Here is a 449,114-nt window from a genome sequence, read left to right on the forward strand (position 1 = left end):
AGGAGGCCTTTGCCTTCCTCGACAACCTCACCATCGCGCACCTCGCGGTCAGCCTCGGCGGGACCGAGACGCTCGCCAGCGCGCCGGCGGCGATGACCCACCTCAGCGTCCCCGACGAGCGCAAGCAGGCGCTCGGCATCACCGACAACCTGGTGCGGATCAGCATCGGGGTCGAGAATGCCGACGACCTGATCGCCGACTTCGAGAACGCGCTGCTCGCGGTCTGACCGGCGACTGGTCGCTCAGGGGATCGGAACGGCTTGGCGCCTTGCCGGTTCGATCCCCATGACCAGCCTCGTTCGATTCCCGGCGCTCGTCCTCGTCCTTGCGCTCGCGGCTTGCCAGCAGCAGCCGGCCACCAACACCTCCGCCCCTGCGGATAATGCGGCAACCGTATCGACCGACACCGTCGCCCCGATGCCCGCCCAGTCCCCGGCCGAACCGCCGGCGAATGCCAGAGCGCCCGCGCCCGCGCCTCGTCCCACCGGCAACGAAGCTGCCGCGCCCGACCTTTCGCCGCCGCCCCTGACCGATGCCGCCGAGCGCGGCGAGAAGGGGGCGCGCAACATCCTGCTGTCATTCGCCCGCGCGATCGAATTGAAGCGCTTAGACACGGCCTACGCCCTGCTCTCGCCGGGCGACCGGCAACGCTGGAGCCGCGCCCAATTCGCCGCCATCTTCAAGGACCTCGGCAAGATCACCGTCGCGGTCCCGACCGGGACGACCGAGGGCGCCGCCGGATCGCTCTACTATACCGCGCCGATCACGATCACGAGCACCGACAAGGACGGCCGTCCGGTGCGGATCGAGGGCGAGGCGGTCCTCCGCCGGGTCAACGACGTCGACAGCGCCACCCCCGCACAGTTGCGCTGGCACTTCGACCACTTGACCCTCGACTGGACCCACTAACCGGGGAGGGGCGCTATCTAGGTTCCGCGGTGAGGCGCGCGGCGATCCGGTAGGCCAGCCTCAGGCGCGCATTGTGCGCGGCCGCCAATCCGATTTCGTCCGCCATTTCGTAGGTGCCTGCCTTGATGATCAAACGGTCGGCGAGACGCGCACGATCCTCGTGCGAGGCGACCTCGAGTTCGCTCATCAGCGATTCAATCACCCACTCGATATGCTCCCATTCCGCGTCCCTCGCTGCCGGTACCGCCGCCGCGGCGCGCTTGCGAAAGGTCGCCGCGCCCATCAGCCAAAGCCCGAAATAACCGGCCCAGGCGAGCGACCAGCGCAGGCTGTAGCTCAAGGTCAGCACGGCGTCGGGCTTCCACCAATTCACCGCAAGGCGCGCGACCATAACGACGATGGTGCCGAGCACGATCCAACTTGCCGTGCGGACAAGTGTCAGGCGGCCGGGCTTTCCCAGATGTCCAAGCGCCAGCCAGAAGGCGCTCGCGCCAACGAGCAAGGCAATCGCGCGGCGATCACTGATTAGCGGCGCCGCCTCGCTCAGCAGCAGCGCCCGCCAGGTGAGCAGGCAATAGCAAAAGGCGAAGAAGGCGACGGCCAGGAACAGGCGGCCGAAGTCCGCGACGGGGCGCGGCGGATTGAGGAGGAGGGCTTGTGACATGGAATTGCACTAGGGCGAGCGGCGGGGCTGAACCGTCGCTTTCGGCAAAAGGTCGCGCAGCCTCGATGGATGGCGACGACGCGCACCGAACCGGGTTCCGGCCGTGGGGATCTTTGGGAGTTTAGGAAGTGTCGAGGCCCTTCTCGGCCGCGGGGATGATCCCGGTCGCAAGGATGCGGGCCAGGTCGGCGACGTGGCTCTCCTCGCGTGGACGAGGCGAGGGGTCGGAGATCATCACCACCGTCAGGTCGAGGTCCGGCACGATGAACAGCATCTGCCCGCCATAGCCCCAGGCGAAGTGGACGTCGTATCCGCCGCTCCGCTGCGAGAACCAGCCATAGCCGTAGGGATTGCCGCTCCACGGCGAGGTGGTGCGCGGCCGCCAGCTTTGCGCGACCCAGCCTTCGGGCAGGATCCGCCGCCCCTGCCACACGCCGTCCTGGCGGTAGAGTTCTCCGAAGCGAAGCAGCGCGCGGGGCGACATCAGCATGTCGTTGCCGCCGAAATAGATGCCCTGCGGATCGCGCGGCCATTGCGGCAGGTCGATACCCAGCGGTTCGCCCAGCCACTCCTCGGCCAGCGCATGGGTGCTGCGCCCCGAGGCCCGGGTGAGGACCGCCGACAGCAGGTGCGAGGAACCGGTGGAATAGAGCATCTCGCCCCCCGGATCGGCCGCGAACGGGCGCGCCAGGGCGTAGCGCACCCAATTGGGGCTCGCGACCCACGCGCCGTAATTGGGTCCTGAGGTTCGGCCCAGCCCGGCCTGCATCGACAAGAGGTGCCCGATCTCGATCCGTTCGATCCGCGGGTCGGCGCCCGCCGGCACGTCGGCGCGCAGCAAGGGCGCGATCTTCTGCTCGGGGCCGGTCAGGACGCCGCGCCCGATGGCGATTCCGACCAGTGCCGACAGGACCGACTTGGACGCGGACTTGATGTTGACCGGCCGGTCGAGCGCTGACCCGCGCAGGCGATATTCCGCCAGGATCTCGCCTTGCCGAGCGACCAGTACGGCATGGACCCGCGGCAGGGCCCCGGCCTGCGCCCTGACCTGGGCCATGAGCGCGGGATCGAGCCCGCGGGTGGCGACCGCCTTGCGTGCGGCACCCGCCGGCGGGCCGCCCGGCATGTTCTGCGCTTCCGAACAGCCGGCCGCCATCAGCGACAGGCAGGCAAGAAGCGGAAGCCAGTTTCTCATGGCGCCCATGTGGGTAGCGGCGCCCCACTTTGCAGGGCCGGCCGGACGAACCGAGCCTGGGACGAGCGCGACTGTGACCGGGCTCCGCCCGCCAGCCGATAACGCTTTCTCAATCGTCCGCGCTGCAGGATCGGCATTCCCAAGCGTGACCTGAAGGCTGCCCGCCATCCTCGAGTTGTTCAAATCGGTCGTCGGGACCTGGTCGGGCTACCTTTATGGCGCCGCGCTGTGCGGCGTGCTGGAACTGCTGATCCCGGCGGAGAAGCAATCTCGCTGGTCATGGCTGCGCGGGATGCTCTTCTCCTTCCTCTCGCTGGCAGCGGCCGTGGCGGTGACCGGTCTGACGCAGTCGGCGATGGCCGGCGCCGGGCTTCGCCCGCTCTTCGCTTGGGACCTGGGCGGAACGCTTCAGTCCTCGAACCCGCTGGTGGTCGTGGCCGGCTACACGGTCGTGCCGATGCTCGGGCTGTTCCTGTACGACATCAATTATTACTGGTTTCACCGGCTTCAGCACACCGTGCCGTTCCTGTGGCGGTTCCATGCGATCCATCATTCGATCGAGGAACTGAACGCCTTCAACGCCTACCATCACGTGTCGGAATATGTCTGGCGCATTCCGCTGATGACGATTCCGCTCACCCTCCTGTTCTCGGTCAGCGAGCCGCAGGTGGTGATCGTCGCGACTGCCCTCCACGCTGTCGGCGTCCTTGCCCATGGCAACGTGCGGCTGAATTTCGGACCCTTGCGCTACCTGCTGGTCGAGCCGCGCTTCCACCGTGTCCACCACTCGATCGAACGGCAGCATTGGAACCGCAATTATTCCTTCTATTTCCCGGTGCTCGACGTGCTGTTCGGCACCGCCCATTTCCCGCGCCGCGACGAAATTCCGAAGACCGGCCTCGACTATGTGCGCGAACCGCGCGACCTCAAGGGCTTCCTGTTCCCGCCGCGGCCGCCGGGCGTATCAGTGGCCCATCAGCCCCAGTCCTCGACCGCCCAGCCGCGTCTCGAGGCCAGTTCGCGCAACCTGCCATGCGGGTTCACGGCCACCGCTTCGTCGGCCCATTCGAACACCGGTGCGTCGGTGACATGGTCGGAATAGAAGCGGACGTGGCCGTGCTTTCCGGTCAGGCCTGACCGCTCGACCCAGCCGGCGACCATCCGCATCTTGGCCTCGCCGTAGCAATTCTCGCCGTCGATCCGGCACAGCACGCTGTCGTCGAGCCCGAGCAGGGTATTGGTCCCGATGGTGTCGTCGAAGCCAACGCGTTCGGCGATGGCGGCGGCGTAGAAGCGATAACTGGCGGTGGCCATCACCACCCGCCGCCCCTCGGCCTTATCGCGCGCGATCGCCTTCCGTGCGCCCGGCCGGATGTTGTGCGCGACCTGGGCGTCGGCGAAACTGTCGACCAGTGGCTTGAGATCGGCCGGACGAATGCTCGCCCCCAGCAGCAGCTTGTGGTTGATCTCCTTCAGCCGCGCCCGGCTGATCAGCTTGGCGAGGTAGGCCAGCATCGATCCGGCCACGAGCGGCAGGAACAGCAGCCGCCACGGCGCCCGCTTCCGTGCACAATGCAGCAGGAAGCTGGTGTAGGTCGGGCGGCGGGTCACCGTCCGGTCCATGTCGTAGATGGCGAGGTCCATCAGGCGCGGCTCCCGTCAGGCACGACCGGCGAGGATCTCGTTGACCAGCGTATAGTCCGCCGCCTTGTCGACATCGATCGCGGCGATCGGATCGCTCAGCACCACGCCCTTGATGGTGATGCCCAGGCTCCGGCTGAGGTCGCGGGCCGACTGGTGCAGGTCGCGCACCCGAAGCACCGCGCCGAGGAACAGCGGCAGCCCCATCTGCAGCAGGACCCGCCAGCCCTTCTTGCGATCCTGCTCGACCGCCCGCCAGCGCTCGATCCCGATCCGCGCCTTGGGCGTGCGCAAGGCGAACAGGTTGGCCCCGCTGTAGCGTTCCCGCCCGAACCGCAGCCAGGTGCGCTGCGCCTGGGGAAAGCGGACCAGCATGTTCGACCTGCTGACGAAGCCGACCGACACGTCACATCCGGCCGACCCGGCGATGAATTCCTCGACCATCTGCGGGGTCAGCAGGGCATGGTCGGCGGCGGTGACCAGCAGCGGGAAGCGGGTGGCGGGATCGGCGCAGATCCGCTGCAGCGTCGCGGCGATGGTCTCGTCCGACTGCTCGACCACGATCCGCGGGTCGTCGGGAAGGACTGCCGAAATGCGTTCGATCTGCTGGGTCAGCACCCGGATCTGCGCCACCGCCGCGACCGCCAGGAGCGCGCGGATCGGGCGCAGCAGCATCGGTTCGCCAAGGATCGGAAGCAGCGGCTTGTAGTCGACCCGCAGACTCCGGGTCAGCGGGTCGCCGCCTGGCCGCGCCCCGGCGAGAAGCAATACGGTCCAGCCTTCCCCGCCGGTCGCGGCGTCGCTCACGGACGGTCCAGCCAGCTGATGATCTTGCGCCCGCGCGCCGCGCGGCCCTCGGCCTGGGCGAGGCGGACCGAATGGAAGATCAGGCTCAGCACCGACCACAAGGCGACCAGTTCGATCCCGACGTCGGGCCGGGCGAACAGCAGGGCGGCGACCAGGATCACCATGTTGGGATTGCGCCGCGCGGTGATCAGCCGGAAGCGGCTGTCGATCGCCTGCCAGACGTGGATGTGCATCCCGAAGCGCCACATGAACAGGCCCTCGATGATCCGCCCGATCACATAGGTGCCGACGATCACCGCCAGTATTACGCCCTTGTAGACCTCCTCCATTTGGTGGCCCGCGGTGCCCAGCCCGTGCAGCCAGGCCCACCACCAGAAGGGCGGGTGGATGAGGTCGACCCCATGGTCGAGCCAGTCGCCCCACCGCGACGAGGTGCCGGTGCAGCGGGCGAGTTTCCCGTCCACCGTGTCGAGCACCATGAACACGAAACCCAGCGCCGTGCCGAGCCAATATTGACCGTTCCAGAACGCCCAGAAGGCCGCGACGCAGAACAGGACGCCGATCAGCGACACCTGGTTGGGGGTCATCCCGACCTGCGCCGCCCAGCGGGTCAGCCAGAAGGCCGGGCGCCGCCACAGGTAGAGGGTGAGGACGTCGGTCACGCCCTTGTAGGATGCGTCGTACAGCGCGTTCTCGGCCGCCAGCGTGCTGGCCGGATCGAGCGGCATGACGAACGGACGCTCGCGCTTGCGCAGCAGCGAATAGTTGAGGGTGGCGGTGCGGGCGTCGATCGGAGCCAGCCCGGCGGGGTCGAAGCCGGTGTTTGCGGTTCCGGCCTCGAGGTGCATCATCACCGGCTGGCCATCCAGCATCAGCACCGACCCGGGCCGGTTCTTGAGCTCGGTCAGCCACGCCGGGTCCCAGGCATAGCCCATGTCGGCGACCAGCCGTGGCCGCCCGCTGTCCTCGCTCTCGACCGGGACCAGCCCGGCCTTGGCCGCGACCTGCTCGGCACGGGCGCGCACCGTCCGCCCGAACAGGCGGATGTCGGGATCGCCAAGCGCAACGAACTGCACGGTCGGGGGGGAGGCGGGGGCGTCGGCCATGTTTGCGCCATCGGCAAAGCCGCAAAGTCTGGCAATAACAAGGCAGGAAATTCAGGGTCGCCCGCGCACGGTCTCGGCGGAGCGCAAAATCGTAATGCACCCGAAACGCTGTTTCCGCGTTAACTTTGTGATGCTTGCCGATCCCTTGCTTTCCGGGCATGTCCCCCATTGATGGCTTCGGCGGCGCTGCCCAGGACGGAATCCAATGTCTTCGCGCCCAACGGTGCGTTGACCATTGCCCGTGCCGGTTCGACCCAGCGTGAACTCGACGCCCTGCCCGACCCGGTCGAGATCGACCTGTCGGGGGTCGACCGGATCGACACCGTCGGCGCCTGGCTGATCCACCGCACCGTCCGCGACCGCAATGCCAGCGTGACCGGCGCCAGCTCCGACGTCACCAAGCTGCTCGAACAGGTCGCCGACGCGGACCGCCCGAGCGAGGTCAAGCGCCCGAAGAAAATCAGCGCGGTCGGCGAACTCGGCGCCTGGACCTTCCAGTTCGGACGCACTTTCGCGGGCCTGCTCGGCTTCTTCGGCGCGACCCTGATGGGACTGTTCGCGGTCCTCACCCATCCCAAGCGCTTCCGCTACAATGCGCTGGTCCAGCAGTTCGACGTCGTCGGCGTCCGCGCGCTCGGCATCATTGGGCTGATGAGCTTCCTGATCGGTGTCGTCATCGGTCAGCAGGGCGCGGTCCAGCTTCAGCAGTTCGGCGCCGAGGTCTATACCGTAAACCTGATCGGCCGGATCACCGTGCGCGAACTGGGCCCGTTGATGACCGCGATCATGGTCGCCGGCCGCTCGGGCTCCGCCTTCGCCGCGCAGATCGGGACGATGAAGATCACCGAGGAAGTGGACGCCATGCGGACCATCGGCGTTTCGCCGGTGGAAGCGCTGGTCGTACCGCGCATCCTCGCCACCATCGTCGTCATGCCCCTGCTCGCCTTCTGGGCGATGATCACCGCGATCGTCGGCGGCGGCGTGTTCTGCTGGGTCGGGCTCGAGATCCCCCCGATCACCTACATCCAGCTGATCGGCGACGTGGTGCCCGCGACCGACCTGTGGGTCGGTCTGATCAAGGCCCCGGTGTTCGGCTTCATCATCGCGCTGGCCGGCTGCTTTCAGGGCATGCTGGTTGCCAACGACAGCGAGCAGGTCGGGCTCAAGACCACCGCCGCGGTGGTCCAGTCGATCTTCCTCGTGATCGTGCTCGACGCCATTTTCGCCGTCTTCTTCAGCTCGGTCGGTTGGATCTGATGAGCAGCTCGCCCATCCTGCCCGACAATGAAGAGCCGATCATCTCGGTCCGCGGGCTGGAGAACCGGTTCGGCGACCAGATCGTTCACCAGGACCTCGACCTCGACGTCCGCCGGGGTGAGATCATCGGCGTGGTGGGTGGCTCAGGCACAGGCAAGTCGGTGCTGATGCGCTCGATCATCGGGCTCCAGCGCCCCACAGCCGGCGAGGTCACCGTGCTCGGCGAGAACATGGTCGACCGGCCTGAGGACGAAGCCAAGAACATCCGCCGCCGCTGGGGCATCCTGTTCCAGAACGGCGCGCTGTTCTCGACCCTCACCGTGGCCGAAAACGTGCAGGTCCCGATCCGCGAGTATTTCCCCCGCATCAGGCAGCCGCTGCTGGACGAGATCGCCGGCTACAAGATCGTCATGTCGGGCCTGCCCGAAAATGCCGGCGCCAAGTTCCCCAGCGAGCTGTCCGGCGGCATGCGCAAGCGCGCCGGCCTCGCCCGCGCGCTGGCGCTTGACCCGGAACTGCTGTTCCTCGACGAACCCACCGCCGGCCTCGACCCGATCGGCGCGCAGGCCTTCGACCAGCTGATCCGCGGCCTGCAGCAGCGGCTCGACCTCACCGTCTTCCTCATTACCCACGATCTCGACAGCCTGTATGCCATCTGCGACCGGGTCGCGGTGCTGGCCGATGGCAAGGTGATCGCGGTCGACACGATCAAGAATCTCCTGACCCTCGATCACCCCTGGATCCAGGAATATTTCAACGGACCGCGCGGCCGCGCGGCAGCGGCATAGCGAGCAGGCATGGAAACCCGATCAAATCAGGTGCTGGTTGGCACCGTCGTCCTGGTCCTCCTGGTCGGCCTGCTGTTCTTCGCGGTGTGGATCGCGGGTCTGAACACGCAGAAGCGCAAGTGCTTCGACATCTACTTCAGCCAGGGCGTCGGCGGCCTCAACCGCGGTTCCAACGTCAGCTTCTCCGGCGTGCCCGTCGGCCAGATCACCCGCGTCTCGCTGCTCCCCGACCGGCCCGAATTCGTCTGGGTCCGGATCGAGGTCGAGGAATCGACCCCCGTGCTTCAGGGCACCACGGCGCAGATCAAGGGTGTCGGCTTCACCGGCGTGTCCGAGATCCAGCTTGACGGCGCGGTCAAGGGCGCCCGCCCGCTTACCCAGCTCGGGCCGCAGGGCTGCCCGGTGGTGCCCAGTTCGTCCGGCGGCCTCGGCGCATTGCTCAATTCTGCGCCCGAACTGCTCGAGCGGATCCAGCGCCTGACCGAGCGGCTGACCGAACTGCTCAGCGACCGCAACCAGAACGCCATCTCCGACATCCTCGAGAACATCGACAAGACCAGCAAGGTGCTGGCCGATCGCTCGCCCGAAATGGCCGACACGCTGGCCGAGGCGCGGATCGCCGCGCGCAACGCGGGCCGCGCCGCCGACGAGATCGCCAAGCTGGCCAACAGCAGCAGCCTGGTTGTCCAGCGCGACGTCCAGCCGGCTGCGGCGGATCTCCGCAAGTCGCTTCAGTCGCTGCAGCAGACGTCGGCCAACATCGACTCGCTGGTCGCCGATGCGCGGCCGGGCGTGCAGAATTTCTCCAAATCGACCCTGCCCGAGGTCAACCGCCTGGTCCGCGACCTGCGCGATCTCACATCCAGCCTGGAAGGTGTGTCGAGCAGGCTCGATCAGGGCGGCATTACCGGCGTGCTCGGCGCGCCCAAGCTCCCCGATCACAAACCCGGAAAGTCCCGCTGATGCGCCTCCTCACCCTCGCCGCCGCGCTGGCGCTTCCCCTGTCGCTGTCGGCCTGCTTCGGCGGGAAGACCCCGGCGACCCTTCTGACGCTTACCCCCGCCACGCCCAGCGCCACGTTCGAGCGCACCGCCGCCGCGAGCGACGCGGTCAGCATCGAACTGCCGATCGCCGGCCGCGACATCCGTCAGGTGCGGGTGCCCGTGCTCGAGACCGCGGGCCAGGTCACCTACGTCAAGGACCTGCAATATCTTGAAACCCCCGACCGCCTGTTCCAGCAGTTGCTGAGCGAGACGGTCAAGCGGGTCACCGGCCGCGTGGTGATCGATCCGCGCCAGGCCGGGATCGACCCCGGCACCCGCGTCTCTGGCGTGCTTCAGCGGTTCGGCGTCGACAGTGCCACCGGCCAGGTCATCGTCACCTACGACGCCACCGCGACCCGCGGCGCGACGGTACAGACCCGCCGCTTCACCGCCACCGCCCCCGCCGACGGCACCGCCGCCAGCGTCGGCCCGGCGATCAACGCGGCCGCCAACGACGTGGCGAACCAGGTCGCGAAGTGGATCGGCGGCTAAGGGCGCCCGTCGTCCCGGCGCAGGCCGGGACGATTGCCGTCACCCCAAACTCTTGCTCGCCAGCTCGAACACGTCCTTGCTGAGCCCCGGCTCGCCCAGGATCCGCTGCAGCGCGCCGCGCATCTTCGCCGCGCGGCCTTCCTCGATCTTGCGCCACCGGCCCAGGGGCGCGACGAACCGCGCCGCGGTCTGCGGGTTCAGCTTGTCGGCGGCGACGATCACTTCGGCCAGCCAGTCGTAGCCCAGGCCGTCGGCGCGGTGGAAGGCGCTGGGCGTCCCCGCGAAGCTTCCGGCCAACGCCCGCAGGCGATTGGGATTGCTCATGGTGAAGGCCGGTTGCGACTGCAGCCGCTCGACCGCCGCCAGCGTCGCCTCGCCCGGGACCGAGGCTTGCACCGCGAACCACTTGTCGATGACCAGGGGATCGTCCTCGAACCGGGCGTAGAAGTCGTCCAGCGCCTTGGCCGCGATGTCCGGACCAAGCATCGCCAGCACCATCAGCGCCGACTGCCGCTCGGTCATGGTCCGCGCCTCGTCATACTGGCGCTGCGCCAGGCCCGCGCCGAACTGCGGATCGCCCGCCGCCAGCAGCGCGAGGGTCGCGGCGCGCAGCCGGCGCAGGCCCTTGTCGGCGCCCGACAGGCTGGCCGGGTCGGCCGCGCTGGCCTGGGTGTAGGCGCGCGACAGATCGTCCTTAAGCGCATTGCCGATCGCCCGCCGGACCTCTTCGCGCACCGCGTGCACCCGCGCCGGATCGGCCCGGTCGAGCTTGTCGGTCAGCAGGCTCTCCGACGGCAGCGCGATCGCGTCGGCCTTGAACGCGGGGTCGAGCGACTGGCTGCGCAGGGTCGCGCCGACCGCGGTCAGGATCGCGTCGGTGGCAACCGGTCCGCCGCTGGTGATCGCGGCCAAGAGGTCGCGGATCATCAATTCCTGCCCCGCCTCGAACCGCGCGAAGCTGTCGCTGTCGCCCGCCGCCAGCGCCTCGATCTCGCCGGGCTTGCGGTCCGCCTCGACGATCACCGGGGCGGAAAAGCCGCGGTTGATCGACAGGAAGGCGGGCTCGTCGATGCCGGCGAAGCTGATCGATTGCTCGGCCCGCTCCAGCATCACCAGCCGCTCACCCGCGATCTCGCGCCCGCTGTCCGCGCCGATCAGCGCGACCTTGAGGGGGATGGCCATCGGCTGCTTGGCCGGCTGGCCCGGGGTCGGCGGCACCTCCTGCGCCAGGTGCAGCGTCGCGCCGCCGTCAACCTGCTCCAGCCGCGCCCTCACCGTCGGCGTCCCGGCCTGCGAATACCACAGGCGGAACTGCCGCAAATCGGCCCCGCTCGCCTCCTCCATGCACGCCACGAAATCCTCGCAGGTCACCGCCTGCCCGTCGTGCCGTTCGAAATAGAGGTCGGTGCCCTTGCGATAGGCCTCGGAACCCAGGATCGTCCGCATCATGCGGATCACCTCGGCGCCCTTGTTGTAGACCGTCGCGGTGTAGAAGTTGGCGATCTCCATGTAGCTGTCGGGCCGGATCGGGTGGGCGAGGGGGCCCGCATCCTCCGGAAACTGCGCCGCGCGCAGCGTCCGCACCTGGTCGATCCGCTGCACCGCGGCCGAACCCATATCCTCGCTGAACCCCTGGTCGCGGAATACGGTCAGGCCTTCCTTCAAGCTCAGCTGGAACCAGTCGCGGCAGGTGACACGGTTGCCCGACCAATTGTGGAAATATTCGTGCGCCACCACCGCCGCGACCGCGTCGATGTCGCCGTCGCTGGCGGTCTCGGGGTCGGCCAGCACGTAGCGCGTGTTGAAGATGTTGAGGCCCTTGTTCTCCATCGCCCCGAAATTAAAGTCGCTGACCGCGACGATGTTGAATCGGTCGAGGTCATATTCGCGGCCATAGGTGCGCTCGTCCCACGCCATGCTGTCCTTCAGCGCCTGCATCGCCAGCCGGGTCTTGGGCAGATCGGCCTCGCGCACCCAGATGCCCAGTTCGACCTCGCGCCCGCTCATCGTGGTGAAGCGGTCGGCGTTGCACTGGAGGTCGCCGGCGACGATTGCGAACAGGTAGCAGGGCTTGGGGAAGGGGTCCTCCCACAGCGCGAAATGCTTTCCGTCCTCGGCTTCGCCTTCCTCGACCGGATTGCCGTTCGCCAGCAGCACCGGGAAGCGCGCCTTGTCCGCCTCCAGCCGTACCCGATAGCGGCTCAGTACGTCGGGCCGATCGGGGAAGAAGGTGATCCGGCGGAAGCCCTCGGCCTCGCACTGGGTGCAGAGGATCCCGCCCGAGGCATAGAGCCCCATCAACTGGCTGTTCTTCTCGGGCGCGATGACGACCTCGGTCTCGACGGTCGCCGCCGCACCGGTGAGGTCGACCACCAGCCGCCCGTCCTCGAACCGCGCCTCGCGCTTCTCACCGTCGACCTTGAGCGAGAGCAACTCCAGCTCCTCGCCATCGAGCTCCAGTGGCCGGTCGTGCCCGCCATTGCGCTTCACGGTCAGCCGCGCCGTCACCACCGTCCGCGCCGGGTCCAGCCCGAACTTGAGTTCGACCTCCGGCACCAACCAGTCGGGCGCCTGATAATCCTCGCGGCGGATGGCGGTTGGGGCGGCGGCGGGAGCGTCGAGCGACGCGCGTATATCGAGCATGCCCCGTGGCTTAGTCGCGCTGTCGGACAGCGACAACCTTGCCATTGTGACGCCTCAGTTCAGTCCGCGAGCGGCACCGGCTCGGCCTCGCGCCGGCTGGTCAGCGCCCACACCATCCCCGCCATCGCCAGCACCGCGCCGGCCACCGCCAGGCCGGTCCAGCGATAGCCTTCGAACACGGTGCTCAGCGCCATGGCGATGATCGGCACGATCACGCTCGAATAGGCCGCCCGGCCCGCCCCGATCGTGCGGATGATCGGCATGTACAGGCTGAACGCCAGCGCCGAGGCGAACAGCGCGAGATAGGCGAGGCCGAACCAATAGCCCGGCCGCGGATCGAACACCGGCGGCCCGCTGACGGCCAGCGCGAAGACTCCGTCGAACAGCGCGCCGAAGATCATCCCCCAGGTCAGCATGGTCGGCAGCGGCACGGCCCGCGCCTTGTCGGTGGTCTGCAGCACGTTTGACACGCTTGCCCCCATCACGCCGAGCAGGGTCAGGCCGATCCCCAGCATCACCTCGCCCAGCGGCGCCCGAGCGCTCTGCACCTCGTTCCAGAACAGCAGCGCGATGCCGCCGATCGCGGGGATCGCGGAGAGGATGAACGCGCGGGTCGGCTTGTGCCCGGTCCACGCCCACGCCAGCAGGCTATTGGGGATCAGCAGCAGCGCGAACACGCAGGCGACCAGCCCGCTGGTGATGTGATGCTCGGCCAGATAGACCGCGTTGAAATTGACGCAGAACTGGCAAAATCCGAACAGCGCGGCGACCTTCCACGCGCCGGGCGGAAGCTTCAGCCCGCTGCCTTGCCAGCTGGTATAGGCCGCCATCGCCGCCGCCGCGATGACGAAGCGATAGGTCACCGACCAGTGCGCCGGAACCACGCCCAGCTGGTCGCGGATGACGATCCAGGTCGATCCCCAGATTAGGGTGATGATGCAGAAGAAGACAAGGACCGTGCCCTTGCTGAGCGGTGCGCTCACAGCCCTTCGATCGCGCGGGCCAGCGTCTCGACCGCGGCCATGTCCTGGTCCCAGCTGGTCACCAGCCGCGCTTCGCCCACGCCCCAGTCGTAGAAGTCGAAGCCTTGGGCCCTCAGCGCCGCCGCTTCCGCCGCGCTGACCTTCAGGAACACTTCATTGGCCTCGACCGGATAGACCAGCCGCTCTCCCGCCGCCTCGGCCAGTCGCCGCGCCGCAGCATTCGCCGCGCGCGCATTGTTCAGCCAGACATCGTCCTCGACCATCGCCAACAGCTGTGCCGCCAGATAGCGGCCCTTGCTCAGCAGATGCCCCGACCGCTTGCGCCGCCGGCGGATGCCGTCGGCCAGTGCGGGATCGAACAGGATCAGCGCCTCGGCCGACAGCCCGCCATTCTTGACGAAGCCGAAGCTCAGCGCGTCGACGCCCGCGCGCCAGGTCAGGTCGGCGACGCTCGCCCCGGTCGATGCCACTGCATTGGCGAAACGCGCCCCGTCGAGGTGGAAGCCGAGCCCGTGGCTCTTGGCCCACGCGCCCAGCGCCGCGGTCTCCGCCGCCGAATAGACCAGCCCATATTCGGTCGCATTGGTGATCGACAGCGCATCGGCCTGGACCTGGTGGACGTCGGGCCGGATCCGGCCCCGCGCTTCTTCCAGCGCTTGCGGCGTCAGCTTCGCGCCCGGCCCGTCGACCAGTAGCAGTTTGGCCCCGCCGGTGAAGAATTCGGGTGCCCCCGCCTCGTCGACCTGGATGTGCGCCTCGCGGTGGCACAGCACCCCGCCATGGGGCGGCACCAGCCCCGCCAGCGCCAGGCAGTTGGCGGCGGTGCCGGTGGTCACCCACAGCGCGGTCACCTCGCGCTCGAACAAGGCCGAAAAGGCCGCGTCCAGCCGCTTGCTCCACGCATCGCCGTCATAGGCGGTGTCCAGCCGGTCGGCCTCGGCCATGGCCTTGAACACGGCCGGATGGACCGCCGCGGCATTGTCGGAAAAGAAGCGCATGGCCTTCCTCTAGCCCGGCGGGGACGCGGGTCCACCCTCTTCTTGGGACCAGACGTCCGCCAACGAAAAAGGCGGCGCCGGCCCCCTGACCGACGCCGCCCTTCGTAAGGCCAGAAGGCGTGTCGCCTAGAAGCGATAGCCGAGGCCGAGCTGGAGGATCGGGTAGACCTTGAAGTTGTCGATATCGTCCTCGATCTCGCGCCGCTCGTTGGCGAGCTGGGTCTGAAACGCCGCATTGGCGGCAATCGGGCCGGTCGCGGTCAGGCTGCGGACCCTGGGCTTGCCCTGGAACATGGCGCCCGCGTCGATGCCGAAATAGACGCCGCTCCCGACACCGCCGCCGTAGCCGAGCGTCAGGGTCGGGGCGACCTTCTTGGCGCGCACTTCACCGCTCAGCGTGCCGATCTGCGCGCCGGTATAGGTGGCATCGCCCACTTCGACGCTGGTGGTCGCCGCCGGGGAAGCGGTCAGTTCGACCCGGTTCTTGCCGACGCGCACGCCGCCCGAGAGGCGGAACCCGCCGCCGCCCGGATAGAAGTCGAGGCTGCCACCGAACGAGCGCAGCTTGAGGTCGCCATCATATTCGATGCCGTCCGAATCGACCCCGCGGCTGAGGCTGAAGAAGGTGGCGCTGCCGCGCACCCCGAAATTGGTCGACCGCCAGCCGACTTCCGGTCCAACGCCGAGCGTGCCGCCGGTGATACCGACGCCCACCGAGCTCGTCCTGGTCTGGGCCAGCGCGGGCGACGCAACAAGGGCCACGGCGCAGGCCGCTACGAATACATGACGCATAAAGTTCTTCCCCCCTGGGAAACATCACGGTCGTTAATGACCGCAAGAACTAATCTATTTTGCTAAATCAAATTGATCAAGAGTCGTCGCGGATCTGCGTCCGGCGCGTTCCTGGGGTCTGTTTTGCGAGGAGGGGAAAATGGTGCTGCCGGTGAGGATTGAACTCACGACCTCAGCCTTACCAAGGATGCGCTCTACCACTGAGCTACGGCAGCACTGTCCGGAGACGGGCGGGCCTATGGCGGTGCGGCGCATGAGGTGTCAAGGGAAAGGAATGGCAAACAAGGATAAAGAAGCAAGACTCGCCGCCGCGTTGCGCGAGAACCTCAGGAAGCGGAAGGCCGCCGCGGCACCGGCGAGCCCGCCCGTTGATACGCCAGTGCGGGAGGGGGAGGGCGGCTGAGCGTCGGCCCCCGGACGTCCGCGCCGGCCGGCAAACGGCCGCAGATCGTTCCGCGCCGCCGATCGCCCCGAAAGACTGCCGACCTTGCGGAAGCGACCGTTCGCCGCCGACGCGGCCTTCGCTACACCAGCCAATGCCCCTGGTTGTACCCGGCCACCACGCCGTTCAGCCCGAACCCGACGATGTCGAGAGTGCCGTCATTGTTAATGTCTGCCAGTTCGCGGTGGAGGATGTTGTCGCTGCTCCAGCCCTGCTGCCTGCCGAAGTCCTGGACGTCGAGGCGCGCCGCGGCGAAGCTGCCGTCGCTCTGGCCATAGGCGATATAGGTTCCGGCAAAGCCGAAACCGACGATGTCGGCCCGGCCGTCGCCGTTCACGTCACCGACCTCCCGCGCGAAGTCGTTCTGGCTGGACCAGCCCTGGTTTCTGCCGAAATTGGCAAGCACCAGCTGGGCGGTCCTGAAGGTGCCGTCACCGTTGGACAGGGCGATCAGGGTACCGGCGGTCCCGAAACCGATGATGTCGTCGGCGCCATCGCCATTGACGTCCGCGACCTCGCGTCGGAACGAATTGTCGCTGGCCCAGCCCTGCTGGACGCCGAAGTTCGCAAGGTCGAACCTGACCTCTCCGAAGGTGCCGTCCCCGTTGCCCAGCGCGACGAGCGTGCCTGCAGCGCCGAAGCCGACGATATCCGCCCTGCCGTCGCCGTTGACGTCGCCCAGCGTCCGGGCAAATCCTTCCTGCGTCGTCCAGCCCTGGTCGGCCCCGAAATTGGCGATGCCGCTGATCGCATCGGCAAAGGTGCCGTTGGCCCGGGCGAGTGAGACGAGGGTGCCGGCAACGCCGAAGCCGACGATGTCGGCGCGGCCGTCGCCGTTCACGTCGGCCAGTTCGCGATGATATTGGTCGTCGCTTCTCCAGCCCGCTGTCTGTCCGAAGTTCGACACGGCGAGCCCGGGCGTGGTGAAGTTGCCACTCGCGGAGCCGAAGGACACCAGCACGCCGGCATTACCGAAGCCGACGATGTCGTTGTAGCCGTCGCCATTCACGTCGGCGACGTGCCGCGGATACTGGTACTGGCTGGTCCAGCCACCGGCGACGAGGCCGAAGTTGGCGACGAGTACGGCGCTCTGGCCGAAGAACTGCCCGGAGCTGAAGCCGAGCTCGACATTGCCGCCCGCAACCTCGCGGGCGGTGACGTAGCCGGTGCCGGGCCCGCTGAACGTGAAGGATCCCCCGGTGAAGCTGATCACGTCAACGCTGCGCGTGAGGTTGAGGTCGCTCAGCTTCGCATTGGTGATGATGATGCGGTCGCCCGCCGTGAAGTCGGTGATGAGGTCACCGGCAAGCTCGGCCGCCGTGCCCCGGAAGATATCCGCACCGGCGCCGCCCGACAGCACGTCGTTCCCAAGCCCGCCTGACAGCACGTCGTTGCCAAACCCGCCCTGTAGCTTGTCGCTTCCGGCACCGCCCAGCAGGGTGTCGTCGCCGCCGCTCGCATAAACGGTGCCGCCGATCGTTCCCCCGCGCCCGTCGTAAAGGTTGTTGCCGATGCCCAGCTTGACGTCGCCGGTGATCGTGCCGTTGTTGATGACGTAGCTGGTGTTGCCCGGCTGCGACGAATTGACGTCGGTGCGCTTGTCGTAGGGGCCATCGGTCGGATAGCCATAGCCACCGATCGCCGAACCGGCTTCGATGACCACACCCGCGCCTGGCGTCACCAGCGCGTTGGTAAGCACGCTGTTCTTCAGAATCAGCGTGACCTCGGGTGCAAGCATGATCTGATTTAAACCCGACGCGTTGGTAATGGTGATCGTGGCCGGGGGAACATAGGCCTCGGCATTGATCCACAACCGCTCGAAACCAGTCGCAGTAGAAAGATCGAAGGTGCGCTCGCCCTTGATCCCGGCAAGCTTGAACGTGTCGAGGCCCGCCCCGCCGTCAACCGACCCGTAGCTCGCAGGAACAGTGCCGAGGACCGTTTCGCTCAGAATGAAATCATCATTCCCACCGCCAAGGGCAATGGCGCTGACGACGCTGTCGCGGCCGAGATCCACTCGCTCAGCAGCGTCACTACCGTTCACCGACGCTAGCGAAGAGCGACGCAGCGAAAGGAAGTTGCCATTGATGGCCAGGCCTACATTCGGATTGAGCGAATCGAGCAGGTTCACCGTGATCTGCGGCGCAACGACGATCTCGGCGAAATTCGATACATATTCGAAATTCGTGCCGCTCCTCAGATCGAGGCGCTCGAACCCGGTGAAGCCGAAGCCCGTAAAGCGGGTGAAACCGGGGCCGGTATCGCCGCTCACTTGCACGCGAAGCGTATCAAACCCGGCATCGCCGCTGGCGACGACCCAGGCGCTGTCCTGCGCGCCTTCGACGATGACCAGATCGTCACCATCGCCAGCCGAGATGGTTTCTTTAACGAGGGGGGTGCCACCGCCCCCGCCATTGATGATGTCCTTGCCCGATCCGCCCCAGATGGCGTCGGCGCCGAGCCCACCGTTGATGACGTCGTCCCCGTCCTCGCCATACAGCTTGTCGTTTCCGGCACCGCCATTGATGGTGTCGTTTCCGGCGCCGCCGCGGATTTCGTTCGCATCGTCATTGCCGGTCAGCGTGTCGGCAAAGGCCGTGCCGGTGATGTTCTCGATGCCGTTCAAGCGGTCGCCGCCCGCGCCGGAGCCGCTCACGAATTCCTGCTGCGAGAGGGTCACCGTGACGCCGCTGGCATAGGCCGAATAGTCGATTTCATCGATTCCGTCGCCGCCATGCAGAAGGTTACCGACCATGCCGCCGGTGCCTGAGCTGACGAAGCGGTCGTTGCCCGCACCGCCGAACACCTGGGCGATACTGCCGCCCGTATAAATGACGTCATTCCCGGCGCCGGCATTCACTTCCAGGAATGCGGACTGCGTAGCGAGGCGAAGGATGTCGTCGAATTCGGTCGCCCGGAAATACCCCAAGGTTTCGAAACCTCGGATCGTGCCGCCACCCAAGGTGACGATCTGACCGCTAGCGAGGGTCGCGGTATCGAAGTCGATGCCCTGCGTCAGGCCGCCCATCGAATAGTGCAGGGTGTCTTGCCCCACGCCGCCATCGAGAATGTCGCCATAGCCGCCGGCAATAAGATCGTCTCCCTCGACGCCGTAGATGGTGTCTTGTTCAAGCCCCATGTCGTCGGTGAGGATGTTCGGGTAAGGGCCGAAATCGGCCGATCCCAGCTTGTCGTTGCCGATGTTGCCGTAGATCAGGTCGGCTCCTGCGCCACCCGCGATGGTCGCGGCATTCGCCGCCGCACGGATCTCGTCGTTTCCGGAGCCGCCGAAGACGTCGCCTCCATAATAGCTGTACTGGACCTCGATATAATCATCGCCGGCGCCGCCATCGATCTTGCCGTGGGCGAAGATGCGGTCGTTTCCATCGCCCCCTTCCGCCTTCGCGAAGGTGTTGGTGTTGGTGTAAAGGGTATCATTGCCGGCCCCGCCGATCACCGCCTGCAGATACTGACTCCCGCGCCCGTCGACGATATCGTCGCCGTCTCCCCCGTCGAGGTGGGCGGTGTAATAGCCGGCGAGAATGTGGTCGTTGCCGCCCATCGCGAAGACGGTGGTCCGGTCGGAATAGCCGTTCGAACTGTTGCTCGCGACGTTGATATAGTCGTTGAAATTACTGCCTTCGACGAAACTGACGTTCTCGATCCCGGTGATGGTGCCGCCGCCGATCGACAGGCTGTCCTGACGGAAATCGGCGATCACCCCGCTCGTCGCGGCCATGAAGCTGATGAACAGGTAATCGGTGCCGTCCCCACCGTTGAGATTGTCGCCGTAGCCACCGAACAGACGGTCGTCGCCGGCCCCTCCGATCAGCGTGTCGCGCTCGGCGCCGCGGTCGAGCAATGGCGGGACGAACGGGTTGTCGTAATAGGGCAGGAAGAAATACGGGGAGCGGTCGCCGCTGTAGAGGTCGTCGTTGCCGTCGCCCCCGTCGAGGATGTCCTCACCCGCGTTGCCGGCCAGCGAATCCTGTCCGCTGCCGCCCGACAGGCGGTCGTCCCCGCCGTTGCCGTCCATCCGGTCGTCTTCCGCACCACCGGTGAAAATGTCCGAACCCGCCCCACCAACGAAAATCGCCATCTATTCCCCCTGTTCGGCTTGGCTACGCACAAGCAACGATGCGACAATGATTAGCTGCCGCCGCCGAAACATCAAATAGTCGGAAGATACGCCGCGACTCATCCGCCGAAAAACCTGCGGGAACGGGAGAAAATAGCGGCGCAGAAGGCTATTGCTGTCGAAGCTGCGACACCCGCCAAGGTTCGATAGCCGACAGTTCGCGACAGTTTGTCTGCGCGCGCAGACGATCGCCCCTCGCTGCATCTTCGCCCCGGTCAAGCAGAGGCTTTCGCACGAAGAATCAGTGAGGAACGTCGAGGCTTGTTCAGGCGCCGTCGATCGATGACTTGAGAGAACGTCCCGGGGCCGCCGCGTCGCGGTTCACAACGGTGCGCATTCCCCCTCCAGCCACGCGCGCTCTTCCGCCCCGAGCCCTGGCCCGATCCGCCGCACCACCTCGGCGTGATAGGCGTCGACCCATTGCCGCTCGCGCTCGCTCAGCAGTTCGCGCACGATCAGCCGCCGGTCGATCGGGGCAAAGGTCAGCGTCTCGAAGCCGAGCAATTCCTTCTCCGCGCCGGCCACCTCCTTACGCACCACCAGCACCAGATTCTCGATCCGGATTCCGTATTCGCCTTCCTTGTAATAGCCGGGCTCGTTCGACAGGATCATGCCCTCGGCCAGCGGCTCGTCGCCCCCGGCATAAGCCCCGCCGACCGGCGCGATGCGCTGCGGGCCTTCGTGGACCGACAGGAAGCTGCCGACCCCGTGGCCGGTGCCGTGGGCGTAATCGAGGCCAGCTTCCCACAATGGCCGCCGGGCGAAGCTGTCGAGCTGGCCGCCGCGCGTGCCCTTGGGGAACAGCGCGGTGTCGATCGCGATATGCCCCTGCAGCACCCGGGTGAAGCGCTCGCGCATCTCCTGCGTCGGATCGCCCACCGCCACCGTGCGTGTGATGTCGGTGGTGCCATCCTCATACTGCCCGCCCGAATCGATCAGGTAGAGCGAGCCCGGCTGGAACGGCACGTTGCTCTTCTCGGTCGAATGATAATGCGGGCTCGCCCCGTTGGCGCCGAACGCCGAGATGCTGTCGAAGCTGAGGTCCTTGAGCGTCGGGTCCTCGCGGCGGATCTGCTCCAGCCGCGCCGAGGCCTTGAGCTCGTCGAGTTCGCCCTGATGGTCCTCGACCCACTTCAGGAACCGAACCATCACCGCGCCGTCGCGGGTCTGCGCGGCGCGGTGGCCGGCGACCTCGACCGCATTCTTGGTCGCGCGCGGCAGCACGGTCGGATCGCGCAACGCGATGATGGTCGCGCCGGCCTTCTCCAGCGCCTCGCCGATCGCCGCCACCGACCGCTCGGGATCGACCGCCACCGTCTTCCCGCCAAGCTCGCCCAGCTGCTGCTCGAACGCCGCCCGCTCGTGCAGCCGCACCCCGTTGCCGAGGTGCTGGCGAAGCTCGGCGGTGACCTTTTCGCCCTCGACGAACAGGTCCGCCGTGCCGTCGGCGTGGACCAGCGCAAAGGCCAGGCCGACCGGCGTACGCGCGACGTCGGCCCCGCGCAGGTTGAAGGTCCAGGCGATCGAATCGAGCGCCGCGAGCACGGCGGCATCGGCACCCTGCGTGCCCAGCCAGTCGGCCACCGCCTGGCGCTTGTCGGCGCTCGACCGCCCCGCCAGCCGCTCGGGATGGACGATCAGCGGCGCCTTGCTGGGCTGCGGCCGGTCTTGCCACACCGCGTCGACCGGATTGGCCGTCACCGCCACCAGCTCGGCGCCCTTCGCCGCCAGCGCCTCACGGGTGCGCTTCACCCAGTCGCCGCGTTGCAGCCATGGGTCGTAACCGATCCGCGCGCCCGCCGGCGCGTTGGCCTTGAGCCAGTCGGCGGGGCTGCTCTCCGGCACCGATTCGAACGACCAGTCCGCCCCGTCGACCTGTTGCCGCACCTGCAGCGTGTAGCGGCCGTCGGTGAAGATCGCCGCCTTGTCCGCCAGCACCGCCGCCGACCCCGCCGAACCCTGGAACCCGGTCAGCCAGGCGAGGCGATGGGCGTAGCTGCCGACATATTCGCTCATATGCTCGTCGGTCAGCGGAATGACGAAGCCGTCGAGGCCCAGGGCGGCGAGTTGCCCGCGAAGGGCGGCGAGGCGGTCGGAATGCGTGCTCATGCCCGCTCCTCTAGCGCCAGCGGCGGGGTGGACGAAAGCTCCTCTCTTGCGCCACGTTGCCCGCACACCAGATCGGGGACCTGTTCACCCATGCGTTTCCACCTCGCCGCTGCGGCCCTTTTCCTCGCCGCTTCAGCCGCCCCAGCCCAGAAAGCCCCGATGACCGAACTCCCCCAGCCGCCCCGCGCCGAGCAGCGCCCGACCAGCTTCACCCGCCACGGGATCAAGGTCGACGACCCCTACGCCTGGCTGCGCGACGCCGGTTACCCAAAGGTCGATGACTTGGCCGTGCTCGATTATCTGAAGGCCGAGAACGCTTATTTCGAAGCCTGGAAGAAGCCGCACGAGGGGCTGGTCGAAACCCTGTTCCAGGAACTGAAGGGCCGCCAGAAGGAGGACGACCGCTCGGTCCCGGTCAAGGACGGCGACTGGCTCTACTGGTGGGCGTTCAAGCCCGGCGCGCAATATCGCCAATGGTTTCGCAAGCCGGTCGCCGGTGGCGCCGAGCAGCTAATCCTCGACGAGGTGAAGGAAGCCGAGGGCAAGGAATATTTCCGCCTCGGCGCGCTGGAAGTCAGCCCTGACGGCCGCCTCGCCGCAGTGATGGCCGACGTCAACGGCTCCGAACGCTTCAAGCTCGAAATCCGCGACCTCGCCACCGGCAAGGTGCTCGACACCGTCACCGAGGTCGGAGTGGGCACCCCCGTCTGGAGCGCCGACGGCAAGGCGGTGCTGTTCACCGAAACCAACAAGGAATGGCGCAGCTACCGCGCTCGTTACCATCGCATCGGCGACGATCCGAAGAACGCCCGCACGGTCTATGAAGAGAAGCAGGACAAGGGCTTCTCGGTCGGCCTGTCGAAAAGCCAGGACGACAGCCTGATCTTCATCTCGGCCGGCGACAATCGCACCAGCGAAGTCCGCTTCGTCCCCGCAGCCGACCCGCTGGCGACGCAGGTCCTCATCTCCCCGCGCAAGGAGAACCGCCTCTACGAGGCCGACGCCGCGCACGGGAAATTGTGGCTCCTGACCAACGACAACCACATCAACTTCCGCCTCGCGTCGGCCGATCCGAAGCAGCCCGGCGACTGGGCCGAGGTCATCCCCGGCTCCGACCGCACCTATCTGCGCGGGGTCACCGCCTTCCGCGACCACCTCGCCATCTCGTCGCGCGTCGACGGCCTCGACCAGCTGACCCTGCGCGACTACCGCACCGGCGCCTCCGAGCGGATCCCCTTCACCGAAGCGAGCTACACCGCCAGCCTCGCCGGCAATCCCGAATATGCCCCGGCCGCCTATCGCCTCAGCTACAGCTCGATGGTCACGCCCGCGACCGTCTACGACTATGACCCCGGGTCGAAGCAGCTGACCACGCTAAAGGTCCAGGAACTGCCCTCGGGCTACGACGCGTCGCAATATGTCACTGAACGGCTGATGCTCCCCGCCCGCGACGGCAAGAAGGTGCCGGTCAGCATCGTCTACAAGAAGGGCTACCGGAAGGACGGCAGCCAGCCGCTCTTCCTCTACGCCTATGGCGCCTACGGCTATGCCATCCCGCCCAGCTTCTCCTCGGCCCGCCTCAGTCTGCTCGACCGCGGCTTCGCTTATGCGATCGCCCACATCCGCGGCGGCGACGACCTTGGCTATGGCTGGTATCTCGACGGCACCGCCAAGAACCGCTGGAACACCTTCCACGATTTCGTCGACGCCGCGAAGGGCCTCAATGCCGCCGGTTTCGCCAGGCCGGGCAAGATTGCCATCCAAGGCGGCTCGGCCGGGGGCAAATTGATGGGCGTGGTGGTCAACACCGATCCGTCGCTGTGGGGCGCGGTGATCGCCGACGTGCCGTTCGTCGACGTGGTCAACACCATGCTCGACGACACGCTTCCGCTGACCCCCGGCGAATGGCCGGTGTGGGGCAATCCGATCACCGATCCCGACGCGTTCAAGCTGCTGCTGAGCTACAGCCCCTACGACAACGTCAAACGCCAAGCCTACCCGCCGATGCTGGTCACCGCCGGCCTCAACGATCCCCGCGTCACCTACTGGGAACCCGCCAAATGGGTCGCCCGCCTGCGTGAGGCCAAGACCGACAACAATTTGCTGCTGCTCAAGACCAACATGGGCGCCGGCCACGGCGGCAAGTCGGGCCGCTGGGACTCGCTGCGGGAAACGGCCGAGGACCAGGCGTTCGTGCTGACCCAATTGGCGCAGGAACCGTGAGCGCAAGCCGCAAGCTGCGGACGCTCGCCAAGTCGCTGGTCTTCTCGGCGAGGGCCAATCCCTTTGCCCTCCGTCGCTCCCTCGACGGGATGATGGCGCAGGATCGAATTGCCATTCTCAACTTCCATCGAGTGGCGCCGCTCGATGGCAGTTCGTACGTGCCCCTCGACCCGCAATTGTTCGACGACATCATCGCTTTCTGTCGATCACGAGGCGACGTGCGAACCTTTGCCGACTTGCACCAACCCGCCGGCACTCGCCCGATTTTCGTGATCTCCTTCGACGACGGCTATCGGGACTTCCTGGAGTACAGCCTGCCGGCCCTTCGGCGCCACGGACTGCGTTGCAATCACAACCTCATTCCGGGATGCGTTGAAAGCGGACGACCGCCGCTCAACGTGCTTCTGCAGGATTTCATCGGCAAGGCATCCGGCGCCCTCCTTGCCGATATCTCCCTGGAGGGCTTCGGCCCGCTCGCCGGCGATGACCGCGAGCGAACCGGACTGCGCGCTTCGGCCTGGCTCAAGGCTCTTCCCATCGCCCGGCAGCGTCAGGTGATGGCCGGCCTTCAACCGGCTCTCGAGGAGGAAGGATCGCGGTTCAGCGCGACCCCCATGATGACGCTCGAGGAAGTGCAGGCCCTCGGTGATGACGTCGAGGTCGGCGCCCATAGCTTTGACCATGCCACCCTCGCTGCCGAAAGTGACGACTATGTCCGGCAAGATGCGATAAGGTGCCGCGGGTGGTTCGCCGACACCTTGTCTCGCCCCACCGAAATCTACGCCCTCCCGAATGGCGCGGCGACCGAACCGCAACGCGACATCCTTCGGGAGGAGGGCTTCACCACCATCCTTCGGGTGGAGGAGTCGAGCTCGACCCGGACTGGAGTTGAGCACCGCCGCTTCACCATCTACGGAGACACGCGCGCGGAGGTGCGGAGCCGAGCTCTAGGTTTGATCTGAACCCGCGCGACGGAAGGCGAAGCATGAGCGACTATGCCATCGAGGAACTCACGCCCGGGCATTTCGATGAACTTCGTCCGCTGATGGAAGATGCCTTCGGTTCGGCCGTTCCGGCGGACCTGTTCAAATGGAAGTATCTGCAGAATCCGTCCGGCCCGGCAATCGGCCGGGTGGCTCGCGCCACCGACGGAAGCTTGGCGGCCTTCTATGGCATGATCCCCGAAGGCTATCGGCTGGGCGGAGAAGATCGCCTGATCTATCAATCCTGCGATACGATGACCCACTCTGCGCACCGGCGTAAGGGCTTGTTCCAGAAGCTTGCGCTTCAGACTTATGCCGCAGCCGAGGAGAAGGATCCGAACTTCTTCGCCTTCGGATTCAGCGGTGACATGTCGACACCCGGGTTCCTCAAGATGGGGTGGCGGGTCGAAGAAGAATTGTCGCATTTCTTTCGGCCATATCCGCTGACCTTGCTCGACAGCTTTGGAGGCTCGGAAGCGGCGGAAACGCCGGTTTCCGATGGAGCGCTGCTGGATACCATGGCGGCACTCGCGCCGCCGGACGACGGCATCGTGCGCGACCGCGCGTTTCTCGAATGGCGCCTGGCCAATCCGCTTCACCACTATCGAGCCTTGCTCCTGCATGGGCAATCCTATGCCATTTTCTATCGCGAAGGAGCCTTGCTGTTCCTCCTCGATTTTGCCGAACGCGCGCCAGGGGTGGGCCGCCCGATCCTGCGCCGTCTTTCCCTTCTCAGCAGGGGTCGCGGCGGGAAGGGCGTCTTGACCTGGGCCACCACCCATTCGGCCATGGCCCGAAGCCTGAAGTCCGCCGGCTACGTGACCAATCCCTTCCGGCGCGGCCCCGGATCTCATCGCATTCCGTTGATCAGTTATGGTAATCATCCGGGAGGCACATGGATGAAGGACCTCGCGATCAGCCCCTTCCATCACGACAGCCTGTGACCAACCCCAGCTTCACCCTTTCGCTGACCGCCGAGCCCGAGCACATCGACGAGCTCGGCCACGTCAACAATGCGGTGTGGGTGCAGTGGATCCAGACCGTCGCCACCAGCCACTGGTATGCCACCGCACCCGAGCGATATCGCGACGCCTTCATCTGGGTCGTGATCCGGCACGAGATCGACTACCTCCGCCCGGCGCTGGTCGGGGACGTGGTGACCGGCCGGACCTGGGTCGACGAAGCCCCGCGCGGCGCGCGCTTCGATCGCTTCATGGAGTTCACTGGCAGGGACGGGAAGCTGCTGGTCAGGGCCCGCACCACCTGGGCGATGCTCGACAAGGCCAGCGGCCGCCCCCAGCGCATCACCACCGAGATCGTCGCGCCGTTCCTCGGTAATTAGCGTCGTCCCGGCGAATGCCGGGACCTCAGGAGGGGAAGGCGCTTCACCCGCCCGAGGTCGCGGCCTCCGCCGGGACGACGACCGTCGAAAATCCTGTCCTACAAAGGCCTGATCTGACACAAGCAATTCGATGCTTAGCTTTGCTGCTTCACCGTTGGCGCAACACCTTCAGGCCTTCTCCTTGCAACGCCAGGCCGCCGCACCCCGGCAACCAGTGACCTTTGTGACCTTGTTCAGCTTGGCGGCCGCCGCGGACAGGCCGCCACCAGTGACCTTTGTGACCTTGTTCAGGTTCGCGGCCGGCTCGCGGATGGCGCGCGCATGACCCGGATCGTCCTCCACGATTACTTCCGCTCCTCGGCCAGCTACCGGGTCCGGATCGCGCTCAACCTGAAGGGTCTCGCCTACGACCAGCATCCCGTCAGCCTGGTCGCGAACGAGCAGCAGTCACCCGAGTACAAGGCGCTCAACCCGCAGGGCTTCGTGCCGATGGTGGAGATCGACGGCGAGCGGGTCACGCAAAGCCTGGCCATCCTCGACCGCCTCGACGCGCTGGTGAAGGAACCGCCGTTCGTCCCCTCCGATCCCCCCGGTCGCGCCCATGTCCTTGCGCTGGCGCTGACGATCGCCTGCGACATCCACCCGCTCAATAACCTGCGCGTGCTGCGCTACCTCAAGAACGAGCTTGGCCAGCCGCAGGAGGCGGTCGACAGCTGGTATCGCCACTGGGTCGCCGAGGGACTTGCCGCACTCGAAGCCCTCTCGGCTCCGCAGGCCGGCGCCTTCCTCTACGGTGACACGCCGGGCATGGCCGACATCTGCCTCGTGCCGCAGCTCTACAATGCCCGCCGCCTGGACGCGCCGCTGGACGCCTATCCGACCCTGCTCCGCACCGAGGCTTCCGCCCTCGCCATTCCCGCCTTCGCCGCCGCCCACCCCGATGCCCAGGAGTCCGCACAGTGAACCGCGTCGACACCATCAACGCCGGAATGGACCGGCTCAGCGCTCTGCAGGACGTCCAGATTCCGAGCATGGAGGGCAAGGTCAGCGAGGAGGAATGGAAACTCCGGGTCGACCTCGCCGCTGCCTACCGGCTGATCGCCCATTACGGCTGGGACGACCTGATCTTCACCCACATGAGCGTGCGGATCCCGGGGCCCGAGCACCACTTCCTGCTCAACCCCTACAACCTCATGTTCGAGGAAGTGACCGCCTCCAGCCTCGTGAAGGTCGACATGGCTGGCAATCCAGTCGACCCGACGCCCTTCATCGCCAACCCCGCCGGCTTTACCATCCACTCCGCGGTGCACATGAGCCGCGAGGACGCCAACGCCGTCATCCACCTCCATACGCCCCACGGCCAGGCGGTCGCGGCGCATGGGGAGGGGCTCCTACCGCTGACCCAGACCGCGATGCTGGTGCGCGGCGACCTTGCCTTCCACGATTACGAAGGCGTCGCTACCGACCATGACGAGCGCGAGCGGATCGTCGCCGACCTCGGGCACAAGAACGCGATGCTGCTGCGCAATCACGGCACGCTGTCGGTCGGTTCCACCGTCGGCGAAGCCTTCATCCGCATCTACTTCCTCGAGCGCGCCTGCCAGGCCCAGATCATGGCCTTGAGCGCGGGCGAGGCGATCAACCACCCGCCCCAGGGCACCCCCGAAATCGCCGCCGAACAGGGCGCCCAGGGCCTCAAGCTCGCCGCCCAGTTCCTCGCCTGGCCCGCTCTGCTCCGCAAGGCCTACCGCCTCGACCCCCACTTCGCGACTTGAGCCTCCGCCCCCACCCTGTTAGGGCGCCCGCGCTGCCGCTTTAGCTCAGTTGGTAGAGCACCTCATTCGTAATGAGGGGGTCACAGGTTCGAGTCCTGTAAGCGGCACCATCCTTTCCATAGGCAAACTCGGGTGGTGCTTGCGGAAGTGCCATAAACCTTTGGGTCACGATTGGGTGTCCCGGAAGTGCCGTTCCTAGGCGAACGAGCTTGTACTGACCTGCGGTTGCGATCGAAGGAGGGTAGCTTGTCGAGCATCGAGCTTCATGAACTCCACTACAAGAAAGCCGACCTTGTTCACGTGCCCAAACGTGATCGCGTGTTTTTCCTGATGGCTACCAGTCTCGCGAACGATCTCCAGATACTGTATAAAGCGTTTGCATTGGCCGTAGCGGACGATCGAGATGAGCTAATTGTAAAGCAGGCCAACTCTGCTGTCGGTATGCTCATGCTGAGAACTTTGGCGGGGCGGCTTTGGGAAGGGCAGAGACTACTCGAAAACGGCTACAAACCGATCGAAGAGCACTATCGCCTCTCTTTATCCGAAGAGGCAAATAGTGCCTTGTCACGACTCAGAACTTACCTCGGAACGCGCCGCAATCTAATTAACACGGTACGAGATAAGATCGGTTTTCATGCTGATCGTGGAATAGTGAGTTCTGCCTTCGACCGCCTCCCTGACGATACGGACATGGGTGACTACTTCTGCGCCACTGTAGGCAATACACTCTACTACTCCGCCGAGATGCTTCACTACGAGGCAATCAATGGTTTTACAGGTCTAGGAGATCAGCGATCGTCGCTGCGGCAATTGGTGCTCGACTGCAAGGCTCTTACGATATGCTTCAACGAGTTCGTCTTCGGCTTCGTTCGAGTGTTCTTGAAGCGCCACCTGCCCGCACAGTATGATGAGACTTGGGACCGTCTCACAATTGTAGACCACGTTGCCGAGTTGGCAGATCTAAGCATGCCCTTTTTCATGACTATGTCTGCTGCCGAGACAGAAAAGGGCTCGATCTAAATAAGGAAGTTGGAGTGGGCGGGGTCGAGACAAACGGCAGCTTCCTGCATTGTTCGCTGACCATCGCCGATGACGGGCAGATGCCCGACCATTCGGACCAATCGGCTACCCTTGCGCGCGTTACTTCAATGATTCTTACCGGACTTGTCGGTCCTACTCGACGTGTTTCAATCGTCGGCAAAGAAGTCTTCGTCGATGCGCTTCATCGCGACCACTCGACTGATACGAACTCCAACTTCATGCTCGATCAAAAGCTCAGCTAGCCGCTCGCCGTCAATCAATATGACGCGTTGGGGAAGGTGCCTGACGTAGTCGATCGCATGACTGCTGAAACTGGACGTCGTTACGAAAACGCCTTTGGTGGCTCCCAAGCCGACGAGACTCCCTACGAAGCCCTGGATCTCCGGTCTGCCGACACCAACGTGAGATGCATACCTTTTCGCTTGAATGTAGATGCGATCTAGCCCGAGCCGGTCCTCGTCAATTACTCCATCGACGCCCCCGTCGCCACTCTTCCCGAGGCGCAAGGCAGCACGCTCGTGTGTCCCCCCGTAGCCCATCGCAACAAGCAGATCGACGATAACCCTCTCGAAGAATGCGGGTGTCTGTCCGAGTACGCGTTGAAGTACATCCGCCTTCAACGCGGCTTGAAGTACGCTGTGGGCGGCGTCGATCTGCTCTTCGGGGGTTGCGTCCGATGCGGCAGCGGCTTCTTGGGCCGGGAAAGCGTCCTCAGTGCCGCTGGTGGCACTCTGGCTGTAGAACTCCAGAAAGGCTGGAAAGGTCTTCAGCAGTGCAACATCCACGGTCTTCGGCTTAGTGGCTAAGAGCGCTCTGCCAGCTTCGCTTGCTACGAAACGTCCTCGACCGGGGCTGTCGATTAAGCCAGCCTTCGCCATGTAGAACTTAGCCCAGTGAATACGATTATGGAGAAGGCGCTGCCTCCCGCTTGGCAGCAGTTCCTCTGTCTGTTCTGCGGTTAAGCCAAGCTCGTCGGCAATGCTATCGGCGGCCAGAGGAACACGCGTTTCGCCTGCGGCTGCTACCTTGAGAACAGGGAGCATCAAGGACTGATAGTCGGGAATGGGCAATTTGAGCTCCGGGCTGTCTACGAGAGCCTATCGGAGCCAGCGGGCATACGGAAGGCAGGTCTTTCAGCTGTTTGCTAGCACAACTTCGATGCGACCTTGGCAATCAGGATCAGCGGTTATGCTGATGCCGCGTAGGAGTGAGCCCGTTTCGGTTTTGCTGCGTGTGAGCTGGTGCACAAAGGCTGGATCGGCCCACATCTCCTGAACCGCGATGTCCGCGTCGGCGCACTCATCAGCAAGGTGCCTGAGGAAGTCAGCGCCATCGTCGGGCGCGTAGCCCCAAAGATCAACCGGTAGCGGGTTCGGGGCTGAACCGGATCGTAAGACTGAGGCTATTCCGAGAGCCATCTCCTGAATGCCGGCCATGCACGCTCTCCATAATCAAACGCGAGCATCCACTGCACAATTTCGGCTGGTTGTCACGGAAAGGCCTGCGGCTCGCGTAGCGCGATTTGCCCCTCGAACCAACGTGGTCGCAAAAGAAACAAGGGTACCAGGGTACCTTATATGGGGAGACGCCTTCCTCAGTGAGTCCGCACCATCGGGCAACCTAAAGGTCACGACAAACATGCTAACCATTCACGATGGGGAGGCGCTTCCGCGCGCCTTCCATCCTTCCTTACGCGAGCTGATCAAGCTTCGGGTCAGCCAGCTACGCAGTAACTACGACGGTCCAATGGAAGAGATTGTCTGCTTCTACGTGGTGGAGGCTGGAGACGGCCAAGAACAGGTAACTGAGGCCCTCGGCTTTTCACCACTCCAGAACCTAGTCGACGGCACCACCTTCGGCGATCCGGGTTTCGAGCCCAGCTTTGAATGGATCAGCTGCCACGGACTTTGGTTCGAGCTCGTCTTCATTCTCACGGATGACGGGTTCGGACACATCCTGTTCGTCCCGAATGATCCCGGTACTGAGTTCGATCTGCACAGCCTGTGCCTCGAGTACGCTTGCCGCTGCAGCAACTGACACCCCCTCACATTGGAAAGGAATAGGGCATGGCAAAACCAAGCTTGCTCATCATCACGCACCTGTTCGCGGCGGGTGCCGGCTTCATCGTCGCTCCGCGGGAGGAGCCCTTGGAAAGCGAAGTGAAACACGAGGGCTTCTTCCACGTAGATACCAAGCGCGTCCTGGCGGCGGCGGTCGAGAGCCTCAGAACCGAGAACAGCTTAGTAGTGTATGCCTACAAGGGCTTTGCAGCCGTTTCCGTCGAGAAGGACGGCTTCCTCTTGCTTGACGGCCGGCAGGACCTGCTGGTGCCTGCGTCGGTCACGTACATGGTGCCGTTGTCGGGTCTGACCGCTGACAACCTGACCATCGATTACGACCGGAACACGCTCACTGTCAGGGTCCCTAATCTCATTATGTCAGACGTTGCGTTCGAGCCGGAGGGTGCGAGAATTCTCAACGCGGGGATTATCACGTTTAGCGAAGAGCAGGTTCAGGCGTTCACGAGGCAAAACTATGCCTCGGCTCGTCGAGCATTCATCAAGCAAGCGCAGGGTTCTGAACTGATCAGGCTTGCCGAGCAGCAAGCCAGCAAGAACATCGAGCGGTACCTCGAAGCTGTGCTTCGCGCGGGGGGACCGCCAGACATCCAAGTCTTAATTAGGTTCGAAGCTTAAATAGGGGGAGGGCAAACCGCGCAGTGTCTGCCCTCCTCTGCCTCCTAAGCTTGGGATCAACGCTGCTTCGTGGAACCTAAAACCCGCAGCTAAGTTCTCGCATTCAGACGCAGCCCGCCATGCGGGGAGCAAACGTGGCGTCTACATCCATTCGGTCTTTGGCATTTGCCGTCGAGCAATCGACAAATCGGCGCACTGTACGGTGCGGCGAGGTTCAAACGCGCTGAAAGACTTACGTAATGCACAACAACGACGGAATTGAGAACGGGCCGGTCAATGCGGCCGGTCCGCAACCCTTAGACTGGGACACCTTCCCGCACCCACCGGCAAGGTCTGAGCGGACACCCGGAACGATTGAAAACATGCGGCACATACTTGCCGGCTATAGCGTCGAAGTTTGTTATGACGTCATAGGCAAGAAGCTGCGGATTACCTGCCCTCTCTGGGCCGACAAGAAGCTCTGTAACGAAGATCAGACTGCGATGGCGTATATCGTGAGTCTAGCTGCTCTGAACCGCTTCCCACGTGAACTGGTCGAAACGTACGTCAGCACCATTGCGGACGAGCAAGCCTACAACCCCGTGAAGGACTGGATTTTGAGCCAGCCTTGGGACGGCGTTGATCGGCTACCGGACATCTGCCGTACGATGAAGACGGCGGAGGCTTTTCCGAACGAACTGAAGATACTTCTACTTTGGAAATGGCTCCTAAGCGCCGTTGCCGCGGCACTTCTCGAGCGAGGGTTTCGGACCAGAGGTGTGTTGGTGCTTCAGGGTGCCCAAGGGATCGGCAAGACCAATTGGACGAGCCGCCTCGTGCCCCCACAGTTGCAGCCATCCTTTATCAAGATCGATCATCAGCTTGATCCCACCAACAAGGACTCAATCTTGAGCGCCACAGCGCATTGGATTTGCGAGATAGGGGAGCTTGAAGGATCGCTCCGAAAGGAAATTGCCCGGCTCAAAGGCATGATCACTCGATCGGCCGACAAAGTGCGTAAGCCCTACGCGAAGATCGAGACCGACATGCCTCGCCGTACGGTGTTCGTGGCCACCGTGAACGATAGCAAGTTCCTAATTGACGACACGGGGAACAGCCGGTGGTGGACCATACCGCTAGTGGGCATCGATTTCGAACACGACATCGACATGCAGCAGCTGTTTGCCCAGCTGGCCGTCCAGCTCGAGGAAGGCGTCGAGTGGTGGCTGACGGCAGAAGAAGAGGCCCAGCTTGAGGACCACAATCGCAGCCATCGGTCCATCAGCATGGTCGAAGACCTCGTTCTAGATGCGCTGGAGCTCGATCGGGTTGGTGACGAGGACCTGCCCCTAGCAACACCGCGCGAATTGCTGATCACGCTGGGGATCGCGCAGCCAACCAATCCCCAATGTAAGGAATGCGCAGGCGTTCTCCGCAATTACGTCGGAGAGTCAAAGCGCATCCAGGGACGGGACAAATGGCGACTGCCTCTAACCCACGCTCGAGCCCAAGACTTCAAAGATAGCAGGCCCTCGAGATACGACAGCAGCAAGTTCGATTGATCTAGTGGGGGGAGGGTAGCAGATTCTGCAAATTAGCAGTTCAGAAGGGTGCCCAGAGCCCTTGCCGGCCGGCCAATTTGCGGCGGCTGCCGCCACCTCCCCCCACTACTCACCCCGGACCCAAAACCATGTTCTCGGTTGAAGCGTAACGCAAAGCCATATCGCTAAGCCTATTCAACGCCCTTGGGCCGTCCGGCCACCCCAATCACATTATCAACGATCCGCTGTGCCGAACCCGCTCAAGGGACCGGCCGAACGATCGCGCATATTAGGATCAGATCATATGCCAAAAGTTCAATTATCAGCCAGTTTTTGCCTTGCCGCGGTGTGCGAGCCGGGTAAGCGCAAATGCGACTATTGGGACACTATCACCTCTGGATTTCTGCTGGAGGTTCGTTCCTCCGGTGGACGCACCTATTACCTTCGCTATTTCGATGAACGCGGTCGGCAGCGGCAGCTTAAGATTGGTGGCTTCGCCGACATCACTTTCGATCAAGCCCGCAAGGCAGCCAAGCGACTTCGATCGGAAGTGGTGCTTGGTGGCGATCCGCTCGGCGACAAAGCGGTGAAAAAAGCCGTTCCAACCTATGCCGCTTTGGCCGAGCAGCACTTGGCTCATGCAAAGGGTTATCAGCGTAGCTGGGAGTCCGTGGAGGGGCTGCTGCGGGTCCATCTGGTGCCGCGTTGGGGCAAGCACAGGCTTGACGAGATCCGGCCGCAAGACATCGCTCAGTGGCTTGCGGAGAAAGCTGCGGAAGGGCTCGCCCCCGCCAGCGTCGAGAAGATCCGCGTAACCTTCGGGCGGTCATTCGAGTTAGCCCGCCAGTGGGACATGCCTGGACCGGCTTCCAACCCGGTACGCAGCGTGCCCCGACCGAAGTTTGACAACAAGCGGGAGCGTTTCCTGACTCGCGAGCAGGCCGGCAGGTTGCTTGATGCTGCGGGGCGATCTCTAAACCCACAGCTGAAGTCCATCCTCGGCCTGCTGCTGCTGACGGGTGCCCGAGTTTCCGAGCTGCTGCAGGCGGAGTGGCGCCACGTAGATCTGGATCGGCGCGCTTGGCACATTCCGATTACCAAGACGGGGAAGGCTAGGTACGTTCCACTAAGCCAGGCAGCGGTTGACGTGATTGAGAGTTTGCCCCGGTTCACGGGCTGTCAGTACCTGATCCCCAACCCGGAGACGCGTTTACCGTACGTGTCGATCAAGCACGCTTGGCAGACCGCTCGTCGGGAGGCTGGGATGCGTGATTTGCGGATACACGATCTTCGACATTCCGCGGCTAGCTTCATGATCAACGGTGGTGTCGATCTGTACGCAGTGGGGCGCATCCTTGGTCATGCAGATCACCAGAGCACGCAACGCTACGCTCATCTGGCCAACGAGACCCTAATGAGAGCCGTTGAAGCAGGGGCTGCCGGCTTGGCTGCTCAAGCTCACACCTGAACAACTCACCCCGGATGCCACGTGCGTCCGGGGTACTTCTTCGACGCCCTTTTTTGTCGAGCTCAAGTGCCACGAACTGAGCCGCAAGCACTTTAGGCTCAAACTCGTGCGCTAGCCCAGCTGTGCTCCTTCTGCGGGGCCGCTCATAGCCTCATAGAGCGGAACGGCAGGCTGAGGAGGGGCGGGTACCCGGAAGGTCGCCGACGCACTCCTGCCTTGGCGCAATCGGCGGCGCCATAAGGTCCTCACCACGCTTAGGACATCCTTCGACTGCTTGCGTGAGTGCCGGTTGGCTTGCGGTCGGTAGGTTCAGCTGACGCTACAATCCGCTTTTGGGACAGCCAGCCGGTGACGGAACTCAGGGCTGCTGCGTACGCTTTCAGCGCATGTATGAAGAAGTGAGTAAGCTTAGAGCCTTAGCACGTCAGAGCCGCTGCTTGGCGAACAGTCCTGGCACCCGGTCCGTCATCGCACTGCAATCCCTTGCCGCGACATACGACAGGCAAGCCGATGAGCTCGCTCGTCAGATGAGCGATGCCGCTCAGCCCCAAGTCAACTCCGTTGAGGCAGCATGATCTTCTCGAAAGTGTGTGCTGAGGAACGATCCTGCGAGCTCCTGCCTGGTCAGTTGATCACCATAGTTCGGCAGGACGGAACCGAGGAGCCTGCAACGATCAATGACGTTTCCAGCGGTGGGTTCGGGTTTTCAGCCGCCGCTCTTCCACAACTTGGCGAGAACATCGTTGTTCGAGCGGGGCATTGTCCTGAATTCTTGTGCCAGGTCCGGTGGGCGTGGGGTTCACGAGCAGGTGTCGTTTTCCAAGGGTTGTACGCCACCACTGCAGCTTGCGCTTAGCTTACCCGCCGGGAGGCCAGAGCACCCGAGACTGCGCGCCCGCACTACCGCCTTGGCGCAAACGCCGGCGCGCCAAGGTGCACAGCAGCAAGTGACCCCGGCTCACGTCAGGGGGCGCTCAGACCTGAGCACTGGCGCGTGCGTCGTCAGCTATCGACTGCAGGCTGAAGCTCTCGGCTGATAACAGCAGCCCGCTTGGCCAGTATCCAGTTCTTGGAACCGCCTAAGACGTTGGTTGTTCGCCAAATGTGAACAGACGTCGCTCGGAGTGTTCATCTCCAATGCACGCGAAGGTGCATAGGTAAAGAACACGAATATAGATGGAGCATTTCCTATGATTAAATCACTCGTAGGCTTGGCAGGGCTGCCGTTGCTTGCGCTCGCGGCGCCTGCCTCGGGCCAGTACTATCCCGGTAGTCAGAACCAGTACGCAAATCAAAACCAGTATGGCAATCAGGCCAACGCAAATCTCACGGTTCGCATCAATCAGCTGCAGGCGCGGTTGCAAGCTGGTGTCCAAGCGGGCTCAATCACTCGCAATGAGGCCGCCCCGATCCGCCAACAGATCCGCGACCTGACCCGCTTGGATCGTCAGTATTCAGTGAATGGCTACACTGGCCAGGAGCGTGCAGCGCTGCAGCAGCGTATCCGTCAGGTTCGCCAGCAGCTGCGAGTGGCAGATAACGGTGCAAACGGCCGGTACAATCAGTGGGACGTTGAGGACGGCTATACTCAAGGTGGCCAGCAGCAAGGCTACAACCAAGGCTATCAGCAGCCTTACCAGCAAGGCTACCAGCAGCCCCAGCAGGGTTATCAGCAGCCGGTGCAGCAGGGCGGCATTGCCGGTGTGATTGGGCAGCTTCTCGGCGTTGGTGGGCTGCAGGTGGGGCAGCGTGTGCCCAATAACCTCTACGGTGTTCCGACGCAGTACCAGAACCAGTACCGCGACGGGAACGGCGTTTACTACCGTTCGGACGGTCGTCGCATCTACCAGATCGATGCACGTAACGACACGGTGATCCGCATTTTCGGCATGTAACTGAGAGGAAGGGCTGCCTGGCACGTTGGGCAGCCCTCCTTCACTGGTGCTTACAATTCTTGGTACTCAGCACCGCAATCAGAGGTAGCGGCCTACCTATGCGCAATCGGCGGCACGACCATAATTGGCCTAGGCCTCAGCCGTAATCCCGAGCTTCTTGCGCCGACCGGGCGACGCTTTGCCCGTCGTCGTTGCAGGTTCAGCCGCCTTTTGCTCGCGCTTCCGACCCAAGCCGATCTTCTTGGCTAGATCTCGACGAGTCTCAGCATAGGACGGTGCGACCATCGGGTAGTCAGCCTTGAGGCCGTACCGCTCACGGTACTGCTCAGGGGTCATGCCGTGGCGTGACAAATGCCTGCGAAGGGTCTTGTAGGGCTTGCCATCGATGAGCGAGATGATGCGGTCGGGGGAGGAGAGAGACTTTCTCACAGTCACAGCGGGCTCGTGCTTGGGAGCCGGCTCAGCCTCTGCTTGATCGACGGGCCCCTGGCCAAGGCCCACAACCGCATTGTGCATCGAGCGAAGAAAGGCAGGGATATCCTCTGCTTGAGCGCGAGTGTTGGGGTTGGAGAGCCAAGCAATGGTGAGCTCGGTTGCAAGCTCTGCCGGACTGCTGCTGAGGTCGGTCTGTTCCATGTTAGTTTCCAATCGTATTTGTATCGGTCTATTACAGCCATGAGGCGCTGAAGAACTTAAATCAACAGGCCTCTGGGCCGTATCGTCGTTCACCTGCGCACGATAGCTCGCCTGTAACCGGCCGCCTGAGCTTCTGCTTCAGTACAGAAGATGTCCTCAGCCCTGGTCTGATCGTAGTAGGGCATTCCAGGCACATGGTAGATCCATTGACCCTTGCGATTACGATTGCCCTTGATGTTGCAGTTACCTTTCGAACGAACAGCAGAGTAGTTCGATGAAGACTTGACTGGCAAGTCACTTCTGCCGGCACTTAATCGTGAAGGAGCTGTCGGCTGCTCGGCCGCTCGGAAGGCTTGCGGCATCTGGAACTCACCAGACCACAATCCGCGCCGCTTCACCTTTGCGCTCTCTTCCGCCGACACGTAGTTGGATGAGTAGCGTCGAAACGCGACTGCAAAGCCCGTAGCAACCATGGTGCGATTGATGTCCACTTGGCCAACGGTGCACGTCGCTAGAGTACGCGCGTACTGATCTACGCCCGAGGACACGCAACGCACTTCTCGGCCGGTCACGAGAGCAGCGAGCTTCTGGGCTGCCTCTGTTCCGCACTGCCAATTCGTGCCTGCGCGTTTGCAGCTCTGGTCGAACTCGGGTGCATCGATGCCGAAGAGGCGCACTTCACGAGAGCCGACAACGAGCGAGTCCCCGTCCTTTGCTCTTGCTGTGCCCCAAAAGATCTCACCAGGTGCAGCGGTTGCGACGGTCGAGGCCAAGGCAATCGCCAAGGCTGCAAGTACGAACGGGGTGTGGTGGCTACGCAAGTGCGCCTCTCTAGCTGTTCTCGATGTCCTGCGGACCAGGAATACGTTCACTTTCCACCCGAGACTGACATACAAAAGGCTTCACGCGTTCGCATCCCGGCGACCTGGAGCACGTAGAAAATGATGACGCCACGTCAAACACCCCGCAACAGCAAGCTGCTTATGCTTGGTGTCCTTGCAGCTGTGGCTGCTGCAGTGTGGGTCGTGATCTTCTAGGGAGTATCCCGTCCGCCGGGAGAAGGCATTGGCGTGTAGCCTATCTGGCGTCGGCGAGTGGCCTAGCTGGTTTTTAGCGGTTTTCTTGTACGATGTTTGCTTCAATCAGCGCTTCCACGACCCCTTCGCATGCTTGTGTCTTGAGATCCTGAGGTGTCGATCCAAGCGTTGCTCCATGGGCGACTGTTGTAGCCTTGTTCGATCATTTCCGCCGTCCGCTGCCGCTCCCACTCGGTAAAGCTACGCCCGCGATCTGGGGCCACGATGATCTCCAACGGAGCTTGTAGGTTTATGAAGAACGACCGCGCGCGCGTAATAGCGAGCCGATGTTTGAGATAGATGTGATCGGTGCACCGGAGTGGATAGCCGAGTACTGCAGGTGCCCCCGTGTGCGTCGCGTTGACAGCTGCCTTGACCAGCTCGCCAGCAACCTTGCGACTGGACGCGAACCATGGCCGCCCAACTTGCTGAAACTGGTCGCCGTCGATGTAAGAGCCACCCAGATGGCGCGCCAGCGCCTTGCCCAAGGTGGTCTTACCCACTCCGATTGAGCCATGAAGGACAACAGCAAGCGGCACTTGCTCAGGCACGAGCGCTCAGACGCCTTTGGAGGCAATGAGGCATCGCGGGCGACCGCCGCCGGTCTGTCAAACAGCTCAGGCGATCGTACCTTGCTTTCGCAGAAGGCTGTCGAGGTTGGCCGCACGCGTTGTGCGGGGTGTCACCGGCAGTGACCACACGCCACCGTCCATCTCAGCGACCACCTTGTCGTCGCGGTAGAGCTTGCAGTGGCCAAAGGTGCAGTCAGCAAGAACCAGTTTAACTGCCATATCGTCATCGTCCAAGCCATCGACGATGTAAGATACGACCCGCTTACCGTTCTTAAAGCTGTCCAGTCGGTAGCTCGTCATAACGCCCTCCGAGTCGCGAGAGTACATCAATTTCGCAGATCCATCGATTCAGGAGTCATATCGACCCAGGAGTCATCTAGCCGCGGCGCTAGCTTCTCCCGCGAAAGCGATGGCAGGCTAATCACCGCTCGGCGGTGGATGATCGTTTGTCCATCATGTGCCGCCTACGCCGTCTGCCGCACAAGCGGATCTTCCAATCAGGAGATCCACCATGTCCCGAGCTTTCCTGTGCGTCGCAATCGCGTTTGCCGCAGCAGTTACAGCCATTCCCGCGAGTGCGGCAGAGATCAGTTTCTCCGGTTTCGCCGCAGCCACCGCCAGCCCGGCACCCAGTTCCAGCTGCGCGCCTCTGTTCCAAGGCATTGCGATGGGGAGCGGCACCTCGTCTTACGGAGCCTTCAGCTACTCCCACACCGCCTGCACCACGGGCGCGACGGGCCCGGTGACCGGGAGCTATGTCATCAACTTCGGCTCCGACCAGTTCAGCGGGTTGTTCGCCGGCATCTCCGCCGCGGCGTCCACGCCAGGCCTGTTTGACCTCCTCTTTACCTACGACATTCTTGCCGGGACCGGCCGCTTCGCTGACGCTACCGGCCAATTCGGCCAGATTGGGTCGGTCGACGTGCGCGGCGGACCGCCCTCGCGCCTGACGCTCAACTTTTCCGCGGTCCCGGAGCCGGCGAGCTGGGCGCTGATGCTGCTGGGCTTTGCAGCCGTCGGCGGAGCGCTGCGACTTAACCGGAGGAAAGGTGGTGCCACCGAAGACGATAAAGATGGGCACTCAGATCATTGGACTATCTCGATGCGGCTTGTCCGCTGAGCACCCATCCCGGACGTTCCGGTGCATCTCGCCGAGAACGCAAGCGGACGCTCGTTTAGCTAGGTTGCGGATGTCCCCATTGTGCACACTCCTGTCGATGATCTGCAGCCAATCGAATTGATACCTGTAGGTAGAGCGCCCTCGCAGCGAGAGCGACAGCATGGCTTGACCGTTCACATCAGAGCATTTGCTGAGCCGTTAAGTTAGGAGTAAACGGCGCATGCCCTCCTTGGAGGAGCAGTCATGACAAGACTGAATGTTGTTGTCTGCTTAGCCTTCGATCATCGTGCGTCCGTCGAAGGATTGGGCAAGTTCAAGGAGTGTGTCCTCCGTTGTCCGTTCGTGGAATCGGCGATGGAAGTTACAGGCACCTTCGACCTGATCGTTCAGGGGAGCTGCGACTCGCTGACGGAATACACCCAGAACATGGAGCTGATCCGGCCCCAGCTCGCGCAGTATGTGAGCCGCCTCGACGCAAATTTCATTAGCAAGAAAGTAGAAGTGCGCTCGGGAGAAGGCACTGAGAGCGCTCTGTGGCTGCCGTGCGACGGGGGCCGGAGAAGGGTGGAAGCATGCCTGATCGACAAGGTCGTTGCCGAGGGCGACTACATGCGAGTTCATGTGGGCAAGTGGAACTGCCTTGTTCACCTTACGATGCAGCGGCTCTACCAAACGCTTGGTCATTCCGGTTTCATCAAACTTCACCGATCCTGGCTTGTGCGGGTCGGATTCATCGACCGTGTGATTCATGAGAAGCATCGTTGGCTTGCGCGCTTACGCGACGGAACGAACGTCACCGTCGCCAAAAGTCACGTGCACGACGTTCTGCAACTCATGACCGCTGAGTCGTCGACGGCGGAAGTCAATTCGGCGATTCGAAGCCAGCGCAACGACGGCGCAAGTCCAATCGAAGAAGAATCGAAGATTTCGATTAGCTAAGAGCGCAAGGTTCCTAGCACGGGAGATCTTTCCCCAACGCAGGAGGTAACCATGCATGGTCGTAACTTTGCCACCTTAATCGCAGCGGGCGTAATCGGCTTGAGCCTCACGGCAGCGGCTGCTTATGCTCAACCGCCGAAAAGAGACGTTGTTGTCGAGGGCAAGCGCTTCGATCCCGAAACTCAGCGAATTGTCCGCTATGGCGACCTCAACTTGGCCTACCGTCCGGACCAGAAGCTGCTCATGCATCGCATCTCGAGGACCGCGAGGGCGCTCTGCTATGATCTCGGTTATGCGAGTATGGAAGAGAATTGGCCTTGCAGGAACGATGCGATCGACAGCACCGACGATCAGGTTGCTGCAGCAATCGCTCGCGCCAAGGACAAGCTTGCAGGCCGTCCAGTGGGCCCAGCGATCGCCATTTCGATGGTGATTGGCTCGCGTTGACGCTGGGGAGGGGCGGTCAAGGCTGCCCCTTCCAGCCTCGTTGGAGTCGATGTTGAGCCTGCCATGTGGAGGTGACATGATGCGCCCGTTAGTGCGGCTGGTGATGCCGACGATGGCATTACTTCTGATGAGTTGCGGTGGCGGCGGCGACCAAGCTCCCTCTCAACCCATCATCGTGGCCCCGCCGTCCAGTCCTCCGCCTCCCGCTCCCCCTCCTGCGCCACCGACCGCCGGCATCCCCACGGCTTCTAGCGTGCCGCTCGCAGCGCCCTTTCTTACGACAAGCCCCGCCTTTCCTGTCACCAACCTGGAGGGAGCGAACTTCCAGATCGGCGCCCTTGCAGCTCGCTTTCCGTTGCGTTTGAGCGCAGTAGGACCGGGCTTTGGTGGCGACAGCATCGTCACCAATTCGGGTGGCATACTCGACTTGAGATCAGACCGATCCCTGGCACTGACACTGAATTCCTCCACGCCAAGCATAAGTGCGATGCCAATCGGAGGGATGCTCACAACGCGGGCTAACGGTGACAAACTTCTCCTGACTGCTAATCCGCCCAATCAGGGAATCAACTTCGCCCGCCACGGGGTGTGGCTGATCCAAAGTTCATCGGGCGACAGTGGTGGTGTTTGGTCTACCGGCTTCGCATCTCCGTCAGGTGCTTTGCCAAATACCGGGCATGTGACTCTCGTCGGAGGAGCAAACGGCCTGATCAGCGAGTACGGCATCGCTGGCGGCGCACAGATTGCCCTGCTCAGCGGAAAGGTGGAACTTGTCGTTGACTATGCCACCGGATCGGTAACTGGGCGAATAACGCAGCTGAAAGTTGGCAGTGACGGGACCTATGTGACCGGTCCGGTCAATGAGCTTACGCTATCTCTCACACTTGATCGTAACGGACGTTTGCTGACCGGCTCGGCGGTTTCCGGGGCCTCCCCCAGCGGACCCAACGCCTTTGCCGCAAACGTCACGGGAAGCGTCAGCGGCCAACTATTTGGTCCTGCCGGCGCTGACGCCGGAGCTGTACTGATCCTGTCTGATGGCCTTTCGCGTTTGGTGCTGGCGTTCAGCGCTACGAGCAACGCTGAGTGCGCCGGATGCTGGGACTATTAGAAATTGTTGACCCTTCCTTCGTTGGCTTCAGATCGCAAACTTGGCACACTACGCTCGAGGCCGTCAGTGCCCCGAGTTATTTGGCTCATCTACTAAGGCGCACCTTTTTCGGCATACAGTCGTCCTGTGCGGCAACCAGCAGCCCAGTCGGCCTCCGCAGCAGCCTGTCGTCTGTGAGACCTCACGCTTAAGGTCTGATTACGACCCATTTCGGACATTCACTGATCGTCGGCTTAGCGTCGCTCTCGGACGCTTAAGTCCGCCCCAAGCCGACCTGCGGCACGTATTAACCGTTCGCCGGCAGTGAGCAAAAAGTGAAGGTGCTGCATACACGTAGGCGCCAATGCTGACGCCCACAACGGCGACCGGACGGAATGGATCGTCTCAGAGGCCGGTGTGACATTCTCTCCCGAGTCAGTGTCGTGGACTGGAAGCTTGGCTCTACCTTCTCGCAGCGGTAATCGTGTTAGGACAGGCGTAAGCGAAAGAACCGCAACGAGATCGGGCGGTCCACCAAAGGCCCGCCCGATCCGCTGACTGCAAATAGGAAGCGTCAGTTCGACTATGCCATCGCACTAAGGTGTGGTGCGGCATGACGCCCGCGACGCAGGCTGAAGCCGACCGCACCGAAGCCCAACAGCATCAGCGCCCAAGTGGCAGGTTCAGGAACGGCAGTCACTTGCTGGACGCCAGCGAGACGCAGCTGCTCGAAGCTGTTGAGGCCGGTAGCGCTGAGCTGAAAACCAGTGAAGCGCTCACCCTCGGTCCCGGTGATGCCGCCAAAGTTCTGTCCGTTGCCGCTGATGACGCGCGTGAAGTCATTGCCTCCGGCGTCCTGCCCGAAGACCAGACCATTGAAGAAGACATCGCCGGTGCCGAGAAGGTTGAACGTCGCCGTCGAGAACGTGTAGCCGTTCAGTAGGCTGTAGGTCAGCGTGTTGAGGATACCGTCGGTCGACTCGACGACTGCCTGACCAGACGCACCCATGATGAGCGTTTCATCACTAGTGAATGTGCCAGTGATGGCACCGCTGCCGTTGAAGTTGCTGTTGATCAAGCTCGGCCCGCCAGTGCCCGTCATGAGCACATTGATGTCGGTATGAGCGCACGCCGGATCGTTAGGGCCGACTTGATAGCACTGAACAACAGCAGCAGAAGCGGGAGTGGCCGTCGCGAGCGCAACTAGGCTCGCCATGGGGACTCCAAGCATTGCTCCTTTGAGACCAATCTTCTTCATCTTCCATCTCCCTGCTGAAGTGCCCTGAGGCTTAGCGCCGTGATGAAAATGCTTTGTTGCCGCCACGGCTCGACAAAGATGGATAAAGGCAGCTTGTGTTCGATCATCACGCCAGAAATGACGAACTCAGATTGTCCTTAGTGAGGACGATTACTGATGCACGAAGCCAAGATATCGTACGTAGTTCCTAATTGGTGCAATCACGGATCTCCGCACGAGGGCGTATTCTAACCGCCCGCCTGACCTTCTCCTTGATATGATCTCAGCTTCTCCAAGTATCTTAAGATGGTGGAGCACAGCTGGATTTGATATCTCAAAGTGAGCAGAAAGTTCACTTAGAGTCATGTTTCTGTCGGACAGCAGATCTACAATCTCGAACCTTACAGCCGAGCTAAGGGCATAGAATACACCCCGTGTATCACACTCCCTCTGAGGTGCCGTTGCAAACATGATCAGCAACTCCGTTTATCGCAGTCACAGCAAGCCATCGAGTAGCGAATTAGCGAGGTTACGACGGTCACTCGATGCTGTAATCAATAATAGGACTTCTCCAGTAGCAAGACATCGAAGTGCCATGACTCCTATCAGCGCATCACTGAGGCCTAATTCATTCTCAAAGGAATGCCCCCAAGACTGCTAGAAGAGCCAGTTAATTCGCGTTTAACTGAATGAGTGCCTGCGGTCGCTTGCGCTTCGGTGAAGCGCCGTGACGAGGCGGTGAGTGGTGCAACCATCGACCAATCGCCTCCAAGCTTCGACGACTCGAACGAAGACGACGCGCGAGAACTTATCAGGCACTCTGAAGATCGTGAGCGCTCGCGAGGTAAAGTGGCGCTCTCACCTGGGCTTCACTGGACGAGGCCGAGGTCTCAATCAGCTTGCCGATGCCGAGAGATACGCTCAGCTCAGAGCCTGAGCTGAACGTCAGCTAACCACCCAAGGCGGACATCACGAGGGCAGCGGCGCTTTCGAGCAACAGCCGCAAAGTTCTTCGCTATGACGAGGGGTAAGCCCTTCCAAGAAGCCGCTTCTTCCTTACGTCAGGCCCATGAGTTTGCGATGCCTCTTGAACGTCCATCGGCCGATGCTGACCTCGATCGTTCGCCGGACCGATCGGTTCACCGCCCTGTGTGACGACTGCGGATCAATCATCGAGCGCTCCCACGAGAGCCGATGGGCAAGGTCAGAGCCACTGGCGTCAACGTGTGGTCAGGCCGCCTTGGCGGACCGCTCCTAGCTCAACTGGATAGAGCGTCGAGCTTGAAACCGCAGGTTGGGGATCTGAGCCCTTGGGAGCGGGCCAGTCCCAATCTCCGCAATGGGTGTAGAGCGAACCTTTGCTCAGCGTTCCGGCATTTCGACGGCTTAGGAACCAAGTATTTTGATGCCCCCATATGGCACCCAGCTCTCGTCGTAGGGGCTCTTGATCTCCGCTCGCCAAGTTACCATCAACTCCTCGCCGTTTGGACCTGCGAAGCGACCGATCAGCTGGCCGGGCGAGGGCGCGCCCGGTATATTTATAGCAAGTGCAAATTCGGTTGACCCCGTGGCGATGGCGGTCGGGGTGAACGGGTAGGTCGTTGGGGTATACGGACCCCATGCATCGGCCCATGCAATATCGATGTTGCCGGAGATCTGTCTATTGGCAAAGTCGACGTTGATGCGAACCTCATGGCCCACATCCCCCTGAACATTGCGATAGGCACGCGAGCCGGTGGTTGGGAGGGAGGTCGGACTAGTCGCCGTTCCAAAAGCGACCCTGAAGGTCGGATCGGCATACCTAGCAAGCACGCCAGCATAACGCCCTGGCGGTCGCGGGATGTCGATACCGGTGAGCAGCGACTGACCACTGGAATCGATCATCCTAAGCGCTGGATCGGTAGCACTGTTCTGCTGCAGGTTGCCTTCGCCGACGCCGTCGATCTTCAGCCAATAGGTAGCAGGCTGTCCTAACCAGCGAAGAGAGATATCTCCAACGCTGAGCGTCGGCTTGAAGTCTGCCGAGGCAAACGATCCGAGAAGGACGAAATCAGTCTGGCTTGTGATGCTTGATGGCGGGGGTGGGTAAACGGTAGCCACCGGAGGAGGAGATACCGGAGGAGAGCTGGTGGGTGGCGTTGTCACGACCACCGGAGACGGAGAGTTGTCGCTGCCGCCTCCGCCGCACCCACTCAGGAAATTTGCCGCTACGCCGCACACCAGCGCGCTACAGACCCTGTTCCACGCCACCGCCACTGCTCCTGCGCAATCCCAGTCGGAGTCAGAGCTTACGCCTGTTTGTCCGCGCCGAACATGATGAGAAGCTGATGACTGATCTTGTCCTATGTTGGCGGATGCGGCAACTTGGCGCCGGAGGAAAGAGCATCGATGCCGCAAGAGGCGCGCCAGAACAGCTTCAGCATCGGCGCACTGCGCGTGAATCCCCGCGAACGCATCCTCGAGCTTGACGATCGAAAGCTCAACCTCGAACCCCTGGTCATGCGGCTACTGACGGTGCTCGCCGACAGTGCGGGCCAAGTCGTCAGCCGGCACTCCTTGTTCGGGCATATCTGGGGCGCGGCGATGGTCGGAGACGACAGCCTCAACCGGCTGGTGCTGACCTTACGCAAAGCCCTCGCCAGCTTCGGGTCGCCGGTGCTGATCGAGACCGTGCCCGGCACCGGTTACGCGCTGCGGATCGCCGCTGCATCCGCAACAGAGACCGAAGCATCCGGCCTCACGCGGGCAATCCAGGCCGCGCACGACAGCTGGCGACTGGCGCTGCCACAACCCGACTTCCTGTGCCTTGAGCACCTGGCCGCCGCCTGCCGCGCCGAGCCGGCCGATCCGCGCCTGTGGGGGTGGGCCGCCCTGCTCTACCGCCATGCCGCGGAATATGCGGCGCCCCACGACATCGCTCGGTTTACCCACGACTGCGAAGAGGCGAGCCGGCGGGCACTGGCGCTTGATCCTTCGCAGCCCGAGGCGCTGACAGCACTCGCCACGCTGGTGCCCCTTATCGGCAATTGGGGCATGGCACGCGAGCGGCTGCTGTCGGTACTGGAGCGTCATCCCGATCACCCAGTCGCAAGCCAGGACCTCGCCACGCTCGAAATGGCAACTGGCCGGGTGCGGGAAGGCAAGCGCATCCGCGACGCCCTGTTGGTGCGCGATTCCGTGGCTGCGGTGACAAGCTACAAGAGCGTGTTCCAACATTGGTCGGTCGGCGATCATGCCGGCATGGACCGGATCGCCGAACGCGCGATCAACCTATGGCCGACCCATCCGGCGGTGTGGCTGGTGCGGCTGTGGACCTATGCGTACACCGGCCGGGTCGAGGCCGCGCTGGCGATGACCACGGACGATGTGCCCGGCCCTGATACGCCGCCGCCGATGCTCGGATTCCTTCGAACCGTCCTTCGCGGCGCTGCAGCGGCTGACACGATGGCGAGACACGAGGAAATCAGGACAGCGAGTTTAGCGTTCGCCGCGAGTGGCCCGGCCGCAGCGCTTGCTGCCCTGTTCGCGCTCGGCCTTTCCGACCAGTGTGACGCACAGTTCGAAGTGCTGCAGGCCTACTATTTCCACGAAGGCCCCGCTCCCGTGCCGAGCCACCATACGGCAAGCGAGCTGTCGCTGAACGAGCAGCATCGCCGGCTGACACAGGTGCTCTTCACCCCGGTTCTGGCCAGCGCGCGGCGTGATCCTCGCTTCCTCCTGCTTTGCAAGCGGATCGGACTCGCCGATTATTGGAAGGAGACCGGACTTACCCCCGACTTCCTGGCGGATGCGGCGTCCCCCGCGAAAGCGATGGCAGGCTAATCACCGCTCGGCGGTGGATAATCGTTTGTCCATCATATGCGGGGCTGTGTTGTTCTGCGTCAGGCTTGAGCCGCCCTTTGCTCGTCGCAGACCGATCCATCCGAAGAAAGCAGACACTAGCGTGTCGGCTAGCTGCACGGCGGCGCGATTGAGGGCATACGAGCGGAAACCCAGACGCCGATCCGGAGTTGTTACAAGCAACAAAGATACAAGTCTCGGTAAGCAGGTGTAAGTTGACAACTTCCGTACCAGTTTGGGTTAGGGCCTTGGCCTTCACTATGAAGCAGGCCTAGCGATGTCGCAGATGCCAAAACGCGGGCCCGTCGATCACGCGCGGGAGTACTGGCGCACGCCTTTAGTGCTGCCGCCTTCGAACGAATTCAGATCACCCTGCATCGAAGATGAGAACTTCCGCCGGCTTGCTACCTTCTTACCGACGCTTTGCTGGCTAGCCCGCGGTGACGGATACATCATCTGGTACAATCAACGTTGGCACGACTATTGTGGCACTCAACCCGAACAGATGGAGGGTTGGGGCTGGCAATCAGTTCACGACCCAGAGCAGCTGGCCGCCGTACTGACTACTTGGCAGCGCTCCATTGCTCTGGGTGAGCCATTCGAGATGGTTTTCCCTTTACGCGGAGCTGACGGCCGCTTTCGGCCATTTCTGACGCGCATCGTACCCGCAAGGAATGAGGCTGGCGAGGTTGTGCGCTGGTATGGCGTCAACACTGAGATCGGCGACCAGGTGCGTGCCGAAGATGCCCTGCGACAGAGTGAGTCCAAATTCGAGGTTTTGACCGATGCCATGCCGCAGATGGTTTGGACGGCACGCCCTGATGGAGCACACGACTACTTCAATGCGCAGTGGTACGCGTTCACCGGGGTTCCCGTTGGTCAAACCGATGGAGCGGGCTGGGCTGAGATGTTCCACCCCGACGATCGAGCTCTTGCGCAGCAAAAGTGGAGACACAGCCTAGATACGGGTGAACCTTACGAAGTCGAGTATCGCCTCCGGCACCACACAGGGGCGTTCCGCTGGACGCTGGGCTGTGCACAACCCGTGCGAGACTCAGAGGGTAAGATAACGCGCTGGATTGGAACTTGTACGGACATAGATGCTTCGAGGCGTGCTGCTGAGCAGACTGAGCTACTTGGCCGTGAACTGAGCCATCGTATCAAAAACATCTTCGCAGTCATTGGGGGCATTATCAGCATTACCGGTCGGAATTCGGCTGAATTGCGCCCTGTGATGAAGGAGCTGTTAGATCGGATTGCCGCGCTTGGCCGCGCGCACAACTTTGCGCGGCCGCACAGCCCAGAGTCACGGCCAGAGGACCGAGCGGGAACACTCCATGGCTTGGTTTCGGTACTACTTGAGCCATACACTGATGGGCAAAACAATCGAGTGCGGGTCTCCGGTGACGAGGTCCCAGTCGATGATCGCGGCGCTACTCCATTGTCGCTTGCGCTTCATGAGCTTGCCACCAACTCAGCGAAGTATGGAGCGCTCTCGACTGAGGAGGGCGGGGTAGCTGTTTCCATACTGCGGCAGGAGCCGCGAGTGTGCCTGAGCTGGCACGAGGCTGGTGGCCCTGAGATTGAGAGCACACCTGGACGCATTGGCTTCGGCACGCAGCTGGCGGATATTGCGATCGAACGGCAGCTTGGCGGCACGATCAAACGAGAGTGGAGGCGAGAAGGACTGGTCGTCACTATCGACGTTCCAGTGTCACACCTTTGGCGAGGCTAGCGTCCGCCGGCTACCTTCCGAATCCGCTCCAAGGCTCTTGCGACAGCGGTGTCATCAAACGGCTTGTCAACGATGCCCACAGCCCCCTCGAAATCGAGTGATGCCTGAGCGGGGTTTGCAGTTAGGAAGAGCACCTTGGTCCCGTATCTCTCAGCGATCTCACGGGCCAACTCTGGCCCGGTCAGGCCATCACGCAGATTGAGGTCCACAATCGCGAGGTCGGCGGCGCTCTCTTCGGCAAGCCTAAGAGCAGTAGCCTTATCCGGCGCAATGCCCACGACGGTGCAGCCCAGAGCCTCGACGACAGACTCAAGGTGCAAAGCGGGGAAAATTTCGTCTTCGACAATTAGGATTTTCATGGGAAGGCAATCTGCTCGTTAGATTGCTAAACCAAAGTTTGGCCAACAGGTTTCGTTAAATCGGACATAAGCACCAGCTTCCGATCCACCCCCGGGGCACGCGAGCTACGGCGTCCTGACGTTCCGCATATCAGCGCTAGCGGACGTTTTCAGTCCAACATTCGGCTCCGAAGCCCGCCTAGGTACCTCCAGTTGCGCGTGAGGACGGTTCGTGGGTGTAGAGGAGGTCGGTTTGATCAAACTCGAGCTACCAAAGCACCTCCCACAGCTAAGGCGATCGGATCGTTCGGCCGGTCGCTTTGGGATGTCCTTGGGTCCGGTGAACTCGTTGGCTTGAACTCTAGTCTAAGTGATTGCGATGTAACGCCTTTTGCAAACGTCTACCTTGCTTTCGTAATGAGGGGGTCACAGGTTCGAGTCCTGTAAGCGGCACCACCCTTCCTTGAAGGGCTTGAGTTTCAACAGAATCCCGCGATTACCGAGCTTTAGTGCCTCGCTGCTGTACACAGCGGAGGTACACCAAGCGCGTATGGGTATCCTAGTGAAACACCTCACTCCACCTTCAAAGACCGGCCTTCGCGAGTTTCGCCGCAGGTTCCCGCCCGATCTGCGCGAGCTGATTGGTCGTTGGGAACTCAAGGTCCCAGTAGGTCGCGAAGGAACGCCTGGCTTCTTGGCCCGATACGAGGCTGCTGCCAGCGACTACGAAGCGATTATTGCGGCTGCCCGACGTAAGCTTGAGGGTCGGTATGATACCCTGGACGGCCCGCTGATTGCCTATCTCGTCGAGGTGCATCGCGTGCAAGCCTTGGAGGACGACAATGCCGCCCGGTGGGACATGGAGGAGCGTGAACTCTTCAAGTCCGTCATGGCGGACCTTGAGGCACGGGGGGTAGCGCACAGCAATCCATGGAAGGGTCGAGAGGCTCAACGATGGGCCGACAAACGGCGCGAGACCGTGGAGTGGCTCCTGCCTCACTATCGGGCCCTCAGGGCCAACGGGGACCTGGAAGGTATCATTGAGTTCTGGGGCGATCAGGCGCTCGAACTCGCGGAAGCCAAGGGGTACGTCGTGGACCCGGAGAGCGCAGGTTTCGGGCAGCTCTGTCGTGCATTGAACGACGCGGGCATCTCGATACTTGAGGATGTCGCAGCGCGACTGGAGGGCCATGAGGCCCCGACGCCGCCTGAGCCCGCGCCGCCTGTAGCTCAAAGCCCGAGGAAGCCTTCTCAGTCGCGGGTTCCCTTACTCGCGACGTTCGATGCGTACGCGGTCGCACAGGGCATATCGGCAGGGGTGAAGGCCGAATGGCGACGTTACATTGAGTTGTTGATTGAGTTCGTGGGGCATGACGACGCGTCTCTCCTCACGCCTCACGACCTTCGCGACTGGCGCGACAAGCTCCTGAGCGAACCCACGCGGCTCGGCAGGGCCCGAAGTCCCGTTACGGTTAGGGACAAGTACCTGACGTCGGTACGAGCTATGCTGACGTGGGCAGTCGAGGAGCAAAAGCCAGGCGCGAACGTCGCCGACGAGGTAAGGATGCGGGTTCCAAAGCGACCCAAGCTCCGTGACAGGGACTTCACGCGCAGTGAGGCTCAGTCGATCCTTGCGGCCACTCTGATTCCAGCAAGCGCAAACCTTTCCCGCCGGGCACTCTCGGGCTCGTCGATGGATACCTTGGCTTTGCGCCTACTCGGGTGCCCGCGTAAACGAGTTTTCCCAGCTCCGTGGTCAAGACATTCTTGAGGTGGAGGGGCTGTGGTGCGTCCGGATCACTCCCGAAGCGGGTACTGTGAAGGCCAAGGAAGCTCGGATCGTTCCGCTGCATCAGCACGTCCTTGACCAAGGCTTCCTGGGGGTCGTGAAAGCCGTAGGCGACGGCCCGCTCTTTTACGATCCCGAGAAGCAAAGGGTGGCGAGCGAGAGTAACCGTCATTTCAAAAAGGTGGGAGAGCGGCTGGCCTCGTGGGTTCGAGGGGAAGTTGGCATCACGGACCCGGCTCTCCAGCCGAACCACGCATGGCGGCACACCTTCAAGACACTGTCGTACGAGGCCGGGATCGAGGAGCGAGTAGTCGACGCCATTCAAGGACACGCGCCAAAGACCACCGGACGAACCTATGGCAAGGTTCCCGTGAGAGCGATGGCCGACGCGGTTGCCAAGCTGCCGCGCTTCGAGGTGCCGGGCACATGACCGCGAAGCCCGCTTCCGGAAGCATCCTTGCCTTCTCGCTGCCTTCGGCGTCCGAAGTTGCCAAGAAGCGCAAACGGGAGGGTTCTTGGCGACCACTCGGTTCGAGACGGGTCAGCACCATGGTTGATACTTGGACCGAGTACCTCTGTGTGCGCCCCGCTCGAACTCCGGGCGTCTTCCAGCTCGCGGTCTGTGGGACTTTCCGTGGTGGTCGCTTACGTCCGATGCAGGATAACAGCTGGCGCGAGGTGGGTGGAAGGGCACCTGCAATGCTTGCCGAGGCTTTACGCGCCCTTGATTGGCCCTCAGATGACCTCTCGTCCCTTCAGGGGGCACTCACTGCGTTGCCGAGGCTTGGCCCGAGCGAGCAGGTTCCTGAAGCTCCTGCTCGCCAACCCAAAGCTCGTGAAGCCTAGTGGATGGACCGGCGGTGTAGTTCTTGCTCGGTTGCCGGAACTACAGAGCCGACAGGGCTTGTCTCACGAAGTACGCCTTTGAGACAGCTGCGACATGGTCGCAAAGGCTGTGCGCAAATGTCTAAGCGGGTCCCCTTCTGCTCTCTCGAGGGTACCGATTAGAGATGAGAATCGGCAATTCGAGATCGACGGGTTCGCTCGAGCCGTTAACGACCGCGCCGTAAGTTGATGCAAGATCAATACACTCGAGTCATCTCGAGAGGGTGAGTGGCCGCAAGGTGCCCATGTGCAACGGGACCTCTCCGCGCTTTCAGGGGATGTTGGGCAGACATGGCCTAAGGTGCCTCGAAGATGACGGGTTCGCCGCTTCGCAATGATGGGTCGACCTCAGACTTTTAGAAGTGCCCGCCTCTGCTATGAGAAGGTGAAGGTCGTACACGGGGGAAAAATGTCAGGCACTGTCGATTCATACGTAAACTTGGTTGAGCAAGCTTACCGTGGTCACCTCAAGCTGCCCGCGTTCCAACGTGACTTTAAGTGGAATCGAAAGCAGGTTGTCTTGCTCTTCGACTCAATCCGCCAAGGCTACCCGCTTAACGGCATGATCCAGATAGAGGGCAATCACGAGGAGTTTGAGCCGAGGGATTTCTTTGGATCGGGTCCGGAGGCCGCATCGCAGGCACCTAAGAGGCTGGTATTGGATGGCCAGCAACGACTAACCGCAGGCATCCACCTATTCTTCAATAACCCGGGAGAACTTAAGTCCCAGTATTTCGTCGATCTCAATAAGCTCGAGAAAAACATACATGATTGTAAAATCGACATCGAGAACGACGATCACGTTCGGCTATACCTCGCCGACCTGGATGTTGATTCCGGATACCTGGTGGCGCGTTCGAGTGCCAAAGACCCTTATGCCTTACTAAACAAGTCAGATTTGCTTTTCACGCCCTTACTGATTTCGGGAAGGGCTAAGGACAGATCTACTTACTTTGAATCTTACTTAAGCCATAAGCCTTCCCGGAAGAATCTGATACGAAATGTCATCGAAAGCCACTTTATAGTTTCTGGTGGCCCGTCCATTCCCTTGATCACGATCGAGTCAACATTCAAGATCGAGGCAATCAGTCGGATATTCGCGACACTTAACTCAACTGGCAAAGTACTGACGCCGTTCGAGCTTGTCGTAGCAGTTCTCTTTCGCCAGGTTGATCTCAGGAAGGGGATCGCCTCAGGCAAGCAGGGGAAGATCTACTATCCGCAAATGGACTCAACCGGCGAAATCGCGCTTCAAACCGCTGTTTTGTTCGCAGGCGAAAGCCCGAAAAAGTCGACTCTCCCGAAGACGCTAACTGCTGAGATTTGGACAAAGCACAGCAAAGAAGCTTTTACCTGGTTGGATGTCACGGGGAAGTTTCTCTCAGACCGTCTCGGAATGGCTTTGGACATCACGGCATCTCTGATCCCTTATGATTCAATCTTTGCGCCAATGGCGAAGGTCATGAAGGAGATCGACTATCCAAGCATCTCCGGCAAAGAGCTTGCAAGCGTCAATGCGAAGTTGTCGAAGTGGGTCGTAGGAGCCGCCCTGGATCAGCGATACCAGGAAGGGGTCCACGGTAAGCAAAAGGATGACGCTGACGACGTTCTGGCATGGATCAAGAATGACCATGCTGAGCCCGACTGGCTCGCTCTGGTAAGAGTGCCCCCTCTCACCCTTGCGACCCCAATGGGTGCGCGGGGTTTAATGATCCGTGCTCTATTTAACCGATCGAACTTGGAAGACCCCGTTAATCAAAAGCCGATCAACCTCGGTACGCCGACGGCACACCTGCATCATGTGTTTCCGACAAAGTACGTTTCGAAGCTCACGGGCTGGGATGAGAAGAACGACAAGGCGAACCTACTGCTCAACACGATGCAGTTAGACGCGGAGACCAACACGACATTTCTAAATGACGATCCTGCGCTGCAGGTTCAGGCTGCCGAAGAAGCAAACCCAAAGACGTTCAGCCAGAGCTATGCGGCACAGGGTATCGACTCCAGCGGCCTCGCTCTCATGAGAAAAGCTCACAAAACCAAGAACGACTTCATTAACTTCATCAAAATCCGTGAGACGGTCATCGAGAAGATGCTTGAGGAGTTCGACTTCACAAAGAGCGGATCGGCCCCAGAGATCGATGATCAAGAAGATGCCTGAGCTACCTCGCAGGCTTGCAATGGCCCAACCATTAGGTACACGGACGTAGCACACAGACTAACCGCAGCGAGGTCAAAAAGCGCGCGTTTTCTGGGACTTTGGTATCTTGGAGCCGCTTCCTGTAAGCGGCACCACTTCCGGTCTTTACCGGTTTGTATTCAGAACATACAGTCATCCCCGATAGCAGTGTTGCGGCCGCTCGCCGCTTTGCTTGAAGAGGGGGATGGAATCATGGCGTTCGGGATCGACAAGCTACGCTGCAGGCTCGCGGCTCAGGTGGCGTTTGGCGCACTGGCGATAGTCTGCTGCGCCGGTACCGCCGCGGCCCAGGATGCCGCGCCCGCCGAGCCTGTCGTGGCCCAGCCGGCCGACGACGCGGTCGAGGAAGTGGTCGTCACCGCCCGCCGCCGTGACGAGAACCTGCAGGACACCCCGATCGCCATCTCCGCCTTCAGCGCCCAGGTGCTCGAGGCCCGCCAGGTGCTGCAGACCCAGGACCTCGAGCGGATCACCCCCAGCCTCCAGTTCAAGCCCGCCGGCCAGCTGTCGGGCAATTCGGCTTCGTCCGTCGTCTTCATTCGCGGCGTTGGCCAGGTCGATCCCACCGCCGCCGTCGATCCCGGCGTCGGCATCTACCTCGACGAAGTCTATCTCGGCCGCGCGGTCGGCGGAGCGATCGATTTCGGCGACATCGCCGGGGTCGAGGTCCTGCGCGGGCCCCAAGGCACCCTGTTCGGGCGCAACACCATCGGCGGCGCGATCCTGGTTCGCACCCGCGAGCCCGAAGTCGGTTCGTTCAGCGGCCGCGGTCGCCTTCGCCTCGGCGGTGACGATTTGGCCGAAGGCTTCCTCGCGCTCAACCTGCCGATCGCCAGCACCATGGCGGCACGCGTCGCGGGCGGCTTCCGCAAGCGCGACGGCTATGTGATCCGCACCTTCGACGGCAAGGACCTCGGTAACGAGAACGGCTATTCGCTGAATGGTGCCTTCAAGTGGGAGCCGTCGGCCGCCTTCAAGACCTTCCTCCGCGCCGACTATTCGAAGCGTAACGAGAATGGCGCGCCGTTCGTGTTCGCCGGGATCAACGAGCAGGCGCCGGTCGCCGCCATCGCCAGCGTCGCCGCCGGCTGCCCGGGCGCGACCATCCCGTTCGCGCCGATCGCGCCGGGCAATCCGCGGTTCGGTGCGCCCAACGTGCCGCTGATCAACGACGTGCGCTGCGCCAACGACTTCCAGGCCCGCGGCGATTTCGTCAACGGCGGCAATGCGCCGGTGATGAGCATGTCGGAAGTGTGGGGCGTCGCCAATACCGCCACCCTGCGCCTGTCGGACGCGCTGCTGGCCAAGTCGATCACCGCCTACCGCAACACCGAGTCGCGCGGCGTGCGCGATGCCGACAACACGCCCCTGACCCTGATCACCACCGACGTCGGATCGGAATCGAAGCAGTTCAGCCAGGAAGTGCAGCTGCAGGCCGACCTCGGCACCGTGTCGGGTATCGTCGGCGGCTATTACTTCCGCGAAGTGACCAACGAGCGTGCGACGGTGTTCCTGGCCTTCCCGCCGTCGCCGCCAGTGATCGGCTCACTGCTGGCCGGGGGCCCGGGAAGCCGCGACCTCCAGGTGTCGCGCCTCCGGACCAATTCCCTCGCGGCGTTCGGTGAGCTCACCTGGGCGCCGGTCGAGCGGCTCGAGGTGACCGGCGGCCTGCGCTACACCACCGACCGCAAATATTATCAGGGCACGGTGCTCAACCTGTTCCCGGCGACCCAGCCCGACCCCAATCCGCTGCCGACGCTGGCGACCACGCAGGGTGGCCCGCTGTTCATTTTCAACACGCCCAACCGCCGCAAGTTCTCGGCCCTGACCGGATCGGCCAGCGTGCAATATCGCTGGAGCAACGCGCTCAGCACCTATCTGTCCTATGCCCGCAGCTTCAAGTCGGGCGGCTTCAACACCCGCTACAATGCGGCGACGCCGAACAATCTGCCGGTGCCGTTCGGCGACGAAAAGGTCACCAGCTACGAAGCGGGCGTGAAGACCAACATCGGCCGGCTGCGGTTCAACGTCGCGGCGTTCAACGCCAATTACGACGACATCCAGCTGATCTTCCGCCAGGGCGTTGTGCCGCTTCTGTTCAACGCCGGCAAGGCGCGGATCCGCGGACTAGAGGCCGAGGCCAATTATCGCACCAGCTTCGGCCTGACCTTCGACGCCGGGCTCAGCCTGCTCGACGACAAGATCAAGAGCATCACCCCGATTCCCGGCGCGACCGCCACCGTCACGCCCAACGACGACCTTCCGTTCACGCCCGACGTCCAGGCCAATTTCGGGGTCGCCTATCGCTTCGGGCTGGCCAACGGCATGTCGCTGACCCCGCGCTTCGACGGCAGCTACACCTCCAAGCTGACCTTCATCACCGGCAGCATCCCGCTGATCGAGGAGAATGGCTATTTCGTCGGCAACGGCTCGCTGGCGCTAAAGCTCAAGGGTGGGCTGGAGATCAGCGCCGGGGTCACCAATATCTTCGACGAGCGCTACCTGATCCAGGGCAATGCCTCGCTCGCGACGCTCGGTTATGCCGAGCGGATCTTCGCCCGTCCGCGCAGCTGGTTCGCGCAGCTGTCGACGGCCTTCTGAAGCAGCACCCGGCGCTCTAGCTTGCGAGCTCGAGCGCCGGTGCGTGGACGGCCTCCGCCAGCAGCTCGAACGAGCGGATCCGGGCCTGCTGGTCGAAGATCTGCGAGGTGACGATCAATTCGTCGGCGCCGGTCTTCGCCACGAAGGCGTCGACCTGGGCGCGGGCGGTGGCCGGGCTTCCGATCGCCGAGCAGGACAGCACGCCGTCGAGCATCTCGCGGAACTGCGGCGGGAGGCTGTCGGCGAAGCCGGCGCGCGGCGGCGGCAACTGGATCGGCCTTCCGGTGCGCAGCGCCACGAAGGCCTGCTGGACCGAGGTTGCCAGCAGCTGCGCTTCCTCGTCCGTGTCGGCGACGAAGGCGTTGAAGCCGAGCATCACGTGCGGTTCGGCCAGCTGCTCCGACGGCTTGAAGCGGTCGCGATAGAGCGCGATCGCCTGCATCATCATCTGCGGCGCAAAGTGCGAGGCGAAGGCAAAGGGCAGCCCAAGCATCGCCGCAAGCTCGGCCCCGAACAGGCTCGAGCCGAGGATGATGACCGGGATGTCGAGCCCCTCGCCGGGGATCGCACGGACGGCGCCATTGTCGCCGCGGAAATAGCCCATCAGCTCGACCACATCGCGCGGGAACTGGTTCTGGTCGGAGGTCATGCTGCGGCGCATGGCATAGGCCGCCGCCTGGTCGGTGCCCGGCGCCCGGCCGAGCCCGAGGTCGATCCGTCCCGGGTAGAGCGACGCCAGCGTCCCGAACTGTTCGGCGACGATCAACGGGGCGTGGTTGGGAAGCATGATCCCGCCCGACCCGATGCGGATGGTCGAGGTGCGCGATCCGACATAAGCCAGCGCGACGGCGGTGGCAGCGCTGGCGATGCCCGGCATCGAATGATGCTCGGCCATCCAGTAGCGGTGATAGCCCAGCCGCTCGGCCGCCTGGGCCAGGTCGCCCGCCTGGCGCAGCGCGTCGCCTGCGGAACTGCCTTCGATGATTGGGGCGAGGTCGAGAACGGAAAGTGTCGGCATCGGGCAGAGATGGCCCGATCGGCCGGCGATTCAATGGCCTAGGCCGCCTCGCTCCTCGGGGTCAGGGCGTCGGCCACCAGCGCGCGGACATCGACCCGGGCCTTGAACCGGGCGCCGAGCAGGGCGGTGCCGCTGATCTTGCGCTGGACGAACAGCAGGTCGGCGGGAGGCAGGTGCCAGCTTGCCTTGTCGGCGGCGATGGCCAGCCCTTCCTCGCGCAGGACGCCGAGGAAAGCGCGGTCGCCGAAGTCGAACGGACCGGGCTTGTCGAGCTCTGCCAGCACCACCGCCACCATCCGGTCGAGCGCGTTGCCGTGGCGGTCTGCGACGGCCTGGCCGATGAAGCCCGCCGCCACCGCGCCGCGCGCGACCGCCGGTGCATCGCCCGCCAGGGCGGCGGCCAGCAACGTGCGATAGCCTTGGCTGATGGGGACCGGCACGTCCTGCGCCGCGCCGAAGTCGAGCAGCGCGATCCGCCCGTCGTCGAGCAGCCGGTAGTTGGCGTAATTGGGGTCGGTCTGCATCACGCCGAACTCGAACAGTTCGCGCAGGACCAGGCCGACGATGCGGGTCATCGCCAGGTCGCGCGCGTGATGCGGTGCATCGTCGAGCGCCTCGATCGGGCGGCTGTCGACGAAACTCATCGCCAGGACGCGGGCGGTGGTGAAGGCGGGATCGAGGGTCGGCACCACGAATTCGGGCGCGTCGGCCAGCAGCTTGCCATACCGCTGCAGTTGCGCACCTTCGCGGACATAGTCGGCTTCGCGCGCCAGCTGCGCCTTGGCCTCGGCAAGCAGCGGGCCGATGTCGAGTTCGGCCGGAAGCAGCCCCGACACCCGCAGCAGCGCGGCCACGTTGTCGACGTCGGCGTCGATGCTTTCGGCGACACCGGGATATTGTACCTTGATCGCGAGGGTGCGGCCGTCGTGGGTCTCGGCGCGGTGGACCTGGCCGATCGAGGCGGCGGCGATCGGATGGGCCTGGAAGCGCTTGAACCGGCGGCGCCAGTCCTTGCCCCATTCGGCGTCCAGCACCTTCGACAATTGCTGGGGCGGCATGTGGAAGGCGTTGCTGCGCAGCCGGGCGAGGATGTCGCTGAGTTCGGGCGGGAGGAAGTCGCCGCTGTCGAGGCTGATCATCTGGCCGAGCTTCATCGCAGCGCCGCGCAGGTGGGCGAGCCGGTCGGCCAAACGGGTAAGGTTGGCCGGGGTCAGTAGCAGGTCGCGACCGCTCGGCCGTTCGCCCGCCGCAAGCCGCCGCGCGCCTTCCGCCAGCATGCCGCCGGCGACTCCCCCGGCGAGGCGTCCGAATTGGCCGGCGCGGGCAAGGCGGCCGCGCGGGACGGCGCGGCTTTCATCGCCACTCACCCTGCCATCCGCCGCTGGAGGGCCGGGCGAACCCTGAGGAAACCGCGATAGGCGAGTTCGAGCAAAGCCAGCAGCGGGGGAAAGCGTGCCGCTTCGCCCAGCGGCCGGAGGACCGGGATGGCGCGCCACATGGCGGCAAAGGCGGCGGCCCCGCTCAGCAGCCGGTCGCCCTCGCGGGCGTGGAAGCGGGCGAGCAGGGCAGACCGGTTGGTCGGGCAGTCGCTGGCCGCGCCGTCGGACACATCGACGAACCGGATGCGCGCGCGGCGGTCGAGCCGCTGCATCAGCGCGATCTCGCGCCGGCAAAGCGGACATCCGCCATCGAACCACACCGTCACCATCGGCCGGATATAGGGAGGATGAGCGCGACCAGTACCCGGCCTAGAGGCCGTGCCGCGGCGGGGCGGTCAGAGCTCGAGCAACTGGTCGAGCGCGCGCGACAACTGGCTGCGGCTGTAGGGCTTGGCGATGACGACCGTTTCCTCGGTCCAGCCGACGCCTCCTTCGGCATAGCCGGTGGCAAACAGGAAGGGGATGCCGCGGTCCTTGAGCAGGTCGGCGACGGGGAAGCTGCGCTGCTCGTTCAGATTGACGTCGAGCACCGCGACATCGAACTGCTCCGAGCCGGCGAGAACGAGCGCGTCGGCCAGCCGGAATGCCGGACCGACGACTTCGAACCCCAGGTCGATCACCATGTCCTCGAGCGCGAAGGCGATCATCGGCTCGTCCTCGACCAGCAGGATGCGCAGGCGCGGGTCAGCCATGGGCCGGCATCGGCGCATCGACTTCGCAGCGCACACCATCGGGTTCGTAGAGGATCCGGACGGTGCCACCCAGTTCGGCGGCGAGCCCGCGCTCGATCATCCGGGTGCCGAAGCCGCGGGTGGTGGGCTGCGCGACGGGCGGTCCGCCATGCTCCTTCCATTCCAGCCGAAGCCGGTCGTCATCGGTCCACCAGCGGATCGAGACGGTGCCGTCGTCCTGGCTGAGGCTGCCATATTTGAGCGCGTTGGTGGCAAGCTCGTGGACCGCCATCGCCAGGCTGACCGCCACCTTGGGCGGAAGCACGAGATCGGGACCGTCCATCACCAGCCGCTCGTCGTCCGAGCGGACGGCGGTGAAGGTGTCGCAGATCAGCCGGCGAAGGGGAATCGCTTCCCACTTTTCCTGGGTAAGGATGCCGTGCGCGGCCGACAGGGCGCCGAGCCGCCCTTCGAAGCGCAGCAATTGGGCCGGTACCGGGTCCTCACCGCGAAAGCTCTGCTGGGCGATGCTCTGGATGATCGCGAGCAGGTTCTTGGCGCGATGGCTGAGTTCGTTGATCAGCAGCTGCTGGTGGGCCTCGGCCTGCTTGCGTCCGGTGATGTCCTGCAGCGCGACGATCGCGATGCCGGCCTTGCCATCGTCGTCGAGAATGGGCGTGGCCTGCGCCAGCAGCGTGACGATCCGCCCGTCAGCACGGCGGTAGCGAATCTCTTCATTGGTGACCGTCTCGCCCAACTTCGTCGCGCGATAGAGCGCATATCGCTCTGCAGGGAGCGGGCGGCCCTCGGCGTCGATCCCGCCGTAGCGATCGTAGGTTTCGGCTCCCTCGGATAGGCTGGAGTGGCCGAGCATCTCCTCCAGCGCCTGGTTGTAGAGGAAGATCTCGCCGGAAGGGACGCGGGCAATGGCGACGCCGACCGGCATCTGGTCGATCACCGCGCGGAGCTGCTCCTCGCTGCGGCGGACCCGCTCGACACTTTCGCGCCGTTCTTCGACGTCGATCACCGAACCGACATAACCCATGTAATTGCCCGATCCGTCGAAGCGCGGGGCGGCGGCATCGATGCACCAGCGGTAGGTGCCATCGGCACGGCGGACTCGGAAATCGACCTCATAGCCCTGCTGCAGGGCATTGGCGTTGAGGAAGGCGCGTTCCGCCATCGGCCGGTCGTCTTCGTGAACCGCGCTGAGCCAGCCGAAGCCTTCGCCCTGGCCGTCGGTTTGACCGGTGAATTCGTACCAGATCCGGTTGAGATAGGTGCAATAGCCGGTCTCGTCGGTGACCCACAGCATGACGGGCGTATGGTCGGCGATGTTGCGAAAGCGGTCTTCGCTTTCGCGCAGGATCGCTTCGGAGCGGACCCGGACGATGTGCGCCCAGCTGCGCTCGGTGGCTTCGGCGACCAGCGCCAGTTCGTCGTCGGTCCAGTCGCGCGGCACGTTCTGGTGCACTGCCATCATCGCCGCGAGCTTGCCGGCGCGGACGTAGGGCATGCAGATGGTGGCCTGGATGCCGATGCCGAGGAAGCTGGCGCCTTCCTCCTGGCCCAGCTCTCCGCGGACGTCGCGGATCACTAGCGGCTGGCCGCCGCGCATCGCCCTGGCGGCGGTGTCGCCGAAGCTGTCGAGGCTGTAGCTGCCGACAATGCTTTGCGCCCCGGCCGCCGACCAGTCCCCGCGGATGGCGAAGGCGTCCTGATCGACCTCCATGTCGGCATAGGCCACCACCGAAGCGTCCATATGCTCGCCCAGCAGCCGCGCGGTGACGGCCATGATGTCGTCGGGAGCGGCAAGGTCGTTGATCGCATGCGACAGGCGATCGAACAGGCCGAGGCGCTCGGCCCGGGCCTGCAACGCGCGCTCTGCGAGGACCTGGGTGGTGGTCTCGATCACGATCGCCAGCACGCCGGCGGGGCAGCCGTCGTCGCCAAGCACGGGCGAATAGTCGAGGTTCATGGCCACAGTCTCGGGCCGGCCATGGCGGTGAAGCACGAGTTCCTGGTTCTTGAACGACAGCGTGCCGCCGGCCAGCCCGACCTTCATGACATGATCGTTGAAGTCGGCGACCTCGGGCCAGCCTTCGCGCACCCGGCTTCCGAGCAGTTCGGGATGGCGACCGCCGGCGAATACCGAATAGCCGTCGTTGTAGAGCATGATTCCCTCGTCGCCCCACAGCATGACCATCGGGACGGGCGAGCGCAGCAGCAGGCCGGTCGCGGCCTTGAGGCTTTGCGGCCAGCGCTCCACCGGCCCCAGCGAGGAGGTCCAGTCACATGATTTGATGAGGGCGCCGCATTCGCCGCCGCCGTCGAGGAACGCTGGCATACCCTGTAATCGCTAGCGGAGCGGGAGCCGCGCGGAAAGAGCGACTTTCGCGGGGCGTGACTAATCGGCTAGTCGAGGGCGATGCCGCTCTACAGCCTTCATGACACCGGTCCGACGCTCGATCCCGGAAGCTGGGTCGCACCCAGCGCCGATCTGATCGGCGACGTCCGCCTTGCTGCCCGGGCGAGCGTGTGGTTCGGAGCGGTGATCCGCGCCGACAACACGCCGATCCTGATCGGTGAGGAAAGCAATATTCAGGACGGCGCGGTGTGTCACAGCGATCCGCACGCGCCGCTGACCGTCGGACGGCGCGTCACGGTCGGTCACCAGGCGATCCTCCACGGCTGTACGGTCGGCGATGGCGCCCTGGTCGGGATGGGGGCGCGGGTGCTGAGCGGCGCCGTCATCGGTCCGCGCTGCATCGTCGGGGCCGGCGCGCTGGTGCCCGAGGGCAAGAGCTATGAGGAAGGTCACCTGCTGGTCGGCGTGCCGGCCCGGATCGTCCGTCCGCTGACCGAGGCCGAACTGCAGATGCTCGAGTGGAGCGCGCTGCACTATGTCGAAAAGGCCGCCGCCTATGGGCAAGGGCTGCAGTTACAGGCCTGACACTTGAGCGGCGGTCGCGGCTGTCGCAGATTGCTTTCCATGATCAACATCCGCCCCTTCGCTTCGCTGGGCCACGCCGATCACGGCTGGCTCGATGCCCGCCACCATTTCTCGTTCGCCAACTATCATGATCCCAGCCGGATGGGGTGGGGCAAGATCCGGGTGTGGAACGACGACAAGATCGCCGGAAAGTCGGGTTTCCCGCCGCATCCGCACCGCGACATGGAGATCGTCACCTACGTCCGGACGGGCGCGATCACCCACCAGGACAGCCTCGGCAACAAGGGCCGGACCGGCGCGGGCGACGTCCAGGTGATGAGCGCCGGCAGCGGCGTCGTCCATGCCGAATACAACCTCGAGGACGAGGACACGACCCTGTTCCAGATCTGGATCGAGACCGACAAGCCCAATGCCAGCCCGGGGTGGGGCGCGATGCCCTTCCCGCGCGAGGCGCGCGACGGTGCGTTCCAGCTATTGGCGAGCGGCGGGCCGGACGATGGTGCGCTGACTATCAATGCCGATGCGCGGATAATGGGCGCGACGCTGAAGGGCGGGAGCCGGATCGCGCTCAAGGCCGATCCCGCGCGCCACCTGTACCTGGTGCCCTCGGCGCCGGTCCGCATCAACGGCGTCGCGGCCGGAGCGCGGGACGGGGTAGCGATCACCGGCGAGACGAACCTGCTGATCGAGGGTGACGAGGACGCCGAACTGGTGCTGGTCGACGCCCGCTGACCGACCGGGTGCTTGCAGCGCGGGCGGTGCTGGGCCAAGGGGGCGAGCAATCCCTCCTTCAGCATCGACCAGCTAGCGCCGACCCGTGACGCGTCACCTCCTTGTCCTCCTCGCCGGCCTCTGGCTGGGCCTTCCCGCGCCGGCGGCCGCGCAGAATAACGCTGCGCCGGCCAATGTCGTGGTGCCCGCGCCGCCGCCGCGCGAGGGAACGGTCGGTCCCGAGCAGCTGCGCGACTTCGCGCTGCCCGGCACCCGGCAGCCGAGCGCCCCGCCCACCCAGGCGCCGCGCCCGGCGCCGGCGCCCGCGGTAGCGCCGCCCCCGGTCCAGCGCACCACGCCGTCGCCGCCGGCCGCTGCCGTCCGGCCTGCGCCGGGCACCACCGAACGCGCAGCGCCCGCACGTGCCGCGGGGGAGACGGCGACGAGGGAAACCGATGCGGCTCCGGTCGCGACCTCCGTGGCTCCGCCGGTTCCCGAGACCACTGCAGTTGTTCCTTCCGATCCCGTGGCATCGCCGCAGGCCGGCACGAGGCTGCCTCCGATCGCTGTCACCCAGTCGGGTTCGCAGGCGTCTTCGCTGGTTCCGGGCTGGTGGCCATGGCTGCTGGTCGCGATCCTTGGCGGGGTCGGCCTTGCCCTGGTCTGGCGCCAGCGACGCCGGCCGGCGCTGGCGGGTTATGCCGACGATGAGTATGAGCGGGTCGCGGCGGAGCCGTCGCCTCGCCCCGATCCCGCGCCGGTGCCCCTGCCCAGGCCCACGCCGACACCCGAAGCGCTAGCCTTGCCGACCGGGCTGGTCACCACCCGCCTCCGCCAGCCGGCCAGGATGCCGGAAGCGCGCGCGCCGGCTGCCGCGCCGCCACCGCCCAGCGGGGGCGTCGTCAGCACGCGCCTGCGCGGCTGGATCGAGATCGACTTGGCGGTTCGCGAAATCCTGTTCGATGGCGAGGGAGCGATTTTCCGGGTCGACCTGGTCGTCGCCAATTCAGGCTCGTCCGCGGCGCGGGATATTGCCCTTGAAGCGGTGGCGACCAATGGCGGCGACGCGCAGGCCGCCGAGCTCGCGAATTTCTTCGCCCGCCCCGCCGCCCCGCGCACCGCGCTGGCGGAGCTGGGGCCACTCAGCGACGACATGATCAGCCACGAGCTGCGGATGCCGCGGGCGGCGATCAGGGCTTACGAATTGGGAGGAAAGCCGACCTTCGTGCCGGTGATCGCCGTCACCGCCGCCTACCGGGTCGGTTCGGGAGAAGGCCGCACCGGTGCCGCCTTCCTGGTCGGACGGACCGTCCAGGGGTCCGAGAAGCTGGCGCCGCTGCTGCTTCCGCCGGGTCCTGGACGACTGCTCGGGCTGGGCGTCAGGCGGCTCGACGAGGCTGTTCGGCGCTGACGGGCGTTGACAGCCACTCCCCCGGGCGGCATTGGCGCCCGGCCTGACCTCGTGGAGAGGTGGCCGAGTGGTTAAAGGCAGCAGACTGTAAATCTGCCCGCGCAAGCGTACGCTGGTTCGAATCCAGCCCTCTCCACCATCGCTCCGGCGACCAAAGCCGCGAAATGTCGCCGCTTGTCGCTAAGCGCGGAGCGAATCGCAAAGGATAGTCGGAGGTCCGATCCGGTTGTTCCGCTTTGTAACAGCAAGACTTGCGCTCTTGGTCAAAACTTCAACTTAAAGCCTCTGTTTTGGCTCTAACGGATACTGACGGTTTCTGTTACGCTTCAAAGATGATCCCGAATTCCAAGGCAGTTCGCGGGTCGACGGAGGGAGTTGAGCCGGTCGGGGGGCCGAGCTCTTCGCGCGGGGCCGATGAGGCTCGGGATCGTTGCGCTCGACTGAGCCGCGGTCAGCTCGAAGTGCTTCGCCTCGTCAATCGTCATCTCAGCTCGAAGGAGATTGCCGCCCAGCTCGGCATCTCCAGCCATACCGTCGATCAGCGTGTTCGCGGTGCGATCCGTATCCTCGGTGTCTCGCGCCGAAGCGAGGCCGCGCGCCTCGTCGACCTGTTCGACACGGCGGGCACGCCGGCCGTCGCCGCCACCGAAGGGCGAACAGGACCATATCAGCGTTTGATACATCAAGCGCCGGACATCGACGCCGGATCGGACCCAAGCCAGTCAGAGGGGGCGGTCAGTTCTCAGATTCGGCACGCTGATCGCACAAGGGGGACCGGGACGGGGCGTCTCGAAACCGAGCAGAGCGCGCTTCATTCCCGGTCTTCCTTGTTACCGTGGTCGACTTCGCAACAGGCCAGCAATAGCTGGGGCGTGGGACAAAGGCTGGCGGCGATCGTGACCATCGCGATCGTGTCCAGTTTCTCGGCGGGAATGCTGCTGGCGGGGCTGGAGAGCCTGACGCGGCTGCTGGTCCGCTAGGACGTCCCTCCTCTCTATTGCTGCTCAGTCAGTCAATCCGGGGGTCGGGGCCCCCGGTCAGGAGGCTTCATGCGCAGGCAAATCATCGAACAAACCGCATTCAACGTCGCCCAGCAGGTCCGGGCGGTCGAGGACAGTATCGAAGCGGCGCTCATCGAGCTCGCGGAACTTCAGAACCGCATGATCCGGGCCCGTTCGGTCGCCGGCGTGGGCATCGCCACCGGTCATGACGCGCTGGAGCAGATCGTGGTCTCGCTGCAGGGGCTGATCAGGGCCCGCGGCGGAATGGCGCACTGCCATGCGGCGCTGGTGACCGCCAAGCAGCATGTCCCCGGACTGCGCGCCGTGTCGTTCGGCGACGGCCAGGACTGCCCGCCGCTGCCGCAGACGGCAACCCTGCAGGTAGTAGCCTGATACCGATTCTCCTTTTTTCAGAGGGCGTTGCCGGTCCCCTTACCGGCGGCGCCCCTTATCCTGTCGGGAACTGCTGAGCGATGCGGGTCGTCGCCTTCTATCTCCTTCTGGCGGGCCTCATGGCCCTGACCTTCTGGCGCGGTCGCAGCGATGAACGAATCGCCGCCGGAGTGTGCGTCGGCGGGACGCTGCTGACGGTGCTGGTCGGCAATCGGCTGGCGGTCCACCATTCCTACTTCGATGTCGCCGCGTTTGTGGTCGATATGGGGGTGCTTGCCGCATTCCTGGCGATCGCCCTGCGGTCGACCCGCTTCTGGCCCTTGTGGGTCGCTGGGCTGCAGCTCACCACTACCAGCGTTCACCTGCTGATGTTACTGTCGCCGCAGCTTCCTGGCGGGATTTTCGGCGCGGCGCTGGCCTTCTGGTCCTATCCTATCCTGTTGCTGATCGGCATCGGCGCCTGGCGCACCCCCTTGATCGAACAATGGCGCGCCGCGTCCGACATTGCCTCGCGGCGGCCGATCACCTAGCCAGCGGAGCCATGCCGCTTCCGCCGCTCGTGCTTGCGCTGCTTGACGCGCTGGAGGAGCCGGCGCTGCTCGTGAGCGGCGAGCGGACCCAGGCAGCCAACGCCGCCGCCCGCGTCCTGCTGGGACGAGGTCTCGTCGACCAGGACGTCCGCTTCGCCATTCGCCAGCCCCATGCCCTCGACGCCATTCGCCATGGCCGGGCCGGGCGATTCGAGGTGGTCGGGATCGGCGGGGTCGATCGCAGCTTCGAAGTGGTGATTACCGAGCTTGGCGACGGGCTGTTGCTGGTGCGGCTGGTCGACCGTTCGGCCCGCCGCGCGGCGGAAAGGGCGCAGGTCGATTTCGTCGCCAACGCCAGCCACGAATTGCGCACCCCGCTCGCCGCCGTGCTCGGATTTTCGGAAACGCTGACGGACGAGGCGCCGCTGGCGGAGGGCATCCGGCGGCGATTTGGCCAGCAGATCCACAGCCAGGCGACCCGCATGATGGTGATCATCCGCGACCTGATGAGCCTGTCGCGGATCGAGGCCGACCGGTTCAGTGTGCCCGGCCACAGCGTCGCGCTGGAAGAGATCGCCCGCGAAGCGGTGAGCGCCGCGGCGCCGCTGGCCGACAGCCGGTCGTGCACGATCGAGTTCGACCCTGGCGAGGCGTCGGCGCTGGTGCGCGGGGATGCGCCGCAGCTTCGGCAGATGCTCGACAATCTGCTTGGCAATGCGGTGCGCTACGGCTGCGCGGGGACGGGCGGGCGGATCAGGGTCGCGCTGTCGAGCGAAGGTGAGTGGCATCGCCTTGGCGTGCGCGACTGGGGCGAGGGGGTGGACGCCCGGCATTTGCCGCGCCTGACCGAGCGCTTCTTCCGCGTCGATGCGGCGCGCAGCCGCGACGGCGGCGGAACCGGGCTGGGCCTCGCCATCGTCGCGCAGATCGTCGAGCGGCACCGCGGCCTACTCCAGATCCGGAGCACACCGGGCGAGGGAACCGAGGTCGAAGTCCGGCTTCCCCGCGCCTGAACCGGGGGCGTGTCATCAGCCTGTAACCTGCCGGTCACATGGGCTGCGGGACGGCGGGGCAAGAGGCGCCGGACCGGGCGTATCCGCCCACTGGAGACAAGAAGACAATGAGCAAGTTCTGGCTGGCAGTGCCGCTCGCGCTTGGGCTGAGCGCCTGCGGTGGCGGGTCCAACAATGCGGCTTCGCAGCTGAAGATCGTCGGTTCCTCGACGGTCTATCCCTTCACCACCGCGGTTGCCGAGGCCTTCCAGAAGGCCAATGCCGGGACCAGCGTGATCGTCGAATCGACCGGCACCGGCTCGGGCATCAAGCTCTTCTGCGAAGGCGTCGGGCAGAAGTTTCCCGACATGGTCAACGCCTCGCGCCAGATGAAGAAGAGCGAGTATGACGCCTGCGCCGCCGCCGGTGCCAAGCAGGTGGTCGAAGTGCCGATCGGGATTGACGGGCTGACCCTGATCGAATCGAACAAGGCCGCGCCGCTCAAGGTCACGCTGGCCGACATCTATGCCGCGGTCGCCGCCAACCCCTATGGCAAGGGGCCGAACAAGGCGCAGACCTGGAAGGACGTCAATCCGGCGCTTCCGGCGATCAAGATCCGCGTCATGGGCCCGCCGCCGACCAGCGGCACCCGCGACAGCTTTGCCGAACTGATGCTGACCAAGGGCTGCGAGAGCGATCCGGCGATGAAGGCGCTCAAGGCCAGCGACGAGGCGAAGCACAAGGACCTGTGCACCAAGGTGCGCGAGGACGGCGTGTTCGTCGAAGCGGGGGAGAACGACAATCTGCTGGTGCAGAAGGTCGAGGCCGATCCCGGAACCGTCGGCGTGCTGGGCTACAGTTTCCTCAGCGCGAACGCGGACAAGATCCGGCCGGTCGAGATCAATGGCGTGCTGCCGAGCGAGGCGACGATCCAGGACCTGTCCTACCCGGGTGCGCGCCGGCTCTACATCTACGTCAAGGGCGAGCATGCGGCGGTGAAGCCCGCGATCAAGGGCTTCCTGGCGCAGTTCGCCAAGGAGTGGAGCACCGGCGGCCTGCTCGAGAAGCGCGGGCTGGTGCCGTTCATCGGCGCGGACGCGCAGGCGGCCAATGCCGCCGCGACGAGCCTGACGCCGCTCGACGCGTCCAAGCTCAAGTAAGCGGATCGGCGCACCACCGCCATGAGCCTCGCTGTCGGCCTCCTGCTCGTCCTGTGCGTCGCCGCCGCCGCCTTTGTGCTTGCGCGCGGGCGGGCGACGGGGCTGCGTGTCGGCGGCGGGGCGGGGCGGCAGCGGCTCAACAGCCTGCCCTTCTACCATGGCGCCTACGCCTTCCTGTGGGCGGTGATCCCGGCGCTGCTGTTCCTTGCCGCCTGGGCGCCGATCCAGCAGGCGCTGATCACCGACGCAGTGATGTCGAGCCCGGCGGGGCAGGCGCTTCCGGACTTCGACCTCGCCCGCGATTCGATCCTGTCGGAGGCCCGCGCGGTGGCGAGCGGATCGTCCGACATCGCCTTCAATCCGCAGGCGCAGGCGCTGGTCCCGGTTTTCCAGGGAGCGACCACCCGTTTCTCGCTGATCGGCGGCGGGTTCGCGCTGCTGCTGGCGCTGGCCGGGGCGGGCTGGGCCTGGTCGCGGATCGGGATCGACCTCAGGGCCCGGGCCGGGGTCGAGAAATGGCTGATGGGGCTACTGGTCGCGGCCTCGATGATCGCGATCCTGACCACGTTCGGGATCGTCCTCTCGCTGTTGTTCGAGACCATGCGCTTCTTCCAGAAGGTGCCGGCGGCCGACTTCCTGTTCGGCACCAGCTGGTCACCGCAGGTCGCGATCCGGGCCGACCAGGCGGGCTCGTCGGGCGCGTTCGGCTCGGTGCCCCTGTTCTGGGGGACGGTGTTCATCGGCGCGATCATCGCCATGATCGTCGCGATTCCGCTGGGGCTGATGAGCGCGATCTTCCTGACGCAATATGCCCATGCGCGGATGCGCAAGGTGCTGAAGCCACTGCTGGAGATCCTCGCCGGCGTGCCTACGGTGGTCTACGGCTATTTCGCGGCGCTGACGGTGGCTCCGCTGGTCCGCGACCTCGGCCTCGGAATCGGGATCAGCAACGCGTCGAGCGAAAGCGCGCTGGCCGCGGGCCTGGTGATGGGCGTGATGATCATCCCGTTTGTCAGCTCGATGGCCGACGACAGCATTGCCGCGGTGCCGCAGGCGATGCGCGACGGTAGCCTGGCGCTGGGCGCCACCCGGTCCGAGACGATCCGCAAGGTGATCCTGCCCGCCGCGCTGCCCGGCGTGGTCGGCGGCGTCCTGCTGGCGGTCAGCCGGGCGATCGGCGAGACCATGATCGTGGTGATGGCGGCGGGCCTGTCCGCCAACCTCACCGCCAACCCGTTCAACAGCGTCACCACCGTCACCACACAGATCGTCCAGCTGCTGACCGGCGACCAGGAGTTCGACAGCCCCAAGACGCTGGCCGCCTTCGCGCTGGGCCTGGTGCTGTTCCTGGTGACGCTCGTCCTCAACCTCATCGCGCTGCGGGTCGTCCGCAAGTATCGGGAAGCGTATGAATAAGCCGTCCAACCGCTGGTCGAGCGAGGCGATGACCCGCCGGGTCGGCCGCCGCTACGCCGCCGAGCGCCGGTTCAAGGCGCTGGGACTGGTGGCGGTGCTGGTCAGCCTGGCCTTCCTCGCCTTCCTGCTGATCACGATGACCGTGCGCGGGATCGGCGGGTTCAGCGAAACCTTCCTCACCGCCAGCGATGCGACCGACCCGGCCGCGGTCGGGGTGTGGGGCGCGCTCAAAGGCTCGTTCCTGACCATCGCGGTGACGATGGCGCTGGCCTTTCCGGTCGGGGTGCTGGCGGCGGTCTATCTGGAGGAATTCGCCAAGCGGAACCGCTGGAACGACTTCATTGAGGTCAGCATCAACAACCTCGCCGCGGTGCCGTCGATCATCTTCGGCCTGCTGGGGCTTGCGGTGTTCCTCAACACGCTGCAGCTGCCGCGCTCGGCCGCGCTGGTCGGGGGCCTGACGCTGGCGCTGATGACCATGCCGGTCATCGTCATCGCCGGGCGCAACGCGATCAAGGCGGTGCCGCCGTCGATCCGCGATGCGGCGCTGGGGGTCGGCGCGTCGAAGATGCAGGTGGTGTTCCACCATGTCCTGCCGCTTGCCCTGCCCGGGATCATGACCGGAACCATCATCGGGATGGCCCGTGCGCTGGGCGAGACTGCACCGCTGCTGATGATCGGGATGCGCGCCTTCATCGCCACGCCGCCGGGCGGGCTGGTCGATCCAGCCACCGTGCTTCCGGTGCAGATCTTCCTGTGGTCGGACGAGGTCGACCGCGCGTTCGTCGAGAAGACGAGCGCGGCGATCATCGTCCTCCTGCTGTTCATGCTGCTGATGAACGGTCTCGCCATCTATCTTCGCAACCGCTTCGAGCGCCGCTGGTAAGGCCGCCTGACATGAACGACGAAAAAGAACCCCTTCTGACCAATTCGACGGTGCCGTTTCCGTCGACCGCGATCGCGCGCGAAGCAGCGGAAAAGGACGTGCTGGCGCCGGACCTGCGGCCCGAAGTGCCGACCCCGACTGCGACCGAAGGCGGACGGACGATTGTCCCGGGCGATGCCGACATCGCCACGACGCCGAAGATGCGCGCGGAGGACGTGCGGGTGTTCTACGGCGAGAAGGAAGCGCTGAAGGGCGTGTCGATCGAGGTCCACGACGACAAGGTGACCGCCTTCATCGGTCCGTCGGGCTGCGGCAAGTCGACCTTCCTGCGCTGCCTCAACCGGATGAACGACACCATCGCGGGCGCGCGGGTGACCGGCACGATCACGCTCGACGGCGAGGACATCACCGCGCCCGAGATGGACGTGGTGCAGCTGCGGGCGCGGGTCGGCATGGTGTTCCAGAAGCCCAACCCGTTTCCCAAGTCCATCTTCGAGAATGTCGCCTACGGCCCGCGCATCCACGGGCTGGCCGACAACAAGGACGAGTTGGAGGCGATCGTCGAGAAGAGCCTGCGCCGCGCGGGCCTGTGGGACGAGGTCAAGGACCGGCTGACCGAGAGCGGGACCGCCTTGTCGGGCGGGCAGCAGCAGCGGCTGTGCATCGCGCGGGCGATCGCGGTCGATCCGGAAGTCATCCTGATGGACGAGCCCTGCTCGGCGCTGGACCCGATCGCGACCGCCAAGATCGAGGAGCTGATTCACGAGCTGCGCGGGCGCTATGCGATCGCGATCGTCACCCACAACATGCAGCAGGCGGCGCGGGTCAGCCAGCGGACCGCCTTTTTCCACCTTGGTGAGCTGATCGAATATGGCAAGACCAAGGAGATCTTCACCAACCCGCGCGAGCAGCGCACCCAGGATTATATCACCGGCCGCTACGGCTGAGAGGGACGGTATACGTGGCTAGCCAAGGACATACGCTCAAGGCGTTCGACGAGGATCTCGACCGGCTGCGCGCGCTCATCACCGAGATGGGCGGGCGGGCCGAGCATGCCATCATCGAGGCGATGCGCTGCCTTTCAGAACGCGACGGAGACGCCGCGATCAAGGTCATCGAGGATGACAAGAAGATCGACGAGCTGGAGGCCGAGACCGAGCGCCGGGTGATCCAGCTGATTGCGCTTCGCGCGCCGATGGCCGGCGACCTGCGCGACGTGGTCGCGGCGCTCAAGATCTCGGGCGTGGTCGAGCGGATCGGCGATTATGCCAAGAACATCGCCAAGCGCGTGCCCGTGCTGGAAGGCGCGAACAAGATCGAGCCGCTGTCGCTGCTGCCCGAAATGGCGCGGATCGCGGTCGGCATGGTGCACGACGTCCTGAACGCCTTCGTCCAGCGCGATGCCAAGGCGGCGCTCCAGGTGTGCGAGCGCGACAAGGCGGTCGACGATTTCTACGACAGCATCTTCCGCACGCTGCTCACCCACATGATGGAAAACCCTCACAACATCGGCCAGGCGGCGCACCTGCTGTTCGTCGCCAAGAACCTCGAGCGGGTCGGCGACCACGCCACCAACATTGCCGAGATGGTCTATTACGCCGCGACCGGGCAGCAGATGGCCGATCGCGTGAAGGGTGCCGAGGCGGTGTCGCTCTGATGGCCTCGCGCGGCCGCCTCCTGCTGGTCGAGGATGATCGCTCGCTGGCCGAGCTGATCACCTTTCATTTCGAGCGCGAAGGCTATGTCGTGGAGCGCACCGGGGACGGCGAGGAAGCGCTGATCCTGGCCGAGGAGATCCGCCCGGACCTGATGGTCCTCGACTGGATGATCGAGGGGATCAGCGGGATCGAGGTGTGCCGGCGGCTGCGGCGGCGGCCGAGCACCGCCAACCTGCCGATCCTGATGCTGACCGCGCGCGGCGAGGAGGACGACCGCGTCCGCGGGCTCGAGACCGGCGCCGACGATTACATCACCAAGCCCTTCAGCCCCAAGGAGCTGGTGGCGCGCGCCGCCGCGGTGCTTCGCCGGGTGCGTCCGGCGTTGGCGGCCGAGACGCTGGACTATGCCGGGCTGGAGATGGACCTCACCGCCCACCGGGTGAAGCGCGAGGGCAAGACGCTGTCGCTGGGGCCGACCGAATATCGTCTGTTGCGGCACTTCCTGGAGAATGCCGGGCGGGTGTTCTCGCGCCAGCAGCTCCTGGAGACGGTGTGGCCGCACAGCGAGGAGATCGAGCTTCGCACGGTCGACGTCCACATCCGCCGCCTGCGGCTGGCGCTGGGCGAGCCCGACCTGATCCGCACGGTGCGCAGCGCCGGCTATGCGCTGGATGCCGAAGGCTCCGCCTGAGCCTTATGCCGCGATCAGCGCGACCAGGCTGGCGGTGATGCTGAGCAGGACGGCAATGACGATCAGCGCGACGCGGGTGCCGCGCGCCTTGGCACTGGCCACTGCGGTCTCATCCAGCCAGTAGCGCCCGGCGCCGGCCGAGCGGACCTGCCCGCGCTTGATCAGCCCCGCGAGGAGCTTGTCGGTGCCCTTGGCCGACAGATCGAGCGGGATGGCGGTGCGCGCGCTGGTTGCCCCGCCTTTCCTCAGCGGACCGGTGATGTGGGTGTCGGTCAGCGCCTGCTGCTGCGCGGCGGCGGCGATCAGGGCGGCGTTGATAGCGGGATTGACCATCGCGCGATCCTAACGGAACCGCGCGCCTCTCCCAAGCGATTCAGGCACGAAACGATCTTCAGGAGCAAGACGCCATGGCCGCTCGTCCCAGCTGGCGCGGACAGATCCGCCTCGCACTCGTCTCGATCCCGGTCGAGATCTTTCCCGCGTCCAAATCGGGCGCGAGTATCTCCTTTCACCAGATCCACGAGCCGAGCGGCAAGCGCATCAAGTATGAAAAGGTCGCGCCGGGTGTGGGTCCGGTCAGCGCCGACGACATCGTGAAAGGGTTCGAGATTTCGAAGGGCGAATATGTCCTGCTCGAGCCCGAGGAGATCGAAAGCGTCAAGCTGGAGAGCCGCAAGACGCTGGAGCTGGCGCAGTTCGTCGATGCCGACGAGATCGACGCGTTGTATTACGAGAAGCCCTATTTCGTGGTCCCGGCGGACGACTTGGCGGAAGAAGCGTTCATCGTCCTGCGCGAGGCGCTTCGACGGGCCCGCAAGGTTGGAATCGGGCAACTGGCGATGCGCGGGCAGGAATATGTCGTCGCGATCAAGCCGTGCGGGCGCGGGATCCTGATGGAGACGCTGCGCTATGCCGACGAGCTCAACAAGGCGTCGAGCTATTTCCGCGATATCGAGGATGCCGAGCCCGACGCCGACCTACTCGAGCTGGCGACCTCGCTGATCGACAAGAAGACCGGCAAGTTCGACGCCGGCGAGTTCCACAATCGCTATGTCGACGCGCTGAAGGGGCTGATCGAGGAGAAGCGCAAGAAGAAGGGCGGCGGGCTGGTCATCCAGGATGCCGGCGACAAGGAGCCGCCTAAGAAGAGCAATGTGGTCGACCTGATGGCGGCGCTGAAGAAGAGCCTGGGCGAGAGCAACGACAATGACGGCGGCGCCGCCCCGCCCAAGAAACCGGCGGCGAAAAAGACCGCGGCCAAGGCGGCGCCGGCGCGCAAGCCCGCCACCCCGCGCAAGGCGGCCGGGGGCAAGAGGTAGGCCGCCATGGCCCGCGCTACGACCCGCAAGCCCGCCCCCAAGGGTCTCGATATCGAGACCTACAATGCCAAGCGCGACTTTGCGAAGACGGGGGAGCCCAAGGGGCGCAAGCTCAAGGGCAAGGGCGACAGCTTCGTCGTCCAGAAGCATGACGCGAGCCGGCTGCACTGGGACTTCCGGCTGGAGCTGGACGGGGTGCTGAAGAGCTGGGCGGTACCCAAGGGGCCGAGCCTCGATCCGGCGGTAAACCGGCTGGCGATGCGGACCGAGGACCATCCGCTCGACTATGGGACGTTCGAAGGGATCATTCCGGCCGGCGAATATGGCGGCGGTACGGTGATGCTGTGGGATCGCGGGCAGTGGATCCCGCACCCCGACAAGGACCCGCGCAAGACGCTGGAGGAGGGTCATCTGCACTTCACGCTCGAGGGCGAGCGGATGAAAGGCGAGTGGGTGATGTTCCGGATGAAGGGGAAACCCGGCGAGAAGGGCGAGGCCTGGATGCTGAAAAAGGTCACCGACGAGGCGGCCGCTCCGGACGAGGGCGAGGCGCTGGTCGAGCAGTGCCTGACCAGCGTCGACAGCGGGCGCAGCATGGCCGAGATCGCCGCCGGCGAGGACGTGTGGGAGTCGAACCGGCGGGGGAAGAATGGCGGGCGGACCAAGCGCAAGGTGACGCCGCCGCCGCCCGCTTTCCTGGACCCGCAGCTGGCGACGCTGGCCGACCATCCGCCCACCGGCAGCGGGTGGATCCACGAGTATAAATATGACGGCTATCGGCTGCTGCTGAGCACCGGCGAGGGCGCGGCGGTGGCGTGGACCCGCAACGGCAAGGACTGGAGCGACTTCTTCGGCGAGCTGACCGAGGCGGCGGCGGCGAGTCTTCCGGCCGGGTGCCTGATCGACGGCGAGGCGGTGGCGCTGGACGCCGCGGGCAAGCCCAATTTCGGCATGCTGCAGGCGACGGTGAAGGGCGGCAAGGGGCAGGAGCGGCCCGACCTCGCCTTCTACGCCTTCGACCTGCTGGTCGATCGCGGGGAGGATATCCGCAAGCTCACCAACCTAGAGCGCAAGGCGCGGCTGGCGGCGCTGATGAAGGGGGTGCCTGGGCCGCTCATCTATGGCGACCATGTGGTCGGCAAGGGCGAGCAATTGTTCGAGAAGATCTGCGCCGATGGGGGCGAAGGGATCATTTCGAAAAAGGCCGATGCGCCGTATCGAGGTGTCAGGACCAAATGCTGGCTGAAAGTGAAGTGCATTGCCCGGCAGGAGTTCGTGATCGTCGGCTGGCAGGCGAGCGACAAGCGGCGCGGATTCCGCTCGCTGCACCTTGGCGTGAACCAGGACGGCACGCTGCGCTATGTCGGCAAGGTCGGAACCGGGTTCGACAGCGCGACGCTGGAAATCCTGTCCGAGCGGATGGCGCCGCTGAAGCTGGACAAGTCGCCGCTGGAGGTGCCGCGGACGGCGTTGCGCGGATCGACGTGGATCAAGCCCGAACTGGTGGCGGAGATCGCCTATACCGAGTTCACCAGCGACGGCATCCTGCGGCATCCAAGCTTCCTGGGGCTGCGCGAGGACAAGTCCGCGAAGCAGGTGGTGCTGGAAACGCCCGAGCCGGTGGCGGCGCCGGCCCGCAAGGGCGGAAAGGCGACCAAGCTGTGCACCGCCGCCGACTTCCAGCTGCGCCTGACCAGCCCGGAAAAGGTGATCTTTCCCGAGGATGGACTGACCAAGGGCGAACTGGCCGACTATTATGCGGCGGTGGCGGACCTGCTGCTGATCGACTTGGCCAAGCGGCCGATGACGCTGATCCGCTGTCCGTCGGGACGGGCCAAGAAGTGCTTTTTCCAAAAGCATGACACCGGGTCGATGGGCGAGCATGTGCTCCGCATTCCGGTCACCGAGGGCGCGGGCACGACGGAAGAGGATTATCTCTACGTCGAGGAGGCGGTCGGGGCGCTGGAATGTGTTCAGATGAACACGATTGAGTTTCATGGCTGGGGGAGCCGGATCGATCCGCTGGAGAAGCCCGACCGGCTGGTGTTCGACCTCGATCCCGACGAGGGGCTTGGGTTCGAGCGGGTGAAGACGGCGGCGGTGCGGCTGCGCGAGTTGCTGGCCGATCTGGGGCTGGAGACGTTCCCGCTGTTGTCGGGCGGCAAGGGAATCCACGTCATCGCCCCGCTCGATCAGGAGGCGGAATGGCCGGGGGTCAAGAGCTTTGCCGAGCGGTTCAGCCGCGCGATCTCGGAGGCCGAACCGGAAACGTTCACCGCGAACATCCGAAAGAACCAACGCAAGGGACGCATCTTCCTCGACTGGCTGCGCAATCAGCGCGGCGCGACCGCGGTGATGCCTTATTCGGCCCGCGCCCGCGAAGGAGCGCCGGTGGCTGCGCCGGTGTCGTGGGAGGAACTGGACGGGATCGAGGGAGCGAACCGCTTCACCATCCGCGACGCCGCACTGCTGCTGGAGCGGGCGGGGAGCAAGGGACTGAAGGGCTGGGGCCAGTCGAAGCAGGGTCTGCCCACGGTGTGAGCCGATCGTAATGCACGGTGACCCCTTGCGGCCATGCCGATGGCGCGTCACCAGCGTGTGGTGAAGAACGTCCTGTTCGTCTGCAGTCAGAACCGCTTGCGCAGCCCCACGGCCGAGCAGGTTTTCGCCTTGCACCCCGGCCTCAACGTCTCATCGGCCGGGACCAACAACGATGCCGAAAACCCGATCACGCCGGAGCTTCTCCGGTGGGCGGACCTGATCTTCGTGATGGAGAAGGCGCACCGGACCAAGCTGCAGAAGAGGTACCGGGGCGACCTCGGGAATGCCCGCATCATCTGCCTCGACATACCGGATGATTATGCGTTCATGGACGACGAGCTGATCCAGCTGCTGAAGGCGAAGGTTGGTCGCTTCCTGCGGATGTGACGGCCTGTGCCGAGGCGATTGTTCACGGCGATGAACGGAACGTTGGAACTATCAAGCCCTCCGAAGCGATATGCCGGTGTGCAGACACTTCGCAGCATCCTCGGCGCGCTCGCCATCGTTTCCGTCATCTTCGGCGTGCCCGTCGCCGCCACCTTGCTGGCGGGGCAGTTCGGACTGTCGTTCCGACTGGTCGGGTGGCTCACCTTGCTGTCGATGATCGTGCTGACGTTCCAGGCTCGCTCGATCATCGGGCGCCTGCTGGTGGGCGAGCGCAAGCTGGCCCCGGCGCTGGTACGGCGGCGTCGCAGGCTGAACTAGAGCCTGGGCCGGATCGGCCGAGCAGCTTTCATTTCGACTTAGCGACGGCGCCCGGCAAGGGCGATCCCGGCCAGGTTCTGCGCGCGGGGGATCCAGCGGATGCGGCGCGGCGCAGCGGCAGCGGCGAGCGTGGTGAAGCGGGTCAGCTGTTCGCGCTCCGCCTGTGTCCGGCAGGGCGCTGTGCCGGTGGCTTGGGCAATGATGCTGCGGCTGTCACCGAGCAGGTCGAACGCCTGCACCCCGAGGGCATGGGCGACTTCGAGCGCCTTTAAGAGAGCCAGCCATTCGGCATCGCCATTGCTGCCTTCACCAAGGTCGTCGAAGAAGTGCACCACGCCGCGCGCGACTACCGCAACCTCGAACGGGCCAGGGTTCGGACGGGCGCCACCGTCGAAATAGATCTTGAGGGACTTGGGAGGACGAGCGGACACGCGCCCGTTGTAGGTTAGGCGCGCGCTGGGTGCGAGCAAGCTCCACAACCTTGACAAAACAAACCATATAGGCTAACGTATTCGCTTAGTTTGTATGGGTCGAGCGGATGGGAATCGTTGGGGGCAATGGCTGCGAATTGCAGCGCAGGGGCGAGCGGGCAAATGAGTTCGGATTGGAGCGGCAGCAGGCGTTTCTCGCCCTGTTTGCGGAGAGCTGCAACATCAGCGAGTCGGCCCGTCAGGTCGGGGTGGCGGTGTCCACGGTCTACAAGCGGCGCCGCGACGACGAGCAGTTTCGGATCGCCTTTGCAACCGCGCAGGATCATGCGACCGCCCTTCTGAAGGCCGAACTGGTTCGTCGGGGGCTCGAGCTTCTGCGGGCGGCGACCCCGGCCGAGACGGATGGAGCCGCGCTTGCAGGGATGGATGCCAAGTTCCTGCTGTCGCTGGTGGCGCAGCATGAGCGCAGCGTCGGCAAGGAGTTGGGTGACATCAAGCCGCAACGGTCCGATGCCGGCGAGGCGGCCAAGCGATTGCAGGCGCTGCTGATTCGGATGCGGCTGGAGCGCAAACGTGAGATGGAGGAACGGCGGCTCGAAAGGCTGGAGCGGCTCGAGCGGAAGCGCTGAGGGTGACGGAGGAGGTGTGCCCACGCGCGGTACTGCGCGAGATCGCCAATGCGCCCAAGTGGCTGCGCGATAAGTTGCCGATCGCGCAATTGTCCAAGGCCGACCAGCGCGGGCTGGCCTGGGCCTGGGCGTCGTTCCAGCGCGAATCCCAGGCGCCGCCGACCGGCGATTGGTCGGTGTGGCTGCTGCAGGCCGGGCGCGGATTCGGCAAGACCCGGGTCGGGGCGGAATGGGTGCTTGAACAAGCGCGCCGCAATCCCGGGTGCCGGATCGCCCTGATCGGCGCGACGATCGAGGAAGCGCGGCGGATCATGGTCGATGGCGAAAGCGGGATCCTGGCCTGTTCGCCGCCGGGCGAAGAACCGCGCTGGTTAGCGAGCCGCAACGAGCTGAAGTTCAGGTCGGGGGCGGTGGCGACGCTTTACAGCGGAGCGCATGGTGATGGCCTGCGGGGGCCGCAGCACGACTTCGCCTGGGCCGACGAACTGGGCAAGTGGAGCGACGCGACGGGCGCGTGGAGCAACCTGCAATTGGGGTTGCGACTGGGCGATGAGCCGAGGACGGTGGTGACCACGACCCCGGGCAATGATGCGCTGCTGGTCGAGATCGCCGAGCAGCCGGGGACACAGGTGACGCGGGGGCGGACCGCGGACAACCTCGACCTGCCGGAAGGGTGGCATCGCCGGATGGAGGCGCTGTACCGGGGCACGCGGCTGGGCCTGCGCGAGCTGGACGGGGAGCTGACCGGCGAGGCGGAGAATGCCTTGTGGACCCGCGACACGCTGGAGAAGACGCGGGTGCGCGACGGCAGAAGCGGGGAGCCGGTGCGGGTAGTGATCGGGGTCGATCCACCGGCGACAAGCGGCGGCGATGCGTGCGGGATCGTGGTGTGTGGCAAGGCGGCGGACGGCCGGCTGCTGGTGCTGGCCGACCTCAGCTGCCGCGGGCTGTCGCCGGCGGGCTGGGCGGCGCGGGTCGCTGACGCGGCGGCGGTATGGGGTGCCGACCGGGTGGTGGCGGAGGCGAACAACGGCGGGGACATGGTGTTGCAGGTGCTGGCCCAGGCTGACTTCCACCTGCCGGTGCGCAAGGTCCACGCCAGCGTCGGCAAGGCGGCGCGGGCGGAGCCGATGGCGATGCTGTTCGAGAACGGCAAAGCCGGGCTGGCGGGGCGGTTCGCCGAGCTGGAGAATGAACTCTGCCACCTGACGACGGCTGGCTACGAGGGTGCCGGGTCGCCCGATCGCGCGGACGCGATGGTGTGGGCGTTGCATGAATTGAGCGGTGGTGGGCGAACGGCGCGGCCGGGGGTGCGGGGGTTCTAGAAGCTCAGCTCGTCGTAGACCTTGGACACGTCGCCGTTCCACTCGCCGTTGTACCAGGCGAGGAGGCGGTCGGCGGGGGTGATGCCGGTGGCAATCACGTCCCGCAGGGGGTCGAGGAAGCCGGTCTCGTTGGTCCCGCCGCCGTCGAGGCAGGCGCGGGCGGACAGGCCGGACGAGGCGATGTCGAGTACCCGGGCGCCAAGCTCGCGCATTGTGCCGCCGCCGGGGACCGGGGCTTCGAGCGCCTGGGCGGGAACCGCGGAGCGCAGGGCCTCACGCTCCTCGATGGTCCAATGCTTGACGAGGTCCCAGGCGGCATCGAGCGCGCCCTGGTCGTAGAGCAGCCCGACCCACAGAGCGGGAAGGGCGCAGATCCGGCCCCAGCGCCCGCCGTCGGCGCCGCGCATCTCGAGGAAGCTCTTGAGGCGGACTTCGGGGAAGGCGGTGGAGAGGTGGTCGGTCCAGTCGGCGATCGTGGGCTTTTCGCCAGGAAGCTGGGGCAGCTTGCCGTCGAGGAAAGCGCGGAAGCTTTCGCCGGCGCAGTCGATGTAGCGGCCGTCGCGCATGACGAAGTACATCGGCACGTCGAGTGCGTAGTCGCAGTAGCTTTCGTAGCCGAAGCCGTCCTCGAACACCTGCGGCAGCATGCCGGTGCGGTGGGGATCGGTGTCGGTCCAGATGTGAGAGCGGAAGGACTTGAAGCCGTTGGGCTTGCCCTCGGTCAGCGGGGAATTAGCGAAGAGGGCGGTGGCGAGCGGTTGGAGGGCCAGGCCGACGCGGAACTTCTTCACCATGTCGGCTTCGGAACTATAGTCCAAATTGACCTGGATGGTACACGTGCGAAGCATCATGTCGAGGCCCAGGCCACCCACCCGCGGCATGTGGCGGAGCATGATTGCGTAGCGGCCCTTGGGCATCACCGGCAGTTCGGCGCGGGTCTTGTCGGGCCACATGCCGAGGCCGAGGAAGCCCAATCCGAGGCGGTCGCCGATCGCCTTGACCTGCTCGAGGTGGCGGCCGGCTTCGGCGCAGGTGTCGTGGAGCGTGGCGAGCGGGGCGCCCGACAGCTCGAGCTGGCCGGCGGGTTCGAGGCTGATGGTGCCGTCGCTGCCGGAAAGGGCGATGACCTTGCCGTCTTCCAGCACCGGGCGCCAGCCGAACTCGGTCAGGCCCATGAGGAGGTCGCGGATCCCGCCGGGCTCGTCCCACGACGGCGCGCGGTGGTCGGCGAGGCGGTAAACGAACTTCTCGTGTTCGGTGCCGATCCGCCAGTCGGCTTTCGGCTTCTCGCCGCCGCTGAACACCGACAGCAGGTCGTCGCGGCCTTCGATGAGAGGGCTGTCGCTAAGGTCGGTGCGCGTGGTCATGCAGCGCCGTTAGCGCCAATCCCCGGCCGCCGCCATATACAGGCTTAGGGCCGCCAGCGCGGCAGTTTCGGCGCGCAGGATGCGAGGGCCGAGGCCGACGCCGGTGGCGCCTGCGGTAAGGATGCGCTCGCGCTCCTCGGGCGTGAAGCCGCCTTCGGGGCCGATCAGGAGAGTGGCCGGACCGGGCCGGACAGCGGAAGCGAGGGGGACGCCGCCGGTTTCGTCGGCGAACAGGATCGGGCCTGGCGGGGCGGCCAGCAGGGTGTCGAGCTTGATCGCCGGGAGCAGTTCGGGAAGCCGAGTGCGGCCGCATTGCTCGGCGGCTTCGACCGCGATCGCGAGCAGGCGGTCGGGATTGAGGCGCTCGACCACGGTGCGGTGGGTGATCACCGGCTGGAGGCGGGCGACGCCGAGCTCGGTCGCTTTTTCGACCAGCCATTCGAGCGGGGCGCGCTTGACCGGGGCGAAGGCGAGGGTGAGATCGGGGAGGGTCTCGGGCGGGCGGGTCTGGCGCTGGACGCGAAGCACCAGCTTCTTCTTGTGCGCGGCCTCGATCGCCGCCTGCCATTCGCCCGACCGACCGTCGAACAGCAGCAGTTCGGCGCCTTCGCCGAGGCGCAGGACGTTGGCGAGATAGTGGGCGGGTTTGTCCTGGAGCAGGACGGCCTGGCCCTCGCCGAGCGGCTGATCGACGAACAGGCGGGCCAGGCTGCGTGGGGGCCAGGCGGGGGTGGCGGGCATGGTTCGGGCTTCCGGGGTTGGGCCTGCGTCATCGCACCGCGAGCGGGCGCCAGCAAGCAGGAGGCGCGATGCGGCGCTAGACCGGCGGCTGGTCGAGATCGTGGAGGCGGCGCCCGCGGGTCTCGCGGCCGGCCCAGGCGATCATCCCGGCGGAGAGCAGGGTCGGGATCAGCAGTGCCCCGGCGGCGCCCATCAGGGTCGGGATGAAGCCGACGAGCGCGGCCAGCTGCACCGCGACCCCGCCGAACTTGCTGCTTCCGGCGACGAGGCCGGTCGCGCGGCCACGGACCCGGGTCGGATAATTTTCGGCGGTGTAGGGCAGCAGGGCGGCGATGGTGCCGTTGGTGCCGACGATCAGGATCGCGATCACCGCCACCAGCAGCGGTTCCCAACTGAGCAGGGAGGCGGGGAGCAGGGCGCCGACCAGGCCCAGCGTGGTCAGGAAGATGGTGGCGACCACCGTCCACTTGCTGCTGACCCGTGTGTAGGTGAAGGCGGCGATGGCGATGGTCGGAAGCGCGATCAGCGAGGATTTGGCGAGCAGGCCGCTGGCGATTCCCGCGCTGTAGCCGCGGGCCTGGAGGTCGGACGGCAGCCACAGCAGCAGCCCGAAGTTGACGAAGCTCCAACAAAGGGCGGCGACGACCAGCGCGGTGGTGAGTGCGGCGTTGCCGAGCGCAGGCTTGTGCGGGGTGGTGGCGGGGGCGTGGGGCACCGATCGAAGGCCGAAGCGCCGCTCCATCTGCTGCAGTTCGGCGGTGCGGTTTTGCGCGAGCAAGAAGCCCGGGGTTTCGGGGATGAAGCGAGCCAAGGCGAGGAGCAGCAGACCGGTCGGGAAGCCCTGCAGCCACAGGGCGCGCCAGCCGTAGGTCGGCTCCAGCGCGTGGGCGGCGCCGCTGGCCGCGAGATAGCCGCCGACGAGGCCGGTGCCTCCGACCAGCACCAGGAGCCAACTCCGGTGACGCGGGGGCATGATCTCGGTCAGCAGGGTGTAGACTACCGGAAGCATGCCCCCGGCCGAGCAGCCCATCAGGAAGCACATGACGAGGTTCCACTCGAAGCTGGGCATCGCGCCGCAGATGGCGGTGGAGGCGAACAGAATCGTGGAAAGCAGGATCGAGACGCGGCGGCCATAGACGTCGGCCAGCCAGCCCCACAGGAACGAGCCGACGGTGGTCCCGGTCAGCGCGGTCAGCGGCAACAGCGCGGCCTCAGACGGGCTGATCCCATATTCCCCGCGTAGGCCGGGGAGCACGAAGCCGAGCGTTGCCGGCTTCATCACGTCGATCACCAGGCCGAGGGTCAGGACGAGCAGGGTGATGAGGTGCCAGCGGTTGAGCGGCATGTCGTCGGGCGCTTGGAAGCTTTGCGCCGCAGCCTCGCCGCGGCGGATGCGATGCTTCGGCAGGGCGCCCCAGCAGGCCAGCGGAACGCCGACTAGGATCAGCGCCATGCCGACCAGCATCTCCGGGTCCATCGGCATGCCCGACAGGTGGTTGCCCATGCGGTGCGCCATCACGAGCATCGGCAGGTGGAGCAGCACGCCGGCACCCATCGCCGCGCAGCCGGCCCAGAACCACGGCGCGCGCTCGCCGATGAGCATGGCGCCGGATGGGGTGGTGGCGGTGGTCACGTGGGCGGCGGCCTTGTCCGGAGCTGGGGCGTGGGAGGATGCAGCGAGGGCGAATGCCCCCGCATGCTTATGATACAGGTGCGCGGTTCTGCAAAAGTCCCATCGGGTCAGCTCACCGCGCCACCGGAGCGCTATTGAGGGTGGTCGCGCGGCGCTGAACGCCTTTGCGCGGGCGACGCGGCGCCGTTCGCACGCTCGATGTTGACCACCGGCCCCATGTCGTGGCAATCGGCCGCCAGACGCATGAGGCCCAGGCCGGAGCCATCCGGACGGTCGCCTGCGGCGCTGACTGGCGGTGTTCCGCTGCTCCGCGGGTGTAGCTCAATGGTAGAGCAGAAGCCTTCCAAGCTTACGACGAGGGTTCGATTCCCTTCACCCGCTCCAGCCTCCGCGACACAGAAACTTCACGGCCTTTTCGGGGAGCGCCGCAGGAACGGCAGGCCTGGGCTACTTTCGCCCCGCCGTCCCGGTTCCGATCCGATAAGGACCGGTGCGCGAGGTCAGCGGCTGTCCTTTCCAGCTCAACCGGATCGCTCCTTCCTCGAGCAGGCGATCGACCGCCGAATGAACGGCCGGCATGGCCTCGCGCCAGTCAGCCCCGTAGGCCATCGCGCGCGCTACCTCGCTGGGGCAGATCGTGCCGTTCGACAGACGGGACTCGAGCAGCGTCAGCACCGTCTCGCGCGCGTCGGCGGTCATGGTCGGCGTCGGCGACCTTTCGACGACCGCCCGGCGGTCAGCGGATCGGGTTTGGCCGGTGGCTTCCAGCCGGGGGGAGGAGTGAGCCGCTGCTGACTGGTGCCCAGCCCCATGGCGCCAGGCTCCTGCCGCTCGAGTCCGGCAAAATCGGCGCGCTCCGCTTCGTCCGGCGTCGCCCCGCCACGCAGCAGCGCGATCTGGTCGCGACAGCGTTTCGCCTCCTCGAAATCCAGGGCGAGCGCGGCACGCTCCATTCTCCGGTACAGGCTCTCGATGCTATCCGACATGCCGCTCTAACGCGGCAGTGCGGCTCCGGGATGCCGAGGTCGCACGCGCTCGATCCGCCCATTCCAGCCCGCGCCGGATGCAGACGCTCAATCAACTGTCGGTTGAATATCGGCTTCCGACCCATCGCGGATATTGGAAGCGAACGTCCGCTTGGAACCGGGGCGGACATTCGCCCCGCAAATCCGAGCCAACGAACTAACCTGTTTCGTTCTGACACATGACTCGAGGACGTCACTTGCTAGCTTGTTTAATTCCTGTTTACCAAGCAATTCTTTCGAAATCTCACGGGGGAGCAGTTCATGAAATTATCCAAGGGTCTTGCATTGGCAGCCGTGATAGCTGCGACGGTTCCGCAAATTGCTCACGCGCAGACAGTTCTGACGTTTGAGGGCCAAGAGAACACGATTTACAGCTCGCCAATCACGCGAAGCGGTTTCGTCATTGGCAACGTAGCCGGACAGGAGCAGCACTTTCATGAGATTAGCGGACCGAACTACTCCGTTCCGGGAACCACCTCAGGGGTTTTCATGAACGATCGTGACACGCAGAGCTTTCTTCAGCTCTCGACGGATCTGCATTCACTCTCTCATCGTTCGACATCGCCTCTTACTTCGGTCAATCTTATACCGTGACGGGTTTCCTTGGTGGGCAGCAAGTCGGCTCAATCTCAGGCTCTCTTGGTAGCCTCACGACCGTTTTGGGCTTTGGTGCGAGCGTCGACCGCGTTGTCTTCGATGGCATAGGAGGCGACGGAGGCTTCGTTCTAGACAATGTCGTGCTGAACAGCCCTATGGCTGCCGCAGTGCCTGAGCCCGGCACATGGGCACTGATGCTCGTCGGTTTTGGAAGCATTGGAGCTGCCCTGCGTCGCGGCCGTCGTCAGACGAAGTATCTGCAGGTCGCTTAATTGCTGGTTCGGCGGCATACCCATGTGCTGCCGAACCCTTTAATTCAGGTTCTAAATGTCTGCTTCCCACCCATCGCAGACAATCAGCACACCGATTAAATTCGAAACGGCCACATGCTCTCGAGGCGGGTACGGTTCACCCGTTCCGGCAGCGATCGCAAGGTTGGTGCCCGAAGGGCCAAGGTAGGCGGCAGGGGCGGGTCAGCTGCTTAGCAGGCTGCCCTGGTTGAGAGCGATCAGGATACCCGACGGTCCGAAGCCGACGATGTCCAGCAAGCCGTCATTGTTGACGTCGCCCAGGTCGCGATCCGTGATGGTGTCGGAACGCCAGCCTTGCCGGTTTCCGAAGTCGTCGAGATCGAAGGCGGGCGCGAACAGCCGGGCGGGTGGCTTGAGGGACTCATCGATCCCGTAGCCTGTCGGGTCATAACCAAATGCCACGTAGGTCCCGGCCTCGCCGAATCCGACGACGTCGGCGAATCCGTCGCCGTTGACGTCGGCAACCCGGCGGGTGAAGCGATCCTGGCTCGTCCAGCCTTGATCCGTCCCGAATTCCCGGAAGACGAAGATCGGCGTTGCGAAGGTTCCATCTGCCTTGGCGTAAGCGAAATAGGTGCCGGCGGTGCCGAAGCCGACGATATCCGCCCGGCCATCGCCATCGACGTCCGCGACGTCGCGTGGGAACAGGTCGTTGCTGGACCAGCCGCGCGCCGCGGTGAAGTCGGAAAGCGCGAGGATCGGAGACTGGAAGCCGCCATCGGCGCGGCCGAACGACACCAGGATTCCGGCGCTTCCAAACCCGACGATGTCCGCTCGTCCGTCCCCGTTCACATCGCCAAGGGTGCGTGCGAACCGGTCCTGATCGGTCCAGCCCTGATTTGCGCCATAATCAACGATCGCCAAGATCGGGCTGGCAAAGCCGCCGTCCGCCTTGCCCAGCGCCACCAGCGTACCGGCCTGTCCGAAGCCGACGATGTCCGCTCTTCCGTCGCCATTCACGTCGGCAAGTTGCCGGTGGAAGCGCAAGTCACTCGTCCAGCCAGCGGCGTGGCCGAAGTCAATCGGAGCGAGAACCTGGTCGGAGAAGCCGCCGGTCGGCGACCCATAGGAGACCAGAACGCCGAGCTGGCCGAAGCCGACGATATCGGCGAATCCGTCGCCATTCACATCGGCCAGATGGCGGGGATAACGTTCCTGGCTCGACCAGCCTCCGGTCACCCCGCCGAACTGGGCCAGCGACGGGCCCTCGGGGTCTCCAAACTCGAACGAGTAGAGCCCGTCACTGAATCGCACGAGCTCGACCCCGGACGCCACGTCGGTCCCATCGAGCAGCGAACTGATGCGAAGCGGGCCACCAGCCACCCGTTCGACCGTCGCAGCCGAGCGATCCACACCCCAATTTATCGCGGTGTCGATCCCGCTGTTGCCGATCAGCGTGTCGTTGCCTTCCAGGCCGTACAGCCTGTCGTTACCGGTTCCGCCGACGATCCTGTTGTCGAGTGAATTGCCCGTCAGGCTGGCACTTCGGGGGACGGCAATCGTCAGATTTTCGACGTTGGCTTGGAGGGTAAAGTAGTTGGAATAGGTGAGGACGGTGTCGATGCCCTCGTTCACACGTTCGAATATCGTGTCGGAGCTGAAGTCCACGACATAGGTATCGTCTCCGGGCCCGCCGAACATATCGTCGTAGCCCGCTCCGCCATCGAGCAGATCGTCACCCGCGCCGCCAATCATCTGGTAATCATCGCCGGCACCTCCGAACAGGAAGTCGTTGCCATCGCCGCCGTTCAGGATGTCGCGGTCATCCCCGCCATAAAGGGCGTCATTTCCGTCGCCGCCAAGCAATTGGTCGCGTCCGCCAAGCCCGTAGATCTCGTCGTCACCGGCAGCGCCCTCGGCATAATCGGCGCGTTCGGACAATGTCAGTGTGTCGGCGTCCGCCAGGGCGGTCCTCAGCAGATCAAGCTCGTCGGCACTCGATGCCGACGTTGCCGTAGCATAGAGGGCCGCGGCGTCGAGGCTGAGACCGGTCAGGATGTAGAGCGGTAAGCCGGTGGTCCTGTCGATCTCGGCGATGGCGGCGATATTTCCCCCGGTGACGCGTCCCCAGATGTCGAGTGTGATGTCGCTACCGGCGAAGATCAGTTCCCGCGTGGCGCCACCAAAGCTCGCAACGATGAAGAAGGCGTCGGGATAAGTGCGACCGTCGATGACGGCGGCCTCATCGTGCCGGACGCCGGAATCGGTGCGGTTCTGGGTGTACCAAATGTAGGAAAGATTGCGGAAATCGAACGCGACGGAAGGATTTACCCGGAGAACAGCCATTTCGACGCACCTGACCTGAACCGATGCGATGGTATGAACACCAAGTGCCTCGTTTACGAGGCTTAATTGGCCGCGTCGCTCGCTACGATCCCATCACGCGCGTTCGACCAGCGCTCGCCATGCGCCGAGGCGGCTGGCGCGTTGCGACGCGAGATCGCGGGGCTCGAAGCGGTGGGTCGCGGGGGTCATTGCGGCGGCGGCCTGCTCGAGGTCGGGATAGAGGCCGGCACCGACCGCGGCCATGATCGCGGCGCCGCGGGCGGTGGTCTCGACGTCGGCGGGGCGGTGGACGGGCAGGCGGCACATGTCGGCGAGGTCCTGGGCGAGCCAGTCGTTGGCGCTCATCCCGCCGTCGAGCCGGAGCCGGGTCCAGGGGGCGTCGGCGGCGGCGAAGGCGGCGGCGAGGTCGGCCATCTGGTGGCTGACGCTTTCGAGCGCGGCGCGGGCGAGGTGGGCGCGGGTGGCGGCAAAGGTCAGGCCGGTGATGGCGGCGGTGGCATCGGGCTTCCAATAAGGCGCGCCGAGGCCGGACAGCGCGGGCAGCAGGGTGACTCCGCCATTGTCGGGGACCGAGGCGGCAAGCTCGGCCGTCTCGGCGGCCGAAGCGACCAGGCCGAGATTGTCGCGCAGCCATTTGACCAGGCTTCCGGCGACGAACACCGATCCTTCCAGTGCATGGTGGCGGGGATGGCCCGCGACTTGGTGCAGGACGGTGCCGAGCAGCCCGGCGGCGGGGGCGGGGCGACCGGGGCCGAGGTTGGTGAGGACGAAGGCGCCGGTGCCGAGGGTCAGCTTGGTGTCGCCGGGCGACAGGCAGCCCTGGCCGACCGTGGCGGACTGCTGGTCGCCGATCGAGGCGGTGAGGGGGATCGCGCCGCCGAACAGCGCGGGCTTGAGGGTGCCGAGCGGGCCGGCGGTCGGGACGATCCGCGGCAGCGCGGCGCGCGGCACGGCGAACAGGTCGCAGAGGTCTTCGGCGAAGGCGGTCCCGTCGAGATCGAGCAGCAGGGTGCGGCTGGCGTTGCTGACGTCGCTGAGGTGGTCGCCGGTGAGGTTGAATAGAAGCCAGCTGTCGATCGTGCCGAACGCCAGTGCATCGCCGGCGCTTCGGACCGCTTCGCCATGCTCGAGCAGCCAGGCCATCTTGGTCGCGGAGAAATAGGGGTCGAGGCGGAGCCCGGTGCGGCGCTCGATCTCGGGCTCGTGGCCGCGCAGCGCGTCGCAGGTGTCGGCGGTGCGGCGGTCCTGCCAGACGATCGCACGGGCGAGCGGCCGGCCGGTGCGGCGGTCCCAGGCGACGAGCGTTTCGCGCTGGTTGGTGAGGCCGAGCGCGGCGATGCGCGACGCCCCGCCGGCGGCGGCGATCACCTCGGCCAGGCAGGCGCGGCTCTGCGTCCAGATCTCGTCGGCGTCATGCTCGACCAGTCCCGGTGCGGGATAATGCTGGGTGATCGGGCGACTGGCTTGCCCGTGAATGCGGCCGGCGGTGTCGTAGAGGAAGGCGCGGGTGGAACTGGTGCCGCTGTCGAGGACGAGGATCAGCGGCTCGCCGCTCACCCCAGGCGCCCCGCGGCCTGGGCGACCTGGCTACCGACGAGGCGGAGCTGCGCGGCGCTGTCCTCGTCCATCAGGTGGCCCCCGGCGTCGAAGCTGGCCGGACCGATCTTGAGCGCGGCGCCGAACGGGGTCGGCCAGCCGCGCAGGGCGTGGGCGATGGTGCGCAGGGTGGTCATCGAGCTGTTGGCGGCCTGGTGGCCGAAGGCGGTGACGATCAGCCCGACCGGGCGGCCTTCGAGATAGGGGCGGGTGTCGGTGGCCAGTTCCTCGAGATAGTCGATCGCGTTCTTGACCATGCCCGAGACGGTGCCGTGATAGCCCGGCGTCGCCAGCAGGATGCCGTCGGCGGCGCGCACAGCCTCGATCAGCTCGCGGCCGGTGTCGGGGCGCCAGTCGGGGCCGCGGTAATGGGGAAGGCCCGCGATATAGGCGCCGCCGAACGCCTGCACTTCGGCGCCGTTGCAGCGGGCGGCCTCGGCGGCGAGGCCGAGCACGCGTTCGGTGCTGCTTTCGGGGCGGGTGGTTCCGCCAATGGCGACGATCAGGCGGGACATGAGGGCTTTCTACAGGACCTTGGTATTGTAGCTGTGCCACGCCAGCACGGCCGCCGCACCCCGGTAGGGAGCCCAGCTTTCCGCCCGTTCGCGCAGCCACTTCTCGGCCGGGCGGTCGTCGGTGCCGAGCAGGCGGCCAAGCTCGATCTGGACGGCAAGGTCGCCGGCCGGGAAGACGTCGGGGCGGCCCTCGGCGAACAGCAGGTAGATCTCCGCCGACCAGCGGCCGATGCCCTTGACCTTGGTCAGGAGCGCGATCGCCTCCTCATTGTCCGCGGGCAGGTTGGCGAGGTCGAGCTCGCCCGACAGGGTAAGGGTGGCGAGGCTGCGGAGGTAGCCGGCCTTTTGCCGCGACTGGCCAAGCGCGCGCAGTTCCTCGTCGCTTGCGGCAGCCAGGCGGGCGAGGTCGGGCGGATCGCCATAGGCGCCGGTCAATTTGTCCCACATCGAGCGGGCGGCGGCGACGCTGACCTGCTGGCCGACGATGGTGCGGAGCAGGGCGGCGGTGCCGCGTTCCGAGCTGCGCGGCTCGGGAGGGCCGTGGCGCTCGATCGCTGCGACGAAGGCAGGCTCGGTGGCGGTGAGGTGGGCGAGCGCCTCGGCCAGGGTTTCGCGGGTGTGGACCATCAGCGGGAATGGGTCACTTGCCCGCCTCGGCCGCGGCATAGAGCGCGATGGCGGCGGCGTTGGAGACGTTGAGGCTTTCGACCGCATCCGTGATCGGGAGCTTGGCCAGCGCATCGCAATGGTCGCGGATGTTCTGGCGCATGCCGGGCCCTTCGGCGCCGAGCACCAGGGCGACCCGCTGTGGACCGAGCGCTTCGCCCAGCGTCATCTTGGCGTCGCCGGCGAGGCCGATGCGCCAGAAGCCGGCTTCCTCCATCTCGTCGAGCGCGCGGGCGAGGTTGACGACGCGGACCCACGGCACCCGCTCGAGCGCGCCCGAGGCGGCCTTGGCCAGCGCTCCGCCCTCGGGAGGCGAGTGGCGGTCCTGGGTGACGATCCCGATCGCCCCGAAGGCGGCGGCGGAGCGGAGGATGGCGCCGACATTGTGGGGGTCGGTGACCTGGTCAAGCACCAGCAGAGTGGCTTTCTCGTCCGCCTCGGACAGCAGATCGCCGAGCCAGATGTCCTCCAGCGGCTCAACCTCGATCACCACGCCCTGGTGCGGCGCGTCGTTGGGGACGAGGCGGGCGAGGTCGGTGACCTCGGCGCGGGTCAGGATGACCTCGGGCGGGAGGTTCATGAAGGTCGCCGCTTCCTGCGTCGCCCATGCCTTGAGCACCCGGCGATCGGGGTTGTCGAGCGCTGCAGCGACCGCGTGGCGGCCCCAGAAACGGGGGCGGTTGGCGGAACCGTGGGAGGAGGAGTGCGACTTCTTTCGGCGGGTCATGCGAAACGCTGTAGCTTCGCCTTGCCCCTCGGTGAACCCGCGTTAAAGCCGGGGGCATGTGGCAGCTCCTGCAATTTCCCCTGTGTCCCTTTTCCCGCAAGGTCCGGCTGGTGATGGCCGAGAAGGGTATACCGGCCGAACTGGTGCGCGAGAATCCGTGGGAGCGGCGGGACGAATTCGTCGATCTGAATCCCGCCGGGGAAACCCCGGTGCTGGTCGAGACCGAGCGCAACCTCGTCCTGATCGGAAGCCAGCCGATCGCCGAGTATTTCGAGGAGACGGTCGAGAAGGTCCCGATGATCCACGGCGACGCGGCGCAGCGGGCCGAGATCCGGCGGCTGACCCAGTGGTTCGACGAGAAGCTGTTCCGCGAAGTGGTCGAGCCGCTGATGGTCGAGCGGATGCGCAAGCGCCTGGTCAGCAAGGAAAGCCCCGACACCCGCGTGCTGCGCGACGCGATGCGGGTCGGCAACAACCATCTCGACTATCTCGACTATCTGCTCGACCACCGCCGCTGGCTGGCGGGGGCGGCGCTGAGCCTGGCCGACTTCACCGCGGCGGCGCACCTCAGCGTGATCGACTATCTCGGCGCGGTCGACTGGCGCGGGCACAAGCAGACCAAGGACTGGTACAGCGTAATGAAGAGCCGCCCGGCGTTCCGACCGCTGCTCGGCGAGCGGATGGAAGTGATCGTCCCGCCGCAGCATTACGACAAGGTCGATTTCTGATCCGCCGATGCGACTGACCTTCACTAAGGGCGCGGGCAAGGCCGACGGGCTGCTGGTCGAGCGCGAGGGGCGCACCGCCGAGCGGATCGAGTGCCCCAAGCAGGGCATCATCCCGCACGACATGGTCCATTATGGTGTCGAAAGCGTGGTCGGGCACGGCTTCCTCGGCCTGCTTGCCGCTGGGGCGCCGGTGTCCTTTACGACTGCCGGCGGCGCGGAGGAGGAAGCGGCCGAGCGGCTGGTGGAATGCTTCCAGGCCGAACTGTGGGGCGGGCGGGTCCCTGCGGCCGAGCTGATCACGGCCTATGAGCATGCCTGCGCCGCGCGGGGTCACGCGGCGGTGCCGGTGTCGCCCCCACGGTCGATGCGATCCGCGCCCGGCTCGACCAGTTGAGCCGGGACTCGAGCGCGGTGCCGGTCGGTGGGTCGATGTCCTCGAGCTCTAGGCCAGGCCAGCCGGCGATGGTTCGACCGGCAAAGTGAAATGATCCGGTAACCACGCCTGGCAAGCACGTCTTGTAGCCGGTTCCCTATGCTCGGGCAGCTTAGCGCGAGGAGGGGCAAGGCATGTTCATGGAGAAACTGACCCGCGACGCCCACGGGGTCGGGGAGGCCGGCCGCCTCGGCGAGGATGGCGGGAACAGCTTTCGCGCGCGGCGCTTCGAACGGCTGGACGTGCGGTGCCCGGTGCGGGTGCGGATCGGCAATCGGCAATATGCCGGCTATCTCGACAATGCCTCGGACGGCGGGGTCAAGGTCAGCACCGGCAGCCGGATCATTCCCGCCTGCAAGGTGATCGTGCAAATCCCCGACCTGCCGCCGTTGCGCGGCGAACTGCGATGGTCGAGCGAGCGCGAAGCGGGCGTTGCCTTCCCCCTGGTCGACGGCTTCCACCCGATCACTGACTGGCTGGCCCGCCGCGCTTCGGCCGACGCGGTGCGCGACGAGGAATAGGGTAAGGCGCTCAGGCCGCGAGGCCCCAGCGCAGCAGCAGCAGGTCGAACACGGCTTCGTGGATGGGGTGGACGAATTCCACCCCGGCGCGCCGTCCGTCGACCCAGCGGATCCGGGCCTCGACCGGCGCGAGGCCAGGCAGCGCTACCCACAGCCATTCGTCGGCGCGCGGAAGATCGTCGCAGAGCAGGCAGCAGCCGAAGCGTGACAAGTCGCTGACGTCGAGCACGCGGGGGCGTCGCCCGGCGTGGCGAACCACCAGTTCGGTCTTCAGCGGGACGCGCTCGCCCTTGCGCGGCTTCAGCGCCTTTTCCGGCGGCTCGGTGGCGAAGGACAGGCCGATACCCTGGCCATTATGCCACTGCACGGTGGCCGGGATGGTGCCGCGGCGGAGCACATTGAGCTGGACCTTCTCGCCCCGTGCCAGCTTAGCGGTCGAGCGCAGCCGGCAACCGCCATAGGACAGGTCGTCGATCTGGAAGTCGTACGCCTGGCTGCTCCCGTTGCGGACCAGCCAGCCCGACAGCGCGACGGGTCGCCGCTCCTCGCGCGGGGGATGATCGATCATTCGTTCCGTCTGCTCGGTGCCCGTCACCAGCGACTCCGTCAATAAGGGAGTAAGTGCGCGGCGTCACTAACCTGGATTAGCCTAAGCAAAGGTTACCGGCTGCCGGCGCCGAGGGGCTGCGCGAGGCCGGACCGGCGAGGGCAGAGGACTTAATCTGCGGCGTCCGACGGTGCGCGCCAGCGGTCGCCTACAATGGAGGCACCAACCCTGCCAGCTTCGGATATCGACGATCCATGGCCACTTCGGGCACGCCGCCAGCAATACCCGACCGGTTCGAGCTGATGCTCGACCAGTCGGCGACGGCGGCCATCTGCGCCGGAGCGGACAATCTCATCCTCAGCTGGAATGCCGCGGCCGAAGCCATGTTCGGGCATTCGCGCGAGGAAGCGCTGGGTCGGCCGCTGACGATCATCATCCCGCCCGCCGTGCGCGCGGCGCATGAGGCCGGGCTTGCCCGGGCCGTGAAATATGGCGCGTCCCGGCTCGCCGGTCATGCGGTGGAGATCATGGCGCTGCATGCCGATGGGCATGAACTGCCGGTCGACCTGTCGCTGTCGCTATGGAAGGAGGGTGGCAGCATCGTGTTCGGCGCGCTGATCCGCGACGTCACCGACCGACGGGCGACCATGAATCGGCTCGAGCATCTGGCGCATTGCGACACGCTGACGACCCTGCCCAACCGGGCTGCCCTGTCGGCCAGGCTGGAGGCGAATATCGAGCAAGGACCCTGTTCGTTGCTGATGCTCGACCTCGACGGGTTCAAGCATGTCAACGACAGCCTCGGCCACTCCGCCGGAGACCGGCTTCTGGTCCGGGTCGCGCAAAGGTTGGTGAAGGTGACTCGGGGGGCGGATGAATTCGTTGCGCGGCTGGGCGGGGACGAATTCGCGCTGCTGGTGACTCAGTGCGACGACATGTTCCGGATCGACAATCTCGCCTCCGCGATCAAGAAGGCGCTGAGCCTGCCGTTCGAGATCGGCGGGCAGTCGGTGTTTATCGGCACCAGCATCGGCATCGCCATGTCCCCGCACAATGCAGCCACCGCCGATACCTTGCTGGCACGTGCGGACCTTGCCCTCTACAGCGCCAAGAGCAGCGGCGGCGGTACCCGCTGCTTCTTCATGCCGAGCATGCAGAACCGGTCGGAGCAGAGGCTTCGGCTGAGCAACGAGCTGCGCCAGGCGTTCACCGCGCGCGAGTTCGAATTGTGGTACCAGCCGCAACTGTCGCTGCCCGACCACGGGTTGCTGGGGGTCGAGGCGCTGCTGCGCTGGCGCCACCCGCGCCACGGCCTGCTCGCTCCCAACGCCTTTCTCGACGTCTTGTCGGAGAGCCCGATCGCGGAAGAGGTTGGCGAATGGATCCTCGACGAAGCCTGCGCGGCGGTGGCGCGGTGGAAGCGCCAGGGGCTCGGCACCATCCGGGTCGGGGTCAATCTGTTCCCGGCGCAGCTTCGGACTGAGCGGCTGTACGACGTCGTCGCCGACGCCATCGCCCGCCATCAATTGCGGCCCTCGCAGCTCGAGGTGGAGATAACCGAGAACACCGTGCTGCGCTTCAACGAACCGTCGACCGCCGCGCTGCGACGGCTGAAGGAGCAGGGTGTCGGGATTGCGTTCGACGATTTCGGGACCGGCTTCGCCTCGCTCAGCATGTTGCAGCAGTTTCCGCTGACCCGGCTCAAGATCGATCGCAGCTTCATCGCCGAGATCCACGATCGTCCGGGCGATGCCGAGATCGTCCGTTCGCTGCTGTGCATGGCCAACAGCTTCGACCTTGAGGTGATCGCCGAAGGGGTGGAGACGGCGGAACAGGAGCAGGTGCTGCGCGACATCGGCTGCGTCGCGGCGCAGGGGTTCCGCTACGGCAAGCCGATGGACGCGGGCTCGATCGCCGCCTTCCTGCGCCGGCGGGGCGATGCCGGGCTGGTCGAGGCGGGCTGAAGCGCCGGCTCAGGCGCGGGTCGCGGCGAGCAGATAGTTGAGGCTGAGGTCCTGGCTGAGGTGCAGTCCGCGGCCCGGCGAAAAGGCGATGCCGCGGGTGGCGGTGACGGCCAGTCCGGCCTCGCCCAGCAATGCGGAAAGCTGGTCTGGGCTCAGGAACTGGTCGTAATCGTGGGTCCCGCGCGGAATCCGGCCGGTGCCTTCGGCCAGCGTGATGGTCAGCAGCCGCGACCAGGCGGTGCGGGCGGGCGTGCTCATCACCAAGAGGCCGCCGGGCGCGAGGCGATCGGCCAGCGCCCGGACAAAGGATGCGGGATCGGCGACATGCTCGATCACCTCCAGCGCGGTGACGAGGTCGAATTGCCCGTCCAGCGCCGCCACTTCCCCCGCGACGTAGCGGATCGCCAGGCCGCTGGCGCCGGCGTGGGTGCGCGCCGCCTCGACCAGTTCGGGTGCGGCATCGACCCCGGTGACATGCGCGCCGAGCCGAGCGAGCGGTTCGGCCAGCAACCCGGCGCCGCACCCGACGTCGAGCGCGGCCAGGCCGTCGAGCGGGCGGAGCGAGCGCTCGTCGGAGGCGAAATGATGGTCGATCGCCTCGCGGATGAAGGACAGCCGGACCGGGTTCAGCCGATGCAGCATCGCCGAGCTGCCCCTGGGGTCCCACCAGTCGGCGGCCATCGCGCCGAAGTGGGCGGCTTCGGAGGGGCGGATGCTGGTGCTTGTCTCGCTCATGGTGCGTCCCTAACAGGACCGCGCTATGCGGGCCACATTCACAGCAATCGTTCGCCCTGAGCGCAGTCGAAGGGTGTTAGCGCGAGCGTGCTTCGACTTCGCTCAGCACGAACGATCCGTTTTGAACGGCGAGGCGCCCTGATGGCCCGCGTCGTCATGAAATTCGGCGGCACCTCGATGGCGGGGATGGAGCGTATCCGCTCGGTCGCCGAGCGGGTCCGGCGCGAGGTCGACGCGGGGCATGAGGTGGCGGTGGTGGTGTCGGCGATGGCCGGCGAGACCGACCGGCTGGTGCAGATGTGCCGAGAGGCCGCCCCGCTCTACGATCCGCGCGAATATGACGTGGTGGTGGCGAGCGGCGAGCAGGTGACCAGCGGCCTGCTGGCGATCACCTTGCAGGGCATGGGGGTCAAGGCGCGATCCTACATGGGCTGGCAGCTGCCGATCCGCGCCTCGGGCCATGTCAGCGCGCTGATCGAGACGATCGACGTCAGCGTCCTCGACCGCGCTTTCGCGGCTGGCGGGGTGGCGGTAATCCCGGGCTTCCAGGGCGTGACCGGGGAGGGCGCGCTGGCGACTCTGGGCCGTGGCGGTTCCGACACCTCGGCAGTCGCGCTGGCGGTGGCGATGAAGGCCGACCGCTGCGACATCTACACCGACGTCGACGGGGTCTACACCACCGATCCCAGGATCGTGCCGCGCGCGGCCAAGATCGAGGCCATCACCTATGAGGAGATGCTCGAACTGGCCTCGGTCGGGGCCAAGGTGCTGCAGACCCGCTCGGTCGGGCTGGCGATGCGCTTCAACATGCCGCTGCAGGTGCTGTCCTCGTTCGAGGACCGGCCGGGAACGATCATCGCCGGGGAACAGGCGGTCGAGGAACGAAACATGGAACGCAACATCATCACGGGCATCGCCCATGACCTCAACGAGGCCCGGATCACGCTGGCCGGGCTGCCCGACCGGCCCGGCGCGGTGGCGGCGATCTTCCGCCCGCTGGCGGCGGCCAACATCAATGTCGACATGATCGTCCAGTCGGTCGCCCGCAGCGGGCAGCCGTCCGACCTGACCTTCACCGTGCCGACCGCCAGCCTGCCCGAAACGGTGGCCGAGCTGGAAAAGATCAAGGCCGAAGCAGGGTTCGCCGAGGTCCTGACCGACACCGACGTGGTCAAGATCAGCGCGGTCGGGGTGGGCATGCGCTCCAACGCCGGTATCGCCGCCAAGATGTTCGACACGCTGGCCGAGCGGGGGATCAACCTCCTCGCCATCACCACCAGCGAGATCAAGGTCAGCGTGCTGATCCCCGAAGCCTATACCGAGCTTGCGGTGCGCGTCCTGCACACCGCCTTCGGCCTCGACCAGGAGCGTGTTGCTTGAGCCGTCTCGACGCATTGATGGCGCGCGGCGCCGACTTCCTTGGCACCCGCTACGCGATCATGGGCGGGGCGATGAGCTGGGTCAGCGAGCGCAACCTGGTGGCGGCGATCAGCAACGCCGGCGGGTTCGGCGTGATCGCCTGCGGGGCGATGAACCCGGAGCTGCTCGACACCGAGATCGCCGAGACGAAAAAGCGGACCGACAAGCCGTTCGGGGTCAACCTCATCACCATGCACCCGCAGCTGACCGAGCTGATCGAGATGTGCGGACGGCACCGGGTCGGACACATCGTCCTGGCCGGCGGCCTGCCACCCAGCGGGGCGATCGACCGGATCAAGGCGACCGGCGCCAAGCTGATCGCCTTTGCCCCGGCGCTGAGCCTGGCCAAGAAATTGATGCGCTCGGGCGCCGACGCCATCGTGATCGAGGGAATGGAAGCGGGCGGTCACATCGGCCCGGTGTCGACCACCGTGCTGGCGCAGGAAATCCTGCCGCACATGGCCGAGCAGATCCCGGTATTCCTGGCCGGCGGGATCGGCCGAGGCGAGGCGATCGCGGCCTATCTGGAGATGGGGGCGGCGGGCGTCCAGCTCGGCACCCGGTTCGTGTGCGCCACCGAGAGCATCGCCCATGCCAACTTCAAGAAAGCCTTCATCCGCGCCAGTGCGCGCGATGCGGTGCCGAGCATCCAGATCGATCCGCGCCTGCCGGTGATCCCGGTCCGCGCCTTGAAGAACAAGGAAACCGAGCGCTTCGCCGCCAAGCAGCGCGAGATCGCCGAGCAGCTCGACGGCAAGGCGCTGGAGATGGCCGAGGCGCAGTTGCAGATCGAGCATTACTGGGCTGGCGCGCTGCGCCGCGCGGTGATCGACGGCGACGTCGAGACCGGCAGCGTGATGGCCGGCCAGTCGGTCGGCATGGTCACCGGGGAACAGCCGACCGCCGCCATCATCGCCGAGCTAGTCGGTGAGGCGGAGGCCGCGCTCGAGCGACGGTCCTGAAGGCAGGTGCGGCGCGCCTGCCATTGCCCTATGACGCGGGCAATTGAAGACGGGGCCGGGAGTCGTCGACCGCAGCCATGACCAATCATTACCGAACCCTCGGGGTCGACCCGCAGGCCGAAACGGTGGTGATCCGCGGCGCCTACTTGGCGCTGATCCGTCGCTATCACCCGGACAAGGGCGGCGAGGAGGCCGATCCTGCCCGAGCCCAGGCGGTGACCGCGGCGTGGGACGTGCTGCGCGATCCCGAGCGGCGGGCAGCCTATGACGAGACTCGGCAGGCGCGCTTTCAGCCGGAGGGCGGAAGCGTCGTTGGTCCGGCCGTGCTCAGCACCCGGGCCCGGGTGCGCGGCGGGGCGGCGGGGCGCAACCTGTTCCTGCTGCTTGCCGCCGGGACGATCGGGCTCGGCTGGTGGGCGCTGGGCCAGCCGCAGCTTGCCCCGCCGGTCACGGCCGCTGCGCCGCCGATCCGAGTGGCCGAAGCCGCTCGGCCCGAACCTGCGGTTAGGCCGGTGGACGACGAACTTTCCGCGCGGCGACAGGCCGACGTCGAGGAAGAGCAGCCTCCGCTTCCCGACGTCACCCGCGAGCCCGAGGTCGAGGCGCAAGTCGTCCTGCCGCCCTTGCCGGTGAAGGATCCGGTGCGGATGCCCGTGCGGACCGCCGACAATCAGCCGACGGTCCGCCGGGCCACTGCCCTCGAGCGAACCGAGATGGCGGCCAGGGTGCCGACCAAGGCATTGTCCCGTCCGGCTGCGAAGGCCGCCGCGGCACCGGCACCGGCACGGCCGAGCATCGACCTGGCCCCGCTCGAACGGCATCTGAAGCTGTTGACCGACCAGAGCCTGCGCTACGGCACCGAGGCAAAGCGCAGCCGGCTGACCGCCACGCGCGAACAATTCGTCGCCCGGCTGGGCCGCTGCGATAGCGAGGGCTGCAAGCGCGACACCTATCTCCGCCGCAACGCCGAAATCGGCGAGATCATGCGCAATTGAAAGGTCTGGCCCGCGGCATGTCCGGGCACGGCCTGCCCCACGGAAACGCGATGAGCAGGCCCGGGCGGCTCCGTGCCTCCCGGGCCTGCTATCCTCAGAAGCGCAGGCTGGCAGTGACCTTTGCGCTGTGCGAGCGGAACCGGTCGTCGGTGCGCTGGAACTGGGTGCCGGCGGCATTGACCAGCACGAACGGATTGGTGGTGGCCGGGGCGGTGCCGCGGGTCACGTCGATCCGGTTGTCGCCATCGTCTTTGATCGAGGAATAGAGGTAGAGCAGCCCGATCGAGAGGTTGCCGCCGAGCCGCTGCTCGACTCCCCCGCCGGCGCGATAGCCCCAGCCGCTGGTCCGCGCGTCGGTGACCGCAAAGGCATTGGCGGTGTTGCTGCTGGCGAAACTGTTGCGGAACCGGCCGTGGATCGCTCCGGCGGTGGCGTAGAGCAGCGTGTCGTCGAGCGCGACGCCGGCGCGGGCGCGAAGCCCGAAGCTGTCGCGCAATTCGCGCGTCAGGACGTAATTGGCCGGCGTGGTCGAAAAGGCCGAGACGCTGTCCTTGAGGTTGCTGCGATCATATTCGCCGACCACGCCGACGACCAGATTGCCGAGCGCCATGTCGTAGCCGACGTGGGCGCCATACTCGACCGCCTGGTCGCCATTGTCGCACCCGCCGTTGGGAGTGACGCCCTGGGCGCGGCCGTCGCAGAAGCCGGGCGAAAAGGCATTGGCGCCGCCGCTGGTGCGGACCGTGTCGGTGAAGGTGCCGTCGCGATTGGTGTCGAACAGCACCTGCGGCCGGTCGTTGTCGATGTTGCCGATGCCGGCCTGGCCGCCGACGTAGGGGCCGCTCCAGCGGGCGGCGTTGCTTTGCGCCGAAGCAGGCGAAAGGGCGGTCGCGGCAAGGGTTGCCGCCAGCAGGCTGGCGGCGAGAGGACGAACGCTCATGAAAGGGAGTCTCCGGGTGATTGGCAAGTCTAGACGCCTCAAACTACGGCCCGGGCCCGCGAACGGATGACATCGGACGCGAATTTTGCTTCGACCGGACTGCCACGGCCGCGCCGCTTGGCCCTTTGCCACGTTCCTGATAGCGCTTGAGAATGCCGCTGACCGCCGCCAACTCCGCCCGCGAGATCCTGACCGGGCTTCACCAGTTGATGGCCAGGCGGGGGTCGGCGCAGGCCAAGCTGGACCTCACGGTAGACCTGATCGCCGAGGCGATGGGCAGCGAGGTCTGCTCGATCTACCTGCTGCGCGAACAGTCGCTGGAATTGTTCGCCACCCACGGCCTCAACAAGGAGGCGGTGCACGTGACCCGGCTGTCGCCCGGGCAGGGGCTGGTCGGGACGATCGCCGCCGAGGGGCGGATCCTGAATTTGGCCGAGGCCAGCACCCACCCGGCGTTCGCCTATCGCCCGGAGACGGGGGAGGATCGCTTCCACAGCTTTGCCGGCGTGCCGATCATCTTCCGCGAACGCAGCGTCGGGGTGCTTGCGGTCCAGCATGCCGATCCGCGCGCCTATGCCGAGGTCGAGATCGAGGCGCTGCAGACGGTCGCGATGGTGCTGTCCGAATTGATCGCCGGCGCGCGGCTGACCGACGGCACCGCGCGCCGCGGCGGCCAGCGCGAGGGGATGGTGCGGCTGGCCGGGCTCAAGCTGGTGTCGGGCATGGCGCGGGGCACCGCGGTGTTCCACGAACCCCGCGTGGTGGTCGAGCAGACCGTCGCCGACGATCCCGAACTGGAGCGCAGCCGGGTCATCTCCGCCTTCGCCAAGATGCGGACCCAGATCGAGAACATGACCCGCGAGGCGGAGTTCGGCACCGCCGGCGAGCATCAGGAAATCCTCGAGACCTACAAGATGTTCGCCTATGACGAAGGCTGGGTCCGGCGGATCAACCTGGCGATCGACAGCGGGCTGACCGCCGAAGCGGCGATCGAGCGGGTCCAGCAACGCACTCGCGCCCGGATGCTGGAGATCGACGATCCGATCCTCAAGGAGCGGATGCACGACCTCGAGGACCTGTCCAACCGGCTGATGCGGATCGTCAGCGGGCGGATGGGAACCGCGGCGCAGACCGGCCTGCCGAGCGATTCGGTGCTGATCGCCAAGAGCCTGGGGCCGGCTGAACTGCTCGAATATGATCGCCGCCGGCTGAAGGCGGTGGTGCTGGAGGAAGGCTCGCTCACCGCCCACGTCACCATCGTCGCCCGCGCCATGGGGGTGCCGGTGATCGGTCGGGTCAAGGACATTGGCCATACCGCCGCCGAGGGCGACACCGTGCTGGTCGACGGCAACCAGGGCAGCCTGGTGGTGCGCCCGACCCGGGCGGTAACCAGTGCGTTCGAGACGCGGATGGCGATGGGGCAGAAGCGCCGCGCCGAATTCGCCGCCATCCGCTCTCTCCCCCCGATCAGCAAGGACGGGGTGCGCGCGACATTGATGGTCAATGCCGGCCTGGCCGAGGACGCCGGGGCGCTCGACGCCACCGGGGCCGACGGAATCGGCCTGTTCCGGACCGAGTTCCAGTTCCTGGTCTCCGCCGCGCTGCCCGGCCGCGACGCGCAATATCGCCTCTATCGCCAGGTGCTGGAAGCGGCGGGTGACCGGCCGGTGGTGTTCCGCACCGTCGACATCGGCGGCGACAAGGCGCTGCCCTACCTTGCCGACGCCACCGACGAGGCCGAGAATCCGGCGATGGGCTGGCGCGCGCTTCGGCTCAGCCTCGACCGCTCGACGCTGATGAAGGCGCAGGCCCGCGCTCTGATCGAGGCGGCCGAGGGGCGGGTGCTTCGGGTCATGTTCCCGATGATCTCCGAACCGTGGGAATATGAGGAAGCGCGGACCCTGTTCGAAGCGCAGATCGAGTGGGTCAAGGCGCGCCGCCCCGGCCCGGCGCGGGTCGAATTCGGGGCGATGCTGGAAGTGCCGAGCCTGGCCGAGATGCTCGATCAGCTGCTGCCGAGGATCAACTTCCTGTCGATCGGGACCAACGACCTGACGCAGTTCCTGTTCGCCGCCGATCGCGCCGATCCGCGGCTGGCCGAACGCTATGACTGGCTGAGCCCGGCGATCCTCCGCTTCCTCCGCCGCGTCGCTCGCGAAGCGGCGGCGGCAGGCGTACCGGTGCGGGTCTGCGGCGAAATGGGCGGGCGGCCGCTGGAGGCGATGGCCCTGATGGGGATCGGCATCCACAATTTCTCGATCACGCCGGCGGCGATCGGCCCGGTCAAGGCGATGATCCGCTCGCTTGACGTCGGCGCGGTGCGCGGCAAGCTCGAAGCATTGCTCGCCAAACCGCCACGGGACATGCGCAAGGCGCTAACCGACTGGGCCAAGCGGCATTCTGTCGCACTCGACTGAGCCGTTCAGATTGACGGGACCCGCACACCCCGCAACAACGGGCGCCAAAGCCTCGGGAGGGTGATCGACGCGTAATGGATGAAGTGACCAGCGAAACCGGCACGGTCGGAGAGCAATTGCGCAACGCGCGCGAGCGCGAGGGCATCACGCTCGAGGACGTCGCGGCGCGGACCCGTATTCCGACCCGCCACCTGCAGAGCCTCGAGGACGGTGAGTGGGACAAGCTACCCGCGCCGATGTACACGGTCGGTTTCGCCAAGAGCTATGCCGGGATGGTCGGGCTCGACCGGGGAGAGATCGGCGACGCGCTGAAGCTTGAGATGGGTGCCGGTGCCCTGGCTGCCCGTCCCGAGGCGCAGGTCTTCGAACCGGCCGATCCGGCGCGGGTAATGCCGCGCTGGCTGGTGCTGCTGGCGCTGGTGGCACTAGTCGCCGTCGCCGCCGCTTTCCTGTGGAACCGCAATCGCACGCTTTCCGCCGACGACAGCCCGGTGGCCGAAGCCGAGGCACCCGCCACAGCTACCCAGCCGGCAGTAGGCGCGGCGCCGGTCGCGGCGACGGCGCCGGGCGGACCGGTGGTGATCACCGCCAACGAGCCGACCTGGATCCAGGTCAGCGAGCGCGGCGGCGCCAACCTGTTCCAGGGAGAGCTGGCGTCGGGCCAGAGCTATGAGGTGCCGACTACCGCCACCGCGCCGGTGCTGCGGACCGGTCGGCCGCAATCGATCCGCATCTCGGTCGGGACGGCCGATGCGCCCGCGGTGGGCGAAGCGGACCGTACGGTCAGCAACGTGTCGCTGCTCGGCCCCGACCTGATGCGTGGCCCGGGTGCAACGCCCACCACCACCCCGCCCACCCCGCAACGCTAGTTCATCGGGCGCTAAGCCCGGTCACAGCACGGAAATGACGTCATGAAGCACATTCTCCTCCTGGGCCTTGCGGCCCTCACGCTCACGGTTCCGGCCGCCGCGCAGAAGCAGCAGCCGACCCCGGAAGACAGGATCTATCGCCTCGAGCGGCAGACCCGCCAGTTGCAGCGGCAGGTGTTCCCCAAGGGTCAGCCGGCGGACACCGCGGGCTTCGACGATTCCCCGGCCGCCAGCCAGGTGGTGGTGGTTGCGCTGTCCAACCGGATCGACGCGCTGGAGCGGCAGCTGGCGGAATCGACCCGGCTGGCCGAGGAGAATGGCAACCGCGTCGCGACGCTTGAGACCGAGATCGCGCGGATGCGGACCGACCTCGACGCGCGGCTGCGGGCGGTGGAGGCCGGCGGTGCCGCGACCCAGCCGGCAGGGGCTGCGGGCGAAACGGCGGCAGCGCCCGAGCTGGTGACCGCCGCTCCGGTCCGCACGGTCGAGGCCGCGCCGCCGCGCCCGGTGCGCACCGGAGATGCTACCGCCGACGGCGAGGCGGCTTATGACGTCGGCTATCAATTGTGGCTGCAGAAGCGCTACCCGCAGGCGGTGACCGCGCTGCGCTCGATGGCGTCGAGCTTCCCAGGGCACCGCCGGGTCAGCTGGGCCAACAACCTGGCCGGTCGCGCCCTGCTCGACAGCGGGCAGCCGCGCGCAGCGGCCGAGGCTTTGCTCGCCAATTATCGCGGCAATCCCAAGGGCGAACGGGCGGCGGACAGCCTCTTCTACCTTGGCGAGGCGCTGGTTGCGCTGAAGCAGCCGGCGCAGGCCTGCAAGGCCTATGCCGAGCTGGAAGAGGTTTATGGCGGGTCGATGCGCGCCGACCTGCAGAAGCTGCTGCCCCCGGCCAAGACCCGGGCGCGCTGCTGATGACCGCCGCCGTCCCGGCCGACGCCGGGACGCGGCTGGCGGCGGCGCTCGACCGCCTCGTCCCCGACGGACAGCTGGGTATCGCCGTTTCCGGCGGTCCGGACAGCCTCGCGCTTCTGCTGCTCGCGGCCTCGGCGCGGCCAGGCAGGGTGCGGGCAGCGACGGTCGATCACCGATTGAGGCCGGAGAATGCCGACGAAGCAACAATGGTCGCGGACCTGTGCGCCAAGCTTGGCGTGCCGCACGACATCCTGTCGCTGACGGTCGGGCAGGGCGCGAGCCTGCAGGCCCGGGCGCGCGAGGCGCGCTATGCGGCGCTGGGGGAGTGGGCGGCGTCGCACGGGCTGGCGTCGGTGGCGACGGCGCATCATGCCGACGATCAGGCCGAGACCCTGCTGATGCGGCTTGCCCGCGGAAGCGGCCTCGGCGGGCTCAGCGGCATTCGGGAGAGGGCGGAGATCGGCGGCTGCCGGGTGGTCCGGCCGTTGCTGCAGACTCGTAAGGCTGAGTTGGTGGAGATTGTCACCGACGCCGGCTGGACCCCCGTGTCAGATCCCGCCAACTCCGATCCGCGTCACGAGCGAACGCGGGTCAGGAAATTGCTGGCGGCAGTAGAATGGCTCGATCCCCAACGCTTGGCACGCAGCGCGGCGGCGCTGGCCGAGGCCAGCGAGGCGCTCGATGCGGCGGTCGAGCAGGCTCGCCAGCGTCACCTAGCGCCAAGCGCCGACGGGATGGTGCTGCGCGACATTCCACTGCTTCCTCGCGAGATCCGCCGGCGCCTTTTGCTGGCAGCCCTTGCAGCATTCGAGACCCGGCCGAGCGGCCCCGAACTCGACCGCCTGCTAGCAGCGCTGGACGAAGGGCGGAGGGCGACCGTTGGGCTGGCGAAAGTCACGCCGGAGGCCGGTGGAGTGTGGCGGATCGAACTGGCACCTCCGCGCCGCCAATTGCATACATAATGGATGTTTCCCGACCGTTGCGGACCGCAGGCGGCGATAATGAAGCATGTCGCCGTCGCCGCATCTCGCTTCCGCCGGTGGCGATCCGGACCCGCAGCCGGGGAACGACGGCCAGTCACAGCCTGCGCGTCAGCCACGCACCAATCTGTTCCTGTCGGCCCAGCTGAGCCTGCCCGGCGAAGCGTCACGACCTGTTCGGGTCCGCAATCTCAGCGCGTCCGGGGCGCGGATCGACCTTCCTCAGCCGCCGCCCCGCGGCAGCACATTGCTGCTGTGCCGCGGGGCGGCGGAAGTTGCGGCGGAAGTGATGTGGAGCGCCGGGAGCAGCTGCGGCCTCCGCTTCACCGAAATTATCGACGTCGCGCGCTGGATGCCGGACCGGCCGGGCGCGGCGGCACCGGCGAAAGCCCGCGAGCCGAGCCTCGCCGAGGAACTCGCGCTGGCCCGGCGGCTGGTCGACCGGCTGGAGGATGCCCTGTCGTCCGAGCCCGCGGTCGTGGCCGCGCTTGGGAAGGAGTTGCAGGCGCTGGACCTGCTGGGGCAGTTGTTGGCGTCGTCGGAGAAGCGGGCGGCCGGTTCGACCGTGCCGGCGATCCGCAGCCTGTGGCAGGCGATTGCCACCTTCCTGCGCACGCCACCGGCCAGCGGCGGCCGCGCTTAGGGCGTCAGTTGGCGCTGATCGCCCGCGCCATGCTGTCGGAGAAGGCGACGCTGCGGACCCAGCCGGCGAACCCGTCGTAGATTGTCCGCGCGGCCTGCGCGATGGTCAGCGGACGGTCGGTGCCGCCACGGGCAAAGAAGGCGACTGCCAGGCGGCGTCCGTCGGGCAGGGTAAGATAGCCGACGTCGCTGGTGTAATTGTTGAGCGTTCCGGTCTTGTGGGCGATCGGGACCCCGGCCAGCAGCCCGCGGATGCGGTTCTTGCCGGTCGAGCAGCGCGCCATGACGTCGAGCAGATAGGCGCGGTTCGCCGGGGTCAGAATGTTCCCCTTGTCGAGGCTGCGCAGCATCTGGACCATTGCCACCGGCGTCGAACTGTCGCGCAGGTCCCACAGGTCGCGCTTGTCGGCGAGCAGGCGGGCGATGTTGCGGTCGACCCGCACGCCGCGGATCTGGTTATGCTCCAGCCATTCCTGGATCGCGCGCGGCCCGCCGAGGTTGCCGATCAGGAGGTCGGTCGAGACATTGTTCGACTTGATCATCATCGATTCGATCAAGGATCGTGCGCTTTGCCCGGCGATGCGATCGTTTAGCGTGCGGCGGCCGGATTCGACCTGGTCGAGATAGGCGGCGGCGACCGCAACCTTCATGGTCGAAGCCATCGGATAGGCCTTGTCCCCGTTGATCGCGACGGTTTCGCCGGTGGCGAGGTCGAGCGCGGCTACGCCGACGTCGCCAGACCGGCTCGCCAGCAGGGCGGCGAGTTGTTGTTCGAGGCTCTGCAGGTGCGGGCTGGAAGCGGCCAAGGCCGGCTGTGCGGCGACCAGGCTGAGAATCCAGGCGAGCAAGGCGAGAACGCGCATCTGGGCTCCATCATCACTTCGGAAGAACCGACGTCCTGCCCCTTATGGAGGCCGGCGGCTCAATGCTTCCTTAACGGTAAGTCTAAGTTCCGTGGCCGAACAAGCGGTTGAGGCGGACGTGAGGCGAGCTGTGTCGTCGCTGCGGCGAAACGAGTCTGCTGTGCGGCAATGACACAGAAAGAGACAGTTTACGGCATTGAGCCGGGCTTCGAGACCAGCCCTCTAGGCGCTGGCTACCCCATCACCTACATTGCCCGCATGGACGACAAGAACAAGAAGCCGAGCAGCCCCTGGAGCAAGAGCCTGCTGATCTGGGTCGGCGTGCTGTTCGGGCTGGTGCTCTTCGCGCAATTGCTCGAGGGCGGGACCCGCGCACAGACCGGAAACCCGATCGCCTACTCGGACTTCGTCCGGCAGGTCGGCGAAGGCAATGTCCGCCAGGTGACGAGCAGCGCCACCCAGACCGGCGACCGGATCATCAGCGGCAAGCTGGCCAATGGCGAGGCCTTCCGCACCACCGCGCCGTCCGACGCGCAGGTGACCGAGCGGCTTCTCGCGGCCGGGGTCCAGGTCCAGGTCAAGGAAGCCGAACAGTCGAGCATCTGGTGGATCATCCTGGTCCAGTCGCTGCCGTTCATCCTGATCCTCGGCATCAGTTTCTTCATCATGCGCCAGATGCAGAAGAATGCCGGATCGGGCGCGATGGGCTTCGGCAAGAGCCGGGCAAAGATCCTCGTCCCCAAGGAAGGCCGCGTCACCTTCGCCGACGTCGCCGGCATCGACGAAGCCCGCGAGGAACTGCAGGAGATCGTCGAATTCCTGAAGGATCCGGGCCGGTTCGCCCGCCTTGGCGGCAAGATCCCCAAGGGCGCGCTGCTGGTCGGCTCGCCCGGTACCGGCAAGACCCTGCTCGCCCGCGCCATTGCGGGTGAGGCGGGCGTGCCCTTCTTCACCATCTCCGGTTCGGACTTCGTCGAGATGTTCGTCGGCGTCGGCGCGAGCCGCGTCCGCGACATGTTCGAGCAGGCCAAGAAGAGCGCGCCGTGCATCGTCTTCATCGACGAGATCGACGCCGTCGGCCGCCATCGCGGGGCTGGTCTCGGCAACGGCAATGACGAGCGCGAGCAGACGTTGAACCAGTTGCTGGTCGAGATGGACGGCTTCGAGGCCAACGAAGGCATCATCATCATCGCCGCGACCAACCGTCCGGACGTGCTCGACCCCGCGCTGCTGCGCCCAGGCCGGTTCGACCGGCAGGTGGTCGTGCCGCGTCCTGACATCGAGGGCCGTGAGCAGATCCTGGGTGTGCACATGAAGAAGGTGCCGCTGGCCCCCGACGTCGATGCCCGCACCATCGCGCGCGGCACCCCCGGCTTCTCGGGCGCTGACCTCGCCAATCTCGTCAACGAGGCTGCCTTGCTGGCTGCGCGCAAGGGCAAGCGGCTGGTCGCGATGAGCGAGTTCGAGGAAGCCAAGGACAAGGTGATGATGGGGACCGAGCGCCGGTCCATGGTCATGACCGAGGACGAGAAGCGGATGACCGCCTATCACGAGGCCGGCCACGCCATCGTCGCCATCCATGAGCCGGCGTCCGACCCGATTCACAAGGCCACCATCATCCCGCGCGGCCGTGCGCTGGGCATGGTGATGCGCCTGCCGGAACGCGACAATTACAGCTATCACCGCGACAAGATGCACGCCAACCTGGCGGTGGCGATGGGCGGCCGCGTCGCCGAGGAGATCATCTTCGGCTATGACAAGGTCAGCTCGGGCGCGTCGAGCGACATCCAGTATGTCACCACCCTGGCGCGCGACATGGTCACCAAGTGGGGCATGTCCGACGCGATGGGTCCGCTGCAATATGCCGAGGCCGACGAGGAAGTGTTCCTGGGTTATTCGATGAACCGCCAGCGGCAGATGAGCGACGAGACCGCCAAGGCGATCGACACCGAGATCCGCCGCATCGTTGAGGGCGGCTACGATCGCGCGAAAGAACTGCTCGGCACCCACGAGGACCAGCTCCACACGCTGGCCAAGGCCCTGCTCGAATATGAGACGCTGTCGGGTGAGGAGATCACCAAGGTGCTGGAAGGCGGCACGATCGATCGCGGCGGTTCGTCGCGCCCGGTTGTCCCGCCGGCCGGCGTCGGCATCCCCAAGACCCGCAAGCCGAGCGGCTTCGGCGGAGCGGCCCCCGCCGGGGTCTGACCGCTTACCTGCGCACTGAATTGGCGCCGTCCCGGCTTCGGCTGGGGCGGCGCTTTTTCGTGCAGTTCACTTTGCCTTCATCGCCGGATGGGCCATGAGGCGGTATGTATCGCTTCCTGGCTGCTGCCCTGCTCCTCGCCTCCGCCGTTCCCGCCGCCGCCGCGGCACCGGGCACCGCCGAAAACTTCCTCAACCGCGCAGACCGACTGGTCGCCAAGGGTCCGCTGGCGCTGGTCGACGCCGACTACAAGAATCTGAAGCGCGAAGGCACGGCGGCGGGCGACAGCATCCGCCTCGAGCGCGAGGCGGCGGAAAAGGCCGGCAAGCCGATTCTCTACTGCAGCCCCCCAAGCCGCGCGCCGAACTGGGCAACATGGAATTCCTCACCGCGCTGCGGAAGATCCCGCAGGCCCAGCGCCAGCGGCTGACCCTGCGCGCGGCGATGCTGCAGGTGCTGCAGCGCAAATACCCCTGCAAGCGCTGAGCGTTTCATCCTCAAGAGGAGCCTTGATGCGACCTTTAAGCTTAGCCCTTGGCGCAGGACTGCTGACGCTTGCCGCGACTCCGCTGGCCGCCCAATCGATGAACGCCGAGGTTTATCACCAGCGCGCCGCCGCCTTGTTCAAGAAGGGTCCGCTGGCGCTGTTCAGCCGCGGCGAGATCAAGGCGCTGACCGATGAAGGGCGAAAGGCCGGTCTGAAGTCGCGCGAACAGCGCCTGGCCGTGCTCAAGGCTGGCGGCAAGCCCCGTTCCTGCCCGCCGGAAGGCCAGCAAGGTATAGGACCCGAGGAGTTCATGAAGCGGCTGAGCGCCATTCCGAAATCCGAGCGTCAGCGGATCGACATGACCGAGGCGATGACCCGTATCTCGGCCGCGAAATATCCCTGCCCGGCCTAGTCGAACAGACCCAGCAGAACGAGCGCGATCCCGAACAGGAGCACGATTGAGAAGGAGCCGACGCTCATCACTGCGGCCCGCCACAGGGCCGACAGGCGCGACAGCGAGTAGGCACCGCGTAGCTGGCGGTACATGTGGACGGGCGGAACGAACATCAGCAGCCCCACGCCCGGCAGTCCGGCCAGCTTGTACAGGCTTCCCGCCACCACGAGCAACGTCATGAAGCACAGCGAATAGGTCACGAACACCGTGTGATCGTAGAGCCGCCAGCGCCGCGAGAAGGGAAACAGCAGCCACATCAGCGGAAGCGACAGGGGGATCAGCGCCCAGCTGTATTTGTAGCCGTTGCTCTTGAGCTTGAAGAACAAAAGCTCGGGGTTCTTCACGGCCTTGGCATAAGCCTCGTTGAGGCTGGCGATCGAAAAAGGAGTGTCGTCCGAGGCATGGGCCAGCGCCCCCGCCGCCCCCTTGGCCGCGATGTCGCGAGTGAGGGCGAGATCTTCGTTCTGCGAAGCGATCTTGCGATCGATGGTCTGGACGGCCGCCTGGTCGCCGGTCGCCACCGCGGTCGTTCGCTCCGCCTCGAGCTCCCGCAGCCTGGCCTCGGATTCCCTCGCGCCTTTCTCGAGGCCGGCCTGCATTTGGCTGGTGTCGACGAACGCTGAGGAGGGCAGCTGGCTGACCACCGCGAACATCAGGAAGACGCCGAACAGGAACAAGGCGATCGGCGAAACGAAGCTGGCACGCTGGCCGTCGATATAGCGGCGGGTGAGCTCCCCCGGGCGCCATGCCAGCATCGGCAGCGTGCGCCAGATCTTGCCTTCGAAATGGAACACGCCGTGCAGCAGGTCGTGCCCGAAAGCGCCGAGCGAACGGTGGACGTGGGCATGCTGGCCGCAGGCGTGGCAATAGTCGCCGACCAGCGCGGTCCCGCAGTTGAGGCAGGCGCGCTCGGTGGTATGGCCGCTTCCGTCGACCCCGGTGGCGGGTTCCACGGTGCGCGCGGCCAGGCCCCCGGTGACGGCGTCGGCGATCGGTTCGATGGCGTTCATGTGTGGCAGTTCCCCACCCCGAGAGTGGCAGAGGGAGCCGGGCGCTGCTAGCCCCTGCCGGCATGGCTCGGCGCATCGGTCTTCTTGGGGGCAGCTTCAATCCCGCGCACCGGGCACATCGGGCGATGAGCCTGGCCGCCGCCGCCGCGCTCGGGCTGGACGAGGTGTGGTGGCTGGTCAGCCCCGGCAATCCGCTCAAGCCCAAGGCGGGCATGGCACCCTACCCGGCGCGGATCGCTTCGGCCCGGCAGCTCGCCCGGCGCTCGATCATCCGGGTCAGCGATATTGAGCAGCGGCTGGGCACGGTCTACACCGTCGATACCCTTGCCAAGCTCACCCGGCGCTACCCCCGCCACCGCTTCATCTGGCTGATGGGCGAGGACACTGTGGCGCAATTTCATCAGTGGAAGAACTGGCGTCAGCTGGCTTCAACCGTGCCGATTGCCGTTTTGTCCCGTCCGGGGTATGACGATGACGCCCGCACGGCTCGCGTGTCGGGCTGGCTCCGGCGCTTCGTCCGGCCTGGGGCGCAGGCACGGGACTGGACGCGTTGGAGTGCCCCGGCGATCGTCTTCCTGGGCTTACCGCCTGACCGGACTTCCGCAACGCAGCTCCGCGTCGCCGACCCCTTTTGGCACCAACGTTTCGCTCGCAACACGAACCGCGGTTCGGGCGTTACTCTTTCCGCAGAACACAGGAGACACCTTGGCTGACACCCCTGAAATGGTCGGCGCCCGCACGCCGGCTTCCGTCGAGGACATTCATGCGGCCGTGCTCCGCAGCCTCGACGACGATCAGGCTGTCGAGGTGGTTTCCATTCCGCTCGCCGGCAAGTCGAGCATCGCCGACCATATGGTGATCGCCTCGGGCCGCTCGACCCGCCAGGTCGCCAGTATGGCGACCAAGCTCGCCGAGCGCCTGAAGCAGGATCATGGCAAGCTGGTCCGGATCGAGGGCCTGCCGACCGCCGACTGGGTGCTGATCGACGCCGACGACGTGATCGTCCACCTGTTCCGGCCCGAGGTGCGCAGCTTCTACAATCTGGAGCGGATGTGGGCGTTCGGCGACGAAAAGGCCGCTGCCGCGGGGTGAGTCCCTTCATGCGGGGCCCTTCGACTTCGTGCTTCGCACTCCGCTCAGGACCAACGATAGTTGCTTCGTTCGCCCTGAGCGAAGTCGAAGGGCGCTGAGCCCCGACCGATGCTCCTCCACATCATCGCCCGCGGCAAGATCGGGCGCTCGCCCGAGGCCGAGCTGGTCGAGCGCTATCTCAAGCGATTGAGCTGGCCCTACCGGATGACCGAACTCCCAGACCGTGGCGGGACGATGCCGCCGCCGCTCAGCCCGTCGATCACCGTCCTGCTGGACGAACGCGGCAAGGCGCTGGCGTCGAGCGAGTTGGCCGCCAAACTCGACAAGTGGCGCGACCGGGGCGTGCGCGAATGCCGGTTCCTGCTTGGGGCCGCTGACGGCCATGACGAAGGCGAACGGGCGAGCGCCGACCTGTTGCTGAGCTTCGGCGCGGCGACCTGGCCGCACCTGCTGGCCCGGGCGATGCTGGCCGAGCAATTGTACCGCGCTACCAGCTGGCTTGCGGGCCATCCCTATCACCGGCAAGGCTGACGCCCGATGCGCCGCTTGCTGCTCCTCGCCCTCGCTCCGCTGCTGGTTTCCGCGGCCGACCCGGTGCGGGTAGCCGAGCAGGAAGCGGCGGCGGCGGCGGCCGAGCAGACCCGGCTCGAAGCCGCCGCGGCAGAGGCACGTGATGCCGCAAGCAAGGCGGCGGCGCAGCGCGCGGCCGAGGCACAGGCGATGCTCGCCGCCGACACCCGCATCGCGCTGGCCGAAGCGCAGCTGGCGGCGCTCGATCGGCGGCGGGCCATCCTCGACGCCCGGCTGGCGGAAGCACGCCGCCCGGCGACCGCATTGCTGGCGGGGCTGGCCGAGGCGGGCAGGCGTCCGGCCTGGCTGATGCTGGCGACCGCCGGCGGCGCCGAACAGCAGGTACGCCTGACCGCGCTGGTCCGGGCGCTCGGGCCGGAGGTCGAGAAGCGAACCGCCGCCTTGCGCAGCGAGGCCGAGGCGCTGACGGCGACTGCCGATGCCCAGCGCGCATTGCGGGCCAAGCTGGGGGAGGAGCGCAAGGCGGCGGCCGAGGCGCAGCAACGCTTCGCTGCGCGCGAGAGCGAAGCGCTGGCCTCGGCCCAGGCTCGCGACTCTGAAGCCTTCGAAGCCGGTGACACGGTGATCGACCGTAGCGAGCGGTTAGCGATGCTGACGAGTGAGGCGGCGCGCCGTCAGGCCGCGCGCTCGCTCGCCGCCGCGCTATCGCGGCTTCCCGCAGCCGAGCCGCGGCCGGTGCCAGCCGACGAGCGGGCGGACAAGCGCCCGTTCGCCTGGATCGTCCCGGCCGGCGGGCAAGTCACCAGCGGGATGGGCGAGCTTGCCGGCAACGGCGTCCGGTCGCGCGGCGTCACCTTCGCTGCTTCGCGCGGGACGCAGGTAGTGGCGCCGGCCGACGGCCGGATCGCCTTCGCCGGGCCGTTTCGCCGCCGCGAGGGGGTCGTGATCATCGACCACGGCGAGGGCTGGGCGACCCTGCTGACCGAAGTCCGTCCGGCGGTTCGAGTCGGCGATCGGGTCGCTCGCGGGCAGGCGATCGGGCGCGCGCTGGCGCCGGTTACCGCCGAACTTTTCCGCGGCGGCCGGGCCGAGCCCGCCTCGCAGATCGCCTCATCTCGCTAGACGGCCAATATCCTCATCGCCTGTTCATGCGCGGCGCTGTTAACTGGCCGGCGAAATGGCTAAGACTGGACCCATGATCCGCAAGCTCCTCCCCCCGCTGGCCCTCGTCGGGGCGCTGGCCCTGGTTCCTCTCGCTGCCTCGACCCAGGCGGCGGCCGATACCGAGACCTACAAGGAACTCGAAACCTTCATGGGGGTGTTCGAGCGGGTGCGCGCGAATTACGTCGACAAGACCGACGATCACAAGCTGATCAAGGGCGCGATCGACGGCATGCTGGCCAGCCTCGATCCGCACAGCTCATACCTCGAAGCGTCGGATTTCCGCCAGTTGCGGACCACCACCGACGGCAATTACGGCGGCCTCGGCCTGTCTGTCACGCAGGAGGACGGGACGGTCAAGGTGATCAGCCCGACCGAGGACACGCCGGCCGACCGTGCCGGGATCAAGGCCGGCGATTACATCACCCATCTCGACGGCGAACTGCTCTACGGCCTCGACCTCGACGAAGCGGTGGAGAAGATGCGGGGGCCTCCGGGGAGCCCGATCAAGATCACCATCGTCCGCCCCGGCCGTGACAAGCCGTTCGACGTGACGCTTCGCCGTGAGCGGATCGAGCTGAAGCCGGTCAAGTGGGAGCTGAAGGACGGCATCGGCGTCCTCAACATCAACAGCTTCTCGGCCAATGTCGGCGAGCAGGTCGCCTCGGCGCTCACCGCGATGGACAAAGCCGCGGGCGGCAAGCCGCTCGGCTATGTCATCGACCTGCGCTCCAACCCGGGCGGGCTGCTCGACCAGGCGGTGTCGGTCAGCGACGCCTTCCTGGAACGCGGCGAGATCGTGTCCGAGCGCGGCCGGGCCAAGGACGATATCGAGCGCTTCTACGCGCGGCCGGGCGACCTTACCGGTGGTCGCCCGATCGTGGTGCTGGTCGATGCCGGCTCGGCCAGCGCGGCGGAGATCGTCGCGGGCGCGCTGCAGGACCATCGCCGGGCGATCGTCATGGGCGAGCGCAGCTTCGGCAAGGGCTCGGTCCAGACGGTCATTCAGCTCGACCAGGAAAGCGCGCTGCGGCTCACCACCGCGCGTTATTTCACGCCGTCGGGCCGTTCGGTTCAGGCCGGCGGGATCGATCCCGACATCGTCGTGCCGCAGCTGAGTGATCCCGACTACAAGGATCGCCCGACGATTCGCGAGGCGGACCTTCGCAGACACCTCGTCGCGCAGAACAAGATCGACGATAAATTGCTCGAAAAGGATGACGCGGTTGATCCGCGCTTCACCGCCACTGCCGCCGAACTCGAGAAGAAGGGGGTCAAGGACTTCCAGCTCGACTATGCGGTCAAGTCGCTGAAGCGGCTCGCGGCCGGCCCGGGCGGAGCGGCGCCCAAGGCGCGCTGATGGACGCTCGGACCGGGGATCTGGCGGCTGTGCGCGGGGGCTCGCTGCGGTTTTCGCAATGGCTTGCCATGGCGGTCCCCGGCAGTTTGTTGCTGGGCGCGCTCGGTTCGCAGCATCTCGGTGGCCTTAACCCTTGCGAGATGTGCCTGTGGCAACGCTGGCCGCACCTTGCCGCGATCGTGCTGGCCGGATTGTCGCTCGTCATTCCTCGCCTCGCCAGACCGCTGACGCTGCTGGCAGCGCTCGCGATCGCGGTGTCGGGAGCGATCGGCCTGTTCCATGCTGGGGTCGAGCAGGGCTGGTGGGAAGGCCTCACCACCTGTTCAAGCGTGGCGACCGGCGCGACTCCCGACGAACTGCTCAAGTCGATCATGGCGACGCCGCTGATCCGGTGCGACCAGATCGCCTGGTCGTTCCTCGGCCTGTCGCTGGCCGCCTGGAACGCCGTCATTTCCCTCTTCTCCGCCGGAGCTATCCTATGGCTGATGCACAAGCGCTGACGTCCAGCTGGAAGCCGGGCGACCGTGCGCCCGACCTCCATTCGATGCTGCGCGTCGATCATGCCGGCGAATATGGCGCGACCCGCATCTATGCCGGGCAGCTGGCGGTGCTGCGCGGTTCCTCGCGCGCGGCGCACCTCGTTACCCATATGGCTGCGCAGGAGGATGCGCACCTGGCGCGGTTCAATCAGCTGCTGGCCGAGCGCAAGGTGCGCCCGACGCTGCTTCAGCCGCTTTGGCACATCGGCGGTTTCGCGCTCGGCGCGGCGACCGCCCTGCTCAGCGAAAAGGCAGCCATGGCCTGCACCGATGCGGTCGAGACCGAGATCGACCTCCATTATGAGGAACAGCTGCGGGAGCTTGGCGACAGCGATCCCGAGCTGTCGGCCGACATCCTCAAGTTCCAGGCCGAGGAGCTTGAGCATCGCGAGACCGCGCGCGAGCATGGCGCGCTGGAAACCCCCGGCTATCCGCTGCTGAGCTTTGCCATTCGCTCCATCTGCAAGGTCGCAATCGCGGCGTCCAAGCGGATTTGAGGCGGGAACGTGATGTGGGCCCGTGCGCTGAAGCCCCTGAAAGGTGTTGGATCATGAAGACCCGTTTGTTTGTCGCGTTCGGCGCCGTGGTGGGTAGCGGCCTGTTCAGCGCGCTCCCCGCCACCGCTCAGTCGCAGGCTGTTTCCCAGCAGCGCACCAAGGAGATCATCGTGTTCGGCACCGATCCGTGCCCGCGCTCGACCGATGACGAAGTGGTGGTCTGCGCCCGCCGTCCGGAGAAGGAGCGCTACCGGCTGCCCGAGGCGCTGCGCCCGACCGGCCCGCCCCAGCTGAGCCAGAGCTGGAGCGTACGCTCCAAGGCGCTGGCGACGATGGGCCAGACCGGTCCCGGCACCTGCTCGGGCGTCGGACCCGGCGGTGACTTCGGTTGCGCGACCAAGGAAATCCAGAAGGGCGTCGCCGAGCGCGCCGAACAGGACGCGCAGGACTCGCCGCCCGAATAAGCTCGGGCAGCCGTTCCGCCGCGCGGCAAAAGTTGCGCGGGCGGAACGGTGTCGGGTCAGGTCCGTTCACCTCCCCAACAGGAGGAACCGATCCCATGCGCACCGACCCGAGCGGAGCTCTCACCACTTTCACCCGCCTTGGCTTTGCGGCGCGCGGGTTGCTTTACCTGACCATCGGATTCCTGATCCTTCGTACCGGACGGACCGAGGATACCAGCGGTGCCCTGTCGGTGCTGGCCGAGGGCGGCGGTCGGACGCTCCTTTACGTGATGATCGCCGGCTTCCTTGCTTACGGTCTGTGGCGCCTGTCCGACGCGGCGTTCAACATCGAGAGGCACGAAGAGGGCAAGAAGGGCTTGGCCGAGCGCGGCGGTGCGGCGGCCAGCGGAATCGTCCACCTCTTCCTCGCCTGGCAAGCGATCCGCCTCGTCCAGCATGCCGGCTCGGGCGGCAGCAGCGGCGGCAGCGGAACGCAGGAAGGCGCCCAGACCGCGCTCCAGCTCCCGGGAGGCCAGTTGATGCTGGTGGTCGCGGGTCTGGTCCTGCTGATCGTCGGCGCGGTCCAGCTGAAAAAGGCGTGGAAGGCCGAATTCCTCAAGCATCTCGAACCGAGCGTCGCCCATCAGCCTTGGGCGCGCTATACCGGGCAGGGCGGCTACGCCGCGCGCGGGCTGGTGTTCCTGATCAGCGGCGCCTTCCTGACCGCGGCGGGCTTCAAGGAGCAGGCGGGCGAAGCTGGCGGGATGGAAGAAGCGCTGACCTGGCTGACCTCGCCGTGGGATTCGATCGTCGCCGTCGGACTGATCCTGTTCGGCCTTTACAGTCTGATCGAGGCCCGCTTCCGGGTCATCAACGACGTTCCCGTCGACGGCCTTGCCAGCAAGGCGCGATCCAAGCTTCCGATCTGAGGTAAGCGCCGGAAAAGCCGGGAAAGCTTGCCTTTGGACGGGCGTGAACATATACCGAACAAATGGCGCAGCTCGACACCCGCGAGAAGTTGGCGATCCTCGCGGATGCCGCCAAATATGACGCGAGCTGCGCTTCGTCGGGCACGTCCAAGCGCAACAGTGTCGGCGGGAAGGGGATCGGGTCGACCGAGGGCATGGGCATCTGCCACGCCTATGCCCCCGACGGCCGCTGCATCTCGCTATTGAAGATCCTGCTGACCAACAGCTGCATCTTCGACTGCCATTATTGCATCAATCGCAAGAGCTCGAACGTCCGACGGGCGCGGTTCACGGCGCAGGAAGTCGTCAATCTCACGCTCGCCTTCTACAAGCGCAATTATATCGAGGGGCTGTTCCTCTCCTCGGGCATCATCGCCTCGTCCAACTACACGATGGAGCAATTGGTCGAGGTCGCGCGGTCGCTGCGCGAGGACCATGACTTCCGCGGTTACATCCACCTCAAGACCATCCCCGACGCCGATCCCGAGCTGGTGCGGCTGGCTGGGCTCTATGCCGACCGTATCTCGATCAATGTCGAACTGCCGACCACGCAGGGGCTGAAGCGCCTCGCGCCCGAGAAGAGCGAGCCGCAGATCGAAGGCGCGATGCTCGGCATGAAGGGCGCGATCGAGGACGGCAAGGACGCGCGCAAGAAGTACAAGTCGGCGCCCAATTTCGCGCCCGCCGGCCAGTCGACGCAAATGATCGTCGGCGCCGATGCCGCAACCGATGCGGATATCGTCGGCAAGGCCAGCACGCTCTACAACCGCTTCAGCCTGCGGCGGGTCTATTACTCGGCCTTCTCGCCCATCCCCGATGCCAGCGCGGTGCTGCCGCTGCAGCGCCCGCCGCTGATGCGCGAGCACCGGCTCTACCAATCGGACTGGCTGATGCGCTTCTACGGCTTCAAGGCCGACGAGGTGGTCAGCGCCGCCGACGTCACGGGCATGTTGCCGCTCGATATCGATCCCAAGCTCGCCTGGGCGCTCAAGTATCGCGAATATTTTCCGGTCGACGTCAACAAGGCCAGCCGGGAGCAGTTGCTGCGTGTGCCGGGGCTCGGGACCAAGGCGGTCGAGCGGATCCTTCGCTCGCGCCGGTTCCGCACCTTCACCCTCGACGACGTCGCGCGGCTGACGGTCAGTATTGCCAAGATGCGCCCGTTCATCGTCACCAGCGACTGGCGTCCGACGTTGCTGACCGACAAGGCCGACCTCAAGCGCTGGATCAAGCCCGAGAAGCACCAGCTCGAGCTGTTCGCCGCCTGAGGGGTGGGCGGAATGGCTCACTTGCCCCTCTGCGCGTTCAGCAATCATGAGTGACGCCAACGGCCGCTTCGGCAACAGTGCCGATCTGTTCGACTGCCGGCTAGGGCCCAGTGGCCGGGCCGGCGTGCTGCTGCCCGACGGTCCGCAGATCGACCCGCTCAAGATCACCCTCGATCAGCCCGACGATTTCGATGGCTGGCGCGATGCGGCGCGCGAACTGGTGATGGCCGGCGTGCCCCCGATGAGCGTGGTGTGGCAGGTCCGCGGGGAGGACGGCGAGCTGTTCGGCAGCGAAGGCGCGGTGCCGCCGCCGTCGGGCGAGCCGATGTTCTCGGTGCCCAAGCCGTTTCTCGACATGGCGAAGGCCGCGATCTGCCATTCCGAGCCGCAGCGTTTCGCCTTGCTCTATGCGTTGCTGTGGAAATTGAAGGCCAATCGCCGAGTGCTGGACGATCGCGCCGATCCGCTGGTCGACCGGCTGGAGAAGCTCGCCAAGGAAGTGCGCCGCGACGCGCACAAGATGCATGCCTTCGTCCGCTTCCGTGAAGTGGAGGAGGGGGAGGGCACCCGCTTCGTCGCCTTCTTCGAGCCCGACCATCATATCGTTCGGCGCGAGGCCGGGTTCTTCGTCCGCCGCTTCGCCACCATGCGCTGGTCGATCCTCAGCCCCGAACTGTCGATCCACTGGGATCCGGACGGCGAAACGCTGAGCGAAGGGCCGGGGGCAAGCCGCGCCGACGCGCCCGATGGCGATCCGCTCGAGGAGACCTGGCGGACTTACTATTCCAGCATCTTCAATCCCGCGCGTCTCAAGGTGAAGGCGATGCTGAAGGAGATGCCGCGGAAATATTGGCACAACATGCCGGAAACCTCGCTGGTCGCGCCGCTGATCGCGGGGGCCCGGGCACGGGAGCTGGAAATGATCGAACGTGCGCACGCCAATCTGCCCAAGGCCGACGTGCCCGTTCCCGGCGGGAACGTCGAGGCGGCATGGGCGGCACTGCGGGAAGAGGCGATGGGCTGCACCCGCTGCGACCTCCACCGCTGCGCGACCCAAACGGTGTTCGGCGAAGGGCCGCTCAACCCGCGCATCTTCTTCGTCGGCGAGCAGCCGGGCGACCAGGAGGATCTGGCCGGACGTCCGTTCGTGGGCCCCGCCGGGCAATTGTTCGACGCCGCGCTGGAAAAGGCCGGGATCGACCGCTCGACCACCTACGTCACCAATGCGGTCAAGCATTTCAAGTTCGTGCTGCGTGGCAAAAAGCGGATCCACTCCAAGCCCGACACCGCCGAGATCGACGCCTGCCGCTGGTGGCAGGAGCAGGAGCGCGCGCTGATCCGGCCGCCGCTGACGGTGGCACTGGGTGCGACCGCCGCGCGCTCGCTGACCGGCAAGACGGTGACCATCTCAAAGGTCCGCGACGCGCCGCTGACGCTGGCCGACGGCAGCGAATGCTGGGTGACGGTCCACCCCAGCTTCCTCCTCCGAATCCCCGAGGAACAGCGTCGCCGGGAGGAGCGGGCGCGGTTCGTCGAGGATCTGATGCGGATCAGGGACCGCGCCGCGGAGCTCGCCTAGAACTCTGCCTTGAGGCTCAGCCGGGCGTTGCGCGGGGCGCCGGGCGCGATGTTGTTGTCGTTGTGCGCGGTCGGGAAATAGTCGCGGTCGGTGAGGTTCTCGACGTTCAACTGGGCCTCGATGCCCGGCATCAGCTTGTAGTAAAGCGCGCCGTCGAGCCGGGCGTAGCCGGGCAGCACCGTGGCGGTGTTGGACAGGGAGGCGAAGCTCTTCGACCGGGCGAGCAGGCCGAGCCCCGCGCCGAACGCTTTGTTTGCCTGATACTTGGTCCACAGCGAGAAGCTGTGCCGCGGTACCAGCGGCACCTTCCGCCCCGCCGGGGCGGCGCTGGTCGTGCGGCGGATTTCGCTGTCCTGAAGCGCATAGCCGGCCGAAACCTGCAGCCGCGCGGCGACGCTCCGCTCGACCCCGAGCTCCAGCCCGCGGGTGCGGGTCGCGCCGGTGAGAAGGTTGGGCAGGCCAACGATCGGATTGGGCGCCTGCGTGTTCCTGCGGTCGAGCTGGTAGACCGCGGCGGTGGCGAGCAGGCCGTCGAGCAGCTCCCACTTGGCGCCGGCTTCGACATTGTCGAACTGTTCGGGCTTCAGCGCCGCGCTGGTCTGGGTCAGTCCGCCGAACTGGTCGCCCGACTGGGGCAGGTAGGAGCGCGAATAGCTGGTGTAAAAGCTGAGGTTCTTGTTGGGCTTCACCACCAGACCAAGTCGCGGCGAGACCAGCTGGTCGGTGCGGGCGAAGGTCGGCACATTGGTGCGTTCGTCATCGACCGACAGGCGGAAGCGGTCGAACCGGAGCCCGGCGACCAGCTCGATCCACTCGGCGGGCTTGAGCTGGGTCTGGGCATAGGCGGCGGCGACGGTGGCGCGGGTGCGATTGTCGGCATCACTGGCGGCGCGGAAGAATTCGATCCGGCGTTCGACGGTCGGGTTGGCGAGGGTGACGGAGGAGCCATTGGCATCGAGGAAACGGCCGGACAGGCGCTGGTTGCGGCTGGTCTGGCGCCCGACCTCGAAGCCGAACAGCCAGGTCTGATCGATCCCGGCCAGGCTGCCGTCCCACACCAGGTCGGTCTGGCTGATCAGATTCCGGCGATCGTTGCGACTGTTGTAGGCGCCGATCGCCACCGTGCCGGTCGCGCTGACGGCGCTGTTCGGGAAGAGGTTGGCATAGAATTTGTCGTAGTCGGCGAATTGCGAACGATGGCGGAGCAGCAGATTGTCGCCGAACTTCTGCTCGACGCCCAGCGTCGCGATCTGCACATCGGCATCGCTGACGCTGTTGGCGGGATCGCCGAAGAACCCCGCGTCGAAGCCTTCGAGTGGGCGACGGCCAAGCGACGGGATGCCGCGGTCGGTGGTGCGGCGGTCGTGGAAATATTCGTAGGAGAGGTCGACGCGGGTGTCGCTGCCGGGCTGCCAGCCGAGCGTCGGGTTGATACCGTAGCGCTTGATCTTCGTGAAGTCGCGGAAGCTGTCGCCATGCTCCCACACGCCGTTGACCCGCAGTCCCAGCGCGCCCGCCAGCCGCACATTGTCGTCGGTGGTCAGGCGGGTCCCGCCCTCGCTGTCGTGGCTGATGATGAATTGCCGGTCGTCGAGCAGGCCCGCGCGCTTGGTGACGCGGTTTATCACCCCGCCGCCGCCGCCGCGGCCGAAGATCATCGCATTGGGGCCCTTCAGCACCTCGACCCGGTCGAGATTGTAGAAGTCGCGAAAATATTGCGCGTCATCGCGCAGGCCGTCGACGAAGAAGTCGGCGGTGGTGTTGTTGCCGCGCAGGGTCAGCTGGTCGCGATTGGCCTCGCCGGTGCCGGGGGTGGCGCCGGGCACGAACATCAGCAGGTCGGCGACCGAGCGCAGTGACTGGTCCTCGATCTGCGCTTCGGACACGATCGAGATCGCTTGCGGGATATTGCGCAGCGCGGTCACGGTCTTGGTACCCGTGATCGTCGACTTCACCCCATATTCCTCGCGGCTGCCGGTCACCACGATGACTTGCGCGGCGTCCTGTTCGGCAGCGGTCGCGTCGGCGTCGGCGGCAAGGGCGGCGGTGCCGGGGACGAGGACGAGGGTGGCGCCAGCAAGGGCGCGTTGGAGGCAACGCACGTCGGATTTCCTTTGGGAGGTCGGATCGTTTCGGTAGAGACTTGCTAAAGCTAATGCGAGTTATTCGCAACAAGCGGATGCGCGTCATCAGGATTGTTCATCGAACTGACAACAAGCATCGGCCCAGCCGATCATTCGGCTGCCAGCAACTGCTCCGCACCGCCAAGGTCGACCGAGACGATCCGGCTGACCCCCTGCTCGACCATGGTCACCCCGAACAATCGATGCATCCGGCTCATCGTCACCGCATTGTGGGTGACGATGAGGTAGCGGGTGTCGGTCTCCGCCGTCATCCGGACGAGCAGGTCGCAGAAGCGCTCGACATTGGCGTCGTCGAGCGGGGCGTCGACCTCGTCAAGCACGCAGATCGGCGAGGGGCGGGTCAGGAACAGGGCGAAGATCAGCGCCACGGCGGTGAGCGCCTGCTCGCCGCCCGACAGTAGCGATAGAGAGGACAGCTTCTTGCCCGGCGGCTGGGCCATGATCTCGAGCCCCGCTTCCAGCGGATCGTCGCTGTCGATCAGCGCCAGATGCGCCTGACCGCCGTTGAACAGGGTGGTGAAGAGGCTGCGGAAATGGCGGTCGACGGCTTCGAAGGCGGACAGCAGCCGCAGGCGGCCTTCTCGGTTGAGGCTGCCGATCGAGCCGCGCAGGCGGTTGATCGCTTCCTGCAATTCGTCGCGCTCGGCCGCGCCTTGCATCCGGGTCTGCTCAAGCTCGGCCAGTTCCTGCTCGGCCACTAGGTTGACGGGGCCGATCCGTTCGCGGTCGGCGGCGGCGCGTTCAAGCGCGGCGCTTTCCTCGGCCGCGGGTGCGAGGTCATCGGCGTCGAACCCTAACCGCGTCGGCAGTAGGGGCGGCGGGCATTCGAACTTCTCGCCGCACACCCGGCCATATTCGATCCGCCGCGCGACCTGCGCCTCGGCTCGCGCCGCCGCGGCCGCGCGCCGCTCACGGGCCGAAGCCATGGCTTCATTGGCCTGGGCGAGCGCGGCGCCCGCATCGGCCAGCATCGTCTCGGCCTCGCGCTCGGCATTAAGCGCTGCGTGGAGCAGCGCGCCGGTTCCGGCCACCGCCTGCTCGATCCGGGATACGTCGATGGACAGGCGGTCCGGCTCCCCTTCGAGGGCGCTGCGTTCGGAGGCGATGCGGCTGGCGCGCCCGGCGATATCGTCGATCCGCCGCGCCGCAGCGGCAGCGCGCTCGCGCCAGGCGGCCTGCTCCCCGGCGGCGGCAAGCTGGCGCTGGCGATCGGTCGCCGCCGCCCGCGCGGCGGTGGCGAGGTCGGCACGGCGTTCGGCCAGCAGGCGCCCCTGCTCAGCGGCGGCGGCGCGGGCCTGGACCACCTCGCTGGCGAGCAGGTCCTCGGCCGGGAGCGCGGCAAAGGTCACCTCGGCTTCGGCCACGGCCTTGCGTGCCGCCGCCACGACGGGGGCCAATTCCTCGACGCGCTGGTGGAGCGCCTGCTGCTGATGGGCGTGCCGTTCAAGCGCTGCCGATGCCGCATCCTCGTTGCGCCGGGCCTGACGCAGCTTGGCCTCTGCCGCGGCAAAGGCGGTCCGCGCAGCATCGATCTGTTGCCCGGCGGCAGTCAGCCGGGCCGTGGCCTGCGCCTGCGCCTTGCGGGCCTGTTCGAGCGTCTGCTCAAGGGCCGGGAGGCCCTGGCGCAGGGTTGCCAGTCGATTGACCCGTTCCAGCCGCTCGGCGGCGGCCGCGCCCGAGCCGCTGCTGACGAAGCCATCCCACCGGCGGAGCCGTCCGGCGATCGTCACCAGGCGCTGGCCCACTTGGAGGGTCTGGCCATCATCCCGTTCCGCTACGCCGATTTGCCGCAACCGGCGCGCAAGCTCGTCCGGCGCCTTCACGTGGTCGGCGAGCGCCGCCAGACCGGCAGGCAGCGCAGGATCCTCGTCACCGGGAGCAGCGCCGACCCAGCCGCGCTCACCTTCTTGCCCAAGCGGCGCGCCGAGATCGTCGCCGAGCGCCGCAGCCAGCGCTTTCTCATAGCCCGGGGCGACGGCGATCGAGGCCAGCACACCCCGCCCGGGGGCTGCGGCCAGCGCACGGTCGAGCGCAGTGATCTCGCTAGCCGCCGCGGCGTGGGCGGTACGCGCCTGCGATAGTTGGAGATCGGCCGCCTCGCGGAACGAAGCAGCGGCAGCGCGATCCTGTTCGGCCGTTGCGATCGCAGCTTCAGCTGCAATACTTGATGCTTCGGCTTGGGCCACGGCATCGCGGACGGCGGTGAGCGAGTCCGTAAGCGCCTGTCGGTCGCCGAGCGCCGCAAGCGAGCGGTCGAGTCCTGCGCGTTCGTCGCTCAGACGTCTGTCGTGACTGCGCGCGGCATTAAGCGAGGCCAGCGCTACCTGCCGTTCGGCCCGCAGCGCCGCTTCCTTCGTCAGCAACCCGGCGAGGGCCGCTTCCGCCGCGCGGTTGTCCTCCTCCGCCTTACCCAGCGCCAGCACCAATTGTGACTGACGACTGTCGCCCTCGGCCAGCCGCGCGGCCAGCGTCTCCATCTCGGCGGCAAGGGTTGCGATGGCGGTGTCGGCATCGCTCGCGAGGGCGGTTTCCCGCTTGCGCTCCTCCTCGAGCTGCCCTGCCAGCCGGCCTAGCTCGACCAGTCGCCGCCGGGCGGTGTCGAGTGCGGCGCGCGCGGTCGCCAGCTTGTGAGCCAGGTCCTGACCTTCCTCCCGGGCCCTGCCGGCCGCCTGGCGCCGGTCGGCGACCAGTTCGGCGGCGGACGCCTGCGCCGCTTGCGCCTGCTCGAGCGCGCGGGTCAGCGAGGTCACGTCGGCCATTGCGGCATCAGCCTCGCGTCCGGCGACCAGCGCAGCGGCGTCGGCCTCCTTCCAGCGGCTGTAGAGAAGGCGGCCCTCGGCCAGGCGGATGCGCTCGGTCAGGGCACGGTAGCGTTCGGCGGCGCGCGCCTGCCGCTTAAGGGCCGCGACCCGCTGCTCCTGGTCGCCGAGCAGTTCATCGAGCCGCTGAAGGTTGGCCTCGGTCGCGCGCAGCCGGGTCTCGGCATCCTTGCGGCGGACGTGGAGCCCGGCGATGCCGGCCGCTTCCTCCAGCATCTGCCGCCGTTCGGCCGGGCGGGCGGCGATCATCGCGCCGATCCGCCCCTGGCTGACGAGGGCAGGGCTGTGCGCGCCGGTGGCGGCATCGGCGAACAGCAGGGCGACGTCCTTCTGGCGGACGTCGCGGCCGTCGATCCGATAGGCCGAGCCGGCACCCCGCTCGATCCGGCGGGTCACCTCGCTGTCGCCTTCCGGGCCGCGGTCGATCAGCAGCGACACTTCGGCGAAGTCGCGGGCTGGGCGGCTGGCGGTGCCGGCGAAGATCACATCTTCCATCCCGCCGCCGCGCAAGCTCTTGGGGCTGCCCTCGCCCATCACCCAGCGCAGCGCCTCGAGCAGGTTCGACTTGCCGCAGCCATTGGGGCCGACGACGCCCGTCAGCCCCGGCTCGATCCTCAGCTCGGCCGGCTCGACGAAGCTCTTGAAGCCCGTCAGCGAAAGGCGGCGGAACCGCATAGTCCTACGTCGTCACTCCCCCCGGATGTGGACGCGCAGACCCTCAGTCGAGGATCATTGCGCGGCCTTGATCGCAGCCTCCAGCGCATCCCAATTGCCCTGGCCGGGAGTGGGCTTCACTTCCTCGCCGTCGACCAGGAAGGTCGGCGTGCCGGGAATGTCGTAGGTCGACGAGGCATCGCTGTTCATCTGCACGATGCGGTCGATTTCGCCCTGGTCGGCGAGACACTGGCTGGTCTTGCCCGAAGGAAGGCCGCGCTGTGCCGCCCATTCCTGCACGCCAGCGAGCTGCGCCATGCGGGCGAATTGCTGCGCGGGCGGAAGGCTCTGCAGCTGGGCGAGCTGATCCTGCGGGACCGCCTGGATCCGGTCGAAAAAGCTCTTCTGCTCGGCATAGATGCCATTGGTCAGCGTGAAGAACTGCGGCGTCGCGCCGGCGCAGCGGGTGACCAGCGAAATGGCGATGTCGAGCGGATCACGCACGAAATTGCGGAATTCGAAGCTGACGTTGCCGGTCTTGACGTAATTGTCGACCAGTTTGGCCTCGTCCTTGGTCGCGAAGTCGGCGCAGACGTGGCAGGTCATCGAGCCGAATTCGACGACCTTCACCTTGGCCTGCGGATTGCCCATCAGCATCCCGCCCTCGGTGGTGGCGGACACTAGCTTGGACCAGTCGCCATTGGGCGCCTGGACCGGGGCTGCCGCCGGATTGTCGTTCTGGGCCGCGGGCTGCTGCTTGCAGGCGGTGGCGCCGAGGGCCAGCAGGCTGGCGGCCACGGCGAGGCTGAGCTTCTTCATGTGTCCTGATCACTCCGAAGGGGGCGTGGTTTGAGGGAAAAGGGTGCCGGAACGATGGTCGGCGGTCCATCCGCCGCGGCAATCTTGCCGGCAAGGCTTTCGAGCATGGTGCGCAACTCGAGATCGGGGATCTCGCGCAGGCCCTGGCCAAGTTCGCGCGGCACCGGCGCAGGGCTGGGCCGATCGGGCCTGGGCGCCGGCTTGGCGCGGCTGCCGTGGCGGAACACGACCTTCGACACCGCCTCGTAGCCGAAGAACAGATTGACCCGCTCGATGATCATCGGCGCGAGGTGCTGGATCAGCGGGGCATGGGCGCCATCGACCGCGAGGGTCAGGGTGCCGCCGTTCTTCTTGCCGGCGGGGAAGCGGATCGATTCGGGGGTCGAGACCTTGGCGTAGCGTTCGCCGACGATCTCGGTCCAGCGCGAGACGACCGCGCCCTGGACGAAGCCGAATTTCTTGAACGCCATGCCGCCTACGCCGAGCGCAAGGTCGCCCGCGGCGCGCATGCGACCGGAACGAGGTGCTTCTTGCGGGTCGGGCTTTTTCTTCGACATTGCAGCGGCTCATGCCATAGGCCGCGGATGGACGCTACCGCGGCGAACCTCCTGCTCGAGCATCATCGCCGCCATGCTCGCGACCTGCCGTGGCGAATGACCCCGCGCGATCCCTACCGGACGTGGCTGAGCGAGGTGATGCTTCAGCAGACCACGGTCGCGACGGTGACCCCGCGCTTCCTGCGCTTCGTCGAGCGCTGGCCGACGGTGGAAGCGCTGGCCGCCGCGCCCGACGAGGACATCCTGGGGGAATGGGCAGGGCTCGGCTATTACGCCCGTGCCCGCAACCTCATCGCCTGCGCCCGCGCGGTCGCCGAGCGCGGTGCGTTCCCGACAACCGAGGTGGAGCTGAGGAAGCTTCCCGGGCTCGGCGCCTACACCGCCGCCGCCGTTGCCGCGATCGCGTTCGGGGAGGATGCGGCGGCGATCGATACGAACGTTGAGAGGGTCGCGGCGCGGGTGTTCGCGATCGCTGACCGCAAGGCGGCGGGCGAGGCGGCCAAGGGCTGGTTCCCGGCCGGTCACCATGGCGAGTTCGCCGAGGCGCTGATGGACCTGGGGTCGAACATCTGCCGGCCCAAGGCGCCGAACTGCCAGGTCTGCCCGATCGCGGCGCATTGCCGGGCGCGAGCGCTCGGCTGTCCTGAGGCCTTTCCAGCAGCCAAGGTCAAAAAGGATCGCCCGCACCGTTACGGGATCGCCTGGTGGGTCCGGCCCGGCAATGAGGTGTGGCTGGTACGGCGACCGGTCAAGGGCCTACTCGGCGGGATGGCGGCGCTGCCCGGGCCCGTATGGAGTGAGCAGCGGCCGGCGGTGAACCCGCTCGCCATTCACCGGCACGGCTTCACCCACTTCACGCTCGACCTGATGGTAGTGCCCTGCGCCGAGCCGCCGGCGGGGGAGGGCTGGTGGCAGTCCGTGTCTGACCTCGGCTCGGCGGGTCTGCCGACGCTTTATCGCCGCGCGATCGAGGCCGCGCTTCATGCAGAACGGGAACCGCGACTTGCCGCCTGAAATCTTCTTCGCCGGTCCGGGGATCGACCGGGCCGATGCGCTGCGGGGGCAGCCGGATCGGCTGGAGGCACTCGCCCGCTCTCCGCAGGCGCGCCAATTGGAGTGGGCGGATGGCCTGCCCCGGCTCGATGGCGAAGGGCGGCTGTGCTGGGAGCAGGTGACCGATCCCGCGCTGTTCCTCGGCCTCGACGGGGATCGGCCGTGCTTCTCGCCGGTGGCGGCCGGGGGCGGCGACGTGCGGGCGCAGTTCGGGGCGCTGGCGCATCTGTCGGCGAGCGAGGCGCCCCTATTGGCCGCCGCGGTCAGCCTTGCTTCGTGGCATCGCCGGCATCGCTTTTGCGCCAATTGCGGGGCCTCGAGCGCGATCGTCCGTGGCGGCTGGTCGCGCCAATGCGGGGCGTGCGGCGCCGAGCATTATCCGCGGGTCGATCCGGTGGTGATCATGCTGGCCGAGTACGACGGCCGCGTCCTGCTCGGTCGGCAGCCGCGGTTTCCCCCACGGCGCTATTCGGCGCTGGCCGGGTTCGTTGAGGTGGGCGAGAGCCTGGAAGCGGCGGTGGCGCGCGAATTGCACGAGGAAGCCGGAGTGCGGGTGCACGGCGTGCGCTACGTGGCGAGCCAGCCGTGGCCGTTCCCCTCCTCGTTGATGATCGCCTGCCATGCCTTGAGCGAGCAGGACGCGCTGACGATCGACGAGACCGAGCTGGAGGACGCCCGCTGGTTCACCCGCGCCGAGGTCGAGGCGGCAATGGCGGGGGCGCCGGACGCCAGCTTCCTTGCTCCGCCGCCCTATGCGATCGCGCACAGCCTTCTTGCCTACTGGCTGGCCGCTTGAAGAAGCGCCGCCGCCCCCTTAAAGGGGCGCCAGAATTCCCTCCGATCGGACGCAAAAAGACCTCTCATGCAGGACAATAACAACACCATCGCCGGCTGGGTGCTGTTCGCCGGGATCGTCGCGCTGGGCGGCACCCTGGCTTCGGGCATCGTGTTCCATGGCGAGCGGCCGGAAACCATGGGCTATCCGATCGAGGGCGTGGTCGAGGAAGGCGCCGCCGGCGCTGAGGCCGAGGAGCCGATCGAATTCTACCTCGCCGGCGCCGACGTCGCCAAGGGCGCGGAAGTCTTCAAGAAGTGCCAGGCCTGCCACACGGTCGACCAGGGCGCGGCGAACGGCCTCGGTCCCAACCTGTGGGGCACTTATGGCAAGCCGCACGGCCACGTTCCGGGCTTCGCTTATTCGGACGCGCTGAAGGGCGTGCCGGGGGTGTGGGACTGGAAGAGCATGAACGAGTGGCTCACCAACCCGAAGAAATATGCGCCGGGCACCAAGATGACCTTTGCCGGCCTCAGCAACCCGCAGGACCGCGCCAATGTGATGGCCTTCCTCAATTCCAAGAGCCCTGCGCCGCTGCCGCTGCCGGCCGCTCCGGTCGCCTCGACCGCGGGTGCCGCGGGCGACAAGGCGGCGTCCGAAGCCGACGATGCCGGCGCTCAGAAGGCCGAGAACGAGCCGGTGCTGACCGAGCAGGAAGCTCAGAAGGGCGGCATGGCCAACGTCCGCGGCGAGGGTGCTTCCAAGGTGACGGCGGGTGGGACCACCACCAGCCCTGCTCCCAAGCAGTAAGCAGCAGACACTCCGAACAAGGGGCTCCGGCGACAAACCGGAGCCCCTTTTCGTTGGGGCCTATTCGGCTGCGGCCTTGGCCTCTTCCTTGGCATAGTAGTCGCAGACGTGGCCCCAGCCTTCCTCGGCGGTTTCGCACCAGGTGAGGAGGTCGAGGTCGCGTTCGGAAATGACGCCCTCCTCGACCAGCGCCGGGAAGTTCACCACCCGCTCCCAGAACTCGCGTCCGTAGAGGAGGATGGGGAGCGGCCGGACCTTGCCGGTCTGGATCAGGGTCAGCAGTTCGAACATCTCATCGAAGGTGCCGAACCCACCCGGGAACACCGCCACCGCGCGGGCGCGGAGCAGGAAGTGCATCTTCCTGAGGGCGAAATAGTGGAATTGGAAGCTCAGCGACGGGGTGACATAGGGGTTGGGCAGCTGCTCGTGCGGAAGCACGATGTTGAGGCCGATGCTCTCCGCGCCAACATCCTGCGCCCCGCGATTGGCGGCTTCCATGAAGGAGGGACCACCGCCCGAGCAAACCACGAAGTGACGCTGCCCGTCCTCGTCGCGGTCGGTCTTGCTGACCAGCTGGGCGAGTTCGCGCGCCACATCATAGTAACGCGACTTGGCGACCAGCCGCTCGGCGATCACCCGTTCCTTGTCGGTGCGGGCGGCGGCGAGCAGGGCCTGGGCCTTGACCGGTTCGGGCACGCGGGCCGAGCCGTAGAAGACGAAGGTCGAACCGATCTTCTGCTCGTCGAGGAACAGCTCGGGCTTCAGCAGCTCGAGCTGGAAGCGCACGGGCCTGAGGTCCGGGCGGAGCAGGAAGTCCTTGTCCTGGAAGGCGAGGTCGTAGGCCGCATGCTCGGTCTGCGGGCTGGACGGGATGTGCTTGGCAGCTTCGGCGTCGACCTTGGCGTCGGGAAAGATGCGCTTGGGGGGTACTGGATCAGTCATAAGCGGCCGCGCTTAGCCGAGGTGGCGGGGTTTCCCAAGGGGTCGCTGTGGCACGGCCCTTCGTTTCGCGGGACACTTGCACTAAATGGCCGCAAACAGAATCACCCGGCCCTGGCGGACCGGGCAGGAGCGCTTTCTTGAATCTTGAGACCAACTCCCTCGGCGACGCCGTTCGCGGCGGCGATACTGCCTTCAGCGCGCTGGAGCGGCGGACCTTTGCCATCATCTCGCACCCGGACGCCGGCAAGACCACGCTGACCGAAAGCCTGCTTCATGCCGCCGGCGCGGTGCACGAAGCGGGCGAGGTCAAGGCGCGCGGCGACCGGCGGCGGGCGCGGTCGGACTGGATGAAGATCGAGCAGCAGCGCGGCATCTCGGTCACCAGCTCGGTCATGACCTTCCAGCGCGGCGACATCCTGTTCAACCTGCTCGACACCCCGGGGCACCAGGACTTCAGCGAAGACACCTACCGCACGCTGACGGCGGTGGATTGCGCGATCATGGTGATCGACGCCGCCAAGGGGATCGAGCCGCAGACCCACAAATTGTTCGAGGTCTGCCGCATCCGCAACGTGCCGATCATCACCTTCGTCAACAAGGTCGACCGCGAGGGGCTGAGCCCGTTCGTGCTGCTCGACGAGATCGCCGAGGTGCTGCAGCTGGACGTGTCCCCACAGAACTGGCCGACCGGGATCGGCGGGCTGTTTCATGGGCTGTACGACCTGCGCCGGTCGCAACTGCTGGTCGCCGACCGCAGCGACGGCGTGGTGCCGGGACGCTGGGTCGAAGCGGCGGGGACCGACGATCCAGCGCTGGCCGACGTCATTCCGGCCGACGCGGCGGCGAGCCTGGCCGAGGATGGCGGGCTGGCGATGGCCTCCTATCCCGAGTTCGACCTTGCCGCGTTCCGGGCCGGCGATCTGACCCCGGTGATCTTCGGCAGCGCCTTGCGCGGGTTCGGGATCGAGCAATTGCTCGACGTCCTCGCGGACGACGGGCCGCCGCCGCAGCCGCAACCGGCCCGCCCCGCTCCGGTCGGCCCGGACGAGCCGCGGCTGACCGGCTTCGTATTCAAGGTTCAGGCCAACATGGACCCCAATCACCGCGACCGGGTGGCGTTCGTGCGCATCTGCTCGGGCAAGCTGACCCGCGGCATGAAGGTGCTGAACAGCCGCGGCGGCAAGGCGCTGGCGCTGCACAATCCGATCACCTTCTTCGCGCGCGACCGCGAACTGGCGCATGGCGCGGTGGCGGGCGACATCGTCGGCATTCCCAACCACGGCACCCTGCGGGTCGGTGACACGCTGACCGAGAAGGGCGACGTGGTGTTCACCGGCCTGCCCGACTTCGCGCCCGAAATCCTGCGCCGGGTGCGGCTGGGCGATCCATTGAAGGTCAAGCAGATGCGGCGCGGGCTGGCCGATTTGGCCGAAGAGGGCGTGATCCGCTTGTTCAAGCCGGCGATGGGATCGGCCTGGATCGTCGGCGTGATTGGCGAACTGCAATTGGACGTGCTGCAGACCAGGCTGGAGCAGGAATATGGTGCGCGGCTGGAATTCGAGCCCTCGCCTTACGAGGTCGCACGGTGGGTTCGGGCGGACGATCCGGCCGAGCTCAAGAAGCTGACCGAAGCGCTGCGGTCGAACATGGCCGAGGACCAAGACGGGGTGCCGGTGCTGCTGATGCGCAATGCGTGGGAGCATGGGCGGTTCGAGCAGGAATGGCCGGCGATCACCTTCAGCGCGGTGCGCGAGCGCAGCTGATCGAAGGGCGGTAGCCGGAACCAAAGGGCGTCGTGGCCGCTCCTCCTTCCAAAGGAGAACAATCATGCTGCGACGCCTGTTGATGACCTTTGGTCTTAGCTACCTCATGAAGCGCCTTGCCGGGGGCCGCCGTCCCGGCGTCCGCCGCTACTAGAAAGACATCATGACTCCCGGCGCAGCCATGGCACTGCGCCGGGAGTAGCGTTCGGTTTTGACCGCAGGAGAGCCGGGTGCGGTTCATGGATTTGAGTTCATGGCACGGCATCCTGGTTTCGATCGGCGGCCTTGCGCTGGTGACGCTGATCGGGGTCGGCATCCGCCTGCTGGTGATGATGACCATCCAGCAGCGCCGCGAGCGGATGAACCGCCAAATCAATGAGCGACTGCGGACGTTGATCGCGGCTTATCGAACGCTGGGTGGCTCCTTTACCGGGGACCTGGCGGTCGATCCGGCGCACCTGCGCGATCTTCGTGGACCGCCAATTGATGCCGACGGCGATGGCGTGCCCGACCGCGCGGTGGACCTGTCTCCGGAAGCGCTGGGTTCGGATCGATCCCGCCGGATCCGCGACGCGGTCGAGGCAGCGCTGGCCGACATCCTGCTGCTGGGCACCGACGAGCATGTCCGGCTGGCCGAGCGCGCCGCGAGCGAGCTGGTGGCGGGGCGCAAGGTACATACCCACGAACTGGTGGTGGCGCTGCGCGACTATGTCCGCGAGGCGCTGCAGCTCGATCCCATCCCGAGCGACGTCGCGAAGTCGATTCCGTTCCAAGGTCCGACGCGCCCGGCGAGCGGCGGAGGTGGCGGCAAGGGCCGGGGCGGCGGTGACGGCGAGCGCGGCGGCGGTGGTGGTGGCCGTGGCGGCGGTGGCGGCGGCATGGGCATGGGCGGAGGCATGGCCGCGGGCAGGATCGGCCTCGGGGTCGGCGCCGGCGCGGTGGCCGAGAGCGACGGCGAGGAGCGCCCGTCCGGTTCCTAAGTCGGACCGCATCGGCTAGTCCGGGGGGCATGGGGCTGGGGACCAATGGGCGGCTGACGCGAGCCAACAATATCGCCGATATGCGGCGGCTGGCGCAGCGGGCGCTGCCGCGGCCGATCTTCGATTATATCGACGGCGGTGCCGACGATGAGGTGAGCCTGGCCCGGAACAGTGCGGCGTTCGGCGGCTACGAGATTGTGCCCGACGTGCTGACTGACGTGTCGCGGATCGAAACCGCGACGACCCTGTTCGGGCAAGCAGTCGCTGCGCCGCTGATGCTGGCGCCGACCGGTTTGACCCGGATGTTCCATGATCAGGCCGAACTGCCGGTGGCGCGGGCGGCCGCACGGCATGGGCTGCTCTACAGCCTGTCGACGCTCGGGACCACGCGGCTGGAGGCGCTGGCGGAGGCGTTCGGCGGGCCAAAGGTCTTCCAGATTTACATCTTCAAGGATCGCGGGCTGACTGCCGAGTTCGTCGCGCGGTGCAAGGCGGCGGGCTTCCACGGGCTGGCGCTGACCGTCGACACGCCGGTGGCGGGCAATCGCGAGCGCGACCGGTTCAACGGACTGTCGCTGCCGCCGCGGCTGACATTCAAGTCCTTCCTGAGCTTCGCCGCGCATCCGGGCTGGTCGCTTCCGGCGCTGCGTGGGTCGAAGTTCGATTTCGCCAATGTCAGCCACAAGGTGGACGTGCTGGCGGGCGGGCCGATGAGCCTGTTCGACTATATTGGCGGGCAGTTCGACCGGAGCCTGACGTGGAAGGACGTCGAGTGGCTGGCGGACCAATGGGGCGGGCCGCTGGCGATCAAGGGGCTGATGACGCCCGAGGATGCCAGGCGCGCGATCGCGTCCGGGGCGAGCGGAGTGATGGTGTCGAACCATGGCGGCCGCCAATTGGACGGGGCGCCGGCGCCGATCGACCAGATTGCGGCGGTGCGCGATGCGCTGGGCGATGGCCCCGAGGTCATCTGCGACGGCGGCATCCGGCGCGGGTCGGACGTGGTCAAGGCGCTGGCGCTGGGCGCCACCGGCTGCTCGATCGGGCGGCCCTACCTCTACGGCCTGGCGGCGGGCGGGGAGGCGGGCGTGGACCGGGCGCTGACCCTGCTGCGCGAGGAGTTCGAGCGGACGCTAGCGCTGGCGGGCGTCAACGACATCGGTCGCCTCGCCCGCCGGCACGTGCGTCCGCTGCTCAGTAGACCCGCGCCTTGGGCTTGATGTAGCCGACTTCGTCGGTGAGCGTGTAGTCGTGGACCGGGCGGTAATCGATGCGGACGTTGCCGCCGGTGCCGCCCCAGCCTTCGAACCAGGCGATGGTGTGCCTCATCCAGCCGGCGTCGTCGCGGTTAGGATAATCCTCGTGCATGTGCGCGCCACGGCTTTCCTTGCGGTTGGCGGCGCTGTGCATGGTGACGACGGCCTGGCTGAGCATGTTGTCGAGCTCCATCGTCTCGACCAGATCGGTGTTCCAGATCAGGCTGCGGTCGGTGACCTTGATGTCCTGGAGACCGCGGTAGATGGCGTCGATCTTGCCGACGCCTTCGTCGAGCGTGCGTTCGGTGCGGAACACCGCGCAATCGGCCTGCATGGTGCGCTGCATGTCGTTGCGTAGCTTGGCGGTCGGCGTGTCACCGTCGGCGTTGCGGAACTTGTCGAGGCGGGCGAGGGCGATGTCGGCGCTGTCGGTCGGAAGCATCGGCTGCGCGGCGCTGGGCTTGAGGATTTCGCCGAGGCGCAGGCCGGCGGCGCGGCCGAACACGACGAGGTCGATCAGGCTGTTGGAGCCGAGGCGGTTGGCGCCGTGGACGCTGACGCAGGCCGCTTCGCCGACCGCGAACAGGCCGGGGACGACGCTGTCGGGCTCGCCATTCTTCAGGGTGACGACTTCGCCGTGATAGTTGGTCGGGATGCCGCCCATATTGTAGTGGACGGTCGGCGTGACCGGGATCGGCTCGCGTGTCATGTCGACGCCGGCGAAGATCTTGGCGGTCTCGGTGATGCCGGGGAGGCGTTCGGCCAGGATCTTGGGATCGATGTGGTCGAGGTGGAGGAAGATGTGGTCCTTCTCCTTGCCGACGCCGCGGCCTTCGCGGATTTCCATCGCCATCGAGCGCGACACGACGTCGCGGCTGGCGAGGTCCTTGGCGCTCGGGGCGTAGCGTTCCATGAAGCGCTCACCGGCGGAGTTGGTGAGATAACCGCCCTCGCCGCGCGCGCCCTCGGTGATGAGGACGCCGGCGCCGTAGATGCCGGTCGGGTGGAACTGGACGAATTCCATGTCCTGCAAAGGCAGGCCGGCGCGGAGCACCATCGCATTGCCGTCGCCGGTGCAGGTGTGGGCCGAGGTGGCGGAAAAATAGCAGCGGCCGTAGCCGCCGGTCGCCAGCACCACCGACTGGGCGCGGAAGCGGTGGATCGAGCCGTCTTCCATGCACAGTGCGAGCAGCCCGCGGCATTCGCCGTCGACCATGATCAGGTCGAGCGCGAAATATTCGACGAAGAAGTCGGCGTCGTAGCGCAGGCTCTGCTGGTACAAGGTGTGCAGCATCGCATGGCCGGTGCGGTCGGCGGCAGCGCAGGTGCGCTGGGCGGCGGGGCCCTCGCCCATGTTCTGGGTCATACCGCCGAACGCGCGCTGGTAGATCTTGCCTTCGTCGGTGCGGCTGAACGGCAGGCCGGCGTGCTCGAGCTCGTAGACCGCCGCCGGGGCTTCGCGGCAGAGATATTCGATCGCGTCCTGGTCGCCGAGCCAGTCGGAGCCCTTGACGGTGTCGTACATGTGCCAGGTCCAATGGTCCGGGCCCATGTTGCCGAGGCTGGCGGCGATCCCGCCCTGTGCCGCAACGGTGTGGCTGCGGGTGGGAAAGACCTTCGTGACGCAGGCGGTCTTCAGGCCCTTTTCGGCCGCGCCCATGGTGGCGCGCAGGCCCGCGCCGCCGGCGCCGACGACAACGACGTCATAGACATGATCGATGATCTGGTAGGCGGCACTCATGGGGGATCAGGCTCCGAACGCGATGCGGGCGAGGGCGTACAGGGCGAGTGCCCCGGCCCCGACATGGAGGAACAGGCTGACGATGTGCCACGTCATGCGGCCGCCTTCGTCACCCTGGTAATCGTCGATCACCACCTTCACGCCCTCGAGGCTGTGCTCGAAGCAGAGGTAGGTGAACAGCGCCATCGGCACGAAGCCGAACGGGCCCGACAGCCAGGCGGCGAGGGTCGATTGGTCGAGGTCGGGGAGCAGCAGCAGCGAGACCAGGAACCAGGTGCCGAGCAGGAGCAGGGCGGCGCTCGACACGCGCTCCTTGATCCAATGTTCGCCGCCGTGGCCGGCCGAGCCGAGGCCGCGGACCCGGCCGAGCGGGGTCTTGCCGTCGGGGATGGCGTTGCGCTCGTGGCTGCCCATCTGCTTCGGACCGGTCATGCGCCCTTCCCCAGCAGGACGGCCCAGAACAGGGCGGTGAGCAGCACGGAGCCGATCATCGTCAGGTAGGCCATCGTCTTGTTGGTCCGCAGTTCAAAGCCGGCGCCGATGTCCATCACGAGGTGGCGGATGCCCGACAGCGTGTGTTGGAAAAAGGCCCAGCTCAGCGCAACCAGGCCGACCAGGATCAGCGGCACCGGGCCGAGCTTCCACCCGAGGAAGCCGGCGAAGGTCTCCCACCCCTGCGCGCCGCCGGACAGGGCCAGCAGGAACCAGGTCAGCAGGAACAGCCCGCCGACGCTGAGCGCGATGCCGGTGCTGCGATGAAGGATGGAGACCAGCATGTGCGGGCCCCAGCGCCAGATGGTCAGGTGGGGCGACATTGGCCTTGCAGTATTACGCGCCATGAGACGGTCCGTTTGCTCCGGCAAAAAGGGCTGGAAGGAATGCGCTTTGCCCTAGGCGGCAGAGCGGTGAGAGGCAAGGCAGTCCAAAGGCCCCGCGACGGGCCCGGCCTAACCGCCTCTTAACCAATAGGGGGCTAGTCCGGCGGCATCACGTTTTCGCGTCGCAGGAGAGCCGCCGCAATGCCCGCCATCCAAGCCAGTCACCAGCGCCGCCTTCGCGCCTTCGATCCGGGCGGAGACCTGCCCCAGCGGTCGGCCGCGCTGTGGACGCTGGTCGAAGGGCATGAGCGCGCCATCGCCCGCAAGTTCTGGGAGCGGTATCGCGAACATTCGCCGGCCTCGCAGACCTTTGACGACACCAAGCTGGAGCAACTGGCCGAGCGGATCGTGCCCTATCTGCGCAACAAGTTCCTGCGGCTGACCGAGACCCGCTGGGTCGACACGGCCAAAAGCTATGTCGAGGATTCGATGAGCGCCAACGTGTCGCTCACCACGCTGCTGGCCGGCCTGTCGGGCGAGGCCGAAGCGATGGTCGAGGCGATGCGCGGCGTGATCGACGATTCGGCCGAGCGCGCGGCCGCCGCCCGCACCATCCACGAAGTGAACATGGTCGAGATCGACGTGTTCGTGGCCCACGCCATCCATTTCCAGGACCAGCGCCACGACGGCGAGCGCCAGCAGAAGGCGGAAGAGTTCAACCGCCGGGTGGTGGCTTCGGTCGCTCGAGCCAGCAGCGACAGCGAGATGCTGCGCAGCCAGTCGAGCCAGACTGCCGCGGCGACCCGCGGGATGCTGGGCAAGACCAGCGAAGTGGCGGCCGCCGCCGAGCAGTCTGCCGTTGCAATGCGCGAGGCCGCGCACACCGCGGCCGGCCTGATCCGCGCGATCGAGGACGCCCGGTCGGAAGTCGAGATTGCGGCGGGTGTCGCCAGCCGCGCCGGCGACCAGGCCGCGCAGGCGGTGAAGATCAGTCAGGCGCTGTCGACCCATGTCGAAGCGATCGAATCGATCCTCGGCCTGATCCGGGACATCGCCGGGCAGACCAACCTGCTGGCGCTGAACGCCACCATCGAGGCGGCGCGCGCGGGTGACGCCGGGCGCGGCTTCGCGGTCGTGGCGCAGGAAGTGAAGAGCCTGGCCAGCCAGACCGCCCGGGCGACCGACGACATCACCGCCAAGATCAGCGCGATCACCGCCGCGACCAAGCAGACGGTGGAAGCCAACAGCTCGATCCAGGGCACGGTCGAGGAGGTCGAATCCTCCGCCGACCGCATCCGCCAGGCGATGGAGCTTCAGGCGCAGACGGTGACCATGATCACCGCCGCGGTGGACGAAACCGCGCTGGCCGCCGATTCGATGAGCAGCACCATCGCCGCCATCCGTACCGACACCGAGAATGTCGCGCGCGACATCGATGGGGTCGAGCAGGGCTTCGGCCGCTTCTCCGAGCAGATCGGCGAATTCAAGAACGCGACGGCGGAGTTCATTTCGAAGTTCGCCGCCTGACGCTGCTGTTGGTCATTGCGGGGCAAGCTTCGCAATGACAGGGAAGGGGGATGAACATCCTCCTCACCGGCGCCAGCCGGGGCATCGGCAAGGCTGCGGCCGATGCGCTTACCGCCGCCGGTCACACTGTGATCGGCACCTCCACCAAGGGAAGCGACGGGCTGATCGCAGCCGACTTCGCCGATCCCGCCGCCGCTGCCGCCTGCTGGGCCGAAGCGGTGCGCCGGGCTGGGCGGATCGATGCGCTGGTCAATAATGCCGGGGTCTATGAAGGCGTGGCGGAAGATGCGCCCGAGGCCGAATGGCAGGCATCATGGGCGCGCACCCTGCAGATCAACCTGCAGGCGGCGGCGGATCTTTGCCGGCTGGCGATCGGGCATTTCGGGACGAACGGCGGCGGGCGGATCGTCAATGTCGCGAGCCGCGCCGGTTATCGCGGGGATTCGCCCCAACATTGGCATTATGCGGCGTCCAAGGCGGCGCTGATCGCGGTGACCAAGACGATTGCGCGCGGCCATGCGGGCGAAGGCATCTATGCCTGGGGCGTGGCGCCGGGCTTCACGGTGACCGAGATGACCGAGGAATATCTCGCCAGCCGCGGCGGGGAAAAGGTCTTGGCCGACATCCCGCTCGGCCGGGTGGCGAGCGCGGCGGAGGTCGGCGAGACGATCCGCTGGCTGGCAACCGACGCCCCAGCGAGCACCACGGGCAGCGTGATCGACGTCAATGGAGCGAGCTATGTCCGCTAGCCTGGTTGCCCTGGCGCTGGCGGCGCAGCAGATCGTGGTGCCGCTGGGCGGCGGCAAGGCGGCGCCCAAATACCCCGCGCCGCTGGCGACCGCCGGCCCCGCCTTCGCCCGCACCTGCGAGGGCCGCGATGGGTGGGACGATCCGGCGCCGCCGGTGCGGGTGCACGGCAATACTTACTATGTCGGGACCTGCGGGATCACAGCGCTGCTCCTGACCAGCAAGGACGGGCACGTACTGATCGATAGCGGGACCGAGGCCGGGGCCGAGCTGGTCGCGGCCAACATCCGCAAGCTGGGGTTCAAGCCGAACGATGTGAAGTGGATCGTCCACAGCCACGAGCATCACGACCATGTCGGCGGCTTCGCGCGGATCCGGGGGCTGACCGGCGGCGAGGTGGTCGCCTCCGCCGGCGCCGCGCCGGTGCTTCGGTCGGGCGTGATCCCGGCGAGCGATCCGCAATTCGGGATCCTGCCCAAGATGGCGCCAGTGCCGGTGGCGCGGGTGATGAAGAGCGGCGACACGCTGCGGCTGGGCGGCATCCTGCTCAACGCGATCGAGACGCCGGGGCATACCGCCGGCGCGCTGACGTGGCAGTGGGTGAGCTGCGACGGCGGCGTGTGCCGGACGATGGTTTATGCCGACAGCCTGAGCCCGGTCAGCCGCGACGATTACAGATTCTCGGCGCATCCCGAGCTGGTCGCCACCTTCCGCGCGAGCTTCGCCAAGGTCGCGCCGCTGGAATGCGACATCGTGCTGACGCCGCATCCGTCGGCCAGCAACATGAGCGCGCGGTTCGCGGGCAAGGCGGCGCTGTTCGACCCGGCCGGGTGCAGGAACTACGCGGCGGCCAAGGCCAGGGGGCTCGACGAGCGGCTGGCCAAGGAGGCCGCGGGCAAATGAGCTGGCGGGTGACCCTGGCCTGCAACCGCGCCGAGGGCGAGGCGGTCGGGGCGATGGAGGAGCCGTTCGGCGACCATCCCAACCCGCCGGTGATCGTCGCCGACGAGCCCGACGAGCATCGCCCCGACGATTGGCGCATCCACGCCTATTTCGAGGAGGAGCCGACCGCGGCCGAGCTGGCGGTGCTGGCCGGGCTGGCGAGCGGCGAGCCGGTGGTCGAGGAGCTCGCCGACGAGGATTGGGTGACCCGCAGCCAGGCCGGGCTGGAGCCGATCGAGGCCGGTCGCTTCTTCGTCCGCACGCCGGCGCACCAGGCGCGCGACGGGGCGGTGAACTTCCTGATCGACGCGGGCCTGGCGTTCGGGACCGGGCATCATCACACCACGCGCGGGTGCCTCGCGGCGCTCGACCGATTGGAGCGGGCAGGCAAGAGGTTCGAGCGGATCGCCGACATCGGGACGGGCACCGGGCTGCTGGCATTCGGGGCGCTGGCGTTGTGGCCGGAGGCACTGGCGATCGCGACCGACATTGACCCGATCAGCATCGACGTCACCCGCGACAATGCGGTGCTGAACGGCGTGGCGCTGGGCGAGGGACCGGGCGAACTGGCGCTGGCGGTGGCGGACGGCATGGCCCACCCGGCGCTAGCCGAACGAGCGCCGTTCGACCTGCTGATCGCCAACATCCTCGCCGGGCCGCTGATCGAGCTGGCGCAGGATTTCGTCGCCGCGACGGCACCTGGGGCCACGATCCTGCTCGCGGGGCTGCTCGACACGCAGGCCCAAGCGGTGACCGCCGCCTATGTCGAGCGCGGCTGCCGGCTGGTCGAGCCGGGTACAGGCGAATGGCGGGTGCTGGTGCTGGAGAAGGTGTGAGCGATTGTCTGCTTTCGACCCATTGCGGACATTAAAGCCGACCGGCCACTCCTAGCCCAGTTCCTCCACAAATTGCTGAGACACCGATCGCCTAATCAGGACCAGCGTCAGCATGCAGCAAAAGCATACGGCCCATGCCGCAATAGCTACTATCAGAAGCACCTGCACCTCTGGTGGCACCAGTTCCCAGCTACTGAACCGTGCCCGTGGCAACCCAGCTATGCCTCTAGGCTTGCCATACTGAGAGGCGACGTAGAACACGATCAGAAGAAAGGTTGAAGCGCCCAGGATGATCCCACCGAAGCACCAGCGGCGAGCCCGCTCCTGGCGAGGTAGGATGTAGTTCTCCCCGTCGATCAGATAGCCGTCTCTTGTTCGCGGTCGGCTATCAGCCATGACGTAACCCTACACCTTCGGATTATCATGTTGCCTCGGTGGCTCGAAGAGTAACCACTCCGAATGTGGTGCCGTGTCACCTATGTCCGCTTTCCACCCAAAGCGGACACTCATCTCAGTCGGCTGAGAACCCTCTGGAGCAGCAGCTCGCACCGCTCAATGGTGGACGCGCTGTCATTCAGCCTGTGCCGATCAAGGATGACATACTCGACTACCCGGGCGAGGGAGGGGAATTGTTGCCATGTCAGGTCGATGTGTTTGGGCGGATCCTGGGCGAAATCGATGTTCCAGAAATGAGCTTCGATCGAAGAGTCGATATCAACCCTCCCTGCGACGATCTCGAAGTGCGGAAAGAACTGCTGAACCAAACGCGCTGTCGGGTAGCACTGACCCAAGGCTGGATTGTTCACCTGATGAACGCCGAGGTACGCCGTGTCAGGCTGCCAGCTTTTCTCCAGCGCGAGTTGAAGCTGCGGCATAGAAGGCAGCGGGTGTCCTGAGTTCATAGTCACAAACAAAAACCACATCGAATGTCCGCTTTCCACCCAGAACGGACATCGTCGCTTCAGAAGCGAGGATTGGGATTGCGCTGATCTTTGGGAGGCGGGGCGACAACGTCCCAGTGCTCGATGATCTTGCACCCTCGAAGCTTGAACACGTCAGCAATCGCGTATTCGGGCGCACCGGCGGCTGGGCTGAACCGAGCGTGCAGGAAGACCAAGTCTCCTTCGGCGATCGTGCGAAGGATCGTCCACTCGGGCTGCGGTACGTTGGCAATAAGTTGTTCGAGAAAGCTCGCCGCTGCTGTTCGGGTGCCTTCAGGAACATCTGGTTTGTGCTCGATGAAGCCAGGGCTCATGTGGCGCTCAAAAGCGGCTCGTGGCTTCAATCCTACGAGCCCTTCGTTGTAGAAGGCGAGGACCACCTTTCGATTGTCCTCAGCGCTGCCGGTGCACGCCTCTGTCTGCTGGTCCCGTGTTTGCGCAGCACTCATTGCAGATAAGGGCATCAACATAGCCGCTACGAGTAGCCCCTTAACGTTCATAGCTGCGCCTTTCACCTACCGCATGCAGGCTAGCAGCTAATCAGGGTAATGTCTGCTTACGACCCAAAGCTGACATTCCGCCCCGACCCATCGAGGATGTTAAGCTTCAGAAACGGGCTGTATCCCGGAGCGGCGAGGCCATCGGAATCATCTCTGCCCCCTATGACGTTTGGATGTCCGAACGCGGGCCTCTGACATGCTAGCGAGCAACTGCGGCCCATACTCTTTCAGATTCAAACATTGGTTTACTGAGCGTTGACTCTATTGTTAACGGAAATTAAACTTGCCAGATCGCGGTCTCTCAGGGGTGAGAGTCTCAAGCGTCAGTTTTGGGGGTAAGAATGTTTAGGGGTGCTTTAGGTATAGCATTAGCTCTTGGTCTGGCTTCGCCACTGGACGCGCAATCCATCTACTACCAGCAAGGGTTCACCAACAATCTGTACCTTTATGATGCAGGAACGAACACCAATACTCTTATCGGCGATCTTGGATTATCAGCCGATTCGACGGGCATGGCGTTCTCACCGACGGGCACGTTGTATCTTTATGAACGGGCCTCAACGAGCCTTTATACCGTAAATCCAACCACGGCTGCTACAACGCTGATCGGTAACACGGGGATAGGCGCCGAGGATCTTACGATTAGCCTTGACGGCACCACTGGATACGTCACCGCGCAAGGCAATCTGTATTCCATCAATCTGAGCACCGGCGCGTCCACCTTATTGGGGAGCATCGGTGCGACACTTGACGGGCTTACAACGGCGCCAATCGCAGTTACTATTGGTGGTATAAATTATAGCGCTGGCACAATCTTTGGCGTAGATTCTGGCACATTGTTCATGCTGAATGTGTTGACACCGTCTTCGTCGACTATCGGCTCGACGACCGGCGCAAGTGAGACTTTAGACTTTGCTTCCGACGGAACCCTCTGGGGTCAGAATAACGGCACATTTAATGTGATTAATTCATCGACCTTTGCTTCAATTCCCGACGGAGCTAGCGCGGGCGGTAACTTCGCATTCGGAATGGCTATCGCCCCGTCAATCAGCGCGGCGGTGCCCGAGCCTTCAACTTGGGCGATGATGCTGATCGGTTTTGGTGCGATTGGCGCGAGCATGCGCCGCCGCCGCACCGTGAGTGCGCTTGCTCAGATGGGCTAAGTCGGCCCGACCACGTCTGCTAGGGAGAAGGCACCGCGTTCACGGTGCCTTCTTCTTTGGCATCTGAATGTCTGCTTTCCACCCATAGCGGACATTCGGTGAGACCCTGGACGTCGGCCTCAGGCCTTCGCCACAATCCTCGCCCACTCCTCTTCGGTGGCGACGCGGATGCCGAGTTCTTCGGCTTTCTTGAGCTTGGAGCCGGCGCCGCGGCCCGCCACCACTAGGTCGGTCTTGGCGCTGACGCTTCCCGCCGCCCTTGCCCCGAGGCGTTCGGCCTGGGCCTTGGCTTCGTCGCGGCTCATGGTTTCGAGGCTGCCGGTGAAGACGATGGTCTTGCCGCTCCATTCGGTCTCGCGGGCCTGGCTGACGAACGGGGCGGGGGCCGCGAGCCGCAAGAGGGCGGCGACTTCCTCGCGGTTGTGGGGTTCGTGGAAGAAGTCGTGGACGGCTTCGGCGACGACCGGGCCGACGCCGTCGACCGCGGAGAGTTCGGCGGTGCCGTGCTCGTCCAGCGCCGCCGCCTGAATTGCGTCGATCGTGCCGAAGCATTTCAGCAGATCGCGGGCGGTGACGATACCGACGTGGCGGATGCCGAGGCCGAACAGCAGGCGGGCGCTGTCGAAGCCCTTGCGCGCCTCGATCGCGGCGAGGAGGGCGTCGACGCTCTTTTCCTTCCACCCCTCGCGGCCGAGCAGTTCGGCGCGGTGTGCTGCAAGGCGGAAGATGTCGGACGGCTTCTCGATCCAGCCGAGGTCGGCGAATTTGACGATGGTCTTTTCGCCCAGCCCCTCGATGTCCATCGCCCCGCGGCTGACGAAATGCTTGAGGCGCTCGAGCCGCTGGGCGGGGCAGACCAGGCCGCCGGTGCAGCGGATGTCGACCTCGCCGTCCTCGGCGACGGCTTCGGAGCCGCAGGCGGGGCAGTGGTCGGGGTAGACGAAGGCCTCGCGCTCTTCGTCGCGGGTAAGATTTTCCACCACCTGCGGAATGACGTCGCCGGCGCGCTGGATGCGGACTCGGTCGCCTTCGCGCAGGCCGAGGCGTGCGATCTCGTCGCGGTTGTGGAGGGTGACGTTGCTGACTATGACCCCGCCGACGCCGACCGGTGTCAGGCGGCCGATCGGGGTCAATTTGCCGGTGCGGCCGACCTGGATCTTGATCCGCTCAAGCGTGGTTTCGGCCTTTTCGGCAGGGAATTTATGGGCGATCGCCCAGCGCGGGGCGCGGCCGACGAAGCCGAGGCGCTCCTGCCAGTCGAGGCGGTCGAGCTTGTAGACGACGCCGTCGATGTCGAACGGCAAGTCGGCGCGGGCGTGTTCAATGGCGGCATAATGGGCGAGGGCGGCGTCGGCGTCGGCGCAGCGCACGACCCTCTCGTCGATCGGGAAGCCGAGCGCGCGGAGGCGGTCGAGAGCCTCGCTTTGCGTCGCGCCGAGCGGCTCCGACAATTCACCCCAGCCGTGGAGCAGGAAGCGCAGGGGGCGGGCGGCGGTGATCGCGGGGTCCTTCTGACGGAGCGAGCCGGCGGCGCCGTTGCGGGGGTTGGCGAAGACCTTGCCGCCGCTTGCCTGCTGGCGCTCGTTCAGGGCGGCGAAGTCGGCCTTGGACATGTAGACCTCGCCGCGCACCTCCAGCACGTCGGGCGCGCCGGTCAGCTGCTGGGGAATATCGGCGATGGTGCGGACGTTGGGAGTGACGTCCTCACCTATCGTGCCGTCGCCGCGGGTGGCGGCCAGCACCAGCGTGCCGCTTTCGTAGCGGAGAGAGCAGGACAGGCCGTCGATCTTGGGTTCGGCGGTGAGCGCGACCGGCTGGTCCTCGGACAGGCTGAGGAAGCGGCGCGCGCGGCGGACGAAGTCGTGGACGTCCTCGGCGCTGAAGGCGTTGTCCAGGCTCAGCATCGGCCGAGCATGGGTGACCTTGGTCAGGGCCGAAGAAGGCGCGGCGCCGACCACGGCATTGGGCGAATCGGCGCGGATCAGGTGTGGGAAGGCGGCTTCGAGTTCATTGTTCTCGCGGATCAGTGCGTCATAGTCGGCGTCGCTGATCTCGGGCGCGTCAGCATCGTGATAGAGGCGGTTGTGGCGCGCGATCTCCTTGGCCAGTTGGCGCAGGCGGCGACCGGCTTCGGCTTCGGTCATTTCATTTCGCCCAGCAAAGCCGCGATCTTGGCGACGCTGCTGAGGTTGCGGGCGGTCCCGGCAGCGACCGCGGAAAGCTTCAATTTGCTGGAGCCAATCCCCTCGCCATAGCTGACGTAGATGGCGCGAGGGCCGATCGCCATGCGCTCGCCAGCCACGTTGCGCGCGTCGTCGAGCATCGCCTGGGTCGGCTCCGCGTCGATGACGTGGGCCATGACCCGGCTGCCCTTGTCGTCCGTGAACGGGTTGACCTCCGCCAGCGCCGCCATTTCCTTTGCCGAGCGCACGAAGATCGGCACCTCGCGGCCGAAGAAGTCCGCGACCTTGGCGGCGATGCAGGCCTGCACCTGCTTCTCGCTGTCGTCGCTGGTGAAGAGGAGGTTGCCGCTGGCAATGAAGGTGCGGACATGCGTGAAGCCGCATCCCTCGCCCATGCGCTTCAATTCCGCCATCGGCAGCTTGCCCGTGCCCGCGACATTCACCGCGCGGAGCAGCGCGACATAGGCGGTCACCCGAACAGCTCGTCCAGATAATCGTGAAGAGCGGCCCAGCTGCGGCGGGCAGCGGCGGCGTTATAGTCGACGCCGGGGATGTTGAGGCCGGCCGCCTTCGGATTGGTGAAGGCGTGGCCGGTGTGGCCATAGCCATGGATCTGCCAGTCGGCGCCGGCTTCGGTCAGCTCACGGGCGAGGGCGACGACGGCGTCGGGCGGGACCATCGGATCGTCCCAGCCGTGATAGGCGACGACCTTGGCCTTGATGGGCTGGGGCGGCAGGTCGGGGGCGTCGAACAGGCCGTGGAAGCTCGCGACTCCGGTGATCGGCGCGCCCGAGCGGGCAAGGTCGAGGACGCACAGGCCGCCGAAGCAAAAGCCGATGGCGGCGATCTTGGCAGGGTCGGTGCCTTCCTGCGCCTTGGCGACTTCGACGATGTCGAGCATCCGGTCGCGCAGGGCGGCCCGGTCGGACTTGAGGCGGGTCATGTGGCCGAAGGCGGCGTCGCGCTGGTCTGGGCCGTCATAGCTGCAGCCCCACAGGTCGGCGATCAGGCAAGCATAGCCGCGGCCGGCGAGGTCGCGGGCGAAGCCCTTCTCGAGATCGCTAACGCCGGCGAAGGTCGGGACGATGATGACCGTCCCGCGCACCGCTCCGCCGGTCCCGACGTAGACGCTCTGGTGCTGCTCGCCGGCAAACTGGTGTGAGATGGTGCGTTCGGTCATGCTGGTTTCCTCAGCCGCCGCCGCGGCGTTCGATGGTCGCGCCGACGGCCGAAAGCTTCTCTTCCAGCCGCTCGTAGCCGCGATCGAGGTGATAGACCCGCAGCACCTCAGTCTCGCCTTCGGCGGCGAGGCCGGCGATGATCAGGCTCATCGAGGCGCGCAGGTCGGTCGCCATCACCTTGGCGCCGGTCATCCCTTCGACCCCGTGGACGATCGCCGAGCGACCGCGCACATCGATGTTGGCGCCCATCCGGCGAAGCTCGGGCACGTGCATGTAGCGATTCTCGAAGATCGTCTCTTCGAGGAAACTTTCGCCCCCCGCGCGGCACAGCATCGCCATGAACTGCGCCTGCATGTCGGTGGCGAAGCCGGGGAAGGGCGCGGTCGACAGGGCCAGCGGCTTGAGCGGACCGTCGGCGCTGACCTTCATTCCCTTGTCGTGAAATTCGATCATCAGCCCGGCCTGGACCAGGGCGTTGGTGGTCGCCAGCATGTCCTCGGGGCGGATCCCGATCAGGTCGACGCTGCCGCCGGTGATCCCGGCCGCGCAGGCATAGCTGCCGGCCTCGATCCGATCGGGCATGACGGCATAGGTACAGCCATGAAGCTTCTCGACGCCCTCGATCTTGATGTGGGGGCTGCCTTCGCCTTCGATGTGGGCGCCCATCTTCTGCAGCAGGCGGCAGAGATCGACGATCTCGGGCTCGCGCGCCGCATTGTAGAGGTTGGTGCGGCCGGCGGCGAGTACCGCGGCCATGACCGCATTCTCGGTCGCGCCGACCGAGACGACAGGGAAGGTGAAGTCGCCGCCCTTGAGCCGTCCACCGCCCGGCGCGGTGGCGCGGACGAAGCCGGCGGCGATCTCGATCTCAGCCCCGATCGCTTCCAGCGCCTGGAGGTGGAGATCGATCGGGCGGTCGCCGATCGCGCATCCGCCGGGCAGCGAGACGGTGGCGTCGCCGGCGCGGGCCAGCAGCGGACCCAGCACCAGGATCGAGGCGCGCATCCGCCGCACCATGTCGTAGGGGGCGACGGTGGACACGAGATTTTCGGCGCGCAGAGTCATCCGGCGCCCGACCTCGCCCTTGTGCATCCCCTCGATCTTGGTCGACACGCCAAGCTCGTTCATCAGGTGGCCGAAGCTGTCGACGTCGGCCAGCCGCGGCAGGTTGCTGAGGGTCAGCTTCTCATCGGTCAAGATGGCACAGGGCAGCAAGGTGAGCGCACTGTTCTTCGCGCCCGAAATGGGGATGGCGCCTTCGAGCCTGTTGCCCCCCTGAATGACGATCGAGTCCATGCAGCGGCGTTTAGAACTTCGTTGCGGGGGTGCAAGGGCAAGCTCGCTTCTCCCCTCCAGGGAGGTGTACCGGAGGGGCGGAGGGGTTGTTGTGGAGGGCAAGTACCCCTCAGTCAGCTGCGCTGACAGCTCCCCTGAAGGGAAGCGGCACCAAAAATTACGCCTTTTCCAGCGTGCATTGGAGCGGGTGCTGGTTTTCCCGCGCGAAATCGGTGACCTGGGTGACCTTGGTCTCGGCGACTTCGTAGGTGAACACGCCGCATACGCCGACGCCCTGCTGGTGGACCTGGAGCATCACCCGGGTCGCATCCTCGATGCTCATCGAGAAGAATTGCTGCAGGCACAGGACGACGAACTCCATCGGAGTATAATCGTCGTTCAGCATCAGCACCTTGTAGTTGCTTGGCTTGCGCGTGCGCGGGCGAGTGCGGGTGACGACCCCGCGCTCGATCTCCTCGACGCCGTCGGACTTGCCGGGCACGTCGTCCTCGCCGGCCATGTGGATGCGCTCGATCATAGACACGCCGCTAAGATAAGGGATGCCGCCCCGGCTTGCCAAGGCGGACGAGCGGTCTTGTCGCCCGATTGGACCCGAAAGCCGAAATGAAAGCGGCCGCCCCCATGATACGCAAGGGGCGGCCGCAAGACTGGCTGACAGGAGGAGGAGTTATCAGGCAGTCATCTCGTTGATCTTTTCGGCGTTGAGCGCCGCGCGGTTCGACAGCGGCTGGATCGCTTCGCCGGCGAGCTTGACCGAGGCTTCGGTCAGCTGGCTGAAGCTGGCGACCAGGCGGTCGAAGTTCGACTTGGCGATCTCGCTCTGCAGCTGGAAGAATTCGGTCGGGCTCGAAGCCTGGGCCAGGCTCTTCAGCTCGGCGACGTTCTGCTCGACGCCTTCACGGACGCGGCTGAGGGCGTCCTCGCCGACACTCTTGGCACCGGTGGCGGCGATCTTGCCGGCTTCGACCATCGCTTCGACGTTGGCGCGGGTCAGCTGAGTCAGTTCCTCGGCGGACTTGCGGCCCTTCTCGATCGCTTCCTGGCCCTTGCTGCCGGCGTCGGCGAACAGGGTCTGGAGGCGGTCCATGCCGGGAATGGCGGCGAGCGGCTGGAAGCTGGTGAAGCTGTTGCTGGGATCGAAGTTCATGGTGGTTTCCTTGGGTTCGGGCGCGGCTGCCTTGGCGGCGCGCGGCGCGCTGGTCTTGTTGACGTTCTGGCCACCGGCAGCCTTGCGGGCCCGCGGCTTGCGCTCGGTCTTGACCCGGCGCGCATTGACCTTCTTTACGGCGTCGACGACCGAAGCTTCGACCGGCTCGGCGTGATCGGCCACTTCGGTGGCGGCATTGAAGGTTTCGTTGTCCATGGTGTCGGTCATCATTCTTCCTTGTTGCAGTGCACAATATAGTGCGGTGCACCACGAATCAAGTGTTTTCTTCGCACATGCAGCATTGACGCTGGCCGCCCGGTGGCGGCAAGAGCGCGCATGGACCACTCAGAGCGCACCCGTCGCGGCCTGCTGATCGTGCTGTCGTCGCCCTCGGGGGCAGGCAAATCGACGATCAGCCGGATGTTGATGGAGGGAGACCCGACCATCACCATGTCGATCAGCGCGACCACCCGCCCGATGCGCGAGGGCGAGGTCGCCGATGTAGATTATCATTTCGTCGACGAAGCCCAGTTCGAGCAATTGATCGAGGCCGACGAGCTGGCGGAATGGGCCTATGTCTTCGGCCATCGCTACGGCAGCCCCAAGGAGCCGATCAAGGAAGCGCTGAAGGCCGGGCGCGACACGCTGTTCGACATCGACTGGCAGGGCACCCAGCAGCTGGAATATGCCTTCCGCACCGACTTGGTGCGGATCTTCATCCTGCCGCCCTCGATGACCGAATTGGAGCGGCGGCTGACCGATCGCGGGACCGACGAGCCCGAGGTGATCGATTTCCGGATGCGCCGGGCGGCGGCCGAGATCGGGCATTGGGCGGAATATGATTATGTCCTGATCAACGAGGACGTGAACCGTTGCGCGGCCAAGGTGAAGGCGATCGTCGAGGCGGAGCGTCTGCGGCGCGAACGCCAGCCCTACCTGCTCAACTTCGTGCGGCAGTTGGTGGAAAAGCCGAACTAGGCGGCGGGCAGCAGCTCGAGGAAGCGGGCCCCGGCACGGAAGTCGGCTTCGCGCGCGGCCATCGCCTTTTCCGCTTCGTCGTCGGCGCCCCATTGGTCGAGCTGCCAGCGCTCGTCGAGGCTGACCGATTGCCAGGCATCGTCGACGCCGACCGCTCCTTCGTGCAGCGCAAGGGCGGCAATCAGCGAGCCGCCGACAGTGACCAGCGGCGAGAGACCGGCCAGGGTGAAGGCATCGAACGCGTGAACCGCCTGGCCCAGCCGATCGAGCGTCGCCTGCGGCTGTTCCACCGGCGAGACGCCGTGGGTGACGGCGAAGTCGACGTCGAAGCGGCGGCGGGCCCATTGCAGCAGCGGATCCCAGGCGTCGGCCTGCGCGGCGATCAGCTTGTCGGGCGAATCGGCGCGGTAGCAGAGGAGGTCGCTGTTGGCGTAGCGCGCGAGGCCGTCGGCGAAGTCGCCGGGACGCGGCGCGACATGATCAAGCGCGGCATTGGCGAGCCCGGTCAGCGGCATGGCGCGGGGGTCGATCGTCTCACCCGCCGAATCCCATTCCGCTGCCACCGCGGCGGCGAGTGGTTCGCCCGGCAGCAGCAGCAGCGCGCGGACCGGGGTGCGGACCGGGCGGCCGTCGAGCTCGATCCGCCAGTGCCCACCCTCGTCGGCGATTGCCTCGCCCCGTTTCCAGAAACGCTTCACCGGCGGTCGGCCTTCTCCCAATGCTGGCGGAGCAGCACCGGGCCGAGCAGGGCCTCGATCAGGCCGCAGCCGATCACCACCATCCCGAGCCCAAGCGCGCCGCCGGGGCGGACGAGGTCGCTGAAGACGATCCCCATGCCGAGCAGGAACAGCAGCAGTCCAGAGATGCGGAGCAGCGCGAAGATGCCGAAGCGCTTGCGCCACACGTCGTCGGTCGGGCTCATGCGCCCACCGTCACCAGCGCCTCGGCCTGATTCAGCACCTCGGAGGGTTGGGCGGCGAGGGTGTCGGCGCCGGCGGCACGAAGTTCGCGCTCGTCGTGATAGCCCCACAGCGCGCCGATCGCATGGGCTCCCGCGGCCTTGGCCATGCCCATGTCCCAGCCGGTGTCGCCAATCACCACCGAATTCTGCGCGTCAGCGCCGCAATCGGCGAGCGCCTGGAGAGTCATCGATGGGTGGGGCTTGGACGGGTGGCGGTCGGCGGTCTGGAGCGACAGGAAGCGGGCGTGGAGGCCGTGGCTGGTGAGGCAATGCCGCAGCCCGCGGTCGGACTTGCCGGTGGCGACGGCGAGCAGCCAGCCGCGCTCCTCCAGCGCGTCGAGCAAGGGGAGGATGCCGTCGTACAGCGGCTCCTCGACCTCCCGCTGCCCACGCAGGGTGACGAACGCATCCTTGTAGGTCTGCGCCATCCGCTGATGAAGGTCGGGGTCGTGCGCCGGGGCTAGCTCGGCCATCGTCTCCACCAGCGACAGGCCGATCACCCGCTGGGCCTGGCTGCGCGGGGGGAGGGTCAGGCCATGCTCGGCAAAGGCGAGGCCGAGCGCGCGGTGGATGGTCCCGCCGCTGTCGACCAGCGTGCCGTCGCAGTCGAAGATCGCGCAGCGGATCATTTGCGGCCCCTCGGCGGTCCCTTGCCGGGCGGACCCTTGGCGGGCGGGCCCTTGGCACGAGGAGCCTTGGCCGGAGCCGAGGCGGCGCCGCGGCCGCGGCGCTCGCCCTTGCGCTCCTTGCGCGCGGTCTTGGCGGCGGCAGCCTTTCGGCGGAACTGCACCTCGGCGCTCTTGGCCGGGTCGGGCCGGTCGAGCGGCATGTTGTCGCCGTCGCGTGCTTCGAAGCCGAGGGTCGCCAGCGTCTCGGCGAAATGCGCCGGAAGCTCGGCAGAGACGTCGATCTCCTTGCCGCCCGGCGCGTCGATCTTGAGCCGGCGGGCGTGGAGGTGGAGCTTGCGGCTGACCCCGCCGGTCAGGAACGCGTCGGCCCCACCGTATTTGGCGTCGCCGACGATCGGATGGCCGAGATGCGCCATGTGTGCGCGCAACTGGTGAGTACGGCCGGTCTGCGGCTGGAGCTCGACAAAGGCGGCGCGGGTGCCGGCGCGGTCGATCACTCGGAAGCGGGTGCGGGCGGCTTGGCCGTCCTCGGCGACGTGCATCTTCTCGCCCCCGGTGCCGGGCTGTTTGGCCAGCGGGGCGTCGATCAGCCCCTCGTCCTGGCTGAGGTCGCCGACCACCACTGCCCAATAGACCTTGCGCGCGGTGCGGCCGGCAAAGCTCTTGGAGAAGAAGCCTGCGCTCCGGGCCGAGCGAGCGACCAGAAGGACGCCGCTGGTATCCTTGTCGAGGCGATGGACCAGCTTGGGGCGATTGCCCTCCTCGTCGGCGAGGCCATCGAGCAGGCGGTCGAGATGCTGGTCGGTCTTGGTCCCGCCCTGGGTGGCGAGGCCCGGCGGCTTGTTCAGGACGAACGCGTCGGGGGTGGTGTCGATCACCATCTCTTGGACGAAGCTGCGCTCGTCATCAGTGAGTTGCTCGAGCACTCGGCTCGGGCGATCGCTGCGCGCGGGCTGGGCGTCGCGCGGCGGAATGCGGATGGTCTGGCCGGCCTCGATCCGGTCGCCCGGCGTCGCCTTCTCGCCGTTGACGCGAAGCTGGCCGGTGCGAGCCCAGCGCGACACGAGGTTGAAGCTGACCTCCTCGCCCATGTGGCGTTTGAACCAGCGGTCGAGCCGGATTCCGTCGTCGTCCGCGGCGACGGTGAAGGTGCGGTGCTCGGTGGTCATGGGGGCGCCGATAGCCGGAGAAGCGTCGGAAATACAGCGACGCCGATTAGAGCGTGTCGAGCAGGTGGAGGACCAGGCCGACCAGGCCGCCGACCAATGTGCCGTTGATGCGGATGTACTGGAGGTCGCGGCCGACCGCGGATTCGAGGCGTTCGGTGACGGTGCGCGCGTCCCATCCGCGGATGGTGTCGCTGACAAGGCTGACGATCGAGCCGCCGTAGCTTGCCGCCATGCCGGCCGCGGCGCGGCGGACGAACTGGTTGACCGCGCGGCGAATGCGGGGATCGCCTTCCAGCGTCGTACCGGCCGAGCGCAGCACTTCGCCCATCCGCCCGGCGAGGGCCGCGTCGGGATTGCGGGCGGCGGCGATGATCGAGGCACGGCCCTTCTGCCACAGGCGGTCGAGCCATTGCGCGACCGAGCGATTGGCGAGCAGTTCCTCCTTCCAGGTTTCGACCCGGGCCTGGGTCTCGGGCTTGTGCTGGAGGTCGTGGGCGAGGCTGGAGAGGGCTTCGACCATCTTACCGCGCATCGGATGGTCGGGATCGGTGCTGACTTCCAGCGTCAGCTTGCGCAGGCCTTCGACGATCGCGTCGGCCAGCTTCTCGTCGAGCGCGGCGAGGCGCAGCACCCAGCTGGCGCGGCGCTTTACCATGTCGCGGATCAAAGATTCGTTGGCGTCGAGCGCGCGCGATAGGGCGCGGATTGCGGCTTCGAGCATGGGGACGTGGCGATTGTCCTCGATCGCCGAGGCGAGCGCGGCGCCGAGCAGGGGCGATATCTCGGTCCTGGCGATGCGCTGGGAGATGGCGCCCTTGACGATCCCACCCAACCGTTCGTCGTCGAGCGCTTCGAACAGGTCGGCGATCAGGCGCGAGGCGCCGCGGCGGATGCGGGTCCCTTCGCCCGAGGGGGCGCGCAGGAAGCGGCCGGCGGCGGCGGCGACGTCGATCCCGCGCATCCGCCGTGCGACCACCCGCGCAACCAGGAAATTGTCGCGGATGAAGTTGGCGAGGGTGAGCCCGATCCGGTCCTTGTTGCGGGGAATGATCGCGGTGTGGGGAATCGGCAGGCCGAGCGGGTGGCGGAACAGCGCGGTGACCGCGAACCAGTCGGCCAGCCCGCCGACCATCGCGGCTTCGGCAAAGGCCTTGACCAGCCCGAGCCAGGGATAGCGCGGCTCCATCGCGCGGGTCAGCACGAACAGCGCGGCCATGACGACCAGCAGGCCGGTCGCGACGACCTTCATGCCGGCGGCCCCGGGCTGAGCCGGATTGAAGCGGGAGAGTGGTCCGGAACGAGTCATCCGGACCACTCAATAGCCGAACCCCCGGTCAGGTTCACTCCGCCGGTTGCGGAACGGGGGATCCCGGGGGGCGCTGCGAGCGGCCATCGGCTTCCTCGCCCGGCATTTCGTGCGCGGTGGCGCTGAGGTGACGGCCAAACTTGCGTCCGAACCAGGTCTCGATGTCGATCGCCAAGCTGAAATAGGCCGGGACGAGCAGCAGGGTCAGGAAGGTCGACAGCAGCAGGCCGCCGATCACCGTCACGCCCATCGGCGAGCGGAAGCTGCCGTCGCCGGTCAGGCTGAGCGCGATCGGGACCATGCCGGCGACCATCGCGACGGTGGTCATGACGATCGGCTGGGCGCGCTTGTGCCCGGCTTCTACGATCGCCTCGTCCTTGGTCATGCCATGGTCCATCATCTCCACCGCGAAATCGACCAGCAGGATCGAGTTCTTGGCGACGATGCCGAGCAGCATCAGCAGGCCGATGAAGACCGGCAGGCTGAGCGGCATGCCCGCGACGTGGAGCGCGACCACCGCGCCCAGCGGGGCCAGCAGAAGCGAACCGAGGTTGACCAACGGCGCGAGGAAGCGGCGGTAGAGCAGCACCAGCACCGCAAACACCAGCGCGATTCCGGCCAGCACCGCCAGGACGAAATTGAAGATCAACTCCTGCTGCCATTTCTGGTCGCCCAGTTGCAGGCGCTGAACGCCGGCCGGCAGGTTCTGAAGAGTCGGCAGCTTGTCGATCTGCTTCCAGGCGTCGCCGCTGATCGTGCCGGGCGTCAGGTCGGCGCCAATCGCGATGCGGTACATCTGGTTGGTGCGGTTCACCGTCACCGGGCCCGAACCGAAGCTGATCTCGGCCACCGACTTGAGCGGCACCGATCCCCCGCTGGCGGTCGGAACGGGCAGGTTCTCGAGGGTCGAGATGTCCCGCCGCTCGGAGCGGTCGAGGCTGACGATGATCGGAACCTGGCGGTCGGACAGCGAGAAGCGGGCGCTGTTCTGGTCGATGTCGCCGATGGTCGCGATGCGGATCGTCTGCGCCAGCGACGAGGTGCTGACCCCCAGGTCGGCGGCCAGGTCGAAGCGCGGATTGATCCGGATTTCAGGACGCACGACGTCGCCCGCCACGCGCGGCGCGACCAGCGTCGGGATGGTCTGCATCTCCTCCGCGATCTTGTTCGCCGCATCGGCGATCTTCACCGGATCGTCGCCGCCGAGATAGAGCGAAATGGGTCGTCCGCCACTGCCCGGGCCGCCGCCGCCCTGGCTGTTGAAGTTGACCCGGGCATCGGCGATCGAGGCCAGCTGCGGGGTGATCTCGCGCTCGATCTCGAAGCTCTTCTTCTCGCGGTCCTTTTTGTAGACGACGTTGAGGAACGCTGACGAGGTAAAGCTGCGCTGGAAGACGTTCTCGACGTTCGGATTGCGCAGGACGATCTCGCGCACCCGGGCGGCGACCGACTTGGTCTGGTCGAGCGTGGTGCCCGGGGCGAGGCCGATCCGGATCGAGCTGTTCGGCTGATCCTGCTCCGGCTGGAAGGTCATCGGCAGGGTCATGATGCCGATGATGGTGGCGCCGAAGATCGCGAAGCCGACGCCCATCATCCACACGCGGTGATCGCGGAAGCGCGCCAGCCGGCGCCCGAAGAAGCCGCGCGCACGGTCCTTCGCGGCATCGGCCTTGTCGTGGTCGATCGACCAGCGGAGCGTGTTGAGATAGCGCTCCATCCACTTGCCCGAGGCATGTTCCTGGATGCCGCCGCTGCGCAGGAAATAGGCCGCCATCAGCGGCGTGATCATGCGCGCCACGAGCAGGCTCATGAACACCGCCAGCACGACCGTATAGCCGAAGTTGCGGAAGAACTGGCCGGAGATGCCGGGCATCAGCGCGACCGGCAGGAACACCGCGACGATCGACATGGTGGTTGCAAGCACGGCGAGGCCGATCTCGTCCGCGGCGTCGATCGACGCCTGGTACGCGCTCTTGCCCATCCGCATGTGGCGGACGATGTTCTCGATCTCCACGATCGCGTCGTCGACCAGCACGCCCGCCACCAGGCCCAGGGCCAGCAGGGAGAGGAAGTTCAGGTTGATGGACATGAGGTCCATGAACCAGAAGGCGGGGATCGCGGAGAGCGGGATGGCGACCGCCGAGATCAGCGTCGCGCGGATGTCGCGAAGGAAGATGAAGACGACCAGCACTGCCAGCACCGCGCCTTCGAGCAGCGCCGACATCGAACTCTTGTACTGGCTCTTGGTGTAATCGACGCTGTTGTTGATCTCGACGAAGCGGATCCGCGGATCCTCCTTCTCGATCTTGCGCAACTCGGCCCAGGTATTCTCGTAGGCGGTGACATCCGAGGCGCCCTTGGCGCGGGCGACGTTGAAGCTGACCACCGGACGGCCGTCGAGTTCGGTGGCGGAGCGGGGTTCGGCCGAGGAATCGCGGACCTGGGCGATCTCGCCGAGGCGGACAAAACGGTTTCCGGGCAGGGCGATCTGGGTGTCGGCCAGTGCCGTGGCGCTCTTGGCGTTGCCGAGCACGCGCACCGTCTGCTCGGATCCGGCGATCTCAGCGCGGCCACCCGGGGCGTCGAGATTGATCTGGCGCAGCTGCGCATTGACCTGCGCCGCGGTGATTCCCTCCGACTGGAGCGAGGCGGGATTAAGGATGACGCGGATCTGGCGGTCGACGCCGCCTTCGCGGCTCACCTGGGCGATTCCGGCCTGACCCAGCAGGCGGCGCGACACCAGGCTGTCGACATACCAGCTGAGCTCTTCCAGGCTCATGTCGGTCGCTTCGACCGCGATGAACACGAAGCCGTCGCCGCCGATGTTCACTCGGCTGACCTGCGGCTCGAGGATGCCGTCGGGAAGGTCGCCGCGGATCTGGTCGATCGCCGCCTTGACGTCATTGACCGCACGGTCGGTCGGAGTGCCGATCTTGAACTGGACGAAGGTGTTGCTGTTGCCTTCGCGGACGTCCGAATTGATCTCGTCGACGCCCTCGACCCCGCGAACCGCCGCTTCGACCTTCTGGGTGACCTGGTTGACCATCTCGGACGGAGCGGCGCCAGGCTGCGAGATGGTGACGTTGGCCGCCGGGAAGTCGATGTCCGGGTTGTTGGTGACCTCCATCGTCGCAAAGGCGTAGATGCCCGTCAGCAGCAACGCGATGAAGAGCACGATCGGAGGGACCGGGTTGCGGATGCACCAGGCCGAAATGTTCCGGAAACTCATATGCCTGACTGTCCTGCCTAGCGCCTGGATTGCAGCTTAGTTGGCCGCGGCCTGGCGCCGTGGATTGATCTTCTGGCCGGGATTGAGGAACGGTCCGGCCGAGAGAACGACGGCTTCCTGACCAGTCAGCCCGGCAACGATGGTCGCGCCGCTTTCGTCGACAGTGCCGATCTTGACGCTGCGCCGTTCGGCCTCGTTCTTGGCGTTCACGACGTAGACGTAATTACCGTCATTGTCGGACAGCACCGCGCTCTGCGGAAGCAGCGGAGCGGTGGTCGACCCGGCCGAGATGCGTGCTTCGGCAAAACCGCCCGGACGGATTCCGGCCGAATAGGGGATGGCGATCCGCACTTCGCCCTGACGCGACTGGGGATCGATCACCGGCGACACCTGCCACACCGAACCGACGACGTTGGAGGTGCTTCCGATCGGGGTCACGCTGGCCGGCATACCGACCCGCATGGCGGCCAGGTCCTGCTGGCTGAGCTGGGCGCGCATTTCCATCTCGCCGCCGCGGGCGAGGCGGAACAGGCCCTGGCTGCCCGGGCCGATTACCTGACCGACCTCCAGGTTGCGCTGGAGGATCAGGCCGGCGCTGGGGGCGCGGATGTCGAGCAGGCCGATTCCGGCGCGGGTCGCACCAAGCTGCGCCTGCGCCACCCGGACCTGGGCATTGGCCTGGTCGCGTGCGGCGCGCTTGCGATCCAGATCGGCCTTGGACACGAAGCCGCGGCCGACGAGCGAGGCCGAGCGATCATATTCGTTCTGGGCCAGCGCGGCGCTGGCGCGGGCGGATTCGACCGCGGCGGCAAGCTGCGCGGTAGTCTGGACCTGGACCGAGCGATCCACCGTCGCCAGGGTCTGCCCGGCGCGGACCCAAGTGCCGGCATCGACCAGCACCGCGGTGACCCGGCCACCCTGGCCGGCAGCGCCGACCGGCTGGTCACGGCGGGCGGCGAGCGCCCCGCTGGCGGTGATGATCTGCGCCACCTGGCTGCGTCCAGGCACGATCACGGTCACGGTCGGGACCTGCCCGCCGGGACGTCCGGATCCCTTCTCCGCAGCAGCCGTGGCCGACGAATTGACCGGCGCACTCTCGCGGTTGAACAGGTAATAAGCGAGCCCCAGCACCAGGGCGCCGATCAGCACGGCGATGATGAGGTTGCGCCGCCTCCGGGTGTCATCCACCACGACAACCGTTTCGTCCCGCGCAAGCCGGGTCTCGCGATTCATTCCTGTCTACCTTCTAGTTCGACGCGACGATCACGCCGCAGCTGTATTATACGCATAAGGCACTTGCCGCAAGGGAAGGCGTGTTGCCGACCAACGGCAAGCGCCATTCGACCAACGGCTCCCTCCGACCTGTCGAAAGTTGTTTGCCCAAAGCGGGACAGAATTGGTAGCGGTGGTCTCCTTAAAACAGGAGATATTTGCATGCTGGCACCGGAATATGGATGGCTGTCGTGGATCGTCATCGGGCTCGTGGCCGGCGGAATCGCCAAGCTGGTGATGCCCGGCAAGGATCCCGGCGGCTGCATCGTTACCATTCTGCTGGGTATCGGCGGGGCCCTAGTGGCCGGTTTCCTCGGCCGCGCACTTGGCTGGTATGATCAGCCGACCGACGGCGCCGGCTTCCTTGCCGCCATCGTCGGCGCGATCCTAATCCTCTTCATCTACCGACTGACCCTCAAGCGGCGCTAGGCGGAGGGGGCCTCAGCCCGGCCGGCGGCGTCCCAGCCGCCCGGCCAGGAGGGTGAGGCCGAGCGCCAGAAAGGCGCCAAGCAGCGAAAGGAGCACGGCCGGCAGCGAAAAGCCGGTCGGCTCCAGCTTGCCCGCCAGCACCGGGGTGATGACCAGCGCGCCGAGCACCGCGCCGAGCGCGCCGAGCGCGACCAGGCCGAACACGTCGCGCAGGGTCCGGCTGTGGACGATCACGCTGGTGAGCCAGCCGAGCAGGGCTCCGAGGAGGACGAGGGCGATCCAGGACAGGGGCATGCGCCGCTCCATAAGCAAAGGGGCCGCCCGCTCCAAGAGCAGGCGACCCCGATGTAGTGGTCAGTCAGTTTGACGAGGCTGCTGAGCGCTTAGCGCACCCGACCACGACGAACGAGATTGACGATCGCGAGCAGGATGATGGCACCCAGCAGCGACACCAGGATGTTCGGCAGGCTGAGCGGGCCGTCGGTGATCGAGCCACCGCCAAGCAGCGGCGCAAGCAGGAACCGGCCGAGCAGGGCGCCCAGGATGCCGACGATGATGTTGAGGAAGATACCCTGCTGGGCGTCAGTGCGCATCACGATGCTGGCAAGCCAGCCAAGCACACCGCCGACGACGATGATGAGAATCCATTCCATTGTGCGTTCCCTCCTGTATCGCCCGTACGTGTTCCGCCGGGCGCTTCATTGGGGTTCAAGACGCCTCGGAGACGGTCTTGTTCCGGGGAGGGGAACGGTGTTCGGCTGTATCGGTTCCGGAACGAGCGTCAGTTAATAGCGCTGCTGGCGTTCGTAGACTTGGCGGTAATGCTGGATCCGGGTGACCCGCAGGCCCGGCATGCCGCTGCGATCGACCGCCCGCTGCCAGCCGGCGAACTCTTCCAGGCTGAGACCGTAGCGGGCGCAAACCTCGTCCACGGTGAGCAGCCCGCCGGCGACGGCGGCCACCACCTCGGCCTTGCGGCGGACCACCCAGCGCGTCGTGCCCGGCTTGGGCAGCGAATCAAGCGTCAGCGGCTCGCCGAGCGGGCCGATCACCTGATGGGGGCGGAATTTCTGGTTTTCTAGCATTGCTTCCTCAGACGGAACTGGTGGTTGCCGGTGAGCCAGCGTTTACCGGGGGTTCTCTCAAGCAACCGTGAAGTGCGCTGGTAAACGCGCTCCTCACTTTTTGATCGGCGGAGGCCGGGTCGGCCCCGGCGAAGGCACCGCGAACCGTTTTCCCCGGTTCGCCGCCCCCGTTGGCGAGGAGGGCGACGACCGCGGCGAGGCGGTCCCCCGCACCCCCGCACGGGCCGATGCTCGCCAGCACGGCGCCAAGCTCGTCGCTGCTCAGCGTCCCCGCCACGTCTGCAAATTTTGCACTCTCGGCCAAATGTCTCGCCTCTTCCCGTCTTCCGCCAGCACTAGCGAAAGAGGGTGAATGCCGGGTAAAGACGTCGCCGTGACTTTTTCCGACCTCCAGATACCCAAGCCGGCCGCCGCCGCGCGGATCGTCGTCGCCATGTCCGGCGGGGTCGATTCATCGGTCGCCGCCCTGCTCGCGGCGGGCACGGGCGCGGAGGTGATCGGGGTGACGCTGCAGCTCTACGATCATGGCGAGGCGGCCAAACGGTCGGGGGCCTGCTGCGCGGGCCAGGACATCTTTGATGCCGCGCAAGTGTGCGAGAAGCTGGGGATCGCGCACTACGTTCTCGATTACGAGAGCCGGTTCCGCGAAGGCGTGATCGAGCGGTTTGCGGACGATTATGCGCGCGGGCGCACCCCGGTGCCCTGTTCCCTGTGCAATCAGGGGGTGAAGTTCACCGATCTCCATGCCTTCGCGCGGGAGCTCGACGCCGATGCTCTGGTTACCGGCCATTATGTCCGGCGGGTAGTGAAGGACGGTAAGGCCGAGCTTCACAAGGGCCGCGATCCGGCGCGCGACCAGAGTTATTTCCTGTACGGCACCACCGACGAGCAGCTCGACCTGCTGCGCTTCCCGATCGGGGAATTGCCCAAGGCCGAGGTCCGGGCGCTTGCGGCCGAAGCCGGGCTGATTGTCGCGGCCAAGCCCGACAGCCAGGACATCTGCTTCGTCCCCGACGGTGATTATGCCAGGCTGGTCAAGCGGATGCGACCGGAGACCGAGGCGCCGGGCGAGATCGTCGATCTTGCGGGGCGCGTGGTCGGCACCCACCGCGGCATCGTCCACTTCACCGTCGGCCAGCGCCGCGGCCTAGAGATCGGCGGATCGCCCGAGCCACTCTACGTGGTGCGGATCGAACCCGACGAGAAACGGCTGGTGGTCGGCCCCAAGCAGGCGCTGGCAATCAGCGAAGCGCGGGTCGGAAGCTGGAACTGGCTGGGCGAGGACCAGCGCGAGGTGGAGGTCAAGGTCCGCTCGCTGAGCCGGCCGGTGCGGGCGCGGCTGGACGACGGCACGATCCGCTTTCACAAGCCGGAGTTCGGGGTCGCCCCGGGCCAGGCGGCGGTGGTCTACGAAGGAGAGCGGCTGCTCGGCGGCGGATGGATCGAGGAAACAGGTGCGGCCGAGGCGGGGGCCGAGCTCGCGGCCTAGTCGGGCTGGCCGAGGAAGCGCGACTGGAAGGTCTGCACGCCCGCCACCTTGACCCACCAGTTGCCGAGCGCGCCACGCTTGATGGTGACCGCGGCGCCGGCCTTGGGCAGCCGTTCATTGCCTTCGATCTTGAGCAGCCAGCGATCGCCATTCTCCAGCTGGATCAGCATCTGATCATAGCCCTGACCGCGGGTCGCGCGAATCTTGCCATCGAGCGCCTTGGGGCCGAGCGAGCGCGCCTCAAGCGAGCCGCTGGACGCGGCCTGGCGAAGCGGGGTGACCGCCGCGTCGAAACAGGCGAGGCGCTGCGCCGGATCGGTGATGCGGGGGCAGTCAAGCACCGCCGCAAGCCGGGAATCGAGCTTCTGCGCGGCGGCTCCACCGGGCAGTGCGAGGAGGACTGCCGCACCGATCATCAATCCTGCACTTCGCACGTCGCTTTCTCCCACCGCCTGCTTTCCTCCAGCATGGCATTGCGCGGCGGGGCTGAAAAGCCAATGAAGGGGAGAATGCCCAGCGACACCGCCACCCCGCGCCGACGCAGCGCCGGAATTTTGCTTTATCGCCAATCCGCTGGCGGCGCGCAGGAAGTCCTGCTGGGCCATCCCGGCGGCCCTTACTGGGCGCGCAAGGATGCCGGGGCGTGGATGGTGCCCAAGGGCGCGATCGAGGCCGGTGAATGCGCGCTCGACGCCGCGCTGCGCGAATTTGCGGAGGAAGTGGGGCCGGTGCCCGCCGGGACCCCCGTGCCGCTGAGGACGGTGCGCCAGAACGGCGGCAAACTGGTCGAGGTGTTTGCGCTCGAAGGGGAATTCGATCCGGCGGCGCTGCAGAGCAATGCGTTCGAGCTGGAATGGCCGCCCAAATCGGGGCGGATGCGCAGCTATCCCGAGCTTGACCGGGTCGCGTGGATGGGAATGGCCGAGGCGCGGACGCGGATTCTCGCCAGCCAGGAGCCCTTGCTCGACGCGCTCGAGGAATTGCTAGCGGGCGCGGCGGGCGAACAGGAACAGCAACAGGCCGGCTAGCAACAGCGCTGCGAGTGTCGCCCAGGCCACGGCGGTCGCCTGGGTCGAGACCGCCGCGCACAGCAGGATGCCGAGGACGCCGAGCGCGATTTCACCCGACGAGCGGCGGGCGATCTTCAGCCAGGCGGCGATGGTCACGGCATAGACCGCCATCCGCGCCAGCGTGCTGACCACCGCAAGCCACACGAACCCGCCGCTCAGCGCGAGAGCGGCGACGATGGCGGCCATCAGCAGGATCGAGCCGTACGGGGTGAGAAAACGCGGGTGGACCGCGGCCGCCCAGGCCGGAAGGTCGCCCCGGGCGGCCAGCGCATGGCTGACCCGCGGCGACGCGGTCATGTTGGCGTGGAGGTTGCCGAGCAGGCTGGTGACGGCGGCGAGCAGGATCAGCAGTGCGCCGGTCGGCCCGAGCAGCGCGGTGCCGAGCGCCAGCAAGGGCGCCTTCTCGCCGGCTTCGACCGGGGGTGACACCGCCGAGAAGGTGAGTTGGACCAAGAAATAGAGCAGGGCGATGAGGAAGATCGTGACCAGCATGGCGCGGGCGATGGCTCTGCCGCCGTCGCGCGCCTCGCCCGACACGGCGACCGAATTCTCGAAGCCGATGAAGGCGTAGAATACGAGGAGAATGCTGGCCTCGGTCGCCGACAGCGGTGGGGGCGGGCCGAAGGCGGGCAGCGGGACGGTGAACAGAGCGAGTGCGGCGAGACCTACCAAAGGCAGGCTCTTGAGCAGGGTCAGGCCGCCGAGCAGCCGCAACGCCCGCGCCGTGCCCGCGATGTTGATCGCGGCGAGCAGCGCGATGGTGAGGAGGATCAGCGCGCTGCGCAGCCACGGCGCCGGAGCGATCTCAGTCCAGCGCAGGATGTAGTCGACCAGCACGTGGACGTTGGCCGCGAACGCCGCCATCCGCGCGATGTAGTAGGTCCAGCCGAGCTCGAACCCGGCGAAGCGCCCGAAGGCAGAGCCATAGACCACCGGGCCGCCGTCGCCCGGCATCGCCGCAATCGCCCTGGCGAAGGGGATGGCGATCAGCAGCATGACGAGGGCGGCGGCGGGGAACAGTAGGGCGGCCCACGGCCCGACGTCGCCGTTGAGCGTCGCCGGAAGCGCGAACACCGCCGCTCCGACCGCGCCGTTGAAGGACAGGAGCGCGGCGCCGCCCGCGCCCACTTTGCGGGGCAGGGCGGGAGCGGTCAAAGGCGGAAGGTGCCTTCGATGACCGTCAGCGCCTGTCCGCCGAGCTTCACACGGTCGCCCGCCAGCCGGCAGTGCAGGTCGCCGCCACGCGAACCGACCTGCGCCGCGGTGAACTCGCTCCGGCCAAGTTCGGCCGCCCAATAGGGCACCAGCGCGCAGTGGGCCGAGCCGGTGACCGGGTCCTCGTCGATCCCGTGGTAGGCGGCGAACACCCGGCTGGCGACGTCGGTGCGGGTGCCGGGCGCGGTGACCATCACCAGCGCGTCGATCGCGCGCAGGCGGGTGAAGTCGGGACGCACCGCGCGGACCGCGGCCTCGTCGGCGAGCCGGACGAGGATGGCGCCATTGCCGCCGCTGCCGATCCGGACCTCGCCCGAGACCCCGAGCGCGTCAAGTGCCGCCGCCGCTTCGCCTTCGCTGAGGCGGCTGGCGGGGAGGTCAAGCCACAGCAGCCCGTCGCCGCGAGTCACGGTCAACACCCCCGAGCGGGTGCGGAAGCGCACTTGCTCTCCGTTCAGCAGGACATGGCCGCTGGCGAGCGTGGCGTGGCCGCACAGGTCGACCTCGACCGTCGGGGTGAACCAGCGCAGGTGATAGTCGGCCTCGCCATCGGCCAGCGGCACGGTGAAGGCGGTTTCGCTGAGGTTGTTCTCGGCCGCGATCGCCTGAAGGGTCTCGTCGGGCAGCCAGCCGTCGAGCGGCATCACCGCCGCCGGATTGCCGGTCAGCGGTCGGCCGCTGGTGAAGGCATCGACCTGGAAGAAAGGCAGGAGAAGGGGCTCGGTCACCGGCTCTCCGTCAGTTCGTGGGGCAGCATGCCCTCGCGGTCGGTATGGCCCTCGGGGTCGAGGTGAAGGAAGATCTCGGTCCCGGGGAAGCGCCGCTGGAGGTCTTCCTCGACCGCGTCCATGCGGTCGTGGGCTTCCTTGACGGTCCATTCCTCGGGCACCCAGACGTGGAACTGGATGAAGTCGTGGGCCCCGCTGGAACGGGTGCGCACGTCGTGCATGCCGTTGAGTTCGGGATAGTCGTGGCAGGCTTCGAGAAAGGCGGTGCGCTTGTCGGCCGGCCATTCGGCATCCATTAGCTGGTTGACGCTGTCGCCCGCCGCCTTCCATGCGCCCCATAGCAGCCAGACGGCGAGCACGATCCCGAACACCCCGTCGGCGCCGCGCACGTGGAGCAACTGGTCGACCACCAGCGCGGCGATCACCGCCAGGTTGAGGAAGATGTCCGACTTGTAGTGGATGTTGTCGGTCTGGATCGCGAGGCTGCCGGTCTTGGCGATCACCCGCCGCTGATAGGCGAGCAGCAGCAGGGTGCCGAAGATCGCGGCGATCGACACGCCGATGCCAAGCTCGGCATTGGCGGTCGGGGCGCCGTTCAAAAGCCGGTCGATCGCGCGCCAGCCGATGCCGAGCGCGCTGGCGGCGATCAGCACCACCTGGCCGAGCGCGACCAGAGCCTCCGCTTTGCCGTGGCCGAAGCGGTGATCGTGGTCGGCCGGCAGCGCGGCAATCCGCACCCCGGCCAGCGTGAATAGGCTGGCGACGAGGTCGAGCGCGGTGTCGGCCAAGCTGCCGAGCATGGCGGTCGAATCGGTCTCGATCGCCGCCCAGCCCTTGGCCAGCAGCAGGATCAGCGCCATCGCCACGCTGGCCAGCGCCGCGCGCTGCGTCAGCCGCGAGCGTTCGGGTCCGACCACTCTCACGGATAGAGCAGCCCTTGCGTCCAGGCCCCGTCAGCGCTGCGTTCGAATAGCCGGCGGTGGTGGAGGCGATATTCGACGTCTTCCCAGAACTCGATCCGGTCGGGCACCAGCCGGAAGCCCGACCAATGCTCGGGACGCGGAACGTCGCGCTCGGTGAAGCGCGCCTTCACCTCCTCGACCCGAGCAGTGAAGGTGTCGCGGCTCTCGAGGGGGCGCGACTGATCGCTGGCATGGGCGCCGATCTGGCTGTTGCGCGAGCGGCTGGCGAAATAGGCGTCGGCATCCTCGTCGCTGACCCGTACCAGCCGGCCTTCGGCGCGGACCTGCTTGCGGATGCTCTTCCAGTGGATGCACAGCGCGCCCCACGGGTTCGCGGCGATCTCCTGCCCTTTGCGGCTTTCGAGATTGGTGAAGAAGCCGAAGCCGTCGGGGCCGTGCCTGCGCATCAGCACCATCCGCACCGACGGGCGTCCGTCGGGGGTGGAGGTGGCCAGCGCCATGGCGTCGGGGTCGTTGATCTCCTGCGCTGTCGCCAGGGCCATCCACTCGGCGAACAGGGCAAAGGGATCGGTTGGGGACATGGCGCCCCCTCTATCCGCTCCCCGCCTTGGCAGGCAAGCAATGCGGACCTAGCTGGTGCGGGAACGACTTTGCTCTAAGAGGAGCCATGGATCTTTACGCACAATTGGGGGTGGGACGCGGAGCGACCGAGGCCGAGATCAAGAAGGCCTATCGAAGTCTCGCCAAGCAGCTCCACCCCGACCGCAACCAGGACAATCCCAAGGCCGCCGAGCGCTTTTCCAAGGTGACCGCGGCCTATGACCTGCTGTCCGACGCGGACAAGCGCGCCCGCTACGACCGGGGCGAGATCGACGAGGAGGGCAATCCCAAGATGCCGTTCGGCGGGGGCTTCGGTGGTGGTGGCAGCTATGGCGGCGCCCGGCCGGGTGGTGGCGGCGGCGGCTTTGAAGGCTTTCCCGGCGGCGGCGGGGCAGCCGGTCCCGACCTGTCCGACCTGTTCGAAGGCCTGTTCGGCGGTGCCGGTGGGGCGCGGCGGGCGGGCGGATCGCCGTTTGGCGGCGGTGCCGGCGCCCGGCCGCGAGCGGCGGTCAAGGGCGCCGACGTCGCGTATCGCCTGACGGTGCCGTTCACCGATGCCGCGACGCTTGAGCCGCAACGGGTGACCCTGGCCGACGGCGCGACGATCGAGCTCAAGCTTCCCAAGGGCGTCGAGGATGGCGCCAAGATCCGCCTCGCCGGCAAGGGGGAAGCGGGCCCCGGCGGCAAGGGCGATGCGATCGTGACCATCGCGATCGAACCGCACCGCTTCTTCACCCGCGACGGGCAGAATGTCCGGCTCGACCTGCCGGTCAGCCTCAAGGAGGCGGTGCTGGGGGCCAAGGTCAAGGTGCCGACCCCCGACGGCGCAGTGATGCTGAGCGTCCCCAAGAGCGCCAGTTCGGGCAAGGTGCTGCGGATCAAGGGCCGCGGGTTCAGCGACAAGGCGGGAACGCGCGGCGACCTGCTGGTCACCCTGATGGTCGACCTGCCGGCGGCGGACGCCGAACTGGAGCGCTTTGTCGAGGGCTGGACCGGCAGCGAAGGCAACCCTCGGGCGGGTCTCGGCGTCTAACCCCCTAGATGCAGGACATTTCCCCCCAGAGTCCCGAAGCCAGGCGCAAGCGTCTGGCGGCAATCCAGGCCAGGTTCGGCACGCAGGTCGTGGAGCGGGTCAAGCCCGGGACCAAGCCGTTCGAGGTCGCCAAGCGGGTTCTGGTCGGCGTCTACAACGACGGCTTCATCCACGCCGGCAACATCGCTTACCTCAGCCTGCTGTCGATGTTCCCCTTCTTCATCCTGGCGGCGGCGGTCGCGCAGCTGCTGGGATCGTCCGAGGGCGCGCAGGCGGCGGTGGTCAATGTGCTGGGCTCGCTCCCGCCAAGCATCGCCAACGTGCTGCGCGAGCCGGTGGCCGAGGTGCTGACCGCACGCCAGGGGCCGCTGTTGTGGTTCGGCGCGCTGGTCGGGCTGTGGACGGCATCGAGCTTCATCGAGACCATTCGCGACATCCTGCGCCGCGCCTACGGCGTCAAATATACCGCGCCCTTCTGGGAATATCGGCTGATCTCGGCAACCTTCATGCTGGCGCTGATCCTGCTGCTGATGATCTCGCTTGCGGCGACCGTGCTGCTCAGTTCGATCGAGGCGTTCATCGTCGCCAAGGTGCCCGCGCTGGCGGAGGTCGAAAGCACGCTGACGCTCATCCGGATCGTGCCGGGCCTAGCGCTCTACCTGACGGTCTACCTGACCTTTGTGGTGTTGACCCCCTCGCGCTATCGCAAGCGCGGGTGCCGCAAATGGCCCGGCGCGCTGCTGGTGACCTTGTGGTGGGTTGGCACCGCCACCCTGCTGCCCCAGGCGATCAGCCTCGCCGGCGGCTATGACCTGACCTACGGCAGCCTCGCCGGGGTGATGATCGCGCTGCTGTTCTTCTTCACCGTGGGCCTGGGCGTGGTGATGGGCGCCGAACTCAACGCCGGGCTGGCAGAAACCGACGCGAAGGCGCTAGAGGGCGAACAATATGCCGGACCGCACGCCGCCACCCTCGAGATCGAGGAGCCGGAGCCGGGCGAGAAGGTGACGATCAAGCCAAGCCAGGTGGACGAGGTCCCGGCGGCGGCGGAGGCAGCCCTTGCGGCAGCCGAAGAGGGGAAGATTGCATGACGGGATTGATGGCGGGGAAGAAGGGCCTGATCATGGGCCTGGCGAACGATCGCAGCCTGGCGTGGGGTATTGCCAAGCAGCTTGGCGACCAGGGCGCCGAGCTGGCGTTCAGCTATCAGGGCGAAGCGCTGGAGCGGCGGGTGCGCCCGCTGGCCGAGAGCGTGGGATCGGACTTCCTGGTCGACTGCGATGTCGGAGACATGGACGCGCTCGACCGCACTTTCGCCCAGATCGAGGAGCGCTGGGGCGGGCTCGACTTCCTGGTCCACGCGATCGGCTTTTCCGACAAGAACGAGCTTCGCGGGCGGTTCGTCGACACCAGCCTCGACAACTTCCTGCTGACCATGAACATCTCGGTCTACAGCTTCGTCGCCTGCGCCCAGCGCGCTGCGCGGCTGATGAAGCCCGGCGGATCGATGCTGACGCTGACCTATTACGGGGCGGAAAAGGTGATCCCGCACTATAACGTGATGGGCGTCGCCAAGGCGGCGCTGGAGACGGCGACGAAGTATCTCGCCGCCGATCTCGGCAAGGACGGCCTCAGGGTCAATGCGATCAGCGCCGGTCCGATCAAGACCCTGGCGGCAAGCGGGATCGGCGACTTCCGCTACATCCTGAAGTGGAACGAGTATAACTCGCCGCTGCGCCGCAACGTCACCATCGAGGACGTTGGCGGGGCCGGGCTGTACCTGCTGAGCGACCTTGCCAGCGGGGTCACGGGCGAAATCCACCATGTCGATGCCGGCTACAACGTCGTCGGCATGAAGGCCGAGGACGCGCCCGACATCGCCACTGTGTGACGGTTAACGGGCGCTGGTTGCGGAAAGGCTGTAGCCCGCGTTAGATATCGGGAGTGCGATCGGCAGGGGGCCGGTCGCCCTTCCGGGGATCATCGCCACGTGGCACGTCGTCTCTCTTTCGCTCTGGCGCTTGCCGCCATGGTCGCTCCAACCGCCGTCCGCGCCGAAGCGCCGACCAGGAAGACGGTTGCCGTCGCCGAACCCAAGGCCAAGACCGACCCGGCCGAGGCGATGGCGTTCGTCTCGAAGCTGTTCGACAAGCTGTTCCCCGCCGGTCCCGAACCCGAGCCAGCGCGGCTGGCGGCAGCGCGCGAGATGAGCGTCGCGATGTTCCCCAAGGGGGCCTATGCCGAGGCGATGAACGGCTTCACCGACAAGATGGCCGATCATGTGCTGAGCATGAGCGAGGCCGACTTCGCCGACCTGGCGCCGCCCAAGCCCAAGACAAAAAAGGCGGCGCTGGCCGCCAAGCCGCCGAGCACCGAGCCGCTGCGCCTGGCGATGGCGCGCAAGGATCCGATGTTCGATGCCAAGGTGGCGGCGGGCAAGGCGTTCGTCCGGACCATGTTCGTCAAGGTCGGCGAGGTGGCCGAACCGCGCTTCCGCGAGGGCATGGCGCGATCGATGGCCCGCCGCTTCGACGCGCAGCAACTGGCCGAGATTCAGCGCTTCCTCGCCACCCCGACCGGCGCCGCCTACGGCCGCCAGATGATGGGCCTGTGGTTCGATCCCGAAGTGATGCGCGGCGCCTACCAAAGCCTGCCCGAGATGATGAAGCTGATGCCCGACATGATGAAGGATGCGGCGTCGCTGGAAGCCACGATGAAGGCGCCGAAGAAGGCCGACTGACCTTCTGGCGGGAAGGCCGCTTGCGCGGCGGGCGTCGCTCCGCGAGGCTGGGGCATGGCAGCCTCCGAACCTACCGCGCCCCATCAGCCGATTTCGCGAAGGTCGCTGGCGGTGGCGGCCTTTTCGACCATCGTCGAATGGTATGATTTCACGCTCTATCTCTATTTCGCGACGGTGCTGGCGCGGCTGTTCTATGGCAGCAGCAGCGAGGCCTTGTCCTTCACGCTGGGAAGCTTTGCGCTCGCCTATCTGATGCGGCCGCTGGGAGCGGTGGTGTTCGGGCATGTCGGCGATCGCCATGGACGGCGCTCGATGCTGCTTTGGTCGGTGGCGCTGATGACCGCGGCGATGCTGGCGACGGCGTTGCTTCCGACGGAGGTCGAGATCGGGGTCGCGGCGGGCTGGGCGCTGTTCCTGCTGCGCTGCGTGATGGGGTTCTCGGTCGGCGGCGAATATAGCGGGGTGGTCGCCTATCTGCTCGAAGGCGCGAAGGTGGAGCGGCGCGGGCTGGTCGCGTCCTGCGCGTCGGCGGCGAGCGAGATCGGGGCGCTGCTGGCGGTCGGGGTGTCGGCGCTGACGGTGGCGTCGATGAGCGAGGCGGACCTTACGAGTTGGGGCTGGCGGATCCCCTTCTTCGTCGGCGCCGCGCTGGCGGGAAGCGTGTGGATCGCGCGCTCGTCAATGCAGGAATCGCCCGAATATGAGCGGCAGGTGACGGCCGGCTCGGTTCCTGAATCGCCGTGGCGGCATTCCCTGGGCAATCACAAGCTCGGCATCTTCCGCGCCTTCTGCATCTCGGCGCTGGGGTCGATCACTTATTATGTCGGGATCACCTACGTGCCGGCGTTCCTGACCACCGCCGGGCGGCTGACCGAGGCCGATAGCCTGTGGCTGGGAACTGCCGCGGCGGTGGCGGTGATCCTGGTCACGCCGCTGACCGGGATGCTGTCGGACCGGATCGGCCGCAAGCCGGTGCTGGTCGTAGTCGCCCTGCTGTCCGCGGTGCTACCGATCACACTCTTCTCTCTGATGGGTAGCGGAAGCCATGGGCAGGCACTGGTCGGGGCGCTGGTGCTGGCCTGCGTCGCCGGCGCGATGAGCGCGGTCGGCGCGGTCGCCACCGCCGAACACTTCCCGGGCGAGGGGCGGGTTACCGGCCTCGCGCTCGGCGCGACCGGTGCGACCGCCATCTTCGGCGGGCTGACCCCTTGGCTGGCCGAGCGGCTGGTCGCGACGACCGGGCTGGCGAGCATGCCGGGGATCATGATCGCCGCCGTCGCGGTGGCGGTGCTGCCGGTGTTCCTCACGCTCAAGGAAACCGCACCGGTCAAACGCGGCTAAGCCATGTCGCCGGTCGAGTGAGTTGGCGTGTTATAGATGTGACACGCCAGTTCGTCGAAGCCGGGGTGCCTAGCTTCGGAAAGCATCCCACCCCTTAGCCACCGGGCCGCAAGAGAGGCCGAACCGCCGGCGAACGACATTGCTCAGCAAAGGCTCAGCCGTTGCTCATGCCTTTCACCGGCCGGCCCTCTCTTTTGCCCGGTGCCGCGAGCGACCCGGGCTGAACCGGGATCCAGGGCGGGGGTCAGTTCAGGGGGTTTGCTTTCATCATGGTGTATCGTTGTTTCTCCGCCGCCAGTGCACTGGCCATCGCTTTCGGCACGATCGCGGCCGCGCCGGCCCTTGCGCAGACCGCTCCGGCCGCGAGCCAGCCGCAGCCGGCCCCGCCGGCGCGCGAGCGGGGCCAGACGGTGACGGTCACCGGCAGCCGCCCGCAGGTGATCGACGCTCCTGACCGGCTGAGCTTCAACGTCGCCAACGACCTTGGCGCACAGACGGGCAGCCTGGCTGACGCGCTGCGCAACGTGCCCGGGGTCGAAGTCGATCTGGAGGGCCGGGTCAGCCTGCGCGGCGATCCGGGGGTGACCATTTTGGTCGACGGTCGCCCGTCGGGACAGCTGCGCGGCGAGGGTCGCGGCGACGCCCTGCTGGCGATGCCGGCCAATAACATCGAGCGGGTCGAGGTCATCACCAATCCCTCGGCGGCGATGAGCCCGGAAGGGTCGGGCGGGGTGATCAACCTCGTCACCAAGAAGCAGCGCCAGGCGGGCACCACCGGCACCGTCCGCGCCAACGCCGGGCTGGAAGGGCGGGGCAGCGTGTCGCTCAACATGGCGCGCACCCGGCCGGGGCTGACCGTGTCCGGCGATGCCTCCTATCGCCGCTTCACCAACGAGATCGTCGTCACACAGGACCGCGAGCGGTTCGTCACCGGCGGAGCGAGCCTGCTCAGCCGGCAGGAGCAGTTTCACGACAATGTCGCGCAGGGCGGCAACGGGCGGTTCGGGGTGGAATACGACCTCGACAAGACCAACCGCCTGACCGGCGAGATCAGCTATCGCCGCAACCAGCTGGATAGCGACCGCGACGAGCGTTTCATCGGCAATGCGGTCGAGCCCGGTTTCACCCGCTTCAGCGACCAGGAAATGAGCCAGCGGATCCTCGGCCTGCGCTCGTCGTGGCGCAAGACGCTGCCGGGTAAGGAGCACAGCTTCTCGGTCGACCTGCAGCACGACAGGGGCGGCATGAACCGCCTGCTCGACGGACGGATCACCCCCGCGACGGGCGCGGTCCTGTTCGAGCGGATCGAGAACGACATCGATCGCGACGAGACTCGGCTCAAGGCCGACTACAAGAAGCCGCTGGGCGAGAATCGTTCGCTCAATCTTGGTTACGAGTTCGAAGGCCAAAATGCGGACTTCGATTTCATCGGTGCGCGCGGAACGGCCCTCAATGCGCTGGTGCCCCAGGCCAATCTCACCAATGCCTTCGATTTCTCGCAGGACGTCCACGCGCTGTACGGCACGGCGCAGTTCAACAGCGGCAAGTGGGAGTTCCAGCCGGGCCTGCGGCTCGAGCAGGTCGGGCTCGACCTGTTCCAGCGCACCGACAATGCCCGCTATGAGCAGGATTATTTCCGGGTCTATCCGACGCTGCATGTCGGGCGGGCGCTGAGCGAGCGGACCAAGCTGCGGGCGAGCTACAGCCGCCGCATCCAGCGGCCGGGCCCGTTCGAGCTCAACCCCTACATCTTCTATGCCGACGCCCGGAACATCCAGCGCGGCAACCCCAACCTCAAGCCCGAGGTGACCGACGCGTTCGAGACCTCCTTGCAATATCGCAAGGACGCGACCTTCCTGTCGCTGACCGGCTTCTATCGCCGCTCGCGCGACATGTTCACCGAGATCCTGCAGACGCTGCCCGACGGGGTGCTGCTGACCACCCGCGTTAACCTTGGCCGGGGCAGTCGAATGGGCGCCGACGCGATCATCAACGGGCGGCTCTCGAAGACGCTCAACTACCAGCTGTCGGGGACGGTACAGCGGATGGAACTCGATCCGCGCGGGATTGCCGGCACGTCCGGCAAGGTGTCGGGCGTCGTCGCGTCGGTCCGGGGCAGCGTCAACTGGCAGCCGAGCCCGAAAGATTTCCTTCAGATCAGCGGCAATTACAGTGGAAAGCAGTTGATCCCGCAGGGCTATCGGCTGGGCGGCGGGATCGTCAACGTCGGCTATCGGCGCAAGATCAACGACCAATTGTCGCTGCTGGTCACCGGGCAGAACATCCTCGACAGCGCCCGGCAGGAGATCGTAATCCGCACCCCGTCCTTCCGCGACCGGCTGAAGTTCAAGGTGCGCGGGCGGGCGGTGCTGCTCGGCCTCGCCTACAACTTCGGGCAGGGCAACGGCCGCAAGCGCCAGGATGACCGGTTCGACTTCGATCCCAGCGCGGGAAGCGTCGGGCAGTAAGCACTGAAAGGGGCCTCCCTATGTCGGGAGGTTCCACTCAGCCGGTGAACGGGTCGCGCACGAGGATAGTGTCGTCGCGATCGGGCGAGGTGCTGACCAGCGCCACCGGGCAGCGGATCAGCTCCTCCACGCGGCGGATGTACTTGATCGCCTGGGCCGGCAGGTCGGCCCAGCTGCGCGCGCCGACCGTGCTGTCGGACCAGCCGGGCATTTCCTCGTAGATCGGCTTCACCCGGGCCTGGTCAGCGGCGTGGGGTGGGAGATAGTCGAAGCGCTTGCCGCCGATCTCGTAGCCGACGCAGATCTTGACCGTGTCGAGCCCGTCGAGCACGTCGATCTTGGTCAGCGCGATGCCGGTGATCCCGCTGACCGCCGCGCTCTGGCGGACCAGCACCGCGTCGAACCAGCCGCAGCGGCGCTGGCGCCCGGTGACGGTGCCGAACTCACGGCCTCGCTCGCCTAGGCGCTGCCCGATTTCGTCCGAAAGTTCGGTCGGAAAGGGACCGGAGCCGACGCGGGTGGTGTAGGCCTTGACGATACCGAGCACGAAGCCCGCCGCGCCCGGTCCCATGCCGCTGCCGCTGCCGGTGGTTCCGGCGACGGTGTTGGACGAGGTGACGAAGGGGTAGGTGCCATGGTCGACGTCGAGCAGCACGCCCTGCGCGCCTTCGAACAGGATCCGGCGGCCGCGTTGCTTGGCCTCGTCGAGGTCGAGCCAGACCGGACGCGCGAATTGCAGCACGAAATCGGCGATCTCCGACAGGTCGCGCTTGAGCCGCTCGCGATCGACCGGCGGGTGGCCGAAGCCGGCGCGCAGGGCGTCGTGGTGCGCCGACACGCGGTCGAGCAACGGGTCGAGCTCATCGAGATGGGCGAGGTCGCAGACGCGGATGGCGCGGCGGCCGACCTTGTCCTCATAGGCCGGGCCGATGCCGCGGCGGGTGGTGCCGATCTTGCCCGCGCCGCTGGCGTCCTCGCGCAGCGCGTCGAGATCGCGGTGGATGGGGAGGATCAGAGGGCAGGTCTCGGCGATGCGCAGGACGTCGGGCTCGATCCGGATGCCCTGGCCGCGCAGTTTCTCGACCTCCTCGCGCAGCCACCAGGGGTCGAGCACCACCCCGTTGCCGATGATCGACAGGGTGCCGGTGACGATCCCGCTCGGCAGCAGGGACAGTTTGTAGACGTTTTCGCCCACCACCAGCGTGTGGCCGGCATTGTGCCCGCCCTGGAAGCGGACAACGCAGTCGGCGCGGCTGGCGAGCCAGTCGACGATCTTGCCCTTGCCCTCGTCGCCCCATTGGGCGCCGATCACGGTAACGTTACCCATGCGTAATCATTCCTGCTGCTGCATGAACGGCCGGCAAAGGCGTCGTTCAGGCGCGCTCCTATTGATTGTCGGGGGTGAGGTCCAGAACAGGGGATGATGATGGGCAGGACGCGGATCGGTCTGGCGATGCTGTCGGTGACAGCGCTGATCGCGGGAAGCGGGGCGTGGGGGCGGCGCGGCGGGACGGCTCCGGAGTGTGGGACGCTTGCGTTGCGGCAGTGCCTGCTGGCCGGCGCGAATCGCGGCAATTGCCTGGCATCGGTAATACAGTCGCTTCCGGACAGCTGCCGCAAGGCGATGAGCGAGCGGGCGGCGGCGCGGGCGGGCGGTCTTCCGGTTGGCTGGCGTGAGGAAGCCTATGGCAGCGATCCGCGCCAGAAGCTCGACTGGGCGCGGCCGGCGAACACGATTGGCAAGGCGCCGCTGCTGCTGTTCGTGCACGGCGGCGGCTGGTCGATCGGCGACAAGCGCATTTGCGCCGGGCAGAAGGGTGTGCATTATCTTGGCCAGGGCTGGGCCTTCGCCAGCACCAACTACCGGCTAGTGCCGCAGGCGCGGGTCGAGGAACAGGCGGCTGATGTGGCGGCGGCGATCGCCTTCCTGCGCCGCCAGCCAGGGATAGACCCCGACCGGATCGTGGTGATGGGGCATAGCGCCGGCGCGCATCTGGCGGCGCTGGTGGCGACCGATCCGGCCTATCTCAAGGCTGCCGGCGTGCCGATGAGCGCGGTGCGCGGCGTGGTGCTGCTGGACGGTGCCGGTTATGACGTCGGCGAACAGATGGCCGAGGCGCGCAATGCCGTGCAGTCGATGTACACCCAGGCGTTCGGGACCGACCCAAAGCGGCAAGCGGCGTTGTCACCCGCCCGCCATGCCGCCGCGCCCAATGCCGCCGAGTGGCTGATCCTGCCGGTCTCCTCCCGCCGCGATTCGACCGCGCAGAGCGAGAAACTGGCGCAACTGCTGCGCAAGGGTGGCAGCCGCGCCGCCGTGCTTGCGCAAGCGGGCAAGACTCACGCCAGCCTCAATCGCGAATTGGGAACGGACGGCGACCCGAGCACAGCGGCGGTCGACGCGTTCCTGGCCAGGCTGAAGTGACTTCAGCGCGCGACGGCTACAGCAGGGCGGAGATCGCCCAGCCGATCGAGCCCCAGCTCAGCGCCAGCAGTCCGCCCAGGACCAGGCCGCGGGTGCGCAGCGAATAGCGCTCGTCGATCGGGTCGACGGCAACCAGTTCGGTCGTCAACGTCTGCAGGCGACCGATGTCGAGGCCGGCGTCGGCATTTTCCGGCGGTGCGGCGACCGGGCTTTTGAGCAAGGCCGCACTGATGACGGCTGCCGGGATGCTGAGCTCGAACGCGCAGCCGTGGAAGTTGCCGCTGCTCCACACCACCGACGCCGCCGTCGGGCCGCGCTCGGGCAGGTCGACGAACAGCGTCTCGCCGCTGCACAGCGCCTGCGTGGTTTCGATCAGCAGTCCGGTCGGCGACAGGTCGTGGATCACCACCTCGATCCCGCTGTCGGACAGTACCGCCCCCAGCCGCAAGGCACGGCGCGAGGTGTAGCGGCGGTTGGCGGCGTCCAGCGGCGAGGCGGCTTGAACTGCAATCGACATAGGTGGCCCCGTGATGGTGTCCGGGGACCGTGGCGGTGAGGTGTTAACAGATCATCAAGCCGGAGGCGCGGGTGGTCGAATTAACTCCACCCGCGCTGCCTGCCGAGGGCCGTGGATGGCCGTCCCTAGAAGCTCAACGGCACAACCTCGCGCACGCCTTCCAGCGCGCACAATTTGGCGACGACGTCGGGTGTCACCGGATCGTCGACCGCGACCAGCGCCACCGCTTCGCCGCCGGCGGCGCGGCGGCCGAGGTTGAAGGTGGCGATGTTGATCCAGGCCTGGCCCAGCGCAGTGCCGAGCTTGCCGATGAAGCCCGGCGCATCGTTGTTGACGATGTACAGCATGTGGCCGGCAAGGTCAGCCTCCACCGCCACGCCGAAGATGTCGACCAGCCGCGGCGCCGAATTGCCGAACAGGGTTCCGGCGACGCAGCGCTCACCGCCCGGGGTCGAGGCGGTGACGCGGACGAGGGTGTGATAGTCGCCCTCGCGTTCGTGGCGGACTTCCTTGACGTCGAGCCCGCGTTCCTTGGCCAGGATCGGGGCGTTCACCATGTTCACGGTCTGGCTGTAGGTGCCCATCAGGCCGGCCAGCACGGCTCCCGTGATCGGCTTCTGGTTGAGCGCCGCGGCCGCGCCCTCGACCTCGATCGAGACGGCGCGGACCTGGTCGCCCAGCACCTGCCCGGCAAGCCGGCCGAGCTTTTCGGCCAGTGCCATGTAGGGCTTCAGCCGCGGCGCTTCCTCGGCCGACAGCGAGGGCATGTTGATGGCGTTGGTGACCCCGCCGAGCAGCAGGAAGTCGCTCATCTGCTCGGCGACCTGGATCGCGACATTGACCTGAGCCTCGGTGGTCGACGCGCCGAGGTGTGGGGTGGAAATGAAGCCCGGGGTGCCGAACAGCGGGCTGTCGGTGACAGGCTCGGTCTCGAACACGTCGAGCGCCGCGCCGGCGACTTGGCCGCTGTCGAGCGCATCCTTGAGCGCCGCCTCGTCGATCAGTCCGCCGCGGGCGCAATTGATGATCCGCACGCCCTTCTTGGTCTTGGCCAACGCCTCGCTGCTGAGGATGCCGCGGGTCTGGTCGGTCAGTGGGGTGTGGAGCGTGATGAAATCGGCCCGGGCGAGTAACTGGTCGAGCTCGACCTTCTCGATCCCCAGCTCCAGCGCGCGTTCGGGCGAGAGGAAGGGGTCGAAGGCGACCACTTTCATCTTGAGGCCGAGGGCACGCGACGCAACGATCGAACCGATATTGCCCGCGCCGATCAGGCCGAGAGTCTTGGCAGTCAGTTCGACCCCCATGAAGCGGTTCTTCTCCCACTTGCCGGCTTGCGTCGAGGCGTCGGCCTCGGGCAGCTGGCGGGCGAGGGCGAACATGAGGGCGATGGCATGTTCGGCGGTGGTGATCGAATTGCCGAACGGCGTGTTCATCACCACGATGCCGCGCTGGGTGGCGGCGGGAATGTCGACATTGTCGACCCCGATGCCGGCGCGGCCGATCACCTTCAGATTCTTGGCATGGTCGAGCAGCTTGGCCGTTGCCTTTGTCGAGGAGCGGATCGCGAGGCCGTGATAGTCGCCAATGATCTCGGCGAGTTCGTCCGGGGTCTTGCCGGTAATCTCGTCCACCTCGATCCCGCGTTCACGGAAGATGGCGGCGGCGCGGGGGTCCATCTTGTCGGAAATCAGTACGCGCGGAGTCATGCCCGGGTCTCCTCATAGGCCCAGTCGAGCCATGGCCCGAGGGCCTCGATGTCGGCGGAGTCGACGGTCGCGCCGCACCAGATGCGCAGCCCCGGCGGGGCGTCGCGGTAGCCGGCGATGTCGAAGGCGGCGCCCTGCTCCTCGAGGAGGGCGGCCATTTTCTTGATGCGGGCTTCGTCGGCGCCTTCGACGGTCAGGCAGACGCTGGTCTTCGAGCGCGAGGTCGGGTCGGCAGCGAGGTGGCCGAGCCAGTCGCGCGCCTCGACGATGCGGTTCAGCGCGGCAGCATTGGCATCACAGCGCGCGATGGCGCCGTCGAGGCCGCCGACGCTCTCGACCCATTCAAGCGCGGCGATCGCATCTTCGACCGCCAGCATCGAAGGAGTGTTGATCGTCTCGCCCGAGAAGACGCCTTCGATCAGCTTGCCCTTGGAGGTCAGGCGGAAGACCTTGGGCAGTGGCCAGGCGGGGACATAGCTTTCCAGCCGCTCAACCGCGCGGGGGCCGAGGATCAGGACGCCGTGCGCGCCTTCGCCGCCGAGCACTTTCTGCCAGGAGAAGGTGGCGACATCGATCTTGTCCCACGGAATGTCGTAGGCGAACACCGCACTGGTGGCGTCGGCGAAGCTAAGGCCTTCGCGGTCGGCGGCGATCCACTCGCCATTGGGAACGCGGACGCCCGAGGTGGTGCCGTTCCAAGTGAACAGGACGTCGCTCGACCAATCGACCTGCGCGAGGTCGGGCAGCGCGCCATAGTCGGCGCGGATCACGGTCGGATCGATCTTCAATTGCTTGACCGCATCGGTGACCCAGCCTTCGCCGAAGCTTTCCCACGCCAGTGCTGTGACGGGGCGCTGCCCGAGCATGGTCCACATCGCCATCTCGTAAGCGCCGGTGTCGGAGCCCGGGACGATGCCGATGCGGTGGGTGTCGGGAAGCCGCAGGTTCGCGCGCATTAGGTCGATGCAGCGCTTCAACCGCGCCTTGCCGATCTTGCTGCGATGGGAACGACCGAGGCTGTCGGTGGCGAGTGCGGATGCGGTCCAGCCGGGAGGCTTGGCGCACGGCCCTGAAGAGAAATAGGGGCGTTCCGGACGCACGTCCGGGGTAGGGTTCGTCATGTTCAAACTCTCCTTACAGAGAGCACGCGCCGCGTTGGGACGGCGTGGCCCGCGACCGCTGTACAGCATCGGGGCACCTGCGCAACCGCGATCCCGATTCTGTGGAGAAGTTCCCGATTTTCAGTCTGAAGCGTCTTGTTCCGGCTCAACTCATCGCTGTTCGGTCGCGACTCGTCCCGACGGGGGAACGAAAAGGTTGTGTTTGTTAACCGTAGCGGGTCTCTGAATGGTGTCCGGAGCGGCGGCGGGCACCGCTGCACCGGTCGGGGCTGGGGAGCTCCTGACCAGAAACGAAGTCGAGCACGCTGCTCCTTGAGCCAGCGCGAACGGACTTCATCGATGTGAACGAGCTAGGAGCTTCAGTTCTATGACGCATGCTATTCGAACAACGGGACTGCTCCGCAGCCGCGACCTGTTCGTGCATGACGGCTCCAAGCTCCGTCGCATTCGCCTCTCCGCCACCACCCAATTCGCTTTCTTCATCGCCGCTGCGCTGATGCTGGCCTGGTCCGCGTTCGCAGCCGCTCACTTCCTCGGCGGCGACAAGGCCGCCGTCGTATCGGGCGACACCGCCCAGCTGCAGCAGCTGGCCGTCGCGACCGAGCAGCGCGCCCGCCTGATCGAACAACGCCAGAAGGTGCTTGCGACCATGCTCGCCGGCGGCGACGTCGATCCTTCCGCCCTTCCCGAGACCAGCGACGCCTCGTCGCTTCCGGCCGCGATCGCCGCGCCGCTCGCCCGCGCCGAAACCCGGCTTGCGGCCGAAGAAGCCGCTGCTGCCGAGCGTCTCGAGCAGCGTTATCGCACCGCTACCCGCGAATTGAAGAAGCTCGGCCTGTCGCCCAAGCGTCTCGCTGTCGGCGGCCCGTTCGAACCGGCGACCAAGAGCGACCCGACCTTCAGGGCTTTGTTCAACAGCTGGAAGAAGCTCGACTCGCTGCAGGACGGCGTGATCGCGGTTCCGTCGGACAAGCCGGTAAAGACCGCCGAATTCACCTCCAGCTTCGGAGTCCGCAACGATCCGTTCGGCCGCGGCGCCGCGATGCACGCCGGGATCGACCTCGCCGGTCCGCACGGCACCCCGATCTACGCCACCGCCGACGGCACGGTCACCGACGCCGGCTTCAACAGCGGCGGTTACGGCAACCTCGTCAAGCTCGACCACGGACGCGGGATCGAGACCCGCTACGGCCACCTCGCGGCATTCAGCGTCCGTGCCGGCGACCGGGTCAAGCGCGGCCAGCTGATCGGCCGCATGGGCTCGACCGGCCGTTCGACCGGCAGCCACCTCCATTACGAAGTCCGGATCGACGGCCGTGCGGTCAATCCGATCCCGTTCATGCGCTCGACCGACTATCTGGCCTCGATCAAGAGCCGCAACGGCCACAGCATGGACCAGATCGCACTCGGCGGTCCGGGCCGCAGCAAGCGCTGACCCTGCGCTTGAGGGTGCCGGTCCCGCGCCCTACATGGGTCTTGTGACCAACCTCATCCTCACCGAATCCGCGGCGCGCCGCGTGGCGTTGATCGCCGACAAGCAGGCCAGGCCCCCCGTGCTTCGGCTGGCGGTCGACGGCGGTGGCTGCGCTGGCTTCACTTATCGCTTCGCGCTGGGCGAGCCAGAGGAAGGCGACACCGTCGCGGAGACCGCCGGTGTGCGGCTGGTAGTCGACCCGGTCAGCCTCGACCTCCTCGACGGCAGCGAGATCGATTATGTCGAGGATCTGGGCGGTTCGGCCTTCAAGGTCCGTAATCCCAATGCGGCCAGCGGCTGCGGCTGCGGCTCCAGCTTCGGAATCTGACGGCTCGCCTTGGGGCGTGAGGCTGGCTAAGTCCGGCCGATGAAGATCGCCACCTTCAACATCAACGGAATCCGCGCCCGCTTACCCCGCCTGCTCGAATGGCTGGAACGCGAGCAGCCCGACGTCGCCTGCCTGCAGGAACTGAAATGCGCCGACGAGTCGCTGCCGGTGCTCGACATCGAGGGCGCCGGCTATCGCGCGGTGTGGCACGGGCAGAAGGGCTTCAACGGCGTCGCCATCTTGGTCCGCGGGGAAAGCCCCAACCTGCGGCGGGTCGGACTGCCGGGCGACCCCGACGATACGCATTCGCGCTACATCGAGGCGGAGGTGAACGGCATCGTCATCGCGTCGATCTACCTGCCCAATGGCAATCCGGTGGGGACCGAGAAATTTCCCTACAAGTTGCGCTGGATGGAGCGGCTGCGCGAGCATGCGGCGGGGCTGCTGGCCGAAGAGCGACCGGTGATCCTGGCCGGCGACTGGAACGTGGTGACCGAGGACCGCGACGTCTTCTCGCCCGCGGCGATGAAGCATGACGCGTTGATGCAGCCCGAGACCCGCGCGGCATGGCGCCGGATCCTCAACCAGGGCTGGACCGACGCGTTGCGCGCGCTGCACCCTAAGGAAGAGCGGCTCTACACCTTCTGGGACTATACCGCCGGCTGCTGGCAGCGTGACGCGGGCTTTCGCATTGACCACCTGTTGCTCAGCCCGCAGGTTACCGACCGGCTGGTTGCGGCCGGGGTCGATCGCTGGGCTCGAGGCCAGGAGAAAGCCAGCGATCACGCTCCTACGTGGGTGACCCTGACCTAAAGGCTAAGTTAGCATTGTGCGGGACAGGATTTGGTTAACGGCAGTTAATGCGGGTAGGGCGAGGCCGCCGATTCCCTGCAGAGGACTGTTGCGTGAAGAATGAGGAGGACTGGCCCGAGCGGCGTCACCGGCATGACGTCGAAATCGGCGCCGAAGTCCATTATCCCGACGGGCACCAGCGCCAGGTGCTGATCTCAAACCTTTCGCTCGACGGCTGTCGTATCCACGGCTGGTTCCGCATCGGCGAGGTGCTGGAATTGACCATCCCCAAGATCGGCCGGGTGCGCGGACAGGTGCGCTGGGCGCTGGCGGGCAAGGCCGGCATCCGCTTCCTTCCGGCGACCGAAGCCAACGCGGACTAGAGCGCCTTTTCGTAGATCCGGTAGATCTTGCTGAGGTCCGATCCGCGCAGGTCGGCGATCGCCAGCATCCCGCCATTGTCCTCCAGTACCCAGCCGAACTCGCCGTGGCTGGCGCCGTAATTGCCGACCGAACTCAGGCGGCAATGTTCGATCATCATGAACGCCAATTGCCCTGCCAGGCGCCCGCCCTGGTGCTTCTTGGCGACGCCCATCAGCGGTACCCGCACCCGCTGTACCCTCGGCTTGCGCAGACGCCACAACAGCTTGGCCCAGCCGAACGGAAACAGCCTGCCGTCGAGATCGCGGGTCAGTTCGTTGATGTCGGGGAGGGTGATCATGAAACCGGCCGGCTCGCCGTCGACCTCGGCCACCACCACCAGATCCTCGAAAATGATCGGCTTCAGCTTCTTGCCGGCATAGGCGATCTCGGATTCGGTCAGGGGCACGAAGCCCCAATTGTCCGACCAGGCATCGTTGAGGAGGTTGAGAATGATCGCCGCCTCCTCGTCGAAACGCGACTTGTCGACCTCGCGGATGCGGATGCGGCTGGAGCGATTGCCGGCCTGGATCAGGCGCTGGGCCAGCGGCTCGAGCGGCACGCGGATGTCGAGCGCGTAGCAGTAGAGGTCCTTGGCCTTGGCATAGCCCGCCGCCTCGACCTGAGCTTCATAGGCCGGGCGGTGATGGCCCATCATCGCGGTCGGCGGGTCGGTGAAACCCTTGATCTCCAATCCGGGCTCGTCCCAGATCGACAGGCTGATCGGACCCAGCGCGCGGGTCATCTTGCGCTCGCGCAGCCAGTCCTCGGCAGTGGCGATCAGGGCCGGCCCGGCTTCCTTTTCGCTGTCGAGCACCTCGAACATGCCCCAATTGCCGGTGCCCGTACCCATATGCTCGAGCACCAACCGGTCGATCTGTGCCGAGATGCGGCCAACGGGCTTGCCGTCGCGCGTCGCCAGCCACAGCGCGGCCTCGCCATGCTCGAACCACGGATTTTCGCCGGGGGTGAGCAAACCCATGACTTCCGACTTCAGGGGCGGGACCCAGGCGTGATCGTCCTTGTAGACGTCCCACACGAGGTCGACGAAGCGCTTCTTGTCGGCCTTGGTGGTGACCGGCCGGATGACGAGTGCGGACATGAAACGCCTTACTTGAGGAGGCCGCCGAGGATCCCGCGCAGCAGCCGTCCACCGAGCTGACGGCCGACCGAGGAAGCGGCAGAGCGGGCGGCGGACTGGACGGCCTTGTCGAACATGGTCGGACGCGCCGCCTCACGCGCCTGGCGTGCAGCCTCGCGCTCGGCGGCGACCCGTTCACGCTCGGCCTGGCGTTCGCTTTCGCGCTGCTGGCGATCGGCCTCGCGCTGGGCTGCCAAGTCGGCGCGGGCCTGTTCCTTGGCGAGCCGGGCGTCTTCCTTGGCCTGCAGCGCGGCCGCCTTGGCCGCTTCCTTGTCGGCGCGCGCGGCATCGGCCGCGGCGGCGGCCTCGCCGGCCTTGGCGTGAAGGATCTCCTCGGCGCTGTCGCGGTCGATGCGCTCGTCATACTTGCTGCCGATCGCGTCGGTGCCGACGAAGATCGCGCGTTCCTGGGCGCTTAGCGGGCCGACCCGGGTCGAAGGCGGGCGGATCAGTGCGCGTTCGACCGGCGAGGGGCTGCCATCAGGCAACAGCAACGAGACCAGGGCTTCGCCGACCTTAAGCTGGGTGATCGCGGTAGCGACGTCGACGTCGGGATTGGCGCGGAAGGTCTCGGCGGCGCTCTTCACCGCGGCCTGGTCGCGCGGGGTAAAGGCGCGCAGCGCGTGCTGGACGCGGTTGCCGAGTTGCCCGGCGACCTTGTCGGGAATGTCGATCGGGTTCTGGGTGATGAAATAGACCCCGACCCCCTTGGAGCGGATCAGCCGGACCACCTGCTCGACCTTCTCGAGAAGCGCGGGCGGGGCGTCGTCGAACAGCAGGTGAGCCTCGTCGAAGAAGAAGCACAGCTTGGGCTTGTCGCTGTCGCCGATCTCCGGAAGCAGCTCGAACAGTTCGCTCAGCAGCCAAAGCAGGAAGGTGGAGTAAAGCCGCGGCGACGCCATCAACTTGTCGGCGGCGAGGATGTTGACGATCCCGCGGCCGTCCTCGCCGAGCTTGAGGAAGTCCTCGAGGTCGAGCGCAGGCTCGCCGAAAAAATGGTCGCCGCCCTGGCTACGGAGCTGAAGCAGGCTGCGCTGGATCGCGCCGACCGTGGACTTGGCGACATTGCCATATTCGAGGGTCAGTTCGTCGGCCCGCTCACCGCAGGCGACGAGCATCGCCTGCAGGTCGTCGAGGTCGAGGAGGAGTAGGCCTTCCTTGTCCGCGACGTGGAAGGCGATGCTCATCACGCCTTCCTGCACGTCGTTGAGGTTCATCAGCCGGGCGAGAAGCAGCGGGCCCATCTCGCTGACGGTGGTGCGGATCGGGTGGCCCTGTTCGCCGAACAGATCCCAGAACTGCACCGGGCAATCGCGATACTGCCAGTCTGTGATTCCGAGTTCGGCGGCGCGCGCAGCGAAGACCTCGTGGGTCTTGGTCATCGGCGAGCCGGCCATGGCGAGACCGGCGAGATCGCCCTTCACGTCGGCGACGAAGGTCGGGACGCCGGCGGCGCTGAAGCCTTCGACAAGCCCCTGCAGGGTCACGGTCTTGCCCGTGCCGGTCGCGCCGGCGATCAGGCCGTGGCGATTGGCGCGCGCCAGTTCGAGCTGTTGCGGCTGGGTCCCGCCACTCCGCGCGCCGATGAAGATGCTCGCCATATTCCCTCCCGTCCCTCGCTGGCCGAAAGCCTAGCGAGGGAGGGAGGGATAGGCGAGAGGCTTAGCGGGCGATGTCGACGCCGATGAAGCCTTCGGGCGCCTGTCCGCGCTTGACCAGCAGGAGGACGGCGGTGCGACCCGCGCGGCGGGCAGCCTCGACCGCGGCGCCGACCTGCGCCGTGCTGGTGACCGCCTGGCGATTGACCGAAAGGATCACGTCGCCGCGGCGAAGACCCTTTTCGGCCGCATCGCTGTTCGCATCGACGTTGGTGACCACCAGGCCGCGAGTGTCGGCGGGGACGTTGATCGCGCGCGCAATGTCCGCGGTCAGCGGTTGCAGCGACAGGCCGAGCGCCTGGCCAGCCGGGACTGCGGGGGCGTTCTGGTCGTTGGGATCGAACGCCTGGCCTTCGGGCGTGCCGCCGCTGATCCGCGCCAGTTCCTCGTCGGTCGGGCGCTGGGCCACGGTGGCGTTGATGGTGGTCCGGCGGCCGTCGCGGACCACCTCGATCGGAACCCGCTGCCCCGGAGTGACCAGCGAGATCAGGTAGGAAGCGGTCTCGTCGGGAGTGACCTCGCGGCCCGACACCCGGACGATGACGTCGCCCTGCTGGATTCCGGCGCGAGCGGCAGGCTGCCCGGGAACGACCGAGCGAACCAGTTCGCCCTGGTTCCTTGGAATGCCGAGCGCGGCGGCTTCGCTTTCGCCGATCGGCAGCAGGCTGATGCCGAGGTAGCCACGCTGCGGACGCTGGCCGCGGCGCAGGCTGTCGATCACCGGACGGGCAAGCTCGGCCGGGATCGCGAGGCCGATGCCGACGCTTGCGCCGGTCGGGCTGATCAGCGCCGAGTTCACGCCGATGACGTTGCCATTGAGGTCGAACATCGGGCCGCCACTGTTGCCCATGTTGATGCTGGCGTCGGTCTGGATGTAGCGGTCATAGGCGCCGGCGCCGGTGATCCCGCGATGGAGGGCCGAGATGATGCCGGCGGTAACGGTGCCGCCGAGGCCGTAGGGATTGCCGATCGCCATCACCCAGTCGCCGACCCGGGCGCGGTTGCTGTCGCCCCAGTTGACGAACGGGAAGTTGCTGCCCTCGATCTTGAGCAGGGCGAGGTCGCTGGCAGCGTCGCGGCCGATGATCCGAGCCGGAAGCTCACGGCGGTCGGTCAGGATGACCGTGACGCTGTCGACCGTGCCGGTACCGCCGGCGCCCTGGATCAGATGATTGTTGGTGACGACATAGCCATCGGCCGAGATGATGAAGCCCGAGCCGAGCGAGCCGGACTCGCGGCTCTGCGGGGCTTGGCCCTGGCCCTGGCCCTGGCCGCCGCCCTGTCCGGGCTGGCCGAAGCGGCGCAGGAATTCGGCTAGCGGATCAGTCTGGCCCTGGCGGACCGGGACGCGCTGCTTGGTCTGGATGTTGACCACTGCCGGCTGAAGCCGGGCGGCGAGATCGGCAAAGGAGCCGGGTGCCCCGCGCGGCGGCAAGGCGGCGGGCGCATTCTGGGCGACCTGCGCGCCGACCGGTCCGGTGGCGATCGAGAAAGCGCTCCCGCCGATCAGCAGGGCCGCGGCGAGACCATAGGCGTAGCGCACTCTGGGAAACTCCTTGGCGAATTTCATACGATCATCAACTTCCCTTGAGAGTAGAGGCATCGGCTGTTGTGCTAGGTCAAGCGCCTGAACGCGCGATTGACAGCATCACCGCTCACCCCCCCGGGTGAACTCCCGCAGGAAATCATTCTGCGGAGAGAGGATTACGTTCGTCGGACGGGCTTTGCCGTCTTCGCCGACGAAGGTCCGCTGATAGGCCTGCATCGCGCGGTAGAAATCGTAGAAGGCCGGATCCTTGCCGAAGCTGGCGGCATAGGTGCTGGCGGCCTGGGCGTCGGCTTCGGCCCGGATGACCTGCGCCTGGCGGGCGCCGGTGGCGCGGATCGAGCGGGCTTCCTGCTCGCGCGCGGTCTTCATCCGGTCATAGGCCGACTGCAGCGGGGTGCCGTCGGGAAGATCGGCGCGCTTGATCCGGACGTCTATGATCTGCACGCCATACTGGCGCGCGATGGTGTCGAGGTTGCGGCGGATGCTGTCCATCGCGCCCTGGCGTTCGGGGCTGAGCAGGTCGGCGAAGGGCCGGCGGCCAAGCTCGTTCCGGAGCACCGAACCGAGGATCGGGCGAAGCGCGTCGCTGACCCGTTCTTCCGAACGGGCGCGGATGTACATGCGCAGGGGATCGACCACGCGGTAGCGGGCAAACGCATCGACCTCGAGCCGCAGCTGGTCGGTCGACAGCACCATCTGGCGCTCCATGTCGACGTCGCGGACGCGCTTGTCGATCCACACGATGTCCTCAAAGAACGGAACCTTGAAGGCAAGGCCGGCGCCGTCGCCGCCGATCACCTGCCCCGAGGTGGTGCGGTTGAGGATCCGGTCGGGCTTCCCAAACTGGACGATCAGCGCCTGCCGGGTCTCGGGCACGATCACCACGCTCGACAGCAGTGTGATCAGCAGGGCGAGGAGGATGAAGCCGGCGAGCATCGGCCGGCGCAGCAGGGTGTTGATCATCGACCGGCTCCCGCGGCAGGCGCCTGTGCCCCGGGCTCGGCGATCGCCGCGGCGGGAGGACGGGTCTGGTTCAATGGCAGGTAGGGCGTCACGCCGGGCGCCTCGACGATGGTCTTGTCGACGTTCTGCAGCACACGCTCCATGGTCTCGTAATACATACGGCGACGGGTCACCTCGGGGGCGAGGCGATATTGTTCGTAGACCTTGTCGAAGGCGGTCGCCTCACCTTGGCTGAGCTGGGCGAGCTGGAGCGCATAGGCACGGGCCTGGTTGATGTCGGACTGCGCCGCCTGCTGCGACGCGCTGACCGCCTTGAAGGCGTCGTTGACGGCGGCGGGCGGATCGGCCTGCTTGACCGCAACGCCCTGGATCAGGACCCCCGACTTATAACTGTCGAGGATTCGCTGCATGTTTTCCTGCACCTGGTTCTCGATCTGGCCGCGGCCCTCGCCGATCGCCTGGTCGAGCGTGACGGCCGACAGCGCCGCGCGCATCGCGCTTTCGGCGACCTGTTGGATGGTCTCCTCGGGGTTCTGGATCTCGAACAGGAAGAGCTCGGGGTCGCGGACGTTCCAGCGCACCGAATAAGCGATGTCGATGATGTTCTGGTCACCGGTCAGCATCAGCGTCTCGGTCGAGGTCGAGCCGAGGTCGACGTTTCGGATATTCTCGACGTCGACCTTCTGCACCCGCTCGAGCGGGCTGGGCAGGGTGAAGCCGATGCCGGGACCGAGCGTCCGGCTGTAGCGGCCGACCTGGGTGACGACGCCGCGTTCTTCGGGGGCGATGCGGTGGAAGCTGGTGAACACCAGCCACAGCAGGACGACCGCGAGCAGGCCCCAGCCGATCATCGACTTGCTGGGCGGCGTGGTGCCGCCACGGCCACCGCCGAAGCGGGCACGGCCACGGGCGAGGAAATCGTCGAGGCTGGTGACGCTGGCGCCCGGTCCGCGCGGGCGGTTCGGGCCGGGCGTTCCCCACGGGCTTGCGGGCCCGGGATTATCAGGTCCGCCACTGCCTGGCGGCGGGGTCGAGCCGGTGCTCGATCCCCAAGGACCCTTGTTATCGGCAAAAAGGCCGCGCGCGCGTGCTGCCCACCCCGGTGTCATGTTCATGCGCACAGATATAGATGCAGGCCACGCTTTTAACAGTGGGGTCCGAACAATGGCTCTTGTGCCGGGTCGGGGGAGGCCTAATCGCCCATGGCCATGACCCTTGATCAACAATCGTTCGGCCCCGACGTGGCGCGCCTTCGTTCGGTCCGCCTTCTCGACGGCGTCGCGACGCTGGTCGCAGATGCCACCGGCCTCGGCGAGGGAGAACGGACCGAGCTCGAAGCGCGGCTAAAGGCGGCGGCCCTCGCGCAGCCCGGCGTGACCGAGGTGCGGGTGGCGATGACGGCGAGCAAGGCGGCAGGGCCGAAGCTGATAGCGGTCGGGTCCGGCAAGGGCGGGGTCGGCAAGTCGACCGTCTCGGTCAACCTGGCGATCGCGCTGGCGCGCTTGGGGCACAAGGTCGGAATCATCGACGCCGACATCTACGGCCCCTCGCAGCCGACTTTGCTGGGCACCAGCGAGCGGCCCGAAGCGCGCGACAAGCAGCTGATCCCGGTCGAAGCGCAGGGGGTGAAACTGCTGTCGGTCGGGCAGCTGGTCAGCCCCGGCCATGCGCTGGCCTGGCGCGGGCCGATGGCGTCGGGCGCGCTGGCGCAGCTGGTCGAGGGCGACTGGTCGGGCACCGAGCTGATCATCGTCGACCTGCCGCCCGGCACCGGCGACGTGCAATTGTCCTTAATCCAGAAGTCGCGGCCGGTCGGGGCGGTGGTGGTATCCACCCCGCAGGACTTGGCGCTGATCGATGCGCGCCGCGCGATCGACCTGTTCGGCAAGACCAGCGTGCCGGTGCTGGGGATCATCGAGAATATGGCGGGCTACCAATGCCCCCATTGCGGCGAAACGTCGGACCCGTTCGGAAGCGGCGGGGCCGAAGCGGCGGCGGCGGAGCTGGGCGTGCCGTTCCTCGGGCGCTTGCCGCTATCGGCCAGCCTGCGCGCGGAAAGCGATGCCGGGCGGCCTCCGGCGGCGGGTGACGGACCCGCGGCGGCGGCATTCCGGACGCTGGCTGAGGCCGTGCTGGCGCAGCTCGCCTAGGCGCTCGCCACCGTCATTTCGGGCACCAGCAGGGTCGGCGCGTCGATCCCGCGGCGAAGCTCGAGGTCGCTCGCAGGCTCCAGCGTGGCGAACATCTGCTTGAGATTGCCGGCAATGGTTATCTCGGCGACGGCCCGGCCGATCACGCCGCCTTCGACCACGAAACCGGCCGCGCCGCGGCTAAAGTCGCCAGTGACCGGGTTCACGCCCTGGCCGATCAACTCTGTCACGAGGATTGCCCGGGGGACGGAGGCGAGCAGCTCGTCGCGCGATTTGGCGCCGGGCAGCAACGCCAGATTCGACGGTCCTGCCCCCGGACTGCCGCCGACCGAACGCCCGGCGTGGCCGGTCGGCGCAATGCCGAGCTGGCGGGCGTCGGCGCTGGTGGCGAGCCAGCTGGTCAGGATCCCGTCGGCAACGAGGTCGAGCGGACGGCAGGGCAGCCCTTCGCCGTCGAACGCACGGCTGCGCAGCCCGCGGGGGCGCAGGGGATCGTCGCGGATGACGATGCCCGGGCCGAACAGCTGGGTGCCGAGTGCGTCGAGCAGGAAGCTGGTCTTGCGCGCAATCGCGCTGCCGGTGACAGCGGCGACGAAGTGGCCGAGCAGCGAGGAGGACACGCGCGGATCGAAGAAGACCGGGCAGGCGCCGGAGCTCGGACGTATCGGGTTCAGCCGCGCCGCCGCCCGCTCCCCGGCCTTGCGGCCGATCTCTTCCGGGTCATCGAGGTGAGCGAGGAAGCGGCTGCTGTGCGAGGCGTAGTCGCGCTGCAGAGCGCCGGCGTCTCCCGCGATCACGCTCGCCGAGCAGCTGAAGAAGCTGCTGCGGGTGGCGCGGGCGAAACCGGTCGAGGTGGCGAGCGCGACGAGGTTCTGCCCCGAGCCCGATGATGCGCCGTTGCTGTTGCTGACCCCGGCCACCGCGCGGGCTGCCTGCTCGGCCTGCCGGGCGCGGGCTTCGAGGTCGGACAGGGCGGCCACGGTGGGGTCGAACAGGCCAAGATCGTCGCTCACACCGCTGCCCAGCAGGGCAGGATCGGCGAGGCCGGCGAAGGGGTCCTCGGGTGCCTGGCGGGCCATGGCCATCGCGCGTTCCGCCAATTCGGCGAAGCCGGCCGGGTCGAGGCTGGCGGAGGAGACGGTGGCCGAGCGCTCGCCGTCGAAGGAGCGCAGCGACACCTCGAAGGATTCGCTATGATCGATGTCTTCCAGTTCGCCGAGGCGGACCGAAATGCCGCTCGAGCGGCTGATCCCGATCATCGCGTCGGCGGCGCTGGCGCCGGCCTTGCGGGCGGCCTCGACCAGGGAGGCGGCAAGATCGGCGGCTTGGGGTTCGCTCAACATCGACGCGATGTAGCGTTTAAGCGGCGCTGCTCAAGCCTACGGCTGCGAAACCCATTGCCAGCAGCAGCCCAGTGAAGCGGTTGGAGCGGAACAGGGCGAGCGCCTTGTCGCCGTCGTCGGGATCGGCGCGAAGCACCTGGCCGCCGAGGTGGAGCGCGGCGGGGACGAGCGCGAGGAGGGCGAGAGGTTCGGGCCGGACCAGCCAGATCGCGATCCCCCAGCTGCCGAGCGCGACGAGATAGAAGATACCTACGCCGAGCGCCGCATTGCGGCCGAGCCGGCGGGCGGAGGAGCGGACGCCGACCAAAGCGTCATCCTCCTTGTCCTGGATAGCGTAGAGCGTGTCGTAGCCGACCACCCAGAACACGCTTCCGACCCACAGCCACCAGCCGGCCGGATCGAGGCCCCCGGCGATGCTCGCCCAGCCGACCAGCGCGCCCCAGCTGAACACCAGGCCGAGCCACGCCTGCGGCCACCAGGTGATCCGCTTCATGAACGGGTAGGCCGCGACCAGCGCGACACTGGCGAGCGCGGTGACCTGGGCGATTGGCGGGAGTCGGAACAGGACGACCAGCCCGAGGAGGCAGAGCAGGGCGATCAGTATCCAGGCCGAGCGCGCGCTGACCCGTCCGCTAGCGAGCGGGCGCAGGCGGGTGCGGGCAACCCGCGAGTCGAGGTCGCGATCGACCAGGTCGTTGTAGACGCAGCCGGCCGAGCGGGTGGCGAAGGCGCCGAGCAGGAACCAGGCAAGCAGGCTCCAGCGGCCGTCGACCCCGGCGAGCAGCATTCCCCAGGCGCAGGGCCAATAGAGCAGCCAGGTGCCGATCGGGCGATCGAGCCGCATCAGGCTGGCAAACGGCCGGACCCAAGCGGGAAGGCCGCCGATCAGGCCGGTGCGCTCACTGTCGGGAACGAGGTCGAGTTCAGTCACCCGGCGGCGCTTAGCCGCTCTCGCGCCCGAGCAGGAGCCCCGATCGCGGGATCAGGCCGCTTCACGCTCCGAAGCATGGTTATCGCCTCGCTTGCGCGGATGGCCGGTGGCGACGATGCCGCCCGACAGCTTCTTCACCCACGGATAGCGGGTCGCGACTTCCTCGGTGTAGCCGAGGTTGAACACGGTCGGGCTCTTGGCCGGGCGCTCGGGCCGGTCGTAGAAGGTGCCGAGCAGGCGGTCCCAGAAGTAGCTGGTGATGCCGTAATTGCCGCTTTCGTCGTGGAAGTGATGCGCCATGTGGCGCTTCTTCATCTCGGCGATCAGCTTCGACTTCGGCTTGTAGGCGAGGTGCTGGATGCAGTGGACGAATTCGTACACGCAAGTCGTCAGCAGGCCGGTTGCAAGCGCCGCCGCAGCGCCGCCGACGCCGCCGATCGCATAGCCGACCGGCGCCGTCACCAGCGCGATGGTCGGAAGCGTGGTGTGGAGCGCGCCGAACAGCACTTCGAGATGGTTCGGGTCCTGGTGATGGTCGTAGTGGATCCGCTTCCAGGTCGAGGCCAGGAACGGCACCTTGAACATCCAGTTGCTGTGCAGCACCCAGCGGTGCAGGCAGTACCAGACCAGCGGATAGAGGACGACGACGACCGCCGCCGACAGGGCGGTCTGAGCCAGGGTAGCGGGATAGCGCAGCCACACGGCCACGCTCACCGCGGTGAGGGCGAGATAGCCGATGATCGCGGGATACTGGAAATAAGCGACCCACAGGTCCTTGAGGGTCATCCGGTCGAGGTAATGCGACCGCCTCCAGATTCCGGGCTTAACCTTACTGCTCACGTGGCCTGACCTTGTTCGTGCTTGAAAGCGACTGCCCGCAAGGGACATGCCGACCAGTTTTTCCTCCTGCCCTTTCAATGCGGCGACAATGGGACGAATGGTCCTATTGCGGCAGCAGGGCGAGCAGGTCGTCCGGTGTTCCGGTGGGGATCCGCGTCCCCTTCCAGGTGAATGTTGGTGTTCCGGTGACGCCATTCAAGCGGGCGGTCTGGTCGGCGTTGGTCACCCACTGGTGATGGGCGCCGCTCGACAGGCAGGCGCCTGCCTGCGTAGGGGAGAGCCCGTGCTTCTGCGCCAGCGGCAGGAGCCCGGAGGCCTTGGCCACCGCTCCGGCGTAGCTGATCGGGCCGGCCAGCTCGGCTTCGTAGAGCGCGGCGCGCGAGGTTTCATTCTCGTCGGCGGCCTTGAGCGCGGCCTTGATCTCGTCCTGCCGGGCCATCAGCGCCTCAATGAAGGCGAGCCGCCGGGCAGGCGCCACGCAGCGGGTCAGGACCGCGGCGGCGCGGTCGTGCGGGAAGACCAGGAAGGGCCGCCACGCGAAGCGCAGCTTGCCGGCCTTTACCAGCCCGTCGACCCGGGGGAAGATGGCACCGGCGAATTGGCCGCAGTGGGGGCAGCCATAGCTGGCATATTCGGCGAGCAGCGGCGCGCCGGCCTTGCCGAACGTCCAGCCCTCGCCGGTTTCGATCACCGTGACGGGAAGCGCCCTGGCGGCCGGCTTGGGCGCTGCGGCGGCCACGGGGGCGGCGAGGAAGACGGCGAAACCTGCCAGGAGTGCTTTCATGGCCTGCATTTTCCAGCGTTTGCAAAAGGTTGGCAAGATCATTCCTCCGACCGGATGAGCACGGTCTCACCGATCAGCAGGAACAGGAGGAACGGCGCCCAGGCGGCAACCAGCGGCGGGTAGGAGCCGATGTTGCCGAGCGCGACGGCGAAATTGTCGACCACGAAATAGGCAAAGCCGAGCGCCATGCCGACCGCGGCGCGAAGCAGCACCTTGCCCGAGCGCGCGAGGCCGAACGCGGCCATGGCTGCGAGGAGTGGCATCAGCACGGTCGACAGCGGCTGCGACAATTTATGGAGGAGGCCGGTCTTGGCCGTGGCGGTATTGACGCCGGCCTGCTCCATCTCGGCGATATTGTCGCTGAGGGTGGCAAAGTCCTGCGCGTCGGGATCGACCTTGGCGAGGGTGAAGCGCTGCGGCTCGACGCCTTCCATCACCCGCAGGGTCGGCCGCTTCAGCACGGCATTCATCGCCGGATCATAGATGCTGACGTCTTCGAGCAGCCAGCCATTGCCGTCGGGGCGGGCGCGCTCGGCATTGATCAGCCGCGCGACGGTGATGTCCTGCCGCTCGACCAGAAGGAACTTCTGAATCCGGACGCCGGTGCCGCGGCCGGTCACGAGCTGGGCGTGGGCATAATCGTCACCGGCGGTGACCCAGATGTCGCTGAGGATTCCGCTGTCGGGCGGCACCGGACGATATTCATTGTCACTCCATGCGCTCAATTGCCGGCTGCCCTTGACCACAACCAGTTCGTTGAAGGCGAACGACAGGCCGGCGAGCGCGATGCTGGCGCCGATCAGCGGAGTCAGCAGCTGGTGCGCCGACAGGCCCGCCGCCTTCATCGCCACCACCTCGCTGTTCGAATTGAGCGTGGTGAAGGTGATCAGCGCGCCGAGCAGGAAGGAGAAGGGGAAGGCGAAGGACAGCAACTGCGGGAAGCGGTAGCCGACATAGCGCCACAGCTCGCTCTCGCCATTGCCGGTCACGGCTAGGATCTTGCCCGATTCCGACAGCAGGTTGAGCATCATCAGCACCAGGCTGAGCGCGAGCAGGACCGCCAGGCTGCGCGAGACGTAGAGCCAGACCGTATAGCGGGCGAGCCGCCACGAAGGCACGAAGTTGAGGTTGATCATCCCGCGCGGCTCAGGTGGCGGCGGCGGGGATTGGGCAACAGCCGCTTGATGAAGCCCCAAAGCTTGGCCCCACCGCGTTCCAGCGCACCGATCGGCTGGCCGCCGGGCTTGGTCGCGAGCGTCAGATACATCCACAGGATCAGCCCGGCGAACAGCAGGAAGGGGGCGTACATCACCAATTCGACCGGGAAGTCGCCGCGCGCACCGGCGTCCTCGGCCCATTGATTGACCTTGTGATAGGCGACCACCATCACGATCCCGATAAAGATTCCGAGGCTCGAACTGGAACGTTTGGGCGGCACCGCCAGCGCCACCGCCAACATTGGCAGCAAGAGCATCAGGATCACCTCCACCAGCCGGAAGTGGAGGTTGGCCCGGGCGGCGAGATTGGCCTCGCCGGTCGCTCCGCCGGCATAGCTGGCGCGGACGATCTCGGGCAGGGTCATTTCCTCCGCATCGTTCTGCGCTCGGGCGCGGAAGCTGTCGACGCGGGGCAGCTTGATCGGCAGGTCGTAGCTCTGGAAGCCGAGCGTGCGCGGGGTGGTGAAGCTGGGGTTCTGCTGGATCAGCCGGCCCTGTTCCAGCCGCAGCAGGATGGTGTCGGGATCGTCGGTGGCGAGGAACCGGCCGTGCGAGGCGGTGGCGACGATCCCGCCGCCCTTCTGGTCGTCGGCCTGGACGAACAGGCCGTGAAGCTGGGTCCCGCTCGCCTCGCTGCGGTCGATGCGGATGGTGAAGCGCTTGGACAGGGTGTTGAACTCACCTACCTGCAGGCTGGCGCCGAGTGCGCCCGAGCGGAGATCGAAGCGCAGCCGTTCGTAGCCGTAATGCGTCCACGGCTGGAGCCAGCCGACCAGGAACAGGTTCAACGCCGCCAACACGATCGCATAGGCCATCGGCACCCGCAGCAACCGGCCGAAGCTGGTGCCGACCCCGCGCAGGGCGTCAAGCTCGCTCGAGGTGGCAAGGCCGCGGAAGGCAAGCAGGATTCCGAGCAGCAGCCCGATCGGGATGCCGAGCGCGAAATATTCGGGCAGCAGGTTGGCCAGCATCCGCCATACCACGCTGACCGGACCGCCGAGGTTGATCACGAAGTCGACCAGCCGAAGCATCTTGTCGAGCACCAGCAGCATCGCCGCCAGGATCAGCGTGCCGGCAAGCGGAATGGCGATCGCCCTGGCTATGTAACGGTCGATGAGTGGCATGAGCTTCCGGGTCTGCCCCTCAACACCATGATTTGGCCGCAAAGCAAGCGCAACGACACAATTGTTCGTGTCCCCGGTCTGGCGTTCGCTGCCTGAAGCGTAGCTGACGAAGGGTAGGGCGAGCGACCTGGATGCCGAGGAAAGTGACAGAGATGCGCAGCCTTCCCCATACAGCCCTGCCGCGAGAGGCAGCTGCGTTGGCCCGCGCGCAAGCATCCGCCGGAGGCTCCGGCCGCTGATGGGCAAGGCTCGGATCGCACTTCTCAGCAACCCCCGCTCCACTGGCAACATCTCGCAACTCCCCCGCATCAGGGCGTTCTGCGCCGAGCATCCGGACATCTTCCATTACGAGGTCGAACGGGCCGACCAGGTCGGCGAGGCACTCAAGACCATCGCGCTGGTCCGGCCCAAGGTGCTGGTCATCAACGGCGGCGACGGGACCGTCCAGGCGGCGCTGACCGAACTGGTCAACGGCAGCCACTTCGGCGACGACCTGCCGCCGGTCGCGGTCCTGCCCAACGGCAAGACTAACCTCATCGCGCTGGACCTCGGCGCGCAGGGCGACCCGATCGAAGCGCTGCGCCGCCTGCACGAGCTCGCGTCGGGCGATCTCGAACAACATCTTGTCGCCCGGGAGCTGATCGCGCTGACCAGCAAGAAGCTGCCGATTCCGGCGATCGGCATGTTTCTCGGCGGCGCGGGCTTGGCCGACACGATGCTCTACTGCCGCGAGAAGATCTATCCGCTCGGCCTGCCCAACGGGGTCAGCCACGTGATCGCGGCGATGGCGGTGCTTCTGGCGCTGATCGGGCTGACCGGCCGGTTCCTGCCCGCAAGCCCCGAGCATATCGTGGTCAAGGTACGCCGCCACGGGACCCTGCGCGGCCGCTTCGGCTTGCTGGCGGTGACAACGCTCGAACGGCTGCTGCTCGGCAGCGAGGTCAAGACGGCGCGCACCGGATCGCTCAAGCTTCTGGCGGTCGAGCATCGCTCGAGCTCGATGCTGCGCGGGCTGTTCGCCGCCATCGGGGGCAAGCTCGGCCACAAGAAGCTGGCCGGTGTCCACCTCGAGGAAGCCGACGAAATCTCGATCGAGGGCGACCGCTCGTCAGTGTTCCTCGACGGCGAGCTGTTCAAGGCCGGGATCGGCGATCCGATCATGCTGACCCGCGCCGCGCCCTTGTCCTTTGTCCGGCTCGCTGCCTGAGCCTATGGCCGAGCTTCGCGGTCTGGTAGCGGAGGAACTCGGCCGTGCCGTCGATCCGCGGGTCGCCGCCATGGCCGCGGGGATCGCCGCCGCGCATGGCGCGGCCTCGCGGGCCGTGCTGTTCTACGGGTCGTGCCTGCGCGACGTCGCGCTCGAAGGCGCAATGCTCGATTTCTACCTGATCGTTTCCGACTATCGCCAGGCCTATCCGGCGCGCTGGATGGCGGCCGCCAACCGGCTGATTCCGCCCAACGTCTTTCCCTTCGCGCAGGGCGAGCTGATCGCCAAATATGCGGTGCTGAGCGAGGCCGACTTCCACCGCCTCAACGGGCCCGAGACCCGCAGCGTGTCGGTGTGGGCTCGGTTCGCCCAGCCGAGCCGGCTGGTGTGGGTCGCGGACGAGGCCGCGCGCGAACGGGCGATCGAGGCGGTGTCGCGCGCCGCGCCGACCCTGCTCAGCGCGGCGCTGAGCGCGGTGCCCAACGACCAGCCGCCGCTCGACCTGTGGAAGGCCGCCTTTGCGCTGACCTATTCCGCCGAGCTGCGCGCGGAGAAGAAAGAGCGCGGGGTCAATGTCGTCGACCAGGACCCGGCGCGCTACCTGCGGTTCTTCGGGCCGGCGATGGCGGCGGCGCGGGCGTGCGGCAAGCGCTGCGGCGGGTCGTGGGGCCGTCGCCGCCTAGAGGGAAAATTGCTGTCGGTCGCCCGGCTGGCCAAGGCCAGCGCCACCTTTGCCGGCGGCGCCGACTATATCGTGTGGAAGATCAACCGCCACGCGGGCACGAAGATCGAGCTCAGCGCCTGGCAGAAGAAGCATCCGCTGGTGACCGCGGTGACCCTGCTGCCGCGGCTGATCCGCAGCGGCGCGATCCGCTAGGCGCCGGGCTTAATCCGCCGCGAGCAGGAAGTTGATACGCGCGCTGGCGATCGGCGTGGTCCGATCCTTTTGCCAGGCGAACGCCTCGACATTGGCGATCCGCGCCCCCAGCCGCTCGATGGTGGCGGCGGCAAAGGTGTCGCGGTCCCGCCCGCCAAGCAGGTAATCGACCGTCACCGAGATGGGCTTGGGGCTGAGCTCGCGCCCCTCGAGCGCCCGCGACAGCTCGCCATAAGCCGCAAATTCCAGCAGGCCGGCGATTGCGCCGCCGTGAAGATAGCCAGGGCGACCGACTACGTCGTCGTGGAACGGCATGACGAACAGGCTTTGCCCGTCATCGCCCCGCTCGACACGCAGCTGCAGCAATTCGGCATAAGGCGGGAGGCTGTCGTTCATCGCCGCAGCCCTAGCGTGGCCGTGCCCGGATTTCGCCCCCTTGTTGCGCTTAGAGGGGCAAAACCCTAGCGAGATTGCCATGACCGACCGCGACGAACGAAAGACACGGATCCACCGCCTCATCGGCGACTTCAACAAGAAGGGCATTGAGGTCGGGGAAGACACGCGCTTCGCCCAGGACCTCGAATGGGACAGCCTGACGGTGATGGATTTCGTCGCCGCGGTCGAGGACGAGTTCGACATCATCATCACCATGAACCGCGCGGCCGAGATCGAGACCGTGGGGACGTTGATCGACGCAGTCGGCGAGCTCGAGGGACAGGCATGACCGACCCCGGGATCGCCATGGTCGCGGAGCCGGGAAAGGCCGCGCCTGCCAACATGAAGTCAGGGGGTTGCACCGCCCCCGACCTGTTCGACAAGTTCCAGCCGCTGATCGACCAGCGCGAGGCCTTGCTGTCGACCGGGCTGACCGACCCGTTCAACCTCGTGATGGAGCGGGTCGAGAGCCCAACCGTCGCGATCTGCAACGGCAAGCGGACGATCCTGCTCGGCACCTACAATTACATGGGCCAGACGTTCGACCCGCAGGTGCTTGCGGCGGGTCACAAGGCGCTCGACGAATATGGCGCGGGAACGACCGGCAGCCGGGTGCTCAACGGCACCTACCAGGGCCACCGCGAGTGCGAGGAAGCGCTCAAACGCTTCTACGGCATGGACCATGCGATGGTCTTCTCGACCGGCTACCAGGCCAATCTCGGGATCATCTCCACGATCGCTGGGAAGGACGATTACGTCATCCTCGACATCGACAGCCATGCCTCGATCTACGACGGCTGCGCGCTGGGCAATGCCCAGATCGTCGCCTTCCGCCACAATGACGTCGAAGCGCTCGAAAAGCGGCTGAAGCGGCTTCCGGCCGATGCGGGCAAGCTGGTGGTGCTGGAAGGCGTCTACTCGATGCTCGGCGACACCGCGCCGCTGAAGGAGATGGTCGCCATCTCCAAGGCAGCGGGCGCGATGGTGCTGGTCGACGAGGCGCATTCGATGGGCTTCATCGGCCCAAATGGCCGCGGCGTGGCCGAGGACCAGGGCGTGCTCGACGATGTCGATTTCGTCATCGGGACCTTCTCCAAGTCGGTCGGCACTGTCGGCGGCTTTTGCGTGTCGAATCATCCCAAGTTCGAGATTCTGCGGCTGGTTTGCCGCCCGTACGTCTTCACCGCCTCGCTTCCGCCGAGCGTGGTCGCCACCGCTGCGACCTCGATCGACCTGCTGCGCGGCGCGGCCGACAAGCGGGCGCACCTGTGGGCCAACAGCCGCCGGCTGCACGGCGGGCTGAAGGAACTCGGCTTCACGCTGGGCACCGAGACGCCGCAGTCGGCGATCATCGCGGTGATCATGCCCGACCTCGAGCGTGGTGCTGCGATGTGGGAAGCGCTGCTTCACGAAGGGCTGTACGTGAACCTCGCCCGTCCGCCGGCGACCCCGGCCGGCATGACGCTGCTGCGCTGTTCGCTGTGCGCGCTTCACAGCGAGGAGCAGGTTGGCGAGATCCTCGGCATGTTCGAGGCCGCGGGCAACCGCGTCGGGGTTATCTAGCCGTCAGCAGCCGCCAACCTTCGGGCAGGTAATCGACGCTTTGATAATAGGAAAAGGCACAGCCGCCGCTCGCGGTATAGGCGCCGCCCTTGAGCGTGCCGTAGGCGACCGAGCCAAGGAAGATCGGCGCCCCGCTGTCGCCGCGCCGGCATTCGGGACCGCGCATCGTCACCCAGCTCGAGGTGCACAGGCCCCCGCACAGGTCGCCGGGCGGGGCGAAGTCGGTCAGCTCGACCTCCGAACAGGCATAGCCCGAACTTTCCCCGCGCAGGCACAGCCAGTCGCCGGGCCGGGTCATCGGGCGCGTCGCCCAGGTGATGATCGGACGCACGACCTTCTTGTCGCGGTCGCTGAATACCAAAGGCTCGGCCGGGCCGATCCGGCCGTGGATCTGGATGTCGTTCTGCGCCGCGCCCCATGCGCCCAGCATCGGCAGGAGGCGCTCCTCGCCATCGGTCGCGCGCCAGATCAACGTATCCGGGCAGTGGGCGGCGGTGGTGATGCCGAGCTTGCCCGCGGCGTCGCGAACCACGAAGCCGGTGGTGCAGCGGAAGCGGCGGCCTTCGGCATTGGGACCTTCGACCCGCCCGCCGCCGATCGCCGCGCTGTCGACCAGCACCGCATCGAGCCGGCGTACCCGCACCGGAAGGCCGAGCCGCGCCGCAAGCAGGCTCTCGACCTCGCTTGCCGGGCGTTGGTCGCTGGCCGGACGCTGCATCACCACCAGCCCGCCGGTGCGCGGATCTAGCCCGGCGCCGCGGTAGCCGGGAATCAACAGGGGCAGCAGGTAGCGGCTCTGGTCGAGCAGGCGGATTCCGGCCGCGCGGGTGGCAGCGGCATCGGTGGTGAAACGCACCGGGATCGGCAGGTCGCCGGCCGTCTCCACCGTGTTGGCCGGCTGCTCGCCCGGGGTCAGGCGGACCAGCAGATGCCAGTCGGGCCGGTGGACCACGCTGATCGAGGCCAGCCGCTCGCGATAGCGAACCCGCAGCCTGTCGGTGACTACCGTGCTGGCGCGCTGCTGGTCGAGCCGGTGCCCGGCTTCTTCCGCGCTGACCCCGAAGGCGGCGGCATAGCGCTCCGCATCGGCCGCAAGCGCCTGCTCGGGCGAGAGGCGAAGCGGGTGGGCGGCGAGGGCGGGGCTCGCGGCGGACAGGCAAATCAGCAGGGCGGAGCGGAAACGCATGAATCCTGATCTGGCATCAGCAACCTGAACGGATGGTTGTGCCCCGCCCTGTCGGGTTCTAGACTGTTTCCCCATGAGGGCGAGGACCGACGACAACGGGTTCGACGGAGGGCGCTTCGGGGCTGCTGCCGGGGCGACGGTGGCGGCGCTCATCCTGCTGGGCATGGTGCTTCTGGTCGCGATGAGCAACCGGGCGCGTGATTCCGCGCTGGAGCGCGAGCGCCACGCCTATGACGTGACCCTGCTCGTGCGCACCGTCGACGCGACCATCGCACGGTCGGAAGCCGCGCTCGGGCGCTTCGTGCTCGACGAGGATCTGCGCAGTTCGGGAAGCATCTACATCAACGAGTGGCGGCTGGCCGGAACCCAGTTGCGGCAGCTGGAACGGCTGGTCCGCAACGATCCCGATCAGAAGCAGCGGGTGGCCGATGCGCGCTCCCTCTATTCCCGCCACGGCGAGAACCTGGGTCGTGTTGCACAGGCCGCGGCGGGCGCGCGGGGCGAGGGCGGGATCGGCCTGTTCTACTCCTTCACTCGCGAGGAACAGGACGCCCCAAAGACGCTTGGCTCACAGCTGCGGGCCAAATTGTCGGAGATCGCCTCGTCCGAACGCGCCGTCCTGCGCAGCAGCATGGAGCAGACGCAATTCTTCTCGGCCCAGGCTGATCGCCTGACCGATTATCTGTCGTGGCTGGGCGTGCTGATCGGGCTGGCGGCGATCGGGCTCGGCATCCTAGCGCTACAGGCAGTGCGGCAGAACTTCATCGCCCGGCGCGAAGCCGATACGCTCGAGCAGGCGGTCGCGATGCGGACGCAGGAACTGTCCGCCGCCAACGAAGCGCTGCTGGCCGAGGCCGAGGAACGCGAGGCGGCCGAATCGCAGCTGCGCCAGATCCAGAAGATGGAAGCGGTCGGCCAGTTGACCGGCGGCATCGCCCATGACTTCAACAACATGCTGGCGGTGGTGGTCGGCGGGATCGACCTTGCCCGGCGGCGGCTCGGCGGACCCAAGCGCGAAGTCATGCAGCATCTCAACAATGCAATGGACGGGGCGACCCGCGCCGCAGCGCTGACCCGCCGCCTGCTGAGCTTCGCCCGCGCCGAGCCGCTGCTGCCCGAGCGGGTGTCGCCAGCGGAACTGGTCGAGGGGCTCAAGGACCTGCTCGACCGGACATTGGGCGAGCGGATCACGGTCAAGGTGGCGACCGGCGGCGAGTGGCCGATCTTCGTCGATCCCCATCAGCTTGAGAACGCGCTGCTCAACCTCGCGGTCAACGGGCGCGACGCGATGGAAGGCGAAGGGGTGATCACCATCGCCACCAGCGACATTCCGCTGGCGGAGAGCGAGGTCGGTGACTTGCCGGCCGGCGATTACATCCGGATCGCGGTGGCCGACACCGGCAGCGGCATGAGCGAAGAGGTCAAGCGGCGCGCGTTCGAGCCCTTCTTCACCACCAAGGAAGTCGGCAAAGGCACCGGGCTCGGCCTCAGCCAGATCTTCGGCTTCGCGCGCCAGTCGGGCGGCGAGGTGACGATCGACAGCGCGGTGGGCGTGGGCACCGTGGTTAGCCTGTTCCTTCCCCGCTGCCATGCCCAGCCCGCGGAAGTCCGGCTGCACCCGACCTTCACCGGGCAGATACACAGCGAGTTTGCGGGCGGCCACCGCGGCGCACGAATCCTGCTGGTCGAGGATGATCCGCGGGTTCGCAGCGCGACGATCGAAGCGCTCGAGGACCTCGACTATCAGCCGGTCGCCTGCGCCAATGCCGAGGAGGCGCTGGCCGCCTTCGAGAGCCACGTGTTCGACCTCGTCATCAGCGACGTCATCATGCCCGGCATGACCGGACCCGAGCTGGTGCGGGACCTCAAGCGGCGTTTTCCCGAACTAGGGGTGCTGTTCGTCACCGGCTATGTCGGCGACGGCGAGGGCGAGGATCTCAAGGGCCACGAACTCCTCCGCAAGCCCTTCACCGTCGGCGCGCTGCAGGATGCGGTGGCGGCGGCGCTGGGGCGGGCCGAGGTCCGCGCGGCCTGAGGATCCAGTCCCGGGATCAGGTCCCTAAACGCGCGATAAGCGCCTTCGCAGCGGCCGGATTGCGAACCTTCGCTCCCGAGATGAAGTAGACGTACACATCGCGCCCGCCCTTGGCCCACGTTCGAGTCTGCTTTGCCCAGTCGTCGAGGGCCGCTTCGTCATAGCCGGTTTTGACCATTTCCACGCTGCGTTGAAGTCGGGCGTAGGTGAAGTCGGCGGTCTGCTCGTCGATGCGGGGGAATTCGTCGTGGTCGGCGAAAACCACCGCCATGTTGCGCGCCCGGGCGAGATCGAGAAAGGCGGGGTCGGCGAAGCTCGGATGGCGCACCTCGAGCGCGTGGCGCAGCGGCAGACCATCCTGAAAGTCGGGGATCAGGTCGAGGAAACGGGCGAAGTCGTCGCGCTCGAACCTTTTGGTATCCGCGAACTGCCAATTGATCGGGCCGAGCTTGTCACCGAGCTCGGTGAAGCCCTGGTTCATGAAGGTGTCGATCGACCCCACGCTGTCGGCAAGCACCTTGCGGACGGTCGAATAGCGTGACGCCTTGAGGCTGAACTGGAATCCGACAGGCACCGCCTCGCCCCACTTGCGCCAGCTCGCCGGTTTCTGCCGACCGTAGGATGTGGCGTTGATCTCGATCGCGGTCAGGTGCCGCGCCGCATATTCGAGCTCGCGCCGGTGAGCGAGGCCGTCAGGATAGAAGGTCCCGCGCCAGGGCTCGAAGGTCCAGCCGCCGACCCCGACGCGGATCGTCACGCGTCCATCAGCGCCGGGAAGAAGCCTTCGTGGGCGGTGCGCAGGTCGGCGAGGACGAGCCTCTGCTCGCCGCCGCGATCGATCAGGTCGAACACGATGGCATCGCCGCCGGTGGTGCCGACCGGGATGCTGAACAGCTGCGCGGCGGCGGCCAGTTCGCGGACGCGGTCGGGCTGGCCGGTCGCGACGATTGCCCGGCCCTGGTCCTCGCCGAACAGCATGGCGGCAGGATTGGGAAGCTCGGCCACGACCGTCATGGTGAAACCGGTTTCGCCCGCCAGCGCCATTTCGGCCATCGCCACCGCCGCGCCGCCATCGGCGCAATCGTGGACCGCGCTGACCAGACCTTCGGCGATGAGGCTGCGCAGCAGTTCGCCGAGACGTCGCTCGACCGCCAGATCGACCGGCGGCGGAGCGCCTTCGCGGCGACCGTGGCAGACGTCGAGCCACAGCGACTGGCCGACATGGCCCTTGGTGTGGCCGAGCAGGAGCAGGGTCTCGCCTTCGTTCTTGAGGGCAATGGTGGCGCTCTTCGACCAGTCGGGCATCAGACCGACCGCGCCGATCGCGGGGGTCGGCAGGATCGCGCTGCCGCCGCCGGTCGCCTTGCTCTCGTTGTAGAGGCTGACGTTGCCAGAGACGATCGGGAAGTCGAGCGCGCGGCAGGCGTCGCTCATGCCGCCGAGGCAGCCGGTGATCTGGGCCATGATCTCGGGCCGCTGCGGGTTGGCGAAGTTGAGGCAGTTGGTGACCGCCAGCGGGGTCGCGCCGACCGCGCTCAGGTTGCGATAGGCTTCGGCGATCGCCTGCTTGCCGCCTTTATAGGGGTCGGCATAGCAATAGCGCGGGGTGCAGTCGGTGGTGATCGCGAGCGCCTTGGCCGAGCCGTGGACCCGGACCACCGCCGCATCGCCGCCCGAGCGTTGCACGGTGTCGCCGCCGACCTGGCTGTCATATTGCTCCCAGATCCAGCGGCGCGAGGCGAGGGCGGGGGAGGCCATGAGCGTCTTGAGATCGCCGACGATGTCGGTCCCCGCCGGCACCTCGCCCAGCAGAGGCACCTCCGCCCAGGCCTGATAATCCTCGGGCGATAGCGAAGGCCGGTCGTAGAGCGGTGCTTCGTCGGCGAGCGGCCCGAGCGGGATGTCGGCGACCGTTTCGCCCTTCCACACCAGCTCCATGTGGCCGGTATCGGTGACGGTACCGATCACTGCGAAGTCGAGCTCCCACTTGTGGAAGATCGCCTCAGCCTCGGCCTCGCGGCCGGGCTTGAGGACCATCAGCATGCGCTCCTGAGATTCCGAGAGCATCATCTCGTAAGGCGTCATGCCAGTCTCGCGGCAGGGGACGGCGTCCATGTCGAGGCGAATGCCGACGCCGCCCTTGGACGCCATCTCGACCGAGGAGGAGGTGAGGCCCGCCGCGCCCATGTCCTGGATGGCGACGATCGCGTCCGATGCCATCAGCTCAAGGCAGGCTTCGATCAGCAGTTTCTCGGTGAACGGGTCGCCGACCTGGACGGTGGGGCGCTTCTCGTCCGAATCCTCGCCGAAATCGGCCGACGCCATGGTCGCGCCGTGGATGCCGTCGCGGCCGGTCTTGCTGCCGACGTAGACCACCGGATTGCCGATGCCGGCGGCGGCGGAATAGAAGATCTTGTCGGTCCTGGCGACGCCGACGGTCATCGCGTTGACCAGGATGTTGCCGTTGTAGGCGGGGTCGAAATTGGTTTCACCGCCGACGGTCGGCACCCCGACGCAATTGCCGTAGCTGCCGATCCCCGCGACCACCCCGGCGATGAGGTGGCGCATCTTGGGATGGCTGGGGTCGCCGAAGCGAAGCGCGTTTAAATTGGCGACGGGCCGCGCGCCCATGGTGAAGACGTCGCGCAGGATCCCGCCGACCCCGGTCGCCGCGCCCTGGTAAGGCTCGATGTAGGAGGGGTGGTTGTGGCTCTCCATCTTGAAGATGGCGGCGTCGCCGTCGCCGATGTCGATCACCCCGGCATTCTCACCCGGACCGCAGATCACCCACGGCGCCGTGGTCGGCAGCTTCTTGAGATGGACGCGGGAGGATTTGTAGGAGCAATGCTCCGACCACATGACCGAGAAGATGCCGAGTTCGGTCAGGTTCGGCTCCCGCCCCAGCGCATGCAGGATGCGGCTGTATTCATCGGGGGAGAGGCCGTGGTCGGCGACGACTTGCGGTGAGATCGCGGTCATGCCCGCGCCTGTAGCGGGACGGGGCGCTTTGGCCAATCCAGGGGGCGAAGTTGTCGCCGCGGAAGATCCGGAAGATGAAGGGGGTCACAAAGGTCACAGGTGGCGTGCCATTGCTGCTCTGACGACAATGGCGGAAAACCCGGGTTCAGGCGCGCGAGCAAAGGTCACACGCTGTGACCTTTGCGCTTCGGCATCCAGGACTGCCGAGCTCGACGAGTTGAAAGAGCCTCGCGGAGGACCGCTCGAAAGAGCTGAGCAGGCGAAGTCCTACATTGCAAGGCGGAGGGCAAGTGTCCGCAATGGGTGGGAAGCGGACATGCGGACGCAAAGAAAAAAAGGGACCGCCGAAGCGATGCCTTTTCCCCCATTCGAGCAAGTAGGAGCAGCGCTACGCCAGTTGCGCGATCGCAGCGCCCATTTGGCGACGGCGACGCATGCTTGCGCCGATTGCGCCAAATCCAAGCAACATCATCGCCCACGTGCCCGGTTCAGGCACAGCCGCTGCAACGTCACGACTGGTGGTGAAGTTTATGACGGACGAACCACCGGTAGTGCTCACTCCAGCGAAGTTCGCGAAGAGCGTTCCGTTCTGTACGAACACATTGATGGGTGAGAACGCCGAAGAAGGGTTCACTGAAGCCGAAAGGATCGACGGGCCAGACAATACCGAAAGGGCAAATCCGTTAAATGCAGTGTCGCCGAAGTTCGTCCCGACGAGGTTGGTGATCGTCAGGCTGTTCGCCGCAACATCCACCGAGAAGTTCGGATTGTACGTCGGGAAACTTCCCAGGGGGTATTCGACGCCATCGCTAACTACAACGCTAGTAAACGGGTCAGAGTAAACCGCGGTGGCGTTGGGGTAACGGGTCGTAAGATCGACGGTGGCACCCATGAGACCTTGCGCAGCGGCTGGAGCGGTGAACATAGATATTCCCGCACCTAGAATAAGAAGATTTTTCAGCATGTCGGCCCCTTAAGAACTTTGTCCAGCAACTGGAACGTTAACGCATGTTTAACGGGCGTCAACGTCAATGCTGGCTTCGGAATCCTGAAATGAGACGTACGCGAACTCGAAACGATATCCTCAAACGTCCGTGATGGGTGGTAAGCGGACCTGCGCACTGCCCTTAGGGCTGAGCGCGGCATCGCGGAATGTTCGCTGCCATAGCGGGATATACCTTGAGGGTGCGTCTGTCCCAGTAGGTCAGGTCGAGGGCGATGAAGATCGGCGAGTCCTTGCGCCGGTAGATGGCCTGGCCTTCCCAGCCGCTCCCGAGCGGTGTCAGGCATTCGTCCCAGCCGCCATTGCGGAGCTCATCGATGATCGCCACCAGCGCGCTCTGATCCGAGGCGTGCCACAGGGTCAGGTGGTCGAAACCGCCCCCACCATCGCCGCCCCCGAGGTCAACGGCAGCGCTGAAGGGCCCGTGCCGCTGGAAGGACACGCCTTCCTTGCGGCACCGCATCTCGACATTGTGCGACACGCACGCGGTGAAGCCGGCGCGCCGCGCATCCGCGAGGCTGCCGGTCACCGGGAGACCGTCGAACAGGAAGGCTGCGGGGGGTTGCGGCGCTTCACCGCAGGACGCCAGAAGCGTCAGGGCAAGCATTGGCGCAAGGGTTGCAGGCTGGACCCGTGAGGTTGTTGCCTCCTTGCCGTGCGCCGGCGGTTCCATTTGTTCGGACATGCAATTGCTTACGGCCCCGCCGCCAAGGTCCGCAATGGGTGGAAACCGGACATTAGACCTGTTGCTTCGTCAACAGTCAGCGATGTCTATACGCTCAGCGGTAGAGTTCAATTACCGCAGGTCCCTACTCCAAAACCAAAAAAGGCCCGCCCCTGGGCAAGAGGGGCGGGCCGAGATACCAGGGGACTGATGTCTTCCTAAAACAACAATATCCGGCGCAAGTTTCGAGCGGTCTGAAAAAGTTTGTCGCAAGCCCGCTTAGTAGTGACCGACATCGACACGAAAGGTGCTCAACTCGCGGCTATCGATGGTTGAGGCTAATCCAGCAAAACCGGCGATGCAGCCAGTAAATGCAAACGACATCACTAGCCAATGCAAGAACGTCCTGCGGATTATTTCGGTCGAAATCATGACCTAAGCCTCGATCCTATCAACATGCCTAGGAGGCGCTTGGTAGAAGTTTCGCGTGCTTCGTAAGCAGTTAGCACTTCCAAGTCGGGCACGGCTCCGCGACATGGGGCGCCAGTAAGTCTTCCGTAGAGGCCATCCTCTTCATCGGTTGAGAAGAAATATCGGTAGAGCGAGCGCTGGTTGCTTTCCGGACGCGCGGCGTTTTCGGTGATCATTCGCCTGATCGCCCCAACATTTAGCCACATCAGTTGGGAAGGCGCGTTGACGCTTGCATTCGTCCGCACTTCACCGACGCGAACGAAGCCAAGCATTCGTTCATAAAAGCGCCGATGCCTGGGATTCACCTCGATAAACAGGTCGCTGCATGCAAACTGGCGCGATCCGTAAATGAAGACCAGGTGAAACAACGCTGCCAGATGCTGGTGCGATGAACCTGTCCAATCGAAAGCGAGCTTCGTCAGTTCGCACAGCTTTGCTCCATGTGCTGCCCGAAACGGAGCAATTTTATCGGCGAAAGTGGCATCGACAGCCAGCCCTGCTCGGGAATCCACTGTAAGCGTCAGCGTTCCCACCACCTCGTCCTGACAAGCTGCCGTGAAGGTAACGCAGTTGGGCGAAGTGACGAGGGAGTGGTTCTTCCCATAACCCCGCCACGAATACATTCGGCTTAGCAACATGCTGGCCGCATTGCGCTGGCCTTCCGTGTTCGCCAGCCGAATGGTGAGGCACTCACCAGTTCGGACATCCGGATCGCAACGACGTGCAGATGCACCATCGCCCAAACCACGATTCAGAAGCATTTTGCTATCGAGCCGCGACTCGGGGAGGCCAAGGGCCACCCTCTCTTGCTTCATCTGATTAGCCCCACCCACTTACGTATCAAAGCGGGACACTGTTCGCAGAAATCTTTCAACAAGTAACTAAAGCTTCCGAGCGCTGCGCCAGCCTGTTCTGGCAATGCGGTGAACGACTAAGATTGAAGGGACCGCACTCGGAAAGACCGGTAACTTCCGCGATCGATTGACTTCGCGCTCACCCTTGGGAACTCGTTGCCATATCCAGTGGTTTGGAGTAATCGGTTAACATATCGATAACCACTGCAGGGGAGTCCGAGTATGAAGCGCTTTTTACGGGTCATCGCAGCCGCTTCGGCGCTTGCACTTGCCAGCACGGCCGATGCGGCAATCATTACTCCCGGCGCGCCCGCTCCAGCCGTGTTCGTGGTGAGTGGCAACCCATTTACCGGCACGAGCCCAGTAACTGCTACCATTGGCAACACGCCTCAGGTTGGCGGGACGGTTGAGGCCCCGGTCTCATTCAGCGACTCTTTCTTGTTCACCATCGGGCCGCCGGGCGGCGGTTTGATCGGAACGGGAAGTGGTTCGATCATTACCAGCACGTCGCTGCAGTTCAGCACGACTGACCTGGATCTCACGTCGGTGATCGTGAACGGAACCGCTCTGACCATCAGTCGGACTGCCGGCGGCTTGATTGAGAGCGCTGGTACTTCGGGTGTCAGCATCTTCAGTGGCCAGTTGAACAACATCACGGTGACCGGTCTTTCCCGCGGCCTGGGATCGTACGGCGGCAATCTCACCTTTATTCCCTCAGCCGTTCCCGAGCCGGGAACATGGGCGATGATGCTGCTCGGTTTCGGCGCGATCGGTATGGGTATGCGCCGCCGTCGTAAGGCAAGCGGTGTGTTGCAGACTGCCTAAGGTTGTAGCTACGCATCTAGAAGGGCTCGCCAGAAATGGCGGGCCCTTTTTATTTATGCTGCGCGGCTTCCGCTGGTCAGCTCAGAACAACCTCGAACGGCCACGTGTCCAGATAACCGATGCCCTCAAAGGTGTTGTCAGACGCTCGGCCTTGATGTCCGCTTTGGGTCGAAAGCAGCCATCCCACGTCGCCCCGCGCGACCGTCGAAGCGCAAACGAAAACCCCGGCCGGTGAGGGCCGGGGTTCGATAGGGCGTTCAGAGGGGAAGAGAGATTAGCCGCGGCAGGTGATGGCGGGGGCGCCGGCGACCGCGACCTGGACGCTGGCGGCGTCCTTGGTGCCGGTGATGCTGCTGCCGTCGGGGCCGGTGTAGGGTCCGGTGCCTTCGGCCGGGGCGTTGGTGACGGTCGAAGCGACGGTGTCGGCGCCGACGCGATAATTGGCGCCAGCGGGATTGCCGTCACGCTCGGTCCAGTCGATCTCGACCACCTTGTTGCCGTCGCAACGATAGGTCTTGCTGGCGACGATGGCCGGCGGAAGCTGGACCTCCGGCGCGGCGGCGAGCTCGTTGGCCATGGTGTCGGTGGGGCCCTGCTGGACGATGGTGTGGCCACCGTCGTTGCAGGCCGAAAGGGTCAAAACGGCGCCAAGCGCCAGGAGGGGGAGGCGGTAGATCATGATTCGCCTTTCGCGGTCGGGAGATGAACGGTCAATGGCGAAGGCTTGCAAAGCCGCGCGATGGGCATAATTTGACCGGATGGGGGTAGGAGGAACCGCGATCCAGCGCATCCGATATGGCCTGACCGGCCTGGCGTTCGTGTTCGTCATGGTCCTCCTTGGCACCGTGATCATCCGCAGTGGCGAGGATCCGGTGAGCAATGCTTCCGCCAATAACGTCGTCGAGGCGCCGAGCGATCCGCTGGGCGAGCTTGGCGTCGCGCCGGGCCCCGCGACCGAGAACGAGGCGGGCGCCGCGCCCGCGCGCTGATGCGGCTTGGATTGCTGCTGGCAATAGCGGCGGCGCTCTGTTCCTGCCGCGGGGGGAGCCAGCCGGCGGCGACGACCGAACTGCCCGAGCTTGCCCTGCTGAGCAGCCTGCCGATCGCGTTCGGCGAAAACTTCGGCCTCGACCAGGGCCGGAGCCCCTTGCTGGGCGACCTCGAGGGCCAATACCGGGTCATTCCGGTCGACGGGCCCGAGCAACTGAAGCCCGGCGGCCTGCTGTTGGCGGCGCAGCCGCAGGCGCTGACCGCCGAGCGGCTGGTCGCGCTCGACCGGTGGGTGCGGGACGGCGGGCGACTGGTGCTACTGGCCGACCCGGCCTTGCGGTTCGAGAGCAGCCGCCCGCTCGGCGACCGCTTCCGTCCGCCGCTGCGCTACCCGGACACCGGGTTGCTCAAGCATTGGGGCGTGGTGCTGGACGACGGCGTGGACGGGCGCGTCGAAGCGTCGGCCACGGACTTGGGGCGCGGAATCCGGCTGGAGGCGAGCGGGCTTGGGTCGCTGACCCGGGCGGGGGGCGCCTGCACCCTGTCGCCGACCAGGGCGGTGGCGCGGTGCCGGATCGGAAAGGGCTATGCGACGATCGTCGCCGACGCCGACTTCGCGCTGTCGGCCGAGCCGGAGCAGCGCGCGGCCGTGGTGGCGCTGCTGAATGAACTGTCGGACGGACGCTAAACGCCCTCGGTTCCGTCAGGCGATGAGCGGGCAGCGGATCGCGACGCATTGCCTGCGGCAACGGAATCACCGTGGGACGCCGTGGGATTCGCTGGCTTTTCGCTGCTCACAGACTTATCCACAGCCATCACCGTAGGAACGAGAAGGGAACATCAAGGCTGAACTGATGCAAGAAAGCCGCGGAAATCGGCCATATTCCAGATCCGACCATGTTTTCCCACGATATCCCATTGAGTCCCATGCCTACCCGCGTTACACACAGAGTGTAGCGCGGGGCTGATCCCATTGTTGTTGGGCCGGTCGCCGGCCGCGGTGACCCCGCGTTCCGGCGAACGGGAGGAATTTGTCCACCGCGCAAGGGGAGTGGTTGCGCAGTGGCATTGGAGCATCTGTTCCAGGGCAGTGCCTTAAACGGGGTGGACGCGAAGGGTCGCGTTTCCGTGCCCGCCTTCCTGCGCTCCATCATCGAACGCCGTGGCGACGCCCGCACCATCGTTCTGGCCAAGCACGAGACCTTTCCCTGCCTCAGCGCTTATGATCCCGCTTATGCCGCGCTGAAGCACAGCAAGATCGAGCGCCTGCTGGAGAAGAACGAGCAGGAGGCAGGAGCCCAGCTCGCCTATCAGCAGAGCAACCTCATGGCCTTCGCGGTCAGCGAGGAGGTGCCCTACGACAGCACCGGCCGGATCCTCGTCCCCACCATGATGCGCCGCAAGGGCGGCATCGGTGATCTCGCGCTTTTCCTGGGGGTCGGCGAGACCTTCCAGATCTGGAATCCCGAAACGCTCCTCGGCGACGATCGCATTCCCGAGGATCTCAAGGACGTCTGCCGGTACCGGCTCGAGGAACGGGGGCTCGCATGAGCGGGAATCCCCCCTCCGTTTCTCTGGGTGATTCCGCGCCCAACCGGGGTCACCTGCCGGTACTGGTGGACGAAGTCGTCGCTGCGCTCGCGATTTCAGAAGGCGAAACGCATGTCGACGGCACGTTCGGAGCGGGCGGCTACACCCGCGCGATGCTCCGGGCGGGGGCGGGGCGAGTGATTGCCTTTGATCAAGACCCTGACGCGATCGCCAACGGGCCTTCACTCGTCCCCGATCCCAGGCTGACCCTGGTCCACGAACGCTTTTCGCGCATGGCCGAGGCGCTGGACGAGCGCGAGCTGTCGCCGGTCGACGGCATCACGCTGGATATCGGGGTCAGCTCGATGCAGCTCGACCAGGCCGGGCGCGGATTCTCGTTCGCCAAGGATGGCCCGCTCGACATGCGGATGAGCCAGGACGGTCCGAGCGCCGCCGACTTCCTCAACACCGCCGACGAGGCCGAGATCGCGCGGGTGATCCGCGATTATGGCGACGAGCCCAAGGCGAGGGGCCTGGCCCGCGCGATCGTCGCCGCGCGCCCGCTGACCCGCACCTCCGAGCTGTCGGCGGTGTGCCGCAAGGTGCTCGGCTGGCACGCGGGGATGAAGACCGACCCCGCGACCCGCACCTTTCAGGCGATCCGGATCCACGTGAACGCCGAGCTGGCCGAGCTCGAGGCGGGGCTGGAGGCGGCCGAGCGCTCGCTCAAGCCCGGCGGGCGGCTGGCGGTGGTCACCTTCCACAGCCTCGAGGACCGGATCGTGAAGCAATTCCTCCGCACTCGCAGCGGCGCCGCGCCGGCGGGTTCGCGCCATCGCCCGATGCCCGAAGCTGGCCCGGCGCCGACCTTTCGCGCGGTCGCCAAGCCGGTTGCGCCGTCCGAGGCGGAGCTGGCGATCAATCCCCGGGCCCGGTCGGCGCGCCTGCGCAGCGCGGTCCGCACCGATGCTCCCTGTTTCCCCCGAAAGGCGGCCTGATCCATGCGTGGTTTTCGTGAAGTCGGCTGGGTTGCGGCGGTCGCCGGGACGGCGCTCGGCTGCTACATGGTCAGCTTGAAGGTCGCGTCCGAGCGCGCCGCGCTCGAACAGGTGGAGAACCGCATCGTGGTGGCGCAGCGCGACATTCGCGTGCTGCAGACCGAGATCGGCACCCGCGGGCGGCTGGAGCAGCTGGAGAGCTGGAACGTGAAGGTGCTGGCGCTGTCGGCGCCGCAGGCCCACCAGTTCCTCGAAGGCGAATTCCAGTTGGCGACGCTGGCCGCGCCGAGCAAGAAGGTCGACCCGGCGGCGCCGGTGGTGCTGGCCTCGGCGCCGGACCCCGCTCCGCGTCAGGTCGGCACGCCGCAGCGTGTGGAGACGTCCGAAAGAGAGAATGGCGGGCCGACCGCTCGCGACCTGATGCAGATCGCGAGCTACAAGCGCGAGCTTCCCTCGGCGCCAGAGAAAACTGTGGATAAGGCGCTATCCGCCAAGCCGCAGCCGGTGAAGGTCGCGGCAGTGCCTGCTAAGGCCCCCGCCAAGCCGGTAACGGTGACCAAGGCCAAGCCCGAACCCGCGGCCAAGGTCGCGGCAAAGCCGGCCTCGGCTGCCAGTGCCAAGGCCGACCAGAAGGTCAAGGCCGTGGCCGCGACTGCGAAACCCAAGGACGTCAAAGCCCGGCAATGAACGCTCCGACCCCCGCTCTCGTCGCTGCCCGGCCCGAGCGCCTGAGGCTCGTCGGGCAGCGGCGCCAGCTGCTCGGCATCATGCACCAGCGGCTGATGGTCGGCATGCTGATCTTCGGCGCCGTGATCCTCGCGATCGTGCTTCGGCTGACCTGGCTGGGGCTGTTCGGTGACCATGCCGGGCGCCAGCTCACCGCCACCTCCAACGTGCCGTCGCGCGGTGATATCGTCGACCGCGACGGGCAGCCGCTGGCCCGCACCATCGACAGCTGGACGGTGGCGCTTCAGCCGTCGAAAGTGATCGGCGACAAGAAGGCGCTGAGCGTCGAGCTGTCGCGGCTAATGCCCGAGAAAGATCCGGCCGGCTGGCTGGCCGAGATCAATTCGGGCAAGAGCTTCGTCTATCTGCGCCGCCGCGCCGCGCCGCGGCTGGTGCAGGCGCTGAACGAATTGGGTGAGCCGGGCATTGCGCTGAGCCGCGAGCCCGACCGGCTGTATCCGCAGACCGACCTTGCCGCCCACGTACTCGGCTCTACCGACATCGACGGCCATGGCGCGTCGGGGATGGAGCGGGGCATGGACAAATATCTGTCCAATGCCGCCACCCGCAGCGAGCCGCTGACGCTGTCGATCAGCAGCCGGGTCCAGCAGGCGCTCGAGCATGAGCTGCTGGAAGCCAAGGCGCAATTCAACGCGCTGGGCGCGGCTGGCGTGCTGCTCGACATCCACACCGGCGAGGTGCTGGCGATGACCAGCCTGCCGCAGCTCAACCCCAACATCGCCGGCAACATGGAGCCCGAAGCGCGCTTCAACCGCGCGACGCTGGGCGTGTTCGAGCTGGGATCGACCTTCAAGCCGTTCACCGTCGCCATGGCGCTCGACACCGGCGACGTGAAGTCGATGGGGCAGATCTATCCCTGCTACGACCGCTTCCTCCGCCCCAACGGACGCGCGGTCACCGACACGCATCCGTTCGGACGCCCCTGCTCGGTCGCCGAGATCATGATGGAAAGCTCCAACATCGGCACCGCGCAGATCGCAGGGCAGGTCGGCACCGACCCGATGCGCGAGTTCCTCAAGGGCATGGGCTTCCTCGACAAGGTGGAGGTCGAACTGCCCGAACGGGCCCGCTCGCTGACCATTCCCAAGAGCGGCTGGGACATGTCGACCACCATGACGGTCGGCTTCGGCCACGCCATCGCGGTCACCCCGCTTCACCTCGCACTCGGCTATGCGACGCTGTACAATGGCGGGCTGTATCGCCCGGCCACTCTGCTCAAGGTCGGCAAGGGGCATCCGGTCGCCAAGGGTCGCCGGGTGTTCAGCGAGGAAACCAGCTACAAGATGCGGGCGCTGCTGCGCCTGGTGGTGACCAAGGGTACCGGCAAGAAGGCCGACGCGGTCGGCTATCGTGTCGGGGGCAAGACCGGAACGGCCGAGAAGATTATCGGCGGGCGCTATTCCAAGACCGCGAACATCACCTCGTTTGCCGGCGTTTTCCCGATGGACGAGCCGCGCTATGCGATGGTGGTGATGCTCGACGAACCCAAGGGTACGGCCGATACCTACGGCTTCCGTACCGCCGGTTGGAACGCCGCGCCGACCTTCGGCAAGGTGGTGGCGCGGATCGCCCCGATGCTGGGCGTGCGCCCGGACATGAAGCGAGACGCCAACATGAACGAAGTGCTTCCGTTCGTCCGCGAAGAAAAGTAGCCGCACCCCATGCGACTGACCGACCTCGTCGACGCTTCCGCTCTCGACGCCGCTGCCGCTGACGTTGAGGTGACCGGCTTTGCCATCGACCATCGCAAGGTCGCGCCCGGCACCGTATTCGGTGCCTTTCGCGGATCGGCGCGTAACGGCGAGGACTATATCGACGCTGCTATCGCGGCCGGTGCGGTGGCGGTGATCGCGCGGCCCGAAGCCAAGGTAGAGGGCGCGGTGCATATCGCCGATGCCGAGCCGCGCCGCCGCTTCGCCGCTCTCGCCGCGAAATTCTTCGCGCCTTATCCCGACACGGTGGTCGCGGTGACCGGGACCAACGGCAAGACCTCGACCGTCGAGATGACCCGGCAATTGTGGCGGATGGCCGGGCACCGCTCGGCCTCGGTCGGAACATTGGGCGTCACCACCGCCGACGAGCAGGTCAAGACCGGGCTGACCACGCCCGACATCGTCACCTTTCTCAGCAACCTGTCGGGCCTTAGGACGATGGGCATCAGCCATGTCGCCTATGAGGCGTCGAGCCACGGGCTGGACCAGTATCGCAGCGAGGGACTTCGTGTCTCGGCCGCCGCCTTCACCAATTTCTCGCGCGATCACCTCGACTATCACGGCACGATGGAGGCCTATTTCGAGGCCAAGATGCGGTTGTTCAACGAGGTGGTGGAGAGCAGCGGCGCCGCGGTGGTGTGGACCGGCGACCCCAGGAGCGCCGAGGTGATCGAACGCGCTCGCCGCCGCGGCCTCACCGTGCTGACGGTGGGACCGGGGGGCGAGACCATCGACCTCAAGAGCCGCACCGCAAGCCCGCTCGGCCAGACCCTAGTGCTGGGGCATGGCGGCAAGGACTGGACGCTCAAACTGCCGCTGATCGGCGCCTATCAGGCCGCCAACGTGCTGGTGTCTGCCGGACTGGCGCTGGCGACCGGCGGCGAGTGGAAGCAGACCTTTGCTGGCATGGGCCGCCTTTCGCCGGTCCGCGGCCGGCTGGAGCGGGCGGTGATCACCCCCGCTGGCGCGCCGGTCTATATCGATTATGCCCATACCCCCGACGCGCTGGAGGCGGCGATCGCCGCGCTGAAGCCGCATGTGCTGGGCCGGCTGATCACTTTGTTCGGCGCCGGCGGCGACCGCGACACGGGCAAACGGCCGGAGATGGGCCGGGTGGCGGCGGATGGCAGCGACTTGGTGATCGTGACCGACGACAATCCGCGCACCGAGGACCCCGCCGCGATCCGCTGCGCGATCCTCGCCGGGGCGCCGGGCGCCCGCGAGATCGGCGGCCGCCGCGACGCGATCGCCGCCGCCATCGCCGAAGCGCGCGAGGGCGACATCGTCCTGCTGGCCGGCAAGGGCCATGAAACCGTTCAGGTCATCGGCGACACTGTGATGCCGTTCGACGATGCGGAAGTCGCGCGGGAGTGCGCGGCGTGAGGGCTTACTCGTCAGCCAAATTCACCGTTCGTGCTGAGCGAAGTCGAAGCACGGTTGCGCCAACGTCCTTCGACTTCGCTCAGGACGAACGAGGTTTGGCACTGTGACCGCCCCCCTGTGGACCTCGGCCGAGATTGAGGACGCGACCGGCGGCACCGCCTCCGCTCCGTTCGAGGTCAAGGGTGTCACCTTCGACAGCCGCGAGGTGGAGCCGGGCTGGCTGTTCGTCGCCATGCCGGGGACGGTCGCCGACGGGCATGATTTCGTCCCCGGGGCCTTTGCCAAGGGCGCCGCGGGCGCGATCGTCAGCCGGCCGGTCGAGGGGCCGCACGTGCTGGTCGCCGACGTTCCGAAGGCACTCGAGCAACTGGCGCGGGCGAGCCGGACGCGGATGACGGGCAAGGTGTTCGGGGTTACCGGATCGGTCGGCAAGACCGGCACCAAGGAAGCGCTCGCCGCGGCGCTCGGCCGGCGCCATCCGGGCCGGGTCCACCGCTCGCTCAAGAGCTACAACAACCATGTCGGCGTGCCGCTGAGCCTGGCGCGGATGCCGCGCGACAGCGTCTACGGCGTGTTCGAGATGGGTATGAATCACGCGGGCGAGATCCGCACGTTGGTCGCCATGGTCCGCCCGCACGTCGCATTGATCACCGCCATCGCCCCCGCCCACATCGAGAACCTCGGCAGCGTCGAGGCGATCGCCGATGCCAAGGCCGAGATCTTCGAAGGGCTGGAAGCCGGCGGCACCGCGATCATCCCCAACAACAGCCCGTACCGCGACCGCCTGCTGAAAGCCGCGCGGCGCCATGCCGAGACGATGGTCACCTTCGGGTCGGGGGATGCCGACGTCAGCGCGCTTCACGCGGTGCGCAGCGACAAGGGCGGAAGCCTGGTCACCGCCCGCCTGGGCAGCGCTGACCTGACCTATACCATCGCGCAGCCGGGCGAGCATTGGGTCGGCAACAGCCTGGCGGTGCTGGCAGCGGTCGAGGCGGTCGGCGCCGACCTTGCCGCCGCGGGGCTGGCGCTGGGCGACATGGGCGGGCTCAAGGGCCGGGGCCAGCGCCACCGGGTTGCGGTCGAAGGCGGGCATGCCCTGCTGATCGACGAAAGCTACAACGCCAATCCGGTCAGCATGGCCGCGACACTGGGCAGCCTGGCGGGCGAGCGGGTCGACGGGCGACGGCTGGCGGTGCTCGGCACCATGCTCGAACTGGGCGAGTTCAGCGACGAGGCGCATGCCGGGCTGGCCCCCGCCATCCTCGAGGCAAAGGTCGACGAAGTGATTCTAGTCGGCGAGGCGACCCGCCCGCTGGCCGCCGCGCTCGACGGCAAGCTGCCGGTGACGCTGGTCGCCACCGCCGCCGAGGCCACCGACGCGCTGGTGGCACGGCTCGGCGCAGGGGATGCCGTGCTGGTCAAGGCGTCCAACGGCATCGGCCTTGCCTCCTTAGTCGAACGGGTGGCAGGGGGCTCGGCCTGATGCTGTACCTTATTGCCGAATATCTGGGTTTTCCGGGGCTCCTGAACCTCATCCGCTACATCAGCTTCCGGGCCGGTGCGGCGACCGCGACCGCGCTGGCGATCGGGCTGCTGATCGGCCCGTGGTTCATCAACTACCTGCGCGTGCGCCAGGGCAAGGGCCAGCCGATCCGTGCCGACGGCCCGCAGACCCACCTCGCCAAGCGCGGCACGCCGACCATGGGCGGGCTGCTGATCCTGGTCTCGGTGACGATTTCCTGCCTATTGTGGATGGACCTTGCCAGCCCGTTCGTTTGGGCCTGCCTGCTGGTCACCGCCGGGTTCGGCGCGATCGGGTTCATGGACGATTACGACAAGGTTAAGAAGGCGCACCATGCCGGAATCCCGGGCAAGGTCCGGCTGCTGCTGGAATTCCTGATCGCGGGCTTCGCGACGTGGCTGATGGTGCGGGTCTCGGGGACCAACCTCTACCTGCCGTTCGTGCAGGGGCCGGTGATGGACCTCGGCTGGTTCTACGTCATCTTCGGCGCGTTCGTGATCGTCGCCTTCGGCAATGCGGTGAACCTGACCGACGGGCTCGACGGGTTGGCGACCATGCCGGTGGTGATCGCCGCGCTGGCCTTCACGCTGATCGTCTATCTGTGCGGCGACGCGCGCTTCGCGCCCTACCTCGGCATCCCGCATGTGAAGGGGGTCGGCGACCTGACCGTCCTGCTGCTGGCGACGGTCGGGGCGTGCCTTGCGTTCCTGTGGTTCAATGCGCCCCCGGCGGCGGTGTTCATGGGTGATACGGGCAGCCTGGCGCTGGGCGGGGCGCTGGGTGCGGTGGCGGTCGCGGCGCACCATGAATTCGTGCTGGCGATCATTGGCGGCCTCTTCGTGGTCGAGGCGATGAGCGTCATCATCCAGGTCGCGGTCTACAAAAGGACCGGGCGGCGGGTGTTCCTGATGGCGCCGATCCACCACCATTTCGAGCATAAGGGCTGGAGCGAGCCGACCGTCGTGATTCGCTTCTGGATCATCGCCTTCGTGCTGGCGCTGGCCGGGCTGTCGACGCTGAAGCTGCGGTGATCACAGCCGGGGCCTGGGCGGGCAAGCGTTACGCCGTCTACGGCCTCGCCCGCTCCGGCTTGGCGACCGTGCGCGCGCTGGTGGCGAGCGGGGCGGAGGTGACGGCGTGGGACCGCAGCGAGGACGCGCGAGCCAAGGCAGAAGGCGCGGCACTGCTCGACCTCGACACTGCCGATCTGTCGCAGTTCGACAGCCTCGTCGTCTCGCCCGGCGTGCCGCTCAATACGCATCCGATCGCGGCCCGGGCGCGGGCGGCGGGGGTGGAGATCATCGGCGACATCGAATTGTTCGCCCGCGCCCGGCCCGAGCTGCCGCCGCACAAGGTAGTCGGGATCACCGGCACGAACGGCAAGAGCACCACGACCGCGCTGGTCCACCACATCCTCGAAACCGCCGGCGTGCCGACGACCATGGGCGGCAACATCGGGCTGCCGATCCTGGCGCAGGATCCGTTGCCCGAAGGCGGGGTCTATGTGCTGGAGCTGTCGAGCTACCAGATCGACCTGACCCAGAGCCTCGACTGCGATGTCGCGGTGCTGCTCAACATCACGCCGGATCATCTGGATCGGTACGCCAGCTTCGAGGCCTATGCGGCGAGCAAGGCGCGGTTGTTCGAGATGCAATCGGCAGACCAGACCGCCTTGGTCGACTGGAGCCTGTTTGAGCGCGGACTCGTGGCGCCGGCCGCCGGGTTTAACGGGCTCACTCTCCCCTCCGGCTATGACCCCGGGGAGTGGCCGGCGCTGCAAGGGCCGCACAATGAGCAGAATGCCGCCGCCGCCATCGAGACGACGGCCTGGCTGGGACTGAGCGAGGAGGCGATCGCGGCCGGCCTGCGCAGCTACCCGGGCCTGCCCCACCGCATGGAGCGCGTGCGCGAAATCGGCGGTACGCTCTTCGTCAACGACAGCAAGGCGACCAATGCCGAAGCCGCAGCGCCCGCGCTCGCCGCTTACCCGCATATTCGCTGGATCGTCGGCGGGCAGGCCAAGACCAAGGAGCTGGGCGATACCGCCAAGCACCTCGACCACGTCTTGCGAGCCTACACCATCGGCGAGGCCGGGCCGCTGTTCGCCCGCCTCCTGCGCGAACGGGGCGTCGACGTGTTCGAGTCGGAAACGCTGGAAAATGCGGTGAAATGTTCCGCTGAGGATTCACAGCCGGGTGAGGTTGTTCTACTCTCCCCGGCCTGCGCCTCGTTCGACCAGTTCCGGGACTTCGAGGCGCGCGGGGAGGCCTTCAAGGCCTTGGTGGGGGCATTATGAACGGCGTTCTGGCGAAGGCCTTTCCGATCGACACGAGCAATCGCTACGGCCGCGCCGACCGCTCGGCGGTGGGCCGCTGGTTCTGGGAGATCGACCGGGTCCTCCTCGTGCTGGTCGCGGTGCTGATCGCGGTCGGGCTGGTCGCGGTCGCCGCAGCCTCGCCCGCCGCCGCGCAGCGCTATTCGGGCGGGAGTGTGACCTTCGCCCCGCTTTACTATTTCTACCGCCAGCTGGTGTGGCTGACGCTGTCGATCCCGGTGATGATCGTCATTTCGATGATGCCGCGCGAACGGCTGCGGCAATGGTGCCTGCTTGGCTGCGCGGGGTGCATCGGGGCGATGTTCTTGGTGCCGCTGATCGGGCCGGAAGTGAACGGCGCGCGGCGCTGGATCGGGTTCGGCTTCGCACAGGTCCAGCCGTCGGAGTTCCTGAAGCCCTTCTTCATCGTCACCCTGGCCTGGATCCTCAGCCTGAAGGAAAAGGACAAGGGGCTGCCGGTGATGATCCTGTCGGGCGCGCTGACCGGCCTGGTCGCGGTGCTGCTGATGATCCAGCCCGACTTCGGGTCGACCATCATCTTCGGCACGGTGTTCGTGGTGATGATCGCGCTGGCCGGGGCCAACGTCCGGATGCTCGGCCTGATGGCGCTGGCCGGCGTGGTCGGGATCGTGCTCGCCTATTTCTTCTACGACGTGGCGCAGGTCCGGATCGACGGCTTCCTGTTCGGCGAGGGCGACAATTTCCAGGTCGAGAATGCGATGCGCACGCTGACCGCGGGCGGGCTTCTGGGCATGGGTCCGGGCGGCGGTACCCGCAAGTTCCACCTGCCCGAACCGCACACCGACTACATCTTCTCGGTGATCGGCGAGGAGTTCGGGCTGATCGCCTGCATGGCGATCGCGGTCATCTATTGCGCGATCGTGGTTCGGGTGCTGGTCAAGCTGCTCGACGAGGACGAGCCTTTCGCAGTGCTCGCCGCCGCCGGGCTGGCCTGCCAGTTCGGGCTTCAGGCGCTGATCAACATGGCGGTCAACGTCCAGCTCGCCCCTTCCAAGGGCATGACCCTGCCGTTCATCTCCTACGGCGGTTCGTCGATGCTGGCCTTGTCGATCGGGATGGGGCTGTTGCTCGCCTTCACCCGCGCCAACCCCTATCTCAAAAGGTCGCCCTATGTGGTGAAGTGGAGCGAGGGGCGCTAAGCGGAAGGGATGAACTTCGTCCTCGCGGCCGGCGGAACCGGCGGGCACATGATTCCTGCGCATGCGCTCGCCGCCGAACTCAAGGCGCGCGGGCACGGCGTGCTGCTGATCACCGACGCCCGCGGCTATCGGATTCCCGGCCTCTTCCAAGGGGTCGAGGTGCGGGTCATCCCCGCCGGGCGACTGAGCAAGACGCCGTGGGGCATGCTCAAGGCGCTGCGCTCGGTCATGGAAGGGCGGCGTGCGGCCAAGGCGCTGTACCGCGAACACCGACCCGACGCGGTCATCGGCTTCGGCGGCTATCCCGCCTTCCCGGCACTGCTCGCGGCGTCGTCGATGAATATCCCGACCGTCCTGCATGAACAGAATGCGGTGCTGGGCCGGGTCAACCGCCTGCTGGCGAACGACGCAGCCGCCATCGCCACCGCCTATGAGCGGGTTAACCGGCTGAAGCCCGGACACGAGATCAAGGCCAGCCTGGTCGGCAATCCGGTCCGCGCCAGCATCGTCCGGCTGGGCGAATTGCCGTTCCCAGCCTTCGACGACACCGCGCCGCTGAAGCTGCTGGTCACCGGCGGCAGCCAGGGCGCGACCGTTCTCGGCGAAGTCGTGCCCGCGGGTCTCGGCGAGCTCGGCGACACGCTGCGCCACCGCCTGCAGGTCACCCAGCAGTGCCGCCCCGACGACCTCGACCGGGTGCGCGAAACCTATCAAGAGCTCGGCATTCCGGCCGAACTTGCGACCTACCTTCACGACATGGATTCCAAGCTGGGTGAGTGCCACCTGATGATCGGCCGCGCCGGCGCCTCGACCATCGCCGAACTGACCGCCGCCGGGCGCCCGTCGATCCTCGTTCCACTGCCGATCGCCACCGACGACCACCAGACCGCCAATGCGCGTGAGCTGGCGCGGGCCGGCGGCGCGCGGATGATCCCGCAGCCGCAATTCACCCCGCATGAGCTTGCCCGCCAGATCGAGGCGCTCGCCGCCGATCCCGAAGCGCTCAACAATGCCGCCGCCCGCGCACTGTCGGTCGGCCGTCCTCACGCCGCGCGCGATCTCGCCGACCTGGTCGAGCGGATCGGGCAGGGCGACCGGCCCGCTTTCATCGGTCGGGCGATCAAGCGTTCGGCGGCGCCCGCCACCATGGCCCCGGCGGGAGCGGCGGCATGAAGGCGGTCGGCACCGACATCGGCACCATCCATTTCGTCGGCATCGGCGGGATCGGCATGTCCGGCATCGCCGAGGTGATGCACCACCTCGGTTACACCGTGCAAGGCTCGGACAGCGCTGAAAGCTATGTCACCGAAGGGCTGCGCAAGGCCGGCATCCCGGTGATGATCGGGCAGAGCGCCGACAATCTTGGCGACGCGGCGGTGGTGGTGACCTCCACCGCCATCCGGCCCGACAACCCCGAGGTCGAGGAAGCCGCCCGCCGCCGCCTGCCCCGGGTCCGCAGGGCCGAGATGCTGGCCGAGCTGATGCGGATGCAGAATACGGTCGCCGTCGCCGGCACCCACGGCAAGACGACCACGACCTCGATGGTCGCGGCGCTGCTCGACGCCGGCGGGCTCGACCCGACGGTGATCAACGGCGGGATCATCAATGCCTATGGTTCCAACGCCCGGCTCGGCAAGGGCGAGTGGATGGTGGTCGAGGCCGACGAAAGCGACGGCAGCTTCCTGCGCCTGGATGGGACCATCGCGGTGGTCACCAACATCGACCCCGAGCATCTCGACCATTATGGCGACTTCGATCGCGCCCGGGACGCGTTCGTCGAGTTCATCGAGAACGTGCCTTTCTACGGGCTGGCGGTGATGTGCATCGACCATCCGGAGGTCGCCAACCTGCTGAGCCGGATCAAGGACCGGCGGGTTGTCACCTACGGCTTCTCCGCCGCGGCCGATCTGCGCGCCGACAATGTCGTGACCGAGGGCGGCGTGGCCCGGTTCGACGCCTTGGTGCTGGAGCGGTCGGGCGAGCGGCGGCGGATCGAGGGCGTCAGCCTGCCGATGCCGGGCCGCCACAACGTCCAGAATGCGCTGGCGGCGATCGCGGTCGGGCTCGAGCTCGGCCTCAGCGACGAATGCATCGCCACCGGCTTCGCCAAGTTCGGCGGGGTCAAGCGGCGCTTCACCCGGGTCGGCGACGTGGGCGGCACGGTGATCATCGACGATTATGCCCATCACCCGGTGGAGATCCGCGCGGTACTGTCCGCCGCCCGCGACAGCGCTTCCTCCCAGCCTTGCTCCGAGGCCGGTGCCCCGGGTGGCCGGGTCATCGCGGTGGTCCAGCCGCACCGCTTCACCCGCCTGCGCGACCTGATGGAGGATTTCGCCAACGCCTTCATCGAGGCCGACGCGGTGCTAGTCGCCCCGGTCTATGCCGCCGGCGAGGAGCCGATCGAGGGCGTCGACGCCGCTGCGCTGGCCGAGGGCATCCGCGCCCACGGCCACCGGATGGTCCAGACGGTGGACGGGGCCGCCGACCTCGCCCGGACCTTGCGCGACCTGGCCGCCGAGGGCGACCTGGTGATCTGCATGGGGGCAGGCGACATCACCAAGTGGGCGGCGGGTCTGGCGGAGGCTATCCAGCACGAGCGCAACTGCAAGTCGGCGCTGGCGGACGCATGAGCGTGGCGCACCTTTTCCACCCGTCCGAGGTACGCGGCCGGCTCACCCCGCAGGCGCCTCTCGCGCCTCTCGTCTGGTTCAAGTCGGGCGGTGCGGCCGAGACGCTATTCGAGCCGGCCGACGCCGCAGACCTGCAAGCGTTCCTGCGTGATCTCGATCCCGCGACGCCGGTCATGGCGCTCGGGCTCGGCTCCAACCTCATCGTTCGCGATGGTGGAGTGCCGGGCGTGGTGGTCCGGCTCGGCAAGCCGTTCGCCAGGGTGCGCCGGGTGGACGAAGTGACGCTGGAGTGCGGCGGCGGGGCGAGCGGGATCCTGGTTTCCTCCTCGGCGCGCGACGCGGGGATCGGCGGGATCGAGTTCCTGCGCTCGATCCCCGGCACGGTCGGCGGGTTCGTGCGGATGAACGGCGGCGCCTATGGCCGCGAGGTGAAGGACATATTGGTCGAGGCCCAGGTCGTGCTTCGCTCGGGCGAGCTGGTGACGCTGACCGGCGACGAGCTTGGCTACACCTATCGCCATTCCAATCTGCCCGCGGGCGCCATCGTGGTGTCCGCCATCTTCCGCGGCCAGCCCGCCGAGCCCGACGCCGTGCAGGCCGAGATGGACCGTATCGCCGCCGCGCGCGAGGCGTCGCAGCCGCTGCGCAGCAAGACCGGCGGATCGACCTTCAAGAACCCCCTGCCGAAAAAGGCGTGGGAAGTGATCGACGCCGCCGGATGCCGCGGGCTGACGATCGGCGACGCGCAGGTCAGCGAGAAACATTGCAACTTCCTCCTGAACCTCGGTACCGCCACCAGCGCGGACATCGAAGCGCTGGGCGAGGAAGTTCGCGCCCTGGTGCGGGCACACAGCGGCACCGAACTTGAATGGGAAATCCAGCGCGTGGGAGTGGCAAAGTGAGCGTGGCGAAAAGGGACCTGCATGTCGTCGTCCTGATGGGCGGCTGGTCCTCCGAGCGCGAAGTGTCGCTGATGAGCGGCAAGGGCGTCGCCGCCGCGCTGCGGACACGCGGCTGGACCAGTGTCACCGAGGTCGACATGGACCGCAACGTCGCCCGGGTGCTGGAGGAACTGCGCCCCGACATCGTGTTCAATGCGCTGCACGGCCATCCGGGCGAAGACGGCACGGTGCAGGGCATGCTAGACCTGATGGGCATTGCCTATACCCACAGCGGGCTCAGCACCTCGGCGATCGCGATCGACAAGGAATTGACCAAGCTGCTGCTGGTCCCGGCCGGTGTGCGCATGCCGCAGGGCACGATGGTCCGCTCCGAGTCCTTGTTCGAGCGCGATCCGATTCCCCGGCCCTATGTGCTGAAGCCGGTCAACGAGGGCTCGTCGGTCGGCGTCGCGATCATCCACGAGGGTGGCAATCATGGCTCGCCAATCGGGCGCGGCACGCCCGGCCCGTGGAACGACTTCGACGAGCTGCTGGCCGAGCCCTTCATCAAGGGGCGCGAGCTGACGGTCGCAGTGCTGGGCGACGAGGCGCTGTGCGTCACCGAGCTGAAGCCCAAGGCCGACTTCTACGACTTTGCCGCCAAATATACCGACGGCCTGACCGAGCATGTCTGCCCGGCCGAAGTGCCTGAAGATATTACCCAAGCGATGCTCGACATGGCTTTGCTCGCTCACCGCGCGCTTGGCTGCAAGGGCGCCAGCCGGTCGGATTTTCGCTGGGACGACGAACAGGGCGAGGCCGGCCTCTACCTGCTCGAGGTCAACACGCAGCCGGGCATGACTCCCTTGAGCCTGGTGCCCGAGCAGGCCAAACAGCGCGGCATTCCCTATGGCGAACTGGTCGAGCGGATCATCGCCGAAGCGCTTGCCTCCGGACCGGCCAAGTGAACGCACAGACCATCCGGCGCCCGGCGGCGGCCAAGGGCCGGGGGACGGGCAAGCCCCGTCCTCGCAAGGCTCCGGCCAAGGCCGCACCGTCGCCTTGGCCCGAAGGCAGCGGCAAGCTTGCCCGCTATGCCTTCCTCGGGCTGGTCGCGGTCATGGCGATCGTCGCGCTGATCGCGCTCGACCTGCCGGGCAAGGCGTTGCGCGCGACCGGCGCCGCGACCGGCGAGGCGGGTTTCAAGGTCGCCAGCTACCAGATCGTCGGCCTCAAGAACCTCGACCGCCGCAAGGTCGACGCGGTGGTCACCGACGAACTTCGCCGCGCGGCCGAGGAAGCGCCGATCTCGACCGACGAACCGGCGCAGGCGCTGGTCGACCTCGACCGGATCCGCGAGACCCTGCTGCAGTTCGGCTGGGTCAAGGACGCTCGCGTGTCGCGCCGCCTGCCCGACAGCCTGGTAATCGACCTCGTCGAACGCACCCCCTCGGCGGTGTGGCAGCATCAGGGACGATTGAACCTGATCGACGGCGAGGGCGTGGTGCTCGACGCCGTTCCGGTCGACAAGATGCCCGAATTGCCCCTGCTCGTCGGACCCGGCGCCAACCGCCAGGCGGTGTCGCTGCGCCAGATCCTGAACGGCGTGCCGACGCTCGAGCCGCAGCTCGCCTCGGCGACCTGGATCGGGGATCGCCGCTGGGACTTGAGCTTCGCCACGGGGGAAACGGTGTCGCTGCCCGAAACCACCGCCGCCGCGACGCGCGCGCTCCAGCGCTTTGCCAAGATGGACCGCTCGGTCGGGCTGCTCGGGCGGGACATGATCCGCTTCGACCTGCGCGTGCCGGGCAAGATGATCGTCCGGGTACCCCCGGGCGCGACGCCGCCGCCCGCCGGCACGGTGGAGCCCGCAAACTGATGGCCAACCGTGATGCGCCGCTGTTGATCGGCGCCCTCGACATCGGCTCCTCCAAGGTGTCCGCCCTCGTCTGCACGCTGGACGAGGAAGGGCGCCCGCGCGTGCTCGGCACCGGCCAGCGGCAAAGCCGCGGGGTCAAGCGCGGCTTCGTCACCGACATGGAAGCGACCGAGGTCGCGGTCCGCGAAGCGGTCGAGCAGGCCGAGCGGATGAGCGGCCAGACGATCGACGACGTGTGGGCGAGCTATGGCGCCGGCGGCCTCAGCAGCGGCCTCGCGATGGTCGAGGTCGAGGTCGGCGGTCATCAGGTCGAAGGCTCGGACGTCGAGGAGCTGCTGCGCAGCGGCCGCGCCGCGGTCGATCGCGCGGGGCAGGTCGTGCTCCACGCCAATCCGGCGATGTACACCATCGACGACGTCGAAGGCGTCCGCTCGCCGGTCGGCATGCATGCCAGCCGGCTGGGCGTTGACATCCACGTCATCGCGGCCGACGAGGCGCCATTGCGCAATGTCGACCTCACCATCCGCCAGGCGCATCTGGGAGTCCGTGCGATCGTCGCCTCGCCGGTCGCGGCCGGGCTCGCCTGCCTCAGCGCCGAGGAGCGCGACCTGGGTGTCGCATTGGTGGAGCTGGGGGCCGAGGTCACCAACATCTCGCTCCACGCCGGGGGCATGCTGGTCGCGCTGCGCTCGGTCCCGCTGGGCGCCAAGGACATCACCGACGACATTGCCGCCGCCTTCGGAGTTCGGCGCCGCGATGCCGAGCGGATCAAATGCTTCCACGGATCGGCGATGACCTCCCCGCGCGACAATCACGAAGTGGTTGAAGCGCTTCCGATCGGGTCGGAAGACGGGGCCGAGCCGCTGCGCATCAGCCGTGCGCAATTGATGACCGTCATCCGCCAGCGGGTCGAGCGCATCACCGCGGCGGTCGACGAGGCGCTCAAGGACATGGGCTTCGTCAAGCCGGTCGGGGGCCAGGTGGTGCTGACTGGCGGCGGCGCGGAATTGAAGAATATCGCCGACTATATGCAGGGCGTGCTTGGCCGCGCCGTCCGAGTCGGGCGGCCCAAGGCGATCACCGGGCTTCCCGATGCACACAGCGGACCCGCTTTCAGCAGCCTGGTCGGCCTGGCGATCCTTGCCAGCCAGGGGCAGGGCGGCGACATCCGCGACCTCGCATTGCCGGTCGCGCGCAACGAAAAGACCAGCGGCGGGCTGTTCAATCGCTTTGTTTCCGCCATTCGTGGCAACAAGGGATGAGCGTCCCATTGCGGGACGCATGAGTCCCCGCCGCCACGCTCCGCCCCAAAATCGGCACAAGAGTTAACATTTTCGCTTGTGCCGCCAAGGTGGGTGAATCATAGATTCACGCTTACTGATTCAACACGTTGCTGAGCGGGGGTCTAAAGGACATGAGCATTGATTTCGTCCGGCCGGCGGTCGACGAGCTGAAGCCGCGGATCACCGTCATCGGCGTCGGCGGAGCGGGCGGAAACGCCATCGCCAACATGATCCGGGCCGACGTCCAGGGCGTCGACTTCGCGGTCGCCAACACCGATGCGCAGGCGCTCAACGCGTCGCTCGCCGATCGCCGCATCCAGCTTGGTCACAAGATCACGCAGGGCCTCGGCGCCGGTGCGCGTCCGGAGATCGGCCGAGCCGCCGCCGAAGAGGCGATGGAAGAGATCGAGCGGGCGCTGGAAGGCGCGCACATGTGCTTCATCGCCGCCGGCATGGGCGGCGGCACCGGCACCGGTGCGGCCCCGGTGATGGCCAAGGCGGCTCGTGATAAGGGCATCCTGACCGTCGGCGTGGTGACCAAGCCATTCGCGTTCGAAGGCAGCCGCCGCACCCGCGCCGCCGACGCCGGCATCGCCGAGCTGCAGCAGCACGTCGACACGTTGATCGTCATCCCGAACCAGAACCTGTTCCGGCTCGCCAATTCGGACACGACCTTCAAGGAAGCGTTCCAGATGGCGGACGAGGTCCTCCAGCAGGGCGTCCGCGGCATCACCGACCTGATGGTCATGCCGGGCCTGATCAACCTCGACTTCGCCGACGTCCGCTCGGTGATGGGCGAGATGGGCAAGGCGATGATGGGCACCGGCGAGGCGTCGGGCGACAACCGCGCCATCGAGGCTGCCGAAAAGGCGATCTCGAACCCGCTCCTCGACGGCGTCAGCATGAAGGGCGCCAAGGGCGTGATCATCTCGATCACCGGCGGCGAGGACATGCGCCTGATGGAGGTCGACGAGGCCGCCAGCCACATCAAGGAGCTGGTCGACCCCGACGCCAACATCATCTGGGGTTCGGCGTTCAACAACGACCTCGACGGCAAGATCCGAGTGTCGGTGGTCGCCACCGGCATCGAGGCGGAGGAAGCCACCAAGGCGACCCCGAGCACCAGCGGCCAGACCGCGGGTACCAAGGTGTTTACCTTCCCGACCCGCACCGCGACCGCCACGCCGGCGCCGACCGCAACGGCCACTCCGGCCCCCACCGCTGCCGCTCCGCCGCCGCTCGACCTCGGCGACGAGGGTGACGGCGACGAACTGCTGCTCGACAGCGAGGACATCCTGACCAGCCCGGTCGGCACCCCGCCGATCGCGCCGCCCAAGGATGAGGAAGCGCCTGCGCCGAAGCGCGAGGCCGGCACCCTGTTCGAACGGATGAGCAGCATGGCCCGCGCCGGCGGCAAGATCGAGGACGAGCCCGCTCCCAGCCTGCGCCGCGAGCCGCTCGACATCCCTCGCTTCCTGAACCGCCAGGGCAATCAGTAAGCATCACGACCCGTTTTGCGGGTGCGGAGGGGCCGGGCGCTGGTGTGCTCGGCCCCTTCGTCGTTTCAAGGCTTCAACTCGTCCCCCCGCGCCCTCAGTTCATCGCCCGCGCGGCTATCCGTCAGCCGTGGGTCAGCTAGACCCGGCAACGGGATGGGGATGACACACAAGGCTTTGTGGCTGGCGGCCGTGTTGCTGCCGCAAGCAGCAGCAGCGCAATATATCGGTGGGCGACCGCCCGAGCCTCCTCCGGCGCCGCTCGCCGGCACCCTGGAGACGCCCGAGGCCGCGCTGGCGCGCAACGTCCGGCTGATCGCGATCAATCCGCGCAACTATGAGGCGCTGCTCGGCGCTGGGCGCGCGGCGCTGCGCCTGGGCGATTCGCAGGCGGCGATCGGTTTCTTCGGCCGCGCCGAGGAGATCAACGCCGCGCATTGGGCGCCCAAGGCCGGACAGGGTTCGGCGATGGCGCAGATGGGCGAGCCGCAGGCCGCGCTCGGGCTGTTCGAGCAGGCCCAGTCGCTTGGCGCCACGCAGGTCCTGATCGCGCTCGATCGCGGACTCGCCTTCGACCTTCTGGGGATGCAGGCGCAGGCGCAGAACGATTATCGGGTGGTGCTGATCGGTCTCGACGGCGCCGAGGCTCGTCGCCGGCTGGCGCTCAGCCTGGCCATTTCCGGTCGCAAGGCCGAGGCGCTGGCGGCGCTCGACCCGCTGCTGGCGCAGCGCGATGCCGGAGCGCGGCGCGCGCGCGCCTTCATCCTCGCGCTGGGCGGCGACGTCGAGGCCGCGCGGCAGGCGATCGCCGCGATGCTGCCCGGAGCGAGCGGCGGTTTCGATCCCTTCCTCCGCCGCCTGCCGACACTCGGGCCGGGGCAGAAGGCGGCTGCCGTCCATCTCGGGATCATGCCGGCCGAAGGCGCGGCGCTCGCCGCCGCGCTGGCCGCCGATCCGCCTGCCCCGGTCGCCTTGCCGCCGGTCCGGCGGGTCGAAGCGCGCCCGGTGCGGGTCGCCGCCGTCGTGCCGGAGCCCGCGCCGGTCAAGGTCGCCGCCGCCGTGCCGCCGCCCGCTCCGGTCAAGGTCGCCGACGCGATTCCTGTGACGGCACGGAGCGACGGCGACCGCTTGGCGTCGATCGAGAGCACGCTGACCAGGCTGCCCGCGCCGCCGCCCGCGCCAAAGCCGATCGTCGAGCGGCCCTCGCGCCGCACGCCGGCCGCTGAATTCTCGCTCGCCAGCCGACCGGCGAGTGACGAGCCGGTCAGGAAGACCGGCAAGGCTGCGGCCAAGGCCGAGCCCAAGCCAGTCAAGCTCGCCGCCAAGGACAGCAAGGGAAGCAAGGTGGCCGTAGAGGCCAAGGACTCGAAGGACGTCAAGGCCAAGGACGCCAAGGCCCGCGGCAAGGCGGTCGAAGAGACCAAGCCGGTCAAGGCGATGGCGTCCGCCTCGCGCATCTACGTCCAGCTCGCCGGCGGGGCCAACGCCGACCGGATGGGCCGCGAGTATGAGCGTATCCGCAAGACCAAGGCCTCGCTGTTCCGCTCACGCGCGCCGCTGGTGTCCGACGTGAAGGGCTGGTCGCGGCTGGTGGTCGGGCCGTTCAAGGATGCCGAGGAAGCGCAGGAGTTCGTCAACGACCTCCACGCCGCCAAGCTCGAAGGGTTCGTGTGGACCGCGCCGGGCGGCCTCAAGCTCGAGAAGCTCGCGCTAAAGTGACGCTGCCCCCGGGGATCGCCGCGCGCCCGGCCGACAGTCGCGGGCGGCTCCATGCCGAGCCCGACCAGGGACCACGCGGACCCCGCGACGCCTTCCAGCGCGACCGCGACCGGATCGTTCATTCGATCGCCTTTCGCCGCCTGCGCCACAAGACGCAGGTGTTCGTCGCGCCCGACGGCGACCATTACCGGGTCCGTCTGACCCACAGCCTGGAGGTGGCGCAGATCGGGCGCACCATCGCCCGCGCGCTCGGCCTCAACGAGGATCTGACCGAAGCCCTGTGCCTGGCCCACGACCTTGGCCATCCGCCGTTCGGCCATGCCGGCGAGGATGCGCTTGACGATGAATTGCGGTTCGCCGGGGGGTTCGACCACAATGGCCATACGCTGCGCCTGGTCTGCGCGCTGGAGACGCCTTACCCCGATTTCGACGGGCTGAACCTGACCTGGGAAACGCTCGAGGGACTTGCCAAGCATAACGGCCCGGTGGCGGCGCCGGAATGGGCGCTGGCCGGGGTCGATGCCGCGGTCGGGCTCGAGCTCGGCTCGCACGCCAGTCTGGAGGCGCAGGTCGCAGCGATTGCCGACGACATCGCCTACGACAATCACGACATCGACGATGGGCTTCGCGCCGGGGTCCTGTCGCTCGACGCCTTGCTCGAACTGCCGTTCGCGGCCCGCCACTGGGACGCAATCGGGCGGCGCTGGCCCGACCTGTCGCTCGACCGCAAGGTCAAGGCGCTGGTCCGCGACCAGATCGGGACGATGGTCGGCGACCTGCTGACCGAGACCCGCCGGCGGGTCGCCGAGGCGGGGGTCGAGACGCTGGCCGAGGTGCGTGCCGCCGAACGCCCGCTGGCCGGTTTCTCCGAGGCGCTGGCGGGGGAAGAGCGAGCGCTCAAAAAGTGCCTTTACGCAAACCTCTACAACGCCCCGGCGCTGCAGCCGGTGCGGGTCGAGGCGCAGCGCGTCGTCGGTAATCTCGCCCGCGCCTACCTTGCCGATCCGCGCCTGCTGCCCGACGCCTGGCACCGCAGCGAAGGAGATGAGGCGGTGGCGCGCAACGTCGCCGACTATATCGCCGGGATGACCGACCCCTTCGCCATCACCCGCCACGAAGCGCTAATCGGCCCGGTCGAGCTGCCCGAGAAGTTCTGATCCGCGACATTTGACGTCCGGCCACTCGCGGCGGCAACATCGGCGCGGGTGCGCGGCCTTGCGCACCGGCAAGGGAGAATTGCATGAATCTCGACCACCATATGCCCAAGGGTCTTGCGCTGCTGAGGATCATGTCGGGGCTGCTGTTCCTCGAACATGGGACGCAGAAACTGCTGTCCTTCCCGGCGGGCGAGCGGGCCGGAAGCGGGCTGGCGTTCGACAATCCAGGCGCGTTTGCCGGGGTGATCGAGCTGGGCTGCGGGCTGCTGATCGCGATCGGCCTGTTCACCCGGCCGGCGGCGTTCCTCGCCTCGGGCACCATGGCGGTCGCCTATTTCATGGCCCACGCCCCGCAGAATCTCTTCCCGGTCAACAACGGCGGCGACGCGGCGATCCTCTATTGCTTCGTGTTCCTCTGCCTCGTCTTCACCGGACCGGGCGCGTGGAGCGTCGACGGCCGCCGCCGCCGGACATGAAGCTCGCGCTGATCGGCGCGACCGGGCTGATCGGCCGCCAACTGTGGCCCTTGCTCGAGGCCCGGCACGAACTGCTGGTGCTCGGGCGCCGGTCAAGCGGGGCGGCGCGTGAGAAGCTGGGAGCGATGGAGGACTGGCCGGGGCTGCTCGACGGCGAGCGAGTCGATTGCGCGCTGTCGACACTGGGCACGACCCGCAGTCAGGCGGGAAGCTGGGCCGCGTTCGAGGCAGTCGATCGCGATGCGGTGCTGGCCTTCGCCCGCGCGGCCAAGGCGGCGGGGGCCCGGCACTTCCTGGCGGTGTCTTCGTCGGGCGCGGATCCGTCCAGCCGCAATGCCTACCTGCGGCTCAAGGGCGAAGTGGAGGGCGCGCTGGCGGGGATGGGGTTCGCGCGGGTAGACATCTTGAGGCCCGGCCTGCTGCTCGGTCAGCGCCAGGAGCGGCGCGTGGCCGAGGGCATCGGACAGGCACTGTCGCCCCTGATCAATCTGCTGCTTCGCGGTCCGCTCGACCGTTATGCCGGGATCGACGCCGGGCTGGTCGCCCGCGCGATGGCGGTGCTGGCCGAGCGCGAAGAGCCCGGCCTGTTCCGGCACGGTAATCGTGAGATCAGGGCGCTCGCCGGCTAGCGGGAAGCGAGTGGGCCCCGGCGTTCACCGGGGCCCACATTCTCTTTAGCCGAAGGTGCGCGACCACCAGCCCTTGCGGGTCGGCTGTGACGAACCATCGTCATTGGCCTGCTCGGCAGGAGCGGCGGCCGGGGCTTCGGCCTCGGCGCTCACGACCTTAAGCTCGGGCTCGCGCTCGGGCTCGGGCGCGGCTTCGACCGGCGCTTCGACCTTCTTGGCGCGCGAGCGGCGCTTGGGCTTGGGCTTCTCGTCCGCAGGCGCGGCTTCCTCGGAGACGATCGCCTCGAGCGCGGGAGCGGGAGCGTCCTGCTCGGCAGCGACCGCATCGGCCTTGCGGGCCCGCGGACGGCGACGCGCCTTGGGCTTCTCGTCGGCGACCAGCTCGAGTTCCGGCTGCGGCTCGGGCTGAGCCTCGACCTCGACCGGGGCGGGGTCCTGGCTTGGGACCGGCTCGACCATCGGGGCTTCGCCGGGCTCGGGGGCGAGTTCCTCGTCGCCTCCATCACGACCGCCGTCCTCACGGCTACCATCCTCGCGGCTGCCCTCTTCGCCCTTGCGGCCACGGCCACCCCTGCGGCGGCCACCGCGGCGACCACGGCGCTTGCGGCGCTCGTCCTCGCTGCCGGCTTCGTCGTCGGGAGCGGGAGCCTCAGCGCCATCGGCCTCGACGGGCTGCTGCTCGTCCTCGTCCTGCTCACGCTCCTCGGAGCCTTCGCCGCGCTCGCCCTCGGTTTCGCCCTCGCCGGGCTCACCGTCACGGCGACGATTGCGGCCACCGCGGCGGCGGCGACGGCGGCGACGGCCGTCCTGGCCCTCACCATCCTCGCGCTCGCCGCGCTCTTCGCGCTCCTCGCTCTCGTCCTCGACGAATTCCTCGGCGAACTCTTCCTCGTCCACTTCCGGCTCGTCGTCGTCGATCGGCGGAGGCGGGGCGAGCTGGCGGACGGGAACGACCGGGCGTCCGCCCGAGCTTTCCACCGCCATCCGCGCGCCTTCGAGACTGGGGTCGACCAGCACTTCGACTGAGACGCCGTAACGCGCCTCGATGTCGGCCAGTTCGGCGCGCTTCTTGTTCAGGACATAGATTGCCGCTTCGGCGCCGGCGCGCAGGCAGACCCGGTCGCCGCGGCCGCGGGCCGCTTCGTCCTCGATCATCCGCAGCGCCGACAGGCCTGACGAGGATGCGGTCCGCATCAGCCCGGTGCCTTCGCAATGCTGGCAGGCCTTGGTCGAGGCTTCGAGCACGCCGGTGCGCAGGCGCTGGCGGCTCATTTCCATCAGGCCGAAGCTGGAGATGCGACCGACCTGGATTCGGGCGCGATCGTTCCGCAGCGCCTCCTTCATCGCCTTCTCGACCTTACGGACATGGCTGTTCTGTTCCATGTCGATGAAGTCGATGACGACGAGGCCGGCCATGTCGCGCAGCCGCAGCTGGCGGGCGATTTCGTGGGTCGCCTCCATGTTGGTGGCGAAGGCGGTCTGCTCGATATTGTGCTCGCGGGTCGAGCGGCCCGAGTTGATGTCGATCGAGACCAGGGCCTCGGTCGGGTTGATCACGATATAGCCGCCGCTCTTCAGCTGGACGAGCGGCTGGTACATCGCCGCCAGCTGGTCCTCGACGCCGTAGCGCTGGAACAGCGGGGTCGCCTCGCTGTGGGGCTGAACCTTTTTCACGTGGCTCGGCATCAGCAGCTTCATGTAGCCGCGGGCGGCGCGATAGCCGTCCTCGCCCTCGACCAGCACGTCGTCGATGTCGCGATGATAAAGGTCGCGGATCGCGCGCTTCACCAGGTCGCTGTCACGGTAGATCAGCGCGGGCGCCGAGGAGCCGAGCGTGTTCTCACGCACTTCGTCCCACAGCCGGGCAAGATAATCGAAGTCGCGCTTGATCTCGACCTTGGTCCGCTCAAGGCCCGCGGTGCGGACGATCAGGCCCATAGTGCCGGGGAGCTTCAGGTCGGCGATGATCGACTTCAGACGCTTGCGGTCCGAGCCGTTCGAAATCTTCCGGCTGATGCCGCCGCCATGCGACGTGTTGGGCATCAGCACGCAGTAACGGCCGGCGAGGCTCAAGTAGGTGGTCAGCGCCGCGCCCTTGTTGCCGCGCTCTTCCTTGACGACCTGGACCAGCAGCACCTGGCGGCGCTGGATCACGTCCTGGATCTTGTAGCGGCGGCGCAGGTTCAGGCGCTTGCGACGGACCTCGTCCGCGGCTTCGTCCTTGCGGCTGCGACGGCCGCGGGGGGCGCGCTCGCCATCCTCGGGGTCGCCCTGGCTGTCGGCTTCCTCGCCCTCCAGTTCGCCTTCCGGCTCCTCGGGGCGGTCGTCGTGACCGTCATCCTCGTGGTGCGGATCGAGCGGGCCGTCTTCCTCGTCATGATCCTCGGCCTCGGAGCGCAGGCGCTCTTCCTCGGCCGCATGTTCGGCTTCCTCGCGGAGCAGGGCTTCGCGGTCCGACTTGGGGATCTGGTAATAATCGGGGTGGATTTCGCTGAAGGCGAGGAAGCCGTGGCGATTTCCGCCGTAATCGACAAACGCCGCCTGAAGCGAGGGTTCTACGCGGGTAACCTTGGCAAGGTAGATATTGCCCTTAAGCTGCTTGTGCTCGGCGGATTCGAAGTCAAACTCCTCGATCCGGTTCCCCTGGACGACGGCGACCCGGGTCTCTTCCGGGTGGCGCGCGTCGATCAGCATGCGCGTGGTCATTGAATAGTCTCCGGGCGCGCGCCCTGAACAAGGTCAGTCTGCGCGCGCGTGTTGCGGCCATCGCCGGCGCTTTGGGGCCGGCGGGAATGGCGATCAAAAGGGGTGCGTCTGCTGCCAGTTGCTCTCCGGCAGTCGCCGGCAAACGCGCGTCGCTGCCGAACAAGGCAGGATCAACAAGCGCGTTCTTGAACTTCATGGATCAGCATCAACCTGTACGGTGCTGGGGAGATCGCCCTGTCTTCGACCCCCCGGCCTGGATCCGGGCCAAGGCCCAGTGCGGGCCGGTACGGACACACGTGTCGTAGCAGCCTCCTTGCCGCGGGGCAACGGCACGCTAGGGTCGCGCCGATGCGTCGCCGTTCGCCCTTGCTGCCCGTGCTTTTGCTCGCCGCCGTTGGTGTCGCAGGACTGGTCGCGGCATTCGCTTTCGCCGGTGAGCGCAAGGGGCAGGGGCTCGGCCTCGCGGTCGCCGGGGAAGCCCGCCAGGGCGGGCTCAGCCTGGCGCTCGCCCCGGCGGTCGCCGACGTCCGCATCACCGAGGCACGGACCCCGGGCCGGCCGCTGGTGGTGATTGATCCGGGCCACGGCGGCCGCGACGGCGGAGCGCCCGGGGCCAGCGGGGCGACGCGCGAGAAGGACGTCACCCTTCTGATCGCGCGCGAGCTTCGCGACGAACTCGCCAGCCGTGGCCGGGTCCGGATCGCACTGACCCGCGACGGCGATATCGCGCTCGATCTCGACGACCGCGCCGCCATTGCTCGCCGGCTGGGTGCCAACCTGTTCCTCGCCATCCACGCCGACAGCGCGCCCAACCCCGGTGCCCGCGGCGCCACCGCTTATTCCCTGTCGGAAGTCGCCAGCGACGAGGATGCCGCCGCCCTTGCCGCCCGGCAGAATGGCGAGGGCGCGGTGGCGAGCGCGCCTGACGCCTCGCTCCGCGCCTTGCTGTCCGACTTGGCGGCGCGCGACGAGATGGATGGCAGCGCCGATTTCGCCCTGCGCATCCTGCGCGAATCCAAGGGCCGGGTCCTGCTTCGCCCCGAGCCGCACCGCTTCGCCGCCTTTCGCGTGCTTCGCCGTTCGGGCGCCCCGGCGGTGCTGTTCGAAGCAGGCTACATGAGCAATGCCGAGGACGAGGCGATGTTGCTCGACCCCGTGCAGCGCGGGCGGATCGTCACCTCCCTGGCCCGCGCGATCGAAGCGCAGGCGGCCGCGGTGCGTTGAGTCCGGAAGCGCTTTCCCCCGCCTTCCCAAGCGAGTAGAGCCCGCCGATATGGACGCCGTCGCGACCTCACCCACATCGGCCTGGCTCGGCCGTCACCAGAGCGCCGCTGATCGCCTTCGCGCGGCCTGGAGCCGCCGGCGGGGGCTTCGATTCCTCGGCTACGGCCTGCTTGGCGGCTACGCCCTCTTCGTCGTCACCTGGCTGTTCTTCGCCGCCGGCCTGCCGTCGAGCGAGACCCTGCTCGCCTATCAGCCGCCGCTGCCCAGCAATATCCGCGGGATCGATGGCCAGCCGGTCGGCACCTTCGCCCGCGAACGCCGGGTCGAACTGTCCTACGACGAATATCCACCGATGGTGATCGAGGCGTTCATCTCGGCCGAGGACAAGACCTTCTTCAGCCACGGCGGGATCGACTATCCGGGCCTGGTCGGCGCGGTCGGCGACTTCGCGCTCAAGAAAGCGACCGGGGGCTCGCGCGCCCGCGGCGGGTCGACCATCACCCAGCAGGTCGCCAAGGCGCTGCTGCAGGATGACGCCTATGCGGTCAGCCGCAAGATCCGCGAGGCGATCCTCGCTTTCCGGCTCGAGAATACGCTGACCAAGGAGCAGATTCTTGAGCTCTACCTCAACCAGATCTTCCTCGGCCGGAATGCCTATGGCGTGCAGGCCGCATCACGGGCCTATTTCGACAAGGACGTCGCCGATCTCACCTTGCCCGAGGCCGCCTACCTGGCGATCCTGCCCAAGGCGCCGTCCAACTATGATCCCGTGCGCCAGACCCAGCGCGCTCTCGACCGCCGCAACTATGTGCTGCGCGAGATGGAGAGCAATGGCTACATCGACGCGGCGCAGCGGGCGCAGGCCGGCTCGGCCCCACTCGGCACCATCCGCCTCGGCACCAATGCCAAGTTCCGCGAAGTGGGCGGCTATTTCACCGAGGAAGTGCGCCGCGCCCTGCTCAGCAAATATGGCGAGGATGCCGGCGATAGCGCCAACAGCGTCTATGCCGGCGGCCTGTGGGTGCGCACCTCCATGAACCCGGTGATGCAGGACGCCGCCGCCGAAGCGCTGCGCGAAGGGCTGGCCAAGTTTGACGGCGGCCGCGGATGGCGCGACACCGGCCTTAGCATCGACATCAGCGGCGACTGGCGCGGCCCGCTCGACCGCGCGCCGCTTGGCACCGGCTTCCCCGACTGGCGCAAGGCGGTGGTGCTGGACAAATCCGGCGGCAGCGCACGGATCGGCTTCACAGATGGCTCGGAAGGGCGGCTCGCGGCCGGCAATGCCGCCATGCCGCGCCGCGGCGGGGGTGGGACCGCCTTCTCCAACCTCACGCCGGGCATGATCATCATCGTTAAGCAGATCGCCGGCGAGGATTATGCGATCCGCTCGATCCCCGAGATCGGTGGCGGGTTCGTCGCGCAGGAAGTGCGCACGGGCCGGGTGCTGGCGATGCAAGGCGGGTTCGATTCGATCGGCGCCAGCTACAATCGCGCGACCCAGGCCCAGCGCCAGCCGGGCTCCACCTTCAAGCCGATCGTCTATTATTCGGCGCTGGCCAACGGCATGACCCCGGCGACCCTGATCGACGATGCGCCCTTCTGCGTCTGGCAGGGGGCCGGCCTCGGCAACAAATGCTTCCGCAATTTCGACGGCGATTATGCCGGCGCCAAGACCATGCGCTGGGGCGTCGAGCAATCGCGCAACCTGATGACGGTGCGCGCCGCCTCGCAGACCGGCATGGCGCGGGTCACCGACACCGCCCGGCGGCTCGGCGTCGGCGACTATCCCAACTATCTGTCGATCGCGCTCGGCGCCGGTGACACCACCGTGCTCAAGCTGACCAACGCCTATGCCATCCTTGCCAACCATGGCCGGTCGCTGACCCCGACCCTGATCGACTTCGTCCAGGACCGCGACGGCAAGGTCATCTTCCGCACCGACAATCGCTGCGCGGTGATGGAGGGCCGCTGCAACGCGCCCGACTGGGACGGCGGCGCGATGCCTCGTCCGCCCAGCCGCTCGCGCCAGTTGCTCGAGCCGCAGGCGGCGTTCCAGATGGTCCACATCCTGACCGGCGTGATCGAGCGCGGAACCGCAACCGTGCTGCGCGACCTCAATCGACCGCTGTTCGGCAAGACCGGTACCACCAGCGGTCCGACCAACGTGTGGTTCGTCGGCGGCACCCCCGACGTCGTTGCCGGCACCTACATCGGCTACGATCAGCCGCGTTCGCTGGGCGGCGCGGCGCAGGGCGGACGGATCGCCGCGCCGATCTTCAAGCAGTGGGCGCAGGCCAGCTTCAAGGACGTGCCGCCGACCCCCTTCGTGGCGCCGCGCGGCATCCGCATGGTCCGCATCGACCGGGCCAGCGGCCGCCGCGTATTCGGAACCTTCCCGGTCCGCGAGGATCCCAAGTCCGCGGTGATCTGGGAAGCCTTCCAGCCCGAAAGCGAACCGCGCCGCACCCTGCGCCGCGCCGGGGAAGAGGCCGAGCTGGCCGCCGCCGCCGCGGTCGCCGCGCCGCGCAGCGCCCCGCGCCGCCGGGCTGCCCCGCGGCCTCGTCCCGAAGCGGTCCGCCCGGCTGAACCCGCGACGCCGCCCGAGGACTTCTTGGCAAGGCAGGGCGGAATCTACTAGGACACCGCTTGGCCCGTTCGTTCGAGCGTCCCGCCTCCGAACGGCCACGAGTGAAAGGATTTCTCTGACATGCGCGCCGAAGCGCAGGCCCATATCGACCAGGTCAATGCCGCCACCGCCCTGCTTCGCCGGTTCCTCGACTGGGATCGCGCGCTGCGGCGGCTGGAGGAGCTCAACCAGAAGGTCGAGGACCCGAGCCTGTGGAACGACCCCAAGGCCGCGCAGGACGTGATGCGCGAACGTCGCCGGCTGGACGAGGCGATCGCCGCCACCCGCAAGCTCGAGACCGAGCTGACCGACACTGTCGAACTGATCGAAATGGCCGAGGCCGAGGGTGACGCGTCGCTGATCGACGACGGAGTCACCGCGCTGGCCGAGCTCGCCGAGCGGGCCGAAAAGGACAAGGTCGCCGCACTGCTGGCGGGCGAGGCCGACGCCAACAACAGCTATGTCGAAGTCAACTCGGGCGCTGGCGGGACCGAGAGCAACGACTGGGCCGGGATGCTCCAGCGGATGTATTCGCGCTGGGCCGAGCGGCACGGGATGAAGGTCGAGCTGGTCGACTTCCACTCGGGCGAGCAGGCCGGGATCAAGTCGGCGACGCTGCTGGTCAAGGGCGAGAACGCCTATGGCAACCTCAAGGTCGAGAGCGGGGTCCACCGCCTGGTCCGGATCAGCCCCTACGACAGCTCGGCGCGGCGCCACACCAGCTTCGCCAGCGTGTGGGTCTATCCGGAAGTCGACGACGACATCGACATCGAGATCAACGAAAGCGAGCTTCGGATCGACACCTACCGCGCGAGCGGTGCGGGCGGGCAGCACATCAACACCACCGACAGCGCGGTCCGGATCACCCATATCCCGACCAACATCGTGGTGCAGTGCCAAAACCAGCGTTCGCAGCACAAGAACAAGGCCGAGGCGATGAAGCAGCTCAAGGCCCGGCTGTACGAGGCCGAACTGCAGAAGCGCGAGGCCGAGGCCAATGCCACCGCGGCGGCCAAGACCGACATCGGCTGGGGCCACCAGATCCGCTCCTACGTCCTGCAGCCCTACCAGCTGGTAAAGGACCTGCGCACCGGCATGACCTCCACCGCGCCGGGCGACGTGCTTGACGGCGACCTTGACCGCTTCATGGCCGCGGCATTGAGCCAGCGGGTGACTGGCGAGAAGGTCGACGTGGAGGATGTCGACTAGGATGCGGGCGCCGCGTGATCCGGTAGTCCCGAGCGCAGTCGAGGGACGGTCAGTGATGCGCAGCGGTGCCTCGACGTCGCTCGGCACGAACGGAATGGTGTGCCTTGCCGCACTCCTCCTCGCCGCCTGCCGAGCCGAGGGCGACCCCGCGACCAGCTTCCCGCCGTCCGGCCGCGATGTCGCGCCGATCGTGTCCGACGCTTTCTCGACCGAGGACGTGCGGGATCGGGTCGGGGAGTTCGAGGCGGTGGTCGCCGCCGCCCGGGTCCAGCCCGGCATGTCGGTCGCCGACATTGGCGCGGGCGAGGGCTATTATACCGTCCGACTGTCGCCGCTGGTCGGCGTCAAGGGCCGCGTGCTGGCGCAGGACATCGTCCCCGAGACCCGCGACCGCCTGGCCGAACGCGTCCAGCGCGAAGGGCTCGACAATGTCACGGTGCGGCTCGGCCTGCCGGCCGATCCCAAGCTTCCGCCCGGTGGGCTCGACCGCATCTTCATGGTCCACATGTACCATGAGGTGACCGACCCCTACGCCTTCCTGTGGCACCTGGTGGGGGGGCTGAAGCCAGGCGGCGAGGTGATCGTGGTCGATGCCGACCGCCCGGTGAAGCGCCACGGTATTCCGCCCGCGCGCCTCAAGTGCGAGCTCGCCGCGCTCGGCCTTCGTCTCGACCGGTTCGAGCGCATGCCCGACGGTGACACCTTCTTCGCCGCCTTCCGTGCCGCCGGCCCGCGCCCGGCGCCGGCCGCGATCAAGCCGTGTGCTGAGCCGGCATGACCATCCCGTTCGACGACTTCCTCGCGGTCGAGATCCACGCCGGCACGGTCATCGCCGCCGAGCCGTTCCCTGAAGCGCGCAAGCCCGCCTTCAAGCTGACCATCGACTTCGGGCCCGAAATCGGGACCAGGTGCAGCTCGGCCCAGATCACCACGCTCTACACGCCCGAGGAACTGGTCGGGCGGCAGGTGATGGCGGTGACCAACTTCGCCCCGCGCCAGATCGGGCCGTTCATGAGCGAGGTGCTGGTACTTGGGGCGTCGGACGGGGAGGGGCGCATCAGCCTGCTCGCGCCCGACCATCCCGTGCCCGACGGCGCCCGGATGCACTGATCTTCGCCGGCCTTCCGCGCCGGCTTCGACCAACGGCGCTTCCCACCGGCCTCCGAGCCCCCTATCTCTGATCCCGCACCATTTGGGGGTCGGGACAAGAACATGCGCGTTGCCAAGGCGATCTGGGGCCTGCTGGTCGGGATCAAGGACGCACTCGTCCTGCTCTTCATGTTCCTGTTCTTCGCGGGGCTCTACGCCATTCTCTCCGCCCGGCCGACGCCGACCGTCAGCGACGGCGTGCTGGTGATGAACCTCAAGGCCGGGGTGGTCGAACAGCCCGCCGAGCAGGACGCCTTCGCGCTCGCCGGCGGAAGCGTCGCCGCGTCGCCGCTGGCGCTGCGCGACGTCCGCGCCGCGCTGCTCAAGGCCAAGGACGACAGCCGGGTCAAGGCGGTCGCGCTCGACCTCGACGGCTTCTCGGCCGGCCAGACGGTGGTCGCCGACATGGGCGAAGCGCTCGACGAGGTGCGCCGCAGCGGCAAGCCGGTGCTCGCTTACGCCACCGGATATGGCGACCGCGCCTACCAGCTTGCGGCCCACGCCAGCGAAGTGTGGGTCAACCCGATGGGCGGCGTCCAGCTGAGCGGCCCGGGTGGCAACAACCTCTATTTCGCCGGCCTGCTCGAAAAGCTCGGCGTCACCGCCAATGTCTACAAGGTCGGCAAGTTCAAGAGCGCGGTGGAGCCCTTCACCCGTTCGGACATGAGCCCCGAAGCGCGCGAGAATGCGCAGGCGCTGGCAGGCGCGCTGTTCGAAACCTGGCGCGACGACATCCGCAAGGCGCGGCCCAAGGCCAATGTGGACCTCGCGCTCAAGCAGCCGGTGCAATTGATCCAGGCCTCGGGCGGTGACTTTGCCGCCGCGTCGCAGCGCGCCGGGCTGGTCGACAAGGTCGCCGACCGCCGCGGTTTCGAGAAGCGTCTGGCCGAACTCGGCGGGGTCGACGAAAAGCTCGCCGGCGGGTTCAAGCGCATCCGCCTCGACCGCTACATCGCCGCCGAAGTCCGCTCCGCACGCGGCACCGGCCCGATAGGGGTGGTGACGGTCGCCGGCAACATCGTCGACGGCAAGGCCCCGGTGGGGACCGCCGGCGGCGACAGTATCGCCGAAGCGATCGAAAAGGGTCTGCGCGACGACAAGATCAAGGCGCTGGTGGTGCGCATCGACAGCCCCGGCGGCTCGGCGCTTGCGTCCGAGCGGATCCGCCAGGCGCTGCTCGCCGCGCGCGAGAAGAACATCCCGGTGGTCGCCTCGATGGGCAATGTCGCCGCATCCGGCGGCTATTGGGTCGCCACCGCCGCCCAGCACATCATTGCCGAACCCTCGACCATCACCGGCTCGATCGGCGTGTTCGGCATCCTGCCGAGCTTCCAGGGCAGCCTGGAGAAGCTGGGCATTGCCGCCGACGGTGTCCGCACCACCCCGTTGTCGGGAGAACCCGACCTCCTCAAGGGGCCTTCGCCCGAAGCCGGGCAGCTGATCCAGCTCGGGGTCGAGAGCACCTATGGCAAGTTCCTCAACATCGTCGGCCAGGCGCGCCACAAGACTCCGGCGCAGGTCGACGCGATCGGCCAGGGCCGGGTGTGGTCAGGCGGCCAGGCTCGCCAGATCGGCCTGATCGATCAGTTCGGCGGGATGGACGAGGCGGTCGCCAAGGCGGCCGCGCTGGCCAAGCTCGATGCCGATAATCGCGGGCTGACCTATCTCGACCGCAAGGGCAGCTGGCGCTCCGAACTCGCCGGGCTGCTGCGCGGCGATGACGACGACGCCAGCGAAAGCGACCCGTTCGCCTCGCTCCGCGCCAATCCCGATGCGCTGGCCGGCGCGGTGCTGCAGGAAGCCGAGCTGCTGCTGGGCGGCCCGACCATCCAGGCCCGCTGCCTGGCCTGTGGTCCGGCCGACGTCCGGCCGGTCGCTGCCACCCCCTCGGCGGGCTGGCTGACCCGGCTGCTCGCCTTGCTCTCCTGAGGCGTTTGAGCTAAGGGCGCGCTCGTCGTTCCGGGTGGAGTTCCCGGGTCGGCGCCGCCAGCAGCTGTTCGTCGTTCCTTCGGCCAATCGCTCGGTCCGGTGCCTGCCCGCCCTCTCATGGCGCGGCCCGTTTGTCCGGCATGGGGTCGGGCAAGCGGATTTCACCAACGCTTGCCAGGTCCGCCTGATGGAAAGCCTGCCCACTCGTGGGAAGGCTGGCGGCATACCGACCGAGCACGACAAGGACGCACCCTTACCCATGGCCACTGTTGCCAATCCCACCCGCGACGATTTCGCGGCGCTCCTCAACGAAAGCCTTGGCGGCGAGAACGAGGCCTTTGAAGGCCGCGTCGTCGTCGGCACCGTCACCGCGATCGAGAACGACCTCGCCGTCATCGACGTCGGCCTCAAGAGCGAAGGCCGCGTTCCGCTGCGCGAATTCGCCGCCCCCGGCCAAAAGGCCGAGCTGAAGGTCGGCGACCAGGTCGAAGTCTATGTCGACCGCGTCGAGAATTCGCATGGCGAAGCGATGCTCAGCCGTGACCGTGCCCGCCGCGAAGCCGCGTGGGACAAGCTGGAAGGCGAGTTCGCCGAAGAGAAGCGCGTCGAGGGTGTGATCTTCGGCCGCGTCAAGGGCGGCTTCACCGTCGACCTCGGCGGCGCCGTGGCCTTCCTTCCGGGCAGCCAGGTCGACATCCGTCCGGTGCGCGACGTGCAGCCGCTGATGGACATCGCCCAGCCGTTCCAGATCCTCAAGATGGATCGCCGCCGCGGCAACATCGTCGTGTCGCGCCGCGCCATCCTCGAGGAAACCCGCGCCGAGCAGCGTTCGGGCCTGATCCAGAGCCTGGCCGAAGGTCAGGTCATCGAGGGCGTGGTCAAGAACATCACCGACTACGGTGCGTTCGTCGACCTCGGCGGCATCGACGGTCTGCTGCACGTCACCGATATCAGCTACAAGCGCGTCAATCACCCTTCGGAAGTGCTGGAGATCGGCGCCACCGTGAAGGTGCAGATCATTCGCATCAACCGTGAGACCCAGCGCATCAGCCTCGGCATGAAGCAGCTTGAGAGCGATCCGTGGGATGGCGCCCAGGCCAAGTATCCGGTCGACGGCGTATTCCAGGGCCGCGTGACGAACATCACCGAATATGGTGCCTTCGTCGAGCTCGAGCCGGGCATCGAGGGCCTCGTCCACGTGTCGGAGATGAGCTGGACCAAGAAGAACGTCCACCCGGGCAAGATCGTCAGCACTTCGCAGGAAGTCGAAGTCAAGATCCTGGAGGTCGACGGCGAGAAGCGTCGCATCAGCCTTGGCCTCAAGCAGGCCCAGACCAACCCGTGGAACGACTTCGCCGAGAAGCACCCGGTCGGCAGCCAAGTCGAGGGCGAGGTCAAGAACTCGACCGAGTTCGGCCTGTTCGTTGGCCTCGACGGCGACGTCGACGGCATGGTCCACATGTCGGACATCGCTTGGGGCGTGTCGGGCGAGGAGGCGCTTGCCCTCCACCGCAAGGGCGAGACCGTCCAGGCCGTGGTGCTCGACGTCGACGTCGAGAAGGAGCGCATCAGCCTCGGCATGAAGCAGCTTGAGCGTGGCGGCGTGGTTGCCGGCGGCGCGACCGGCGGCGAAGGCGGCGCCCGCAAGGGTGAGGTCAAGACCGTGACCGTGCTCGAAGTCATGGATGGTGGCCTCACCGTTCAGGTCGACGAGGATGGTCCGACCGGCTTCATCAAGCGCTCGGATCTCGGCCGCGACCGTGACGAGCAGCGTCCGGAGCGTTTCCAGGTCGGCCAGAAGTTCGACGCCATGGTGACCGGCACCGACCGGTCCAAGAAGCCGACCTTCTCGATCAAGGCGATGCAGATCTCCGAAGAGAAGCAGGCCGTGGCCCAGTATGGCAGCTCCGACTCGGGTGCGTCGCTCGGCGACATCCTCGGCGCCGCCCTCGAGCGCGCCAACAAGAAGTAAGTCTCGAAGCGAGACGATCCGTCGACCTCGGTCGGCGGATCGTCTTGATTTCCGGTACTTGCGGCCCGGCGCAACATCTGACAGCTTGGCGCCAGCGGGTGGGGGCCCGGAACTGAAGCGTTAGGGTGGGGACGAAAAGACGATGATCCGGTCGGAACTGGTCAACAAGCTTTGCCACGACTTTCCCGATCTTTCCCAGCGGGAGATCGAAACCGTCGTCACCGGCATCTTCAACGAGATCACGGTCCAGTTGGCCAAGGGCGGCCGGGTCGAATTGCGCGGCTTCGGGGCCTTTTCGACCCGCCAGCGCGACGCCCGCACCGGCCGCAACCCGCGCACCGGCGAACAGGTCGAGGTGGACGCCAAGAAGGTGCCCTACTTCAAGCCCGGCAAGGAAATGCGCGAGCGGCTGAACCTCTCCGAAGTCACTGCCGAATAGCCCGGCGGAGCGGCCGCTTGGACGGCCGCCCCATGTTCTACCGTGCCATTGCCCGTTCGATCTCGGCCACCGTGCGCGGGATCGCCGTGCTCATCCGCTGCGCGCCGGTCGCGGTGACCAGGTACATGTCCTCGATCCGGATCCCGTAATTCTCGTCCTGCAGGTACAGGCCGGGCTCGATCGTCATCACCGCTCCGGCCGGAATCGGCTGCGAATAATCGGCGGCGTCGTGGACGTGCAGTCCGACGTGATGGCCGAGGCCGTGGGTGAACTGGTCGATCCGGCCGTCCCTGCGGAACACGTCGCGCGCGGCCTCCTGCAGATCCTCGTAATAGACCCCGGCACGAAGCCTGCTCGCCGCCGCTTCCTGCGCCTGCAGCACCAGTTCGTAGTCGCTGCGCTGTTTCGGGGTGAAGCGACCGCTCGCGGGATAGGTGCGGGTGATGTCGGTGGCATAACCGGTCAGGCTGGCCCCCGCGTCGACCAGGATCATGTCCCCGGCGCGGACCGCTCCGCCATTGCCGACGTAATGGAGCGAGGCGGCGTTGCGGCCCGATCCGACGATGCTGCTGTAGGCCAGGCCGTCCGCCCCGCCGGCCTTGAACCCGGCTTCGATCACATCCTTGAGCCGGCCTTCGGTCCACCCCGGCTGGACCTGCGTCATGCCCGCCAGATGCCCGCGCGCGGTCGCCGCCAGCGCCTTGGTGATGAGGTCGAGTTCGCGCGCTTCCTTGACCATCCGGATCGAGGTCAGGAGCTTGCTGCTGTCGGTGGTCTTCACCCCCGGAATGCGCTGCTGCACCTTGCCGTACAGCTCGAGCGAGGCGGGCACCGGCGAATCGGGACCGACCACCGGACCGAAGAAATGGAATTCCTTGAACCGCTCGGCCAGCCCGGTGACGAGGGCGCCGAGGTTCGATGTCCGCATCACCCGCGCAAAGCCCGAGCGCCGTTCGATCTCGGCGCCCAGCGGCAGGCGCTCGCGCTCCCACCGTTCGGCCTCGGGATTGCGCGAGGGCAGGAGCAGATACTCACGGAAGCGGCGTTCGGCGGGCGCAAGGACCAGCACTGCGCCGGGCTCGTCGGTGATCCCGGTCAGCCAGGCGAAGTCGGGGTCCTGGAAGAAGGGCGCCTCCACCGGCGAATCGCCCCCGCCCCGCTTGGCGCCGAACACCACGGCGATGCCGCCGCCGAGCTTGGCCATTACCTTGCGCCGCCGCTCGGCGAAGACTTCGGGAGGGAAGGGCGAAGTCGCGATCGGGGTGCCATAGCCGCTCGGCGGGAACACCTGCGCCTGAAGCGGCAGCGCCGCACCAGTGGCGGCCATCCCGGCCAGAAGCGAACGCCGACCAATCATGATTGTATGTCTCCCCCGGGCGGATGGTCGCACGGAGCGGGATGGCTGCAAAGAATAATCTCCGCCGCCCGTTGGTCGAAATCTGCGTCCGCCGGCCTTTCCCCTTGCCGCGCCCTGCGCCACACTCGCGCACACACAAACCGGGGAGTTCTTATGCGTCATTTGTTGCTGGTCAGTGCGTTGTCGCTGGCGATGAGCACCACCGCCCTTGCCCAGACTTCCACCTACCAGCAGCCCCCGGCACCGATCGCGCAGATCCTCGACAGCAATCCGACCCCGGTGCCGCTGATCGATCCGACCCGAAGCCGGATGGCGCTGCTCGAGCGGGCCAATCTGCCGTCAATCGGAGAACTGGCCGAGCCCGACCTTAAGCTGGCGGGCTATCGCATCAATCCGCGCAACAACGGGCAGGCCAACAGCCGGGTCGCATGGCTGACGGGCCTGTCGCTGCAGGACGTCGCCGGCGGCGCGGCGCGGACGGTGCAATTGGCGCCGGGCACCCGCTTCCTTGCGCCGTCCTGGTCGCCCGACGGCCAGCGCCTTGCCTTCCTGGTCGACCGTCCGGCAGGGCTCGAATTGTGGATGGCCGACGCCGCGACCGGCAAGGCGCGCAAGCTGACCGCGCCGATCGTCAATGCCGCCGCCACCGGCGCTGCCTTCACCTGGCTGCCTGACAGCCGTTCGATCCTGGTTCGCGCGGTGCCCGCAGGTCGCGGCGCCGCGCCCGCCGCGCTCGCCAATCCGGCGCCGATCGTCCAGGTCAACGAGGGCCGCACCGCGCCCGTGCGGACCTATCAGGACCTCCTCAAGAACAGCGGCGACGAGCGGCTGTTCGACCATTATTTCACCGCCCAGCCGACGTTGGTGTCGGTCGCCGACGGGGCCAGCCGCAAGGTGGGGAGCCCGGGGGTCTACCTCGGCGCCACGCCCTCGCCCGATGGCCGCTACCTGCTGCTGACCCGGGTCAAGAAGCCCTACAGCTACAACGTGCCCGCGGCGCTGTTCCCGACCGAGATCGTCATCACCGACCTCAATGGCCGGACGGTCAAGCAGCTCGCCAACCTGCCGCTGCGCGACGACGTGCCGCCGCAGTTCGACGCCGTGGCGCCGGGGCCGCGTTCGGCGCAGTGGCGCGCAGACCAGCCCGCCACGGTCGCCTGGGTCGAGGCGCAGGATGGCGGCGACACGCGGCGCAAGGTCGAGGTCCGCGACCGCCTGCTCGAGCTCGCGGCGCCCTTCACCGGTGCGCCGCGCACCCTGGCCGACATGAAGGACCGCTACGCCGGCGTGGTGTGGGGCAAGGCCGACACCGCTTTTCTCCAGACGCAATGGTGGAACGACCGGCGCGAGACCCGCATCCTCGTCAATCCCGCCGCCGGCACGTCGCGCGTGCTGCTCAGCCGCAATTTCCAGGATCGCTACAATGATCCGGGCGAGCCGGTCACCACGCTCAACGCCGCCGGGCGTCCGGTACTGCTATTCGCCGCGGACGGCCAGGCCATGTTCCTGTCCGGCCCCGGCGCCCGGCGCGAGGGCGAATTCCCGTTCCTCGACCGGGTGGGCCTGGCCGACGGCAAGGCGACCCGCCTGTGGCAAAGCGCCGCGCCTTATTATGAGGACGTGGTCGCGGTGCTCGACAATGAGGGCAAGCGCCTGGTCACCCGCCGCGAAAGCCGGACCGCGCCGCCCAACCTGTTCGTCCGCACGGTCGGCAGCGATCAGCCGCGTCAGCTGACCCAATTCCCCGATCCCGCGCCGCAGCTTGCCGGAGTCACCCAGCAGCTGATCACCTACAAGCGCAAGGACGGGGTCGACCTGTCGGGCACGCTCTACCTGCCGGCCGGTTACAACAAAGAGCGCGACGGGCCGCTGCCGCTCGTGATGTGGGCCTATCCGACCGAATATACCGACCCCAAGGTTGCCGGACAGGTGGTCGACACCGACAATCGCTTCGTTCGCCCCGGCGGGATCAGCCACCTGTTCCTGCTGACCCAGGGCTATGCGGTGCTCGACGATCCAAAGATGCCGATCGTCGGCGCCGACGGCAAGGAAGCCAACGATACCTATATCGAGCAGCTGACCTCCTCGGCCGAAGCCGCGGTGGATGCGGTGGTCAAGCTTGGCGTCGCCTCACGCGACCGAATCGCGGTCGGCGGGCACAGCTATGGCGCCTTCATGACCGCCAACCTGCTTGCCCACAGCGACCTGTTCCGAACCGGCATCGCCCGGTCGGGCGCTTACAACCGCACGCTTACCCCGTTCGGTTTCCAGGCCGAGCAGCGCACCTATTGGGAAGCTGTCGACACTTACACCAAGATGAGCCCGTTCACCTACGCGCCCGAGATCAAGGAGCCGATCCTGCTGATCCACGGCGAGGCGGACGATAATAGCGGCACCTTCCCCGTTCAGAGCGAGCGCTTCTACGCCGCGCTGAAGGGCGCCGGGGCCAACGTCCGCTATGTGGTCCTGCCCTATGAAGCCCACGGTTACCGCGCCCGCGAGAGTGTCGGTCACACCTTGTGGGAAATGACCGGCTGGCTGGACCGCTACCTCAAGCCCGCAAAGAAGTGAGATTCGAGCCTCCTCGTCGGCAGCGCCGGCGGGGAGGGGCCGTTCGGCGGTTCAGTCGAATTGCCGCAGGACCGCGCGGGGATTGAACGGCTTGGGCAGGAAGTGCGCGCCTTCAGGCAGCGCTTCGCGGTCCGGTGAGGTCACGCCGGATGCCACCACCACGATGGTCGGCGGGTGCCGTTCCTTGACCATGTGGGCCAGCCGCAGGCCGTCGATCGCTCCCGGCGTGTGGATGTCGGTCAGCACCGCGCCAAACGCGGGCTGCTCCTCGATGATCCGAAGCGCCTCGTCGGCAGTGCCGGCGGCGAACACCTGGAATCCGCGATCCTCGAAGAAATCGCACAGATCATGCCGAACGAAGGGCTCGTCCTCGACAACCAGGATGCGCTTGGGCTGGGCTCCCACCGCCTCAGCTCCTGCCGTCGTCGGCAAGCGTCGGCATGACGCCGTCGATGCTGAACTCGACCCCCGCCGGGTCGAAGCGCAACGACGCATGGCCGGCGAAATAGGATTGCAGGCTGCGCTCGATCATGCGGGATCCAAAGCCTCTCTTCTGAGGGGCTGAAACCGGGGGACCGCCGGTTTCTTTCCATTTGAAACGAAACCGTTTCGAACCCGGCTGACCGCCGCTTTCGTCCCAGTGGATCGCGACCCGGCCGTCCGGATTGCTCAGCGCGCCATATTTGCAGGCGTTGGTCGCCAGCTCGTGCAGCGCCAGCGTCAGTGCCAGCGCGGCCGGACCCGGCACCGTCACGTCCCCGCCCTCGATATCGATCCGCTCGGCAAATCCTTGTGTCGCGCTGAGGCCCGAGGCGACGATGTCCTTCAGCGACGCCTCGTTCCACGAGGTCGCGGTCAGCACGTCGGTGGCCTTGCCGAACGCGGTCAGCCGGGCGGCGAAGGCCTCGGCTACTTCCTCGACACTCTGCGCGCGGCGGAAGGTCTGGCTGGCGATTGCCTGGACCATCGTCAGCACGTTCTTCAGCCGGTGGCCGAGCTCGGCGTTGAGCAGCCGTTGCTGCTCCTGCGCGGCGACCAGTTCGGTGGTGTCGCGCGATACCGACAGGATCCGCGCCGGCTTGCCGTCGGGTCCGAAGATCGGCGCTACCGACACATCCCACCATTTGGGCGTACCCTTGGCCGTGTTGGCCGCGCCGATGAATTTCGCGCTCTTGCCGCTGCGGGCCGCGGCGATCGCGTCCCTGGCGCGCTGATTGCCTTCGGCCTCCCAAAAGTCGGGCCACGGGCAGTCGGCGATGGCGGCGAAGTCGTCGACCTCCATCACCTTCTGCCCGCCCTCGCTCATGAAGGTCAGCCGGCCGTCGAGGTCGAGCACCTTGATGCAGTCGGTAGAGCCGCGCAGCACCTCGCTGAGGAAGGCCTCGCGCTCGGCAAGGTCGATCACTGCGCGGTGGATGGTTGTGGAATCATAGCCGCCGACGAAGATACCGATCACCGCGCCGGCCTCGTTGCGGATCGGTTCGAACAGCAATTCGATGAAGCTGATCTCGGTATTCTGCGACAGCTGGATCGCCACCCGCTGATCGACGTAGCGCTCGCCGCTGGCGTAGACCCGGTCGAGGATGTCGAAAAAGCCTTGGTCGGCAAACTCGGGGAAGACCTCTCGGACCGGGCGGCCGACGTAATCCCGCTCGCCGCCGATCAGCCGGTAGGCGTCGTTGACGTAGGAGAAGACGTGCTCGGGCCCGGTCAGCACCGCGGCAAAGCCGGGCATCTGGTCGAGCATCGCGCGCTGCCGGGCCTCCTCGGCGCTGCGTATCTGCTCGTCGAGGACCTCCTTGGTGGTCTCGTTAACCACTGCCAGCACACCGTCGACCTGCCCCTTATCGTCGAGCAGCGGAGAGTAAGCGAGGTTGAAGAAGATCGTGTCATGCCGACCGTGGCGGTGCAGTACGAATTCGATGTTGCGGAAGGTCTCGGCCCGCCCGGCCCGGACCTTGCGCAGGATGTCGAGATTCCAGTCGGCGGCTTCCGGCCAGGCTTCCGCCACCGGCAGCGCAATCTTGTTCACGCCCTGGGTCAGCACGCCATAGCCGTCGTTGTAGATCATCAGCCCCTGTTCGCCCCACAGGACGACCATCGGCACCGGCGTGCGCAGCATCATGCCGACCACGCCCTTCAGCGACTCGGGCCATTGCGACGGCGGCACGAAGCCCACGGCAGCCCAGTCCGCGGCGGCGATCTGCCCCGCGGTTTCGGACGGCCACGCCAGGAAAGCCGGCAGGTTCTCGGCGCTCATCGTCTCTTCGGCCTGAATTGGTTCGCTACCGAAATGCCTAGCGTTGTCAGTGTCTTGTGGCAATCGCAACGCCCCGCCCTGCCGGGTCACACCGCCACCGGCGCCGCAATGTGCGGGTGCGGATCGTAGCCGACCACCTCGAAATCGTCGAGCTCGTAGCCGAACAGGTCCTGCCCGCGATCCTTGATCCTCAACTGGGGCAGCGGCCGCACGTCGCGCGACAGCTGCAGCCGGGCCTGGTCGAGGTGGTTGGAGTAGAGATGCACGTCGCCGCCGGTCCACACGAACACCCCCGGCACCAGCCCGCATTCCCGTGCCAGCATGTGGGTCAGCAGCGCGTAGGAGGCGATGTTGAACGGCACGCCGAGGAACAGGTCGGCGCTGCGCTGATAGAGTTGCAGGTTGAGCCGGCCGGCCGCGACCTGGGTCTGGAACAGACAATGGCACGGCGCCAATGCCATCCGCCCGATCTCGCCCGGGTTCCAGGCGGTGACGATCTGCCGCCGGCTCGCCGGGTCCTTGGCGATGAGGTCGATCAGTTCGCGGACCTGATCGATGTGGCGCCCGTCCGCCACCTCCCAGTCGCGCCATTGCTTGCCATAGATCGGGCCGAGGTCGCCCCCCTCGTCGGCCCATTCGTCCCAGATGCTGACCTTGCGCTCCTGCAGCCAGCGCACGTTGGTGTCGCCGCGCAGGAACCACAGCAATTCGACGATGATCGAGCGGAGATGAAGCTTCTTGGTGGTGACCAAAGGAAAGCCGTCGGCGAGGTCGAAGCGCATCTGCGCGCCGAACAGCGACAGGGTGCCGGTGCCGGTGCGGTCGGCCTGCGGCACGCCCTCTTCGAGCACCTGCGCCATGAGATCGTGATAAGCCTGCATGGCCGAACGGTAGCGCGGTCGCACGCGCCTGCGTAGTCCCTTTGGGGCCGGACGAATGCTGTCCGAACCGGATCAAGCTTCCGCCGCACTCCTCCAAAGCGGACCCGCTTGCGCTGGCGAGGGGTGGCTGCGGGCCATAGCGTCGCCCCATGCTTCAGCGTGCCGAAACTCCTGTTGCACTCAATGGCGTGGAGGCGAGCCGGTCTTTCTTCGCTCCCTGCTTCGCCCAGTCGACTACCGAGAGCCTGTGGGTCGCTCACCTCGACGACGAGGCGCGGTGCATCCACCTTGCGAGCTACGATGGCGACGCCGACGCGGTCGACATTCCCGTGCGCTTGATCATCGGGGATGCCATCCGCCTCGACAGCGCGGGAATCGTCCTTGCCCACAACCATCTCAGCGGGCAGGCGACGCCGTCGCGCTCCGACAAGGTCGCCACCCGCGCCCTCGCCATCGCGGCCGAGGCGATCGACCTGACCCTGCTCGACCATCTGGTGTTCGCCGGCGACGACTGCGCCAGCTTCCGGCGGCTGGGCCTGCTCTAGGCCGTAGCCGCTCGGGACGCAGCGACTTCCGAGTTCGTCTCCCCGGTTGACCGGGCGGTGGCCCGCCGGTCATGGACCGGGCAAAGGAGCCCGCGCATGACCCCGCCCACGATTGAGACCGAACGCCTGATCCTGCGCGGGATCGAGCAGGGGGACCTCGACGGCTGGGCCGAACTGATGGGCGATCGCGACAGCGCGCGATTCATCGGTGGGACGACGAATCGCGCCGGCGCCTGGCGCAGCATGGCGGCCTTCGCCGGCTCGTGGTCGCTCAAGGGCTTCGGCATGTTCTCGGTGGTCGAAAGGGCGAGCGGCAGGTGGATCGGCCGGCTCGGCCCATGGCAGCCTGAGGGTTGGCCCGGCACCGAAGTCGGCTGGAGCCTCATCAAGTCGGCCTGGGGGCGGGGCTATGCCGCCGAGGGGGCGACCGCCGCCATCGACTGGGCCTTCGCTGCGCTCGGCTGGAGCGAGGTCATCCACGTCATCGACGTAGACAATACCCCGTCGATCGCCCTCGCCCGGCGGCTCGGTTCGACCGATCAGGGCCCGTGCGAGCTTCCCGCGCCGCTCGACAAATATAACGTCCACGCCTGGGGCCAGTCGTGCGAGCAATGGATCGCCCGCCGCGCCGCCACGGCCGCATGAAGCGGACCCGGCTGAGCATCTGCCGGGCCAAGCGCACATATCGATCCGAAGCCGACGCCAGCGCCGCTGCCGCGCTGGCCGACGGACTCGACCTGCGTCCTTATCGCTGCGACCGCTGCCGCGCCTTTCACCTCACTAGCCGCCGCAAGGGCAAGCGCGTCCCCAGGCCGCTTGGCCAGATTGCTGCAGGCGGCGATCGGGGCGGCTCAGGATCGCCAAGACGGAGGTAGGCATCGGTAGATGCGCTTCCTGCAGAAGGAAGCGCGCCCCAGCCGTCGAATGAGCGTTGCCTAGGCGTCCAGCTCTTCGCCGCTGACCGCCGCCGCCCGGCTCTGGATGAAGGCGAAGCGGTGTTCGGGATTCTTGCCCATCAGGCGCTCGACCAGGTCTTTGACAGGCTGGCGATGCTCGAATTCGTGGGGGAGAGTGACCTTGAGGAGCGAGCGCGAGGCGGGGTCCATCGTCGTCTCCTTCAATTGGTTGGGGTTCATCTCCCCCAGGCCCTTGAAGCGGCTGACGTCGACTTTCTTGCCCTTGAATTCCTTGGCCTCGAGCTCGGTGCGGTGGGCGTCGTCGCGGGCGTAGAGGGTCTTGGTGCCGGCGGTCAGCCGGTACAGCGGAGGCTGTGCCAAGAATAAGTGCCCGCGGCGGACCAGCTCGGGCATCTCCTGGAAGAAGAAGGTCATCAGCAGGGTCGCGATGTGGGCGCCGTCGACGTCGGCATCGGTCATGATGATGACCTTCTCGTAGCGCAGCGAGGTTTCGTCGAACTTGTCGCGGATGCCGCAGCCGAGTGCGAGCTGGAGGTCGGCGACTTCCTGGTTGGCGCGGATCTTGTCGGCGGTGGCGCTGGCGACGTTGAGGATCTTGCCGCGGATGGGGAGGATCGCCTGGGTCTTGCGGTTACGCGCCTGCTTGGCCGAGCCGCCGGCGCTGTCGCCCTCGACGATGAACAATTCGGTGCCGGCGGGATCGTTGGCCGAACAGTCGGTGAGCTTGCCGGGGAGGCGCAGCTTGCGGGCGCTAGTGGCGGTCTTGCGCTTCACCTCGCGCTCGGCGCGGCGCTTGAGGCGGTCCTCCATTCGCTCGACGATCGCGCCGAGCAGCGCGCGGCCGCGGTCCATGTTGTCGGTCAGGAAATGATCGACATGGTCGCGCATCGCCGCCTCGACGAAGCGGGCGGCTTCGAGGCTGGTGAGGCGGTCCTTGGTCTGGGACTGGAAGTGGGGGTTGCGGATGAACACGCTGAGGTAGCATTCGCAACTCGCCATCACGTCGTCGGCGGTGATGTCCTTGGCGCGCTTGTTGCCGATAAGGTCGCCGAACGCGCGGATCCCGCGGGTGAGGGCGGCGCGCAGGCCCGCCTCGTGGGTGCCGCCGTCGGGGGTCGGGATGGTGTTGCAATAATAAGAGGTGAAGCCGTCGCTCCAAAGCGGCCAGGCGACCGCCCATTCGGCGCGGCCCTGGCCGTCGGGGAAGTCGGCGCCGCCGGCGAAGGGCTGGGCGGTGACGCACTCGCGGCCTTCGAGCTGTTCGGCCAGCGCGTCGCCGAGGCCGTTGGCGAATTGCAAGGTCGCGCTCTCGGGGACCTTGTCGGAGGCGAGGGCGGGATCGCACTTCCAGCGGATCTCGACCCCGGCGAACAGATAGGCCTTGGAGCGGGCAAGGCGGAACAGCCGGGCCGGGTCGAAGGCGAGTTCGCCGAAGATCTCGGGATCGGGGTGAAAGGCGACGGTGGTGCCGCGGCGGTTGGGGGCGGCGCCGACTTCCTCAAGCGGCCCGAGCGCATGGCCCTTGGCGAAGCGCTGGCGGTAGAGCTTCTTCTCGCGCGCGACCTCGATCACCGTCTCGGTCGACAACGCGTTGACGACGCTGATGCCGACGCCGTGGAGGCCGCCGGAGGTGGAATAGGCCTTGCCCTCGAACTTGCCGCCCGAGTGGAGAGTGGTGAGGATGACCTCGAGCGCGGACTTGCCGGGATATTTGGGGTGCGGGTCGACCGGGATTCCGCGGCCATTGTCGCTGACGGTCAGGCGATTGCCGGGTTCGAGATGGATCTCGATCCGCGACGCGTGGCCGGCGACGGCCTCGTCCATGCAATTGTCGATGACTTCGGCGGCGAGGTGATGAAGCGCGCGCTCGTCGGTGCCGCCGATGTACATGCCGGGGCGACGACGAACGGGTTCGAGCCCTTCGAGCACCTCGATCGCGGAGGCGTCGTAATCGGACGATGGCGGTAAAGGTGCCCCCCCGGGCCCAAACAGGTCGGTCATGGTGACGCCGTTGTAGGGGAGTGGCGGCGCGAAGGGAACAGGGAGCGAACGCATGCCGCCGACGGCCGGCAGTCCGTAATGTCAGCCGTTCGCTTCGGCGACGATCCCCGCGCCGACAGCCCGCCCTGTGCCTCACTCCCCGCCGGAAGCGGCGATCAGGTCCATGAGATTACGCGCGGCGTCGCGGTCGGCCGGATCGGGGAAGGCCACGTCGAGGTCGGGCGCGCTGCCCAGGGTGTAGAGCAGCGACCACAGCGCGAAACGCTGGTCGCGGTCGGTGGCGAGGCCGAGGTCGACCTGCAGACGCTCGATCCCGGCTTCCAGCGCGGCCGGGGTGATGGTGCCGAGGTCGCTGGTCCCGAAAGTCCGCTGCAGCAGGTCGTCGATGTTCATGGCAAAGGCTCGAAGCGAGGCACCGGCCTCACCCCTTGGCCCGGGCGTCGGCGATCGCCTTCTTCAGCGCATCGTAACCGACCGCGCCGTTCATCACCTTGTTGCCGACGATGAACAGCGGCGTGCCGGTCGCGCCCAGTTGCTGGGCCAGCTGGAAGTTCTTGCGCAGCTCTGCGTCCAGCTCGGGCGAGTTGGGAACGGCGGCCGGAACCCCGGCGTCGGTCGCGGCCTTGATCAGCGTCGCCTCACTCGGCCGGCCGGCGGCGTAGAGGGCGTCGTGGAACGCCATGAACTTGCCCGACTTGCTTGCACCCAGCGCCATTCGCGCCGCCGCCTCGCTGTCGGGCCCGAGGATCGGAAATTCGCGATAGACGACCCGCAGCTTGGGATCCTCCTTCACCAGCCGCGCGATCACCGGAAGCGATGCCTTGCAGTAGCCGCAGGCATAATCGTAGAATTCGACAAGGGTGACGTCCGCGGTCTTGGCGTCGGCGCCCTGCCAGCTGCTTCCGAACGGGGTCTCCAGCGCGGCGCGATTGGCGGTCAGCACCGGGGCATATTGGCTGTCGCGCAGGGCGTCGGCGGTCTCGACCAAGACCGTCGGATTGGCGACCAGGCTGTCGCGAATCAGGCGGTCGGCCCAGCCGGCCTGAAGCGCCGCAAATCCCAGTGCCACCGCGGCGACGGCGCCGCCCGCCCCACCGGCCAGCAGCGCGCCCCAGCCGCTCATACCCTTGCCTTCGCTCACGTGCTTACTTTCCCCGACCTTTGCGGCCCTTTTCGACCTCGGTGCGGCTTACCATGGCGATATCCTGCGCACGAAGGAAATCGGGGGTGCCCTGGGGGATGCCCTTGAGCGCGCGCTCGGCGCTGGCCAGCGCAAGCTTAGGCTCGCCTTCCAGGCTGTAGCGCTCGGCGGTTGCCAGCGAGGCGCGGGGCAGGTCGCCCTTGCGGTCGTAGATGACGCCCAGCTGATACCAGGCGAACGGCTGCTCATTGTCGCGGCCGATCGAGGCGCGCAGCACCCGCTCGGCCTCGGGCAGATTGTCGTTCTGCTCGGTCGCCAGCAGGGCGTGGCCCAGCATCGCCTGGATCATCGGCTGGTCGGGCGCCTTGGCGACCGCGGTGCGAAGCGGCGCCAGCGCCTCCATCGGCTTTCCGCTTTCGAGCAGGATCTGGCCCTTGAGCTCGAGGTAGAAAGGGTCCTGTGGGGCGGTCGCCAGCAGCGCGTCGGCCTCGCGCAGGGCAGCGTCGCGGTCGCCCATCCGGTGATAGGCATAGGCCCGGGCGTAATGCGCCGGAACGCTGGTATCGCTGACCGGATAGGTCCGCAACACGCCCTGCTTGTCGCTGATGAACCCGATCAGCTTGGCCCGGACCCGCTGGAACCGTGCCTCGAGCGCGGGATCGGTGCGGCGGTCCCAGGCGGGGTCCCTGCGGTAGGTCTCGGTCAGCGCGGCAACACGCTCGGACGACAGCGGGTGGGTGCGGTTGTAGCTGTCGGTGGCATAGACCGCGAGGCGATATTCCTGGTTCTGCAGCTTCTTGAAGAACTGAATTGAGCCTTGGCCCGAAATCCCCGCCTTGCTGAGGTAGGCGACGCCGGCTTGGTCGGCGCTGGTTTCCTGGGCGCGGGTGAAGGCGAGGTACTGACCCATCGCCACCTGCTGGCCGATCGCCATCGCTCCCATTGCCGCCTCGCCCGCGCCGGCCGCCATGGCGAGGCCGCCGAGGACCAGGCTGAGGAGGGTGATGCCGGTCGCCTGCTTGGCTCCTTCGCCCGAGCGGATGACATCGCCGCCGACCACGTGGCCAAGCTCGTGGGCGACCACGCCCTGCACCTGGTTGGCGTTGTCAGCGGCGGTGATCAGGCCGGTGTGGATGTAGACCACCTGGCCCCCGGCGACGAAGGCGTTGATCTCCGGATCGTTGATCAGGACGATCTTCACGTTCTTGGGATCGAGCTGGGCTGCCTCGATCAGCGGTCTCGACATGTCGTTGAACAGCTTCTCCGTCTCGCTGTCGCGAAGGATCGACTGGGCCGCGGCGGGTTGGGCCCCCGCGAAGACAAGGGCCAGGAAAAGCATCAGCCTGGTGCTGAGCGGGTGCACGCGTCGCATGGGCTGGTCCACTCCGGCACGGCGGCTGAACGGGGGGTGACTGTTGCCGGCAGACTGGCGTAAGGGCATGTCCCTCTCTGACACAAACTTCGAGCGATTGCCAAAGCCTTGAGCCTGTTTTCGACCTTCACCGCGCACGTAAACCGCATCCTCGACGAGCTGTCCGCCAGCGGGGCGCTGCCGCCCGAACTGCCGCGCGGGAATATCACTGTCGAGCCGCCGCGCGACGCGAGCCACGGCGACCTGTCGACCAACGCGGCGATGGTGCTGGCCAAGCCCGCCGGGACCAACCCGCGCGCGCTCGCCGCACTGCTGGTGCCGCCGCTGCAGGCTATTCCCGGCGTGGCCGAAGTCCAGATCGCCGGCCCGGGTTTCATCAACCTGCGCCTTGGCGACGAGGTGTGGCGCGATGAACTTCGCCGCATCGCCGCGGAGGGCACGCGCTATGGTCTGAGCGACATCGGTCACGGCCGCCGCGTCAATGTCGAATATGTCTCGGCCAACCCCACCGGCCCGATGCACATGGGCCATTGCCGCGGGGCGGTGGTCGGCGACGCGCTCGCCACCCTGCTTGCCGCGGCGGGCTTCGCGGTGACCCGCGAATATTACGTCAACGATGCCGGCAGCCAGGTCGATACGCTCGCCCGCTCGGCCCACCTGCGGTATCGCGAAGCGCTGGGCGAGAGCATCGGCGACATTCCCGAAGGCCTCTATCCCGGCGATTATCTGAAGCCGGTCGGGACGCTGCTCGCCGCCGAATATGGCGACCGGATGGTGTCGGCGCCCGAGTCCGAATGGCTCGTGCCGTTCCGCGAAAAGACGGTCGCGGCGATGCTCGACCTGATCCGTCACGACCTGTCGCTGTTGGGCGTCCGCCACGACCTGTTCTCCTCAGAGGCCGACGTGGTCGCTTCGGGCGCTGCCGATCGCGCGCTGGCGGCCTTGCGCGCCAAGGGCCTCGCTTACGAAGGCCTGCTCGAAGCCCCCAAGGGCAAGGCGCCCGAGGATTGGGAGCCGGTCGAGCTGACCTTGTTCCGGTCGACCCAATTCGGCGACGACCAGGATCGCCCGATGAAGAAGTCCGACGGCAGCTGGACCTATTTCGGCGTCGATACCGCCTACCACCTCCAGAAGCTGGAACGCTCGGACGAGCTGATCAACATCTGGGGCGCCGACCATAGCGGCACCGTCAAGCGGACCCAGGCCGCGGTCGCCGCGCTTGCCGGGCGCGAGGTGCTGGACGTCAAGATCGTGCAGATGGTCCAGCTGCTGCGCGCCGGCGAGCCGGTGAAGATGAGCAAGCGGGCGGGCAATTTCGTCACGCTGGCCGACGTCGTGCGCGAAGTCGGCAAGGACGTGGTCCGCTTCATCATGCTGACCAAGCGGCCGGACACGATGCTCGACTTCGACTTCGCCAAGGTGGTCGAGGCGTCCAAGGACAATCCGGTCTTCTACGTCCAATATGCCCACGCCCGCATCTCGAGCCTGAAGCGCAAGGCGGCCGAAGCCGGGCTGGCGGAGGGCGAGGCCGACCTCGACCTGCTCGACGCCGAGGAACTCGCTCTGGTGCGGCATGCCAGTCATTTTCCGCGGGTGGTCGAGGCGGCGGCGCTGGCCCACGAGCCGCATCGCATTGCTTTCTACCTGTACGACCTTGCCGCCGCCTTCCATGCCTTGTGGAATCGCGGGAACGACGACCCATCCAGGCGTTTCCTGATCGACGGCGAGCCCCGGCTCAGCGCAGCTCGGCTGGCGCTTGCCCAGGCGGTCGCGCAAGTGATCGGCAACGGTCTGGCTTTGATGGGCGTCGAGGCAGCCGAGGAGATGCGCTGAGCTTATGGCGGCCACACCCGAACGTCTGTCCTGGCTGAAGGAGGAGCCCGCCGCAGAGGGTTCGAGAACGCCTGCCAGGAACAAGCCGGCAGGGAGGATGTGGCCCTGGTACCTGCTGCTGGCGCTGGTCGTCGCTGCCGTGGCGGCGGGCGCCTGGTGGCTCAGTACCGGCAAGGAAGCCGCCCCGCCGGAATTGCCTGCCGAGCAATCGATCCCGATCCCGGTCACGCAGGCGACCCCTGCCGAGCCCGGTACCGAACTGACTGACCCTGCGGAGCCGGTGGCCGATACGGCGCCATTCTCACCTGCCCGGACCAGCCCGCGGCCGGTGCGCAGGACCGCGCAGCGCAGCGCCGCTCCGTCCGAACCGGGCGAGGCGGCAAGTCCCGAAGGCTCGGTCGGACGCTCGTTCTTCCCTGCCGACGACGCCTCCGCGACGCTTCCTGCACCCGGTCCCACCTCCGTCGCCACCTACAACCCGCGACCTTATGGGGGCCGGGTAGTTCAGCTCGGGGCATTCCCGACCCGCGCGCAGGCCGAGGTGAACTGGCAGCGGATCACGCGCCGCTATCCCTACCTCGCCACAAAATCCAAGATGGTGAACACCGTCGACGTCCGCGGTCTCGGCGGCGGGCGGCCGACGCGAATGTTCCGGTTGCAGCTCGGCACCTCTTCGCAAGCCCAGTCGGTTGTCATATGCCAGCAGCTCGAGCGTGCGGGGCACTCATGCGTGGTGGTATATTGAATGGCAACTAGGGGTGGTCTTTCACGGGGCGGGACGGCGGGCGAACCGCTGCCCTGGCTCGAACCGGTCGAGGACGAGGACGAGCCGCCGGCGCTGTCCGCGCGCAAGATGGGCGCGGCGATCCTGGTCGTGCTGCTGGCCGCGGCGCTGGTCGCCGGAACGCTCTACTGGATCGGCCGCAGCGGTGCCGACGAAGGCACCGGCGCGCCCGAACTGATCAGGGCCGAACCGGGCCCGGTGAAGATCAAGCCCGACGATCCCGGCGGGATCGACGTGGCGGGTGACAGCGAGACCGCCTTTGCGACGGGGGCCGGCGAGACGGTCGACGGTGAGCTCAATCTCGACGCGGTGCCCGAGGAGGCGATCGCTCGACCCAACAAGGCCAAGCCTGCTCCGGCGGCCGAAGAGCCTGCCGAGCCCACTGCGGCTGCGCCGCCGCCGCCGGCCGGTTCCGCCAACCAGGTCCAGCTCGGCTTCTACGGTTCGGCGTCCGAAGCCGAGGCCGCGTGGAAGACGCTGTCCGGCCGCTTCCCGGCCATCGCCGGTGCCGGCAAGATCGTCATTCCCTATCAGTCGGGCCAGCGGCTTCGCGCCGGTTTCGCCAGCCCGGCCGAGGCTCGCGCGGCGTGCCAGTTGCTGAAGGCGGCGGGCGACGCCTGCTTCGTGGCGCGCTGAGCCATGCAGGCAGCGATCTATGGCCTCGCCGGCCTAACCCTCAGCCCTGACGAGCGGGCCTTTTTCCGCGACGTCGATCCGGCCGGTTACATCTTGTTCGCGCGCAATTGCGGCGACCCGGATCAGCTCATGGCGCTGACCGCCTCGCTCCGTGATCTGCACGGCCGAGCCGACCTGCCGATCCTGATCGACCAGGAAGGCGGCCGGGTCATGCGGATGAAGCCCCCGGTCTGGCCCTCGCTGCCGGCGGGTGGGGCATTCGAGAAGCTCTACCAGACCGCGCCGTCGTCGGCGATCGAAGCGGCCCGGATGAACGCCCGGGCGATCGGCCTGATGCTCTCGGCGCATGGCATCAACGTCAATTGCATCCCCAATCTCGACGTCCGCCAGCCGGACGCGGACAAGGTCGTGGGCGATCGCGCCTACGGCACCGAGCCGATGCAGGTGGCGGCGATAGGCCGCGCGGTGCTCGACGGGCTGGGATCGGCCGGGGTGGTCGGCGTGGTCAAGCACATGCCCGGCCACGGTCGCGCCACGGTCGACAGCCACAAGGAATTGCCGCGCGTCAGCGCGGCCGCCGACGAGCTGGAGGTCGACCTCGAGCCGTTCGAGACGCTGCGCGAGGCCTCGATGGGCATGGTGGCGCACATCCTGTTCGAGGCCTGGGACAGCGAGCTTCCGTCCAGCCAGTCGCCCTTCATCATCGAGGAGATCATTCGCAAGCGGATCGGCTTCTCGGGGCTATTGATGACCGACGATATCGGCATGGAGGCCCTGAAGGGCTCGGCCGGCGAGCGGTCGGCGGCGGCACTGGCGGCCGGGTGCGATCTGACGCTTCATTGCAGCGGCGACTTTGCCGAAATGCTCGACGTCGCCGCGCATGTCGGGGCGATGGACGGGGAGGCCGAGGGGCGGCTGGCACGCGCGATGGCCGGCGCCATGCTGGGGTCGTCGGAGGGACCCGACTTCGCCGCGGCCGTGGCGGTTCGTGACGAGCTTCTGGCGCTCGCCTGATCCGGCGACATGACCCTGCTGCAGGACCCCTCGGACGATGTCCTCCAGCTTAGCCTAGGTGCTTGGGAAGGTCCGCTCGACCTGCTGCTCAATCTTGCCCGGGCGCAGAAGGTCGATCTGCATGAGATCTCGATCCTCGTCCTGGTCGAGCAATATCTCGACTTCCTGGCGAACGCCCGCGCCCTGCGGCTGGAGATCGCCGCCGATTATCTGGTGATGGCGGCCTGGCTGGCCTATCTCAAATCCTGCCTGCTACTGCCCAAGGATCCGACCCAGGATCCGAGCCCCGAGGAGCTCGCCGCCCTGCTCCAGCTGCGGCTGCAGCGCCTCGACGCGATGCGCGAGGCGGGAGCACGCCTGATGGGCCGCGACCGGCTCGGCCGGGACGTCTTCGCCCGCGGCCGGCCAGAAGGACTGCGCCAGGTCCGCAAGTCGCGCTGGCAAGTGTCGCTGTTCGAGCTGGCCTCCGCCTACGGCCAGGTCCGGGCTCGCTCGGCGCCGGTCATGCATGTCGTCGCCCGCCGCGCGGTGGTGACGCTGGAGGAGGCGATCGAGCGCGTCTCGTCCCTGATCGGAAGCGCCGTCGACTGGACGATGCTCGAGCGCTTCCTCGAACCGACCCACGATCCGGAACGGGCGCGGTCGGCGCTTGCCTCGTCGTTCGTCGCCGCGCTCGAACTGGCGCGGCAGGGCAGGGTCGAACTGCGCCAGGCCGGACCGTTCGCGCCGCTGGAGCTGCGGCAGGCACGCGCGTGAGCGACGATGGCTTCACACGCGCGGTCGAGGCCGTGCTGTTTGCCGCCGCCGAACCGCTTCGTCCGCAGGACATCACCGCCCACGCGGGCGAAGGCGATGTCGATGCCGCTCTTGCCGCGGTCCAGGCGCTCTACGCCAACCGCGGCATCCATCTCGTCGAACGCGGCGGGCGCTGGCATTTCGAGACCGCCCCCGACCTTGCCCACCTGCTGCGCCGTACCCGCGAGGAGCCGCGCAGGCTCGGCCGGGCCGCGACCGAGATGCTCAGCATCATCGCCTATCACGAGCCGGTCAGCCGGGCAGAGATCGAGGCGATCCGCGGTGTGCAGACGTCCAAGGGGACACTCGACGTGTTGATGGAGGCGGGGTGGGTGCGGCCGGCCGGGCGCCGCGACGGGCCGGGGAGGCCGCTGCTCTACGCCACCACAGGCGACTTCCTGTCCCATTTCGGGCTTGTCAGTCGCCGTCACCTGCCGGGTATCGAGGATTTGCGGGCCGCCGGGCTCCTGGAGGCGCCGCAGAGCGTTATACCGGGACTGCAGCTAGAAAGCGGCGACGAAGAGGACTAGATAGCCCTTCAAGCTAACGGAGTTTTGGTTCTCATGGGCGGTTTCAGCCTCATTCACTGGCTTATCCTCGGTGTAGTCATCTTGCTCCTGTTCGGCGGCAACCGCTTTTCCGCGATGATGGGTGACGTCGCGAAGGGGCTGAAGAGCTTCAAGCACGGCATGGCGGATGACGAGGAAGAAGAGCGCCGGCGCAAGGCCGACGAACAGCGCCGCCTCGGCTCAGTCGACCGCCCGATCGACGTGACGCCCAACCCGCGCGTGGCTGATCCGGTCGCGCCGCCGCCTCCGTCGCCCTCCGACACGCTCCCGCGCTGATCTCGCCGCCGCATGTTCGGCGTCGACTCGACGGAGCTTTTGATCATCGCGCTTGCGGCGCTTGTGTTTATCGGACCCAAGGAACTGCCGGGCGCGATGCGGCAGGTCGGCCGCTGGGTCGGCCGGGCCCGCGCCCACGCGCGCCATTTCACCGCCGGCATCGAGAACATGATGCGCGAAGCCGAGCTGGAGGAGATGGAGACGCGCTGGCGTCAGGAAAACGAGCGCATCATGCGCGAGCATCCCTTCGCCTCCCCCTATCCCGGTGCCTCCGACGCGGTGAGCGGCCCGCTGCCGCCGCCGGATCCGCCCCTGTCGCCTGACCCGCAGCTTCCGCCGGAAGCCGTCCCTTCGCCTGCGCCGCAACCCGTATCCGAGGGTGAGCGCTCGCCGCCGGCCGCCAGCCTGACGCCTGACGAGCCCGGGCTTCCCTTGCCCGATCCCGAGCATCATCGGCGCGAACTGCCGTGAAGGACCTCGACAACAGCAAGGCGCCCTTGTTCGATCATCTGGTCGAGCTGCGAAAGCGACTGCTGATCTGCATCGCGGTGCTCGTGGTGGCGTTTTTCGCCTGCTATTATTTCGCCCGCCCGATCTTTTCGGTGCTGATCCAGCCGCTCAAGGATGCCGGCGAGACGCGGGTGATCTATACCGACGTGTTCGAGGCCTTCTGGGTGCAGGTAAAGGTCGGCCTGTTCGCGGCGCTGATGATCTGCTTCCCGGTCATCGCCACCCAGGGCTGGCGGTTCGTCGCGCCGGGTCTCTACGCCAAGGAAAAGCGGGCGGTGCTCCCGTTCCTGCTGCTGACCCCGGTGTTCTTCGGCGGCGGGGCGGCGTTCGCCTATTTTCTCGCCATGCCATGGGCGCTGCATTTCCTGCTCGGCTTCCAGGGCGACATCGGGGGAGTCAGCCAGGAAGCGCTGCCGGGCGTGGGCAATTACCTGTCCTTCGTGACCCGCTTCCTGTTCGGCTTCGGGGTCGCCTTCCTGCTTCCGATCCTGCTGATGCTGCTGGAGCGGGCCGGGCTGGTCACCGCCGCCCAGCTCGCCAGCAAGCGCCGCTATGCGATCGTCGGTGCCTTTGCGATCGCGGCCGTGCTGACCCCGCCCGATGCGGTCAGCCAGCTGATGCTCGCGGTCCCCTTGTGGCTGCTCTATGAAAGCTCGATCGTTGCCATCCGTCTGACCAACTGGCGGTCGGCAAAACAGGCTGCGCCCGCCTCGACGACGGAGTGAGGCCGGCTTCGAAGCCCGCCAGATCAGCTCACATCAGGACTGCGGCTTCGCTGCTCGCGTAGACCGGTGTTCCAGTGCGCAATGCTGGCCGGGGCTTGCGCTGAGGAGATAGCTTGCGCCCCAGACGCAAAGCGGGCCCGAAATCGTCACCGGGGGGGGGAGGGTTGACGACTTCGGGCCCGTGTAAGTGGATAGCGAGAGCGGGGGGGCAAAAGGTCACTATCCGAAGATAAAAACGGTGATGTCGGCGAGGGGTTCCAGACCGGTGAAAATTATTTTTCGAATAGGGGCCGGCCGTCGATGCGGCCGCGCCGTCGCAGCGATCTAGACCGGCGGACGAGGCGCAAATACCGGCAGGTCGACGCTGTAATGCCCCTCGGTCCGCTCGAGCGCCGAGCGGAGCTGCTTGGCGAGCCCGGCGATGATCCGCTCGAACTGCTGATGCTCGGCCTGGTTGGCGATGTCGCTCGCCAAGGCCCCGGTGGCGAGGGTGAATCGAGCTGTTAAGTCGCTCACCCGCCGCAGCGTCAGCGTCACTGGCGCATCGGGCCGGGTCAGCATGGCATGCTCGACGATTTCGGTGGTCAGGAAGGCGGTTGCGACCGCGACGTCCTGCGTGGTGTTAAGGCTTTCGAGGTCGAGATTGATGTCCAGCCGCCGCGCGCTTTCGGGTGCGCTGCCGCGCAGGTTGGAGGCGAGTTCGCTGATCAGCGGACGAAGCGCGATCCCGCGGTTTTCTTCCAGTTCGGCGAAATGGTTGCGGTGGACCACGGCAAGGGCGTCGACCCGCCGCCCGATTGAGGAATAAGCGTTCTGCGCATCGTCCGACTTGGCGCTGCGGCGATGGATATTGAGCAGCGAGGCGACCACCTGGAGGTTATTCTTGACCCGGTGGTGGACTTCGCGGACCAGCTTGCGCTGGCCTTCCAGCGCCTCGCCCATGTCCTTCTGACTTTGTTCGATCTGTTCGACAGCGCGGGTGAAGGAGGCGCCGAGCTCACGGATCTCCACTGACGACCCGAGCCGCGCAGGAAGCTGCAGGGGACCCGAGCCCGGTTCGTGAGCGGCGATCGACTGGCTGATCTTGCGCAGCGGCGACAGCAGGAAGGTGCGAACCACCAGCCAGCTGAGCAGGGCCGCGACGATCCACATCAGCAGCGGAAGCAGGATCAGCAGCCGATCGACCGATGCGATATGTTCACTGGGCACATCCACCGCGACATCGAGCTGACCGTTCTGGATCGACTGCCGGAAGCTCTGGATGGTCATGTCCGAGCCGAGCCCGCTGCTGCGCTCGCCTTCGTCGCTGATCTGGAGCTCGCCACCGCGCGGGGAAACGAGCGTCAGGCCGGCGGTGCCGGCACGGGCGGCGCTCAGCGCGGCGCGGAACTGTTCGCGGTCGATCGAGCCGGTGGCCGATCCGCCGAGGATACCGACCTTGTAGAAGAGCCGCCCGCGCTCCGGCACGAGCCACATCTGCACTTCCCGGTTCGCCACCAGGAGGGTGGGACGGCCACCGTCATCGGCCGGGCCCGGCGAACAGATGCGGGTTCCCAGCGGGTCTGCCAGAACGAAGTTCTCGGGTGCGTTAGGTGCCGCTCGGAGCGACCGCGCAACCCGTTCGCACGGATCGCCGCCGGCTTCGAGTTCGCCGTTGGCCGCGATCCGCAGCGCCAGCAGGTTGCGGGCGATCAGGCCGTCGATTGCGCGTACCGCCAGCTGGCCCTGGTCGTTGGCCCGCGCGGAGAGGGCGGTGTTCGACTGATTGATCCCGCTGCTCGCTGCCGCGACCAGCACCAGACCCAGCGGGAACAGGGCTGCCGTCATCAGTAGCAGCAGCCTTCCGGCGGTGGGGAGCTGCCGGAACCAGTTTTGCAGAAATGACATCAAGCGATCGCCCGAGCGAGGGTGCCCCCGCTCAGCTCAGCTTGCCAAGGAGGTTGAGGAAATCATCCGGAACGTCTTCACGCAGGGCTTCGTCATAGGCGCTGCGCAGCGCCTTGCCGACATCGCCGGCAGCGGGGCTACGACGCCTGGCGTCTCTTGTGCTCTTGGTCTTGTCGTCCTCTGGACGGGACTCGTTGCTATCCGCACTCAATCCTTCGATCCCCTCCCGCCGCAGCGTAGCTTCGCGCAAGTTCGTGTCCTTGTGAACGGGCGAAACTCTAGCCCCCTATGAGTCGGGCAGCCGACCCGTCAACTGGGGGCTGTCCGCACACGAAACCAAATGGCCGCAGCTTTGTTCCGAACGCTTAACAATGAAAAACAAAGTGTCCCGCTGGCGGTCGCGCCATGCCGGGCCCCAAGGCTTGCAGTTTCGCCAACCGGCTCCCAATAGGGGCGCTAGATCTGAACACAGGAGCAACGAGATACCCATGTCGCTAGGCCAGGAACTCGCGCCGCATCTGCCTTTCTTGCGGCGCTATGCCCGCGCCCTCACGGGCAGCCAGACCCATGGCGACGCCTTTGTCCGTGCCACCCTCGAAGCCATCGTCGCCGCTCCCGAAAGCTTCCCCCGGGAAGTCGAGCCCCGGCTTGGCCTGTACAAGACATTCCACGCCATCTGGTCGACCGCCAACATCGAGGAAGGCGGGTCGGACGGTGACAATGGTCTCGGCAACCCCGAAGCGATCGCGCAGGCCCGGCTGAGCCGCATCACGCCGCTGTCGCGCCAGGCGCTGCTGCTGACCGCGCTCGAAGGCTTTTCCGCCGCCGACGCCGGCTACCTGATCGGCGCGGAGCCTAACGAGATCGACAATCTGGTCCAGGAGGCGCTCGGCGAGATCGAACGGCAAACCCTGGCCGACGTGCTGATCATCGAGGACGAGCCGATCATCGCTATGGACATCGAGACCATCGTCCGTGACCTCGGCCACAGCGTCACCGGCGTTGCCGTCACTCGCGACGAAGCGGTTGCGCAGGCGCGTGCGCACCCGCCGGGTCTGGTCCTCGCCGACATCCAGCTGGCCGACGATTCGAGCGGCATCGACGCGGTCCGCGACATCCTCGCCGAGTTCGCGGTTCCGGTCATCTTCATCACGGCCTTCCCCGAGCGCCTGCTGACCGGCACCCGGCCCGAGCCGACCTTCCTCATCACCAAGCCTTTCCAAAGGGCGACGGTAAAGGCGGCGATCGCGCAGGCGCTGTTCTTCGATGCGGCTACCGTTCCCGCGGGCTAGGTCCTCAGCCTCTGGAAGGGGAACCTAGGTTCCCTTCGTTGCGTTGGCGCTCCAAATAATCTCGGGGAGTGCACTTACTCATGGATCCCAATCATCCGGATCATCTGACCGGAACCGAAGCACGTGCCGGAACTACCCCGGGGGTCGCCCGGGTTGCCCTTTTTGGCGGACTGACCCTTGTCATTATCGCCTTCGCGATCATCTACTTCGTTGCGGGCTGAGTTGGATTGCGCGACGACGGGTGCAATTCGCGCCAACAGCAACAGTGAAGGCGGGCGGGCTTACGTGAACGACGATCTGGATAATCAACCGGCGGAAGCGGCGCGGGCCGAGCCCGTTCCGCTGTCCGATCCGGAATTCAAGACCCAATTGGCGCAAGTCATTCCGCACCTGCGCGCCTTCGGGCGTTCGCTGTCCGGAAGCCGTGACCTTGCCGACGACCTGGTGCAGGAAACGCTGCTCAAGGCGTGGGCCGCGCGGAAGCGCTTCCAAGCCGGCACCAACATGCGGGCGTGGACCTTCATCATCCTGCGCAACCTGTTCCTCAGCCAGATGCGGCGCGCCCGCTTCAAGGGCGAATGGGACGAGATCACCGCGTCCAAGCTGCTCGCCGCCCCGGCAAGCCAAGACCGCCATGTCGAACTTGGCGACATGCAGCGCGCGTTGATGCACCTGCCGCAGCCCCAGCGTGAAGCCCTGATCCTCGTCGGTGCGGGCGGCTTCGCCTATGAGGAAGCGGCTGAAATCTGCGGTTGTGCGGTGGGTACGATCAAGAGCCGCGTGGCCCGCGGCCGGGTCGCGCTCGAGCAATTGCTGTCGGGCGGCAAGTTGCCCAGCCGGCGCCAGCACAAGACCGACCCCAACCACAGCGCGCTGTCGCAGATCATGGGCGAAGTCGACGAACTGGCCGGCCCGCGCGGCTGAGCCCGAGCGACTGCCGGGGCTTCGGCCTTTAACCCTCATGCAAAAAAGCCGTGCCCGGAAATTTCGGCGCACGGCTTTTTCTTACGCATCACATCCTGGTCCGGCCTTCACCGGAAAGGGCATCACCCCAGACGCGCCAGCAGTTCTTCGAACTGGCGGTCTTCACCACCCGCGGGAACAGCCGCAAAGGCTCTCCGCAGGGCAGCGGTGACACCGGCATGTGCAGGCGGTAGCTCCACCCTGATGATACGTCGATCAAGCTGGGAAGTCGTGAGCACCGCCGCCGCCTTGTTGTCAGGTGCGGTTTCCATTTGCAGGTTCAACGCAGAGGGGCGGCTTTCGTTTCTCCTTGCGTCGGCTGTTCGACGGAGGGGGGAATGAGTGATGCCGGAGCAACAGGTCGTTTTGAGTCCTTGGAGCGCGCCCGGCGCTGGTCGCCCTTCCTCCGAACGCTCGCCGAACGACACCCGGATCTGGTCGAAACTTTCGAGCAGGGTGGCAGCGACGCCGCGCTGGCGATGGTCGATGCTGGAGCACTGCCGGTCGCCGTCGGCCTGCGCCGCGCCCGCCAGCGGCTCGCGCTCGCGACCGCGCTCGGCGACCTGTCGGGCGAGTTGCCGCTCGAGGAAGTCACGGCCGCGCTGTCCGACTTCGCCGATACCGCCATCCACGCTGCGCTCGTCCAGGCGATCGGCGAGCGCACCCCCGGAGAGCCGGTCGCCGGCCTGACCGTCCTCGCGCTGGGCAAGCTCGGCAGCCGCGAGCTCAATTACAGCTCGGACGTCGACCTCATCCTGCTGTTCGACCCTGACACCCTGCCACGCCGCGCCCGGGACGAGCCGGGGGCCGCCGCGGTCCGCCTCGGGCGGCGGCTGGTGGAACTGCTTCAGGAGCGCACCGCCGAGGGCTATGTCGCCCGGGTCGACCTTCGCCTGCGCCCGTCGCCCGAGGTGACCCCGATCGTGCTCCCGGTCGATGCCGCGATTTCCTATTACGAAAGCTCGGCGCTCCAATGGGAACGCGCCGCCTTCATCCGCGCCCGGACCTGCGCCGGCGATGTCCCGCTGGGCGAGCGGTTCCTCCAGGAGATCCGCCCGTTCGTATGGCGCCGCGCCCTCGACTTCGGTGCGATCGACGACATCCGCGACATCTCGCTGCGGATCCGTGACCATTATGCGCAGGGGCAGGAGTTCGGCCCCGGCTATGACCTCAAGCGCGGGCGCGGCGGAATCCGCGAGGCGGAGTTCTTTACCCAGGTCCAGCAGCTCGTCCACGGCGGCCGCGAGCCGGCGCTGCGGGCCCCCGCCACGCTCGACGCGCTGGCGGTGCTGTCGGCGTCAGGGCGGCTCGACGAAACACAGGCCGCCGCCATCGGCCATGCCTATCGCGCGCTGCGCACGGCCGAGCATCGGGTCCAGATGATCGACGACCGGCAGGAGCATCGGCTTCCCACCGGAGAGGCGCTGGAGGCCGTAGCGAAGCTTGGCGGGCACAAGGATGCAGCGGCGCTGCTCGCCAGTCTACGCCCACACGTCGATGCGGTCGGCCAGTCCTTCGACAGTCTGGTGCGTGCCCGCACCCACCAATTGTCGAGCGATCCCGACCTGCTCCTGCGCGAACTCGAGAAGATGGGCTGGCCGCAGCCTGCCGAGGCGGCGCGGCGGCTTGCCGACTGGCGCACCGGCAAGGCGCGGGCGTTGCGCTCGCCTGCCGCGCGCTCTGCCTTCGAAGGCATGTTGCCGACCCTCCTGCCTCGGATCGCTTCTGCGCCCGATCCGCAGCGCGCGCTCAACCGGCTGAGCGACGTCATCGACCGCATGTCGAGCGGTCTCAATTTCTTCCGCCTGCTCGAGGCACGGCCGCAGCTCGCCGACCTGCTCGCCCTGATCCTCGCCCAGGCGCCCGCACTGGCCGATCAGCTGGCGCGCCGCCCGACCCTGCTCGACGGGCTGATCGACGAAAGCAGCTTGGCCGAGTTGCCCGACGCCGACACGCTGACCGAGCGATTCCTCCACGCGGCGCGCAACGACCCGCTCGACACCGCGCTCGATCGCATCCGGCGGCTGGTCGGCGAACGCCGCTTCGCGCTCGGCGTCCAGTTGATCGCCGCAACCCGCGACCCGATCGCCATTGCCGAAGGCTATAGCGCGCTCGCCGAAGCGGCCGTGCGGGTCATCGCCGCCAAGGTCGAGGACGCCTTCGCCGAGGCGCACGGCCGCATCGCCGGCGCGGATTTGGCGGTGGTCGCCTTGGGGCGCTTCGGGGGCAGGGCGCTGACCCATGCCAGCGACCTCGACCTCGTCTTCCTGTTCGAGGCTCCGGACGGGGCGCGTTCGGACGGGCTGCGTCCGCTGGGCTCGACCGATTATTTCAATCGCCTGGCAAGCCGCATCGTCGCCGGCCTGTCGGTCCAGACCGCCGCCGGTCCGCTGTACGATGTCGACACGCGGCTGCGGCCGCAGGGCGAGCAGGGGATGCTGGCGGTCAGCTGCGAGGCCTTTGCCGCCTATCAGCGCAGCGAAGCCTGGACGTGGGAGCATCTCGCGCTGTGCCGCGCCCGCCCGTTGGCCGGAAACGCCGACTTTCAGGCGAGGGTCGCGGCGCTGATCCGCTCGATCCTGCTGGAGCCGCGCGACGCGGTGAAGGTGAGGGGGGACGCCGCAGCGATGCGGCTCGACATGGCCCGCCACAAGCCGCCGTCGGGTCCGCTCGACGTCAAGCTCGGCCCGGGCGGACTGGTCGATCTCGAGTTCACAGTTCATGTCCTTCAACTCACCACCGAAGTCGGCCTCGACCCGCAACTTGAGGTCGCGCTCGACGCACTGGCGGAGGCTGGGCTGATCGACGCGCAGGCCGACCCCGACCTGCGCCTCCTGACCCGCTTCCTAGTGGTGCTCCGCCTGGTCGGGCCGGGTTCGGCGGCCGAGGTGCCGGCGCCCACCCGCGCCCTCGTCGCAAGCCTGTGTGGACAGGAGGACTGGAATGCGCTGTTGGCGGCGCTGGACGAGGCGCGGGCGCGGATCGCCGCACGTTGGCAACAGGTAAGCGGAGGCACGAGATGATCGAGGAAGGCGGCCGGGCACCGGCACTCGAGGTGGAAACGGGCGCCGGCGAGCGGATCGACCTCGCCAATCCCGGCGGCAAGCTGGTGCTCTACTTTTATCCCAAGGACGACACGTCGGGCTGCACCCGCGAAGCGCAGGACTTCACCGCGCTGGCCGACGAGTTCGCCGCCGCCGGCACCCGCATCGTCGGGATCTCGCGCGACAGCGCCAAGAGCCACGACAAATTCATCGCCAAATACGACCTCAAGGTCCCGCTCGGGATCGACGAAGGCCCGCTCAGCGAGGCGTTTGGGACCTGGGTCGAGAAGAGTATGTACGGCCGCAAATACATGGGAATGGAGCGCGCGACCTTCCTCATCGCGGCCGACGGCACTGTTCTTAAGGCATGGCGCAAAGTGAAGGTGCCGAACCACGCCGCCGAAGTTCTGAAGGCAGCGCGCGGGAGCTAAGCCGAGACAGAAATGTTTCGGTCCCATGACGGAATTGTTCGGGACCGATCGCTTCGACCTCTGGCCGCACCTCGCCTCCCTGTTGCTGGCTTATGTGCTGGCGCTGCCGATCGGCTGGAACCGCGAACGCGAAGAACGCTCGGCGGGGCTGCGCACCTTCCCCTTGGTGGCGGTGGCCGCCTGCGGTTTCCTCCAGGCGACCGAAGGGATCATCGGCGATAATCCCGAGGCGACCGCGCGTGTCGTCGAAGGCCTCATCACCGGCATGGGCTTCATCGGCGGCGGAGCGATCCTCAAGGTCAAGGACAGCGTCAAGGGAACCGCCACGGCGGCCAGCCTGTGGGTGACTGGTGCGATCGGTCTCGCGGTCGGCCTCGGCGCGATCGATGTCGCGGTGATGCTGACGATCATGGCCTTCGTTACGCTTTACCTGCTCGCACCGCTCAAGAAGCTGGTCGAGCCGGAAACCGACCGGCCTTCGCACGAAGACTGATACGGTCCTTCGGGAGGACTGGCTTTTCGCCCTTTCTCCTCCTATCTCGCGCCCATCGTTAGAGGATTGAGAATGGCCGAGTTCACGCTTCCCGCCAACAGTGTCATCAAGGGCAAGGGCCGCCAGTTCAAGGCGGAAGCCGGCGCCAATCGCGTCAAATCCTTCAAGATCTACCGCTACGATCCCGACACCGGCGAGAACCCGCGCTACGACACCTACGAGGTGAACCTCGACGAGTGCGGGCCGATGGTCCTCGACGCGCTGATCAAGATCAAGAACGAGCTCGATCCCACGCTGACCTTCCGCCGCTCGTGCCGCGAGGGCATCTGCGGCTCCTGTTCGATGAACATGGACGGCAAGAACGGCCTCGCCTGCACCACCGCGATCGAGGACGTGAAGGGCGACATGCGGGTCACGCCGCTGCCGCACTGCGACGTCATCAAGGACCTCGTCCCCGACTTTTCGCACCTCTACGCGCAATATGCCTCGATCGAGCCGTGGCTGAAGAGCGCCAGCCCGGCGCCGAGCGGCAAGGAGCGGCTGCAGAGCCCGGACGACCGCGAGCATCTCAACGGCCTCTACGAGTGCATCCTGTGCTTCTGCTGCACGACCTCGTGCCCGAGCTATTGGTGGAACGGCGACCGCTTCCTTGGCCCGGCGATCCTGCTCCAGGCCTATCGCTGGCTGGCCGACAGCCGCGACGAGATGACTGGGGAGCGCCTCGACCAGCTGGAGGATCCGTTCCGCCTGTATCGCTGCCACACCATCATGAATTGCGCCAACGCCTGTCCCAAGGGGCTGAACCCGGCCAAGGCGATCGCCGAAACCAAGAAGCTGATCGCCGAGCGCGCGGCCTGAACGCTTTCAACCTCCCCATTGCTGAGCGGTGGGGAGCTTCCTAGAAGCTGCGCGCATGGACGTACCCCAGGAAGACAGCGACAACCGCCCCTCCGGCGCGCGCGAGGATCCCGATCATCCCGGCTGGTACAGCTGGATCGACATTAATCCCGACAGCTTTGCGGCGCAGACCGGCAAGATGATCTTCCGTCCCGACGGACCCGGCCGCGCGGTGGTGCGGATGTTCCCGGACGGACGCCACCTGAACCTCGGCGGTAGCTTGCACGGCGGCATGGTGATGAGCTTCATCGACATGGCCCTGTTCGGCGGCGGACGCTGCGCAGGGATGCGCCGCGCGCATTACGTGACCCTCGACCTCACCACCAAGTTCATGGGCCGCGGCGAAGCGGGAAAGCCGCTCGACGCCCATGTCGAGCTGGTCCGCCAGACCCGCAGTCTTGCCTTCCTCCAGGGGGTCGTGCGCCAGGACGGCGCGGCCTGCTACAGCTTCTCGGGTACGCTGAAGAAGCTTCGCGACGTCACGTGAGCGGAGCCGTTGCCGCGGCGTATGGCCGCCTGCTTGCCGCGGGTGAGCTGAGGGCCGATCCCGACCAGGCCCGGGCCGCCGAAGCGCTCGACCGCCTGGGCGAGGAGTTGGCGATGCGCCGCGGCTTTTTCGCCCGGCTGCTCGGCCGCCGCCGCGACGTCTGCGGGGTTTATCTGTGGGGCGGGGTAGGGCGCGGCAAGTCGATGCTGATGGACCTCGCGTTCGAGCAGATCGCCGTCACGCCGAAACGCAGGGTCCATTTCCATGCCTTTATGATCGAGGTGCACGAGCGGCTGCGGATCGAGCGCCTCAAGGGGCATGGCGACCCGATCCCGGCGCTGGCCGAAGCGATCGCGGAGGAGAGCGTGCTGCTTTGCTTCGACGAGATGGTGGTCAACAATCCCGCCGATGCGATGATCCTTTCACGGCTGTTCACCGCCCTGCTGGAGGAAGGCGTGGCGGTGGTGACGACCTCCAACCGCTGCCCGCGCGACCTCTACAAGGATGGCCTCAACCGCGAACTGTTCCTGCCCTTCATCCACCTGCTGGAGGACAAGCTGGAAGTGGTGCCGCTCGGCGGCCCGACCGACTACCGCCTCGACCGTTTGCACGGGGTCGAGACCTGGCACGTGCCCAACGGACCCGCGGCGACGGAGGCCCTGTCGAAGGCCTTTTTCCAGCTCACCGACTATCCCGTCGAGGACCGCGCCAACGTGCCGTCGGAAGAACTGGCGGTCGGCGGCGGGCGGAGCCTGCATGTGCCCAAGAGCCTCAAGGGCGTGGCGGTCTTTTCCTTCAGGCGGTTGTGCGGAGAGGCGCGCGGCGCCGCCGACTATCTTGCAATCGCCCAGCGTTTCCACACCGTGATCCTGGTCGGCGTGCCGGTGATGGAGCCCGAAAAGCGCAACGAGGCGGCTCGGTTCGTGACCCTGATCGACGCGCTGTACGAGCATAAGGTGAAACTGCTTGCCGCTGCCGATGCGGAGCCCGCCGCCCTTTATCCCGCAGGGACCGGTGCGTTCGAATTCCAGCGCACGGTCAGCCGCCTGGAGGAGATGCGCAGCGCCGACTACCTTGCCGAGGGCCACGGCGCAGAAGGCTAGGGGAACGGCGGCCGGTCCGATCAGTTTTGCCTGTTGGGCAAGGAGGACAGACCCATGCTTGCGAACGCCAACGCCACCCCGATGATCGCGGTCGAAGAGCTCGACCGGGCCCGTCGCTTTTACACCGACGTGCTCGGGGCACGGGAGGTCGGCAGCGTGGGCGAGGAAGTCGTCAATCTGCAGACCGGCGACACCCGCTTCGATATCTACCGGTCGCAATATGCCGGCACCAACAAGGCGACCGCGCTGACCTTTTCGGTCGACGACGTCGAGGCCGAGGCCGCCGAGCTCAAGGGCAAGGGGATTGCCTTCGAGCATTACGACATGGACGGGCTCGAGCGGCAGGGCGACGTCTATGTCGCCGAAGGCATGAAGACCGCCTGGTTCAAGGATCCCGACGGCAATATCCTGAGCCTGATCGAGGGCTGAACCTCCGGCGCTTGCTGCCGCGTCCCAGTCGACCTAACTCCCCCTCATCACGGGGGAGGACCAACCATGCTGCTCACGTCACTGCTGCTCGCCGCTGCCCAGCCAGCCGCTGCGCCGTCAACTGAGCGCACCGCCGAACGCGCGCTCTTCAAACAGATCGTCGAAATGCAGACGGTCGCCGGCAAGACCGCCGATCCGGCAAGCTGACCACTCTCCTCACCAGTGAATTCCGCAAGGCGGGCATGACCACCGTGGTCAAGGATCACGACGACACCCAGACCCTGATCGCTCGCTGGAAGGCGCCGCGGCCGAGCGGCAAGAAGCCGATCCTGCTGATGGCGCACATGGATGTGGTCGAGGCCAAGTCCTCCGACTGGAAAAACCCGCCGTTCGAGTTTCGGGAAGAGAAGGGCTTCTACCTTGGCCGCGGATCGAGCGACAACAAGGCGGCGCTGACCGGCGTCGTCCTCGCCCTGCAGAAGCTCAAGGCCAGTGGCTGGGCGCCAAATCGCGACATCGTGGTGCTGTTCACCGGGGACGAGGAAACCGGGATGAGGAGCGTCAAGCGCGCCTCGACCGAGTGGCGCGACCTCATCGACGCCGAATATGCTTTCAATTTCGATGCCGGCGGCGGGGCGCTTTACAAGGATGGCCGGGTCGACGCCTATTACATGCAGATCGCCGAGAAGACCTATGCCGACTTCAAGCTGACGGCCGAGAACGAAGGTGGCCACAGCAGCGCGCCGCGGCCCGACAATGCCATCTACGCCCTGGTCGGAGCGCTAAAGAACCTCGAGGAATATCGCTTCGTTGGCGGTCTGTGGGGCTATCTGACCGAGCCGAGTAACGCTCACGGCCTCAACGAGCGCGTAGTGGTCGACGGCTTCCACGATCAGGTCCCGATCATCGCCGACCTTATCCGCCGGGTCGGCGGCTGAGACACGAAAAAGGGCCGCCCGGATCGCTCCGGACGGCCTTAACTTCCATCGTGTGCCGGCTCAGCGCAGAAGCGCGCCGATGATCTGCTCGATGATCTGGGTCTGCGGGTCGACCCCGTAGAGACTGCCCTGATCGTAATAGTAATTGTTGCGCGGATCGAGGCCGTACTGCCGCCTCACGTCATACGGGATCTGGTTGTAAGCATAGCGGTCGTAGCCATAGCTCTGGACATAGCGCTGACCGATTGCGAGCTTCTTCGCCTGGCCCGGCGGCAGGCAGCCATTGTTCTTCTTGGCGAGACCCGGCGGGCAGCCGGCCTGGTTATAGCCATATTGGCCGCCGTAGCTTTGCGAATAGCCGCCGTGCTTGCCGTGTTTGCCGCCCGCATGGGCCGGCTTGGCGGTGGCCGGAGCCGCGACGAAGGCGAGCGCTGCGCCCGCAAGGATAAGTGCCTGTTTCATGCCACCGGGTATCGACCCCGGCCCCTTAACAACGCGTGACGGCGCCATTCATGTGCGTTGGATACAAATGGCGCTTCCTTCCGGTTGCCCCGGCGGGGCTCAAGGGCTAGAGGCCCTGACCAACCCGGCCGTCCGTCCCGGCGGCGGCCTTATCGCCCAAGAACCCGACGGAGACCCCGCCCTTGTCCGCCACGAAGTCCGCCACGACTGCGACCCGCAAGAAGATCGCCCTCATCGGCGCCGGTAACATCGGCGGCACCCTCGCCCATCTCGCCGCCCAGAAGGAGCTTGGCGACATCGTCCTGTTCGACGTGGTCGAAGGCGTTCCCCAGGGCAAGGCGCTCGACATCTCGCAGTGCGGCCCAATCGAGGGCTTCGATGCCAAGGTCACCGGTTCGAACGATTATGCCGACATCGCCGGCGCCGACGTGATCATCGTCACCGCCGGTGTCGCCCGCAAGCCGGGCATGAGCCGCGACGACCTGATCGGCATCAACCTCAAGGTGATGAAGGCGGTCGGCGAGGGCATCAAGGCCAATGCCCCCGACGCCTTCGTGATCTGCATCACCAACCCGCTCGACGCGATGGTCTGGGCGCTGCGCGAATTTTCGGGCCTCCCGGCCAACAAGGTCGTCGGCATGGCCGGCGTGCTGGACTCGGCGCGCTTCGCCCACTTCCTCGCCGAGGAATTCCAGGTCAGCGTGAAGGACATCAACGCCTTCGTACTCGGCGGCCACGGCGACACCATGGTTCCGGTCACCAGCTACACCACGGTCAGCGGCATTCCGGTCGACGACCTGGTCAAGATGGGTCGCTCGACCAAGGAAAAGATCGACGCCATCGTCAAGCGGACCCGCGGCGGCGGCGGCGAGATCGTCGCCCTGCTCAAGACCGGTTCGGCCTTCTACGCCCCGGCCACCAGCGCCATCGCGATGGCCGAAGCCTATCTCGGTGACCAGAAGCGGATCCTGCCCTGCGCGGTTGAAGTGAACGGCAAGTACGGCCTCGACGGCCTGTATGTCGGCGTTCCGGTCGTGATCGGTGCCGGCGGCGCCGAGGAAGTGATCGAGATCGCGCTCGACGAAGAGCAGAAGCAGAACCTCAAGGTCAGCGTCGATGCGGTCAAGGAACTGCTCGACGCCTGCCGGGCGATCGAGCCGAGCCTTGGCTAAGGCTGCGCGCCTTGCCGCCCTGGCGCTGCTGACCGTCTCCGTGACGGCAGCCGCGCAGACCAACAATCCGCCCGCCGCGATCGTCGAGGCGGCGGCGGATTGCTGGCAGGTGACCGGCCCGGCCGGGGTCGACCAGGCGGCGCTTGTCGCCAAGGGCTGGAAGGCCGGCGAACTCAAGGAAAAGAGTGGCAAGGCGGTGGCCTCGCCGCTCAAATTCTACGGCAAGCCGACCTCCACCGTGGTGCTGGTGATCCTGCCCACCTCGGGCGCCTGCAGCGTCGTCTCGGGGGTCACCGGGATCGCTGCCTATCGGCCGCTGATGGACCAGCTCCAGACCCGGCTGAAGCAGGTAGAGCCGGCGCTCAAGACCGGGCGCGCCGGGAAGAATGGCGCGGCCTTTGTGGGCGGCGGGCGGATCGCGCTGATCGAGCCGACCGGCACCAAGGAGCAACTCGGTGTCCGCTACACCGTCACGGCCCAGGCCGCGGCCAAGAAGGGCAAGTAGCCGAACCTGTGGCCGCCCTCCTTTCCCTTCTTGCACTGGCAGCCGCCACTACCGATCAGCCACGGCTCGATCCTGCGCAGCCTGCGGACCTGGTGCCTGCGGTGCAAAGCTGCACCCGTTCGGTCACCGGAAAGGTGAAGGTCGACCATTACGCGCTGGAAGCGGACGGGTGGAAGCAGGACGAGGCAAAGGGCATCTGGATCGTTCGCCGGAAGCCGGGCAATGCGGCGATCATCCTCGCCAACAGCGGGCAGTCCAGCGAGTTTCCGGGAAGCCTCATGCAGGAAGTCTGCATGGTGCGCGCCCGCCTGGGTCACGCTGCCACCCTCGCGGCGATTGCAGCGAAGGTGACCGCTTTCAGCGGGGTCGAGCCCGTCAGGAGCAGGCGGAAGTCCGGTACCTGGCTGTGGAAAGGTGCCTCCTATTGGATCGGCATGGAACCCTTCGATCCGGCGGCCGACGGTTCACCAGTCACCCAATTAGCGGTCTTTCCCGCGCCTCCACGGCGTCCGTGACCGACCCCAATGCTTCGAGCCGAATTCAAGATCAGGAGCCTAGATGAGCATTCTCGTTAACCGGAACACCAAGGTCATCACGCAGGGCATGACCGGCGAGACCGGCACTTTCCATACCGAGCAGGCGCTCGCCTATGGGACGCAGATGGTCGGCGGTGTGACCCCGGGCAAGGGCGGGTCGACCCACATCGGCCTGCCGGTGTTCGACACGGTCGAGGAAGCGGTTGCGAAGACCGGTGCCGATGCATCGGTGATCTACGTTCCGCCCCCCTTCGCGGCCGATTCGATCCTCGAGGCGATCGACGCGAAGGTCCCGCTGATCGTCTGCATCACCGAGGGCATCCCGGTGCTCGACATGGTCAAGGTCAAGCGCGCGCTCGACGGTTCGTCGTCGCGCCTGATCGGGCCAAACTGCCCCGGCGTCCTGACCCCGGAAGAGTGCAAGATCGGGATCATGCCGGGCAACATCTTCAAGAAGGGCAGCGTCGGCGTGGTCTCGCGCTCGGGCACGCTGACCTATGAAGCGGTGTTCCAGACCTCGAACGAGGGCCTCGGCCAGACCACCGCGGTCGGCATCGGCGGCGATCCGGTCAAGGGCACCGAATTCATCGACATGCTCGAGATGTTCCTGGCGGACGACGAGACCAAGTCGATCATCATGATCGGCGAGATCGGCGGCAGCGCGGAAGAAGAAGCCGCGCAGTTCCTGGCGGACGAAGCCAAGCGCGGGCGCAAGAAGCCAACCGTCGGCTTCATCGCCGGCCGCACCGCGCCTCCGGGCCGCCGCATGGGCCATGCCGGTGCGATCGTGTCGGGCGGCAAGGGGGATGCGGAATCGAAGATCGCCGCGATGGAAGCCGCTGGCATTCGGGTGTCGCCGAGCCCATCTGAGCTTGGCCGTACGCTGAAGGACCTGCTGAACGGCTGACACGCCCTGGCAAGGGTACGGCGCTATAATGGCCTGAGGCCCCGGCGTTCGAGCGGGGCAACGAGGATGGAATGACCGACCTGTACGAGACCGAGCAAGGACCGAGCTGGCAGCGGGCGAACTGGCCGCTGGCGGAGCTGGACGCCGTCAACCTCGGTCTCGACCCGACCGAGGCAACGCTGGAGCAGGTCGCGTCCAAGGCCAAGGACAAGGCGGCCGCGTCCGGCGCATCCGAGGCCGAGGTCCGCCGCGCCGCCGACGATTCGATCCGGGCGATGATGCTGATCCGCACCTACCGGGTGCGCGGGCATCTTGCCGCCGACCTCGATCCGCTCGGCCTCGCCAAGCGCGACTTGCCGGCCGACCTTACGCCCGAATATCATGGCTTCACGCCGGCCGATCTCGACCGTCCGATCTTCCTGGGCGGCACGCTCGGCCTCGAGACCGGCACGGTGCACGAGATCGTCGCCATCCTGCGCGCCAATTACTGCGGCAAGATCGGCCTCGAATATATGCACATCAACGACCTGGGGGAGCGCCGCTTCCTCCAGGAACGGATCGAGGGACGCGACAAGGGCGCCAGCTTCACCGCCGAGGGCAAGCAGGCGATCCTCGAGAAGGTGATCCACGGCGAGCAGTGGGAGAAATTCCTCGCCAAAAAGTATGTCGGGACCAAGCGCTTCGGCCTCGACGGCGGCGAGAGCATGATCCCGGCGCTCGAAGCCGTCATCAAGTACGGCGGGCAGGCGGGGGTCGAGGAGATCGTCGTCGGCATGGCCCACCGCGGCCGCCTGAACGTCCTCGTCAACGTGATGGGCAAGCCCTACCGCGCGATCTTCAGCGAGTTTGCGGGCGGCAGCGCCAACCCCGAGGACGTCGGCGGGTCGGGCGACGTCAAATATCACCTCGGCACCTCGTCGGACCGCGAGTTCGACGGCACCAAGGTCCATCTGTCGCTGCAAGCCAACCCGTCGCACCTCGAAGCAGTGAACCCCGTCGTGCTCGGCAAGGCGCGCGCGGTGCAGGTCATCAAGGGCGACGTTGAGGGCGACAAGGTCCTGCCGATCCTGCTTCACGGCGATGCGGCCTTCGCCGGCCAGGGCATCGTGTGGGAGTGCCTGAGCTTCTCCGGCCTGCCGGGTTACGGCATCGGCGGCTGCATCCACTTCGTCATCAACAACCAGGTCGGCTTCACAACCAGCCCGCAGTTCGCGCGGTCTTCGCCTTATCCGTCGGACGTCGCCAAGGGCATCCAAGCGCCGATCCTGCACGTCAACGGCGACGATCCCGAAGCCGTCACCTTCGCCTGCAAGCTAGCGACCGAATTCCGCCAGGAATTCAACCGCGACATCGTGATCGACATGTGGTGCTACCGCCGCTTCGGCCACAATGAGGGCGACGAGCCGAGCTTCACCCAACCGCTGATGTACGACGCGATCCGCAAACATCCGCCGGTCAGCAAGCAATATGGCGATCGGCTTGTGGCCGAGGGCGTGGTCGACCAGGCCTGGGTCGACGGCAAGACCAACGAATTCGTCGCGCATCTCGAGGCCGAGTTCGAGGCGGGCGCGCATTATCTGCCCAACAAGGCCGACTGGTTCGAAGGCCGCTGGGCCGGGCTCAGCAAGCCGGCCGAAGGGGTCGAGGGCCGCCGCAACACCGGCACCGCCGTCCCGATGGACGAGGTCCGCAAGGTCGGTGAACTGCTGACCCGCGTTCCCGACAATCTCAACATCCACAAGACGCTGGCCCGGATCATCGACGCCAAGAAGGCGATGTTCGACAGCGGTGCCGGGTTCGACTGGGCGACCGCCGAGGCGCTGGCATTCGGCACGCTGCTTGCCGAAGGTCACAATGTCCGACTGTCGGGCCAGGACAGCGGGCGGGGCACCTTCAGCCATCGTCATGCGGTGTGGACCGACCAGAAGAGCGGCGACAAATATATCCCGCTGACCACGGTCGAGGGCGGCCGCTTCGAAGTGCGCGACAGCCCGCTCAGCGAGTTTGGCGTGCTCGGCTTCGAATATGGCTACAGCCTCGCCGACCCGCGCACCCTGGTGCTGTGGGAAGCGCAGTTCGGCGATTTCGCCAATGGCGCGCAGGTCATCATGGACCAGTTCATCGCCAGCGGTGAAGCCAAGTGGCTGCGCGCCAGCGGCCTCGTCTTGCTGTTGCCGCACGGTTTCGAGGGGCAGGGGCCGGAGCACAGCTCGGCCCGGCTGGAGCGCTATCTCCAGCTCTGTGCCGAAGACAATATGCAGGTCGCCAACGTCACCTCGCCGGCGAACTACTTCCACCTGCTGCGCCGGCAGTTGCTCCGCGATTTCCGCAAGCCGCTGGTGATCATGACTCCCAAGTCACTGCTCCGGCATAAGTCGGCGGTGTCGGCGATCGCGGACTTCTCGGGCGAAAGCCATTTCAAGCGCATCCTGTCCGACCTCTCGCCGCCCGCCGAGGGCCGCACCCGCCGGCTGGTCCTGTGCTCGGGCAAGGTCGCCTACGAGCTGATGGAAGCGCGTGACGAAGCCGGGATGGACGATGTCGAGATCCTGCGCATCGAGCAGCTCTACCCGTTCCCCTCCGAGCCCTTGGTCAGGCGCCTCGCCGCCATGCCCGCGCTGGAGGAAGTGGTGTGGTGCCAGGAAGAGCCGCGCAACAACGGCAGCTGGTTCTTCGTCGAGGCTTATATCGAGGAAGCGTTGCGCGCCGCCGGCAAGGGCTTCCGTCCGCACTATGCCGGCCGCCCGGCCTCGGCCTCGCCCGCGACCGGACTTGCCAAGCGGCACGTCGCCGAACAATCCGCGCTGATTGCCGCCGCGATCGGCACCAGAGCCGCTGCACCTGCCGCCGTTGATGCGGCCCAAGATACTGTCCGGCACGCCGGCAAAGCGAACGCTTGAGGGGAAGAATGGGCATCGAAGTCAAAGTCCCGGCACTGGGCGAAAGCATCACCGAAGCGACGCTCGGCGCGTGGCTGAAGAAGCCGGGCGATGCGGTCGCGGTCGATGAGCCGGTGGCCAGCCTCGAGACCGACAAGGTGTCGGTCGACGTCCCCTCGCCCGTCGCGGGGGTGTTCGGCGAAGCGCTGGTCGCCGAGGGTGACACGGTGAATGTCGGCGCGGTGATCGCGACGATCGGCGAGGGCGGCGGCGCTGCTGCGGCCCCAGCCGAAAAGGCTCCGGAAGCTGCCCCGGCAGCAGCGGCTCCGGCCGCTCCCGCCAATGAAGGCGTCAGCGACGATCAGGCCCAGGCGCTGCGTCTGTCGCCCTCCGTCCGCCGCGCGGTGCAGGAAAGCGGTGTCGACCCGGCCGGCCTCACCGGCTCCGGCCGCGACGGTCGCTTGACCAAGGAAGACGTGACCAAGGCCAAGGCGTCGCCCGCGCCTGCTCCGACTGCTGCTCCGGCTCCGGCCCAGGCCACTGCTCCGGCCGCTCCGAAGGGCGAACGCAGCGAGGAGCGGGTCAAGATGACCCGCCTGCGCCAGACCATCGCCACGCGCCTCAAGGATGCGCAGAACACCGCCGCGTTGCTGACGACGTTCAACGACGTCGACATGACCGAGGTGATCGCGGCGCGCACCCGCTACAAGGATCTGTTCGAGAAGAAGCACGGCATCCGCCTCGGCTTCATGGGCTTCTTCACCAAGGCGGTCGCCTTGGCCGCGCGTGACGTCCCGTCGGTCAACGCCCGGATCGAGGGCGACGAGATCGTTTATCACAATTACCTCGACGTCTCGGTCGCGGTGTCGGCGCCCAAGGGCCTGGTCGTGCCGGTGGTCCGCTCCGCCGACCAGATGAGCTTCGCCGAGATCGAGCAGGCGATCGCCGGCTTCGGGCAGAAGGCCAAGGCGGGCACGCTCACCGCCGAAGACATGAAGGGCGGCACTTTCACCATCTCCAACGGCGGCGTGTTCGGCTCGCTGCTGTCGACCCCGATCATCAACCCGCCGCAGAGCGCCGTGCTTGGCCTCCACCGGATCGAGGAACGCCCGGTCGTCAAGGACGGTCAGATCGTTGCCCGCCCGATGATGTACCTCGCCTTGTCCTACGACCACCGCCTGGTCGACGGCCGCGAGGCGGTGACGTTCCTGGTGCGGATCAAGGAAGCGATCGAAGATCCGACGCGCCTGCTGATTGACCTCTGATCGTCGCGGGAGGCCCGCGTACCTATATACACTGATGTCCCGGCCTTCGCCGGGGCGACGAGGATGATATGGCTGACTACGACTACGACGTTCTGGTGATTGGCGCCGGCCCTGGCGGCTATGTGGCCGCGATCCGCGCTGCGCAGCTTGGGCTGAAGACTGCCTGCGCTGAAAGCCGCGAGACGCTGGGTGGCACCTGCCTCAACGTCGGCTGCATCCCGTCCAAGGCGCTGCTCCACGCGTCCGAGCTGTTCGAGGAAGCCGCCCACGGCCACATGGCCAAGTGGGGCATCACCGGCCAGTTCAACATCGACATCCCGACCATGCAGAAGGGGCGGGTCGAGGCGGTCGAAGGGCTGACCAAGGGCATCGAGTTCCTGTTCAAGAAGAACAAGGTCACCTGGCTCAAGGGCCTCGCCAAGTTTACCGGTGCCGATACCGTCGAGGTCGCCGGCCAGACCGTTCGCGCCAAGAACATCGTGATCGCCACCGGCTCCTCGGTCACCCCGCTACCGGGCGTTACGGTCGACCAGGAGCGCATTGTCGATAGCACCGGCGCGCTTGAGCTTCCGGAAGTCCCGAGCCACCTCGTCGTCATCGGCGGGGGCGTGATCGGGCTCGAGCTTGGCAGCGTGTGGCGCCGGCTTGGCGCGCAGGTCACCGTGGTCGAATATCTCGACCAGATCCTGCCCGGCATGGACGAAGAGATCCGCAAGGAATCGAACAAGATCTTCAAGAAGCAGGGCTTCACCTACAAGCTCGGCACCAAGGTCACCGGCGTCCAGCGCAACGGCGACGCGGTCACGGTTACCGTCGAGCCCGCCAAGGGCGGTGCGGCCGAGACGATCGAGGCCAGCCACGTGCTCGTCTCCATCGGCCGGCGCCCCAACACCGACGGACTGAACCTCGAGGCCGCCGGGCTCCAGCTCAACGCCAAGGGCCAGGTCGAGACCGACCACAGCTTCCGCACCGCGGTGCCGGGCGTGTGGGCGATCGGCGACGTGATTCCCGGCCCGATGCTCGCCCACAAGGCCGAGGACGAGGGCATTGCGGTGGCCGAGAACATCGCCGGCCTGACCGGCATCGTGAACCACAACATCATTCCGTCGGTGGTCTACACCACGCCGGAAATCGCCGGCGTCGGGCTGACCGAAGAGCAGGCCCGCGCGGGCGGCGAGGTCAAGGTCGGCAAGTTCCCGATGATGGCCAACAGCCGCGCCAAGACCAACGGCGAGCCCGACGGGCTGGTCAAGGTCATCGCCGACGCCAAGACCGACCGCGTGCTGGGCGTGTGGATGATCAACAATCTGGCGGGCACGATGATCGCGCAGGCCGCGCAGGCGATGGAATTCGGCGCCACGTCCGAGGACATCGCCTACACCTGCCACGCCCACCCGACCCACGCCGAAGCGTTCAAGGAAGCGGCAATGGCGGTGCAGGGCAAGCCGATCCACATCTGAGACATGGTGGGGCTCCGGTCGCGGCCGGAGCCTAGCTGCCGCCCTTCACCCGATGCGGGCAGCCCGGCCAGCAGCAGGGCCGGCGCTTGCCCTCGCCGAGGCTTTCCAGCCCCCAGGCGATGCGCTTGGTTCGCGTTTCGACCTTCTTGGGTGAGGTCACCCAGCAGATCCACTCGTTACGCGCGAGCGGGGTGACGTCCTCCCACGTCGCCCGGGCCGCAGGCGCGCCCAACAGCGCCGCGGCGAGGTCGTCCGGCAGGTCATGCACCGTTCCACCGGAGAGGGTCGTCTGGTCGGCCATTCCCACAGTTTCACCCCAATCGAAGCGGGCATCAAGGGTGCGCTGGAAAGGACGACGCCCCGGGCTTTGGACCCGGTCGGAACCGAGTGGCGCGCCGTAACGCTTCAGTTCTGATGCTGTCCCTCCTCGAGCCACCAACCGCCGCGGGCAGCAGCAAGCTTCGCGTACAGCTGACCTATTGGTGGCGGCACCGCCGGCTGGCGCAATTGCAGAAGCCGATGCTGTTCACCGAATGGGTGCAGCATCGCAAATTGCACGACCGCGACCCCCGGCTCCCGGCGCTCGCCGACAAGGTCCACGCCAAGACGTTCGTCGCCAAATCGCTGGGCGATCAATGGGTCACCCCGACCTTGTGGGAGGGCACCAGCCTGCCCGCCGAGCCTGTCTGGGACTTTCCCTATGTGGTCAAGGCGCGGCACGGGTGCGGCCAGTTCCGGGTGGTCCGAACCCGCGATGATCATGCCGAAGCGGTCGAGCAGTCGCAGCGCTGGATGCGGCAAAGCTATGGCGCGTGGCTCGACGAATGGCTGTACGGCGAGATCGAACGCGGGCTGCTGGTCGAGCCCTACATCGGCGAGGAAGCGACGCTTCCCGTCGACTACAAAATCTTCGTGTTCGGCGGCCAGGCGCGCTTCATCCAGGTCCATCTCGGCCGCGGCGAGGACCATCGCTGGATCGTGTTCGATCCCGACTGGAACCGGGTGTCGCCGCCGACCGACGATCCCGACCCCGCCCGCCCCGAGACCCTCGGCGCGATGCTGGCCGCGGCCGAGCAGCTCGCCGCCGGCTTCTGCTTTGTCCGGGCCGATTTCTACGAGATCATGGGACAACCGAGGTTCGGGGAACTGACCTTTTATCCGGGCAGCGGTCTGGAAAAGGTCGAGCCGCCCCGCCTCGACCTGCTGATGGGCCTGCTGTGGAGCGCGGCCTTGCCCCGCTGGTTGGAGCCGATGGGACTGCTCACGGCTTGACGCGCCAGGCTGCTCTTTATCGCAAGCCCCCGGTGCCGTAGCACCCTGCCCATGACCTTTCGCGCGACGCTTCGCCGCTGGCACATCTGGCTCGGCTGGCTGGTCGGGGTGCCGTTCCTGTTCTGGGCGCTGTCCGGCCTGATCATGGTGTGGAAACCGATCGAGGAAGTGCGCGGGACCGACATCCTCGCTCCGCTTCCCCCGGTCGTGCTGAACGTCCCCGCGGTGCTGCCCTCCGTCGTCGCCGGCCTGCCGCTGGCCAAGGTCAGCCTTGAGCAGCGCGCGGCGGGACCGCGCTGGGTGATCGAGGTACGTGGCGGTCCGACCCGGCTTGCCGATCCCACTACAGGACGTCTTCTTGCGCCGCTAAGCGCCGCCGATGCCTCAGCCGAGGTGCTCGCGCGCTGGCGCGGGGAGGCCACGATCACCGCGGTTCACCGCACCAGCGCCAACGACCCGCCGCTCGAACTGCGTCGCCCGGTCGCGAGCTGGCAGGTCGACATGAGCGATGGCACCCACCTTTTCGTAGCCGCTGACAGCGGAGCGATTGTCGCCACCCGCACCCGCTGGTGGCGCTTCTACGACATGATGTGGGGCCTCCACATCATGGACCTGAAGGGGCGTGAGGACACCCACCATCCGACGCTGGTCGCCTTTGCCGCGATCAGCCTGCTGACCGTCCTGCTGGCGCTGGTCCTGCTGCCGCTTTCAATCAAGCGCCGCCGCTCCTAGATCGGGCCGCATGGGATATGAAACCGAGCTGAAGCTCTTCATCGACGGCGCGTGGCGCCAGGGCGAGGGCGACATGTCGCCCGTGATCAATCCGGCGAGCGGCGACACCATCGCCGAACTGCACCTCGCCAGCACTGCCAACATTGACGAGGCGCTGGCGGCGGCCGGGCGGGCCTGGCCGGCGTGGCGCGCGCTCGATGTCGAGAAGCGCGGGGCGATTCTCCACAAGGCGGCGAGCCTGCTTCGCGAGCGGGCCGAGAGCATCGGTCGCCTGCTGACGCAGGAACAGGGCAAGCCGCTGGCCGAAGCGATCGGCGAGGTTACCGGCGCGGCTGGAATGTTCGACTATTTCGCCGAGGAAGCCAAGCGCAGCGGCGGGCGCGTGCTGGTCCGTCCCACCGGGCAGCGCTCGATCGTCATTCCGCAGCCGGTCGGCCCAACCGCGACCTTCACGCCGTGGAATTTCCCCATCTACCTGCTTGCGAAGAAGGTCGCGGCAGCGCTGGCGGCGGGATGCACCGTCATTTCCAAGCCGCCGGAGGAAACGCCCGGCTGCACCGGCGCGCTGGCCAGGGCGCTCGATGATGCCGGCATCCCCAAGGGCGTATTCCAGCTGGTGCACGGTGTTCCCGACGCGGTGTCGCGCCAGCTGATCGGAAGCCCGATCATCCGCAAGATCAGCTTCACCGGTTCGACTGCGGTCGGCAAGCATCTGATGAAGCTCGCCGCCGACGGCATGAAGCGCATCACCATGGAGCTGGGCGGTCACGCGCCGGTGCTGGTGTTCGACGATTGCGACCTCGACAAGACGCTCGACATGCTGGTCCCCCAGAAGTTCAGGAATGCCGGGCAGGTCTGCGTGTCGCCGACCCGCTTCTTCGTCCAGGAAGGGATCTACGACGCCTTCGCCAAGGGGTTCGCCGAGCGCACCCGCGGGATCACGGTGGGCAACGGTCTCGACGCCGACACGCGGATGGGTCCGCTCGCCAATGGGCGGCGGCTCCCAGCGATCACCGAACTGGTCGATGACGCCAAGGCCAAGGGTGCCCGCGTCCTGGCCGGAGGCGAACCGGGCAAGGGCGGCTTCTTCTTCCAGCCGACGGTGCTGGCCGACGTCCCCGACGACGCGCAGGCGATGAACGTCGAGCCGTTCGGTCCGGTCGCGCTGATGCGTCCCTTCGCCAGCGAAGACGAAGCGCTGCAGCAGGCCAATCGCCTGCCTTATGGCCTCGCCGCCTTTGTCTTCACCGAGAATGGCCGCCGCGCCAATCGCATCGGCGACGCGATTGAGAGCGGGATGGTGGGCATCAACACCTTCGCCATCTCGGTCGCGGACGCGCCATTCGGCGGGATCAAGGAAAGCGGCTTCGGCAGCGAAGGCGGGGCGGAAGGTCTCGCCAGCTACCAGGTGACCAAGGCCATCCACCAGGCTTGACCCCCGGTGCGGGCGGCTCCACATGCCGCCCGCCCACGTGCTCGGGCGAACGCACTCCCCCAAGAGGAAGCGAATGCCCGAGATTGCCCTGTTGTACGAACATCCCTTGTGGTTCGAGCCGCTCTTCGCCGCGCTCGATCGCGGCGGCGTCGATTATGTGAAACTCGCTGTCGGCGACCACCGTTTCGATCCCGCCGCCTCGCCGCCGCCCGCGCCGGTCATCTTCAATCGCGTCGCCATGTCGAGCTTCCTGCGCGAGCCTGAGCATCCGCTCTTCTACACCGCCGCGCTGCTCGACCATTGGCGCGGGCAGGGGGCCACGGTCCTAAATGGACCCGAGGTGATGGCAATCGACAGCAGCAAGGCGCGGCAGTTGTCGCTGCTCGGCCGGCTGGGCCTCGCCACCCCTCGCACCCGCGTCGTCCACCGCGCCGCCGATCTTGCCAAGGCAGCCGAGGAGATCGGCTATCCTTTGCTGGTCAAAGCCGATGTCGGTGGCTCGGGGGCCGGGATCATGCGCTTCGACAGCGCGGGGGAACTGGCCGCGGTGGTCGCCGCCGGCGATGCGCCGCGCTCGGTCGACCAGGTGCTGCTGGTGCAGGAAGCGGTGCCGGCCCGGGACGGGGTGATCTGGCGGCTGGAAACTCTGGGCGGACGCTTCCTGTACGCGATCGAGGTAGCCGGAGCGGGCCAGTTCGACCTGTGCCCGGCCGATGCCTGCCGCGACGAGCGCGGGGCTATCCTGATGCGCGCCTTCGACCCGCCAGCCGAGATCGTCGCTGCGGCCGAGCGGGTGGCGGCGGCGATGGGGATGAACGTCGGCGGGGTCGAAGTGATGGTCGACGAACGCGATGGGACGGCGAAATTCTACGACATTAATGCCCTGTCGAATTTCGTCGCCAAGCCCACCGAAGTGCTCGGTTACGATCCGCACGACAATCTGGTGGAATGGCTCAAAGGCAGGATCGCGGAGGCACGAGCATGAGGTTCGGTTACTGGATGCCGGTGTTCGGCGGTTGGCTCCGCAACGATCCCGACGAGGGCCCCTCGGCCAGTTGGGAAGCGGTGCGCGACCTGACCTTGCGCTCGGAGGAAGCCGGCTGGGACCTGTCCTTGATCGCCGAGCTGTTCCTCAACGACATCAAGGGCATCGAGCAGCCCGCGCTCGACGCGTGGAGCACTGCCGCCGCGCTTGCCGCGATCACCTCGAGCATCGAGCTGATGGTCGCCGTCCGCCCCAACTTCCACCATCCGGCGCTGCTCGCCAAGCAGGCCGCCAACATCGACCGGATCAGCGGCGGGCGGCTGGCGCTTAACGTCGTGTCGAGCTGGTGGAAGGAGGAAGCCGAGCAATATGGCCTCGCCTTCGACCAGCATGACGACCGCTACGCCCGCACTGCCGAATGGCTGACGGTGGTCGATGGCCTGTGGCGCGAGGAGCGGTTCAGCTACGACGGCGATCGCTATCAGCTCAAGCAGGCGATCGTTTCCCCCAAGCCCGTCCGCCGTCCGGTCGTCTACGCCGGCGGCGAAAGCGATGCGGCCAAGACCCTGATCGCGCGCCAGTGCGACGCCTATGTCATGCACGGCGATCCGGTCGAGGCGATCGCGCCCAAGATCGCCGACATGCGCAACCGTCGCGAGCAGGCGGGCGGAGCGCCGATGCCGTTTGGAATGGCCGCCTACGTCATCGTCCGCGACAGCGAGGCCGAAGCGCAGCGCGAGCTCGAGCGGATCACCGCCATGCCGGCTACCCCGCCGCCTGGTTTCGCCAACTTCGACCAATGGTTGTCCGGCACCGAGCTCGAGCGGACGCTCAAGCTGCAGGAGTATAGCGTGTCGAACCGAGGGCTCCGTCCAAACCTGGTCGGAACGCCCGAGCAGGTCGCCAATCGCATCCGCAGTTACGAGGCGATCGGGCTCGATCTCCTGCTGCTCCAGATGAGCCCGCAGGCAGAGGAAATGGACCGGTTTGCGGGCACCGTGATGGCGCCGATGCGGGCCGGCAAATTGTAGCCGTGACCCGAACCGGTACAGTCTTTGGGCTTAACCAATTTCGCTAAGGAGCGGGGTCTTTGCAGGGGCGTTGGTGAGGCGCATAAACATTCTCGTAACCATTCTGACTCCGCAGGCCCCACTTGAGCGCTCCGTTCCGTTTTCCGAAATTCTTCGTCACTTCGCCGGCGCCTTGTCCGTATCTTCCGGGCAAGATCGAACGGAAGGTGTTCACCGAATTGTCGGGCCACCACGCCGGTGAGCTGAACGAGGCGCTCGGCCGCATCGGCTTCCGCCGCTCGCAATCGGTGGCCTACCGGCCGAGCTGCATCGATTGCCAGGCCTGCGTCTCGGTCCGCGTGGCGGCGAACGAATTCACTCCGACCGCAACCCAGCGCAAGCTGATGCGGCGGCATGCCGACCTCGAGGTCAGTGCGTGCAAGCCCTGGACCACCGAGGAGCAATTCGAACTCCTTCGTCGCTACCTGGCCGTCCGCCACCCCGGCGGAGGCATGGCCGAGATGGACGACAACGACTTCGCCGACATGGTCGAGCAGACCCCGGTCCGCACCTATGTCGTCGAATATCGCGAGCCGTCGGTAGACGGCCGCCCCGGCCGCCTGGTCGGCGCCTGCCTCAGCGATCAGCAGAGCGACGGTCTCAGCATGATCTACAGTTTCTTCGATCCCAACCTGACGGATCGCAAGGGGCTGGGGACCTTCATCATCCTCGATCACATCCAGCGCGCATCCCGCGCGGGCCTGCCCTACGTCTATCTCGGCTATTGGGTCGAGGGATCCGAGCGGATGGCCTACAAGGCCAAATTCCGCCCGATGGAGCGGCTCGGCCGCGACGGCTGGAAGAGGTTCGAGCCGCAAATATTAACCCCTGTTGCTGCAGTAGGTGGCACCGCTGCATGATCCGTTGCGTCTGCACCACTGGTAAGATGCTCCAAAATGACGCAAACAGGGAAAGAATCTGGGGGAAGTGGAATGCGTAACTGGCTTTTAACGGCGGCGGTTTGCCTGCTGGGCATGGCAAGTCCGGCCAGCGCGGCGCTGACGCAGCTGACGATCTCCGGTACCGCAACGGGGACGCAGACGATCATCAAGTGCCCACCGGGCGCACCGACGAGCTGCTTCACTTCCTATCCGAGCGGCAACCTCACGCAGTCCTATGCCGCAAACTTCAGCCAGACGATCCTGCCGATCGACCTGAAGGAAGGCGACAACTCCTTCACCTACGGTTCGGTAGGGACAATTGGCTATTATTCGGGGATCATCAATTTCTCGGGCGGCGTGCTGACCGGTCGCAACCTGTTCTACTCGTACGAGGATCCCGGCGTTCGTACGATCACGCTCAACAGCAGCTACATCAATGCCTCGGCGCGGTCATTCTCGGTGGCAGCGGTCACCGCCGTGCCGGAGCCGGGCACCTGGGCGCTGATGCTGGTCGGTTTCCTGGCGGTGGGCTCGGCGCTTCGCCGGAAGCCCAGGCGGACATTGCTGCCCGCCTGACACTCAGCCTTCAGGCGACCGCCGCCTCGGGCAGGTCGATGTCGACTTCGCCCGCATCGCGCAGGACATAGCCGCGGCCCCATACCGTCTCGATATAATTGTCGCCGCCGCAGGCGAGGCTGAGCTTCTTGCGCAGCTTGCAGATGAAGACGTCGATGATCTTGAGTTCGGGCTCGTCCATCCCGCCATACAGGTGGTTGAGGAACATTTCCTTGGTCAGCGTGGTGCCCTTGCGGAGCGAGAGCAGCTCCAGCATCGCATATTCCTTGCCGGTCAGATGCACGCGGGCGCCATCGACCTCGACCGTCTTGGCGTCGAGGTTGACCGCCAGCTTGCCGGTCCGGATGACGCTCTGGCTATGGCCTTTGGAGCGGCGGACGATGGCGTGAATGCGGGCAACCAGTTCGTCGCGGTGGAACGGCTTGGTCACATAGTCGTCGGCGCCGAACCCGAGCGCACGGACCTTGCTGTCCATCTCGCCGATGCCCGACAGGATCAGCACCGGGGTCGCGACCTTGGCGGTCCGGAGCTTCTTCAGCACGTCATAGCCGTGCATGTCGGGCAGGTTCAGGTCGAGGAGGATGATGTCGTAATCATAGAGTTTGCCGAGATCGAGGCCTTCTTCCCCAAGGTCGGTGGTGTAGACGTTAAACCCCTCGGTCCCGAGCATGAGCTCAATGGACTTGGCGGTGGTCGGTTCATCCTCGATCAGCAGAACGCGCATTATGTCTATCCCCCGTTCGAGAGCCAGCGAAGCCTAACGCGGCTTAACGGCCCTGAAGGTCAAGTTAACCATTCGCGGTGTCGCCTGAAAAGGTTAACATGACCTAAACGAAGGGATTGCATCGGAATCGTTGCGCGGTTGCATCAGTTTTCCACAGGCCCACTGGTCCGCCGAAGATGAACAAGGTCACAAAGGTCACTGGTGGCGGGGGTTCGATCTGCGCGACGAAAGCTGCCGGCGCGGGGGAGAAAATCGAAAACGGGCAGGCGGGCAATTGCATCGACAAGGATAGACCAGCCGAAATCCTATTTTGCAAGGAGGGTGCGGCGAGGCGCGGAAACCTCTAGGGCTGGCCCATGCAGCAGCTTCTTTCCTCCTACATCCTGTTCATCGACGGCGAGGCGTTCGTGCTCGACAAGCCGGCCGGCCTGCCCGTCGACACGCCCAAGCGCGGCGGGGAGAGCATCGAGCGGCGGCTCGACGAGCTGCGGTTCGGGTTCAAGCGGTTTCCGACCGCGATGCACCGGCTGGACCAGGATACGTCGGGCTGCCTGGTGTTCGCGCGGCATCCGGCGGCGCGGGCCAAGATCCAAGGGGCATTCGAAGCGGGCGCGGTGGAGAAGACCTACCTGGCGCTGCTGGCCGGAACGCTGGACGGAGAGGAAGGCGAGATCGACCTGCCGCTTGCCAAAAAGAGTTCGGCCGAGGCCGGGTGGAAGATGATCGGCGATCCCAACGGGCAACGCGCGGTGACCCGCTGGCGCAAGCTGGGGACGCGCGATGGCCGGACCCTGGTCGAGTTCCGGCCGCTGACCGGGCGCACCCACCAGATCCGCGTCCATGCCCGCGAGGGGCTGGGCGTGGGGATCGTCGGCGACCGGGTCTATGGCACGCCGGGCGGGCCGATGCTGCTGCATGCCAGCCGGCTGGTGGTGCCGCGCGGGAGCAAGCCACCGATCGACGTGACCGCGCCCCTGCCCGAGCATTGGGGTGAGTGGGCGAGCATGGTGCCACAAGCCGTCGTCCCGGCGGAGCCCGTCCTTAGCGCCGTCGAAGGGGCCGGGGCCTCAGGCGATGTTGTCGCACCCTCGAACGAGGTCCCGGCCTACGCCGGGACGACGGAAGACACCGGCACGACGAGCGCAGCTGAAGCCGAAGTTGGTGATGAAGGCTGACGAGGTCGACCTGCCCGAACAGGCGCTGAGCGAGACGTTCCTCGCCAGCACCGGACCTGGCGGGCAGAACGTCAACAAGGTGGCGACCGCCTGCCAGCTGCGCTGCGACGTCTATGCCCTCGGCCTGCCGCTTCACGCCTATGAGAAACTGAAGATCCTGGCGGGAAGCAAGCTCACCCAAGGCGGCGAGCTTGTGATCACCGCACGCACCCATCGCAGCCAGGAAGCCAATCGCGAGGAAGCCCGCCGCCGCCTGCGCGAGCTGATCGCCGAAGCCTATCACCGCGACGCCCGGCGCCGCCCGACCAAGCCCAGCCGCTCCGCCAAGGCCAAACGGGTCGACACCAAGAAGGGCCGCGGCGCAGTCAAGGCGATGCGCGGGCGGGTCAGCGTGGACTAAGAGTCGTTATGTCGGCTTTCGACCCAATGCGGAGATTTCTGTCTCGTCCGCTAATCGCATTTCCAAAACAAATCCTGCCAGCCGATCACCCGCGCGCGGACGTTCGTTTAGCCAAGCAGCTATGTCTGCTCACGGCCTTGCGGGCATACATCGGAGGTTCGCCTTCAAGCGCGAATTGCAATTCACGGGGATGGCTTCCGAAGCGTGATCAACCACATATCCGGGACAGCGCCAATTCGTAGGGGCAGGATGCTGGTGCCAAGTCCGGCGCTGACCACTAGCGTTTTTCCATTCTCCTTCACAATCCCGCACCCGTAGCGTGCACCATATTGCGAAGCGTAGGATTTCGCGCCGATCAAGGGCAGTCTGATCTGGCCACAGTGAGTATGGCCGGCCACCATCAGTCGAATGCGTGACGGGAGATTGGGAAAAGCGTCTGGGCTGTGCGACATGAGGATGGGCAAACCGCGTGTCGTGCCCATTGCGTCCAAGGTCTTCCCGATATCTTCGTGGCCGGTGAGCCTATCGTCCAAACCGCCTATGGAAAGCGGTCCCGCCGACACTGCGCTGTTGTCGAGGACCCGGATGTCCGCGTTCTTCAACGCGCGACGAGCGGCAGCGGCGTTGCGCCAGTGGTCGTGGTTGCCCAGGACAGCAAACACCCCGAGCCTGCTTTGAAGACGAGCGAGCGGAGCAATTGCCTCTTGAAGTGAGTAGATGCGCGTTGCCGGCAGCTTGTCGCTCACAAGGTCGCCGGTAATGACGACGACATCAGGCTTGAGCGCGTTGGCCTGATTGACGATGCGCCGCAGCCGTGATGGCGGCATGTCCGGACCCGCGACATGAATGTCGGTCATCAGCAGCACACGAAGCTGAGCAGAGGTTGCATCGAGCGGAAGCAAGGCGAGTTCTACCTCGCGTACGACTGGATCCGAGATCGCCGTCCAGTAGGCCCAGCCGAGCACCGCCAGTCCAGCGCCGACGGTCAGCAGTATGATCCGAACGATTTTCAAGTGTCGAGGTCTGCAACACGACTGAGCAAGCGGCGACTGACCTAGCTGCTAATCTCCGCAATAGATCAATTGCTGATGCGTTTCAGCGATTGGGTCGCGACGTGCCCCCGACTTTCTTCCGCCGCCCTTCGCGAAGGAAAATCGCGCCGGCAAGTAAGCGGCAGGAACCACCACCGGCCGTTACGGTTGCGAACCGTATGACAAAGCATTTCCGAGCTTCCGAAGAGCCGCGCTGGTCCGCCAAGGTGATCGCCGCGCGCGACATGACCTATGCCGACGGGCCGTCGGAGGATGACGACCGGCCGCCGCACGTCCGCGCGGCTTCGGGCCTCAGCGCGTTTCGCGAATATCTGGCGGTGATCCAGGACGATGCCAATTGGCTGGCGCTGATCGATGCCGACCAGCAGGTCACCGCCGTGCCGCTGCCGCCCAGCCCGGCGGGCGACCGCGTGTTCAGCAAGAAGCGCGGCAACCAGGCCGACAAATATGACCTGGAGGCGTGCGTCACGGTGGCGAGCGGCGAGCAGGAGGAGCTGGTCGGCTTCTCCTCGGGATCGCGCGAAGAACGGCAGTGGGTGCTTCGCGTCAAGGAGGCGGGCGGAGGTGACTATGAGGCCGAATTCACGCCGGCCCCGGCCTTTTACACAGCGATGGCCGCCAACCGGGCGTTCAGCGGCGCAGGGCTGAACATCGAGGGCGCGCTGTCGCTCGACGAGGATCGCATCCGCCTTTTCCAGCGCGGCAATGCCGAGGCCAGGGACGGTGCCGAGGCGATCGATGCCACCGCGGATTTTTCCTGGACCGAGCTGTGCGAGCATCTCGGCGCGCCGGACAAGCAGCCTCCGCCCGCGCTGGGCAACATCCGGACCTATGACCTGGGCACGCTAGCCGGGGTGCGGCTGACCTTTTCCGATGCCGAGCACCTGGGCGGCGGGCGAATGCTCTATTCCGCTTCGGCCGAGGACCCCGACAGCGGGGAGATCAGGGGGTCGGTGCTGGGAATCATCGAGGCCGACGGCAGGGCCCGCTGGACCCACCTGTCCGACCAGGACGGATCGCCCTTCAACGGCAAGATCGAGGGGCTGACGGTCGACGGCAAGGACCCAGGCAAGGTCTATTTCGTGATCGATGACGACGACGAGGATACGCCCTCGCGCATCTTCCACGCGCGGGTCAGCGAAGAGATGATCAGCGGGCGTTCGGGTTGAACCATTGGCGGTGGAGGGGTGGGCTTGGCTGACGCCTCCGCCCTGTTCCTTGCCGCCGCCGCGGGGCTGGTCGGCGGGGCGATGAATGCGCTGGCGGGCGGAGGCACGTTCGCGACGTTGCCGGCACTGATCGCCCTGGGGCTGCCCGCCAACATCGCCAATGCGACCAGCAACGTCGCGCTGCTGCCTGGCGCGGCGACCAGTGCCTGGGCATTTCGCGACGAGCTAGGGCCGGTGGCGGGCCTGTCGGTGCGGGTGCTGGCCGGGCTGACCTTCGTGTTCGGGCTGGTCGGAAGCTTGGCTCTGGTGCTGACCCCGTCCGAGACGTTCGACATCATCATCCCCTGGCTGCTGCTGTTCGCCTTCGCGGTGATGGCGCTGGGCAAGAGTGCGGCCGACTGGCTTCACAGCCGGGTCAGCATTGGGCGGCCGACCTTGCTGACTGCGCAGGCGCTGCTGGGTGTCTACGGCGGCTATTTCGGCGGGGGCGTGGGGCTGATCACCACCGCGCTGTATGGCCTGCTGGCGAACATCCGCCCGCGCGAGCTGTTCGCGATCCGCACCGCGATGCTGGCGGTCGCCAACCTGGCAGCGACCTTGGTGTTCATCGGCTTTGCGATGGTGTGGTGGTGGGCCTGCGTTCCGATGCTGGCGGGGTCGATCGCCGGCGGGTGGCTGGGTGCGAAGCTGGGCAAACGATTGTCTGCGAGAGCGGTACGGTGGTGGACCCTGGCGGTGACGGGCGGGACAACTGCCGTCTTCTTCGTGCGCGCCTACGGCTAAGGAAGGGCTTGCGCCCGCCCACGTTTAGGGGTGCCCTGCCGAGGCTCGGGTCAGGGAGTCGGCAGATGCGCGATCTTGCACTTGGATTCAGCGTGGCGGTGATGGCGGCGGCTCCGGCGGCGGCGCAGCGAAGCGTTCTGGTGGCGGCGGAGCCGGTGGTGAATACGCCAAGCGGTATGCAGGCGTGGAAGATCCGCTATCTCAGCCGTGACGACCGGGGGGTGCAGCGCGAGCTGACCGGGATGGTGGTCGCCCCCCGCGAGGCGATCCCGGCGCGGCCCCGGCGGGTGCTGGCCTGGACCCACGGCACCTGGGGCGCCGCCCAGCAATGCGCGCCGTCGGCCAGCCCGCGCTTCTTCGAGCTGACGCCCGCGCTGGACGCGGTCCGCAATGGCTATGTCGTGGTAGCGCCCGATTACCCTGGGCTTGGCAAACCCGGGCCGCATCCGTATCTGGTCGGCACGGTGACTGCCCGCTCGGTTCTTGACGCGGTGCGGGCGGCCCAGGGCATTGCCGGCGCCGCGGCGGGTAGCAGCTATGCGGTGTGGGGCGAAAGCCAGGGTGGCCATGCCGCCTTGTGGACCGGCCAGTTGCAGGGCGTCGATGGCGCAGGCCTCAGCCTGGTTGGGGTTGCCGCGGGCGCGCCGCCGACCGACCTTGCCGCCAATCTGCGCCAGGCGAGCGACGCCAGCGCGCGGGCCTTTCTGACCGCGCTCGCGACCGACAGCTGGAGCAAATATTACCAGGTGCCGCTGCGGCTGGGACGGGCGCGGACGCCGGGGATCATTCAGCGGATGGCGCGCAATTGCGTGAGCGTCGATTCGACGCCGAAGCTTGGCGCACTTCTGGGGATCTTGGCGCTGCGGCAGGACCTGGCGAAAGTCGACCTGGGGCGCACGCCGCCGTGGTCGTCTTATGCCGCGGCCAACAGCACCAGCCCGGTCAGCCGGGTGCCGGTGCTGTTTGCGCAGACGCAGGGCGATCCGCTGGTCGCGCCGGCGGTGACCCGGGCGTTCGCGCGGCGGATGTGCGCCAACCGGGTGCGGGTGAGGTGGATCGACCTGCCGGGCAAGGATCACGCGACCACGGCCAAGCAGAGCGCGGCGGCGACGCTGGCGTGGATCGACCAAAGATTCGCGGGTGCCCAGGCGCCGGACGATTGTGGGCGTTTCTGAACCGGGGAGAAAAATATGCGAATGATCGTGATGGGCGCGCTGGTGATGATGGCGGGCGGCGCGGCGGCATCGACGCCGGCGGCGTGGGCGCAGATGGATCGGCAGGTGACGCGGGCGTGCATCGCCGCGTCGGGGCTTAAGCAGGCCAAGATCATTCCCGACAAAGCGAGTTTCTCGGACCGGGTGCCGGTCGAGCTGCGGATCGTCGAGGGCTATAACCGCGGCAACGTGATCGACGTGAAGCTGTGCGCCTACGACCGCCGGACCAAGCGCGCGACCACGGTCGAGGGCGTCGGCCGGCTGGGCGTCAATCGCCGCTGAGCTGTTCGCCCTCGGCGCGGAAGGGGACGATCGGGCGGCCGACGTCCCCTTGTCCGACGGTGCGGCCGGCCATTTCCAGCATGCGCTCCAGGGGCACGCGGGCGCGGTCCATCAGCTCGGGCTCGAGCTCGATCCGCGGCTCGAGGTCGCGCAGGGCGACGTAGAGCTTTTCCAGGGTGTTGAGCGCCATGTAGGGGCACATGTTGCAGTTGCAGTTGCCGTCGCCGCCGGGGACGCCGATGAAGGTCTTGTCCGGAGCAGCCTTTTCCATCTGGTGGATGATGTGAGGCTCGGTCGCGACCAGGATCACCTCGGCCGGTGAAGCGATGGCGAAGTCGAGGATCGAGCGGGTGCTGCCGACATGGTCGCTATGATCGATGATGTGCGGCGGGCATTCGGGGTGCGCGGCGACCGGGGCGCCCGGATATTGCGCCTTCAGCTTCAGCAGCTCGGTCTCGGAGAAGGCTTGGTGGACGATGCAGATGCCCGGCCACAGCAGCATCTCGCGCCCGGTCTTGCGCGCGAGATAGCCGCCGAGGTGGCGGTCGGGGCCGAAGATGATCTTCTGGTCCTTGGGGATCTGGGCGAGGATGGCGTCGGCGCTGGACGAGGTGACGATGATGTCGCTCTGCGCCTTCACCGCGGCCGAGCAGTTGATGTAGGTCAGCGCGATATGATCCGGATGGGCGGCGCGGAAGGCCGCGAACTGATCGGGCGGGCAGCTGTCCTCGAGGCTGCAGCCGGCGTCCATGTCGGGCAGGATCACCGTCTTTTGCGGTGACAGGATCTTCGCCGTCTCAGCCATGAAGCGGACGCCGCAGAAGGCGATCACGTCGGCGTCTGTCGCCGCGGCCTTGCGGCTGAGGTCGAGGCTGTCTCCGACGAAGTCCGCCAGGTCCTGAAGCTCGGGCTTCTGGTAGTAATGCGCGAGGATGACGGCGTTCCGCTCCTCCTTGAGGCGCTGGATTTCGGCCAGGAGGTCGGTGCCGACGGGGGGACGGAGAGGTGCGGTCATGGGGCCTCAGATAGGCTCAGCGTGGGCGATCCGCCAGCACCTGCTCGATCGAGCGGCTGACGTCCCAGCGTTCGCCGTCGCGGACCCCGGTGGCGGGGGTGATGACGCGTACGGTGATGGGTCCGAGGCCGGCGGCTTCAAGCGGGGTCCGGGCAAGGGCGGCGACGACTTTTTCGGCATTTTTCTGCGCCGCGGCGAGGTTGGCGGGCTCGGCCGCGACCTCACCGGCCTTGGCTGTGGCTAGCTGCGAGGCGCGGCGCGCGAGATTGGCCGAGGCACCGCGGGTGACGAACAGGCCGCTGGTGCCGGCGACGGCGCGGTTGGCCTCGTCGATATTCGGAGCTTCAGGCGTCACGGTCGGCACGCGGATGGTTAGGGTGCGGGCGCCCGGCTCCCACCGGTAATCGTCGGCGCCGACGTCGGACAGATTCAGCGTGTAGCCGACGCTGTAGGGAACGGTCGCTTTTTGCGAGGAGCGGAGGAGCGGCGTGGCGCCGGGGTCGACGACGGTAACGTCGAGCGTGCCGTTGATCTCCCCGACCTTCAGCGCGGCCTTGTTCGAGAAAGTGGCGGACAGGACGCGGACGATGCCCTGGGCCTGGGCCAACTGCTCTTCGACCCGGCGCTCCTCGGCGCGCTTGTCCTGCCACCAGAATATTCCACCGATCAGCCCAAGGGCGATCAGCAGTAGCGGCCAATAGCGTTTCAAACCTTCCATGTGCCGCCAACGCAGGTAACGGCCCCGCGCTCCTCCAAGGTGATGAGGTGCGCGAGTGCGGTCGCTTCGGCGGCGGGGCGCAGGCGGGGGTCGAGCGCCGGATAGGCGCGCAGTGTCAGGTCTGCGAGTGGCGCGGGGGCCTCTCCAATCAGGCGCAGCAATTGTCGCTCACGCTGGACGCGGTGGGTCAGCATGCCGCGCAGCAGGCGCTGGGGGTCCTCGACCGGTTCGCCATGGGCGGGGTGATAGAGCGTTTCGGTGCGGGCCTGCAGCTTCTGGAGGCTGGCCATATAGGCACCCATGTGGCCGTCGGGCGGGATGACGACGGTGGTCGACCAGCCCATCACATGGTCGCCGCTGAACAGCCGGTGCCCCCACGCGAAGCACAGGTGGTTGGAGGTGTGACCGGGGGTGTGAACGGTTTCGAAGGCCGCGCCCGCAAGCTCGATCGTCTCGCCATCGGTGAGGATGCGATCGGGCGCATAGCTGGTGTCGAAGCCGGCTTCCTGATTGCCGGGGACGACCAGCGGCGCGCAACCCCAGACGGGTGCTCCCAGCCGTTCGGACAAGGGCGCGGCAGCCGGGCTGTGGTCACGGTGGGTATGGGTGACGAGGATCGCCTCGACCGGGCGGCCGGCGATGGCTTCGACCAGCGCATCGAGATGGACCGGGTCGGCCGGACCGGGATCGACAATGGCGAGCCGCTCGGTGCCGATCAGGTGCAACCAGGTGCCCTCGCCGGTGAAGGGCGAAGGATTGGGCGCGAGCAGGCGGGCAAGGCCGTCCCCGAGGGGATAGAGGATGCCGGGCGTGTGGGTCACCGCCGCGGCAGTGACAGAGCCACGCCCGACGGGCAACTCACTCGTTGACGGGGAGCTTGGCGATCGCCTCGTTGATCGCAAGGGCGATACGGGTCCGGGTTTCCTGCGACAGGTTGGGATCGGCCTCGATCCGCTTGGCGACCTCGGGAAGCTGCCGTGCTTTCGACACGTTGCTGCTGCCACCCTTGGCGCAGATCATCACGCGGGTCTTCTTGCCATCCTTGTCGGTCGCCTCGCTGTCGACCTTGGCGCCGTCGTCGCAAGACAGCATCGCAACCTTGGTGCCTGGGGCGCCGGGTTCGCGCAGGATGCGCACCTCGCGGCGTTCGCCGGGCTTGCCGGGCGCGATATCGACGATGCGGACATGGCGTTCGGGGTGGCTTCCGACCGCCGCGCGATCGCCGCTGCGGACGATCACGATCTCGCGGCGCTCTTCCTTTCGCTTGGGATCGGTAGCCTTGCCGTCGCGGTCGCTGTGAATGACGATCTCGCGAATGACTGTCTCTCCCGGCTGGGATGGAGCCGGGGCGGGCGGGACGGGCGTGGCGGCCTGAACGGCGGCGAGCATCAAGAAGGCGATCATCAGCAGTTCCCCCTGCCTGTGAGTAACGCGCCAATGATCATCATGCCCCGGTTAAACGGGGGATGAACGGGGGTTCAGACTTCGACCAGCGATCCGGCAGTGGCGACATCCGGCAATTGCCGGGTGGCGGCGCGGGCGAGGGCGTGGGGGATGATCGTCCCGAACAGCTTTTCCATGCTGTGCGGCCAGCTGTATTCACCCGCGACATAGGCCCGGCCGCGCTCGCCCATCGCGCGGTGATCGGAAGCGAGGACGGACTGGATGTTGGCGGCCATCGCGGCGACGTCGGCGATCGGTCCGAGCAGGCCCATGCCGGGAAGCACACGCTCAGGCATCGCCCCGCCGTTCACGCCGACCACCGGCAGGCCCGAGGCCTGGGCCTCGATCACGGAGACGCCGAAGGTCTCGTTGGGCATGGCCGAGGCGTAGAGGTCGGCGCTGGCGAGGTAGCGCGCGAGCGTGGCGCGGTCGGTGACGAAGCCCGGGGTGATGATGCGCGGGTCGCCGAGCGCTTCGAACTCTTCCTTCTGAGGTCCTTGGCCGAGCAGCACGATCCGGGCGCCGACGCTTTCCGGCAGGGTGCGAAACGCCTCGACAATGATGTCGGGACGTTTCTCGATGTCCATTCGCCCGACGTAAATCAGCAGGGGCTGATCGTCGGACAGGCCGAGCGAGCGGCGAAGTTCGGGATCGCGGCGGTCTGGGCCGAAGTCGGCGAGATCGACGCCCAATGGCAGGATCTGGACATCCTCGACGCCGAGCGAGCGCAGCAGGTGGCCGCCGCCAGCCTCGGACAGGGCGTAGACGCAGTCGAACTGGCGATAGAGCTTGCCGCAATAATCGTAGCACAGCTTGCCCGCGGCGCGGCCGATCGTGCTGCCGAGCGCCTTGGAAATGGGTCGCTCGGCATAGACGTTGGGAAAGTCGGTCATGTAGCCGGCGACCAGCGCGGTCCCCGGGTGTGCCTTGCGGTGCGCGGTCGCGGCCCACGGCAGATTATACGCATCCTGACACTCGATCACGTCGGGACGGTAGCTGGCGAGTGCCTTGCGTACCGCGCCGTTGCGCAGGAGCAGCCGGTAGTTCGGACTGAACGGGACGCTCGGGCTTTTCAGCCAGACGGTGATCGCGCGGCCGCCGTCGCTTTCCTCGATCGCGTCGGAAGCCGCAGGGAGGATCATCAGGTGAGTATGAGGCGTGTTGGCGACAATGTGCGCGCGCTTGGCCCGGAGATAGGTGCCGACCCCGCCGCCGACCGCCGACCAGCTTTGTGTCAGGTCACACAGCAGCAGCGGCCGGTCGGCGGCAGGGGGTGGAAAATCGGCGTTCACGACGCCAGCCAATGCACCGGCCGGGGTAAAGTGCCAAGCGGGCGCATGGCTGTCGGAAAGCTTGACACTCGAGCCCGGCGAAAAGCGCCTTGCTCAGAAGGAAATGGCTGAAATCCGCCACCCGGCAGAAACTGGCACGGGCACTGCATCAGTGATGCTGTCCACTTTGGTTCCACGCCAAACAGAGGGGCGGCAAGGCGGTTTCTGGTCCAGCCTCGCCGCCCCTTTTTGTTTGCGAACATGGAGCCGGGGCTCACGCGTCGGCCGAAACCATCGTCTTCAGCTCGCCGCTTTCGAACATCTCCATCATGATGTCCGATCCGCCGACGAACTCACCCTTCACGTAGAGCTGGGGAATGGTCGGCCAGTCGCTATATTCCTTGATGCCCTGGCGGATTTCCTGATCCTGGAGGACGTCGACCGTCTCGTACGGCGTGCCGAGATGTTCGAGGATGGCGATCGCCCGGCTGGAGAAGCCGCATTGCGGGAACAGCGCGGTGCCCTTCATGAAGAGGACGACGTCGTTGCCCTTGACCAGGGCGTCGATGCGCTCGTTGGCGTTGCTCATATTACTTGCTCCTGAGGGGCGGCGGTGGTCAGCTGGAGGGCGTGGAGTTCGCCTCCCATCCGGCCACCCAGCGCGCGGTAGACGAGTTGGTGCTGGCGGACCCGCGGCAGGCCGGCAAAGGCCGCGCTGGTGACGGTGGCGGCATAATGGTCGCCGTCGCCGCGCAGGTCGATAATCTCGATCCTGGCGTCGGGGAGGGCGGCGCGGATCAGCGCTTCGATGTCGTCGGCGGCCATCGGCATGAGGATCAGCCCTGCGCTTCCATCAGCTGGCGGCGGGCGTCGACGGTCTTGTCGGCCAGCGCCTGGCGGATGGCGGCGTCGTCGATCTCGATATTGGCCGCCGTGAGGTCGCCGAGGATCTTGCGGATGACGTCCTCGTCGCCGGCTTCCTCGAAATCGGCGCGGACGACGTCCTTGGCATAGGCTTCGGCTTCAACCGCCGACAGCTTCATCAGGCCGGCAGCCCAGTGTCCGAGGAGCTTGTTGCGCCGAGCGATGACCCGGAACTTCATCTCCTCGTCATGCGCGAACTTGGTTTCAAAGGCCCGTTCGCGATCGTCGAAGGTGGTCATGTCCGCTCCCACTGAAGGTATCAGCCGGGAGATAGGCGCGGGCGCCGCGAGTGGCAATGCGGCGTCGCGGCCGGCAGGGCGAGGCAAACCCCATCCCGCCGGCCCGTGAAGGCTTAGGGCATCACCACCGTGTCGATGGCGTGGATCACGCCGTTTGACGCGTTGACGTTTGCAGTGACGACATGGGACATGCCGCCCTTGGCGTCGGTCAGCATGATGCGGCTGCCCATCAGCAAGGCCTTGAGCGTCCCGCCCTGGACCGTGGTGAGGGTGGCGGTGCCGCCGCCGTCACGGATGAGCTTGGTCAGCTGGGCGGCGTTCACCCGGCCCGGAACCACGTGATAGGTGAGGACCGAGGTCAGCGTCGCCTTGTTGGCGGGCTGGACGAGGGTCTCGACGGTGCCGGCCGGAAGCTTGGCGAAAGCGGCATTGGTCGGGGCGAAGACAGTGAAGGGGCCCTTGCCACTCAGCGTGGTGGCGAGGTCGGCGGCGGTGACCGCGGTGACCAGGGTCGAGAAGTCGGGATTGCCGACGGCGACTTCGACGACGCTGCGGCCGGGGGCCTTGGTGTGATGATCGGCGGCGGCGGGGGCCGCAACGAGGGCGAGGCCGGCGAAGGCGGCGAACAGGGCGGTTGTGCGCATGGGGGTGCGAGCTCCAGTTGGTTGTCACTCCGGCAACGCTGCCGGACCCCATAGGTGGTGTGCTGATACCCGCGCTTTCAGATGGCCTTTGGTCCTAGCGGGCGGAGGCGGGGGCGATGTCGAAGTGCAGCACGCGCTCCTCGCTCCCCAGCTTGCGATAGAGGGCGACGGCGGGTTCGTCGGGCGGATCGGCCTGGACGAAGATCATCCATGCGCCGACCGCCGCGGCATGGTCCTGCAGCGTTGCGATCAAGGCGGTGGCGATCCCGCGGCGGCGGTGCGCTTCGTCCACGGCCAGATCGTAGATGTAGAGCTCGCTTCGGGCCTGCTCGAATTTGGGCAGTTCGTAGGCGGCGAGCGCGCCCAGCATCGCCTCCCCCTCGACCGCGACCAAGGCGACGAAGCATGGGTCGGCGAGGCGCTCGCGGACGTAATCGTCGGGCGGCGGCGCGCTTTCGTAGCTGGCGGGATCCTCGAAGGCGGCGGAGAAGAGGAGATTCATCGCCCGGAAGCGGGGCAGATCGCAGGATGCGAGGCGGACGATCTCCACCGCTCAGCCGATCTCCACCACCACCTTGCCGATCACCTGACGCGCGGCGAGCGAGGCGATGGCATCGCCGCCCTTGTCGAGCGAGTAGGTGGCGCTGACCCGGGGACTGATCTTGCCCTCGTCCCACAGCGCGAATAGCTCCTCGACATGGGCCTGGTTGGCCTGCGGATCGCGCGCGGCGAAGGCGCCCCAGAACACGCCGCGCACGTCGCACGACTTGAGCAGGGTCAGGTTCAAGGGCAGGCGCGGGATGCCGGCGGGGAAGCCAACCACGAGGTAGCGGCCTTCCCAGGCGATGGCGCGCAGCGCGGGCTCGCAATAGTCGCCGCCGACGGGATCGTAGATGACGTCCGCGCCCTTGGGGCCGACCGCGGCCTTGAACTGCTCGGCCAGCGCCTTGCTGGCGTCCTTGTCGAAGGGTCCGCGGGGATAGACGATCGCCTCGTCGGCGCCGGCGTCGCGGGCGGCTTGCGCCTTATCCTCGTTGGAGACGGCGGCGACGACGCGGGCGCCGCGGGCCTTGCCGAGTTCCACCGCCGCGAGGCCGACACCGCCGGCCGCGCCCAGCACCAGCAGGGTCTCGCCGGCCTTCAGTTGCCCGCGGTCCCACAGCGCGTGGATCGAGGTGGCGTAGGTGAGGAGCAGCGCCGCACCTTGCGCGAAGCTGCGGCTGTCGGGCAGGCGGAAGGCCGACGCGGCGGGAATGACGATCTGTTCGACGAGGCCGCCGAAGCCGGGGACCGCGATCAGCCGATCGCCGACCGACCAGCCATTCACCCCTTCGCCCACATGAAGCACTTCACCCGCGATCTCGCCGCCCGGCGCGAACGGGCGGGGCGGGCGCATCTGATACTTGTCCTCGATGATCAGGACGTCGGGGAAGTTGATGGCGGCGGCGCGGACCCGGACCAGCAGGTCGCCGGGGCCGGGTGCCGGCTCGGGCAAGTCGGAGAGCTGGAGCGTGTCGGGGCCGCCTGGAGCGGTGCTGAGCAGGGCTTTCATGGCGCCGGTTCTAGCCCGGCGGCAGGCCGCCGCCTAGCGCGTGCGGCGGCGATAATCTTCGGCGATCTGCGGGCCGGTCATACCGTCGAAGGTAGTGCGGAGCAGGGCCTCCGGGTCGGCCGAATAGCGGCGGCTGCCGACCGAACCGAGCGCGCTGTCGAAGGCAACGCGGTCGGCGGGGTCCAACTGCTCGCGCGCTGCCGCGGTGGTGGCGGCGAAGCGTTCGGGAGAAGAGCCGTCGATGGTGACGGGCGGCGCCTCGGGCGCGCAGCCCGCCAGGAAAAGCAGGGGGAGGAGGCGGCGAACCGCCTCAGCCCTCGTACTGCGCCGTGGTCTTCTCGCGCACTTCCTCGGGCGTCACACCGGGAGCAATCTCGATCAGCCTGAACGGGCTGGCGTGATCGGAGCGCTGAAAGACGGCGAGGTCGGTGATGATCATGTCGACGACGTTGCAGCCGGTCAGCGGCAGGGTGCATTCGGGGATGAATTTGGGGCTGCCGTCCTTGGCATTATGCTCCATCACCACGATGATCTTCTTGACGCCCGCGACCAGATCCATCGCGCCGCCCATGCCCTTGATCATCTTGCCCGGGATCATCCAATTGGCGATGTCGCCGCCCTGGCTGACCTCCATCGCGCCGAGCACCGTGAGGTCGATATGCCCGCCGCGGATCATCGCGAAGCTGTCGGCCGAGCTGAAATAGACCGACGAAGGAAGCTCGGAGATGGTCTGCTTGCCGGCGTTGATGAGGTCGGCGTCTACTTCGTCCTCGTACGGGAACGGCCCGATGCCGAGCATGCCGTTCTCGGACTGGAGGGTGACTTCCAGACCCTGCGGGATGTGATTGGCGACGAGGGTCGGAATGCCGATGCCGAGGTTCACGTAGAAACCGTCGCGCAGCTCTTTGGCGGCGCGGGCGGCCATGTCGTCACGGGACCAGGGCATCGTCAAACCTTCTTTGCTGAGAGCGCGGACCAGGCGCGCCAGGTGCCGATCGCATAAGTGAGCCCGAACACCAGGACAATCAGCGATGTCCAGAGCATGAAGGTCGAGGAGCGGCCGGGTTCGGTAAAGCGCTGGGGATCAACGATCATCAGTCCGCGCGCCAGGTAGATCGCACTGATGATGATGAGCGCGGTTCGCATCAGCGGAAGGCGGCGGATCAACCCGGCACCCGCGAATGCATAAGCGCCCCAGATCGCGAGAATGACTGCGATGCCAGCAGTGATGTACGCAAGTGCCGGGTTGCCGCGTTCCAAGGCCCCTATCAACGGTTCGGGAGCCCCTACAGCGCGATACCATGCTGGTCCGCCCGCAATGCAAGCGAGATGAAGCAATGCTGCGGCAATGCTCAACGAACCGGCAATAAGCAGCCAATTGTTGCGGGAGATCATGCCGGCTCACGCTGGCGGACGGTGCGGAACTCGATCTTCTTGTCGTAGGGGGCGCCGAGGATCAGGCGCTTCACGTAGATGCCGGGGAGGTGGATGGTGTCGGGGTCGAGGCTGCCGACGGGCACGATCTCTTCCACTTCGGCGACGCAGACCTTGCCGCTGGTGGCGGCGGGCTGGTTGAAGTTGCGGGCGGTCTTGCGGAACACGAGGTTGCCGCTCTCGTCGGCCTTCCAGCCCTTGATAATGGCAAGGTCGGCGCGGATCCCGCGTTCGAGGATATAGTCCTCGCCGTCGAAGCTCTTCACTTCCTTGCCCTCGGCGACCTTCGTGCCTACGCCGGTTTTGGTGTAGAAGCCGGGGATGCCCGCGCCGCCGGCCCGCATCCGCTCGGCCAGCGTGCCCTGGGGGCAGAATTCCACCTCCAGCTCGCCTGCGAGATACTGGCGCTCGAACTCCTTGTTCTCGCCGACGTAGGAGCTGATCATCTTGGCGATCTGGCGGGTGCGCAGCAGCTTGCCGAGACCTTCGTTGTCGATCCCCGCATTGTTGGACGCGACCGTCAGGCCGGTCACGCCGCTGGCGACGATCGCGTCGATCAGCCGCTCGGGGATGCCGCACAGGCCGAAGCCGCCGGCAGCGATGGTGATGCCGTCGTGGAGCAGCCCGTCGAGGGCCGCTGCGGCGTCGGGATAGATCTTGTTGGCCATGACCCCGTCTTAATCAACACGGACCGCGAGCGGCAAGTTGAAAGAGTTTTCAACTTTGGTGGCAGGGGAGCGCGGGTGTAGGGCGGGCATCGCTTCGAAGGAGGAGGGCATGCTTGCACTGCCGCGAGCAAAAACTGGCCAAGATTTCGGCCTGATATCGTTGCATGCCGGACGAATAGAGCATTTTCGGAGTGGCCGGTAACGGGCCGACACTGACTGGCTCGCCCACTCTTAAGCTTCTGCGGCCATCTCTGATGAGGCGCGCCGTAGACCGGAGCGGACATGGATGGTGTAAACCCCGCTAACCTTGTTGTGTAACTGTTGTTATCAATCGCGCTTGACCCCCGCGCCGCTTGGCGTACCCTGTCAAATGGGGAGGGGCACTCGCACATTATGCCCCATCCGATTTGTTGTATCTGGATCGGTCAACAGGGGTCAATCATGGCAAAGTTAGTAGCGTTCGATCAATTTGATATCAACACGGTCGATCTGAACTGGTATTTCGAGAATACCTATGATGCTTACCTTACCAAGAACGCGCAGGTCCAGGTCAACGGCGTAACGTACGCCGATGTCTATTATGTCAATGGCTACGACGGCTTCGACGATCTCGAACTCTATTTCCTTGGCAGCGGGATGACGGAAGATGCGCTTGGGCGCGTCGTTTCGGGTACTGTGAATTTCGTCGCCGAAGCCGAGTACGATAGTTCCGGCTTTCTCTGGTATGCCGAGGGCATATCCATCAGTGCCGTGTCACTGTACGATGCGGCTGCAACGCCTTCGAACGCCGATGAGTTCGCGCTGATCGTTTCTGCCTTGAGCGGTGACGATACGATCATTCTGTCCTCCTTTGCCGATCGCATGAGCGGCTTCGCCGGGAACGACACCATTACGGGCGGTCTTGGACGCGACATACTCGAGGGTGGGTCCGGTAACGACACCTTCCGGGACACGAAGGCAGGGCTGAGCGGCGATGTCCTTCTCGACTTCACGTTCGGTGATCGAATCGTGATCACCGATGCGACGCTGTCCTCATTCTCGTTCAATATCACTGGCTCGACGCTGAACTATACCGGCGGCTCCCTCACCTTCGGATCGGCACCCAGCGGCATCCTGTTGGCGAGCGCGGCTGCGGGCGGTGGGGTCCAACTCGTTCTCAGCAAGCAGTTCGCCAGTTCCGGGAATGTACTGGTCAGCAATTTCGCGGTGGGCGCGGGCGGTTGGTCAAGCCAGGATTCCTACCCGCGGCATGTCGCGGACGTGAACGGGGACGGCTACAGCGACATCGTCGGCTTTGGGCAGGCTGGCGTTGTCGCTTCCTTCGGCTCGGCCAATGGCAGTTTTTCCGCGGCCAGCCTGGTCTCCTCCGACTTCGGTCAGTCCGCGGGCTGGAGCAGCGACAACGCGTTCCATCGTGAGCTTGCCGACGTGAACGGCGATCGCCGTGCCGACATCATAGGTTTCGGCACTGCCGGTACGCTCGTGTCGCTTGCTCGAGCAGACGGAACGTTCGCGGCACCCGTCGTCGGTGCTCAGAATTTCGGGACCGCGCAAGGCTGGACATCCCAGGAAAGCCACGCACGAGTGGTCGGCGACGTCAACGGCGACGGCAAGGCAGACCTGATCGGCTTCGGCTCGGCCGGCACCCTGGTGGCGCTCGGCAATGGCGACGGCACCTTCGGGGTCGCCGCCCTCGCCCTCGCCAATTTCGGGGTGCAGCAGGGCTGGACCAGCGACAACGCCTTCCATCGCGTCGTCGCGGACGTGAATGGCGACAAGAAGGACGACATCATCGGCTTCGGCGCTGCGGGCACGTGGGTGGCGCTGTCGAAAGGCGATGGCACGTTCCAGGCTCCACAGCTTGCCTTGAGCAATTTCGGCAAGGACCAGGGATGGTCGACCCAGAACGGCTTTGCGCGTGATGTTGCCGACGTGAACGGCGATGGGCGTGCCGACATCGTGGGGTTCGGGATCGCGGGGACTTATGTTGCCTATGGCAGCGCCAGCGGTACGTTCACTTCCGCCACCCTCGATGTGGAGAACTTCGGCGGTAACCAGGGGTGGACCAGCGACAACATCTTCCACCGCGAACTGGCCGACATCAACAATGACGGACGGATCGATATCGTCGGCTTTGGTCAGGCTGGCGTGCTTGCTGGCCTGAACCAGGCGCATTGGATGTTCTGAACCGAACCGACGGCGTTTGCGGAGAAGCGTCTCGCTTTTGCAAAGGCGCTGCAAACGAGGACGGGGGGCGGCCTGGGATCATGGCCGCTCCCCATCTTCCGGGCGACCGCTAAGGGCCGATAGCGAACGGCGTCAGGCGAACTGATCGATCTTGAGGCCTTCGTGGGCGATGGCACGGACCACGGCGGGACGCTCGACCACGCGAGACACGAGGCCGGTCCAGCGCGGGTAGAGCGTCAGGTCGAACTTGGCGGCGCGGGCCCAACGGTAGAACACCGCGGCATAGCTGTCGGCGGCAGTGTAATCGTCGCCGGCCAGCCAGCCCTCGCCGCACAGGTCGTCAAGCTCGACGAAATGGCTGGTCAGCGCGGCATGGGCGCCTTCCTTGATTCCGGGGTGGAGGGTTTCGTCCGGGGTGAAGCGGGCCGGGCGGAACAGGGCGGCAAAGGCGGTGGCGTGGACGGTTCCGCTCAGCCAGCTCAGCATCTGCATCGTCTGGGCGGTGCGATAGGCGTCACCGCGCGGGACCGAGCCGGGTGCGCCGAAGCGGTCGGCGAGATAGCCGAGGATCGCGAGATTCTCGGTGATGGTGCCTTCGTCGGTGACCAGGGCGGGGACGCGGCCATGCGGATTGACCGCGAGATATTCAGGGGTGCGCTGCTCGCCCGCGGCAAAGTCGATCCGCACCGCTTCATGCTCGGCATCGGCTTCGTGAAGCGCGATGTGGGTGACGAGGCTGCAGGCGCCGGGCGAGTAAAAGAGTTTGAGCATGGTTTCTCCGTCGCCCCGGCGGAAACCGGAGCCTCAGGCAGCAAACGCGCTCGCCGCTGCCTGAGGCTCAACCTTATTTTGCGTTAGCGCAGCTTGGCGAGGACGCCCTGGAGCTGCATCGCGTTCGACATGTCGCCCTCGACCTTGAGCTTGCCAGTCATGAACGCAGTCATTCCGTCGAGCTGGCCGGCGGCCATCGATTCCCAGTCGGCCCAGCTGACCTTGAGCGTGGTGTCGGCCGGCGTTTCCGCGTCCTCGGTGACCTGGTTGGCCTGGCCGTCGAGCAGGATCGCGCCCTCGTCGCCAAAGTGCAGGCGTACCTTCTTGCCCGGGACGAACGCCTGAGCGTCCTGCATCTTGGTCACCAATTCCTGCTTGGTCATTCGTCAATCCTCCTGACAAAATTGTAGGTAAGCTGGTAGCGGGCGGCCTTTTGCCGGGCAATCCCCCCACCTCAATCCATGTGCTTGAGGCCGATCCTGAGATAGTCCCAGCCGGTGATCCCGGTCAGGATCGCGGCCGCCCATAGGCTGACCAAGCCGGTGGCATGGACCCACCACACATCGGGGGTCGCACCGGCCAGGATCAGCGCCCCGAGCGCGACCAATTGCAGGGTGGTCTTCCATTTGGCGAGCTTGCTGACCGGCATCGAGACGTGCAGCGGGGCGAGGAACTCGCGCAGGCCCGAGACGATGATCTCGCGCAGGAGGATGATCCCGGCGGGCAGCAGGTGGATGCCGTGGATGATCGGCTGCGCGTCAGGCTGCCGGCTGGAGATCAGCATCAGGATCACCGCGGCGACCATGATCTTGTCGGCGATCGGATCGAGGAACTGCCCCAGCCGGCTGATCTGCCCGTGCGCGCGAGCCAGATAGCCGTCGAAATAATCGGTGATCCCGACCAGGCAGTAGAGGATGAAAGTGACCAGATAGTCGATCGGCTGCGGCGTCCACAGCAGGAACACCAGGATCGGCACCGCGAATATGCGGGACAGGGTCAGGAGGTTAGGCAGCGAGAGCATCGTTCGGGCCCGTCTTAGGACAAGCATCGCCGAACGCCAAAGGGGCTTGTTGGCGCTGGCCGCAACCACCGCTAAGCCACTGGCGAACCTGCACACTGCGTAAGGCGTCTCAAGCTTGATCCAGAATGTTTCGCACCTGTTGAGGACAAGGCGTTTCGTCCCCTTGTTCGTCACGCAGTTCCTTGGCGCCTTCAACGACAACCTGTTTCGCACCGCGATGGTGATGCTGGTGATCTACGGCATCTACCGGTCCGAAGCGCAGGAAGCGGCCTTTTCGGCGCTGGCGGGCGGGCTGTTCATCCTGCCCTTCTTCCTGCTGTCGGCGCTGTCGGGGCAACTGGCCGATGCGATCGACAAGACCCGCATCATCCGCGCGGTGAAGACCGCCGAGATCGGGATCATGGTGTTCGGCGCGGCGGGGCTGCTGCTGCTCAATGTGCCGCTGATGCTGGTCGCGCTAACCGCAATGGGCATCCATTCGACCTTCTTCGGACCGATCAAATACGCCATCCTTCCGCAGCACTTGGAAAATGACGAGGTTCTAGGGGGGACCGGGCTGGTCGAGGCGGGGACCTACATCGCCATCCTCGGCGGGACGATCCTTGGCGGACTGCTGGTCGTGCAGGACCCGGATGGCCGCTATCATGCCGAATATGCGGCGGCGGCGGTGCTGCTGGTCGCGGTGGCGGGCCGGATCGCGGGGCAGTTCGTGCCGCCGGCGCCGCCTTCGACCGAAGATAGCGGGACGCTCAACGATCCCGACCTACCGCGCCCGGGGCTCGACTGGCACATCCTGCGCGCGTCGATCCGGCTGGTGAAGGCGACCATGCACGTGCCGCGGCTGTTCGTGGCGATCATGGCGATCAGCTTCTTCTGGGCGATGGGGGCGGTGCTGGCCGCGCAATTCCCGCCGCTGGTCAAGAACGTCTTCGGCGGCGACCAGAGCGTCGCGACATTGTTCCTGGCGATCTTCTCGGTCGGGGTGGCAACCGGATCGCTGATCATCAACCGTCTTCTGAACGGCAAGGTGTCGGCCCGCTTCGCCCCGATCTCCGCGCTGCTGATGGGGCTGTGCGTGCTTGCGCTCTATCTGCTCAGCCGGACCTGGACGCCATTCCCCGATCTGGTGGGGATCAAGGCGTTCCTGGCCGAGCCGTCGGGCTGGCCGGTGGTCGCCAGCCTGTTCGGGGTGGCGACCTTCGGGGGCATGTTCGTGGTGCCGCTCTACGCCTTCCTGACCACCAGCGTGCCCAAATCGGAGACCGCGCGAACGGTGGCCGCCAACAATATCGTCAATTCGGGTGCGATGGTCGGGGCGACGGTGTTGCTGTTCGGAATGGTCCAGCTGGGCGTGTCGGTGCAGGAAACCCTGCTGCTGGTCGCGGCCGGGACGCTGGTGTCGGCGTGGCTGGGCCGCAAGCTGCACCAGGCCTGCGTCGCAGCGGGTTACCCCTGAAGGGTCAGGCGATGAACAGGCTGATGGCGAGGAAGCCCGCGGCATAGGCGGTGACGAACAGCCGGGCGTCGGGACTGAGCCCTTCGGGCATCTGCCGCGCCAGTGACTGGAGCCAGCGGCGACCGACGCCGAAACTCAGCGGATGCGGACCGCCGAGGCGGACGGAATAGGGCAGGGCGACGGCCCGGACGCGACGCATGGCAACACCTTAACGTGGTTTTTACCATGCTGAAACGGGGCGCGCGGGAATTACGTTTCCGCCTTCTTCCGCTGTGTTCAGTTGTGGGACTACGGGCCCCGGGATGGCTTCAGCCAGCGTGGCGAAGCAGCGTGTCGCCCTCGACCGAGCGGCGACGCAACAGGTCGGCCACCCCGTCGGAGTTCATCGGCTTGCCGACGAACCAGCCCTGGCCGGTGTGGGCGCCGAGCGCCGCGGCCTTTTCGTAGGTGATGGCGTCTTCGAGGCCCTCGGCCGTGACGGGGATTCCGAGCGCCTGGGCAAGGGTGGTCACGGCCTTGATGATGGCGGCGCTTTCGCGGTCGACATGGACGGTCGCCATGAAGCTGCGATCGATCTTGATCATGTCCAGCGGCAGCATTCGCAGATGCGACAGGCTGGAGAAGCCGGTGCCGAAATCGTCCAGCGCCAGGCGGACGCCCTGGTTCTTGAGGCTGACCACCAGATTGCGGGCAAGGTCGATGTCGGCGAACAGCGAGCTTTCGGTCAGTTCGACAATCAGCCGGTCGGCAGGAAAGCCATGTTCGGTGATCAGCCGCACCAGCCGCTGCGCCAGCCACAGGTCGGACATCTGCGCCGGCGAGATGTTGATCGACAGGCTGAAATCGCCTTCCCACTGCTTGGCCGCGTCGAGCGCCTGGTCGACCACCAGCTCGCTCAGGGGACCGATCAGACCGATCTCCTCGGATACCGGGATGAACAGTTCGGGGCTGAGCAGCCCGCGATTGGGATGCTGCCAGCGGGCCAGCACTTCGAAGCCGGTAAGGGCGCCGGTGACGAGATCGACCTGCGGTTCGAAATAGGGAATGAATTGGCGATGCTCGATGGCGACCCGGATCGCCTGTTCCAGCTCGCCGCGCTCGATCAGTGCTTTTTCCATGCCGCTGTCGAACCAGGTTGGCCGGGCGGCGCGGGCGCTGCGCGCGTCGTCGAGCGCGATGTCGGCCCGACGCAGGATGTCGGCCGCGCGGCAGGCGGTACCGGGAGGGGCGCTGGCGATGCCCGAAATGGCGCCGACCTGCACATAGGTGCCGGCGATGTCATAGGTCCGGCTGACGTCGCGCAGGAGGGCTTCCGCCAGCCGCTCGGCGGAGGCAAGATCACTCTTGTCGACCGCCAGCGCGATTCCGAATTCGTCGCCCGACAGCCGTGCGACCACCGCATTGGCGGGAACATGCTCGCACATCGCCTCGCCGATCCGCTTCAGCAGCGCGTCACCCATCTCGTAGCCGAAGCGATCGTTGATCCGCTTGAACCGCTGCATCTGGAGCGAGATGATGACGAGGCAATGGTCCGCGTCGATCGACGACTTGCACAGCTTGTCGACGCCCTCGGCAAAGCCCTTGCGGTTGGCGAGCCCGGTGATGCTGTCGGTGGCTTCCTGCAGCGCGGCGCGGCGTTCGCCTTCGGCGCGCAGCGCGGCTTCCTGCTGAAGGTCTGCATAGCGACGATAGCCGAACAGGATCAGAGCGACGTTCAGGACCAGCGCGGCAGCGGCGACCTGGACGCTGGGATCGAGGCCACTGGCCTTTTCGCTGGCAACGAGTTGCAGCAGGCTGCTGCCGTTCCAGATGAAGGCGGCCATCGCGCACAGCAGCAACAGGATGACCGGCCATTCGGCCCTGGCGGGCCAACGACTACGAGTAGGCAAGGATACTGACGACGCAACGAGCATCGGCAACTGTTGCACGATGACCCGTTAATGTTTCACTCCGAATCGGTTATATCTCTGCAACCGATTGGTTCTCCTGGTGCGGACGGCGGGACTTGAACCCGCACTTCGTTACCGAAAGCCGATTTTAAGTCGGCAGCGTCTACCATTCCGCCACGTCCGCATGGGGTGGGTCCGGCTTGCCCCGACGGCCGCGCACCGGTCAAGGAAACCGGGCGCAAATAAAATAACGCACCCGTCATGGACCCGCTTTGCCGCTGTCGCGTTCGTTCAGCCGCAAGACAAGGAGCACAAGCCATGATTCGCAAGGTAATGACCCTCGCCCTGATCGCCGGTTCGATGAGCATTGCGGCCTGCAACACCGTTCGTGGTGCTGCTGCCGACGTGAATTCGGCCGCCAACGCGGTCGACAACAACCTTTGATCCGGGGCATGGGTCATTCCGCTATCATTACGGAGGTGACCCATGCGCAAGATCTTGACCCTAGCCCTGATCGGCAGTTCGCTGGCCCTGGTGGCCTGCAACACCGTTCGCGGAGCCGCCAATGATCTGAACTCGGCTGCGAATTGCACCGAGAACACCATCAACGGGGGTCGCTGCTAAGCGATCAGCCAGGTCTGAAAAGAGAAACCCCGCCGGTGATGAGCCGGCGGGGTTTTTCGTGTCTGGATTAAAGGCGGGCCGGTGAGGCCCCGACCCCCTCCCCGCCGCAGGACGCGGCAGGGAGGAGCATCGGTCTCGCTCAGTCCTGCAGGTAGTCACCGGCGTCAGCATCGGTGCCGGTACCGCTGGTGACGACTTCACCAAGCGGGTCGGGACCCGAGGCCGAAGCGTCGCGGTTGCTCTGGGCCAGTTCGGCCGCACGCAGTTCCGCCGCGCTGTCGGGAGCGACGAGGGCATCGGCGAGCTTGCGCTGCGCCGCCCGGAGCGAGGCATCGCGGCTGGTCGCCGCAACCCGCATCCGGTTCATGCCCGCACCGGTACCGGCCGGGATGAGGCGGCCGACGATGACGTTCTCCTTGAGCCCGTTGAGCGTGTCGATCTTGCCCTGGACAGAGGCCTCGGTGAGCACCCGGGTGGTCTCCTGGAAGGAGGCCGCCGAGATGAACGACCGGGTCTGGAGCGAAGCCTTGGTGATCCCCAGCAGGATCGGCTTGCCCGAGGCCGGACGCTCGTTCTTGCCGAGCTTGGAATTGATCTCGTCCATCTCCTCGCGATCGACCTGCTCACCCTTGAGGAGGGTGGTGTCGCCGTCGTCGGTGATCTCGACCTTCTGCAGCATCTGGCGAACGATCACCTCGATGTGCTTGTCATTGATCTTCACGCCCTGCAGTCGATAGACCTCCTGGATCTCGGTGACGAGATATTCGGCCAGGGCGACGACGCCGAGCGCCTCGAGGATGTCGTGCGGATCGGGCGAACCGCCGACGAGGTTGTCGCCCCGCTTGACGTAATCGCCTTCCTGTACGTCGATGACGCGGCTCTTGGGGACCAGCTCCTCGTGCGGATCGCTGCCGTCGTCGGGGACGATCGCGATCTTGCGCTTGGCCTTGTAGTCCTTGAGGAACTGCACCCGGCCCGAGACGCGGGCGATGATCGCCTTGTCCTTGGGGGTACGGGCCTCGAACAGTTCGGCGACGCGCGGCAGACCGCCGGTGATGTCACGGGTCTTGGCGGCTTCACGCGGCATCCGGGCGAGCACTTCGCCGGCTTCCACGGTGGCGCCGTCCTCGACCGCGACGATCGCGCCGGCAGCCAGGCGATAGACGCCCGCTTCCTGCGCATTGTCGCCGAGCAGGGTCAGGCGCGGACGAAGATCTTCCTTCTTCGACTTGGCCATGTCCTCGGTGACGACGCGCTGGCTGATGCCGGTCGATTCGTCGGTGACCTCGGTCATCGTGCGCATCTCAGTCAGGTCCTGATACTTGATCGAACCTGCCTTCTCGGTGATCACCGGGCTGAAGCTCGGATCCCACTCGGCGATGCGTTCGCCCTTGCTGACGATGTGGCCGCCCTCGCACAGCAGATGCGCGCCGTACGGGATGCGGTGGGTCGACAGTTCGCGCCCGTCCATGTCGAGGATCGCGATTTCACCCGAACGCGACAGCGAGATGTGCCGGCCGCGCGGATCGGTAATCGTCGGCATGTCGCGAAGCTCGATGGTGCCGTCGACCGGCGCTTCGAGGTTGGACTGCTCATTGAGCTGGGCGGCGCCGCCGATGTGGAAGGTCCGCATCGTCAGCTGGGTGCCCGGCTCACCGATCGACTGGGCGGCAATGACGCCGACCGCTTCACCGATGTTGACCGGGGTGCCGCGGGCAAGGTCACGCCCGTAGCACTTGCCGCACACGCCTTGGCGGCTGGCGCATACCAACGGCGAGCGGATCTTGAGGCCCTGCAGGTTGGCGGCCTCGAGCCGAGCAACCATCGCCTCGTCCAGCAGCACGCCTTCCTCGATCAGCAGTTCGCCGGTCTTGGAATCGACCACGTCCTCGGCGGTGGTGCGGCCCAGCACGCGATCGCCAAGCGATGCGATGACCGAACCGCCCTGGACGATGGCGCGCATTTCGAGCGCCTGGTCCGTTCCGCAATCCTCCTCGATGATCACGGCGTCCTGCGACACGTCGACCAGACGGCGGGTCAGGTAACCCGAGTTCGCCGTCTTGAGCGCGGTGTCGGCCAGGCCCTTGCGGGCGCCGTGAGTCGAGTTGAAGTATTCAAGGACGGTCAGGCCTTCCTTGAAGTTCGAGATGATCGGGGTTTCGATGATCTCGCCCGACGGCTTGGCCATCAGGCCGCGCATGCCGGCGAGCTGCTTGATCTGCGCCTGCGAACCACGGGCACCGGAGTGAGCCATCATGTAGATGGAGTTGACCGGACGCTCGCGCCCGTCGTCGCCCTTACGGACGTCCGAGATCTCCTTCATCATTTCCTGCGCAACGCGGTCACCGCAACGCGACCAGGCGTCGATCACCTTGTTGTACTTTTCCTGCTGGGTGATCAGGCCGTCCTGATACTGCTGCTCATAGTCCTTCACCAGCGCGCGGGTTTCCTCGACGAGGGGCTCCTTGGCCTGGGGGATGACCATGTCGTCCTTGCCGAAGCTGATCCCGGCCTTGAACGCGTGGCGGAAGCCGAGACCCATGATCGCGTCGGCGAACAGGACGGTGTCCTTCTGGCCGGTGTGACGATAGACCTCGTCGATCACGTCGCCGATGTCCTTCTTGGTGAGAAGGCGGTTGACGGTCTCGAACGGCACCTTGTGGCTCTTCGGGAGCGTTTCGCCGAGCAGCATGCGGCCCGGGGTCGTCTCGAAGCGCTTCAGATACTGGTTGCCGGCCTCGTCCGTCTGCGGAACGCGGCTGACGATCTTGGTGTGCAGGGTGACGACGCCGGCGGCGAGGGCCTGGTGGACCTCGGTCATGTCGGCGAGCATCGAACCCTGGCCCGGCTCCCCGTCCTTTTCGATCGACAGGTAATAGAGCCCCAGCACCATGTCCTGCGAAGGAACGATGATCGGCTTGCCGTTGGCGGGCGAGAGGATGTTATTGGTGCTCATCATGAGCACGCGGGCCTCGAGCTGGGCTTCCAGGCTGAGCGGCACGTGGACCGCCATCTGGTCGCCGTCGAAGTCGGCATTGAACGCGGCGCAGACCAGTGGGTGAAGCTGGATCGCCTTGCCCTCGATCAAGACCGGCTCGAACGCCTGGATGCCGAGACGGTGAAGCGTCGGGGCGCGGTTCAGAAGGACCGGGTGCTCGCGGATGACTTCATCCAGGATGTCCCAGACTTCCTTGCGCTCCTTTTCGACCCACTTCTTGGCCTGCTTCAGGGTCATGGACAGACCCTTGGCGTCGAGGCGCGAGTAGATGAACGGCTTGAACAGCTCGAGCGCCATCTTCTTGGGCAAACCACACTGATGGAGCTTGAGCTCCGGACCGGTGACGATGACCGAACGGCCCGAATAGTCGACGCGCTTGCCGAGCAGGTTCTGGCGGAAGCGGCCCTGCTTGCCCTTGAGCATGTCGCTGAGCGACTTGAGCGGACGCTTGTTGGCACCGGTGATGGTGCGGCCGCGGCGGCCGTTGTCGAACAACGCGTCGACGGCTTCCTGGAGCATGCGCTTTTCGTTGCGGACGATGATGTCCGGCGCGCGCAGTTCGATCAGCCGCTTCAGGCGGTTGTTGCGGTTGATGACCCGGCGATACAGGTCGTTGAGATCCGACGTCGCGAAGCGGCCGCCATCGAGCGGCACCAGCGGGCGCAGCTCGGGCGGGATGACCGGAACGACGTCCAGGATCATCCACTCGGGACGGTTGCCCGATTCCAGGAAGCTCTCGACGACCTTGAGCCGCTTGATGATCTTCTTGGGCTTGAGTTCGGACTTGGTGACGGCGAGCTCTTCGAGAAGCGTCTTCTTCTCGCCCTCGAGGTCGAGGTCCATCAGCATGATCTTGACCGCTTCGGCGCCGATCCCGGCCGAGAAGGCGTCTTCGCCATGCTCGTCCTGGGCTTCGAGCAGCTCGTCCTCGGTCAGCAGCTGATACTTTTCGAGCGGGGTCAGGCCCGGCTCGATGACCACGTAGGATTCGAAGTAGAGGATCCGCTCAAGCTGCTTGAGCTGCATGTCGAGCAGCAGGCCGATGCGGCTCGGAAGCGACTTCAGGAACCAGATGTGGGCAACCGGGGCGGCGAGCTCGATGTGGCCCATCCGCTCGCGGCGGACCTTCGAGACGGTGACCTCGACGCCGCACTTCTCGCAGACGATGCCCTTGTACTTCATCCGCTTGTACTTGCCGCACAGGCATTCGTAGTCCTTGATCGGACCGAAGATGCGGGCGCAGAACAAGCCGTCACGCTCGGGCTTGAACGTGCGATAGTTGATGGTTTCCGGCTTCTTGATCTCGCCGAACGACCACGAACGGATCTTGTCCGGGGACGCGATGCCGATCTTGATCTGGTCGAAGGTCTCCGGCTTGGCCACCGGGTTCGCGAAGTTGGTCAGCTCGTTCATCAGTTACTCCTGAGCCCCAAGGGGCCTCGAGTTCAATTCAAATGGCGGGAAGAGGAGGGCCGAAGCCCTCACTCCGCCGCGAGCGCCGGCGGCTCGTCTGCGTTGTCGACGCTGTTGAGTTCGACGTTGAGGCCGAGCGAGCGCATTTCTTTGACCAGCACGTTGAAGCTTTCCGGAATGCCGGCCTCGAACGTGTCGTCACCCTTGACGATCGCCTCGTAGACCTTGGTCCGGCCGATCACGTCGTCCGACTTGACCGTCAGCATCTCCTGCAGCGTGTAGGCGGCGCCGTAAGCCTGGAGGGCCCAGACCTCCATCTCGCCGAAGCGCTGACCGCCGAACTGGGCCTTACCGCCCAGCGGCTGCTGGGTGACGAGGCTGTACGGCCCGATCGAACGGGCGTGGATCTTGTCGTCCACCAGGTGGTGCAGCTTCAGCATGTAGATGATGCCCATCGTGACCTTGCGGTCGAACGGCTCACCGGTGCGGCCATCGTACAGGGTCGACTGGCCCGAGGTGTCGAGACCGGCCTGGGTCAGCATCGCCGACACGTCCGGCTCGCGCGCGCCGTCGAACACTGGGGTGCCCATCGGCAGGCCGCCGACCAGGTTGCGCGCCAGTTCGAGCGCCTGCTCGTCGGTGCGGGCGTCGATGTCGCCGTCATACTGAGTGCCGTACATGGTCTTCAGTTGCTGGCGGATCGCCGCAATGTCCTTGCCGGCGAAGTCCGATCCGCGGTGGTGCATCTCCTCGAGCATGTCCCCGATCTGCTTGCCGAGGCCGCGGGCGGCCCAGCCAAGGTGGGTTTCGAAGATCTGCCCGACGTTCATGCGCGACGGCACGCCCAGCGGGTTGAGCACGATGTCGGCATGAGTCCCGTCCTCGAGGAACGGCATGTCCTCGATCGGCAGGATGCGGCTGATGACGCCCTTGTTGCCGTGACGGCCGGCCATCTTGTCGCCCGGCTGAAGCTTGCGCTTCACAGCGACGAAGACCTTGACCATCTTGAGCACGCCCGGGGCCAGCTCGTCGCCCGCCTCGACCTTGCCGACGCGATCCTCGAGCTTGCGGCGGATGGCCGCCTCGGCCTCGTCATACTGGCCCTTCAGCGCCTCGATGTCAGCCTGGCGGCTGTCATCCTTGACGGCGATCTTCCACCAGTCGTGCTTGTCGGTGCCCTCGAGCATCTCCACGTCGAGCGTGGCGCCCTTCTTGATCGTCTTGGGCGCAGCGGTCGCGACCTGGCCGACCAGCATTTCCTGCAGACGGGCGAAGGTCGCCCGGTTGAGGATCCGACGCTCGGATTCGGCGTCGCCCTTGAGGCGATCCTTGTCCTCGGCCTGGATGGCGCGGGTACGGTCGTCGATGTCGATGCCGTGACGGTTGAAGACGCGCACGTCGACGATCGTCCCGGTCACGCCCGGCGGCAGGCGCAGCGAGGTGTCGCGGACGTCCGAAGCCTTCTCACCGAAGATGGCGCGGAGGAGCTTTTCTTCCGGCGTCATCGGGCTTTCGCCCTTCGGAGTGATCTTGCCGCACAGGATGTCGCCCGGTTCGACCTCGGCTCCGATGTAGACGATGCCAGCCTCGTCGAGATTGCGCAGGGCTTCCTCGCCGACGTTCGGGATGTCGCGGGTGATGTCTTCCGGCCCGAGCTTGGTGTCGCGGGCCATGACCTCGAACTCCTCGATGTGGATCGAGGTGAAGACGTCGTCCTTCACGATCCGCTCGGAGATCAGGATCGAGTCTTCGTAGTTGTAGCCATTCCACGGCATGAACGCGACGAGCACGTTGCGGCCGAGCGCCAGCTCACCGAACTGAGTCGAAGGACCGTCGGCGATGATCTCACCGGCCTCGACCCCGTCGCCGACCTTCACCAGAGGACGCTGGTTGATGCAGGTCGACTGGTTCGAACGCTGGAACTTCATCAAGCTGTAGATGTCGACGCCGCTCTCACCGGGGCGAAGCTCGCTGGTGACGCGGATCACGATGCGGGTGGCGTCGACCTGGTCGACGATGCCGGCCCGGCGCGCGCCGATGGCGGCACCCGAGTCGCGGGCGACGGTCTCTTCCATGCCCGTGCCGACCAGCGGAGCGTCCGCCTGCAGCAGGGGAACGGCCTGGCGCTGCATGTTCGAGCCCATCAGCGCGCGGTTGGCGTCATCGTTCTCCAGGAACGGGATGAGCGAGGCCGCGACTGACACCAGCTGCTTGGGGCTGACGTCCATCAGGGTGATCTGGTCGCGCGGAGCGATCAGGAAGTCGCCGTTGCGCCGCGACGAGATGATCTCTTCGGCGAAGGTGCCGTCCGGATTGATCTCGGCATTGGCCTGCGCGATCGTGTGCTTGGCCTCCTCCATCGCCGACAGATAGACCACCTGGTCGGTAACCTTGTGATCGGTGACGACGCGGTACGGCGTTTCGATGAAGCCGTACTTGTTGACGCGGCTAAAGCTCGCGAGGCTGTTGATCAGACCGATGTTCGGGCCTTCCGGCGTCTCGATCGGGCAAATGCGGCCATAATGGGTCGGGTGGACGTCGCGGACTTCGAAGCCCGCGCGCTCACGGGTCAGACCGCCCGGCCCGAGGGCCGAGACGCGACGCTTATGAGTCACTTCGGACAGCGGGTTGGTCTGATCCATGAACTGCGACAGCTGGCTGCTGCCAAAGAATTCACGCACCGCGGCAACCGCCGGCTTGGCGTTGATGAGGTCGTTCGGCATCACGGTCGAGACGTCGACCGAGCTCATCCGCTCCTTGACCGCGCGCTCCATGCGCAGGAGGCCGACGCGATATTGGTTCTCGAGCAATTCGCCGACCGACCTGACGCGGCGGTTGGCAAGGTTGTCGATATCGTCGATCTCGCCCTTGCCGTCCTTGAGGTTCACCAGCTCCTTGACCACCGCCAGGATGTCCTCGCGGCGCAGAGTGGTGACCGTGTCTTCGGCGTCGAGGCCGAGGCGCATGTTGAGCTTGACCCGACCGACGGCCGACAGGTCGTAGCGCTCCGGATCGAAGAACAGGCCGTAAAACAGGGCATCGGCGGTCTCGCGCGTCGGCGGCTCGCCCGGGCGCATGACGCGGTAGATGTCGCTCAGCGCCTGGTCGCCGTCTTCCGACTTGTCGGCCTTCAGCGTGTTGCGGATCCAGGGACCGGTGTTGACGTAGTCGATGTCGAGCAGCTCGAGGCGATCGATGCCCGCCTTGTCCAGCGCTTCGAGGTTCTCGGGAGTGATCTCGTCACCGGCCTCGACGTAGATCTGGCCGGTCGACTCGTTGATGAGATCATAGGCCGAGAAGCGGCCGAAGATGGTTTCGGTCGGGATGATCAGGTTGGCAAGGCCTTCCTTGCCGGCCTGATTGGCGCGGCGCGGAGTGATCTTCTCGCCGGCCTTGAATGCCACTTCGCCGGTGTCGGCGTTGACGATGTCGAACATCGGCTTCTGGCCGCGCCAGTTCTCGCCGACGTAGGGGATCTGCCAGCCATTCGGCCCGCGCAGGTAGACCACGCGGCCGTAGAATTCGTTGAGCACTTCCTCGCTGGTCAGGCCGAGCGCGTGCAGCAGCGCGGTGACCGGCAGCTTGCGCTTGCGGTCGATACGGACGTTGACGATGTCCTTGGCGTCGAACTCGAAATCGAGCCACGAGCCGCGATACGGAATCACCCGGGCGGCGAACAGATACTTGCCCGAGGCGTGGGTCTTGCCGCGATCATGGTCGAACAGGACGCCCGGCGAGCGGTGCATCTGCGACACGATGACGCGCTCGGTGCCGTTGACGATGAAGGTGCCGTTCTGCGTCATGAGCGGCATGTCGCCCATGTACACGTCCTGCTCCTTGATATCGATCACCGACTTGGCCTCGGTGTCGGGATCGATCTCGAACGAGGTGAGGCGCAGGGTGACGCGCATCGGCGCGGCATAGGTCAGCCCGCGCTGGCGGCACTCGTCGGTGTCGAACTTGGGGTCCTCGAGGACATAATGGTCGAAGTCGAGGTGGGCGGTGCCGGCGAAATCCTGAATAGGGAATACCGAGCGCAGCGTCTTCTCGAGGCCCGACACATAGCCGGTAGCCGGATCGGAGCGCAGGAACTGCTCGTAACTTTCGCGCTGAACCTCGATGAGGTTCGGCATCTCGCTGATCTCGTGGATGTTGCCGAAGATCTTGCGGATGCGGCGCTGCTTGGTGAAGCGCCCCGAAGAGGTGTTGTGCGGAATGTCGATCGACTTGGTGGCCATGCGAAGTCCCTGCGCTTGGACGGGGCACAGGTCTGGCCTGCGCTCCCGCTGATCCCCGGCACGGAGCCGGGGGTTGCAATAAGTGGAGCGCTGCTCCCGCTGGTCTCTCCACTTCGTTCGGCCCGCGCGCTGTTCGGACCCTGTCCCGGAGAGGGCAGGAAAGGCCCCAGGCGCACGGGTTGACGTGCGGCGGAGCCGGTATGTTTGTCGGATGAAGACTGCATATAGCCTCGTGCGCGGCCTTCGCAAGAGGGCAAAGCAACCAAAGCCGTGCGGCAGGCATTGGGGAAGCAACGCTTTTCCCGCCTGCTTACGAGGGGTCGTCCATGCGCCTGTTGCTCGTCTCTCCCGCCTTTGTCCTGCTTGCCGCCTGCGGTTCGGGGGCGAACGATCCTGACAAGAATATCCTCAACGCGACCGAACAGATGGACCCGGCAGCGGCGGCAGCGGTCGAGAATGCGACCGCGCGCGGGGTCGATCCGCAAAATGCGCTAGCGATCGGGGGCGAGGCTGCGACCTTCGCCAACGAACCCAGCGCCGCCGACCGCGGGCAGGTGGCGCCGCCCTCGGTCCAGGCCCAGCCCAACACCGTCGCCAGCCCCAATCGCAAGGACGGCACCAGCGCGCCCGACACCGCGGCAAGTCCGCCGGCCGAGGGGCAGCGTTAACCATCTTGTGACGCTCGCCCGCTAGGACCTATCCTGCAAGCCTGAGGCAGGCACGGGCAGTGGGGCGGGAAGCGGATGATGAGTGCGGAGCCGGCGGGCAACTGGTGGGGGAGGGCGCGATCCGCCTTTGCCGCGAAGCCGCAGCGAACCGACCTCCTCGCGCCCGACAGGCTCGACACCTACGGCCCTGCCATCCAGGCAGCCCTGCCGTTGCTGCTTGCCGGGCTGATCGCCTTCAAGCTCCAGATCTACATGGACGGGGACACCGGCTGGCACCTTGGCGCCGGGAAATGGATCCTCGCCAACGGGGCGGTCCCGACCACCGATCCGTTCAGCCACACGATGCCGGGCAAGGCCTGGACCGCGCACGAATGGCTGGCCGAGATCGTGATGACCGGCGCCTTCCGGCTGGCCGGATGGGGCGGGCTGGCGGCGCTGTTCGCCCTGTCGGTGGGGACCACCTTCCACCTGCTCGCGCGCGAAGCCTTCCGCAACTTGTCTGCGCGCTGGGCAGTGGTCGCGGTCAGCATCGCCGCAAGCCTGCTGTTTACCTTTGCCCTGGCCCGGCCGCACGTGCTCGCATGGACCTTGCTGGCGGCCTGGACCGTGATCCTGCTGCGCGCCCGCGAAGGGCGTCGCGCACCCCCGCTCGCCGCCGCACTGCTGATGGTGGTGTGGGCCAATCTTCATGCCAGCTATATCTTCGGCTTCGGCCTCGCCGGGCTGTTCGCGCTCGAATCGCTGATCGAGAATCCGCGCGATCGCGGGCTGCTCGGCCGCTGGGTGGCGTTCGGCCTCGCCTCGCTGGCCGCCGCCGCGCTGGTCACGCCATTCGGCCCGAGCGACTTCCTTTATCCCTTCCAAGTCAGCGGCATGAAGGCGCTGTCGGTAATCAGCGAATGGCGCCGCTCCGTCCCGCTTGCCGACAAATTGTTCTTCATCTGCCTGGCCGGCCTTGCAGTGCTGGTCGTCGCGCGCTGGCGGACCATCCCGCCGCTGCGCCTGCTTCTACTGGTCGGCCTGTCGGCGATGGCGATAACCCATGCCCGCCACCAGATGCTATTCGCGATCGTCGGACTGCTGGTGGTACTGCCGTTGCTCGACCCCCGTGCGGCATCGCGCCCTCATCTGACCCCCGTGCGCTGGTTCTGGCCGGCGGTGGCGCTGCTGGTCGCGTTGCGGGTCGCGATCCCCTACCAATTCAAGGAACATAGCAGCTACCCGCTGAGCTTGCTTGCCAAGGTGCCGGACGAGATCCGCCGCCAGCCGGTCTACAACGAATATAGCCAGGGCGGACCGCTGGTGATGCTCGGCATCCGACCGTACATCGACGGCCGCGCCGACATGTACGGCGACGACTTCACCTTCCGCTCGCGCGCCATCAATCGCGGCGACATCGTCAAGTTTCGCGAGGACGTCGCGCGCTACGGCATCCGCTGGGCGGTGGTGGAGTTCGACGATGGGCTGAAGCGCAAGCTCGAACGCGAGCCTGGCTGGCGCAAGTTCGCCGAGGACAAGCATGCGACAATTTTTATCCGCACCAACTGAGCGCTTGCTTATTGAAAAACGATAAGACAACTTACCGATACTCGGTAAGGAGTCGTGACATGCTGTCTTTCTCTCGGTGGGTGGTGAGCGCGCTGCTCATCCTCAATGTGCTGGTTGGAGTGCCGTTGCTGGCGGTGCTTGGTTACTCGTTCGTCGCGGAACCCAAGTTTCTTGAAACGCTGGGCCGACTCAACCCGGGGCGTGACCTAGACCTTCTGCTGCTGAGCGCGCGCTGGATCCTCGCGATCGTCGCGCCGGTCATGCTGTTCGCCCACATCCTGCTGCGCCGGTTGCAGGCCATCCTTCAGACTGTGCGCGATGGTGAGCCCTTCGCCCCCGCCAATGCCGAGCGCCTGCGGCTCGTGGCCTGGTGCCTGCTGGCGATCCAGTTTTGCGACCTCGGCTTCGGGTTCGCCGCGACCACCTTCGATACGGTCGCGGGCGAGCGTACATCGGGCTGGTCGCCAGGAATCACCGGCTGGGTCGCGGTCCTGTTGGTCTTCGTCCTAGCCCGCGTGTTCCGCGAAGGCAGCCGCCTGCGCGACGAAGCCGAACTGACCATCTGATGCCGATCCGCATCGACCTCGACGCGCTGCTGGCACGGCAGCGCATGACCCAGGCGGAGCTGGCGACGCGGATCGGCATCACCGCGCCCAACCTCAACGTACTCAAGACCGGCAAGGCAAAGGCGATCCGCTTTTCGACCCTGTCCGCCATTTGCCGCGAGCTGGGCTGCCAGCCGGGCGACATCCTGCGCTGGGAAGCTGGCGCCGACGACGAAGGGGAAGACCAATGACCAACCTGTGGCGCGACGTACGCGACATCTATGGCAGCGCTTGGGCCTTCGCCTTCGCTTGCCCTCTCCTGTTCCTGATCCCAGTCCTGTTCGAACTCGCCCAGCACGTGGTGGAGATCCAGAGCGGGCTGTACCGCTCGATGGAAGCGGCGCGCCTGGCCGAGAATGACTCCTCGCGGATGCTGTTCGGCTACTGGAAGACACTCGCCATCTCGCTGCCAAGCTACTGGATATACCGCTACGTAGTGAGTGGCCGTGACGCGGCCTACGCGCGCCGGCTCGATCCCAAGGCAGTGATGCTGTGGGCCCTGCTATTCGTGCCGCTGGTCATGGGGCTCCAGTGGCTGGCGCTGTTTGGGCCCCCGCTTGGGCAGATAATCGGTCTCGAGGGGCGGGCGGAGTCGATCGCCAAGATGGTATCGACCCTGGTACAGACCGTTGCCGGCATCTATCTCACCGCCTGGCTGGTCGCCTTGTCGCAGGGCAATGCCGCGGTCGGGCCGCTGGCGTCGATCCGCATCATGAGCGGCAGCTTCTGGCGCACGGTGGCGCTTATCATCGCCGGCGTGGTGCCGTTGATGGCGCTCCATTATGCCGGGCTGTTCGCGATCGGGCGGCCCGAGCCACTGGTCTGGGCCCTCATGGTCTTCGACAGCCTGGTAGTCGGCTTCCTCGCCCTCACCATGTTCGCCGCTAACGCGGTGGCGGCCCGAGCTGCTGCAAAGCGGAGGGGCGTGGACCTGATGCGATCAGCCAGCATGGAGCCAATCGGGTCCGCGGCAGTCGCATGACGCACGAACGGGCGACCTCTTGCGAGGCCGCCCCTTCCGTCTACGCGCGCTTCAAGATGGGCGGAAACGCTGGACCGTCGGGGGCGGTCACCTCCGGCCATCGCAAACGGAAAAGGGCGACCCCTTGCGGAGCCGCCCTTCCCAATCACCGGCGCTTCAAGACACCGGCGAAACTGATTGTGAAGCTTACTTGAGCTCGACGGTTCCGCCGGCTTCCTCGATCTGCTTCTTGATCTTCTCGGCTTCGTCCTTGTTGACGCCTTCCTTGAGGGCCTTCGGAGCGCCTTCGACCAGCGCCTTGGCTTCGCCGAGGCCCAGGCCGGTGATCACGCGGACTTCCTTGATGACGTTGATCTTCTTGCCACCGTCGCCGGTGAGGATCACGTCGAACTCGGTCTTCTCTTCGACGGCCGGGCCGGCAGCGGCGGCAGCAGCCGGAGCGGCGACGGCAGCGGCGGCCGAAACGCCCCACTTCTCTTCGAGGGCCTTGGCCAGCTCGGCGGCCTCGAGGACGGTGAGCGCCGACAGCTGGTCGACGATGTTGTTGATGTCAGCCATTTCTTACTCCTTGGCGGGGCTCAGCGGCCCCTGATTTGTCGTGCGAAAGAAAAACGAAGAACCTCAGGCGGCTTCCTGCGCCGCATAGGCGCCGAACACCCGTGCGAGCATCGCGCCCGGCTCTGCGACGGTCCGGGCGATCTTGCTCGCCGGCGCCATGATGGTGCCGATGAGGGTCGCGCGAAGTTCGTCGAGGCTCGGCAGCTCGGCCAGCGCCTTGACCCCATTGAGGTCGAGGACGGTGTCACCCATCGCTCCCCCAAGAACCTCGAACTTGTCGGTGGTCTTGGCGAAATCGATCGCAACCTTGGCGGCGGCGACCGGGTCGATGGACGTGGCGAGGGCCGTCGGGCCCTTGAGCAGCTCGCCGATCGGCTGATAGCGGGTGCCATCGAGCGCGATAAGGGCGAGGCGGTTCTTCGCAACCTTGAACTGGGCTCCGGCGTCGCGCATCCGCAGGCGAAGATCGGTGGACTGGGCCACCGTCAGACCGAGATTGCGGGTGACAACCACCACGCTGGTCTCGGTCAGGACCTGCTTCAGTTCGGCAACCAGATCCGCCTTTTCGTTGCGATCCATGCCAACTCCAAACAAATGGCCGCTGGATACCCTAAGGCACCGGCGACCGGCTTCATGACCCGCCAGGGCGCAAGGCCTTGGCAGGAGCTCATGTCCGTGGGGCTGGGAGGCGCGTGCGGGGTCTCCGCACGACAACGCGAAAAGCCTTGGCTCCCCGCGAGAAACTCTCTTCCCCGTCTCGGCTGGAAATTAAGCCTGCAAGAGGCACCAACTGTCTCGGACGGCGCCCCGGCAAGCCGGGGACGAGCGGGCCAATAGCAGAAAGCGCGGCGCGATCAACCCGCGCGGGTCAGCCGAACATCGCGATCAGGTTGGCCAGCATGGCATCGCCATGGGTGGTGAGGATGCTTTCCGGGTGGAATTGAAGTCCGGCCTGGAGCGCGCCCGCGTCGCTGAACGCCATCGCCATGCCGTCGACCTCGGCATGGACCGTGAAGCGATCCGGCAGGTCGCGGGTGCACAGGCTGTGGTAGCGGGCGACCCGGACCGGGCTGGACAAGCTCGCGAACGGGCCGGCGCCGTCGTGCTCCAGCAGCATCGACTTGCCGTGGACGGGTTCGGGCGCGCGGGTCACGGTGCCCCCGGCTTCCTCGACGATCGCCTGGTGGCCAAGGCAGATGCCAAGTAGCGGCACGCGGCCCTTGGCTAGCGCGATCAGCTCGAGGCAGCAGCCGGAGCTCTGCGGGGTACCGGGGCCGGGCGAAATCATCAGCAGCGCGCCCCGCGCTTCGGCTTCGGCCAGCGCGGTCGCGGCGGCGATGCTGTTGCGGCGGACCAAGACCTCGGCCCCGATCCGCTCGAGGCTCTCGACCAAGTTGAAGGTGAAACTGTCGAGGTTGTCGATCAGCAGGACGGGCTTCATGCGCCGAGCACTCCCAGCAGCGCCGAGGCCTTGGCGCGGGTCTCGTCGGCTTCGGCCTGCGGCACGCTGTCGTGGACCACGCCTGCGCCCGAGCGCACCTCGGCGACGCCGTCGCGAACCAGGGCCGAGCGGATCACCACCGCCGTATCCATTCGTCCATCCCCCCCGATCCACCCGATAGCTCCGCCATAAGGGCCACGGCGCCTGACTTCTGCGGCGCGGAGCAATTGCATGGCGCGGATCTTGGGCGCGCCGACCAGGGTGCCGACGTTGAGGCAGGCGGCCAGAGCGTCGAAGGCGTCGAGACCCGGGCGAAGCGTCCCGGTGACCGAGGAGACGAGGTGCATGACGCGGGCGAAGCGCTCGACCGTCAACAGCTTCGCCACCCGCCGCGTGCCCGGAAGCGAGACTCGGGCGATGTCGTTGCGGGCAAGGTCGACCAGCATCATGTGCTCGGCCAGTTCCTTGCCGTCGAGGCGCATCTCCGCCTCCATTCGGTCGTCGGCATCGGGGCTGGCGCCGCGGGGGCGAGTGCCCGCGATCGGCTTGACCTCAACCGTGCGACCGCTCGGACCTCCCGGCGACAGGCGGACGCTGGTTTCCGGGCTGGCGCCGAGCAAGGTCCAGCCGTCGTCGACCAGAAAAAAACGGTAGCTCGCCGGCTCCGCCTGCCGCAGCCGGGCATAGGCGGCGAGGGGGTCGGGACAGGGGCCGGTGAAGGTGCGGCTGGGCACGATCTGGTAGACTTCGCCGGCGGCGATCTCTTGCTTGAGGCGGGCGACGAGGGCGATGAAATCGGGGTCGGACAGGTCAGGCGGGAACGCAGCGGCAGCCCCGGCGGGCAGCGCAATCGTTGGAGCAGGCCGCTGCTCGACCGGCGGGCTCGCAAGCGCCGCCAACCCCTCCTCCAGCCGCCGGGCGGCGTCGTTCACGTGCCGCTCGTCCGGACCGAAGGCGGTGCACAGCAGGCGCGCGGCGCCGCCCGGGGCGATGGTCAGCAGCGTGTCGGGCACGAAGAAGACGAAGTCGGGGACCTCGGCAGGCGGGGCCGCGGGCATGTCCTCGCCCCACGCCGCCAGATCGAACCCGGCCACCCCCAGCAGTAGGCTGCCGAAGGGCTCCCCACGCGGGGCCGCGGCGGCATCGAGGAGCGCGCGCAGGGCATGCAGCGGCTGGGCCCCGAGCAGGCGTTCGGCGGCGTCCTCGCTGGTAGGCCGGGCGAAGGTCAGCACCAGCCGGTCGACCCGGCGTTCGCTCACCCACGGTGCCTGATAGGCCGCAAGCAGCGCCTCGCCGTTGGCGTTGAGGGCGTCCAGCACCACGTGCCCCTCCCGCGCCTCGGCCCGTACGCAGGCCCGGCCCATGATCAGTCGCTGGCCGTCGGGCGCCTCGAACAGGCCGGTTCCTGCCTCTCCGCCGCCGAGTGCGCGATAGGCGGCGAGGGGGTCGAGGCCGGCGGGCAGGCGCCGTGCGAGAACCTGCGCTTCGACCTTCACAGCTGGCGGCCGACCGCCGCCGCGACTGCGCCGATCGATCCCATCAATTGCTCGAACTGCGCAGGGTAGAGCGACTGGGCGCCGTCGCTCCACGCCTTGGCGGGATCGCGGTGGACCTCGATCATCAGGCCGTCGGCGCCGGCCGCGACCGCTGCCAGGCTCATCGCCGGGACCAGGTCGCGCGCCCCCGTGCCGTGGCTGGGGTCGACCACGATCGGCAGGTGGGTCTTGCCTTTGACGTAGGGCACGGCGTTGAGGTCGAGCGTGTTGCGGGTCGCCGGTTCGAAGGTGCGGATGCCGCGCTCGCACAGGATGACATTGGGATTGCCGGCGGCCATCAGATATTCGGCGGCGAGCAGCCATTCCTGGATGGTGGCGGAAAGGCCGCGCTTCAGCAGCACCGGCCGTCCGGCGGCGCCGACCGCGCGCAGGAGCGCGTAATTCTGCATGTTGCGGGCGCCGATCTGAAGGCAGTCGGCGGCTTCGGCGACATGGGCGACGTCGGCGGTATCCATCACCTCGGTGACGATCGGCAGGCCGAGGTCATCGCCCACTTCGCGCAGCACCTTGAGGCCCTCGATCCCGTGCCCGGCAAAGCCATAGGGGCTGGTGCGCGGCTTGTAGGCACCGGCGCGCAGCAGGGTCGCGCCGGCGGCCTTCACGGCTGCGGCGGTCTCGTGCAGCTGGTCGGGGCTTTCCACCGCGCACGGGCCCGCGATCACCGCCAGCCGGTCTCCGCCGATGCTCACCCCGCCGACGTCGACCACGGTATCGTGCGCCTGCAGTTCGCGGCTGACGAGCTTGTAGGGCGCGAGGATCGGCTTGACGCTTTCCACCGCGGGATCGCCTTCGAGCGCCAGTTCGGCGAGCACCCGTTCGTCGCCCAGCGCACCGAGCACCACCCGCTCGGCACCGGGCATGTGGAGCGGCTTCAGGCCCGCGTCCTCGATCTTCCTGAGCAGGCGCTCGGCGGAGTCGGCGGGGGCTTCGGGCTTCAATACGATGATCATGGCAGTTCCTGACGGTGGGAGGAGGAGCCGGCAGGACAATAAAAAACCCGCCGGATGAGGGCGGGTCGGCAAGCGCTAGGGCAGATGAAAAGCCCTGCTAGCGCTCGATCGGCACGCCGCCTTCATCGTTCCAGCGCCACCAGCGGGCAGCGAAGACAAGTTGGGCGGCGGGGCGAAGCATGGCCGTTAAAGAGCGCAAACTATCTAACAGGTCAAGCCGGCACGGAGGGACGGCGCACGGGTGTTCACGCGCGCCGTCCCGCTGACGCCCTCACCGCGAGGCGACAAGGGTGATCGTGCGGGCGCCCTTCACGCTGCCGGCAGCGGCAAGCAGGGTGGCGGAGGCTCGTAGCGCGGCGACCTGCTCATTGGCCGACCGCCGAGCATCGTAGTGGCAGCGTCCGTCGGCGATCAGACGGCGGTCGTTGCCCGGATCGCGGCAAACGTCAAAGACGGCGCGATCGATGCGCGATTTCAGGCGCTTGAGGTCGGCCGCATTGGTGAAGTCGACGTCGCTGGCGTCGACCCGGCGGGTTTGCACGTCGCGGTCGGCGGTGGCGGTCAATTCGACGGGTTCGGCATCGGTGATCGCGGCGTGCGCCACCGCGGGCGTCAGCGCCAGCGCCAGGATGCCGGCGGACAGGGTAAAGGACAAGGCGGCGATGCCGCTACTTTGCAATCGACTGGTCATTTCAATCCCCTTGGACCGGCCACACGAAACCATATCGTGTGGCCGATTCTGGGATTAAACCGGGTCCGGGATCATCGCCCGTCCGCTTCTACGCCGCGGCTGGGATGATCGATGCAGCGGCAGACCGCCGCTGGACCTCGACTTGTCGGCAGACGGCGGAAAAGCCCGACTTTCGGGTCGTGCCGCCGCCTGATTATCCAGCAATCAGAAGCTGCTGGTGGCGCCGCCGCCGGTCGTCGGCTGATCACGGCCGCTGTCCTGCCGGTCCTGTTCGCTGCCTCCGCCGAACTGGTCGGCGCCGCCCTCCGTCTGGCCGCTGGCGAAGCGGAACGCGCTGCCGTCGTCACGCGCCTGCTCGAAACTGTGGGTCTGGGTCGAGGCGATTTCCCCGCCCATCGCATCGGTGCCGTCGCTCATGCCCTGCTGGCCGATCGCGCCGGTCGCCGCACTGCCGGCACGGCCGCCCCCGGTTTCCTGCATAAGGCAGTCGTGAAGCAGTTGCTTGGCCTGCTCGGCCAGTTGCTTCTGGACCTGCATGGCGCCTTCGAAGAACTGGCGATGCTCCTGCTTGCCCCCGGCGTCGCCCATGTAGATCTGGCAATTCTCGACGCCCTGCAGTGCATGGTAGAGCACGGCGGTGAGGTCGTAGGTGACGTCGCGGGTGCCGGTGCTTCCGCCCTGGTCGCCGCTGGTCGGGTTGTTGTCCATGGTCGTTCCTCCGCTTGGTGATGCCGGATCGTCCGGCGCGCGAGGGAGAAACGCTCGGAGGGCACATTCGCCGCAGCGGCTAAAGCGCCTGACCCGCCGCCACGCCCGACGCCCACGCCCACTGGAAATTGTAGCCGCCGAGCCAGCCAGTGACGTCGACCGCCTCGCCGATCGCGAACAGGCCGGGGACCTTTCTCGCCTCCATTGTCTGCTGCGACAGGTCGGCGGTGCTGATCCCGCCCACGGTCACCTCGGCCTTGGCGAAGCCTTCGGTCCCGCTCGGCGCGAACGACCAGCCGGCGAGCAGGCGCTCGGCTTCCTCCAGCTTGCGGTCGGGAGCATTGCCGAGCTCGACCGCGAGGCCGATCCGCTCCGCCAGCGTGTCGGCGAGCCGCGCCGGTAATTGCTCGCCCAGCAGCGTCGGCAAGCGCACCCGGGGGCGGTGACGCTTGGCTTCGCGCAGCCAGCCGGGCGCGGCCTCGGGCAGGAAGTCGATCAGCACGGCCTGGCCATGGCGCCAGTAGCTCGACACCTGCAGGATGGCCGGGCCGCTCATGCCCTTGTGGGTGAACAGAGCGGCCTCGCGAAAGGCGGCGTCGCCGCAGCGCGCTTCGATTGGCGCGGCGACGCCCGACAGCGAACGGAACAGCGCTTCCTCCCCGCCCAGCGTCAGCGGCACCAGCGCGGGGCGGGGCTCGACCACCTTGAGCCCGAAGCGGCGGGCGAGGTCATAGGCGAAGCCGGTCGCGCCGAGCTTGGGAATGGACAGCCCGCCAGTGGCGATCACCAGCGCCGGCGCTTCGGCCTTCATCTTACCCGCCGCGACCCGGTACCGGCCGTCGGCATGGTCGACCGAATGGATCGGCGCATTGCAGCGGACCGTCGCACCGCCGGACGCGCACTCGTCGAGCAGCATGGCGACGATCTGGCGGGCCGATCCGTCGCAGAACAATTGCCCCAGCGTCTTCTCGTGCCAGGCGATGCGGTGCTTGGCGACCAGCTCGAGGAAATCCTGCGCGGTGTAGCGGGCCAGCGCCGAGCGGGCGAAATGGGGGTTGGCGCTGAGGTAGCGGTCGGGCGCGACGCCGAGATTGGTGAAATTGCACCGCCCGCCGCCCGAGATCAGGATCTTGCGGCCGGGCTCCGAGGCATGGTCGATCACCAGCACCTTTCGGCCCCGCGCGGCGGCGACCGCGGCGCACATCAGCCCGGCGCCGCCAGCACCGAGGATGATTGCGTCATAGGTGTCCGGAGCAGGCATGTGCCGCCGCTAGCATCCCGATGGGTTCGAGGCGAACGGCGGCAGCTGCTTAATTGCCTTCGAGCGGCAGCGTGTCTTCCTGGCCTTCGTCGTCGAGCGCCATGCCGGAGGCGGCGCCTGAAGCGTCGGTGTCGAGCGGGAGGGCGCCGGCTTCGGCCTCGGCCAAGTCGCGGGCGGCGAATTCCAGTTCGACACCGCTCATGGCGTCGCCGGCCAGTTCGTTGGGGGAGGCGAGGGGGTGGTCGTTGCTAAATTCGGTCTCTTCGCTGTCGAGCTGGGGGTCGGTGTCGTCGCGAGGGGTGTCGGTCATGGCACGAGGCTCCTTTGCACCCCCAACGAGAAAGGGCCGCGACGTTTCCGCCGCGGCCCTCGATCGTGCAGATAAGGGGGTGAGGCTTAGGCCACGCCCTCCTCGAGCTGGACCTTGATTCCCGGGCCCATCGAAGAGCTGATCGCAGCCTTCTTCAGATACTTACCCTTGGCACCGGCCGGCTTGGCCTTGGTGATGGCGTCGACGAACGCGTCATAATTGGCGCGCAGGTCCTCGGCCGGGAAGCTGGCCTTGCCGATGCCGGCATGGATGATCCCGGCCTTCTCGACGCGGAACTCGATCTGGCCGGCCTTGGCGTCGGTGACAGCCTTGGTGACGTCCATGGTGACGGTGCCGAGCTTCGGGTTCGGCATCAGGCCCTTGGGACCCAGCACCTTACCGAGACGGCCGACGAGGCCCATCATGTCGGGGGTGGCGATGACGCGCTCAAAATCGATCTGGCCGTTCTGGATCTGCTCCATCAGGTCCTCGGCCCCGACCACGTCGGCACCCGCCTTGGTGGCTTCCTCGGCCTTGGCGCCCTTGGCGAACACCGCCACGCGGACGGTCTTGCCGGTGCCTTTGGGCAGGTTGACCACGCCGCGGACCATCTGGTCGGCGTGACGCGGATCAACGCCGAGGTTGAGCGCGACTTCGATCGATTCGTCGAACTTGGCGGTGGCAAGCGTCTTGGCGAGGCTGATCGCCTCGTCGACGCCGTACAGCTTCTCGCGGTCGACCGCGGTCTCCAGGCTCTTCTGCTTCTTGGTCAGCTTGGCCATGTCCTTAGCCCTCCACCACTTCGAGGCCCATCGCGCGGGCGGAGCCTTCGATGATCTTGGTCGCGGCCTCGATGTCGTTGGCGTTGAGATCCTTCATCTTGGTCTCAGCGATTTCCGACAGCTGGCTGCGCTTGATCTTGCCCGCGGAGACCTTGCCCGGCTCCTTCGAACCCGACTTGAGGCCAGCGGCCTTCTTGATCAGGAACGAGGCGGGCGGGGTCTTGGTGGCGAAGGAGAAGGAGCGATCCGCATAGACGGTGATCACCGTCGGGATCGGCATGCCCTTTTCCAGTTCCTGCGTCGACGCATTGAACGCCTTGCAGAATTCCATGATGTTGACGCCGCGCTGACCCAGCGCAGGGCCGATCGGAGGCGAAGGATTGGCGGCGCCGGCCGGCACCTGCAACTTGATATAGCCGGTAATTTTCTTGGCCATGTCACTCTCTTGGCTCGGGCCCGCAAAGGCCCGGTTTCAGTTTAGCGGTTCAAGCGGACAGGCCGAGGCCATGTCCTCCCGCAGTGGCTCCAGTGATGCTGGAAGGCGGCGCCCCTAGCAGGATCGGCGCCGGGAGGAAAGGGCTCGCGAACCTGAACAAGGTCACAAAGGTTGCAGGTGGCGGGGTGCCGGAGGCGTTCGAATCTGGACAAAGTCACACCCCCGAGCCTGGTGCGCCAGGAGCCCGAGCGCGCGACAGTGAAGCGGGGACGAGGCAGGAAGGAACCATAAAGGTTAGTAGAGCAGGCGAAATCCTATTCTTCAAGGCGCGAGTGCCAATGCCAGGATTGGGTGGAAAGTGGACATTCGCCATTAGTCGGCCGGACAGCGTTCGCTTGTCCCTTGTGCGCCCGCAAGCAGCGATGGTGCATGCCCTCTCACGTTTGACTGCCTCTTGCGTTTTCAGCCAGGTTCCGCTCGACACTGCGCATGAAAGCCCAGCGCCACCCTTCTGAACCTGCGCGCCTGGCCGCGCTCCGAGCCTATGACATCCTCGATACGCCGCGAGAGTCAGACTTCGACGACATTGTGCGGCTTGCTGCGCAAATCTGCGAGGTGCCGATATCGGTCGTGAATCTGATCGACGAACACCGCCAATGGTTCAAGGCGGAAACCGGACTCGGGGTCCGTGAGACGCCGCTCGACACGTCATTGTGTGCCCATGTCATTCTACAGAATGACTTCGTCGAGATACCCGACACGCTGGCTGATGCCCGCATGTCGGACAATCCCTTGTGTCTCGCCGACCCAGGGCTGCGTTTCTATGCCGGAGCGTTACTGAAATCGCAGGGCGGATTTCCGATCGGCACGTTATGCGTCCTCGACAATCGGCCGCGAACCCTGAACGAAGTGCAGCGTCAGGCTCTTCAAGTTCTTGCCCGGCAGGTCATGACCCAGCTCAATCTGCGGGCAGTCATCGCCAACGAGAAGGTGCTTCGCAGCGAGATTGACCACCGGGTCAAAAACTCTCTCCAAACGGTAGGCGCCTTCGTCTCACTTGAACGAAGTGCAACCGATGACAATGACACCCGCGCCTCACTCGGGCGGGTCGAGGGACAAATCAGGACCGTCGCCGCACTGCACGACCATCTCGGCTTTTCCGGCAATGAAGAACGGATCAAACTCGCGCCATATCTCGATCAGGTGGTCAATCTGCTGAATTCGACTTTCCCGAGCGAAATATCAGTGCAGGGCAGATTCGAGGACGTCGAGGTCACGCCCCGTGAAGCATCCTTGGTGGCGACGATCGTCAACGAGCTTGCTGCGAATGCGGCAAAGCATTCCTTCGAGCGATCCTCCGGAACGATCAAATTGATCGGTCAGCGGGTCGCAGACGCTGAGTATCGATTGACGTCCAGTGACGATGCTGCGCCGCGCGCACCTCAAGGAAGCAAGGTCAGTAGACGCGAAGGAATGGGCTTGAAAATCCTGGGAGCGTCCGTTCGCCAGCTCGGGGGAGGGATGGCGGTGACGCACAATGAGCAAGGCTATTCTACCCAGCTCGACTTTCATCTTTCAGGTGCGTGACAAACGAATGCCTACCTCGGACGGTGGTCAATCTTCTCTTCTCGCCGTTGACCAGCCGCTTTGGCCGCTCCGTCTATGAGACGTCCACCGGTCTCAAGCGCTGCCTCGGGTGTCAGCGCCACGTCCACGCCATCAGGTCCGTCGAGAAGAACTCGTCCGTCCTCTGCCACGACTTCCGTCGGCTTATTGTATGTTTCCTTGGTCATCCAGCTTTAGCGCGCCAGCAAGCAGCCCCGTTCCACGCGCTCCATCACCAATAGCGAGTCTTCCCGATGGGTCGTAAGCAGACCGTCCGCTAAGGGTCGAAAGCGGGCATTAGCGGACGGGTGGCTTATGCCGCCACCTCAGGTCCTGCTTGCGCAGAGGCAAGACCGCAGCGCGTGACCTCGCTGTCCGCTCGGACAAAGTTTGTGACAGCATGGGCCGACCGGCCTCCTCGCCGGTTGAGCCGGTGAAGGGAATTACAGATGCGAGTGGTCGATCATGGACGGGGCAAGCCCCTGTTGCTGGTGCACGGGCTGGGCAGCAGCGGGCATGCGTGGGAGCCGGTCCTGCGCCCGCTGGCCGAGGCCCGGCGAGTCATGGTGATCGACCTGCCCGGCCATGGCGCGAGCCCGGCGGAAGCCGACAGCGGGACCTTCGACGGGTTGGTGCGCTCGGTCACCGCGTGGCTCGGCGAGAACGGCATGAACGGGGTCGACATGGTCGGCAGTTCGATGGGGGCGCGGCTGGTGCTGGAACTGGCGCGGCAGGGAAAGGCCGGCAACGTCGTGGCGCTCGATCCCGGGGGCTTCTGGGAGGGGTGGGAGCGCAAGTTCCTGGTCACCACCCTCAGCGCCTCGCGCGCGCTGGTCAAACGGCTGAAGCCGGCGCTTCCCGCGCTGGCCGGGAATGCCATCAGCCGCTCGGCGCTGCTGGCGCAGCTGTCGGCGCGGCCTTGGGATCTCGACGGGGACTTCGTCGCCGAGGAACTGCGCGCGTTGGCCGAGACGGCGACCGTGCCCTCGCTGGTCAGGGACCTGGGATACGGCCCAGGACAGGAGGGGATTGCCGACACCGGCAAGCGGCTGGCGATCGGCTGGGGCCGCCACGACCGGCTGTGCCTGCCGGTCCAGGCCGGACGGGCTGCGAAGCGCTTCCCGAGCGCCAAGCTCCACTGGTTCGAGCATAGCGGGCACTTCCCGCTGTGGGACGAGCCGCGCGAGACCGTGAAGCTGATCGCGGAGGTGTGCGGGTAGGGGGCAGAAGATAGACGTCACGTAGTGAATTCGTGACGTCGGTCCTGTCCGCTGCGCGGCAGGCCGTCCGGTATTCGCCGGCTCTTCGCGCTAGCTCTCGGATGCCGAGGCATCCGCGCACTAACGCTCGGCGGCTCTTACTTGACCAGTTCGACCTGTTCGAACTCCAGCTCGACCGGGGTCGCGCGGCCGAAGATCGAGACACCGACCTTGACCCGGCCACGATCGAAATCGAGTTCCTCGACCACGCCGTTGAAGCTGGCGAACGGACCGTCGAGCACCTTGACGCTGTCGCCGATCTCATAGTCGACGTTGATCTTGGCCTTGGGCGCGGCGGCGGCGGCTTCTTCCTTGGTGTTGAGGATGCGCGCGGCCTCGGCCTCGCTGATCGCCTGCGGCTTGCCGTTGGGGCCGAGGAAGCCGGTCACCTTGGGGGTGTTCTTGACGAGGTGGTAGACGTCGTCGTTCATGCCGAGCTTGGCGAGCACGTAGCCGGGGAAGAACTTGCGGTCGCTGGTGACCTTCTTGCCGCGGCGGATCTCGGTGATCTTCTCGGTCGGGACCTCGACCGATTCGACCAATTGCTCGAGATTGAGGCGCTTGGCTTCGGACAGGATCGACTCGCGGACCTTGTTCTCGAAGCCCGAATAAGCGTGGATGATGTACCAGCGGGACATGAATCTGAAACCTTAAGCGAGCAGGCCGAGGAGCGACTGGACGATCGCGGCGAAGGCGCTGTCCACGGCGAAGAAGAAGGTAGCGAGGATAGTCACGAGGATGAACACCATCACAGCGGTCACCCAAGTTTCCTTGCCGGTCGGCCACACGACCTTGCCCGCTTCGACGCGGACCTGGCGGATGAATTCGCCGGGGGAAGTCTTGGCCATGACGGGCTTGCTGCCTCTTCAAGTGATAGAAAAACGAGGTCCGCGGATGGCTCCGCCGGACCTCGGTTGAGTGGGCATGTAGCGCGGGTTGGTGCGCGCTTCAAGCAGGGCCGTCAGCGGAGTAAATCCGCTGACGTCGATCCTGCCTGCTTCGCAGCAGGAAAAATTCACTGGAAGAACACCAGTGGAGGAGCCTCAGACCGCCTGACACTTCTAGCGATGCTGTTTCGATCAATCCTTTCGGATAGGGCTAAGTGAAGCGTGCCCCGGCACATCAGGGCCTTGATAATGGGAATGGCAGGTCGGCCGGAAGGCAAGGCCGACACCAAGTCAGACACACTCGCTCGACCTCCTCGACTGCGCAGCGCGTCATCAATCGCGTCGAAGCGTGGTCGATCGAGCGGTGATCCCTGATCCCGACCTTAAGTATCCGCCTTACTCAGCCGAGAAGCTCCGTACTCTCAAAGAAGCCCTTGGCATTGCCGCCACCTGATCGCTCAGCGTGCAGCATCCCACCAGCAATCTGGGTGAACGTGTTTGGCTTCGCCGCTCCGATCTTTCCCTATTCCTCCCCTACGATCTTCTCGATGCCGCTGGCTTTCTTCACGATCTGGCTCGTTTCGATCCTCGACCGCAGCGGCCGCGCGGCGGTGGATCGCGCAGGCTATGTCGCCCAACGGGTGCGTTCCGAGACTGGCTTGGGTGCAGAAGGTGCGGCTGCTCACTAGAAGGATTCTAATCCTCAAGTGTCGCCGTGAGCGTCGCTTTTCCAGATGTCCGCTTACCGATAGCGTGGAAAATCTCCGTAGCCTATGAGACGGGCGCAAGCCTGACGTGTAGATGCTCATGAAGAAATGGCGGCCTACGGCAATGCTCACCCAAAAGCAGACCGTCCGCTTCCCATCAGAAGCAGATGATCAAGTAGCGCTTATTCATTACGGGTTGCGGAACTTGCTGCGGCATGGAAACGCGCTTCTCAGCCAGCCACTGAGAAGACGCCGCGATCATGAAGAAGAACGAAGAGGGCGCGTCCGCCGCCAGGTCGAACCTCAGCACGCTCGTCGGAGTCATCGCGGCGCTGGCTTTCTTCCTGGTTACCGGGGCGGTCACCTACCTGAACATCCAAGCCGTTCGTGCCGAGACCGACCGGGTCACCAGTACCCACGAGGTGATCACCAGCCTAGGAGACCTGCTGTCCGCTATGCAAGATGCCGAGACCGGGCAGCGCGGCTTCCTGCTGACAGGAGAGAATTCCTTTCTCCAGCCCTATCGCGACGCGGAAGCACGAAGCGCCGACAGTCTTCAGACCCTCGATCGCCTCACCCGCGACGAGCCTGAACAGCAAGCCAACCTGCGTTCGCTCCGCCCGCAGGTCGCAGCCAAGTTCGCCGGTCTCGCCCGCTCCATCGCCGTCCGTCAGCGTGAAGGCCTAGCGAGCACGCTCGCAACCATTGATTCCGACCGCGACAAGGCCGAGATGGACGCGGTCCGAGCTAAGATCAGCCAGCTGCGAGCGGAAGAAAGACAAACCCGCATGACGGTTCTGGCGCGACGCGATGCAGCGTTTCGGACCGCCACCTTCAGCGCGATTCTTGCCACCCTGCTGGGGATCGGTCTGACCCTGGCGATCGGTGCCCTTACCCACCGCACCATGGTCGCGCGGCGTCGCCAAGCTTGGCTCCAGTCGGGCGTCGTGGGGCTGAGCAAGGTCATGCTCGGCGACAAGACGGTGCGGGAGTTGAGTGGCGACATCGTCGACTATCTTACCGCCTACACCGGCGCCCAGGCCTGCGTCCTGTTCAAGGGCGAGCATGGCGTGTTCGAGCGGATGGCGATGCTTGGCGTGCCGTCCGAAGCCAAGGTTACAGAGCGCTTCGCTCTGCGCGAAGGCCTGCTCGGGCGGGTGGCGGCGGAGGATGCGCCGATGGTCATCGACGACATTCCCGAAGGCTATCTCGCGATCGGCTCCGCGCTCGGCTCCGACATGCCGCGCCACCTGGTGATTGCCCCGCTTCGCGCCGACGGCATCGTCAACGCGGTGGTCGAGTTCGGATTCCTCAAGGAAATCGACAGCCAGACGCTCGAACTGCTGGCGCAGGTCGCGCAGCCGGCCGGAACCGCGCTGCGTTCGGCCAAGTACCGCACCGAGCTTCAGACGCTGCTGGAGGAAAGCCAGCGTCAGTCGGAGGAGCTGCAGGTCCAGAGCGAGGAGCTCAAGGTCTCCAACGAGGAACTGGAGGAACAGGGCCGCGCGCTGAAGGAATCGGCGGTTCGCCTCGAACAGCAGCAGGTCGAGCTGGAGCAGACCAACAGCCAGCTCGAGGAGCAGGCGCAACTGCTCGAAGCGCAGCGAGACGACATCGCCCGGTCGAGCGCCGCGGTCGAACTCAAGGCCCGCGAGCTCGAGCGAGCCAGCCAGTACAAGTCCGACTTCCTGGCCAACATGAGCCACGAATTGCGCACGCCGCTCAATTCGCTGCTGATCCTGTCAAAGCTGCTGGGCGACAATCCGAACGGCAACCTGACCGACGAGCAGGCGCAATATGCCCGCACCATCCAGGCGTCGGGCAACGACCTCCTTAACCTGATCAACGACATCCTCGACCTGTCCAAGATCGAGGCCGGGCACGTCGAAATCCGTCCGGAGGACGTGGCCGTCTCACGACTGGTCAAGGACCTGCAGCGCACCTTCGATCCGATTGCTTCCGAGCGTCGCCTGGCGTTCGAGATCGACATTGCCAAGGACGTGCCCGCAAGCATCGTGTCCGATCGCCAGCGGCTCGAGCAGATCCTCAAGAACCTCTTGGCCAATGCCTTCAAGTTCACCGAGCAGGGCAAAGTCACGCTGGCCATCGCCAAGTCGGGCAGCGACCGCGTCGCGCTTACCGTCACCGACACCGGTATCGGCATTGCGCCCGAGCAGCAGCAGGCGATCTTCGAAGCCTTCCGCCAGGCCGACGGTGCGATCAATCGCAAGTTCGGGGGAACCGGGCTGGGTCTGTCGATTTCGCGCGAGCTGGCCCGCCTGCTGGGCGGAGCGATCGCTCTCAAGAGCGAGCCGGGCACTGGCAGCAGCTTCACCGTTACCATTCCGGCCGAATATGACCCTGCGCTGGTCCCGGGCCGCCCGCAACCGGCGCCTGCCGCCACGCCGAGCGATGCGCCGCTGTCACCGCCCAAGCCCGCCGCCCCGCGGCGGAGAGCGGTTCGCGCTGCGCCGCTCGACGACGATCGGGACCACCTCGCCAGCGGAAGTGGCAACCGCGTCCTGCTGATCGTCGAGGACGACCGCACCTTTGCCGGAATCGTCCGCGACATCGCGCGGGAAGCCTCGTTCCAGACGCTGGTGGCCGGAACCGCTGAGGAAGCGCTGGAGCTGGCGCGCGAGCACAAGCCGAGCGGCATCGTGCTCGACCTCGGCCTGCCCGATCAGTCCGGGCTCGCCGTCCTCGACCGACTGAAGCGCGAGGACGCCACCCGGCACATTCCGATCCACGTCATCTCCGCCAGCGACCAGACCCAGACCGCCTTCTCGCTCGGTGCGATGGGTTATTTGGTGAAACCAGTGAGGCGCGAGGAGCTTACCCACGCGCTCGAAGCGCTGGAAGCGCAGCTGACCCGGACGGTCCGGCGCGTGCTGATCGTGGAAGACGACGACCTGCAGCGCGACGCCGTCGGCAAGCTTCTGGCCGGTCCCGAGATCGAGACGGTCGGCGTCGGCACCGCTGCCGAATGCCTGAAGCTGCTCAGCGAGCAGACCTTCGACTGCATGGTGCTTGACCTGTCGCTGCCCGATGCGTCGGGCTACTCGCTTCTCGAAACGCTCAGCAAGGACGGCGAGCACAGCTTCCCGCCAGTGATCGTCTACACTGGCCGAGACCTCAGCCAGGAGGATGAGCAGAGGCTCCGCCGCTATTCCAGCTCGATCATCATCAAGGGCGCCAAATCGCCCGAGCGCCTGCTCGACGAGGTCACGCTGTTCCTCCACCAGGTCGTGTCGGAGCTGCCGCCCGAACAGCAGAAGATGATCCAGCAGGCTCGCCACCGCGACGCCTTGCTGGAGGGCAAGACCATTCTCGTGGTCGAGGATGACGTCCGCAACGTCTACTCGCTGACCAACATCCTCGAGCCGCGCGGCGCCAAGGTGACGATTGCGCGCAACGGGCAGGAAGCGCTCGACGCCCTCGGCGGCGCGGGCGGAGACGGCATCGACCTGGTGCTGATGGACGTGATGATGCCGGTGATGGATGGCCTTGAAGCCACCCGCAAGATCCGCGCCGACCAGCGCTGGGGCAAGCTGCCGATCATCATGCTGACGGCCAAGGCGATGCCCGACGACCAGCAGAAATGCCTTGCGGCGGGCGCCAGCGACTACATGGCCAAGCCGCTCGACGTCGACAAGCTGCTGTCGCTCGTTCGGGTGTGGATGCCGCGGTGAGCCACACGCCTGCCGAACCGGTCGAGGATATCGAGATCAAGCTGCTGCTGGAGGCGCTCTACCTGCGCTACCACTTCGACTTCCGCCATTATGCCAAGGCATCGATCAAGCGCCGACTGCGACAGGCCCGCGACCAGCTCGGCTTTGCTACCTTTTCGGCGATGCAGGAGAAGCTGCTCCACAGCGAAGCGATGGTCGGGACCCTGCTCGACTATCTTACCGTCCAGGTCAGCGAGATGTTTCGCGATCCTGGCTACTTCAAGGCGATGCGCGAGCGGGTTCTTCCGCACCTCCGCACCTACCCTTCGCTAAAGATCTGGATCGCGGGCTGCAGCCATGGGGAGGAAGTTTACTCCTTTGCCATCATGCTGCTCGAAGAGGGCCTGCTCGACCGCACCATGATCTATGCCACCGACATCAATCCGGGCGCGCTCGAAATCGCGCGCAGCGGGGTCTACCCACTCGACCGGATCGCGGCCTTCACACGCAACCACCAGCAGGCGGGCGGCAAGACCTCGCTCGCCGATCACTACACCACCGCCTACGGGCGCGCGGTGTTCGACAAGAAGCTGCGCGCGCAGGTCGTCTTTTCCGACCACAGCCTGGTGACCGACGAGGTCTTCACCGAATGCCAGCTGGTGTCGTGCCGCAACGTGATGATCTATTTCGACCGGCCGTTGCAGGATCGAGCGGTCGGGCTCTTCCGGGATTCGTTGACCCGACGCGGCTTCCTCGGGCTCGGCTCTAAGGAAACGCTGCGCTTTTCGGAGCATGCCGGCGCGTTCACCGACTTCGTGCGCGAGGAGAAGATCTATCAGCGGAGCGAGGCATGAGCGCCGAGCCGGTTGCGGCGGTGGTGATCGGTGCCTCCGCCGGCGCCGTGCAGGCGCTGTCGGACATCCTGCCGCGGCTGCCGGCAGATTATTCGCTTCCGATCATGGTCGTGGTCCACGTGCCAACAGCACCGTCGGGCCTGACCACCCTGTTCGCGGCCAAGTGCGCAATGGCCGTGGTCGAGCCCGACGACAAGGAGATGATCGCCCCCGGCAGCATCTACTTCGCGCCGCCGGGATATCACCTGCTGGTCGAGCCTGGCGGCAGTATCGCCCTGTCGGCGGACGAGCCGGTGCTCTACTCGCGGCCATCGATCGACGTGCTGTTCGAAAGCGCCGCCGACAGCTTTGGTCCCGGTCTGCTGGGCATCGTGCTGACCGGCGCCAACGAGGACGGAGCGCGCGGCGCCGCCGCAATCGAGCAGCGCGGCGGGCGTGTGCTGGTCGAAGACCCCGCCACCGCCTATGCCGCGACCATGCCAGCCGCCGCCCTTGCCCGTTGTTCCGCCGCGCGAGCGCTGTCGCTTGATGCCTTGAGCGACTATCTGATCCGGGCGGGCAGCCGATGAACGCACCCGCCTCGCTGCTGATCGTCGATGACCTCGAAGAAAATCTGCTGTCGCTGGAAGCGCTGCTGAGGTCCGACAACCTGACCCTTTTGCGCGCGCGGTCGGGCGAGCAGGCGCTCGAACTCCTGCTCAAGCATGATGTCGCGCTGGCGCTGCTCGACGTCCAGATGCCGGGGATGGACGGCTTCGAACTCGCCGAATTCATGCGCGGCAGCGAGCGGTCGCGCCGCGTCCCGATCATCTTCGTCACGGCGGGTAGCGGCGACACCCAGCGCCGCTTCCGCGGTTATGAAGCCGGGGCGGTCGATTTCATCCAGAAGCCGATCGAAGCCGACATTCTGCGCAGCAAGGTCGGTGTGTTCGTCGATCTCCACCGGCAGCGTGTCGCCCTTGCGCAATCCGCCGATGATCTCGACCGCCAGGTCCGCGAACGCACCGCCGAGCTCGACTTGGCACTGCAGCGCTTGAAGGAGGAAGTCGCCGAACGCGAGCGGGCTGAAGCCTCCCTCCGCCAGAGCCAGAAGATGGAGGCGATCGGGCAGCTTACGGGCGGCATCGCGCACGATTTCAACAACATGCTGACCGGGATCATCGGTTCGCTCGACATGATGCGCCGGCGGATCGCCGAGCAGCGCCATGATGGGCTCGAACGCTATATCGAAACGGCGCTCGGTTCCGCCGAACGCGCGGCGGCGCTGACCCACCGGCTGCTCGCCTTTGCGCGTCGCCAGCCGCTCGAACCGAGCGCGCTCGACGTCGCCGCCGTGATCCACTCGGTGGCACAACTGGTCACCCATGCGCTGCCCGAAAGCGTCTCGCTGCGCCTCGCCATCGACGAAGATCTTCCGAACGCGCTGGCAGATTCGAACCAGCTCGAAAACGCCATACTCAACCTCGCGGTCAATGCCCGCGACGCGATGCCCGATGGCGGCGAGCTGGTGATTTCGGCGGCGTTTGCCAAGCCGGGCGACGTGGCCGCTCTCGCGAGCGGTGGCGACTTCCTGCGCATCACGGTGGCAGACACCGGCGAGGGCATGCCGCAAGAGGTGGTCGAGCGGGTCTTCGAGCCGTTCTTCACAACTAAGCCCCAAGGCCAGGGCACCGGTTTGGGCCTGTCGATGGTCTACGGCTTTGCGCAGCAAAGCGGCGGTGCCGTCCGAGTCGACAGCCGCCTGGGTGAAGGGACCACCATCCACCTCTACCTACCGGCTACGCACACCAAGCCGCTACCGGCAGAGCAGAGCACAAAACCGGTGCATAAGGGAACCGGGCAGCGCGTGCTGCTGGTTGAGGATGAGGATGCCGTACGCATGCTGGTGTGCGAGGTGCTCGAGGACCTCAATTACGACATGATCGAGATTGCCGAGCCAGCGGCCGCCATTCCCGTGCTGGAATCGGACGAGGTGATCGACCTGATGATCTCCGATATCGGCATGCCAGGACTTAACGGGCGGGAGCTTGCCGACATGGCGCGGCGGCATCGCCCCGACCTGCCGATTCTGTTCATCACCGGCTACGATCGGGACGCAAATTCGTTGCCCAACTTCCTCAAGCCGGGCATGTCGCTGATCACCAAGCCCTTCTCGCTCGACAGCCTCTCGGCCAGCATCGCCGAACTTCTGCAGTAAGCAGGCAAGGCTCGACCCCATACCTTCTATCTTTGTGAGCAGCCAGAGTAGGTCGAGAACGAATGATGGACATTCGGATCAGAGTGTCTTCTTTTCGCTGTCTGTGTCCGAAAGCAGCCGTTCTGCTTGCCACAAACAGGTGACGTCCAGCCTGTAGCCAGCTTGAGAGTAGCCAAGTGGCTGCTGCTTGATCTAGGACCAACGCCTGCCGCAACGGATCAATGCTGGTCTTGATTTTGATCTGGCCAGAGCATGAAATTGCGCCAGTCAGCCAAGCGCTCCGAGACTGAGCACAGAACTGCTAGAACACCCTGCTTCGCGCAAGATCATTGCGGTTCTGAGCTTGCCCCTGCAGCCCCAGTGTTATTTGCCGTCGGCTGCTACCCGCACCGATCGTGCAGACATACATCCAGGCTAAACAGCCGAGAGATGAGACCACGTGGCCACGATTGCCGAACCGATATCTAGGGCCAATCGCATATCCTACAGCAGCCAGACCCTGCTTGCGGTGGCGGCCGGTCTCGGCCTTGGACTGCTCGCCCGATATGTGTCGGATTTGGCCTGGCTGACGGCCTTGCTGGAGACGGTCGGCAGCATCTTTGTTCAATTGCTGAAGTTGCTGGTGCCACCTCTGATCGTCGGATCGGTCGTCTCGAGCATTGCCGGGCTTGGCACCCTCACAAACGGGGCGCGGCTAGCTGGCAAAACACTGCTGTGGTTCGCTATCACGGCCGCGCTGGCTGTCGGGGTCGGGCTGGTGGCAGGCACCTTGCTCACGGCCTTGCAGGAACCCTTTGCAGCTGGCACGCCGAAGGCGCCTGCCAACGTCGGCGGCTGGATCGACTTCCTCAAGGGCGCGGTACCTGGCAACCTCTTCGGCCTCGAAGCGCGGACGGTCGCAGACGGAGAGAGCCTTCGTACCATCCTTAACTTCAACGTCCTGCAGCTGTTGGTGCTCTCCCTGCTATTAGGCGTCGCTGCCGTCAGAAGCGGGGAGCACGGCCGACCTTTCCTGTCCTTTGCCGCCTCGCTTCTGGCAATCAGCCGCTTGCTCCTGCGTTGGCTGCTGAAGCTAGTGCCGATCGGTACAGCCGCGCTGCTCGGTACAGCCGTTGCTACTTACGGTTGGTCGACTCTGGCGGCGCTTGGCGGCTTCACCATTGCCATCTACGCGGCGCTCGCGGCCGTCGCCTTCGGCATCTATCCGGCGCTCCTGGTGGCGAAAGGGCTGTCGGTCGGCGACTTCGCGCGCGCTGCCTGGCCGGCTGCGCAGCTCGGCTTTGTCACCCGCTCATCCATTGGAACGCTGCCAGTGACCGAGGAGCGAACTGTGGAGGTCCTGGGTGTACCTCGCGCCTACGCCGCCTTTGCTGCACCGCTCGGCGCCACGAGCAAGATGGATGGCTGCGCTGCCATCTACCCGGCCGTTGCGGCCCTTTTCATCGCTCACGCCTACGGCATCGCGCTTGGGCCTGAGCATTACCTGCTGATCGCCCTAGTTTCCGTGCTGGGCTCAGCTGCCACTGCGGGCGTGACTGGCGCGACGGTGATGCTGACGCTCACCCTGACGACCCTCGGCCTGCCGCTCGAAGGGGTGGGCCTGCTGCTCGCCATCGATCCGATCATCGACATGGGCCGGACCGCACTGAACGTCACTGGGCAGATGCTCGTGCCTTACATCGTGTCAAAGGAAGAAGGCCTGCTGTGGCAATCTCCATCTCCGCGCTCGGCGTTTCTGCCTGGGTGACCTCATTGCCCCCGCTTAAGCGCTTATCACTGGTGCTTCCTCACACCGGCGCTTCTGCGGGCTTGTGAGGTCCAAGCCGCAAAAGCTTGGGTTTGTCTCAGCACTCGCGCCCCGTTGTCGCCGCCGGGAGTTAGGGGGGCATGTCTGAAGTGCAGCTGTGCAGTTGTGCGACTTAACCGCGTTTGGAGCATGATCATGGCCGGCAATGCACTGGTGGTAGGGGCGAGCGGAATTGTAGGCAGCGCGACAGCGGAGGTCCTGCTCGAGCAAGGCTGGACAGTGCACGGTCTCTCACGCCGGCCCACAAGGCAAGCCGGAGTGGTGCCGGTCGTCGCTGATCTTCAGAATAGGGCCGGCACGGCCATGGCGCTGGCCGAGCTTCGGCCGCAAGCTGTGTTCATTACGACCTGGCTGCGCCAGAACAGCGAAGCTGAGAACATTCGCGTCAATGGAGCCATGGTCCGCAATTTGCTGGATGGATTACAAGCAGGCGGCAGCACCCGACACGTCGCTCTCGTGACCGGGCTCAAGCATTACTTAGGGCCGTTCGAGGCCTATGGGAAAGGCACCCTGCCCCAGACCCCGTTCCGCGAGGATCAGGGGCGGCTCGACGTCGAGAACTTCTATTATGCTCAGGAAGACGAGGTCTTCGCCGCGGCCGAGCGCGATGGTTTCTCATGGAGCGTCCACCGGCCGCATACCGTGATCGGTATGGCGGTCGGCAATGCGATGAACATGGGTACGACGCTTGCGGTTTATGCGACCCTTTGCCGTGAAACAGGGCGCCCGTTCCGCTTTCCGGGATCAGCCTCGCAATGGAATGGCCTAACCGACATGACTGACGCGCACCTGCTGGCACGGCACCTGCTGTGGGCTGCGACGACGCCAGCAGCACGAAACCAAGCCTTCAACGTCGTCAACGGAGACATCTTTCGCTGGAGCTGGATGTGGGGGCGGATCGCGCGGTGGTTCGGCCTAGAGCCAGACGGCTTTGACGGCTCGGTTAAGCCGCTTCAAGAACAGATGGCGGACGATGCACCTTTGTGGCGCGTGATCGCAGAGCGCGATAAATTGGTCGAGCTTGACCTAAACCGCCTCTCGTCACCTTGGCACACGGATGCCGACCTGGGACGACCCATCGAGGTCGTGACCGACATGAGCAAAAGCCGCAGGCTGGGCTTTACCGATTATCAGCCAACTGATGATGCGTTCTTTGAACTCTTCGCCCGGTTGAAGGCTGAACGTGTTATTCCCTGAAAAGGATTGTCAGTGCAGCTTTGAAACTTACGGTCACCACCGATTGGACCTTGCTTCAAATCAGTCAGGGCATCATTCGGCTTAGAAAGCAGCCGTTCCGCTTTCCACCACCACGGAACCCTCGAAGTCCGATGGCGCGCTCCCCTGTCCGAAGGATCGTACAACAGGACCTAGCTGGGGTCCTCATCGAGCGTTGCGACACCCATCAGTGGATGCATGACGAAGGTCCAACCGTCGCCCCCCAACACCATAAGACGGAGTGACTGGCGATCTGCGGTACCAAGGAGTGCCGTCGCTCCGGATGAAACCGGTAACGTAATTGCTTTACCGTCCTGGCGAATACCGGTCGCCCACCCAAGTCGTCCATCCCGTGTCTCGGCGGCAACGCGCTCAAGCGCGGTGTCGAGGGCATCCCGCGCAATTGGACCAACGACCCAAGCGTGCCCGTCTGGAACCGGATCAGGCGTTGCCGACCCTTTCTGGCTGATCATCGCGCCAGTTGCTTCAGGGTCTTTGCGAGCTTTCGCCTTCGGGCTGTCCAGAGGACGGACGCCTTGCATACTCATCAATCGGGCAAATTCATCCATCTAAGTTTCCTCGATCGCCGCTCTCAACTCACGAGTTCATCTTTTGCAGCGAGCCAATATCCAAGAGACGGAGCCCCCAGATTGCACACACCGCTAATGCCCAAACGAGCATTGGCTTTCACTTTGTGCTCTCTCGAAAGCAGCCCTTCCGCTTTCCACTAAAACAGGCGCTCGAGTGAAAAAAAAGCTTAGTTTATCGTGTGGCTGAATCCTCCGGCTTAGCCGTCTTCGCTTCGACGGATTTTGGCTGAAGCCGAAGGCCTATTGCCAGCAGTAACATCAACCCAATCGCAAAGGCCCAGCCTTGGCTCAGTTCACCAGTCAAGCGCGTTAGCGGATCGATCAGGCGGGCTTGAGTGAGCCACACCTTGAGCGCTTCGGCAGCAAGGAAGCCGCCGGCCGCCAGCAGATACGGCCAATTATTTCGCCGATCCCTTACGAAGAAATAGGCCGGGATCACTGGAATGAGGCCCTGCCCCGTTATGGCGGCGAAGCCAAAGCGATAGAAGGTTTCCGGTCCCTCGATTCGGACGGGAGGCGCAAAGGCGAGCAAAGCAAAGAACAGGGCCGGCCCGGGGAACAGGAGCAGCGTGCTCATCAGAAAGGCGCCGTGCAGCTTGCGCCGTTTCGCAAATATAAATGCGAGTGCCAGCATCGCGGCCAGACAGAAGGTTCCGAGAACGTTCTGGACGATCAGGATGTCTCCTTCGCCCGACTGAATACCCCGATGCGCGCTGTGCACTGTCAGGAGTGCGACGGAAGCGAGCAGTGGCGCTGCGATAAGCACGACAAGACCGATGCGGCGATGCACGGTGGTGCGACCACGCGATAGGAGCAAAAGCTGAGCCAGCAGCAAACCCATCCACCCGAAGGTGGTGGCGAGGTGAAGATGGTGATGCCGCTGCGGGTTGGCTCCCTCACCGGCATAGATGGTGAACTCAACGAAGCGTTCGCAAGCCAAGCTGTGGCCTGCGTTCGTGAACTTGGTTTTGAAAAGGCGATACTCAATCTCAATGGCGGCGGTATCGCTATCGGCCATCCGCTTGGAGCTACCGGCGCCCGAATCACAGCAAAGGCAGCGCAGATTATGAGGCGTGAAGGAAAGAGGTACGCCGTCGCAGCTCAATGCATCGGCGGGGGACAGGGTATCGCAACCTTCCTCGAAGCCTACTGAACCGGCTGCAAGGCTGCGATCTAAATCCCCTCCGCGACGCTCTGCCAGCAGCCGCGGACTTGGCCAACTTCAACTGGGCTTGGCCCAACTCCAAGTGGCCGATGGCCCAACTTTAAGTGGGACCTACACGCTCGCTACGGCCTGGCAGGGGCAGGGGGACTCGAACCCACGACCCTCGGTTTTGGAGACCGATGCTCTACCAACTGAGCTATACCCCTAAGGCCGAGTGCCGGTTAGCCGGGGTGTTCGCTTCTGGCAAGGTCGCACGCGCGTCTTCGCCGGGGGCAGGGGGATGGCTGAAGGGAAAGGCCAGCCACTCGCCGACCGTCGCGGGCGAGCGGCTTTCGGGAATGCCGGTGGCGGGCCACTCGCCGCTCGCGGGCATGTGCGCGGTGCCGAACAACCGGTCCCAGAAGCTGAACAGGATCCCGAAATTGCGGTCCCAATGCTGCTGTTCGATGCTGTGGTGGATGCGGTGATAGGGGGGATCGACCAAGAGCGCGCGCGCGCGGCCGAAGGAGAGGGTGGTTGGGGAGTGGATGAAGAACTCCAGCACCGATTTGAGGATCGCGACCCCGGCGGGCAAGACAAAGCCGCCCAGATCGAACAGCGACAAGGGCAGGCTGACGAACAGGAACAGGGGCAGATATTGCAGCGGGTGGGCGAAATTGTTCGCGGCCGAGAGATGTTCGGCGCTGTGGTGGACCGCATGCACCCGCCACAGGAAGCGATGCTCGAAGCGATGCTCCCAGTAGCGCAGGAAATCGACGAAGAGGAGGAGGGCGAGCGTGGCGCCGACCGGGCCGAGCCAGGCCAGCAGCGGGACCCGGACCAGCTTGCCGGGGCCGAAGCTCGCCAGCGCCTGGCCGAGCGGAACCGCGACCAGGATCGCGATCGGGGTCGCGCCGAGCGTAAACAGCAGGCCGGGAAACGCGCGGCGCAGGGGCATCGGGGCGCGCGGGCTGAGCCGTTCGACCAGCGTCAGCAGCGCGATGATCACCAGCCCGGCGGTGATCGCGACGCCGCAGGTCGTCAGAAGCTGAGCCATGCCCGAAGGCGTAGCCCCGGCAGGGTTAACGACTTCCTAGGAGCGGCTCAGGCGGCGAGGTCGAGCGGCACGATCTCGCCCGACAGGTAGAGATTGCGGGCCTTGGTCCGGCTGAGCTTGCCCGAGCTGGTGCGGGGCAGGCTGCGCGGCGGGATCAGCTCGACCACCGGGCTCATCCCGATGATCGCGCGGACCCGCTCCTTGATGTCGTCGCGCAGGCGGGTGCGTTCTTGGAGGTCGCTGACCCGGCAATGGACCAGCACGGCGGGCTGCTCCTCGCCCGAGGGGCCGGTGATCGCGAAGGCGGCGATGTCGCCCGACTTGAAGCCGGGGAGCTGCTCAACCGCCCATTCGATGTCCTGCGGCCAATGGTTGCGGCCGTTGATGATGATCATGTCCTTGGCGCGGCCGACGATGAAGATGTAGCCGCCCGACAGATAGCCCATGTCGCCGGTGTCGAGCCAGCCACCGACCATGCAGGCGTCGGTCGATTCCTGATCACGATAATAGCCGACCATGATGCTCGAGCCGCGCACCCAAACCTTGCCGATCTCGCGGTCGGCGAGGATGTCGCCCTCGGCGCCCCGAACCTCGATCTCCATGCCTTCGACCGCGCGGCCGCAATTGACGATGGCGCGGTAGCGCTTGGGGCGATCCTCGCCATCTTCGGCGGCGGCGCCGGAGAGCTGGCTTTCCTCGACCAGTTCGAGGCGGATGCCTTCGCCCGGCGGCATCAGGCTGACCGCGAGCGTCGCTTCGGCAAGGCCGTAGGACGGGCAGAAGGCGCTGGCCTGGAAACCGGCGTCGGCGAAGGCATCGACGAACGCCTGCATGACGTCGGGGCGGATCATGTCCGCGCCATTGCCGGCGATCCGCCAGCGCGACAGGTCGAAGCGCTCACCGGCCTTGATCTGCGAGCTCATGCGGCGGGCGCAGATGTCGTAGCCGAAGGTCGGCGAATAGGAGAGGGTGGTGCCGGGGTTGCGGCTGATGAGGTCGAGCCACGCGAGCGGACGGCGGGCGAAATCCTCCGTCTTCATATAGTCGACGCTGATCTGGTTCGCGAGCGGCGACAGGAGGCAGCCGACCAGGCCCATGTCATGGTACCACGGCAGCCAACTGATGCAGCGATCCGTCTCCTCGACCTTGAGGCCGAGGCTGTGGGCGCGAAGATTGTCGAGCAGGGCGCGGTGGGTGACCGCGACGCCGTGCGGGAAGCGGGTCGAGCCGCTGCTGTACTGGAGATAGGCGATGTCGTCGGAATGGGCCTCGGGCAGCGCGGCCTCGGCATCGAAGCCCGTAGCGTCGAGTTCGTCCCAGCTCATCGCCTGCACGTCGCGGCGGGTCCCGGCCTCCCTGCAGAAATCGGCCAGTTCAACGGGGTAGAGGAACAACGCGGGGTCCGAGCTGCCAAGCATCACCGCAAGCTGTTCGACATAGGCTTCGCGGCCGCCGAAGCTGGTCGGGAGCGGCAGCGGGACGGGCCACAGGCCGGCATAGACCGCGCCGAAGAAGCCGGCGGCGAACTCGGGCCCGGTCTCGGCCACCAGCGCGACCCGCTCGCCCTTGGTCAGTCCGAGCGCGAGGAAACGGCGGGCATGGTCGAGCGCGGCGGCGCGCAGTTCACCAAAGGAATAGGCGCGGGTCAGCGTGCCGCGTGGATCGTGGAAGTTGAGCCCGCGCGCGCCGGTCGCGGCATAGTCGAGCGCCTCGCCCAGCGTGCGGAAGTCGGCCAGGCGCCGCGGCAGGGCGTCCACGGTCGGGGTCGCCCCCGAAGGTGCCAGCAGATTGATCTGTGTGTTGGCGTCCGGCACGCTGGTCCTGTCCTGGCTGTCGTCTTCGGGTTGGACCGCTGTGGTTAACGGCCGCGCAAGCACTTCTTTGCGCCGTGGTTGTTCGCGTTCGACTGTGGCACAAAGAAGGCCGTAGCGGTCAGTGGAAAGACGGGGCGTGAACGGCGAGCGGGACGGAGAGCGGCATTCCGGGCGACGCGAACGGCGCCCGCGGCCGCTCGACCAGGCCGCTTTGCAGGAGCTTGCCTTCGGCTATGTCGCCCGCTTCGCGACCAGCCGGGCCAAGCTTCATTCCTACCTCGTACGCAAGCTTCGCGAGCGTGGCTGGAACGGGGTCGCCGAGCCCGACACCCATGCGGTCGTCGACAAGGTGGTGGAGCTGGGCTTCATCGACGATGCGGCGTTCGCGGGAATGAAGGCGGCCAGCCTGACCCGCCGCGGCTACGGCAAGGGACGGGTGCGGATCGCGCTGGCGCAAAGCGGGATCGCGGCGGAGGATGGCAGCGAGGCGCTGGCCCATGCCGACGAACAGAGCCTGGCCGCCGCGCTGCGCTTTGCCGAGCGACGCAAGATCGGCCCCTATGCCGCGGCGCAGCCCGACCCGGCGGGGCGGCAACGAGCGCTGGCTGCCATGCTTCGAGCCGGGCATCCGATGGACCTGGCGCAGCGGATTACCGGAGCGCCACCGGGTTATTTCGACGATTTGGCCGAAAGTGAGTAATTCTGGCGATCGTTCTGGCCCTGTAACCTTTCAGATTGGTCCGAATGGTGCTATACGTAGTTACATGCAACGCGAGTATGCGGCTTCGTCGCAAGGCGATTTTGGACCAGGGGTCGCTCCCGCGCTCTCTGCGCGTCCAATCGACTCGCAGGACAATGCGGATCCGGGTGGCGAAATTGGTCAGCGGGTAACGGGTCGCATCAAGTGGTTCGATGCCACCCGCGGCTTCGGATTTCTCGTCAGCGACGCGATCGACGGCGACGTGCTCGTGCATTTTTCCGTCCTTCGCGACCATGGCCGTCGCTCGCTCCCCGAAGGAGCGGTTGTGACTTGCGACGTGGTGCGGCAGGATCGCGGCCTGCAGGCGGTCCGCGTGGTGGAAATCGATCTGGCGCAGGCGGTGGTGGTTCGAAGCACCGCCACGACGTCGGAAGAACGATCGAACCGGACCGCATTGCTGGACGGCGCTGGGCCGTTCGAGCCGGTGGAGGTCAAGTGGTTCAATCGCGTCAAAGGCTATGGCTTCGTCGTTCGGGTGGACAAGCCCGACCAGGACATCTTCCTGCACATGGAAACGGTGCGCCGGGCGGCGCTGAACGACCTTCAGCCGGGCGACCGGCTGGAAGCCAGGATCGCCGAGGGCCGCAAGGGGCTGACCGCGGTCGACCTCCGCGGGGATTGAGCCGGCTGGCGCTGCTGGCGGCATTGCCGCTTGCCCTGACCGCCGCCGCCTGCCAGCCGACCGGCGGTGCAAGCCCCCAGCTCGAACGCTCTGCCGCAGGACTTCAACAAGTGCCCTTGACCGTCCGAACCGCCGCCGGCGCCGTGCATAATTTCACGGTCGAGGTCGCGAGCACGCCCGAGGAGCAGCAGATGGGCCTGATGAACCGCCCGAGCCTCGCCCCCGACCGCGGCATGATCTTTCCCCACGAGCCGCCGCGGATGGCGAGCTTCTGGATGAAGAACACCCTGATCCCGCTCGACATCATCTTCGTCCGTCCCGACGGGACGATCGTGAACATCGCCGAGAATACCGTTCCGCTCAGCCTCGAACCGGTGCCCTCGGTGGAGCCGGTCGGCGCGGTGCTGGAACTGGCTGGCGGGCGCGCCGCCGAACTGGGGATCAAGGCGGGCGACAAAGTGGAGTGGGTGCACACGGCGGCGGCGCAGTAGCGCTTGCCCCTTCCCTCCCGGAACCGCTAGGGGCGCAAGCCATGGGAATCTTGGCGAGCATCTTCACCTGGTGGAACGGCGCGACCATCGGCACCTCGCTGTTCACGCGCCGCCACGGCCGTGAGGTTGGGCGCGACGAGGCCGGCAACATCTACTTCGAGCATCGCAAGGACAAGAACCGGCGGTGGGTGATCTACCACGGGTCCAACGATGCCAGCCGGGCGCCGCCGCACTGGCAGAGCTGGCTTCGCGGCCAACTCGACGATGTGCCGGACAAGTCGCTTCCGCCCGCGCGCAAGTTCCAGAAGCCTGGCCTGCCCAACCTGTCGGGATCGGACGGTACCTATCGCCCTGCGGGATCGCTGTCGCGCGGCGGCAAGCGGCCGGCGGCGACCGGTGACTACCAGGCCTGGACCCCGGACTGAGGTGCTGAAGCCCGTCGCGGCGCTGGTGATCTCAAGCCTGGCGCTGGCCGGGTGCGACCGGCTGCCCGGTCGCGGAGAGCAGCAGCCCGAAAAGGCCGCGGCACCGGTCAAGGCCGAGCCGCTGGCGCCGGGCACCACCCCGATGAACGAACGGGTGGCGGTGCTGGGCATCCTCAACAAGCGCAACGGCATCTCGCGCGATATCCGGATGAGGCCAGGGCAGGCGGTCCGGATCAAGGATCTGATCATTCGCCTGCGGGCCTGCGAGACCACTCCGCCGTGGGAATTCGACCAGCTGACCGGAGCCTTCGTGCAGGTCGACGTGCAGCAGCCCGACGGTGCCTTCAACCGGGTGTTCTCGGGCTGGCTGTACAAGGAAAGCCCGTCGCTGAACGTGGTCGAGAACCGCGTCTACGACGTCTGGCCCAAGAGCTGCACGATGAGCTTCCCCGCCGCGCCCGAGCAGGCCGGCGCCTTGTCGGATGACAGCAGCCCGTCGAGCGACCCCCAGTCGGGCCGTGGCGGATCGCCGGCCGAGCGCAGCGCCTCGCCGAGCAACCCGACGTAGGTCCGGCGCGGGATCTCCACTGCGCCGAGCGAGGCGAGGTGTTCGGTCAGGAACTGGCAGTCGCACAGGGTGAAATGCCCGGCCTTCAGCCGAGCCATGAGAAAGGCTAGCGCGACCTTTGACGCGTCGCGCGCGCGGCTGAACATGCTTTCCGCGAAGAACGCCCGGCCGAGCACCACGCCATAGACCCCGCCGACCAGCGCATCGTCCAGCCAGACCTCGACCGAATGGGCCTGGGCGCGGGCATGGAGGGCCAGCATCGCGCCTTCGATCGGGCGGTTGATCCAGGTCTGCGGCCGGTCCGCGCAGCCGAGCAGGACCGCGGCGAAATCGCGGTCGGCGGTGACGGTGAAACGGCCCGAGCGAAGCCGCTTGGCAAGGCTGCGCGACAGGTGGAAGCTGCTCGGCTGAAGGATCGCGCGGGTGCGCGGCTCGACCCAGAACAGCTCGTCGCTGGCGCGGTCGTCGGCCATCGGGAAGATGCCCGAGGCATAGCCGCGCAGGACGAGGTCGGGATCGAGCGGCAGGCTCATACAAGGCGAGCCTAGCGCCGCCCCGACTGAAAGCGAAGGCTCAGTCCTTCTGCTCTTCCAGCCAGCGTTCGAGCCACTTGATCGTATAGTCGCCGCTGGTGAACGCCGGCTCCTTGAGGATGCGCTGGTGGAGCGGGACATTGGTCTTGGGCCCCTCGAGCACGAACTCCTCGAGCGCGCGGCGGAGACGGCAGATGGCGGCGTCGCGGTCGGCGCCCCACACGATCAGCTTGCCGATCATGCTGTCGTAATAAGGCGGCACCTTGTAGCCCGAATAGAGCCCGCTATCGACGCGGGTCTGGAGCCCGCCGGGAGCGACGAAGTTCTTCACCAGCCCGGGCGAGGGGGCGAAGGTGACGGGGTCCTCGGCGTTGATCCGGCATTCGATCGAATGGCCCTTCAGGACGACCTGGTCCTGGGTCACCGACAGGCCGCGGCCCTCGGCGATGCGGAGCTGTTCGGCCACCAGGTCGAGGCCGCTAATCATCTCGGTCACCGGATGCTCGACCTGCAGCCGGGTGTTCATCTCGATGAAGTAGAATTCGCCATTCTCGTACAGGAATTCGATGGTGCCGGCGCCGCGATAACCCATCTTGGCCATGGCGTCGGCGACGATCCCCCCCATCTGCGCGCGCTGTTCGGCCGAGATGACCGGCGAGGGGGCTTCCTCGATGACCTTCTGGTGGCGGCGCTGGATCGAGCAGTCGCGCTCACCGAGATGGATGGCGGTGCCTTCGCCGTCGCCGAACACCTGGAATTCGATGTGCCGCGGGTCGCCGAGGTACTTTTCCATGTAGACGGTGGGATCGCCGAACGCGGCATTGGCCTCCGACGAGGCCTGCGCCATCAGCGTTTCGAGCTGGTCGGCATCGGGCACAACCTTCATGCCGCGACCGCCGCCGCCCGAAGCGGCCTTGATCAGCACCGGATAGCCGATCTCGTCGGCGATCGCCTTGGCCTCGTCGAGGTCGCTGATCGGACCGGGCGAACCGGGGACGAGCGGCAGGCCGAGCTTGGCGGCGGTGCGCTTGGCCTCGACCTTGTCGCCCATCACCCGGATATGCTCGGGCTTGGGCCCGACCCAGATGATGTTGTGCAGCTCGACGATCTCGGCGAACTGGGCGTTCTCGGACAGGAAGCCGTAGCCGGGGTGGATCGCGTCGGCGTGGACGATCTCCGCCGCCGAAATGATGTTGGGGATGTTGAGGTAGCTGTCGCGTGCGGCGGGCGGCCCGATGCACACCGCCTCATCCGCGAGGCGGACGTGCATGGCATCGGCGTCGGCGGTGCTGTGGACCGCAACCGTGCGGATGCCATGTTCCTTGGCGGCGCGCAGGATTCGGAGCGCGATCTCGCCGCGATTGGCGATCAGCAGCTTGTTGATCGACCGCATCTACTCGATGACCACCATCGGCTGGTCGAACTCGACCGGCTGGGCATTGGCGACGAGCAATTGCGTGACCTTGCCGGCGCGCGGGGCGACGATCGGGTTCATCACCTTCATCGCCTCGACGATCAGCAGGGTGTCGCCCTGCTTCACCGTGTCGCCGATCCCGACAAAGGCCGGGGCGCCGGGTTCGGCGGACAGGTAGCAGGTGCCGACCATCGGCGAGCGGACCAGTTCGCCGGCCTGCTCCATCGGGGCGGCCGGGGTGTCGGTAGCAGCGGCGCCGGCCGGTGCAGCGGAGGTCGCGGCGGCCTGCGGCGCAGCGACGATATGCTGGACCGGGGCGGCGGCGACGGTCAGCTCGCGCTTGACCCGGATCTTGCGATCGCCGTCCTCGACTTCGATCTCGGACAATTCGTTGGCGCTCAGCAGTTCGGCGAGTTCGCGAACCAGACCGGCATCGATGCGCATCTGTTTATGCTCGTCAGACATGAGAAAGTTCCTGTAATCTGTCGCCGCGCGCTCTGTCAGAGCCGGGCGGCGGCGTCCAGTGCCAGCGTGTAGGAGCGGGCGCCGAAGCCGCTGATCGAGCCAACGCACACGGCCGCGATCAGGCTGCGATGGCGGAAGCGTTCGCGGGCATGAGGGTTGCTGAGATGGACCTCAATGACGGGCATCGGGATGGCCGCAACCGCGTCGCGCAGGGCAACCGACGTGTGGGTCAGGCCGCCAGCGTTGAGGATCACCGCGTGCACTCCGCTGTCCGCCGCTTCGTGCAGCCAGTCAATCAGGTGACCTTCGTGGTTCGACTGGCGGACATCGACCTGGAGGCCGAGCGCGGCGGCTTGCTCGAGAAGCCTGGCCGCGATGTCGTCGAGCGTGTCGAAGCCGTAGACTGCGGGCTCGCGGGTGCCGAGGCGGTTGAGGTTGGGGCCGTTCAGGACGAGGATGGTGCGCATTGCCGCCGCTTCATCCGCCACCTAGATGCCAAGGTCAAATGAGCGAAACCGAAACCCACAGCGTCACGGTCAACGGCGAGCATCGCCGGGTAGCCTCTGGAACCACCATCGCCGGCCTGGTCGGCGAACTCGGGCTCGACCCCGCGCGCGTCGCGGTCGAGCGCAATCTTGCGATCGTGCCGCGCTCAACCCTGGCGCAAATGCTGGTCGAGGATGGCGACGATTACGAGATCGTCCATTTCGTCGGCGGCGGCTGAACCCTTTCCTCCTGCGAACGCAGGAGCCCATTGTTCTTAGCGGACGAAGGCAGACGGCACTGGGTCCCTGCTTTCGCAGGAAAAAAGCATGATGACTGAAGACACATGGACCGTCGCCGGGCGCACCTTCTCCTCGCGGCTGATCGTCGGCACCGGCAAGTATAAGAGCCTCGAGCAGAATGCCGCGGCGGTGGCGGCGAGCGGGGCGGAAATCGTCACCGTGGCGGTGCGGCGGGTCAACTTGACCGATCCCAATGCGCCCAAGTTGACTGACTTCATCGACCCCAAGGTCACCACCTACCTGCCGAACACCGCCGGCTGCTTCACCGCGGAGGAGGCGATCCGCACCCTGCGCCTGGCGCGTGAGGCAGGGGGGTGGAAGCTGGTCAAGCTGGAGGTGCTGGCGGAAGCCAAGACGCTCTACCCCGACATGATCGAGACCGTCCGCGCTACCGAACTTCTCACCAAGGAAGGGTTCGAGGTGATGGTCTATTGCACTGACGATCCGATCATGGCCCGCCGCTGCGAGGAAGCCGGGGCGGTGGCGATCATGCCGCTGGGCGCGCCGATCGGATCGGGTCTGGGGGTGCAAAACCCGGTCACCATCCGCCTGATCGTCGAGGGCGCCAAGGTCCCGGTGCTGGTCGACGCCGGGGTCGGCACCGCCAGCGACGCGGCGTTCGCGATGGAGCTGGGCTGCGACGGGGTGCTGATGAACACCGCCATCGCCGAGGCCAAGGACCCGATCCTGATGGCCCGCGCGATGAAGGCGGCGGTGGAGAGCGGCCGCCTCGCCTATCGCGCCGGACGGATGGGCAAGCGGATGTACGCCGATCCGTCGAGTCCGCTGGCCGGGCTGATCTGAAACCGGCGCTCAGCTCAGCGGCTGGTCGATGCTGGGCGGCGGGGTGGTGAACCACCTGGGGCCGCCTGGCGTCATGTGAAAGCAATCTTCCAGCCGCACGCCGAAGCGCCCGGGAAGGTAGAGGCCGGGCTCGTTCGAGAAGCACATGCCGGGGGCGAGCCTCGTGGTTTCGCCGCGGACGAGGTTGACCGGTTCGTGGCCTTCCATGCCGATGCCGTGGCCGGTGCGGTGCGACAGGCCGGGGAGCTTGTAGTCGGGGCCGTAGCCCCAGCTTGCGTACGCCGTGCGAACCGCGTCATCGACGCTTCCGGCCGACGCTCCGATCCGTGCTGCGGCGAGCGCGATCTGCTGGCCGCGGTGGACCTGTTCCCACACCTTGCGCTGCTCGGCGTTCGGCTTGCCGTCGAAGACGAAGGTGCGGCTGATGTCGGACTGATAGCCGTGAACGCTGCAGCCGCCATCGATCAGAACGAGGTCGCCGGGGGCGAGGGTGTGCTGCTTCTTGGAGCCGTGGGGCAGGGCCGAGGCTTCGTTGATAAGAACGAGGTTGCCGTCGGCATCACCGCCCAGCGCCTTGGAGGCCGCAACGATGGCGGCGCTGATGTCGCCGCCGGTCATGCCCGGCTTGAGGTTGGCATGAGCCGTGCGGAAGGCGGCGATGGTGATGTCGCTGGCGGCCTGCATCAGCGCGAGTTCGGCCGGGGACTTGATCATCCGCTGGGCGCGGACGACGGCATTGGCACTGACGATTCGGGTGGCGGGCAGTTGCGCCGCGAGACGATCGCCGAGGAAGAAGCGGTTGGTTTCCTCAAAGGCGACGGGCTGGCCGGCGACCTTCCGTTCGCGGAGGAAGTCGGCGACGAGCTTTAGCGGTTCCTCGTCCTCCTGCCAGGTGCGTATCTCGGCTGGCACTTCGAGCTGTTCGGCGATGCTCGGCTGTTCGAAGAAGGGGGTGACGATGATCGGGTCGCCCTCGGCCGGAATCACGACGCCGGTCAGCCGCTCGCTGCGCCACCACTGGATGCCGGTATAATAGTCGAGGCTCGCCCCGGACTCGACCAGCATGGCACCGAGGCGATTGGCGCGAAGCAGCTGCTGCGCACGGCGAAGACGAGCGATCCGCTCCGCCGCGCTGATGGGCGGTGGCAGGGGACGCCGGACCACCTGTTCGGCAACCGTGGCGGCAAGCCCTCGGGCAGGAATCGCGAGCGCCGCGCTCAGCGCGCCCGCGCCGCCCAAGAACGATCGGCGATGAATGGCTGCATTGGTCACAAGCGTCACTCCTTGCTGCTCACTGCCGCGCTCCAACGAGATGGAAGCGGGTCTGCCGCCCGTCCAGGTAGCGTATCGTCCGGCCGTCGAAGAAGGCGTTCTCCTCCTGTCGGAAATCGATCTCCTGCCCGTTCCATTCGGGCACATTGGCCTTGGCGTTGAGCTCGATCGACCAGGCGGTGTTGGGGCGGAGGGGACGCTCGCCGCGGGGGTCGGGGTTCTGATTGTCCCAGAAGCCGATGCTGCTGCCCGCGCCGTGGCCGTGGAAGCCGATCGGGTGGGAGTAGATGGACGGGGTGAGGCCCGCGGCGATGGCCTTGGCGCGGGCGGCGGCGAGGATCTGGTTGCCGGTGAGGCCGGTGCGGAAGCTGCCCGTCAGCGCGTCCTGCACGCGGTTGGCGGCGGCGAGGCCGTCGCGCAGGCCCCTGGGCGCGTCGCGCTCCCCGGGCTTCAGCACGTAGCCGAGCTGTTGCACGTCGCTGTTGAGGCCGAGGTAGGTGATGCCGAAGTCGGTCCACAGCATGTCGCCGGGGCGGATGACCTCGTCGTTCTGGAGCGCGGCGGGCTGCCCGGCGCGGAAGATCGATAGCGAGGGGTGGAACCACACCTGCATACCGAGGCTGCTGACTTTTTCGCGCATCCACCAGCGGACGTCGTTGGCGGTGGTCTTGCCGGGCGTGATGACCTTGGCGCTGAGCGCTTCGGCGATGATCGCGTGGGTGATGTGGAGGAGCTGCGGATAGACCTGCATCTCCTGCGCGGTGCGGGTCTCCATCCAGCCGACCGCCAGTTCGTCGGTCCGGACGAGGCGGCTGCGGTAGGGGGCGGGGAGGGCGGCGAGGAGGCCTTCATATTGGCTCAGCGTCAGGCCGTCGGCGAACTGGCTGAGGGCCGAGCTGTTGATGGCGATGCGCTTGGGGTTGCGGGCAGCGACCAGCTGGCCGAGCGCTTTCCACTGGTCGGGCTCGGCCTCCGGGTTCCAGGCGGGCTGGAACAGGCCGGCGAGGCCGTAGCGGCTGACGGTCAGGCGCTCGATCGGCTTGCCGGCGCCGGGGTCGAAGAAGACCAGGATCGTGCGGCGCCGGGCGTGCATGTTCTCGGCGTCGAGCATGGTCATGACGACCGGATCCTCGACATATTCGCGGGCGATCAGCACCCACATGTCGATCTTCTGCTCGCGCATCAGGGCGGGGACGATCGTGTCGAGGCGGTCGGCGAGGAGCTTGTCCTCGAGCGTGGCACGTTCGCGCAGGGAGAGGACGCTCGGGGCCGCTGTGGGTTGCGCCGCGACCGGCGCCGCGAGGCCGACCAGCAGGCAGGCGGCGAGGCCGAGATAGTTGATCATGAATCCCCCTTGTAGCGAGATCAGGTCCGCGCCTTGTCCCGCAGGGCCGAGATGGTGGTCTGGTTGGTGATTACCTCGACATCGGTCTTGAGGTGGAGGAGGCGGATGCCCTTGCGGCCGAGTGCCTCGTCGAGCGCCGGGGCGAACTCCTCGGTCCGCTCGACCGTCGCCGACCATGCGCCATAGGCCCGGCCGAGCGCGGCGAAGTCGGGGTTGGCGAGGGTGGTGGCGGACAATCGCTCGGGATAGTCGCGTTCCTGGTGCATGCGGATGGTGCCGTAGCTGCCGTTGTCGACGACGATGACGAGCAGGTCGGCGCCATATTGCGCGGCGGTGGCGAGCTCCTGCCCGTTCATCAGGAAGTCGCCGTCGCCCGCGACGCACAGCACCGAGCGGTCCTTGAAGCGCAGCGCGGCGGCGACCGCGGCGGGGAGGCCATAGCCCATGGTGCCGCTGGTCGGCGCCAGCTGGCACGGGGTCGCGGCATAGCGCCAGTAGCGGTGGACCCAGCCCGAGAAATTGCCCGCGCCGTTGCACACGATGGTGTCGGCCGGAAGCTTGTCGCGGAGAAGCGCGACGCACGGGCCGAGGTCGAGGGTCACGCCGTCGCGCGGGGCCGGCTCGCTCCAGGCGAGATAGTCGGCATGGGCTTCGCGCCCAGCACCGAACGGCAGCAGGTCGTCGTCTTCCCACGCATCGAGGTCCTGCGCGAATTCGCCCATGTCCGAGCAGATCGGCAGGTCGGCGTGATAGACCCGGCCGAGTTCGTTGGGGTCGGGGTGGACGTGGATGATGATCTGGCCGGGATGGTCGGGGGTGATCAGCGTGTAACCGTCGGTGGTCGCTTCGCCGAGCCGGGCGCCGACCACCAGCAACAGGTCAGCCTCCTTCACCCGCTGGACCAGCTTCGGATTCGGACCGTAGCCGAGGTTGCCGGCATAGACCGGGCAGTCGTTGGCGATCGCATCCTGGCGGCGGAAGGCGGCGGCGACGGGGATTCCGGTACGCGCGGCCCAGGCGCTGAAATGATGCGCGGCGCAGGGGCTCCAGTCGGCGCCGCCGACGATCGCGACGGGCGCGGCGGCGTCCTTGAGCAGTTCGTGCAGGGTGGCGATGGCCGAAGGGTCGGGATGCTCGACCACCGGCGGCATTGCCGGGCGATCCAGCGCTTCGACCTCGTCGCGGAGCATGTCCTCGGGCAGCGCGAGAACGACGGGTCCGGGGCGGCCGGCGGTGGCGACGCGCCAGGCGCGGGCGACATATTCGGGGATCCGGCGGGCGTCGTCGATCCGCGCAGCCCATTTGGCGATCGGGCCGAAGAAGGCGGGGAAGTCGATTTCCTGGAAACCTTCGCGGTCCTTGTCGCGGCGGTCGAGGTCGCCGACGAACAGGATCATCGGGGTCGAATCCTGGAAGGCGATATGGACGCCGGGGGTGGCGTTGGTGGCGCCGGGCCCGCGGGTGACGAAGGCGATTCCGGGGCGGCCGGTCAGCTTGCCGTCGGCCTCGGCCATGTAGGACACGCCGCCTTCCTGGCGGCAGACGACCACGTCGATCTCGGGCGTGTCGTGGAGGGCGTCGAGAACGGCGAGGAAGCTTTCACCGGGCACGGTGAACAGGCGGTCGCAGCCCTGGATTCGGAGCTGGTCGACGAGAAGGCGTCCGCCGGTGCGGAGATTGGGCGCGGTCATGCGCCGGTCTTAGGTTGCGAGCCGCGTTTCCACCAGCCGGATTGCTTCGGCCAATGCCTCGTCCGGGCCCATCGCACTGGTGTCGAGCAGCAGCGCATCGTCGGCCATCACCAGCGGGGCGGCGGAGCGGCCGGAGTCGCGCTCGTCGCGGGCGCGCAGGTCGATGAGGATCTCCTCGAGGTGGACCGGGAGGCCGGCTGCGGTGAGCTCGGCGTGGCGGCGGCGAGCGCGTTCGTCGATGCTGGCGGTGACGAACAGCTTGGCTGGGGCGTGCGGGGCTATCACCGTGCCGATGTCGCGCCCGTCGAGCACGGCGCCATCGGGGCTTCCGGCGAATTCGCGCTGGCGTTCGAGCAGGGCGGCGCGGACGGCGGGATAGGCGCTGACCCGGCTGGCGATCCCTCCGACCATCTCGCTGGTGAGTTCGGGGTCGTCCATCAGCCCGGCGACCTCGTGCACCGCGCGCAGCGCTGCGAATTCGCTGTCGGGATCGCCGCCCCAGCGCAGCAGCGACAGGGCGACCGCGCGGTAGAGCTTGCCGGTGTCGAGGTGGGGCAGGCCGTAGTGGCGGGCGAGGCCGCGGGCGACGGTGCCCTTGCCGCTCGCCGCGGGGCCGTCGACGGCGATGACGAGGGGAGTGGTGGCCATGGGCGCGGGCTTTGACAGCCACCCCCCGCTATGGCAAGGCGCGCCCCGATCAGCCGGGGCAGCAATGCCGCCGGACGTTATTCAATTGGAGATCTTCAGCCCATGGTGAAGCCCGAGTGGGGCGCCAAACGCACCTGCCCCAAGTGTGCGACCCGTTTCTACGATCTCGGCAAGGACGATCCGGTGACCTGCATCGAATGCGGCAACACCTTCGTCCCTGAACCGGTGCTCAAGTCCAAGCAGCCGATGCCGTTCGAACAGGTCTCTGTCGCGGCGCCGTCGGCGGCTCCCGACTCCGATCTGGGGGCCGAGGATCTGGCCCTGCCGGACGAGGACGAGGAGCCCAGCGCCGACGACGAGGTCGATCTGTCGACCGGCGACGACGACCTGGGTGTCGAGACCAAGAACGAAGACGAGGATAACAACTGAGCCGGCGACACGCCGCTTGATTGTCTACCGGAAAGGGCGGGGCTTCGGCTCCGCCCTTTTTCGTTGTGGGTGGCGCACGCGCCGGGCAAAGAAAAAGGCCGCCCCGAAGGACGGCCTTTTAGAATGATGGTGGAGCCGTGGGGGATCGAACCCCAGACCTTCGCAATGCCATCGCGACGCTCTCCCAGCTGAGCTACGGCCCCGTGTGAGCGCGCCTTTAAGGGCCTTCTTTGCGCCTGCCAACCCCTTTGTTGCCCGGATTGGCGGTGGAGCGTCTAAAATGAGAAAGGGCACCGGTTTCCCGATGCCCTTTCCACTCAAGCGCCCGCCAGGCGCGGCGATCAGCTCGTCTTGTTGAGGTTGTCGCCGACGTTGCTGAAAGTCTTGTTGAGGTTGCCACCGATGCTTGTGAGCGCAGTAATCGCGGCGACCGCGATCAGGGCTGCGATAAGGCCATATTCGATGGCGGTGGCGCCATCCTCGCTGGCCAGCATCTTCGTGAAGAGTGTCATTGTCGGTTCCCCCGATAGTCCTGAACCCGGAGCTTCCCCCACAGTCGGAAGCTACGCCCTGGAACCGGTACCCTCGGCCGAAAAGGTTAGTATTTGGTGAAATTCCGCGCTTCCCGGCGGCGGAAGCCGCAGACAAGCGAAGGGCCCCGCCGCTGCCTCGGAGGAGGCGGCGACGGGGCCCTGCTCATTCAGTCTCAATCAGACGAAGATCAGGTCGTCTTGTTGAGGTTGCCAGCGACGTTGGTGAAGGTCTTGTTGAGGTTACCACCGATGCTGGTCAGCGCGGTGATCGCGGCGACGGCAATGAGAGCGGCAATCAGGCCGTACTCAATCGCGGTGGCGCCGTCTTCGTTGTTCAGCATCTTGATGAAATTGGTCATGTCCGGTCTCCTAGTTCCACTTGTCCCCCGGGGGCGGCCCCGGCACCGTCAGACGTTCAATCAGCCCGTCGGTCGAGAGTGGTTCTAGGAGGCAAGGAGTTAAAGAGTGGTTGAACCGGCAGGTAAACGGATGTTCACCAAACAAAAGTGTCAGCGCCCTTCCGACAGGATGCCCTCGGCCATCGTGGAGAGGCGATCCACCCAAGCCTCGATACCGTCCATTATAGGGGCTTCGGAGCCGTTCGGGCCCGGCGCGCGGCGCGGCACGCGATAACCGGCCGGGAGGGCGGACGCGCTCCGCCCGTCGACGCTGAGGGCAGGGGCCATGAAGCCCCGCCAGATCTGCGCCGGCATCGTGCCGCCCGAGACCGCCTTGCCAAGCGACTTGTTGTCGTCGCGCCCGACCCACACGCCGACCACCAGGTCGCCGGCGAAGCCAACGAACAGGGCGTCGCGATTGTCCTGGCTGGTCCCGGTCTTGCCAAAGGTGGCGGTGGCGAGCGCCGCCTTGCGCCCGGTGCCTTCGTTGGCGGCGGCCCATAACAGGTCGAGCATCGGACGCCAGTCGCGCCCCTCGTCGAGGCGGCCGCTGCGGCCGAACAGGGTGGCGGTGAAGTCCTGCGTCTCGATGCCCGCGCCGGCCGGGGGCAGGCCGCTGGCCGTGACCGGATAGCGCCCGCCGGCTACCGCGGCATAAGCGGCGGTGAGTTCAAGCAGGCTGACCCCGGCGGTGCCGAGCGCGACGCTGGGCGAATCGGGGAGCGGGGTGGAAATGCCGAGTTCGCGCGCGGTGCTCAGCACCTTGGCCCGGCCGACCTCTTCCGACAGGCGGACGGTGGCGGCGTTGCTGGAGCGGGCAAAGGCCTGCTGCAGCGTCACCGGCCCGCGGAACACGCCGTCGTTGTTGGCCGGGCTCCACCCGTCGATGGTGATCGGGCTGTCCTGGATGATCGAATCGGGGCGATAGCCCGCCCGCAGCGCGGCGAGATAGACGAACAGTTTGAACGCCGAGCCGGGCTGGCGGCGGGCTTGCGTTGCGCGATTGAAGGTCGATTCCTTGTACGACCGCCCGCCGACCATCGCGACCACCCGGCCGTCGGGGCGCATCGCGACAAGCGCGGCCTGGACCCCGGGGGCGAGCGCCGCATTGCCGATCGCGCGTGCCGCCAGCCGCTGCAGGTCGGCGTCGAGCGTGCTGGTGACCCTCACTTCGCCGAAGTCGGTCTCGAAGGCGTCGGCCGCCTGGGGCGCCATCCAGTCGGCGAAATAGGTGCCGGTCGGGACCTTGCGGGTGCGCCGGATCGCGCGCGCCGGGGCGGCGAGCGCAGCGCGGGCCTGGGCCGGGGTGATGGCGTCGGTATCGCTCATCGCCTTCAGCACCAGCGCGGCGCGCTTGCGGGCGCCGGCGAGGTTGCGGGTCGGCGCGAGCCGGCTCGGCGCCTGCACCAGCCCGGCCAGCATCGCCGACTGGGCAAGGGTGAGCTGTTCGGGCTGCTTGCCGAAATAATGGCGCGAAGCGGCGCGCAGTCCATAAACGCCGTCGCCGAAATAGACCGATGACAGGTAGCGGGTGAGGATCTCGTCCTTGGTCAGCCGGCCTTCCAGCCAGAAGGCGATGATCACTTCCTGCGCTTTGCGCTTGAGCGCCCGGTCCGAGGACAGGAAGCTAGTCTTGGCGAGCTGCTGGGTGAGGGTTGAGCCGCCTTGCCGGACGCCGCCGGCCTGGAAGTTGGCGACCATCGCCCGCCCGATCGCGCGCGGGTCGATGCCCCAGTGGCGGTAGAAGCGGCGGTCCTCGATCGCGACAAAGGCGGCCGGGGTGTAGGGTTTCAATTTGGCGATCTCGACCGGCGCTTCCTTGATCGCGCCGCGGCGCGCGATCGGGCGGCCCTCGCTCGAGACGATCAGCATCGCCGGATTGGGCAGCGGTTCCAGCGCGCGGCCGAGCGGGGCGGTGATGACCAGCCATAGGAGGGTGATCAGGACCAGCGCGGTGAACCCCATCAGCCCCCAGCGAAGCCACGGGCGGCGCGGGCCGGTGCCGGCGGGTGCCTCGGGCGGAGGCGGGGTGCCAGCGCCCGAGTCGGGGGCGCGGAACTGCGCTGCCTGCGCGGAGCGGTCGAGCCAGGTGGTTGAGGGTGCGTCGGCGACGGTGTCGGGCGCGGCCGGACGCGGCCTGGCCCGCTTCCACCACCGCGCCTTACGCACCCTGGGCGCACCGCCGAACAGCGGGGCGGCGAAGGGATCGGGCAGATCCTCTACGTTGCGACCGTCTCGCTGCCAGGGTGAGTCGCGATCCGCCATGCCTCAAACTCGTTCAAGTGACCTACGGCCCTAATACAGCTCGAAAGCCGTGACTAGGGTCTCAATGCTCGTCGCCGCTCTTGGTCTCGGCGGCGGCGCTCGGCTAGAGGGGGCGAGTGACGCGCCACCAAAACCCTTGCAGGCTGAGACGAGGCATGGCGGCCCTGTTGCTGCTCGCCGCTGTCACGGGGCTTAACGGCTGCCGCAAGGCCGAGGGCGGGGCGGTCGATGCGGTGGTGATCGCCGAGCGGCCGCCGAAGCTCGCCGATCCGCTTGCCGCCGACCTTGCGCCCGCCGACCTGCTGCTGGTCGGCAACGTCGCGCAGGGGCTGGTGCGATTCGACGCGGCGGGCGACATTGCGCCGGGCCTGGCCGAACGGTGGGCGGTGAGCGACGACGGGCTGAGCTATGTCTTCCGCCTGCGCACCGCGTCGTGGAGCGACGGGCGCAAGGTCCGGGCGCGCGACGTGGTCCGGCTGATCGAGCGCCAGCTCGACCGCCGCAGCCGTAATCCGCTGTTCGATACCATCGGCGCGGTGCGCGAGGTGGTGGCGATGACCGACCGCGTCATCGCGGTGGAGCTGAACGCGCCGCGGCCGCACCTCCTGCAACTACTCGCCCAGCCGGAATTCGGCCTGGTTCGGGGCGGGGGCGGGACCGGACCGTTCACCGACAGCACCGAGGGCGGGGCGATCGATTTGGTCCGAACGCTGCCGGGATTCGACGGCGACGAAGCGCAGCAGCAGCGGGTGCGGCTCACCGCCGCACCGGCCCAGCGCGCGATCGAATCGTTCGTCGGCGGCGACAGCGAGTTGGTGCTGGGCGGGACGGTGGCCGATTTCCCGCTCGCCAGCGCTGCGAAATTGCCGCGCAACACGCTTCGGATCGACCCGGTGCTGGGGCTGTTCGGGCTGGTCCCCGCGCGTGACGAGGGGCCGGCGGCAGATCTCGAGACCCGCGCCCTGCTCGACGAGGCGATCGACCGCGACGCGCTGGTCGCCGCGCTGGCGGTGCCCGGGCTGCAGCCCCGGCTGAGCCTGCTCCAGCCAGGACTGGACCTCGCCGACGGACCGGCCCTGCCGGCATGGGCGCCGCTGACCCTCGAGCAGCGTCGCCCCGACCTGCTGGTCCGGGCCCGGGAAATCTTTCCGTTGGCGAGCGGGAGCCAGCCACCGCCCACATTGGAGCCGCGCAAGACCATAAGCCTCGCTCTGCCGGACGGTCCGGGCGGAGCGATCATCCTCGCGCGGCTCAAGGCGGACTGGGAGCCGCTGGGCGTGCAGGTGGTCGAAGCAGGAGACGGGCCAGCCGACTTCCGCTTCATCGACGAGGTCGCGCCGTCGAGCTCACCGGCCTGGTTCCTGCGCCGCTTCCGCTGCGAGTTCACCGCGATCTGTTCGGAGCAGGCCGACCAGTTGCTCGATGCCGCGCGGCTGACCGGCTTTCCCCCGCAGCGCGCGCGCTTCTTCGTCGATGCCGAGCGGATCATGCGCGAGGAAGTGCTGTTCCTGCCGATCGCCGCGCCGGTCCGCTGGTCTCTGGCCGGGCGCGACGTCCAGGGCTTCGCCGAAAACCGCTTCGGGCGCCACACGCTGACGGACTTGCGGATGGCGCCGAACGCACGAGATTAGAGCCATGACCACGCAAACCCGCCGCTACGTCCGCGACCTGCCGCTCGGCACCGATCCGCGCCATGTGCGCCAGCGGCTCGAAGCGCTTGAGCATCTGCTCGAGCGGGCGCTGCCCATCCCCGGCACCAGCAAGCGGGTCGGACTCGACGTGCTGCTCGACTTCGTGCCCGGGATCGGCCCGACGGTCGGCGCGGGTCTTGGCGCCTATCTGGCGTGGGAGGGCCGCAACCTCGGCATGAGCAAGTGGCAGATCGCGCGGATGGGCAAGAATATCGGGATCGACTGGCTGCTCGGGATGATCCCGGTCGTTGGTGCGATCCCCGACTATTTCTTCAGGTCGAACACTCGCAACTTGCGGATCATCAAGAAGCATCTCGACAAGCACCACCCCGCTGCCCGGACCATCGACGTCCCGCCGCTGCGGTAAAACGCCTTCCAGGAAACTTTCCCATGTACGATTTCAAGATCGCGGCCGCCGACAAGGCGACGCTCTACGCCGACCTGCTGGCTGCACTCGACGGACTGACCTCGGGGGAGCGTGACGGGATCGCCAACATGGCCAATGCAGCGGCGCTGATCTGGGAAACGCTCCCGGGCCTCAACTGGGCGGGCTTCTATCGCAACGTCGGGGGCGAGCTGGTGCTGGGGCCGTTCAACGGGCGCCCGGCCTGCATCCGGATCCCGTTCGGGCGCGGGGTGTGCGGGACCGCGGCGGCCACGCTGGAAGTGCAGCGGATCGACGACGTCCACGCTTTCCCCGGCCACATCGCCTGCGACGCGGCGAGCCAGAGCGAGCTGGTGGTGCCGATCGTGCGCGGGGGCGAACTGCTGGCGGTGCTCGACCTCGATTCGCCGGAGAAAGCCCGCTTCGACGCCGAGGACGAAGCGGGCTGTGTCTCGATCTGTAGGTTGCTGGCGGAGCGGCTGTAAAAACCCACTCCGCCGACCGATCTTAGATGACGGTGTTTTCGGCCACCATCGCGTTGACGATCTGACCCGGGGTCATGATCGCCGAGCGGCCGCTGATCCACATCGAACCGAACAGCGCACCGACGGTGTTTCCCTTGCCTTCCTGACGATGGATGCCGCTCAGCGGAATGACCTTGCCATTGACGTTGAGCTGCTTGAACGCGATCTCGAACTTGCCCGACTTGCCGCCGATGGCCTTGCCGGTCTTCCACTTGATCATGCCCAGCGCCTTGGAGCCGCGGGGAACCGCGACGACGCCGTTTTCCACCACGTCGCTGACAACGGTGAACTCGAACGAATCGCCGACCTTGACCTTCGAACTGGCGATTTCGGCCATTGGCGTCATCGCGACCATGGTGCCGGCACGGACCATGACGGGTGCGGTGCTGGACATGGCCGAGGCGCTGCCTGCGACCTGGGCGACGCCGGCGGTGGCGACGCAAAGAGCGGCGGCAGCGACGCCGGCGCGAACGATGTGATGCATTTATTGTCCCCCATTGAAACTAGGCCCCGCTTGGAGCCGGAGACCTTGTTTCGCCTTCGCTGCGTATCCGCAACCAACAAGAAGTTAACGGGTGAGGGAAAACTGCCGATCGTGGCGCCGGGGCCTCAGCTCAGCGCTTCCAGTCGTTCGTCGCTGAGGCCGCCGGGGATCAGCATGACCGGGCAGGGGAGCTTGCCCGAGTCGCTGCCGGTGAAGGCGGCGACCAGTGGGCCGGGGTCACCGCTCGGCGCGGTGCCGAGGACGAGGGCGGCGATGTCCTCGCGGCTCCCGAGCAATTCGCGGACGATGGCAGCCGGCTCGCCTGCGCGAATCAGGATCGCGCCGGGGCGAAGCGCCTCGGTGCCGGGCAGTTCGCCGAGCGCTTCGGCGACTTCGGCCTCGATCCGTAGCTGCTGCTCTTCCTCGATCGCGGCCTGGACCCCGCCCCACTGGACGAAATCCTGGCCCGAGATGATAGCCAGCACTTCGAGCGCGCCGCCGGTCTTGGCGGCACGGCGGGCGGCGAAGCGGAGGGCGGCGCGGGCCTCCCCGCTGTCGTCCATCACCACCAGATAGGTGCGCTTCGGCATGCTCATAAACCCGTCAGTGCCTCGCGGCTGCTTGACGGGCAAGGGGTGTATCGTCTTTCAGAGAACCGAACCCGTCTCTCCCGTTGCCCCAAAGGTCCATCATGGCGATCGAACTCAAGATGCCCGCTTTGTCCCCCACCATGGAGGAAGGGACCCTCGCCAAATGGCTGGTCAAGGAGGGTGACACGGTGTCGAGCGGTGACATCCTGGCCGAGATCGAGACCGACAAGGCGACCATGGAATTCGAAGCGGTCGACGAAGGCGTGGTCACCAAGATCCTGGTTGCCGAGGGCACCGACGGGGTGAAGGTCGGAACGCCGATCGCGCTGATCGGCGCGGAAGGCGAGGAGGCCGCGCCCGCTCCTGCGCCAGCAGCAAAGCCGGCCGAGGACAAGCCCGCCGCCCCGGCGCCCGAGCCCAAGGCTGAAGCCGCGGCGCCGGCCCCGACCGCGCCTGCTCCGGTGGAAACGCCGGCCGCTCCTGCCCAGCCGGTGGCCCCAGCCAGGGCCGACGGCGACCGGGTCAAGGCCAGCCCGCTCGCGCGCAAGTTGGCGCAGGCGCAGGGGATCGACCTGTCGACGCTGCAGGGCTCGGGCCCCGGCGGGCGGATCGTTCGCGCTGACCTCGGCAAGGCCGCCGGCGGTGCCGCCGCTCAGCCGCAGGCCCAGGCCGCCGCGCCCGCCGCTGCTGCTGCGCCGGCCGCTGCTGCCACTCCGGCCCAGCCGTTCAGCACCGACATTCCGCATGAAGCCGTCAAGCTCAGCAACATGCGCAAGACCATCGCCCGCCGCCTGAGCGAAGCGAAGCGCGACATTCCGCACATCTACCTGACGGTCGACGTCCGCCTCGACGCGCTGCTCAAGCTGCGCAGCGAGCTCAACGCGGGGCTGGCGGGCCGCAAGATCAAGCTCAGCGTCAACGACCTGCTGATCAAGGCGCTGGCGGTGGCGCTCGAGGCGGTGCCCGAGTGCAACGTCAGCTTCACCCCCGACCAGCTGATCATGTACCAGCGCTCCGACATCGCGGTCGCGGTCAGCATTCCGGGCGGGCTGATCACCCCGATCGTCGCCGACGCCGCGGCCAAGTCGGTCAGCCGCATCAGCCAGGAAGTCACCGAGCTCGCCGGCCGAGCCAAGGAAGGCAAGCTGCAGCCGCACGAATATCAGGGCGGCACCGCGAGCCTGTCGAACATGGGCATGTTCGGGATCAAGCAGTTCGACGCCGTCATCAACCCGCCCCAGGCGATGATCCTCGCGGTCGGCGCGGGCGAGAAGCGGCCGTGGGTCGACGGTGACGAGCTGACGGTCGCCACCGTGATGAGCATCACCGGCAGCTTCGACCACCGCGCCATCGACGGTGCGGACGGCGCGCGGCTGATGAAGACGCTCAAGGAACTGATCGAAAGCCCGCTCGGCCTCGTTGCCTGACGTGGCGCGCGAGGCGCTCATCCGCACCACCGCGATGCCGACCGACACCAACCCCTATGGCGGCGTGTTCGGGGGGTGGTTGATGGGACAGATGGGGCTGGCCTGCGGGAGCTTTGCCTCGCGGCATAGCGCGGGGAAGGCGATCCTGGTCGGGGCGGAGAAGCTCAAATTCCCGGGCATGATGGCGGTGGGCGATGAGCTCAGCGTTTATGTCGAGTTGGTGAAGCAGGGCCGCACTTCGCTGCTGTTGCGCGCCGAGGGCATCGCGCGGGTGCGGGACGGGAACGCCGAGACGTTAGTGGCGGAGGGCGAGTTTACCTTCGTCGCGTTGGACGAGAACAACAGGCCGCGGCCGATCGCGGCGAAGGAAGAAGAGAATGGCTGAAAATTACGACCTCATCGTGCTGGGCTCGGGCCCCGGGGGCTATGTCGCGGCGATCCGGGCGGCGCAGCTGGGGCTCAGGGTCGGAATCGTAGAGCGCGAGAGCCTGGGCGGCATCTGCCTCAACTGGGGGTGCATCCCGACCAAGGCGCTGCTGCGCTCGGCCGAGATCCTTCATTATGCGCAGCATGCTGAGGACTATGGCCTGAAGCTCGCCGGCAAGATCGAGGCCGACCTCGCGGCAGTGGTGAAGCGCAGCCGCGGCGTCGCCAAGCAGCTCAATCAGGGCGTCACGCACCTGATGAAGAAGAACAAGATCACGGTGCACATGGGCACCGGCACGATGACCGGCCCGACCACCATGAAGGTGAAGAGCGACAAGGGCGAGGAGCAGTTATCGGCCAAGCACGTCATTCTGGCGCTCGGCGCCAGGGCGCGCGACCTGCCGTTTGCCAAGGCCGACGGCCAGCGCATCTGGACCTATCGCCACGCAATGACCCCGGCCGAGATGCCGACCAAGCTGCTGGTCATCGGATCGGGCGCGATCGGGATCGAGTTCGCGAGCTTCTACAACGACATGGGGGCCGAGGTGACCGTGGTCGAGATGCTCGACCGGATCGTCCCCGTCGAGGATGCCGAGGTGTCGGCGCTGCTCGAGAAGAGCCTGACCCGGCAGGGCATGACGATCATGACCGGCGCCGGCGTCGAGTCGATCGCGACCTCGGCCTCGGCCGTGAAGGCCAGGATCAAGGGCAAGGACGGCAAGGTCGCCGAGCAGGACTTCAGCCACTGCATCGTCGCGGTCGGGATCGTGCCCAATACCGAGAATGTCGGGATCGACGCGATGGTCGAGATGGACCGCGGCTTCATTCAGATCGACCCCTACGGCCGGACCAAAAGCAAGGGCTTGTGGGCGATCGGCGACTGCACCCCGGGGCCGTGGCTGGCGCACAAGGCGAGCCACGAAGGCGTCACCGCCGCCGAGGCGATCGCGCAGGAGCTCGGCAACAAAGAGGTGCATCCGCATCCGCTCGACCGCTCGAGCATCCCGGGCTGCACCTATTGCCACCCGCAGGTCGCGTCGGTCGGGCTGACCGAGGCCAAGGCCAAGGAGCTTGGCCATGAGGTCAAGGTCGGCAAATTCCCCTTCATCGGCAACGGCAAGGCGATCGCACTTGGGGAGACCGAGGGCTTCATCAAGACGGTGGTCGACGCCAAGACCGGCGAGCTGCTCGGCGCGCACATGATCGGGGCCGAGGTCACCGAGCTGATCCAGGGCTATACGGTCGGCAAGACCGCCGAACTAATCGACGAGGATTTCGCGCAGACGATCTTCCCGCACCCAACCTTGAGCGAGATGATGCACGAAAGCATCCTGGCCGCGGACGGGCGCGTGCTGCATATGTAGTTCGACAATCGATACCGGGGGACATGATGAGGGCATTCCTGTTGGCTGCGGCCGCGCTTGCGGCGGCTGCGCCCGCCACCGCCGAGAAGGTTGTGGTGACCGCCGACCGGATGCTCGACGTCCAGACCGGGCGGATGGTCGAATTTCCCGCCATCTTCATCGGCGACGATGGCCGGATCACCTCGGTTGCGGACGCGCGGACCGTGCGGTGGAGCTCGGACGTCCGCCACATCGCGCTCAATGGCAAGACGCTGGTGCCGGGCCTCATCGACATGCACGTCCACCTCGACAGTCCGGCCGACATCGGCGGCTATCGCGGGCTTGAATATACCGACAGCTTCTTCGGCATGGTGGCGGTCAAGAATGCCCGCGAAATGCTGGACGCGGGCTTCACCACCGTCCGCAACGTCGGATCGAGCAATCGCAATGACATTGGTCTCAAGCAGGCGATCACGGACGGCTATGCGGTGGGGCCGCGGATCATGCCCGCCGGATTCTCGCTAGGCGCAACCGGCGGCCATTGCGACAGCACCTTCCTCCCGCCCAGCCTGGAAAAGGCGAAAAAGGAGGAAGGCGTCGGCGACGGGGTCGAGGAGCTTCGCTACCAGGTCCGCCGGCAGCGCAAGTTCGGCGCCGAGGTGATCAAGGTGTGCGCCACCGGCGGCGTCTTCTCGCGCAATACCGAGCCCGGCCAGCAGCAGCTCTCAGAGACCGAATTGCGCGCGATCGCCGATGAGGCGCACCAGTGGGGCCTGCGGGTCGCCGCCCACGCCCATGGCGCCGACGGGATCAAGGCTGCGGTTCGGGCCGGGATCGACACGATCGAGCATGCCAGCCTGGCCGATGACGAGGGGATCAAGCTGTGCGCGGCGCGGGCGCGGCCGTGCTGGTTCTCGATGGATATCTACAACACCGACTATACTCAGGCCGAGGGCAAGAAGAACGGCATCCTCGAGGACAACCTCCGCAAGGACCGCGAGATCGCCGAGATCCAGCGTCAGAACTTCCGCAAGGCGCACCGCGCGGGGGTGAAGATGGTCTATGGCACCGACGCGGGCGTTATGCCGCATGGCAAGGCCGGGCGTCAGTTCGCGGTGATGGTGCGGTGGGGGATGACCTCGCTTGAGGCGATCCGCGCCGCGACCCGCAATGCCGCGCAGGCGCTGGGCCGGGAAGGGGATGTCGGCGCCATTGCCGTCGGCCGCTTCGGCGACATGGTCGCGGTGACCGGCGATCCGCTGGCCGACGTCCGGGTGCTGGAGAAGCCCGACGCGGTGATCAAGGGCGGGCAAGTGGTCGGGGGCGCGCTACCGCCCAAAGGCTGAGCGGAACGCCCCGCTGCCTGCATGGTTGGCACCATGACGTCATGAACAGGTGCCTTCATCCATGAACAAGCTTCTTATCGCCGTGTCACTCGGCGCGTTGTCGCTGTCCGCCTGCAAGCAGGAGGGCACCAGCATCTCCAACAATCAGACGCAGGGCCAGACCGACGAGGCGGTGGTCGACAACAGCGCCGACGCCGGCGGCAACCAGAGCATGGAAGCGATGGCGTCCGCCGACAAGGCTTACGTCCAGAATGCTGCGGCCAGCGACCTGTTCGAGATCGAGACCAGCCGCCTGGCCCTCGAAAAGGCCACGCTGCCATCCCTCAAGACTTATGCCCAGACGATGATCGACGAGCATACCAAGTCGAGCAACGAACTGAAGGCGGCCTGTTGCCAGAACGGGATCGTAATCCCCGCCGCGCTGCCGGCCGACAAGCAGGCCAAGCTTGACGCGCTGAAGGGTCTCAGCGGCGCCGCGTTCGACCGCCAGTATCTCGCCGACCAGCGTGCCGGACATCAGGACACGCTGGCCAAGGTGAATGCGTATCTCACCGCCGCGCCGGCCGGGCCGCTCAAGGACCATGCGGCCAAGGTCACCGGCATCGTCCAGAAGCACCTCAATTTCCTGGAGAACATCAAGTGAGCGACACGACCACCACCAAGAAGGGCTATTGCGCCGACATCGAAGAAGCGACCATCGCCAACAACGATTTCCGCCGCGTCCTCTACACCGGTGAGCACCTGCAACTGGTGCTGATGAGCCTGGCCCCGGGCGAGGAGATCGGCGAGGAGACCCATGAGGACCGCGACCAATTCTTCCGCTTCGAGGAAGGGGAGGGCGTGGTCGTCATCGACGGCGTGGAGAACAAGGTCGAGGACGATTTCGCCGTGATCGTGCCGGCCGGCGCCTGCCACAACGTCAAGAATACCGGCGAGGAGCCGCTGCAATTCTATTCGCTCTACGGCCCGCCCGAGCACAAGGATCAGGTCATCCACAAGACTAAGGCCCAGGCCGAAGCCGACCATGACAATGACGAGTGGGACGGCAAGACCACCGAGTGAGGCTTGCCTGATGCCCCGTCCGCTCTAGGCTGCGCTGGAACGCAATTTGGGGGGACGGGGATGATCGGAAGATTGCTGGCAGGCGCGGCGCTGCTTGGCGCAAGTGGGGCGCTTGCCGCTCCGGTCACCATTCACGCCGGGCGCCTGATCGCTGTGCCTGGGCAGCCGGTGCGCGGGCCGTCGACCATCGTCGTCGACGGCGGCCGGATCGTCAGCGTCACTGCGGGCTTCCAGCCTGCGACTGGCCAGCTGATCGACCTTCGCGACAAGACCGTGCTTCCGGGGCTGATCGACGCCCACGTCCACCTCGATAGCGACCGCGCCGGCAATGAAGGCCAGTTGGCCGAGTTCACCGAAAGCGTGCCCTTGCGTGCCTACGAAGCGCAGATGAACGGGATGAAGACCCTGCGCGCGGGCTTCACCACCGTCCGCAACCTCGGAGACGGAGAGGCGGGGGCCAGCCTTGCTTATCGCGATGCGATTGCACGGGGCTGGGTGCAGGGGCCGCGGATCGTCTCGGCAGGACAAAGCATCTCGACCAGCGGCGGTCATATGGACGGGCGCAACGGCACCAACGACGCCGTCGACGCGCACCAGTCGACGCATCACCTGTGCGACGGCGCGGCCGACTGCCGCCGCGCGGTGCGCCTGCAGGTCAGCCGCGGCGCCGACGTCATCAAGATCGCCACCACCGGCGGGGTCAACAGCGGCACTGGCCTGCTGACGCGGATGGAGCAGGATGAAGCGGAAGCGCTGATGAAGACCGCCCATGCCTATGGCAAGAAGGTCGCGGTCCACTCCCACGGACGCGACGGGACCAAGCTCGCACTGCGCAATGGCGCCGATTCGATCGAGCATGGCACCGACATGGACGACGAGACCGTGCGGCTCTTCAAGCAGGCTGGCGCCTGCTACGTGCCGACGCTGTCCACCGTGAACGGTTATCTCGAGCGGCTGGCCAAGGACCCCAACGCTTATTCTCCGGCGGTCAGGAAGCAGATCGACTGGCGGATCGGAATCACCGGGCAAAGCCTTGCCAAGGCCTATCCGGCGGGGGTCCGCATCTGCTTCGGGACCGATGCCGGCGTGTCCAAGCATGGCCGCAACGCCGACGAGTTCGAACTGATGGTGAAATATGGCATGCCGCCCGCCCAAGCGATCACGGCCGCAACCGTCAACAATGCCGAGTTGCTGGGGCTGGCGAGCGAGATCGGGACGATCGAACCCGGCAAGAGCGCCGACCTGATCGCGGTCGCCGGAGACCCGCTGGCCGACGTCAGGGCGCTGAAGTCCGTCGCCTTTGTCATGGCCCGCGGCGAGGTGGTCAGCCGACCCTGAGCGGTTGACCGGCGGCAGGTGCTTCGCTAAGGGGCCGCACGTCCGCTCCTGGCGTCAGCCGGCGCGGACAGAGCAGAACATTGCGTTTGTTACGAGCGGGAATGGCCGGCGGCCTTCGGGTCGGCCGGCCTTCGCGCTTGAACAGCCAAAGTAACCGCCGGGTCTTCCGGTAACAACAAGGTGAAGGGCTTCATGCCAACGATCAACCAGCTGATCCGCAAGGGTCGCGAGCCGCAGAAGGCCAAGAGCAAGGTCCCTGCGATGGACCAGAACCCGCAAAAGCGCGGCGTCTGCACCCGGGTCTACACGACCACCCCGAAGAAGCCGAACTCGGCGTTGCGCAAGGTGGCCAAGGTCCGCCTGACCAACAGCCGCGAAGTGATCAGCTACATCCCGGGCGAAGGTCACAACCTCCAGGAGCACAGCGTTGTGCTGATCCGTGGCGGCCGTGTGCGCGACCTTCCGGGAGTGCGCTATCACGTGCTCCGCGGCGTGCTCGACACCCAGGGTGTCAAGGACCGCCGTCAGTCGCGCTCCAAGTACGGCGCCAAGCGCCCGAAGTAAGCTGGTGTGTTGGCCGCGCCGCGTGAAAGCCGCAGGCGCGCCGCTCGAAGAAGGAAGTTGCTATGTCCCGTCGTCGTCGCCCAGAAAAGCGCGAGATCCTGCCGGACCCGAAGTTCGGTGACATCACCCTGTCGAAGTTCATGAATTCGGTCATGCTTGATGGCAAGAAGTCGGTCGCCGAGAGCATCGTCTACGGTGCCCTCGAAGTGGTCGAGACCCGCCTCAAGAAGGACCCGATCGGGGTGTTCCACGAGGCGCTCGCCAATGTCCGCCCGGGCATCGAGGTTCGCAGCCGCCGCGTCGGCGGTGCGACCTACCAGGTCCCGGTCGAAGTCCGCGACGTCCGCGCCCAGGCGCTGGCGATCCGCTGGCTGATCACCGCCGCCCGCGCCCGTTCGGAGAAGACCATGGCCGCCCGCCTGTCGGGTGAGCTGATGGACGCCTCGCAGAACCGCGGCAACGCGGTGAAGAAGCGTGAAGACACCCATCGCATGGCCGAAGCGAACCGCGCCTTCAGCCACTACCGCTGGTAAAATTATCTCCTATATCGTGGGGGTTGTCGGTCTGAGGCCGGCTCCCCCACATTGCTAAGGAACTGACGACCATGGCCCGCAGCCATCCGCTCGAGCGTTATCGCAATATCGGCATCATGGCGCACATCGACGCCGGCAAGACGACGACGACCGAGCGCATCCTTTATTACACCGGCAAGTCCTACAAGATCGGCGAGGTCCACGAGGGCACGGCGACCATGGACTGGATGGAGCAGGAGCAGGAGCGCGGGATCACGATCACGTCGGCTGCGACGACCTGCTTCTGGTCGGCCGAGGACGGCAAGGGTCCGGAGCACCGGATCAACATCATCGACACCCCGGGCCACGTCGACTTCACCATCGAGGTTGAGCGTTCGCTGCGCGTCCTCGACGGCGCGGTCGCCTGCTTCGACGGCGTCGCCGGTGTCGAGCCGCAGTCCGAGACCGTCTGGCGCCAGGCCGAGAAGTACAAGGTCCCGCGGATGTGCTTCGTCAACAAGCTCGACCGCACCGGTGCGAGCTTCGAGCGTTGCGTCGCGATGATCAAGGACCGCCTCGGCGCGCGTCCGGCCGTGCTGTATCTTCCGATCGGTATCGAGGGTGGCTTCAAGGGCCTCGTCGACCTGGTCGAGAACCGCGCGATCATCTGGCTCGAGGAGAGCCTGGGCGCGAAGTTCGAATATCAGGACATTCCGGCGGACCTCGCCGACGAAGCCGCGGCAGCCCGCATGGAGCTGATCGAGATGGCCGTCGAGCAGGACGACGACGTGATGGAAGCCTATCTCGGCGGCGAGGAGCCCGACACGGCCACCCTCAAGAAGCTGATCCGTAAGGGTACGCTGAATTTCTCGTTCGTGCCGGTGCTGTGCGGCTCGGCGTTCAAGAACAAGGGCGTCCAGCCCCTGCTCGACGGCGTGGTCGACTATCTGCCGAGCCCGCTCGACATTCCTCCGGTCGAAGGCATCAAGCCCGGCTCGGAAGACACCGACACCCGCGCTCCGGCCGATGACGCTCCGTTCGCGGCGCTGGCGTTCAAGATCATGAACGATCCGTTCGTCGGTACCCTGACCTTCGCCCGCATCTATTCGGGCAAGCTCGAGACCGCTTCGCAGGTCGTGAATTCGGTCAAGGACAAGAAGGAAAAGGTTGGCCGCATGCTGCTGATGCATGCCAACGACCGCGAGGACATCCAGGTGGCCTATGCCGGCGACATCGTCGCTTTGGCGGGTCTCAAGGACACCACCACCGGCGACACTTTGTGCGCGTCCAACGCGCCGATCGTGCTCGAGCGGATGGAGTTCCCCGAGCCCGTCATCGAAGTGGCCGTCGAGCCCAAGACCAAGGCCGACCAGGAGAAGATGGGTGTCGCTCTCAACCGCCTGGCGCGCGAGGACCCCTCGTTCCGCGTGACCTCGGACCACGAGAGCGGACAGACCATCATCAAGGGGATGGGCGAGCTCCACCTCGAGATCCTGGTCGATCGCATGAAGCGCGAGTTCAAGGTCGAGGCCAACGTCGGCGCCCCGCAGGTCGCTTATCGCGAATATCTCGGCAAGCCGGTCGACATCGACTATACCCACAAGAAGCAGTCGGGCGGCACCGGCCAGTTCGGCCGCGTCAAGGTCAAGCTGACCCCGGGTGAGCGCGGTTCGGGCATCATCTTCAAGGATGAGATCAAGGGCGGTAATATTCCCAAGGAATATATCCCCGCGATCGAAAAGGGCTTCCGCGAAACGGCTGCCACGGGCTCGCTGGTCGGCTTCCCGATCATCGACTTCGAGATCAACCTGTACGACGGCGCCTACCATGACGTCGACTCGTCGGCCCTGGCGTTCGAAATCTGTGCCCGCGGCGCGATGCGCGAAGCGGCCCAGAAGTCGGGCATCAAGCTGCTCGAGCCGATGATGCGGGTCGAGGTGGTCACCCCCGAGGATTATCTCGGCGACGTGATCGGCGACTTGAACAGCCGCCGCGGCCAGATCCAGGGCACCGACAGCCGGGGCAATGCCCAGGTGGTCGAAGCCATGGTCCCGCTGGCGAACATGTTCGGCTACGTGAACCAGCTGCGCTCGTTCACGCAGGGTCGGGCCCAGTACTCGATGCAGTTCAGCCATTATGACGAAGTCCCGGCGAACGTCGCGGACGAGGTCAAGGCGAAGCTGGCGTAACCTGAATTTAGACGCTAAGGGCGCGCTCGCAATCGGGCGAGCGGCCCGTCGATAACCCAAGAAGAGGCGTAAAATGGCGAAGGCGAAATTCGAGCGGAACAAGCCGCACGTGAACATCGGCACCATCGGTCACGTCGACCATGGCAAGACGTCGCTGACGGCGGCGATCACCAAGGTCCTGGCCAAGCATGGCGGCGGCGTTGCGGTTGACTTCGCCAACATCGACAAGGCTCCGGAAGAGCGCGAGCGCGGCATCACCATCTCGACCGCCCACGTCGAGTATGAGACGACCGCCCGCCACTACGCGCACGTCGATTGCCCGGGCCACGCCGATTATGTGAAGAACATGATCACCGGCGCGGCGCAGATGGACGGCGCGATCCTGGTGGTTTCGGCCGCCGACGGCCCGATGCCGCAGACCAAGGAGCACATCCTGCTCGCGGCGCAGGTCGGCGTTCCGACCATGGTTGTGTTCCTCAACAAGGTCGACCAGGTCGACGATCCCGAGCTGCTCGAGCTGGTCGAGCTGGAAATCCGCGAGGAGCTTTCCAAGCGCGGCTTCGACGGCGACAACATTCCGATCGTCGCCGGTTCGGCTCTCGCCGTTCTCGAAGACAAGAACGAGGAAATCGGCGAGCAGGCGATCCTGAAGCTGATGGAAGCCGTCGACAGCTGGATTCCGCAGCCCGAGCGTCCGCTCGACAAGCCGTTCCTGATGCCGATCGAGGACGTGTTCTCGATCTCGGGCCGCGGCACCGTCGTGACCGGCCGCGTCGAGACCGGCATCGTCAAGGTTGGCGAGGAAGTCGAGATCGTCGGCATCAAGGACACCAAGAAGACCGTCGTCACCGGCGTCGAGATGTTCCGTAAGCTGCTCGACCAGGGCCAGGCCGGCGACAATATCGGCGCGCTGATCCGCGGCGTCGCTCGCGACGACGTGGAGCGTGGTCAGGTCCTCTGTAAGCCGGGCTCGATCACCCCGCACACCGACTTCACCGCCGAAGTCTACGTGCTGTCGAAGGACGAAGGCGGCCGTCACACGCCGTTCTTCGCCAACTATCGTCCGCAGTTCTACTTCCGCACCACTGACGTGACCGGCGAAGTGACCCTCCCCGAGGGCACCGAGATGGTCATGCCGGGCGACAACGTGACCCTGGGTGTCAAGCTCATCGCCCCGATCGCGATGGACCAGGGCCTGCGCTTCGCCATCCGTGAAGGCGGTCGCACCGTCGGCGCCGGCGTGGTCGGCAACATCACCAAGTAAGCTTCCGGCGCCTTTGGGCCCTGAAGACTGACGAGAAAGGCCCGGGGTCTCGAAAGAGGCTCCGGGCTTTTCTTGTTTCTCCACCTGCACTTGCCGAATCTTAACGTTCGAACCCGCAAGTTCCGATCCTGCCGAAGAGTGCCGGGGTCATCGCGAGAGACCGAGCCGTGTCTTGAATTTGCAAGTCGGAGTTTGCGCTACTGTGATTCTAAAAGAAGCTGACGACCATTCGGCGGAGATTGCCGAACTCGAGCGCCTCAAAGGTCTCGCTCCCAAAGCTTTCAAGGCGATCGAGCGAGAAATCCGCAACATCCGCTCTGGGGCTTCAGGCGAAGAGAGCGCAGCGCACTTCATCAATCGAGAGTTTGGCAGGAGTGAGAGGCTCGCCATCATACATGACCTGCGGATCGGCACGGAGGATGACTTCGCGCAGATCGATCACCTTCTCATCCATCGCCTGCAGGCGACTGCGTGGGTATTGGAGACGAAAAACTACTCAGGGCGATTGAGCTGCAATGAGCATGGTGATTGGACCGTCTGGTACGGCGGCAAGCCGCAACCGGTGCCTTCGCCGGTCGCGCAAGCCGAGCGCCAATGCCGAGCGCTCGAGTGCTGGCTACAGCAACATGGGATGGGCTGGATCAGCGAGGTCCGACCAGTGGTCCTCGTCTCACCCAAATCGAGTGTGGATCGACGGATCAGTCCCAAAGGAGCTTCGATCGTCAAGTCGGACCATTTCGCGACATGGCTACGCGATCAATGGGAGGGCATTGGTACCGGCACTGCACTCAAGATGCTCTCTCGCCATGTCATGAGGGGCATGTCCGAAGCTAATTTGCGGGACCTTGGCGACCGCCTGGTCGGAGCACATGTTCCCGCCAGCCGTGATTGGGCAGCCAAGTTTGGAATCTCCCTTGATGCGCAGGAGGGCGGCTGCAGCAAGCAGCGACAAGTCCTGCAGGATCTGCCAGCAGCACAGCCCGAGAAATCGGGGGACCTTCTCAAAGTTGTCGAGACGCCGCATGGATGCATCAAGATTGCGCGCATCCCGGATGGCCGCTTCTCGATCCGTAATGCGCCCGACGAACAATTGATCGAGTTGGTCAGGGCGGCCTGTCGCGGCAGGGCGAAATGGGTCCCTCGATACCGCAATTGGCTGGTGACTGGGGACAGGCTTCCCGAAGTGCTGGAGGTACTTTCCGGGTGCTCGACGTCGGAGCCTCTCGCCGCGAGTTAGACGCCCTCCGATTGTCGGTTGGCTGTTTGGAGCGAGCCAGCAGGGGTTGATCTCACCGCCCCACCTCTATAGAGGCGCCACTTCCGACGGGGATTCGTCCCCGTCACACAAGTTTCAGCGTAGGGGTCACACCGACCCGGGCAACCGGGAAGTGTCGGGTGCGGCCTCTTGTTTTCTTGGGCTGGAAACAGCTCAGCGGCTCTTTGCAATCGGTAGTGGAACCCATGGAAACTCAGAATATCCGGATTCGTCTGAAAGCCTTCGATCACCGCGTGCTCGACCAGGCGACCGGCGACATCGCTGACACCGCTCGTCGTACCGGCGCGCTGATCCGTGGTCCCATTCCGCTCCCGACCCGCATCGAGAAGTTCACCGTCAACCGTTCGCCGCACGTCGACAAGAAGTCGCGCGAGCAGTTCGAGGTGCGCACCTACAAGCGTCTGCTCGACATCGTTCAGCCGACTCCGCAGACGGTCGATGCTCTAATGAAGCTCGACCTCGCTGCGGGTGTAGACGTAGAGATCAAACTGGCCTAAGGGCTGCGGCGCGGCGGTTGAATCGCTCTCAGGCGATCCTGCTGCGCAGAACTACAAGGGATACCGCGGGAAGCCTCGAGAGAGGTAGCCCGGTCTGCGTCCCCCGCTTCCTGCCCCGGCAGGAATAGCCCAGGCGGGGCGACGTACTTTTTCACGGGCTGCATGCCTCTTCCGGTGACGGGACAGGCCTCTGTGAGGAGTGCAAGATCATGCGCACTGGCGTGATCGCCAAGAAGGTTGGAATGACCCGCCTGTTTCAGGCGGACGGACGGCACGTTCCCGTGACGGTTCTCCAACTCGATGGCGTCCAGGTAATCAGCCGCCGGACCAACGACGAGAACGGCTACACCGCCGTTCAGCTCGGTGCCGGCAAGGCCAAGGCGAAGAATGTCGCCAAGCCGCAGCGCGGCGCCTTCGGCAAGGCAGAAGTGGAGCCCAAGGCTCGGCTGGTCGAATTCCGGGTCGCCGAGGACGCGCTGCTCGACGTCGGCGAGACGCTGAGCGCCGACCACTTCGTCGCCGGCCAGTATGTGGACGTCCAGGGCGTCACTCAGGGCAAGGGCTTCGCCGGCGCCATGAAGCGCTGGGGCTTCGGCGGTCTTCGTGCCACCCACGGCGTGTCGGTGTCGCACCGCTCGCATGGTTCGACCGGTAACCGCCAGGATCCGGGCCGCGTCTTCAAGAACAAGAAGATGGCCGGCCACATGGGCGCTCGCAATCGTACCCAGCAGAACCTCATGATCGTCGGCACGGACGCCGCCCGCGGGCTGCTGTTCGTCAAGGGCTCGGTTCCGGGCTCCAAGGGCGGCTGGCTGCAGGTCACCGACGCGGTCAAGATCCCGCGCAACGAGAATGCGCCTTATCCCGCCGGACTGATCGTCAAGGGCGAGAAGATCGAGGAAACCACGCTCGGCCTGGTCGACGAGGCCGCCGTCGAGGCGATCCCGGTGCTTCCGGGCGACGACGAGGTCAAGGCGATCGCGGCCGAGCAGGAAGCCGGCGCGGTTGAGGCCGAAAACAACGAGAACACCGACGCTGGCGGCGATACGCCCGCTACCGACGGCAAGGAAGGCTAAGCGATGAAGGTCGAAGTAAAGACCCTCGACGCAGCCGGATCCGGCGAAGTCGAGCTCAATGACGCCGTGTTCGGTGTCGAGCCCCGCGCCGACATCCTGCATCGCGTCGTCACCTGGCAGCTCGCCAACCGGCGTGGCATGGCCCGCGCCGCTCGCGAGCGGTCGGACGTTGCCCGCACCGGCAAGAAGTTCGGCAAGCAGAAGGGCGGCGGTACCGCTCGTCACGGCGATCGCCGCGCCCCGATCTTCATCGGCGGCGGCAAGGCCCACGGCCCGCGTGCCCGCATGTTCACGCTGTCGCTGAACAAGAAGGTTCGGGCGCTCGGCCTGAAAATGGCGCTGAGCGCCAAGGCGCAGGGCGGCCAGCTGGTCGTGGTCGACAATCTCGACGTGGCCGAGGGCAAGACCCGCGCGCTGGTCGAGAAGCTCGGCAAGCTGGGCTTCGGCAAGACCGCGCTGGTGATCGACGGCGATGCGCTGAACGTCAGCTTCGCGCACGCTTCGTCCAACCTGCCGGGTCTGAACCTGATCCCGGCGGTCGGTGCCAACGTCTATGACATCATGCGCCACGAGACCCTGGTCCTGACCCGGGCCGCGGTCGAGAAGCTGGAGGGCCGCTTCAATGGCTAAGGCTGAAACCAAGGCTGTGGACATCCGTCACTACGACGTGATCCGCGGGCCGCACATCACCGAGAAGTCGACCATGCTCTCCGAGTATAATGCGGTCGTGTTCAAGGTGGCGGGCGATGCCAGCAAGCCGGAAATCAAGGCGGCGGTGGAAGCGCTGTTCGACCGCAAGGTCGTCAACGTGAACACCCTCGTCACCAAGGGCAAGTCGAAGCGCTGGAAGGGCAAGGCCTACCAGCGTTCGGACGAGAAGAAGGCGATCGTGACCCTGGCTCCGGGCCAGGACCCGATCGACGTCACGAGCGGGATCTGAGGGACCGATGGCACTCAAAGCATATAAGCCGACGAGCCCGGCCCGCCGTGGCCTGATCCTCGTCGACAAGAGCGCGCTGTGGAAGGGCAAGCCCGTCAAGGCGCTGACCGAAGGCAAGCACAAGACTGGTGGCCGCAACAACAAGGGCCATGTGACCAGCCGCGGTATCGCGGGCGGCCACAAGCAGAAGTACCGGATCATCGACTTCAAGCGTCGGACCTGGGACGTTTCTGCCACCGTCGAGCGGCTCGAGTACGACCCCAACCGGTCGGCGTTCATCGCGCTCGTCACCTACGAGGGCGGCGAGCAGGCCTATATCCTCGCTCCGCAGCGTCTTGCTCCGGGCGACAAGGTCGTCGCCGGCAAGAAGGTCGACGTGAAGCCGGGCAATGCGATGGAGATCGGCCAGATGCCGGTCGGCACCATTGTCCACAACGTCGAGATGAAGCCCGGCAAGGGCGGCCAGATCGCTCGTGCCGCCGGCACCTACGTTCAGGTCGTCGGTCGCGACAAGGGCATGGTGATCGTTCGCCTCAACTCGGGCGAGCAGCGCTACATCCGTGCGGACTGCATGGCGACGATCGGTGCGGTGTCGAACCCCGACAACCAGAACACGACCCTCGCGAAGGCGGGACGCAGCCGCTGGCTCGGCAAGCGCCCGCTGACCCGCGGCGTCGCCAAGAACCCGGTCGACCACCCGCACGGCGGTGGTGAAGGCAGGACCTCGGGCGGCCGTCACCCGGTTACCCCGTGGGGCAAGCCGACCAAGGGTGCCCGCACCCGTCACAACAAGGCAACGGACAAGATGATCATCCGTAGCCGTCACGCCAAGAAGAAGGGCTAAGAGATGGCTCGTTCCGTCTGGAAGGGTCCGTTCGTGGAGCTTTCGCTCCTGAAGAAGGCCGAAACCGCTCAGGACGCCGGTGCTCGCGCGCCGATCAAGACCTGGTCGCGCCGCTCCACCATTCTGCCGCAGTTCGTCGGCCTGACCTTCAATGTCTACAACGGCCGCAAGTTCGTGCCGGTGTCGGTCAACGAGGACATGGTCGGCATGAAGCTCGGCGAGTTCGCGCCGACCCGGTACTTCCCGGGTCACGCCGCCGACAAGAAGGGCAAGCGGTAATGGGCAAGGTTGCAGCACCCCGCAAGGTGGGCGACAAGGAAGCGCTCGCCGTTGGCAACACCATCCGTGGCTCGGCGCGCAAGCTGAACCTGGTGGCGCAGCTGATCCGCGGCCGCAAGGTCGAGGAAGCGCTGAACATCCTGAAGTTCAGCCCAAAGGGCATGGCCGACGACGTGTACAAGGTCCTCGCGTCGGCCGTCGCCAATGCCGAGAACAACCACAACCTCGACGTCGACGCGCTGATCGTCACCGAGGCGAGCGTCGGCAAGTCGATCTCGATGAAGCGTTTCGCCACCCGCGCCCGCGGCCGGTCGAGCCGCATCGTCAAGCCGTTCAGCCGCCTTCGCGTCGTCGTGTCCGAGCAGGAAGAAGCCTAATGGGTCAGAAGAGCAATCCGATCGGGCTTCGGCTGCAGATCAACCGTACCTGGGACAGCCGCTGGTTCGCGGAAGGCCAGGACTACGGTCGTATGCTGCTCGAGGATCTCAAGATCCGCCAGTACATCATGAAGACGCTGCCCCAGGCCGCGATCTCCAAGGTGGTCATCGAGCGCCCGGCCAAGCTGTGCCGCGTGTCCGTCTATGCCGCACGCCCAGGCGTGATCATCGGCAAGAAGGGCACCGACATCGAGAAGCTGAAGAAGACCCTGTCCAAGATGACGGGTTCGGAAGTCAGCCTCAACATCGTCGAGATCCGCAAGCCGGAAGTCGATGCGCGCCTCGTGGCGCAGGGCATCGCCGACCAGCTGGAGCGTCGCATCGCGTTCCGTCGGGCCATGAAGCGCGCCGTCCAGTCGGCCCTTCGCCTTGGCGCGGAAGGCATTCGTATCGAGTGCGGCGGCCGTCTCGGCGGCGCCGAGATCGCTCGCTCCGAGCGCTATCGTGAAGGCCGCGTGCCGCTTCACACGCTGCGCGGCAACGTCGATTATGCCGAAGCCCAGGCTCACACCGCTTATGGCGTGTGCGGGGTCAAGGTATGGGTGTTCAAGGGCGAGATCCTCGGTCACGACCCGATGGCCCAGGACCGGCTGATGATGGAAGCTCAGACCTCCGGCGTCCGCCCCGCGCGTGACGACGATCGTCGCCGGTAAGGAACGAGAGACATGCTGCAACCAAAGCGCACCAAGTTCCGCAAGGCCTTCAAGGGCCGGATCCATGGCAATGCCAAGGGCGGGACCGAGCTCAACTTCGGCGCCTTCGGCCTCAAGGCCATGGAGCCCGAGCGGATCACCGCCCGCCAGATCGAAGCGGCCCGCCGCGCGATCACCCGTCACATCAAGCGTCAGGGACGCTTGTGGATCCGGATCTTCCCGGACGTGCCGGTGTCGAGCAAGCCTGCCGAAGTCCGCATGGGCAAGGGCAAGGGCTCGCCCGAATTCTGGGTCGCCCGGGTCAAGCCCGGCCGCATCCTGTTCGAGCTCGACGGCGTTCCCGGACCGCTTGCCAAGGTCGCTTTCGAGCGTGCCGCGGAGAAGCTCCCCATCAAGGTCAAGGTGGTCGCCCGCCTTGGCGAAACCCTGGTTGAGGCCGACTGACCATGGCGAAGCGTGAAGACCTGTCGGTTGCAACCGACGACCAGCTGTCGACGCAGCTGGGCGACCTGAAGAAGGAGCAGTTCAACCTGCGCTTCCAGGCCGCCACCAACCAGCTCGAGAAGCCGAGCCGGGTGCGCGAGGTCCGCCGGACCATCGCCCGGATCAAGACCCTGCAAGGCCAGCGTTCGAAGAACGCGGCGTCGCAGGGCTGAGGAGAGAATAGATGCCAAAGCGCGTCCTCACCGGCACCGTAGTGTCCGACAAGGGTGACAAGACCGTGGTGGTTCGTGTCGAGCGGCGGGTGAAGCACCCGTTGTACGGCAAGATCATCAAGCTGTCGAAGAAGTACCATGCTCACGACGAGGCGAATGCCTACAGCGTGGGTCAGCAGGTCCGCATTGAAGAATGCGCCCCGCTTTCGAAGCTCAAGACCTGGACCGTTGCCGGACTGGTGGGTGAGGCCAAGGCCTCCGACCTGGCCGAAGCGGCCAACGTCTGAGCGCTCTGGTCAAGGATAGGATAGACCCATGATCCAGATGCAGTCCAACCTGGACGTCGCTGACAACAGCGGTGCCAAGCGCGTCATGTGCATCAAGGTGCTCGGTGGCTCCAAGCGCCGCACCGCGAGCGTCGGCGACATCATCGTCGTTTCCGTCAAGGAAGCCGCGCCCAAGGGCCGCGTGAAGAAGGGCGACGTTCACCGCGCGGTCATCGTGCGTACCGCCAAGGACATTCGTCGTCCGGACGGTTCGGTGATCCGCTTCGACAGCAATGCCGCCGTGCTGGTCAACAAGAACGAGGAGCCGATCGGCACTCGTATCTTCGGGCCGGTGGTGCGCGAACTGCGCGCCAAGAAGCACATGAAGATCATCAGCCTTGCGCCGGAGGTGCTGTAATGGCCACCGCGAAGATCAAGAAGGGCGACAAGGTCGTCGTCCTGTCCGGCAAGGACAAGGGCAAGACCGGTGAGGTCGTCCGCGCCATGCCGAAGGAAAACAAGGTGGTCGTGAGCGGCATCAACGTCGCCACGCGCCACATCAAGCCGACCCAGGCCAGCCCAGAAGGCGGCAAGGTCACCAAGGAAGCGCCGCTTCACGTGTCCAACGTGGCGCTCGCTGATCCGAAGACCGGCGCGGCTACCCGCGTCCGCTTCGAGGAACGCGACGGCAAGAAGGTCCGGGTCGCGGTCAAGTCCGGGGAGCTGATCAATGGCTGATGCCAACTACGTTCCGCGCCTGCGGAAGGATTACGACGAGCGCATCGTCAAGGCGATGACCGACAAGTTCGGCTACAAGAACCACCTCGAGGTTCCGCGGCTCGACAAGATCGTCATCAACATGGGCGTCGGCGAAGCGACCCAGGACAAGAAGAAGGTCGAGGCCGCCGCTGCCGAAATGCAGCTGATCGCCGGGCAGAAGCCGGTGATCACCAAGGCCAAGACTTCGATCGCGCAGTTCAAGCTGCGTGAGGGCATGCCGATCGGTTGCAAGGTCACCCTTCGCCGCGAGCGCATGTACGAGTTCCTCGACCGCCTGGTCACGATCGCTCTTCCCCGGGTCCGCGATTTCCGCGGCCTCAACCCGAAGAGCTTCGACGGGCGCGGCAACTATGCGATGGGTCTCAAGGAACAGATCGTGTTCCCCGAGATCAACTATGACCAGATCGACAAGGTCCGGGGCATGGACATCATCGTCACCACCACGGCAAGGACCGACGAGGAAGCGCGCGAGCTGCTCCGCCTCTTCAACTTCCCGTTCCCCGCAGACGCTGAACAGCAAAAGGCTGCCGCGTAAGCGGTTAGGAGAACTTAAGTCATGGCGAAACTGAGTTCCATCAACAAGAACGAGCGTCGCAAGAAGCTCGTCGTGAAGCAGGCGGCCAAGTACGCCAAGCTGAAGGCCCTCGCGAATGACGAGAGCCTCGACGAGACCGAGCGTTTGATCGCGCGTCTGAAGATGGCGGAGCTGCCCCGTAACGGCAATCCGACCCGCATCCGTAATCGGTGCGAGCTGACGGGCCGGTCCCGGGCTGTCTACCGCAAGTTCCGTCTCTCGCGCATCATGCTGCGGGAAATGGGCAACAAGGGCCTGATTCCGGGCCTCACGAAGTCGAGCTGGTAAGGACACCGCAAGATGGCGATGACCGATCCCCTGGGTGATATGCTCACCCGCATCCGCAATGGCCAGCAGGCGAAGAAGGACAGCGTCCTGACGCCGGCTTCCAAGCTGCGCGCTCACGTCCTCGACGTGCTTCAGCGCGAAGGCTATATCCGTGGCTACTCTGAGGAAGAACTGGCGGGCCAGAAGGGCCTCCGGATCGAACTCAAATATTTTGAAGGCCAGCCTGCGATCCAGCATCTGGCGCGTGTCTCGAAGCCCGGTCGCCGGGTCTATTCGGGCTCTCGCGAGCTGCCCCGGGTCCGCAACGGTCTTGGCATGACCATCGTCTCGACGCCTCGCGGCGTGCTTTCCGACGCGGAAGCACGTGAGCAGAACGTCGGCGGCGAGGTTCTGGCGGAGGTGTTCTAAGATGTCCCGTATCGGCAAAAAGCCGGTCCCGGTTCCGGCCGGGGTTACGGCGACCCTCGAGGGTCAGACCCTCAGCGTGAAGGGCCCCAAGGGCACCCTCTCGATGAGCCTGCTCGATGAACTGGTCCGCACCTCGGTCGAGGACGGCCAGATCAGCATCCAGCCGGTCAACGACAGCCAGCGTTCGCGGGCTGCGTGGGGCATGCAGCGCACCAACGTGTCGAACCTCGTCACCGGTGTGACCGACGGCTTCACCAAGGTGCTCGAGATCACCGGCGTCGGCTATCGTGCCGCGGCCCAGGGCAAGAACCTGCGCCTGCAGCTCGGCTATAGCCACGACGTCAATTACGCGATCCCCGAGGGCATCGACGTCAAGACTCCCGACCCCAACACGGTCGAGATCAGCGGCATCGACAAGCAGAAGGTCGGTCAGGTCGCGGCCGAGATCCGGCGCTGGCGCAAGCCCGAACCCTACAAGGGCAAGGGCATCAAGTATCGCGGCGAGTTCATCTTCCGCAAGGAAGGGAAGAAGAAGTAATGGCCAAGCTTTCCCTTTTCGATCGCCGGCGTCGCCGCGTCCGGACGACGCTTCGTGCCCGTTCAGGTGGCAAGCCGCGTTTGTCGGTGCACCGTTCGGGCCGCCACATCTATGCCCAGGTGATCGACGATGCCGAGGGCCGCACCCTCGTCTCCGCGTCGACCCTCGACAAGGATCTGCGCGGCAAGGCCAACGCGACCACCGAGGGCGCCAAGCAGGTCGGCAAGACGCTGGCGGAGCGGGCCAAGGCGGCCGGCGTCACCAACGTCGTGTTCGATCGCGGCGGCTTCCTGTTCCATGGCCGGGTCAAGGCCCTCGCCGATGCCGCCCGTGAAGGCGGGCTGGAGTTCTGATTATGGCTGATGAGATCGAAACCCAGACCCAGGCCGGCGCTCCGGACGCCCCTGCGGCGGCCGAAGCCGCGGACGCTGGCGCTCCGGCGCAGCAGGCTCCGCAGCAGCAGGACAACCGCGGTCCCCGCGGCCCTGGTGGTCCCGGCGGCAATCGCGGCGGACGCGGCGGTGGCCGTGACGGCCGCGGCGGCGGCAACCGTGGCGGCGGACGCCGTGACGATCGCCGTGGCGGTCGTGGCGGTGACGACGACGGCGGCGAGGAGCTGATCGAGAAGCTGGTCCACATCAACCGCGTTTCCAAGACCGTGAAGGGTGGTAAGCGCTTCGGCTTTGCCGCGCTGGTCGTGGTCGGCGACGGCAAGGGTCGTGCGGGCTTCGGCCACGGCAAGGCCCGTGAGGTTCCGGAAGCCATCAGCAAGGCGACCGCGGCGGCTAAGAAGGCCATGATCCGCGTTCCGCTGCGTGACGGCCGCACCCTGCACCATGATGGCAACGGTCATTTCGGTGCGGGCAAGGTGACCCTCCGCTCGGCGCCGAGCGGCACCGGCATCATCGCCGGCGGCCCGATGCGCGCCATCTTCGAGAGCCTGGGCGTGGCGGACGTGGTGACCAAGTCGGTCGGCACTTCCAACCCGTACAACATGATCCGGGCGACCTTCGAGGCGCTCAAGGAACAGACCAGCCCCCGTTCGGTGGCGCAGCGTCGCGGCAAGAAGGTCGCCGACCTGCTCGGCCGCGGTGGCGTAAGCCAGGCGGAGGCTGAGGCCACCGCCGACAGCATCACGGAGTAACAGACGTGGCGACCATCAAGATCACCCAGACCGGTTCGCCGATCCGCCGCGACAAGACCCAGCGCGCGACGCTGGTCGGTCTCGGCCTCAACAAGATGCACCGCACCGTGGAAGTGGAGGAGACCCCCGAGGTCCTCGGCCAGATCCGCAAGGTGCAGCATCTGCTGAGCGTCGAAAAGTAACTGGACCCGGGCCCCTGCGCTAAGTAGGGGCCCGTTCCTTCATCAAGTGACCGGGCTTCTGCTGCGCAGGGGCCCGGATGCGCGACAAAAGCGAAAGCGAGTGCACAACATGACCATCAAGCTCAACGAACTCCGCGACAATCCCGGTGCCCGCAAGAGCCGCGTTCGCGTCGGCCGCGGTATCGGTTCGGGCGTCGGCAAGACCGGCGGCCGCGGCCAGAAGGGCCAGAAGAGCCGCTCGGGCGTCTCGATCAAGGGCTTCGAGGGCGGCCAGATGCCGCTCCACATGCGGCTGCCGAAGCGCGGCTTCAACAACATCTTCGCCAAGGATTATGCCGAGGTGAACCTGGGCGCGATCCAGAAGCTGGTCGACGCCGGCGCGCTCGACGCCAATGGCACGATCGACCACGACACGCTCAAGGCGGCCGGTGTCGGCCGTGGCGGCAAGGACGGCGTACGGATCCTCGGCAAGGGCGATTTCTCGGCCAAGCTGACCTTCCGCGTCCACGGCGTCAGCGCCGGTGCCAAGAGCGCGATCGAAGCTGCCGGCGGCAGCGTCGAAGTGATCGAGCGCCGCGACTCGGCCGAGCTCGCCAAGGCCAAGAAGGGCAAGGCTCGCGAAGCGCGCCTCGCCGACAAGTCGTCCAAGCAGGACGCGGCGCGGGCGGCCAAGTAACCTGTTCCCCGGCGCAGGCCTGGGCCCAGTGTCCTCTCCTCCGCTGGTGAAGAAGGAACTGGGCTCCTGCCTTCGCAGGAGAACGGCTTTCATCCGTGGCGGCACCGCCTATATGGGCCCCTTCGGGTAGGGACGAACAAACAACATGGCATCGCAGGCCGAACAACTGGCTTCGAACATCAGCCTCGCCAATTTTGGCAAGGCGACCGAGCTCAAGAAGCGGATCTGGTTCACCATCGGTGCGCTGATCCTGTTCCGTCTGCTCAGCCACGTGCCGATGCCGGGCATCGACCCGCGCGCCATGGCCCAGCTGTTCAACACCCAGCGCGGCGGCGTCCTAGACTTCTTCAACACTTTCTCGGGCGGCAGCCTGGAGCGGATGAGCATCATCGCGCTCGGCGTCATGCCCTACATCACCGCCTCGATCGTGGTGCAGCTCGGCGCCACCATGTATGCCCCGATGATGGCCCTCAAGAAAGAGGGCGAGACCGGGCGCAAGCGGCTCAACCAATATACCCGCTACCTTACCGTCCTGCTGACCACCGTGCAGGGCTATTTCATCGCGGTCGGCCTCGAGGGCCTGGGCGCCACGCAAGGCATCCCCGCGGTGGTCGAACCCGGCGTCATGTTCCGTGTCGCCGCCACCATCAGCCTGGTCGGCGGTACCCTGTTCCTGATGTGGATCGGTGAGCAGATCACCAGCCGCGGGATCGGAAATGGCATCAGCCTGATCATCATGGCCGGTATTGTCGCGACCCTGCCGCGCACCCTGGCCCAGCTGTTCGAGGGCGGGCGCAGCAACACCATCGACCCACTGATCATCCTGCTTGTGATCGCGCTGGTGGTCGGCTTGATCCTGTTCATCTGCTTCATGGAGCGGGCCCAGCGCCGCGTGCTGATCCAATATCCCAAGCGCGCCACCGCGCGGGGCATGATGGCGCAGGAGCGGTCGCACCTGCCGATCAAGATCAACACCGCCGGCGTCATTCCGCCGATCTTCGCTTCCTCGCTGCTGCTGATGCCGCTGACCGTCATCCAGATGGCCGGCGCGACGCCGGGCAGCGAAGGCGGCTCGGAATGGCTGGTCACGCTCAGCACCTACCTGCAGCACGGCAGCCCGGTGTTCATGACCCTCTACGGGCTCGGCATCGTCTTCTTCTGCTTCTTCTACACCTCGGTGCAGTTCAATTCGGAAGAGACCGCGGACAACCTGAAGAAGCATGGCGGCTTCATCCCGGGCGTCCGTCCGGGCAAGGCGACCGAAAGCTATTTCGACTATCTGCTCGCCCGCCTGACGGTGATCGGTGCCGCCTATCTGGTGCTGATCTGCCTGGTGCCGGAGATAATGTTCACCCAGGCCGGCATCCCCTTTTATCTCGGCGGCACCAGCCTGCTGATCGTCGTCAACGTGACGATGGATACCGTCAGCCAGATCCAGGGCCATTTGATCGCGCACCAATATGGCGACCTGATCAAGAAGGCGAAGCTGAAGGGCGGGCGGCCGGCGCGCCGCTGACGCTTGACGGGTCCAGCCGGGCCCGTGACAAGCAGCTTGTGTGAACGAGGGGAACTTTCAGCCTTGGATATCATCCTCTTGGGGCCGCCTGGTGCGGGTAAGGGTACTCAGTCGCAACGGCTGGTCGACTCCCGCGGCATGGTCCAGCTGTCGACCGGCGACATGCTGCGCGCAGCGGTTCGCGCCGGCACTCCGGTCGGGCTCAAGGCCAAGGCGATCATGGACGCGGGCGAGCTGGTCAGCGATGCCATCGTTTCCGCGCTGATCGGCGAGCATCTCGACCAGAGCCGGACCCAGGGCGCCATCTTCGACGGCTTCCCGCGCACCCAGAACCAGGCCGAAGCGCTCGATATTCTGCTCGACGAGCGCGGCCGCAACCTCGCCCATGTGATCGAGCTTGAGGTGGACGAGGAAGCGCTGGTCGAGCGCATCACCGGCCGGTTCACCTGCGCCACCTGCAGCGCGCCTTACCACGACCGGTTCAAGCCGACCGCGGTACAGGACCAGTGCGACGTCTGCGGCGGGCATGAGTTCAAGCGCCGCCCCGACGACAATGAGCAGACCGTGCGCACGCGGATGGCCGAATATCGCGCCAAGACCGCGCCGATCCTGCCCTATTACGAGGCGCGCGGCCTGGTGGCCCGGGTCGACGGCATGGCGAACGTGGACGAGGTCACCCGCCAGATCGACGCAGTGCTGGACGGCGCCGCCTGACAGGCGCATCCTCGGCCCGCTTCAAGGGCAGGGGAAGGACGATGAAACGACCATTGGCGTTCGGTGCGCTGGCCGCCGCGATGGCAGTCCCTGCCGCCGCCGAAGTGCGCTCGACCGGCGCCGACCGTTTCGAGATCGAGCATCGGTTCGACAGCGCGCTTGCCCCCGATCGCCTCTACACCCTGATCGGGCAACCGGCGCGCTGGTGGTCCGATTCCCACACCTTCTCGGGCAAGGCCGCCAACCTGTCGGTCGAAGTCGTGCCGATGGGTTGCTGGTGCGAGAAGATGCCCGACGGCAAGGTCGTCACGCATTTGCAGGTCGGCATCAGCGAGCCGGGCCGCCGCCTGTTGCTGACGGGTCTGCTCGGGCCCCTCGCTACGGTGGCGAAAGCGGGTGCCATGACCTGGACGATCACGCCCAGGGCGCAGGGCTCAACGCTGGTGATGAACTACAAGGTCGGCGGCATGACGGCCGATAAGGTGGCGCAGTTCGCGCCGGCGGTCGACGGCGTGCTCGGCGAGCAGATGACTCGTCTCCACAAGACCGCCGAGGGTCTTGCGGCCCCTCGCTAGGCCCGCTCCAGCGTAACGAAGGCGTAGGGCAGGCCGCCGCTTTCGAGCGCCACATGCTCCTCGCGAAAGGTCTCGCGCCAATATCCGCTGTCGCGCGGATCGGGCATGGTCGTGTCGCCGGCGACGTCGGCCAACACCTCGGTCAGTTCAACCTTGTCGACAAAGGCCAGCGCCAGTCCGAAGATTTCCGCTCCGCCGATCACGCTGACATCGTCGGGCGCTGCCAGCGCAAAGGCCTCGGGCAGCGAGTGGGCAACCTCGGCACCTGGCGCCTGCCAGGCGCGGTCGCGGGTGACGACGATATGCCGGCGCTTGGGAAGAAGCCCCGGCAGGCTGTCGAAGGTCTTGCGCCCCATCACCATCGCGGTGCCGAGCGTCAGTCGCTTGAAGCGCTTGAGGTCTTCGGGAAGGTGCCACGGCAAGGTCCCGTCGCGCCCGATGATCCCGTTGCGGGCACGTGCCACCACCAGCTGGATCATGCCGGGCCCTCGACGACGATGGCGGTGACTTGCACCAATCGGTACTTTCCCATTAACGCACCTACGCCTGCCCCTAATTGATCCCGTGAGGGGAGCTTCGTCCATCGCTCCTGCTTGAACAATAGGAAAGCGTTTGCCATCGCCTTGCAGCGATGCACCGGTGCCTTTCATCTTGTTCGATTGTGACCTTCCGCCGTTCGGTGCGATGGTCACGATCTGGACGAAGTGGACGAAGTGCCATTTTCGCGCTTTCCTCGTGACCATCGCCGCCTTCCTGGACGCCCTCGCCGGCCTTTTGCCAGCTGCTGCAATCGTCAGCGACGCCGATACGATCGCGCCGTGGCTCACCGACTGGCGCGGGCGTTGGAGCGGGGTCGGCTCGGTGCTGCTCCAGCCCTCCACCACCGACGAGGTCGCCGCGATCGTCGAGGCGGCGGAGGCGCATGGAGTCGCGCTCGTTCCGCAGGGCGGCAACAGCTCTATGGTCGGCGGCGCCACGCCGCCGGCCGACGGTTCGGCCGTCTTGCTGTCGCTCCGGCGGATGAACCGCATCCGCTCGATCGGATCCGATCACGCGGTGGTTGAGGCCGGGGTGATCCTCGAGACGCTCCAGCGCGCTGCGGAAGCGGAGGGAGCGCGCTTCCCGCTCGACCTCGGCGCGCGAGGATCGGCGACGGTGGGGGGCCTCGCCTCGACCAATGCCGGGGGGACCCAGGTGTTGCGCTTCGGGACCATGCGCGCGCAGGTGCTGGGGATGGAAGCGGTGCTGTCGGGCGGCTTGGTGCACGACAGCCTGTCCGGCCTCAAGAAGGACAATCGCGGGTTCAGCCTCGACCATCTGCTGATTGGGGCCGAAGGCACGCTCGGCATCGTCACAGCCCTTCGCTTGCGATTGGTGCCGGGGAGGGTGCAGCGCGCCGCGGCGTGGATCGGCCTCGACGACCCGCATCAGGCCCTCGCGCTGCTGCGGCGGCTCGACGCGGCGGGCGACCGGATCGAGGCGTTCGAGCTGATCCCCGACGCCAGCCTCCAGCGTGTCCTCCGCCACATCCCGCAGACCCGCGCTCCGCTGGCCGGTTCCTGGCCGTGGCACGTGCTGGTCGAAGCGGTCACCGGTGCCGGCGAAGACCCACCGGAGCGCTTGCTCGAGCAATTGCTGTCGGACGCTCCGATCGGCGATGCGGTGATCGCGCAAAGCGACGCGCACACCGAAGCGCTGTGGCGCATCCGTCATTCCATCTCCGAAGCCGAACGTACCGACGGCCCCGCCGCGCAGCACGACATTTCGCTTCCGATCGACCACGTGCCCGTGTTCCTGACCGAGGAAGCACGCCTGATCGAGCAGCACTTTCCGGGGACGGAGGCGACCGGCTACGGCCATCTCGGCGACGGCAACGTCCACTTCCATGTCCGCGCGCCCGCCGGCGCGCCGCGCGATTGGGCCGATGGCGCGAAGGGCAAGGCGGTCAGCGCCTTGGTCCACGATCTGGTGACCGAGGCCGGCGGGTCGATCTCGGCCGAACATGGCATCGGTCAGATGAAGAAGGACGAGCTTGCCCGGCTGGCCTCACCAGCGCGGATGCAGGCACTGCGGGCGATCAAGCGGGCAATGGATCCCCACGGAATCTTCAATCCCGGCAAGCTGGTCTGAAAGGCAGGAACAGGCACGGGTGCGGCCCGTTGCGGGGGGCATGGCCAGGGGCGAAGAACAAGCAAGAGCAGCCGAACTCGAAATCGGCGAAGTGGTAGCGGCATTATTGACGGCGGAGGCGCCGCGGTTGCTGTTCCTCGCCCGCGACGAGGTGCGGGCCGACAGCATCGCCCGCGCCGCCGCGCAGGGAGCAGGAGACCGGCTGGTCCTGCACCTCCCCGCGTCGGACGTGCTGCCTGGCGACGATGCGCCGACTTCGGCCAGCATCTCGGGCCAGCGCACGGCCACCCTTCGCCACCTCGCGGAAGCGCTGGGCGGGGACCGCCGGGTGCTTCTGGTCAGCAGTGGGGAAGCCGCCGGCCGGCTGGTTGCGCCTCCATCGGCCTATTCGGCCAAGCCACCGATGCTTCGTCCCGGCGAGCCGCTCGACCTCGAGAGTTTTGCTGAGGCCGCCCGCTCGCTCGGTTACCATGACGACGACCGGGTCGACGAACCAGGCGAAGTGGCGGTGCGCGGCAACGTTGCCGACCTTTACCCCGGAGACCGCCAGCAGCCGGTCAGGATCGAAGTGGCTGATGGGGCAATCTCTGCCATCCGCAGCTTCGACCCACTGACCCAGCTTACTATCGAGGAATTGGAGCGGCTGGAGATCGGCATCGTCTCCGAACCGCAAGCAAGAAACGGGGTGACCCTGATCGATCACTTTCCCGGCGCCGTACTAGCCCAGGATCCCGGAGCCGATCAGCGCCGCAAGCTGTTCCTCGCGCTTGCAGCCGATACCGGCAAGCGCCGCCCGGCCCGGGCGATGGCCGACATCTGCGACGATAAGCGCTGGCAGGATGCGATCGCCAAGCTGGACCACCTCGATCTTTCGCGAGGCCTGGATGCGCCGCCGCCGCGGTTCGTCGAGCAACGCGCACCCGAGCGGGCGTTTCTCCGCTTCGCCAAGTCCGCGCTCAACGAGGGCAAGACGATTGCCTTGCTGGGCTCGCCCCGTGACGTACGCTTCCTCAGCGCGCGTGTGGCGCGTGCACTCAAGACCGACATCGTGCCGGTCGAGAGCTGGGATGAGCTGATGGCAGCGCCTCCCGGGACGCCCCTTGCCCTGAACATGGCGGTGCCGCGCGGTTTCACGCAAGGCCAGCTGGTCGCGGTTGCCGCCGGCGACCTCATCGGCTCGCGCGCGGTGCAGGAGGCCGGCGCGGCTTCGGTCCCAGGCGAGCTGTTCGCGGCGCCCGAAATCCGCCCCGGCGACATCGTCATTCATGAGGATCACGGACTGGCCGCGGTCACCGGACTGACCGAATTGCCCGAAAACGGCGGCGATGCGGTGGTGCTGCGCTTTGCGGGCGAGGCGCGCCGGCTGGTTCCCGTCGCCGACGTCGGCAAGCTGTGGCGCTACGGTTCGGACGAGGACAGTGTCACGCTCGACAAGCTCGACGGGTCATCATGGGAAAGGCGGCGCGGCGAGGTGCTGGCAGCCGTTGCCGAAACCGCGCGCGGCTTGGTCGCGCTGGCGGCCGAGCGGGCGGAGGCCGAAGCCCCGGTGATCGAACCCGACGCCGCCCGCTTCGAACAGTTGGTGGCAAGCTTTCCCTTCACCGAGACCGCCGACCAGTTGAAGGCCATCTCGGCCATCCGCAGCGACCTTGCGGCGGGCAAGCCGATGGACCGGCTGGTGGTCGGCGACGTCGGCTTCGGCAAGACCGAAGTTGCGCTACGCGCAGCCGCGATGGCGGTGTTCGCGGGCAAGCAGGTGGCGCTGGCGGCACCGACCACGGTGCTTGCGCGCCAGCATCTGGAGACCTTCCGCAATCGCTTCCGTGAGCTTGGCGTCGAGGTTGCCATGCTGTCGCGGCTGGTATCCGCGGCCGACAAGAAGAAGGTTTTCGCCGGCCTCGCCGACGGCAGCATCTCGATCGTGGTCGGGACCGGCGCGGTGGCGGGCAAGGACGCGGTCTACAAGGACCTTGGCCTTGTCATCATCGACGAGGAGCAGCGCTTCGGGGCCAAGGACAAGGACAAGTTGCGCGGTCTGGGCGCGCCGCATTCGCTCAGCCTCACGGCTACCCCGATCCCGCGGACGCTGCAGTCGGCACTGGTCGGGTTGCAGCCAGTCAGCATCCTGGCGACGCCGCCGGCTCGGCGTCAGCCGATCCGGACCGAGGTCGGCGGCCTGGACGAGACCAAGCTGCGCACCGCGCTGATGCGCGAGCGGGCGCGCGGCGGGCAGAGCTTCGTGGTCGTACCCCGCATCGAAGACATGGAGCCGCTCGGCGAAACCCTGGCGCGGCTGGTGCCCGAACTGTCGGTGGTTCGCGCCCACGGCAAGATGGTGGCGGCGGAGATCGACGAGTCGATGGTCGGCTTCGCCAATGGCAATGGCGACGTGCTGCTGGCGACCAATATCATCGAGGCCGGGCTCGACGTTCCGCGCGCCAACACCATGGTTGTGCTGAAGGCCGAGCGGTTCGGCCTCGCTCAATTGCACCAGTTGCGCGGGCGGGTCGGGCGCGGCGCGCGGCGCGGGCACATCCTGCTGATGACCGGCAAGGCCGACATTCCCAAGCGGACGCTCGACCGACTGAACACGCTGGCGGCGTTCGACCGGCTGGGCGCGGGCTTTGCGATCAGCGCGCGGGACCTCGACCTGCGCGGGGCCGGCGATCTGCTGGGCGAGGAGCAGTCGGGTCACCTCAAGCTGATCGGCATCGACCTCTACCAGAACCTGCTCGGCAAGGCGCTACGCCATGCCCGCGGCGAGGACGTCGACACGCCCGAGCCCGAACTTCGGCTGGGCGCCGCCGGGTGCCTGCCGGCGGAATGGATCCCCGAGGAGGAGGTGCGGCTGGCGCTCTACCTGCGGCTGGCGCGGCTGGAAGACAGCGCCGGGCTCGATGCGCTGCGGGCCGAGCTGGCAGACCGCTTCGGGGAGCTCCCCGACGAGGCCGAAGCCCTGCTGGCGTCGGCGCAGGTGCGGATACTGGCGCGCGCGGCGGGCGTGCGGCGGATCGACGCCGGCCCTGCGGCGATCGCGATCACCCCGGTCGACGCCTCGGCGAAGGCGCCCGCACCGCTCGAAGCCAAGGAGGGACGCTGGCTGTTCCGGCCCGAGAGCGCCGAGCCGGCCGAGCGTCTGGTCGAACTCGAAGCGGTGCTGGCCGACCTTGCCGGCGACTAGTCGGCGACGGCCGGATGGGCGGAGGTTTCCTCGTCGCGCCGGCCGTAGCTGCGGTTGAAGAACAGGGCGCCGAGCGTGCAGATGACGCCGGACAGCAGGTACAGCCCGACCGCCCACAGGCCGACCCGCGCAGTCAGCCACAGCGCGACCAGCGGGGCGAAGCCGGCGCCGATGAACCAAGCCGAGTTGGAGACGATCGCGGCGCCCGTGTAACGATACTGCTGGCGGAAGCTGTTGTTCACCGCGCCCGCGGCCTGCCCGAAGCTGAGACCGAGCAGGACGAAGCCCAGCAGCAGGTACAGCCCTTCACCGAACTGGCCGAAGCTGAGCAGCATCGGGGCGAAGCAGAAGGTCCCGATCAGCGCGGCCGACACGCCCAGCACCGCGCGGCGGCCGACCTTGTCGGCAAGGATGCCCGACAGCAGGATGGCCATCACGAACACCATTGCGCCCAGCGCCTCGATCAGCAGGAAGCGGACCGGACTGCCGGTGGTGAACAGCTGATTGTAGGACAGCGGGAACACCGCGATGAGGTGGAATAGCGCGAAGCTGGCCAACGGGGCGAAGGCACCGAGCAGGATCGTCCGCCATTCCGCGAACAGCGTTTCGAACGGCGGCGACGGCTGCAGCTCGCGGGTGTCGAACAGCCGCTTGAATTCGGGCGTGGCGACGATCCGGAGGCGCGCGAACAACGCGACGATGTTGAGCGCCAGCGCAACGAAGAACGGGTAGCGCCAGCCCCAGCGCAGGAAGTCGGCGGTCTCCAGCAGCGCAAGGAAGTAAGCGAACAGCACGCAGGCCAGCGCCAGGCCGAGCGGGGCGCCAAGCTGTGGGATCATCGAATACCAGCCGCGCTTTTCGTGCGGCGCATTGAGCGCCAGCAGCGAGGGCAGACCGTCCCACGCCCCGCCCAGCGCGACACCCTGCAGCAGCCGGAACAAGCCGAGCAGCCAAGCGCTGGTCGCGCCGACCTGAGCATGAGAGGGAAGGAGGGCGATCGCCATCGTCGACCCACCGAGCAGGAACAGCGCGATGGTAAGCTTCACCCCGCGGCCGTGACGCTGATCGATGTAGGTGAACAGGAAGGTGCCGAGCGGGCGGCCGAAGAAGGCCAGGCTGAACAGCGCGAAGCTGGCGAGCGTGCCTTCGAGCGGATCAAGGTAGGGGAAGACGAAGGTCGGGAACACCAGCACCGAGGCGATGGCATAGACGAAGAAGTCGAAGAATTCGGTGGTGCGGCCGATGATGACCCCGATCGCGATCTCGCCCGGCCGGACCTCGCCATGCTTGGCATTGACCGCCTGGGCGTCACGTTCCAGCGAGGTGGAAGAAGCACTGTCGGCGGTGGTGGTCATGTCGGCTCGTCTTCTTTCGCTTTGGGCAGCATCACGCACGCGGCTCCACCCCAGCTACCCCCTATGCCCGTAATGCGCGCAGCGCGGGATTGGACATTTTGTCCAATGTTGCAGCGCACCCGTCAGGCCTATCTCGCTGCCTCATGAAGCCGAGGTCCCCCTTATTGTCAGCCCGGACGCTGGCCCCATTGATCGTGGCGCTTCTGCTGGCGGGCTGCTCGCATGCGGTGTTCGATCCGGCCGGCACCATTGCCCGACAGCAGCGCGACCTGATCATCATTTCGACCGGGCTGATGCTGCTGATCATCGTGCCGGTGATGGTCCTGATCGTGGTCTTCGCCTGGCGCTATCGCAAAGGCAAGGGCGGAACCTACGATCCGCATTTCGACCATTCGACCACGCTGGAACTGGCGATCTGGTCGGCGCCGCTGCTGATCATCATCGCGCTGGGCGCGCTGACCTGGTCGAGCACCCACCTGCTCGACCCGTTCCGCCCGCTCGATCGCAAGGCGACCGCGCTTGAGGGACAGGTCGCGGACAGCCAGGCGCTGCGGGTGCAGGTAGTGTCGCTCGATTGGAAGTGGCTGTTCATCTACCCCGACCTCGGCATCGCCACGGTTAACGACCTGGTGCTTCCGCTCAACCGCGAAGTGCGGTTCGAGATCACCTCGTCCAACATGATGAACACCTTCTACGCGCCGACCATGGCTGGGATGATCTATGCCATGCCGGGGATGCAAAGCACGCTTCACGCGGCGCTCGACCGGCCGGTGGATAGCACCGGTTACTCCGGCAATTACAGCGGCGCGGGCTTTTCCGGCATGCGCTTTCGCATCCGCGGCGTGCCCGAGCAGCAATTCAATGGCTGGGTGAACGGGGCCCGGGCGAGCGGCCGGACGCTCGACATCGCCAGCTATCGCCAGCTGTTGAAGCCGAGCGAAAAGGTGCCGTCGATGCTGTTCGCAATGAATGACAAGGACCTTTATCGCCGCATCCTAGAACGCTGCGTCGAGCCCGGCCAGCCGTGCATGGGCGACGTCATGCGCCAGGACATGGGGCATGGAGGCAGTGGCCACGGCAAAATGCCTCCTGGCCGGGGATCGGTTCCCGCGCCCGGCGACAAGCCCGAAGGCGCCCTGTTCAAGGCGCCGCAAGACAAGGGCACCGGACCCAACGTCACCAAGCCCACCGACACGCGCAAGGCGCCCGGGGCCACCAAGCCCGGCGACGACGCCAATCGCAACATGACCTGAGCCAGGCGGAAAGCTGTACAAAGTGATCGACGCTAAGACCATCTTCGGCCGGTTGAGCTGGGAAAGCTTTCCCATCCACGAGCCGATCCTGCTGACCACCTTCGTGGTGGTGGCGCTGGGCGGGATCGCGGTGCTTGGCGGCATCACCAAGTTCAAGCTGTGGGGCTATCTGTGGCGTGAGTGGTTCACCACCGTCGACCACAAAAAGATCGGCATCATGTACTTCATCCTGGGCATCGTGATGCTGCTCCGGGGCTTTTCCGACGCAATCATGATGCGCCTCCAGCAGGCGATGGCCTTCAACGGGAGCGAGGGCTACCTCAACGCCCACCATTACGATCAGGTCTTTACCGCCCACGGGACGATCATGATCTTCTTCGTGGTGATCCCGTTGGTGTCGGGCGTCATCAACTTCGTCATGCCGCTGCAGATCGGCGCGCGCGACGTCGCCTTTCCTTATCTCAATTCGCTCAGCTTCTGGCTGACCGCGGCGGGCGCCGGCCTGGTCATGGTATCGCTATTCGTCGGCGAATTTTCGACCGCCGGCTGGCTCAATTACGTGCCGGTCGCCAACCTCCAGAACTCGCCCGGGGTCGGGCCAGACTATTACCTGTGGGCGCTGCAGATCGCGGGTGTCGGTACGACGCTCTCCGCGCTCAACATGGTGACCACCGTCATCAAGATGCGCGCGCCCGGCATGACCATGATGAAGATGCCGGTGTTCACCTGGACCGCCTTCTGCAGCCAGGTGCTGGCGGTGGCGATCTTCCCGGTCCTGACCGGCGCCTTCGCGATGCTGATGCTGGACCGCTACGTCGGCACCAATTTCTTCACCAACGACCTTGGTGGCAACCCGATGATGTACTGGAACCTGGTGTGGCTATGGGGCCATCCCGAGGTCTACGTCCTCATCCTGCCGGTGTTCGGCATCTATTCCGAGATTACCTCGACCTTCACCGGCAAGCGGCTGTTCGGCTATTCGTCGATGGTCTACGCGACGGTGGTCATCACCATCCTCAGCTACCTCGTCTGGCTGCACCACTTCTTCACCATGGGGTCGGGCGCCAGCGTCAACAGCTTCTTCGGCATCGCGACGATGGTGATCGCCATCCCCACTGGGGCCAAGATCTTCAACTGGCTGTTCACCATGTACCGGGGCGAAATCCGCTTCGAGCTGCCGATGATGTGGGTCATCGCCTTCATGCTGACCTTCGTGGTCGGGGGCATGACCGGCGTCCTGCTCGCCGTCCCGCCGGCCGACTTCGTCCTTCACAACAGCCTGTTCCTGGTTGCCCACTTCCACAATGTGATCATCGGCGGCGTGGTGTTCGGGCTCTTCGCCGGCATCGAATATTGGTTCCCCAAGGCGTTCGGGTTCAAGCTCGACAAGTTCTGGGGCAAGGTCCACTTCTGGGGCTGGGTGATCGGCTACTGGGTGGCCTGGACGCCGATCTACATCGTCGGCCTGATGGGCACCACGCGCCGGGTCCGCATGTTCGACGATCCGACTTTGCAGCCTTATTTCATCATCGCCGCAATCGGCGCCGCGATCATTCTCGTCGGCATCCTCGCCCTCGTGATCGGGCTGGTGGTGAGCTACCGCAAGCGTGACCAGCTGCGGGTCGGCAACGACCCGTGGGACGGCCGCACGCTGGAATGGTCCACCACTTCGCCGCCGCCGGCCTACAACTTCGCCTTCACCCCGGTCGTCCACGACCTCGACGCCTGGTATGACATGAAGAGCCGCGGCTATGCCCGCCCGGCAGACGGTTACCGGCCGGTGCACATGCCGCGCAACACCGGCACCGCGATCATCCAGGCCGGGCTGGCCGCCGCCATCGGGTTCGGGATGATCTGGTACATCTGGTGGCTGGCCGCACTCGCCTTCGTGGGCCTGATCGCGATCACCATCTGGCACAGCTTCGACTACAATCGCGATTACGACATCCCGGCCGAGGAAGTCGCCCGCGTCGAGCGCGAGGAAATCTCCTTCCTCGACATCAATTATGCGCCCGAACCGGCAATCCTGCCGACGCCCCGGCACGGCGCAGCCGTCGCGGCCGGAGCCTGAGGAACCATGGCCACCATCGCACCTGACGCCGGCTTCGACCGCGACACCTTCCACCTGATCGAGAAGGACGCGCACGACCATGGGGAGGCTCACGCCAGCCCGGTCCTGCTCGGCTTCTGGATCTACCTGATGAGCGACGCGCTGATCTTCGCCTCGCTGTTCGCCACCTATGGCGTGCTGTCGTCGAGCTTCGCCGGAGGTCCGGCCCCGCGCGACATCTTCGAGCTGGAACTGGTCGCGCTCAACACCGCGATCCTGCTGGTGTCCTCCATCACCTATGGCTTCGGCATGCTGGCGATGGACAAGGGCAAGGTGAAGGCAGTGCAGGGCTGGCTGGCGTTGACTGCCCTGCTGGGCATGAGCTTCGTCGCCATCGAACTGTATGAGTTCGGCGTGCTGATCGGCGAGGGCGCGACGCCGCAGAGGTCGGGCTTCCTGTCGGCCTTCTTCACTTTGGTCGGGACCCACGGGCTGCACGTCACGGTCGGCATCGTCTGGATCGGGATCATGCTGGTCCAAGTCGGCAAGCATGGGCTGGGCGTCGTCAACAAGCGCCGCCTGACCTGCCTCAGCATGTTCTGGCACTTCCTCGACGTCATCTGGATCGGCGTCTTCACCTTTGTCTACCTGATGGGGATGCTGCGATGAGCGCCGCTACCGACCACGATAAGGCCCATGGGTCGGAGCACGGCCACGGCTCGAAGAAGAGCTACCTGGTCGGCTTCGCGCTGTCGGGCGTCCTGACCTTCATCCCCTTCTGGCTGGTGATGGCGCAGCCGATCGGCAATCCGGGGCTGGTCGCGATCCTGATCATCCTGTTCGCGGTGGCGCAGATCCTGGTCCACACCGTCTGCTTCCTCCACGTCAATACCAGCGGGGAAGGGGGCTGGACCCTGCTCGCCTACGTCTTCACCGCGGTGTTGCTGGTGATCACCATTGCCGGGTCGCTGTGGATCATGGTCCATCTCAACAGCAACATGATGCCCGGCATGATGAGCGGACAGGCCAGCAGCACCCCGTGAGACGGAGCCGGGCCAAGCGCGGGGCGCTGATCGCGCTGTGCGCGGGCCTGGCGCTGCTGTTCGCGGGCCTTGGCGTGTGGCAGGTCGAGCGGCTGGCGTGGAAGCGCGACCTGATCGCCCGGGTCGATGCCCGGCTGGCGGCCCCGGCAGTGGCCTTGGAAGCGCGGGAGACTTGGCCCGAATATAGCAAGGTGTGGGCAAGCGGCCGCTTCGATCATGCTCGCGAGACGCTGGTCGACGCACTGACCGAGCGCGGCAAGGGTTATTGGGTGCTGACCCCACTCGACACCGGTGACCGCACGATCCTCGTCAATCGAGGCTTCGTGCCGAGCGAGCGAGCGGCGGCTTCGACCCGCCCGCAGGGCCAGCTGTCCGGCGACGTAGTTGTTACCGGTCTTGTCCGCCTGACCGAGCCGGGCGGGCGCTTCCTGCGCGCCAACCAGCCGTCCGCCGACCGCTGGTATTCGCGCGACGTGGCCACCATCGCGGCGGCGCGGGACCTCAGTGAGGTCGCACCTTTCTTCATAGATGCCGATGCGACGGCCAACCCCGGCGGGCTTCCGATCGGCGGACTGACGGTAGTCAGCTTCCGCAATTCCCACCTAGTCTATGCTTTGACCTGGTTCGGGCTGGCCGGCCTGTGCCTGTTCGGGCTGGTCCTGACGCTGCGAACGACGCACAACGGGGGATGATGGACGTGCCGCTGCTCGCCCTCACTCACCAGCCGTCGAGGCTGCCAGGCCGCTCCCCGCAAGAAGCGGTGATCGAGAACATGCGCCTGCTAATCCAGCTGCGCTGGATCGCGGTGGCGGGGCAGCTGGTTGCCATCCTGGTGTCGCACTTCCTGCTCGACGTCGCCCTGCCGCTGACTGCCATGCTCAGCGTTGCCGGGTTGTTGGCGCTTGGGAACGTGCTGTTCAGCGTGACGCTCAAGGAACGCTGGGTCGTCCCCGGCGAGCTGTTCCTGGCGCTGCTCCTCGACATGGCCGCGCTGACCGCACAGCTGTATCTCAGCGGCGGTGTCAGGAACCCGTTCGTCGCGCTCTATCTGCTGCAGATCGTGCTTGGCGCCGTGCTGCTTCCGGCGGGACGGGCGTGGCTGCTGGTCGGCGTGTCGATCGCAGCCTTTGCGCTGCTCTCAGCGTCGCACCTACCCTTGAAGCTGCCGCCGCTGGCCGCGGGCGACTTTGACCTCGGGCTGATCGGCGAGGAGATTGCGTTTGTCATGGTGGCAGTGCTGCTGGTGCTGTTCACCACCCGGATCAGCCGCAACCTGCGCGCCCGCGACGCTTATGTCGCCGAGCTGCGGCAGCGCGCGGCCGAGGAGGACAGCATCGTCCGCATGGGTCTGTTCGCCAGCGGCGCCGCGCACGAACTTGGGACGCCTCTGTCGTCGCTGTCGGTGCTGGTCGGCGACTGGCAGCGGATGGCCGACCGCAGCTCCGATCCGAACTTCCGTGAGGAGCTTGCCGACGCCCACCGCGCGGTGGAGCGGTGCCGGGAGATTGTTAGCGACATCCTCGACACGTCCGGCCTGCCGCGGGGCGAGGCGATGGCCAGCCTTGCCGCCGAAAGCCTGCTTGAAGGCCTGGTGGCGGACTGGAAGACCCTGCACGAGGAAGTCCCGCTTGATGCCAGCTTCGGCGCGGTGAAGGGCGCGCGTATCCCGGGCGAACCCGCGCTTCGCCAGGCATTGTGGAGCCTGCTCGAAAATGCCGGCGAGGCGAGCCCGGGCGGGATCGTCATGCGCGCCGAAGTGACGGACGACCGGCTGGTGGTCCACATCCTTGACGACGGGCCAGGCTTCGCGCCCGAGCAGATCGCGGCGCTGGGACAGGCGCTACGCTCGGCCAAGGGGGCGGGCCACGGCCTCGGCCTGTTCCTCGCGGCCAGCGTTGCCCGGCGGTTGGGCGGATCGCTCGACGCGAGCAACCGGGCCGAAGGCGGCGCATCGGTGCGCTTCGCCCTGCCGCTGGTCGGATCGGAACGGCGCGGGTGAGCGGCGACCGGCGCCTGGTCATCGTCGAGGACGACGAGGATTTCGCGCGCACTTTGGCCCGCTCGTTCGAACGCCGCGGCTACGACGTGCGGACCGCGATCGGGCCGGTCGAACTCGAAGCGTTGCTGGCCGCGCAGGGGTTCGATTTTGCCGTCGTCGACCTCAAGCTCGGCACCCATTCGGGCCTGCCCTGCGTCGCCGCCATCGCCGCAGCCGACCCGGCGACACGCATCGTCGTCCTGACCGGCTTCGCCAGCATCGCCACCGCAGTCGAAGCGATCAAGCTGGGCGCCGCCCACTACCTCCCCAAGCCGAGCAACACCGACGATATCGAAGCCGCTTTCGGCCGCGCCGCGGGCGATTCCGACGTGCCGCTCGACGGCCGGGCGACCTCGCTGCGCACGCTGGAGTGGGAGAAGATCAACGAAACGCTGATCGCCACCGGGTTCAACATTTCCGAAACCGCCCGGCGGCTCGGCATGCATCGCCGGACGCTCGCCCGCAAACTCGAGAAGCGGCCGGTCCGCTAGGCCCTAGTCGTCGCCGATCCGGCCCGCGATCCGGCGCAGCGACCACCACACCCCCAGCACCGTCAGCGGCACCAGCGCGACCGTCAGCAGCGCGGTGTCGAGCGGCAGCCGGTGGTCGAGCGCCTTGAGCGGGATTAGCAGGAGCGAGACGACGTAATAGGAGACGGCCGCGACCGACAGCCCCTCGACCGTGCGCTGCAGCCGCAATTGCATCGAAGCGCGCCGGTTCATCGAATCGAGCAGGTCGGCATTGATCTTCTGCGTGACCAGCTCGACCCGGGTGCTCAGCATCTGCCCGGCCCGCGCGATGCGCGAGATCATTTCCGTCTCGCGGTGGGCGATGCTGGTGCAGGTCCGCATCGCCGGCCCGAGCCGCCGGTCCATGAAATCGCGCATCGTCTGACGGCCGGGCAGCGCCTCTTCGCCGAGCGAGGCGATGCGGTTCTGGACGATGTCGTAATAGGCCCGCGCGGCACCGAAGCGGAAGCTGGTGCTGGCGCTCATCGCTTCCATCCGTCCCGACAGGGCCACCAGCCGCGCGAGGAGGTCGCGGTCATCGTCGATGCCGAGATGGGTAGCGATCTTCTCGGTCAGTTCGCGCGCTTCGGCTTCGATCTCAGCCAGCCGGGCCGCGGTCTGCTGCGCAACCGGGAAGGCAAGGAGGGCCATCAGCCGGTAGCTTTCGATCTCCAGCAGGCTGAGCGCGATCCGGCCGGTCAGGATCGGGTCGTCGACGTGCATGAACAGCCGGAAGCGGGTCATTCCGGCGGCATCGGCGCGAAGGTCGGTCAGCAGCGTCGCGGTGCCGTCGGCAATGCGCGAGCCAACCGCTTCCTTCGGGTCAGGCGCGGAATCGGGGCGCTGGTCCTCGCGCGAGACGGCGAGGCTGGTCAGCACCACGACCTTGCCCGGCAAGGTGTCGAGCCAGGCACGGGGCACGGCATCGATCGCGCTTGCGTCCACCCCCTTGCCCTTCGGCCGGGCGAAGAAGGTCCAGCTGAAGAATTCGCCATGCTTCTCCCAGCGGAGTTGCCAGTCCCCGCCGTCGACCGCGCACCACACGGCATCGTCGGCGACACGCGGACTGCCGATGCGGTTGCACAATTCGGTGATGTGGCGGCGGTCGGCGGCCGCGCCCTCCGGCCCCGACAAGGCCGCGATCCGGGTCACCAGCATCGGTCCATCGATCGGCGTCGATGGCCTTGCGTGGACTTCAGCAAGCAGCGAGTCGCGTTGGGGATGGAAGTCCACGGCCGCCCCTTTTCTGGTCCTGTCAGAGTCCAATAGGGCAGGCGATCCTGCCCATTCTAATGGACCTAAGGCTTATTTGCCTATGTTGTTTCTTTCTGCTTAGTTCGCGCACGTAACGAGGGAGTTTTCGCCCATGAACCGCTCTTCCAGCTTGCTTGCTTCCGCCCTGTTGGTCGGACTTTCGGTAACAGCTTGCGGCGGAGGAGGGGGCGACAAAGGTGGCGGCGAGACGGCCAACACTGCTGCGACGCCGGCAGCCACCAACACCGCTACGGCTCCTGCCGCGCCGGCTGCGGCTGCAGCGCCCGCGGCCGACAATGTCGATACGGTCAGCGGCGCCAAATTCGCCGATTTCACCGGCGACGCCACCAAGGGCGAAGCGGTGTTCATCCAGTGCAAGACCTGCCACGTCACCGACGCGGGCGTAAACCGGATAGGGCCGTCGCTGCACGCCGGGGTCGGCCGCGAAGCCGGCAAGATCGCCGGCTACGCCTACTCGCCGGCCAACGCCAACAGCGGGATCACCTGGAGCGCCGCCAAGCTGTTCCAGTATCTCGAGAACCCGCAGCGGGTGGTCCCGGGAACCAAGATGGCCTTCGCCGGCATCCAGGATCCGCAAAAGCGGGCCGACCTCATCGCCTGGCTCGAAACCCAGAAGTAAGCTCGCTCCTGGCGGCGACCCGGTCGACCGATCGGGCGCCGCCATCATCGCGACCATTGCGCAGCGGCTGGGATGGCTGCTGCGGCATTGCGTCGGCGGTACCGGTCTTCGTTGATCAGCCGGCATCGGTAGCGCGCGACGGCAGCGCCCGGCCCGCGGCGGTGGCGACGGTTCAGGCCGCGACCTTCGCAAGGCCGAGCAGGTGGGCCGTATCCTTGAGGAAGATGCGCAGGTGCGCCCCGGGTTTAGCCCGCACCAGCCGCTTGTTCATGTAAGCCTGCCAGGTCAGCTGCTGCACGTCCTTGTCCGCGCACATGTGGACGAAGCGCTCGCGCCTTTTGTCGGACTTGTACCAGAAATATTGCATGAGCCGCAGCACCCAGAACACCTTGCCGTGCGCCTTCATGAAGTGCTTGCGGGCAAGCCCGAGGCAACGCGGGTCGCCTGAATCGAGGAATTGTGCGACCGCATCCCCCGCTATCCGGCCGCAGGTCATGGCGTAATAGATGCCTTCGCCCGACGCCGGCGCGACCACCCCGGCGGCATCACCCGCGACAACCACGTCGCGTCCATTGTCCCAGCGCTTGAGTGGCTTGAGCGGGATCGGCGCGCCTTCGCGGCGGATGGTCTCGCACCCCGCCAGGCCGTTGCGGTCGCGCATAACCGCAACCGCTTCGCGCAGCGCAAATCCCTTGTGCGCGCTGCCGACGCCGACGCTGGCGGTCTCGCCGTGGGGGAAGATCCAGCCGTAGAAATCGGGTGACAGGTCGCCCTGGTAGAAGACGTCGCAGCGCCCGGCTTCATAAGCTGCGCTGTCGTGCTCGGGGGCGCGGATGACCTCGTGATAGGCGAACACGCAGGGCACTCGTTCGGCGCCGGGCAGCGCGTCGCGGGCAACCGCCGAGCGCGCTCCGTCGGCCCCGATGATCGCGGCGGTGGCGACCCGCACCAGCGCGCCGTTGCGGCTTTCGCGATAGCAGAGGATGGCGCGGCCCCCCTCGTCGCGGTCGATCCGTTCGAAGGTGCCGGTGCGGCGGTGCGCGCCATGCCCGGCGGCGCGGTCCCTCAGCCATTCGTCGAAATGGTCCCGGTCGACCATGCCGACGAACCCATCGCCGACCGGCATCCGCACCGCCCGTTCCGATGGCGCGATCATCCGCGCGGCTGTCGCGCGTGCGACCAGGAGGTTGAGCGGGATGGCGAAGTCTTCGAGCAGGCGGGGAGGAATCGCCCCGCCGCACGGCTTGATCCGCCCGGCGCGGTCGAGCAGCAGGACCTTGCGGCCGGCCGAAGCGAGGTCGTCGGCGGCGGTCGCGCCCGCCGGTCCGCCGCCTACGACGACGACGTCGAACTGCTCCATCCCTGTTCTCCCAAAAGGTCGCGCCGCAAATTGGCGGCGAGCAATCGCACGGCGAAATGAGCGGCGAGCAGGAACAGCATCGCCTCGGCGCCGAAGGTAAGGGCAAAGGCCGGGCCGTCGGCGCCGATCATCGCGCGCGCGGCGTCGGTCGCCAGTGCCCCGACCAGCCCGCCCGTACCGAACGCCAGCGCCTGGGCCGCGCCCCACACGCCCATCCGCACGCCGGCGCGCGAGCTTCCGCCGCGTCCCGCCAATTCCATCATCGCGGCAATCGCGGACGCGGCAAAGATGCCGTTCATCAGTCCCAGCACGAATACGTTGGTCGCGAGCGGCCACGGCGGGCCGGAGGTGGCGGCGATCGCCAGGGCGGCAAGCGCGGCGGCCGATCCCGCGCAGCCGGCGGTAGTCCACCATAGCAAGGGTGGCCCGCCCCGCCGCAGCCATGGACCAGCCAGGCAGCCCGACAGCAGCATACCCGCCAGGATGCCGCCATGCTGGATCCCGGCCAGCGACGTCGACTCGCCCGGCGCCGCGCCGAACACCAGCCCGGCAAACGGTTCGAGGATCAGGTCCTGCATGCTGTAGGCCAGCATCGACAGGAACACGAACAGGGTGAAGCGCACCGCCTCGCGGTCCTCGCTGACTTCGCGCAGGGCCTGGGCGAAGGACTTGCGGCTGGCCGGCGCGGCGGTTGCGGCCCCCGCCTTTTCCAGCCCGGCAAGCGCCACCAGCGAAAGGGTGAAGGCGGCCAGCACCACGCTCGACGCGACCAGGGCCAGCCGCGGCAGGGTGAAGGGCTGAAGCTGGCTTCCCGCCACCCCGGCCGAGATGGCGATGCCCGCGACCATCATGATCCAGGTCGTCGCCGCGGCTGCCGCACGGCGCTCGGAGGGGACGGAGGCCGCCAGCAGGGCAAGCAGGGCCGTGCCGGCGGCGCCGACCCCAAGGCCGATCAGGGTGAAGCCGAACAGCAGCAGGAGCAGTGCGCTCCATGAGCCGGGCGCAAGCATGGTAACCGCATCGACCGCGGCGAGCGAGCCCAGCGACAGCAGCCCCATGCCGGTCACGATCCACGGGGTGCGGCGGCCGCTGCGGTCGGACGCATGGCCGCTGACCGGGCGGGTCAGCTGCACCGCATAATGCCAGGCGACGAGGCCCGCTGGGACGGCCGCGGCCAGGCCGAGTTCGACCACCATCACCCGGTTCAGGAGCGAGGTCGCCAGCATCACCATCGCCCCGATGCTCGCCTGCACGAGGCCGAGCCGGAAGACCGTGACCCAGCCACTCACCGGAGCGAACCCAGGCCGATCGCGGCGATCGCCATGCCGGTGACGTACAGGCTGACCCCGATCGCATTATACCAGGGCGCGAAGCGGCGGGGATTGCCCGCGAGCCGGACCATGCATAGCAGCTGCAGGACCAGCGACACGCCGACCAGCCCGGCGGTCAGCGGCAGTCCGCTGGCGAGCAGCACGGCGATCACCCCAACCTGCGCCGCCGCCATCGCCAGACAGGCGAGGCGCACGGCCGGGCGGACGCCGAGCATTGCCGGAAGCGAGCGCACGCCGGTCAGCCGGTCGCCCTCGATCGCCTTGAAATCGTTGAGGGTCATGATCCCCCACGCCCCTGCGCCATAGAGCAGCAGGACCGCGCAGACCTCGGCCGGCGGGACGGCGCCGAGCATGATCGCGCTACCGGTAAACCAGGTCAGCGATTCGTAGCTGAGGCCAACCGCCAGCGGCCCCCACCATCCGCTCGTCTTCAGGCGCACCGGCGGGGCGCTATAGGCCCATGCGAGCAGCAGGGCAGCGACGGTGGCCACCGCCACCACCGAGCCCATCGCTGCTGCGAGCAGCATTGAGAGGAGGGTGCCGGCCACGGCCAGCCACAATCCCCAATTGCCCGCGATCCGGCCCGACGGGATCGGCCTCGCGGGCTCGTTGATCGCATCGACGTGACGGTCGAACCAGTCGTTGACCATCTGACTCGTGCCGCACACGAGGGGTCCGGTAAGCACCACCCCGGCCAGCAGGAGCGCGCTCTTGCCGGCGATCGGCTGTCCCGAGGCAATCACGCCGCAGCCGAACGCCCACATTGGCGGGAACCAGGTAATTGGCTTGGAAAGCTCCAGCACGTCGCTCGCCAGCGGCAGGGCCGGCAGAGACGAAGGACGAGCGAGCCGGTTCATCTCTGTAAGCTATGCCATACACAGAGGATGGTCAAACAAATTGGACAGTTAAGAGGAGGTTATTTCGTCCTCGTCGGCACGGCCTAAACCATGCCGGTTGAGTTTGGAATAAAGGCTTTGCCGGCTGAGGCCGAGGATCTCCGCGGCAGAGGCGCGATTGTTGGAGGTGTAGGTCAGCGCGGCCTCGATGCACAGACGCTCGATCAGGTCGGTGCTTTCGCGCACGATGTCCTTGAGCGGCATGCGGCCGACCAGTTCGGTCAACTGCTCGACCGAGCGGGGCAGGTCGCGGGTGACCGGTGGCAGGTCGCGCATCCTGCGGGCGACCAGCCGCATGGTGAAGGCGTAATGGTTGTCCTTGTCGCCGCTGCGCACGGCGGACACTTCTACTTCCTCCTGCCCGCCGTCGTCGCCGCGCAGGATGGTGGACACGTTGCGCGCGACACGGTGGTCGGCGACCTGGGCGCGGATCAGGTCGAGATCGATTCCCGGCCTGCCGAGGAATTCGCCGAGCGGACGCCCGATCAGCGGGGCGAGGGCAGGGGCCTGCACCATCTCGAGGAAGGAGTCGTTGGCGTCGAGGATGTCGAGCCGGTCGTCGGTCAGCACGAGCGCGTCGGGCAGCCGCTTGACCATGTCGAGCGTCAGCCGCTCGGTCTCGCCGATCCGCGGCGCGTCGCCGGTGCTCATCTGGACCAGCAGATAGGCATCGCTGCCCTGGCGGAACAGGCGCGCCGACAGCGCCACTTCGGCCCCGGTGCGGGCAAGCGACACGGCGATCGGGGCGACCGTGGTACCGGTGGAGACCGCGCCGACAAAGGCAATCAGCTGGTCGCGGTCGGCGGCGGCGGCCTGCGCCACGAACGGCTGGCCTTGGAGGTTGCCGCCCGACAGCAACTCGACCCCGGCGGCATTGATCTCACGGATGCGCAAGGTCGCCAGGTCGATGATCAGCATCGGCTCGGCGGTCATCTCGAACAACAGGCGATAGCGCGATTCGGCCTGGCGCAGGCGGAGATAGTCGCGCTCAAGCGATTGCTGGACCTGGAGCAGGCGCTGCTGAAGGCGGGCGGTAGCCCGCTCGTCGCGGCCGACCGCGACGGTGGTGCCGTTGGCCAGCCTAATCGCCTTGAAGCGGATCGGGAATTCGCTGGCGCTGCCGTTGTGATTGACCTGGCGCCAGCGCTGCGCGGCGGTGAGATTGGCGTCGGCCAGCATCTCCTCGACCTTGACCCGGCTTTCAACGGTGACCACCGACGACCAGCTTTGCCCGACCCACTGGCGGGCCTCGGCAAGGTCGGCGGTCGGCGCGGCGACGTCGCGGATCACGCCCTCGCCGTCGACCAGCAAGGCGAGGTCGCCTGACGCTTCGACCAGCCGCGCAACGCTGGCGACGTCCAGCCCCATCAGCATCGGGCTGTCCGCATCCAGACGAGGCGTACCGTCGTCGTCAGGGGACGATTGCTTCATGTCAGCTCCAGCGCCGGAGGCGCGATTACGCGTAAGCAGCGTTCAGGGGTTCCATGACCAGCCGTTCGGCGATGTCGAGCGCGTCGACCGCGGTGGCCGCCGTCGCATCCGCGCCTGCCCGGTCGGCCAGGCCGGGATCCTCGATCAGCAACCGGCCGCCAAGCATCACACGCACATTCGAGTTCCTGGATACATTCCGGATCGCCACGATCAACGCCGTCAGCGGGCCGATATGGCAGTCGCAGGTGACGGTCAATCCGACCAGATCGTATTCGGCGGCGGCCACCGCGGCGAGCAGCGATCCGCGGCTCGGCTCGATCAGCAGGTTGCTACTCCATCCAGCGCGGGTGAAGCATTCGTCGATCATCGCCGCGCCGAACGCATGCTGGTCGCCGGGCAACGGCGAGAAGAGCACCCGGCGCGAGGTAACGGAGCCGGGTCCCGGCGGGGTTCGCGCGGCGACTTCGCGGAGCACTTCCTGGAGGCGCCACAGGGCCATGGTGACGTCGAGGAAGTCGATCCGGTCGGCGGTCCAGTCATCGCCCAGGCGGCGTGCGACCGGAGCCAACAGCTCAACGAAGATCCGCTCCGCGCTGTACCCGCGGGCAAGGTAGATATCGACCTCGGCGAGGAGGTCGTGGGCTTCGAGCGAGATGGCGAGCGGGGCAAAGGCGTCGACCTCGGCATCGCTGATCCGTGTCGCGTCGCGCCGGCTCAGCGGTGCAGGTTCGGGACAGGCATTGAGCAGTCGCGCGGCCGGCGGGCGCTTGCCCGAGCGCCTGCGCCTTTCCGGACCCGAATTCCCAATGTCCACACCGATCACCGAGGCCATCGCGGTCTCCTCAAGCGTAGTCGGCGCTCTCGCGTCGGCTTGAACGAGGGGCGACTCATTCGCCGATCATTCCGGCACGAAAGCTATGTCGAAAAAAATCGAAGCACAATCCCAAGTTGTCCAAAATAGTTTACGTCAACAAGAATTGACACTTCTCGCGTTCGAGGCGTAACCTTCGTCACCGAACGAGGATATTTGGCTCATGCAAGAGCGGGACGGAACCAGGGGAGCGCCACTGCCGATCTACACGGCAGAGCAGCGGCGGCGCCGCGACTCGACCCGCTGGACCTTGGTCCAGGGTCTGCTGGCTCCGATCCAGTTCTTCATCTTCCTGGTCAGCCTAGCGCTGGTCCTGCGCTTCCTCGGCACCGGCCAGGGTGAAGCGGCCGCCGACATTTCGGTATTGATCAAGACGCTCGCCCTGCTGACGATCATGGTCACCGGCGCCGCATGGGAGAAGGTGGTGTTCGGCCAGTGGCTGTTCGCCCGTCCCTTCTTCTGGGAAGACGTGTTCAGCATGCTCGTCATCGCGCTGCACCTGACCTACGTCGCGATGCTGGTGCTCGGGATCGGCCTGCCGGCGCAGCGGATGGCCGTCGCTCTGGCCGCTTACGCCACGTACGTCGTCAACGCCGGCCAATTCTTGTGGAAGCTGCGGCTTGCCCGCCGCGAAGTAACTCCCGCGTTCCGGACCGTGGCCGCGTGACGGTCGCCGCGCCCCTGGCGCCAAGCCCGCGCCCGGTCCTCCGGGAACGCGGCCAGCGCGAAGTCTTCTGCGGTCTGACCGGGATCGTCTGGCTGCACCGCAAGATGCCCGACGCCTTTTTCCTCGTCGTCGGCTCGCGCACCTGCGCCCACCTGCTGCAGTCCGCCGCCGGGGTGATGATCTTCGCCGAACCTCGCTTCGCCACTGCGATCATGGAGGAAAAGGACCTCGCCGGCCTCGCCGACATGAACGACGAGCTGGACGCGGTGGTCACCCGGCTGCTCGATCGCCGGCCCGGGATCCGCACGCTGTTCCTGGTCGGCAGCTGCCCCAGCGAAGTGATCAAGCTCGACCTTCCGCGCGCCGCCCAGCGCCTGCAGTCGCAGCGCACCGGCATCCGCATCCTCAGCTATTCGGGAAGCGGCATCGAAACCACGTTCACGGAAGGGGAGGACGCCTGCCTCGCCGCGCTCGCCCGCTCCGCTCCCTGGACCCCAGCCGGGTCGGAAGCGGCGCTGATCCCTGAGCTGCTGGTGGCCGGCGCCCTCCCCGACATCGTCGAGGACCAGTTCGAGCGGCTGTTCGCCGACATGGGCCTGCCGGTCCGCTTCTTCCCCGGCCGCTCGTCGACCGACCTGCCGGCGATCGGCCCCCACACCCGCTTCCTCCTCGCCCAGCCGTTCCTGGGCGAGACCGCCGCGGTGTTCGAGGATCGCGGCGCCGTCCGCATTCCCGCGCCCTTCCCGTTCGGGGCCGAGGGCACCACGGCCTGGCTGCAGGCCGCCGCCGATCTGTTCGGCGTCGATCCGCTGACCTTCCGCCGGGCAATCGCGCCTGGCCGCGAGCGGGCCAAGCGCGCGCTCGAGCGGCACCGCGATCAGCTCGCCGGCAAGCGCATCTTCTTCATGCCCGACTCGCAGCTAGAAGTGCCGCTGGCGCGGTTCCTCGCGACCGAATGCGACGCCGAGCTGGTCGAGGTCGGCACCCCCTATCTCCACGCCCGCCACCTCGCGCCCGAACTGGCGCTGCTCGGCGACGACGTGGTGATCAGCGAAGGGCAGGACGTCGACCGCCAGCTCGACCGGGTCCGCGCGGCGCGGCCCGACCTGACCATCTGCGGCCTCGGCCTCGCCAATCCGCTCGAGGCCGAAGGGCTGTCGACCAAGTGGGCGATCGAACTCGTCTTCACCCCGATCCACGGGTTCGAACAGGCGGGCGATCTCGCCGAACTCTTCTCCCGGCCGCTGCGGCGGCGCGACCTGATCAGGATCTAGGCGATGCGGCTGGCCGTCTGGACCTATGAAGGACCGCCGCATGTCGGGGCGATGCGGGTCGCCACCGCCATGCGCGGCGTCCACTATGTGCTCCACGCGCCGCAGGGCGACACCTACGCCGACCTCTTGTTCACGATGATCGAGCGCCGCGGCGAGCGGCCGCCGGTGACCTATACCACCTTCCAGGCGCGCGACCTCGGCGGCGATACGGCCGAGCTGTTCAAGACCGCCGCGAAGCAGGCCTATGATCGCTTCCAGCCCGAACTGATGATCGTCGGCTCGTCCTGCACCGCCGAACTGATCCAGGACGATCCCGGCGGTCTTGCGGGCACCCTCGGCCTGCCATGCCCGGTCGTCCCGCTCGAGCTTCCTAGCTACAGCCGCAAGGAGCATTGGGGCGCCTCCGAGACCTTCTACCAGATCGTCCGCGCGCTCTGCCCGGCGGGTGTGCCGACCCCGCCGCGCGATCGGATCAGCGCCAACATCCTCGGCCCCGCGGCGCTCGGCTTCCGTCACCGCGACGACGTGCGCGAGGTCACCCGGATCCTCGAATTGCTCGGGATCGAGGTCAACATGGTCGCCCCGCTCGGCGCAGCGCCCTCCGACATCCGCCGCCTGCCCGACGCCCGCTTCAACATCTGCCTCTACCCCGAGATCGGCGACGAGGCCGCGCGCTATCTCGAAAAGCAGGGCCAGCCCTGCATCCGCACCGTTCCGATCGGTGTCGCCGCCACCATCCGCTTCATCGAGGAAGTGGCGGCGCTGGCCGGGGTCGATCCCGCACCGGCCCTGAACCATCCCGATCTGCGCATGCCGTGGTGGAGCCGGTCGGTCGATTCGACCTATCTCACCGGCAAGCGGGTCTTCATCTTCGGCGACGGCACCCACGCCGTCGCCGCCGCCCGCGTCGCCGCGCACGAGCTCGGTTTCACCGTCTGCGGCCTCGGCTGTTTCAACCGCGAATTCGCCCGCGACGTTCGCACGCTGGCTGCCGAGCTGGGCCTCGAAGCACTGATCACCGACGACCACCTCGAGGTCGAGGAAGCGATTGCCGCCGCCCAGCCCGAGCTGGTGCTCGGTACGCAAATGGAGCGCCACACCGCCAAGCGGCTCGGCATTCCCTGCGCCGTCATCTCGGCCCCGGTCCACGTCCAGGACTTCCCCGCCCGCCACTCGCCCCAGATGGGGATCGAAGGCGCGAACGTGCTGTTCGACAGCTGGGTCCATCCGCTGGTCATGGGGCTGGAAGAGCATCTCCTGACGATGTTCCGCGACGATCCGGAATTCCACGACGAGGCCGGCGCCAGCCACCTCGGCGGCCATGGCGCAATCGCTTCGACTCCCGATCCCGAACCCGCTTTGCCATCGGCAGAAGTCGTCAGCGGCTGGACCGCCGAGGCCGAGGCCGAATTGCGCAAGATCCCCTTCTTCGTCCGCGGCAAGGCGCGCCGCAACACCGAGGCGTTCGCCGCCAGCCACGGCCTCGCCACGGTCGAGCTCGCCACCCTCTACGAGGCGAAGGCGCATTATGGCCGCTGACGTCCCGATTAGCGTCCAGGTGGCGATCGTCACCCTCGACAAGCATCTGGCGGGTGCGGTCGCCCGCGCCAACGATCGGCTGGAGGCCGACGGCATCACGATCGATTTCCACGCCGCGTCCGAATGGGACCGCGACCCCGCCGCGCTGACGGCAGCGACGGCATCGGTCGGGCGTGCCGACATCGTCATCGCGACCATGCTGTTCCTCGACGACCATATCCGCGCGATCCGCCCGGCGCTGGAAGCGCGGCGCGAGCAGTGCGACGCCTTTCTTGGCCTGATGAGCGGGTCAGAGGTGGTTCAGATGACCCGCCTCGGCGGCTGGCGGATGGACGCTCCGGCGACCGGTCCGATGGCGCTGCTAAAGCGGCTGCGCGGGGCCAAGAAGCCGGGTGCGAGCTCGGGCGCCGGGCAGATGAAGATGCTGCGGCGCCTGCCCAAATTGCTGCGCTTCGTGCCGGGCACCGCGCAGGACGTGCGGGCCTATTTCCTGACGCTGCAATATTGGCTTGCGGGCAGCGACGACAATGTCGTGGCGATGGTTCGCGCGCTGGTCGACCGTTACGCCGACGGCGAACGGCGCAGCTATCGCGGCGCGACCAAGGCCGAAGCGCCGCGTTCCTATCCCGAGGTCGGCCTCTATCACCCCGACGCTCCCGGCCGGCTGGTCGAGCAGGTCTCCCAGCTTCCGAATTGCGCTGGCGGCGAGGCAGGGACGGTCGGCGTCCTCCTGCTCCGCTCCTACCTCTTGGGCCGCGACACCGGTCATTATGACGGCGTCATTGCGGCGATGGAGGCCAAGGGCCTGACCGTGGTTCCGGCCTTCGCCAGCGGCCTCGATTCCCGCCCCGCGATCGAGCGCTATTTCGTTCGCGAAGGCCGTGCGGTGGTCGATGCGGTGGTCAGCCTGACCGGTTTCAGCCTGGTCGGCGGCCCGGCCTACAATGATGCGGAGGGCGCGGTCGCCACGCTGGCCGGACTCGACGTGCCCTACATCGCCGCGCAGGCGCTCGAATTCCAATCGCTCGATCAGTGGCGGGCCGGCGCCCAGGGGTTGCTGCCGCTGGAAGCGATGATGATGGTCGCCATCCCCGAACTCGACGGGGCGATCTGCAGCAGCGTCTACGGCGGCCGCAGCGGTTCGGTCGACGCGCCGATGCGCAGCATGGCCGGCTGCCCCGAGCGGTCCGCCGCGCTGGCCGCCAAGACCGCCCGGCTGATCGCCCTGCGCCGCACCGAGCGCGCCGCGCGGCGGCTTGCGATCACCCTATTCAACTTCCCGCCCAACGCCGGCGCGACCGGCACCGCCGCCTTCCTTGCGGTGTGGGAATCGCTCCACGCGACCCTCGTTCGCTTGAGGCGCGAAGGCTATTCGGTCGACGTGCCCGACAGCGTCGACGCGCTGCGCTTCGCGGTGCTCGAAGGCAATTCGCGGCAGTACGGAAGCGATGCCAATGTCGCCGCGCGAGTTACCGCCGATTACCATGTCCGGCGCGAACCTCACCTGGCCGAGATCGAGCGCCAGTGGGGCCCGGCCCCCGGTCGCCAGCAGTCCGACGGCGGCGCGATCCAGGTGCTCGGCCGCCGCTTCGGCAATGTCTTCGTCGGCATCCAGCCCGCCTTCGGCACCGAAGGCGATCCGATGCGCCTGCTGTTCGAAAAGAGCTTCGCACCGACCCATGCCTTCAGCGCCTACTATCGCTGGCTGCGAGAGGATTTCGGTGCTCATGCCGTGCTCCACTTCGGCACCCACGGCGCGCTCGAATTCATGCCCGGCAAGCAGGCCGGGCTATCGGGCGACTGCTGGCCCGAACGGCTGATCGGTGACCTGCCGAACTTCTACCTCTACGCCGCCAACAACCCGTCTGAGGGCCTGCTCGCCAAGCGCCGCAGCGGTGCGACCCTGGTCAGCTACCTGACCCCGCCTCTCGCCAACGCCGGGCTCTACAAGGGCCTCGCCCAGTGCAAGGCGCTGATCGAGCGCTGGCGGGTGACCGCTCCGGACGCCCCGGAGCGCGCCGACCTCGAGCAGGCGATCGCCGCCAAGGCCGAAGAACTGGACCTTACCGCCGCCGACTCCGCCGCGATTGCCGCCCGCCTCTACGAGGTCGAGACCAGCCTCATTCCCGATGGCCTCCACATCCTCGGCACCGTTCCGCAGGGCGAGGTGCGCGAGCGTTTCCTCGACGCAGTCCCCGAGGACAGCCGCGCCGCGACCGCCGCCGGCCTCGACCGGACCGACGAGCTTGCCTCGCTGATTCATGCCCTCGACGGCGGCTATGTCCGCCCGGCGCCCGGTGGCGACATCATCCGCAATCCCGCCGTTCTTCCGACCGGCCGCAACGTCTGCGGCCTCGACCCCTTCCGCCTGCCGAGTGCCTTTGCCGTCGCGCAAGGCGCCGCCGCGGCCGAACAGTTGCTGGAGCGCCATCGCGCGACCAACGACGGCAAGCTTCCGCGCAGCCTGGCGATGGTCCTGTGGGGCACCGACAACCTCAAGAGCGAAGGCGCCCAGGTCGCACAGGCGCTGGCCCTGATCGGCGCCCGCCCGCGGCTCGATGGCTATGGCCGGTTGTCGGGCGCGGAGCTTATCCCGCTGGCCGAACTCGGCCGCCCGCGGATCGACGTGGTCGTCACCCTGTCGGGCATCTTCCGCGACCTGCTCCCGCTGCAGACGCGCATGCTGGCCGAAGCCTCCTACCTCGCCGCCAACGCCGCTGAGCCCGAGGAAATGAATTTCGTCCGTGCCAACAGCCTCGCGCACATGGCCACCCACGCCTGCGACCTTGAAACCGCCGCGCTGCGGGTCTTCTCCAATGCCGAGGGAGCGTACGGCGCCAACGTCAACCAGCTGGTCGACGGCGGGGCGTGGGCCGATCCGGACGAGCTTGCCGAAGTGTTCGAGCGCCGCAAGGGCTTCGCCTACGGCCGCAAGGGCGCTCCGGTGCAGCAGCGCGCGCTGCTCAAGAGCGCGCTGGGCGAGGTTGAGCTTACCTACCAGAACCTCGAGTCGGTCGAACTCGGGGTCACCGACATAGACCAGTATATGGACGGGCTGGGCGGGATCAGCCGTTCCGTGACCCGCGCCCGCGGCGGCAAGGCGCCGCTGATCTACATCGTCGACGAGACCAGCCGCGGCGCCGCCCGGGTCCGCACCCTGTCCGAACAGGTCGAACTGGAAAGCCGCACTCGCACCCTCAACCCCACTTGGTACGAAGGCATGCTTCGCCACGGCCACGAGGGCGTCCGCAACATCGAAAGCCATGTCGCGACGACGCTCGGCTGGTCGGCGACCACCGGCGCCGTGGCGCCGTGGATCTACCAGCAGATCAGCGAGACCTTCGTGCTCGACCCCGCGATGCGCGAGCGCCTCGCCGCCCTCAATCCCAAGGCGAGCGCCCGCATGGCCGACCGCCTGCTCGAAGCCCACGACCGCAACTACTGGCAACCCGATGCCGAAACCCTTGCTGCGCTTCATGCTGCCAGCGACGAGATAGAGGACAGGCTGGAAGGCCTGATGGCCGCAGAATGACCCTAGATCATCCCTTTTCCATGAGCGGCACCCCCACCCTGGCGGAGGGCGACGGCGAGGGGTCGGTGCAGGTCCAGCTCGACCCGACCCAGAAGATCAAGGGCGCCAAGGTGATCGCGGTCTACGGCAAGGGCGGGATCGGCAAGTCGACCACCTCGTCCAACTTGTCGGCCGCCTTCTCGCTGCTCGGCCACCGGGTGCTGCAGATCGGCTGCGACCCCAAGCACGACAGCACCTTCACCCTTACCAAGAAATTGATGCCGACCGTCATCGACGTGCTCGAAAGCGTCAACTTCCACCATGAGGAGCTGCGGCCCGAGGACTATATGTTCGAAGGCTTCAACGGGGTGATGTGCGTCGAGGCCGGCGGTCCGCCGGCCGGGACCGGGTGCGGCGGCTACGTCGTCGGGCAGACGGTCAAACTCCTGAAGCAGCACCACCTGCTGGAAGAGACCGACGTGGTCATCTTCGACGTCCTCGGCGACGTGGTGTGCGGCGGTTTCGCGGCGCCGCTGCAGCATGCCGAGCGCGCGGTGGTGGTTGCCGCCAACGACTTCGACAGCATCTTCGCGATGAACCGGATCATCGCCGCCATCAACGCCAAGGCCAAGAATTACGACGTCCGGCTGGCGGGCGTGATCGCCAACCGCTCGGCCGAGACCGGCGAGATCGATCGCTTCGCCAAGGCCACCGGCCTGGCGCGCCTCGCCCACTTCCGCGACGTCGATGCAATCCGCCGCTCGCGGCTCAAGAAGTGCACCCTGTTCGAAATGGAGGACGGCTCCGAGGTCCAGGCTGCGCGTGACGAATATATGCGCCTGGCCAAGGCGCTGTGGGACGGGATCGAGCCGTCGACCGCGCGGTCGATGAAGGATCGCGACATCTTCGATTTCCTGGGCTTCGAATGATGGCCAGCAGCGCCGCCCCGCTTACCACCGCGCCGGCCTATGCCGAGCGGCGCGAGGCGCTGCGCACCTATTTCGACCGTACCGCCCGCCGGGCCTGGATCGACCTCACGTCCGACGCGAAGGTCAGCCGCATCCGCCGCACCGTGCGTGCCGGGCGTGATGAGATGCGGGCGACCCTGCTGTCCTGGCTTCCGCCGGTGCTCGACGGTCGCCGGCTGCTCGACGCCGGTTGCGGCACCGGTGCCCTCGCCGAGGTTGCCGCCAGGCGCGGCGCGGACGTGGTCGCGGTCGATGTTGCCGGCGGCCTGATCGAGGTCGCCCGTGTCCGGGTCTCGGCGGCCCGCGCATCGTTCCATGCCGGCGACATGCTCGACCCCGCCTTTGGCGAGTTCGACCATGTGGTGGCGATGGATTCGCTCATCCATTATCGTCCCGACGATCTGTCCGCCGCGCTCGAATGCCTTGCGGCACGGACCCGCTATTCGCTGCTGTTCACCGTCGCGCCGGGAAGCCGGCTGCTGGGCGCGATGCTCAGCCTCGGCCGCTTCTTCCCGCGCAAGGATCGTTCTCCCGCCATCGTCCCGATCGCCGAGACCGAGCTGCGCCGCCGCCTCGCCTTGCTGCAGGGCTGGCAGATCGGACGCACCGCACGGATCAGCCGCGGCTTCTACAAGAGTTACGCGATCGAACTGGTCCGCCGGCCGTGAGCGGACGCGCCCTCAGCCCCGATATGTGGACCCGGGTGGCGACCGCCTGGCTGCCATTCGCGGACGGGGCAAGCGCCGAACTTCCGCTTGGCCGGCTGCTTCGCCTGTCCTTGTTCCAGGTCAGCGCCGGGATGACCGCGGCGCTGCTCAGTGGCACGCTAAACCGCGTGCTGATCGTCGAGCTCGGGGTCAGCTCGGGCCTGGTCGCGGCGTTGATCGCCATCCCGCTGCTGCTGGCGCCGTTCCGCGCGTTCATCGGGCATCGTTCCGACCATCATCGCTCGGTGCTCGGCTGGCGGCGGGTCCCCTACCTCTGGTTCGGGACGCTGCTGCAGTTCGGCGGGCTGGCGCTGATGCCCTTCGCGCTGCTGATCCTGTCGACTGAGCAGGGCAGGGCACTGGGCCTCGCCGCCTCGGGCTTTGCCTTCCTGCTCACCGGCGCTGGTCTCCATGTCGCGCAGACCGCCGGGTTGGCGCTGGTCGCCGACCTCGCGCCCGAAGACCGCCGGCCGCGCGCGGTCGCCCTTCTCTATGTCATGCTGCTGCTTGGAACGATGGTCAGCGCGCTGGTGATCGGCGCTGCGCTCGCCGACTTCTCCGCCACGAGGCTGGTGCAGGTGATCCAGGGCGCCGCGCTCGCCGCCCTGCTTCTCAACATCGCCGCTTCGTGGAAACAGGAAAGCCGCCGCTCGCGTGCCGAGATCGCGCACCAATCCCCCGCGCCCGCGTTCGGGGAGATGTGGGCACGGCTGATGGGTGAGGACAACAGCCGCCGCCTGCTGCTGTCGGTCGGGCTCGGCACCGCCGCCTTCACCATGCAGGATGTTCTGCTCGAGCCTTATGGCGGCGAGATCCTCGGCCTCGCCGTCGGCGTCACCACCTCGCTGACGGCGCTTTGGGCGCTCGGCGCGCTTTGCGGCTTCGCGCTGGCGGGCGCCCGGCTCGCACGGGGCAGCGAACCGCATCGCCTGGCGGGCTTCGGCTGCGTCGCCGGCCTCGCCGCCTTCACCCTCGTCATCTTCGCCGCGCCCGCGTCTAATCCCTTCCTGCTGATGGCGGGCGCGGCGTTGATCGGGTTCGGCGGCGGACTGTTCATGGTCGGGACTTTGGTCGCCGCCATGACCCTTGCGCAGCGCTCGCCATCGGGCCTCGCGCTCGGCGCGTGGGGTGCGGTGCAGGCGTCCGCCGCCGGGGCTGCCATTCTTCTGGGCGGGATCGCGCGCGATGCGATCGCCGCAACCGCCACCGCCGGTCAGCTCGGCGAGACCCTGGCGGTCCGGGCGACCGGCTACGGCGCCGTCTACACCGCCGAAATCGTGCTCCTGCTGCTGACAATCGCGGTCCTCGGACCGCTCGTGCGTGCCCAGACCACCCCGACCGATACCACCCCGCGCTTCGGCCTGGCTCATTTCCCGAGCTGAAGAGAGAAGGACAAGGACGCCATGCACCCCGAAATCATCGTCGGCCGGCTCGATGTCGCAGAACTCGTCTTCTACGCCTTCGTGGGCTTCTTCGTCGCGCTCGTTTTCTACCTGCGCCGCGAAGACCGGCGCGAGGGCTATCCGCTGGAAGATGCGGTGACCGGACGGGTCGACAGCGCATGGGGGCCGCTTACCGCCTCGACCTACAAGCGCTTCAAGCTGCCGTTCGATCGCGGCTATGCGACCACCCCGTCGCAGGGTCGCGAGCCGGTCGAGCTGGTCGGCGCCAAGCCCTTCGCGCGCTTCCCCGGCGCGCCCTATGTTCCGACCGGCGATCCGCTGGTCGACGGCGTCGGCCCCGCCGCCTGGGTCAAGCGCGCCGACTATCCCGACCAGGACATGGAAGGGCGGCTGCGGATCGTTCCCCTCAGCAGCGACGATCACTGGTCGATCGCGCGTGAGGATCCGAACCTGGTCGGGATGACCGTCACCGGCGCCGACTACAAGGTCGCGGGTACCATCACCGATGTGTGGATCGACCGATCCGACCATCTCGTACGCTATGTTGACGTTGCGCTGGAAGGCGGCGGACGGACGGTCCAGGTCCCGTTCCTGATGGGCACGGTGAAGCGCTCGCGCCGCCAATTTCACGTCGACGCGATCAGCGCCGAGCAGTTCGGCCGTGCGCCGGTGCTCGCCACCGCCGGCCAGATCACCCGCCGCGAAGAGGACCAGCTGGTCGGCTATTTCGGCGGCGGCTACCTCTATGGGCTGCCCGGCCGCACGGAGCCTTTGCTGTGAGTGGTCTTCTCGCCGATCAGCTCAACGGCCTCCCGGCCCCGCTTCCGCCGGGTGAGGCGATCGTCTGGCAGGGGCGTCCCGACGCCGGCCGCCTGCTGCAGGAAGCCTTCCACGCCCGTGCGGTCGCTTTCTATTTCGTGGTGCTGAGCGCGGCCGGGCTGTTGATGGGCAGCGTCACCGGCGCCTTGCTGACCGTCGGCGCCGGCGCGATCTGCCTTGGCGTGCTGGCGATGCTCGCCCGCGCTTCGGCCCGCACCAGCGTCTACACCCTGACCGACCGCCGACTGGTGCTGCGGGTCGGGATGGCTCTGCCGATGCACTTTAATCTGCCGCTCAAGCAGGTCGAGGCCGCCGACCTCCGGCTGGCCGCGGATGGGAGCGGGGACATTGCGCTCCGCCTCGCCGGCAACGGCCGGATCGCCTGGGCCTTGCTGTGGCCGCATGTCCGCCCGTGGCGCACCCGCAATCCCGAGCCGATGCTGCGCGCGGTTCCGGACGCCGAAACCGTCGCGCGCCTGCTCCATCAATGCTGCGCCGCGCTGGTCGAGGTTGAGGCCGACGCTCCGGCACCCGTTCAAGCCCGGCCCGTGCGTCGCCCTGCACGTATCGCTGCCCAGCCTGCAGGGGTCGCGGCATGATCGACGATCACAGCCACGAGAACATGGTTCCTCCGGCCGCACTCAAGGCCGCCGTCGCGCTGGTCGGCTTTTCCCTGCTGCTAGTGGCCGGGGTCCGGGTCGGCGCGGTGTCGCCGACCGCTAATCCCTCGCAGATCCGGGCCGAAGCGGGGCTCCGTCCCACCGCCGAGCGCCAACTGCGCTTTGCCGACACCGCCGACGGCCATGTGCTCGTTTCCGATGCGACGACCGGCAAGGAAGTCGCCACGATCGGTGCGGAGGGAAGCGGCTTCATCCGCGGCGTCATGCGCGGCTTGGCGCGTGAGCGGCGCCAGCACGGGGAAGGGGCGACAGCCCCATTCCGGCTGTCGGCCTGGCCGAATGGCGGGCTGACGCTGAGCGACGATACCACCGGCCGGGTGATCGAGCTCGGCTCGTTCGGACCCTCCAACCGCGCCGCCTTTGCGCATTTCCTCGTCACCGGGAGCAAAGCCTCGTGAGCCTGTTCTGCGCCGCCCGCTTCGACACGCCGTGCCGCATCGCGGTCCAGCACGATCCCGACGCGCTGCACGCGCATCTCGAACTGCCTGACGGGCTCGAGATGGGCCCGGGCGACCGCATCACCGTGCACGGCGCGCCGGTTGTCGTCCCCTTCGGCCAGAGCCTGACCATCGACCGCACCGCCACGGTCGAGGTGGCGGGGCCGCTGCGCCGGGCCTGGACCCGGCTGACCGCGCATTTCGAGATGTCCGAACTCTACGAAGTCAGCTTTTCGCCCGGGAGGCTCGCATGAACGCGCATGCCCATATCAAGACGTCGAACGAGTCGCTCGCCAAGGCGTGCGAGGACACGGTGCTTTCCCCGCGTTTCTACACCACCGATTTCGCCGCGCTGGACCGCATCGACGTGTCGTCGGTGCGCGCCGAATGGGACGCGCTGATGGCCGACTTCGACCGCGACGAAAACAAGCGTCACTTCAAGCGGACCGAGGATTTCGAAGGCGTGCTGGAGGGCTTGCCCGCGCCGCTGCGCCGTGAGTTCATCGACTTCCTGGTCAGCTCACTGACCAGCGAATTCTCGGGCTGCGTACTCTACGCCGAGATTGCCAAGCGGGTCACCAACCCGGACATGAAGAAGCTGTTCAAGACACTGGCCCGCGACGAGAGCCGGCACGCCGGCTTCATCAACGAAACGCTCAAGGATGCCGGCCTCGGGATCGACCTCGGCTTCCTGACAAAGACCAAGAAATACACTCACTTCCGGCCCAAGTTCATCTTCTATGCCGTCTATCTGTCGGAGAAGATCGGCTACGCCCGCTATATCGCCATCTATCGCCAGCTTGAGCGCCATCCCGAGCTTCGCTTCCACCCGATCTTCAGCTGGTTCGAACGCTGGTGCCAGGACGAATTCCGCCATGGCGAGGCCTTCGCCATGCTGATGCGCGCTGACCCGAAGCTGCTGACCGGCGTCAACAAGCTGTGGATCCGCTTCTTCCTGCTGTCGGTCTACGCCACCATGTACGTCCGCGATCACGGCCGGCCCGAATTCCACAAGGCGATCGGCGTCAACCCGACCGACTATGATTACCAGGTATTCCACATCTGCAATCAGATCAGCCGCCAGGTATTCCCGGTAGAGCTTCCGATCGACGACCCGCGCTTCCGTGCCGCGATGGAGCAATTGCGCGTCAGCCACGACAAGCTGTCGGCCCGCCGCGGCCTGGCCCGGATCCCGCACCTGATCGGCGCTGGCATCGCCTTTGCGCGGATGTATTTCCTTCGTCCCGCCAGCCATGCCTTGCCCGCCACGGTCCGGTTGCAGCCGGCCTGGTGACCCTCGACAACCACCTTCTGCCCGCAGCAGCGGTCCTCCTCGCCTGGTTCTCGAGCACGGGACTGGTCGTGTGGATGGTCCACCGCCCCCGCGCCACCTATCGCGGGGCGATGCTGTGGACCTCGCTGACGGCGATTGTCGGCGTGGCCGTGGTCGCCGCAACCCGGCATGACGGTAGCGCCTTTGGCACCTACGCCGCAGCGCTCGCCGCGCTCGCGATCTGGGGTTGGCAGGAGTTCGCCTTCCTGACTGGAGCGGCGGCCGGACCGCGTCGCATCGCCGCGGACCGTGACGTCACCGGGGCGCCCCGTTTTCTTCAGGCTACTGCTGCGCTGCTGTGGCATGAACTTGCCCTCGCCGCGCTGCTGGCGCTGCTCGTCACGCTATGCTGGGGAATGGCGAATACAACAGGAGCGGCGGTGTTCGGGCTGCTGTTCGTTCTTCGCCTCGCCGCCAAGCTCGCCATCTTCAGCGGGGTGCCCAATTTGACGGACGAATTGCTCCCGGCCCAGCTTCACCACCTCCGGAGTTATTACGGACCGCGGCGGATGAGCCTGACGCTGATCGTCATGCTGGCGGCCAGCCTGGCGCTGTCCGTGTGGCTTGCCGGCCGGGCGCTCGCCAGCGACGCTGCTGCCGCGCCCAGCCTAGTGTTCGCTCTTGCGGCCCTCGGCACGCTCGAGCTGCTCTTTCTCGCTCTTCCGGTTCGCGACGGCGCCTTGTGGCGCTGGGCTCGGCCGGCACCACCGACTGTACGCGCCGCGGAACCGGCCTAGGGGGGATAAGCCATGGACTATGAAGCTTTTTTCACCGAGGCGCTGGACGAGCTGAAAGGCGAGGGGCGTTATCGCATCTTCGCCGAGCTGGAGCGCCGCGCGGGCTCCTACCCCAGGGCCCGTCGCCATGGCGTGGACGGCCCTGACGAGGTCACTGTCTGGTGCTCGAACGATTATCTCGGCATGGGCCAGCATCCCAAGGTGCTGGACGCGATCCACGACACGCTGGACCGCTGCGGGGCGGGGGCCGGGGGCACGCGCAACATCGCCGGCACCACGCACCAGCATGTCTGCCTGGAGCGCGAGCTCGCCGACCTTCACGGGAAGGAATCGGCACTGCTGTTCACCTCGGGCTACGTGTCCAACTGGGCAGCGCTCGGGACGCTTGGCGCCAGGATCCCCAACCTCGTCATCCTCTCGGACGCCGGCAACCACGCCTCGATGATCGAGGGGATCCGTCACAGCCGGGCCGAGCGGCAGGTGTTCGCGCACAACGACTGGCGCGACCTCGACCGGCGGCTGGCGGCGCTGCCCAAGGACCAGCCCAAGCTGGTCGCGTTCGAGAGCGTCTATTCGATGGACGGCGACATCGCGCCGATCGCCGAGATCCTCGACGTGTGCGAGGCGCACGGCGCGATGAGCTATATCGACGAGGTCCACGCGGTCGGCCTGTACGGGCAGCGCGGCGGGGGCATCGCCGAGCGCGAAGGGCTGATGGACCGGATCACGGTGATCGAGGGAACGCTCGGCAAGGCGTTCGGCGTGCTGGGCGGCTATATCGCAGCGTCGGCGGCCCTGTGCGACTTCGTGCGCAGCTTCTCGAGCGGTTTCATCTTCACCACCGCGCTTCCGCCGGCGCTGGCGGCCGGGGCGGCGGCGAGCATCCGCCACCTCAAGGAAAGCGCCGTTGAGCGGCAGGGCCAGCAGGACCGGGTAGCGACGGTCCGCGCGCGGCTGAAGGCGGTCGGCATTCCGGTGATGGACAATGACAGCCACATCATCCCGGTGATGGTCGGCAACCCGATGCACTGCAAGCAGATCAGCGACTGGCTGCTGGAGGAGTATGGGATCTACGTCCAGCCGATCAACTATCCCACCGTTCCGCGCGGGACCGAGCGGCTGCGCATCACGCCTTCGCCGGTGCATACCGCCGAGGACGTCGACCGGCTGGTCGAGGCGCTGAGCGAGATCTGGTCGCGCTGCGCGCTGAGCCGGGTGGCGGTCGCCGCCTGACCGCCAAGGTCACAATGGTCGCGAAGTTCACAAAGGGCGGGGGTGCCGGGCGGCAGCCTCGCCCTTTGCTTTTGAATCCCCGTTGTCGCAGTCCGTCGGTCCGACGAACCGAACCTATATGGCACGCAGATGCCGTGTAGGACAGCCCGGCCGAGCCTTACCGGCTTTAGGTGAGGAGGGACCCCGGCGGACGGCCGGACGTTGATTGCCGGACACCCGCGACATCAGAGCGAGAAGCGCCATGAGCACGTCGGACTATCTGCCAGCGAACAACCTGTTCATCCTGATCGGGGTATTCGTGATCGTCCTGGTCGCGTTCCTGTGGTTCCTGCGCAAGCCTCAGAACCGCCATCCGATGGAAGGCCCCAAGGGCGAGGCGCTCGACGAAAAGCGCGCGCAGGAGAATGCGCAGGGCGTCACCGACGTACCACCCACGCGCCGTTGAGGCGCGCCGCGCAATGATTTCACTGCGTCAGGCGACTGCACAAGTTTTGGCGTTCGACCGCGACAGCGGGAACGCTGCAGCTTCACCAGTTCAAAAAGGCACTGAGCACCTGCTTTCGCAGGGGACCAGTCGGTAAAACGTCTGCTCAGCGCGCCGGCTGGTCGACCTTGTTGGGGGCGTTTGGCGGACTGATCTGACCCGTCATGGCAGCAGGCTGCTGCAAGGCGCGGACCACGCCCTGTTCCGCCGCCGTGCGGGGCTGCGAATTGTAGCCGGCCGGGCGCAGGTACGGATAATCCTTGATCATCGACACGCCGCCCAGCGGCTTGTTCACGCCCTGGTGGCAGGTCAGGCAATTGACCTGCAGCGGGGCCCCGGTCGGCCCGAGACGGTTTGGCGGGAAGACCCCGGCACGGGCCAGCGGGCTGATGTGCGAACCGTTGATGTCGCGCACCATTCGGATGCCGTACCAGGCGGTCGCCCGCTGCGCGCTCGACAGCGACCAGCTGCGGAAGCTCTGCGAATTGTGGCAGAAGGTACAGTTGACGCCGAGCGACTTCGACACGTGCATCATGATCGCATAACTGTTCTCGGCGTCGCGCGTGGTCAGCGGCTGGGTGCCGGGATAGGCGGTACTGGCGGCGACCCGGACGCTTTGCGCGTTGCCGCCAAGATATTCCTCGAACACGCCGGTCGGAAGCGAGGCATAGCCGACGTTGGCGTCCGGGGTGTTCTGGCCGCGCTTCTGGCCGCGGATGGTCATCTTGTCGGCTGGCTTCTCGGGGCTCCAGACATATTCGGGCACCGGCTTCCCGCGGTGGCAGGTATAGCAGGTGACGCCGGTCTGGCCGGTGTGGTTGGACCATTGCGAGTTGAGCGACATGGTCATCTTCAGCATCTGCCGAGCGACCTTCTTGGTATAGACGCTGTCGTCCGCCATGTTCGCCGGATTGTGGCAATATTGGCAGTTGGCGGCGTCGCCCGCGACCCACAGGCTGATCGAGCTCATCAGATGGCCAAATTCCTCTTCGGAAAGGTTGTTCAGAACCTGGATGTTCTGGCCCTGCACCCGGGGTCCGGTCGAGGCCGCGGCCGACAGCGGATAGGGCGGCGCGGGAATCGCGGCGGCCGCCTTGATGCTGCTGACGTCGGTGATCTGGTCCATGCCGGTGCCGCGATAGCCGGTCTGCTGGCTGGCCTTCGATCCGAGCTCACAGCCCGACAGCGCGAGCAGCGGAAGGACACCGGTGAGGAGGGTGCGAGGGGTCGTCATGGGAAGGCTCTCCTCAGCGGGCCGGCAGCGGCGTCGGCGCGGCGGGCGTCGGGACCGTGGTGGGCTGCGTGGCGACCGGCGGGGGCGGACCGGCCGCGTCACCGACCGGAAGGCCGCCGGCCTCGGCCGGAACCGTCGGACTGGCGGCTGCGCTCGGGTCATAGGGCACTGGCAGCGGCTGCAGGGCCGGATCGGCCGTGTTGGTGGTCGGATAGGAGGGCGCGTAATGGTGTTCCTGCGCCCATAGATACCAGTTGTCGACGACGGTGCCGGTCAGCAGGATGCCGATGCCGCCGGTCAGCGTGGTCAGCACGGCGAACCACCAGGCCCAGCGGTGCACCGATTCCATCGTTGCGTTGAAACCCATCGTCCAGCGCCAGAACAGGGCGGCCCGCTCCAGCGCGGTACCGCGGTCGGTGATATGCTCGATCTCGCGCTCGCCGCCATACCGGCTGACGGCGAGGATGGTCGCACCGTGCATCGCGAACAGCAGGGTCGAGCCGTAGAGGAACGCGATCGAGAGCGCGTGGAACGGGTTGTAGAAGAGGTTGCCGTAGCGGATCGAGAAAGCCGCGGTCCAATCGAGGTGCGGAAAGATCCCGAACGGCACCGCTTCGGCCCAGCTGCCCATCAGTCCCGGGCGGATGAAGCCCAGCACCAGGAACAGCCAAATCGCGCTGGCAAAGGCCCAGGCGACGTGGGTGCCCATGCCGAGTTCTCGCGCGCGGCGGTAGGTCCGGGCCCACCACAGCAGCACCGAGCAGGTGAGGAAGAAGCCGGCCATGATCCACCAGCCGCCCTGCGCCAGCGGAACGAAGGGATAGAAGCCCCATTCCGGCCCCGGCGGTTCAAGTGCGAGCCACGGCAATTGGCGTGCGAACTGCACCGGGTCCCAATTGACGCTGGCCCACATGTTGAGGCCGATGATCTCGAACGCGAGGAAGCCGCAGATCAGCGAGGCGAGCCCCAGCTTGCCGAGGTAGAAGGGGCCGACCTGTGCGGCGCCGAGCTTGCCCATCCAATAATGATACTGGCCGCTGCCGACCCGCGGGTCGTTGCCGGTGGGGAGCGGTGCGCCATATTCCGGCTTTGACCGGAGCTGCACCTGGGTGAAGATGTTCTGGTAGGCGCCCATGGCTCAATTCCCCTCCATCACGACCAGATCGGCAGGTTGAGCCACCAGGTCCACCATTCCGGCCAGCCGCGGGTCCAGAAGGGTCCGGAAATGATGATGCAGATCGCGCTCCAGAAGCCGGCGTTAAGCGCCAGCAGGAGGCCCAGGCGGTGGATGCCCAGCGTGCCGATCGAATAGCCGATCAGGTCGCGGAAGAAGCTGTCTTCATATTCGGGGGTCTTGACCGGTTCGCCCTTGGGGACGTTGACCGCCGACAGTACCGCGCCGCCGTGCATCGCGAGCGCGAGGGTGGTGGTGAAGAAGAAGCTCACCGCCAGCATGTGCGCCGGATTGTAGTGGAAGTGCAGATATTGGTAGCCGGTGTTGCTGACCCAATCGAGGTGGCTGAAGATGCCGTAGGGGAAGCCGAAGCCCCAGGCGCCGAGCAGCATCGGGCGGATCACCACCAGGCTGACATAGGCGAAGATAGCGAAGCTGAAGGCGACCGGCACGTGGTAGCTGATGCCTAGCTTGCGGCAGATTTCGACCTCGCGCAGCGCCCAGCAGCTGAACGATCCGATCGCGCAGAAAGTGATGATCTGCCACAATCCGCCTTCGCGCAGCGGCGCAAGCGCCAGGCCGTAGCTGATGTCGGGTGGGGCGATCGAGATCAGCCACGGGTTCCAGGTCGGGCCGATCGCGGCCCCCCACAGGATCAGCCCGGTGCCGAGCAAGGTGAAGAAGGCGCCAAGCACGCCGAAGAAACCTACGTAGAAGGGGCCGACCCAGAAATCGAACAGGTCGCCGCCCAGCAGGGTGCCGCCGCGAACCCGGTATTTGCGCTCGTAACTGAGGATCATGGGGACAGCGCTC

The 449,114-nt window shown here is 66.6% G+C and carries 447 protein-coding genes, 7 tRNA genes and 3 pseudogenes (1 of these 457 cut by a window edge); 276 read left to right on the top strand and 181 right to left on the bottom strand.

Features of this window, described 5'->3' with window-relative positions; translation table 11 throughout:
* Positions 1-227 carry the final stretch of a cystathionine gamma-synthase family protein gene (locus M1K48_RS11470; RefSeq protein ID WP_249503341.1) on the top strand. The gene continues 1,084 nt to the left of window position 1, outside the view, so only the last 227 of its 1,311 coding nucleotides appear in the window; its start codon lies beyond the left edge, outside the window; the stop codon is at positions 225-227.
* Between the two features lie 58 nt (positions 228-285).
* Positions 286-909: a hypothetical protein gene (locus M1K48_RS11475; RefSeq protein ID WP_249503342.1), complete on the top strand. Its 624-nt coding sequence runs from the start codon at positions 286-288 to the stop codon at positions 907-909.
* A gap of 13 nt (positions 910-922) precedes the next feature.
* On the opposite strand, the gene M1K48_RS11480 is transcribed toward M1K48_RS11475, so the two are convergent.
* Together M1K48_RS11480 and M1K48_RS11485 are read right to left on the bottom strand one after the other, a co-directional pair.
* The gene (locus M1K48_RS11480) at positions 923-1,573 is read right to left on the bottom strand and encodes a hypothetical protein (protein ID WP_249503343.1); all 651 of its coding nucleotides are present in this window, start codon (positions 1,571-1,573) and stop codon (positions 923-925) included.
* 121 nt (positions 1,574-1,694) lie between these two features.
* A complete protein-coding gene (locus tag M1K48_RS11485) occupies positions 1,695-2,768 on the bottom strand; it encodes a serine hydrolase domain-containing protein (RefSeq protein ID WP_249503344.1) in 1,074 nt (357 codons plus the stop codon).
* Positions 2,769-3,225: 457 nt separating this feature from the next.
* On the opposite strand from M1K48_RS11485, the pseudogene M1K48_RS11490 reads away from it, so the two are divergent.
* Positions 3,226-3,615: pseudogene (locus M1K48_RS11490) on the top strand (sterol desaturase family protein); the annotation flags it as partial.
* A gap of 128 nt (positions 3,616-3,743) precedes the next feature.
* Here the strand turns inward: M1K48_RS11490 and M1K48_RS11495 are convergent.
* From M1K48_RS11495 to M1K48_RS11505, 3 genes are read right to left on the bottom strand one after another with little or no spacing between them, the layout of a single operon-like run.
* Positions 3,744-4,412 (bottom strand): HAD family hydrolase, encoded by a 669-nt coding sequence (locus M1K48_RS11495; RefSeq protein ID WP_249503345.1) that lies wholly within the window; start codon positions 4,410-4,412, stop codon positions 3,744-3,746.
* Between the two features lie 15 nt (positions 4,413-4,427).
* The gene (locus M1K48_RS11500) at positions 4,428-5,216 is read right to left on the bottom strand and encodes an NTP transferase domain-containing protein (RefSeq protein WP_249503346.1); all 789 of its coding nucleotides are present in this window, start codon (positions 5,214-5,216) and stop codon (positions 4,428-4,430) included.
* Positions 5,213-6,322: a CDP-alcohol phosphatidyltransferase family protein gene (locus M1K48_RS11505; protein ID WP_249503347.1), complete on the bottom strand. Its 1,110-nt coding sequence runs from the start codon at positions 6,320-6,322 to the stop codon at positions 5,213-5,215. Before M1K48_RS11505 ends, M1K48_RS11500 begins: the two co-directional genes overlap by 4 nt.
* A 171-nt stretch (positions 6,323-6,493) precedes the next feature.
* On the opposite strand from M1K48_RS11505, the gene M1K48_RS11510 reads away from it, so the two are divergent.
* From M1K48_RS11510 to M1K48_RS11525, 4 genes are read left to right on the top strand one after another with little or no spacing between them, the layout of a single operon-like run.
* Positions 6,494-7,579, top strand: coding sequence for an ABC transporter permease (locus M1K48_RS11510; RefSeq protein ID WP_249503348.1), 1,086 nt, complete (start codon positions 6,494-6,496; stop codon positions 7,577-7,579).
* Positions 7,579-8,367: an ABC transporter ATP-binding protein gene (locus M1K48_RS11515; RefSeq protein WP_249503349.1), complete on the top strand. Its 789-nt coding sequence runs from the start codon at positions 7,579-7,581 to the stop codon at positions 8,365-8,367. The genes M1K48_RS11510 and M1K48_RS11515 overlap by 1 nt, the downstream gene beginning before the upstream one ends.
* A gap of 9 nt (positions 8,368-8,376) precedes the next feature.
* The gene (locus tag M1K48_RS11520) at positions 8,377-9,330 is read left to right on the top strand and encodes an MlaD family protein (protein WP_249503350.1); all 954 of its coding nucleotides are present in this window, start codon (positions 8,377-8,379) and stop codon (positions 9,328-9,330) included.
* Complete coding sequence (locus tag M1K48_RS11525; RefSeq protein ID WP_249503351.1) at positions 9,330-9,902, top strand: ABC-type transport auxiliary lipoprotein family protein; 573 nt, start codon at positions 9,330-9,332, stop codon at positions 9,900-9,902. Before M1K48_RS11520 ends, M1K48_RS11525 begins: the two co-directional genes overlap by 1 nt.
* A 39-nt stretch (positions 9,903-9,941) precedes the next feature.
* Here the strand turns inward: M1K48_RS11525 and pepN are convergent, their stop codons facing one another.
* The 7 genes from pepN to M1K48_RS11560 all read right to left on the bottom strand — a co-directional run bounded on the left by pepN (position 9,942) and on the right by M1K48_RS11560 (position 22,007).
* Positions 9,942-12,545 carry an aminopeptidase N gene (gene pepN / locus M1K48_RS11530; RefSeq protein WP_249503352.1) on the bottom strand — a complete coding sequence of 868 codons (2,604 nt, stop codon included), beginning with the start codon at positions 12,543-12,545 and terminating at the stop codon, positions 9,942-9,944.
* Between the two features lie 59 nt (positions 12,546-12,604).
* Entirely contained in the window at positions 12,605-13,528 is a 924-nt protein-coding gene (locus M1K48_RS11535) for a DMT family transporter (protein WP_249503353.1), read from the bottom strand.
* Positions 13,525-14,526 (bottom strand): threonine aldolase family protein, encoded by a 1,002-nt coding sequence (locus M1K48_RS11540; protein WP_249503354.1) that lies wholly within the window; start codon positions 14,524-14,526, stop codon positions 13,525-13,527. The genes M1K48_RS11535 and M1K48_RS11540 overlap by 4 nt, the downstream gene beginning before the upstream one ends.
* 126 nt (positions 14,527-14,652) lie before the next feature.
* Entirely contained in the window at positions 14,653-15,288 is a 636-nt protein-coding gene (locus M1K48_RS11545; RefSeq protein WP_249503355.1) for a hypothetical protein, read from the bottom strand.
* 170 nt (positions 15,289-15,458) lie between these two features.
* Positions 15,459-15,533, bottom strand: a tRNA-Thr gene (locus M1K48_RS11550).
* 309 nt (positions 15,534-15,842) lie between these two features.
* Complete coding sequence (locus M1K48_RS11555) at positions 15,843-19,859, bottom strand: FG-GAP-like repeat-containing protein (RefSeq protein ID WP_249503356.1); 4,017 nt, start codon at positions 19,857-19,859, stop codon at positions 15,843-15,845.
* A gap of 360 nt (positions 19,860-20,219) precedes the next feature.
* Positions 20,220-22,007: an aminopeptidase P family protein gene (locus tag M1K48_RS11560; protein ID WP_249503357.1), complete on the bottom strand. Its 1,788-nt coding sequence runs from the start codon at positions 22,005-22,007 to the stop codon at positions 20,220-20,222.
* A 159-nt stretch (positions 22,008-22,166) separates the two neighbouring features.
* On the opposite strand from M1K48_RS11560, the gene M1K48_RS11565 reads away from it, so the two are divergent.
* Genes M1K48_RS11565 through M1K48_RS11580 form a run of 4 tightly spaced genes read left to right on the top strand, consistent with a single transcriptional unit; the run spans position 22,167 to position 26,555 of the window.
* On the top strand, positions 22,167-24,230 hold the full coding sequence (locus M1K48_RS11565; RefSeq protein ID WP_249503358.1) for a S9 family peptidase: 2,064 nt from the start codon (positions 22,167-22,169) through the stop codon (positions 24,228-24,230).
* The gene (locus M1K48_RS11570; RefSeq protein WP_249503359.1) at positions 24,227-25,192 is read left to right on the top strand and encodes a polysaccharide deacetylase family protein; all 966 of its coding nucleotides are present in this window, start codon (positions 24,227-24,229) and stop codon (positions 25,190-25,192) included. Before M1K48_RS11565 ends, M1K48_RS11570 begins: the two co-directional genes overlap by 4 nt.
* Before the next feature lie 23 nt (positions 25,193-25,215).
* A complete protein-coding gene (locus M1K48_RS11575) occupies positions 25,216-26,157 on the top strand; it encodes a GNAT family N-acetyltransferase (protein ID WP_249503360.1) in 942 nt (313 codons plus the stop codon).
* On the top strand, positions 26,154-26,555 hold the full coding sequence (locus M1K48_RS11580; RefSeq protein ID WP_249503361.1) for an acyl-CoA thioesterase: 402 nt from the start codon (positions 26,154-26,156) through the stop codon (positions 26,553-26,555). The genes M1K48_RS11575 and M1K48_RS11580 overlap by 4 nt, the downstream gene beginning before the upstream one ends.
* Before the next feature lie 168 nt (positions 26,556-26,723).
* On the opposite strand, the gene M1K48_RS11585 is transcribed toward M1K48_RS11580, so the two are convergent.
* Positions 26,724-26,897 (bottom strand): hypothetical protein, encoded by a 174-nt coding sequence (locus tag M1K48_RS11585; protein WP_249503362.1) that lies wholly within the window; start codon positions 26,895-26,897, stop codon positions 26,724-26,726.
* Here M1K48_RS11585 and maiA point away from each other — a divergent pair.
* The 4 genes from maiA to M1K48_RS11605 all read left to right on the top strand — a co-directional run bounded on the left by maiA (position 26,877) and on the right by M1K48_RS11605 (position 29,350).
* Positions 26,877-27,518, top strand: coding sequence for a maleylacetoacetate isomerase (gene maiA, locus M1K48_RS11590; RefSeq protein ID WP_249503363.1), 642 nt, complete (start codon positions 26,877-26,879; stop codon positions 27,516-27,518). The two genes, M1K48_RS11585 and maiA, sit on opposite strands and share 21 nt — an antisense overlap.
* A gap of 68 nt (positions 27,519-27,586) precedes the next feature.
* A complete protein-coding gene (locus M1K48_RS11595) occupies positions 27,587-28,330 on the top strand; it encodes a class II aldolase/adducin family protein (RefSeq protein WP_249505244.1) in 744 nt (247 codons plus the stop codon).
* A 34-nt stretch (positions 28,331-28,364) separates the two neighbouring features.
* A tRNA-Thr gene (locus tag M1K48_RS11600) sits at positions 28,365-28,440 on the top strand.
* A 136-nt stretch (positions 28,441-28,576) separates the two neighbouring features.
* Entirely contained in the window at positions 28,577-29,350 is a 774-nt protein-coding gene (locus M1K48_RS11605) for a hypothetical protein (protein WP_249503364.1), read from the top strand.
* A gap of 167 nt (positions 29,351-29,517) precedes the next feature.
* Here the strand turns inward: M1K48_RS11605 and M1K48_RS11610 are convergent, their stop codons facing one another.
* Positions 29,518-30,441: a restriction endonuclease gene (locus M1K48_RS11610; RefSeq protein WP_249503365.1), complete on the bottom strand. Its 924-nt coding sequence runs from the start codon at positions 30,439-30,441 to the stop codon at positions 29,518-29,520.
* A gap of 63 nt (positions 30,442-30,504) precedes the next feature.
* Entirely contained in the window at positions 30,505-30,807 is a 303-nt protein-coding gene (locus tag M1K48_RS11615) for a hypothetical protein (protein WP_249503366.1), read from the bottom strand.
* A gap of 202 nt (positions 30,808-31,009) precedes the next feature.
* On the opposite strand from M1K48_RS11615, the gene M1K48_RS11620 reads away from it, so the two are divergent.
* The 5 genes from M1K48_RS11620 to M1K48_RS11640 all read left to right on the top strand — a co-directional run bounded on the left by M1K48_RS11620 (position 31,010) and on the right by M1K48_RS11640 (position 36,950).
* Positions 31,010-31,408: a hypothetical protein gene (locus tag M1K48_RS11620; RefSeq protein WP_249503367.1), complete on the top strand. Its 399-nt coding sequence runs from the start codon at positions 31,010-31,012 to the stop codon at positions 31,406-31,408.
* Positions 31,409-31,437: 29 nt separating this feature from the next.
* Complete coding sequence (locus M1K48_RS11625) at positions 31,438-32,067, top strand: DUF4230 domain-containing protein (protein WP_249503368.1); 630 nt, start codon at positions 31,438-31,440, stop codon at positions 32,065-32,067.
* A 239-nt stretch (positions 32,068-32,306) separates the two neighbouring features.
* Positions 32,307-33,608, top strand: a complete 1,302-nt coding sequence (locus M1K48_RS11630) for a virulence-associated E family protein (protein WP_249503369.1) — start codon at positions 32,307-32,309, stop codon at positions 33,606-33,608.
* A 283-nt stretch (positions 33,609-33,891) separates the two neighbouring features.
* Positions 33,892-35,055 (top strand): site-specific integrase, encoded by a 1,164-nt coding sequence (locus M1K48_RS11635; RefSeq protein ID WP_249503370.1) that lies wholly within the window; start codon positions 33,892-33,894, stop codon positions 35,053-35,055.
* A 1,190-nt stretch (positions 35,056-36,245) separates the two neighbouring features.
* Positions 36,246-36,950, top strand: a complete 705-nt coding sequence (locus M1K48_RS11640; protein WP_249503371.1) for a hypothetical protein — start codon at positions 36,246-36,248, stop codon at positions 36,948-36,950.
* Positions 36,951-37,079: 129 nt separating this feature from the next.
* Here M1K48_RS11640 and M1K48_RS11645 read toward each other — a convergent pair whose 3' ends face one another.
* From M1K48_RS11645 to M1K48_RS11655, 4 genes are all read right to left on the bottom strand, one after another.
* Entirely contained in the window at positions 37,080-37,586 is a 507-nt protein-coding gene (locus M1K48_RS11645; RefSeq protein WP_249503372.1) for a MucR family transcriptional regulator, read from the bottom strand.
* Positions 37,587-37,675: 89 nt separating this feature from the next.
* Entirely contained in the window at positions 37,676-38,407 is a 732-nt protein-coding gene (locus M1K48_RS11650) for a thermonuclease family protein (protein ID WP_249503373.1), read from the bottom strand.
* 317 nt (positions 38,408-38,724) lie between these two features.
* On the bottom strand, positions 38,725-39,213 hold the full coding sequence (locus M1K48_RS14430; protein ID WP_406696728.1) for a shikimate kinase: 489 nt from the start codon (positions 39,211-39,213) through the stop codon (positions 38,725-38,727).
* 66 nt (positions 39,214-39,279) lie between these two features.
* Entirely contained in the window at positions 39,280-39,534 is a 255-nt protein-coding gene (locus M1K48_RS11655; RefSeq protein ID WP_249503374.1) for a hypothetical protein, read from the bottom strand.
* A 211-nt stretch (positions 39,535-39,745) separates the two neighbouring features.
* Between M1K48_RS11655 and M1K48_RS11660 the strand changes: the two genes are divergently transcribed.
* The 4 genes from M1K48_RS11660 to M1K48_RS11675 all read left to right on the top strand — a co-directional run bounded on the left by M1K48_RS11660 (position 39,746) and on the right by M1K48_RS11675 (position 42,851).
* Entirely contained in the window at positions 39,746-40,354 is a 609-nt protein-coding gene (locus tag M1K48_RS11660; RefSeq protein WP_249503375.1) for a PEPxxWA-CTERM sorting domain-containing protein, read from the top strand.
* A gap of 243 nt (positions 40,355-40,597) precedes the next feature.
* Positions 40,598-41,293: a LytTR family DNA-binding domain-containing protein gene (locus M1K48_RS11665; protein WP_249503376.1), complete on the top strand. Its 696-nt coding sequence runs from the start codon at positions 40,598-40,600 to the stop codon at positions 41,291-41,293.
* A gap of 51 nt (positions 41,294-41,344) precedes the next feature.
* Entirely contained in the window at positions 41,345-41,740 is a 396-nt protein-coding gene (locus M1K48_RS11670; protein ID WP_249503377.1) for a UrcA family protein, read from the top strand.
* A 253-nt stretch (positions 41,741-41,993) separates the two neighbouring features.
* Complete coding sequence (locus tag M1K48_RS11675) at positions 41,994-42,851, top strand: hypothetical protein (RefSeq protein WP_249503378.1); 858 nt, start codon at positions 41,994-41,996, stop codon at positions 42,849-42,851.
* A gap of 562 nt (positions 42,852-43,413) precedes the next feature.
* Here the strand turns inward: M1K48_RS11675 and M1K48_RS11680 are convergent.
* The 3 genes from M1K48_RS11680 to M1K48_RS11685 form a co-directional block, all read right to left on the bottom strand.
* Complete coding sequence (locus M1K48_RS11680) at positions 43,414-44,088, bottom strand: PEPxxWA-CTERM sorting domain-containing protein (protein WP_249503379.1); 675 nt, start codon at positions 44,086-44,088, stop codon at positions 43,414-43,416.
* Positions 44,089-44,238: 150 nt separating this feature from the next.
* On the bottom strand, positions 44,239-44,538 hold the full coding sequence (locus M1K48_RS14435; protein WP_406697367.1) for a metalloregulator ArsR/SmtB family transcription factor: 300 nt from the start codon (positions 44,536-44,538) through the stop codon (positions 44,239-44,241).
* 915 nt (positions 44,539-45,453) lie between these two features.
* A complete protein-coding gene (locus M1K48_RS11685; RefSeq protein WP_249503380.1) occupies positions 45,454-46,167 on the bottom strand; it encodes a hypothetical protein in 714 nt (237 codons plus the stop codon).
* A 288-nt stretch (positions 46,168-46,455) separates the two neighbouring features.
* Here M1K48_RS11685 and M1K48_RS11690 point away from each other — a divergent pair, with 288 nt between their 5' ends.
* Positions 46,456-47,889, top strand: coding sequence for a winged helix-turn-helix domain-containing protein (locus M1K48_RS11690; protein WP_249503381.1), 1,434 nt, complete (start codon positions 46,456-46,458; stop codon positions 47,887-47,889).
* Between the two features lie 295 nt (positions 47,890-48,184).
* Positions 48,185-49,642 carry a PAS domain-containing sensor histidine kinase gene (locus M1K48_RS11695; RefSeq protein ID WP_249503382.1) on the top strand — a complete coding sequence of 486 codons (1,458 nt, stop codon included), beginning with the start codon at positions 48,185-48,187 and terminating at the stop codon, positions 49,640-49,642.
* Here M1K48_RS11695 and M1K48_RS11700 read toward each other — a convergent pair.
* Entirely contained in the window at positions 49,639-50,001 is a 363-nt protein-coding gene (locus M1K48_RS11700; protein WP_249503383.1) for a response regulator, read from the bottom strand. The two genes, M1K48_RS11695 and M1K48_RS11700, sit on opposite strands and share 4 nt — an antisense overlap.
* A 673-nt stretch (positions 50,002-50,674) precedes the next feature.
* Here M1K48_RS11700 and M1K48_RS11705 point away from each other — a divergent pair.
* The 4 genes from M1K48_RS11705 (at position 50,675) to M1K48_RS11720 (ending at position 57,455) form a co-directional block, all read left to right on the top strand.
* The gene (locus M1K48_RS11705; RefSeq protein WP_249503384.1) at positions 50,675-51,751 is read left to right on the top strand and encodes a hypothetical protein; all 1,077 of its coding nucleotides are present in this window, start codon (positions 50,675-50,677) and stop codon (positions 51,749-51,751) included.
* Entirely contained in the window at positions 51,744-52,199 is a 456-nt protein-coding gene (locus M1K48_RS11710; protein WP_249505245.1) for a site-specific integrase, read from the top strand. Before M1K48_RS11705 ends, M1K48_RS11710 begins: the two co-directional genes overlap by 8 nt.
* 864 nt (positions 52,200-53,063) lie before the next feature.
* A complete protein-coding gene (locus M1K48_RS11715; RefSeq protein WP_249503385.1) occupies positions 53,064-54,815 on the top strand; it encodes a GmrSD restriction endonuclease domain-containing protein in 1,752 nt (583 codons plus the stop codon).
* 231 nt (positions 54,816-55,046) lie between these two features.
* Complete coding sequence (locus M1K48_RS11720) at positions 55,047-57,455, top strand: TonB-dependent receptor (protein WP_249503386.1); 2,409 nt, start codon at positions 55,047-55,049, stop codon at positions 57,453-57,455.
* 16 nt (positions 57,456-57,471) lie between these two features.
* Here the strand turns inward: M1K48_RS11720 and M1K48_RS11725 are convergent, their stop codons facing one another.
* The 5 genes from M1K48_RS11725 to M1K48_RS11745 form a co-directional block, all read right to left on the bottom strand.
* Complete coding sequence (locus M1K48_RS11725; RefSeq protein ID WP_249503387.1) at positions 57,472-58,473, bottom strand: LLM class flavin-dependent oxidoreductase; 1,002 nt, start codon at positions 58,471-58,473, stop codon at positions 57,472-57,474.
* A 38-nt stretch (positions 58,474-58,511) separates the two neighbouring features.
* Positions 58,512-59,840, bottom strand: a complete 1,329-nt coding sequence (locus tag M1K48_RS11730) for an ABC1 kinase family protein (protein ID WP_249503388.1) — start codon at positions 59,838-59,840, stop codon at positions 58,512-58,514.
* The gene (locus M1K48_RS11735) at positions 59,837-60,181 is read right to left on the bottom strand and encodes a DCC1-like thiol-disulfide oxidoreductase family protein (protein ID WP_249503389.1); all 345 of its coding nucleotides are present in this window, start codon (positions 60,179-60,181) and stop codon (positions 59,837-59,839) included. Before M1K48_RS11735 ends, M1K48_RS11730 begins: the two co-directional genes overlap by 4 nt.
* Before the next feature lie 66 nt (positions 60,182-60,247).
* Positions 60,248-60,604 (bottom strand): response regulator, encoded by a 357-nt coding sequence (locus tag M1K48_RS11740; RefSeq protein ID WP_249503390.1) that lies wholly within the window; start codon positions 60,602-60,604, stop codon positions 60,248-60,250.
* On the bottom strand, positions 60,597-62,930 hold the full coding sequence (locus tag M1K48_RS11745) for a PAS domain S-box protein (protein ID WP_249503391.1): 2,334 nt from the start codon (positions 62,928-62,930) through the stop codon (positions 60,597-60,599). The genes M1K48_RS11740 and M1K48_RS11745 overlap by 8 nt, the downstream gene beginning before the upstream one ends.
* An 81-nt stretch (positions 62,931-63,011) precedes the next feature.
* Between M1K48_RS11745 and M1K48_RS11750 the strand changes: the two genes are divergently transcribed.
* The 14 genes from M1K48_RS11750 to phoB all read left to right on the top strand — a co-directional run bounded on the left by M1K48_RS11750 (position 63,012) and on the right by phoB (position 74,385).
* The gene (locus M1K48_RS11750; RefSeq protein WP_249503392.1) at positions 63,012-63,536 is read left to right on the top strand and encodes a gamma carbonic anhydrase family protein; all 525 of its coding nucleotides are present in this window, start codon (positions 63,012-63,014) and stop codon (positions 63,534-63,536) included.
* A 39-nt stretch (positions 63,537-63,575) separates the two neighbouring features.
* The gene (locus M1K48_RS11755; RefSeq protein WP_249503393.1) at positions 63,576-64,268 is read left to right on the top strand and encodes a pirin family protein; all 693 of its coding nucleotides are present in this window, start codon (positions 63,576-63,578) and stop codon (positions 64,266-64,268) included.
* Between the two features lie 85 nt (positions 64,269-64,353).
* Complete coding sequence (locus M1K48_RS11760) at positions 64,354-65,658, top strand: hypothetical protein (protein ID WP_249503394.1); 1,305 nt, start codon at positions 64,354-64,356, stop codon at positions 65,656-65,658.
* Between the two features lie 53 nt (positions 65,659-65,711).
* A tRNA-Tyr gene (locus M1K48_RS11765) sits at positions 65,712-65,797 on the top strand.
* 193 nt (positions 65,798-65,990) lie between these two features.
* The gene (locus tag M1K48_RS11770; RefSeq protein WP_257794147.1) at positions 65,991-66,638 is read left to right on the top strand and encodes a helix-turn-helix domain-containing protein; all 648 of its coding nucleotides are present in this window, start codon (positions 65,991-65,993) and stop codon (positions 66,636-66,638) included.
* Positions 66,639-66,707: 69 nt separating this feature from the next.
* Positions 66,708-67,052, top strand: a complete 345-nt coding sequence (locus M1K48_RS11775) for a hypothetical protein (RefSeq protein ID WP_249503396.1) — start codon at positions 66,708-66,710, stop codon at positions 67,050-67,052.
* Between the two features lie 80 nt (positions 67,053-67,132).
* On the top strand, positions 67,133-67,582 hold the full coding sequence (locus tag M1K48_RS11780) for a hypothetical protein (protein ID WP_249503397.1): 450 nt from the start codon (positions 67,133-67,135) through the stop codon (positions 67,580-67,582).
* 11 nt (positions 67,583-67,593) lie between these two features.
* Complete coding sequence (locus M1K48_RS11785; RefSeq protein ID WP_249503398.1) at positions 67,594-68,595, top strand: sensor histidine kinase; 1,002 nt, start codon at positions 67,594-67,596, stop codon at positions 68,593-68,595.
* 107 nt (positions 68,596-68,702) lie between these two features.
* Positions 68,703-69,734 carry a substrate-binding domain-containing protein gene (locus M1K48_RS11790; protein ID WP_249503399.1) on the top strand — a complete coding sequence of 344 codons (1,032 nt, stop codon included), beginning with the start codon at positions 68,703-68,705 and terminating at the stop codon, positions 69,732-69,734.
* 21 nt (positions 69,735-69,755) lie between these two features.
* Positions 69,756-71,150 (top strand): phosphate ABC transporter permease subunit PstC, encoded by a 1,395-nt coding sequence (gene pstC, locus M1K48_RS11795; RefSeq protein WP_249503400.1) that lies wholly within the window; start codon positions 69,756-69,758, stop codon positions 71,148-71,150.
* Positions 71,143-72,036: a phosphate ABC transporter permease PstA gene (gene pstA, locus M1K48_RS11800; protein ID WP_249503401.1), complete on the top strand. Its 894-nt coding sequence runs from the start codon at positions 71,143-71,145 to the stop codon at positions 72,034-72,036. The genes pstC and pstA overlap by 8 nt, the downstream gene beginning before the upstream one ends.
* Positions 72,037-72,236: 200 nt before the next feature.
* Positions 72,237-72,983 carry a phosphate ABC transporter ATP-binding protein PstB gene (gene pstB, locus M1K48_RS11805; RefSeq protein WP_249505246.1) on the top strand — a complete coding sequence of 249 codons (747 nt, stop codon included), beginning with the start codon at positions 72,237-72,239 and terminating at the stop codon, positions 72,981-72,983.
* A 14-nt stretch (positions 72,984-72,997) separates the two neighbouring features.
* Positions 72,998-73,693 (top strand): phosphate signaling complex protein PhoU, encoded by a 696-nt coding sequence (gene phoU, locus M1K48_RS11810; RefSeq protein WP_249503403.1) that lies wholly within the window; start codon positions 72,998-73,000, stop codon positions 73,691-73,693.
* The gene (gene phoB / locus M1K48_RS11815) at positions 73,693-74,385 is read left to right on the top strand and encodes a phosphate regulon transcriptional regulator PhoB (protein WP_249503404.1); all 693 of its coding nucleotides are present in this window, start codon (positions 73,693-73,695) and stop codon (positions 74,383-74,385) included. Before phoU ends, phoB begins: the two co-directional genes overlap by 1 nt.
* 3 nt (positions 74,386-74,388) lie before the next feature.
* Here the strand turns inward: phoB and M1K48_RS11820 are convergent, their stop codons facing one another.
* On the bottom strand, positions 74,389-74,718 hold the full coding sequence (locus tag M1K48_RS11820; protein ID WP_249503405.1) for a hypothetical protein: 330 nt from the start codon (positions 74,716-74,718) through the stop codon (positions 74,389-74,391).
* Positions 74,719-74,792: 74 nt separating this feature from the next.
* Between M1K48_RS11820 and ku the strand changes: the two genes are divergently transcribed.
* The 4 genes from ku (at position 74,793) to M1K48_RS11840 (ending at position 78,950) form a co-directional block, all read left to right on the top strand.
* A complete protein-coding gene (gene ku, locus M1K48_RS11825; protein ID WP_249503406.1) occupies positions 74,793-75,704 on the top strand; it encodes a non-homologous end joining protein Ku in 912 nt (303 codons plus the stop codon).
* Positions 75,705-75,710: 6 nt separating this feature from the next.
* A complete protein-coding gene (gene ligD / locus M1K48_RS11830; RefSeq protein ID WP_249503407.1) occupies positions 75,711-78,245 on the top strand; it encodes a DNA ligase D in 2,535 nt (844 codons plus the stop codon).
* Positions 78,246-78,305: 60 nt separating this feature from the next.
* Positions 78,306-78,632 (top strand): low molecular weight protein tyrosine phosphatase family protein, encoded by a 327-nt coding sequence (locus M1K48_RS11835; protein WP_249503408.1) that lies wholly within the window; start codon positions 78,306-78,308, stop codon positions 78,630-78,632.
* Between the two features lie 78 nt (positions 78,633-78,710).
* A complete protein-coding gene (locus M1K48_RS11840) occupies positions 78,711-78,950 on the top strand; it encodes a hypothetical protein (RefSeq protein WP_249503409.1) in 240 nt (79 codons plus the stop codon).
* A 38-nt stretch (positions 78,951-78,988) separates the two neighbouring features.
* On the opposite strand, the gene M1K48_RS11845 is transcribed toward M1K48_RS11840, so the two are convergent.
* Complete coding sequence (locus tag M1K48_RS11845) at positions 78,989-79,381, bottom strand: reverse transcriptase-like protein (protein ID WP_249503410.1); 393 nt, start codon at positions 79,379-79,381, stop codon at positions 78,989-78,991.
* Positions 79,382-79,488: 107 nt separating this feature from the next.
* Here M1K48_RS11845 and M1K48_RS11850 point away from each other — a divergent pair, with 107 nt between their 5' ends.
* Together M1K48_RS11850 and M1K48_RS11855 are read left to right on the top strand one after the other, a co-directional pair.
* Positions 79,489-80,010, top strand: coding sequence for a hypothetical protein (locus M1K48_RS11850; protein WP_249503411.1), 522 nt, complete (start codon positions 79,489-79,491; stop codon positions 80,008-80,010).
* 2 nt (positions 80,011-80,012) lie between these two features.
* Entirely contained in the window at positions 80,013-81,335 is a 1,323-nt protein-coding gene (locus M1K48_RS11855) for a DNA-packaging protein (RefSeq protein WP_249503412.1), read from the top strand.
* Here M1K48_RS11855 and M1K48_RS11860 read toward each other — a convergent pair.
* From M1K48_RS11860 to M1K48_RS11870, 3 genes are all read right to left on the bottom strand, one after another.
* The gene (locus tag M1K48_RS11860; protein ID WP_249503413.1) at positions 81,332-82,702 is read right to left on the bottom strand and encodes a glutamate--cysteine ligase; all 1,371 of its coding nucleotides are present in this window, start codon (positions 82,700-82,702) and stop codon (positions 81,332-81,334) included. The genes M1K48_RS11855 and M1K48_RS11860 overlap by 4 nt on opposite strands.
* Before the next feature lie 9 nt (positions 82,703-82,711).
* On the bottom strand, positions 82,712-83,443 hold the full coding sequence (locus tag M1K48_RS11865) for a 16S rRNA (uracil(1498)-N(3))-methyltransferase (protein ID WP_249503414.1): 732 nt from the start codon (positions 83,441-83,443) through the stop codon (positions 82,712-82,714).
* 76 nt (positions 83,444-83,519) lie between these two features.
* Positions 83,520-85,076, bottom strand: coding sequence for an MFS transporter (locus tag M1K48_RS11870; protein WP_249503415.1), 1,557 nt, complete (start codon positions 85,074-85,076; stop codon positions 83,520-83,522).
* Positions 85,077-85,386: 310 nt separating this feature from the next.
* Between M1K48_RS11870 and M1K48_RS11875 the strand changes: the two genes are divergently transcribed.
* Positions 85,387-85,460: transfer RNA gene (locus M1K48_RS11875), tRNA-Gly, on the top strand.
* Between the two features lie 63 nt (positions 85,461-85,523).
* Here M1K48_RS11875 and M1K48_RS11880 read toward each other — a convergent pair.
* Both M1K48_RS11880 and M1K48_RS11885 read right to left on the bottom strand, forming a co-directional pair.
* Complete coding sequence (locus M1K48_RS11880; protein WP_249503416.1) at positions 85,524-85,775, bottom strand: DUF3253 domain-containing protein; 252 nt, start codon at positions 85,773-85,775, stop codon at positions 85,524-85,526.
* Positions 85,772-86,062, bottom strand: coding sequence for a UvrB/UvrC motif-containing protein (locus M1K48_RS11885; protein ID WP_249503417.1), 291 nt, complete (start codon positions 86,060-86,062; stop codon positions 85,772-85,774). The genes M1K48_RS11880 and M1K48_RS11885 overlap by 4 nt, the downstream gene beginning before the upstream one ends.
* Positions 86,063-86,853: 791 nt before the next feature.
* Here M1K48_RS11885 and M1K48_RS11890 point away from each other — a divergent pair.
* Positions 86,854-86,970, top strand: coding sequence for a PEPxxWA-CTERM sorting domain-containing protein (locus M1K48_RS11890; RefSeq protein WP_257794181.1), 117 nt, complete (start codon positions 86,854-86,856; stop codon positions 86,968-86,970).
* Between the two features lie 201 nt (positions 86,971-87,171).
* Here M1K48_RS11890 and M1K48_RS11895 read toward each other — a convergent pair whose 3' ends face one another.
* From M1K48_RS11895 to rlmB, 5 genes are all read right to left on the bottom strand, one after another.
* Positions 87,172-89,295: an FG-GAP-like repeat-containing protein gene (locus tag M1K48_RS11895; RefSeq protein ID WP_319941174.1), complete on the bottom strand. Its 2,124-nt coding sequence runs from the start codon at positions 89,293-89,295 to the stop codon at positions 87,172-87,174.
* A gap of 93 nt (positions 89,296-89,388) precedes the next feature.
* On the bottom strand, positions 89,389-90,852 hold the full coding sequence (locus M1K48_RS11905) for an FGGY family carbohydrate kinase (protein WP_249503418.1): 1,464 nt from the start codon (positions 90,850-90,852) through the stop codon (positions 89,389-89,391).
* Positions 90,849-91,406, bottom strand: a complete 558-nt coding sequence (locus M1K48_RS11910) for an NADPH-dependent FMN reductase (RefSeq protein ID WP_249503419.1) — start codon at positions 91,404-91,406, stop codon at positions 90,849-90,851. Before M1K48_RS11910 ends, M1K48_RS11905 begins: the two co-directional genes overlap by 4 nt.
* Before the next feature lie 9 nt (positions 91,407-91,415).
* A complete protein-coding gene (locus M1K48_RS11915) occupies positions 91,416-92,033 on the bottom strand; it encodes a DNA-3-methyladenine glycosylase family protein (RefSeq protein ID WP_249503420.1) in 618 nt (205 codons plus the stop codon).
* Between the two features lie 13 nt (positions 92,034-92,046).
* Entirely contained in the window at positions 92,047-92,799 is a 753-nt protein-coding gene (rlmB, locus tag M1K48_RS11920; protein ID WP_249503421.1) for a 23S rRNA (guanosine(2251)-2'-O)-methyltransferase RlmB, read from the bottom strand.
* A gap of 56 nt (positions 92,800-92,855) precedes the next feature.
* On the opposite strand from rlmB, the gene M1K48_RS11925 reads away from it, so the two are divergent.
* The 3 genes from M1K48_RS11925 to M1K48_RS11935 all read left to right on the top strand — a co-directional run bounded on the left by M1K48_RS11925 (position 92,856) and on the right by M1K48_RS11935 (position 94,481).
* Positions 92,856-93,527, top strand: coding sequence for a glutathione S-transferase family protein (locus M1K48_RS11925; protein ID WP_249503422.1), 672 nt, complete (start codon positions 92,856-92,858; stop codon positions 93,525-93,527).
* Positions 93,528-93,534: 7 nt separating this feature from the next.
* Positions 93,535-93,921 (top strand): hypothetical protein, encoded by a 387-nt coding sequence (locus tag M1K48_RS11930; RefSeq protein WP_249503423.1) that lies wholly within the window; start codon positions 93,535-93,537, stop codon positions 93,919-93,921.
* Between the two features lie 173 nt (positions 93,922-94,094).
* Positions 94,095-94,481, top strand: a complete 387-nt coding sequence (locus M1K48_RS11935) for a PilZ domain-containing protein (RefSeq protein ID WP_249503424.1) — start codon at positions 94,095-94,097, stop codon at positions 94,479-94,481.
* A gap of 10 nt (positions 94,482-94,491) precedes the next feature.
* Here M1K48_RS11935 and M1K48_RS11940 read toward each other — a convergent pair whose 3' ends face one another.
* Positions 94,492-95,049, bottom strand: a complete 558-nt coding sequence (locus tag M1K48_RS11940; protein WP_249503425.1) for a PilZ domain-containing protein — start codon at positions 95,047-95,049, stop codon at positions 94,492-94,494.
* Between the two features lie 233 nt (positions 95,050-95,282).
* On the opposite strand from M1K48_RS11940, the gene M1K48_RS11945 reads away from it, so the two are divergent.
* The gene (locus M1K48_RS11945; protein ID WP_249503426.1) at positions 95,283-96,992 is read left to right on the top strand and encodes a putative bifunctional diguanylate cyclase/phosphodiesterase; all 1,710 of its coding nucleotides are present in this window, start codon (positions 95,283-95,285) and stop codon (positions 96,990-96,992) included.
* A gap of 9 nt (positions 96,993-97,001) precedes the next feature.
* Here the strand turns inward: M1K48_RS11945 and ubiG are convergent, their stop codons facing one another.
* Positions 97,002-97,727, bottom strand: coding sequence for a bifunctional 2-polyprenyl-6-hydroxyphenol methylase/3-demethylubiquinol 3-O-methyltransferase UbiG (gene ubiG / locus M1K48_RS11950; protein ID WP_249503428.1), 726 nt, complete (start codon positions 97,725-97,727; stop codon positions 97,002-97,004).
* A gap of 141 nt (positions 97,728-97,868) precedes the next feature.
* Between ubiG and M1K48_RS11955 the strand changes: the two genes are divergently transcribed.
* From M1K48_RS11955 to M1K48_RS11965, 3 genes are all read left to right on the top strand, one after another.
* Positions 97,869-99,107: an aspartate kinase gene (locus M1K48_RS11955; protein ID WP_249503430.1), complete on the top strand. Its 1,239-nt coding sequence runs from the start codon at positions 97,869-97,871 to the stop codon at positions 99,105-99,107.
* A gap of 17 nt (positions 99,108-99,124) precedes the next feature.
* Positions 99,125-100,108, top strand: a complete 984-nt coding sequence (locus tag M1K48_RS11960; protein WP_249505249.1) for an NAD(P)H-dependent flavin oxidoreductase — start codon at positions 99,125-99,127, stop codon at positions 100,106-100,108.
* 77 nt (positions 100,109-100,185) lie between these two features.
* Positions 100,186-101,103: a J domain-containing protein gene (locus M1K48_RS11965; protein ID WP_249503431.1), complete on the top strand. Its 918-nt coding sequence runs from the start codon at positions 100,186-100,188 to the stop codon at positions 101,101-101,103.
* 94 nt (positions 101,104-101,197) lie between these two features.
* On the opposite strand, the gene M1K48_RS11970 is transcribed toward M1K48_RS11965, so the two are convergent.
* Positions 101,198-102,043, bottom strand: coding sequence for an outer membrane protein (locus M1K48_RS11970; RefSeq protein ID WP_249503432.1), 846 nt, complete (start codon positions 102,041-102,043; stop codon positions 101,198-101,200).
* Between the two features lie 152 nt (positions 102,044-102,195).
* On the opposite strand from M1K48_RS11970, the gene ptsP reads away from it, so the two are divergent.
* The 5 genes from ptsP to M1K48_RS11995 all read left to right on the top strand — a co-directional run bounded on the left by ptsP (position 102,196) and on the right by M1K48_RS11995 (position 107,867).
* A complete protein-coding gene (gene ptsP / locus M1K48_RS11975; RefSeq protein WP_249503433.1) occupies positions 102,196-104,460 on the top strand; it encodes a phosphoenolpyruvate--protein phosphotransferase in 2,265 nt (754 codons plus the stop codon).
* A 74-nt stretch (positions 104,461-104,534) separates the two neighbouring features.
* Positions 104,535-105,329, top strand: a complete 795-nt coding sequence (locus M1K48_RS11980) for a helix-turn-helix domain-containing protein (protein WP_249503434.1) — start codon at positions 104,535-104,537, stop codon at positions 105,327-105,329.
* Between the two features lie 42 nt (positions 105,330-105,371).
* On the top strand, positions 105,372-106,244 hold the full coding sequence (locus tag M1K48_RS11985) for a tetratricopeptide repeat protein (protein WP_249503436.1): 873 nt from the start codon (positions 105,372-105,374) through the stop codon (positions 106,242-106,244).
* Entirely contained in the window at positions 106,244-107,206 is a 963-nt protein-coding gene (gene tilS, locus M1K48_RS11990) for a tRNA lysidine(34) synthetase TilS (RefSeq protein WP_249503438.1), read from the top strand. The genes M1K48_RS11985 and tilS overlap by 1 nt, the downstream gene beginning before the upstream one ends.
* A 46-nt stretch (positions 107,207-107,252) precedes the next feature.
* Positions 107,253-107,867: a PilZ domain-containing protein gene (locus tag M1K48_RS11995; RefSeq protein ID WP_249503440.1), complete on the top strand. Its 615-nt coding sequence runs from the start codon at positions 107,253-107,255 to the stop codon at positions 107,865-107,867.
* A gap of 4 nt (positions 107,868-107,871) precedes the next feature.
* Here M1K48_RS11995 and M1K48_RS12000 read toward each other — a convergent pair whose 3' ends face one another.
* Entirely contained in the window at positions 107,872-108,729 is an 858-nt protein-coding gene (locus tag M1K48_RS12000) for a serine hydrolase (protein ID WP_249503441.1), read from the bottom strand.
* A gap of 258 nt (positions 108,730-108,987) precedes the next feature.
* Here M1K48_RS12000 and ftsH point away from each other — a divergent pair, with 258 nt between their 5' ends.
* The 3 genes from ftsH to M1K48_RS12015 all read left to right on the top strand — a co-directional run bounded on the left by ftsH (position 108,988) and on the right by M1K48_RS12015 (position 111,834).
* Positions 108,988-110,937 (top strand): ATP-dependent zinc metalloprotease FtsH, encoded by a 1,950-nt coding sequence (gene ftsH / locus M1K48_RS12005; protein ID WP_249505251.1) that lies wholly within the window; start codon positions 108,988-108,990, stop codon positions 110,935-110,937.
* Positions 110,938-111,041: 104 nt separating this feature from the next.
* Positions 111,042-111,365, top strand: coding sequence for a hypothetical protein (locus M1K48_RS12010; protein ID WP_249503442.1), 324 nt, complete (start codon positions 111,042-111,044; stop codon positions 111,363-111,365).
* Positions 111,366-111,447: 82 nt separating this feature from the next.
* Positions 111,448-111,834 (top strand): hypothetical protein, encoded by a 387-nt coding sequence (locus tag M1K48_RS12015; RefSeq protein ID WP_249503443.1) that lies wholly within the window; start codon positions 111,448-111,450, stop codon positions 111,832-111,834.
* Here the strand turns inward: M1K48_RS12015 and M1K48_RS12020 are convergent.
* A complete protein-coding gene (locus M1K48_RS12020; protein WP_249503444.1) occupies positions 111,831-112,886 on the bottom strand; it encodes a DUF3667 domain-containing protein in 1,056 nt (351 codons plus the stop codon). The genes M1K48_RS12015 and M1K48_RS12020 overlap by 4 nt on opposite strands.
* 62 nt (positions 112,887-112,948) lie before the next feature.
* Here M1K48_RS12020 and M1K48_RS12025 point away from each other — a divergent pair, with 62 nt between their 5' ends.
* The 11 genes from M1K48_RS12025 to M1K48_RS12075 all read left to right on the top strand — a co-directional run bounded on the left by M1K48_RS12025 (position 112,949) and on the right by M1K48_RS12075 (position 122,324).
* The gene (locus M1K48_RS12025) at positions 112,949-113,599 is read left to right on the top strand and encodes a nicotinate-nucleotide adenylyltransferase (protein WP_249503445.1); all 651 of its coding nucleotides are present in this window, start codon (positions 112,949-112,951) and stop codon (positions 113,597-113,599) included.
* 10 nt (positions 113,600-113,609) lie between these two features.
* The gene (gene rsfS, locus M1K48_RS12030; RefSeq protein WP_249505252.1) at positions 113,610-113,978 is read left to right on the top strand and encodes a ribosome silencing factor; all 369 of its coding nucleotides are present in this window, start codon (positions 113,610-113,612) and stop codon (positions 113,976-113,978) included.
* 108 nt (positions 113,979-114,086) lie between these two features.
* Entirely contained in the window at positions 114,087-114,509 is a 423-nt protein-coding gene (locus M1K48_RS12035; protein WP_249503446.1) for a 23S rRNA (pseudouridine(1915)-N(3))-methyltransferase RlmH, read from the top strand.
* A 6-nt stretch (positions 114,510-114,515) separates the two neighbouring features.
* Positions 114,516-115,631, top strand: a complete 1,116-nt coding sequence (locus M1K48_RS12040) for a murein hydrolase activator EnvC family protein (RefSeq protein ID WP_249503447.1) — start codon at positions 114,516-114,518, stop codon at positions 115,629-115,631.
* A 73-nt stretch (positions 115,632-115,704) separates the two neighbouring features.
* On the top strand, positions 115,705-117,030 hold the full coding sequence (locus tag M1K48_RS12045) for a S41 family peptidase (RefSeq protein WP_249503448.1): 1,326 nt from the start codon (positions 115,705-115,707) through the stop codon (positions 117,028-117,030).
* Positions 117,030-117,530 carry a disulfide bond formation protein B gene (locus M1K48_RS12050; protein WP_249503449.1) on the top strand — a complete coding sequence of 167 codons (501 nt, stop codon included), beginning with the start codon at positions 117,030-117,032 and terminating at the stop codon, positions 117,528-117,530. The genes M1K48_RS12045 and M1K48_RS12050 overlap by 1 nt, the downstream gene beginning before the upstream one ends.
* Positions 117,509-118,066, top strand: a complete 558-nt coding sequence (locus M1K48_RS12055; protein WP_249503450.1) for a demethoxyubiquinone hydroxylase family protein — start codon at positions 117,509-117,511, stop codon at positions 118,064-118,066. The genes M1K48_RS12050 and M1K48_RS12055 overlap by 22 nt, the downstream gene beginning before the upstream one ends.
* A gap of 53 nt (positions 118,067-118,119) precedes the next feature.
* Entirely contained in the window at positions 118,120-118,530 is a 411-nt protein-coding gene (locus M1K48_RS12060; RefSeq protein WP_249503451.1) for a hypothetical protein, read from the top strand.
* Between the two features lie 95 nt (positions 118,531-118,625).
* On the top strand, positions 118,626-119,438 hold the full coding sequence (locus M1K48_RS12065) for a DUF1206 domain-containing protein (protein ID WP_249503452.1): 813 nt from the start codon (positions 118,626-118,628) through the stop codon (positions 119,436-119,438).
* A gap of 62 nt (positions 119,439-119,500) precedes the next feature.
* A complete protein-coding gene (locus M1K48_RS12070; protein WP_249503453.1) occupies positions 119,501-120,745 on the top strand; it encodes a putative DNA modification/repair radical SAM protein in 1,245 nt (414 codons plus the stop codon).
* A gap of 46 nt (positions 120,746-120,791) precedes the next feature.
* On the top strand, positions 120,792-122,324 hold the full coding sequence (locus M1K48_RS12075; RefSeq protein WP_257794148.1) for a UdgX family uracil-DNA binding protein: 1,533 nt from the start codon (positions 120,792-120,794) through the stop codon (positions 122,322-122,324).
* Here M1K48_RS12075 and M1K48_RS12080 read toward each other — a convergent pair.
* The 4 genes from M1K48_RS12080 to M1K48_RS12095 form a co-directional block, all read right to left on the bottom strand.
* On the bottom strand, positions 122,321-124,426 hold the full coding sequence (locus tag M1K48_RS12080) for a TonB-dependent receptor (protein WP_249503454.1): 2,106 nt from the start codon (positions 124,424-124,426) through the stop codon (positions 122,321-122,323). The two genes, M1K48_RS12075 and M1K48_RS12080, sit on opposite strands and share 4 nt — an antisense overlap.
* 131 nt (positions 124,427-124,557) lie before the next feature.
* Positions 124,558-127,962: a chromosome segregation SMC family protein gene (locus tag M1K48_RS12085; protein ID WP_249503455.1), complete on the bottom strand. Its 3,405-nt coding sequence runs from the start codon at positions 127,960-127,962 to the stop codon at positions 124,558-124,560.
* A 54-nt stretch (positions 127,963-128,016) separates the two neighbouring features.
* Complete coding sequence (locus tag M1K48_RS12090; RefSeq protein WP_249503456.1) at positions 128,017-128,760, bottom strand: thioredoxin domain-containing protein; 744 nt, start codon at positions 128,758-128,760, stop codon at positions 128,017-128,019.
* Positions 128,757-129,317, bottom strand: coding sequence for a DUF721 domain-containing protein (locus M1K48_RS12095; protein ID WP_249503457.1), 561 nt, complete (start codon positions 129,315-129,317; stop codon positions 128,757-128,759). The genes M1K48_RS12090 and M1K48_RS12095 overlap by 4 nt, the downstream gene beginning before the upstream one ends.
* Before the next feature lie 27 nt (positions 129,318-129,344).
* Here M1K48_RS12095 and M1K48_RS12100 point away from each other — a divergent pair, with 27 nt between their 5' ends.
* The 3 genes from M1K48_RS12100 to M1K48_RS12110 all read left to right on the top strand — a co-directional run bounded on the left by M1K48_RS12100 (position 129,345) and on the right by M1K48_RS12110 (position 131,955).
* A complete protein-coding gene (locus M1K48_RS12100) occupies positions 129,345-130,331 on the top strand; it encodes an A/G-specific adenine glycosylase (RefSeq protein WP_249503458.1) in 987 nt (328 codons plus the stop codon).
* Positions 130,300-131,166, top strand: a complete 867-nt coding sequence (nudC, locus tag M1K48_RS12105; RefSeq protein WP_249503459.1) for an NAD(+) diphosphatase — start codon at positions 130,300-130,302, stop codon at positions 131,164-131,166. Before M1K48_RS12100 ends, nudC begins: the two co-directional genes overlap by 32 nt.
* A 66-nt stretch (positions 131,167-131,232) precedes the next feature.
* The gene (locus M1K48_RS12110) at positions 131,233-131,955 is read left to right on the top strand and encodes a c-type cytochrome (RefSeq protein WP_249503460.1); all 723 of its coding nucleotides are present in this window, start codon (positions 131,233-131,235) and stop codon (positions 131,953-131,955) included.
* Between the two features lie 60 nt (positions 131,956-132,015).
* On the opposite strand, the gene M1K48_RS12115 is transcribed toward M1K48_RS12110, so the two are convergent.
* Complete coding sequence (locus M1K48_RS12115) at positions 132,016-132,897, bottom strand: LOG family protein (protein WP_249503461.1); 882 nt, start codon at positions 132,895-132,897, stop codon at positions 132,016-132,018.
* Positions 132,898-133,097: 200 nt separating this feature from the next.
* Between M1K48_RS12115 and M1K48_RS12120 the strand changes: the two genes are divergently transcribed.
* From M1K48_RS12120 to M1K48_RS12130, 3 genes are all read left to right on the top strand, one after another.
* A complete protein-coding gene (locus M1K48_RS12120) occupies positions 133,098-134,660 on the top strand; it encodes a peptide chain release factor 3 (protein ID WP_249505254.1) in 1,563 nt (520 codons plus the stop codon).
* A gap of 239 nt (positions 134,661-134,899) precedes the next feature.
* The gene (locus M1K48_RS12125) at positions 134,900-135,640 is read left to right on the top strand and encodes a hypothetical protein (RefSeq protein WP_249503462.1); all 741 of its coding nucleotides are present in this window, start codon (positions 134,900-134,902) and stop codon (positions 135,638-135,640) included.
* Positions 135,641-135,669: 29 nt separating this feature from the next.
* Complete coding sequence (locus M1K48_RS12130) at positions 135,670-136,860, top strand: alpha-hydroxy acid oxidase (protein WP_249503463.1); 1,191 nt, start codon at positions 135,670-135,672, stop codon at positions 136,858-136,860.
* Here M1K48_RS12130 and sdhA read toward each other — a convergent pair.
* From sdhA to sdhC, 3 genes are read right to left on the bottom strand one after another with little or no spacing between them, the layout of a single operon-like run.
* Positions 136,835-138,637, bottom strand: coding sequence for a succinate dehydrogenase flavoprotein subunit (sdhA, locus tag M1K48_RS12135; RefSeq protein WP_249503464.1), 1,803 nt, complete (start codon positions 138,635-138,637; stop codon positions 136,835-136,837). The two genes, M1K48_RS12130 and sdhA, sit on opposite strands and share 26 nt — an antisense overlap.
* A 6-nt stretch (positions 138,638-138,643) precedes the next feature.
* Positions 138,644-139,069: a succinate dehydrogenase, hydrophobic membrane anchor protein gene (gene sdhD, locus M1K48_RS12140; protein ID WP_249503465.1), complete on the bottom strand. Its 426-nt coding sequence runs from the start codon at positions 139,067-139,069 to the stop codon at positions 138,644-138,646.
* Positions 139,066-139,452: a succinate dehydrogenase, cytochrome b556 subunit gene (sdhC, locus tag M1K48_RS12145; RefSeq protein ID WP_249503466.1), complete on the bottom strand. Its 387-nt coding sequence runs from the start codon at positions 139,450-139,452 to the stop codon at positions 139,066-139,068. Before sdhC ends, sdhD begins: the two co-directional genes overlap by 4 nt.
* A 204-nt stretch (positions 139,453-139,656) precedes the next feature.
* Between sdhC and M1K48_RS12150 the strand changes: the two genes are divergently transcribed.
* From M1K48_RS12150 to M1K48_RS12165, 4 genes are read left to right on the top strand one after another with little or no spacing between them, the layout of a single operon-like run.
* Positions 139,657-140,982, top strand: coding sequence for a methyl-accepting chemotaxis protein (locus M1K48_RS12150; protein ID WP_249503467.1), 1,326 nt, complete (start codon positions 139,657-139,659; stop codon positions 140,980-140,982).
* A 50-nt stretch (positions 140,983-141,032) separates the two neighbouring features.
* Positions 141,033-141,731 (top strand): SDR family NAD(P)-dependent oxidoreductase, encoded by a 699-nt coding sequence (locus M1K48_RS12155; protein ID WP_249503468.1) that lies wholly within the window; start codon positions 141,033-141,035, stop codon positions 141,729-141,731.
* Positions 141,721-142,632: a subclass B3 metallo-beta-lactamase gene (bla, locus tag M1K48_RS12160; protein WP_249503469.1), complete on the top strand. Its 912-nt coding sequence runs from the start codon at positions 141,721-141,723 to the stop codon at positions 142,630-142,632. The genes M1K48_RS12155 and bla overlap by 11 nt, the downstream gene beginning before the upstream one ends.
* Positions 142,629-143,507 carry a 50S ribosomal protein L11 methyltransferase gene (locus M1K48_RS12165; protein ID WP_249503470.1) on the top strand — a complete coding sequence of 293 codons (879 nt, stop codon included), beginning with the start codon at positions 142,629-142,631 and terminating at the stop codon, positions 143,505-143,507. The genes bla and M1K48_RS12165 overlap by 4 nt, the downstream gene beginning before the upstream one ends.
* Positions 143,508-144,013: 506 nt before the next feature.
* Here the strand turns inward: M1K48_RS12165 and M1K48_RS12170 are convergent.
* Positions 144,014-144,430: a YunG family protein gene (locus M1K48_RS12170; protein ID WP_249503471.1), complete on the bottom strand. Its 417-nt coding sequence runs from the start codon at positions 144,428-144,430 to the stop codon at positions 144,014-144,016.
* A gap of 38 nt (positions 144,431-144,468) precedes the next feature.
* Positions 144,469-144,828: a nuclear transport factor 2 family protein gene (locus M1K48_RS12175; protein WP_249503472.1), complete on the bottom strand. Its 360-nt coding sequence runs from the start codon at positions 144,826-144,828 to the stop codon at positions 144,469-144,471.
* Positions 144,829-145,289: 461 nt separating this feature from the next.
* Between M1K48_RS12175 and M1K48_RS12180 the strand changes: the two genes are divergently transcribed.
* On the top strand, positions 145,290-146,111 hold the full coding sequence (locus M1K48_RS12180; RefSeq protein WP_249503473.1) for a PEPxxWA-CTERM sorting domain-containing protein: 822 nt from the start codon (positions 145,290-145,292) through the stop codon (positions 146,109-146,111).
* A gap of 119 nt (positions 146,112-146,230) precedes the next feature.
* Here M1K48_RS12180 and ligA read toward each other — a convergent pair whose 3' ends face one another.
* The 6 genes from ligA to M1K48_RS12210 all read right to left on the bottom strand — a co-directional run bounded on the left by ligA (position 146,231) and on the right by M1K48_RS12210 (position 152,149).
* Complete coding sequence (ligA, locus tag M1K48_RS12185; protein ID WP_249503474.1) at positions 146,231-148,255, bottom strand: NAD-dependent DNA ligase LigA; 2,025 nt, start codon at positions 148,253-148,255, stop codon at positions 146,231-146,233.
* Positions 148,252-148,767 (bottom strand): DUF1697 domain-containing protein, encoded by a 516-nt coding sequence (locus M1K48_RS12190; protein ID WP_249503475.1) that lies wholly within the window; start codon positions 148,765-148,767, stop codon positions 148,252-148,254. Before M1K48_RS12190 ends, ligA begins: the two co-directional genes overlap by 4 nt.
* Positions 148,764-149,474, bottom strand: a complete 711-nt coding sequence (locus M1K48_RS12195; protein WP_249503476.1) for a dienelactone hydrolase family protein — start codon at positions 149,472-149,474, stop codon at positions 148,764-148,766. Before M1K48_RS12195 ends, M1K48_RS12190 begins: the two co-directional genes overlap by 4 nt.
* Positions 149,475-149,484: 10 nt before the next feature.
* Positions 149,485-150,771 (bottom strand): UDP-N-acetylglucosamine 1-carboxyvinyltransferase, encoded by a 1,287-nt coding sequence (murA, locus tag M1K48_RS12200; protein WP_249503477.1) that lies wholly within the window; start codon positions 150,769-150,771, stop codon positions 149,485-149,487.
* Positions 150,772-150,928: 157 nt separating this feature from the next.
* Positions 150,929-151,270 carry an ATP-dependent Clp protease adapter ClpS gene (gene clpS / locus M1K48_RS12205; protein WP_249505255.1) on the bottom strand — a complete coding sequence of 114 codons (342 nt, stop codon included), beginning with the start codon at positions 151,268-151,270 and terminating at the stop codon, positions 150,929-150,931.
* A 171-nt stretch (positions 151,271-151,441) separates the two neighbouring features.
* Positions 151,442-152,149: a phasin family protein gene (locus M1K48_RS12210; RefSeq protein ID WP_249503478.1), complete on the bottom strand. Its 708-nt coding sequence runs from the start codon at positions 152,147-152,149 to the stop codon at positions 151,442-151,444.
* 105 nt (positions 152,150-152,254) lie between these two features.
* Between M1K48_RS12210 and gmk the strand changes: the two genes are divergently transcribed.
* Complete coding sequence (gene gmk / locus M1K48_RS12215) at positions 152,255-152,896, top strand: guanylate kinase (protein ID WP_249503479.1); 642 nt, start codon at positions 152,255-152,257, stop codon at positions 152,894-152,896.
* On the opposite strand, the gene M1K48_RS12220 is transcribed toward gmk, so the two are convergent.
* The 7 genes from M1K48_RS12220 to M1K48_RS12250 form a co-directional block, all read right to left on the bottom strand.
* Positions 152,893-153,594: an ATP12 family chaperone protein gene (locus M1K48_RS12220; RefSeq protein ID WP_249503480.1), complete on the bottom strand. Its 702-nt coding sequence runs from the start codon at positions 153,592-153,594 to the stop codon at positions 152,893-152,895. The genes gmk and M1K48_RS12220 overlap by 4 nt on opposite strands.
* Positions 153,591-153,818, bottom strand: coding sequence for a hypothetical protein (locus M1K48_RS12225; RefSeq protein WP_249503481.1), 228 nt, complete (start codon positions 153,816-153,818; stop codon positions 153,591-153,593). Before M1K48_RS12225 ends, M1K48_RS12220 begins: the two co-directional genes overlap by 4 nt.
* On the bottom strand, positions 153,815-154,486 hold the full coding sequence (locus M1K48_RS12230; protein WP_249503482.1) for an HAD-IA family hydrolase: 672 nt from the start codon (positions 154,484-154,486) through the stop codon (positions 153,815-153,817). Before M1K48_RS12230 ends, M1K48_RS12225 begins: the two co-directional genes overlap by 4 nt.
* Positions 154,483-155,655: an RluA family pseudouridine synthase gene (locus M1K48_RS12235; protein WP_249503483.1), complete on the bottom strand. Its 1,173-nt coding sequence runs from the start codon at positions 155,653-155,655 to the stop codon at positions 154,483-154,485. Before M1K48_RS12235 ends, M1K48_RS12230 begins: the two co-directional genes overlap by 4 nt.
* Positions 155,656-155,701: 46 nt before the next feature.
* Positions 155,702-156,904: a DUF445 domain-containing protein gene (locus M1K48_RS12240; protein ID WP_249503484.1), complete on the bottom strand. Its 1,203-nt coding sequence runs from the start codon at positions 156,902-156,904 to the stop codon at positions 155,702-155,704.
* A gap of 91 nt (positions 156,905-156,995) precedes the next feature.
* Positions 156,996-160,190, bottom strand: a complete 3,195-nt coding sequence (locus M1K48_RS12245) for an efflux RND transporter permease subunit (RefSeq protein WP_249503485.1) — start codon at positions 160,188-160,190, stop codon at positions 156,996-156,998.
* A 36-nt stretch (positions 160,191-160,226) separates the two neighbouring features.
* Positions 160,227-161,423, bottom strand: a complete 1,197-nt coding sequence (locus M1K48_RS12250; RefSeq protein WP_249503486.1) for an efflux RND transporter periplasmic adaptor subunit — start codon at positions 161,421-161,423, stop codon at positions 160,227-160,229.
* 201 nt (positions 161,424-161,624) lie between these two features.
* Here M1K48_RS12250 and M1K48_RS12255 point away from each other — a divergent pair, with 201 nt between their 5' ends.
* On the top strand, positions 161,625-161,891 hold the full coding sequence (locus M1K48_RS12255) for a GlsB/YeaQ/YmgE family stress response membrane protein (RefSeq protein ID WP_249503487.1): 267 nt from the start codon (positions 161,625-161,627) through the stop codon (positions 161,889-161,891).
* Between the two features lie 12 nt (positions 161,892-161,903).
* Here M1K48_RS12255 and M1K48_RS12260 read toward each other — a convergent pair whose 3' ends face one another.
* The 3 genes from M1K48_RS12260 to sciP form a co-directional block, all read right to left on the bottom strand.
* Positions 161,904-162,185, bottom strand: coding sequence for a hypothetical protein (locus tag M1K48_RS12260; RefSeq protein WP_249503488.1), 282 nt, complete (start codon positions 162,183-162,185; stop codon positions 161,904-161,906).
* A gap of 89 nt (positions 162,186-162,274) precedes the next feature.
* On the bottom strand, positions 162,275-162,544 hold the full coding sequence (locus M1K48_RS12265) for a GlsB/YeaQ/YmgE family stress response membrane protein (RefSeq protein WP_249503489.1): 270 nt from the start codon (positions 162,542-162,544) through the stop codon (positions 162,275-162,277).
* Between the two features lie 132 nt (positions 162,545-162,676).
* Entirely contained in the window at positions 162,677-162,976 is a 300-nt protein-coding gene (gene sciP / locus M1K48_RS12270; protein WP_249503490.1) for a CtrA inhibitor SciP, read from the bottom strand.
* A 352-nt stretch (positions 162,977-163,328) separates the two neighbouring features.
* Here sciP and mnmA point away from each other — a divergent pair, with 352 nt between their 5' ends.
* Positions 163,329-164,465, top strand: coding sequence for a tRNA 2-thiouridine(34) synthase MnmA (gene mnmA / locus M1K48_RS12275; RefSeq protein WP_249503491.1), 1,137 nt, complete (start codon positions 163,329-163,331; stop codon positions 164,463-164,465).
* Here the strand turns inward: mnmA and M1K48_RS12280 are convergent.
* Positions 164,462-164,881, bottom strand: a complete 420-nt coding sequence (locus M1K48_RS12280; RefSeq protein WP_249503492.1) for a hypothetical protein — start codon at positions 164,879-164,881, stop codon at positions 164,462-164,464. The two genes, mnmA and M1K48_RS12280, sit on opposite strands and share 4 nt — an antisense overlap.
* A 93-nt stretch (positions 164,882-164,974) precedes the next feature.
* Between M1K48_RS12280 and M1K48_RS12285 the strand changes: the two genes are divergently transcribed.
* Positions 164,975-165,493, top strand: a complete 519-nt coding sequence (locus tag M1K48_RS12285; protein WP_249503493.1) for an NUDIX domain-containing protein — start codon at positions 164,975-164,977, stop codon at positions 165,491-165,493.
* On the opposite strand, the gene M1K48_RS12290 is transcribed toward M1K48_RS12285, so the two are convergent.
* From M1K48_RS12290 to pdxH, 4 genes are read right to left on the bottom strand one after another with little or no spacing between them, the layout of a single operon-like run.
* Positions 165,449-166,690: an APC family permease gene (locus tag M1K48_RS12290; protein ID WP_249503494.1), complete on the bottom strand. Its 1,242-nt coding sequence runs from the start codon at positions 166,688-166,690 to the stop codon at positions 165,449-165,451. The genes M1K48_RS12285 and M1K48_RS12290 overlap by 45 nt on opposite strands.
* Positions 166,687-167,478, bottom strand: coding sequence for a PhzF family phenazine biosynthesis protein (locus M1K48_RS12295; protein WP_249503495.1), 792 nt, complete (start codon positions 167,476-167,478; stop codon positions 166,687-166,689). Before M1K48_RS12295 ends, M1K48_RS12290 begins: the two co-directional genes overlap by 4 nt.
* Positions 167,475-168,395 (bottom strand): cation diffusion facilitator family transporter, encoded by a 921-nt coding sequence (locus M1K48_RS12300; RefSeq protein ID WP_406697371.1) that lies wholly within the window; start codon positions 168,393-168,395, stop codon positions 167,475-167,477. The genes M1K48_RS12295 and M1K48_RS12300 overlap by 4 nt, the downstream gene beginning before the upstream one ends.
* Positions 168,396-168,397: 2 nt before the next feature.
* Positions 168,398-168,982, bottom strand: a complete 585-nt coding sequence (gene pdxH / locus M1K48_RS12305; RefSeq protein ID WP_249503496.1) for a pyridoxamine 5'-phosphate oxidase — start codon at positions 168,980-168,982, stop codon at positions 168,398-168,400.
* A gap of 86 nt (positions 168,983-169,068) precedes the next feature.
* Here pdxH and M1K48_RS12310 point away from each other — a divergent pair, with 86 nt between their 5' ends.
* The 6 genes from M1K48_RS12310 (at position 169,069) to M1K48_RS12335 (ending at position 176,583) form a co-directional block, all read left to right on the top strand.
* On the top strand, positions 169,069-170,034 hold the full coding sequence (locus M1K48_RS12310) for a DnaJ C-terminal domain-containing protein (protein ID WP_249503497.1): 966 nt from the start codon (positions 169,069-169,071) through the stop codon (positions 170,032-170,034).
* Between the two features lie 8 nt (positions 170,035-170,042).
* Positions 170,043-171,125 carry a YihY/virulence factor BrkB family protein gene (locus tag M1K48_RS12315; protein WP_249503498.1) on the top strand — a complete coding sequence of 361 codons (1,083 nt, stop codon included), beginning with the start codon at positions 170,043-170,045 and terminating at the stop codon, positions 171,123-171,125.
* A complete protein-coding gene (fabI, locus tag M1K48_RS12320; protein ID WP_249503499.1) occupies positions 171,122-171,925 on the top strand; it encodes an enoyl-ACP reductase FabI in 804 nt (267 codons plus the stop codon). Before M1K48_RS12315 ends, fabI begins: the two co-directional genes overlap by 4 nt.
* Before the next feature lie 99 nt (positions 171,926-172,024).
* The gene (locus M1K48_RS12325) at positions 172,025-172,774 is read left to right on the top strand and encodes a hypothetical protein (protein WP_249503500.1); all 750 of its coding nucleotides are present in this window, start codon (positions 172,025-172,027) and stop codon (positions 172,772-172,774) included.
* A gap of 54 nt (positions 172,775-172,828) precedes the next feature.
* Positions 172,829-174,115, top strand: coding sequence for an MFS transporter (locus M1K48_RS12330; RefSeq protein ID WP_249503501.1), 1,287 nt, complete (start codon positions 172,829-172,831; stop codon positions 174,113-174,115).
* Positions 174,116-174,384: 269 nt separating this feature from the next.
* Positions 174,385-176,583 carry a TonB-dependent receptor domain-containing protein gene (locus M1K48_RS12335; RefSeq protein WP_249503502.1) on the top strand — a complete coding sequence of 733 codons (2,199 nt, stop codon included), beginning with the start codon at positions 174,385-174,387 and terminating at the stop codon, positions 176,581-176,583.
* Between the two features lie 37 nt (positions 176,584-176,620).
* Here M1K48_RS12335 and M1K48_RS12340 read toward each other — a convergent pair whose 3' ends face one another.
* The gene (locus M1K48_RS12340; RefSeq protein WP_249503503.1) at positions 176,621-177,910 is read right to left on the bottom strand and encodes an adenylosuccinate synthase; all 1,290 of its coding nucleotides are present in this window, start codon (positions 177,908-177,910) and stop codon (positions 176,621-176,623) included.
* Positions 177,911-178,003: 93 nt separating this feature from the next.
* Between M1K48_RS12340 and M1K48_RS12345 the strand changes: the two genes are divergently transcribed.
* Positions 178,004-179,008: an alpha/beta hydrolase gene (locus tag M1K48_RS12345; protein ID WP_249503504.1), complete on the top strand. Its 1,005-nt coding sequence runs from the start codon at positions 178,004-178,006 to the stop codon at positions 179,006-179,008.
* Between the two features lie 16 nt (positions 179,009-179,024).
* Here M1K48_RS12345 and M1K48_RS12350 read toward each other — a convergent pair whose 3' ends face one another.
* The 3 genes from M1K48_RS12350 to M1K48_RS12360 form a co-directional block, all read right to left on the bottom strand.
* The gene (locus tag M1K48_RS12350) at positions 179,025-179,525 is read right to left on the bottom strand and encodes a PilZ domain-containing protein (RefSeq protein WP_249503505.1); all 501 of its coding nucleotides are present in this window, start codon (positions 179,523-179,525) and stop codon (positions 179,025-179,027) included.
* Positions 179,526-179,650: 125 nt separating this feature from the next.
* Positions 179,651-181,231, bottom strand: a complete 1,581-nt coding sequence (gene serA / locus M1K48_RS12355; protein WP_249503506.1) for a phosphoglycerate dehydrogenase — start codon at positions 181,229-181,231, stop codon at positions 179,651-179,653.
* Positions 181,228-182,352, bottom strand: coding sequence for a phosphoserine transaminase (locus tag M1K48_RS12360; RefSeq protein ID WP_249503507.1), 1,125 nt, complete (start codon positions 182,350-182,352; stop codon positions 181,228-181,230). Before M1K48_RS12360 ends, serA begins: the two co-directional genes overlap by 4 nt.
* A gap of 367 nt (positions 182,353-182,719) precedes the next feature.
* On the opposite strand from M1K48_RS12360, the gene M1K48_RS12365 reads away from it, so the two are divergent.
* The 4 genes from M1K48_RS12365 to M1K48_RS12380 all read left to right on the top strand — a co-directional run bounded on the left by M1K48_RS12365 (position 182,720) and on the right by M1K48_RS12380 (position 185,329).
* A complete protein-coding gene (locus M1K48_RS12365; protein ID WP_249503508.1) occupies positions 182,720-183,787 on the top strand; it encodes a M23 family metallopeptidase in 1,068 nt (355 codons plus the stop codon).
* 34 nt (positions 183,788-183,821) lie between these two features.
* The gene (locus M1K48_RS12370; protein WP_249503509.1) at positions 183,822-184,154 is read left to right on the top strand and encodes a HesB/IscA family protein; all 333 of its coding nucleotides are present in this window, start codon (positions 183,822-183,824) and stop codon (positions 184,152-184,154) included.
* A 39-nt stretch (positions 184,155-184,193) separates the two neighbouring features.
* A complete protein-coding gene (gene xth, locus M1K48_RS12375; RefSeq protein ID WP_249503510.1) occupies positions 184,194-184,967 on the top strand; it encodes an exodeoxyribonuclease III in 774 nt (257 codons plus the stop codon).
* 92 nt (positions 184,968-185,059) lie between these two features.
* Complete coding sequence (locus M1K48_RS12380; protein WP_249503511.1) at positions 185,060-185,329, top strand: PilZ domain-containing protein; 270 nt, start codon at positions 185,060-185,062, stop codon at positions 185,327-185,329.
* Here M1K48_RS12380 and M1K48_RS12385 read toward each other — a convergent pair.
* From M1K48_RS12385 to hflK, 5 genes are all read right to left on the bottom strand, one after another.
* Entirely contained in the window at positions 185,326-186,468 is a 1,143-nt protein-coding gene (locus M1K48_RS12385) for an N-acetyltransferase (protein WP_249503512.1), read from the bottom strand. The two genes, M1K48_RS12380 and M1K48_RS12385, sit on opposite strands and share 4 nt — an antisense overlap.
* Before the next feature lie 8 nt (positions 186,469-186,476).
* Positions 186,477-188,108, bottom strand: a complete 1,632-nt coding sequence (locus tag M1K48_RS12390) for a helicase HerA-like domain-containing protein (protein ID WP_249503513.1) — start codon at positions 188,106-188,108, stop codon at positions 186,477-186,479.
* Between the two features lie 61 nt (positions 188,109-188,169).
* Positions 188,170-189,708 (bottom strand): Do family serine endopeptidase, encoded by a 1,539-nt coding sequence (locus tag M1K48_RS12395; protein WP_249503514.1) that lies wholly within the window; start codon positions 189,706-189,708, stop codon positions 188,170-188,172.
* A 105-nt stretch (positions 189,709-189,813) separates the two neighbouring features.
* Positions 189,814-190,674, bottom strand: coding sequence for a protease modulator HflC (hflC, locus tag M1K48_RS12400; protein ID WP_406697373.1), 861 nt, complete (start codon positions 190,672-190,674; stop codon positions 189,814-189,816).
* The gene (gene hflK / locus M1K48_RS12405; protein WP_249503516.1) at positions 190,674-191,792 is read right to left on the bottom strand and encodes an FtsH protease activity modulator HflK; all 1,119 of its coding nucleotides are present in this window, start codon (positions 191,790-191,792) and stop codon (positions 190,674-190,676) included. The genes hflC and hflK overlap by 1 nt, the downstream gene beginning before the upstream one ends.
* An 87-nt stretch (positions 191,793-191,879) precedes the next feature.
* Between hflK and M1K48_RS12410 the strand changes: the two genes are divergently transcribed.
* Entirely contained in the window at positions 191,880-192,827 is a 948-nt protein-coding gene (locus M1K48_RS12410; protein WP_406696770.1) for an Mrp/NBP35 family ATP-binding protein, read from the top strand.
* Here M1K48_RS12410 and M1K48_RS12415 read toward each other — a convergent pair.
* From M1K48_RS12415 to lptF, 6 genes are all read right to left on the bottom strand, one after another.
* The gene (locus M1K48_RS12415) at positions 192,824-194,170 is read right to left on the bottom strand and encodes a TldD/PmbA family protein (protein WP_249503517.1); all 1,347 of its coding nucleotides are present in this window, start codon (positions 194,168-194,170) and stop codon (positions 192,824-192,826) included. The genes M1K48_RS12410 and M1K48_RS12415 overlap by 4 nt on opposite strands.
* 16 nt (positions 194,171-194,186) lie before the next feature.
* On the bottom strand, positions 194,187-195,101 hold the full coding sequence (gene ubiA, locus M1K48_RS12420; protein WP_249503518.1) for a 4-hydroxybenzoate octaprenyltransferase: 915 nt from the start codon (positions 195,099-195,101) through the stop codon (positions 194,187-194,189).
* A 51-nt stretch (positions 195,102-195,152) separates the two neighbouring features.
* The gene (locus M1K48_RS12425) at positions 195,153-195,887 is read right to left on the bottom strand and encodes a sterol desaturase family protein (RefSeq protein WP_249505258.1); all 735 of its coding nucleotides are present in this window, start codon (positions 195,885-195,887) and stop codon (positions 195,153-195,155) included.
* A gap of 157 nt (positions 195,888-196,044) precedes the next feature.
* Positions 196,045-196,725: a DsbA family protein gene (locus tag M1K48_RS12430; RefSeq protein ID WP_249503519.1), complete on the bottom strand. Its 681-nt coding sequence runs from the start codon at positions 196,723-196,725 to the stop codon at positions 196,045-196,047.
* A 38-nt stretch (positions 196,726-196,763) separates the two neighbouring features.
* Positions 196,764-197,861 (bottom strand): LPS export ABC transporter permease LptG, encoded by a 1,098-nt coding sequence (gene lptG, locus M1K48_RS12435; RefSeq protein ID WP_249503520.1) that lies wholly within the window; start codon positions 197,859-197,861, stop codon positions 196,764-196,766.
* Positions 197,858-199,066 (bottom strand): LPS export ABC transporter permease LptF, encoded by a 1,209-nt coding sequence (gene lptF / locus M1K48_RS12440; RefSeq protein WP_249503521.1) that lies wholly within the window; start codon positions 199,064-199,066, stop codon positions 197,858-197,860. Before lptF ends, lptG begins: the two co-directional genes overlap by 4 nt.
* A 238-nt stretch (positions 199,067-199,304) precedes the next feature.
* Here lptF and M1K48_RS12445 point away from each other — a divergent pair, with 238 nt between their 5' ends.
* Together M1K48_RS12445 and M1K48_RS12450 are read left to right on the top strand one after the other, a co-directional pair.
* Positions 199,305-200,273, top strand: a complete 969-nt coding sequence (locus tag M1K48_RS12445; protein WP_249503522.1) for an acylglycerol kinase family protein — start codon at positions 199,305-199,307, stop codon at positions 200,271-200,273.
* Between the two features lie 4 nt (positions 200,274-200,277).
* A complete protein-coding gene (locus M1K48_RS12450; protein ID WP_249503523.1) occupies positions 200,278-201,150 on the top strand; it encodes a hypothetical protein in 873 nt (290 codons plus the stop codon).
* A gap of 9 nt (positions 201,151-201,159) precedes the next feature.
* Here M1K48_RS12450 and M1K48_RS12455 read toward each other — a convergent pair whose 3' ends face one another.
* Complete coding sequence (locus M1K48_RS12455) at positions 201,160-201,546, bottom strand: PaaI family thioesterase (RefSeq protein ID WP_249503524.1); 387 nt, start codon at positions 201,544-201,546, stop codon at positions 201,160-201,162.
* Between the two features lie 79 nt (positions 201,547-201,625).
* On the opposite strand from M1K48_RS12455, the gene M1K48_RS12460 reads away from it, so the two are divergent.
* Positions 201,626-201,874 (top strand): acyl carrier protein, encoded by a 249-nt coding sequence (locus M1K48_RS12460; protein WP_249503525.1) that lies wholly within the window; start codon positions 201,626-201,628, stop codon positions 201,872-201,874.
* A gap of 53 nt (positions 201,875-201,927) precedes the next feature.
* The gene (gene spt, locus M1K48_RS12465; RefSeq protein ID WP_249505259.1) at positions 201,928-203,148 is read left to right on the top strand and encodes a serine palmitoyltransferase; all 1,221 of its coding nucleotides are present in this window, start codon (positions 201,928-201,930) and stop codon (positions 203,146-203,148) included.
* On the opposite strand, the gene M1K48_RS12470 is transcribed toward spt, so the two are convergent.
* The gene (locus M1K48_RS12470) at positions 203,141-204,334 is read right to left on the bottom strand and encodes a S1 family peptidase (RefSeq protein WP_249503526.1); all 1,194 of its coding nucleotides are present in this window, start codon (positions 204,332-204,334) and stop codon (positions 203,141-203,143) included. The genes spt and M1K48_RS12470 overlap by 8 nt on opposite strands.
* Positions 204,335-204,407: 73 nt before the next feature.
* On the opposite strand from M1K48_RS12470, the gene M1K48_RS12475 reads away from it, so the two are divergent.
* Entirely contained in the window at positions 204,408-206,369 is a 1,962-nt protein-coding gene (locus M1K48_RS12475; protein WP_249503527.1) for a response regulator, read from the top strand.
* A 16-nt stretch (positions 206,370-206,385) separates the two neighbouring features.
* On the opposite strand, the gene M1K48_RS12480 is transcribed toward M1K48_RS12475, so the two are convergent.
* The 5 genes from M1K48_RS12480 to M1K48_RS12500 form a co-directional block, all read right to left on the bottom strand.
* Positions 206,386-207,126, bottom strand: a complete 741-nt coding sequence (locus M1K48_RS12480) for a DUF72 domain-containing protein (protein ID WP_249503528.1) — start codon at positions 207,124-207,126, stop codon at positions 206,386-206,388.
* A complete protein-coding gene (purL, locus tag M1K48_RS12485; RefSeq protein ID WP_249503529.1) occupies positions 207,123-209,348 on the bottom strand; it encodes a phosphoribosylformylglycinamidine synthase subunit PurL in 2,226 nt (741 codons plus the stop codon). Before purL ends, M1K48_RS12480 begins: the two co-directional genes overlap by 4 nt.
* A gap of 388 nt (positions 209,349-209,736) precedes the next feature.
* Positions 209,737-210,312: a PEPxxWA-CTERM sorting domain-containing protein gene (locus M1K48_RS12490; RefSeq protein WP_249503530.1), complete on the bottom strand. Its 576-nt coding sequence runs from the start codon at positions 210,310-210,312 to the stop codon at positions 209,737-209,739.
* 163 nt (positions 210,313-210,475) lie between these two features.
* Positions 210,476-210,958, bottom strand: a complete 483-nt coding sequence (locus M1K48_RS12495; protein ID WP_249503531.1) for a hypothetical protein — start codon at positions 210,956-210,958, stop codon at positions 210,476-210,478.
* Positions 210,959-211,443: 485 nt separating this feature from the next.
* Complete coding sequence (locus M1K48_RS12500; RefSeq protein WP_249503532.1) at positions 211,444-212,286, bottom strand: N-acyl amino acid synthase FeeM domain-containing protein; 843 nt, start codon at positions 212,284-212,286, stop codon at positions 211,444-211,446.
* Between the two features lie 276 nt (positions 212,287-212,562).
* Here M1K48_RS12500 and M1K48_RS12505 point away from each other — a divergent pair, with 276 nt between their 5' ends.
* A complete protein-coding gene (locus M1K48_RS12505) occupies positions 212,563-213,165 on the top strand; it encodes an FxDxF family PEP-CTERM protein (protein ID WP_249503533.1) in 603 nt (200 codons plus the stop codon).
* Positions 213,166-213,439: 274 nt separating this feature from the next.
* On the opposite strand, the gene M1K48_RS12510 is transcribed toward M1K48_RS12505, so the two are convergent.
* On the bottom strand, positions 213,440-213,844 hold the full coding sequence (locus M1K48_RS12510; RefSeq protein WP_249503534.1) for a hypothetical protein: 405 nt from the start codon (positions 213,842-213,844) through the stop codon (positions 213,440-213,442).
* Positions 213,845-213,923: 79 nt separating this feature from the next.
* Between M1K48_RS12510 and M1K48_RS12515 the strand changes: the two genes are divergently transcribed.
* From M1K48_RS12515 to M1K48_RS12620, 22 genes are all read left to right on the top strand, one after another.
* A complete protein-coding gene (locus tag M1K48_RS12515) occupies positions 213,924-214,154 on the top strand; it encodes a hypothetical protein (protein ID WP_249503535.1) in 231 nt (76 codons plus the stop codon).
* On the top strand, positions 214,154-214,843 hold the full coding sequence (locus M1K48_RS12520) for a GldG family protein (RefSeq protein ID WP_249503536.1): 690 nt from the start codon (positions 214,154-214,156) through the stop codon (positions 214,841-214,843). The genes M1K48_RS12515 and M1K48_RS12520 overlap by 1 nt, the downstream gene beginning before the upstream one ends.
* A gap of 440 nt (positions 214,844-215,283) precedes the next feature.
* The gene (locus M1K48_RS12525) at positions 215,284-215,706 is read left to right on the top strand and encodes a division/cell wall cluster transcriptional repressor MraZ (protein ID WP_249503537.1); all 423 of its coding nucleotides are present in this window, start codon (positions 215,284-215,286) and stop codon (positions 215,704-215,706) included.
* Positions 215,703-216,683, top strand: a complete 981-nt coding sequence (rsmH, locus tag M1K48_RS12530) for a 16S rRNA (cytosine(1402)-N(4))-methyltransferase RsmH (protein WP_249503538.1) — start codon at positions 215,703-215,705, stop codon at positions 216,681-216,683. The genes M1K48_RS12525 and rsmH overlap by 4 nt, the downstream gene beginning before the upstream one ends.
* Positions 216,684-216,686: 3 nt before the next feature.
* Complete coding sequence (locus M1K48_RS12535) at positions 216,687-217,370, top strand: hypothetical protein (protein ID WP_249503539.1); 684 nt, start codon at positions 216,687-216,689, stop codon at positions 217,368-217,370.
* Complete coding sequence (locus tag M1K48_RS12540) at positions 217,367-219,082, top strand: peptidoglycan D,D-transpeptidase FtsI family protein (RefSeq protein WP_249503540.1); 1,716 nt, start codon at positions 217,367-217,369, stop codon at positions 219,080-219,082. The genes M1K48_RS12535 and M1K48_RS12540 overlap by 4 nt, the downstream gene beginning before the upstream one ends.
* A gap of 9 nt (positions 219,083-219,091) precedes the next feature.
* Positions 219,092-220,525, top strand: a complete 1,434-nt coding sequence (locus tag M1K48_RS12545) for a UDP-N-acetylmuramoyl-L-alanyl-D-glutamate--2,6-diaminopimelate ligase (RefSeq protein WP_249503541.1) — start codon at positions 219,092-219,094, stop codon at positions 220,523-220,525.
* Between the two features lie 103 nt (positions 220,526-220,628).
* Positions 220,629-222,008: a UDP-N-acetylmuramoyl-tripeptide--D-alanyl-D-alanine ligase gene (locus M1K48_RS12550; RefSeq protein WP_249503542.1), complete on the top strand. Its 1,380-nt coding sequence runs from the start codon at positions 220,629-220,631 to the stop codon at positions 222,006-222,008.
* Complete coding sequence (gene mraY, locus M1K48_RS12555; RefSeq protein ID WP_249503543.1) at positions 222,008-223,078, top strand: phospho-N-acetylmuramoyl-pentapeptide-transferase; 1,071 nt, start codon at positions 222,008-222,010, stop codon at positions 223,076-223,078. Before M1K48_RS12550 ends, mraY begins: the two co-directional genes overlap by 1 nt.
* A complete protein-coding gene (locus tag M1K48_RS12560; RefSeq protein WP_249503544.1) occupies positions 223,075-224,343 on the top strand; it encodes a Mur ligase family protein in 1,269 nt (422 codons plus the stop codon). The genes mraY and M1K48_RS12560 overlap by 4 nt, the downstream gene beginning before the upstream one ends.
* Positions 224,340-225,542 carry an FtsW/RodA/SpoVE family cell cycle protein gene (locus tag M1K48_RS12565; RefSeq protein WP_249503545.1) on the top strand — a complete coding sequence of 401 codons (1,203 nt, stop codon included), beginning with the start codon at positions 224,340-224,342 and terminating at the stop codon, positions 225,540-225,542. The genes M1K48_RS12560 and M1K48_RS12565 overlap by 4 nt, the downstream gene beginning before the upstream one ends.
* A gap of 9 nt (positions 225,543-225,551) precedes the next feature.
* A complete protein-coding gene (gene murG / locus M1K48_RS12570) occupies positions 225,552-226,715 on the top strand; it encodes an undecaprenyldiphospho-muramoylpentapeptide beta-N-acetylglucosaminyltransferase (RefSeq protein WP_249503546.1) in 1,164 nt (387 codons plus the stop codon).
* Complete coding sequence (gene murC, locus M1K48_RS12575; protein ID WP_249503547.1) at positions 226,712-228,175, top strand: UDP-N-acetylmuramate--L-alanine ligase; 1,464 nt, start codon at positions 226,712-226,714, stop codon at positions 228,173-228,175. Before murG ends, murC begins: the two co-directional genes overlap by 4 nt.
* The gene (gene murB / locus M1K48_RS12580) at positions 228,172-229,077 is read left to right on the top strand and encodes a UDP-N-acetylmuramate dehydrogenase (RefSeq protein WP_249503548.1); all 906 of its coding nucleotides are present in this window, start codon (positions 228,172-228,174) and stop codon (positions 229,075-229,077) included. The genes murC and murB overlap by 4 nt, the downstream gene beginning before the upstream one ends.
* A gap of 2 nt (positions 229,078-229,079) precedes the next feature.
* Positions 229,080-230,024: a D-alanine--D-alanine ligase gene (locus M1K48_RS12585; RefSeq protein WP_249505261.1), complete on the top strand. Its 945-nt coding sequence runs from the start codon at positions 229,080-229,082 to the stop codon at positions 230,022-230,024.
* Entirely contained in the window at positions 230,021-230,935 is a 915-nt protein-coding gene (locus M1K48_RS12590) for a cell division protein FtsQ/DivIB (protein ID WP_249503549.1), read from the top strand. Before M1K48_RS12585 ends, M1K48_RS12590 begins: the two co-directional genes overlap by 4 nt.
* Complete coding sequence (ftsA, locus tag M1K48_RS12595) at positions 230,935-232,197, top strand: cell division protein FtsA (protein WP_249503550.1); 1,263 nt, start codon at positions 230,935-230,937, stop codon at positions 232,195-232,197. Before M1K48_RS12590 ends, ftsA begins: the two co-directional genes overlap by 1 nt.
* A 152-nt stretch (positions 232,198-232,349) precedes the next feature.
* Positions 232,350-233,717, top strand: coding sequence for a cell division protein FtsZ (ftsZ, locus tag M1K48_RS12600; protein ID WP_249503551.1), 1,368 nt, complete (start codon positions 232,350-232,352; stop codon positions 233,715-233,717).
* Between the two features lie 159 nt (positions 233,718-233,876).
* Positions 233,877-235,433: an SPOR domain-containing protein gene (locus tag M1K48_RS12605; protein ID WP_249503552.1), complete on the top strand. Its 1,557-nt coding sequence runs from the start codon at positions 233,877-233,879 to the stop codon at positions 235,431-235,433.
* Positions 235,430-236,590 carry a deoxyguanosinetriphosphate triphosphohydrolase gene (locus M1K48_RS12610; RefSeq protein WP_249503553.1) on the top strand — a complete coding sequence of 387 codons (1,161 nt, stop codon included), beginning with the start codon at positions 235,430-235,432 and terminating at the stop codon, positions 236,588-236,590. Before M1K48_RS12605 ends, M1K48_RS12610 begins: the two co-directional genes overlap by 4 nt.
* Before the next feature lie 83 nt (positions 236,591-236,673).
* A complete protein-coding gene (locus M1K48_RS12615; protein WP_249503554.1) occupies positions 236,674-237,066 on the top strand; it encodes a DoxX family protein in 393 nt (130 codons plus the stop codon).
* Complete coding sequence (locus tag M1K48_RS12620) at positions 237,063-237,695, top strand: Rossmann-fold NAD(P)-binding domain-containing protein (protein ID WP_249503555.1); 633 nt, start codon at positions 237,063-237,065, stop codon at positions 237,693-237,695. Before M1K48_RS12615 ends, M1K48_RS12620 begins: the two co-directional genes overlap by 4 nt.
* 45 nt (positions 237,696-237,740) lie before the next feature.
* Here M1K48_RS12620 and M1K48_RS12625 read toward each other — a convergent pair whose 3' ends face one another.
* Entirely contained in the window at positions 237,741-240,401 is a 2,661-nt protein-coding gene (locus M1K48_RS12625; RefSeq protein ID WP_249503556.1) for a ribonuclease E/G, read from the bottom strand.
* A 348-nt stretch (positions 240,402-240,749) separates the two neighbouring features.
* Here M1K48_RS12625 and M1K48_RS12630 point away from each other — a divergent pair, with 348 nt between their 5' ends.
* The 8 genes from M1K48_RS12630 (at position 240,750) to M1K48_RS12665 (ending at position 250,952) form a co-directional block, all read left to right on the top strand.
* On the top strand, positions 240,750-241,625 hold the full coding sequence (locus M1K48_RS12630; RefSeq protein WP_249503557.1) for an N-acetylmuramoyl-L-alanine amidase family protein: 876 nt from the start codon (positions 240,750-240,752) through the stop codon (positions 241,623-241,625).
* A 49-nt stretch (positions 241,626-241,674) separates the two neighbouring features.
* Entirely contained in the window at positions 241,675-244,266 is a 2,592-nt protein-coding gene (locus M1K48_RS12635) for a penicillin-binding protein 1A (RefSeq protein ID WP_249503558.1), read from the top strand.
* A 69-nt stretch (positions 244,267-244,335) separates the two neighbouring features.
* The gene (gene prfB, locus M1K48_RS12640) at positions 244,336-245,463 is read left to right on the top strand and encodes a peptide chain release factor 2 (RefSeq protein ID WP_249503559.1); all 1,128 of its coding nucleotides are present in this window, start codon (positions 244,336-244,338) and stop codon (positions 245,461-245,463) included.
* A 55-nt stretch (positions 245,464-245,518) separates the two neighbouring features.
* Entirely contained in the window at positions 245,519-246,241 is a 723-nt protein-coding gene (locus tag M1K48_RS12645; RefSeq protein WP_249503560.1) for a class I SAM-dependent methyltransferase, read from the top strand.
* Positions 246,238-246,573 (top strand): tRNA-binding protein, encoded by a 336-nt coding sequence (locus M1K48_RS12650; RefSeq protein ID WP_249503561.1) that lies wholly within the window; start codon positions 246,238-246,240, stop codon positions 246,571-246,573. Before M1K48_RS12645 ends, M1K48_RS12650 begins: the two co-directional genes overlap by 4 nt.
* Positions 246,574-246,675: 102 nt before the next feature.
* Positions 246,676-248,541 carry a signal peptide peptidase SppA gene (gene sppA, locus M1K48_RS12655; protein WP_249503562.1) on the top strand — a complete coding sequence of 622 codons (1,866 nt, stop codon included), beginning with the start codon at positions 246,676-246,678 and terminating at the stop codon, positions 248,539-248,541.
* A 259-nt stretch (positions 248,542-248,800) separates the two neighbouring features.
* On the top strand, positions 248,801-250,513 hold the full coding sequence (gene rpsA / locus M1K48_RS12660) for a 30S ribosomal protein S1 (RefSeq protein WP_249503563.1): 1,713 nt from the start codon (positions 248,801-248,803) through the stop codon (positions 250,511-250,513).
* A 142-nt stretch (positions 250,514-250,655) separates the two neighbouring features.
* On the top strand, positions 250,656-250,952 hold the full coding sequence (locus tag M1K48_RS12665; protein WP_249503564.1) for an integration host factor subunit beta: 297 nt from the start codon (positions 250,656-250,658) through the stop codon (positions 250,950-250,952).
* Between the two features lie 37 nt (positions 250,953-250,989).
* Here the strand turns inward: M1K48_RS12665 and M1K48_RS12670 are convergent, their stop codons facing one another.
* The gene (locus M1K48_RS12670; protein WP_249503565.1) at positions 250,990-252,309 is read right to left on the bottom strand and encodes a M24 family metallopeptidase; all 1,320 of its coding nucleotides are present in this window, start codon (positions 252,307-252,309) and stop codon (positions 250,990-250,992) included.
* Positions 252,310-252,462: 153 nt separating this feature from the next.
* Here M1K48_RS12670 and M1K48_RS12675 point away from each other — a divergent pair, with 153 nt between their 5' ends.
* Positions 252,463-254,880 (top strand): S9 family peptidase, encoded by a 2,418-nt coding sequence (locus M1K48_RS12675; protein ID WP_249503566.1) that lies wholly within the window; start codon positions 252,463-252,465, stop codon positions 254,878-254,880.
* 51 nt (positions 254,881-254,931) lie between these two features.
* Here the strand turns inward: M1K48_RS12675 and M1K48_RS12680 are convergent, their stop codons facing one another.
* The 3 genes from M1K48_RS12680 to M1K48_RS12690 form a co-directional block, all read right to left on the bottom strand.
* Positions 254,932-255,285 (bottom strand): response regulator, encoded by a 354-nt coding sequence (locus M1K48_RS12680; RefSeq protein ID WP_249503567.1) that lies wholly within the window; start codon positions 255,283-255,285, stop codon positions 254,932-254,934.
* Between the two features lie 4 nt (positions 255,286-255,289).
* Positions 255,290-257,140: a PAS domain-containing protein gene (locus tag M1K48_RS12685; RefSeq protein ID WP_249503568.1), complete on the bottom strand. Its 1,851-nt coding sequence runs from the start codon at positions 257,138-257,140 to the stop codon at positions 255,290-255,292.
* Positions 257,141-257,226: 86 nt separating this feature from the next.
* Positions 257,227-258,021 (bottom strand): thymidylate synthase, encoded by a 795-nt coding sequence (locus M1K48_RS12690; RefSeq protein ID WP_249503569.1) that lies wholly within the window; start codon positions 258,019-258,021, stop codon positions 257,227-257,229.
* A 149-nt stretch (positions 258,022-258,170) separates the two neighbouring features.
* Here M1K48_RS12690 and M1K48_RS12695 point away from each other — a divergent pair, with 149 nt between their 5' ends.
* Positions 258,171-258,566 carry a JAB domain-containing protein gene (locus tag M1K48_RS12695; protein ID WP_249503570.1) on the top strand — a complete coding sequence of 132 codons (396 nt, stop codon included), beginning with the start codon at positions 258,171-258,173 and terminating at the stop codon, positions 258,564-258,566.
* 96 nt (positions 258,567-258,662) lie between these two features.
* Complete coding sequence (locus M1K48_RS12700; RefSeq protein ID WP_249503571.1) at positions 258,663-259,211, top strand: GNAT family N-acetyltransferase; 549 nt, start codon at positions 258,663-258,665, stop codon at positions 259,209-259,211.
* 290 nt (positions 259,212-259,501) lie between these two features.
* Here M1K48_RS12700 and parE read toward each other — a convergent pair whose 3' ends face one another.
* From parE to M1K48_RS12720, 4 genes are all read right to left on the bottom strand, one after another.
* Positions 259,502-261,484: a DNA topoisomerase IV subunit B gene (gene parE, locus M1K48_RS12705; RefSeq protein WP_249505262.1), complete on the bottom strand. Its 1,983-nt coding sequence runs from the start codon at positions 261,482-261,484 to the stop codon at positions 259,502-259,504.
* A gap of 132 nt (positions 261,485-261,616) precedes the next feature.
* A complete protein-coding gene (locus M1K48_RS12710) occupies positions 261,617-261,877 on the bottom strand; it encodes a hypothetical protein (protein ID WP_249503572.1) in 261 nt (86 codons plus the stop codon).
* Between the two features lie 28 nt (positions 261,878-261,905).
* Positions 261,906-262,625, bottom strand: a complete 720-nt coding sequence (locus M1K48_RS12715) for a DsbA family protein (RefSeq protein ID WP_249503573.1) — start codon at positions 262,623-262,625, stop codon at positions 261,906-261,908.
* Positions 262,626-262,629: 4 nt separating this feature from the next.
* A complete protein-coding gene (locus M1K48_RS12720) occupies positions 262,630-263,964 on the bottom strand; it encodes a M48 family metalloprotease (protein ID WP_249503574.1) in 1,335 nt (444 codons plus the stop codon).
* A gap of 141 nt (positions 263,965-264,105) precedes the next feature.
* On the opposite strand from M1K48_RS12720, the gene argS reads away from it, so the two are divergent.
* The 9 genes from argS to tatC all read left to right on the top strand — a co-directional run bounded on the left by argS (position 264,106) and on the right by tatC (position 271,139).
* On the top strand, positions 264,106-265,830 hold the full coding sequence (gene argS / locus M1K48_RS12725) for an arginine--tRNA ligase (RefSeq protein ID WP_249503575.1): 1,725 nt from the start codon (positions 264,106-264,108) through the stop codon (positions 265,828-265,830).
* A 97-nt stretch (positions 265,831-265,927) separates the two neighbouring features.
* On the top strand, positions 265,928-266,575 hold the full coding sequence (locus M1K48_RS12730) for an SPOR domain-containing protein (RefSeq protein WP_249503576.1): 648 nt from the start codon (positions 265,928-265,930) through the stop codon (positions 266,573-266,575).
* Positions 266,576-267,250 (top strand): SPOR domain-containing protein, encoded by a 675-nt coding sequence (locus M1K48_RS12735; protein ID WP_249503577.1) that lies wholly within the window; start codon positions 266,576-266,578, stop codon positions 267,248-267,250.
* Positions 267,251-267,253: 3 nt separating this feature from the next.
* Positions 267,254-268,264, top strand: coding sequence for a beta-N-acetylhexosaminidase (gene nagZ, locus M1K48_RS12740; RefSeq protein ID WP_249503578.1), 1,011 nt, complete (start codon positions 267,254-267,256; stop codon positions 268,262-268,264).
* Between the two features lie 9 nt (positions 268,265-268,273).
* A complete protein-coding gene (locus M1K48_RS12745) occupies positions 268,274-269,020 on the top strand; it encodes a segregation and condensation protein A (protein WP_249503579.1) in 747 nt (248 codons plus the stop codon).
* On the top strand, positions 269,017-269,589 hold the full coding sequence (scpB, locus tag M1K48_RS12750) for an SMC-Scp complex subunit ScpB (RefSeq protein WP_249503580.1): 573 nt from the start codon (positions 269,017-269,019) through the stop codon (positions 269,587-269,589). The genes M1K48_RS12745 and scpB overlap by 4 nt, the downstream gene beginning before the upstream one ends.
* A 33-nt stretch (positions 269,590-269,622) precedes the next feature.
* Complete coding sequence (locus M1K48_RS12755; RefSeq protein WP_249503581.1) at positions 269,623-269,904, top strand: twin-arginine translocase TatA/TatE family subunit; 282 nt, start codon at positions 269,623-269,625, stop codon at positions 269,902-269,904.
* Between the two features lie 12 nt (positions 269,905-269,916).
* Positions 269,917-270,375 carry a Sec-independent protein translocase subunit TatA/TatB gene (locus M1K48_RS12760; RefSeq protein ID WP_249503582.1) on the top strand — a complete coding sequence of 153 codons (459 nt, stop codon included), beginning with the start codon at positions 269,917-269,919 and terminating at the stop codon, positions 270,373-270,375.
* Positions 270,372-271,139 carry a twin-arginine translocase subunit TatC gene (gene tatC / locus M1K48_RS12765; RefSeq protein ID WP_249503583.1) on the top strand — a complete coding sequence of 256 codons (768 nt, stop codon included), beginning with the start codon at positions 270,372-270,374 and terminating at the stop codon, positions 271,137-271,139. Before M1K48_RS12760 ends, tatC begins: the two co-directional genes overlap by 4 nt.
* 324 nt (positions 271,140-271,463) lie before the next feature.
* Here the strand turns inward: tatC and M1K48_RS12770 are convergent, their stop codons facing one another.
* Complete coding sequence (locus M1K48_RS12770) at positions 271,464-273,026, bottom strand: sensor histidine kinase (protein ID WP_249503584.1); 1,563 nt, start codon at positions 273,024-273,026, stop codon at positions 271,464-271,466.
* A gap of 31 nt (positions 273,027-273,057) precedes the next feature.
* Entirely contained in the window at positions 273,058-273,276 is a 219-nt protein-coding gene (locus M1K48_RS12775; RefSeq protein WP_249503585.1) for a NepR family anti-sigma factor, read from the bottom strand.
* A 238-nt stretch (positions 273,277-273,514) separates the two neighbouring features.
* Here M1K48_RS12775 and M1K48_RS12780 point away from each other — a divergent pair, with 238 nt between their 5' ends.
* The 3 genes from M1K48_RS12780 (at position 273,515) to M1K48_RS12790 (ending at position 275,242) form a co-directional block, all read left to right on the top strand.
* Positions 273,515-274,318 (top strand): response regulator, encoded by an 804-nt coding sequence (locus tag M1K48_RS12780; RefSeq protein ID WP_249503586.1) that lies wholly within the window; start codon positions 273,515-273,517, stop codon positions 274,316-274,318.
* Between the two features lie 80 nt (positions 274,319-274,398).
* Positions 274,399-274,539 (top strand): hypothetical protein, encoded by a 141-nt coding sequence (locus tag M1K48_RS12785; protein WP_168068073.1) that lies wholly within the window; start codon positions 274,399-274,401, stop codon positions 274,537-274,539.
* 64 nt (positions 274,540-274,603) lie between these two features.
* Positions 274,604-275,242: a sigma-70 family RNA polymerase sigma factor gene (locus tag M1K48_RS12790; protein ID WP_249503587.1), complete on the top strand. Its 639-nt coding sequence runs from the start codon at positions 274,604-274,606 to the stop codon at positions 275,240-275,242.
* A 122-nt stretch (positions 275,243-275,364) separates the two neighbouring features.
* Here M1K48_RS12790 and M1K48_RS12795 read toward each other — a convergent pair whose 3' ends face one another.
* Positions 275,365-275,565 (bottom strand): hypothetical protein, encoded by a 201-nt coding sequence (locus M1K48_RS12795; protein WP_249503588.1) that lies wholly within the window; start codon positions 275,563-275,565, stop codon positions 275,365-275,367.
* 90 nt (positions 275,566-275,655) lie between these two features.
* Between M1K48_RS12795 and M1K48_RS12800 the strand changes: the two genes are divergently transcribed.
* The 9 genes from M1K48_RS12800 (at position 275,656) to M1K48_RS12840 (ending at position 283,103) form a co-directional block, all read left to right on the top strand.
* On the top strand, positions 275,656-278,304 hold the full coding sequence (locus M1K48_RS12800; RefSeq protein ID WP_319941175.1) for a bifunctional [glutamine synthetase] adenylyltransferase/[glutamine synthetase]-adenylyl-L-tyrosine phosphorylase: 2,649 nt from the start codon (positions 275,656-275,658) through the stop codon (positions 278,302-278,304).
* Positions 278,301-278,756, top strand: coding sequence for a peroxiredoxin (locus M1K48_RS12805; RefSeq protein WP_249503590.1), 456 nt, complete (start codon positions 278,301-278,303; stop codon positions 278,754-278,756). Before M1K48_RS12800 ends, M1K48_RS12805 begins: the two co-directional genes overlap by 4 nt.
* Positions 278,757-278,781: 25 nt before the next feature.
* Complete coding sequence (locus tag M1K48_RS12810) at positions 278,782-279,249, top strand: MgtC/SapB family protein (protein WP_249503591.1); 468 nt, start codon at positions 278,782-278,784, stop codon at positions 279,247-279,249.
* A 72-nt stretch (positions 279,250-279,321) separates the two neighbouring features.
* On the top strand, positions 279,322-280,107 hold the full coding sequence (locus tag M1K48_RS12815) for a succinate dehydrogenase iron-sulfur subunit (protein WP_249503592.1): 786 nt from the start codon (positions 279,322-279,324) through the stop codon (positions 280,105-280,107).
* 55 nt (positions 280,108-280,162) lie between these two features.
* The gene (locus M1K48_RS12820; RefSeq protein ID WP_249503593.1) at positions 280,163-280,633 is read left to right on the top strand and encodes a PaaI family thioesterase; all 471 of its coding nucleotides are present in this window, start codon (positions 280,163-280,165) and stop codon (positions 280,631-280,633) included.
* Complete coding sequence (gene zapE / locus M1K48_RS12825) at positions 280,630-281,736, top strand: cell division protein ZapE (protein WP_249503594.1); 1,107 nt, start codon at positions 280,630-280,632, stop codon at positions 281,734-281,736. Before M1K48_RS12820 ends, zapE begins: the two co-directional genes overlap by 4 nt.
* 54 nt (positions 281,737-281,790) lie before the next feature.
* Entirely contained in the window at positions 281,791-282,165 is a 375-nt protein-coding gene (locus M1K48_RS12830; RefSeq protein ID WP_249503595.1) for a VOC family protein, read from the top strand.
* Between the two features lie 66 nt (positions 282,166-282,231).
* Entirely contained in the window at positions 282,232-282,372 is a 141-nt protein-coding gene (locus M1K48_RS12835) for a hypothetical protein (protein WP_249503596.1), read from the top strand.
* Between the two features lie 35 nt (positions 282,373-282,407).
* Positions 282,408-283,103, top strand: coding sequence for a M20/M25/M40 family metallo-hydrolase (locus tag M1K48_RS12840; protein WP_249503597.1), 696 nt, complete (start codon positions 282,408-282,410; stop codon positions 283,101-283,103).
* 60 nt (positions 283,104-283,163) lie between these two features.
* Here the strand turns inward: M1K48_RS12840 and M1K48_RS12845 are convergent, their stop codons facing one another.
* Positions 283,164-283,565 carry a hypothetical protein gene (locus tag M1K48_RS12845; RefSeq protein ID WP_249503598.1) on the bottom strand — a complete coding sequence of 134 codons (402 nt, stop codon included), beginning with the start codon at positions 283,563-283,565 and terminating at the stop codon, positions 283,164-283,166.
* A 182-nt stretch (positions 283,566-283,747) separates the two neighbouring features.
* Between M1K48_RS12845 and mdh the strand changes: the two genes are divergently transcribed.
* The 7 genes from mdh (at position 283,748) to lpdA (M1K48_RS12880) (ending at position 292,289) form a co-directional block, all read left to right on the top strand.
* Complete coding sequence (gene mdh, locus M1K48_RS12850; protein ID WP_249503599.1) at positions 283,748-284,737, top strand: malate dehydrogenase; 990 nt, start codon at positions 283,748-283,750, stop codon at positions 284,735-284,737.
* Entirely contained in the window at positions 284,730-285,242 is a 513-nt protein-coding gene (locus M1K48_RS12855; RefSeq protein ID WP_249503600.1) for a hypothetical protein, read from the top strand. The genes mdh and M1K48_RS12855 overlap by 8 nt, the downstream gene beginning before the upstream one ends.
* Positions 285,243-285,250: 8 nt before the next feature.
* Positions 285,251-285,757: a hypothetical protein gene (locus tag M1K48_RS12860; RefSeq protein WP_249503601.1), complete on the top strand. Its 507-nt coding sequence runs from the start codon at positions 285,251-285,253 to the stop codon at positions 285,755-285,757.
* A 43-nt stretch (positions 285,758-285,800) separates the two neighbouring features.
* On the top strand, positions 285,801-286,685 hold the full coding sequence (sucD, locus tag M1K48_RS12865; RefSeq protein WP_249503602.1) for a succinate--CoA ligase subunit alpha: 885 nt from the start codon (positions 285,801-285,803) through the stop codon (positions 286,683-286,685).
* A 71-nt stretch (positions 286,686-286,756) separates the two neighbouring features.
* Positions 286,757-289,585 carry a 2-oxoglutarate dehydrogenase E1 component gene (locus M1K48_RS12870; RefSeq protein ID WP_249503603.1) on the top strand — a complete coding sequence of 943 codons (2,829 nt, stop codon included), beginning with the start codon at positions 286,757-286,759 and terminating at the stop codon, positions 289,583-289,585.
* Positions 289,586-289,593: 8 nt separating this feature from the next.
* Complete coding sequence (odhB, locus tag M1K48_RS12875; RefSeq protein WP_249503604.1) at positions 289,594-290,829, top strand: 2-oxoglutarate dehydrogenase complex dihydrolipoyllysine-residue succinyltransferase; 1,236 nt, start codon at positions 289,594-289,596, stop codon at positions 290,827-290,829.
* Positions 290,830-290,897: 68 nt separating this feature from the next.
* The gene (gene lpdA, locus M1K48_RS12880) at positions 290,898-292,289 is read left to right on the top strand and encodes a dihydrolipoyl dehydrogenase (RefSeq protein ID WP_249503605.1); all 1,392 of its coding nucleotides are present in this window, start codon (positions 290,898-290,900) and stop codon (positions 292,287-292,289) included.
* Between the two features lie 31 nt (positions 292,290-292,320).
* Here lpdA (M1K48_RS12880) and M1K48_RS12885 read toward each other — a convergent pair whose 3' ends face one another.
* Entirely contained in the window at positions 292,321-292,590 is a 270-nt protein-coding gene (locus M1K48_RS12885) for a YdeI/OmpD-associated family protein (RefSeq protein ID WP_249503606.1), read from the bottom strand.
* A 113-nt stretch (positions 292,591-292,703) separates the two neighbouring features.
* Between M1K48_RS12885 and M1K48_RS12890 the strand changes: the two genes are divergently transcribed.
* From M1K48_RS12890 to M1K48_RS12920, 7 genes are all read left to right on the top strand, one after another.
* Entirely contained in the window at positions 292,704-293,561 is an 858-nt protein-coding gene (locus M1K48_RS12890; protein ID WP_249503607.1) for an ATP-grasp fold amidoligase family protein, read from the top strand.
* A 51-nt stretch (positions 293,562-293,612) separates the two neighbouring features.
* Positions 293,613-294,293, top strand: a complete 681-nt coding sequence (locus M1K48_RS12895; protein ID WP_249503608.1) for a PepSY domain-containing protein — start codon at positions 293,613-293,615, stop codon at positions 294,291-294,293.
* 10 nt (positions 294,294-294,303) lie between these two features.
* Complete coding sequence (locus M1K48_RS12900) at positions 294,304-295,728, top strand: NAD-dependent succinate-semialdehyde dehydrogenase (protein WP_249503609.1); 1,425 nt, start codon at positions 294,304-294,306, stop codon at positions 295,726-295,728.
* A gap of 73 nt (positions 295,729-295,801) precedes the next feature.
* Positions 295,802-296,713, top strand: a complete 912-nt coding sequence (locus M1K48_RS12905; RefSeq protein ID WP_249503610.1) for an ATP-grasp domain-containing protein — start codon at positions 295,802-295,804, stop codon at positions 296,711-296,713.
* Complete coding sequence (locus M1K48_RS12910; RefSeq protein ID WP_249503611.1) at positions 296,710-297,744, top strand: LLM class flavin-dependent oxidoreductase; 1,035 nt, start codon at positions 296,710-296,712, stop codon at positions 297,742-297,744. The genes M1K48_RS12905 and M1K48_RS12910 overlap by 4 nt, the downstream gene beginning before the upstream one ends.
* A 122-nt stretch (positions 297,745-297,866) precedes the next feature.
* On the top strand, positions 297,867-298,643 hold the full coding sequence (locus M1K48_RS12915; RefSeq protein WP_249503612.1) for an arginyltransferase: 777 nt from the start codon (positions 297,867-297,869) through the stop codon (positions 298,641-298,643).
* A gap of 72 nt (positions 298,644-298,715) precedes the next feature.
* Positions 298,716-299,240, top strand: a complete 525-nt coding sequence (locus M1K48_RS12920; RefSeq protein WP_249503613.1) for a PEPxxWA-CTERM sorting domain-containing protein — start codon at positions 298,716-298,718, stop codon at positions 299,238-299,240.
* A 10-nt stretch (positions 299,241-299,250) separates the two neighbouring features.
* Here the strand turns inward: M1K48_RS12920 and ctrA are convergent, their stop codons facing one another.
* A complete protein-coding gene (gene ctrA / locus M1K48_RS12925; protein WP_249503614.1) occupies positions 299,251-299,964 on the bottom strand; it encodes a response regulator transcription factor CtrA in 714 nt (237 codons plus the stop codon).
* 356 nt (positions 299,965-300,320) lie between these two features.
* Between ctrA and M1K48_RS12930 the strand changes: the two genes are divergently transcribed.
* A complete protein-coding gene (locus M1K48_RS12930; protein ID WP_319941176.1) occupies positions 300,321-301,139 on the top strand; it encodes an RluA family pseudouridine synthase in 819 nt (272 codons plus the stop codon).
* Positions 301,129-301,539, top strand: a complete 411-nt coding sequence (gene arfB / locus M1K48_RS12935) for an alternative ribosome rescue aminoacyl-tRNA hydrolase ArfB (protein WP_249503615.1) — start codon at positions 301,129-301,131, stop codon at positions 301,537-301,539. The genes M1K48_RS12930 and arfB overlap by 11 nt, the downstream gene beginning before the upstream one ends.
* Positions 301,540-301,721: 182 nt before the next feature.
* Here arfB and M1K48_RS12940 read toward each other — a convergent pair whose 3' ends face one another.
* The gene (locus M1K48_RS12940; protein WP_249503616.1) at positions 301,722-302,552 is read right to left on the bottom strand and encodes a metallophosphoesterase; all 831 of its coding nucleotides are present in this window, start codon (positions 302,550-302,552) and stop codon (positions 301,722-301,724) included.
* Positions 302,553-302,749: 197 nt separating this feature from the next.
* On the opposite strand from M1K48_RS12940, the gene M1K48_RS12945 reads away from it, so the two are divergent.
* The 4 genes from M1K48_RS12945 (at position 302,750) to M1K48_RS12960 (ending at position 306,039) form a co-directional block, all read left to right on the top strand.
* The gene (locus tag M1K48_RS12945; RefSeq protein WP_249503617.1) at positions 302,750-303,760 is read left to right on the top strand and encodes a DUF6929 family protein; all 1,011 of its coding nucleotides are present in this window, start codon (positions 302,750-302,752) and stop codon (positions 303,758-303,760) included.
* A gap of 18 nt (positions 303,761-303,778) precedes the next feature.
* A complete protein-coding gene (locus M1K48_RS12950; protein WP_406696803.1) occupies positions 303,779-304,543 on the top strand; it encodes a sulfite exporter TauE/SafE family protein in 765 nt (254 codons plus the stop codon).
* A 65-nt stretch (positions 304,544-304,608) separates the two neighbouring features.
* On the top strand, positions 304,609-305,718 hold the full coding sequence (locus M1K48_RS12955) for an alpha/beta fold hydrolase (RefSeq protein ID WP_249503619.1): 1,110 nt from the start codon (positions 304,609-304,611) through the stop codon (positions 305,716-305,718).
* A gap of 15 nt (positions 305,719-305,733) precedes the next feature.
* Complete coding sequence (locus M1K48_RS12960) at positions 305,734-306,039, top strand: hypothetical protein (protein WP_249503620.1); 306 nt, start codon at positions 305,734-305,736, stop codon at positions 306,037-306,039.
* Here the strand turns inward: M1K48_RS12960 and nadA are convergent.
* The 15 genes from nadA to M1K48_RS13035 form a co-directional block, all read right to left on the bottom strand.
* Positions 306,026-307,054: a quinolinate synthase NadA gene (gene nadA, locus M1K48_RS12965; RefSeq protein WP_249503621.1), complete on the bottom strand. Its 1,029-nt coding sequence runs from the start codon at positions 307,052-307,054 to the stop codon at positions 306,026-306,028. The genes M1K48_RS12960 and nadA overlap by 14 nt on opposite strands.
* Positions 307,055-307,070: 16 nt before the next feature.
* A complete protein-coding gene (locus tag M1K48_RS12970; protein ID WP_249503622.1) occupies positions 307,071-307,772 on the bottom strand; it encodes a hypothetical protein in 702 nt (233 codons plus the stop codon).
* A complete protein-coding gene (locus M1K48_RS12975; RefSeq protein WP_319941177.1) occupies positions 307,760-308,629 on the bottom strand; it encodes an MBL fold metallo-hydrolase in 870 nt (289 codons plus the stop codon). Before M1K48_RS12975 ends, M1K48_RS12970 begins: the two co-directional genes overlap by 13 nt.
* A gap of 1 nt (position 308,630) precedes the next feature.
* Positions 308,631-309,176 carry a hypothetical protein gene (locus M1K48_RS12980; protein ID WP_249503623.1) on the bottom strand — a complete coding sequence of 182 codons (546 nt, stop codon included), beginning with the start codon at positions 309,174-309,176 and terminating at the stop codon, positions 308,631-308,633.
* A 74-nt stretch (positions 309,177-309,250) separates the two neighbouring features.
* Positions 309,251-310,507, bottom strand: coding sequence for a glycosyltransferase (locus tag M1K48_RS12985; protein ID WP_249503624.1), 1,257 nt, complete (start codon positions 310,505-310,507; stop codon positions 309,251-309,253).
* 253 nt (positions 310,508-310,760) lie between these two features.
* Positions 310,761-311,075 carry a Grx4 family monothiol glutaredoxin gene (gene grxD / locus M1K48_RS12990; protein WP_249503625.1) on the bottom strand — a complete coding sequence of 105 codons (315 nt, stop codon included), beginning with the start codon at positions 311,073-311,075 and terminating at the stop codon, positions 310,761-310,763.
* The gene (locus M1K48_RS12995) at positions 311,072-311,317 is read right to left on the bottom strand and encodes a BolA family protein (protein ID WP_249503626.1); all 246 of its coding nucleotides are present in this window, start codon (positions 311,315-311,317) and stop codon (positions 311,072-311,074) included. The genes grxD and M1K48_RS12995 overlap by 4 nt, the downstream gene beginning before the upstream one ends.
* Before the next feature lie 5 nt (positions 311,318-311,322).
* On the bottom strand, positions 311,323-311,649 hold the full coding sequence (locus M1K48_RS13000; RefSeq protein ID WP_249503627.1) for a DUF1476 domain-containing protein: 327 nt from the start codon (positions 311,647-311,649) through the stop codon (positions 311,323-311,325).
* Between the two features lie 113 nt (positions 311,650-311,762).
* Complete coding sequence (locus tag M1K48_RS13005; protein WP_249503628.1) at positions 311,763-312,293, bottom strand: fasciclin domain-containing protein; 531 nt, start codon at positions 312,291-312,293, stop codon at positions 311,763-311,765.
* A gap of 94 nt (positions 312,294-312,387) precedes the next feature.
* Entirely contained in the window at positions 312,388-312,843 is a 456-nt protein-coding gene (locus tag M1K48_RS13010) for an AAC(3)-I family aminoglycoside N-acetyltransferase (RefSeq protein WP_257794150.1), read from the bottom strand.
* A gap of 3 nt (positions 312,844-312,846) precedes the next feature.
* Complete coding sequence (locus M1K48_RS13015) at positions 312,847-313,845, bottom strand: NADPH:quinone oxidoreductase family protein (RefSeq protein WP_249503629.1); 999 nt, start codon at positions 313,843-313,845, stop codon at positions 312,847-312,849.
* 33 nt (positions 313,846-313,878) lie between these two features.
* A complete protein-coding gene (locus M1K48_RS13020) occupies positions 313,879-314,031 on the bottom strand; it encodes a hypothetical protein (protein ID WP_249503630.1) in 153 nt (50 codons plus the stop codon).
* Between the two features lie 124 nt (positions 314,032-314,155).
* Positions 314,156-314,791 (bottom strand): CoA transferase subunit B, encoded by a 636-nt coding sequence (locus M1K48_RS13025; RefSeq protein ID WP_249503631.1) that lies wholly within the window; start codon positions 314,789-314,791, stop codon positions 314,156-314,158.
* Between the two features lie 2 nt (positions 314,792-314,793).
* Positions 314,794-315,240 carry a hypothetical protein gene (locus M1K48_RS13030; RefSeq protein ID WP_249503632.1) on the bottom strand — a complete coding sequence of 149 codons (447 nt, stop codon included), beginning with the start codon at positions 315,238-315,240 and terminating at the stop codon, positions 314,794-314,796.
* Positions 315,237-315,947, bottom strand: coding sequence for a CoA transferase subunit A (locus M1K48_RS13035; RefSeq protein ID WP_249503633.1), 711 nt, complete (start codon positions 315,945-315,947; stop codon positions 315,237-315,239). The genes M1K48_RS13030 and M1K48_RS13035 overlap by 4 nt, the downstream gene beginning before the upstream one ends.
* A gap of 441 nt (positions 315,948-316,388) precedes the next feature.
* Here M1K48_RS13035 and M1K48_RS13040 point away from each other — a divergent pair, with 441 nt between their 5' ends.
* Positions 316,389-318,134, top strand: a complete 1,746-nt coding sequence (locus M1K48_RS13040; protein ID WP_249503634.1) for an FG-GAP-like repeat-containing protein — start codon at positions 316,389-316,391, stop codon at positions 318,132-318,134.
* Positions 318,135-318,266: 132 nt separating this feature from the next.
* On the opposite strand, the gene M1K48_RS13045 is transcribed toward M1K48_RS13040, so the two are convergent.
* From M1K48_RS13045 to pgsA, 3 genes are all read right to left on the bottom strand, one after another.
* A complete protein-coding gene (locus tag M1K48_RS13045; RefSeq protein ID WP_249503635.1) occupies positions 318,267-318,905 on the bottom strand; it encodes a glutathione S-transferase family protein in 639 nt (212 codons plus the stop codon).
* An 83-nt stretch (positions 318,906-318,988) separates the two neighbouring features.
* Positions 318,989-319,288: an SCP2 sterol-binding domain-containing protein gene (locus M1K48_RS13050; protein ID WP_249503636.1), complete on the bottom strand. Its 300-nt coding sequence runs from the start codon at positions 319,286-319,288 to the stop codon at positions 318,989-318,991.
* A gap of 71 nt (positions 319,289-319,359) precedes the next feature.
* Positions 319,360-319,926 (bottom strand): CDP-diacylglycerol--glycerol-3-phosphate 3-phosphatidyltransferase, encoded by a 567-nt coding sequence (gene pgsA, locus M1K48_RS13055; RefSeq protein WP_249503637.1) that lies wholly within the window; start codon positions 319,924-319,926, stop codon positions 319,360-319,362.
* 118 nt (positions 319,927-320,044) lie between these two features.
* Between pgsA and M1K48_RS13060 the strand changes: the two genes are divergently transcribed.
* Positions 320,045-321,382 carry an MFS transporter gene (locus tag M1K48_RS13060; protein ID WP_406697377.1) on the top strand — a complete coding sequence of 446 codons (1,338 nt, stop codon included), beginning with the start codon at positions 320,045-320,047 and terminating at the stop codon, positions 321,380-321,382.
* 4 nt (positions 321,383-321,386) lie between these two features.
* On the opposite strand, the gene M1K48_RS13065 is transcribed toward M1K48_RS13060, so the two are convergent.
* From M1K48_RS13065 to M1K48_RS13075, 3 genes are all read right to left on the bottom strand, one after another.
* Entirely contained in the window at positions 321,387-321,581 is a 195-nt protein-coding gene (locus M1K48_RS13065) for a hypothetical protein (protein ID WP_249503638.1), read from the bottom strand.
* Between the two features lie 109 nt (positions 321,582-321,690).
* Positions 321,691-323,271 (bottom strand): putative bifunctional diguanylate cyclase/phosphodiesterase, encoded by a 1,581-nt coding sequence (locus M1K48_RS13070; RefSeq protein ID WP_249503639.1) that lies wholly within the window; start codon positions 323,269-323,271, stop codon positions 321,691-321,693.
* 98 nt (positions 323,272-323,369) lie between these two features.
* A tRNA-Leu gene (locus M1K48_RS13075) sits at positions 323,370-323,455 on the bottom strand.
* A gap of 134 nt (positions 323,456-323,589) precedes the next feature.
* Here M1K48_RS13075 and M1K48_RS13080 point away from each other — a divergent pair.
* Both M1K48_RS13080 and M1K48_RS13085 read left to right on the top strand, forming a co-directional pair.
* Entirely contained in the window at positions 323,590-323,715 is a 126-nt protein-coding gene (locus M1K48_RS13080) for an entericidin EcnA/B family protein (protein WP_249503640.1), read from the top strand.
* 42 nt (positions 323,716-323,757) lie between these two features.
* Positions 323,758-323,895 carry an entericidin EcnA/B family protein gene (locus tag M1K48_RS13085; RefSeq protein ID WP_249503641.1) on the top strand — a complete coding sequence of 46 codons (138 nt, stop codon included), beginning with the start codon at positions 323,758-323,760 and terminating at the stop codon, positions 323,893-323,895.
* 139 nt (positions 323,896-324,034) lie between these two features.
* On the opposite strand, the gene rpoC is transcribed toward M1K48_RS13085, so the two are convergent.
* Together rpoC and rpoB are read right to left on the bottom strand one after the other, a co-directional pair.
* A complete protein-coding gene (rpoC, locus tag M1K48_RS13090) occupies positions 324,035-328,306 on the bottom strand; it encodes a DNA-directed RNA polymerase subunit beta' (RefSeq protein WP_249503642.1) in 4,272 nt (1,423 codons plus the stop codon).
* Between the two features lie 68 nt (positions 328,307-328,374).
* The gene (gene rpoB / locus M1K48_RS13095) at positions 328,375-332,544 is read right to left on the bottom strand and encodes a DNA-directed RNA polymerase subunit beta (protein WP_249503643.1); all 4,170 of its coding nucleotides are present in this window, start codon (positions 332,542-332,544) and stop codon (positions 328,375-328,377) included.
* 326 nt (positions 332,545-332,870) lie between these two features.
* Between rpoB and M1K48_RS13100 the strand changes: the two genes are divergently transcribed.
* From M1K48_RS13100 to M1K48_RS13120, 5 genes are all read left to right on the top strand, one after another.
* Positions 332,871-333,212: a hypothetical protein gene (locus M1K48_RS13100; protein ID WP_249503644.1), complete on the top strand. Its 342-nt coding sequence runs from the start codon at positions 332,871-332,873 to the stop codon at positions 333,210-333,212.
* 75 nt (positions 333,213-333,287) lie between these two features.
* Entirely contained in the window at positions 333,288-334,760 is a 1,473-nt protein-coding gene (locus M1K48_RS13105) for a hypothetical protein (protein ID WP_249503645.1), read from the top strand.
* Positions 334,761-334,819: 59 nt separating this feature from the next.
* Positions 334,820-335,326 (top strand): DUF2975 domain-containing protein, encoded by a 507-nt coding sequence (locus M1K48_RS13110; RefSeq protein ID WP_249503646.1) that lies wholly within the window; start codon positions 334,820-334,822, stop codon positions 335,324-335,326.
* A complete protein-coding gene (locus M1K48_RS13115; RefSeq protein ID WP_249503647.1) occupies positions 335,326-335,556 on the top strand; it encodes a helix-turn-helix domain-containing protein in 231 nt (76 codons plus the stop codon). Before M1K48_RS13110 ends, M1K48_RS13115 begins: the two co-directional genes overlap by 1 nt.
* Entirely contained in the window at positions 335,553-336,347 is a 795-nt protein-coding gene (locus tag M1K48_RS13120; RefSeq protein WP_249503648.1) for a hypothetical protein, read from the top strand. The genes M1K48_RS13115 and M1K48_RS13120 overlap by 4 nt, the downstream gene beginning before the upstream one ends.
* A gap of 186 nt (positions 336,348-336,533) precedes the next feature.
* Here the strand turns inward: M1K48_RS13120 and rplL are convergent, their stop codons facing one another.
* From rplL to rplK, 11 genes are all read right to left on the bottom strand, one after another.
* The gene (rplL, locus tag M1K48_RS13125; protein WP_249503649.1) at positions 336,534-336,905 is read right to left on the bottom strand and encodes a 50S ribosomal protein L7/L12; all 372 of its coding nucleotides are present in this window, start codon (positions 336,903-336,905) and stop codon (positions 336,534-336,536) included.
* 63 nt (positions 336,906-336,968) lie between these two features.
* Positions 336,969-337,484, bottom strand: a complete 516-nt coding sequence (rplJ, locus tag M1K48_RS13130) for a 50S ribosomal protein L10 (RefSeq protein WP_168068134.1) — start codon at positions 337,482-337,484, stop codon at positions 336,969-336,971.
* Positions 337,485-337,773: 289 nt separating this feature from the next.
* Positions 337,774-338,346, bottom strand: a complete 573-nt coding sequence (locus tag M1K48_RS13135; RefSeq protein WP_249503650.1) for an anthranilate synthase component II — start codon at positions 338,344-338,346, stop codon at positions 337,774-337,776.
* Positions 338,343-339,842: a chorismate-binding protein gene (locus M1K48_RS13140; RefSeq protein WP_249503651.1), complete on the bottom strand. Its 1,500-nt coding sequence runs from the start codon at positions 339,840-339,842 to the stop codon at positions 338,343-338,345. The genes M1K48_RS13135 and M1K48_RS13140 overlap by 4 nt, the downstream gene beginning before the upstream one ends.
* Positions 339,839-340,852: a 3-deoxy-7-phosphoheptulonate synthase gene (gene aroF, locus M1K48_RS13145; RefSeq protein ID WP_249503652.1), complete on the bottom strand. Its 1,014-nt coding sequence runs from the start codon at positions 340,850-340,852 to the stop codon at positions 339,839-339,841. The genes M1K48_RS13140 and aroF overlap by 4 nt, the downstream gene beginning before the upstream one ends.
* A gap of 271 nt (positions 340,853-341,123) precedes the next feature.
* Positions 341,124-341,543 carry a UrcA family protein gene (locus tag M1K48_RS13150; protein ID WP_249503653.1) on the bottom strand — a complete coding sequence of 140 codons (420 nt, stop codon included), beginning with the start codon at positions 341,541-341,543 and terminating at the stop codon, positions 341,124-341,126.
* Positions 341,544-341,747: 204 nt separating this feature from the next.
* Positions 341,748-342,251, bottom strand: a complete 504-nt coding sequence (locus M1K48_RS13155; protein WP_249503654.1) for a hypothetical protein — start codon at positions 342,249-342,251, stop codon at positions 341,748-341,750.
* 79 nt (positions 342,252-342,330) lie between these two features.
* Positions 342,331-343,512 (bottom strand): BaiN/RdsA family NAD(P)/FAD-dependent oxidoreductase, encoded by a 1,182-nt coding sequence (locus tag M1K48_RS13160; RefSeq protein ID WP_249503655.1) that lies wholly within the window; start codon positions 343,510-343,512, stop codon positions 342,331-342,333.
* Positions 343,513-343,561: 49 nt separating this feature from the next.
* A complete protein-coding gene (locus M1K48_RS13165; RefSeq protein WP_249503656.1) occupies positions 343,562-343,822 on the bottom strand; it encodes a hypothetical protein in 261 nt (86 codons plus the stop codon).
* An 86-nt stretch (positions 343,823-343,908) separates the two neighbouring features.
* Complete coding sequence (gene rplA / locus M1K48_RS13170; protein ID WP_249503657.1) at positions 343,909-344,604, bottom strand: 50S ribosomal protein L1; 696 nt, start codon at positions 344,602-344,604, stop codon at positions 343,909-343,911.
* A gap of 4 nt (positions 344,605-344,608) precedes the next feature.
* Positions 344,609-345,040, bottom strand: coding sequence for a 50S ribosomal protein L11 (gene rplK / locus M1K48_RS13175; RefSeq protein ID WP_249503658.1), 432 nt, complete (start codon positions 345,038-345,040; stop codon positions 344,609-344,611).
* Between the two features lie 489 nt (positions 345,041-345,529).
* On the opposite strand from rplK, the gene M1K48_RS13180 reads away from it, so the two are divergent.
* Both M1K48_RS13180 and M1K48_RS13185 read left to right on the top strand, forming a co-directional pair.
* The gene (locus M1K48_RS13180; protein WP_249503659.1) at positions 345,530-346,627 is read left to right on the top strand and encodes a histidine kinase dimerization/phosphoacceptor domain -containing protein; all 1,098 of its coding nucleotides are present in this window, start codon (positions 345,530-345,532) and stop codon (positions 346,625-346,627) included.
* A 467-nt stretch (positions 346,628-347,094) separates the two neighbouring features.
* Entirely contained in the window at positions 347,095-347,865 is a 771-nt protein-coding gene (locus M1K48_RS13185) for an alpha/beta fold hydrolase (RefSeq protein WP_249503660.1), read from the top strand.
* Between the two features lie 137 nt (positions 347,866-348,002).
* On the opposite strand, the gene nusG is transcribed toward M1K48_RS13185, so the two are convergent.
* Both nusG and secE read right to left on the bottom strand, forming a co-directional pair.
* Positions 348,003-348,542 (bottom strand): transcription termination/antitermination protein NusG, encoded by a 540-nt coding sequence (gene nusG / locus M1K48_RS13190; protein WP_249503661.1) that lies wholly within the window; start codon positions 348,540-348,542, stop codon positions 348,003-348,005.
* Between the two features lie 12 nt (positions 348,543-348,554).
* A complete protein-coding gene (gene secE / locus M1K48_RS13195; protein WP_249503662.1) occupies positions 348,555-348,752 on the bottom strand; it encodes a preprotein translocase subunit SecE in 198 nt (65 codons plus the stop codon).
* A gap of 527 nt (positions 348,753-349,279) precedes the next feature.
* Here secE and M1K48_RS13200 point away from each other — a divergent pair.
* From M1K48_RS13200 to M1K48_RS13230, 7 genes are all read left to right on the top strand, one after another.
* Complete coding sequence (locus tag M1K48_RS13200; protein WP_249503663.1) at positions 349,280-349,480, top strand: hypothetical protein; 201 nt, start codon at positions 349,280-349,282, stop codon at positions 349,478-349,480.
* A 278-nt stretch (positions 349,481-349,758) separates the two neighbouring features.
* Entirely contained in the window at positions 349,759-353,190 is a 3,432-nt protein-coding gene (locus M1K48_RS13205; RefSeq protein ID WP_249503664.1) for a response regulator, read from the top strand.
* On the top strand, positions 353,187-354,023 hold the full coding sequence (locus M1K48_RS13210; RefSeq protein ID WP_249503665.1) for a CheR family methyltransferase: 837 nt from the start codon (positions 353,187-353,189) through the stop codon (positions 354,021-354,023). The genes M1K48_RS13205 and M1K48_RS13210 overlap by 4 nt, the downstream gene beginning before the upstream one ends.
* Entirely contained in the window at positions 354,020-354,592 is a 573-nt protein-coding gene (locus tag M1K48_RS13215) for a chemotaxis protein CheB (protein WP_249503666.1), read from the top strand. The genes M1K48_RS13210 and M1K48_RS13215 overlap by 4 nt, the downstream gene beginning before the upstream one ends.
* Positions 354,589-356,220, top strand: coding sequence for a response regulator (locus tag M1K48_RS13220; RefSeq protein ID WP_249503667.1), 1,632 nt, complete (start codon positions 354,589-354,591; stop codon positions 356,218-356,220). The genes M1K48_RS13215 and M1K48_RS13220 overlap by 4 nt, the downstream gene beginning before the upstream one ends.
* A 439-nt stretch (positions 356,221-356,659) precedes the next feature.
* The gene (locus M1K48_RS13225) at positions 356,660-357,967 is read left to right on the top strand and encodes a dicarboxylate/amino acid:cation symporter (RefSeq protein ID WP_249503668.1); all 1,308 of its coding nucleotides are present in this window, start codon (positions 356,660-356,662) and stop codon (positions 357,965-357,967) included.
* Positions 357,968-358,162: 195 nt separating this feature from the next.
* Entirely contained in the window at positions 358,163-359,224 is a 1,062-nt protein-coding gene (locus M1K48_RS13230) for an SDR family oxidoreductase (protein ID WP_249503669.1), read from the top strand.
* Between the two features lie 170 nt (positions 359,225-359,394).
* Here the strand turns inward: M1K48_RS13230 and M1K48_RS13235 are convergent, their stop codons facing one another.
* Entirely contained in the window at positions 359,395-359,811 is a 417-nt protein-coding gene (locus tag M1K48_RS13235) for a hypothetical protein (protein WP_249503670.1), read from the bottom strand.
* A gap of 193 nt (positions 359,812-360,004) precedes the next feature.
* Entirely contained in the window at positions 360,005-360,850 is an 846-nt protein-coding gene (locus M1K48_RS13240; RefSeq protein WP_249505296.1) for a hypothetical protein, read from the bottom strand.
* Between M1K48_RS13240 and M1K48_RS13245 the strand changes: the two are divergent.
* Positions 360,746-360,985: pseudogene (locus M1K48_RS13245) on the top strand (acetyl-CoA C-acyltransferase); the annotation flags it as partial. The gene M1K48_RS13240 and the pseudogene M1K48_RS13245 sit on opposite strands and share 105 nt — an antisense overlap.
* A 142-nt stretch (positions 360,986-361,127) precedes the next feature.
* Here M1K48_RS13245 and M1K48_RS13250 read toward each other — a convergent pair.
* The 3 genes from M1K48_RS13250 to M1K48_RS13260 all read right to left on the bottom strand — a co-directional run bounded on the left by M1K48_RS13250 (position 361,128) and on the right by M1K48_RS13260 (position 363,847).
* Positions 361,128-361,203 (bottom strand) — tRNA-Trp (locus M1K48_RS13250).
* Complete coding sequence (locus tag M1K48_RS13255) at positions 361,194-362,033, bottom strand: sterol desaturase family protein (RefSeq protein ID WP_249503671.1); 840 nt, start codon at positions 362,031-362,033, stop codon at positions 361,194-361,196. Before M1K48_RS13255 ends, M1K48_RS13250 begins: the two co-directional genes overlap by 10 nt.
* 47 nt (positions 362,034-362,080) lie before the next feature.
* Positions 362,081-363,847, bottom strand: coding sequence for a fatty acyl-AMP ligase (locus M1K48_RS13260; RefSeq protein ID WP_249503672.1), 1,767 nt, complete (start codon positions 363,845-363,847; stop codon positions 362,081-362,083).
* Positions 363,848-363,983: 136 nt separating this feature from the next.
* Here M1K48_RS13260 and M1K48_RS13265 point away from each other — a divergent pair, with 136 nt between their 5' ends.
* The 5 genes and pseudogenes from M1K48_RS13265 to M1K48_RS14355 all read left to right on the top strand — a co-directional run.
* The gene (locus M1K48_RS13265) at positions 363,984-364,547 is read left to right on the top strand and encodes a regulatory protein RecX (RefSeq protein WP_249503673.1); all 564 of its coding nucleotides are present in this window, start codon (positions 363,984-363,986) and stop codon (positions 364,545-364,547) included.
* Between the two features lie 64 nt (positions 364,548-364,611).
* Positions 364,612-365,229 carry a cold-shock protein gene (locus M1K48_RS13270; RefSeq protein ID WP_319941178.1) on the top strand — a complete coding sequence of 206 codons (618 nt, stop codon included), beginning with the start codon at positions 364,612-364,614 and terminating at the stop codon, positions 365,227-365,229.
* A complete protein-coding gene (locus M1K48_RS13275; protein ID WP_249503674.1) occupies positions 365,226-365,720 on the top strand; it encodes a DUF192 domain-containing protein in 495 nt (164 codons plus the stop codon). The genes M1K48_RS13270 and M1K48_RS13275 overlap by 4 nt, the downstream gene beginning before the upstream one ends.
* 41 nt (positions 365,721-365,761) lie before the next feature.
* Complete coding sequence (locus tag M1K48_RS13280) at positions 365,762-366,145, top strand: NADH:ubiquinone oxidoreductase subunit NDUFA12 (RefSeq protein ID WP_249503675.1); 384 nt, start codon at positions 365,762-365,764, stop codon at positions 366,143-366,145.
* Between the two features lie 208 nt (positions 366,146-366,353).
* A pseudogene (locus M1K48_RS14355) lies at positions 366,354-366,521 on the top strand (DUF2155 domain-containing protein); the annotation flags it as partial.
* A gap of 35 nt (positions 366,522-366,556) precedes the next feature.
* On the opposite strand, the gene aat reads toward M1K48_RS14355, so the two are convergent.
* Genes aat through aroQ form a run of 4 tightly spaced genes read right to left on the bottom strand, consistent with a single transcriptional unit; the run spans position 366,557 to position 369,592 of the window.
* Positions 366,557-367,246, bottom strand: a complete 690-nt coding sequence (aat, locus tag M1K48_RS13290) for a leucyl/phenylalanyl-tRNA--protein transferase (RefSeq protein ID WP_249503676.1) — start codon at positions 367,244-367,246, stop codon at positions 366,557-366,559.
* Between the two features lie 40 nt (positions 367,247-367,286).
* Positions 367,287-368,639 (bottom strand): acetyl-CoA carboxylase biotin carboxylase subunit, encoded by a 1,353-nt coding sequence (gene accC / locus M1K48_RS13295; RefSeq protein ID WP_249503677.1) that lies wholly within the window; start codon positions 368,637-368,639, stop codon positions 367,287-367,289.
* Positions 368,640-369,125: an acetyl-CoA carboxylase biotin carboxyl carrier protein gene (accB, locus tag M1K48_RS13300; protein ID WP_249503678.1), complete on the bottom strand. Its 486-nt coding sequence runs from the start codon at positions 369,123-369,125 to the stop codon at positions 368,640-368,642.
* 35 nt (positions 369,126-369,160) lie between these two features.
* The gene (gene aroQ / locus M1K48_RS13305; RefSeq protein ID WP_249503679.1) at positions 369,161-369,592 is read right to left on the bottom strand and encodes a type II 3-dehydroquinate dehydratase; all 432 of its coding nucleotides are present in this window, start codon (positions 369,590-369,592) and stop codon (positions 369,161-369,163) included.
* Positions 369,593-369,630: 38 nt separating this feature from the next.
* On the opposite strand from aroQ, the gene thiS reads away from it, so the two are divergent.
* On the top strand, positions 369,631-369,849 hold the full coding sequence (thiS, locus tag M1K48_RS14440) for a sulfur carrier protein ThiS (protein ID WP_249503680.1): 219 nt from the start codon (positions 369,631-369,633) through the stop codon (positions 369,847-369,849).
* 88 nt (positions 369,850-369,937) lie between these two features.
* On the top strand, positions 369,938-370,714 hold the full coding sequence (locus M1K48_RS13315; protein WP_406696824.1) for a thiazole synthase: 777 nt from the start codon (positions 369,938-369,940) through the stop codon (positions 370,712-370,714).
* A gap of 9 nt (positions 370,715-370,723) precedes the next feature.
* Here the strand turns inward: M1K48_RS13315 and M1K48_RS13320 are convergent, their stop codons facing one another.
* The 4 genes from M1K48_RS13320 to M1K48_RS13335 are packed head-to-tail and all read right to left on the bottom strand — an operon-like array spanning position 370,724 to position 375,670.
* Entirely contained in the window at positions 370,724-371,986 is a 1,263-nt protein-coding gene (locus M1K48_RS13320; protein ID WP_249503681.1) for a M24 family metallopeptidase, read from the bottom strand.
* Between the two features lie 19 nt (positions 371,987-372,005).
* On the bottom strand, positions 372,006-373,331 hold the full coding sequence (locus M1K48_RS13325) for a M24 family metallopeptidase (protein ID WP_249503682.1): 1,326 nt from the start codon (positions 373,329-373,331) through the stop codon (positions 372,006-372,008).
* 20 nt (positions 373,332-373,351) lie between these two features.
* On the bottom strand, positions 373,352-375,022 hold the full coding sequence (locus M1K48_RS13330) for a thiamine pyrophosphate-binding protein (RefSeq protein WP_249503683.1): 1,671 nt from the start codon (positions 375,020-375,022) through the stop codon (positions 373,352-373,354).
* A 9-nt stretch (positions 375,023-375,031) separates the two neighbouring features.
* Entirely contained in the window at positions 375,032-375,670 is a 639-nt protein-coding gene (locus M1K48_RS13335; protein ID WP_249503684.1) for a (d)CMP kinase, read from the bottom strand.
* A 102-nt stretch (positions 375,671-375,772) separates the two neighbouring features.
* Here M1K48_RS13335 and M1K48_RS13340 point away from each other — a divergent pair, with 102 nt between their 5' ends.
* Positions 375,773-376,099, top strand: a complete 327-nt coding sequence (locus M1K48_RS13340) for a TIGR02300 family protein (RefSeq protein ID WP_168068160.1) — start codon at positions 375,773-375,775, stop codon at positions 376,097-376,099.
* 127 nt (positions 376,100-376,226) lie between these two features.
* Here M1K48_RS13340 and M1K48_RS13345 read toward each other — a convergent pair.
* The 4 genes from M1K48_RS13345 to M1K48_RS13360 form a co-directional block, all read right to left on the bottom strand.
* A tRNA-Ala gene (locus tag M1K48_RS13345) sits at positions 376,227-376,302 on the bottom strand.
* Positions 376,303-376,440: 138 nt separating this feature from the next.
* Complete coding sequence (locus tag M1K48_RS13350) at positions 376,441-376,611, bottom strand: Flp family type IVb pilin (protein WP_249503685.1); 171 nt, start codon at positions 376,609-376,611, stop codon at positions 376,441-376,443.
* Positions 376,612-376,820: 209 nt separating this feature from the next.
* Positions 376,821-376,991 carry a Flp family type IVb pilin gene (locus M1K48_RS13355; RefSeq protein WP_249503686.1) on the bottom strand — a complete coding sequence of 57 codons (171 nt, stop codon included), beginning with the start codon at positions 376,989-376,991 and terminating at the stop codon, positions 376,821-376,823.
* 150 nt (positions 376,992-377,141) lie between these two features.
* Complete coding sequence (locus M1K48_RS13360; protein WP_249503687.1) at positions 377,142-379,295, bottom strand: transglycosylase domain-containing protein; 2,154 nt, start codon at positions 379,293-379,295, stop codon at positions 377,142-377,144.
* Positions 379,296-379,450: 155 nt separating this feature from the next.
* Here M1K48_RS13360 and M1K48_RS13365 point away from each other — a divergent pair, with 155 nt between their 5' ends.
* The 3 genes from M1K48_RS13365 to M1K48_RS13375 are packed head-to-tail and all read left to right on the top strand — an operon-like array spanning position 379,451 to position 381,856.
* Complete coding sequence (locus M1K48_RS13365; RefSeq protein WP_249503688.1) at positions 379,451-380,926, top strand: ABC transporter substrate-binding protein; 1,476 nt, start codon at positions 379,451-379,453, stop codon at positions 380,924-380,926.
* Positions 380,927-380,930: 4 nt separating this feature from the next.
* Complete coding sequence (locus tag M1K48_RS13370; RefSeq protein ID WP_249503689.1) at positions 380,931-381,353, top strand: DUF4112 domain-containing protein; 423 nt, start codon at positions 380,931-380,933, stop codon at positions 381,351-381,353.
* Positions 381,354-381,376: 23 nt separating this feature from the next.
* Positions 381,377-381,856, top strand: coding sequence for a GAF domain-containing protein (locus tag M1K48_RS13375; RefSeq protein WP_249503690.1), 480 nt, complete (start codon positions 381,377-381,379; stop codon positions 381,854-381,856).
* Positions 381,857-381,878: 22 nt separating this feature from the next.
* On the opposite strand, the gene M1K48_RS13380 is transcribed toward M1K48_RS13375, so the two are convergent.
* On the bottom strand, positions 381,879-382,379 hold the full coding sequence (locus tag M1K48_RS13380; protein ID WP_249503691.1) for a hypothetical protein: 501 nt from the start codon (positions 382,377-382,379) through the stop codon (positions 381,879-381,881).
* A 125-nt stretch (positions 382,380-382,504) separates the two neighbouring features.
* Positions 382,505-382,969 (bottom strand): universal stress protein, encoded by a 465-nt coding sequence (locus M1K48_RS13385; protein ID WP_249503692.1) that lies wholly within the window; start codon positions 382,967-382,969, stop codon positions 382,505-382,507.
* Positions 382,970-383,070: 101 nt separating this feature from the next.
* Between M1K48_RS13385 and M1K48_RS13390 the strand changes: the two genes are divergently transcribed.
* The 36 genes from M1K48_RS13390 (at position 383,071) to M1K48_RS13565 (ending at position 408,759) form a co-directional block, all read left to right on the top strand.
* Complete coding sequence (locus tag M1K48_RS13390) at positions 383,071-384,396, top strand: pyruvate dehydrogenase complex dihydrolipoamide acetyltransferase (protein WP_249503693.1); 1,326 nt, start codon at positions 383,071-383,073, stop codon at positions 384,394-384,396.
* Between the two features lies 1 nt (position 384,397).
* Positions 384,398-384,781 carry an acyl-CoA thioesterase gene (locus tag M1K48_RS13395; protein ID WP_319941214.1) on the top strand — a complete coding sequence of 128 codons (384 nt, stop codon included), beginning with the start codon at positions 384,398-384,400 and terminating at the stop codon, positions 384,779-384,781.
* Complete coding sequence (gene lpdA, locus M1K48_RS13400; RefSeq protein WP_249503695.1) at positions 384,774-386,186, top strand: dihydrolipoyl dehydrogenase; 1,413 nt, start codon at positions 384,774-384,776, stop codon at positions 386,184-386,186. Before M1K48_RS13395 ends, lpdA (M1K48_RS13400) begins: the two co-directional genes overlap by 8 nt.
* A gap of 26 nt (positions 386,187-386,212) precedes the next feature.
* Complete coding sequence (locus M1K48_RS13405) at positions 386,213-387,511, top strand: Xaa-Pro dipeptidase (protein WP_249505268.1); 1,299 nt, start codon at positions 386,213-386,215, stop codon at positions 387,509-387,511.
* A 61-nt stretch (positions 387,512-387,572) separates the two neighbouring features.
* The gene (locus M1K48_RS13410; protein ID WP_249503696.1) at positions 387,573-388,154 is read left to right on the top strand and encodes a DUF4142 domain-containing protein; all 582 of its coding nucleotides are present in this window, start codon (positions 387,573-387,575) and stop codon (positions 388,152-388,154) included.
* Complete coding sequence (locus M1K48_RS13415; protein ID WP_249503697.1) at positions 388,151-388,573, top strand: cupin domain-containing protein; 423 nt, start codon at positions 388,151-388,153, stop codon at positions 388,571-388,573. Before M1K48_RS13410 ends, M1K48_RS13415 begins: the two co-directional genes overlap by 4 nt.
* Before the next feature lie 60 nt (positions 388,574-388,633).
* Positions 388,634-389,911, top strand: coding sequence for a metal-dependent hydrolase family protein (locus M1K48_RS13420; protein ID WP_249503698.1), 1,278 nt, complete (start codon positions 388,634-388,636; stop codon positions 389,909-389,911).
* Between the two features lie 192 nt (positions 389,912-390,103).
* Positions 390,104-390,475, top strand: a complete 372-nt coding sequence (gene rpsL, locus M1K48_RS13425; RefSeq protein WP_249503699.1) for a 30S ribosomal protein S12 — start codon at positions 390,104-390,106, stop codon at positions 390,473-390,475.
* Positions 390,476-390,537: 62 nt separating this feature from the next.
* A complete protein-coding gene (gene rpsG, locus M1K48_RS13430) occupies positions 390,538-391,008 on the top strand; it encodes a 30S ribosomal protein S7 (RefSeq protein WP_249503700.1) in 471 nt (156 codons plus the stop codon).
* A gap of 71 nt (positions 391,009-391,079) precedes the next feature.
* Entirely contained in the window at positions 391,080-393,176 is a 2,097-nt protein-coding gene (fusA, locus tag M1K48_RS13435; protein ID WP_249503701.1) for an elongation factor G, read from the top strand.
* Positions 393,177-393,249: 73 nt separating this feature from the next.
* Positions 393,250-394,440 carry an elongation factor Tu gene (gene tuf, locus M1K48_RS13440; RefSeq protein WP_249503702.1) on the top strand — a complete coding sequence of 397 codons (1,191 nt, stop codon included), beginning with the start codon at positions 393,250-393,252 and terminating at the stop codon, positions 394,438-394,440.
* A gap of 172 nt (positions 394,441-394,612) precedes the next feature.
* Complete coding sequence (locus M1K48_RS13445) at positions 394,613-395,677, top strand: nuclease-related domain-containing protein (protein WP_249503703.1); 1,065 nt, start codon at positions 394,613-394,615, stop codon at positions 395,675-395,677.
* A gap of 224 nt (positions 395,678-395,901) precedes the next feature.
* Positions 395,902-396,213 (top strand): 30S ribosomal protein S10, encoded by a 312-nt coding sequence (gene rpsJ, locus M1K48_RS13450; protein WP_028969184.1) that lies wholly within the window; start codon positions 395,902-395,904, stop codon positions 396,211-396,213.
* Positions 396,214-396,422: 209 nt separating this feature from the next.
* Positions 396,423-397,289, top strand: coding sequence for a 50S ribosomal protein L3 (gene rplC / locus M1K48_RS13455; RefSeq protein ID WP_249503704.1), 867 nt, complete (start codon positions 396,423-396,425; stop codon positions 397,287-397,289).
* Positions 397,290-397,292: 3 nt separating this feature from the next.
* Positions 397,293-397,919, top strand: a complete 627-nt coding sequence (gene rplD, locus M1K48_RS13460; RefSeq protein ID WP_249503705.1) for a 50S ribosomal protein L4 — start codon at positions 397,293-397,295, stop codon at positions 397,917-397,919.
* Entirely contained in the window at positions 397,912-398,229 is a 318-nt protein-coding gene (locus M1K48_RS13465) for a 50S ribosomal protein L23 (protein ID WP_249503706.1), read from the top strand. Before rplD ends, M1K48_RS13465 begins: the two co-directional genes overlap by 8 nt.
* A gap of 7 nt (positions 398,230-398,236) precedes the next feature.
* Positions 398,237-399,073, top strand: coding sequence for a 50S ribosomal protein L2 (rplB, locus tag M1K48_RS13470; protein ID WP_249503707.1), 837 nt, complete (start codon positions 398,237-398,239; stop codon positions 399,071-399,073).
* 3 nt (positions 399,074-399,076) lie between these two features.
* Positions 399,077-399,352: a 30S ribosomal protein S19 gene (gene rpsS, locus M1K48_RS13475; RefSeq protein WP_168068184.1), complete on the top strand. Its 276-nt coding sequence runs from the start codon at positions 399,077-399,079 to the stop codon at positions 399,350-399,352.
* Entirely contained in the window at positions 399,352-399,729 is a 378-nt protein-coding gene (gene rplV / locus M1K48_RS13480) for a 50S ribosomal protein L22 (protein WP_249503708.1), read from the top strand. The genes rpsS and rplV overlap by 1 nt, the downstream gene beginning before the upstream one ends.
* Positions 399,729-400,442 carry a 30S ribosomal protein S3 gene (gene rpsC, locus M1K48_RS13485; RefSeq protein ID WP_168068186.1) on the top strand — a complete coding sequence of 238 codons (714 nt, stop codon included), beginning with the start codon at positions 399,729-399,731 and terminating at the stop codon, positions 400,440-400,442. Before rplV ends, rpsC begins: the two co-directional genes overlap by 1 nt.
* Positions 400,443-400,454: 12 nt before the next feature.
* Positions 400,455-400,886, top strand: coding sequence for a 50S ribosomal protein L16 (rplP, locus tag M1K48_RS13490; protein ID WP_249503709.1), 432 nt, complete (start codon positions 400,455-400,457; stop codon positions 400,884-400,886).
* Between the two features lie 2 nt (positions 400,887-400,888).
* Complete coding sequence (gene rpmC / locus M1K48_RS13495) at positions 400,889-401,098, top strand: 50S ribosomal protein L29 (RefSeq protein WP_249503710.1); 210 nt, start codon at positions 400,889-400,891, stop codon at positions 401,096-401,098.
* A gap of 11 nt (positions 401,099-401,109) precedes the next feature.
* Positions 401,110-401,385 (top strand): 30S ribosomal protein S17, encoded by a 276-nt coding sequence (gene rpsQ / locus M1K48_RS13500; protein ID WP_249503711.1) that lies wholly within the window; start codon positions 401,110-401,112, stop codon positions 401,383-401,385.
* Positions 401,386-401,413: 28 nt separating this feature from the next.
* Positions 401,414-401,782 (top strand): 50S ribosomal protein L14, encoded by a 369-nt coding sequence (rplN, locus tag M1K48_RS13505; RefSeq protein ID WP_168068190.1) that lies wholly within the window; start codon positions 401,414-401,416, stop codon positions 401,780-401,782.
* Positions 401,782-402,102 carry a 50S ribosomal protein L24 gene (gene rplX / locus M1K48_RS13510; protein ID WP_249503712.1) on the top strand — a complete coding sequence of 107 codons (321 nt, stop codon included), beginning with the start codon at positions 401,782-401,784 and terminating at the stop codon, positions 402,100-402,102. The genes rplN and rplX overlap by 1 nt, the downstream gene beginning before the upstream one ends.
* Positions 402,095-402,679 (top strand): 50S ribosomal protein L5, encoded by a 585-nt coding sequence (rplE, locus tag M1K48_RS13515; RefSeq protein WP_249503713.1) that lies wholly within the window; start codon positions 402,095-402,097, stop codon positions 402,677-402,679. Before rplX ends, rplE begins: the two co-directional genes overlap by 8 nt.
* A 21-nt stretch (positions 402,680-402,700) precedes the next feature.
* Positions 402,701-403,006: a 30S ribosomal protein S14 gene (gene rpsN / locus M1K48_RS13520; protein WP_168068193.1), complete on the top strand. Its 306-nt coding sequence runs from the start codon at positions 402,701-402,703 to the stop codon at positions 403,004-403,006.
* Between the two features lie 12 nt (positions 403,007-403,018).
* Positions 403,019-403,414, top strand: coding sequence for a 30S ribosomal protein S8 (gene rpsH, locus M1K48_RS13525; RefSeq protein WP_249503714.1), 396 nt, complete (start codon positions 403,019-403,021; stop codon positions 403,412-403,414).
* Between the two features lies 1 nt (position 403,415).
* Positions 403,416-403,952 carry a 50S ribosomal protein L6 gene (gene rplF / locus M1K48_RS13530; RefSeq protein ID WP_249503715.1) on the top strand — a complete coding sequence of 179 codons (537 nt, stop codon included), beginning with the start codon at positions 403,416-403,418 and terminating at the stop codon, positions 403,950-403,952.
* Positions 403,952-404,305, top strand: coding sequence for a 50S ribosomal protein L18 (gene rplR, locus M1K48_RS13535; RefSeq protein ID WP_249503716.1), 354 nt, complete (start codon positions 403,952-403,954; stop codon positions 404,303-404,305). The genes rplF and rplR overlap by 1 nt, the downstream gene beginning before the upstream one ends.
* A 2-nt stretch (positions 404,306-404,307) precedes the next feature.
* Positions 404,308-405,096: a 30S ribosomal protein S5 gene (gene rpsE, locus M1K48_RS13540; RefSeq protein ID WP_249503717.1), complete on the top strand. Its 789-nt coding sequence runs from the start codon at positions 404,308-404,310 to the stop codon at positions 405,094-405,096.
* A gap of 5 nt (positions 405,097-405,101) precedes the next feature.
* A complete protein-coding gene (rpmD, locus tag M1K48_RS13545) occupies positions 405,102-405,278 on the top strand; it encodes a 50S ribosomal protein L30 (RefSeq protein WP_249503718.1) in 177 nt (58 codons plus the stop codon).
* Between the two features lie 115 nt (positions 405,279-405,393).
* The gene (gene rplO, locus M1K48_RS13550; protein ID WP_249505269.1) at positions 405,394-405,954 is read left to right on the top strand and encodes a 50S ribosomal protein L15; all 561 of its coding nucleotides are present in this window, start codon (positions 405,394-405,396) and stop codon (positions 405,952-405,954) included.
* Positions 405,955-406,099: 145 nt separating this feature from the next.
* Complete coding sequence (gene secY / locus M1K48_RS13555; RefSeq protein ID WP_249503719.1) at positions 406,100-407,470, top strand: preprotein translocase subunit SecY; 1,371 nt, start codon at positions 406,100-406,102, stop codon at positions 407,468-407,470.
* Positions 407,471-407,533: 63 nt separating this feature from the next.
* Complete coding sequence (locus M1K48_RS13560; RefSeq protein ID WP_249503720.1) at positions 407,534-408,184, top strand: adenylate kinase; 651 nt, start codon at positions 407,534-407,536, stop codon at positions 408,182-408,184.
* A gap of 41 nt (positions 408,185-408,225) precedes the next feature.
* A complete protein-coding gene (locus M1K48_RS13565; protein WP_249503721.1) occupies positions 408,226-408,759 on the top strand; it encodes an ATPase in 534 nt (177 codons plus the stop codon).
* Here the strand turns inward: M1K48_RS13565 and M1K48_RS13570 are convergent.
* Positions 408,756-409,238 (bottom strand): dihydrofolate reductase, encoded by a 483-nt coding sequence (locus M1K48_RS13570; RefSeq protein ID WP_249503722.1) that lies wholly within the window; start codon positions 409,236-409,238, stop codon positions 408,756-408,758. The genes M1K48_RS13565 and M1K48_RS13570 overlap by 4 nt on opposite strands.
* Before the next feature lie 160 nt (positions 409,239-409,398).
* Between M1K48_RS13570 and M1K48_RS13575 the strand changes: the two genes are divergently transcribed.
* Both M1K48_RS13575 and M1K48_RS13580 read left to right on the top strand, forming a co-directional pair.
* Positions 409,399-410,889, top strand: a complete 1,491-nt coding sequence (locus tag M1K48_RS13575; protein WP_249503723.1) for an FAD-binding oxidoreductase — start codon at positions 409,399-409,401, stop codon at positions 410,887-410,889.
* A 40-nt stretch (positions 410,890-410,929) separates the two neighbouring features.
* Positions 410,930-414,070, top strand: a complete 3,141-nt coding sequence (locus tag M1K48_RS13580) for a TRCF domain-containing protein (RefSeq protein ID WP_249503724.1) — start codon at positions 410,930-410,932, stop codon at positions 414,068-414,070.
* Here the strand turns inward: M1K48_RS13580 and M1K48_RS13585 are convergent.
* The gene (locus M1K48_RS13585) at positions 414,067-415,425 is read right to left on the bottom strand and encodes an MFS transporter (RefSeq protein WP_249503725.1); all 1,359 of its coding nucleotides are present in this window, start codon (positions 415,423-415,425) and stop codon (positions 414,067-414,069) included. The two genes, M1K48_RS13580 and M1K48_RS13585, sit on opposite strands and share 4 nt — an antisense overlap.
* Positions 415,426-415,619: 194 nt before the next feature.
* Here M1K48_RS13585 and cyoA point away from each other — a divergent pair, with 194 nt between their 5' ends.
* From cyoA to M1K48_RS13620, 7 genes are read left to right on the top strand one after another with little or no spacing between them, the layout of a single operon-like run.
* Positions 415,620-416,678: a ubiquinol oxidase subunit II gene (gene cyoA / locus M1K48_RS13590; protein ID WP_249505270.1), complete on the top strand. Its 1,059-nt coding sequence runs from the start codon at positions 415,620-415,622 to the stop codon at positions 416,676-416,678.
* 22 nt (positions 416,679-416,700) lie between these two features.
* Entirely contained in the window at positions 416,701-418,749 is a 2,049-nt protein-coding gene (cyoB, locus tag M1K48_RS13595) for a cytochrome o ubiquinol oxidase subunit I (protein WP_249503726.1), read from the top strand.
* A 6-nt stretch (positions 418,750-418,755) separates the two neighbouring features.
* Positions 418,756-419,397 (top strand): cytochrome o ubiquinol oxidase subunit III, encoded by a 642-nt coding sequence (gene cyoC, locus M1K48_RS13600; protein WP_249503727.1) that lies wholly within the window; start codon positions 418,756-418,758, stop codon positions 419,395-419,397.
* Positions 419,394-419,771 (top strand): cytochrome o ubiquinol oxidase subunit IV, encoded by a 378-nt coding sequence (gene cyoD / locus M1K48_RS13605; protein WP_249503728.1) that lies wholly within the window; start codon positions 419,394-419,396, stop codon positions 419,769-419,771. Before cyoC ends, cyoD begins: the two co-directional genes overlap by 4 nt.
* Entirely contained in the window at positions 419,768-420,463 is a 696-nt protein-coding gene (locus M1K48_RS13610) for an SURF1 family protein (protein WP_249503729.1), read from the top strand. The genes cyoD and M1K48_RS13610 overlap by 4 nt, the downstream gene beginning before the upstream one ends.
* 5 nt (positions 420,464-420,468) lie before the next feature.
* The gene (locus M1K48_RS13615; protein ID WP_249503730.1) at positions 420,469-421,770 is read left to right on the top strand and encodes an ATP-binding protein; all 1,302 of its coding nucleotides are present in this window, start codon (positions 420,469-420,471) and stop codon (positions 421,768-421,770) included.
* Positions 421,767-422,300, top strand: coding sequence for a response regulator transcription factor (locus M1K48_RS13620; protein WP_249503731.1), 534 nt, complete (start codon positions 421,767-421,769; stop codon positions 422,298-422,300). The genes M1K48_RS13615 and M1K48_RS13620 overlap by 4 nt, the downstream gene beginning before the upstream one ends.
* A gap of 3 nt (positions 422,301-422,303) precedes the next feature.
* On the opposite strand, the gene M1K48_RS13625 is transcribed toward M1K48_RS13620, so the two are convergent.
* The gene (locus tag M1K48_RS13625; RefSeq protein ID WP_249503732.1) at positions 422,304-423,551 is read right to left on the bottom strand and encodes a DUF3422 family protein; all 1,248 of its coding nucleotides are present in this window, start codon (positions 423,549-423,551) and stop codon (positions 422,304-422,306) included.
* Between the two features lie 133 nt (positions 423,552-423,684).
* Between M1K48_RS13625 and M1K48_RS13630 the strand changes: the two genes are divergently transcribed.
* Complete coding sequence (locus M1K48_RS13630; RefSeq protein WP_249503733.1) at positions 423,685-424,212, top strand: c-type cytochrome; 528 nt, start codon at positions 423,685-423,687, stop codon at positions 424,210-424,212.
* A gap of 172 nt (positions 424,213-424,384) precedes the next feature.
* Here the strand turns inward: M1K48_RS13630 and M1K48_RS13635 are convergent, their stop codons facing one another.
* Genes M1K48_RS13635 through M1K48_RS13655 form a run of 5 tightly spaced genes read right to left on the bottom strand, consistent with a single transcriptional unit; the run spans position 424,385 to position 430,062 of the window.
* Positions 424,385-425,572 carry a geranylgeranyl diphosphate reductase gene (locus M1K48_RS13635; RefSeq protein ID WP_249503734.1) on the bottom strand — a complete coding sequence of 396 codons (1,188 nt, stop codon included), beginning with the start codon at positions 425,570-425,572 and terminating at the stop codon, positions 424,385-424,387.
* Positions 425,545-426,861, bottom strand: a complete 1,317-nt coding sequence (locus M1K48_RS13640) for a BCD family MFS transporter (RefSeq protein ID WP_249503735.1) — start codon at positions 426,859-426,861, stop codon at positions 425,545-425,547. The genes M1K48_RS13635 and M1K48_RS13640 overlap by 28 nt, the downstream gene beginning before the upstream one ends.
* Positions 426,858-427,760 (bottom strand): chlorophyll synthase ChlG, encoded by a 903-nt coding sequence (chlG, locus tag M1K48_RS13645; protein ID WP_249503736.1) that lies wholly within the window; start codon positions 427,758-427,760, stop codon positions 426,858-426,860. The genes M1K48_RS13640 and chlG overlap by 4 nt, the downstream gene beginning before the upstream one ends.
* Positions 427,761-427,808: 48 nt before the next feature.
* Complete coding sequence (gene ppsR, locus M1K48_RS13650; protein ID WP_249503737.1) at positions 427,809-429,230, bottom strand: transcriptional regulator PpsR; 1,422 nt, start codon at positions 429,228-429,230, stop codon at positions 427,809-427,811.
* A 25-nt stretch (positions 429,231-429,255) separates the two neighbouring features.
* Positions 429,256-430,062 carry a cobalamin B12-binding domain-containing protein gene (locus M1K48_RS13655; RefSeq protein WP_249503738.1) on the bottom strand — a complete coding sequence of 269 codons (807 nt, stop codon included), beginning with the start codon at positions 430,060-430,062 and terminating at the stop codon, positions 429,256-429,258.
* 202 nt (positions 430,063-430,264) lie between these two features.
* Between M1K48_RS13655 and bchF the strand changes: the two genes are divergently transcribed.
* From bchF to M1K48_RS13730, 15 genes are all read left to right on the top strand, one after another.
* The gene (gene bchF / locus M1K48_RS13660; protein WP_249503739.1) at positions 430,265-430,768 is read left to right on the top strand and encodes a 2-vinyl bacteriochlorophyllide hydratase; all 504 of its coding nucleotides are present in this window, start codon (positions 430,265-430,267) and stop codon (positions 430,766-430,768) included.
* On the top strand, positions 430,765-432,042 hold the full coding sequence (locus M1K48_RS13665; protein ID WP_249503740.1) for a ferredoxin:protochlorophyllide reductase (ATP-dependent) subunit N: 1,278 nt from the start codon (positions 430,765-430,767) through the stop codon (positions 432,040-432,042). The genes bchF and M1K48_RS13665 overlap by 4 nt, the downstream gene beginning before the upstream one ends.
* Before the next feature lie 3 nt (positions 432,043-432,045).
* A complete protein-coding gene (gene bchB / locus M1K48_RS13670) occupies positions 432,046-433,581 on the top strand; it encodes a ferredoxin:protochlorophyllide reductase (ATP-dependent) subunit B (protein ID WP_249503741.1) in 1,536 nt (511 codons plus the stop codon).
* The gene (locus M1K48_RS13675) at positions 433,571-437,113 is read left to right on the top strand and encodes a magnesium chelatase subunit H (RefSeq protein ID WP_249503742.1); all 3,543 of its coding nucleotides are present in this window, start codon (positions 433,571-433,573) and stop codon (positions 437,111-437,113) included. The genes bchB and M1K48_RS13675 overlap by 11 nt, the downstream gene beginning before the upstream one ends.
* 20 nt (positions 437,114-437,133) lie before the next feature.
* Positions 437,134-438,021, top strand: a complete 888-nt coding sequence (gene bchL / locus M1K48_RS13680; RefSeq protein ID WP_249503743.1) for a ferredoxin:protochlorophyllide reductase (ATP-dependent) iron-sulfur ATP-binding protein — start codon at positions 437,134-437,136, stop codon at positions 438,019-438,021.
* The gene (bchM, locus tag M1K48_RS13685) at positions 438,018-438,728 is read left to right on the top strand and encodes a magnesium protoporphyrin IX methyltransferase (protein WP_406696846.1); all 711 of its coding nucleotides are present in this window, start codon (positions 438,018-438,020) and stop codon (positions 438,726-438,728) included. The genes bchL and bchM overlap by 4 nt, the downstream gene beginning before the upstream one ends.
* On the top strand, positions 438,725-440,149 hold the full coding sequence (locus M1K48_RS13690; RefSeq protein ID WP_319941180.1) for a BCD family MFS transporter: 1,425 nt from the start codon (positions 438,725-438,727) through the stop codon (positions 440,147-440,149). Before bchM ends, M1K48_RS13690 begins: the two co-directional genes overlap by 4 nt.
* A 21-nt stretch (positions 440,150-440,170) precedes the next feature.
* Positions 440,171-440,950, top strand: coding sequence for a photosynthetic reaction center subunit H (puhA, locus tag M1K48_RS13695; protein WP_249503744.1), 780 nt, complete (start codon positions 440,171-440,173; stop codon positions 440,948-440,950).
* Entirely contained in the window at positions 440,947-441,588 is a 642-nt protein-coding gene (puhB, locus tag M1K48_RS13700) for a photosynthetic complex putative assembly protein PuhB (protein WP_249503745.1), read from the top strand. Before puhA ends, puhB begins: the two co-directional genes overlap by 4 nt.
* Positions 441,585-442,067 (top strand): photosynthetic complex assembly protein PuhC, encoded by a 483-nt coding sequence (gene puhC, locus M1K48_RS13705; protein ID WP_249503746.1) that lies wholly within the window; start codon positions 441,585-441,587, stop codon positions 442,065-442,067. The genes puhB and puhC overlap by 4 nt, the downstream gene beginning before the upstream one ends.
* Complete coding sequence (locus M1K48_RS13710) at positions 442,064-442,360, top strand: hypothetical protein (protein WP_249503747.1); 297 nt, start codon at positions 442,064-442,066, stop codon at positions 442,358-442,360. Before puhC ends, M1K48_RS13710 begins: the two co-directional genes overlap by 4 nt.
* On the top strand, positions 442,357-443,400 hold the full coding sequence (acsF, locus tag M1K48_RS13715) for a magnesium-protoporphyrin IX monomethyl ester (oxidative) cyclase (RefSeq protein WP_249503748.1): 1,044 nt from the start codon (positions 442,357-442,359) through the stop codon (positions 443,398-443,400). The genes M1K48_RS13710 and acsF overlap by 4 nt, the downstream gene beginning before the upstream one ends.
* Complete coding sequence (puhE, locus tag M1K48_RS13720) at positions 443,397-444,176, top strand: putative photosynthetic complex assembly protein PuhE (RefSeq protein ID WP_249503749.1); 780 nt, start codon at positions 443,397-443,399, stop codon at positions 444,174-444,176. Before acsF ends, puhE begins: the two co-directional genes overlap by 4 nt.
* A gap of 12 nt (positions 444,177-444,188) precedes the next feature.
* A complete protein-coding gene (gene hemA / locus M1K48_RS13725; RefSeq protein ID WP_249503750.1) occupies positions 444,189-445,409 on the top strand; it encodes a 5-aminolevulinate synthase in 1,221 nt (406 codons plus the stop codon).
* A gap of 241 nt (positions 445,410-445,650) precedes the next feature.
* Complete coding sequence (locus M1K48_RS13730) at positions 445,651-445,854, top strand: hypothetical protein (RefSeq protein WP_249503751.1); 204 nt, start codon at positions 445,651-445,653, stop codon at positions 445,852-445,854.
* Positions 445,855-445,999: 145 nt separating this feature from the next.
* Here M1K48_RS13730 and pufC read toward each other — a convergent pair whose 3' ends face one another.
* The 3 genes from pufC to pufL are packed head-to-tail and all read right to left on the bottom strand — an operon-like array spanning position 446,000 to position 449,101.
* The gene (pufC, locus tag M1K48_RS13735) at positions 446,000-447,127 is read right to left on the bottom strand and encodes a photosynthetic reaction center cytochrome PufC (protein WP_249503752.1); all 1,128 of its coding nucleotides are present in this window, start codon (positions 447,125-447,127) and stop codon (positions 446,000-446,002) included.
* A gap of 13 nt (positions 447,128-447,140) precedes the next feature.
* The gene (gene pufM / locus M1K48_RS13740) at positions 447,141-448,262 is read right to left on the bottom strand and encodes a photosynthetic reaction center subunit M (protein WP_249503753.1); all 1,122 of its coding nucleotides are present in this window, start codon (positions 448,260-448,262) and stop codon (positions 447,141-447,143) included.
* Between the two features lie 17 nt (positions 448,263-448,279).
* Positions 448,280-449,101: a photosynthetic reaction center subunit L gene (gene pufL, locus M1K48_RS13745; RefSeq protein WP_249503754.1), complete on the bottom strand. Its 822-nt coding sequence runs from the start codon at positions 449,099-449,101 to the stop codon at positions 448,280-448,282.
* Positions 449,102-449,114: the final 13 nt, after the last annotated feature.

The sequence above is a fragment of the Sphingomonas glaciei genome (assembly GCF_023380025.1).
In the GTDB taxonomy this organism is placed as follows: domain Bacteria; phylum Pseudomonadota; class Alphaproteobacteria; order Sphingomonadales; family Sphingomonadaceae; genus Sphingomicrobium; species Sphingomicrobium glaciei.

Coding starts and splice junctions, on each gene's coding strand:
- hemA (WP_249503750.1), top strand. CDS start 444,189: ATGGACTATGAAGCTTTTTTCACCGAGGCGCTGGACGAGCTGAAAGGC.
- pufC (WP_249503752.1), bottom strand. CDS start 447,127: ATGACGACCCCTCGCACCCTCCTCACCGGTGTCCTTCCGCTGCTCGCG.
- M1K48_RS13370 (WP_249503689.1), top strand. CDS start 380,931: ATGACCACGCAAACCCGCCGCTACGTCCGCGACCTGCCGCTCGGCACC.
- ftsZ (WP_249503551.1), top strand. CDS start 232,350: ATGAGCATTGATTTCGTCCGGCCGGCGGTCGACGAGCTGAAGCCGCGG.
- sppA (WP_249503562.1), top strand. CDS start 246,676: ATGCGCGTTGCCAAGGCGATCTGGGGCCTGCTGGTCGGGATCAAGGAC.
- M1K48_RS11520 (WP_249503350.1), top strand. CDS start 8,377: ATGGAAACCCGATCAAATCAGGTGCTGGTTGGCACCGTCGTCCTGGTC.
- M1K48_RS12260 (WP_249503488.1), bottom strand. CDS start 162,185: ATGCCCCTGTCCTGGATCGCCCTCGTCCTCCTCGGAGCCCTGCTCGGC.
- M1K48_RS13325 (WP_249503682.1), bottom strand. CDS start 373,331: ATGATCAACTATCTCGGCCTCGCCGCCTGCCTGCTGGTCGGCCTCGCG.
- M1K48_RS12265 (WP_249503489.1), bottom strand. CDS start 162,544: ATGGAATGGATTCTCATCATCGTCGTCGGCGGTGTGCTTGGCTGGCTT.
- acsF (WP_249503748.1), top strand. CDS start 442,357: ATGAACGCGCATGCCCATATCAAGACGTCGAACGAGTCGCTCGCCAAG.
- rplD (WP_249503705.1), top strand. CDS start 397,293: ATGAAGGTCGAAGTAAAGACCCTCGACGCAGCCGGATCCGGCGAAGTC.
- M1K48_RS12910 (WP_249503611.1), top strand. CDS start 296,710: ATGAGGTTCGGTTACTGGATGCCGGTGTTCGGCGGTTGGCTCCGCAAC.
- M1K48_RS12445 (WP_249503522.1), top strand. CDS start 199,305: ATGGGCAAGGCTCGGATCGCACTTCTCAGCAACCCCCGCTCCACTGGC.
- M1K48_RS13120 (WP_249503648.1), top strand. CDS start 335,553: ATGACCAACCTGTGGCGCGACGTACGCGACATCTATGGCAGCGCTTGG.
- M1K48_RS13385 (WP_249503692.1), bottom strand. CDS start 382,969: ATGCCGAAGCGCACCTATCTGGTGGTGATGGACGACAGCGGGGAGGCC.
- M1K48_RS13350 (WP_249503685.1), bottom strand. CDS start 376,611: ATGACACTCTTCACGAAGATGCTGGCCAGCGAGGATGGCGCCACCGCC.
- puhC (WP_249503746.1), top strand. CDS start 441,585: ATGATCGACGATCACAGCCACGAGAACATGGTTCCTCCGGCCGCACTC.
- M1K48_RS11505 (WP_249503347.1), bottom strand. CDS start 6,322: ATGGCCGACGCCCCCGCCTCCCCCCCGACCGTGCAGTTCGTTGCGCTT.
- M1K48_RS12095 (WP_249503457.1), bottom strand. CDS start 129,317: ATGTCGAAGAAAAAGCCCGACCCGCAAGAAGCACCTCGTTCCGGTCGC.
- M1K48_RS12070 (WP_249503453.1), top strand. CDS start 119,501: ATGGCGCAGCTCGACACCCGCGAGAAGTTGGCGATCCTCGCGGATGCC.
- murB (WP_249503548.1), top strand. CDS start 228,172: ATGAGCGTGGCGCACCTTTTCCACCCGTCCGAGGTACGCGGCCGGCTC.
- M1K48_RS12710 (WP_249503572.1), bottom strand. CDS start 261,877: ATGAACATCGACGACCTGCTGCAGCGGACTTTCGGGACCAGCGACCTC.
- M1K48_RS13080 (WP_249503640.1), top strand. CDS start 323,590: ATGATTCGCAAGGTAATGACCCTCGCCCTGATCGCCGGTTCGATGAGC.
- sciP (WP_249503490.1), bottom strand. CDS start 162,976: ATGCTAGAAAACCAGAAATTCCGCCCCCATCAGGTGATCGGCCCGCTC.
- rpsL (WP_249503699.1), top strand. CDS start 390,104: ATGCCAACGATCAACCAGCTGATCCGCAAGGGTCGCGAGCCGCAGAAG.
- pstC (WP_249503400.1), top strand. CDS start 69,756: ATGAGCCTCGCTGTCGGCCTCCTGCTCGTCCTGTGCGTCGCCGCCGCC.
- M1K48_RS12285 (WP_249503493.1), top strand. CDS start 164,975: ATGCCCAGCGACACCGCCACCCCGCGCCGACGCAGCGCCGGAATTTTG.
- M1K48_RS13635 (WP_249503734.1), bottom strand. CDS start 425,572: ATGGAGCAGTTCGACGTCGTCGTCGTAGGCGGCGGACCGGCGGGCGCG.
- pgsA (WP_249503637.1), bottom strand. CDS start 319,926: ATGCTCTCGCTGCCTAACCTCCTGACCCTGTCCCGCATATTCGCGGTG.
- M1K48_RS13335 (WP_249503684.1), bottom strand. CDS start 375,670: ATGGCCACCACTCCCCTCGTCATCGCCGTCGACGGCCCCGCGGCGAGC.
- M1K48_RS11475 (WP_249503342.1), top strand. CDS start 286: ATGACCAGCCTCGTTCGATTCCCGGCGCTCGTCCTCGTCCTTGCGCTC.
- M1K48_RS13100 (WP_249503644.1), top strand. CDS start 332,871: ATGCGCCTGTTGCTCGTCTCTCCCGCCTTTGTCCTGCTTGCCGCCTGC.
- M1K48_RS12170 (WP_249503471.1), bottom strand. CDS start 144,430: ATGTGGTTTTTGTTTGTGACTATGAACTCAGGACACCCGCTGCCTTCT.
- M1K48_RS12510 (WP_249503534.1), bottom strand. CDS start 213,844: ATGATCTACCGCCTCCCCCTCCTGGCGCTTGGCGCCGTTTTGACCCTT.
- M1K48_RS13410 (WP_249503696.1), top strand. CDS start 387,573: ATGAACAAGCTTCTTATCGCCGTGTCACTCGGCGCGTTGTCGCTGTCC.
- M1K48_RS11985 (WP_249503436.1), top strand. CDS start 105,372: ATGAAGCACATTCTCCTCCTGGGCCTTGCGGCCCTCACGCTCACGGTT.
- accB (WP_249503678.1), bottom strand. CDS start 369,125: ATGTCTGACGAGCATAAACAGATGCGCATCGATGCCGGTCTGGTTCGC.
- M1K48_RS12165 (WP_249503470.1), top strand. CDS start 142,629: ATGAGCTGGCGGGTGACCCTGGCCTGCAACCGCGCCGAGGGCGAGGCG.
- M1K48_RS13180 (WP_249503659.1), top strand. CDS start 345,530: ATGAAAGCCCAGCGCCACCCTTCTGAACCTGCGCGCCTGGCCGCGCTC.
- M1K48_RS12045 (WP_249503448.1), top strand. CDS start 115,705: ATGATCCGCAAGCTCCTCCCCCCGCTGGCCCTCGTCGGGGCGCTGGCC.
- bchB (WP_249503741.1), top strand. CDS start 432,046: ATGCGGCTGGCCGTCTGGACCTATGAAGGACCGCCGCATGTCGGGGCG.
- M1K48_RS13655 (WP_249503738.1), bottom strand. CDS start 430,062: ATGGCCTCGGTGATCGGTGTGGACATTGGGAATTCGGGTCCGGAAAGG.
- M1K48_RS12085 (WP_249503455.1), bottom strand. CDS start 127,962: ATGCGGTTCCGCCGCCTTTCGCTGACGGGCTTCAAGAGCTTCGTCGAG.
- M1K48_RS12315 (WP_249503498.1), top strand. CDS start 170,043: ATGCAGGACATTTCCCCCCAGAGTCCCGAAGCCAGGCGCAAGCGTCTG.
- rplF (WP_249503715.1), top strand. CDS start 403,416: ATGTCCCGTATCGGCAAAAAGCCGGTCCCGGTTCCGGCCGGGGTTACG.
- puhA (WP_249503744.1), top strand. CDS start 440,171: ATGCACCCCGAAATCATCGTCGGCCGGCTCGATGTCGCAGAACTCGTC.
- rpoB (WP_249503643.1), bottom strand. CDS start 332,544: ATGGCCACCAAGTCGATCGACATTCCGCACAACACCTCTTCGGGGCGC.
- M1K48_RS12670 (WP_249503565.1), bottom strand. CDS start 252,309: ATGATTGGTCGGCGTTCGCTTCTGGCCGGGATGGCCGCCACTGGTGCG.
- M1K48_RS12335 (WP_249503502.1), top strand. CDS start 174,385: ATGGTGTATCGTTGTTTCTCCGCCGCCAGTGCACTGGCCATCGCTTTC.
- M1K48_RS11700 (WP_249503383.1), bottom strand. CDS start 50,001: ATGAAAATCCTAATTGTCGAAGACGAAATTTTCCCCGCTTTGCACCTT.
- M1K48_RS12195 (WP_249503476.1), bottom strand. CDS start 149,474: ATGACCGAACGCACCATCTCACACCAGTTTGCCGGCGAGCAGCACCAG.
- M1K48_RS12425 (WP_249505258.1), bottom strand. CDS start 195,887: ATGACCCTCAAGGACCTGTGGGTCGCTTATTTCCAGTATCCCGCGATC.
- M1K48_RS12770 (WP_249503584.1), bottom strand. CDS start 273,026: ATGTCATTTCTGCAAAACTGGTTCCGGCAGCTCCCCACCGCCGGAAGG.
- rpsA (WP_249503563.1), top strand. CDS start 248,801: ATGGCCACTGTTGCCAATCCCACCCGCGACGATTTCGCGGCGCTCCTC.
- M1K48_RS11575 (WP_249503360.1), top strand. CDS start 25,216: ATGAGCGACTATGCCATCGAGGAACTCACGCCCGGGCATTTCGATGAA.
- M1K48_RS12980 (WP_249503623.1), bottom strand. CDS start 309,176: ATGATCGCCTTCTTGATGCTCGCCGCCGTTCAGGCCGCCACGCCCGTC.
- M1K48_RS13160 (WP_249503655.1), bottom strand. CDS start 343,512: ATGCCTGCTCCGGACACCTATGACGCAATCATCCTCGGTGCTGGCGGC.
- M1K48_RS12365 (WP_249503508.1), top strand. CDS start 182,720: ATGACGCATGCTATTCGAACAACGGGACTGCTCCGCAGCCGCGACCTG.
- M1K48_RS13015 (WP_249503629.1), bottom strand. CDS start 313,845: ATGAAAGCCCTGCTCAGCACCGCTCCAGGCGGCCCCGACACGCTCCAG.
- odhB (WP_249503604.1), top strand. CDS start 289,594: ATGGGCATCGAAGTCAAAGTCCCGGCACTGGGCGAAAGCATCACCGAA.
- M1K48_RS13340 (WP_168068160.1), top strand. CDS start 375,773: ATGGTGAAGCCCGAGTGGGGCGCCAAACGCACCTGCCCCAAGTGTGCG.
- M1K48_RS12035 (WP_249503446.1), top strand. CDS start 114,087: ATGCTCCTCCACATCATCGCCCGCGGCAAGATCGGGCGCTCGCCCGAG.
- M1K48_RS12995 (WP_249503626.1), bottom strand. CDS start 311,317: ATGCCGATGGCCGCCGACGACATCGAAGCGCTGATCCGCGCCGCCCTC.
- M1K48_RS12000 (WP_249503441.1), bottom strand. CDS start 108,729: ATGCGCGTTCTCGCCTTGCTCGCCTGGATTCTCAGCCTGGTCGCCGCA.
- sdhD (WP_249503465.1), bottom strand. CDS start 139,069: ATGACCGGTCCGAAGCAGATGGGCAGCCACGAGCGCAACGCCATCCCC.
- M1K48_RS13050 (WP_249503636.1), bottom strand. CDS start 319,288: ATGACCAAGCAGGAATTGGTGACCAAGATGCAGGACGCTCAGGCGTTC.
- M1K48_RS12605 (WP_249503552.1), top strand. CDS start 233,877: ATGACACACAAGGCTTTGTGGCTGGCGGCCGTGTTGCTGCCGCAAGCA.
- M1K48_RS12115 (WP_249503461.1), bottom strand. CDS start 132,897: ATGACTGATCCAGTACCCCCCAAGCGCATCTTTCCCGACGCCAAGGTC.
- M1K48_RS12055 (WP_249503450.1), top strand. CDS start 117,509: ATGGCTGATGCACAAGCGCTGACGTCCAGCTGGAAGCCGGGCGACCGT.
- M1K48_RS12460 (WP_249503525.1), top strand. CDS start 201,626: ATGACCGACCGCGACGAACGAAAGACACGGATCCACCGCCTCATCGGC.
- M1K48_RS13375 (WP_249503690.1), top strand. CDS start 381,377: ATGTACGATTTCAAGATCGCGGCCGCCGACAAGGCGACGCTCTACGCC.
- M1K48_RS11780 (WP_249503397.1), top strand. CDS start 67,133: ATGCGGGTCGTCGCCTTCTATCTCCTTCTGGCGGGCCTCATGGCCCTG.
- M1K48_RS11955 (WP_249503430.1), top strand. CDS start 97,869: ATGGCCCGCGTCGTCATGAAATTCGGCGGCACCTCGATGGCGGGGATG.
- M1K48_RS13730 (WP_249503751.1), top strand. CDS start 445,651: ATGAGCACGTCGGACTATCTGCCAGCGAACAACCTGTTCATCCTGATC.
- prfB (WP_249503559.1), top strand. CDS start 244,336: ATGCGCGCCGAAGCGCAGGCCCATATCGACCAGGTCAATGCCGCCACC.
- bla (WP_249503469.1), top strand. CDS start 141,721: ATGTCCGCTAGCCTGGTTGCCCTGGCGCTGGCGGCGCAGCAGATCGTG.
- M1K48_RS13365 (WP_249503688.1), top strand. CDS start 379,451: ATGGCGGCCCTGTTGCTGCTCGCCGCTGTCACGGGGCTTAACGGCTGC.
- M1K48_RS12870 (WP_249503603.1), top strand. CDS start 286,757: ATGACCGACCTGTACGAGACCGAGCAAGGACCGAGCTGGCAGCGGGCG.
- M1K48_RS12675 (WP_249503566.1), top strand. CDS start 252,463: ATGCGTCATTTGTTGCTGGTCAGTGCGTTGTCGCTGGCGATGAGCACC.
- M1K48_RS11525 (WP_249503351.1), top strand. CDS start 9,330: ATGCGCCTCCTCACCCTCGCCGCCGCGCTGGCGCTTCCCCTGTCGCTG.
- M1K48_RS11560 (WP_249503357.1), bottom strand. CDS start 22,007: ATGAGCACGCATTCCGACCGCCTCGCCGCCCTTCGCGGGCAACTCGCC.
- rlmB (WP_249503421.1), bottom strand. CDS start 92,799: ATGACCCGCCGAAAGAAGTCGCACTCCTCCTCCCACGGTTCCGCCAAC.
- M1K48_RS11660 (WP_249503375.1), top strand. CDS start 39,746: ATGTCCCGAGCTTTCCTGTGCGTCGCAATCGCGTTTGCCGCAGCAGTT.
- M1K48_RS11915 (WP_249503420.1), bottom strand. CDS start 92,033: ATGGTCCACACCCGCGAAACCCTGGCCGAGGCGCTCGCCCACCTCACC.
- rpmC (WP_249503710.1), top strand. CDS start 400,889: ATGGCGAAGCGTGAAGACCTGTCGGTTGCAACCGACGACCAGCTGTCG.
- mraY (WP_249503543.1), top strand. CDS start 222,008: ATGCTGTACCTTATTGCCGAATATCTGGGTTTTCCGGGGCTCCTGAAC.
- M1K48_RS11785 (WP_249503398.1), top strand. CDS start 67,594: ATGCCGCTTCCGCCGCTCGTGCTTGCGCTGCTTGACGCGCTGGAGGAG.
- M1K48_RS12545 (WP_249503541.1), top strand. CDS start 219,092: ATGCGACTGACCGACCTCGTCGACGCTTCCGCTCTCGACGCCGCTGCC.
- M1K48_RS12690 (WP_249503569.1), bottom strand. CDS start 258,021: ATGCAGGCTTATCACGATCTCATGGCGCAGGTGCTCGAAGAGGGCGTG.
- M1K48_RS11850 (WP_249503411.1), top strand. CDS start 79,489: ATGGGAATCGTTGGGGGCAATGGCTGCGAATTGCAGCGCAGGGGCGAG.
- M1K48_RS11665 (WP_249503376.1), top strand. CDS start 40,598: ATGACAAGACTGAATGTTGTTGTCTGCTTAGCCTTCGATCATCGTGCG.
- M1K48_RS11725 (WP_249503387.1), bottom strand. CDS start 58,473: ATGCCGACACTTTCCGTTCTCGACCTCGCCCCAATCATCGAAGGCAGT.
- M1K48_RS13105 (WP_249503645.1), top strand. CDS start 333,288: ATGATGAGTGCGGAGCCGGCGGGCAACTGGTGGGGGAGGGCGCGATCC.
- M1K48_RS13150 (WP_249503653.1), bottom strand. CDS start 341,543: ATGACCAGTCGATTGCAAAGTAGCGGCATCGCCGCCTTGTCCTTTACC.
- M1K48_RS13630 (WP_249503733.1), top strand. CDS start 423,685: ATGAACCGCTCTTCCAGCTTGCTTGCTTCCGCCCTGTTGGTCGGACTT.
- M1K48_RS13045 (WP_249503635.1), bottom strand. CDS start 318,905: ATGCTCAAACTCTTTTACTCGCCCGGCGCCTGCAGCCTCGTCACCCAC.
- M1K48_RS12110 (WP_249503460.1), top strand. CDS start 131,233: ATGCAGGACAATAACAACACCATCGCCGGCTGGGTGCTGTTCGCCGGG.
- M1K48_RS13465 (WP_249503706.1), top strand. CDS start 397,912: ATGGCTAAGGCTGAAACCAAGGCTGTGGACATCCGTCACTACGACGTG.
- M1K48_RS11935 (WP_249503424.1), top strand. CDS start 94,095: ATGTTCATGGAGAAACTGACCCGCGACGCCCACGGGGTCGGGGAGGCC.
- M1K48_RS11890 (WP_257794181.1), top strand. CDS start 86,854: ATGGCTGCCGCAGTGCCTGAGCCCGGCACATGGGCACTGATGCTCGTC.
- sdhC (WP_249503466.1), bottom strand. CDS start 139,452: ATGTCGCCCCACCTGACCATCTGGCGCTGGGGCCCGCACATGCTGGTC.
- M1K48_RS11555 (WP_249503356.1), bottom strand. CDS start 19,859: ATGGCGATTTTCGTTGGTGGGGCGGGTTCGGACATTTTCACCGGTGGT.
- M1K48_RS11640 (WP_249503371.1), top strand. CDS start 36,246: ATGATTAAATCACTCGTAGGCTTGGCAGGGCTGCCGTTGCTTGCGCTC.
- M1K48_RS13215 (WP_249503666.1), top strand. CDS start 354,020: ATGAGCGCCGAGCCGGTTGCGGCGGTGGTGATCGGTGCCTCCGCCGGC.
- pepN (WP_249503352.1), bottom strand. CDS start 12,545: ATGCTCGATATACGCGCGTCGCTCGACGCTCCCGCCGCCGCCCCAACC.
- accC (WP_249503677.1), bottom strand. CDS start 368,639: ATGCGGTCGATCAACAAGCTGCTGATCGCCAATCGCGGCGAGATCGCG.
- mnmA (WP_249503491.1), top strand. CDS start 163,329: ATGCCGGGTAAAGACGTCGCCGTGACTTTTTCCGACCTCCAGATACCC.
- grxD (WP_249503625.1), bottom strand. CDS start 311,075: ATGAGCAACGCCAACGAGCGCATCGACGCCCTGGTCAAGGGCAACGAC.
- M1K48_RS11790 (WP_249503399.1), top strand. CDS start 68,703: ATGAGCAAGTTCTGGCTGGCAGTGCCGCTCGCGCTTGGGCTGAGCGCC.
- M1K48_RS13355 (WP_249503686.1), bottom strand. CDS start 376,991: ATGACCAATTTCATCAAGATGCTGAACAACGAAGACGGCGCCACCGCG.
- M1K48_RS13270 (WP_319941178.1), top strand. CDS start 364,612: ATGCAACGCGAGTATGCGGCTTCGTCGCAAGGCGATTTTGGACCAGGG.
- M1K48_RS11645 (WP_249503372.1), bottom strand. CDS start 37,586: ATGGAACAGACCGACCTCAGCAGCAGTCCGGCAGAGCTTGCAACCGAG.
- M1K48_RS12310 (WP_249503497.1), top strand. CDS start 169,069: ATGGATCTTTACGCACAATTGGGGGTGGGACGCGGAGCGACCGAGGCC.
- M1K48_RS11755 (WP_249503393.1), top strand. CDS start 63,576: ATGATCAACATCCGCCCCTTCGCTTCGCTGGGCCACGCCGATCACGGC.
- M1K48_RS12415 (WP_249503517.1), bottom strand. CDS start 194,170: ATGTTGAGCGAACCCCAAGCCGCCGATCTTGCCGCCTCCCTGGTCGAG.
- M1K48_RS12730 (WP_249503576.1), top strand. CDS start 265,928: ATGTGGCCCTGGTACCTGCTGCTGGCGCTGGTCGTCGCTGCCGTGGCG.
- nadA (WP_249503621.1), bottom strand. CDS start 307,054: ATGACCGCACCTCTCCGTCCCCCCGTCGGCACCGACCTCCTGGCCGAA.
- rplK (WP_249503658.1), bottom strand. CDS start 345,040: ATGGCCAAGAAAATTACCGGCTATATCAAGTTGCAGGTGCCGGCCGGC.
- serA (WP_249503506.1), bottom strand. CDS start 181,231: ATGACTCCGCGCGTACTGATTTCCGACAAGATGGACCCCCGCGCCGCC.
- M1K48_RS11595 (WP_249505244.1), top strand. CDS start 27,587: ATGGAGGGCAAGGTCAGCGAGGAGGAATGGAAACTCCGGGTCGACCTC.
- chlG (WP_249503736.1), bottom strand. CDS start 427,760: ATGAACCGGCTCGCTCGTCCTTCGTCTCTGCCGGCCCTGCCGCTGGCG.
- M1K48_RS11995 (WP_249503440.1), top strand. CDS start 107,253: ATGTCGCCGTCGCCGCATCTCGCTTCCGCCGGTGGCGATCCGGACCCG.
- M1K48_RS11910 (WP_249503419.1), bottom strand. CDS start 91,406: ATGTCCCGCCTGATCGTCGCCATTGGCGGAACCACCCGCCCCGAAAGC.
- M1K48_RS13240 (WP_249505296.1), bottom strand. CDS start 360,850: ATGGCCGATAGCGATACCGCCGCCATTGAGATTGAGTATCGCCTTTTC.
- M1K48_RS11655 (WP_249503374.1), bottom strand. CDS start 39,534: ATGACGAGCTACCGACTGGACAGCTTTAAGAACGGTAAGCGGGTCGTA.
- ligA (WP_249503474.1), bottom strand. CDS start 148,255: ATGACCGAAGCCGAAGCCGGTCGCCGCCTGCGCCAACTGGCCAAGGAG.
- M1K48_RS12490 (WP_249503530.1), bottom strand. CDS start 210,312: ATGCTGAAAAATCTTCTTATTCTAGGTGCGGGAATATCTATGTTCACC.
- M1K48_RS12755 (WP_249503581.1), top strand. CDS start 269,623: ATGGGCGGTTTCAGCCTCATTCACTGGCTTATCCTCGGTGTAGTCATC.
- M1K48_RS12130 (WP_249503463.1), top strand. CDS start 135,670: ATGGGGCTGGGGACCAATGGGCGGCTGACGCGAGCCAACAATATCGCC.
- cyoC (WP_249503727.1), top strand. CDS start 418,756: ATGGCCACCATCGCACCTGACGCCGGCTTCGACCGCGACACCTTCCAC.
- M1K48_RS12720 (WP_249503574.1), bottom strand. CDS start 263,964: ATGCTTTTCCTGGCCCTTGTCTTCGCGGGGGCCCAACCCGCCGCGGCC.
- secY (WP_249503719.1), top strand. CDS start 406,100: ATGGCATCGCAGGCCGAACAACTGGCTTCGAACATCAGCCTCGCCAAT.
- M1K48_RS11740 (WP_249503390.1), bottom strand. CDS start 60,604: ATGGCTGACCCGCGCCTGCGCATCCTGCTGGTCGAGGACGAGCCGATG.
- M1K48_RS12665 (WP_249503564.1), top strand. CDS start 250,656: ATGATCCGGTCGGAACTGGTCAACAAGCTTTGCCACGACTTTCCCGAT.
- M1K48_RS12150 (WP_249503467.1), top strand. CDS start 139,657: ATGCCCGCCATCCAAGCCAGTCACCAGCGCCGCCTTCGCGCCTTCGAT.
- ctrA (WP_249503614.1), bottom strand. CDS start 299,964: ATGCGCGTTCTGCTGATCGAGGATGAACCGACCACCGCCAAGTCCATT.
- xth (WP_249503510.1), top strand. CDS start 184,194: ATGAAGATCGCCACCTTCAACATCAACGGAATCCGCGCCCGCTTACCC.
- M1K48_RS12025 (WP_249503445.1), top strand. CDS start 112,949: ATGGCTCGGCGCATCGGTCTTCTTGGGGGCAGCTTCAATCCCGCGCAC.
- M1K48_RS11715 (WP_249503385.1), top strand. CDS start 53,064: ATGTCAGGCACTGTCGATTCATACGTAAACTTGGTTGAGCAAGCTTAC.
- M1K48_RS12520 (WP_249503536.1), top strand. CDS start 214,154: ATGCGGCTTGGATTGCTGCTGGCAATAGCGGCGGCGCTCTGTTCCTGC.
- sdhA (WP_249503464.1), bottom strand. CDS start 138,637: ATGAGTGCCGCCTACCAGATCATCGATCATGTCTATGACGTCGTTGTC.
- M1K48_RS11630 (WP_249503369.1), top strand. CDS start 32,307: ATGCACAACAACGACGGAATTGAGAACGGGCCGGTCAATGCGGCCGGT.
- parE (WP_249505262.1), bottom strand. CDS start 261,484: ATGACCGACCTGTTTGGGCCCGGGGGGGCACCTTTACCGCCATCGTCC.
- M1K48_RS11775 (WP_249503396.1), top strand. CDS start 66,708: ATGCGCAGGCAAATCATCGAACAAACCGCATTCAACGTCGCCCAGCAG.
- M1K48_RS11485 (WP_249503344.1), bottom strand. CDS start 2,768: ATGAGAAACTGGCTTCCGCTTCTTGCCTGCCTGTCGCTGATGGCGGCC.
- rpsS (WP_168068184.1), top strand. CDS start 399,077: ATGGCTCGTTCCGTCTGGAAGGGTCCGTTCGTGGAGCTTTCGCTCCTG.
- murC (WP_249503547.1), top strand. CDS start 226,712: ATGAAGGCGGTCGGCACCGACATCGGCACCATCCATTTCGTCGGCATC.
- M1K48_RS11680 (WP_249503379.1), bottom strand. CDS start 44,088: ATGAAGAAGATTGGTCTCAAAGGAGCAATGCTTGGAGTCCCCATGGCG.
- M1K48_RS12615 (WP_249503554.1), top strand. CDS start 236,674: ATGAATCTCGACCACCATATGCCCAAGGGTCTTGCGCTGCTGAGGATC.
- M1K48_RS11635 (WP_249503370.1), top strand. CDS start 33,892: ATGCCAAAAGTTCAATTATCAGCCAGTTTTTGCCTTGCCGCGGTGTGC.
- M1K48_RS12475 (WP_249503527.1), top strand. CDS start 204,408: ATGAGGGCGAGGACCGACGACAACGGGTTCGACGGAGGGCGCTTCGGG.
- M1K48_RS12020 (WP_249503444.1), bottom strand. CDS start 112,886: ATGAACGCCATCGAACCGATCGCCGACGCCGTCACCGGGGGCCTGGCC.
- ftsA (WP_249503550.1), top strand. CDS start 230,935: ATGGCCAACCGTGATGCGCCGCTGTTGATCGGCGCCCTCGACATCGGC.
- M1K48_RS12350 (WP_249503505.1), bottom strand. CDS start 179,525: ATGTCGATTGCAGTTCAAGCCGCCTCGCCGCTGGACGCCGCCAACCGC.
- tilS (WP_249503438.1), top strand. CDS start 106,244: ATGACCGCCGCCGTCCCGGCCGACGCCGGGACGCGGCTGGCGGCGGCG.
- rplC (WP_249503704.1), top strand. CDS start 396,423: ATGCGCACTGGCGTGATCGCCAAGAAGGTTGGAATGACCCGCCTGTTT.
- M1K48_RS12970 (WP_249503622.1), bottom strand. CDS start 307,772: ATGGAAGGTTTGAAACGCTATTGGCCGCTACTGCTGATCGCCCTTGGG.
- M1K48_RS12370 (WP_249503509.1), top strand. CDS start 183,822: ATGGGTCTTGTGACCAACCTCATCCTCACCGAATCCGCGGCGCGCCGC.
- M1K48_RS12050 (WP_249503449.1), top strand. CDS start 117,030: ATGGACGCTCGGACCGGGGATCTGGCGGCTGTGCGCGGGGGCTCGCTG.
- M1K48_RS13000 (WP_249503627.1), bottom strand. CDS start 311,649: ATGACCACCTTCGACGATCGCGAACGGGCCTTTGAAACCAAGTTCGCG.
- rplJ (WP_168068134.1), bottom strand. CDS start 337,484: ATGGATCGCAACGAAAAGGCGGATCTGGTTGCCGAACTGAAGCAGGTC.
- M1K48_RS11615 (WP_249503366.1), bottom strand. CDS start 30,807: ATGGCCGGCATTCAGGAGATGGCTCTCGGAATAGCCTCAGTCTTACGA.
- M1K48_RS12900 (WP_249503609.1), top strand. CDS start 294,304: ATGGGATATGAAACCGAGCTGAAGCTCTTCATCGACGGCGCGTGGCGC.
- M1K48_RS11745 (WP_249503391.1), bottom strand. CDS start 62,930: ATGCCAGCGTTCCTCGACGGCGGCGGCGAATGCGGCGCCCTCATCAAA.
- M1K48_RS11885 (WP_249503417.1), bottom strand. CDS start 86,062: ATGTCGGATAGCATCGAGAGCCTGTACCGGAGAATGGAGCGTGCCGCG.
- M1K48_RS11750 (WP_249503392.1), top strand. CDS start 63,012: ATGCCGCTCTACAGCCTTCATGACACCGGTCCGACGCTCGATCCCGGA.
- M1K48_RS13255 (WP_249503671.1), bottom strand. CDS start 362,033: ATGGCTCAGCTTCTGACGACCTGCGGCGTCGCGATCACCGCCGGGCTG.
- M1K48_RS12495 (WP_249503531.1), bottom strand. CDS start 210,958: ATGCTTGCCCTGACGCTTCTGGCGTCCTGCGGTGAAGCGCCGCAACCC.
- M1K48_RS12810 (WP_249503591.1), top strand. CDS start 278,782: ATGACGGAATTGTTCGGGACCGATCGCTTCGACCTCTGGCCGCACCTC.
- ubiG (WP_249503428.1), bottom strand. CDS start 97,727: ATGAGCGAGACAAGCACCAGCATCCGCCCCTCCGAAGCCGCCCACTTC.
- M1K48_RS12955 (WP_249503619.1), top strand. CDS start 304,609: ATGCGCGATCTTGCACTTGGATTCAGCGTGGCGGTGATGGCGGCGGCT.
- M1K48_RS11945 (WP_249503426.1), top strand. CDS start 95,283: ATGGCCACTTCGGGCACGCCGCCAGCAATACCCGACCGGTTCGAGCTG.
- M1K48_RS13220 (WP_249503667.1), top strand. CDS start 354,589: ATGAACGCACCCGCCTCGCTGCTGATCGTCGATGACCTCGAAGAAAAT.
- bchM (WP_406696846.1), top strand. CDS start 438,018: ATGATGGCCAGCAGCGCCGCCCCGCTTACCACCGCGCCGGCCTATGCC.
- M1K48_RS13065 (WP_249503638.1), bottom strand. CDS start 321,581: ATGCGTCGCGTCCGGGCCGTCGCCCTGCCCTATTCCGTCCGCCTCGGC.
- rplB (WP_249503707.1), top strand. CDS start 398,237: ATGGCACTCAAAGCATATAAGCCGACGAGCCCGGCCCGCCGTGGCCTG.
- M1K48_RS13185 (WP_249503660.1), top strand. CDS start 347,095: ATGCGAGTGGTCGATCATGGACGGGGCAAGCCCCTGTTGCTGGTGCAC.
- M1K48_RS12835 (WP_249503596.1), top strand. CDS start 282,232: ATGCTGCTCACGTCACTGCTGCTCGCCGCTGCCCAGCCAGCCGCTGCG.
- M1K48_RS12345 (WP_249503504.1), top strand. CDS start 178,004: ATGATGATGGGCAGGACGCGGATCGGTCTGGCGATGCTGTCGGTGACA.
- aroQ (WP_249503679.1), bottom strand. CDS start 369,592: ATGCGCACCATCCTCGTCCTGAACGGCCCCAACCTCAACCGCCTCGGC.
- M1K48_RS12695 (WP_249503570.1), top strand. CDS start 258,171: ATGCTTCAGCGTGCCGAAACTCCTGTTGCACTCAATGGCGTGGAGGCG.
- M1K48_RS11695 (WP_249503382.1), top strand. CDS start 48,185: ATGTCGCAGATGCCAAAACGCGGGCCCGTCGATCACGCGCGGGAGTAC.
- M1K48_RS12805 (WP_249503590.1), top strand. CDS start 278,301: ATGATCGAGGAAGGCGGCCGGGCACCGGCACTCGAGGTGGAAACGGGC.
- lpdA (WP_249503605.1), top strand. CDS start 290,898: ATGGCTGACTACGACTACGACGTTCTGGTGATTGGCGCCGGCCCTGGC.
- M1K48_RS12450 (WP_249503523.1), top strand. CDS start 200,278: ATGGCCGAGCTTCGCGGTCTGGTAGCGGAGGAACTCGGCCGTGCCGTC.
- M1K48_RS12895 (WP_249503608.1), top strand. CDS start 293,613: ATGACCTTTCGCGCGACGCTTCGCCGCTGGCACATCTGGCTCGGCTGG.
- pstA (WP_249503401.1), top strand. CDS start 71,143: ATGAATAAGCCGTCCAACCGCTGGTCGAGCGAGGCGATGACCCGCCGG.
- rsmH (WP_249503538.1), top strand. CDS start 215,703: ATGAGCGGGAATCCCCCCTCCGTTTCTCTGGGTGATTCCGCGCCCAAC.
- M1K48_RS12225 (WP_249503481.1), bottom strand. CDS start 153,818: ATGAGCCCGACCGACGACGTGTGGCGCAAGCGCTTCGGCATCTTCGCG.
- M1K48_RS11970 (WP_249503432.1), bottom strand. CDS start 102,043: ATGAGCGTTCGTCCTCTCGCCGCCAGCCTGCTGGCGGCAACCCTTGCC.
- M1K48_RS13330 (WP_249503683.1), bottom strand. CDS start 375,022: ATGACCGCGCCCAATCTCCGCACCGGCGGACGCCTTCTCGTCGACCAG.
- nusG (WP_249503661.1), bottom strand. CDS start 348,542: ATGTCCCGCTGGTACATCATCCACGCTTATTCGGGCTTCGAGAACAAG.
- fabI (WP_249503499.1), top strand. CDS start 171,122: ATGACGGGATTGATGGCGGGGAAGAAGGGCCTGATCATGGGCCTGGCG.
- rplV (WP_249503708.1), top strand. CDS start 399,352: ATGGGCAAGGTTGCAGCACCCCGCAAGGTGGGCGACAAGGAAGCGCTC.
- M1K48_RS11770 (WP_257794147.1), top strand. CDS start 65,991: ATGATCCCGAATTCCAAGGCAGTTCGCGGGTCGACGGAGGGAGTTGAG.
- M1K48_RS12735 (WP_249503577.1), top strand. CDS start 266,576: ATGGCAACTAGGGGTGGTCTTTCACGGGGCGGGACGGCGGGCGAACCG.
- M1K48_RS11515 (WP_249503349.1), top strand. CDS start 7,579: ATGAGCAGCTCGCCCATCCTGCCCGACAATGAAGAGCCGATCATCTCG.
- cyoD (WP_249503728.1), top strand. CDS start 419,394: ATGAGCGCCGCTACCGACCACGATAAGGCCCATGGGTCGGAGCACGGC.
- M1K48_RS13165 (WP_249503656.1), bottom strand. CDS start 343,822: ATGACCGACACCCCTCGCGACGACACCGACCCCCAGCTCGACAGCGAA.
- M1K48_RS13040 (WP_249503634.1), top strand. CDS start 316,389: ATGGCAAAGTTAGTAGCGTTCGATCAATTTGATATCAACACGGTCGAT.
- rpsG (WP_249503700.1), top strand. CDS start 390,538: ATGTCCCGTCGTCGTCGCCCAGAAAAGCGCGAGATCCTGCCGGACCCG.
- M1K48_RS13085 (WP_249503641.1), top strand. CDS start 323,758: ATGCGCAAGATCTTGACCCTAGCCCTGATCGGCAGTTCGCTGGCCCTG.
- M1K48_RS13030 (WP_249503632.1), bottom strand. CDS start 315,240: ATGATCTCCCGCAACAATTGGCTGCTTATTGCCGGTTCGTTGAGCATT.
- M1K48_RS12840 (WP_249503597.1), top strand. CDS start 282,408: ATGACCACCGTGGTCAAGGATCACGACGACACCCAGACCCTGATCGCT.
- M1K48_RS12890 (WP_249503607.1), top strand. CDS start 292,704: ATGCTGTCCCTCCTCGAGCCACCAACCGCCGCGGGCAGCAGCAAGCTT.
- murG (WP_249503546.1), top strand. CDS start 225,552: ATGAACTTCGTCCTCGCGGCCGGCGGAACCGGCGGGCACATGATTCCT.
- nudC (WP_249503459.1), top strand. CDS start 130,300: ATGCAGAACGGGAACCGCGACTTGCCGCCTGAAATCTTCTTCGCCGGT.
- M1K48_RS12780 (WP_249503586.1), top strand. CDS start 273,515: ATGTCGCTAGGCCAGGAACTCGCGCCGCATCTGCCTTTCTTGCGGCGC.
- M1K48_RS13360 (WP_249503687.1), bottom strand. CDS start 379,295: ATGGCGGATCGCGACTCACCCTGGCAGCGAGACGGTCGCAACGTAGAG.
- M1K48_RS12230 (WP_249503482.1), bottom strand. CDS start 154,486: ATGATCCGCTGCGCGATCTTCGACTGCGACGGCACGCTGGTCGACAGC.
- M1K48_RS11930 (WP_249503423.1), top strand. CDS start 93,535: ATGCGACTGACCTTCACTAAGGGCGCGGGCAAGGCCGACGGGCTGCTG.
- rplR (WP_249503716.1), top strand. CDS start 403,952: ATGGCCAAGCTTTCCCTTTTCGATCGCCGGCGTCGCCGCGTCCGGACG.
- aat (WP_249503676.1), bottom strand. CDS start 367,246: ATGAGCCTGCCGCTCGATCCCGACCTCGTCCTGCGCGGCTATGCCTCG.
- nagZ (WP_249503578.1), top strand. CDS start 267,254: ATGCAGGCAGCGATCTATGGCCTCGCCGGCCTAACCCTCAGCCCTGAC.
- M1K48_RS13025 (WP_249503631.1), bottom strand. CDS start 314,791: ATGCCCTGGTCCCGTGACGACATGGCCGCCCGCGCCGCCAAAGAGCTG.
- M1K48_RS11735 (WP_249503389.1), bottom strand. CDS start 60,181: ATGGTGACGGTGTGGTTCGATGGCGGATGTCCGCTTTGCCGGCGCGAG.
- M1K48_RS12650 (WP_249503561.1), top strand. CDS start 246,238: ATGACCATCCCGTTCGACGACTTCCTCGCGGTCGAGATCCACGCCGGC.
- M1K48_RS12645 (WP_249503560.1), top strand. CDS start 245,519: ATGCGCAGCGGTGCCTCGACGTCGCTCGGCACGAACGGAATGGTGTGC.
- M1K48_RS11720 (WP_249503386.1), top strand. CDS start 55,047: ATGGCGTTCGGGATCGACAAGCTACGCTGCAGGCTCGCGGCTCAGGTG.
- rpsE (WP_249503717.1), top strand. CDS start 404,308: ATGGCTGATGAGATCGAAACCCAGACCCAGGCCGGCGCTCCGGACGCC.
- rplL (WP_249503649.1), bottom strand. CDS start 336,905: ATGGCTGACATCAACAACATCGTCGACCAGCTGTCGGCGCTCACCGTC.
- M1K48_RS11620 (WP_249503367.1), top strand. CDS start 31,010: ATGCTAACCATTCACGATGGGGAGGCGCTTCCGCGCGCCTTCCATCCT.
- M1K48_RS11690 (WP_249503381.1), top strand. CDS start 46,456: ATGCCGCAAGAGGCGCGCCAGAACAGCTTCAGCATCGGCGCACTGCGC.
- M1K48_RS13135 (WP_249503650.1), bottom strand. CDS start 338,346: ATGAAGCCCGTCCTGCTGATCGACAACCTCGACAGTTTCACCTTCAAC.
- M1K48_RS12625 (WP_249503556.1), bottom strand. CDS start 240,401: ATGACCACGCGCATGCTGATCGACGCGCGCCACCCGGAAGAGACCCGG.
- M1K48_RS11540 (WP_249503354.1), bottom strand. CDS start 14,526: ATGCGCTTCTTTTCCGACAATGCCGCGGCGGTCCATCCGGCCGTGTTC.
- M1K48_RS12785 (WP_168068073.1), top strand. CDS start 274,399: ATGGATCCCAATCATCCGGATCATCTGACCGGAACCGAAGCACGTGCC.
- M1K48_RS11480 (WP_249503343.1), bottom strand. CDS start 1,573: ATGTCACAAGCCCTCCTCCTCAATCCGCCGCGCCCCGTCGCGGACTTC.
- M1K48_RS12360 (WP_249503507.1), bottom strand. CDS start 182,352: ATGACGAACCCTACCCCGGACGTGCGTCCGGAACGCCCCTATTTCTCT.
- ptsP (WP_249503433.1), top strand. CDS start 102,196: ATGCCGCTGACCGCCGCCAACTCCGCCCGCGAGATCCTGACCGGGCTT.
- rpsH (WP_249503714.1), top strand. CDS start 403,019: ATGGCGATGACCGATCCCCTGGGTGATATGCTCACCCGCATCCGCAAT.
- M1K48_RS11625 (WP_249503368.1), top strand. CDS start 31,438: ATGGCAAAACCAAGCTTGCTCATCATCACGCACCTGTTCGCGGCGGGT.
- M1K48_RS12635 (WP_249503558.1), top strand. CDS start 241,675: ATGGACGCCGTCGCGACCTCACCCACATCGGCCTGGCTCGGCCGTCAC.
- M1K48_RS12060 (WP_249503451.1), top strand. CDS start 118,120: ATGAAGACCCGTTTGTTTGTCGCGTTCGGCGCCGTGGTGGGTAGCGGC.
- M1K48_RS12385 (WP_249503512.1), bottom strand. CDS start 186,468: ATGTCCGCACTCGTCATCCGGCCGGTCACCACCAAGGCCGACAAGAAG.
- M1K48_RS11980 (WP_249503434.1), top strand. CDS start 104,535: ATGGATGAAGTGACCAGCGAAACCGGCACGGTCGGAGAGCAATTGCGC.
- M1K48_RS12180 (WP_249503473.1), top strand. CDS start 145,290: ATGTTTAGGGGTGCTTTAGGTATAGCATTAGCTCTTGGTCTGGCTTCG.
- hflK (WP_249503516.1), bottom strand. CDS start 191,792: ATGAACATGACACCGGGGTGGGCAGCACGCGCGCGCGGCCTTTTTGCC.
- bchF (WP_249503739.1), top strand. CDS start 430,265: ATGCAAGAGCGGGACGGAACCAGGGGAGCGCCACTGCCGATCTACACG.
- lptF (WP_249503521.1), bottom strand. CDS start 199,066: ATGCCACTCATCGACCGTTACATAGCCAGGGCGATCGCCATTCCGCTT.
- M1K48_RS12430 (WP_249503519.1), bottom strand. CDS start 196,725: ATGAAAGCACTCCTGGCAGGTTTCGCCGTCTTCCTCGCCGCCCCCGTG.
- M1K48_RS13230 (WP_249503669.1), top strand. CDS start 358,163: ATGGCCGGCAATGCACTGGTGGTAGGGGCGAGCGGAATTGTAGGCAGC.
- M1K48_RS12700 (WP_249503571.1), top strand. CDS start 258,663: ATGACCCCGCCCACGATTGAGACCGAACGCCTGATCCTGCGCGGGATC.
- M1K48_RS13005 (WP_249503628.1), bottom strand. CDS start 312,293: ATGCGCACAACCGCCCTGTTCGCCGCCTTCGCCGGCCTCGCCCTCGTT.
- M1K48_RS12075 (WP_257794148.1), top strand. CDS start 120,792: ATGAGTGACGCCAACGGCCGCTTCGGCAACAGTGCCGATCTGTTCGAC.
- M1K48_RS12540 (WP_249503540.1), top strand. CDS start 217,367: ATGAACGCTCCGACCCCCGCTCTCGTCGCTGCCCGGCCCGAGCGCCTG.
- M1K48_RS12630 (WP_249503557.1), top strand. CDS start 240,750: ATGCGTCGCCGTTCGCCCTTGCTGCCCGTGCTTTTGCTCGCCGCCGTT.
- murA (WP_249503477.1), bottom strand. CDS start 150,771: ATGGACTCGATCGTCATTCAGGGGGGCAACAGGCTCGAAGGCGCCATC.
- arfB (WP_249503615.1), top strand. CDS start 301,129: ATGAAGGCTGACGAGGTCGACCTGCCCGAACAGGCGCTGAGCGAGACG.
- M1K48_RS11940 (WP_249503425.1), bottom strand. CDS start 95,049: ATGATCGATCATCCCCCGCGCGAGGAGCGGCGACCCGTCGCGCTGTCG.
- M1K48_RS11965 (WP_249503431.1), top strand. CDS start 100,186: ATGACCAATCATTACCGAACCCTCGGGGTCGACCCGCAGGCCGAAACG.
- rplN (WP_168068190.1), top strand. CDS start 401,414: ATGATCCAGATGCAGTCCAACCTGGACGTCGCTGACAACAGCGGTGCC.
- M1K48_RS12240 (WP_249503484.1), bottom strand. CDS start 156,904: ATGAAGGTCGTCGCGACCGGCCTGCTGGTCGTCATGGCCGCGCTGTTC.
- rplE (WP_249503713.1), top strand. CDS start 402,095: ATGGCTGATGCCAACTACGTTCCGCGCCTGCGGAAGGATTACGACGAG.
- M1K48_RS13390 (WP_249503693.1), top strand. CDS start 383,071: ATGGCGATCGAACTCAAGATGCCCGCTTTGTCCCCCACCATGGAGGAA.
- M1K48_RS12255 (WP_249503487.1), top strand. CDS start 161,625: ATGCTGGCACCGGAATATGGATGGCTGTCGTGGATCGTCATCGGGCTC.
- M1K48_RS12505 (WP_249503533.1), top strand. CDS start 212,563: ATGAAGCGCTTTTTACGGGTCATCGCAGCCGCTTCGGCGCTTGCACTT.
- M1K48_RS12905 (WP_249503610.1), top strand. CDS start 295,802: ATGCCCGAGATTGCCCTGTTGTACGAACATCCCTTGTGGTTCGAGCCG.
- M1K48_RS13585 (WP_249503725.1), bottom strand. CDS start 415,425: ATGACCACCACCGCCGACAGTGCTTCTTCCACCTCGCTGGAACGTGAC.
- M1K48_RS12455 (WP_249503524.1), bottom strand. CDS start 201,546: ATGAACGACAGCCTCCCGCCTTATGCCGAATTGCTGCAGCTGCGTGTC.
- M1K48_RS11495 (WP_249503345.1), bottom strand. CDS start 4,412: ATGGACCTCGCCATCTACGACATGGACCGGACGGTGACCCGCCGCCCG.
- rplP (WP_249503709.1), top strand. CDS start 400,455: ATGCTGCAACCAAAGCGCACCAAGTTCCGCAAGGCCTTCAAGGGCCGG.
- rpsC (WP_168068186.1), top strand. CDS start 399,729: ATGGGTCAGAAGAGCAATCCGATCGGGCTTCGGCTGCAGATCAACCGT.
- M1K48_RS12685 (WP_249503568.1), bottom strand. CDS start 257,140: ATGAGCGCCGAGAACCTGCCGGCTTTCCTGGCGTGGCCGTCCGAAACC.
- M1K48_RS13405 (WP_249505268.1), top strand. CDS start 386,213: ATGAGGGCATTCCTGTTGGCTGCGGCCGCGCTTGCGGCGGCTGCGCCC.
- sucD (WP_249503602.1), top strand. CDS start 285,801: ATGAGCATTCTCGTTAACCGGAACACCAAGGTCATCACGCAGGGCATG.
- M1K48_RS12535 (WP_249503539.1), top strand. CDS start 216,687: ATGCGTGGTTTTCGTGAAGTCGGCTGGGTTGCGGCGGTCGCCGGGACG.
- M1K48_RS12340 (WP_249503503.1), bottom strand. CDS start 177,910: ATGGGTAACGTTACCGTGATCGGCGCCCAATGGGGCGACGAGGGCAAG.
- M1K48_RS13580 (WP_249503724.1), top strand. CDS start 410,930: ATGGCCAGGGGCGAAGAACAAGCAAGAGCAGCCGAACTCGAAATCGGC.
- M1K48_RS12210 (WP_249503478.1), bottom strand. CDS start 152,149: ATGATGACCGACACCATGGACAACGAAACCTTCAATGCCGCCACCGAA.
- M1K48_RS11820 (WP_249503405.1), bottom strand. CDS start 74,718: ATGGTCAATCCCGCTATCAACGCCGCCCTGATCGCCGCCGCCGCGCAG.
- rpsN (WP_168068193.1), top strand. CDS start 402,701: ATGGCGAAACTGAGTTCCATCAACAAGAACGAGCGTCGCAAGAAGCTC.
- ku (WP_249503406.1), top strand. CDS start 74,793: ATGGCCGCTCGTCCCAGCTGGCGCGGACAGATCCGCCTCGCACTCGTC.
- M1K48_RS13035 (WP_249503633.1), bottom strand. CDS start 315,947: ATGGCCAACAAGATCTATCCCGACGCCGCAGCGGCCCTCGACGGGCTG.
- M1K48_RS12010 (WP_249503442.1), top strand. CDS start 111,042: ATGTATCGCTTCCTGGCTGCTGCCCTGCTCCTCGCCTCCGCCGTTCCC.
- M1K48_RS11880 (WP_249503416.1), bottom strand. CDS start 85,775: ATGACCGCCGACGCGCGCGAGACGGTGCTGACGCTGCTCGAGTCCCGT.
- purL (WP_249503529.1), bottom strand. CDS start 209,348: ATGACCGCGATCTCACCGCAAGTCGTCGCCGACCACGGCCTCTCCCCC.
- M1K48_RS11960 (WP_249505249.1), top strand. CDS start 99,125: ATGGCGCGCGGCGCCGACTTCCTTGGCACCCGCTACGCGATCATGGGC.
- M1K48_RS11860 (WP_249503413.1), bottom strand. CDS start 82,702: ATGACCACGCGCACCGACCTTAGCGACAGCCCTCTCATCGAAGGCCGC.
- M1K48_RS11895 (WP_319941174.1), bottom strand. CDS start 89,295: ATGGCTGTTCTCCGGGTAAATCCTTCCGTCGCGTTCGATTTCCGCAAT.
- M1K48_RS12235 (WP_249503483.1), bottom strand. CDS start 155,655: ATGACCACCGAGCACCGCACCTTCACCGTCGCCGCGGACGACGACGGA.
- M1K48_RS12155 (WP_249503468.1), top strand. CDS start 141,033: ATGAACATCCTCCTCACCGGCGCCAGCCGGGGCATCGGCAAGGCTGCG.
- M1K48_RS12620 (WP_249503555.1), top strand. CDS start 237,063: ATGAAGCTCGCGCTGATCGGCGCGACCGGGCTGATCGGCCGCCAACTG.
- M1K48_RS13115 (WP_249503647.1), top strand. CDS start 335,326: ATGCCGATCCGCATCGACCTCGACGCGCTGCTGGCACGGCAGCGCATG.
- M1K48_RS12930 (WP_319941176.1), top strand. CDS start 300,321: ATGCAGCAGCTTCTTTCCTCCTACATCCTGTTCATCGACGGCGAGGCG.
- pdxH (WP_249503496.1), bottom strand. CDS start 168,982: ATGTCCCCAACCGATCCCTTTGCCCTGTTCGCCGAGTGGATGGCCCTG.
- M1K48_RS12815 (WP_249503592.1), top strand. CDS start 279,322: ATGGCCGAGTTCACGCTTCCCGCCAACAGTGTCATCAAGGGCAAGGGC.
- M1K48_RS13380 (WP_249503691.1), bottom strand. CDS start 382,379: ATGCATCACATCGTTCGCGCCGGCGTCGCTGCCGCCGCTCTTTGCGTC.
- phoB (WP_249503404.1), top strand. CDS start 73,693: ATGGCCTCGCGCGGCCGCCTCCTGCTGGTCGAGGATGATCGCTCGCTG.
- M1K48_RS12830 (WP_249503595.1), top strand. CDS start 281,791: ATGCTTGCGAACGCCAACGCCACCCCGATGATCGCGGTCGAAGAGCTC.
- ftsH (WP_249505251.1), top strand. CDS start 108,988: ATGGACGACAAGAACAAGAAGCCGAGCAGCCCCTGGAGCAAGAGCCTG.
- M1K48_RS11865 (WP_249503414.1), bottom strand. CDS start 83,443: ATGCCCGCCACCCCCGCCTGGCCCCCACGCAGCCTGGCCCGCCTGTTC.
- M1K48_RS12040 (WP_249503447.1), top strand. CDS start 114,516: ATGCGCCGCTTGCTGCTCCTCGCCCTCGCTCCGCTGCTGGTTTCCGCG.
- M1K48_RS12820 (WP_249503593.1), top strand. CDS start 280,163: ATGGACGTACCCCAGGAAGACAGCGACAACCGCCCCTCCGGCGCGCGC.
- rpoC (WP_249503642.1), bottom strand. CDS start 328,306: ATGAACGAGCTGACCAACTTCGCGAACCCGGTGGCCAAGCCGGAGACC.
- maiA (WP_249503363.1), top strand. CDS start 26,877: ATGACCCGGATCGTCCTCCACGATTACTTCCGCTCCTCGGCCAGCTAC.
- M1K48_RS12920 (WP_249503613.1), top strand. CDS start 298,716: ATGCGTAACTGGCTTTTAACGGCGGCGGTTTGCCTGCTGGGCATGGCA.
- M1K48_RS12515 (WP_249503535.1), top strand. CDS start 213,924: ATGGGGGTAGGAGGAACCGCGATCCAGCGCATCCGATATGGCCTGACC.
- M1K48_RS11925 (WP_249503422.1), top strand. CDS start 92,856: ATGTGGCAGCTCCTGCAATTTCCCCTGTGTCCCTTTTCCCGCAAGGTC.
- M1K48_RS12245 (WP_249503485.1), bottom strand. CDS start 160,190: ATGAGTTTCCGGAACATTTCGGCCTGGTGCATCCGCAACCCGGTCCCT.
- M1K48_RS13420 (WP_249503698.1), top strand. CDS start 388,634: ATGATCGGAAGATTGCTGGCAGGCGCGGCGCTGCTTGGCGCAAGTGGG.
- M1K48_RS14435 (WP_406697367.1), bottom strand. CDS start 44,538: ATGTTTGCAACGGCACCTCAGAGGGAGTGTGATACACGGGGTGTATTC.
- M1K48_RS12760 (WP_249503582.1), top strand. CDS start 269,917: ATGTTCGGCGTCGACTCGACGGAGCTTTTGATCATCGCGCTTGCGGCG.
- M1K48_RS11670 (WP_249503377.1), top strand. CDS start 41,345: ATGCATGGTCGTAACTTTGCCACCTTAATCGCAGCGGGCGTAATCGGC.
- M1K48_RS12945 (WP_249503617.1), top strand. CDS start 302,750: ATGACAAAGCATTTCCGAGCTTCCGAAGAGCCGCGCTGGTCCGCCAAG.
- ppsR (WP_249503737.1), bottom strand. CDS start 429,230: ATGAAGCAATCGTCCCCTGACGACGACGGTACGCCTCGTCTGGATGCG.
- M1K48_RS13110 (WP_249503646.1), top strand. CDS start 334,820: ATGCTGTCTTTCTCTCGGTGGGTGGTGAGCGCGCTGCTCATCCTCAAT.
- M1K48_RS13235 (WP_249503670.1), bottom strand. CDS start 359,811: ATGGATGAATTTGCCCGATTGATGAGTATGCAAGGCGTCCGTCCTCTG.
- fusA (WP_249503701.1), top strand. CDS start 391,080: ATGGCCCGCAGCCATCCGCTCGAGCGTTATCGCAATATCGGCATCATG.
- tuf (WP_249503702.1), top strand. CDS start 393,250: ATGGCGAAGGCGAAATTCGAGCGGAACAAGCCGCACGTGAACATCGGC.
- M1K48_RS13155 (WP_249503654.1), bottom strand. CDS start 342,251: ATGGACAACAACCCGACCAGCGGCGACCAGGGCGGAAGCACCGGCACC.
- M1K48_RS13315 (WP_406696824.1), top strand. CDS start 369,938: ATGATGACTGAAGACACATGGACCGTCGCCGGGCGCACCTTCTCCTCG.
- M1K48_RS11510 (WP_249503348.1), top strand. CDS start 6,494: ATGGCTTCGGCGGCGCTGCCCAGGACGGAATCCAATGTCTTCGCGCCC.
- M1K48_RS12845 (WP_249503598.1), bottom strand. CDS start 283,565: ATGAAACAGGCACTTATCCTTGCGGGCGCAGCGCTCGCCTTCGTCGCG.
- M1K48_RS12250 (WP_249503486.1), bottom strand. CDS start 161,423: ATGAATCGCGAGACCCGGCTTGCGCGGGACGAAACGGTTGTCGTGGTG.
- thiS (WP_249503680.1), top strand. CDS start 369,631: ATGAGCGAAACCGAAACCCACAGCGTCACGGTCAACGGCGAGCATCGC.
- M1K48_RS12015 (WP_249503443.1), top strand. CDS start 111,448: ATGCGACCTTTAAGCTTAGCCCTTGGCGCAGGACTGCTGACGCTTGCC.
- clpS (WP_249505255.1), bottom strand. CDS start 151,270: ATGGCCGGCGAGGACGACGTGCCCGGCAAGTCCGACGGCGTCGAGGAG.
- rsfS (WP_249505252.1), top strand. CDS start 113,610: ATGGTCGGCGCCCGCACGCCGGCTTCCGTCGAGGACATTCATGCGGCC.
- lptG (WP_249503520.1), bottom strand. CDS start 197,861: ATGATCAACCTCAACTTCGTGCCTTCGTGGCGGCTCGCCCGCTATACG.
- M1K48_RS12100 (WP_249503458.1), top strand. CDS start 129,345: ATGGACGCTACCGCGGCGAACCTCCTGCTCGAGCATCATCGCCGCCAT.
- M1K48_RS12885 (WP_249503606.1), bottom strand. CDS start 292,590: ATGGCCGACCAGACGACCCTCTCCGGTGGAACGGTGCATGACCTGCCG.
- gmk (WP_249503479.1), top strand. CDS start 152,255: ATGGACCACTCAGAGCGCACCCGTCGCGGCCTGCTGATCGTGCTGTCG.
- rpsJ (WP_028969184.1), top strand. CDS start 395,902: ATGGAAACTCAGAATATCCGGATTCGTCTGAAAGCCTTCGATCACCGC.
- secE (WP_249503662.1), bottom strand. CDS start 348,752: ATGGCCAAGACTTCCCCCGGCGAATTCATCCGCCAGGTCCGCGTCGAA.
- M1K48_RS12470 (WP_249503526.1), bottom strand. CDS start 204,334: ATGCGTTTCCGCTCCGCCCTGCTGATTTGCCTGTCCGCCGCGAGCCCC.
- M1K48_RS12065 (WP_249503452.1), top strand. CDS start 118,626: ATGCGCACCGACCCGAGCGGAGCTCTCACCACTTTCACCCGCCTTGGC.
- M1K48_RS12330 (WP_249503501.1), top strand. CDS start 172,829: ATGGCAGCCTCCGAACCTACCGCGCCCCATCAGCCGATTTCGCGAAGG.
- M1K48_RS12125 (WP_249503462.1), top strand. CDS start 134,900: ATGGATTTGAGTTCATGGCACGGCATCCTGGTTTCGATCGGCGGCCTT.
- pufL (WP_249503754.1), bottom strand. CDS start 449,101: ATGATCCTCAGTTACGAGCGCAAATACCGGGTTCGCGGCGGCACCCTG.
- M1K48_RS13675 (WP_249503742.1), top strand. CDS start 433,571: ATGGCCGCTGACGTCCCGATTAGCGTCCAGGTGGCGATCGTCACCCTC.
- M1K48_RS12745 (WP_249503579.1), top strand. CDS start 268,274: ATGACCCTGCTGCAGGACCCCTCGGACGATGTCCTCCAGCTTAGCCTA.
- M1K48_RS13570 (WP_249503722.1), bottom strand. CDS start 409,238: ATGATCCAGCTGGTGGTGGCACGTGCCCGCAACGGGATCATCGGGCGC.
- M1K48_RS13565 (WP_249503721.1), top strand. CDS start 408,226: ATGAAACGACCATTGGCGTTCGGTGCGCTGGCCGCCGCGATGGCAGTC.
- M1K48_RS12390 (WP_249503513.1), bottom strand. CDS start 188,108: ATGGCGAGCATCTTCATCGGCGCGCGGAGTGGCGGGACCCAGCCGCAA.
- M1K48_RS11565 (WP_249503358.1), top strand. CDS start 22,167: ATGACCGAACTCCCCCAGCCGCCCCGCGCCGAGCAGCGCCCGACCAGC.
- pstB (WP_249505246.1), top strand. CDS start 72,237: ATGCGCGCGGAGGACGTGCGGGTGTTCTACGGCGAGAAGGAAGCGCTG.
- M1K48_RS13205 (WP_249503664.1), top strand. CDS start 349,759: ATGAAGAAGAACGAAGAGGGCGCGTCCGCCGCCAGGTCGAACCTCAGC.
- M1K48_RS12410 (WP_406696770.1), top strand. CDS start 191,880: ATGGCCATGACCCTTGATCAACAATCGTTCGGCCCCGACGTGGCGCGC.
- M1K48_RS12280 (WP_249503492.1), bottom strand. CDS start 164,881: ATGATCGGTGCGGCAGTCCTCCTCGCACTGCCCGGTGGAGCCGCCGCG.
- lpdA (WP_249503695.1), top strand. CDS start 384,774: ATGGCTGAAAATTACGACCTCATCGTGCTGGGCTCGGGCCCCGGGGGC.
- rplX (WP_249503712.1), top strand. CDS start 401,782: ATGGCCACCGCGAAGATCAAGAAGGGCGACAAGGTCGTCGTCCTGTCC.
- aroF (WP_249503652.1), bottom strand. CDS start 340,852: ATGATCATCGTATTGAAGCCCGAAGCCCCCGCCGACTCCGCCGAGCGC.
- M1K48_RS12090 (WP_249503456.1), bottom strand. CDS start 128,760: ATGAAGAAGCTCAGCCTCGCCGTGGCCGCCAGCCTGCTGGCCCTCGGC.
- spt (WP_249505259.1), top strand. CDS start 201,928: ATGAAGTCAGGGGGTTGCACCGCCCCCGACCTGTTCGACAAGTTCCAG.
- pufM (WP_249503753.1), bottom strand. CDS start 448,262: ATGGGCGCCTACCAGAACATCTTCACCCAGGTGCAGCTCCGGTCAAAG.
- rplA (WP_249503657.1), bottom strand. CDS start 344,604: ATGGCCAAGCTGACCAAGAAGCAGAAGAGCCTGGAGACCGCGGTCGAC.
- rpsQ (WP_249503711.1), top strand. CDS start 401,110: ATGCCAAAGCGCGTCCTCACCGGCACCGTAGTGTCCGACAAGGGTGAC.
- bchL (WP_249503743.1), top strand. CDS start 437,134: ATGAGCGGCACCCCCACCCTGGCGGAGGGCGACGGCGAGGGGTCGGTG.
- M1K48_RS12960 (WP_249503620.1), top strand. CDS start 305,734: ATGCGAATGATCGTGATGGGCGCGCTGGTGATGATGGCGGGCGGCGCG.
- ligD (WP_249503407.1), top strand. CDS start 75,711: ATGGCCCGCGCTACGACCCGCAAGCCCGCCCCCAAGGGTCTCGATATC.
- M1K48_RS12565 (WP_249503545.1), top strand. CDS start 224,340: ATGAACGGCGTTCTGGCGAAGGCCTTTCCGATCGACACGAGCAATCGC.
- M1K48_RS13280 (WP_249503675.1), top strand. CDS start 365,762: ATGGGAATCTTGGCGAGCATCTTCACCTGGTGGAACGGCGCGACCATC.